The organism is Tenacibaculum maritimum NCIMB 2154 (assembly GCF_900119795.1).
Taxonomy (GTDB): Bacteria; Bacteroidota; Bacteroidia; order Flavobacteriales; family Flavobacteriaceae; genus Polaribacter; species Polaribacter maritimus.
Window position 1 is genome coordinate 1 of record NZ_LT634361.1, and the last position, 461,373, is coordinate 461,373.

A 461,373-nucleotide genomic window follows, 5' to 3' on the forward strand; every position below is an offset into this window, starting at 1 on the left:
TATTTTGGTTGAAAATTATAACAAATTAAAGACGAAAGATTAATGGCAAGAAAGAAGAAAATCTACAAAAAGAAAGGGAAAGTAATAAAAGATTTAACACGTAATATATTTAAAATACTTAATGAAGATAGCAGTAAGTTTTATAATTATAAACAAATAGCTGCTAAAATGGGAATTGCTGATACAGATGGTAAAACTCAAATATTAAAAAAATTAGCTGAATTAACTGCTACTAAAAAAATTAAGGAAATTGATAGAGGTAAATACCAAATAAATGAAGATAGGAAATATCATATAGGTATATTAGATGTTACTTCTAATGGGAATGCCTATTTTATTTCTGATGATTTTGAAAACGATGTTTTTGTACCTTCAGTAAATTTAGGAAAAGGATTACATAATGATACTGTTCGAGTATATGTTTATAAAAAGAAACGAAGTAATAAATTAGAAGCAGATGTAGTTGAAATACTAGAACGAGCTAAAAAAGAGTTTGTTGGAGTTTTACAAATGAGTAAAAATTTCGGATTTGTATTGCCAGATAGTAATAAAATGTATGCAGATATTTTTATTTCCCAAAATAAATTAAATGGAGCGGAGCATGGTGATAAAGTAGTAGCAAAAATTACAGATTGGCCAGAAAACTCTAAAAATCCATTTGGAAAAATAACACAAGTTTTAGGAAAACCAGGAGATCATGATACCGAAATTCATTCTATTTTATTAGAATATGGTTTGCCTTATGAATTTCCAGCAGAAGTTGAAAAAGAAGCAGCTACGTTACCTATAGAAATAACAGCAGAAGAAATAGCAAAGAGAAGAGATATGCGTAAAGATTTAACTTTTACAATAGATCCTAAAGATGCAAAAGATTTCGATGATGCTTTGTCATTTACTAAATTAGAAAATGGAAATTATGAAATAGGAGTGCATATTGCTGATGTATCTCATTATGTACAACCAAAAACAATTTTAGATGATGAAGCTTATAGCAGAGCAACTTCTGTTTATTTAGTTGACAGAGTGGTACCTATGCTACCAGAAATGTTATCAAATGGTGTATGTTCGTTAAGACCTCATGAAGAAAAATTAACATTTTCTGCTGTGTTTGAGATGAATGAAAAAGCAGAACTGGTAAACCAATGGTTTGGAAGAACAGTAACCTATTCAGATCAACGATTTGCTTATGAAGAAGCACAAGCAATTATAGAAAATTGTTCCTTATCAGAAATAAATAAAGGATATACAATGCCAATAGATATTTCTATTATTGATAAAGAGTATCAAGTGGCACCAGCACTTGTAGAAGCTACTTTAAAATTAGATGAGTTAGCTAAGAAATTGCGTAAAAAACGTATGAAAGAAGGAGCTATTTCATTTGATAGAGTAGAAGTAAAATTTAATTTAGATGAAGCTGCAAATCCTATAGGAGTTTACTTTAAAGAGTCAAAAGATGCTAACAAATTAATTGAAGAATTTATGTTATTAGCTAATAGAAAAGTGGCAGAGTTTATAGGATTCTCTAAAGGGAAAGCAACTAATAAGACGTTTATTTATAGAATTCATGATGAGCCAGATATCGAAAAATTAGCATCACTACAAAGTATTATAGGTAAATTTGGTTATAAAATAGATACAGCATCAAAAGAAAGTACTTCAGAATCTTTGAATAAATTGCTACATGATGTTCATGGTAAAGGAGAAGCAAATATGGTAGAAACTTTGGCAATTCGTTCTATGAGTAAAGCTGCATATACTACTCAAAATATAGGACATTACGGATTGGCTTTTGATTATTATAGTCATTTTACCTCTCCAATTCGGCGTTATCCAGATGTAATGACTCATCGTTTATTGCAACATTATTTAGATGGTGCTAGTTCACCTAAAGCAGAAATTTATGAAGAAAAGTGTAAACATTCTTCAAAAATGGAAGAATTAGCTTCTAAAGCAGAGCGTGAAAGCATTAAGTATATGCAGGTAAAATATATGCAAGACCATAAAAATGAAGCATTTGAAGGAGTTATTTCAGGAGTTACAGAGTGGGGAATTTATGTAGAAATAAAATCAAATAAATGTGAAGGAATGGTGCGTATTCGTGATATAAAAGACGATTACTATATTTTTGACGAAAAACAATATGCTATTGTTGGACAATCAACAAAAAATACCATTCAATTAGGTGATGAAGTAGTTGTAAAAGTAAAACATACAGATCTGGAACGTAAGCATTTAGATTTTGAATTAATAAGTCATTAATTTACTTGGAGAGAAATTATTGTACATATAAAGAAATTTTTAAAAAAGAAACATTTCCATTGGCTTATATTGATATGGAAATGTTAGATGCTAACGTAAAAATACTCACGGAACGAGCTAACAGAGGCACCATTAGAATTGCATCAAAATCAGTAAGAAGTATTGAAATTCTTAAGTACTTATTTAGGAAATCAAATAAGTTTAAAGGAATTATGTCATTTACAGCTCTTGAAAGTTTGTTTTTAGTTAAACAAGGTTTTGATGATATTTTGTTAGGATACCCTTGTGTAGATAAAAATTTGATATCGCAAATAGCTGATGTAATTTTAAAAAATAAAACGATTGTATTAATGGTTGACAAAATAGAGCATGTTGCGCTTATTAATGCAGTAGGAAAGGAAAAAAAAGTACAACTGCCTATTTGTATAGATTTAGATTGTTCTTCTGATTTTGGCCCCATTCATTTTGGAGTTTGGCGCTCTTCTATAACAAATAATCAACAATTACAAAAGTTATTAAATAGCATTAAAAAATCACATTTTGTTAAATTAGATGGGCTTATGGGCTATGAAGCTCAAATAGCAGGCTTAGGTGACAATGTAAAAGGAGATACAATTAAAAACTTAATGATAAAAATTTTAAAAAACCGCTCTATCAGTAAAATCAGAAAAAGAAGAACCGCTGCAATTAATTTGATAAAGAAAAATGGTTTTGATCTTCGATTTATAAATGGCGGAGGAACAGGAAGTATTAAAGAAACTTTAGAGGAAAAAGAAATTACTGAAATAACCATAGGATCAGGATTTTATAACCCTCATTTATTTGATAATTATCGTGATTTTCAATTAAATCCGTCTGCGGGATTTGCCATACAAATCGTAAGAAATCCTAAAGAAAACTACTATACATGCCATGGAGGAGGATATATTGCTTCAGGAAGTATAGATAAACTTAAAGCACCTAAAATAGATTTATTAGAAGGAGCAAGATTCGTAGCTAATGAAGGCTGTGGAGAAGTACAAACCCCTATTGTTTATAAAGGAAAAGAGCATTTAAAAATAGGAGATCCTGTTTTTTTACGCCATGCAAAAGCAGGTGAATTATGTGAACGTTTTAATGAAATATATAGAATAAGGAATCATAAAATTATAGATAAAGTTACTACTTATAGAGGTGATGGCTTTGCTTTTCTCTAAACATATAAAAAATGAAGAATTGGTCTGAAAATCAACAATGGAATCCTAAACAATTTTTACAACCTTCAACTGAAAAGGAAATCATAGAGATTGTTTCAGAGGCAATTAAAAACCAAAGAAAAATAAGAATTTATGGGAGTAAACATTCTTTTAGTTCTTTAAATAATACAGATGATATTTGTTTGAATTTAGATAACTATCAAGGAATAGTGAAGATAAATGAAGCAAATAATTATGTAACAGTAAGAGGAGGAACTAAACTATATAAACTAACTAGTTTATTAGCATCTTATGGTTTTGCTATGGAAAATATGGGAGATGTTGATAAACAATCCATTGCAGGTGCAATTGGTACAGGTACTCATGGAACAGGTGTAAAATTGGGTAGTATAAGTACTCAAGTTGTCGGAATTAAGTTTATAAATGGTTTGGGAGAAACAGTATATTGCTCAGAACATGAGAATAGAGAGCTGTTTAAATGTTTACAAATTTCATTAGGAGTTTTTGGTATCATAACTGAAGTAACACTTAAATGTGTAGCTAACTATAAATTAAAATTAGAGAAAAAATCAGAGTTATTAACAGATGTATTAACAAACCTAGAAGCTTTAAATAAAAACAACAGAAACTTTGAATTTTATTGGTTACCCTATACAAATTCAGTACAAACAAAATATTCCAATATAACTGATAAAGAAGAAGATAAAGATAGTTTTCTAAACTATTTTAATGATATAATTATAGAAAATTATGTATTTAAGCTTCTTTGTAACTCAGCCAAATGGTTTCCTAAGTTAAATACTACAGTAGCTAAAATTTCGTCAAATTTTTTATCAAACACCACCAAAATAAAAGACAGTAAAAATGTATATGCTACACCAAGATTGGTAAAATTTACAGAAATGGAGTATAATATTCCTATAGAAGCATACAAAGAGGCCATGAAAGATATAGTAAATTGTATTTATCGTAAGAAGTTTAATATTCATTTTCCTATTGAAAATAGATTTGTTCAAAAAGATGATATTTATATAAGTCCTGCTTATCAAAGAGAATCGGCATATATTGCTTGCCATGTATATAAAGGCAAGGAGTACAAGAAGTATTTTGAAGCGTTAGAAGAAATATTTTCGAAATACGAAGGCAGGCCTCATTGGGGAAAAATACATTACAAAAAAGCAGAGTATTTTTACGAAAAATATCCTATGTTTGGGGTGTATAATGAACAAAGAAAAAGACAAGATCCTGAGGAAATCTTTCTAAACGAAAATCTACGTAATATATTAATGGTTTGAGATACTTTTTTTTAATAAAACCAGTTGGTATAATTATTGATCTTGTTAGTAATAATGTAAAAGTCATGAAGAAAACAGCATTTTTGGGTTTGTTTTTGATAACAGCATTGGTATCAGCACAAACAACTATAAGTAAGCATTTAGGAGATTTCTCTACTTTAAAGGTATATAACGGGATTGATGTAGAGTTGATTAAATCAAATGAGCAAAAGCTTGAAATTACAGGAGAAAAAGCAGAGAAAGTAAAAGTAAAAAATGACGGAGTTACCTTAAAAATCTTATTAAGATTTCCAGAAACAACAGCTGATAAAAAGGTATATGTAAAGTTGTATTTTAAAGATGATATTCAAATAATAGATGCTAATGAAGGGGCTACCATTACAGGAAAAGGTTTTAAACAGCAAAAAATAGAAGTAAAAGTGCAAGAAGGTGCTTTTATGAATTTGGTAGTTGATATTAAGCATTTAAAAGTAAAATCCTCTTCAGGAGGGGTGTTAAAATTATCAGGAGTAGCTAAAAATCAAGTAGTCAACGTAGATTTAGGAGGGGTATATCATGGATATAATTTAACAGCTTCTGAAATATCTATAGTAAAAGCAGCTTCGGGTGCAAAGGCAGAAATACAAGCTAGTGAAACTTTAGATTTAAAAGTGAGTTTTGGAGGATCAATATTTTACAAAGGAAGTCCTGAAGTCTTAAAAACTAAAAAAGTTATAGGAGGAATCATTGAACAAAGAAGTTAAATAGTATTCGTTTCGGATGGTATCAAAAGCTTTTGTATCTTTGTAAGGTAAAAATTAGAATAAATGAATACACTTACTATATTTCTTGGATTTGTTGGACCTTGGCAGATAGCTATTATTGTAGCCTTGGTTTTATTAATGTTTGGTGGTCGTAAGATACCTGAGTTAATGAAAGGCTTAGGTACAGGAATAAAAGAGTTTAAAGACGCTACAAGATCTGAAGAAGACGAAAAAATAGAGGAAAAAAAATAAACTTTTTTAGAGATAAAAATAAAAAGGTCGAAACTAGTTTTAGTTTCGACCTTTTTTGTAGCTCATATTTTAATTATTCTTCTTTCTTTTTTGCTTTTTTCATAGCTTCTCCTATTTGATTACTAGCAGTAAAACTAGCAACCATATCATTTAGCATTTGGCTTCCTGCTTGGGGAGAATTAGGTAATAATATTAAATTACTATTAGTTTCTTGTCCAATAGATTGTAGCGTATCATAATGTTGTGTAACTACAATTAAAGCAGAAGCCTCTTGTGAATTGATACCTACTTTGTTTAAGACTTCTACAGATTCTTCCAAACCACGTGCAATTTCTCTACGTTGATCTGCAATACCTTGACCTTGTAATCGTTTACTTTCTGCTTCAGCTTTTGCTTTTTCAACAATTAAAATACGTTGGGCATCACCTTCATATTGAGCAGCTACTTTTTCACGTTCAGAAGCATTAATACGGTTCATAGCTTCTTTTACTTGGGCATCAGGATCAATATCAGTAACAAGAGTTTTTATAATATCGAAACCATAATTAACCATTGCATCTTGTAATTCAGATTTTACGGCAATAGCAATATCATCTTTTTTGACAAATACATCGTCTAATTTCATTTTAGGAACTTCTGCACGTACTACGTCAAATACATAGCTTGTAATTTGCTCATGTGGATACTCTAGTTTATAAAAGGCATCATATACTTTATCTTTTATGACTACATATTGAACGGATACTTTTAATTTAGTAAATACATCATCTAAAGTTTTAGTTTCAACAATTACGTCTAACTGTTGAATTTTTAAACTTAGTTTTCCTGCAATTCTGTCAAAAACTGGTATTTTAAATTGAAGACCAGAATGTCGAATGCTATGGAATTTACCAAAACGTTCTATAATAGCAGCTGTTTGTTGTTTTACGATGAAAATAGAGGCTAGGATTATAAAAAATCCAACCCCAATTAGAATAGGGATAAATGGCATAACTTAATTTTTTGTTTTTAATGTTTTTTGTAAAGATACTTAAAGTAGTAACTACATACAAGACGCATAGTTTTTTAAATGTTACATATTATTTTTTTATAATAGCTTTGATAGTGCAATTTGGCATAGTTTCTGCCCAAAAAAGAAGGAACATCAAAAAGAGAATAATGAAAAAATTAGTTTATTTATTTTTAAGTTTATTTATGTTAACATCATGTGCAACACAGAAAAATATGATAAAAGATACAATTTGGGTAAATAGTACTAGAGTTACTTGTACTGGAGTAGTTCCTATGAGCTGTCTTGAAACACAACTAGGAAGAGAATTAATACCTAATAAATGGGAATTTTTTTACGATGAAATAGAAGGATTTACTTATGAACCAGGTTATATTTATAAGCTTCGCATTTCTATAGAAAATTTGAATGAAAAAGAGATTCCTGCTGATGGTTCTAGTAAAAGATATCAATTAATAGAAGTTATTTCTAAAACGCCTGATACTAAGTTAAGATTACAGGATGTTTGGGTAGCTACAAAAATTAAAGGAAGAGACATTCAATTAAAAGAAGAAGATAGTCGCCCAAGAATAGAGATAGAAGTAGGTAATAAAAAGATACTAGGAAAAGGAGCTTGCAATCGTTTTTTTGGAAGTATAGAAACTTTAACAGGAAAAAAAATTACATTTTCTAAGATAGGAGCTACTAAAATGATGTGCTTGGATATGAACCTTGAAGATCTTTTTTTTGAGGCCTTAGAAGCCGTAAAAACATATAAAATAGAAAATAATGAATTGTATTTGTTTGACGGAAATAATAAGGAGGTGCTGCGTTTTAATAAAATAGATTAGTATGTATGAAGGAAGAAATGATTTGTTGTTAAAAAGAATATGGAAGCATTTAATTATTGAATAGAAGAAATAGATATTTTTGTATAAAACATTTATTATGGAACTAATTCAACAATACGTAGCAGAAATTTTAATCTTATTATTTTTAATTGTTACTTTTTTACAGTCTGGAATAGATAAAGTGACAGATTGGAATGGAAACTTATCTTTTATAAAAAGCCACTTTCAAAATTCGCCATTAAAAAATAATGTACCACTATTATTGGCTATAATTTTAGTGATGGAATTAATAGCAGGTGCTTTAATGTTTGTTGGAGTATTTCAGTTGGCTACAGTAGGTACTAAAAATTTAGCATTATTAGGCGTAGAGATTTCAGCGCTATGCTTAATTTTTTTATTGATAGGCCAAAGGTTGGCAAAAGATTATGCAGGGGCAATGACTTTAGCTGTTTATTTTATAATTACGATTTTTGGAATATATTTACTTAATAAATAATTATTATAAAGTGTAATTATATTATAATAATTATTTATTTAAAAACCTCTTAAAACAAGCGTTTTAAGAGGTTTTTATTTTTACTCCTTATGATTCGTTATAATATTTTTTTAAATGTATTAAAAATGGGTTAAAACGATTTTTCTTTATTTTTTAACACATAAATTAAAGAAGAATGCTCTAAAGACTTTTTAGCTTTTAGATTTGAGAGGAAACCAATATAAAAAGCTCTTATAAAATTGATTTTTCCTGTTTTATTTTTTTCGCTCAAAATAGAAACATAGTAAGCATCAAAAATCATGGGAAGTATTTTTTCAATTTCTATATTTACTTTACTAAATAATTGTTGGATTGAATATTTAGAAAAATGCCATAGATGTCTAGGTACATCAAAAGCTGCCCAAAACTCATGGTAGTATTTGGCATCATAACTTTTATAATTAGGAACGGCTATAATTAATCTACCAGTTGGTTTTAATAGTTTTTTTAAGGTCTGTATATATTCTGGTAGGTTTTGCACATGTTCCAAAACATGCCACATCGTGATAATATCAAATTGCTCATCCTTATAACTGGATAAATTATTTTTTAGATGAATCCCTTTTGAGTAAGCATTTTTTCTTGCATTTACGCTAGGCTCAACTCCAAATACCTTCCAGTTATTCTTTTTACAGATACTTAAAAAATCTCCTGTACCCGCACCAATATCTAGAACTTTTTTTTCTTCTGATGCAAATGAATTGATAAGATTAAGTTTTTTCTTTAAAGCATACCCTTTTACGATATGGTACATTTTATCTAACAAAGATTTTTTACTATCTGTATGTGAAATATAATTATCACTCTTGTAATAATCTTCCAAGTTAGAAGGCACAGGTGAAGTTACTAACATTTGAAATTCTTTGTTAAGCATTACTTCATAGGATTCATTGGATACAGTATAATCTATACAGTTTAAGTATGGATGTACATTTTTGTAGAGTTCTTTCTCCTCTCCCATTTTAATTGATCTGTTTAGATGTTCCACGAGGAACAATTAGTTTTTAATATTATAATGTTCCCCGTGGAACGTTGTTAAATTATCTTCCCATATACACTAATAAAACAGAAATATCACTAGGAGATACTCCACTTATTCTACTTGCTTGCGATATTGAGGTTGGCTGTATTTTAGAAAGTTTTTCTCTTGCTTCATATGATAATGATTTTACTTTACTATAATCAAAACTAGCAGGAATAGGAACGTTTTCTAATCTATTTAATTTGTCTGCATTGTTCTTCTCCTTTTCAATATAACCAGAGTATTTTAAGTAGATTTCTACTTGTTCTACTATTTCGTTGTCTATGTTTTTTTCTTGAAGAAAGGAAGCTAGCTTTTTTATATGTTTAAAATCAATAAATGATAGTTGCGGTCTAGAAGCTATTTTAAATAACTTCATTGACTGATTAACTAAAGCTAGTTTTTTAGTTTCAAGAATAGGGTTTATTTCCTCTTTTTTAACGCTTAGGTTTTTTACAAATTGTATTAGTTCTTCTGTTTTATTTTGTTTTTCTATAACTCTTTCCATTCGTTCTTTTGAAGCTAAACCTATTTCAAATGATTTTGGAGTTAAGCGTAAATCAGCATTATCTTGTCTTAAAAGGGTTCTGTATTCTGCACGAGAAGTAAACATTCTATAAGGTTCTTCAGTTCCTTTAGTTATTAAATCATCTATAAGAACACCAATATAAGCTTCATTCCTTTTTAAAATAAAAGGAGGTTTGTTTTGCGTTTTTAAAGCAGCGTTTACTCCAGCCATCAAACCTTGGGCAGCAGCTTCCTCATATCCTGTAGTGCCGTTTATTTGACCAGCAAAAAATAAGTTTTTAATTAACTTAGTTTCTAAAGAGTGAGTCAATTGGGTTGGAGGAAAATAATCATATTCTATCGCGTAACCATATCGAAAGAATTTTACATTTTCAAAACCTTTTATAGAGCGAATAGCTTTGTCTTGTATGTCTTCAGGGAGAGAGGTAGAAAAGCCATTTACATAAACTTCTACGGTGTTCCAGCCTTCAGGTTCAACAAAAATTTGATGTCTGTCTTTTTCTGCAAAACGATTTATTTTATCTTCTACAGAAGGGCAATAGCGCGGCCCTGTTGATTTAATCCTACCATTAAACATAGGAGATCTATCAAAACCTTCACGAAGTAAATCATGTGTAGTTGAATTGGTATATGTTAAGTAGCAAGAGCGCTGTTTTTGTAAGCTGCTTGTAACGGGTAAATAAGAAAACTTTTCAGGGCTACTATCACCAGGTTGCTCTGTCATTTTCGAATAATCTAATGATCTTCCATCTACACGAGGAGGAGTTCCTGTTTTCATTCTTCCTGCTTCAAACCCTTTATTAATTAAATCTTCTGTAATCCCAGTTGAAGCGCTCTCTCCTGCCCTACCTCCTCCAAATGTTTTTTCTCCTATATGAATTAAGCCATTTAAAAAAGTACCTGCTGTTACTATTACTGTTTTTGCTTTTATTGTTAAACCTAGCGCTGTTTTTACACCTGTAATTGTATCGTTTTCAAAAATAAGACCATTAACAGAATCTTGATAGAAATCTAAATTGGCTGTTTTTTCAAGCATATTCCTCCATGTTTCTGCAAACTGCATTCTATCAGACTGAGCTCTTGGACTCCACATTGCAGGTCCTTTAGATTTGTTTAGCATTTTAAACTGTATAGCTGTTTTATCTGTTACAATAGCACTGTAACCACCTAAAGCATCTATTTCTCTAACTATTTGTCCTTTTGCAATTCCTCCCATTGCTGGGTTACAGCTCATTTGAGCAATGTTTTGCAAGTTCATTGTTATTAATAAGGTGTGTGCTCCCATGTTGGCACTTGCTGCTGCTGCTTCACTTCCTGCATGACCACCACCTACTACAATTACATCGTATGTTGTTGTAAATAAACTCATCTTTTTATATATCGTTCCACGTGAAACTATTTGTTGTTTAAGGGTTGTTTTTAATTTTTTAGCAGCAATAAACTGCTATTTTCTTTACTTCTCATTGTTTCTTTTTCTTGTGCTGTTTTATCTTTATATCCCATATAATGAAGTATGCCATGAATGATTACTCTATGAAGTTCCTCTTCAAAAGTAACATGATAATCGTTAGCATTTTCCGCTACCCTATCTATAGAAATAAAAATATCTCCACCAATTAGTTTTCCCATAGTATAATCAAAGCTTATAATATCAGTTAAGGTATCATGTTGTAGAAATTCAACATTTATTTTATGCAAATATTCATCATTGCAAAAAATATAATTGATTTCTCCTAGCTCGAAATTTTCATTTTTGATACAGGTATCTACCCAATTAATTATTTTATTTTCATCTTTTAATTGGAAGCTAGTTTCGTAATTGAATGTTATCATTTATTAGTTATTCTTAGATGTAGAAAAGTACTCTTGTACTTTCTTTTTATAATTTTGGTGTAAAGGTAATGATTGTCTATTTAAAATTTCAGTTTGGTTATAAAACAGCTTTTTAAATTTTAGTTTTTTAGCATCCCTTAGTTTGTATTCTTCTACATTGGTGTTAGACTTACGTTTTTTGTCTTTACCTTGTTTAAAAGTAGCTTTATCTAGTTTTAGTAATTGGTAATTGAGCTCCTGCATTTTTTGAAGGGTAGTTTTATTAAACCCTTTTTCAAGGATGCTATTTTCTAATTGCTCCATTGTTTTTAAGGCTTTTTTAGCAGCTCCATTTCCATTGCTGCCATTTTTTATGGCGTTTTCTAGTTGCTCACGTAGTGCTGATTGTTGTTTGTATATTTCAAATAAATCTCCATTCATTTTCTCACTATTTTGTTCTCCCTTGCTTCCTTGCTGCTTTCCTTTCCCATCTTTTTTAGGTTTTCCATCTTTACTTTTTTGCAAACCATCTTCCATTTTTTTTAAGAGTTCGCTTTGCTTCTTAATGATATCTGGTAAACTAAAAGATTGCTGACCTTTTCCTTTTCCTTTCCCGTTTCCTGGGCGTGGGTTTTGCATTGAATTAAGTACGTTACTCAGCATATCAGCTAAGGTATTGGCTGCTGTCATGGTATAACGTTGATTGGAGATACCATTTCTAAAACGACTTTCAGTAAAGTTTTCTAATGATTGCTCTAAATTATAATGAGCTAAAGATAATTGATCTTGGATTTTTGTTGAAATCTTAGGAACACGCATTGATAATACATATAAACTATCGTCAATATGCTCAAAATAAGTTTTTAATTGGTATTGCTTTTTCAGGTTTTTACCAAAGTTAGGGTGAGCTGTTGTTGTTGTATTAAAAGCATTCATTAGCTCTTCTTGTTGAAAAGAAAAAGTAAGTAGATTTTCTAGTACCTGACGTAAATCATCCATGTTTTCCTCTTCCATTTCATTGCTCATTTGTTGCATAGATTGTTGCATTTGAGAACTCATTTGCTGCATTTTTTTAGCAGCGTTCTTTTGATTTTTCTTAGCGCTTTTTTCTTTTTTACTTTCTATGTTTTCAGTTGCTTTATCTAAAGCCTTGTTTGTTTGCTTTTGTAATTCGTCCATAGAAGGGATTTTCATAGGATCGTTTAATTTTTGATTGCTCTTTTGAAGTTCTTTAAATTCGTCCTGGATCTTTTTAAACTCTTTATTTAATTTTTTTTGTTCTTCAAGACTCGTATCTGTCTCAGAAAGTTTATGTTGCTTTTTGGAAAGACTGTTTAATTTTTCTGATATCTGGTTAATTTTTTGCTCTATATAAAAACGTTTAGTAAGCTCTAAAATTCGCTCTAAGCTTCGTTCCTGTTGTTTGTTTTGCTGTGCAATTTCTTTGGCTTTTTTCAATAAATCATCTTTATTTAATTTTTCAGCCATTTTGCGTAGCTCTTCTAGTAATTTTTGTTGTTTGTCTAATTTTTTTAGCTCTTCTACCCTTTCTTTTAATGCTTCCTTTTTTATTTGTAAAGATTTAGAAGATTCTTTTTTTTCTGATAAGTTTTCTTGCAGTTTATGAGTTTGTCTTTGCATCATTTCTTTATACTGCTCTTGACGCTTTATAAATTGCTTTATTTTCTTTTGGTCGTTCCAGTTTATATTTTTTTTATTTTGTAAATCGAACTGAATTTTTTCTAGTTCTGATTTGTTTTGTTGTTGTTTGTTTATAGATTTTTCTAAGTCATTAATAGTATTTTTTTGCTCTTGAAGAAGTTCTTGATCTACCTCTTTAGCTGTCTTTTTTCGATAACTGAATTTTTTACTACTGGCTTTTTTATAACCACTAATCACATCATTATCGAAAACTTGAAAAAAAAGTTCATAATCAACGCCTTCTTTCAATTCTAATCCTTCAGGAAATTCATAAAAAAAAGTTTGCACATTACTTTGATTCGTAGTTAACTTGAAGGTATGCGTGTTTTCAGGTAACTTTTTATCGTAGTAAACCAATTCTAGTTTATGAAATCCATAATCATCTGAAATTTGACCAGCAAATTGCGCAGGACCACGGGAAATGCTATCAATATTTGAAGATATGGTTATTTGAGGATGTTCGTCTTTTATAGTATTGATTGTGTATTGAAGGAGTTCATAATTTTTTAAGTTTTTATTAGAAGTGGCTATTTGATAGTGAATGTCATTTAAAATACGTTTTGATAAGTGAAACTTATTGTCTTTTTCTTTTATAAAAGCATTAGATTTATGATTATCAATAAATAAAACAGTATCTGTTTGGTGTGTAAATACGGACCATTTTACAATTGTTCCCCGTGGAACAATAAGATTTCCCGTATTGTTAATTATCTCATTAGGTTTTCCTATATATTTAGGATATGACAAAGAAATAGCCATTTTTTGGATAGTTGGAGTCTTTATGACATTGATTTGATATGTTTTTGATTGAATACTATTCGCTTCAACATAAAAGCTAAGAGGTTTGCGTATTTCAGAAAAAGTATAAGAAAAGTTTTTAGCCCCATCCTTTTGTAAATAATAAGACTGATTCTGAAAATGGATTTTTACTTCTTCAGGTAAAATATCACCATTTACTTCCACTACAAGATGTAAAGAATTACCCTCTATAACATTTAATTTTTCCTCTTTTACATAAAAATAAAAAGGAGCTGGAGGTGTGTAAGCAGTTCTATGATTAACAACTCTTTTAAAACTTTCTGTAAAGGCAGCGTTGCTTCCTGTAAAAAAAGTTAATAGGCAAACAAAAACAGGAACTAAAGCATACTTTAAATACCTTAGGTTGTTTCTAAAGCTAATCGCTTTTGTAAAAGGAATAGGTTTTAAATCATTTGATTTTTGTTCAATACTAGCTAGTAGTAAATCTGATGGATTGCTATTTCTTTTCAGTTGCAATACATTTAAAAGTTTGTCTTTTACATCAGGAAAATGATTCCCTATGATTTTAGAAGATTCCTCTAATGAAATACCTTTTTGTAAACCGATAAGCTTGAAAAGAGGAAATAATATAAACCGAATTAGAAGTATTATTTCTACGAGAATAAAAATCCAAAACAAGATGGTTCTTGCAGTAGGTTTTAACCATAAAAAATATTCGATGAATAGGGTTAAAAAGAAATATAAGAACCCTAAAGAAAGAAATAAAATACTTCCTTTAATTAGCTCATTGGTATAGTACTTCTTAGAAAATTGCTGTAGCTTTTGCTCTATTTTTTGAAACTCACTCATAATTAACCTATAAAAGTACTACTTTTAAGAGTAAATTAATACACAAATTAATTAAAGCCTGCTAAATAAGTTAAATTTTAAGACAAATCAACAAAACCATTCAACAATAATGACTCCATTTAAAGTAGGAAAGCCGCTTAATTACTAAGAATTAATCCATTTTATAAGCGATTAACAAAAAGCGTTTTTTTAACGTTTTTATGGCTTTTACCGATGTTATAATTACCGATTTTAGTGTCGAAATTAAATTTATAATAATGGATAAAAAACCCCTATCAGAAGCAGCAGTAGCATCCTTAAAAAAGAAGCCGTTAGTAGCTATTTTTGGAGCAGGAGTCTCTGGATTAAAGATGGCTCATGAATGTATTAAACGAAATATGGAAGTGCACGTTTATGAAGAAAGAGCATTGCCTGGAGGAAAATGTATCGGATATATAGCGTCAGGATTACCTTCAGAATTAACACATCGGCAAATGTTTTCTAGTAATACAGTTTTATTAGAAACGCTAAAAGAAATTCCTACTAAAACAGGCAATTTACTAGAAAAATTAGAGCCTATTACTAATGTGCAGTTTGTGTGGACACATAAAGATAAATCAATGGATTTTTCTAGAGAAAACTTTTCGATATTAACAGAGCTTATAGATAATTTAAAATCTGCTAATGCTATGTTTTTTGATGGAGTTCCATTAAAAGATATTTATTGGTTTAAAACAAGATTAACTCAAAAAATAAAGAACTCAGAAGAAAAAGAAATGCCTATTTCTAAATATTTTGAATATGATAAACGACCAGAACTTGCAGCTTTTTTACATAAAGTACTTTCTTCTTGGATTGCAGGAAGTGATTTTAGTAGAACAGGAGACATTCTTCAGTTGCTTCTTTGTAAAAAAATAAAAGCTTCTCCTCTATCTCCTCCTACTTACAGCATTACTTTTAATGGACCTATTTCTGAATGTCTTATCATGCCTTGGTATCATTTTTTAAAAGAAAAGGGAGTAAAGTTTCATTTTAATTCTAAATTAGAAAGTGTACAAAGAGGAAATACAAAAGTAGAAAGTGTTATTTTGAATAATGGAGAAAAAGTTATTGCGGATGCCTATGCTATTGCAACACCTCCTGCCCCAGCCATTGCCGTTTTTCCTGAATTAAAACCACTTATTAATGTAGAAAATATAAAAAGTCATGGTTTTCAATTGCATATGAAAACGATCCCTGAAAAGTTTAAAAAGAAAACATTAGGAATTATTATTGATTCTGCTTGGGGATTGAGTTATAAAGTGTATCATACCAATAAATATCACCATACAAAGTTTGGAGAAGGTGTTGTAGCTACTCTTTCTATAACAGCAACTAGAATGGAGTATCATAATGGTATTGTATATAATAAACCGTTAATAGAATGTAATCATGAAGAGGTACGAGATGAAATTTTAGCGCAAATGGGGATTTCTAATGAAGTATTTGCAACTTGCTTTAATGGAGCGTTGAAAATAGGACCAGGTGCTTTAATTGTTCCTATAGAGGTAGCTAAAAAACAAGAGTATGATAGTTGGTTTAAAGGTCCTATTATACCAAATAGCTCTAAAGATGATGTTTGTTGGGTTATACAAGATCAATTAATAAACCCTTCTTATAAAAACAAAGTACATACAAAATCTTCTTTGTTAGAAAATGTTTACCTTGGAGGTGAATGGGTAAATAACGACAAGCAAAAATGGACGATCCCCTCTACTCTAGAGAGAAGTATGGAAAATGCATTGCATTGTACGGAAGAAATTATAAAAGATACGATAATTTCAAAGTAAAAAAGAATGAGCAATACAAAGCAAAATCAACATAGTTATTATCAACTAGCAACAACCTTATTATTTCTTGCGGGAGCCCTTATTTATTGTCAAGGAATCGTTTCCTTATCAAGGCAAAGTGTATGGTTTGAGTTTATGATAACAATAGTAGTGTTATTAATTGCAATTCCTATTTTTCAGAAATCGGAAAATTTTAAAGATGTTAAAAGGTTAATTATACTGGAAACAGGGTTTAATATTATTTGTTTAGTTGCTAAAGTATCTCCACTTGAAGAAGGCAAATGGTCTATGGCTTTAGACATTGCTTTTTCTGTTTTTTTTATTTTTCAAATAGGAGGGTTTATAGGTTCCCAAATTAAAAGCAAAAATTGGAGGTGTCTCCCTTCTTCTATAGCTTTAGGAATAGGTCTTCTATTTTGGAATGCCCATGGAAGTGGTACTTCAATAACAGTGCATAATGAATTACAATTTTGGGGAGGTAACACACCTAAAGCATTGCAATTCGTGTATTTGTTTTGGTTGTTAAACCTTCTTTTCGTGGAATATCGTTCTTTACTCCCTAAATTAACTTTGGCATCTGTTCATTTAGCCTCATTTATCATTGCTTTTAGTTCAGAAGAATTTTTTCATGCCAGAATTTTAACAGCAAGTCATTTAGTGATACTTAATGGAATAGTTATTTATAAATTACAAGATTGGCAAGGATATGATTTCTCTAGTATTTCTATTTTTAAAAAAATGAAAGAAAATACGCAATATGCTACGTTTGTTGCAACACTATTTAATATACTTACCATAGGAGCTTTATTGCTCTATATTATTACAGATTTAAAAATAACTAAGTAAGGATATCATAGTCTTTTATAAAATATCAGGATGTAAGTATTATTATTTACATCCTGATATTTCCCAATAAAAAAGTAAGTGCATCTTAAAGAAGATGATCTAAAGCTTTTTCAATAGTCGTATATATTTTTTGCATTTGTTGCGCTGTTGTTATAAAAGGAGGTAATATATAAATGGTATTACCTAAAGGGCGTAAGCAAACTCCATTTTCCATAAAAAAATGAAATAGCTGGTAACGTAAATCACCATAACGATCCATTGGTATATTTATATCTAAAGCGTAAATAACTCCTTTTTGGCGTGTTTGTTTTACTTTTGGATGCTTCTTTATTCTTTTGTCAAAAGATTGATGGGAATGGATTATTCTTTGAATATTTTTTTGTATTTCTTTTGATTGTAGTAGCTCTATTCCAGCCAAGGCAGCTGTACATGAAGTAGGGTTTGCAGAATAAGTATGCCCATGAAAAAAACCTTTCCCTATATCATCACTTAAAAAAGCATTGTAAATATTTTGAGAACAGCTTGTAATTGCCATAGGAACTATTCCTGCTGTTAGTGATTTTGATAAGCAAATAATGTCTGGTTGATATGTAAGGTATTCAGAAGCAAAATTTTTGCCCGTTTTTCCAAATCCAGTCATTACTTCATCAGCTATTGTTAAAACATTATTTTTTTTAGCAATGTTTAATAATTCATCTAGTAAATTAGGTGCAAACATTTTCATTGCTGCTGCTCCTTGTACTAAAGGTTCGTATATAAAAGCAGCTACCTTATTTTTGGTAATTAAATTAGTAAATAAGGCTTTTACATTTTCAATATTTTCTTTTGTAGGTACAGGTATTCTATCAACGTCAATAAAAAAGTCTTCAAAAGGACCATTATAAACAGAGAGTCCGGATACAGACATTGCTCCAAAGGTATCTCCATGAAAACCATCTTCTAAAGCAATAATTTTTCCTCGTTTATCTCCTTGATTAAAATGATACTGCAAGGCCATTTTAATAGCAATATCAACTGCTGTAGAACCATTATCAGAAAAAAATATTTTTTCTTGATTACTAGGTAAAATGGCAATTAATTGTTCTGATAATTTAATAGCAGGTTCATGTGTAAAGCCCGCAAAAACAACATGATCTAGTTGTTGCATTTGCTCAGCAACCTTACTTGTAATATAAGTATTACAATGCCCATACATACAAGTGTACCAAGAGGCTATTCCATCAATATATTCATTTCCTTCATCATCAAATAATAAGGCTCCTTTTGCTTTTGTTATAGCTAAATGATTAGGGTGTAATTGATGTTGCGTTAACGGATGCCACAAATGTTTTTTATCTCTTTCTTGTAATGTCATAATGATTTGGTTGCTAATAATTTAATAAATTTCAAATAAGTAACAGTTTATAAGCCTAATAGGCGTTCCTTGAAAGAAGAAGCATATTCTTTTACTACATTTTTATCAAAATAAGGTTCTTCTTCAATACGACCAATAATAGGTATTTGAGTCATTTTTTGAATAATTTCTTCTGTGGATTTGTGTTCATTTCCAGAAAAAAGTAAAGCAACATTAAACCCTTTTTGCTGTAATAAGTTTACAGTTAAAAGGGTGTGGTTAATACTTCCTAAATAATGACGAGATACTACAATAACCTTATAATCGGGTTGTATAAGGTTTAAAATAGTTTCAGTATCATTCAAAGGAACTAATAAACCACCAGCTCCTTCTATAACTAAATGATTTGTTGTACTAGGAATGGTTATTTTAGCTACATCAATAGTAACCTTATCAATTTCAGCTGCTGCGTGTGGGCTCATAGGTGTTTTTAGAGCATAAGAATTTGAGTGAAATGTTGATTTTGAGTTTGAAATAAACCTTTTTACCTTATCCATATCAGAATTGTCAAGTTCTCCTGCTTGTATAGGCTTCCAATAATCAGCCTCTAATGCTTCTGTAATAATTGCAGAAGCAATTGTTTTTCCTACTTCTGTAGAAATACCTGTGATAAAGTATTTTTGTTTCATTTAAAAAAGGATATTATATATGATTATACAGAAGCAAAAGTAGTAAGGATCTCTAAAACATCAGTTATTTCCTCTTTTGAATTATAACTATGCAAACAAAAACGCAGTCTTTCTTGCTTCGTCCTAACAGTAGGAGATAAAATAGGTTTTACATGGTATCCTTTTAAAGCAATATTTTTAGCAATCTCCTTTACTTTTTCATTTCCAGGGATAATACAACACTGAATTGCTGATGTGCTTTGTATAAAAGTAAAAGCAGGAGCAAATCGGTTTACTTCTTCTTTAAAATGGGCAATATTATTTTTTAATAGCGCCTGTTTTTTTAAGCCATTTTTACTGTTTAGTTCTTTATACGCTATAAAAATAGTAGCTAACGAATGTGGTGAGAGCCCCGTAGTATAAATAAAACTCCTAGCAAAGTTAATTAAATATTGTTTTAGTTTTTTGCAACCTACTATAACTGCGCCATGGCAGCCTAATGCTTTACCAAAAGTTATGATTCGTGCGAAGATATCCTTTTCTAAATTTAAAGCTTGAACGAGTCCGCAGCCATTGTTTCCGAAAACCCCTAATGAATGAGCCTCATCAACAATTAAGTGCACATTATTTTTATTGCAAAGTGCTGTCATTTTAGTAAGGTTAGGGAGGTCGCCATCCATAGAAAAAACAGCCTCTGTTACAACATAAATTTCTTTTTCCCCCTCCTTCAATACAGAAGAAAAAGAAGTTATTTTATTTTCTAAGTCCTTTAAATCATTATGCTTAAACTTATAAGATTTAGCATTTGAAAGCCTAATTCCATCACGTATAGAAGCATGAATAAGTTCATCATATAAAATAATATCTCCTCGCTGCGGTATTGAAGAAAAAAAGCCAATATTAGCATCATATCCTGAGTTGAATATTAAAGAACTTTCTGCATTATGAAAATCACATAGGTAGCTTTCTACACTTTCATAAAAAGAATGGTTTCCAGAGAGTAATCTGGATCCTGTAGCTCCATTATTTTTAGTATTTTTATCAATCAGTAATTGATGTGTTTGATGAAAAATATATTCAGATTTAGCAAAACCAAGATAATCATTAGAAGAGAAATCTATTAAATTATTGTGTTTGCTAAGAAATCTTAAAGCTTGGTGCTCTTTTCTTACAAGTAACTTCTGTTGTAATTTTTTAGGAAATTTCATTCGGGTAAAAATACTAAAAGGAACGTATCAATAAGATAGTTTAATGATAAAAAACATTCAAATAAGCATTTACACTTAGAAGTGATTTCAACTTTTTGCTTCAAAACAAAAAATTGAAACCATTTCTTATTCAAGAAACATAAAATAATATTATTATCGTTGTTTTTTGTAAGGATATTAAACATAAAAGAACTAATCGTTAAAATAATTAAATAATGAAAAACCTAATTACCATTTTAACCCTTTTTATAAGTGCTTCAGTATTAGCTCAAAGTCCATGGACAAAAAAGAAAAAAGAAGGGTATTTTCAATTATCGTACTCAACCATTTCAAATTATGACGAGTTATTTGGAAATCCAGATTACCCAATAGATAGAGAAATAACAGACAATACTGTGCAATTATATGGAGAGTATGGAATAACAGATAAAACTACCTTATTTGGTAATATCCCTTTAAAAATGCTAAAATCAGGAGATCTTGTAAATAAAAATATTTCAAGAACACCAATTACTTTAGAAGGAACAGAAACTTCTTTAGGAAATATTCAAGTAGGTATAAAACATCAATTTTATAATAAAAAATGGATTGTTTCAGGGCAACTAGGTATTGAAGCAAATACAAGTAGTTTTGAAAAAGCGTCAGGATTAAGAACGGGGTATGATGCTTGGACATTTACGCCACTTATCTTAGCAGGAAGAGGATTCAATAATTGGTATATTCAAGCATTTACAGGATTTGATATTAGAACCAATGATTACAGTTCTAATTATAAATTAGGAGGAGAAATAGGATATAAAGCACTTCACTGGCTTTGGATAGCAGGTTTCTTAGACGGTGTGTTATCACTTACAAATGGAGATATCATACTACCCGCTACAAACAGGGCTACAGGATTATACGTAAATAACCAACAATATGCAGGATTTGGATTAAAGTTTATTGGGCAAATAAACAAAAATTTAGGAGCTAATATAGGTTTAGGAGGTGCATTTGCAGCTAGAAATTTAGCAAAAGCGCCTGCATTCAATGTAGGGGTGTATTACAAATTATAAAAAGAATTAAAACCAATTTTAAAGCGCTAGTAATAGCGCTTTTTTTTATGCCCATATAAAAGTATCTTTGCGTTTCGAAATTTGAATATAAAATGACTGAAAACGTAAGAGTACGCTTTGCTCCTAGCCCTACTGGGCCATTGCATATAGGTGGTGTAAGAACAGCCCTATTTAATTATTTATTTGCTAAAAAACACGGTGGAACCTTTGTACTTCGTATAGAAGATACTGATCAAACACGCTATGTGGCAAATGCAGAACAGTACATTATTAATTCATTAGAATGGTGTAATATCCCATTTGATGAAGGGCCTAACAAAAATGAAAAATTTGGACCATACCGTCAGTCAGAACGAAAAGAAATATATAAGCAATACGCGGATCTTTTAGTAGAAAAAGAATGGGCGTATATTGCTTTTGATACAGCAGAAGAGCTTGACAATGAACGAAAAAAAAGCGAAGAAAACGGGAAAACATTTATTTATAATTGGCATAATCGTCAAACATTAAATAATTCTTTAGCTTTATCAAAAGAGCTTGTTAAAGAAAAAATAAATGCAGGAGAAAAGTACGTGATACGTTTTAAAACACCACAAGATGAAACGCTAATTTTAAGCGATGAAATACGTGGAACAATTAAAATTGACACCAATATTTTAGATGATAAAGTACTTTTTAAATCAGATGGTATGCCTACCTATCATCTAGCTAATATTGTAGATGATCATTTAATGGAAATAAGTCACGTAATTAGAGGAGAAGAATGGTTACCTTCTATGGCATTACACGTATTGCTATATAAAGCTTTTGAGTGGGAAGCTCCAAAATTTGCGCATTTACCATTAATTTTAAAACCAGTAGGTAAAGGTAAGTTAAGTAAAAGAGATGGTGATAAATTAGGCTTTCCTGTGTTTCCATTAGAATTTACCAATGAAAAAACAGGAGATGTTTCACGTGGATACAAAGAGGATGGCTATTTTGCAGATGCATTTATAAATATGTTGGCTTTATTAGGATGGAATCCAGGAACTGAACAAGAAATTTTTTCACTAGAAGAATTAACAGAAACATTCGATTTAGCTAGAGTTAGTAAATCTGGAGCAAAATTTAGTCCAGATAAAACAAAATGGTTCAATCAACAATATTTACAAACAAAATCCAATAGCTACTTAGCTAAAGAATACCTTCCTATTTTACAAGAAAAAGGAGTTAATGTAGCAGAAGATTTTGTAATTAAAGTAATAAACGCTATCAAAGAGCGTGCTATTTTTGTAGCTGATTTTTGGGAATTATCCGATTTCTTTTTTATTACGCCCAATGCCTATGAAGCAAAAGCGGTTAAAAAGCAATGGAAAGAGGATACTCCTGAATTGATGGAAGCATTAGCTGAGGTAGTTTTAAAGATTACTGATTTTACCTCTCAAAACGTTGAGAAGATCGTAAAAGAATGGATTAAAGCCAAAGAAATAGGTTTTGGTAAAGTAATGCAACCATTACGATTAAGTTTGGTAGGAGCTTTAAAAGGACCTCATTTGTTTGATATCATGGAAATGATAGGAAAAGAAGAAAGCATTCAAAGAATACAAAACGCAATAAAGAACATAAAAAAAGAGAGCAATTAAGCTCTCTTTTTTATATTTTGTGTTGATCGTAATGACATGAAGAGGTTCTTACCCTAGTGGTTCCTATTCCCCTACCAAAAACATTGCTCCAGTTTAAATCAAAAACAAAACCAGCAGTAATTTGTATATGAGATCGCATACTTTCAAAACTTTCAAAAGAATACTTATAGTACAATTGGGTATTTAAACCTACCTTATCAGAAATCCAATAAGTGGCACCTGCACCAACGTTTAATGTAGGTGTAGTTTTTCTTTCAGAATCTACCAAACTCCCACCAGTAAAAACATACGGATATATTTTTCCAAGAAAACTATTAAAGTTATAACGCAAAGAGCCATCCAACGACAAATAGTTTATAGAATTCTTAATAACGCCATCTATAGTATTGAAAGAAAGCGCCCCATCAAAAGAAAGTTTTTGACTAATAGGCATCGTTAAATTTACCCTAGGTATCTGTATTAAATGCTTATCACCAATAAATTGCGCATCGCTTTCACCAAATTTTGTAATAGCAAGCCCAACTCCTATTTGCCAAGAGTTCTTATTATTATTAATTTGACCAAAAACATTGATAGTTAATAATATACTGAAAATTAATAATATGTTTTTATTCATCTGAAAAGGAGGTTTGAGTTGAACTTTAAATAGTATTCACCTTTTTAATAGCACTATTAAATTCTTCTAATTCATTACCATTTACCACTAAATGAATAGCTTCATCGCATACTTTTTCTACATTTTCAGTAGGAAAGCTTAAACCAATGGCTATTTTTCTCATAAGAAGCATTTCACTTTCTGTAACTTCCTTATCAGCAAATACCATTTTTGTTAATCTATACAAGCGTTCAATTCTATCATCATAACTTACAGGTGGGTTTATAGGAAATTTAGCAGGATCTTCTAAAATTTCTTTATACTCATTTTCATGAATATTTAACCTCTTAGCAACGTTGTTTAGTAGTTCTTGTTCTCCCTCGCTAATAGTACCATCTGTTTTGGCAATTTTCACAATACTTGCAAAATGACCTAAATCTCTTTTATGTTTTCCGCTTGAATATAAATCTGAAATCGACATATTTAATAAAATTTTGCTGTAAAAATACAGAAAGTGCGTTGTATGAAGGAAATTAAATTGATGAAAATTTTATTTTACATAAAAAAAAATCAAATCTTCATGATAGTTTTATTTGTTACTAAGTAAAAATGAATTTCAAAAAATAATACATATCATTATCTTAATTGATGTTAAAGCAGTATAATATCACTTATATTGATAATCAAGAGGTTTTAAAACCTGTTTTTTAGCAAGAAAAAAAAAGAAGCAATGCAATTCTGTTAAGACTGTAAAAAAACGCATATAAAACCCTTTAAAATAAGTTTTTTATAAAAAACGACCTGTTAATGAGGTGAAATTTTAACATAGTTAAAAAAGAGGTAAATATATTTTAGAAAAACTGAATTATATAAATTTGTGCACTGTTGCTGACAAGATAAAGTAAAAATATTGCTATTTCCATACTTATGCTCCTGTTGGTTACTATTTTTATTAAAGCAAGCAGTTCATATTATGAAGTGATTTAAACTTTTTTTGAAGCGAATTTGCAGGCATAAGAAAAGGTTTAAACGACTTCTATATATCGTTTAAACCATAATTGCAAACAAATAGTTAATTTTTAACAACTTTTGAAAGAAGACGTATTGAATAGCCTTGTTGTAGTAAGTAAACCAAGAAAGAAAATGTAAACCAAATCTATTATAACAATGAATCAATTTGATAAAAATCAGATCATAGCTTTTGATTTAAAAAATGTAGCATCTATAAAAGAAGGGTTGCTCGAATACAAAAAATTACTTGATGAAGATAAAGCAATATTGAATGATACTTTTGATGTAGAATTTCAGCTTATTGAGGGAGATACTCAAAGACGCATTCAATTAGCAGATACAAACCATCAACAATTGGTAAAAGATGCTTTAAATATGGGACCAGATGGCGGTAGCTATTATTATCCAGATCATATTGATGCCACGGATGAGATTTATATATCTGAAGTACTATTTTTTGCCATTGCATTGGAGCATCCAGAACTTAAGGATACGATAGTAAAAGTAGCAAAATCAATGGTTGCTTTGAGTCGCCGTCTAAATGACACCATGTATATGTGGATAGATGATATGCGTGTTTTTGGTATTGAAGCTCTTTATATATTAGCAAGAACAGACGCAAATTATGCCTATCTAGTTTCGCAGTTTTTAATTCCTTATTGGGATGATGAACATGCTGTAGGGTATGAAGCATATTTACAAAATTTGTATGAGCATTACGGTTGGAGCCATCCGATGATAAAAGCATTTATTTGGTGTGATAATAGCTTTTTTAGACAAGCATTTGTTACTAGTAGCGAAAAAACATTAGGAAAATTTTTAAAGCAAAACCCTAAAGAATATCAATTTTTTAAAGCAGAAGTTCAAGAGCGATTTGAAAAAGAGCCAGCCCTCCTACCCTATCCAGACGATGATCTTGAAGAGGCTACTCCAATATTAGAATTGTATTTTAGTTTATTAGTTTTTGCAGAAGAATGGGGAGTATCCATAGATGAAAATGAAGCAGTATTACAGGAATTTTTTATTGAAGACACTTTAGAAAATGAAGCATTTGATTTAGAAAAAATAATAAAAGAAAAAATAAACAAGCCCTTAGTCAAGCTATCAGACCGTGCGCTAAAGGAAAAACAAGAAGATGATGAAAGAGATGCTTATTTAGATCAATATGAATATGGAGATGGTTTAAAAGAGTTACAACAATTATTTTTAGGCTTAAATAAAGGAGAAGAATTATGGAAATATGTGTTAACAGGAGCACATATAGAAGCTTTACATGAGCTTGAGCAAACTGCTTTATTACCCCTAGCAGAGGAGCGTACCAAAAGATTGTTTTTGAAAATGAAATACTACACAAGTAGCTATCGAGATGAAAACGAAATAAGAGAAGAATTAGACTATATTATTAGTGATGTAACATCAGAATTATTACCTAGTGAAGAAGAAGAAGGTGTAGAAACATTTTATCAAAATGGATTGATTTTAAAGCTAAGAGTTCAAAAAGAAGGCGTAGAAAAAGAAGCACATCCGCTTCAAAAACAAGAAGATCGAAACCAAATGTATCTTAGAATTCTTGATGTATTTTATTATGCATTTGGTAAAAAAACATTCAGTGATGCAATTAAAGAGGTGGTTACCTCTGAAGCCCCTCCATTGCTTAGCCTTGAAGAATTTTATAAAAGATATAGTTGTCAAGAAGAAAAAAAAGAAAATAAAGAAGCGCAAAATAAAGTATTAGTAAATAGTATTTTATCGAAGTTTTACGACATTGATGTAGATTTAGGTAAAAGTGTTTTTGACGAAGCAGAAAAAATATTTAAAGAAGATAGAGCGCGTTATGATTGCTCCACTTGGAAAAAAGATCATATTGGAGCCCATGCATTAGCAGCCTATTTATTGTATCAAGATTTTCAAAATAGAATTGGAGATGCATATACCATGAAACTCTTTGATTTTGTAAAAGAAAATGTTTGGAATATTTTGATGACAAAGGTATTAACATCTATAAAAACAAAGGATCAACATAGAGGTTATTACCAAGAAAAAGAACTCGCTACAGATGAAGAAATTGCACAAGTAAAAGACTATTTAATCAATGAAAATACTCTTTTAAACGAAGAAAAAGCAATAGAGTTATTTAGAAGAGTACTGATAGATAAACCAGAAAGTGCATTTAATTGTAGGCAAAAAAGGTATAGCTTATTTGATGATTATGATGACGATGGGCAGCGCATGGTGTTAATTTGCTATTGGTTATCTCAAATGCCTATAAGTACTCAAAAAATAGGAAAACGACTTTGGAATTTATGGATAAAATTAGCTCCGCAAAAAACAATAGAACTTATAGCAATCACTCAAGTAGAAAGAAAATATTCCATTAGTTTTGAAAACCCTCTTACAGAAATAGCGTTTTATGAAAGGTTAGAGAAAGCAGGAGTGCCAAAGGCACAAAGCTATGCCTTTCAAATGGTACAGGCACAGGAAGGCTTCTATAATGAAGATGAACATAGAAAGAACGCATACTTGGTTTGGTTAAAAAACTATGATGAAATTGATAGTAAGGCATCAGGAATGTTTGATAAAATAGGTAAAAATCGCGCATTGGCTCTTGATGAAGGAATGAATTATATCAATGAATTAAAGCGAATAGAGTACTTTATAGATTTATCACTTGTAAAACCTCGTTTTTCTTTTCATCAGCAAGAAAAAATGGAAATGTGCTTAGAAAGGTTAATGCATTCAAATTTAGTACCTTGGTACGAAAGGTTAGCTGTTTACGACAAAGAAAAGTGTACTGTTTTTGATAATTATATGCATCAACATGATGAAGAGATAGAAGCAGTAAGAAAACTGCCTGTATTGATACATGAAGAAGCAATAACAGATGAATTAACAAGGCAAGAAAGATATGTTCGTGCAGAAATTTTACAGAAAAAAGATGGAAAATTATACTTACTTCAATTAGATAAAGCATATCATGAAAATAAACTTGAAGAAAGTAAGATAACTCCTGAAAAAGTAATGCTTCCTTACGGAAGAGTGGTCCTATTTTCAGAAGAATTGGAAACTGCAAAAATTTTAGAAGCTTTAAAAACTAAAAACACAGCACTTCAAGACGCTAAATATCTTAGCTCAAAAACAATAGCTTATCTTAATGGAGAGGTTTGTTATGAAGAAATAAACGACTTATATAACAAGTACCTTACAAAAGATTATTTTTCATATGAAGGAAATAATAGGGCAAGTATGAGTATTTTCCAATTTATTTGGATGCTAGAAGAAGAAAAATTAAACCGTTGTATTCAACTCTTCGGAAACTATTCTCAAGAAGGTGCTAAAATGTTAGGAAAAACAGTTGAAAAGGCTTTTTTAAGAAACAAAGTAAGAGAAAAAGAATATCAAATAGAAGAGATACCTCAGAAATTAAACGAAGGAGTTTGTGAAGAAGAAGCCGATGCTTTTTTGTTTAACAAGTTAGAGGCGCTACATGTTAATAAACTTCATATCATACGTTTAGCAATTTATAAAGAAACGAAAGCAGCATCAGATTGGCTTGTAAATTTAGGAGCGTCATTATTTGAATTGTCATTAGCACTTTCTGTAAAAGAGCGTATAGAAATATTAAAATTGATTGCGGAAGAAGGGAATTCTAAAAAAACGTTAGCAACATTTAGAAAAGATGCCTCTAGAAAAATAAGAGATCTAGTTGAAAAGTTATTAGAAACCTCAGCAAAAATCTAAGGCCAAATGTAAAAAACAATAGCTATAATTACTAAATAAAAAACGGTGTAGTATAACAACTACACCGTTTTTTATTTAGGTATAAGGCCTTCTCAATAATTTAAGGAAACGCTAAGAAATAGTGATTGCAGTAAAGGAATCTATAGGATTCCATCGTGCGAGAGCGGTGATTTTTCACTTCGTTTTTCCTTCAAAAAAATAGAAAGAAATACAGCTAAAAGATAGTTGTTAGTGCCCACTTTTTTTTCTTGATAAAAATATAACTTATTTATTATCAGTATTAATCTGTACAAGGTTTTGAAGCTGCTCTAAAAAGTTTGTACAAGATTTCCCCTTTATTTGCTGTACAAGGTTTTGAAGCTGCTCTAAAAAGTTTGTACAAGATTTCCCCTTTGTTTTCTGTACAAGATTTTGAAGTCGCTCTAAAAAGTTTGTACAAGATTTTCCCTTTATTTTCTGTACAAGTTTTTGAAGTCGCTCTAAAAAGTTTGTACAAGATTTCCCCTTTATTTTCTGTACAATATTTTGAAGTTGCTCCAAAAAGTTTGTACAAGATTTCATCTGATTTTTTGCTTCGTTTTTTATCAAGAAAAAATGAAGAAGCACCCCACTTATATAACTAAAAGGTAGTTATTAAACAGATAATAGCGAAAGCAGTAAGCCAGTAAATGGTTTAATAAAATAATAAGGTTTCTTATGAACTTACGGGCACCCCCAGTAATAGCAATACATTAATTCTAAATACCTTAGAAAAATTAAAAAACTCTTTTGATGATTTTAATATTTAGCGTATTTTCGATAAAATAAAAATGTATTAGGTATTGTTACTCCAATACTGTTGTATAAACGATGTGTTTTATACATACACAAAAAAATGCAAGAAAAATGAATACCGTAGCAAAATTATGTATTGGCAAAGATGAATGGGAACTTCATAATACAGTGATAACATATTATCGTTGCACCCGTGTTACAGGAAGACCGGCCACTGAAACTATGGGAGGTTATGTAGCCGTACGCTTTACTCCAAAAGGCAATGAAGAAATGATGCTAGATTGGATGTTTGCCAACAGAATGGAAGATGGAAAAACAGCATATCCTAGATGTTTATATGTGTTAAAACAAGCTGAAATAGTTTTTTATGAAGGAGATTTTAATGGGCGTATTCTTTTTAAATATAGACTTGAAGATGGTACGGTCATCTATTTTAAAGAAAGTTTTAATACGTTATTGGGAATGGAAACCAGTGTAGTTTTTTCAGCAGCCATACAATATTATAAAGATACATTTTATATAAAATCGTGGCGCGAAAACTGGAAACCGCCAACAAAAAAAGAGTCTCCTTTTCAAGACTTAACTAATACATTTAATGCCACCCCAAAAATTTTATAATATGCCTTATTTTATACCATTAGGAATTCCTGATTTCAAAGGAAAAAAAGACAGAGATTTTATACAGATTTCTTATTTAATTGAAGGAAATGACGCTGTAGAATTAACCATACAAATTAGAGACGGCGGAAAAATTATTTACCAAGAAAAAATAACAGATTCTTCTAAACTAACAAAAGGAGAGCACCGTTGGAAATGGAATGGTTTTGATAGTAATGGTATCTATGATAGCGCTGTTTTTACAACGGCTAAAGATTTAAATATTTATACGATAGCCATAGATAATGAAGAAAATTATAGCAGAAAACAAGTAGAGTTTACAGCTAAGTATAGTGAAGTTAAATGGGTAGATGTTAAAATCAACAAAAACACCAAACGAATTGATGTAACTCTTCGGGTTAATTTAAAGGATGGTGGAGAAATTGGTACAGAAAAAGATTGCATACAAGTAGGTTCTGGTCAATACTCTTCAATAAAAACAGTTTGCCCTTGGGAGAAAATACCTGAAAAAGAGATAGACCCTAAAGATCCTATTTTAAAAGCAAGAAACGAAAGTAATAATTTCGATGCTTTAAAACAATTGGCTATGGATGGAATAGAAAAATATTGGGGAAGAAATAATACCAATATAGGTAAAGGTGTCTATATAGATGAAGAACTCTATGAAGTATTTATAAGCTGTAAACAGGGTGAACAAGGTATGGTAGCACCTAAAATAATCTATTTTACGAATTCAGAAAATACTACGTTTAACCGTTCTCATAATTGGTTTGCTTCAAGAAAGTTATACTATAAAGAAGGTTACTTAAAAAACGAAAGGTGGGTTTATAGAAACTCATCAGATGCTATTCAAGATTTTAAAGAAACCGCTGCACATGAAATTGGACATGAACTATTAGCTAAACTAAAGGGTAAATACCATTCATACACTCATAAAGGGACTTCCCACCCAAGTGTAATTATACAAGACCCGATTGAAGGCACAAAATACCCAACTGGTGGTGAAGAAATCGACTTAATGAAATACGCAGATGATTTTTACCCTTATGACTATTATAAAAGAGTAATTCTCTCTGAAAAAGATTTATTAGGACTTCTATGGTTAACCAAATTAGAATTAAAATGATGAAAAGACTACTAATTATTATTTTCTTTATAGCTATAAGTTGTAAAGAAAAGCTAAGTGACAATTATAGAGGTTATGTGTTTAACTTAAAAAAAGAACCTATACAAAATGTAAAAATTTATGAACGGAGGGATTCAACGAAATATGTATTTACCAAAAAAAATGGATATTTTTCATTAAAACCAAGAAGTTTAAATTTTGTTGATGATTTAATCTTTGAAAAAGAAGGCTATATTACTGATACAGTTTATTCTTATTCAGCGACTAGAAAGCGTAATAAAACTCATTTTTTAACGAATCGGTCTGATACTCTTTTTATCGAAGAAATTAAACCAATAACGTTGCCTAACAAAGATGGCTATAAGTAATTGTTACTTTTAGCTGTCTTAAAAGCCTATGGAGGCACATTTTATAGTTATGGTCATAAAGGAAGTGTGAATACAATAACTCAAAATAAAAAATCAAATGCTCCTAAATTTCCTTTAGAAGGAGAAATTGATATTATGCCTTATTATAATGATAACATATATGGAAATGAATATTATCAACATAATTATCATAAAAGAAGGGTAGCTTCTCAAAAAGATTTTTTAAGCTTAATATGGCTAACTAAATTAGAACTAAAATGAAAAAAATAATTTATTTATTAATTCTTACACTATTTTACTCTTGTACAGTAAAATACTATGGCTATGTATATGATATTGATAAAAAAACTCCTATTTGTAACGTTAGGATTAAAACTATAGATTCATTAAATATTACATACAGTAATGAAAATGGCTGTTTTGAAATTAAATTAAAAGAAAAAGTAAAAGAATTGGTTTTCGAAAAAGAGAATTATCAGGCTCATAATTTAAGAACTTTGAGTATTCAAAGTGGAGAGTTTATGAAAGAATTACCTTTTGGCGATACTATTTATTTAATTTCAAAAAACAGTAAATATAGTCGACCAAAAACAACGTTGCCTAACAATGTATATAAAAAATAGGTGATACAGCAATAAAATCGAAGGTTTTGGCTCGTATCAAACTTTGTTTTTAACCGAAAGTTTCGTGCTTCGAAATCGCCTACTTTTCATATACCAACAGTTAGGCAACATTAAAAAATACCGTAGCAAAATTATGTATTGGCAAAGATGAATGGGAACTTCATAATACAGCGATAACATATTATCGTTGCACCCGTGTTACAGGAAGACCAGCCACTGAAACTATGGGAGGTTATGTAGCCGTACGCTTTACTCCAAAAGGCAATGAAGAAATGATGCTAGATTGGATGTTTGCTAACAGAATGGAAGATGGAAAAACAGCATATCCTAGATGTTTATATGTGCTAAAACAAGCTGAAATAGTTTTTTATGAAGGAGATTTTAATGGGCGTATTCTTTTTAAATATAGACTTGAAGATGGTACGGTCATCTATTTTAAAGAAAGTTTTAATACGTTATTGGGAATGGAAACCAGTGTAGTTTTTTCAGCAGCCATACAATATTATAAAGATACATTTTATATAAAATCGTGGCGCGAAAACTGGAAACCGCCACAACCTTATCAAACATCTGTTGAAGAGTTTAAGGACACAAGTCCTAAATTTACAGGATATTATTTAGAAAACACTAAAGGAGAACGAATAAAGCAAGAAAGATTAAATATAAATCAAAAAGTATATTTAGTTATAGAAACTAACAATGCAGAAGGGGAAACAGCTACAATAAATCTAAATAATAACAATTTAGATTTTGAATATAATGGGAAAGTATTGGATAATGATATTTTAAAAGGTATTAAAGTATTAGGTAATATAACAAAAATTCAATTAAAAACCGTTGAACAAAACAAAAATTAAAATGGGAAAAACTACTGGAATAATATCTTTTGATAGTGGGCGAGGAAATACTATAGAAATTGCATTGATAGAAGTATTAAAACCTTTTAGAATTGATTTAGAGGCAAATAATACAGATAGAAAAGATGGAGTTTTTGGTTTTGATACAATTCCTAAAAAACGAATTGTAGAAAAAAATTACGATAAATTAAAGCAAGAATATAAACCTCTTACCCAAAAGATATTAGGCGAGGAATATATACCAAGTTGGTTAAGTATACGAAAAGAACAAACAGTTGAATTAGAACTTGATTGGTCTAAAAAACGCCGAGCCAAAGACTATACAACTATTTCTTTTGAAGAACACAAAGATTTTACATTTGAACCTAAAAACCTAAAAGATGCTAAAACGGTAAAAATAACTTGTAATAATACTAGTGAAACATCTGCACAAATACTAATAAAGGCAAATAGTGAGTTAGTAGTAGGTGCGTTAAATATTTTTTATAAAGAGCCTAAAAATATTGATTTAGAATGGTGCTTTGTAGAAACTCAAGGAAATAATATAGACTACGAAAAGTTGAAGAAAGGAATTAAAAAAGAAGATTTAAAAAAGCACATTAAAAAGGGGGTAAACCCTGCATTAATTGATATTAACATCAGTAATAATAATCCTCAAATTGTTGATTTAAGTGTTTATACAGAAAGGTTAAAACAACGAGGTATTATAGCATCAAATGATTTAGTAGGTAGTTATATTGTAAATAGTAAAAAAAATAATTTTATAGGTGCTATTTCAATGAAACACAACGAAAGTGTAAATAAATTAAATTTGTATTTTATCAATTTAAAATGTGTAAATCCTAATAATATTAAGGAGGAGGGGGGATTTGATTTAATAGGAGGTTTTTCACCAATAGGTACAGGTAAAGCCTATGTTGTATTAGATGATAATAATGATATAATACCTGAAAACATAGTACACGAATTAATGCACGGATTAGGGCTTAGACATACTTTTGAAGGAACTTATAACTATAAGGACTACAAAACAGATAACTATATGGACTATAAAAACAATAAAAGACATACTTATAAATGGCAATGGGAAAAATTACACGAATATGAAAAACTTAAATAATATACTATACTTATATATTTTATTTTTTTGCTATATACTTTTTAGCTGTTCTTCATTACAAGAAAAAAAGAGTATATCATTTTTCAATCAATGGAGAAATGATACAGAGAGATTTATGCTGAAACATCGCCCCAAAACAGAATTAGAAGAAGATATAAATGAAGTGCTAAATATCGAGTTTTGTTCTCATAACTATTCAAATTCTAAAAAAAAAATCCCTCATTTAGAATATAAAGTTTACCCTGAAAACATAAAAGTAACAATGTATAATTATTTATCTAAGTATTATTTCTTGGAAGATAAGAATATAGTGTTTTATGATTCAATTTTAAAAAATACAATAAATTGTACAAATATTAAAACGCTAATCTTATTTAAAAAATATAAGGACAAACTGCCAAAAAAAAGATTAAAATATGGTTTTGGTGATTTGAATACGGATAAAAATAGAAATAATGCAAAAGTTATATTAACAAAGCATCACAATAGTAAATATTTTAAGCTTTCAGGTAAAAAACCTATAAGCATTGCTATAAATAAAAATAAAGACACTTTAATAATACAAACTATGTCTATCTATTTGGATACACATAAAAGATATATTAAACTAGATAATAAATGGAAATTTGATAAAATATTAATTGAATTAACCGAATAGGAAATATTTTTTATGTTTAGGTAGTCCAGTAAATTACTCGGAATAGTTGAGAATATATTAGTGGATTTTTCAGACTCCGTTCTTGCTTCATTGATTGGAACTGATTTCATTGTGAGTATTTTGGAATATCCAATGGAAAAAGAGTTGAAAATTAATGTTTTGAAAAAAATGGGAAAAGAAACACTAAGGGGTTATGAAATTTCAAAAAACGGATATAGAGAAGTATTTAAATAAAAAACGATTTGCCAACAAAACCTAAACCGCATTAAAACGCAGTTTAGTTAAACCGTTAGGCAACATTAAAACCGAACCCAATGAATACCGTAGCAAAATTATGTATTGGCAAAGGTGAATGGGAACTTCATAATACAGTGATAACATATTATCGTTGCACCCGTGTTACAGGAAGACCAGCCACTGAAACTATGGGAGGTTATGTAGCCGTACGCTTTACTCCAAAAGGCAATGAAGAAATGATGCTAGATTGGATGTTTGCTAACAGAATGGAAGATGGAAAAACAGCATATCCTAGATGTTTATATGTGCTAAAACAAGCTGAAATAGTTTTTTATGAAGGAGATTTTAATGGGCGTATTCTTTTTAAATATAGACTTGAAGATGGTACGGTCATCTATTTTAAAGAAAGTTTTAATACGTTATGGGGAATGGAAACCAGTGTAGTTTTTTCAGCAGCCATACAATATTATAAAGATACATTTTATATAAAATCGTGGCGCGAAAACTGGAAACCGCCAACAAAAAAAGAGTCTCCTTTTCAAGACTTAACTAATACATTTAATGCCATCCCAAAAATTTTATAATGCCTTATTTTATACCATTAGGAATTCCTGATTTCAAAGGAAAAAAAGACAGAGATTTTATACAGGTTTCTTATTTAATTGAAGGAAATGACGCTGTAGAATTAACCATACAAATTAGAGACGGCGGAAAAATTATTTACCAAGAAAAAATAACAGATTCTTCTAAACTAACAAAAGGAGAGCACCGTTGGAAATGGAATGGTTTTGATAGTAATGGTATCTATGATAGCGCTGTTTTTACAACGGCTAAAGATTTAAATATTTATACGATAGCCATAGATAATGAAGAAAATTATAGCAGAAAACGAGTAGAGTTTACAGCTAAGTATAGTGAAGTTAAATGGGTAGATGTTAAAATCAACAAAAGCACCAAACGAATTGATGTAACTCTTCGGGTTAATTTAAAGGATGGTGGAGAAATTGGTACAGAAAAAGATTGCATACAAGTAGGTTCTAGTCAATACTCTTCAATAAAAACAGTTTGCCCTTGGGAGAAAATACCTGAAAAAGATATCAAAAGATATGGAAAACCTCCAATAAAATCAAGAACCAAAAGTTTTAAAGATTTAGAACAATTAGCTTTAGAAGGCTTAAGCTATCATTGGGGAAGAAACAAAAATCATTTTATTGCTAAAAATGTAGATATTAACGGAGAACTTTATGAAGTTTTTGTAAATGCGATTAATACAACAAAAAAGGCAATGGATGATGTAGATTTAATTTTCAACACCAATCATAAATGGATGCGTTCAGGAAATCCAGGAACTGTAGAAGACCCAATCTCTTTTGTAGGAAATATTGTTTCAAGGGAAGCTATTTGTTATAATGTGGGGTATATTAAATATTCAGATGGTTGGGGATATAGAGAAGAAGAAAGTATAACTTCTGGTTTTGGAGAAAATCTAGAATTTATGGATACTTCTGCTCACGAAATTGGTCACACTATTTTAAAAGCCTATGGAGGCACATTTTATAGTTATGGTCATAAAGGAAGTGTGAATACAATAACTCAAAATAAAAAATCAAATGCTCCTAAATTTCCTTTAGAAGGAGAAATTGATATTATGCCTTATCACAAAGAAAATAAATTAGGAAAATGGTATCGGCAATCTAATTATTACAAAAGAAGAGTTGCACATAAAAAAGATGTGTTATCACTAATATGGTTAACAAAATTAAATTTAAAATGAGAAAAGTGTTTTTTTTAATGTTAATAATTTCACTTACCAGTTGCGAAATGACATATCATTCTTACATCTATGATATAGATAAAAAAACTCCAATTGAAAACGTGAAAATATATGATTTTGACAGCTTGATAACAAAAACTGACAAAAATGGACACTTTAAGTTAAATAAAATTAAAGGAAGAGGATTAACTTTTAAAAAAAAAGATTATAAAACCGTTACAATACCAACAATAAGCATACAAAATGGAGAATTTGTTGAAAAAAGTTTTATTGGCGATACTATTTTTTTAATTCACTACGAAAGTAAATACAATAAATATTATGAAAACCAATAACGCTGCCTAACAAAGATGGCTATAAGTAATTGCTACTTTTAGTTGTCTTAAAAGCCTATGGAGGCACGTTTTATTCTTATGGGCATAAAGGAAGTGTAAATACGATAACTCAATCCGAAAGTTCAAACGCAAAAGCATATCCTAAAAAAGGAGAAATGGATATAATGCCATACTATACTGATAACCCTCCACTTTTTGATTATAATCGCTTTATTGCTCACGAAAAAGATATATTAAGTTTACTATGGTTAACCAAATTAGAATTAAAATGAGAATAATAATTTTACTACTCTTATTGTTTTTAAATATTCAATGTAAAACTAAAATTTTAAATTATCAAGGTATCATTGTTGACAAAAACAACATTCCTTTAAATAATTTAACAATTGAAGGTAGAGACCACTCAAATATTAAAGTAACAACAGATAATAATGGCTTTTTTAAACTAAAAGCTAAAAATAATTTTATAGAAACTTTTCTTTACATAAAAAGAGAAGGAAAAAAAATTGATTCTATACAAATCATAAGAACTCACCCAGAATATGGAGTTAAGTTTTATTTTGTTGACAATAGAAAAGATACATTATTTATAAAAAAATAACGTTGCCTAATAAAATACCTCTCATTAAAACGGGGTTTATACAAGCTGTTAACGGAGAACTTTATGAAGTTTTTGTAAATGCGATTAATACAACAAAAAAGGCAATGGATGATGTAGATTTAATTTTCAACACCAATCATAAATGGATGCGTTCAGGAAATCCAGGAACTGTAGAAGACCCAATCTCTTTTGTAGGAAATATTGTTTCAAGGGAAGCTATTTGTTATAATGTGGGGTATATTAAATATTCTAAAAGGTGGAATTACAATCAACCACATAATGAAGATTTAGAATTTAAATTTACATCTGCTCACGAAATTGGTCACACTATTTTAAAAGCCTATGGAGGCACATTTTATAGTTATGGTCATAAAGGAAGTGTCAATACAATAACTCAAAATAAAAAATCAAATGCTCCTAAATTTCCTTTAGAAGGAGAAATTGATATTATGCCTTATCACAAAGAAAATAAATTAGGAAAATGGTATCGGCAATCTAATTATTACAAAAGAAGAGTTGCACATAAAAAAGATGTGTTATCACTAATATGGTTAACAAAATTAAATTTAAAATGAGAAAAATAGTTTTATTTATAATTATGGTTTCATTTTTTATTTCTTGCAGTGAGAAAAAGAAAGAGTATTTTGAGGGTTATGTTTATTACAAAAATAAACCTCTTGAAAATGTAATAATAACAGAAGGTTATCCTAAACCTGATGATATATTTTCCAAAACAGATAGTTTAGGTTATTTTAGATTAAAAAGGTTTTCAATGACATCTGCACACAAATTAACATTTAGTAAAAAAGGATTTAAAACTGATACTGTTCGTTTATTAAGAGGTAGGAATTATCCTCCTATCTATCATCTATTTCTAAGAGAACAAACAGACACTTTATTTATGAAGAAACTAAAATAACGTTGCCTAACAAAGATGGCTATAAGTAATTGCTACTTTTAGCTGTCTTAAAAGCCTATGGAGGCACATTTTATAGTTATGGTCATAAAGGAAGTGTCAATACAATCACTCAATCGGAGAATTCAAAAGCTATAGAGTATCCTAAAAAAAGAGAAATTGATATTATACCTTATTATACTAATTGGTTAGGCTATAATGAAAGAAAACGTATGGTTGCTGCTCAAAAAGATCTATTAAGTTTAATTTGGTTAACAAAAATAGAGTTAAAATGAGAAAAATATTTATATACACATTGTTTATTACTATGATATCTTGTTCTAATAAAATCAAATTTTATCATGGATACATATATGATACAGAAAATAAACCATTAAAAAATATAAAAGTAGAAGAAAATGATAATTTAAAAATGTTTTCTTACACAAATGAAAAAGGGTATTTCAAAATTACTGAAAAAAATACTTTTGGGGGAAATTTAATAGTTTCAAAAAAAAACATCATTCTTGATACAATATATACAGTGTACTCAAGTCATGGGGAAAAATTAAATTACCGTTTTACTAATGGTAGAAATGATACTTTGTTTTTGAGCAAAGAGAAAATAACGCTGCCTAACAAAGATGGCTATAAGTAATTGCTACTTTTAGCTGTCTTAAAAGCCTATGGAGGCACATTTTATAGTTATGGTCATAAGGGAAGCGTAAATACAATCACTCAATCGGAGAATTCAAAAGCTATAGAGTATCCTAAAAAAGGAGAAATTGATATTATGCCTTATTATACTAATTGGTTAAGCTACAATCAAAGAAATAGAATGGTTGCAGCTATGAAAGATGTATTAAGTTTAATTTGGTTAACCAAATTAGAGTTAAAATGAGAATTATATTTTTATTAGTTTCGATACTTATTATAAGTTCGTGTAGAACAAAACCGAAGTTTTACAGAGGCTATGTGTTTTACGATAAAAAACCTCTATTGAACGTAATTGTAAGAAAAGATAATCTTAATGAATCTACGCAAACTGATTCTACTGGTTTTTTTAAACTACCTAAAGAGCCAAACTCTATACATTTATTAATTTTCGAAAAAACAGGATTTATAACTGACACTATTTCTTCAGTATGGACTCAGCACGGTGAAAAAGTTAATTATACTTTTTTAAACAAAACTATCGATACAATATTTTTAAGAAAAATAACGCTGCCTAACAAAGATAGCTATAAGTAATTGCTACTTTTAGTTGTCTTAAAAGCCTATGGAGGTACATTTTATTCTTACGGACATAAGGAGAGTGTCAATACAATCACTCAATCGGAGAATTCAAAAGCTATAGAGTATCCTAAAAAAGGAGAAATGGATATAGTGCCATACTATACTGATAACCCTCCACTTTTTGATTATAATCTCTTTATTGCTCACGAAAAAGATATATTAAGTTTACTATGGTTAACTAAATTAGAATTAAAATGATGAAAAGACTACTAATTATTATTTTCTTTATAGCTATAAGTTGTAAAGAAGAGCTAAGTGACAATTATAGAGGTTATGTGTTTAACTTAAAAAAAGAACCTATACAAAATGTAAAAATTTATGAACGGAGGGATTCAACGAAATATGTATTTACCAAAAAAAATGGATATTTTTCATTAAAACCAAGAAGTTTAAATTTTGTTGATGATTTAATCTTTGAAAAAGAAGGCTATATTACTGATACAGTTTATTCTTATTCAGCGACTAGAAAGCGTAATAAAACTCATTTTTTAACGAATCGGTCTGATACTCTTTTCATCGAAGAAATTAAACCAATAGCGTTGCCTAACAAAGATGGCTATAAGTAATTGCTACTTTTAGCTGTCTTAAAAGCCTATGGAGGCACGTTTTATTCTTATGGTCATAAGGGAAGCGTAAATACAATCACTTAATTGGAGAATTCAAAAGCTATAGAGTATCCTAAAACAGGAGAAATAGATATTATGCCTTATTATACTAATTGGTTAGGCTATAATGAAAGAAAACGTATGGTTGCTGCTCAAAAAGATCTATTAAGTTTAATTTGGTTAACAAAAATAGAGTTAAAATGAGAAAAATATTTATATACACATTGTTTATTACTATGATATCTTGTTCTAATAAAATCAAATTTTATCATGGATACATATATGATACAGAAAATAAACCATTAAAAAATATAAAAGTAGAAGAAAATGATAATTTAAAAATGTTTTCTTACACAAATCTTGCATAAACTAAGATAAACAATTATTCTATATCTTCAACTTGTGCAACAGGCACAATGGCTATAGGTACTTGCTACTTCCCCACTACTTATGAAAATCCTCTCGGATTTTCAATCCTAAGTTTTTTCTTAGAAAATTTATTCCTAAATTCACGCAAAAACTAATAGCCTAGACCGTTACAAATAATACTGAATAAGATTATGGGATATTACTCAAAGTATACCGACAGAATGGATATTCATATTGAAGAAAGTCGAGGAACAATTTTAATAAAACAAAAATGGAGATATTCTTGGCTGAATGCAATGAATACCTCACGATGGACTTATTCAGAGAAGCAAGATTTTCATAAAAAAGTAGATAATTTGATTTGGAATAGTTGGGGAGAACACTTCTTTTTAAAAGTTAAAGGAACTTCTAATTTTGCAACAAGAAATGCAAAGAAAAGATAGGATGTAAATTTTGATATTGAATGGGTGCCTTATGGAGAACATTGGAAAGTGAATGTGACTAAATATCCTTTTAATTATATAGGAAACCCAAGGAGTAAAGTAAAATGGTATCAGAAAGAAATTATCCTTGATACAAAAGATACTTCATTACGAAAAAGATTAAGACAAGGAAGTAATTATTACCAATACCCTGTAGTTCATGAATTTGGACATACCGCTGGAAATTCAGTTGCTGTTGGACATGGGGATGAATATAACCCTTCAAGTGCGTATTTATCTGATAAATATAGTATAATGAATATTGGAAATGAGTTGCGGGATAGACATCTGGATTATATTTTACAAGAATTAAACACATTGATTTCTAATACTAGATTCAGCAAATATTAATTTTTATGAAAAAAGTTACATATCTGTTTATTTATATTATTATAAATAATTGCAATCATAAGAAGGATAATAATTTGAATAATCCTATTATTAATTATCAGATTAATAAGACAGAAATGCAATATATAAATACAGATAGCCTTATTTACAATGATTTTATGCTTTTTGATAAAAAAAGGGCGATAAATAAATATGGGAAGCCATATTCTCAAGAACTGTTTATATTAGATGATGCTCAAGGGGAATTTAGAAACGGTATTTCAGATGCATTCAATGAAAAAGAAAGACAGAGTGAATCAATCATAATAGAAGAACTAACATGGGAAAAAAATAAAAATACTTGGGTGACAGTTTGGTATCAATTAATTGGAAATAAAACTATTCCTAAAGATACTCTTACATGGGAAAAAGACACTGATTTTTAAAGAAGTACTATTTGTAACAAAGGTAACCGTTGCACAAGCCTATAATTTTACGAAAATAGATATAAAACCAAGCCTTTATTAGAGCTTTTATTTTTTTTAGGAGACCTTCAAAAACTAAAATAGAATGAACTCAAAACCGACCGCTGTTTGTTTTTAAAGACGTTTGTATTGAATAAAATGAAAAATGATACTCTATGGTCACTTTTTACCTTTTTTGGTATAAAATTTAGGTACTTCTTTAGGTTATAAGCGATGGCAGCCATATGCATTACCTTATTTGCTTGTATGAAACCAATAGTATTTATTTTTCGTAACCCCATGAACTGGGTTAGTGTCCCAAAGACAGGCTCTACAGTACTTTGTCTTGTGGCTTTCATTTTTCGTCCTAGTGGACTTTTTCTTCATCGAGATCATAACCTAATAAAGTATAAAATATCTAAGCGCATGCTACAATGAAATATTAACTTACGATCACTAATAATATTCTCTAAATAGCCCACTAAACAAAGTTTGAAAAAAACAACTGGATCAATACTTTTTTGACCGCTTGTACCATAATACTCTTTGGTAGATGAATACAAATAAACTAAATTTAAAACTGCTGCTAAGCGCCTATAAAAGTTTGTTTTAGGTACTCGGTCACTTCATTGAAAGTTGTGAAATAATTTCTCTTGGTAGATTTTCTTGCCTTGCATAAACTAAGATAAACAATTATTCCATATCTTCAACTTGTGCAACAGGCACAATGGCTATAGGTACTTGCTACTTCCCCACTACTTATGAAAATCCTCGCGGATTTTCAATTCTAAGTTTTTTCTTAGAAAATTTATTCCTAAATTCACGCAAAAACTAATAGCCTAGACCGTTGTGTTTCATGACAAAAACGATAGATGAAGAATTCAAAAATTAAAATAAATATTGGAATAATTGGATACTTACCATTTGAATTTGACAAAGAACTTATTAAAAATCATAGTTCTGATATATTTGAAATAGTAGGTGAAATAGATGATTATCACTTTAATGGAGACTCAGATACGGAATTTTGGGGATATAGTGATCGATTACTTAATGATGAAATCCCTACTAACTCTGAAGCAGACTTTTTTATTGGGATTACCTATGTTCCGATTGAAGACAATTACTATGCAAGACGACTTGAAAATAACAGAATTGTTTTGTCATATTATGAAATGTACCAAATCTTAAAAGATGGTAATATTCCTCTTGAAAACTTACTGTTAAGAGTTCTGTATGCATATAGTTTAGTCTATTTAAGACAAAATAATACCATTCCACCACAAAGGGAATTTTTGGGCTTCACTCATGATGATACAAGAGGCTGTTTGTTTGATATGAATGGAAACAAAACTGACGTTTTATTTTCTGTTGATAAACCAGTAATTTGTGACGATTGTACAACTAGGCTTAGACAAGAGAAGGTTTCAGATAATAAAATATCTAAAATCAAAACAGAAATTAAAGGAATAAGAAAAAAGAAGTTCTATAAAATAGCGGACTTCGTAAAAGCTAAACCAATTTTAGCCATTTTTATTTCTGCTCTTTTTGGTATCGTATTAAGCATATTAGCAGCAGTAATATTTGAACTAACAATTAAAGATTATATCTCAACTGATAAGAGTATTGAATTAAAACCGAAAGTTGACAATATTGAGTTGAAATAAAAACACGAAAACACAACAAAATGTATAGTGTATAGCTTCCTAACGTCAGCTACGACACCATACACAAATCGTTGGCATTCATTAAAAAAACGAACAAAATTATGGCTATATCAATAGACTCAATAGAAACTTACAACGATATTTAAACGGTGTTTTGGATAGAGCAGACCATCACGCAGGAAATGTTGAAGGAGTTTCATTAGCCCTTTTAGGTGCAATAGTTTGGAAATCCGACAAGGAAATTGAAGTAAGGGAATATAATGGAAGTCCAGCAAATATGATTTGGTTTTGGGTGGATGGAAATAGATATGCTATGTCCTACAATCATTCAACAGAACAAATAGAACTTAAAGAAAGAACTCATAAAGGTGGAGTATTACATTCATTTGACAATACGACATCATACCAAGAGATTATTGAAATATTTAACAATTTATAGAATATGAACCCATTATTATTAATCGGAGTAGCAATAGGATTAGGAAAGTTATTGGTTAAAGCCTTTAGCAGTAATTCTGAATTTGAAGAAATTGAACATAAAGACATTTATAAAAATTTTCTGATTGACCAAGACGATGACGAATTAACTGATACGGTTTTAAAACAAAAAATTACTTACTCAATTAATAGGCTAATAAAAGAAACTAAAGGATTTAAAATTGGAAAATCAGGTAATCCAAAAGCAAGAACTTCAAACCATAAGAAATATGACAAAATGTTTCTTCTTTGTGGAAGTAGTGATAAGGAATTAATAAACACTTTAGAATCTCACTACAATACAAAGTATATAAAAGATAAAAAGAACGACAATAAAAAAGAAGGAAGTGCAGGTGTTGCTGTTGCTGTAAACGAAAAATACTACCTTTATCTTGTAACACGAAAAAAATAACGAAATGCCAACAAAAGTAACCGTTGCACAAGCCTATAATTTTACGAAAATAGATATAAAACTAAGCCCTTTTTAGGGCTTTTATTTTTTTAGGAGACCTTCAAAAACTAAAATAGAATGAGCTCAAAACCGACCGCTGTTTGTTTTTAAAGACGTTTGTATTGAATAAAATCAAAAATGATACTCTATGGTCACTTTTTACCTTTTTTGTTATAAAATTTAAGTATTTCTTTAGGTTATAAGCGATGGCAGCCATATGCATTACCTTATTTGCTTGTATTAAACCAATAGTATTTATTTTTCGTAATCCCATGAACTGGGTTAGTGTCCCAAAAACAGGCTCTACAGTACTTTTTAGGTACTCGGTCACTTCATTGAAAGTTGTGAAATAGTTTCTCTTGGTAGCTTTTCTTGCCTTGCATAAACTAAGATAAACAATTATTCAATATCTTCGACTTTTGCAACAGGCACAATGTATATAAAAAATAGGCGATACAGCAATAAAATCGAAGGTTTTGGCTCGTATCAAACTTTGTTCTTAACCGAAAGTTTCGTGCTTCGAAATTGCCTACTTTTCATATACCAACCGTTGTGTGCAATTTGCCTACATTACCAAGATTTGGTATATTTGAATAAAATTTAATTCAAAATGGGAAAAAACACATCAATATCACTCGGAAATCATTTTGAGGATTTTATCAGAGAAGAAGTAAAATCTGGAAGATATGGTTCCGTTAGCGAAGTAATTCGTTCCGCATTACGTTTATTGGAACGAGAAGAAAAAAAAGAAAGAGAACTGATTAAAGCTCTTGAAGTTGGAGAAAATAGCGGATTTGTTGAAAATTTTGACCCAAAACAACATCTGAAAGAATTACATCGGAAACACTTATGAGTAAAAACAAATATCGCATAAGTCAACAAGCGATTGAGGATTTAGATAACATTTGGATTTATACACTTAACAAATGGTCTAAAGAACAAGCTGATAGATATTACGACTTGATAATTACGGAGATTGAATTTATTGCTGATAACTTTATGACAGGAAAGTCAGCAGAACAAACTCGAAAGAATTATCGAGTGACTAAGATAAAATCACATCTGATTTTTTATAGAAAAATGGAAAATGATATTGTGGAAATTGTTAGAGTTTTACACCAACGAATGGATGTTAAAAAGCGACTGAAATAAAAAAACTGCACACAACAAAGGTAACCGTTGCACAAGCCTATAATTTTACGAAAATAGATATAAAACCAAGCCCTTTTTAGGACTTTTGTTTTTTTAGGAGACCTTCAAAAACTAAAATAGAATGAGTTCAAAACCAACCGCTGTTTGTTTTTAAAGACGTTTGTATTGAATAAAATCAAAAATGATACTCTATGGTCACTTTGTACCTTTTTTGTTATAAAATTTAAGTACTCTTTCCCGCAAGCGTGATAAGCGCTTATATCTGTAATTACATGATTAGCGCTATCTATCGTTAACTAACTCAGGTAATTTAATTTTCTTGCCTTACCTGGCTTTACACTTATACGGGCATCTGGATCTGTGGGACTGTAATGGGTTTTGTTGCTAGTATATTTACTGTTTTTATTTCCTGCACCAACCTTGTAATTTTGTTCGTTAGCCCACTTTTTATTGCGAGATTTTATAGCTTGTAATGCTGATTTGTTAGCGGTGATCGTTTTCTCAAAGCCAAGAAGCCTTGTTAATTTTGGCTTTTCTAAAATTGGGTTAATCTGCTATGCTTATATGTCTTATTAGCCGCAATATGTGACTCTAGGTCCTGTTCTGGTACTTTTAATTCCAAGCTATCCATAGAAGCATTAGCTTTTACAGGAGCAGAATCGATTGCTTGGGTATTTCCTTTTCGTATGCACATGAGGGAATACATTTTCAAATACTTCTTTTAATCTTCTGTAAAAATTATGAACAAGAATATGATCGTTAAGTTGAAAGTTACTAAATAATTTTACTTGATATATTTTAATGCCTTGCATAGTAAAAGTCACTAAATATTTATACTTTTAACAAAAATTGCGCAACAGACACGTCGTATAAAATTAATTGCTAGTGCAATCCTACTTACGAAAATTTTCGCAGATTTTCTATTCGGTTTGTATTTGCTAAGTATGTTGTTTAAAACACGTAACTAATCTTATGCAAACACGTTGTGTGTAATATTAAGTCACTATTAAAAACTAATCAAAAATTAAAGCGAAACAAGTTGATGAATAATATGTCTGAATCGAGAAAAAACTTTACCGAGAATATAAATCGAAATAAATTAAAAGATCATGTACTCAGTTTTAAAGAAGCAAAGGATCAGTTTTATGATCCTAAAGTTCATACTGATTGGGAAGAAAAAGTGATTTTTATATCAGAAGATAAGCCTGCAAAATGGTGTGTTTTCCGAATCTATATAGATGAAGAGGATTATTCTATTTATACTTTTTCTGATGGAAATGGAAATATTGCATTACCAAATGAAGAGGCAAAAGAGCTTGATATTGATATTATTTACTCTAGCGATGAGTCAACCTTTAATGAAATTTTTGGAGAAGTAAAAGAACAACAATCTCAAAAAACAAAATGGAAATATGAAGTTGGAGGTCTTATATTAGCATTGCTAATTGGTTATATTTCGTTTATTCTACCAGGTCAAATACGACAATACAAACTCCAAAAGGAACAAGAACTAATTTCTAATGTAATTGCAAAACCATATGCTGATTATGAAAATTACAGAAGTCAAATAGTTAATAGAGTACATTCTCTAGAAGAAGAAAATCCATTTATTTATGTATATACGAACGATACCGAACCATTAGATTTTTGCATTTTACCAAATCTTCAAGTTTACCAAAACAACAACAGTTACTCCCCTGATTTTAGTATCAAACAAATGCAAGCAGATGATTTAAAATGGTTTATTGATAATGAAGACACTAAAGGATACGATATTTGGCTTAATACCAATAGAGTAGAAATTGTTATAGGAAGATTAAATAAAAATAAAGGAACAGACTTAAACGTTTCGATGACTTACTTTTATTCAAAAAAAACAAAAGAACACCTCAAAAAACAAGCTAAAAAGAGAAATGAACGTCGATTACTGAATTATACAAGAAGAGAAAATCTTGACTCTATTCAAACTGCAAGAGTAATCGTTCCTACAAAAATTAAAGAAAAGCCTAAAAATAATTTGGGAAATATGCTAATGAGATTTGATGAAAAAATAATTCAGTCAGCAATCAAACAGAAAAACCCAACACAGAAAATTTATCTTTCATTTTATTCCAAGAATGCTACAAAAGAAGAATTAGAAAGTAAAATTGAGGAATTTGAGAAACTATTTTATGATGGTAAGAAATCTAAAGATTATAAGATTAGAAAAGTTTATCTAAAAAAGTAAAAATGTTTTATCAATTTAATTATTATATATCGAATAATTAATCAGTTCGAAAAAGGGGAAGCCTACAACTAATCTTATACATCAACGCTACCGCAAATATTGAAAAACGAAAACAAAATAATAAATATTGATGCAACGTCAATAAAAACCAAATCTACTTTAGAAAAGCTGTCTAAACTGAAACCAGCTGGTACAAAGTTAATTTTGGAATCTAAATCGGATTTAATAGAACTAATAAAACTGACTTTATTCGATTTGACTTTAAAAAAAGTATTGGTAATAAAGAAAAAATTAAAAAAATCTCATCCGAGAGACCCTTATTTAAGAGAATATATAATTGTGGAAACTGGAAAAAATTTCTCCAAATATTCACCTGATAAGTTCGAAAAGTATTTCACCAATATAATTGACAATGACAGTTATTATCATCTAAGGTCTTATGTAAACACAATCTTTAAAGAAATATCTTCAGAATACAAATACAAGAAAGAGATAATAAGTAATTTAGAAATCAGAACTCTTTTTAAAGACAACTTGATTTTAAGTATTTTGTCATATCTATCAATTAATAAAAAAGGAAAAGAGTTTAAAAAAGAGGTGAAAAAATACTTAGATGAAGTAGATAGTCATATCCCAGACTTGATTGAAAATAAGCCTGAAAAAGCTTTACAATTGATACTTTTTTTAAAAGGCAATATTTTTTTATTGAATAATTTGAAATTTGAACTTTTAGAAAAACTTAAATTAGTAGAAACAAAACAAATGAATCATTCAGATGATTATTATTACGATTGGCTGCGGGATAGCACAAACTTGGATTCTAATTTGATTTCTGAAATAACAGAAATGGTACATTCTATTGATGACTATGTTAATTTTAGTAGCGGAAGTGATTTGGATAGTGGTTATGATTTTGATTATTAAAAAATACTTGTAGTAGCAATGGCTATAAGTACTTGTAGATTTTAGACCAATTAAAAACTACGATAGTGAATATGGTTTTGATGATATGCGTGATCAAACAGATAAAAATATAGCACTGTACAAGGCTTTTAAGTCACTCCAATAAGTAGTAATTTGCTTAAAATAAGCACCTATAAATTTTAAGGATTTATAGTATTCAAAAAAACGACTAAGAATACCAATTCCTTTTCACAAACAGGTTCGCAAAAACTTCCTTAGCAAAAACAATACTCTTATATTTGCGTAAACTTTTATACGTTGAGCAAACAAACTATTGTAAACCAATACCAAAAATCTGCAAAAATAAAACAGATTTTATCAAAGTTACAGCAGGAGCAAACCCATTTTCAAATAACAAACTTAGTAGGTTCTTCGTTGTCCTTTGTTATTTCAGAAACTTTTAAAAAAGTAGAAAGGCCTTACTTATTAATCTTTAAAGATAAAGAAGAAGCAGCTTATTACTTAAATGATTTAGAACAGTTATTGGGCGATAAAAACGTGCTGTTTTATCCAGGATCTTACAGAAGACCCTATCAAATAGAAGAAACAGATAATGCAAATGTATTGTTGCGTTCTGAAGTTTTAAACAGAATAAATTCGCGTAAAAAACCAGCAGTAATTGTAACCTATCCAACAGCACTATTTGAAAAAGTAGTTACTAAAAAAGAATTAGAAAAAAATACATTAAAAGTTAACGTAGGTGAAAACTTATCACTTGATTTCGTAAACGAAGTTTTATTTGAATATCATTTTAATCGCGTAGATTTTGTAACAGAACCAGGTGAGTTTTCAGTAAGAGGAGGTATTATTGATGTATTTTCTTTTTCCAATGATGAACCATATCGAATTGAATTCTTTGGAAATGAAGTAGATAGTATTAGAACATTTGATGTAGAAACACAACTATCTAATGACAAGCTTAAAAAAATAAATATAATGCCCAATGTAGAGAATAAATCTCTACAAGAAAATAGAGAAAGTTTCTTAAAATATATTTCTCCTAAAACAGTTATTTTTACGAAGAATGTTGATGAAATAGGAATTAAATTAGACAAGTTTTTTGCCAAGGCAGAAAATGCATTTCATGAATTATCCACAGAAATAAAACATGCAAAGCCCGCAGAATTATTTTGTAATGGAGAAGTTATCAAAGCACAAATTCAAGATTTTACCTCTATAAGAATAGCACTTCGATCAGCACTTAAAGATCAAAATACAGAAGAAGTATTATTTCATATAAAACCACAGCCCTCTTTCAATAAGCAGTTTCATTTACTAATAGAAAACTTAAACGAATACAAAGAAAAAGGATTTACAAATTATATACTATGCGGAAACGAAAAACAAGCGCAACGTTTTCATGATATTTTTGATGATGCAGCAGTAGCAGTACATTATGAAACAATTGTTTTTCCTTTATATCAAGGATTCATTGATGAAGAACAAAAAATAGTTTGTTATACAGATCATCAGATATTTGAACGTTACCATAAATTTCGTTTAAAAAATGGATATGCCAAAAAGCAAACAATTACTTTAAAAGAACTTACAAATCTTGAAATAGGTGACTATGTAACTCATATAGACCACGGGATAGGGAAATTTGGAGGCTTACAAAAGATAGATGTAGAAGGAAAGAAACAAGAAGCTATAAAACTAATTTATGGAGATCGTGATATTCTGTATGTAAGTATCCACTCATTACATAAAATATCAAAATTTAATGGAAAAGATGGAAAACCACCAAAAATATACAAGCTAGGATCTGATGCTTGGAAGAAAGTAAAACAAAAAACAAAAGCAAGGGTCAAACATATAGCGTTTAATCTTATTCAATTATATGCAAAAAGAAAGCTACAAAGAGGATATGCTTTTGGACAAGACACACATATACAACATGAATTAGAAGCAAGCTTTATTTATGAAGATACTCCAGATCAATTTTCTGCTACGCAAGAAGTAAAAAAAGATATGGAAAAAGAACAGCCAATGGACCGCTTAGTATGTGGAGACGTTGGTTTTGGTAAGACAGAAGTAGCCATTCGTGCAGCATTCAAAGCAGTAGATAACGGAAAACAAGTTGCAGTTTTAGTACCAACAACTATTTTGGCCTTTCAGCATTTTAAAACGTTTTCAGAGCGTTTAAAAGAGTTTCCTGTACGAATAGATTATGTAAACAGGTTTAGGTCTGCAAAGCAAAAAAACAGGGTTATAGAAGGAATTGCTGACGGAAGTGTAGATATTGTTATAGGAACCCATCAATTAACCAATAAACGTATTAATTTTAAAGATTTAGGGCTCTTAATTATTGATGAAGAGCAAAAGTTTGGAGTAGCCGTTAAAGATAAGTTGAAAACTATAAAAGAAAACGTTGATACCCTTACCTTAACAGCAACACCAATACCAAGAACATTGCAATTTAGTTTAATGGCAGCACGTGATTTATCGGTTATTAAAACACCACCACCCAATCGTCATCCTGTTGAAACAAATGTAATTCGATTAAGTGAAGAAATTATGAGAGATGCCATTTCGTATGAAATAGCTCGCGGAGGTCAAGTTTTTTTTATCCACAATCGTATTGAAAATATCAAAGAAGTAGCAGGCATGTTGCAACGCTTAGTTCCAGACGCTAAAATAGGAATAGGACACGGGCAAATGGAAGGCAAAAAACTAGAAGATTTAATGCTAGGTTTTATGAATAATGAATTTGATGTATTGGTATCTACTACCATTATTGAAAGCGGATTAGACGTGCCTAATGCCAATACTATTTTTATTAATAATGCCAATAATTTTGGCTTGTCAGATTTACATCAAATGCGTGGTCGTGTTGGACGCTCCAATAAAAAGGCCTTTTGTTACTTTATAACCCCACCTTACCATATGATGACCGATGATGCCCGTAAGCGCATTACAGCATTAGAACTGTTTTCTGAATTAGGTAGTGGTTTAAATATAGCCATGAAAGATTTAGAAATTCGTGGTGCAGGAGATTTATTAGGAGGTGAGCAAAGTGGTTTTATTAATGATATTGGTTTTGACACCTATCAGAAAATATTACAAGAAGCTATTGTAGAGCTTAAAGAAAATGAGTTTAAAGACCTCTACCCTACGGATGAAAATACACCGAAAGAGTTTGTAAAAGAAGTACAAATAGATACCGATTTTGAAATTTTATTTCCAGATGATTATATCAACGCGGTAACAGAACGATTAAGTCTTTATAACAAGTTAGGAATATTAACCTCAGAAGAAGAACTACAAACTTTTGAAAGCGAAATCATAGATAGATTTGGAGAATATCCAACACAGGTAACAGATTTGTTAGATAGTGTTCGTATAAAATGGCTTGCAAAAGAATTAGGCTTAGAAAAAGTTATTTTAAAGCAAAAAAGAATGATTGGTTATTTTGTAGCCGATCAACAAAGTGATTTTTACCAAACAGCAGCTTTTTCAAGAATACTACAATATGTACAAAGAAACCCCAAAAGTTGTGTTATGAAAGAAAAGAAAACTAAAAATGGCTTACGATTATTAATTACATTTATTAAAATAGATTCAGTACGTACAGCCTTAAAAACACTGCAAAAAATATAAAATAAAAACTTGAAATGATGCATATATGTTCGTCATTTCAAGTTTTTTTAGGAAAATTCTTCCTGCAAGTAGCTAAACATGTCAAATTAACACCTTTCTATACAATAAATTTCGTTTGATTTTCTTATCAAAAAATAAAGAAATGAACTGTACCCCTAAAAAAAGTTATAGAAGTGAGTTCCACTTTTTGTTTGGAAGCGAAAACTTAGAATTTTTTGTCTAATCAAGTCTTTTTTGAGTAATATAGTCTTAGCTACTTTGTGAAAAAAAAGCGGAAACCACTGCATTAAAACGTGGTGATATTACAAAAGAAAGCCCCTACTCTAGCCTACCTTAATACCGATATCTTAAAAGTAAAAAATTAAACTCTTAATTTGCTAAATAAGTCCCATAAAACAACACCGCAGCTAACAGAAATATTTAAAGAATGTTTAGTTCCCAGTTGAGGTATTTCAATACAACCATTAGCAATGTTAATCACATCTTGTTGAACTCCTTTTACCTCATTTCCCATAACGATCGCATATTTTTTACCTTTTTCAGGAGTAAAATCATTTAGCATCGTACTATGCTCAGCTTGCTCTATTGCCAATACGGTAATACCTTCAGATTGCAAGGTGTTCACCACTTCTATAGTATCCTCTACATGCTCCCAATCAACAGAAGCAGTAGCTCCCAAAGCTGTTTTATGAATATCTTTATTAGGAGGAGTTGCAGTAATTCCGCAGAGATAAATTTTTTCAATTAAGAAAGCATCGCTAGTTCTAAAAACCGATCCAATATTATTTAAGCTTCTAATATTATCAAGAATCACAATGATTGGAGTTTTTTCAACTTGCTTAAACTCAGTAACACTAATTCTACCTAATTCGTTGTTTTTTAGTTTTCTCATAAACGTTTAGTTTTTCATAAAGGCGGTAAGACAGTAGTGAAAAACTATGAAAGCATATTAAACACTGCCTACTTTTTGTATCTTCGCAAAACTAATTTAAAAATCTGAAAACTTGGCAAAAGCAACCACAAAAAAGGTTACTCCATTAATGAAGCAATACAATACAATTAAGGCAAAGTACCCCGATGCTATGTTATTGTTTAGAGTAGGAGATTTTTATGAAACTTTTGGAGAAGACGCTAAAAAAGCCTCAGAAGTTCTAGGTATTATTTTGACGAAAAGAGGAGCAGGAAGTGAAAACGAAACAGCATTAGCAGGATTCCCGCATCACTCCTTAAATACCTACTTACCTAAATTAGTAAAATCGGGTTTACGAGTGGCTATTTGCGATCAGTTGGAAGACCCTAAAATGACCAAAACCATTGTAAAAAGAGGGGTTACAGAATTAGTAACACCAGGGGTAGCCTTAAATGATGAAGTATTACATACAAAAAGCAATAACTTTTTAGCAACCGTTCATTTTGGAAAAAAGTTATTAGGAGTTTCCTTTTTAGATGTATCTACAGGTGAATTTCTAATAGCCCAAGGAAATGAAGAGTATATAGATAAGTTATTGCAAAACTTTTCACCAAGTGAAATTTTGGTTCAAAAGCAATACAAGCAACGCTTTTTAGAGTTATTTACAAATAGGTTTCATACATTTTATTTAGAAGATTGGGTTTTTCAAAAAGAATATGGAGAAGATACTTTAAAAAGCCATTTTAAAGTTCAGAATTTAAAAGGATTTGGTATTGATGCGTTAGAATACGGAATCATAGCAGCAGGAGCGGTACTGTATTACTTATCAGAAACACAACACAATAAATTAGCACATATACAGGCTATTAGTAGAATAGCAGAAGATAATTATGTGTGGATGGATCGTTTTACCGTAAAAAACTTAGAGCTATATGGAGGCAATTCAGCCAATTCAGTAACCTTATTAGATATTATAGATAAAACGATTTCTCCCATGGGAGGAAGACTGTTAAAGCGCTGGTTGGCTTTGCCATTAAAAGATATGGAGCAAATAAAGCACCGTCATGAATTGGTTAACTTTATGATTGAAGATGAAGTCTTTCATGAAATAGTGAGCTACCAACTAAAACAAGTTTCAGATATAGAAAGACTTATTTCTAAAGTAGCAACAGGAAAAGTTTCTCCACGAGAAGTAGTGCTGTTAAAAAACTCTTTAAAAGCAATTTTACCCATAAAAGAAGCTGCTGAAAAAAGTAAGAATGCATCTGTAAAAAGTATAGGAAAGTTACTGAATGATTGCAAACCGTTAATCACAAAAATAAATCATACATTATTTGACGATGCTCCCGTAAATATTAATAAAGGAAATGCCATAGCAAACGGTGTTTCTGAAGAGTTAGACGAATTAAGAGGTATTGCCAATTCAGGAAAAGAATATTTAGACAATATGCTAGCTCGTGAAACAGAGCGAACAGGAATACCAAGCTTAAAAATAGCATTCAATAATGTTTTTGGATATTATATTGAAGTAAGAAATACCCATAAAAATAAGGTTCCTGAAGAATGGATTCGAAAGCAAACTCTTGTAAATGCTGAGCGTTATATCACAGAAGAATTAAAAGAATACGAAACAAAAATTTTAGGAGCAGAAGAAAAAATTCAAAGCCTAGAAGCAGCGCTATTTTTAGACTTAATTCAATATGTCATCCAATATGTAGAACCAGTACAGCACAATGCACAGCTAATAGCTCAGCTAGATTGTTTATTGTCTTTTGCTTCTTTGGCAATAGAAAACCATTATGTGCGTCCTGTTTTAGATAAAAGCACAGATTTAGAAATTATAAAAGGAAGACACCCTGTAATAGAAAAGCAATTGCCTATTGGTGAAGAATACATTGCTAATGATGTGATTTTAAACAGGTCTGAACAGCAAATAATTATGATAACTGGGCCTAATATGTCCGGTAAATCAGCCATATTACGTCAAACCGCTTTGATTGTATTATTAGCACAAATGGGAAGCTATGTACCTGCTGAAAAGGCAAAAGTTGGAATTGTAGATAAAATTTTTACAAGAGTAGGTGCAAGTGACAATATTTCAATGGGAGAATCTACTTTTATGGTTGAAATGAATGAAACAGCATCTATCTTAAATAATATTTCAGAACGCAGCTTAGTATTATTAGATGAAATAGGTAGGGGCACTTCTACTTATGATGGTATTTCTATAGCTTGGGCAATTTCAGAATACTTACATGAGCACCCTGCAAAGGCAAAAACATTATTTGCTACGCATTACCATGAGTTGAATGAGATGACAAGTACTTTTGAACGAATTAAAAACTTTAATGTATCAGTAAAAGAACTAGAAGACAGTATTATCTTTTTACGTAAGCTAGTTGCAGGAGGGAGTAATCATAGTTTTGGAATTCATGTGGCAAAACTAGCAGGAATGCCTTCACAGGTAATTCATAGAGCAAATAAAATTTTAAAGCAATTGGAAGAAAATCATGCTCAAAAAGAAGTAAAAGATACTTTAAAGCAAGCCCAACATGATGAAATGCAATTAAGCTTTTTTCAATTAGACGATCCTTTATTAGAAGATTTAAGAGAAGAAATTGTAACCACTAATATAGATGCGTTAACCCCTATTGAAGCATTGATGAAATTGAATGAAATTAAGCGTATGCTAGTTAAAAAATAAAACAGTGTTTCTAAACAATATTAATAAAGGGCTACTTTTTATGAAAAGTAGCCCTTTATTAATTATTTAAAAAGAAGTAATTGTACAATGTTATTATTGTTTCCCACTTAAAACCAGCAAAGGAACATTACAGTGAAACTCTTCTTTTAAAATGGTATTCTTTTCCCATAATTTTTTAAAGAAACCACGTTTACGTCTAAAAACGCACAGCATATCAGGGTTATGCGATTGAAAATGGGCTAAAACCCCTTGAAAAGTAGTAGCGTTTTCAGCAATGGTTAATTTTGATTTTATCTTTTCTAATTCCGGATCTAAAACTACATCTTTATCAGTATGATTAGGCGTTTTAACTAGTAATAAATTAGAAACAGAGGTAAAAGAATTTAAGATTTTATGCAAAGGAGCTAATACCTCTTTTTTCTTCATGATACCCGATTTAAAAGCAGTTAAAACAGATGAAATAGGAGAAAAAACATACCCTTCAGGTACAATTAACATTGGAATTTCCGTTTGTTTTACTATGCTACCTGAAGTATTTCCTAAAAAAACCTCTTCTTTGATAGAGTTACTTTTAGGACCCATAATAATTAAATCAACACCCAACTCCCTATCAATGGCAGTAATACTATCCAATACATTTCCTTTTGCAGTAATCATTTTTATAGCTACCTCTTTTTGGTTTACCGCGGCTATTACTGTACGTAAATACAAGTTGGTTTCGCGTTGCATGGTAGTATCTGCATTCACAAAAGCACCAGCCTTTGTGAGTACATTGTAAGCCCTAAATACAAATATTTTTGCATCAATAACCTTTGCAAAATCTACAGCATATTGTAGTGTACTGATAGCATTTTCAGAAGCACCAATAGGAACTAAAATGTTTTTCATAGAAAAATGGTATTATGGTTAAAAAAAGAAAATTACATAAAATAATTTGAATACAAAGATAAATATTTTTATTAGCCTCGTAAAAAGAGAAAAGACAAGAGGGTAAAACAAGTAAAATACTCCTGTTAAAAAAGTATCTTTGGCTCCTTAAAAATTAAGGAGATATGCTTTGCCAGCAGTGAAAGATTCAAGTAAGAACAACTTCTGATAATACTATTTTTTTAGCATTCGCAATGTTTTTTAGAAGTCTAAAAAAAATGAGAGGAAGCCTTAATTGTTAGTTATTTTTTATGAATATTAGTTTTAAACAGATCAATCAGCTTGCTTTTCCAGCGCTTATAGCAGGAGTAGCAGAACCATTACTATCTACTACAGATTTAGCAATAGTAGGAAATATACCTCATAATGCCACAGAAAGTTTAGCAGCTATTGGAATTGTGGGAGCATTCTTATCAATGCTTATTTGGGTATTTGGACAAACTAGAAGTGGAATATCAGCCATCCTATCGCAATATGTTGGGGCAAACCGATTGGAAGAGGTTAAAAATCTACCAGTACAAGCAATGGTTATTGTTATTGGAGTAAGTATGGTAATTTTGTTATTGAGTTATCCATTTGCTCAAGAAATATTTGAATTTTATAATGCTTCCGGAAAAGTATTAGCATATACAGTAACTTACTATAAAATTAGAGTATTTGGATTTCCTTTTACATTATTTACAATTGCTGTTTTTGGTACTTTTAGAGGGCTCCAGAATACTTTTTATCCAATGTTAATAGCCATTACAGGAACTGTAGTAAATATTGTTTTGGATATTGTTTTGGTATATGGAATAAAAGGTTGCGTTCCAGCAATGCATATTGAAGGAGCTGCCTATGCAAGTGTTTTTGCACAAATAATTATGGCATGTATGTCCATTATTTTAATGCTCAAGAAAACAAGTATTCCTTTAAAATTTAGTTTGCCATTCAATAAAGAAATTCCACGATTTGTAAATATGGTATTGCATTTGTTTGTAAGAACTATTGCTTTAAATGTAGCATTGTATTTTGGAACCTCTTATGCTACAGCTTATGGTGATGATACTATTGCTGCTTACACAATAGGTTTGAATTTATGGTTAATGGGAGCATTTATGATGGATGGTTATGCCAGTGCTGGAAATATTTTATCAGGAAAACTATTGGGAGCAAAAAATTACAAAGCATTGCTAAACTTAGGAAATCAACTAATTATTTATGGCTTTTTATTGGGGCTTTTTTTAGCTTTTGTAGGAAGTGTCTTTTACAATGCAATAGGAAGTGCTTTTACAAAACAACCAGGGGTGTTAGCAGAATTTTACAATGTTTTTTGGATTATTTTATTAATGCAACCAGTTTGCTCAATAGCTTTTATTTTTGATGGAATATTTAAAGGCTTAGGTGAAATGAAATACTTAAGAAATGTATTGCTAATAGCAACTACCTTAGTGTTTGTACCAACGCTATTGCTTTTGCATAAGCTAAACTATAAATTATATGCTATTTGGATTGCTTTTTTCTTTTGGATGTTAGGAAGAGGAATTCCATTGATTTTAAAATTTAGAAGAAAGTTTTTACCACTCTCTCAAAAATCTTAATTTAGCTTAAATTTAAAAAATATGACCACTACTAGAAAGAACGGAAGTTTATATACTTCTATCCAAAACCGTATTGCAACAATAGTGTTTGGGCATCCTGCAAGTAATTCTTTTCCAAGTGAATTATTAGTTAGGTTAGCAGAAGAGTTTTCTAAATTATCCAAAAATGAAGCAGTATCCGTAATTGTTTTAAAATCTGAAGGAGATCGAGCTTTTTGTGCTGGAGCATCTTTTGATGAGTTAGTAGGAATCCATACTTTAGAAGAAGGAAAGCATTTCTTTTCGGGTTTTGCCAATGTAATTAATGCTATGAGAACTTGTGCTAAGTTAATTATAGGACGAATTCAAGGAAAAACCGTGGGAGGAGGTGTTGGTTTGGCAGCAGCTTGTGATTATGTACTAGCAACAGAAGCAGCATCTATTAAACTGTCAGAGTTAACCATAGGTATCGGACCTTTTGTAATTGCGCCAGCAGTAGAGCGTAAAATAGGAGTAAGTGGTTTGGCAGAATTATCTTTGGCTGCCACTGATTGGAAAACAGCTTATTGGGCAAAAGAAAAAGGATTGTATGCAAAAGTTTATGAAACAGTAAAAGAATTGGATGAAGAGGTTGAGATATTAGCAGAAAAACTGGGCTCATATAATCCGGAAGCATTGCTAGAAATAAAAAGGGTGTTGTGGAAAGGAACAGAAAGCTGGGACTCTTTATTAATAGAGCGTGCAGAGGTTTCAGGAAAACTAGTGATGTCTGACTTTACAAAAAAAGCACTAATTAAGTTTAAAAAATAAATAAAGTTGTATTTTCGACAACTATAAAAATAATAAAAAATGGGTGGAGATTATTTATTCGCTGTATTAGCATTTGGAGTTGCAATTGTGTATTTTTTTAACAAATACAGAGCTAATAAAAAATATAGGAGGTAGTGGCAAATATTAGAATAACAAAGCAGTTTAATTTTGAAACAGGGCATGCTTTATATGGCTATGACGGAAAGTGTAAAAATGTACATGGTCATAGTTATAAGCTATCTGTTACGGTGATAGGACAACCCATAACAGATGCTTCTAATGTAAAGTATGGAATGGTGATTGATTTTGGCGACTTAAAAAGAATAGTTAAAGAAGATATTGTTGACGTTTTTGACCATGCTACCGTATTTAATAAAAACACACCACATATTGAATTAGCAAAAGAATTACAAGATAGAGATCATCATGTTATTTTAGTTGATTACCAGCCTACTAGTGAAATGATGGTGATTGATTTTGCTGAAAAAATTAAAAAAAGATTACCTGAGAATATTCAATTATATGCTTTAAAATTACAAGAAACAGCTACCAGCTTTGCAGAATGGTATGCTTCTGATAATTAAAGAATAATACTATTTACACTGTTGCTTCAGTTTTTTGAAATCTTTTTTAAAGTAAGAATAACTAGTGATACCTGAGTGTTCGATAAAGCCAATTATTTCTTTTGATTTGGTGTGGATGATTATTTTATGAGTAATAGCTACTATTTTTGAAGATATGTTAGTTTTTATACGCGGAAGCCTTTTTATTACGGGAAAAGCTACGAATATGTCTTCTTTGGTTTCAAAGGCCTTAGCTATTCTATCAACAGGAACTAATACAATATTCGCTTTTGGAAATAAACTAATCAAAGAATGAGGTCTTTTGCCATGAACAATTGTTTCTTGAAATAAAATAGTACTACCTTTTAACGTTGAGCAATTTTCCTTCATTTCTTTCTCAGCGAATTCCTTAATACAATCGTTCCAATCATATTTTCCTTAGACAAAGTTTTTGATCCGTTTAAGATATGGATAAGGTACTTGATCATTAATCTAATACGCGCTTTAATTTTGCTAAATAAAGCATCTTAAGGCAATTTAATAGGAAATAAAAATGAGAATCTTCTTATTTCCCATTAAATTCATTCATCGTATTTGACATACCTGCGGTAATAAAAGAATGAATAGCTTTTACAGAGGTAGGAATGCGCTCAATCATAGCACTTTCTTCATCAGCAGACCATTCTCCTAAAACGTAATCCACTTGTTTCCCTTTTTGATAGTGAGCCCCTACTCCAAACCTAAATCGGGGATAAGTACCTGTATGCAACTTTTCTTGAATATCTTTTAATCCATTATGACCACCAGAACTCCCCTTCCCTTTTATACGTAGGGTACCGAAGTCAATATTTAAGTCATCGGTAATAACAAGTAAATTTTCTTTTTCAATATGTTCTTTTTTTAGCCAGTATAGTATAGCTTTACCACTTAAATTCATATAGGTAGAAGGTTTTAAAACAATAACTGTTTTACCCTTCACCTTAAGTTTAGCAATATCGCCTAGTTTTTCAGTAGTAAACGTTTCATTGTGCTCTTTAACAAAAGCATCTACAATTTTAAATCCTATATTATGACGAGTATTTTCATATTTCGCACCAATATTACCGAGCCCTACTATTAAAAATTTTTTCATATAATATTAATCTTATTTTTTATAATTTACGCAATGAATACCAGTTATAATTAAAAAAGCGTTACTCAAAGTAACGCTTTTTAATCATTTATAATAAGCTATTTTTAAGCTTCTGCCTCAGTAGCAGCTTTAGCCGCATTACGAGACATTCTTACTTGTGCAACCACAGTATTATCTGGGTGTAATAAAGTATAGTTATCATTTTTCAACTCAGTTACATATAGTTTATTACCAATTTGTAACTCCGTAATATCAGCTTCAATAAAGTCTGGTAAATTAGATGGTAATGCTTTTACTTTTAATTTACGTAAATTATGACGTAAAGCACCACCAATCATCACACCCTTAGAAACACCAACTAAACGAAGAGGAATGTTCATAGTAACTTCTTTGTTTTCAAATAACTGATAAAAATCTACATGTAAAATTTTGTCAGTTACTGGGTGAAACTGAATATCTTGTAAGATAGCAGCATATGTTGTTCCACCGATTTCAATCGACGCAGTATATACATTTGGAGTGTACACTAGGTTTTTGAAAGCTATTTCTTCCGCTGAAAAGTGAACTGGTTTGTCTCCTCCGTATAATACGCAAGGAACCTTTCCAGCATTACGTAAGGCTTTAGTTGCTTTTTTACCTACGCTTTCTCTTTGAGATCCATTGATTGTAATTGATTTCATTACTTCGTTTTTATTTATATTACATTAAAAATTCATCGCTAATAGATGTGTTCTCCTGAACCTTATGCATCACATCAGCAAATAAAGTGGCGCAAGATACAACTTTTATTTTAGATACCTTCTTTTTTAAAGGGATGGTATCAGAAATGATTAATTCTGTTAAACTAGAATTTTGAATTTTCTCATAAGCATCTCCTGAAAGAATAGGATGCGTACAAACAGCACGAACGCTTAATGCTCCTCTTTCTATCATCAAATCAGCAGCTTTGGTAAGTGTACCTCCAGTATCAATCATGTCATCTACTAAAACAACATGCTTCCCTTCTACTTCACCAATTAACTCCATATGAGAAACTACATTTGCTCTTTTACGTTGTTTATAGCAAATTACAACATCAGACTCTAAGTATTTAGAATAGGCGTAAGCTCTTTTAGAACCTCCCATATCAGGAGAAGCAATTGTTAAATTAGCTAAGTTCAACGATTTTAAATAAGGTAAAAATATGGTAGAAGCGTATAAATGATCTACGGGTTTTTCAAAAAAACCTTGAATTTGATCGGCGTGTAAATCCATTGTCATAATTCTTGTAGCTCCTGCGCTTTGTAGTAAATTAGCTACAAGCTTTGCACCAATAGCTACACGAGGTTGGTCTTTTCTGTCTTGACGAGCCCATCCAAAATAAGGCATTACCGCGGTAATATGTCTTGCAGAAGCACGTTTGGCAGCGTCTAGCATCAAAAGCATTTCCATTAAGTTATCTGCTGATGGAAATGTGGAACCAATAATAAAAACGCGTCTTCCTCTTACAGACTCCTCAAAAGCAGGCTGAAATTCTCCATCACTAAAATGAGTGGTGTTTACTTTTCCTAAGGTTGTGCCATATTTTGTAGCAATTTCCTTTGCTAACTCAATACTTTGAGAGCAAGCAAATATTTTCGGATTTAATTGATTTGTAGTCATTTAATGTATTACAATTTTAGTATGTGTTGCTGTTAGCGGCAAAAATAAAAATTATTTGATGAGTTCCTTCCTTTATTTCTAGAATAAACTAAAAATATTTTTTAAATTTGCACTCGGAATTTATTACAACTCTTAATAAAACGAGAGGTTTGATAAATAACTATTTTGCCGAAGTGGTGGAATTGGTAGACACGTCGGATTCAAAATCCGATGCTTTCAAAGGCGTGCGGGTTCGATTCCCGCCTTCGGTACAACCAAAAGCGATTTTATTTTATCAATGAAATCGCTTTTTTCTTTCTAAAACCGATTTAAGTAAAAGAAGTGATTTCAACTGTTTGTTTTGAAGCGAAAATTTAGGGTTTTTTGCCCTAATACGTCTTTTTTGAATAACATAGCTTTTGTTACATTGTGAAAAAAGCTAAAATTAGGAGGAAATAAGATAACTTTGTAGGCATCAGAAAAAGTTTAAACCACTTTAAACTTAAGGATCTTTAGATAAAAGGATTCTATGGTTACGATTTAAAAAAATAAGCATTAAAAACCTAATAAATTATTTGGTAGTTTAGTGTTGTAAAAAAGAAGAATTACAGATGAAGAAATTGCTATAAACTTTCTTTATATATCAAATACTGCCAAAAAAACAATGCTAAAAAAGAAGAGGTGTTATGTTTTTACTGAAGAGAATAGGTTACAGGGTAACGTTAAGCGAAATAAAGTTGTTTCCTTTTATAATTGCCTTTTTTCTTCTTGAAGAAGAACTTAATCTTAGTGTTTTTAAATGCAAATTTATTTTGAAATTGAATAGATTTCTACAATACATACGAAGAAGATAAAAATGTAAAATAATTAATATAAAAACTATGAATGAAAAACAAATTATCAAAGGAAATTACCAAGTAGGTGAAACAACTGAAAAAGATGTTGAAATAACTTATGATAATGACTCTGGGAAAGAAGAAAATAATATAAAGCTTTTAAAATTTCTCAATAGCCCATGGCAGTTGGTTAAAAATGGAGCCAAGTATGGTGTAAATGGAGCCAAGCGATTTTTTACCGTCTTGTTTTTATTTGGAGCATGCAATACATTTTTGTTTTTTTATGCAACAATAAGACTTTTTAGCTCAGGTTTTACTTTTACCAAACTACTATATACTCTTTTAGTACTTGTTATAGGAATAACTCTTACTGCTTTTGCAACATACCGAACCTATCAATATGTCATAATAGATACAGTTCGTGTAATTTATGAGAATTTAGCAAGTTTATTAAAAAAGCTAACGGACTTATTAGTAGATAAAGCGGCAGCAATATCTGGTGGAAAAGTAAACTTAAGTGCACAACAACTTTCAAAAGCTGTAGATATGGGAACATTGGTACACGAAACCTATAGTGGTTTGCCTCGTTTTTTAAGAAAAGGCATTGTGTTAATTTTCAGTAAAATTCCGTTGGTAGGAATGCTTGCAGATTTGAAAGATGATATTACTGCGGGTAATAAAGCAACAGCAAGCACTAAACTATACAATAAAATGGATGGTTTTATTACTGAATCAGTATTTAGCAATAATAATACCAAATGGGTTTGGTGGTTGCTTCCTTTAAATATAATAGGACTATTCTTACTGGTAAAGTTTACAATAGGATAAGTAATAGTTTGCTGATATTATGCACTACCCAAAATCGCTGAAATAAAAAGTCATTTTCTTTTAAGATCCTTTTAAATAGATAAGGAATCTAAAAAAAAATATTTGTACCAAAAAACGAATTAATCTTTTAAAAATTAAATCAAGTTTATAGTAGTTCTTGTAGCTTGTAGTAGGTTTTTACAGCGTATGTCTGCTTTAATCAGTTGTTTATGAGGTATGCTATTTTGTAAAGTGATTTTATGGAATTTTATTTAAATACAAATAGGATTTTTAAAAAAAAGAAATATATTTGCAAAAAGAAACAAAATTAAAATGTTATGAAAACAAAAGCCGTCTGCATGGTTGCTTTATGGGCAATCTCTATTTAGCTAAACTCACAAAATTTATTAAACCCCAATACTTGGACAGTAGGTTCAGGTTCGGTGTCTGGTTTTGAACAAAATGGTTCAACTGCTGAAAATAGCAGAGAATATGGTATTGGACCTGAAGGAACCAATGTTTTATTATGGAAAGCAACACCCGATTCTTCTAGAAATGCTGATGGTGGTTGGAATTCTTCTTATTCTGATATAGATCATACCAAAACATACCGTTTGGTTATTTGGTTAAAAAAAACGAGTTCAAATCATGGAACTTCTTTTTTTGGGTTTCATAGTCCTGACAATGGTTTAAGGTTGGATGGAACGGTGAATAACAACCCTTATTTTTGGGTAGGGGATTTACCCAAATTGAATAAATGGTATATGCTTGTTGGGTTTGTTCATGGGAGTGCCTATAACTCTACAATCAATTACGGAGCTATTTATGATGGAGCTACAGGACAGAAAGTTAAAGAGATTACGGATTACAAATTTAAAAACACAGCTACCGTTTTAAGGCATAGGGTTTATTTGTATTATGATATCAATACTACTGATAGGCAGTATTTTTATGCTCCTAGAATGGAAATGGTGGATGGAAAGGAGCCAACAGTGCAAGAGCTATTAGGGCGAAACGATAGTGGTTCTTCGAATTTATTAGCTCCATATTTACAAAATTGGACTGTAGGAAACGGAAGTACTTCTGGTTTTGCACAAAATGGATCGACATCTGAAAATAGTAGAGAGTTCGGTAGAAATCATATCGGAGAAGAAGTAATTTTATGGAAAGCAACCCCCGATGGTTCCAAAAACGGTGGTGGTGGTTGGAATTCTTCTTATTCTGATATAGATCATACCAAAACATACCGTTTGGTTATTTGGTTAAAAAAAACGAATTCAAATCATGGAACTTCTTTTTTTGGGTTTCATAGTCCTAACAATGGTTTGAGGTTGGATGGAACGGTGGATAACAACCCTTATTTTTGGGTAGGAGATTTACCCAAATTGAATAAATGGTATATGCTTGTTGGGTTTGTTCATGGGAGTACCTATAACTCTACAATCAATTACGGAGCTATTTATGATGGAGCTACAGGACAGAAGGTTAAAGAGATTACGGATTACAAATTTAAAAACACAGCTACCGTTTTAAGGCATAGGGTTTATTTGTATTATGATATCAATACTACTGATAGGCAGTATTTTTATGCTCCTAGAATGGAAATGGTGGATGGAAAGGAGCCAACAGTGCAAGAGCTATTAGGGCGAAACGATAGTGGTTCTTCGAATTTATTAGCTCCATATTTACAAAATTGGACTGTAGGAAACGGAAGTACTTCTGGTTTTGCACAAAATGGATCGACATCTGAAAATAGTAGAGAGTTCGGTAGAAATCATATCGGAGAAGAAGTAATTTTATGGAAAGCAATACCTGATGCTTCCAGTAATGCAGATGGCGGTTGGAATACAAGTTGGTTGCGTGCAAATGCAAATACTTCTTACCGATATAGTGTTTGGATTAAAAAAACGACTTCAATTAGTGGATTCACATATTTTGGGTTTAATGCCAACCATAATGGTTCATTAAGACTTGATGGAACTTATAATAGTAACCCTTACTTTTTTGCGGGAGATTTACCAAAGTTAAACAGATGGTACCTATTGGTAGGCTACGTTCATAAAAGCAGCCATACAGGAACTACAAATACAGGGGGTATTTATGATGGTACCACAGGAGAAAAAGTTAGAACAATAACAGATTATAAACTTAAAAATACAGTTACGGAATTAAGACATCGTTCTTACTTGTACTATGACACTAATACATTAGATCGGCAATATTTTTATGAACCTAGGATAGATCCCATTAACGGAAAGGAGCCTACTATTAATGAATTGTTGAAAATAAATAACGATTCGAAAATTATACTTTCCTATGATATTGCAGGAAATCAAACGCAAAACTTTTATTGTGGAGACCCCTCGTATTGCGCTCCTCCTGCTGCTCGTAAGGAAGAGAAAGAAAAAGTAGAAGATGCTGTTTCTTCAGAAATAGAAGAAACTACTATAGAAGAAACCGAAAAGGAAGTTTTAGAAAACTTTATTTCAGACGATCATGTACATATTTATCCAAATCCAACTGACGGATTGGTTACTTTAACTTTAGGAGATGATTTATTAAAAAATATCCACACTATTAAATTATACAATGCAAATTCTGTATTGATTAAAAATATCAATACTAAAGAGAGTAATACTCAATTAGATTTCACGAACATGCCTATAGGAGTGTATTTTGTACATATACATTTAAATAAAGGAAGAAGTATCACAAAAAAAGTTATTAAAAAGTAAAAGAAAAGATGAAAAAAAAATTATATACCCTCATTGTATTTTTATTATTTATAGGAGTACAGTTTTCTAATGCGCAAGATCCAAATATATCAGGAAGGAAATCTTTTGTTGAATATAAGTATAAGAAAACTGAAATAAAAACAAAGCGGACGTCTAATGAAGCAAAAAAACAGCAACACTCAGAAACTATTAATTCCTCCTCATCTTTAAATACAAAAGTAGAAGAGTTAGCCAGATCAGTTTCAACCGAAGCAGGTAGTACAGCTGGTGCTTTATCAGTATCCTTAACAGGAGCTGCAAGTTATTCTATTCCTATTATGGTGCCTCCAGGAATAAAGGATGTAGTACCTAATATAGCGGTAAGTTATACCAGTCAAGGAGCTAATGGTTTAGCTGGTTGGGGATGGAATATTTCGGGTTTATCTACTATTAGTAGGATACCAGCAACTAAATATTATGATAATAAGCATGATGGAATTGATTTTAAAGATGACCGCTTTTCTCTTGATGGCCAACGCTTAATCATAAAATCTGGAACTTATGGAGCAAGTGGTTCGGTGTATCAAACAGAAAATTACTCTAATGTTAAAGTGGTAGCTTATGGAACTTCTCCTTATGGAAGTACATATGGTCCTTCTTATTTTATTGTATATTATCCAAATGGTACTAGAGCTTGGTATGGAAATTCAGGGAATTCTAGAAGCAGGTTAGAATGGGCTATTTTTAGATGGCAAGATCCGCAAGGTAACTATGTAGATTATAATTATCAATCGGATAATGGGTTGTTAAGTATAAAAACGATTCGGTATGGAGGACGAATTGGAGGAGCATCACCAACGAACCAAATTAACTTTGCTTATATTTCAAGAAGCAGGCCTGAGAGCGTATATGTTGGAGGGTATAGTTTTAAGAGAAGTAATTTATTAAAAAGTATTCAAGTCACCGCAAGTGGTTCGCAATACAGAAAGTATGAGTTAACTCATGATAGTACTTCTTTAGAGTACCAACGTTTAACATCTGTTAAAGAATACAATGCTGAAAATAAAGTATTAAGGCCTATTGTTTTTGGTTATGAAGATACTTCTTCATGGATAAAAGATCGAGTAGTTTCTGCTGATTTATACCCAGGGTTTGATTATAAAACAAGTAATTTAATTGCAGGAGATTATGATGGTGATGGTAGAACGGATGTTGTTTTTTATGATAAAAATAAAAGAGATGAAATCTATATGCATACAAAGTTATATGATAGCATAAGTTCAGCTTATTCCGTAAAAACAGATGGCTTTTTTACAGATATTTTTTCTTCCACTATATTAGGTGGAGACAATAGCGTGTTGAGCAGTCAAGCGATGACTACTATAAAAGAAACGTCTTCTTCCAATAGCTCTTTTTCTTCAATTAGATTTAGAACCTTTGCAAAGCTCCCTTATGGTATTGTACATCAATATGATAAAGTTTGGAAGCCCTCAAAGTATAAAACAGATAATTTTTGTGGCAGTTCGAGCTATTATACAATTCCTAAAAAATATATTTCGGGTGATTTCAATGGGGATGGCTTAACAGATGTTTTGGCAATAGAGGAAGAATATACTACTACGAGTTGTAGAAAAAAAGATTGCGATGGAGGAAGTGGAGATCCAATAGATCTTCTCTTGAAAGCAGAAGGGAATTCAGATAAAAAACAAGCAAGACTTCCTATAGAACCAGATTGTTGTGAATGTAATTCATATACTGAAAATAAATACAATGCTAAGGTTCATTTTATTGACTTAAAAAGAGATATCACTTCAAATTTCTCACAAGTATCAGGGCACTTTAGAAAACCTCTTGCCCCAGAAGATAGATTGAATATAGGAGATCATAATGGTGATGGAAAACAAGATATTTATCATTTTAAAGAAGGCAAACTCTATATTTATACCTTAAAAGATAGTAATAATTTAATATTACTTCGTGAAGAAACCGATTCAGGGATAAAATTAGATAATCCAATTTTATTAGGAGATTATAATGGAGATGGAAAAACTGATTTTATGGTTGCTACTGCAAATAAATCTAATAATTGGCGATTTTTTATGTCTAAAGGTACAAGCTTTTATAAACAAACTAAAAGCCTTCCTTTTGCTTATCATCAAGATGAATTTATTAAAGGTTCTGTTACTAAAAGTGGAGTTTATATTTATAATCCTTATTATGAATACCGCTATACAGCTCAAGATGTAAATGGCGATGGAAAAACAGACCTCATTATACATAATACAATAGCACCGTATTCGGCTAAGGATAAATCTGTTGAGTATATCAGTATTTATAAAAGTAATCAAACAAGTTCAAGCGATATTCCTATATTTTCTTATGAAACAGGATATACAGATACTAGTGGACAAGTGGGGAAATATGGATTCCCAATATTTTTAGAGTCTAATATTACCAATGGTAATTTAGAATATGGCTATATCAGTGTAAACAATATCTTCATGTATGAGTTTGCAAAGGATCATAGAAAAGATGCTACTTTAAGAAATGTTACTAATAACGGTGTAAAAACTACAATTGATTATGAACGTTTAGGAATACCCGAAAATGAATATGATCCTCTTATATATAGACCAGATCGTAGTCAAAGTTATCCATACGTTAATATAAATAAGGCAAATTCGTTTCAATTAGTTAAAAAATTGACTGAAGAAGGAGCGGGAATAAAACGTTACCAAGATTTTCTTTATCAGGGGGCCGTTTCTAATGTTAATATAGGATTTCAAGGTTTTTTAAAAACCAAACGCAGTAATTGGTATGGAGATGATGTAAGTAGGTTATGGACGATTTCGAAATACGATATTACTAAAAAAGGAATTGTTACAGATTTATGGGTTGCTACCTCTCCTCATGAAACGAGTAATTATATGTCTAAAACAACCAATACATTTAATACGAGTTTAACAAGTAATAAAGTTTTTTCTAGCATTCCTACTAAGGTGGTTCAGTATGATGCCTTAACAGGGGTAACAACAACTAAAACAATCACATATGATGCGTATAAAAACCCACTAACAGAAAATACAGTTTATAATGGAGGAAGTGAAAACATTACTTATACCTATAGCAATAATAGCACTGTAAGTAATCAGCACTATCATATAGGTAGAATTACAAAAAAAGTAGCAATTAATACTATTGGGGGGAATGCTTTTACTACGGAAGAGGAATATAATTATAGTAATAATTTATTGACAGAACAAAAAGTAAGAGGGAATGGAACGCCTTGGAATACAGAAAGTTTTACCTATGACGCTTTTGGTAATGTTACAAAAAAAACACTTCGTCCAAATGGTTTGTCAGCAAGAACTGAAAATTTTAAATACGATGCTAGTGGGCGATTTTTAATGGAATCCATGGATGTTGAGGGATTAAAAACGATGTTTTCTTATGATAGTTTTGGAAACCCTTTGACAACTACGAATCCATTTAATCAAGTTACAACATTTTCTTATGATGGTTGGAATCGTTTGGTTTCTGAGAAAAATTATCTAGGAAAAATAACTACGTTTTCTTATGCCTATTTAGACGGAGGTGGTTTACTTAAAACAACAAACTATCCTCAAGGGGCTGAGGAAGTAGTAGAGTATAATGCGTTAGGGTGGATACTCAAAAGTAGAGTATTAGGCATAAACAATAAGTGGACACAAAAAAGCTTTCAATACGATGTAGCAGGTAAAGAAACAAAGGAAAGCGAACCTTATTTTAGTTCTCCTAGCCAGTGGAATACTACCGCATATGATAGTTATGGCAGAACGATAGCAAAGACGAGCTTTAATGGCTTAGTGGCAAATATTACGTATAATGGCTTAGTGACTACTGTTGATGATGGAACTAAAACGGTAAAAACTACGAAAGATGGTAGTGGTAATATTATAAAAATGGAAGACCCTGGTGGTATAATCAACTATACCTATTTTGGTAATGGAGTTATGAAATCAGCTAATTATGGAAGTCATGTGGTACGTACAGAGATAGATGGTTGGGGGAGAAAAACAAAATTAACAGATCCATCAGCGGGGACATATACTTATAAATATAATAATTTAGGAGAAGTATTGGAAGAAACTACCCCTAAAGGGAAGACTATATATACCTATGATGGTTTTGGTAAAACTATGACGAAGAAGATTCTTGGAAACAAAACCAATTTAAGCCTGAATTATACATATGACCCTAGTACAAAACTTTTAAAAAACATTTGGGGTAAAAATCATAATACGAATGAAGATTACGCCTATGTTTATGAGTATGATGCGTATAAAAGGCTAGAAATAACAACTGAATATACAGGAAAGGCAGTATATGATTATAGAGTAACTAGAGATGATTTTGGTAGAGTTGCTAAAGAAGCGTATTGGGCTCGTAATAAATCTAATGGAGAAATAAGTTATGTCAAAACACAAAACATATACGATGCAGGGGTTGTTACTGAAATTTTAGATGCTGGCAATGGAAAAAGTTTATGGAAACTAAAAGAAGTAAATGAAAGAGGGCAAGCTAAAGAAGTACTGTTAGGTAATGGAATGGTTAAGAAAAGAAGCTATGATGAGTTTGGATTTTTGACAAAAATGCTAGATCAAACTGTAGAGGCTTCTCCTAAAAAGGCACTGGATTTAGCATATAGTTTTGATACACAAAGAGGAAATTTAAGGAGTAGAAAAAATAATAATTTAGGTTGGAATGAGTCTTTTACCTATGATAATTTAGATAGGTTAACTAATATTTCAGGTTCTGTAAATCGTTCGCAACAATATGATGAGAGAGGAAGGATTACTTCAAATTCTGAAATAGGGGAATATAATTATACTAGCACCGCTTCATATCATTTGCAAGAGGTAGATTTAAATACAAAAGGAGATTTGTATTATCAAAACCAACCAATTCAAAAAATAACCTATAATGCTTATAAAAAACCGCTTTCTATTAGCGTTAAAGACAAGGCAAGAGTAGATTTTGAATATGGCATTTTACAAAACCGAAGCCATGCTTATTACGGAGGAAATGAAGCAAATAAATTAGACCGTAGGTACCATAAACATTATGCAGCAATAGCACCTATTGAAATAGAAGAAGACAAACAAGGAAATACTAAAATAATTACTTATATTGGCGGTGATGCTTATACGGCACCAGTAGTCTATATAAAACAAACGGCTTCAGGGAGTTCTAATGGGTATCATTACGTTCATAGAGATTATTTAGGAAGCCTTTTAGGAATAACTGATACCAATGCAAATGTTTTAGAACAACGTCAATTTGGAGCTTGGGGAGAAGTAGATAAATTCAAGAGCTTACATAGTGAAATTGATTTTGAATATGGTACTACTTTATTAAATCGAGGATATACGGGGCATGAGCATTTTATGGGAGTTGCACTCATACATATGAATGGACGTATGTATGATGCCAAGTTAGGGCGTTTCCTTTCTCCAGATAATTTTATACAGGAACCATTTAGTACCCAGAGTTTTAACCGTTTTGGATATGTATGGAATAATCCATTAAAATTTACAGACCCCAGTGGGGAAATTTTTTGGTCAGTGGTTATTGGTGCTGTTATTGGTGCTTATGTAGGAGGAGTCCAAGCTAATGGTTCATATAATCCTTTTGAATGGAAGGGAAACGCAAGCACTTTGTTAGGTGTTTTAGGAGGTGCTATAATTGGTGGAATATCAGGAGGTGTAGGAGCTTATGCAGCAGCTAAATTAGCTCCTTTAATTACTACGGCGGGTGGTTTTTTAGGAGGAGCTGTGTCTGGTTTTATTGGAGGAGCAGTTGGAGGAACTATTTATGGAGGCTTTATGAGCCAATTACCAGGAGGAGATGGTGATTTTTGGGGAGGAGCAGCTAAGGGCTTTATAATGGGAGCAGTTGGAGGAACTATTTTAGGAGGAGTAATAGGGGGTATAAGATCTGTATTTCATGGGAAGGGTTTCTGGACAGGTAAAGACCTTGCTTCAAAAGCTACAGCAAAAACAATAAGTTCTTTAAAGACAGAGAGCGTGCATGATGTAGCTCCTAAAAATAATTTATCCAATCAAAAACTTGATTTAAAAAGCTCAGATATTGTTAAAGAAGCTATACCAGATTATGGTTCAGTAAAATATAAAGCAGGTTACCTGAAAAAGGTAACAGGTTTAGATGGTCAGCATAATTGGAACAGACATACCATTGAAGTTGTAGCAGATAGAGGAAAAGTTTTTAATATTATTGGAGGAGACCAAAAATCTTATACTTTGATACAACATCTAGGCAAACACCATGGAAAGTCTGGTATATTTGAACTGATTATAGATAATGGAGTATTGACCCATCAGAGGTTTATTCCTGGAGGCATAATAAATGGAATACCTAATCAAGTGGTACCTAATGTAAGTAGAAGTGTTTCGCCCGCCTATCCATGGTGGAAATAATATTATAATATGGAAATATTTAAAAAAGAAATAAAATTTGATAATCTAGCAGAGGTTTATGTAGGCTTTAAACTAGGTATCATAAATGTAGATGAAGTTCTTAACCTTATTGAAAATGATAAGGTTGAGGATTTTGAAGCCAATGATTATTCAAGGTTGATAATAAATAGAGAGACTAATATAAAATTTAAGAGTGAATTTGAAGAAATAACTAATAGAATAATTAAAGAACAAAATTTGGTTGAAAAGAGAGATTTGGTAGATCAATATTTTTTACTACCAACTATAACTAGGATTTGGGAATTAGAATGTCTATTACGAAAAGTTAATGGATATAATACAGTTCCTAATTATAAAACTCTTGTTTTAGAAGGAGTTTATGAACTTTTTTATTTTTTCGATTATCCAAGTGAATGGAGTTTAAACAAGTTTATACTTTATTCTATGAACGACAATGGTAAATCTCTTAATCAGGATGAATTGTATGAAAATCTTTTATCTTTTGTTAATAAAGAAGTAAACTATTTTATAAATCGAAAATAACCTATTATGTTAAAAATAAATTATAAAGTATTTTTTTAATATTAATTTTTATTTCTTCTAGTTTAGAAGATAATAATATTCAGGAGTTTCAAGAAGAATCATTTACAGTACAGTTGGTTACTATAAATTCTACTGTAAATATATACGAATTAGCTACCTTTGAAAAAAATTAGCACATTTAGCAAAAGTTCTTTAACATAAATAAGCTAATTCAGCACTAGGGGAGAAGTAGATAAAATCAAGGGCTTACATAGTGAAATTGATTTTGAATATGGTACTACTTTATTAAATCGAGGATATACGGGGCATGAGCATTTTATGGGAGTTGCACTCATACATATGAATGGACGTATGTATGATGCCAAGTTAGGGCGTTTCCTTTCTCCAGATAATTTTATACAGGAACCGTTTAGTACGCAAAGTTTTAACCGTTTTGGATATGTATGGAATAATCCTTTAAAATTTACAGACCCCAGTGGGGAAGAATTCATTACAGCAGTATTAATAGGAGCTTTAATCGGAGCGACGGTTGGAGCAATGGGATATATTATAAATGCTGCAATTACTGGACAATGGAATTGGGGGAATTTTGGAATGTCAATATTAGGAGGAGCCATATCTGGAGCAATTGGAGGAGCAATTGGACCAACGGCATTGTTTAAATCCATATTAACCAATGGTTTTTGGGGGACAGCAGCTATAGCAGCAGCAAGTAGTTTTTTACCATCTTTGGATGTGAAAATTGGAGATTTTAGTTTTGGCCTAAGCCCAGCTTTAGCTTTTGGAAGAGCAACAGGTTTTGGAGTAAATGTAAGTGCAAGTTATCAAGACGGAGATTTTACTTTCTCGGCGGGCTATGGGGTAACTTTTTATGGGACAGCACATGGTACAGGGAAAAAAGGTTGGGAGTATAGAAAATCTTGGGGAGTAAATTGGGATGATGGTAAACAAGGTTTTGGAATACATAGTACCAATTTTAAAAGCGGAGAAACAAGCCAAAAGGTAGGTGGTATAAGCTATAGAAATGGAGATTTTGGATTTAGATACGAGAATGATGGAGCTCCATTTGGAGGAACATTAGGTGATGGATCAGATAGATTTAGAACTGCAGCTGTAAGTATAAATTATAAGGACTATAGTGTTGGTTTTAATTTATTTACAGGTAGTAGAACAGATTATAGTGGAGATGAAGAAGAAATGGCAAAAGGTACTCAATATGGGAAATATAATGAAAAAATGCCTGCTGGATTTGTTAAGGAAGATGGAGAAGCTTATAGATTAGGAGCTTTATATTTTGGTTATAAAGGATTTAGATTAGGAATAGATTCTGATAGACGTGTAAGACACCCTATTCAAGATATAGGAGCTCATTGGTGGATAAGTAAGCAGCCTGGTTTTTATAGTTATTCAGATAATATTGCAGGATATTTCCAATATCAATCATTTAACCCTTATACGTTATGGTAAGTAGATTTATATATTTTTCGATAATTTTTTCCTTGTTATCTTGCAATTCAATTGAATTAAGAAAATTAAGTAATTTATCAAGTGTAAAAGTCCCCAAGGACAATAGTTTCTATAAGGAATACGATGAGAAATTAAATGTTCAATTACCAAGTAATATAGATTTAACATCTTTATATGAATATGCTTATCAAATTGATTATAAAAACAAGAAATTTTTTAACACTAGAAAAAATAATAAATCTGCCTTTAAGTTTTATAAAAAAGGAAGAGTTAATCTTTTTTACTACGATGAGAATAAAAAAAATAATTTTGATTCAAATAAATATGGTTATAGAGGAATTTGTTATAAAGAAAAGAATAATTTTAAATTGTTATTTATTGCTCCCATAACAGAAAATCGAAAATATGGAGTACAGAACTATAAAATGGAAATGAAAGGAGATACATTACTAATATCTTTAATAAAAAAGCATCTTACTGAAGATCAAATTTTCACGGATGTTTATATTAAAAAAGATATGGATAGTCCTGTTAATCAAATTGATTGGTAAACTTTTAATTTTAGAAAAAAAAATAACCTTTTTATTAATTGTAGTCTTTTTCTCCTGTAGTTCTGATGAAGTCCCAATCATAGAACCACAAGAAAAATCATTTACAGTACAGTTGGTTACTATAAATTCTACTGTAAATATATACGAATTAGCTACCTTTGAAAAAAAATTAGCACATTTAGCAAAAGTTCTTTAACATAAATAAGCTAATTCAGCACTAGGGGAGAAGTAGATAAATTCAAGAGCTTACATAGTGAGATTGATTTTGAATATGGTACTACTTTATTAAATCGAGGATATACGGGGCATGAGCATTTTATGGGAGTTGCACTCATACATATGAATGGACGTATGTATGATGCCAAGTTAGGGCGTTTCCTTTCTCCAGATAATTTTATACAGGAACCGTTTAGTACCCAAAGTTTTAACCGTTTTGGATATGTATGGAATAATCCTTTAAAATTTACAGACCCCAGTGGGGAAATTATATGGTTTGTTGTAGCCTCCGTAGTTATTGGAGGAACAATGAATGTAGTTTCTAATTGGGATAAGATAGATGGTTGGGGGAGAAAAACAAAATTAACAGATCCATCAGCGGGGACATATACTTATAAATATAATAATTTAGGAGAAGTATTGGAAGAAACTACCCCTAAAGGGAAGACTATATATACCTATGATGGTTTTGGTAAAACTATGACGAAGAAGATTCTTGGAAACAAAACCAATTTAAGCCTGAATTATACATATGACCCTAGTACAAAACTTTTAAAAAACATTTGGGGTAAAAATCATAATACGAATGAAGATTACGCCTATGTTTATGAGTATGATGCGTATAAAAGGCTAGAAATAACAACTGAATATACAGGAAAGGCAGTATATGATTATAGAGTAACTAGAGATGATTTTGGTAGAGTTGCTAAAGAAGCGTATTGGGCTCGTAATAAATCTAATGGAGAAATAAGTTATGTCAAAACACAAAACATATACGATGCAGGGGTTGTTACTGAAATTTTAGATGCTGGCAATGGAAAAAGTTTATGGAAACTAAAAGAAGTAAATGAAAGAGGGCAAGCTAAAGAAGTACTGTTAGGTAATGGAATGGTTAAGAAAAGAAGCTATGATGAGTTTGGATTTTTGACAAAAATGCTAGATCAAACTGTAGAGGCTTCTCCTAAAAAGGCACTGGATTTAGCATATAGTTTTGATACACAAAGAGGAAATTTAAGGAGTAGAAAAAATAATAATTTAGGTTGGAATGAGTCTTTTACCTATGATAATTTAGATAGGTTAACTAATATTTCAGGTTCTGTAAATCGTTCGCAACAATATGATGAGAGAGGAAGGATTACTTCAAATTCTGAAATAGGGGAATATAATTATACTAGCACTGCTTCATATCATTTGCAAGAGGTAGATTTAAATACAAAAGGAGATTTGTATTATCAAAACCAACCAATTCAAAAAATAACCTATAATGCTTATAAAAAACCGCTTTCTATTAGCGTTAAAGACAAGGCAAGAGTAGATTTTGAATATGGCATTTTACAAAACCGAAGCCATGCTTATTACGGAGGAAATGAAGCAAATAAATTAGACCGTAGGTACCATAAACATTATGCGGCAATAGCACCTATTGAAATAGAAGAAGACAAACAAGGAAATACTAAAATAATTACTTATATTGGCGGTGATGCTTATACGGCACCAGTAGTCTATATAAAACAAACGGCTTCAGGGAGTTCTAATGGGTATCATTACGTTCATAGAGATTATTTAGGAAGCCTTTTAGGAATAACTGATACCAATGCAAATGTTTTAGAACAACGTCAATTTGGAGCTTGGGGAGAAGTAGATAAATTCAAGAGTTTACATAGTGAGATTGATTTTGAATATGGTACTACTTTATTAAATCGAGGATATACGGGGCATGAGCATTTTATGGGAGTTGCACTCATACATATGAATGGACGTATGTATGATGCCAAGTTAGGGCGTTTCCTTTCTCCAGATAATTTTATACAGGAACCGTTTAGTACCCAAAGTTTTAATCGTTTTGGATATGTATGGAATAATCCATTAAAATTTACAGACCCCAGTGGGGAAGAATTCATTACAGCAGTATTAATAGGAGCTTTAATCGGAGCGACGGCTGGAGCAATGGGATATATTATAAATGCTGCAATTACTGGACAATGGAATTGGGGGAATTTTGGAATGTCAATATTAGGAGGAGCCATATCTGGAGCAATTGGAGGAGCAATTGGACCAACGGCATTGTTTAAATCCATATTAACCAATGGTTTTTGGGGGACAGCAGCTATAGCAGCAGCAAGTAGTTTTTTACCATCTTTGGATGTGAAAATTGGAGATTTTAGTTTTGGCCTAAGCCCAGCTTTAGCTTTTGGAAGAGCAACAGGTTTTGGAGTAAATGTAAGTGTGAGTTATCAAGACGGAGATTTTACTTTCTCGGCGGGCTATGGGGTAACTTTCTATGGCACTGCTCATGGTACAGGGAAAAAAGGTTGGGAACATAGGTTTTCAGGTTCTATTGGAAGTAACGGGAAGGTTAAATTTTCTGCTTATACTACTTATTTTAGCAGTGGGAAAACATCTCAACAAGTTGGAGGATTTTCATTGGGGCATGGTGATTGGAACATTAGATATGAGAATGATTTTATTGAAAAGCCTTTAAAGTATGTTGGTAAATATTTAGCAGATGGGAAAGATAGGTTTAGAACAACTGCTTTACAATTAAGCTATAAAGACTATAGTGTAGGTTTAAAATTTTTTACTGGTGACCCTTTAAAAGGAGAAAAAAGAGATAAAAGTAATCCTAATGCTAAGTATGGGATTTATAGTAATCCTGAAGCGGATGAATATCGACTAGGTTCAGTGTTACTAGGTTATAAAGGCTATCAAGTAGGCTATCATAATGAAGCAATAAGAGGGGCAATTCAAAATAAGTTTGTACATAATAAACTTACTGATGATTCTGGATGGTTTAGAGAACTTCCTGGTCGTTTTCCATCTCATTCTTATTTTCAATATCAATCATATAATCCTTATACACTATGGTAATTCGAATTACAATTATTTTCACTGTTCTGCTTTTATTAATTTCTTGTAAAATGAAAAATTTGTATCAAAGAGATATAAGAATGAAAAAAAACAAGGTAGAAAATTTAAACAAAATACGATTTGATGGATATTATTATAGATTTGAAGAAGATAGGTATAATCAAGGAAAAATGAAAATTACTTCAGTTTTTTTTATGAAAGAAGGATTAAGAGTTAATTCATTTTATACCAGTTTTGAGAATTTTAAAGAATTTGAAAAATTTCTTTTGTCTGATGATTTTAACTTAATGTTGAGAAATAATAAATATCTTATTAAACCTTTTTTAATTGAGGGTGATAAAATAATTTCTCAATCAGTTATAGGGGGGGGCAATTTTGCAAAGCATGTCTCAACGACTGTAACTCAAATAGAATCTTTAGAAAAAATTAAAGATGTAAAGGGTTATGGATTGGATATTTATATTGAAAATGAAGAATATATGTTTAAAAAATTTAAAAAGATTTATAAAGTTAAGGAAAAAATAAATATGTAATAATATTCCAAATAGCTTTATTAAAGTTATTGGTAAGCTTTATAGGCTGGAAATGAACTCTGAATATGTAAGATGTGCAAATAGAATCAAGCAATACATAAAAGTTTTATAGATAAGAGACAGCCTGGATTTAGGAATCAAAGTTGGAATTTGGGGGGATTTTCAATATCAATCACATAATCCTTACACTTTATGGTAAAAATAATTAAATATTTTATAATAATAATTTTATTTCCCTCATGTTGTGATTATTATACAACTAGTAAAGGTGGTTTAAGAAGTAAAAATAAGTACAAGAAATTTTTAAAAAAAAGAATTTCGCCTTCATTTATGGGTATAGACACAAGCCATGTTTATAAAATGCTGAATATAAAATTATCAGAAGAAGATAATAGAGTTAAAGAGATCCCTAGAACAAGCAATAATGCCTATTTAACCTTTAAAAATAATGGAAGCGTATATTTCTTTCATGGGATACTTAAAGGTAGTACTGAAAAGGTATTAGATTTAGATAAAGCAAATATTGGTTTTTTAGTTAAATTTAATAATAAAAATTACTTAGCTAGTTATTCTCCTATTAATTGCGGTAGTTTTAGTGTAAATGATTTTAAAGTTAATGGAGATACATTAGCTATATCAGCAGGAAGCAATAAAGGTCATAGAATATGGTATTACTATATTAAAAAAGATATGGATAGTCCTGTTAATCAAATTGATTGGTAAACTTTTAATTTTAGAAAAAAATAACCTTATTAAAAAAGATATGGATAGTCCTGTTAATCAAGTTGATTGGTAAACTTTTAATTTTAGAAAAAAATAACCTTTTTATTAATTATAGTCTTTTTCTCCTGTAGTTCAGACGAAGTCCCAATTATAGAACCACAAGAAAAATCATTTACAGTACAGTTGGTTACTATAAATTCTACTGTAAATATATACGAATTAGCTACTGGACTACCTAATAAATTTGAAAAAAATTAGCACATTTAGCAAAAGTTCTTTGACATAAATAAGCTAATTCAGCACTAGGAGAGAAGTAGATAAATTTAAGAGCTTACATAGTGAAATTGATTTTGAATATGGTACTACTTTGGTAGCCGATGGTCCTTTAGGATATGCACAAGAGGTTTATAATAGTGGTAGAATGCATATTAATAGATCCGTTCTCTCTAAAAGTTTAAACCCATTATCAGGAGAGTGGAATAGGCACCTAGGAGGAAGAAGATTTTGGCATTTACTTCCTAGGAGATTTAATAATAGTTTTAATCTAAGATATTACTAATGAAAAGGTTTGTTTTTTTTATTAAATTAGCATTTTGTTTCTTTATTTCATGCAAAGCAATCAAACGAAATGAAAAACAAGAAGTAGGAATTGAAAAAAAGATTAAAGTTGAAGATTTTATAACTTTTGGTTGTAGGATAAATGATGATTCTATTTATTTTATTTTAAAAAATAATACAAGTAAAGTTTTGAGAATTAGCAACCCAAAGTATTGGTCATTTATTCAAAGTAACTTATACAGTCAAAATGAGGTTTTAGTACCTTCCATTAAGGTAAAACCATATATAGGGTTAAGAGACAATATGTTAATAATTGAACCCTATCAAAAAATTGAGACTAAATTCGATTATACAATTTCTCAACTTTATAAAGTTAAACTAAAAGGAAATTATACATTAAATTTTATATATCGAGGTAAAATTAAAATAAAAAGTATTAATTCAAATTTTGAAACTTTAAGTAATAGCGTTTTACTGGAGTTTTAGTTCTTGATAACCTTTACAAAAATCCTTTAGTACCCAAAGTTTTAACCGTTTTGGATATGTATGGAATAATCCTTTAAAATTTACAGACCCCAGTGGTGAAATTTTTTGGTCAGTGGTTATTGGTGCTTATTTAGGAGGAGTCCAAGCTAATGGTTCATATAATCCTTTTGAATGGAAGGGAAACGCAAGCACTTTGTTAGGTGTTTTAGGAGGTGCTATAATTGGTGGAATATCAGGAGGTGTAGGAGCTTATGCAGCAGCTAAATTAGCTCCTTTAATTACTACGGCGGGTGGTTTTTTAGGAGGAGCTGTGTCTGGTTTTATTGGAGGAGTAGTTGGAGGAACTATTTTAGGAGGAGTAATAGGGGGTATAAGATCTGTATTTCATGGGAAGGGTTTCTGGACAGGTAAAGACCTTGCTTCAAAAGCTACAGCAAAAACAATAAGTTCTTTAAAGACAGAGAGGGTGCATGATGTAGCTCCTAAAAATAATTTATCCAATCAAAAACTTGATTTAAAAGCTCCATCTGGTAATAATAAGCCTGTAACAACTGGTTCTTATAAAAAAATTGGGTTAGACGGGAGAACAAGGATTAATTTGTTAGAAGAGAGTAAAAAACTTAAATTTTTTAAGTCTGAAAATCTAGCTATTGACCACTTTAACAAGCATTCAAAATCCATAATGAAGTTAACAGGTAGAAATATCTATAACTATAAACAATATATTAGTGAAGCGAATCATATTATTAAAAATGGAACTTTTTTACCTCAAAAAAATGCTTACGTAAAATTTATGAGTGGATATGGAGGTAAGGCGAGGTTTGGTTACGTAGGTTTAGATAGGGCTACTGGTTCCATTACAACGTATCATACAAAATCATTATCCGATATAGTCAGGATTGCCCCTGATATATTCAGCAAGTAAATTTTATTTAATAGAAGATGAAAAATATAAACATAGAAAAAATTGAATGGATGTCTAAAGAGGCAGAAGAGGCTATTATTTATTTGAATGATGGTAATTATAAAATAATTTGTTTTAGCTGTCCATTTAATGAGGAGGAACTGAATAAAGGAAATTATCAAATCAATTGTTACGATACTATAGGTTTTGAGCGTATAAAAGAGGAGGCATATCATATAGGTAAGCTTTCAGATTTTTTTTCATACCGTTTATATTGCAAAGTAAAAGATAGAAAAGAAGGTATTGTAAAAATAGGAGAGTTTCAATTCTATTTAGAAGATGGTGTTTTTCCAGGCGATATTGCAGATGGAGATTTTGTTACTTTTGAATGTGGAAGATTTGATTTGTATTAAAATCTTTATTGTGAATTATAATGAATAATACTTTTAAAAATAGAGTTTAACATTATCTATTAGAGGATCAACGGTCAGTGGTGGTAAAACTACAAACGCAGAGATATTAATGAATAAAAGAGATTTTACTAATTTAGTAAATGATTTTTCTAAAAATTATGGAACGGAAAAAATCATAAATCCATCGGGTCAAAGAATACAACTTTATGATTTCGGTATTCAAGGTAGTGGTAGTATGAGGGGCTATATGGGGTCAAATACATTTAGGTTCTATTGGCACTCACAGGGATCAAATTATAAATTTACCATTAACGTATTTGATAATATTAAATAATTATGTTTTTTTTAGATAAAATTACTTTTTTTAATGAAACACAAACTTATCTTTTGAAAGAGAAAGTGTTTTTTAACAAAACAAAAAAAGAAGATGATTTTTTTGGAGTTATGACTGAAAATAATGAAGATTGTTTTTTTGAATTCAGAAAAAAAAATATACCCCTTGAAATACTAAAAAGTATGATAGAAGAAAATAATCAGCTTTTATTAAAATTTGAAGACTTAGAAGAAATACAGTATTCTTATAATTTAGATTATAATTTAGTTAATGAATCAAATGATTTATTAAAGACTATAATTAATAAATTTAATTATAAAAGTGATGATGGTTTTTTAATAATAAATGAAGAGAAAAAATGGTGCTACTATTATGGTGAAGATTTATATAATTCTATTAAAACACCTAATACTTTTGAACCATATAATCTTTTTATTATTGGAAAAGATTTTGAAAGTACATTTTTAAACGAAGTGAATAAAATAGAAAAATTTAAAATTAAACTTTCTAGTGATAACAACATTGTAACCAAAAAAAAATCTGGAGTTAAAGAATTTATTTTTTTGTAGCAAAAGTACTTACTGTCGTCGGGTTTTGAAGTGGTGCGATGGTAGGTGCAGTAAGTGGATTTTCGGCAGGAGCAATTGGTTCAACAATAGGATATTATACTAAATTAGGATTAGAAAAAGCAGGCGCTAATAATTTTTGGAAAGCATCAGGTATTATTACGGCAGGTTCTTTATCAGGAGGTGTGGGAAGTTTTGTTTCTGGCGGAAAATTCTGGGATGGCTTTAGAAATGGAGCAATTAGTTCTTCTTTAAATCATGTGGCACATATGATTCAAGAAAGTGCAAAATCTAAAAAGATTGTAAAAAATGCTAAAAAACAGGATAAATCAAAAAAATGGAGTTATGAAGCGGAAAGAGATAAATTTAAATCTAAAACAAATAAATGTAACAAGTTTGTTTATGATATCTTAACAGAATCAGGTGCTTCTCCAGGGTTACCAAATGGTAATCCTATTAAGAAATTTTTTGGTTATGGTTCACCTCCAACAGCTTCCCAATGGGCTGATTCTAATTACGATATACCTGGTTGGGATGTAGTATCAAGCCCTAAAGCTGGAGATGTAGTTGCTGTCAGTGCTAATTTTTCGGATGCAACTGATCATGTAGGTATAATGATTAGTGAAACTCAATCAATTGGAGCTAGTCATCATACAGTGAGGATTACTAATTTTGGAACAACCTCTTATGATCTTTCTGTATATCCTGGAAATAATGGATATATTTATAGAAGGTATGTTGGTAATTAAAAATGAAAAAAATGAAAAAAATTATAACGTTAATTATATTAGTTACTTTAATAGTCATGCTTATCAAAATGAAAAATATTTATAAAGTAAATAAAGAATACGCAATATTCAATGAATTTGGTAAAGAGATACCTTCAAAAATCATAAAAAAGAAAAATGATAATTATGTTGTTATTTTTTTAATTGATAAATTAATGACTTATAGTGCTTTAGTAGTATCTCCGAAAAATAAGTTGATAGGAATTCCAAATGGAGGAGGTGAAAGATATTTTAACTTGACTAAGAATTATATTTATGATAAATGGACTGATGATGATTCATTTACAATTATATATATAGACGGGAATGAACCATTTAAATTTAATCAATATAATGAATACCCAAATAAAGAACCTATTGTTAAGAATATTAATTTTTTAGATACAGAAGTGAGTTTTGATTCTTTTGATAAGCTAAAAGAGTATGGAAAAAAAGTGGTGTTAAAAAAGATTAAATAAATTGTATATTAATAAAATTAATTCATGAAAAACAAAGTAATAATACTTCTATTAACTATTATGCTTTTTTCTCGTAATTCAGATGATAACAGAATTACAGAATTACAAGAAAAATCATTTACAGTACAGTTGGTTACTATAAATTCTACTGTAAATATATACGAATTAGCTACCTTTGAAAAAAAAATAGCACATTTAGCAAAGTTCTTTAACATAAAGCAGCTAATTCAGTACTAGGGGAGAAGTAGATAAAATCAAGGGCTTACATAGTGAAATTGATTTTGAATATGGTACTACTTTATTAAATCGAGGATATACGGGGCATGAGCATTTTATGGGAGTTGCACTCATACATATGAATGGACGTATGTATGATGCCAAGTTAGGGCATTTCCTTTCTCCAGATAATTTTATACAGGAACCGTTTAGTACCCAAAGTTTTAACCGTTTTGGATATGTATGGAATAATCCTTTAAAATTTACAGACCCCAGTGGGGAAATTATATGGTTTGTTGTAGCCTCCGTAGTTATTGGAGGAACAATGAATGTAGTTTCTAATTGGGATAAGATAGATGATTTTTGGGATGGCTTAGGGTATTTTACATCAGGTGGAGTACAAGGAGGATTAGCTACTTTAGGACCTGTAGGAGCTTTAGCAGGTGGTTTTCTCTCCAGTGCTGCTAATACAGCAATACAAGGTGGTAATATTGGAGAAATATTTAGTAGTGGAGTCATTGGTTCTGTAGCAGGATTTGCTGGTGGAGCAGCTGGTAAATGGGCAGGGAAATATTTAGGAAATCTTATTGTAAATGGTGTAAATATTGCTAGCCCAGTAATAAAAGGGATTGTAGGAGGTACACTTGGTGGCGCTGTGGGAGGTTATGTAGGTGGTTTTACAGGAGGATATTTAGCTACAGGAAATTTAAATAAAGCACATAAAGCAGGATTAAGTAGTGCTTCTATGGGAGTGCCAATGGGAGTTCTTGCAGGAGGTGTTGGTGCTTATAAATGGGCTACTGATAATAAAATTGATCCTTGGACTGGTCAGAAAATCAATGGACATCATTCTTTTCCTAAGTTTATGGGAGGAGAAGCGAATCAAAAATTAACAAACATAGGGGAAGAAACACATAAACAATTACACAGAGATATGAATAACTTTCTTAAAAAACAAACTGATGATTTTGGAAATCATATGCGACCTCAAAGAGGAAACCCAGGACGACTTATCCAGCGAAATTTCAACTTAGATGTAAGAATAAAGACTTTAAATCAATTTTATAAGCAAAATTGGTTTAGGTACCCACGATCTACCTTTGATTATTATAGAAATTCTAACCAATTTAATTTACAATGGAAACAACCTTTCAAGAAATAGGGAAGTTATTAGTTGGAACTGATGCAAATCCAGAGCACATGTTTCCAGATAGAGATTTTTTTGATAAATGTACGATTTGCAATACTCCTAGAAATAGGGAGATTAATCCGAGGTTTAAATTAGGGGAAAAACGCGCTGATATTATGCATACTTATGATGGTTATACTATAGTTTCAGAAAGATTTAAAAAATTCTGCGAGTTTAATAATTATAAAGGACTATCTTTTGAAAAACTCCCTAATAATGAAAATTTCTATAGCTTTACTTCTACAAACGTTGTTGTGTTAGATACGGTACGTAGAAAAATTCATTTTTCAGAATACTGTAAATCCTGTAACAGATATGCTTCAATAGCAGGTGCTGATCCAGCATTTGCTAAAGATAGTAATCTAAATTTAGAAGATGGTATTTATAGATCGGACATAGAATTTGGATATGCCTATGAGCAACATCCAATATTTATAATATCTTTAAATACCTATAAAAAAATGAAAAAGGAAAAATTTAAAGGAATATATTTAAAAAAAAATAATGTTTTGTTTAGGTAAATGCTCTATGGCTCCTCGCTATGGTGTAAGCTTCCCTACAAACCGAACTGTTTAAAAGTATAAAAAAAAGTATTAAATTTAAACAGTAATTATGAGGAAAAGTAAATTTAGCCCCCAGCAAATCGCAAAGATTTTAAAGGAATACGAAAACGGTAGAACCGTAGAAGCAATTTCCAGAGAACATGGAGTTAGTTCGGCAACATTTTATAAATGGCGTAGTAAATACGCAGGTATGAATGTTAAAGAGCTCAAACGTCTAAAGGAATTAGAGGAAGAAAATCGAAAATTAAAGCAAATGTATGCTACTCTTGCATTAGATCACCAAATGGCAAAGGAGATTATCGAAAAAAAGCTTTAAAGCCTTGCGTTAAGCGCTCCTTAAGTATTGACCTTTCTCATTACGGCATAAGCAGGGCATGTCGGGTTTTAAAAATGAGTAAAAGCGTATATTATTATAAGCCAAAATTACAAGACGATACACCAATTGAATTAGCCTTAAAACAAAAGGCTATTGACCATTGTGAGGAAGGATTTTGGAAAGCTTATAAACGACTACGCAATGAAGGGAATCCATGGAATCACAAGCGAGTTCATCGAGTTTATGTAGCACTAGGTTTACCACTGAGAAGGAAGGTGAAGAAACGTTTGCCAGCAAGAATAAAAGAACCTTTAATAGTTCCTACAGAACTCAACCAAACTTGGAGTATGGATTTTGTAACAGATGTATTAGAGAAAAAAAAAGATTTAGAGGCTTTACTATCATAGATGATTTTAATAGAGAGGCTTTACATATAGAAGTAGATTTTTCGTTACCTAGTAATAGAATAGTTTACGTTTTAAATCATCTGTTAAAACGTAAAGGTAAACCACAAAAGATACGTATGGATAATGGTCCGGAATTTATAGCTAATTTAACCGCTACTTGGAGTGCTATGCATGAAATTGATTTTAAATATATAGAACCAGGAAAACCCACACAAAATGCTTTTATAGAACGTTTTAACGGTTCATATAGACGAGGGGTTTTAAATAAATATATTTTTGAAAACATTCATCAAGTCAGAGAGCAAACCCAGATATGGATGCACGATTACAATAATTTTAGACGGTATGATGCTTTGGGCGATATGGCTCCAATTCCGTGTGCGAAACAACATTGTGTCGCTGCCGCTGGGCGCATTTTAAAACAGGATTGACATAAAAAAATATAATGAAAAATGTCAATCCTGTTTTAAAACGTAAAATTCATATACTTGGATTAATAATCAGTTCGAAAAAGGGGAAGCCTACACAAACTTACAGAAGAAGCATTGCGATAAAAATAACAAAGGTAGTAACTTAAAATTACTACCTTGTTCTGTGAATTCTGTAACGTTATTTCAAGATGTTACAAAATGATTCTTTATAAAATTAATTTTTATAAGCTAATTATTGGGTCGGGGTTTCCGTCAGGGTCACCATTCACTGTTCCACTAGTAGAAGGAGTTCCAAATAATAATACTCCAGCAGCGTGAGGAGTTGCCATAGAAGTACCGCTGATAGTATTATAACCACCGTCTTTCCAAGTTGAATATATTGCAGATCCTGGAGCGCAAAAATCAACAGGAGATCCATAATTGGAATAAGAAGCCCAATTATCATTACGATCCATTGCTGATATTGTATAAATATTATTTCCATTTACCCTTGCAGGAGAAACGTTATTCGCATCTTGTGACTCATTTCCAGCAGCCAATACAAATTTTATACCCTTTGAAGCTGCATTAACAATTGCGTTGTCTAAAGCAGAAGAAATCCCTCCCCCTAGACTCATGTTGGCTACATCTCCATTATTTGCATTTGCAGCAACATAGTCAACTCCAGAAATTACTCCAGAATTAGTTCCACTACCTCTACTATCAAGTACTTTTATTGCAACAATAAGGTTGCCTGGTGCTACACCTACTGAGCCTACTGCATTGTCTTTAGCAGCAATAGTTCCAGCTACGTGAGTACCATGCCCATTACCGTCATCCGCATTTTTAGCTTCTCTTCCTTTAGCAATAAAAGAGACACTTCTTGAAGTATCAACATTTAGGTCTTCATGATCTAGATCAACGCCAGTATCAAGAACCCATGCAGTATTTTGTGAAGCAGATTTTCCTCCAGAAACTCTTGTTGTTCCATAAGGTATTTGTTGAGCAGGGCTATTTCCACCACCGCCACCAGGTTTCCCTTTAAAAGGCGCTATTTTAAATGTAAAATCTTGTTCTATAGAAGCAATTCTAGGATCTTTTCTTAGTTGTTGAAGTTGTTTTTTTGTTAAATCAGCAACAAACCCCTGAAAAGCATGTCCGTAAGTTGCTTTTATTACCTCTTGTTTTAATTGAAAATTATCCGAAGCTTCTTTTTTTAAACCATCTGTTTGAACCTTATACTCTTGTAAAGATTTTATTTTAGGTAATTTTTGTTTTCTAGCGCCTTTTCCAGAAGTTTTGTATCGTATCACATACCTTCCTTCTATCACTTGAGAGTTTTTGAAAGTGATATTTTCAACCTCAATTAAACTTTTTTCAGAAACTACATTTGTGTTTAAGGATTCATCTTGACACCCTGTCATTGCTACGGCTAGTATTCCTAATAGGAAGGGTCTAAAAGCATACTTTTTTTTCATTATAATGTTTAGTTTTTGTTAAAATAAGATGCAATTTAGTGTTTTTTTTGTTAAAAAAGTGTATAATGTGTTTTTTATAATGGTTTTTATTATGTTTTATTGAATATAGATGTGTTCTGTAATAATAATGAAGGAAGAGTGGTAAGCGGGTTAATAATAAAAAAAATTAATATATAAGAAGAAACTATTGATGCAACCAATCTTTAAACTCAGCAGTTTTGTTCTTACTGATAATAATACTTTCGTCAGCCTTAGGAATAGTTTCAATTTTTAGTTGACTATTTCCATATTTTATAATTTTATCAATTGCTTTTATTGATAAAAGATACTGTCTGTTTGCCCTAAAGAAGGTTTGCTTATCTAGTTGTTTAAATAATTCTTCTAAGCTGCTATTTGAAATAGATTTTTTTCCTTTAAAATCTACGATATACGTTATTTTAAGCTCTGTATAGATATAAGCAATATTACCAACCTCTATGGGTTTTAGTTCATTTTTAATATACGTGAGTATTCTATTCTTTTTTCCTTGTACTTCTACTTTTTGTTTATGGCTAGCAAGATCTGAGTTTAACTTAGACATGTTTAAAATCTCACCTGTTAATTTTTTGTTGTTTTTTTCTAATTGACGTTCGTAATTACCTCCAATAAATCTAGTAATGAAGAAAGAAAATAAGACAATTATAATTCCGCCTAAGGCATGAACAAGAATAAAGCTAATTTTAAGATCTTTTAAATTGTTTTTGATTTCTTTTAAGTTGGCATGAGCTGCAATAATCCAATCTGTATTTGAAACGGGGTAGAGGTAAATAACTTCACAAGGCCTTTCTTTGTCAGCAAAGCTAACAATACCCCCTGTTTCTTTTCTTGTTTTGAGAAAGTTATATAAGTCTTCAGAATTTACATCGTCATCAACACTTGAAATAAAAGATTGATCTGTAGCTAAGCTTTTACCAATCATATTAGGGTCAGGATGGCAAATTTCTTTACCAGACCAATCAAACATACAAATAAAGCCTAGATCAACATTTACATCTTCAATGCTACTTTGTAAGTTTCGAATTACCTGTTTCTTTGGAACCCCACTCGTAATTTGAGATTGGACCAATTTAGCCATTTCTTCAGCCTCTCTCTTACTAGATTCAATTTGAATTTTTAAAAATTCTTTAGTGCTTACTGATATCAACCTATTTATACTGAAATAACTTACAATAAAAACAATGAAAGAAATGGAAATAAATGATAAGAAATAAACCGTATCTTTTTTTAATAAAATGCTCATAAATGTCTTTTGATAAGTGCCCCAATTTTTCAAATATACTTAAACTGAAGTAGAGAAAATATTTTTTTTTAGGTTATTTTTTTTCACTTCTAAATCTCTTTTTAGGAGATGGATTTGTCTAGATATTTCGTCGCTATTTTTTCCCTTTTAGCTACTTTTTCTTCCCTTTTAGTACATATCTTTTGTTATAAGGAGTTATAAATCACTTCATTTGCATAAAAATTTAAAAACTTATAATTATGTTAAAAAAATCTATTTTTTTCCTAAGTATTTTCAGTACTTTACTCTTAACTACTAGCTGTAGTGATGATGATCCAGTTGTAGATCCACCAGTACAAGCAAATGCAGTAAGGTTAGCTACAAGTAGTACCTTGGGGAAAATATTAACAGATGCAAAAGGGATGACTCTTTATTTCTTTTCTAATGACACTAAAGACAATTCTGAATGTAACTCTGAACAATGTGTTGCTGCATGGCCTATATTTTATGCCGAAAACTTAACGTTAGATGCCGGTTTAAATAAAGAAGATTTTGCTACAATTACAAGAGCAGATGGTACAAAGCAAACAACGTATAAAAAATGGCCTTTATACTATTTTGTAAATGATGCTGCTGCTGGTGATACAAAAGGAGAAAATGTAAATGAGATATGGTTTGTAGCTAAGCCAGATTATTCTTTGATGTATGTAAATGCACAATTAATAGGACATGATGGTAAAAACTATAAAGAAGATTACAGTGAAGGAGAAGCAATGACTAAATATATTGTTGATATTCAAGGAAGAACTTTATACGGGTTTGCAAACGATAAAAAAGATAAAAATAACTTTACAAAACCGGATTTTTCAAACAATTCAGTATGGCCAATAGCAGAAATTTCATTAGATCAAATTCCTAGTGTTTTAAATAAAGGGGATTTTGGAACTATAGATGTTTTTGGAAGAACTCAGTTAACTTATAAAGGATGGCCTTTATATTATTTTGGAGGAACCGATACTGTAAAAGGAGATGAAACAAGAGGAGATAACAGAGGAATTAGCTTTCCAGCGCCAAAATACTGGCCAATAGTTAATACAAATACACCAATGGCTCCTGCAAACTAAAACAAGAAAAAGCAGAGGAAGCTAACTTTCTCTGCTTTTATATAAAAATCAGGTTAAAACACTATAACAATGAAACACTATAAAATCATAATTATAACAGCAATAATTTTAGAAATATTTATTTCTTGTAGTTACAGTGTAGAAGAAAATGAAATAGCACCACCACCTGATGAATGTACCCCCCTAATATCTTTTGCCGCCGACATTAAACCCATAATAGATGGTAAATGTTTAGAATGTCATAATGGAAACAGATTCCCTGATTTAAGATCTTTTAATAATATTGCTTCTAATGCACAAATTATAAAAGAACAAATAGTAACTAGAGCTATGCCTTTAGGAAGCTCTTTAACAACGAAACAAATAGCAACTATTGTTTGTTGGATTGACAATGGCGCACCTAATAATTAAAAGGCTTTTTATGAGTAATAAGAAAAATAAAATAATCAGTATTGTTATATTAGCAATCATCATTTTTGGAGCTTACTATGGCGTAATGCAATACAATAAACCTCATGTAAATGTGGAAATGGCTTTAACAAGTACAAAATTAACACCTGATTTTCTGCTAAATGACTTTTCGACTAATGAGGAGCAAGCGAACTTACAATATTTAGATCATGTTATTGAAATTAATGGTAAAATATCGGATATAGATATAAGTGATGGTAATGGTATTGTAATTTTTGAAAATGATGAAGCAATTGGAAGTGTACGTTGCTATCTTTCACCAAAAGAAAATAAAAAGCTAATGACACTCAAAGCCGGTCAAGATATATCATTAAAAGGTATTTGTACAGGATATCTTTTGGATGTAATTATGATACGATGCATTATTGTTAAAAGTTAATTCATTAAAAACAAATAATATCATATGAAATTAAAAGACATACTATCAGTACTATTACTAAGCCTTTTTGTTAATACAGGATTTAGCCAACAAAAGTTTATTACTAAAGACGGTCAAATTTCTTTTTATTCACATACGCCAGTGGAAGATATAAAAGCGAAAAACAGTCAGGTTTTAGCCATAATTGATTCGAAAACAGGTGATATTGTTGTATCGCTGCTTATAAAATCGTTTATGTTTAAAAAAGCGCTTATGCAAGAGCATTTTAACGAAAATTATATGGAGTCTGATAGGTATCCCAAAGCAACATTTAAGGGGCGTATTCAAGATTTTGAGAAAATTGATGAACTCCAAAAAAAGATTACTATAGAAGGAGATTTAACAATTAGAGGAGTTACTAAAAAAGTGACTTTTGAAGGAGCTTTTGATAAAGATGAAAATATTAAGTTGAGAGGAGAATTTTATGTAAAAGTAGCTACTTATAATATAAAAATACCTGGAATTGTTTCTAAAAATATAGCAAAAGAAATTAAGGTAAATTATGATATGCTATTAAAGCCTTATAAAAAATAATAATACATTTCATTATGAAAATAAAATTGATTTGTTTGATTGGTTTCTTTAGCTCTTTTATAAACGCACAAGATTTAACCGAAATTTTGGAGCGAGAGGAGGTAAAAAATACTAAAGAAGATGTGTATGCAACTTTTAAAGGAACTCGTATTCTAAATGGGCACTCCATAGAAAATAGAAAAAAAGGAACACTAGATTTTATTATTTCGCATAAGTTTGGAAGAGTAAATGAAGGCTTTGATCAGTTTTTTGGGTTGGACCAATCTAATATACGTTTTGCTTTTGAATATGCTATTTCTAATGATGTAACCTTAGGAGTAGGTAGGAGCTCTTTTGAAAAAACTTATGATGGATTTATTAAGTATAAAATAGTCAAGCAATCGAAAGGAATGAATAGTTTTCCTGCGAGTATTTCAATTTTTGCGAGTACGGCATTAAAAACAATTAAAGATTATGACCCTGAAAATAAACCTAGTTTTGGCGAAAAGTTTACACATACAACTCAACTTCTTATAGCAAGAAAAATAACGCCTAAATTGTCATTGCAAGTTTCTCCTACTTGGGTGCATAAAAATTTAGTAAAAATACAACAAGATCCTCATGATATTTTTGCACTAGGAATGGGAGGTCGTATGAAACTATCTAACAGAGTAACTCTTAATACAGAGTATTACTATACTTTTAATCCGCTGCAATCTATCAACACTAAAAATTCTCTTGCCTTAGGAGTTGATATAGAAACAGGGGGGCATGTTTTTCAAGTGATGTTATCAAATACGATAACAATGATAGAAAAAGGGTTTATAACAGAAACTACTGGAAATTTTTTTAAAGGAGATATTCATTTTGGATTCAATATCTCTAGGTCTTTTTAGGTAGTAAAGAGAAAAGTAAATAAAAGGTCAAGTGTAATTAAGACTCATGGACAAACCTTTTGATTACATTTTAGATAAGAAGTTTTAGTGTACTTAAAATCTGCATTGTATTTGTTTAGTTAAACCTGGGGAGGACTACTATTAAATTGAAACAATTGGTTAATGATGGTTTTACAATATTACAAAAGCTTTAGAATCTATTGATACGTTCAAGGGATATTTACTGATACAGTTTAAAAATTATGGTCAATTAATCGAGTAGATTTATGATTTAAAATAATTTTATAGAAAACTATTAAAGTAAAAATTAAAATCAGGTCGAATGTATTCAAGAACCTTTTATAAAAACACCGCTCTTATTCTTAAAATAAGAGCGGTGTTTTTATAAAAGTATAAAGTATTATGGGCTAGTTAATCATTATTTTCTTAGTAGCACTTTTACTGCCATTGGTTACTTTTACAAAGTAAATTCCATCAGAAAATTCAGATAAATTAACTGTTTCTTGTAGCTTGTTGGTTATGATGTTTTTAACAATAGCTCCAATACTATTGTATATTAAAATAGTGCTTCTATCGCCTAAATGGTATAGGTTAATAGAGAAGGTTTTGTTGTTAGCAGGATTTGGATAAAGTGTAAAAGAATTTTCAGGTAGTTTATGATCTTTTACATCAAGAGCTAAAGATTCTATAGAAACTTCCCAAGCTCCTCGTCCGTATGTAGCTGCTCTAAGTTTATTAGAAGGATAATGTATTTCAATATCGTTTACAATAACATTTGGTAACCCTTGGCCTAATCTAGTCCAATCACCTGAAGTATTGGTTCGGTAGTAAACCCCCAAATCAGTTGCTAAAAATAATTCATCATCTGAGCTTCCTGTTCTATAAATTATTTTATGACAAGGGATATTAGGTAAAGCACCTGTAATATTTATCCAGTTGATTCCTCCATCTACAGATTTGAATACTTTTGAAGGAGTATATTTTGAATATGTTATATAAATTTCGTTTGGTTTAGTAGGGTGAATTGCTACACTTTTTACACTTCCTACTTGTGGTAAATTAACAGAGCTCCAAGTAGCACCTCCATCGATTGTTTTTTTAACTTCGCTATCGCTAGTTACATAAATGATATCAGGATTTGATGGAGAAATTTCAATAGCTGAAATGTCTCCGTTTATACCAGAGTTTAAATTAATCCAGTTATCTCCCCTATTAGTTGATTTATAAATATCTCCAAAACCACCAAAAATAGTAGAAGGAGTTGTAGGGTGTATTTCTAATTGCCAAACAAAAGGAGCTCCTCCAGGGGTGTTTACTACTTGAGCAGGAGTAGCAAAGCCGTCTAAAGTTCTACGAAGATGTCCGCTCTGGCTACAGGTCCAAGCAATATTAGAATTGGAATAATCCCAAATACCTTCCACTCCATCAGACTCTGTATTTTCGCCTTTAAACTGTGGGTTTCCTTGGTAAATTGAAATGTCATTGTCTTGTGCACCCATAATCAATAAATTAGGATCTCTAGGAGTTCCAGAAATAGTATAGTATTGAGTGATACCTAAGCCAGAAGAAATATCTTCCCAAGGCCTATCTAAAGAAGCATTTCCTTTATAAACACCACCATCATTTAAAGAATAAGCTATGTTAGTTCCTGGTTTAAATACCATTTCATGGTGGTCTGAGTGTACATAAAAATAAGGCCTTCCTGCTCGCCAATACCCATCTAAATATTTCTCCCAATTAAGACCTCCTCTTTTAGACCTCCAGCCTTCTACACCTCCTATCAATACTAAATTTTCATCTACAGGAGAAATTGCTATCGCCATATTATAACCTCTTTGGGCATTAAAATTTCTATTAACTCTTGATTTTTGTTGCCATGAAATACCTTCATCTGTAGTACTATCAACAGATCCATCTTCGTCCAATACCAAAATTAAGTTAGGATTAGCAGGAGTCAATGCAAATTCGATCCTTATGCCATGACCATTTTTAAACAAGTCCCAGTTGTCACCATTATCATAGGAGAGATATAATGCCCCGTCACTAGAAGCATATATGGTAGTTTCACTTCCGTATTTATATTGAATATCATTAAAATAATTTTCATTAACTCCTAAGTTTAAAACATCCCTCCAGGTATCTCCACCGTCCGTTGATTTTTTAATACTGTTTTTAGTTGTTGCTAAAATTGTATCAGGATTTCGTGGATCTATTAGCAATTTACTGATTGTATTATTCTCTGTCAATAGGAAATTTAAGCCAGTTAAATTCCAGGTATCTCCGCCATCTATTGATTTTAAAACACCTATAGATCGATTATCTCTACCATCAAAATCTCCAGTAGCAACATATAAAATATTAGGATTTACAGGATTTATAGCAATATGAGATACTCCCATATTAGGAAAACCATCTCCTTTAGGTTCCCAAGTGTTACCGCCATCTGTAGTTTTCCATACACCTCCTGCGGGGCTTCCAACATACATGATATTGTCATCATTTGGATGAAAAACAAGAGTATTTAATCTTCCTATTCCTGTTCCTGCATAAATAGGTGTGCTTGGGGTAGGGGGAAGCAAAGGGCCGATAAAAGACCAATTAGGAATATTATTATTTACCGAAGAGTGGCGTTTGTTTTCTTGTAACCAAGCATTGTAATTGAGAGAAGGAGCAGGGAAGCTTCCATCAGGTAGTACTCTATCCTTCCAAAAATAAGCCCAACGTTCAAACTGTTTGAGTTGTTTTTTACTTTTACGGTCTGTGTTTTTCTTTAATCTTTTTAAAGATTTTCTATTGGCACGAGCAATATCATGATAATTGCTGTTTTTTTGAAATATTGCATTTCTCCAATCATGATCTTGTGCTTGTATAAGGAAAGAAGAGAATAGAAGGGCTCCCAATACAATGGTAAATTTAGTTTTCATTTTAAATATGCTGTATGATAAGTATTCTTAAATTAGGTGCTATGGTGTTGTAAAACACTATTAAGACCAATTCAAAATTAGCTAAAAATACTATTGAAAATGCGCAGGGTACAAAAATTAGTTAGATATAACTAAAGCAGCTTTTTTTTAATACTTTTCTTAAAAAAAGCTATCAAAAATAATGGTTGTTTACACTTAAGACTTATTTTGATAGCTTTTTATTCAATGAAGAGGTAGCAGTTAAATAATCTCCATTTTTTTTAATAAAAAAGAAGCATTCATGTTTTTACAAATGCCTTTTTTAAAGGTGTAATCAAAATGTAATTCATCATTAACAATCTCAGCATCAAAATAATAATTTTCAATCTCAGAAAACGCGTCAGCTAAATCGCATAAACTGATATCATGCGTAGCAATAATTCCGGTAGATTTAGAAGCGCTTAATTTTTCCACAAACTTCTTAGAACCAATAGCTTTATCTTTGCTATTAGTGCCTTTTAAGATTTCATCAAGAATAATAAAATAATCTTCTGTTTTAATTTGATTTACAATGAATTTTAAACGCTTTAATTCAGAATAGAAATAAGAGGCATCATCTGTTAACGAGTCCGAAGTTCTCATGCTTGTTATTAACTTAATAGGGCGGTAAATAAACTCTTTACCACAAACAGGGAGCCCACAATTAGCCATTATAATAGCTAAGGAAATGGTTCTAAGAAAAGTACTTTTTCCTGCCATATTAGCTCCTGTGATAATAAAAAACTGCTCTTTATCAATAATGAAATTATTATCAATTCGCTTTTCGGTATTTAATAAAGGATGCCCTAGTTGAGTAGTTTTAATTACCGATTTGACATGCGATATTTCTGGGAAAGTATAATTAGGATGATTATAAGCGAAGTTTGCTAATGAATTTTGAGCGTCAAAAAAAGTAACAACCTCAAACCATTTTTCTACTGTATGGCGGTATTTTGTAATCCATTTTTCAGTTTTACAAGAATTATTTAGATCCCATAAAAACAAGGCATTTCCTATAAGCGCAATCAATAGATTATTTCTTTGATCAAAGGCGTCCAATATTTTAGCAAATTCCTTGAATATGAGAGAAGCTTTTTTATTTTCTGATTGAATAACTACTTGTTTTTCCTGTAAGATTTTAGAAGTAAAATTTTCATTTTCTATTTCATTTAATAATTCATGATATTGTTTAAAGGTTTCTCTTACTTTGTCAGTTTCTGTATATAGCCCTTGTATTTTTTTTACATAAATTCCAGTCACAGTCAGCCCTATAAAAAACCAAAGGAGAAATAAGGAAAAAGAAACTATTTGAAAAGAGAGTAAGCCTATCAAGACAAAGGATATCGACGAAAAAAAGATTGGTAAAAAAGCTAAAAAACTAGGAAACATATTGGTGTAGTTATGAATCCACTTTACCATATCCTCAGTATTGTTTTTATGAGTAGTTAAGCTAGCTAGAGCATGGAAATGTTGTCTCCATCTAATTTTATTAGCAAGCTCTTTTATAGCTTCTTGTTTATTTGGAATGGATTGAATATTATTAGCAGTAAGTAGCTTTGCAAAAGCTGCTTGCCCTTCTTTGGTAGCAGTTCGATTTGTGTACTGAAAAAAAGAGCCTTCACCAAATAAATCAATATCATTGCTATAGTAATGGTTGGGATTGATAAATTTATCTCCAGTATCTAAGGTATGGTAATTGCCTTGTAAAATAGCAATCTCAGTTTCATTGATTTTTATTTTTGCATTAATTAGTTTTTTTTGCCGCTGTAAGTTAGTATGTTTTACAATGAGAATGGCAAATATCCCTATTCCAATGAAACTAACTAATAAAACATCAGGAAAGATACCGAAAGTAGTATAGATGCCAAAAGCAGTAGCTAAAAACACCGAAAATCTAAATATACTGATGTTTAATAGTTGCTTTTTTATAGTCAAAAGTTTTTGCTCAAATGTTGCTTTTTCGTTGGTGTAAAACTGTAAAAGATTATTTTTCATTGACCTTATTATTTATTGGGTAAAAACGAACTTACTTTTGTATTTATAGCAGATAGGTACTGGAACTTTGCTGGAAAGCAATTAAAATTGAAATGGAGTTTCTTTTCAAGTTCCTTAGAAGCAAAAGCTTCCCAACAGGCTTTGGTAAATCTTAAATTAGGTAATGTAAGTTTTGCTTTATAAGCATATAAAATTTCAAATTCCTTAGAGGTATAATTAGTGAGTTTTTGTAGCTCTTTCCTTCCTTTATGTTTTCCTGAGCAAACTAAAGAATAGCGTGTGTTTTTACAAAAATAATTGTATAAATGAGCACATAAAGCAATGATGTTTACCTGAGAAGGAATGCTAAAATCACCCCATATGACTACTTCATCAAAAGTAGAAACATCTTCTAAAAAAGCCATTTTTTTTATGGTACGATCAAAATAAGCTAAACGAGGAATACCTTTATATTGCTCAAAATAGGCATATCGTTTGCTCCAAAAGTCATCAGAAAAAATAGCCTCAGATATAGGCCCTTCCGTAAGTGCTTCTTTGAATAAAAGAATGTGTCCTTTGATTTCGGATTTTTTAAAAAGATCCAAAGCATTTTCATCACTAAAAATATGTAAAATATTATCCATCAATTTCTTTTTTTGCCGTTTTAAATTCCTGAGGCGTGTTTGCATTTCTAATTAAATAATCGTCAACTTCAATGATTTTAACATCCGTATTAATTAACATTTTACGGGGGCAAGAGTACCCTTGTGTTAAATATTCAAGTAATTTTATATAAGCTTTGGGTTCATAAATAGTAATCAAAGGTTCAGGAAAATCTTTGTTTTTACCTTTCACGGTGGTAGCTATTTTGGATGGATCTCTTTCTTTTAATAGCAATTCAACTAAATCATGGCTCACAAAAGGAAGATCAGTAGCAAGAACTAGCCAAGCCGAATTTGGGTCTTTTTGAAAAGCAGCGCAAATACCACCAAAAGGACCTAAATTTAAAAAAGTATCATGGATTTCATTTGTATTGTTACTAATTTCTCTGACCGAATAAAAGGTTTCTAAACTTTTACTTTCTAAGAGCTCTTTTAGGTGCTTTTTTTGAGGTTTTCCGTGGTAATTGAGTGTTGATTTATCAGTTCCCATACGAGTACTTTTTCCACCAGTTAAAATGAGCCCTTTTACAGGAGCTATTTTTTGTTGAATTAAGTGCTCAATATGATGGCTAATTAAATCCATTTGATGAATGCCGTAGCAAGGTTTGCTTTTTATATCAGGATATTTTTCCTCTAAAAAAGGAAAGTAGGTTGAGTTTTGATGTTGTTTTATTACAAATTGAATGTTTTTCAGTTGCGCTAGTCTCTTTAAAACAGAGGCTTCTTTTGCTTCATCTAAAATTAAAATTTGTTCAGTTCCTTGATAATGATTTCCGTTAATAAAAAGATAATCAAATTGAGCAAACTGCAAGCGTTGTTCAAATTTATTAACAAGCTTAGTTGTTTTTATTTGAAGGTTTCCTTGATGATGGAAGGTAAATTCTGATAAATTATTGAGGGGTATATTTTTTGCATGTGAAGCATCAAAATAAGCTAATTTATAGCTGGTTAGCCTATTAGAAATTTCATGTACCAAATCAGAAATAATATTACATTTTGCACCAAGAATGGCTATTTCATTAGCAGCAAAGTTGCCCGTATTTCTCCTAGTTAAATTTGTATGTTTTTGATGAATGCTCATTGTTTTATTCCGTTTTTTTAATAGCTGATTTTCCTCCTGTTTTTTCAATTAGCTGTACATTCTTGATAATCATTTCTTGAGAAATTGCTTTGCACATATCATAAATAGTAAGGCAGGCAATATTAGCTCCTGTTAAGGCTTCCATTTCTACACCTGTTTTTCCTTCAATGGTAACCTTACAAAAAACAGCAATATGCTCTGTATCTATAATATCAATATCAATATCAACCCCATTAATAAGCAATGGGTGACACATAGGAATCAAGTCGGATGTTTTTTTTACTCCTTGAATACCAGCAATAATAGCCGTTTGAAAAACGGCACCTTTTTTAGTAATTAGGTCATTATCGGTAAAATGAGAAATGATTTCTTTTCCTAAAAACATTGTAGCCTTTGCAAGAGCGGTTCTTTTAGTAATGTTTTTGTTGGAAACATTAACCATTTTAGGCTGGTTTTTTTTGTTTATATGTGAAAAACTCATTTAAAAAGTTTTAGTATTAATGTTTGTTTGCGGTGTGGTATTAACGATATCTAATGATAGGAAATACCGCTCCTTTTTTAAATTCATTTTTTGTTGTTTTAGGCAAAATGATAAAAGCATCACCTGTTACTAAGCTAGCTAAATCTCCAGAACCATTTCCTTTTATAGGAGTTGCCATTAGTACTCCAGAATGCATGCTTAGTTTTACTTGTAAAAAATAAGTTAAATTAGGAGTAAAAGAAACATTGTTTGTTAAAGTAGCGGTTTCCTCTACTGCCTTTACTTGTAAAGAGTTATGATACCAAGGATAAAAATAGGCTAAACAATTTACAAAAGTAGAAATAGGGTTTCCTGGAAAGGCAAAAACAAGAGTATTATTTTCTTTTGAATTAGAATTTAAGGAGCCAAACCAAAAAGGTTTACCAGGGCGTTGTGTAACTTTATGGAAAAGTTTTTCAACCCCTAATTCACTTAAAACATCAGGTAAAAAGTCAAACTTACCTTTACTTACAGCACCACTAAATAGCAATACATCATATTGCTTTAAGTATTGTCCTATTTTATTTTTTAACACCTCTTTACAATCTGCTATATGAGCTGTTTCAGTAGTAATATTTAACTGCTTTAGTAGGGCGGCTATGGTAAATACATTAGACTTTCTAATTTGATGGTTTTCTGGATTTTCTTCAACAGAAACCAGTTCGTCACCAGTAGAAATAATTAGTATTTTAGGAGTTGCTGCTATGACTACATTTGATTTGCCCACTGTAGCTAAAACACCTATTTCTGCTGCTGAAATGATACTGTTTTTAGGAATTAAAAGCGCTCCTTTTTGCTTGTCTTTTCCTTGTTGGTGTATGTTTTGAAAACAAGTTATTTCTTCTAAATGAACTTGAGCAATTCCATTAGCAATGCTAATATCTTCATAGCGGATGACGGTATTGCAATTAGCAGGAAGAACTGCGCCTGTCATTACCTCAATGCAATGCAAGTTATTTATCATTGTTAATTGTTTGCTTCCAGCGGGTTGCATCCCCTCTATCTTGAAACTACGTTGTCCGTTTTGAAAAGCATCGAAATTGATAGCAATTCCATCCATTGCTACTCTATTAAAAGGAGGAAAGTCTCTATCGGCTATAATATCCTCTTTTAAAACTTTGCCAAGTGACTCCATAAAAGGAACACTTACCGTTTCAAGATGAACGCTATTTTGTAAGACAATGCTTTTTGCTTCTTTGACGCTAATCATAATTTTTAATACTTTGTGATATCGTTTTTTAAGGCTGATTTAATTTCTTTTGCTATCCTCCAATACTACTCATGCTTTCAGAAACACTCCCTTTTTTACGGTTTATTTCTGCAATAAAACCATTTTTTGGTTTTTGTTTTACCAATGATGAAAACAGGGTTTTTAGATCATCATTACTAGCGCCATTCCTTATAAAGTCACGTAAATTAAACACCCCCTCGTCAAACAAGCAATTTTTAAAAAGTCCCGTTGAGGTAATTCTAATTCTATTACAATCATTGCAAATAGTTCTAGTAAAAGCAGGAATTATACCAATGCTACCTTTGTGGTTTTTGACTGAAAAATTATGGGAAGTGGCAGATTTTTCGGTTTCTGTTTTAGTAATATTAAAAGCGGATTTTATTTCGCTTAAAATTCGGTTGTAATTCCAAACTTCTTTAGTTTCTCGAAGTCCCTTTCCGTTAAAGGGCATTTCTTCAATAAAACGAACAGCTATATTTTTATGCTGAGTAAGTGCTACAAAATCATTGATTTCATCGGTGTTAAAACCAGATTGTACAACCGTATTTAATTTTAAATGCAGCGAACTTTTTTCAAGAGCTTCTAATGTTTGGTAAACTTCAGGGAAAACATCTCTACGTGTAATTGAGTGAAATTTTTCTTTTTGTAAACTATCAATACTTAAATTGATTGTTTTTACTTTTTTTAATTGTTCAATTTTTTCAATATGTTTAGAAATTAAAGCGCCATTTGTAGTAATGTTTATAGTATCTAATAAATCATTAAAGGATAGCATTTCTAAAAAATCAACAAAGCCTTTTCTAACAAAAGGTTCACCGCCAGTTAGGCGTACCTTCGTAACTCCTAGTTCTGTAAGTATGCGTATAATACGGTACATTTCTTTATAACTAAGAAGGTCTTTTCGTGGTACTATTTCAATTCCATGCGCAGGCATACAATATTGACAACGCAGGTTGCAGCGATCAGTTACAGCAAGCCGTGCGTAGGTTATTTGCCGCCCAAAATTATCCATCAATTTCCCCATAGTGTAAAGGTAATAATAAAGGAAGCTTTAATGCGTTAAAAGAAAGAAAAATCGTATTTTCGTTTTATGCCAACTCCGTTAGAACTTCAAATAAAAACCTTGCCTAATTCACCAGGGGTATATCAATATTACGATAAAAATGACACCATTTTGTATGTAGGAAAAGCAAAAAATTTAAAAAAAAGGGTTTCTTCTTACTTTACTAAAAATCATGAATATGGTAAAACAAAGGTACTGGTAAAAAAAATAGCTATGATTAAGCATATTGTAGTAGAAACAGAAACAGATGCTTTATTACTAGAAAATAGCTTGATAAAAAAACACCAGCCAAGGTATAATGTTATGTTGAAAGATGACAAAACCTATCCTTGGATTTGTATTAAAAAAGAACGCTTTCCTCGTGTCTTTTTAACAAGAAATATAATCAAAGATGGCTCTCAATATTTTGGGCCATATACTTCGGTACGTACAGTACGTGCTTTATTAGATTTAATTAAGGAGCTATATCCTTTAAGAACTTGTAATTATGATTTGAATGAGCGGAATATTGATAGTGGAAAATATAAGGTGTGTTTAGAATATCATTTAGGAAACTGTAAAGGACCTTGTGAATCTTATCAAACAGAAGCAGCTTATTTACAGGAAATCAGAGAAATTAGAGGAATTATAAAAGGAAATTTTAAAGAAAGCTTAGAAAAGTTTAAAGAAATGATGCTTGACTTTGCTTCTAAAATGGAGTTTGAAGAAGCTCAAAAAATAAAGGACAAGGTTGGTTTGTTGGCAAACTATCAAGCTAAGTCAACAGTAGTAAACCCTTCAATAAATAATGTTGATGTTTTTTCCGTTATCTCAGATGAAGAATATGGGTACTTGAACTTTTTTAAGATAGGGAATGGTGCTATTATCCAATCATATACTACAGAAATCAAAAAAAAATTAGCAGAAACAGATAAGGAGTTGTTGGAGCTTTTTATTATAGAAACAAGGCAACGATTTCAGTCATTATCACGTGAAATTTATGTGCCTTTTAAAGTAAATATAGGAAATGATATTAAGGTAACAGTTCCAAAACTAGGAGATAAAAAGCGGATTGTAGATTTGTCTATAAGAAATGCAAAATATTATAGGCAAGAACGATTTAAGCAAATGAAAATTGTAGATCCTGATCGTCATGTAAAAAGAATTATGACGCAGATGCAAAAAGATTTGCGTTTGCATGAAGCTCCAAGGCACATAGAATGTTTTGATAATTCAAATATACAAGGAACAAATCCAGTAGCAGCTTGTGTTGTTTTTAAAGATGGAAAGCCAAGTAAAAAAGACTATCGTCACTACAATATAAAAACGGTGGAAGGTCCTGATGATTTTGCTTCTATGGAAGAGGTTGTTTTTCGAAGGTATAAAAGATTACTAGCTGAAAACCAGCCATTGCCTCAACTTATTGTAATTGATGGAGGTAAAGGGCAGCTTTCGTCTGCGTTAAAGAGTTTAGAAATATTAGGGTTAAGAGGAAAAATAGCAATTATTGGTATTGCAAAACGATTGGAAGAAATTTATTATCCAGGAGATTCTGTACCCTTATACCTAGATAAAAAATCGGAAAGTTTAAAAATTATTCAATACCTACGAAATGAAGCACACCGATTTGGTATTACTTTCCATAGAAATAAAAGAAGTAAAAGTGCTATTCATTCAGAATTGGAGCAAATTCCTAACATAGGAAAACAAACAATCACTACTTTGTTAACAAAATTTAAATCAGCAAAACGTGTTAAGAATGCTACTTTTGAAGAGCTTATGGCTGAAATAGGCAATGCAAGAGCAACAAGTGTATATGAATACTATCATCCAAAAAAATAATATGAAAAAGTTTTTAAGTTTATTGTTATTACTCACCTCACTAGTGATATATCCTCAAAAAAAACAACCTAAAGTGGGGTTGGTTTTAAGTGGAGGTGGAGCAAAAGGGTTTGCACATGTAGGAGTTTTAAAAGAATTAGAAAAGGCAGGAGTTCAAATTGATTATATAGGAGGAACCAGCATGGGAGCAATTGTAGGTGGATTGTATGCTAGTGGGTATTCAGCAAGACAAATAGAAAAGATTGTCACGGAAACGAATTTTTACACAATTTTACAAGATAAAATACCTAGAAGAGCAAAAACTTTTTTTGATAAGGAAAATGGTGAAAAGCACGCCATATCACTTCCTATTCGTGAGAATGCTATTGGGTTACCGCAAGGAGTTTCAAAAGGGCAAAATGTATTGAACTTTTTAACAGAATTATTAGCTCCAGTAGATCATATTACCAATTTTTCTAAACTACCAATTCCTTTTTATTGTTTAGCAACAAATGCAGAAACAGGAGAAGAGGTTTTGTTAGAAAATGGCTTTTTGCCCTTAGCATTAAGAGCCAGCGGTTCTTTTCCTACCTTATTGCATCCAGTAGAAATAAATGGCGATTTATTGATTGATGGGGGGATTGCTAATAATTTCCCAGTGGATGTGATGAAAGAAAAAGGGGTTGATATTATTATTGGAGTTGATGTGCAGGGAAAGTTGGTAAATAGAAAAAAATTAACATCAGTAGTTGCTATTTTAAATCAGATAGTAAGTTATAGAATGTATGAGAATAGTGATGAAAAAAAGAGAAATGTAGATGTATATATGCATCCAAATGTGTTAGATTATACAGTGGTTTCTTTTGATAAAGGAAAAGAAATTTTGAAGGAAGGAGAGCGGGTTTCAAAACCATTGAATGTTATTTTTACTAAAATAGCAAAACTTCAAACAACAAAACGAAGCATTCAAAGGGCTAAACCGAATAATGATAAGTTTTTGGTAAATAAAATAAGCATCAAAGGAAATAAGAATTATACCAAAGATTATATTTTAGGAACATTAAAAATAAAAATGGGAGATTCTATTACTTACCAAGAGTTGTCAAAAAGGATTAATAGCTTAACGGCTACTAAAAATTTTCAAAGGATAGATTATCATTTTAAAAAATTGAATGAAGGAAAAAAGCTTACATTGAAGGTAAAAGAAAGTGATGTTCGTGCAAGATTAAGGCTTGGTTTACACTATGACTTGCTATATAGGTCAGGGGTATTACTAAATTATAATCACAAGAAAATTTTTCTGAAAAATGATGTACTTTCTTTAGATGTGGTTGTGGGAGATAATATTCGGTATAATTTAGATTATTTTGTAGATAATGGGCTTCGATGGAACTATGGTTTCAAATCGAGATACAATAGGTTTAAAACTGCTTTTGCGTTTAATGATGAAGTAGTTAATGAAATTGATGTTACTTATAGAGATTTTACAAACACATTGTATGGGCAAACTACTTTTGATAAAAAGTTTGCTTTTGGTGTAGGGGTGGAAGCTAAAAATTTGCGTGTTTTTTCTCAAACATTAAAAAATAATTTAGAGCGGTTTACTGTTTTTGACGATAGTAATTATTTAAACGGATTAGCGTATTTAAAGCTAGATACTTTTGATGACAGATACTTTCCGTCAAAAGGAGTGTATGGTAATATTGGGTTTAAATGGTTTTTATGGTCAAATAGAAATGAAAATATTAAAAACCGTATAGATGATAGTAATGCCTTTAGTCGATTTTCTCAATTAACAGGAACCGTTAGTTTTGCCACAACATTTTGGGAGAGGTTGACTTTTCAATATACATCAGAAGCTGGATTTACATTAGGTAAGGAGGCTTCGAAGGTATTTGATTATCGCCTTGGAGGATACAATAAGAATTATATTAATAATTTCATTCCTTTTTATGGATATGAAATTGGAGCTCTGAGTGAGCAGTCTTTTTTGAAATCAGAATTTCAATTTCGCTATTGTTTTTTAGAGAAGCATTACGCTTCTTTTATTGCCAATTATGCTAGAGTAGGAGAAAACGTTTTAAAGGGTGGAAATCTCTTTGAAAACACCAAATCAGGTTATGCTTTAGGGTATAGTTTAGAAACTTTTTTAGGGCCTATTGAACTAAAATACACATGGTCACCAGATACTTCTGAGAACTATTGGTTATTTAATCTTGGTTTTTGGTTTTAAGTGTGGTATGAATTCAAAAAAAAACCTGTTTATCTATTCTGATAAACAGGTTTTTTTTGATATACAAAATGCCTTACTTATTTTTTATAATAGAATTTATAATGTAAGTATGTATAAGCATCTCTAGGTAAAATTTTAATCCACTTTTTGTACTTTAAAAACCATCTTAATCGTATAGATGGTACACCTTTGGTAAGGTATGCTGCTATAAAAGGATGTACATTTAATGTAATTTTCTTATAGTCTTTTTTACTATTAAGTAATCTTTCTAGCTCAACTTCAATTTTATCTATTAAAACAATAGGAGCTTCTACCTCACCGTTTTTATTCGGGTTAGGCTCTCTTGTTTTTATTTCTAATTCAGAACGAACGCGCTGACGAGTAATTTGTACCAATCCAAATTTACTAGGAGGTAAAATTTTATGCTTTGTTCTATCAAGAGCCATTTCTTCTTTTAAATGTTGAAATAACTTTTGTCTGTTTTCAGCTGTTTTTAAGTCAATAAAATCAACTACAATGATTCCCCCCATATCTCGTAGTTGTAATTGACGTGCAATTTCAGAAGCTGCAATTAAATTAACTTCTAAAGCAGTTTCTTCTTGATTACTTGCTTTATTAGAGCGATTACCGCTATTTACATCTATGACATGCAGTGCTTCGGTATGTTCAATTACCAAATAAGCACCTTTGCTCATAGAAACTGTTTTCCCAAATGAAGTTTTAATTTGACGTTCAATTCCATATTTTTCAAAAATAGGAGTATCTGAACGATGTAGTTTTACAATATTTTCTTTTTCAGGAGAAATTTCCTGTAAATATTCCTTAATTTCTACTTTTAAAGTTTCATCATTGGTTATGATACTAGTAAAAGAATCATTCATTACATCTCTTAAAATGGAAGATGCTCTGTTTAACTCACTCAATATTTTAGTTGGAGTGTTCGTATTTGGAATGCTTTTACACATAGTTTTCCAACGGTCTAGTGAGTTTTGTAAATCTCTATCTAATTCTGCTACTTTTTTTCCTTGAGCAACAGTTCTTAGAATTACACCAAACCCTTTAGGTCTAATGCTTTTTGCTAATCTTTTTAAACGTTCTTTCTCTTTTGGGTCTTCTATTTTTTGAGAGACCGAAATTCTATTAGAAAAAGGAACTAATACTAAATACCTCCCAGCTATTGATAATTCAGAGCTAATGCGGGGGCCCTTAGTTGAAATAGGTTCTTTTACGATTTGGACTAATAAATTTTGTCCTGTTTTTAGTACATCATTAATACTTCCGTCTTTATTAATATCATTTTCAAAACGGAAATTTTTTAAAGTGAATTCTTTGTGTTTACCTGTGCTTACTTTCTTAATGAATGAATTTAAAGATTGTACTTGAGGACCTAAATCGTGATAGTGTAAAAAACCATCTTTTGGATATCCTACATTTACAAAAGCGGCATTTAAGCCAGTTAATACTTTTCCTATTTTAGCTAAAAATATATCGCCAACAGAAAATTTATTATCATTTGTTTCTTTATTCAATTCAATAAGCTTACCATCTCTTAATAAGGCAAAATCAATATCAGAAGAATTTGAACGAATAATTAATTCTGTTTTTCTCATTCTGAAATAGTTTTGTGTCTGCGCAGTTTTAATGAGCAAACGGATTAAATGATTTGTAAACAGGTATTACAAGTATATTGCTTGTGAAAGCAATATAAATACCAGTCGAAGTCTGACGACTTCTATGTCAATGAACGTTGCAAAATGCAAATAAGAAAAAGTAAGCTACTGCTTACTTTTTCTTATGTCTGTTTGCTCTTGCTCTTTTCTTACGTTTGTGTGTAGAGATTTTAGCTCTCTTTCTTTTTTTACCACTTGGCATAATACAAATGTTTTAGAAACCTAATGAAAGGTTGGTTAATACTGTTTAATTATTTTACTACTACTTTATTCTTAACACCTTCAGTAAAAACTTTTGAAGGCTTAAAAGCAGGGATATTGTGCGCAGGAATCTTGATAGTGGTATTTTTTGAAATATTTCTACCAGTTTTTTCTGCTCTAGTTTTGATAATAAAACTACCAAAACCTCTTAAATACACGTTATCTCCACTTTCTAAAGCGTCTTTTACTTCGTTCATAAATGCTTCAACTGTTGCCAAAACATCCGCTTTTTCTATTCCTGATTTATCTGAAATTCTAGATACGATATCTGCTTTCGTCATTTTAATATATTTTGTTTACTTCCTTTAAAAATTGCGGATGCAAATATATGATAATTATATCTATTCCAAAAAGTTAAAGCTCTAAAAATATCTAAATAAATTAGTGTAATATTGCGCTGCTAATTTTTTTAAATGATTTTCTCTAACGTATTAATAAACTGGTATTTACAAAACAAGCGTGATTTGCCTTGGCGTAAAACAACTAACCCTTACCATATTTGGTTGTCAGAAATTATGTTACAACAAACTAAGGTAACGCAAGGGTTACCTTATTTTATGAGCTTTACAGAGGCTTTTCCAACTGTTTTTGATTTGGCAAATGCAGCGGAGGAAACGGTATTGAAATTATGGCAAGGATTAGGGTATTACTCCCGTGCTAGGAACCTACATTTTACAGCGAAGTATATAGCAAATGAATTGGCGGGTAATTTTCCTGATAATTATAAAGAGCTTTTGAAACTGAAAGGAATAGGAGATTATACAGCGTCAGCAATAGCTTCTATTTGTTTTAATGAGCCTACCGCAGTGGTTGACGGAAATGTGTATCGAGTACTTTCTAGGTATTTTGGAATAAAGACCCCTATAAATTCATCAATAGGAATCAAGGAGTTTAAAAGGTTGGCTCAAGAATTAATCGATGTAAAAAATCCAGCTATTTATAATCAGGCAATTATGGATTTTGGAGCACTGCATTGTAAGCCACAAAATCCATTATGTGAAACTTGCCCTTTTGCTGAAGGATGTATTGCTTTGTCTAAAAAAATGATAAAAGAACTTCCGGTAAAAGAAAAAAAGATGAAGGTAAAAAAGCGTTATTTTAATTATATTGTTTTAGTGAATAATAACCATACAACGCTTTTAAAAAAAAGAGAAGGAAAAGGAATTTGGGAGGGATTATATGAGTTTCCATTGATTGAATCTTCTAAGTATATTAATGATAGTGAATTAAAGGAGACTTTGGAGTTTCAAAAGCTATTTCCAGATGAAGCAACAGTAACGCTATTCAATACTAAAAGAATTGTTCATAAGCTTTCTCATCAGCATTTACATACTCGATTTTGGATAGTAGAAACTCATAAAGTTATTCCTTCTTCTATTTTTTGGAGGGCGATAGAAGAATACCCTGTTCCTATTTTAATAGCTAATTTTTTAAAAGAGTTCCTGTTTGAAAAAAAATAGAATTTTTTGATATCTTTGGTTGGTAAAAGAATGGAATATGGCAGGTACAGTTAACAAAGTAATATTAATAGGGCATTTGGGAGATGAGGTGAAAATGCGCTATTTTGAAGGAGGAAATGCTGTTGGGCGTTTTTCTTTAGCTACTAATGAAAGTTATACGAACCGCCAAACCGGAGAAAAAGTAGTTTCAACAGAATGGCACAATCTTGTTGTTCGTAATAAATTGGCCGAAATTTGTGAAAAATACTTAACAAAAGGAGATAAGATATATTGTGAGGGACGTATTAAAACAAGGCAATGGGAACAAGATGGAATAAAGAGGTATTTGACAGAGATACATGTTGTAGATATGTCGTTTTTATCAACTAAAAAAGACCTAACAGCGGTTAAAAATCAAGCAAAAAGAACTCCATTAGAAAAAGACATTCCAAAACCACCAAAAGAAAATCAAGATTTACCTTTTTAATTTATAAAAAATAAAAAAAACATTGGATCCAGACCCCGTCAGTTTATTTTGCGCTTTTGCAACCTTTCATTGGTTGGTAACCATGAATATAATTGTATTGCTTGCGCTGTTAATCAGTTCTGCATTAATTTCAGGAACAGAAGTAGCTTTCTTTTCAATTTCACAAACAAATTTAAATCAGCTATCTGAAGAAACAAAAGGAAAAAGTGTAGTGTTGGAATTGTTAGAAAGGCCTAAAAAATTATTAGCAACGATTTTAATTACAAATAATTTTATCAATATTTTGATAGTATTATTGTTTTCTTCTTTGGGAGAACTGCTTTTTGCAGAGTTTTCTACTACAATTAAATTTTTGATAGAAGTAGTTTTAATCACTTTTTTGATTTTACTTTTTGGAGAGGTATTGCCCAAGGTATATGCTACGAGGAAGTCAGTAGAGTTTGCTAGCTTTATGTCAAAACCTATTCATTTTTTAAATAAGTTATTAACTCCACTAAGTATTCCATTAATAAGCCTGACTAACATTATAGAAAACAGGCTAGGAAATAAAAATAATAACTTATCTGTAGAAAAATTATCAGAGGCGCTGGAATTAACTTCTGATCATACTACCACTAAAGACGAGCAAAAAATACTAGAAGGAATTGTAACTTTTGGAAATACAGAAACTGTTCAAATAATGAAACCAAGAACAGATGTTTTTGCTTTATGTGATGATGAGTCTTATGAAGGTATTTTGAATAAAATCTTAAAAAATGGCTATTCTAGAAATCCTGTTTACGCTGAAAACATTGATAATATTATAGGTGTTTTATATGCAAAAGATTTATTGGCCCATTTAGATAAAAAAGACTTTCAATGGCAACAGTTGCTTCGAAAACCATTTTTTGTGCCAGAAAATAAAAAATTAGATGATTTATTGAGTGAGTTTCAAGAAAAGAAAAACCACTTAGCTATTGTAGTTGATGAATATGGAGGAACTAGCGGAATAGTAACTTTAGAAGATGTTATAGAAGAAATTGTTGGAGATATTAACGATGAATTTGATGATGATGATTTAACCTACTCTAAAATAGATAAGGATAATTATATTTTCGAAGGAAAAATAACCATAAAGGATTTTTGTCGTGTGTTGGAAGATGAAGAGGAAGAAAAATTTGAAGAAGAAAAGGGAGAAAGTGAAACACTAGCAGGTTTTATCTTAGAAATTTCAGGTAAATTTCCTAAGAAAGGAGAGAAAATAAATTTTAATCAATATACGTTTACCATAGAAGCGTTGGATAGAAAGCGTATAAAACAAGTAAAAGTAACACGAAATGCGTAGCCTTTTTATAGTGATATTAAGTTTAATATTAATTACTTCTTGTAAAAATGAAGTAATTCCAAAGCCTAAAGGGTATTTGAGTTTAAATTATCCTCAAAAAGCATATCATGAATTAACATTAGAACGACCTTACTCCTTTGAAGTACCTCAAAATACAATAATTAAAAAATTGCCTAAAGACTGGTTAAAAGTAATATACCCTAATTTAAAAGCATCTATAGACATTACCTATAGACCTGTTGATAATAATTTAAGAGAACTTTTAATAGAAGCAGAAAAACTGGTTTTTGAACATGCTATAAAAGCAGAGCAAATAGCTTCTAATGATTTTGTAAATAAAAATACTAGAGTTTTTGGTAAGATGTACGATATTACAGGAAATTCCGCATCGCAGGTTCAGTTTCATGTAACGGATAGTACTAAACATTTTTTAAAAGGATCTTTGTTTTTTTATTCTAAGCCAAATTATGATAGTGTTTTACCCGCGGTTGATTATATTAAAAAAGATATGATTCGAATGATAGAATCTTTACAATGGAAATAATATAAGCTTTAATAAACCAGGTAAGGAGCTATTAAAGCTTATATCAAAGTAAATTAAGCGGTCACTACTTTGCGAGACTGCAACCATAAATAAAATTGAAGCCCAAATAAAATAGCTCCTGATAATAAGTGTATAGCTTGTGTGCCTATAGGGAAATCCGCATAATACATTAAAATACCCGTAATTGTTTCTAAGAATATTAGAAAAACAATCCAGTTCACCAATTTATACCCTAAGTTTTGTATTTGATTAAAGTAAAACAATCCTAAGTTAACAATAATAATGGCAATAGTAAATGAGCGATGTACATAAAATTTAATACTAGGATTCATTAAACTATATTCTTTATTTTCAAAACCAAAGAGTTTTACTTGTTCGTCTATAAATTGACGGACTTGCGTTCCTAAAGCAATTTGAATTAAAGAAAAAATGGCTGCAATAATTAATAATTTATTAAATATAGGAAGGTGTTTTTGTATAGAAACTTTTTCAGAAGTAATAAATAATAACCGAAGTAAAAGTGCTATGATGATTAAACCAGCAACCATATGTATCGTAATGATAGTAGGTTTAAGGTTGGTATCTACTACTGTTTTTCCTAACCAAGCCTCAAATAATAATAAGAAAAATGAAGCAAAAGAAAGCAGTGTGATTTCTTTATCTTTTTTCCAGAATTTTACAGAAAAAATGATCAGTAGTAAAAAAGGAAAACCAGCTAGTACAGAAGAAAGTCTATTTATATATTCAGTCCAAGTATGGTATTTGTTAAACTTGGCATAGTTATGTTTGGTGTACTTTTTCCAATGCGTTTCATTAAAACTGTTTGATGATCTAAGGTCTTTTTTAGCTACAAATAAAGTTTTGTCTTTAATGATAATCATTCCCTCATTATAGGTATGGTTAGGTTGCCATGTAATTTGATTTTCAGATGTGGGAGGAATATAATACCCAAAACATTTAGGCCAATCAGGGCATCCCATTCCAGAGCCAGTCATACGAACAACAGCACCTGCTAAGAATATTAAATAAATAGAAAAGATGGTAACTTTAACTAGTAAAGAGAAGTTTTTTTTCATTAGAAGAATGAATAGATATATGATTTATAGTAAAAGAGCTTCTGGTTTTTAGAAGCTCTTTTAAAGTTAACAATTAAGCTTTTTTACCAGCGCAAGATTCTTTCTTACAATCAGCCTTACAAGCATGTTGCTTTTTTTCTTTGGAAGAGCAACAAGGTTTTTCACAATCTTTACTGCAAACTTTTTTACCAGCGCAGCACTCTTTCTTACAATCAGCCTTACAAGTATGTTGCTTTTTTTCTTTAGAAACACAACAAGTTTTTTTACAGTCCGTTTTACAAGCTTCAACAGTTTTAGTAACTTCACTAGTTTTATATTGCTCTCCTCCAGCAATACCTTCAATAAAGCCCATGATTTCTGCTTTAGAAACTTTATTAGCATCATAGGAAACGGTAGTAATACTATCATTAAAAATAACTTTGGCATTTGTTATACCTTCCTTTTTAGAAAGTTTAGATTGGATTGTTTTTGCGCATCCAATTTCACAACTCATTCCCGAAATTTTTAAAGAAAGTGATTGTACATTAGGTACTAAAACCTCTTTTGAATCCTCTTTTTTGTTCTCTTCTTTTTTAGTTTCATTTTTACATGAAATAAATAATAAAGAGGTTAGGGCAATTCCAAATATAATCTTTTGAATTCTCATTAGTGTAAGTTATAAGGTTATGATGCAAATTTATTAATAAATACGTTGGTTTTATAAGATTTACACGACTTTTGCAGATAATTTACGGTTATATATGAACAGTCAGCAAAAAAAATGGATGTACCTGCTTATACTCTCTATAGTTTGGGGAAGTTCTTTTATTTTAATAAAAAAATCGTTACAAGGAGTAACCCCAGTTCAATTAGGAGCTTTACGAATGTTAATAACAGCGTTTTTTTTATTGCTAATAGGTTTTAAAAGTATTAAAAAAATAGAGAAAAAACATTGGAAATACATAGCATACTCAGCCGCTTTAGGAACTTTTTTCCCTGTTTTCTTATTTGCTTTTGCTATTAGAGGGATTGATAGTGCCATTGTTTCTATACTTAATTCATTAACGCCATTTCATACATTTATTTTTGGAGCGTTAGTGTTTGGGTTTTCTTTTAAGAAAAAGCAGTTTATAGGAATATTACTAGGATTAGTAGGCACGTTGATTTTAATTTTTAAAGGAGCAGCGTTACACCCAGATCAAAATTATTGGTATGCCTTGTTAATTATCATAGCTTCTATAGGATATGCTTTTAATGTAAATATCATTAAGAGATACCTATATGATTTGGATGCTTTGGCTATTACCACGGGTAATTTTTTACTATTAATAATCCCAGCATTACTAGTTTTAATTTTTTCTAATTTCTTTCTAACATTCGAAATGAATCAGGAAACAGGTGAAGCACTAGGCTATATCATCATTTTATCAGTTGTTGGAACAGGAATAGCTAAAGTGTTGTTTAATAAAATGGTACATCTTTCATCTCCCATTTTTGCGGCCTCAGTAACCTATTTAATTCCAGTAGTAGCAGTTATTTGGGGAATTATAGACGGAGAAAAGTTGAGTTTATTTCAATTACTAGCAGGAGGAATTATTTTATTAGGGGTGTATTGGGTTAATAAGGTAAAGTGAAATGTGTTTTTATATTGTTGATAAGTAGTACTTTAATAAAAATAAAGAAGCTAAAAAAAAGATTGTTAAGTTCTTAAAAAGAATGTATATTTGCATCCGCTTTTCTTTTCGAAAAGTAATATAAATAAAGTATAAATACGCAAAACAAAAAGTATGTACGCAATCGTAGAGATAGCAGGGCAGCAATTTAAAGTAGCAAAAGACCAAAAAGTTTACGTTCACCGTTTACAAGAAGCAGAAGGATCAGAAGTAGTTTTTGATAATGTAATGCTTGTTGAAGATAAAGGAAATGTAACTATTGGCGCCCCAGCTATAGAAGGAGCCGCAGTAACGGCTAAGGTTTTAGGTCACTTAAAAGGTGATAAAGTAATCGTTTTCAAGAAGAAAAGAAGAAAAGGATATAAGAAGAAAAATGGGCATCGCCAATATTTGACAGAAATTCAAATAGCGTCTATTGCTGCTTCTGGTGCAAAAAAAGCTGTAACAAAAAAAGAGGCTCCTAAAGCAGAGGCTAAGGAGGCATCTAATGACTTAAGTTCTAAAACTGTTGCAGAATTAAAAGCTTTAGCTAAAGAAAGAGGTATTACAGGATACACTTCTTTAAAGAAAGTAGAATTAATTGAAGCGTTACGTAAATAATTAACTTTAAAAACTTAAAGAGATGGCTCATAAAAAAGGTGTCGGTAGTTCGAAGAATGGTAGAGAATCAGAATCGAAACGACTAGGAGTAAAGATTTTTGGAGGGCAAGCTGCAATTGCAGGAAATATTATTGTTCGTCAAAGAGGAACAACGCACAACCCAGGTGAAAACGTTTATATGGGGAAAGATCATACTTTACATGCTAAAGTAGATGGTGTGGTTGAATTTAAGAAAAAGAAGGATAATAGATCATATGTTTCTATAATTCCTTTTGAAGCTTAAGAAAAGAATAATTTTTAGTTATTTATTATAATAACAAAAGCCCAAATAATTATTATTTGGGCTTTTTTATTAAATAATTTTTTTTACAAATAAAAAACTACATCTTTCAATGTAGTTTTTTGTCCCCATAATTAGTAATCCCTAAATTATATAATTATGAATCTGAATAGTTAAAAGTACTTACCTCTTTACTATATCCGCTAAATTAAATAAGGATTGATAGCCATTAACCGCTTTTTGTATAAATGGTCGTGTTTTATGTGTAACTGGATGCGATAAAAAAAACAGTGATTAAGTAAGTATATAAGGCCACTTTTATAATAAAGATAAAAAGGTGTAAATGGCTCTAAAAAACAAAAAAAGATATTACTAGAATTATTAATCATAAAAAAAGTACTGTAAAAACAGTACTTTTTTGTTTGTTAATCATATTGAATAATCCCCCAATCGATCAATAATGATACCTTAAGTGTTCCTTAAGGACACCACAAAGATCCCTATTTTTTCTGGTTAAAAATTTCGCTTATGTATGAATGGTATATTTTATTGTATAGGTGGTATGATAAGAGTTATTGACTTCTTTTTTATAACTATATATCCAATCTTTCTTAGTACTATTTAGTGTGAGGTAAAAGCTTTTTTTAATATATATAGAATTTACTTACTATAAGTATCATCTTGTTTATTTTGTTGTTTTTCAGTAGTTTATGTTTATTTTTTTTAAAAAAAATAAAGGTTCAAATTTGCTCATTAACTTTTTGTTAACGTTTTTTTTGCTTATTTGTTAAAGAAGTAAAAAAATAAAAAATATATGTTCTTTGTTTCCCATATATGGCTATTTTCGCGGAAATTTTTATAATATGAAGTCAAAATTATTACAAGTAGCTTCATGCTTATTATTAATGGCATGTAGTAGTAACAGCAAAGAGGAAATTTTTGAAGGATCAAAATTAAATGATTACGTAGAAAAATTACCTTCAGTAGAACAAATTGCGCCATTTGAAGAAAGAAAAGTATCTAATGATACAAACAGAGGAAGATTTAGAAACGACGACTTTGATTTAGAAGAATATGAAGTAGCGGTTGGTTTTGATGAGCAATTTTTATTCAGTGCCAATGATGAAATTTTTTATCCTGGATCATTAGTTGTCGCGAGTTCTGTCATAGAAGGAGAATATGTTCCAATAACAGTGCCAAGAGCTCCTTTGAAAATATCTACATCTTTAGTGGGAGATAAAACATCAATAACGGTTGATTCGCCTAAATTATCTTCTACAAGAGATGCAATAAGTTCATTATTAAGTGATAGAAATTTTGAGGCGCCTCCTGCAAGCTTAAGATACACAACAGATGAGGTGTTTAGTAAAAATCACTTAAAAGTAGCAATAGGAGCTAGCTATGAGGGGACATCTACTAGCGTTTCAGGAAGCGCAGAGTTCAATTATGACAAAGAAACTACAAAAATGATTGTTAAAGTTATTCAAAAATATTATACTATTGATTCTGATATCCCATCAAATCCATCAGACTTTTTTGTAGAAGAGTTTAACTTTAAATCAAAATTAGGAGATAGAAAACCGCTATATGTTTCATCGGTAACTTATGGTAGAGTTTTCTTAATGAGTATTGAGTCATCTATGAATAAGATAGACTTAGAAGCTGCTTTACAAGGATCATTCTTAAAAGGTAAGATTACTGCAAAAGCTGAATTTGAATTTAGTAAAATAGCAAAAACTTCAACAATAAAAGCAACTATCTTAGGAGGTAATTCTGATTTAGCAGGAGCTGAAATAGGAGATTTATCAGCAGTAAAAGATTTTATCTCAAAAGGAGCTTCTTATAGTAAAGAAAACCCTGGGATTCCTATTGCATATAGATTAAGAGAATTAGGAACGAATGAAGTGTTTAAGAATGTAATATATTCTAAATATACAAAGAGAATTAAAAAAGATGCTGCTTTAACTAAAAGAATATCTTTTGACTTAAATTTTAACTGGGGAGGAGTAAAAAGTACTTCAGGAGCTGATATTGATCCTTATTATATTTATATTAAAAGAATGAATAGAAAAACAAGAGCGGTTAGTGAAAATCGAGTGCCTGGCTTTGGAGTATATTACTGGACAAAAACTAGATTGGAAGGTGTGGGTAAAGATGATGTAGTATATATTATTTATAGAGATTCAGATGGAAATGATAACCATGCGTTTAAATTACCTGAAACAGCAGGTTTAATAAGAAAGGGACTTAACAATGCGACGAGCAAGGACCTTTTCCCTTATGATAGTAATCCATATATTACATCAGAATTATACCACAAAACAAGTGTGTTAAAAGTAGGTATAGAATCACACAGAATTTTTTAAAACAAATAAAAAATAAAGAAGAGCGCAATTTTAATTGCGCTTTTTTTGTTGCAATAAATCAAATAGCATCCTTATGTGCATTCTTGTATTAAGGAAGCTATTTCTTTATAAGAGATTGTGTTAAAATACAATAGAAGATATATTGATATTACGTTCTTATTTTCTTTTTACATTAATAAGAGCTACATTTGGAAGAAATAAAACACAATGTTAAGAGCAGTAATAGTAGATGATGAACCAAAAGCTATACAGAGTTTATCATGGGAACTTTCTAACTTCAATAAAGACGTTAAAGTCATTGAAACGTTTACAGATGAAGAGGAAGGAATTTCTTATTTGAATAAAAATGAGGTAGATTGTCTTTTTTTAGATATAGAAATGCCAACAATGGATGGCTTTCAATTATTAGAAAGATTGACAAATAAAAATCTAGCAATTGTTATTACAACAGCCTACAATGAATATGCAATCAAAGCCTTGAAAAATGAGGCTATTGATTATTTATTAAAGCCAATTGATTCAGATGACTTAGGAGAAACGATTACTAAAATTAAGAAGTTTCATAATAAGACTGATAATTTTCAAAAGTTTGAACGAATACTTTCGAGTTTTAGCGAAAAGTTTAATCGACGTAAAATTATATTAAGTACAGATGGAAAGCTAATTTTTTTAGATGACTCAGAAATAATTTTTGTAGAATCTGATGGCAACTATTGTTCAATTTATACCACTAATGGGAAGAAAATTGTAGTGACTAAAAAATTAAAAGAAATCAATAGTTTATTGCCAGAAGAACATTTTTTTAGAATTCATAATTCTTATGTTATTAACTTGAATAAGATTAAAGAATTTTTAAGAACAGATGGATATGTCGTTTTGGAGAATAATCATAAAATTCCTGTATCTCGTCAAAGGAAATCAGAATTCCTAGAAAAATTTTAAAAGAGTATATGAAACGTTTTGTCCTTTGTTTACTCGTTTTTCTTAATTTTTATTGTTTCTCCCAAGAAGAAACAAAAGAAATTGGTTTTATTCATGAGGTTTTTTTGAAAAAACCGAAAAGCTATTTTGAATTGCTTCGCTTTTTTAAAAAATACAACCCGAAAGTGGAAGAAATCAATGTTTTTCTTGAAGAATCAAAAAAGAGAAAATATGCTGTAGGAGAAATCTTTTCCTATAATTTTTTAGGAAAACATTATAGGAAAAAATCGTTATTTGAAAAAGCACTTAGAAATTATAACCAAGCGCTACATTTAGCAAAACGAACAAAAAATGTAGAAGGAGAAATTGTAACATTAAACCAAATAGGAGTTGTTTACAGAAGACAAGATAAAATAAGGAGTGCTCTCAATTACCACCAATCGGCATTAGAATTAGCACAGCAGCGGAAAAACCCTTCTGAAGAAATGAAGAGAAGTATTAGTATTTCTCAAAATAGTATTGGAAATATATATTTAACATTAAAACAATACGAATTAGCACTTGAGCAGTTTGAAAAATCGATAAGCTTACACAGAGAAGGAAAACAAGGTAACCTAAGAAGTTTGGCTATTAACAGTGAAAACATAGGATATGCACAAGAAAAACTAGGCTATTTAGATGATGCGTTAAAAAACTATCAACTGTCTTTAAAATACAATATTCAAGGAAACTTTACAGAAGGTAAAATAAAATGTTACAATAGCATAAGTAGTATTTTGGTTTCAATGAAAGAATATGAAAAAGCATTGGAAATTATTGAGCCTGTTTTGCCTATGGCTATGGAGTTTAATGACATGTATTACTTAGCAGAAACGTATAAAAATTTAGGGTATGTTCAGCTTAATTTAAATAAAATAGAGGAAGCTAAAAAGAATTTAAAAGAAGGGATAAGGGTTGCAACAGCGTATAAAGTAAAAACAGAAATTACAGAATCGTATATTTATTTATCAGAACTCTATAATAAACAAGGTGATTATAAAACAGCTTTTCATTACTATAAAAAATCAAAAGAAGAAGAGGCGCAAACTTTTAATGAAAGAAACTTACTTTATGTAAATGATTTAATTACCAAATATGATAGTGAAGTAAAAAGCAATCAAATAAGAAATTTAGCAAGAGAAAATGAAATTACAAAGTTAAAGCTAACAAGGAATAGAAACTTTTTAATTATCATATTGGTTTCCTTGGCATTGTTAAGTGTTGTTTGGTATTCTTTTAACAGACAACGATTGCTAAAAGATGAAAAGAAGATATTAATGTTAGAACAAGAAGCTTTACAAAGTCAAATGAACCCTCATTTTATTTTTAATGCATTGAATTCTATTAAACTATATATTATTAACAATGAGCAAAAAAATGCTGTTTATTATTTGAATAAATTTTCCAAGCTTATTCGTAATATATTAGAATCATCTAAAGTAAAAGAAGTTAGTTTACATGATGAACTTAAAACAATGAGGCTGTATATGAGTATTGAAAATATACGGTTTTCTAATGAAATTACTTATGAAGAAAAAATAAATCCCAATCTAAATATAGACATCGTAAAAGTACCCCCATTAGTATTACAGCCATTTTTAGAAAATGCAATTTGGCATGGATTGTCCTCAAAAAAAGGAGAAAAAGAAGTGAAACTGTCTGTAGATAAGATATCCAATAAATTTATTGAAATTGCAATTGTAGATAATGGTATAGGACGTAATGCTGCTCAAAAAATAAAAGCCAGTAAATCACTAAAAAGAAAATCGATAGGGATAGATTTGACTAAAAAAAGACTGCAAAACTTTACAAGTGAATACAAAAATAATTATTCATTAAAATATTACGATTTAAAAAAAGATGGTTTAATAGTGGGAACTAAAGTTTGTTTAAGAATACCATTAAGCTAATAAACTATCCAAAAAATGTATGTATCACCCATAGGTAATCATGTTATGGTAAAAGAATATATAAAAGGACTTAAAAATGCATATATTAATGCTAATGAAAAGGAGCTTTGGGAGCATTTTGAAGCTATTAAACATGGTGCTAGTAAAGAAGCATTAAAAGCGCTTAAAGAGGTGTATCAAGATGTGCCAGATGAATTGATTGATTTGTTGAAATATGTAGATGGGACTTATTGGAGGAGATATAAAGATGAAGAAATTGCGTTTTATTTTTTAGGCGCTGACCTTTGTGAGTACCCATATTATTTATTATCAACTCATGAAATCATTGAGCATAAAAATGATGCGGTCAAATATTATGCTGATTATATTGAAAGAGAATATGAAGGAGTTGCCATAGATGATAAAATTATTGATAAGGCAGCTCAGTTAGATTGGCTTCATTTTTCAGATTGCATGAATAATGGTGGAACTTCTCAGCTATTTATAGATTTTAGCCCTTCAGAAAAAGGTAAAAAAGGGCAAATAGTAAGGTTTTTACACGATCCAGATGAATTTAAAGTAATAGCAGATAGCTTTGCGTCTTATTTGAAAAAACTAATGGAGCATGACTATGATTTTATTAGCGAAGGCCTTTAAAAAGGTTCAATACTGATATTTTTTGCCATTTATTCTTATCCACTCTTTTGAGTGTTATGTATTAATAAATTCCATTTTTTCGATACATAATATCTGATGTTAGTATCTATTTTTCACCTTTTTCAATAGCAATGCTCTGGTGCTTTTACTCATGTATAAAGCACAAAGTAGTTTCTGTTCTAGGGGGTGCGGACACATTCTTAAATTGAGTTTTCCTGCCTGTATAATTATCGCTTAAGCATGCCATAAATGTGATCCTACTTTCCTCCAATTCATTTTACTTCAACCGTCCGTCAATAGGCTTTTTAAATCTTTGTTCAGTTTTATGTTTATAAAACCTAAATAGCTCATTGCATCCAATAGTCTTATCGTTTTGAAGATATTTTTGGCAAAGCAAATTTACTTTTTTCCAGTACCGATAAGCAAGGTTGGTGCCTACATACATTTGTCTATAATGATTTCTAATATTTTTCATCATTTTAGCACCTGAAGTTAGATTTACAATAAGCCTTCTTATATCCTTTTCGTTCACTGAATATAATAAGATCACCACATTCCTTCGGAGTTAAAAAATTGCCAATAGCCCAGATTGATTTTGAGAGATATTTGACTTTGATAACATACAATAATTAATAAATACAAAGAGAATCACTTTTTATTAAAGTCTTATGTATATGTAATTTACAAATAGAAGTTATGTGTTTAAATCTTGTACAAGTTTTTTAAGGTGTGTTGAAAAGTTTGTACAGGAAATAGCGGAAAAATCTTGTACAAGTTTTTTAGAGGGTATTGAAAAGTTTGTACAAGAAATAGAGGAGCAATCTTGTACAAGTTTTTTGGAAGGTATTGAAAAGTTTGTACAAGAAATAGAAGAGCAATCTTGTACAAGTTTTTTAAGGTGTGTTGAAAAGTTTGTACAGGAAATAGTGGAAAAATCTTGTACAAGTTTTTTAAGATGCGTTGAAAAGTTTGTACAAGAAATAGCGGAAAAATCTTGTACAAGTTTTTTGGAAGGTATTAAAAAGTTTGTACAAAAAGAAGCTTATTATCAATAGGTTAATTTATTGAATTCTTGTAAATATGATTTTTTATTTTATAGTGATCGGTATAATATTACCACTGATTTAAAGTTTTAAGTATGTAAAACTTGCGAAAGGAATATAGTTCATCAAAAAAATGTAAATATGATAAAAGATATAAAAAAGTATTTCAATATTTCTAATCAAGGAATAGCAGCTTATATAGGAAAATCTATCAGCTTGGTCAATTCTATAATTATTGGACGCAGATATTTTAGCTTACCAGACCTAAATAAACTTTTAAAACTTTATAAAAGTTTACAAATGGAAAAGGGAATACTTGAGCTGCCTGAGGTTATTGCATTAATAGATAAAGAAAAGGAAAGCGCACTTCCTTGGGTAAAACAGCAAATTAAAGAGAAAAAACGTGCCTTGATCATTTGTAAAAATACCCTAAAAAAATTACAATTACGTAGAAAGGTATGGTTACGAGGGCTGGGGGTTTGTACTACTTTATTAAATGATCAAACATTAGATGGAGCTACTCTTAAATGGCTTAGTTTACGTAAAAAGCATTTAAGCATACGATTAAAAGAAGATACATATTTTAAAGAAATAGCATATGAGCTTCGTATTAAAAGCTTAAAAGGAGAGCTAAGCTATTTAAAAAAGATGGTAGAAAAAGAGTTTAAATAAATAGCTTGGCACCTTTTTTATTTTAGTATTAAGAAAACACTTTAATTCCTAATGAAAAAATCACTACTACAAAAACAAATCTAATTTTAGTTGAACCCAAACTGCTTTTTTCTTTTCAGTATTAAGGTTGCTAAAAGAAATGCCTAATAAACGAACGGAGTTTTTTAGCTTTTCTTTGTATAAGAGCTCTTTAACAACAGGAAAAAAAACGCTTTTATCGTCGGTAAAATTCAATAATGTTTTACTTCTTGTTTGCTGAGAAAAATCGCTATACTTTATTTTTAAAGTAATTGTTTTCCCTTTTGCTTTGCTAGTTTTCATTCTTCTATCCAGTTCCTCAGCAATTTTATTTAACTGAGCTAACATAAAAACTTCCGAAGACAAGTTTTCAGTAAAAGTACGTTCAGCAGCAATAGACTTTCTAATTCTATTCGGTTTTACTTCACTTTTATGAACTCCTCGAACAATATGATAATAATGACTTCCTGATTTGCCAAAAAGAGCAGTCAATTCCTCTAAAGACCGTTGTTTTAAATGAAGCCCATTAAAAATCCCATTGGCGTACATTTTAGCAGCAGTCACTTTTCCTACTCCATAAAATTTACGAATAGGAAGCTCCTCTAAAAAAAGAAGAACTTCTTCAGGATGTACCGTTTTTTGTCCGTTAGGTTTATTCATATCAGAAGCTACTTTAGCAATAAACTTATTAATAGAAATACCTGCCGAAGCGCGCAATTCAAGTTCCTTCCAAATACGTCGCCTAATTTCTTCAGCAATAAGACTAGCAGAATTGATGTTTTTTTTATTAATAGTAACATCCAAATATGCCTCATCCAAAGAAAGCGGTTCTACACAATCAGTATAATCATAAAAAATTTCTCTAATCTTTAGAGAGATTTCTTTATAACGAGCAAATCTAGGTTTGACAAAAATCAAATGCGGACATTTCTTTTGGGCTAATGCTGCGCTCATGGCAGATTTTACACCAAAAACCCTAGCCTCATAACTAGCAGCAGCAACAACACCTCTAATTTCATTTCCACCAACAGCTACTGGCTTCCCTCGTAAAGAAGGATTATCAAGCTGCTCAACGGAAGCATAAAAGGCATCCATGTCCACATGAATGATTTTTCTGAAAGGAGGTTGCAGTTCCATACAGTAAAAATAAGAAAGCAATAATTAAAATAGTAAATTCATTTAAAATTTTTGAGTTGAAATTACTGTATTACGGTTTTTTTAAATTAAACCTGCTTTACTTCTATAATTTTTACGGGACAAGCTTTTTTAGCTTCATTAGACGGCTCAAAAATGGTTTCATCGTGTGATTTTATAGTAAAAAAGCCCTTTTTTTCAATTGCATGTAATAACACAGACTTTCCGTCTTTTTTAGACATTTGAAATTGTGCAGGAGCAACTTCTACACAATAATTACAACCAATACATTTATTTCTTTGTAGGGTAACAACAACCATTATGCTTTGGCAAATTCAGTGTTAACAATTTTATACAACTTATCAGAAGAACGAATTCTAAAATCTAACTTCATGGTAACTTCATCACCCTTGCTAGCTTTTTTTGCAGGAGCATCATTTACAAACATTTGCGTAAGCTTCATTTCTTGTGCGCCTGTAGTAGGTCCTGTAATCAAAATAGTATCGCCAACAGCTACATCATAAGCCTCAATTTTAAACTCTCCTATTTTTGCCTTTTGGAAATAATGAACTCCTTTGCCTAAATACACCTTTTTTTGAGTAGCATGAGAACCAGGTTCCTTACTCCATTCTCCTAACTTTTGCCCCAAATAATATCCATTCCAAAAGCCTCTATTATATACTTTTTCAAGCTCCAACATCCAAGAAATAACTTTTTCCTTGTCGTAAGTACCATTTGCCAAACAATCAATGGCATCTCTATAGCACTTAATAACTTTGGCAACATACTCAGGAGCTCTCCCTCTTCCTTCAATTTTTAATACTTTAATACCCGCATCAACAACTTGGTCAAGAAAATCAATGGTACATAAATCTTTAGGAGACATGATATATTCATTATCTAACTCCATTTCAAAACCAGACTCTTGATCAATTACCGTATATTTTTTTCGGCAATTTTGTTTACAAGCCCCTCTGTTTGCTGAGGAATTATGTGAGTGCAAGCTCATATAACATTTGCCAGAAACAGCCATGCACAAAGCACCGTGCCCAAAAATTTCAATCTCAAGCAAACGACCAGAAGGCCCTTTTATCTCTTCTTTCGCTATTTGCTCAGTAATCTTTTTAACTTGACGTAAGCTCAGTTCTCTACTCAATACAACCGTATCAGCAAACATTGCATAAAACTTTACAGTTTCAATATTAGTAATGTTAATTTGGGTAGAAATATGCACTTCCATTTGGGCAGCTCTGGCCATAGTAATAACTGCTTGATCCATAGCAATAACCGCAGTAATATTAGCTTTTTTAGCGCTATTAATTAATGTTTTTACAATAGATAAATCATGGTCATACACAATGGTATTTAACGTTAAATAGGTACGTACATTTTTTTCTGAACACCGTTTTGAAATCTCTTCCAAATCGTCTAGTGTAAAATTAATAGAGGCCCTTGCTCTCATATTTAATTGCTCAACACCAAAATATACAGCATCACACCCATTATCTAAAGCAGCTTGTAACGATTCAAAGTTACCTGCTGGTGCCATCAGTTCTATCTTTTGCATTATTTCTTAAACTTTAAAGCTTCTGAACGTCCTTTTTTAAAAATCTTATTACTAGCTTGCTTTCCTTTACGAAGCTCTTTTTGCGCTTCATAAGACAAATGAATGATGTCTTGGCAATCAGTAGAGCAGGTGTTTTCTGTACGTGCTGCACACTCATCACACTGAATAAATAATAAATGACAAGCTTCATTAGCACAGTTTGTATGGTTGTCACAAGGTGTTCCGCATTGATGGCAATTAGAAATTACATCATCGCTAATTCTTTCAGCTCTTCTATGGTCAAAAACAAAATTTTTACCCAAAAATTTATTTTCAATCTCTTCTTCCTTTACCTGTCTAGTGTATTCAATAATCCCCCCTTCTAATTGAAAAACATTTTTAAAACCTTTATGTTTATAGTAAGCAGAAGCTTTTTCACAACGAATTCCTCCTGTACAGTACATTAATAAATTTTTATCTTCCTTATGCTCCTTTAAATCTTCTTCAATAATATCTAAAGAATCTCTAAAAGTATCAACATCAGGAGTAACTGCACCTTCAAAATGACCAATTTCACTTTCGTAATGATTTCGCATATCTACACAAACCGTATTAGGATTCGCTAGCATTTCATTAAATTCCTTAGCACTTAAATGAATGCCTTTATCAGTAACATCAAAAGTCTCATCATTTAAACCATCCGCAACAATTTTATTACGAACCTTAACCTTTAATTTCAAAAAAGATTTATTGTATTGCTCAACGGCAACATTTAAACGAATGTCTTTTAAAAAAGAAATGCCATCTAGTTGCTCTTTTAAAGCCAAAAAATTTTCGGCAGGAACAGAAATCTGCGCGTTAATCCCTTCATAAGAAACATAAGTTCTTCCTAAAACTTCTAAAGAGTTCCATTCCAGAAATAATTTATCTCTAAATAATGACGGATTTTCTATTTTGTGGTATTGGTAAAAAGAAATAGTAAGACGGTCTTTTCCTGCCTCATCTATCAATGCAGCGCGCTCTTGAGCGCTTAACTTATTGTACAGTTGCATGCTATACTTATTTAGTTAAACAATATTATTTGTTGATTTTTTAAAATCGATGCAAATGTACTGATTTTTTGAGTTTTAATGTTTAAAATAACACTTTTTGCAATAATTTGAATTTTTTTAAACTTTCTAATAAATTTTCTAACAAAATAGATACAACCAATTCAATTTTTTTAAACCTTTGTGGGGCATTTGTAAAAAGAGCTTAAGAAGTTATTTCAACTTTTTGTTTAGAACCGAAAATTTAGGGTTTTCTGCTCTAATCAAATCTTTTTTGAGCAACATGGCCTTAGCTACGTTGTGAGAAAAAACTACAATTAGGGTGAAACAAGACCCATTTGCAGGTATCAGAAAAAGTTGAAACCACTTTCCATAGAAAGCCTTTATAAAATAAACAAATACGCATTAAGTTTAACAGATGGAAGCCATAATCATAAAAAGGCATTCATAAATAAAAAATAAAAATGAAAGTAGCAGTAGTAGGAGCTACCGGTATGGTAGGTAAGGTAATGTTACAAGTATTAGCAGCACGTAATTTTCCTGTTACAGAATTAATACCTGTAGCATCAGAGCGTTCAATAGGTAAAAAAATAAGCTTTAACGGATCCGACTTTGCCATAGTAGGTTTGGAAGAAGCAGTTGCTATGAAGCCAGATATAGCCTTGTTTTCTGCGGGAGGAAATACTTCTTTGGAATGGGCTCCTAGGTTTGCAAAAGTAGGAACAACAGTTATTGACAACTCTTCCGCATGGAGAATGGATCCTACTAAAAAATTAATTGTACCAGAAATTAACGCAGCAGAATTAACAGAAGAAGATAAAATTATAGCAAATCCTAACTGTTCTACGATTCAAATGGTTCTGGCATTGGCGCCATTGCATAAAAAATACGATATCAAACGCTTGGTAATTTCTACATACCAATCTATTACAGGAACAGGAGTAAAAGCAGTACAGCAGTTAGCAGATGAGTTTGTAGGAAAAGAAGGAGATAAAGCATATCATTATCAAATTCATAAAAATGCGATTCCTCATTGTGATGTGTTTGAAGAAGGAGGATATACTAAAGAAGAATTAAAATTAGTTCGTGAAACTCATAAAATTTTAGGAGACCCAGGCATTGCTGTTACAGCAACAGCCGTAAGAATACCAGTAGTTGGAGGGCACTCTGAAAGTGTGAATGTAGAGTTTAAAAAGCATTTTGAGCTAGCTGATATTCCAAAAATATTAGCAGCTACAGAAGGGGTTGTAGTAATAGATAATTTAGAAAAGAACGAGTATCCAATGCCTTTTTATGCAGAGGGCAAAGATGATGTTTTTGTAGGAAGAATACGTAGAGATTTGTCTCAAGAAAATTCATTGAATTTATGGATTGTAGCTGATAACTTACGTAAAGGAGCGGCTACCAATACCATACAAATAGCAGAGTATTTAGTGGCTAATAACTTAATTAATACAACAGTTTTAGCGTAAGAGAAATCGAGTTATTTTGCACTTATTGATATTGCTGTTTTGAGTACTCTTCTTATCTTTATGCATCTTTTAAAAGAATTGAGCCCTTATGCAGCTTCAACTTAAAAAGTTTAAATAAGTTCGTTTTATAAAAAAAAGAAAATCCTGAGTTTTAAACTCAGGGTTTTTTGGTTAAAAGAATTATTTTCGCCTTCATGAATACAACTAAAATTATAGCCAATACAATTGTTTTTGTAAAAGAAACTTTAAAAGGAGCAGAGGGAGGACATGACTGGTTTCATGTAGAAAGGGTTTATAAAAATGCATTGCAAATAGCAAAACAAGAAAAAGTGGATGGTTTTGTCGTGTCACTTGGAGCATTATTACATGATATTGCAGATAGTAAGTTTTATGGAGGTGATGAAACTGTGGGGCCTCAAAAAGCACGCGCTTTTTTAATGTCAGAACAGGTAGCCGAACCAATAATCGTTCACATAGAGCAGATTATTAAAAATATTTCTTACAAAGGAGGGAATTTTAAACAAATTTTTACCTCTCCTGAACTGAAAGTCATACAAGATGCTGATAGAATAGATGCTATTGGAGCTATTGGAATTGCACGCTGTTTTAATTATGGAGGTTTTAAGAATAGAGAATTATACAATCCAGCGATTTCACCAAACTTAAATATGACTAAAGAAGAATACAAAAAGTCAAAAGCTCCAACAATAAATCATTTTTATGAAAAATTATTGTTATTAAAAGACAAAATGAATACTGAAACAGGTAAAAAAATTGCAGAAGAGCGTCATGTATTTATGGAAAAATTTTTAAAACAGTTTTATAACGAGTGGAATGGGCTTTGTTAATGATGCCTATGAAAGAGAATCGTAATACTTCCATTAGTAAAATAATTAGTAATATATAAATAATTAAATGAAAGGGATCTTTAATTTAGTAGTGTGCTTGTGGGCAATAAATTCTTGCTTTTCACAAGATAAAGTAGGTGTAGCAGTAAATAATCAGTTTAAAATAAACTATTACCTATTAGGAATAGATGCTTCTTATGAATTGGCATTAAATAAAAGTATTTTATGGGAAACAGGAGTAGGAATCGGAGCAGGAGGCTCTATAAGAGATAGGCTTTTTGTTGGAGAATCTTTTCAAATTGATTTTACATCTTTTCCCGTTTTAAGGTTAAGAAGCAGGTTAAAATATGTGTATAATAGAGCTAAAAGGTTTCAAAAAGGTAAAGATATTACTTATAACTCTGGTAATTATATAGCAATACAAGGAACTTTTTCTTCTAAAAAGGAAAATATAGCAAACGATCTTCTTTTAACAGATGTTGTTTGGGGAATTCAAAGAAGCTTGGGAGGAAAGTGGTTGTTTAATGTAAATACAGGGCTTGGGTATGCAAAAGATTTTGACACGCAACTTAGTCGATTTTACCCAACACTAGGAATTGCTTTTTCTTATATGATTTTCTAAATCGCTGTTAAGCATTCTCAAAAAACACTCACTTGTTTTCTAGTGAGTGTTTTTTGAGGACGCTATATTCTGAATAGTGGTACAAATTAGGAGAAGGAAACTATTTTCCAGAGAAATTTGCTTTTCGTTTTTCTAAAAAAGCAGTAGTCCCTTCTTTAAAATCTTCTGTACCAAAGCAGTTTCCAAAGGCGGTGATTTCTGTAAGGAAACCATTTACACCATCTTTATAGTTCGCATTTACAGCTTTTATAGCTCCGCTAATTGCAACAGGAGAATTTCTCATAATTTTACGAGCCAGTTTTTCAGTAAAAGGAAGTAATGCTTCAATACTCACTACGTGGTTTACCAAGCCAGCATCTTTAGCTTCTTCCGCAGTAATCATATGCGCAGTCATAATCATTTCCATAGCTTTACCTTTTCCTACCAATTGTGGTAGGCGCTGTGTACCTCCATATCCAGGAATAACCCCTAGAGAAACTTCCGGGAGTCCCATTTTAGCATGGTTAGAAGCTACTCTAAAATGACAAGCCATTGCCAATTCTAATCCTCCCCCAAGAGCAAAACCATTTACAGCAGCAATAACAGGTGTAGATAAATTTTCTACAAAATCAAATAACAATTCCTGTCCTTTAGCGGCAAGTTTACCTCCTTCTTCTTCAGAAAAATTCGAAAACTCAGAAATATCTGCTCCCGCAACAAAAGCTTTATCTCCGCTACCTGTAACTATAATTACTTTTACAGAGGAATCATTATTAAGGGTTGTGAAAGCATTGTGCAGTTCTTCAATAGTTACTTTATTTAACGCATTTAATTTTTTAGGACGGTTGATTGTTATTTTTCCTAAACCATCAGTAATATCAATTAAAATATTTTGAAAACCCATCTTTTTAGTGTTTATAAGTTGATAATGATGCTCAAAAAAGAGCATTTTTTTAGTTATTTTTTTGGCAATACTATGGTAAAAACAGTGCCAATTCCTTCCTTTGAACTGTAAGAAATAGTACCATCATACGCTTCAATGATATTCTTAATCATAGGCAAACCGAGTCCCATTCCACTAGATTTCGTAGTAAACTTAGGCTCAAAAATAAGATTTTTAAGTGTCTCTTTTATTCCTTTTCCGTTATCAGAAACAATAATTTTAAGATATTGCCCTTCAGAAGAAACTTTTACCTCTATTTTAGGGTGTTCTTCATTTTCAGTAGCTTGAGAAGCATTTTTAACAAGGTTGGTAACAATTCTAATGAGTTGAGTCTTGTCTAAATTAGCATATAACGTATCCGTTTCAGGAATATAATGAATGTATTTTTCATTAAAAATATCTAATGCTAATTTAATAACCTCAATAACGTTAAGTTGCTCCCGCTTTTGAGTAGGCATTTTTGCAAAATCAGAAAAAGCAGAAGCAATAGAACTCATTACGTCAATTTGCTGAATAAGAGTTTGACTATACTCTTTTAATTTTTCTTTTATGGTAGGGTCACTTGGGTCAAACCGTCTTTCAAAGCTTTGTACAGACAAACGCATTGGAGTTAATGGGTTTTTAATTTCATGAGCCACCTGCTTCGCCATTTCGCGCCAAGCTTGCTCCCGCTCACTTTTAGCCAATTTTACAGCACTATCTTCCAGTTGATCGATCATATTGTTATAGGCATCAACAAGGCTGTTAATTTCAGAACTTGCAGCTTCCAATGTGATTTTTTCATTTTGTTTATTCAAATGAGTTTGCTGCATTTTTTCTGAAATTGTTTTGATAGAGCGAGTTATATAGCTAGATAAAAAATAAGCAAGTGCAATGGCTGTTAAAAACATAAGAATATACACTAGCGCTAATCGTGACATAAACTCTTCTAATTCATGCTCTTGTTCTCTATTACTTTGGGCTATTTGAAGCTCTAAAATACCAATTCTTTTAAATCTAGGGTCGTTTATATAGGTATATGAAGATTGATAGGTAATTCCTTTTTCTGTAAAACTTTTTAATATTTTATGATTGGAGTTATTTGCTAGCTCCGTTACAATATCGCTAGTGAGTGGTTTTTCTTCAATTTGTTCAAAGGCATTAGGAATGGATGATTTTAGCAAGCGCCCATTCATATCATACATTGATATGTTTAATTTATGAACAGTTGCTATTTCGTAGATTCTATCTTGAAAAATTCGAGATAAATTTTTAGTAGTAACTGCATATGTAGTTTTTCTTTTAAGCTCTATTTCAATATCGTGTTTAGTAGCATCTTCTTTTCTACCAAAACGCTTGATATTATATTCTTTAGTTTGCTCATCATATTGATAAATAGTTATTGCAGCAATTAAAACAGAGGCTAATAACACCAATAGTATCATTGCTATAAAAATTCGGATTCGTAAAGAAATATGACTGAATTTTATCATGATAAGGCACTTATAAATATTGTTAGTTTACTTTTTCTTCCTTAGAATGTAGTAATCGCGTTAATTTGATAGATACATCAAGCAAAATGATTTTAGCATTCCCATTTCTTTCAATATGGTACATGGCATCGCTAATTTCTTTTTCAATAATGAGCATATTTCCACTATGTACAAAAGGAGCAAAATTTTTTAACTCAAACTTAGGTGTTTTAGTTTCTAAAAAAACTAGATCAGGGACCTTGTAATTTAACAACAATGCTTGTCTGAAAAACTGCAAGCAATATTGCAAGAATTGTTTTTGAGTTTCACGCCCACTCTTAGCAATAGCATCACTCCATTCAATGAGTTGTTGAATAACAGCAGCATTTCCTTTAGCCTTAAAAGCAGCTCTAATCCAAGTAATAAACCACTCTTCAAATAAAATGTCGTTAGCATTATGGTGTAATAGATGGACCGCCTTATTGTAATTTCCTGCAGCTTGATGCGCAATTTTTGTAGCTTCTGATTCCGAAACATTTTCCCTTTTCATTAAAGCAGTAACAATATCATGTTCACTTAATGAAGGAAAATGTAAAGCTTGGCATCGAGATTTTATAGTATTAATGATTTCTTGTTCATTTTCAGTAACCAACAAAAAAATTGTTTTACTAGGAGGCTCCTCAATTAATTTCAACAGTTTATTTGCAGCAGCAATATTCATTTTTTCAGCCATCCAAATAATCATCACCTTAAAACCACCTTCATAAGATTTTAATTGTAATTTTTTAACAATATCCTCGGCCTCATCAACATTTATAAGACCTTGTTTGTTTTCCACATGAATATGTTGTAACCAATTAAATAAACTACCATAAGGTTGTTCCGTTATAAAACGTCTCCAATCATCCAAAAAAAGATTGCTAACAGGGTGCTTCTTAACATTTTCATTGGTAGTAACAGGAAAAGCAAAATGTAAATCAGGGTGTTGTAATTTCTGACACTTTACATTACAAGCATCAGTCTCTTTAGAAAAATTACATAATAAAAATTGAGCATAAGCAATGGCCATTGGTAAAGCACCAGTACCTTCTTTACCTACAAATAATTGTGCATGTGGAATTCTCCCATTATTAGCAGAAGTTTGTAAATGTTTCTTGATGTGGTCTTGACCTATAATTTCGTTAAAAAGCATAGGCACAAATATACTATTTATAAAAAGAGAATAGTGAGTAATTTTGTAAATAGAAAAGGCTGTTGTAATTAACAGTTTAGAACAATTCCAATTTAGTATATTTGCAAACTAAATCCATATTTTTTTGAATACTATTGCATCCTTACATATTGGCGAAAAAGGTATAATTTCTGAAGAAAGCTTAGCAAACATTCCGTTAAAATTATTAGAAATGGGATGTTTACCTGGTGCAGAGGTCGAATTGTTACAAATAGCACCTTTGAATGATCCAATATATATATGCGTAAATGGAAGTCATTTAGCAATTAGAAAAGAAACAGCCAGTCAAATTTTGCTTACTAAAATAAAGTAAATGGAGGATAAAAAAGAAATAAGAGTATCTTTAATAGGAAACCCCAATACAGGAAAAACCTCATTGTTTAACCAACTTACAGGGTTGAATCAAAAGGTTGGGAATTATCCAGGAGTTACCGTTGATAGAAAAGAAGGAACATGCAAGCTGCCTAATAATCAAACTGCTCTAATAACAGATCTTCCAGGAACCTACAGTATCAATCCTACATCCATAGATGAAAGTATTGTCTTAAAAACGTTGGTGAATGCTGAAAAATCTAAGAAACCAGAGGTAGTAGTAGTAGTGGCGGATGTAGAAAACTTAAAAAGAAACTTATTACTTTTTACTCAAATTCAAGATTTAGAAATCCCGACAGTGCTAGCTATTAATATGGCAGACCAAATGGACCGTAAAGGAATTTCCATAGATATTGAGCTGTTAAAAAAGGAGCTAAAAACAGAAATAGTACTAATTAGTGTTCGAAATAACGTTGGAATAGAGGAGGTAAAAAAAGCGATCATTAAGAGTAGCATTCTTGAAAAAGGAGAAGCAGTATGTAGTATTAACTCAAAAATAGATCGAGCTTATTTTGAAAAATTACATGAGGTATCTTCAAAATTTTCATTATACGAACTGTGGTTAATGGTTACTCAAAATAGTTTTCCTGATAATATTTCAAAAGAGGAAAAAAATAAAATTCAAGATTTTAGAAGCGATTTGAGTAAGGTTAAAAAGTATCAGCATAAAGAAACTATTTATCGCTATCAAGTAATCAATGGAATTTTAAAAAACACCTACAAGGTAGAACGATCAAAAGGAACAGATGTTAGAGGGCAGCTTGATAGGATTTTTACTCATAAAATATTTGGATACCTTATTTTCTTTGCCATCTTATTGCTAATTTTTCAATCAATTTTTGACTGGGCATCGGCCCCAATGGATTTTATTGATGGCTTTTTTGCAACCATCGCAGAAGTTACAAAATCAAAGCTTCCTGAAGGAATGTTTACGGATTTACTTACAGAAGGAATTATTCCAGGTATTGGGGGAGTGGTTATTTTTATTCCGCAGATAGTAATTTTATTCATGTTTATAGCAATTTTGGAAGAAACAGGTTATATGAGTAGGGTTGTTTTTTTAATGGATAAAATAATGCGCCGCTTTGGAATGAGTGGAAAAAGTGTTATTCCACTAATCTCAGGAACAGCCTGCGCTATACCAGCAGTAATGGCTACCCGAACAATATCTAGTTGGAAAGAACGCTTAATCACTATTTTAGTAACTCCTTTTACAACTTGTTCAGCAAGACTGCCAGTATATGCTATTTTGATAGCATTGGTAATTCCAAATAAAAAGATATTTGGAATTGTAAATTTGCAAGGATTAACGCTTTTAGGACTGTATGGGCTAGGATTTTTAACGGCTATTATAGCTGCTTATATTTTGCATAAAACATTGAAAATAAAAAATGATTCATTTTTTATTGTAGAGATGCCTAATTATAAAATACCCTCTTTTAAAAATGTGTTTTTTGATGTTTTTGAAAAAACAAAAGCATTTGTTTTAGGAGCAGGTAAAATAATTTTAGCTATTTCAATTGTACTGTGGTTTTTAGCATCTAATGGACCTACTTCTTTTAAAAATGTGGAGAAAGAAGTACTGGCTAATGCAAGTTATAATACGTTATCTGATGCAGAGAAAGCACAGAAAATAGCTTCTGAAAAATTAGAGAAATCATATATAGGAATTATGGGGAAAACAATAGAACCCGTAGTAAAACCATTAGGATATGATTGGAAAATAGGAATAGGATTAATTACTTCATTTGCAGCGAGAGAGGTGTTTATAGGAACTTTAGCAACGATTTATAGCGTTGAAAATGATGACGAAGATACAACAACGATCAAACAAAAAATGCAATCTGAAATAAATCCAGAAACAGGAAAAAGTAGGTTTGATTTAGGAACAGGATTATCTCTTTTAGTTTTCTATGCCTTTGCAATGCAGTGTATGGCTACCTTAGCTATTGTAAAACGGGAAACGAAAAGCTGGAAGTGGCCATTGATACAACTTTTAGGAATGGGAGGTTTGGCGTATATCTCCGCGTTTATTACATATCAAATATTTAGTTAATGCAAGAAGTTTTAGTATATGTTGTTTTATTTATAGCAATTCTTTTTTTAGTTAAAAAGTTTGTTTACAAAAGGAAAGCCGATAAAGGTTGCGGTACTGATTGTGGTTGCTCTTAAATGGTTTTCTAAGGATTTGTCTAGTATAGATAAATGGAACTTAATAAAAATTAAAAGAGCTTGAGACTCTATGTGGAAAGAACAATAAAAAACTTTAATACTATAAGTTGTTGTTTTCTATGAAGTTGCGTTGTATAGCATAAAAAAGGGCAAAAAAAAGCTTGTTATTGCATAAATAGTTTCTATATTTGCAGCCGCTAACGGGCAAATAAGCAAAGTTAGCAAAGATCATTGAGAGATTGGGTTTGTAGATGTTTAAATAAAAGTTAAAAAACGTTTGTTTCGAGAGATTTAAAAGTTTTATATTTGCGCTTGTTTAATAACGAGGAGTTGATTTTTTAGCTTTTAAAATTTAAAAAAAAACTTTTTCAAAAAAAAGTTTGTCAGTTTTAAAAAAGGTTATACATTTGCAACCGCTTTCTAAAAGAGCGTAACGTTCAAGGAAATTTGGAAGATTTTAAATAAAAAAATCAGTTAGTTCGAGTCTAACATTTCTACAAGAGATTATTTTAGTTTGCATAAAGATTAGAATAATAAGTTCATTGAAAATATTGAAATTGACAGCGTAAACAAAGAGTAGAATAACCACTTTATATAATAAAGTAATTCTTTTGAAACTTATTCATTCATAATATTAAAGATTATACAATGAAGAGTTTGATCCTGGCTCAGGATGAACGCTAGCGGCAGGCTTAACACATGCAAGTCGAGGGGTAACATTGTAGCTTGCTACAGATGACGACCGGCGCACGGGTGCGTAACGCGTATAGAATCTGCCTTCTACAGAGGGATAGCCTTTAGAAATGAAGATTAATACCTCATAACACTTTGGAATGGCATCGTTTTAAAGTTAAAGATTTATCGGTAGAAGATGACTATGCGTCCTATTAGCTAGATGGTAAGGTAACGGCTTACCATGGCAACGATAGGTAGGGGTCCTGAGAGGGAGATCCCCCACACTGGTACTGAGACACGGACCAGACTCCTACGGGAGGCAGCAGTGAGGAATATTGGGCAATGGAGGCAACTCTGACCCAGCCATGCCGCGTGCAGGAAGACTGCCCTATGGGTTGTAAACTGCTTTTATACAGGAAGAAACGTACCTACGAGTAGGTATTTGACGGTACTGTAAGAATAAGGACCGGCTAACTCCGTGCCAGCAGCCGCGGTAATACGGAGGGTCCGAGCGTTATCCGGAATCATTGGGTTTAAAGGGTCCGCAGGCGGTCGATTAAGTCAGAGGTGAAATCCCATAGCTTAACTATGGAACTGCCTTTGATACTGGTTGACTTGAGTAATACGGAAGTAGATAGAATATGTAGTGTAGCGGTGAAATGCATAGATATTACATAGAATACCGATTGCGAAGGCAGTCTACTACGTATTTACTGACGCTCATGGACGAAAGCGTGGGGAGCGAACAGGATTAGATACCCTGGTAGTCCACGCCGTAAACGATGGACACTAGTTGTTGGGAAATGTCTCAGTGACTAAGCGAAAGTGATAAGTGTCCCACCTGGGGAGTACGATCGCAAGATTGAAACTCAAAGGAATTGACGGGGGCCCGCACAAGCGGTGGAGCATGTGGTTTAATTCGATGATACGCGAGGAACCTTACCAGGGCTTAAATGTGGAATGACAGGGCTAGAGATAGCTTTTTCTTCGGACATTTCACAAGGTGCTGCATGGTTGTCGTCAGCTCGTGCCGTGAGGTGTCAGGTTAAGTCCTATAACGAGCGCAACCCCTATTGTTAGTTGCTAGCAGGTAAAGCTGAGGACTCTAGCGAGACTGCCGGTGCAAACCGCGAGGAAGGTGGGGATGACGTCAAATCATCACGGCCCTTACGTCCTGGGCTACACACGTGCTACAATGGTATGGACAATGAGCAGCCATCTGGCAACAGAGAGCGAATCTACAAACCATATCACAGTTCGGATCGGAGTCTGCAACTCGACTCCGTGAAGCTGGAATCGCTAGTAATCGGATATCAGCCATGATCCGGTGAATACGTTCCCGGGCCTTGTACACACCGCCCGTCAAGCCATGGAAGCTGGGGGTGCCTGAAGTCGGTCACCGCAAGGAGCCGCCTAGGGTAAAACTGGTAACTAGGGCTAAGTCGTAACAAGGTAGCCGTACCGGAAGGTGCGGCTGGAACACCTCCTTTCTAGAGAAAGATGGTGAGTTACAAAAGGAAGTTTTACTCTTTGCTGTTAATTTTAAAATATAGACTAAGATCTTAAAAAAAAAGAGAATGATTTAAGTGTATTTATATGCTTAAGCTGTCTAAGACAGTCTCGTAGCTCAGCTGGTTAGAGCGCTACACTGATAATGTAGAGGTCGGCAGTTCGAGTCTGCCCGAGACTACAAAATTAAGACTTAGAAAAAAAAAAGGAAATTCTGGAAGTTAGAGGATTCAACATTACAAGATTGAGGATTTTATAATCTAAATTTCATATGGGGGATTAGCTCAGCTGGCTAGAGCGCTTGCCTTGCACGCAAGAGGTCATCGGTTCGACTCCGATATTCTCCACAATCAGATGTAAATCTGAAAACGTTCATTGACATATTGGTAAAATGATATCGTAAAGAATCAAGATAGAGTGTTAATCTTAAGATTAACAAGATATTTTTATAAAAAAATAAATAAATATAAAGAGCTCGTTCTAGTGTAATCACTAGAGCAAAAGAACAATAAGCTAAATAAGGGCGTATGGCGGATGCCTAGGCTCTCAGAGACGATGAAGGACGTGATAAGCTGCGAAAAGTTGCGGGGAGAAGCACATATTTTAAGATCCGCAAATATCCGAATGGGGCAACCCGTCATGTTGAAGACATGTCACCTAGCAATAGGGGTAAACCCGGTGAACTGAAACATCTAAGTAACCGGAGGAAGAGAAAACAAAAGTGATTCCGTTAGTAGTGGCGAGCGAACGCGGATTAGCCCAAACCATTGTTGTTACGGCAATAATGGGGTTGTAGGACCACAATATTGATTATTAATTGAATTAGAATAGTTTGGAAAGACTAACCAAAGAAGGTGATAGTCCTGTATAGGTAAGATTAATAATTATAGTGGTATCCTGAGTAGTGCGGGACACGAGTAATCCTGTATGAATCTGCCGGGACCATCCGGTAAGGCTAAATACTCCTGAGAGACCGATAGTGAACTAGTACCGTGAGGGAAAGGTGAAAAGAACCCTAAGTAAGGGAGTGAAAGAGAACCTGAAACCGTACGCCTACAAGCGGTCGGAGCACATTAACTGTGTGACGGCGTGCCTTTTGCATAATGAGCCTACGAGTTACTGTTTCTAGCAAGGTTAAGTATTTCAGATACGGAGCCGAAGCGAAAGCGAGTCTGAATAGGGCGCATAGTTAGTAGTAGTAGACGCGAAACCGAGTGATCTACCCATGGGCAGGTTGAAGCTGTGGTAACACATAGTGGAGGACCGAACCAGTTGACGTTGAAAAGTCTTTGGATGACCTGTGGGTAGGGGTGAAAGGCCAATCAAACTCGGAAATAGCTCGTACTCCCCGAAATGCATTTAGGTGCAGCGTTGAATAAAAGTTTTATAGAGGTAGAGCTACTGATTGGATGCGGGGGCTTCACCGCCTACCAATTCCTGACAAACTCCGAATGCTATAAAATGTTTTTCAGCAGTGAGGGCATGGGTGCTAAGGTCCATGTCCGAGAGGGAAAGAACCCAGACCATCAGCTAAGGTCCCCAAATATATACTAAGTTGAATAAACGAGGTGGAACTGCTTAGACAGCTAGGATGTTGGCTTGGAAGCAGCCATTCATTTAAAGAGTGCGTAACAGCTCACTAGTCGAGCGGTTCTGCATGGATAATAATCGGGCATAAGTATATTACCGAAGCTATGGATTTTATATAATATATAAAGTGGTAGGGGAGCATTCTATATGCGTAGAAGCATAATTGTAAGATAGCGTGGAGCGTATAGAAAAGAAAATGTAGGCATAAGTAACGATAAAGGGGGCGAGAACCCCCCTCACCGAAAGACTAAGGTTTCCTCAGCGATGCTAATCAGCTGAGGGTTAGTCGGGACCTAAGGCGAATCCGAATGGAGTAGTCGATGGACAACAGGTTAATATTCCTGTACTTGTTATAATTGCGATGGGGTGACGGAGTGATGAAAGCACCGCGAACTGACGGAATAGTTCGTTGAAACATTTAGGTATTGGACCCATAGGAAAAACCGTGGATCTAGCTGAGATGTGAAAGTACAACAAGTCTTCGGATGCGTTGATAGTGTGCCTAAGGGCTTCCAAGAAAAACCTCTAAGCTTCAGATTATAAGAACCCGTACCGTAAACCGACACAGGTAGTTGGGATGAGAATTCTAAGGTGCTCGAGAGATTCATGGCTAAGGAACTAGGCAAAATAGACCCGTAACTTCGGGAGAAGGGTCGCCCTCAGTAATGAGGGCCGCAGTGAAAAGGTCCAGGCGACTGTTTATCAAAAACACAGGGCTTTGCTAAATTGAAAGATGATGTATAAGGCCTGACACCTGCCCGGTGCTGGAAGGTTAAGTGGAGTTGTTAGCATTTGCGAAGCAATGAAATGAAGCCCCAGTAAACGGCGGCCGTAACTATAACGGTCCTAAGGTAGCGAAATTCCTTGTCGGGTAAGTTCCGACCTGCACGAATGGTGCAACGATCTGGACACTGTCTCAGCCATGAGCTCGGTGAAATTGTAGTATCGGTGAAGATGCCGATTACCCGCAGCGGGACGAAAAGACCCCGTGAACCTTTACTATAGCTTAGTATTGTGTTTGGATAAGTAATGTGTAGGATAGGTGGGAGACAAAGAAGCGGCCTCGCTAGGGGTTGTGGAGTCATCGTTGAAATACCACCCTTTGCTTATCTAGATTCTAACTCAGCAATGAGGACAGTGCTTGGTGGGTAGTTTGACTGGGGTGGTCGCCTCCAAAAGAGTAACGGAGGCTTCTAAAGGTTCCCTCAGCACGCTTGGTAACCGTGCGAAGAGTGCAATGGCATAAGGGAGCTTGACTGAGAGACATACAGGTCGATCAGGTACGAAAGTAGAGCATAGTGATCCGGTGGTTCCGCATGGAAGGGCCATCGCTCAAAGGATAAAAGGTACTCCGGGGATAACAGGCTGATCTCCCCCAAGAGCTCACATCGACGGGGGGGTTTGGCACCTCGATGTCGGCTCGTCACATCCTGGGGCTGGAGAAGGTCCCAAGGGTTGGGCTGTTCGCCCATTAAAGTGGCACGCGAGCTGGGTTCAGAACGTCGTGAGACAGTTCGGTCTCTATCTGCTGTGGGCGTTAGAAATTTGCGTAGATCTGACTCTAGTACGAGAGGACCGAGTTGGACTGACCTCTAGTGTACCAGTTGTTCCGCCAGGAGCACTGCTGGGTAGCTACGTCGGGAAGGGATAAGCGCTGAAAGCATATAAGCGCGAAACCCACTACAAGATGAGATTTCTTTAAAGGGTCGTTGGAGATTACAACGTTGATAGGCTATAGGTGTAAAGGCAGTAATGTCATAGCCGAGTAGTACTAATAACCCATAGGCTTATGTATGGTCTTCCCCTCCATGTGAGGGGAGGATAGACTCTTTATAATGATTCGATTAGGATATTTTTTTACTAATATGTTAACTTTTACAGTTGGAATATACTGAACGATTTAAGGTGATTATAGCGATGGGGCTCACCTCTTACCATTCCGAACAGAGAAGTTAAGCCCATTAGCGCCGATGGTACTGCCACAGGTGGGAGAGTAGGTCGTTGCCTTGCTTTTAAAGCTCTTAGTTAAAAAACTAAGAGCTTTTTTTATGGAATTTATTTCCGAAAGGAATACACTAGATATAAGGGCTTTTTAAGTTTTAAATTAGCTAACCCTCCTTTGAATTATATTAAAGGCTGGTAGCCCTTTTTATAGGACTGACAAGCATATCTAAAGAAAAAGAAGGGGCTTGGAGGCTGTTTAAGGTATAATGATGAAATTACTTGTTATTCTTTATCGAGATTAAATAAAGTAGCTTAAAGGTTTTTAAAAATAGCTAGAGTGTTGATTAAAGCATAGAAATAAATCAGAGAAAATACTGATTTGATAATAATGAACTATTTTTGCACTTGTTACGTTTGTAGGATATGATAAGGAGGTTATTCGCACTTAGTTTTATTTTTTATAGTATTTTTACTCAAGGGCAAGAATTCTCTAGAAATAAAGTGGTGAAAAAGATTACGGTATTAAGAGATACTATATTATTGGCCCCTACAAGTATTTATCCTTATGATTTTAAAGTTTTTTCTTTAGATAATAAACTTATTGACCCGAAAGAATACCATGTTGATTTTGTAAAAGGGAAATTGATACTAAACAAAAAAAGGTATGGAAAAATAAAAGTCGAATATTTAGAGTATCCTGATTTTGTAACAAGGAGGTACACTTCTTTTGATAAAAAACTAATCGTTCCAAATACAAAAAGCACAGGAAAACTTTATAGCTTGACTACAAATAAAAAGAGGAAAGAAAAGAAATTATTTGAAGGGCTTCAAACCAAAGGATTTATTTTGAGGGGGATTACTAGCGGTAATAATCAGAATGCAGTTACGAATGCTTCTTTGGACTTAACATTATCAGGAAAGCTTTCTGATAATGTTTCTATACGAGGGAATATTTTTGATACTAATATTCCTCTTCAACAAAATGGATATTCTCAGAATGTAACAGATTTTGATAGAATCTTTGTAGAGTTATTCAGTGAAAATTGGAAAATTAAAGGGGGGATCTTACTCTGAGTAACAAAAATACATACTTCTTAAATTTTGACAAACAAGTGTCAGGAGTAGAAGTAGCAGCGAGTTTAAGTAATAAAACAAGAGCTTTGGCCTCGGGAGCTATTGTTAGAGGTAGATTTACTTCTTTTGAGTTTGTAGGAACTGAAGGGAATCAGGGACCTTATAAGTTGTTAGGTCCTAATAATGAATCAGCGATTATAATTGTAGGAGGTAGTGACAAAGTTTTTATAAATGGAGTAGAAATAAAGAGAGGAGAGAAAAATGATTATACAATAGATTATAATTTAGGAGAGATTAAATTTAACACTACATACCCTATTACTAATGACATGAGAGTTCGTGTTGAATTTCAGTATTCTGATAGGAGTTACACCCGCTTTGTTACCTATGATAAAATAGAGTATAAAGCAGATAAATTTTCTATGGGAGGATACTTTTACAATGAAAACGATGTAAAAAGCCAACCAATACAACAGAATTTAACGGAAACTCAAAAGCAAATTTTAGCAGATGCAGGTAACGATCTTGATAAAATGAACGCTGTAAATGCTTTTTTAGACAATTATTCGGTAGATAAAATTCAATATAAGAAAGTTTTAAACGGGGCAGTTGAAGTTTTCGAGCATGCTACAGATGATAGTGAAGCTGTATATACGGTTGCTTTTACAAATGTAGGTGTCAATAAAGGTAGTTACGCAATAGTAAAAACAACAGCTATTGGTACCATTTTTAAATATGTTGGTATTAATGAAGGAGATTACAATCCTACTACTCGCTTGGTTGCTCCAACAAAGAAGCAACTTTTTGATATAAATACAACGTATGAGTCTGATAGAACAAAAATTAATGCAGAATTGGCATATAGTGAGAATGATTTAAATTTATTTTCAACTAAAGACGATGATGAGAATAGACAGCTTGCAAGTAAAATTGATTGGAGTCAGGTTCTAATAGATAAAAAATGGAAATTGAAGAGCGATATTACCTATCAATTTATTCAACGTAATTTTAAAACAATTCAACGTTTTCAAGCTGTTGAGTTTAACAGAAATTGGAGTTTGAAAAACCCAATAGGAGATCAGCGTCAAATAGGAGCGCGACTTGTACTTCATCATAAAGAACAGCAGTCATTTATTTATGATTTTAGTCATTTGAGTTTTTCCGAAAATTTTACAGGAAATAAGCATGGAATTGCTTCCGTATTAAAATTTAAAAACACTAACTTTTCTTTAGATGGTAGCTTTCTGAAAAATAATTCTATCTTAGAAAAAGGAGCTTTTACTCGTTTAAAAACAAAATTAGAGCATAGTTTCGGTAGGCCTTGGGTAGGGGCGTTTTTTCGTTTGGAAGAAAATAGAAAGAGAGATAGAAATACTACATTATTAACTTCAAATAGTTTTAAGTATAAAATGTACGAAGGACATATTGGAGTTGGAGATACCACTAGCGTTTTTTCTAAGTTTGGGGTAGCATATAGCGTAAATGATAGCGTGAAAAATGCTATATTTAAAAGGATGCATGATCGAAAAACTTTTTATATAAATAGTCAGTTGATTAAGAATAATACAGTTAAACTAGGGATTTATGCAAATTATAGGCTTACAAAATATGCTCGTAAGGAAAAAGAGAAAGCGCTGAACTCAAGAGTAACTTATAATCACAGGCTTTTAAAGAATTTTTTATGGTTGAATAGTGTTTACGAAACTTCTTCAAATAATATAGCGCAACAGGATTATATTTATATTAAAACGGCATCAGGACAGGGGTTTTATACTTGGATAGATTATAATAATAATGGCATACAAGAGTTTAATGAATTTGAGGTAGCTCAATTCAAAGATCAAGCGAATTATTTAAGAGTAGCATTACCTAATTTAAAATATGTACCAACACAACGAGCTATGTGGAAACAATCTGTAATCATAAATCCTTTTGATTGGAGACGCAAAAAAGGAATAAAAAGACTACTTTCACATTTTTATAATCAAACGCATTTGTTGGTAGAAAATGAAAGAGAGAAATTGGGAAATAGCTTCAATTTGAACCCTTTTGATTTAGATAAAAATCAATTGTTAGGGCTGCAGTTAAATTTTAGAAATAGCTTGTATTTTAATAAGAGCCTTCAAAAGCATAGCTTTATATATACCTACGGAAATTCTCAAAGCAAGCAACAATACGGCATTGGTACGCAAGAAAATAATACCTGCATACATCAATTAGAATTTCAGCATAAATTTAACTCTTTCTGGTTGCTTGACGCGAAAGCAAGTATTTCAGAAAATAAACTGATTACAGAGAATTTAATCAACAGAAATTATTTGCTTAATATTAAGCAAATAGCTCCAGCAATTACTTTTCTATATTCAAAAGAGCACCGCTTTTCAGTTTTTTATCATTTTAAAGAAAAAGAAAATAAGCGGATTAATTTTGAAAAGTTGGCACAACAAAAAATAGGAGTGTCATATTTCTTTGTAAACAAAAAAGGGAACCAGCTCAGCATTGATGCAAATGCGTTTTTAAATAGATTTACAGGAAATGTAAACTCTCCTGTAGGATACCAAATGTTAGAAGGTTTGCAAACAGGTAAGAATTATACTTGGAATGTATTATTTAATCAAAAGTTAAATTCTTATTTGAATTTAAATCTTAGTTATTTTGGCAGAAAAAATGAAACAACAAAAGCAATTCATACAGGAGCTATTCAGTTAAAAGCGATCTTTTAATTTGAAATCGTAGCAAGTATTAATTGAAAAAAAAGGATAATCAATTTATTTTAAAAGAGTTTAGCATATTCAATAATTAGATTATTTTTGTTGCAATATATTTTGAATAAAAATTAAATGATAATTACAGCATGAAAAAAATAGTAATTTTAATTGCAATTTTAGGGAGCTCATTTGCAAAAGCACAGCAAGAGGTTAAGGCAGATTTATTTGATGCATTGGCTTATAAAACTATAGAAATTTCTTACGAATATTACATAGGAGATCAATCATCAGTAGGAGCTTCTGTGTTGTTGAATTTTGAGAAAAGAGGAGCTGGTTTTTTTGTGTATAACGAACATCAGATGATAACGCCTTATTTTCGCCACTACTTTACAGCAAGTAAAAATTGGAATTATTTTGGAGAAGTGTTTTTAGGAATCAATACAGGAGAAAAAGAAATAAAAATAGATGGAAAAGTGATTGATTATAAGGATTATACTGACGGAGCGCTAGGCGTTGCTGGAGGAACTAAATATATTTCCAATGGAGGATTTGTAATAGATATTTATGCAGGTCTTGGTAGAAATATGTTTAGTTCAAGTTCCCCCTCAGTAGTACCTAGAGTTGGAGTAAATTTGGGTTATAGATTTTAAGGAGGTTTATCATATCCTATACAAAGGGATCAGAAAATACGTTAAAAGGTAGTGATTTTAAATTGCTACCTTTTTTATTGTTAGAAAATTACTTTTTGGAGAAGAATATTTATTTTCTGATAGAGGTCGTTATGTTAGCTTTTTAATTTTTTTACGACTAATACGAGAATATATTTAATACAATGATGAATAAAATCTTATTTTTTTTATTGTTAGCGGCGAGTAATATTTACGCTCAAACGTCTAACTTTTTTGTTCACGCTCATCAAGATGATGCTGTGTACTTTTCTGGAGTAAAAATGTTTAATACTTTAAGAAACCTAGAAAAAACAACCTTTATCGTTATTTCGGCGAGTGACCAAGGAGCTCATGATGGGCCTCTTTCAGGATGGTATGACACAAAAGAATATCCTAATCCTTTTCCGTTTTATGAAGCTAGGGATAATGGACTTAAAAAGGCAATACAATATTGTGTTACAGACAAGGCTTTGCCTAAAAAGTATTCGGCAGAAACCACAACAGTAACTATTAATGGGAAAAAGGTAAGAAAGTGGGAATATGGTACTACTGTAACCGCTTATTTTTTAGATTTACCTAATGGGCAATGTTGTAATTTTGGAATGGGAGGATACCTAGCAAATTCAAATGAAAACTTAGAACAGTTACTTAAAGGGCAAATACCGTCTATTACAAATGTAACAGGTACCACAACCTATAATGGATGGAACGAAGTAATAGCAACAATTAACGGAATATTTAGAACTGAAAGAGGTAGAGAGAATAAAGTATATACTACAGATGTTGATCTTAAGGTGAATCCTGATGATCATACAGACCATTATATGTCTGGAGTATTGGCATTAGAAGCAATGAAGGATATAGATGGTTTTTCTCCTTTTTTACATGTTGATTATAACTTAACAGCTTTAACGCCTAATCTTAGTCCTATAGATATTGTATATAAATCATCTACTTTTGGAGCAATGATTAATGGTATTGCTGATAGAGGATATAATTCTAACAGACACTTTAGTTTTCTTCATTGGTTTACAGCGGAGTATATTAGACAATCTTCAGCAACTAAAGAATTATCGAATCTTGACCCACTACTTAAAGGTCCTAATAGTCCAGATGGGAATATTGCTTTTAGGAAACCTTCAAGAGCTTCTCATATAGAAAATGGACGTGCTAGCTCTCAAGCAAATGACGGGAGAAAAGACTTAAATAACTATTGGGCAGCAAGTTCTTATCCACAATCATGGCAAGTAGATTTAGGAGATTTATATGAGGTTAATAAGATAGTACTAACTACTTATTATGATGGGAAGCGTTATTATCAATATGATATAGAAGGATCTATAGATGGTGTTAATTGGAAAAAAATAGTAGATTATAGCAAGAATACTCGTATTGCTACTGAAGCAGGAGATACCTTTGATATTAGTAATGAAGAGGCTCGCTATTTAAAGGTAAATATGAAGCACAATACAGCTAATACAAGTGTTCATATCATTGAATTTGAAGCATATGGAGATGTTGTTTCAGAAGATTATGGTGATAATATAGCGTTAAATAAGCCTTCAAGGGCTTCTGATGTAGAAAATGGACGTGCTAGCTCTTTGGCAAATGACGGAAGAAAAGATTTGAATAATTATTGGGCAGCTGCTTCTTATCCAGAATGGTGGCAGGTAGATTTAGGTGGCTTGTATGATGTAAATAGGATAATTGTAACTACTTATTATGATCAGAATCGTTATTACCAGTATGATATAGAAAGCTCACTAGATGGTGTTAACTGGAAGAGCATAGTAGATTTTAGTAGGAATACAAATTTAGCCACAAGTGCAGGAAATATATTTAGCATTGGTAATGAAAGAGCACGTTATTTAAGAGTAAATATGAAGCATAATACAGCTAATACAAGTGTTCATATTATTGAATTTGAAGCATATGGTACAGAGGTTACTGTGTCAAAAAGCTTAAGAAGCGATCGCATTTTTGAAGAAAACGCTTTAAAGTTATATGCAAACCCTTCTGAAAATGGTTTTTTTGATATAGATTTATCTAGTGCCATTGGTGAAGCAGTGAATTTTGTAATAGCAGATATTAATGGAAATCAGGTAACTTATGGAAGCTTTGATGTAAACCATGGTAATATAGAAAGAATTGATTTAAGCGCTTATGAAGACGGAATGTATATTTTAAATATAAAAATAGGAGCAGGAAGGGAACTTAAAAATGAAAAGTTAATTTTAAAAAGAAAGTAACTGTAACCTCCTTTTAAATCATAAAAAAATCCTTAGCCAAAAACTAAGGATTTTTTTATGATTTAAGATTTACGAATATTTACCAATCCAAATGTTAATAGAGCAGGTAGCACCCAGCCTAAATTGTAATTTCCTAAAGGAATTAGACTTTTTATATTTTGAAGTGTACTATTTGGGGTTAATACAGATAGAAAATCAGGAAGGCTAAAAACAAAAGTTATAAAAATAACAGCTTTGAATACTTGAGCGGAATTCCATTTCTCAGGAACTAAATTTAATAAAATAAGCATAATGGTAATCGGATAAATAAGCATTAGTGTAGGAAACGCTATTTTAATAATATAGCTTACATCAAACTGCCCTATTAGAATTCCTAAAACACATCCAATAATAGCAGTGCTTATATAAGTATTTTTAGATTTAAAAACACCTTTAAAATAATCAGCAGTTCCTGTAATGATACCAACGGCAGTTGTAAAGCAAGCTAAAGCAACCAATGCACTTAAAAAAACAGTACCAATATTTCCTAGAGTTTGTTGTGTTAAACTAGATAGAATATCAGTTCGAGTGGCATTTTCTGTAAAGGTAGTATTAAACAAAGCACCATTATAAATTAGTCCAGCGTAAATAATTAAAAGTCCAGTGCCAGCAATGAGTCCCGCCTTAGCAATGAGTTCTTTTTTAAGTTCAAAAGAAGTATTTTTTTTAAAATTCATAGAAACCACTAGTACTCCACCCAGAACAATAGCGCCAATAGCGTCAAAAGTTTGGTAACCTTCTAAAACACCGTCAACAAATGGAGTTTTAAAATTAGTACGATTTATAGTTGAAGGGGAAGTGCATACACCAATGAAAATAATTCCTAATAGAATAAACATAATCAAAGGGGTTAAAAACTGCCCTAATATTTCCAAAACTTTAGAACGATTCATCACAAAGATAAAAACAAGTATAAAATAAATAGTACTAACCCACAGAGAATAATCAGTATTAGCATCTAAATAAGGTTGAACAGCCATTCCGTAAGTAACAGAAGCTGTTCTAGGAGCGGGCAAAGCAATTGAAATGATATAAACAGTTAAACAATATACCGTGCTAAAAAGGGGAGAAACCTTTTTTCCGAAGTCGTACATAGTACCCTGTAGCTTAGCATGGGCAAAAATACCAAGAATAGGAATGAATACGGCTGTGATAAAAAAGCCAATAGTAACAAGCATCCAACTATCTCCTGCATTTTTACCCAAGAAAGGAGGGAGAATTAAATTTCCAGCTCCAAAGAACATAGAAAATAATGCAAAACCGGTAATAAATATATCCTTAGTTTTACTCATGAGTTTATTTTTTTAACATTTTTTAGAAAAAGAAGAGGTGAACATTTTAAAATAAAAATATACAAAAGTGCGAAAGATACATATTTTTGCCTGATGCAAAACTTTATCATATATAAAAACATTAAAATAGCTTTTTCTAGTGAAGGGAAGGGAGGAAGTATTGTGCTATTGCATGGCTTTTTAGAGAATTCGACAATGTGGAGTAGTGTAAAAAAAGAGCTTTCTAAAAGAAATAGAGTTATTTGTATAGATCTTTTAGGCCATGGAAAAACAGATTGTTTAGGATATATACATACTATGGTAGATATGGCAAAAGGAGTAGCGGCAGTATTAAAGCATTTGAAAATAAGAAGATCGATATTAATAGGGCATTCAATGGGAGGATATGTAGGGTTAGCATTTGCTGAATGTTTTCCGGATAATGTAAAAGGATTATGTCTAGTTAACTCAACAGCTAAGGCAGATTTAGAAGCACGAAAAACAATGCGTATTCGAGCAGTTGAAGCAGCAAAAAGAGAATATACAACCTTGGTAAAATTGTCGATCACGAATCTGTTTGGAGCTGAAAATAAGAAACTTTTTAGAAGAGAAATAAAAGAAGTAGAAAAGCAAGCACTAAGTACGCCATTGCAAGGGTATATAGCGGCGCAAGAAGGAATGAGATTACGTAAAGATAGAGAAGTATTGCTTTACTTTTCTCCATATAAAAAAATGATAATCGTAGGCAAGGAAGACACAATGCTTCACCATGAAGAGCTTTTGGAGCAAACTAAAAACCCAGAAGTTGAAGTAGTAATATTACCAGGAGGTCATATGAGTCATATTGAAAATGAAGAAGGTTTAATAGCAGCGTTGAAAAAATTTATAAGAAGCTAATATAGCTTTCTATGATTTTGTAAATTGCGAGTAAATTATCACAGAATGAAAATCCACCATTTAGGGAAACAAAACTCTATTTTAAATAAATTTATAGCTGAAATACGAGATGTACAGATTCAAAAAGACTCATTGCGTTTTCGTAGAAATATAGAGCGAATAGGAGAAATTATAGGGTACGAATTAAGCAAAGAGCTTGCTTTTATAACGCAAGAAATAACAACCCCATTAGGTATAAAAAGAATCAATTTACCTAATAAAAATATAGTGTTATGTTCTATTCTTCGTGCAGGATTGCCCTTGCACCAAGGATTGTTAAATTATTTTGATGAAGCAGAAAATGCATTTATTTCAGCGTATAGAGACCATCCTAAAAATGATGCTGAATTTGAAATAGTTGTGGAATATTTTGCATCGCCATCAATGCAAGATAAGGTATTGTTACTGGCAGATCCAATGTTAGCAACAGGGCAATCTTTAGTAGCTGTTCATGAAGCAATTCAAAAGTATGGAGCTCCCAAAGAATTGCATATAGTAGCGGTAATAGGTTCTTCAGAGGGCATTGCATTTATAGAAAAAAACTTCCCAAAAAACACGCATTTATGGATTGCTGCAATTGATGATGTACTCAATGAAAAAGGGTATATTGTACCAGGATTAGGAGATGCAGGTGATTTAGCTTTTGGAACAAAACTATAAAAATAAACTAGCGGTAAAAGAGGTGGTTAAAAGTAAAGCGAGAATCGTTTCTTTTAGCCATTTTTTTTGTAACAGTTCAAATCCATTAGCTAAAATAATTGATATAGGAAAAAAAGTAAAAAGTAATTCGCCTCCATTTTTATGTTTTGAAAGTACAACAAGAAAAAGTGTTACCAATAAATTGAACATAATTAGAATCCAGTTTCCTTTAAAAGTATTGTTTACAGCTAAAGCTTTAGGGGTTTTTAATAATAATGAAGTTGCTACTAAAAAAAGAACAAGGAAGATGCCATAGGAGTATTTTATTTGAAAATAAATATCAAACTCATAAGATGTAAACCATTTGAAAAGTTGTAGAAAAGACACCATATTATCATGCCAAAAACAATATGTAAAATATAGAAAAATAGGAACAAAAAAGCCAATCATAGGAACCAATAAGGTTTGTATAGTTATTTTTTTGTGGAGGAAAATAGCAGCATAAAATAATAAGCAAAAAATCAAGGAAAAAGGTTCGATGATGAAACAGATCCCCAACCAGAAACCTCCATCAAAAAGTTTTTTTACTGTAGATTTTTCAGATTGAAGGCTATATATTTTTCTAAGAGCGAGGAATAAAGTTAGATTGATGTAAAAATTCTTATCAATCGTGATTGTATTTGGAAATAGTCCTATCAAGAGTACAAAAAATAGAAAAGCATAAGAATTATCAAAGGTTAATTCATTTTTAGAAAGAATAAAATTATAAACAGAAAACAATATTAAAAATAACACTAACGTTTTACCGAAATGTTTTAAAAAGAAGTTGATATTGTTAACATGCTGATTGTTAGTTAGTAGTGAAATAAAAAAAAGGCACAGAAAGAGTGCAAAGATCACTAAAAAATTTACAGGTTTAGATTTTCCGAAAAAATTGGCTAACATCGTTTCTTTTTATATTTTTGCACCGTAAAGATACTTAAGTTATGATAGCAGGCAATATATTTAGATTGATTGGTAGTTTATTTACTGATTATTTATTCATTCCTTTTAATTGGTTACGTTTAACTGTTAGAAATTGGTGGTCAACAAATACAGTTAATTGGATATTTTTAGTAATTCTATTGGTTTTATTTGCGTACTGGATGAAAGAAGCTGTTCGTTTTAAAAACGAAGGAACAGAGGATAGAGCTTAATTTTTAGAAGATACTTTGGGAAGCAAAAATAAACTAAAACGTTTCAAAGAAAATGAAACGTTTGCCAATGTAATTCAACCTACGAGAGAAGAGGCAGAAGGAAACTTCTTGTATAAGGGGAAATGGAGTACCTTTTTTAAAAATGATAACCCTATTGTTTTAGAGTTGGGTTGCGGTAAAGGAGAGTACACTATTGCGTTGGCAGAAAAGAATCCAAATAAGAATTTTATAGGGATTGATATTAAAGGAGCTCGTTTTTGGAGAGGTGCTAAAACAGCCATTGAAAACAAAATGGATAACGTAGCATTTATTAGAACTCAAATTGAACTCGTTAATCATATTTTTGCAGAAAATGAGGTAGATGAAATATGGATAACCTTTCCAGATCCTCAAATAAAATATAAGCGTACCAAGCACAGAATGACAAATAGTGAGTTTTTAAAGAAATACCATTATATCTTAAAGGAAGATGGTATTGTTAATTTAAAAACAGACAGTGAGTTTATGCATGGTTACACGTTAGGTTTACTTCATGGAGAAGGGCATGAAATTATACATGCAAACCATAATGTATATAAAAATGAGGGAGCTCCGAAAGAGGTAACTGAAACACAAACTTTTTACGAAAAACAATATTTAGAGAAAGGAAAGCCAATAACATACGTCAAATTTAGAGTAAAGTATTAAAAACTCTAAAAATGATTTTGTCTCATTTGGTTTTAGGATTCGTAACCTCATATATAGGTTATACTCCTCCAAGTATGTTAAATATTACTGCAAGTAAAATTTATGTAGAGAACAATAAAAGAGTAGCAAGGCAATTTATAAAAGGAGTTTCTTTTATCGTTTTGTTTCAAGTTTTTTTGGCAATAAAGCTTTCTGAACTTATAGGCAAATATCCTTCATTGATTGTCAAGATTCAAAGTCTTGGGACTGCTATTTTCCTCATACTTTCTATTGTGTTTATCTGTAAAGGGTTGGCTGTTAAAGAACCATCACAAGTAAAATCAATTAAAAACGGATTTATTTTTGGCGCTTTTTTATCCTCGATAAATATGTTTTCCATTCCCTTTTTTGCCATTCTTCATTCTTCTTTTATAATGTATGGTTGGGCAACGTCTGGAATTATTTGTACTACTATGTTTGGTTTAGGAACTGTTTTAGGAACTTTTGCAGTATTATACAGCTACCTTTTTCTAACTAAAAAAATAGGAGGTAGGTTGCTACATTATACAAAGTACTTTAACTTAGTAATTGGAATTATTACAGGAGTTGTAGCAATTTACTCTATGATTAAATTATATTCTTACTAGCTAATGGAAAAAGAAACAGATAATTTTTTTGAGCGTGTATATAAAATAGCAAGGTTGATTCCTTATGGAAGGGTAACTAGTTATGGAGCTATTGCTAAGTACTTAGGAGCAGTTCGCTCCGCAAGAATGGTAGGGTGGGCAATGAATAATTCAGGAAATCACAAAGAAGAAGTACCAGCGCACAGAGTTGTTAATCGGAAAGGATTACTTACAGGAAAGCATCATTTTGAAGGAACGAATTTAATGCAGCAATTATTAGAAAGTGAAGGTATTGAGGTTATTGATAATCAAATTCAAAACTTTGAAGAAGTGTTTTGGAACCCAAGTGAAGAGTTGTTGTAGAGAATCATAAAATACTTTAAGTTGTATGATTTTTATAGGATGAATTAACCGCTTTTATGGTCGTTGTAAATACGTTTTCCTTGTTGTTTATAAGGATTTATTAGAGCGTTAAAATTGGCAATTTAATCACTTTATTTTCTGAGGTCTAAAATGTATCTTTGTAGTCTAGAATTAATCTTAATCAAAAAATACTCCTCTTAAATATTATTGAAGTTGAACATATATTTTTAATCAATAAAAGCGCAGTTTTGAGAGGTATAAAGAATAAATAAAATTCCAATTGCGCATAATCTAATATGAAATAACGTATGAGTTTTAAGAAACAAGATATATATAAAGCATTAGAAACAATTACTGCACCAGGAGAAGGTAAGAGTTTGGTGGAAAATGAAAATATAACGAATGTAGTAGCATTTGGAGATGAGATAATTGTAGATGTAACAATTAATAACCCGACCTTACAGGCTAAAAAGAAGGTGGAGGTAGAAATTATTAAAGCAATCCATAAGCATATAAATGAGCAGCTTGAGGTAAAGGTAAATGTAAAAGTAGAGGTTGCTACTAAAGAGACTCCAAATCAAATAAGAGGGAAAGAAATCCCTAATATTCAAAATATTATAGCAATAGCTTCAGGAAAGGGAGGAGTAGGTAAATCTACTATTACTGCAAATACGGCAATTTCATTAGCTAAGATGGGGTTTAAAGTAGGAGTTTTAGATGCAGATGTTTACGGACCTTCTCAACATATTATGTTTGATGTAGAAAAAGAACGACCATTGTCTGTAAAAGTAGAAGGGCGTTCAAAAATGAAGCCTGTAGAAAATTATGGAGTTAAATTATTATCATTAGGTTTTTTTACGAATCCAGATCAAGCGGTAATTTGGCGCGGACCAATGGCTTCAAAAGCATTAAACCAATTAATCTTTGATGCTGATTGGGGGGAGCTAGATTTCTTATTGATAGATTTACCTCCAGGTACTGGAGATGTACATTTATCAATTGTTCAAGCATTACCAATAAATGGAGCGATGGTAGTAAGTACGCCCCAAAATATAGCATTAGCAGATGCTAAAAAAGGAGTAGCTATGTTTCAACAAGAAAGTATTAACGTTCCTGTATTAGGAATTGTAGAGAATATGGCATATTTTACTCCAGAAGAATTACCTGACAATAAATATTATATCTTTGGAAAGGATGGAGCAAAAAACTTAGCAGAAGATATTCACACAGAATTCTTAGGAGAAATCCCATTAGTACAAAGTATTCGTGAGGCAGGAGATGTTGGACGCCCTGTTGCTCTGCAAGAAAAGACTCCTTTAGAAACCGCTTTTGCAAACGTAACTAAAGAAATGGTTTCACAATTATTAAAAAGAAATGCAAACTTACCACCCACAGAAGTTGTACGAATAACAACAATGAGTGGTTGTAGCACAAAATAAGTAACGATTATGACGACACAAGAAATACAAAATAATGTAGAGAGAGCATTAGAAGAAATCCGTCCGTTTTTAGTAAGTGATGGTGGAGATATAACTTTATTATCTATTGAAAACAATAAAGTAAAGGTACGGTTAGAAGGAGCTTGTAGCGGGTGTTCTGTAAATCAAATGACTTTAAAAAATGGGGTAGAAGCAACAATTAAAAAATACGCTCCAGAGATAGAAGAAGTTATTAATGTAGCATAAACTATTTTGAATTAGGGTTAAAAAATTGAGCATTTTATTTAATTCGTTAAAGAGTTAGAAAAAGTCTTTATATTAAAGGAAACGAGTAAAAACATTATATTTTATCAAAATGATAAAAACAGATATATTAATCATAGGAGCAGGACCAACGGGGTTGTTTACTGTTTTTGAAGCAGGCCTATTAAAATTAAAATGCCATTTAATAGATGCATTGCCACAGCCAGGAGGGCAATGTTCAGAAATATATCCAAAGAAGCCTATTTATGATATTCCGGCATATCCAGAAATTTTAGCTGGAGATTTGACAAAAAATTTATTGGAACAAATTAAGCAATTTGAACCGGGATTTACTCTGGGAGAACGAGCTGATACTATTGAGAAGCAAGACGATGGTTCTTTTATAGTAACAACCAATAAAGGTACAAAGCATCATGCCCCAGTAGTGGCTATTGCTGGTGGGCTAGGTAGTTTTGAACCAAGAAAACCACCAATTCCAAATATTACAAGTTATGAAGATAGGGGGGTTGAGTATATGATTCGAGAACCAGAATTATATAGAAATAAAAATATCGTAATTGCTGGAGGAGGAGACTCTGCATTAGATTGGTCAATTTTCTTAACAGACGTAGCTAAATCAGTTACTTTGGTGCACCGTAGAAATGAATTTAGAGGAGCTTTAGATAGTGTAGATAGAGTTCAGGAGTTGAAAAACTTAGGAAAAATAAATTTAATAACTCCGGCAGAAGTAAAAGGAATTATAGGAGAAGAGTACGTTTCAGGAGTAGTAATTGCAGAAAAAGGTAGAGAGGAATATACGTTAGAGGTAGATCACTTTATTCCATTATTTGGATTATCTCCTAAGCTAGGCCCCATTGCAAATTGGGGGCTAGAAATAGAAAAGAACGCTATTAAGGTTAATAATGCACTTGATTATCAAACCAATGTTCCAGGGATATATGCAATAGGAGATGTAAATACTTATCCCGGTAAATTAAAATTAATTTTATGCGGTTTTCATGAGGCAACTTTAATGTGTCAAAGTGCATTTCAACGTATTTTTCCAGATAAAAAGTATGTAATGAAATATACTACAGTTGGGGGAGTAGAAGGGTTTGATGGTACGAAAAAAGAAGCACCAAAAGCGGTTGTAAAGGCAATTCAATAATATACAATGACCATACAATACTACATACAAGAGTTAGCAAAAGATAATTTAGCGATTGTAGCGTTGCCCATATTCTTTATTGCCATTGTATTGGAAGTAATTGTAGATCGTAAACATCATTTAGATTTATATTATGGTAAAGATACCTTCGTGTCGTTACTAATGATGATTTTTTCAGCTGTTATTGAATTTATTCCTAAAATAGTAGCATTTATAGCCTTTTTTTATCTGTATGAAGCTAGCCCATTAAAAGACGTTATAGGAAGGCAATGGTGGGCTTGGGTTTTATTATTTTTTGCAGATGATTTTTCTTATTATTGGTTCCATAGATTGAACCATCAAGTGAGGTTATTTTGGGCAGGTCATATTCCTCATCATTCTTCCGTAAAAATGAATTTTGGAACAGCTTTAAGACAAGGAGTTGGTGAGCGCATTCATAAGTTTTTCTTTTGGCTATGGATTCCTTTATTAGGCTTTGACCCACTAATGATTTTTACCATGATGGGAGTGAGTTTAATTTATCAATTTTGGGTACATACTGAGATGGTAGATAAACTGCCAAGATTTGTTGAGTATGTATTCAATACGCCTTCACATCACAGAGTTCACCATGCGTCTAATATTCGTTACTTGGATTGCAATCATGCGGGGGTTTTGATTATTTGGGATAGAATTTTTGGAACTTTTTCTGAAGAGTTAAAAGCACTTGATAAGCCAATATATGGGCTTACTGTAAATATAGAAACTTATAATCCCATAAAAGTGGCAACTCATGAATACCAAGCAATTATTAAAGATGTATTGCGTGCAGAGAAATGGAGCGACAAGTTAAACTATATTTTTAATGCCCCAGGGTGGAGTCATGATGGAGAAGATAAACGATCAAAAACATTGAGAACTAAATTAAAAGAAAGAGAAAATGTCGGTTGATATCAATATAAAAATAACAGATAGAGATGGAGTTACACATGATATTGTAGCTCCTACTGATATGGCAATGAATTTAATGGAGGTTGTTCGTTCATATGAATTAGCTCCCGAAGGAACTATAGGTATATGTGGAGGCATGGCAATGTGTGCCTCATGCCAATGCTACGTCATATCAGATCACCAACTTCCAGAAATGGGAGTTGATGAAGATATGATGTTGGCAGAAGCTTTTTATGTAGAAGATAATAGTCGTTTGGGTTGCCAAATACAAATAACTCCAGAAATGAATGGGTTAGAAGTACAATTAGCTCCTGAAAGTTAATATTATTAATTTAAATAAGGTATTAATTCCTTTTTCAGAGAGGCAAGCCATGTAGTTAACCTACTCTTGGTTAATTCAGGTTCGTTATCTTCATCAATTGCTAGTCCATAAAAAAGAGTTTCATTATAAAGAGCTTTAGATGCTGAGAAATCATAACCTTCGGTAGGCCACAGCCCAACTATTTTTCCTCCATTTTTTAAAACAACTTTGGCTAGTATTCCAACTCCATCAATAAAATACTCCCCATAACCATATTGATCTCCTAGTCCAAAAAAAGCGATTATCTTATTTGTAAAGTCAATCGTTTTGAACTCTTCGAAATAAAGCTCCCAGTCACTTTGTAAATCCCCATCATACCATGTAGATAAACCTATAAAAAGAATGTTGTGGTTAGTAAAGTCTTCTTTTTTAGCGTTTTGTACATCAATAACTTCAAGCTCGCATACATCCCAATAATCGACGATAGCGTGGGTGATTTCTTCCGTTATTCCTGTATCTGAACCGTATATTAAACCTATTTTTTTTGACATTTCTTTATTTGTAAACTATGTTAATTAAGCGTTAATCTCATCCTGATTTCTGTTTTGCGTCATTTTTATTTCCAATCACGTCATTTTTTAAAAACAAGGAGATATACTTTTGCAATATAACATTATTAAGATTAAATAAAAATAAATGATTCTTAAGGAAGCCCTTTCACTCAGAGAGTTATCGTTAAATAACTATTTATTTAACGATGAATCAGCTAAATTATATGAAGAATATACACTAAAAACTTTAGGATATATTCAGCAGTTCTTGTCTAAGAGAAAATTTTATCAAGGAGATAAAATTGAACAAATAAGAAATGATAGACAAAGCGCTAAACTTGATCATATAGATAGAGAACAACCTATTGATAAAGCTTTAGAAGAGTTAAATGAATTGTATATAAAAAATGCAATAGCTTTCCATAACCCTAATTATGTAGCACATTTAAATTGTCCTATCACATTACCTTCTATCGTTGCAGAAATGATTTCAACAACAATAAATACTGCTGTTGAGACTTGGGACCAAAGTACTTCAGCTACTTTTATAGAAGAAGAGGTCATTCGTTGGATTTGTAATGAATTTAAATTTACTCAAGATGCAGATGGAATATTTACAAGTGGAGGCACGCAATCAAATTTTATGGGATTATTAATGGCTCGTGATAATTATGCCTTTGAGAAATTTGGAATAAATATAAAGCAAAACGGCTGGTCTCCAGAAATTAGTAAGTTTAGAATTTTTTGTTCTGAAAAAGCACATTTTAGCATTAAAAAAAATGCAGCTTTATTAGGCATGGGATATGATGCCGTGATTCCTATAAAAGTTGATAGCAAGATGCGAATGAATGTAAATGAATTAGTACTAGCCATAGAAAAAACAAAGCAAGATGGCAATATTCCGATTGCAGTTATAGCAACTTTGGGAACCACAGACTACGGAAGTTTTGACCCAATAAAAACAATCAACAAGATAGCAAAAGAACAAAAAATGTGGTTGCATGTTGATGGTGCTTATGGAGGTTGTTATGTTTTGACAGATACACACAAAGAACTTTTTGAAGGAGTTGAAGAGGCAGATTCTATAACAATTGATTTTCATAAAACGCTATTCCAACCTGTTAGCTGTAGTGCCTTTCTAGCAAAAAATAAAAAAAACTTTCAATACGTGTCTTATTATGCGGATTACTTGAACCCTATTGAAAATAAGGATACCGAGCGTCCTAATTTAATTGAGAAATCAATTCAAACAACCCGTAGGTTCGATGCTTTAAAAGTTTGGTTAACATTAAAAACACTGGGTACTAAAACAATAGTAAGCTACTTAGAGGAGGTACATCATTTGGCAGTAAAAGTTTATGAAGCTATTCATGTTGATAGCGAATTAGAAGCAGCTCATGTTCCAGAACTAAGCACTGTTGTTTTTAGATATAAACATACTGGTATTGAGGAGGGTATTGTTCATGATGCTATTAATTTACACATTAAAAATACACTGTATAAGGCAGGAAGTGCCTCTATAGCTAGTACGAAGTTAAATGGGAATATCTATTTGAAATTTACTTTATTAAATCCTAAGAACACAATAAATAATCTCCTAAATATTTTAGAAATGATAAAATCAACAGGAGAACAATATAGCATTACAAATTAACATATCATGAAAGAAAATACAGTAGTAGATTTTATAGCCATTGGGGTGGGGCCTTTTAATCTAGGATTGGCTTGTTTAACAGCGCCGATTAAAGAAGTAACAGGAATATTTTTAGATAAACAAGAAAAATTTAATTGGCACCCAGGAATGTTGCTCGAAGATACAACTTTGCAGGTTCCATTTATGGCCGATTTAGTTACTTTAGCAGATCCTACGAGTCCGTTTAGTTTTTTAAACTACATAAAAGAGCAAGGAAGAATGTACTCTTTTTACATAAGAGAAAACTTTTTGTTACTAAGAAATGAATATAATCACTATTGTCAATGGGCAATTGAAAAACTACCTAATGTGTATTTTAACACGGAAGTTACACATATAGCTTATGAAGTAAAAGAAGAACTTTATATAGTAACTAGTGTTTGTACTAAAACGGAAAAGGTAAAAGTATATAAAGCTAAAAAAATAATATTAGGTACAGGTACACATCCATATATACCTGAGTGTTGTAAAAAATTAAAAGGAAAAGCAGTTCATTCTTCTCAATACCTAGATCATAAAAAAGAGCTACAGCAGAAAGAAGAGATCACTATTTTGGGTAGTGGACAAAGCGCTGCTGAAATATTCTTTGATTTATTACAAGATCTAGAAGAAAAAGAGTACCAATTAAATTGGATCACACGTTCTCCTCGTTTCTTTCCTCTTGAATACTCTAAGCTAACACTGGAAATGACTTCCCCAGAATATGTAGATTATTTTTATAATTTACCTGCTAAGAAAAGGGATGATTTAATAAAAAATCAAAAACATTTATATAAAGGTATCAATCAAGATTTAATAGGTGCGATTCATGATGCATTATATGCGAAAAGAGTAGTTTCTAAAGAACCTTTAAAAGTTTCATTACGTACGAATACAGAGTTGAAAGAGGCACAACTGCATAATGATGATACGATCCATTTAGAATTGCATCAAATAGAACAGGATAAATACTTTAAGGTAGCCACAAAAGGTTTGGTATTGGCTACAGGGTATCATTACGAGTTGCCTGAGTTTTTAAAAGGAATTTCAAATAGAATCCGATGGGATGATCAAAATAGGTTTGACGTTCAGAGAAATTACAGTATTGATAAGGGCAATAATGAAATTTTTGTACAAAACGCAGAGTTGCATACTCATGGCTTTGTAACGCCTGATTTAGGAATGGTTGCCTACAGAAATTCATATATCATTAAGGAGATAACAGGAGTAGAGCATTATCCAATAGAGAAAAGGATAGCTTTCCAACAATTTGAAGTAACTGAAGAAGAGGAAATCAAATTAAATGCTTTTGCATAAAATGAAGCTGAAAACATTTTTGATACTGATGACTTTGGTTGCTGTTATAAGTGATTACTTATTGCACCCATTTTATCCACAATTTTTTGAGATCCGTTTTGGCATAACTGACCCTAAAACGATAGGCTATTATTTTGCAGCAATTTGTTTTATGGTAATGATTGCTTTTCCTTTTTGGGCATATATTTCAAGAAAGATATCTGAGCTTAATATTTTAGTATATACTCAAGCAGTGGCGGGTGTTTTGGCATTGTACTGTTATTGTACTAGCTCGTATGTTAATTTTTGGATAGTGTCATTGATAATGGTAATTTTTAAAGGGAGTTACTTATTGGTGTACCCATATATTCTAAAAATAATAACGAAGAAAGAGCAACCAAGTACTATTGGTTTGTTGTCGGTTGTAGTTCATTTAGGAGGTATTTTAGGAGCTGTAATAGGAGGGGTAACTGTTGACTATATTAACCCGAGTAGCATTTTTTTAATTATGGCAGCAGGTGATTTTATTCAAATGACAATGAGTGCTTATTTATTAAAAAGTAAAAAATATGCTACCAATTTAATTCTTTCTGAAGAATCTAAAAATGTTAAAAATAATTTAATGCCTAATGGAGTTATTTTAAAGTTAGGCTTAATCACATTGATTTTATATTTCAGTGATTTTTTAATCAGACCTTTTTTTTCAATGTATTGGGAGAGTTTTTCTGAGTATAAAAGTAAATTAGTTTCAGGAATAATTTATGCCATCCCAGGTTTTGTCGCTTTAATAGCTTTATGGGTTAATAATAGAAAAAAAACGGTAGGATATCAAGGAATTATAAATGCCTTATTTATTGGTTTAATAGGACTTTCTTTACAAGGAATACCTTATGATATAACCGTTATTTTAGGAAGAATTATTTATGGTTGGGCAATTTTTCAAGGAGTGGTGAAATTTGATATCTTATTATTCGAATTGAGTACCCCAGAAGCCTATTCTGTAGATTATAGTAAAATACATTTCTTTCAAAATTTTGGAGTACTATTAGCGTCTTTAAATGTGGGTATTATTGTAGATGTCTTTGGATTACAAATGCCTTTTATCATTGGATTACTAGGTTTTTTAATAACGATATTACTATACTTTTTTGTGTTTAAATCAGTCAGAAACTTACACAAACGACTTGTTAAATATTAAAATATATGCTAGTAGAAGAAACAATTATTTTCTCAAGAAAATATACAGACTTTGGAGAAATCACTATCAGACCATTTCAAGTAGTAGAAGATAGTATTTTTTTGCAGAAATGGGTAACTAAAGACTATGCCGTCTTTTGGGGAATGGAAAATGCAACTCTTCAAGAGGTTCAAGAAGAGTACTCGAAACTTTTAGAGCCTGAAGGCTATGACGTTTTTGTAGGAATGTTTCATAACGAACCGGCCTTTGTATTAGAAAGGTATAATCCGCAAAAGGATCTTATAAATAATTTTTACGATTCTAAAGTATCTGATATAGGGATACATATTATTGTAGCACCTCCTAGAAAGGAGAAAATACCAAATTTTACTTGGTTTATGTTCCGTTCAATTATGGATTTTGTTTTTGAAAATCCAAAAATAGAACGAATATTAGTAGAACCAGATATTCGAAATAAAAAAATGTTTGCTTTATGTGAACGTATAGGCTTTCAACTATCTAAAGTGATAGAGTTACCTCATAAAACGGCGCAGTTAGCATTTTTAATAAAAACAAATTACAACGAAAAAATGAAATTTTCTTCATTTTTAAAAAGAAATACGATGAATACCTTAGATAATATTGTTTCTCCGCAACAATCAATTCAACATATACAGCCTGAAATTTGGAAAAAAGCAAATATTTTGCTGGTAAAAAAGGCATTGTGTGAATTTTCTCATGAATTATTAATAACACCTCGTGTCGTTAAAGAATTAGAAAGAGGGTATCGTTTTTATAGCATACAAGCAGATGATAAAAATATATATTATGAATTTAAAGCAAAGCCTTTAGCATTAAATCATTTGCTAATAGAAGAGAATTCCATTAAGAAATTTGTTGACGAAAAACTAGATGAGGTAGATGCTATTTACTTTATCAAAGAGTTTCAAAAAAAATTAGGCATTACTAATGAAAAAATGCCTGTCTATTTAGAAGAAATTATCAGTACACTTCATGGTAGTGTATTCAAAATATTCAAAGGGAACCCTATTGTAAAGGAATTGGCTTCTGCTGATTTTCAGACAATAGAGCAATCAATGACGGAAGGACATCCAGGATTTGTAGCCAATAATGGAAGAATTGGTTTTGATAGCAGTGATTATCGGTCATATGCACCAGAGGCAGGAAACTCTTTTTCTTTATTATGGTTAGCAGGACATAAATCAAGAACGACGTTTTCAGCAATAGAAGCATTGCCTTATGAAAAACTGATCCGTGAAGAGTTAGATGCTGTTACTATACAGGAGTTTAATAGTTTATTAGTAGAAAAGGGGTTGGACCCAGAAGAGTACTTATTCTTGCCAATTCATCCTTGGCAATGGTTCAATAAGTTGGCAACCATTTTTGCTTCAGAGATAGCAAAAGGAAACTTAGTTTGTTTAGGGTATGGAGCAGATCAGTATTTAGCACAGCAATCTATAAGAACATTATTTAATATAACTAATCGAAAAAAGTTTTATACCAAGTCGGCTTTATCTATATTGAATATGGGTTTTATGAGAGGATTACCATTATATTATTTAGGAACGGCTCCAAAGATGGCTGTTTGGCTAGAAAACTTACTATATAATGATCCCTATATCAAAAAAAATGGATTTAGGATGCTGAGTGAAATAGGATCAGTTAGTTATGTAAATCCATACTTTGAAGAATTCGGTGTTCATAATGATTACAATAAGATGTTAGCATCTTTATGGAGAGAAAGCCCTTATTCAGCAGTTAAAGAAAATGAAAAACCATTAACAATGGCTGCGCTATTGCATATAGATCATCATGGAAATGCTTTGCTACCAGAAATTATTAAAGATTCAGGTATTTCAATAGACCATTGGCTACGTAAATATTTAAACGCATATTTAAGTCCATTATTACATTGTTTTTATTACTACGATTTAGTGTTTATGCCACACGGCGAAAATATTATTATGGTGTTTGAAGATAATGCTCCAGAATATATTTTATTAAAAGATATTACAGAAGAGGCGTGTATTTTAAATAAAGAAGTTGAGTTACCAGAAGACTTAAAAAGAATGTATGCTTCAGTACCAGAGGATGTGAAATTATTGTCAATCTTCACAGATATTTTTGATGGTTTCTTTAGATTTTTGACCGCTATTTTAGAAGAGCATATGAGCTATGATGCAGAGCGTTTTTGGAAATTAGTAGCCGAAAATATTCATGCATACCAATCTCAGTTTCCTAAACTTGCTAAGAAATTTGAGCAATACGATTTGTTTGCTGCTGACTTTAAGCTTTCATGTTTGAATAGATTACAGTTGAATAATCACAAACAAATGATTGATTTAGATGACCCAGTAGCATTATTACAATTTGTTGGGAAATTAAAAAATCCTATAGAAGTTTTCAAAAAGAAAGAAATATAATATGCATGCTATAGATCAAAAAATATTTACCAGAAAGATAGCAATGCTTGGAGAAATAAGCATTCGACCTATTGAATTAAATTCAGATATAAAAACATTGCACAACTGGGTCACTCAACCTTATGCAAAATATTGGGGGATGTTAAATAAAACAGAGAAAGAGGTTTATTTAGAGTATGAAGAAATAGAAAAACAAGCATATCATAATGCTTACATGGGGGTGTTAAATGGCCAATCTATTTTTTTAATGGAGTGCTATAAGGCTTCTGAAGATATTATAGCTGAATATTATGATGCACAAGAAAACGATTACGGAATGCATGTTTTAGTAGCTCCAAGTCAAAAAAGAATTCCGCAATTTACATGGCATATATTTTCAACGATAATAACCTATTTTTTTAGCATGCCAAAAGTGAATAGAATAATTGTTGAACCAGATGTAAACAATAAAAAAATCCATGTATTGAATAAAAAAGCAGGATTTATATATGAAAAAGAAATAGAATTACCACAAAAAAAGGCAGCCTTGGCATTTTGTACAAGGGAAAATTACGAAGAAGCTTTGAAAAAGCTATAAAAATAAGTTAAAAACGATGCTAAATAATATCACTCATTTACAACCTAATATCTGGAAAATTATAAACCAATTATTAGTGAAAAAAGCAATTAGTGAATTTTCTCATGAACTCATATTAGCTCCTGAGCTTGTTCATAAGAAAAATAATTGGAGTCTGTATGAAATAACTTCAGATAATGGCGAGTCCACGTATCACTTTAAAGCTAAAAAGTTTTTATTAGATCATTGGCATATAGACGCTAAAAGTATATCTAAAATAAATAGATATTCTGAAGAAGAAAAAGTAGATGCATTGCAATTTATTGTTGAGTTTAAAAATACATTAGGAATTTCAGATACATTTTTAGGAACTTATTTAGAAGAAATAACAAGCACACTTTCTGGAGCAGCATTCAAGTATGCAAATGAAAAGTTTACAGCAATTGAATTAACGGAGAAAAACTTTCAAGAAATAGAGCATGCACTTACGGAAGGGCATCCTTGTTTTGTAGCAAACAATGGTAGAATAGGATTTAATATAGATGACTATCATAAATACTCGCCAGAAGCTAACGTTCCTTTTAAAGTTTTATGGATAGCAGGTCATAAAAAATATGCAAACTACACAGCTATACAAGGATATGAGTACGAAAAATTATTAGTAAGTGAGTTGGGAGAGGAAAGGATAAAAATGTTTAAAAAAGAGCTAACAGATAGGGGGCTTTCTTGGAAAGATTACGTATGTATGCCCGTACATCCTTGGCAATGGAAAAATAGAATAGTGCATGTTTTTGGAGCAGATATAGCGCAGCAGAATATAGTAATGCTAGGAGAAAGTGACGATGATTTCTCAGCACAACAATCTATTCGTACCTTATTTAATGTATCAGAACCTAAAAAATTATATACTAAAACAGCATTGTCAATTTTAAATATGGGGTTTGTTCGCGGACTTTCTCCATATTATATGCAAAGTACTCCTTACATAACAAAATGGATCACTGATTTGTTGGCGAAAGATAGTTATTTACAGGATAATGGCTTTACAATGTTAGGGGAAATAGCTACGGTTGGATATCGCAATCATTACTACGAAGTATTAGGAAAAACGAACCCATATAATAAAATGCTTTCCGCATTATGGAGAGAAAGCCCTTTTACCAAAATCAATTCAAATCAACGCGTTATATCAATGGCTGCTTTGTTGCATATTGATTATTCAAATAACTCATTATTAGCGTCATTAATTGAAAAATCTCCTTATGACGCAACTATTTGGGTGCAACGTTATTTAAAGGCTTATTTAGCTCCATTGCTTCACTGCTTTTATAAATACGAGTTTGTATTCATGCCGCATGGAGAAAATTTAATTTTAGTATTAGAGGAAAATACTCCAGTATATTCATTAATGAAAGATATTACAGAAGAGGTAATTGTATTCAATGATGACATGTATTTGCCAGAACACGCTGATAGATTATATACGAAAACATCTGATAAAATGAAGGTTTTGTCAATTTTTACAGATGTTTTTGATTGCTTTTTCCGATTTATGGGGCCACAATTAGAGAGCTATGCTGGTTTTTCAGAATATGCTTTTTGGGAATTGGTTTCAGAGTGTATTTATGAGTATCAGAAAGAACACCCTGAATTTAATCATCAATATGAACGATATGATTTGTTTGTTGAAGAATTTGATCGCTGTTGCTTAAACCGACTACAATTGCAAAACACAAAGCAAATGTTAGATTTAACAGCTCCTATAGAGAGTTTAAAATTAGTAGGAACTCTTAAAAATCCATTAGCTAAGTTTAAAAAGAAGGAGAAAGTTTTAGAAGCAGTAATACAAAAAGTTTAAAATGAGTTTTGAAATTATAACTAAAATCATACGTGATCGAAAAACGACATATGCATATGATTTTTCAAACAAAAAAATAGATAAAACTATTTTAGAAAGTTTGATAACTAATGCTTTATGGGCGCCTACACATAAATTAACCCAGCCATGGCGTTTCGTAGTGTTGGAAGGGAAGCACCAAGAAGATTTAGGACGTCATATGGCTGAATATTATAGAGCCTTGTATGATGAAGAGGAATTTTCGAATGAACGTTATGAAGAAACTAAAGAATATGCTAAAAATGCAACATTATTAGCATTAATATTTCAGCCTAGTAAGCGTGCCCAACTGCCTGAATGGGAAGAAATAGCGGCAATATCAAGCGCGGTGCAAAATATGTGGTTAAGCTGTACTGCTTTAAATATAGGAGGCTATTGGGATACTGCTGAAGCTACCATGAGCTATGGGAAGCAAATACAGCTAGAAGAGGGAGAAAAGTTTTTAGGAATATTTTATATGGGATATTTAAAAGAAGGAATACCCAGTCCAAACCGTAGAAGAAAACCATTATCCAAAAAATTAAGTTGGGACTTTAAAGAATAAGAAGAATGAAAGCAAATAACAGAATAAAATCAATAGATTTTGTAAGAGGAGTTAGTGTGCTATTAATGATTCCAGTACATGCCATGATCGTGTATGCTACAATGGATACATGGAAGCATACTTTATTAGGAAAAGTTGCACAAGTTTTAGAAAAAGGAACGCCTATGTTTTTGGTAGTCATGGGGCTATCATTTGTGTTTTCTAGTAGGTTAAGTATGCAGAAGATTTTTAAAAGAGGAATCAGTGTTTTATCAAAAGGGTATTTACTAAATATCTTCAGATTTGTGATTCCTATTGTGTTTTTAGGCGGTTTTCCTAAGGCTTTTATTGAAGGGAGTGGATTATTGACCTTAGGAGATCCTTATAATTTGGTGTTTTATACATTACTTGGAGATATATTACAGTTAGCAGGTTTTTCACTAATCATAATGGGAATTATAATCAAGTTCATTAAAAATAAATATGCGGCACTTATTTTAGCAATGTTAATTATTGGTTTATCAAAAGGGTTAAGTGGTTTTAGATTTGGTATTGTAGGGGTAGATTATATATGTGATTTGTTGTGGGGGAATTCTTATAATGTTTATTTTCCCGTATTTCCTTGGATGTCGTTTATTTTAATAGGATTATTTTTTGGAATGTGGTACCAAGAAAAAGGGAATGATATTCGTTTCATGTTTGATAAAATATTGCCTTTTAGTATTGGCTTTATTCTTTTAGGAGGTTTTTTATGTTACTATGATTACCAATATCATTTTGGAGATTACTACCATCTAGGCCCTGGAGGAACAATTATTTTAATGGGAATTAACTTACTTATAGTTTGGTTAGGGCATATTTTAGTAATCCGAATACCTCACAATAAAATATTCTCTATTTTTTATTATTCTAGTAAAAACGTTACTTCTTTTTATTTGATACAGTGGGTTCTAGTGTATTGGGGAGTGCTTTTATTTGGTTATTCAGAGGAAAAAAGTCAGGTAAAATTATTACTTATTATCATAGGAATTACGGTATTAACTTTTATGATTCTTTTGATAAAAGAAAAGGTAGAGCTTATGATTGGTTATAAAAAATCTAACAAGAAAGTTATCGCGTAAAGTATGAGAATGAGATGTTTATTAATAGTAGCTTTTTTATTATCAATAATAAAAAGTCATGCGCAAGAGAAGTTGGCAGGAAGTTATGGATTAGATCCTGTTGTACAAAGTTTTTTAGAAGAGATACATACTTATAAAGGGCCTCCATTGCAAGAGTTATCTTTAGATTTTGGAAGGGAAGCTATGGAATATATGCAAAAAGATACTACAATTACATATGATAAGGTTTCTTTTGAAAAGGCTGTTTTCAAAAAGAAGAAGAATGAAGTAGCCGTTGTTATTGTAAAACCTAAAGGAGCAAAAAGAAAGCTACCAGCGCTTGTTTACTTTCATGGAGGAGGTTGGGTGTTTAATAGTTTTGAAACTCATAAAAGATTAATGGCTGATATTGCTTTTAAAGCAAAGGTAGCGGTTGTTTTTGTTGAGTATTCGAGAGCTCCAGAAGCTACTTATCCGATAGCAAATGAAGAAGGTTATTTGGTAACATCTTTTATAGCTAAGCAAGGAGGAAAATATGGACTAAACCCTGATAAAATTATAGTAGCAGGAGATAGTGCAGGAGGAAACATGGCTACTGTAGTAGCCATGCTAGTCAAAGAAAGAAAAGAACTTAATCTTTTAGGACAGGTGTTATTATATCCAGTAACAGATACTAATTTAAATACAGGTTCATACGAGCGTTTTTCTAAAGGTCATTACTTATCAAGAGCAACGATGGAGTGGTTTTGGAAAGTGTATGCTCCAAATAAAGCATTACATTCTTTAGGAAAAATAGCCCCGTTAAGAGCCAGTATAGAGGAACTGAAAGGTTTGCCTGCTACATTATTGATTACTGCTGAATATGATGTTTTAAGAGATGAAGGAGAAGCATATGCAAAAAAGATGCGAGAAGCAAGAGTTCCAGTTATATCTACTAGGTATGGAGGAACCATACATGATTTTATTGTATTAAATAAATTAAGAAATACAGAGGCATCTAGGGCTGCATTGGCACAGATATGTGATTTTTTGAAAAATAATTTTTATAAAGAATAATAAAGATGGATATATTATTTATTGAATCTCTTATGAAAAAGCTAGAGCATATGAGCGTAATAGTGCTTGTATTAATGCTTATTGAATGGGGCATATTAATTGTTACGAATTTTGTAGAAAGTAAAAAAGAAGGGGTCGTAAGTATTGTGTCTTACTTAATTCAGAGCATTCCTTATTTTTTATTGTCGAAAATAATGATTGTAGGAACTATGTTTTGGCTATACGAGCACCGCATTTTTAATCTTGGATTTGAGTGGTATATATGGGTTCTTGCTTATATATTGTATGATTTTACAGTGTTTTTTATTCATTATTTAGGGCATAAAGTTCGAGTTTTATGGTGTATTCATGGAGTTCACCATACTGCGGAAGATATGAATTTAACAGTAGTTGCTAGAGGATCTATATTTGATGTTTTTTTTACTCCTTTTAATTTTATTTGGTTACCTATTTTAGGGTTTCATCCATTTATGATTTTTGTAATAGAGCCAATAGCTAGGTTATATGCAACGCTAACTCATGTAAATGAAAAGGTTTTAGGAGGAAATAAATGGTTAGAGAAAATACTAATCACCCCATCTGTTCATAGAGTTCATCATGCAAAAAACCATATTTATTTAGATAGAAATTATGGAGAAACGTTTAGTATATGGGATCGAATTTTTAAAACTTTTCAAAAAGAATTAGATAATGAAGAGATTTTATATGGAATTATGCATGATAAATTAAATAGTGAGAACATCTGGGACGTACAGTTTTTATTATGGAAAGAACTATGGGTAGATGTTAAAACAGCTCCTACATTTTCAGCAAAAATAAAATATCTTTTTAAGCCCCCAGGATGGAATCATATTGATGGAGGAAAAAGAGCAGGAGCATATCGTAGAGAAGCTTGGCTGGATAGAAATAAAACTATTACCCAATAAATAAGGATCAATTTGTTTTGAGAGAATTAGGCGAAATTATTTCTTGTTTACGAAATTCTTTTGGCGTCATTTGTGCATTCTTTTTAAAAGCAGCAGTAAAATGAGTAGGGTTTTTATAACCTACAATATCAGCTATTTCATAAATGGGTTTTTTAGTGTGTAATAATAACTGTTTTGACTTTTTCATACGTAAAGAATTAGTATAACTAAAAATTGTAGTGCCAAATATTTTTTTAAACTCGGTTTTTAACACATACTGATTTAGTAAAACTTTTCGAGAAAGTTGTTGTATGGATATCTGTTCATGGATATTTGATTGAATGATAGCCTCTACTCGGTGTATTTTTTTTAAAATGCTATCGGATTTTTTCAAGTCCTTATTCTGAAAACTTAGCCGCTCATGTAGGAGAGACAAAACTTTAGATTCTAAAAAAATACGCTTTAGTAACCCTTTTTGAGTGTTTAAAAATAATTCAGACGCAATTTCCTCCATTTTAGGAGTGAGTTGTTGTACTGATTTTTGAGAATTGTCTTTTATCTTATCATTACTTAAAAAAGAATGTAATTGGTGTTTTTGAATAAAATAATTATGCATTTCTATTTTAATTTCCTTAACAGGCTGATTTTTATAAAAAACAAAATTTCTTTTTATATCATCAATATATGAGAAGTAACCATTGTTTTCTTTGATAGAAATAAAGTCATTTGTTTCAATAGGAGAGATTTTAATTGCTTTTTCACCTTCTGTTAAAAGAGAAAACTTTAAAGAGTTGCTATTGTTTCTTTCGGTAAATGAAACCTCTTTTTTAGGATTAGCATCAATAAGGTTGATTAATAAACCATCAAAATAATAGCTAATAATGTTACCTTCTCCATAAGTACTTTCTAATTGATAAACAGATGTTTTTAAACCACAGTTATTTTTTGTGGTTTGGTGTTCTAATAGTTTCTTAAGTTGGTGTCCTTTATTAACCATTGTAGTTTTCATAGGCAAATACTAAAACAGGTAAGTCAATAACTTACCTGTTTTTTATCCATTTATATATATTGATAATTAAGAAGATACTAGCAATGGCAACTAATAATAGCATAAAGATCTCCGAAATATTTCCACTTTCATAAGCTATGGCTTCAAAAAGATGATATATATTATACAAACCGGCAATAATTGCCCATACAAATGAAGATAGCCTAAACCATTGTTTGGAAACCTCTAAGGTGAGTAGTCCAAAAAACAGGCACATTCCTTCAAATAAAATACGATAAACATGGTGTGCCATTGGAGCTGCTCCAGTTGCTCCTTCCATGATTAAAGTTTCATTGTAGTAGATATTGAATAAACCATACATATGGTGTACAATCCATCCAATAGCTAAGAAGATCCAAAGTATTACAATTTTTGTTCTCATTGGGATATAGTTTTTAGTTGGTGTTTTGGAAGTAATTACTTCCTTATTAGTATTTGTATATAATTCTTTTTTATAATTTATAGGATGCTTATTGAAGGCACTTTGTAGTTGCTTTTTAGGTGTTATTTTTAAATAAGCGAGTAATGAAGTCGAAGCAAGAATAATCCATAACATATCAATAGTTAAAATATCAAACTGTTTTGTATTGTAGGTGTTCCAAATCCAATTTCCTGAAACAATACCGCTTGATATAGGAACCAAATAGCCTAGAATAGCACCTGATAATAATGTGAGTTTATTGGTAAAATAATTATCTCTTTTAAACCTCAAGAAAATACTAGCAATTAGCCAACAACCAAAGAAACCATTATACAGAATGGTCATTTTTTGCGTGCTATACGCTTCTGGTAATAATTTTATAACTAAAAAGAATAAAGCAATTATAGGAAATAGTGATAAACATATAGCGAGGTAAACATGACCTATTTTAGCAGTATATAATCGTTGCTGCAATGTCATACTCTTCTTATTTCTGGCTTCAATCCATATTAACACCCCCGTTATAATCACAAAACAAGTAATAAAGGCAAGCACAAAATAAATAGCTTTTACCCAGATACCGCCAAAATTAGCAAAATGCAAACGACGCATTGAGTGTTGAATGTTGTTAGTATATTTGATTTGGTTGGGGGCATTAGCAGTAGTTATTCCTGTACTAAAATCATAAGAAATAGTTCCAGAACTTAAAAATTGATCGTCACTATTAAGCGCACCAACAAGTTGATATTTCATATTAGTACCCCTATAGTTTTTAATGGATACATATTCTAGATTAAAATTTTTCCAGCGAGTAGCATTTTGTATAACAAATTGATTTACGCTAGGCAATTTTCTTGTGGTTTTGGCAATCCATTCGGAAGAAGTACGATTTGGTAGCAAATCGTTCATTAATTTACTTTGGTTACCATTGTATAAGAAATTAGCAGGTATAAGTACTAGAATACTTAAACAAAAATAAGTACCTGTAAGAGCAAATATAAATTGAAAAGGCAGTCCGATAATTCCTAGGGCAGTATGAGCATCTGTCCAAACACGTTTTAGTGCTATTTTAGGATTAAATTGGTAGAAGTTAGGAATAATTTTTTTCCAATGAACAATCACACCTGTTGCTATTGCAAATAAAAAGAACAAAGAAATAATCCCAGCTAAATAGCCTCCTATATATGGAATTTGAGAAAAAAAATGGAGTCGATATAGAAATTCACCTAAACCATATTTTTCTGTATAAGTAGCAGTTTTTCCAGACTGAGTATTGATGGCTAAATACGTTAGGTATTTAGCTGTTAAAGGGATATTTGCGGTATCTTTGGCAGGATTAATTAATACATAGATATCATCTGTGCTTCGCGCTAAATTAAAGCGAATATCTCTACTGGTTAAGTGGTTTTTTTCGGATAATTTATTGAGCAAAAAGTCAAAATCAATTTGCTCTTTAGAAATACTTTTAACTTGGGATCCTTTATCCCAAACATCAATTTCATCTTTAAATAAAGCAAAAGCGCCCGTAAAAAAAATAACATACAGAGCAACGCTAATTACGATTCCACTTACCGTATGTGTGTTAAAAAAGATATTATAATTTCTTTTACTCATTATATAAATGGGTTTTGTTGATTTCCAGAATAATACAGTACATAAAAGAAAAGAGAAATTAAGATGTATAAGCCCCAAGCTTTCCAACCATTCTTAAATAAAAAAGGAACGATTAAAAGAACTGTCCAAACAATAAAGTAAGTGTAAATAGAAGTAATTAAGACTTCTTTAGGACGTGGTAACCATAAAGCCAAGCTCATATGTAATAAAGCAGTTATGATATAACCTCCTAAAATACCCGCTGATATTTTAGCAAATTGTTGCCAAGGTGATTTGTTTAAATACTTTGAATTTGCAGGCATATTAAAAAATAAATTCAGTTATTATTGAAATTAAAATGAATAGAAAAAACAATTTATAATTGATAATTTGCAATGGTTTGATAAGTACTAGAAGACTTAGAATTACCATTAAAATACTTAGTTCAAAAAGAATCCCCCCAGTAAGTCCAAAAATGGAGATATTAAAGAATAAGGCTATTGATAAACATAGTATTCCAATTAATTTTGAATATAAAGTATGGTTGTACAACCAGTTTTCTAAAGTAACGTTACTTGCTGCATTTTTTTTTGATGTGCTATAAAAGCAAAAAGCACCAAAAAAAGTAGCTGTTATAATTAAACTTGTCATTTTTATTTATGCTAACGGTAAGTCTCTAAACAACAATGTTATTTAGAGACTTACTGGAAGTTATTTTATACAGGGTTTATTATTAAGCATCTGTTTTTAACTTGAATATCCCTTTTAAACTTTTTGCATCAACTTTAGCTCCCTTTTTAGCAGAGGCACTTTCAGGATCAACAATATACACACGAGTTTCTATGGGGGTGGTTACACTAATATATACTTTGCCATTTTCTATAAAGGCAGGAGTTGTATAACGTTGTCCGTGTGGGTTAGGAATACCGGCAATATCAGTTACTGTTTTATTATAAAAATCAATTACGACCATTTTTAAGACATCGGTTTTTAAAAAAGCACCCCATTCATAAGCCCCAACCGAATCATCATTAATAATTCTAGCAATAGCTTTTCCATTGCCAATATAGCTCATCCAATAAACCTTACCTCCATTAGGAGCATTTTCAACATCAAAGAAGTAATCATTATCAAATTCTGTAGTATTATTTTTGATTTTCAAGATAGCTGATGGTTTTATTGCAGAGGTAAAACCAGCACTTAATGCTGAAGAAGAATAAGAATACAAATCTCCGTTTTCTGTTTTTACAATACCAGTATTATGTCCGTTAATACCTATTGGACTAGTTCTAGTATCATAAATAATTTTTTCAAACTCGAAGCTAGGGTATGAAAATATAGCAATATAAGCTCTTTCTGTGTCAGGAGTTTTATAAGAACCATCAGCAAGCCATTTATGATAAGAAACAAATAACTTATTTCCTCTCTGCACCATGCCAGTTACCCAAGGAATAGATCCTGGATTTTCTTTAGTTCCATCTCCCTTATCAATGTCAATATCATGCGCTATAATCCTTTCTACTTTTCCTGTTTTAGCGTCAACAATATGAAATCTTTTTTGTCCCAAACCATCATAAGATAATTCAACAGCAATCATTTTACCATCTTCTGTACTGGCGTAAGAATCCAATGTTTTGTCAAAAGTGAATTTTGATTTTTCTTGTAAAACCCCTTCTGTACTAATCTCATAACTTTTACAGGTAACGTCTTTTGAATACCCAGCAGTAAATAGGGTATTATTAGTTTGATGGAAGAAACGCCATCCTGTTTGTGGGATTCCTTTATTTTTTACGTTGATTTCTCCAGAAGTCAATGCCTCTAAAGAAGGAAGTTCTAATATATAGTCAATAGGTTCTTCTTTACCTACTGGATTTGCTTCAAAAGCAACAACATATTTCGTGCTAGATTTCTGGGGAGGTGTAACTACATTATCTTCGCTACAACTAATTAAAGTAGTTGCTAAAATTGAAAAAAAGAATATTTTTTTAAGCCAAATTGTATCCATAGTGTTATTTATTATGTTCATAATTAAAATTTGTTTTAAAACCCATATCTGAGTTTTAATTGATAAGCTCTTCCTGGTTGTTGTATTTTAAAATTATCGTATAGTTTTTGATCTGTTATATTTCTGATAGAAAAAGAAATATTGTATTTTTTTTGAGCAGTTGAATAAGTTAATGCTATGTTTTGGGAAAATTGTTCAGGAATTATTTCTCGGGTTGATAGTGCTCCTTCTACATAAGAGTTCAATGGATATTTATCAACATATCTAGCATTCCATGAGCAAGTTAATGTGTGATTATTACGAAGGAAGTGATTGAAAGTATAAGCAAACTTGATGTTACTGAAAGTTAACGGAATATTGGGGGTTTTTATGCTTTCATTTTTATCATTTAATTCAGTGATGCCTTGCTTAGTAGCGTTGAAAGAAAAGAGCCAATTTTTATAGTTGATATTTATGCTAGATTCAGCACCAATGATCTTTCCGTTTTTTTTGTTCAGGTATTTAGAGTAAATAGCTTGATTTCTTAATAGAATCAAATTTTTTACATCTCTATAAAAGCCATTTGCATTAATATTTATTCTAAGACTATTATTCCTATCATTGTTAAAGATAAAACCTATATTATAATTATTACTTAGTTCAGGAAGCAATGTTAGGTTGGGCAAAAGAAAATTACCATTTCCTAATAATTCATACCCCTCAGGAAGTCTTAGAGCCCTTTCAAAAGAAATTTTTCCTCTTAGTTTTTCATGAAAGCTATAGGTTAAAGCAAGTCCAAAACCAAGTTTATCAAAAGAATTTTTTACTGCTTGATATTTATCGGGATCTGATTCGTTTTTGAATGGATCGGAGAGAGTTCCTTCGGTGCTTAAATTAAAGTATTTAGCGAATAAAGAAGACTTTAAAGAATTGTCGAATAAGCTTACATCATACGAGATGCCTAAGATATTTTTATCTAAAATATGAGGAATGGTAAAAGGAACCCTTGCTTGTGCTATTGAATTAGCTCCTTTTCGAGTTAAATAGTTTTTGTTATAGTTTAGGTTTAGTTGTTGTTGAGCCGTTATTTTATAATTTAGATAAGAATTGACACTATGGGAATTGTCGTATAAGGTAAATAAAGATTTATAGCGGTCAACTTCTCCTCTTCTTAAGTCTAAAGGAAGTAGCAAGTCTTGGGAAACAGCAGGTTTATACCAATAATATATTTTAGAAACAGTATCTATGAGTTTAGAAGTTCTTTTAGTTAAGGAAGCATATAAGTTTATAGAAAGTTTGTCTTTTAAAATACCTTTGCTGGTATAATTGATAGAAGTTTGTTGTAAATTCTCTTTGGTTAGAACGTTTCCGTAAGGCTTTTGTGGGTCTAAAGCATGTTGTATTTCATCTCTATTCGAGGAGAAAGTAGCTCCTAATAGGAGTCTATTTATTATTTTTTTATCAAAAACGCCGACTTGAAGGCGAATCATATTTGATTGATACGCATCATGGAACCGCTCAACATCATCTATAGTTCCTAAATTATTACCAAATTCGTCATTAACATTTATATCATCAATTTTGTAATTGTTGTCGGAATAGTTGTAAAAAGAAGAAAACTTAGCAACAAAACCGTTGCTACTATCGTAATACTGCCCTAAAAAAGAAGCAATATGGGTATTAAAAGAACCAAGGCTATAAGAAACATCTAAATAGTCTGATTTTTTTTGCTTTGTAATTATATTTATAGCACCTCCAAGAGCATCAGAGCCTAAGTAAATAGGAACGACTCCTTTGTAAATTTCAACTCTTTGTATGAGGTTAGGAGGAAAGTTATTTAAGGTCATTGAATATCCTAAGTTCTCCATTGGAATATTATCAATAAAAAATTTAATCTGCTTTCCAGAAAGACCGTTCATTGAAAACTCAAATGAGGAACCTAAACCGCCATTACTTCTAACATTGATACCCGAAAGTCCTTTCAATGCAGTATTGAGGTCAACGCTTGAGCTCTTTAAACTTTTTTCACTTAAAACAGCAATGTCGTATGTTTTTTCTTTTATTATTTCTACCTTTGATTTAGCGTTAACTTGGATATCATCTAGGTTAATAGAAGCATCGATTAAATTAACGTATAGATTTTGAAATTGTTTCTTAATAGAAATCGTTTTATTATCAAAACCCATATAGCTGAATTCTAAAAATTGCGCATCTTCAGGTACTTCAAGTTTGAAGTAACCCTGTTCATTAGACAAGGTTCCTATTGTAGCGTTTTTTAAAGTAATATCAACTCCCCAAAGAGGTTTGTTTTCTGAATCTTTTACAAAGCCTGTTACTGTTTTTTGAGCAATTATTATGTTAGTAAACAAGATTAATACTATAACAAAAGTACTCTTTTTCATTGTTTATTTAGATTTAATAAAAAATACAAAACAAATATAAAGATGTTTTTTGGAGAATGAGTATTTATTTAGATTTATTTTAAATAGAAACAAAAAGTAACGCTATTTAAAAGAAACAACCCCAAGTATGTATATACTCAGGGTTGTAAAATTCAACAACAATTCAAATTAATTAACGTAAATCAAATTAAAACTTATAAGATAGTGTTCCTAAAAATGCTCTTGGTGCTTGCGCATTTACGGTAGTCCATCCTTTGTAATATACTTGATCTGTTAAATTATTTACTTTAAAACCAAGGGTAAATTTTTTAGCATCATAATATATACTAGCGTTATAAATGGTATAGCTAGGTAAGGTAAATGTTCCAGCGGTAGCGTTGTTCACTGTTAAGTGTTCTGACGCCCCGTTAAGCCCTGCTCCAATTCCTATGTTTTTCAAAAAAGAATCTTCCTGAAATTTATAGTCTGCCCAAAAATTATAAGTCATTTTAGGCCCTGCTTCTTCAGGTCTTCTTCCTTGTAATTCAGTTAATAAAACACCTTCTATAAGAGCACCAGCTTGGTTCGTTCTTTTAGCTTTCTTACTATATGCATCAGTTATTTGACTATCATTGTAAGCATAAGAAGCTCTTAAGTTTAAACCAGTGAACGGATTTGCATTCATTTCAAGTTCAACTCCTTTACTCACAATTTCTTTTAGATCTATTTGGGTAGTGGCTAGAAGTGCTTCAGGATCCGTAGTTGTTTTGTTATTTGCAATGATATGGTAATAACTAGCTCCTAAATTTAATCTATTATTAAATAAATTAGTTTTAATCCCACCTTCAAATTGTTTTGCTTTTATAGGTTCGAATATTGAAGGTTCGGTATCTCTATTGATGATAGGATCTACATTGATAAAACCTGTTTGGTAATTACCAAATAAAGATAGTTTATTTGGTATGGGTTGATATACAACACCTGCTTTTGGAGATAATGTGGTTTTTGTATAATCGTCTTTTGTAGTTGATTCTCCTCCATTTTGCTCGAAGTGATCTAAACGAAGCCCTAGATTAATGGTTAAATTTTGTGTTATATTTAGCACATCCGAGATATATGCAGCGTAAACTTTGGAGTTTGTTCTATAGTAATTAACAGGAATTTGATTAAAAATTTGATCTAAACTATTTCTGGTTGTTGCATAAGTTGCACCAGGAGTAAAAGTTGAATTGATAACAGTTCCTTGTGGAGTTAAAAAGGCATCAAAATAAGGCAAACTATTAAACCCGTTAGCTATCTGTTGTCCAGTAGCTTGAAGGATAGGAACAACGCTATCAGGTATAGCAGGGTTTACAGATTGAGGATCTGCAAAGAACCCTAATAACTGAGGAAAGTTTGAAGATTTAGTAATCGCTGGATTTCCACTTTGATTTTTTGAGAATTGCGATCTATTAACGAAATCTAAACCAGCAACAAAACGATTTCTTAGGGAACCAATTTTAAAATCACCTATAAAGTTTTGTTGTATATTGTAATTAGTTGCGTTAGCATCTCGTTTTTCAAAAATTCTTGTAAAAGCTGGATTTTGTAATAAAGAGGTAGCTTCTAGTAGCATAGGTTGAACTAATGGAGCTAAAGAAGCCAATCGAGGATCTTGAAGAATACCACCTAATTGTAACATTGCTATAGCACCTCCATCAATATTGTATTGATAATAACCATTAGCTTCGGAATAACTACTAGCAAAAACAGATTGAGAGGTCCATTTGTCAGAAATTTTATAGTCAATAATGGCTCTTGTATTGAACGTAGGACTCGTCAAATAAATATCATCAGAAGTAAAAGATTTATTAGGATCAACGTTTAATTCATGGATGTTTTTAGGAACCTTTACATTAGGAATGCCTAATGAGTTTAATCTTGCTTCTCCAAGTCTGTTAACAAATAGCATGGAAGGGTTTGTTTGTCTAGTTCTAGCATATTCAAAACCGAAAGATAAGTTTAAACGATTATGTACTCTATAAGAAACAGATGGTGCTACAAAGAATGTTTTCTTAAATCCAGCGTCTTGAAAGCTATCTTGAGTTAAGTAAGAAGTATTCAACCTAAAATAAGGTCCCCCTTTTTCAGATAAAGAAGTATTGATGTCAGCAGAAACTCTATGCGTACCAAAAGAACCAGCAGTATAAGAAACACTTCCTCCAAAACCTTCAAAAGGCTTTTTAGTAACAATGTTTATCAATCCCCCCAAAGAGGTAGAAGTACTTCCAAATAAAGTAGCGGAAGGACCTTTTACGACTTCAATTCTTTCTATATAAGAAGGATCAACTGCACTTAAGGTAAAACCAGGCATACCATCAACAAGTTGAGGTTGGGTAGCAAATCCGCGAGTAGAAAAATAGCCAGTTCCTTCACCAGGAGCTCTACCAGTGGCCTCCCATAGTTTGCTAATACCTGTAGCGTTATTTAAAGCATCATCAATATTTGTTACAACCTGTGATGCTAATAATTTCGAAGTCACAGTAGAATAAACTTGTGAGTTTTCTAAGTCTTTTAAAGGTAATTTAGATACATAAGCAGTTTTTTTACGAGAAAATTTGTTGTTTTTGGAAGTAAGAAAAACTTCACTCAAAATTTCATTTCCTTCATATAAAATAATTTCGGACAGATGCATAGGCGCGGTCACTAGAATTTCTTTTGTCTTAAAACCTATGTAAGAAAGAACTAAAGTGAATTTTCCTTTTGGAGTTTTGATGTTGAATGTACCATCAAAATCGGTTTGTACCCCCTTTTGATTTTCTTTCAATACAACGTTTACCCCCACTAATGGGTTTTTGCTATTGTCAACAACTTTCCCCCTTATAGAGCTTGTTTGAGCCATAGCTCCCATCATAACAAGCAATAAAATTGTGGTACTAAGCAATGTTTTCATTTTGTTTTATTTAGATTTAATAAATAATTATTGTGCAAAGGTATTCTTCAAAAAATCAAAAACAAATATTATTTAGATTAATTTAAAATAGTGATTAAAATTCTCTACAAAAGAAGGTTTTTAAATAGAAAAAATTTATTCGCTATATTTGTTAACTAATTTCATTAGAGAAGATATGAAGGATAGCTCTTTTGACGACTTACTTATACTATTGAAATATCTCAATAAAAGGAATCCAGAATAGATTGGTTAATGTCCGATAGTATTAGAATATGCAGTAATTTTTTAAGTGCATTATAAATTATAATCTAAAAACATTAATAATTATGTCACGTTATCACACCTTAGGAAAGATTCCAAGAAAAAGGCACACAACTTTTAAAAAAGAAGATGGAAGTCTATATCAAGAAGAGTTATTTGGTACGGCAGGCTTTGCTGGAATGTCTTCTTTGTTATATCATATTCACCCGCCTACCGTTGTTACTGAAATAAAAAATAAAGGTGCCGTTGCTCCAAAAATAGGGATAGAAAAAAATATGAAAGCCTTAAGTTTTAAAGGTTTTTCATTAGAGCCAGAAAAAGATTTTTTAAGCAGTAGAAAAACATTATTTGTAAATAATGATTTGCATATAGGGTTGGCTGCTCCTAAGGAATTTTCTAAGGATTATTTTTATAAAAATGGAGATGCTGATGAAATGTTGTTTATTCACGTAGGTAGTGGTACTTTAAGAACAAACTATGGAAATATTCCTTTTGAGTATGGAGATTACCTGATTATACCTAAGGGGGTGATTTATCAAATTGATTTTGATACTGAAGATAATCGTATTTTATATGTAGAGTCTTTTGACCCCATTTTTACCCCTAAAAGATATCGAAATAATTTTGGGCAATTATTGGAGCACTCACCATTTTGTGAGAGAGACATGAAATTGCCAAATAATTTAGAAACTCATGACGAAAAAGGAGCGTTTTTAGTGAAAATTAAGAAACAGGGAATCATGTGGGAGTATGTTTATGGAAATCACCCTTTTGATGTTGTTGGTTGGGATGGATTTCATTATCCATATGCTTTTTCAATACATGATTTTGAGCCTATAACAGGACGTATTCATATGCCTCCTCCTATTCATCAAACATGGGAGTCTTCTGGTTTTGTGGTATGTAGTTTTGTTCCTAGATTGTATGATTATCATCCAAATTCTATACCAGCTCCATATCATCATAGTAATATTGATTCTGAAGAACTATTGTACTATGTAGATGGTGATTTTATGAGTAGAAATAATATAGAAAAAGGACAAATTACATTGCACCCAGGAGGAGTTCCGCATGGTCCGCACCCAGGTGCTATAGAAAAAAGTATTGGTAAAAAAGAAACAGGAGAGTTGGCAGTAATGATTGATCCTTTTAAACCAATGTCTATTACAGAAGATGCTTTAAAATTGCAAGTAGAAGATTATCATAAATCCTGGATTTTATAGCAAAGTAATTTAATAAAAGAATAAAAATATACCTTAATAAGATCATAGTTTAGTTTTAATAATAAGCGATCTTTTTAATTTAAAAATACTACTTATAATGAGTAAGAAAGAAGTAAAATCAGTAAACTACGGTTTAGAAAAAATATTTGAAGGAGCACAAGATTTTTTGCCCCTTTTAGGAACAGACTATGTAGAGTTCTATGTAGGAAATGCTAAGCAGGCAGCGCATTTTTATAAAACAGCTTTTGGTTTTCAATCGTACGCTTATAGAGGGCTAGAAACAGGAGCAACAGATTGTGTAAGTTATGTCATAAAGCAGGATAAAATCAAGTTGGTATTAACAACGCCGTTAAATAGCAAGTCAGCGATTAATAATCATATTGTAAAGCATGGAGATGGAGTAAAGGTAGTAGCTTTATGGGTAGAAGATGCTCGTAAAGCATATGAAGAAACTACGTCTCGTGGGGCAAAGTCGTACATGGAGCCTACTGTAGAGAAAGATGAATATGGTGAAGTTGTTCGAGCGGGTATTCATACGTATGGAGAAACGGTTCATGTATTTGTTGAGAGAAAGAATTATAATGGTGTGTTTTTACCAGGATTTAAAGAATGGAAAACAACGTATAACCCACCAAGTGCAGGATTAAAATATATTGATCATATGGTTGGAAATGTTGGTTGGGGGCAAATGAATAAATGGGTGAAATGGTATGAGGATGTAATGGGGTTTGAGAATTTCTTATCATTTGATGACACGCAAATTCATACGGAATACTCTGCATTAATGAGCAAGGTAATGAGTAATGGTAATGGTCGTATAAAGTTTCCTATTAATGAGCCAGCAAAAGCAGCAAAACGCTCTCAAATTGAAGAATATTTAGATTTTTATGAAGGAGAAGGAGTACAACATATTGCAGTTGCAACAGATGATATTATTAAAACGGTAACGCACTTAAGAGATCATGGAGTAGAGTTTTTACCTCCGCCTCCGCAAACATATTATGATATGATCCCTGAGCGTTTAGGGAAGCATATGGACATGATGAAAGAAGATATTTCTAAATTGCAAGAACTATCAATTATGATTGATGCTGATGAGGAAGGTTACCTGCTGCAAATATTTACAAAGCCAGTGGAAGATAGGCCTACATTGTTCTTTGAAATTATCCAAAGAATGGGAGCTCGTGGATTTGGAGCTGGTAATTTTAAAGCATTATTTGAATCTATAGAAAGAGAACAAGAGAAAAGAGGAACTTTATAAAAAAGAGAAAGAAGTAATATAAAAAGTTAAGGGTAGGTTCGTTCTACTCTTGACTTTTTTGCATATTTTGCGGGCGAATTGTAAAAAAAATAAATCGCCATTCTTACCTAAAATAAATCTCTTTTGTTTAGTATTGAGATTCAAAAGAATGCCTTTTAAATGAAATAAAATGAATAAAGAAGAGCTTTTAAAGGCAATTGAAGAAAAATATGATAAGTTAGGGATCCCTGTAGAAACTATGCTAGAGGGTTTGTTGTGGAGTAAGCCAATTACTTATTGGGATTATATTCAAACGGATGCCCTTTTGGGCTTGCAGATACCTAGATCTACGCAACCAGATGAAATGGTATTTATTATGTATCATCAGGTAAATGAATTGCTGTTTAAAATGGTGTTGTGGGAAATAGATCAGGTCGCAAAATCTATAGAGATTACCGCAAAAAAGATTTCAAAACATTTGAAGAGAATAACGAGATACTTTGATATGCTATGCAATTCGTTTTCTGTGATGACAGATGGGATGGATGTAGATCAGTATTTGAAGTTTAGGAATGCGCTTACGCCAGCAAGTGGTTTTCAAAGTGCGCAGTATCGAAAAATTGAGTTTGCATCTACTGAGCTAATAAATTTAATAGATGCTCGTTTTAGAGATAAGATTGATAGAAATTCTTCTTTTAAAAATGCATATGATCATTTGTATTGGCAAGCCGCTGGTAAAAACTATACAACAGGTCAAAAAACAACTTTATTAGAGCTGTTTGATAAGAAATATATAGCTGATTTTATGGATTTCATGGAGGATTATAATGATTGTAATCTTTCAAAAAAGTTTAAGCAATTGTCAAAGGAAATGCAAGGAGATAAAGAGCTGGTGGAAGCAATGAGAAACTATGATTATACTGTAAATATAAAGTGGGTGATGGCACATTATAATGCAGCAAGTAAATATTTAGGAGGAGAAGATAAAGATTTAGAAGCTACAGGAGGTAGTAATTGGAGAAGGTATATGCACCCTAAATATCAAAAAAGAATTTTCTTTCCATATCTATGGAGTGAGGAAGAATTGAAAAACTGGGGAACTTTCTAAGAGATGTACAAAAAAAAAAGATGTTTAACATTAAGTTGAGCATCTTTTTTTATTTTGGAACAATAATTGCCTAATTATTTAATAAGTTTGGATATCATGAGGAAAAAAGGAATAATTATTTTTATGCTGTTTTTAGTTGTAACTACTTTTAGTCAGGAAAAAATAGTGCCATTTAAAGATGGAGAGTGGCTCCGCTTTAAAATGAGCTATAGTGGTTTCTTAAAGGCTGGAAATGCTACACTGTCATTGAAAGAAGAAGAGCTAAATGGTAAAGAAGTGTTTCATGCTAGAGGAAAAGGGTGGACTACAGGAATGATAAAATGGTTTTTTAAGGTAAATGATGATTACCAATCTTATTTTGATAAAAGGACAGGAACTCCCTATTTGTTTAAAAGAAAAATAGATGAAGGAGGATATAAAAAAAATAAGATAATTACCTTTTATGAAGATCGAAGAAAAGCATATATACAAGATTTTATAAAGAAAAAAGATACGATACTTTCAGCGATTAATGTTCAAGATATGATTTCGACTTTTTATTTTTTAAGAAAATATAATACTAAAAACCTTAAATTAAATGAAGAGATCAATGTAAATATGTTTTTTGATGAAAAAACGCATCCTTTTAAATTAAAATATTTGGGAAGTGAGGTGTTGAAAACAAAATTTGGAAAAATAAAAACTCAAAAATTTCGTCCCTTAGTACAAGCAGGAAGGGTATTTAAGGCTAAAGAAAGTGTTACGATATGGATTACCGCAGATGATAATAAAATTCCTATAAAGATGAAAGCTTCGTTGTCAGTAGGTTCTCTAAGAGCGGAATTAGATGCTTATAAAGGGTTAGCAAATCCTTTTCCTATCATATATGACTAACCTTCCCCTTAATAAGTGAGGGTGTAAAAAAGAAAAACTCAAAATAAGTATTATTATTTGTACTTTTGTCTCCCCAATAAAAAATTAAAATAGTTCTTGAAAAAATATATTCTTCCATTTCTTGTTCTTTTGCTCTTTTTTTCTTGCCAAGAAAAGAAAAAAGATATTCCGAATAAAGTCCAAACACCCAAACCCAAACCGGTTTTTGCTTATGGCTTTAATCTAAACAACTATAAGGTTATAAGAGATACTATAAAAAGTGGAGAAAGTTTTGGGGTTATTATGGATAGACACCATATAATGTATCCTAAAATAAATGAAATAGCAACAAGGATAAAAGATACTTTTGACGTTCGTAGAGTGCGAACAGGGAAAGTATATACTATTTTGGCATCTAAAGATTCCTTAGAAAAAGCTCAGGTATTTATTTATAAGCATGATAAAGTAAATGCAACCATTATTGATTTTAAAGATTCAATAATAAGCGCATATGATTTTAGAAAGCCAGTCAAGATTACTGAAAGAGAAGTTGTTGCAGAAATTAATTCTAATCTTTCTGTAACGATGGATAGCTTGGGGTTAAAGCCTAATTTAACGAATGAAGTAGCCGATATTTATGCATGGACTCTTGATTTTTATAGGCTTCAAAAAGGAGATCGATTTAAGATGATTTTTGAAGAAAAGTATATAAATGATACTACTTTTGTAGGTTATGGCAAGATAAAAGCAGCTGTTTTTAATCATAAAGGGAAAAATTTATATGCCTATAGATATATAGCCGATAGTGTCAAGAAAATAGCGGAGTACTATGACGAAGATGGAAATATGCTCAGAAGCCAGTTTTTAAAATCTCCTATAAAATTTCAGTACAGAATTTCCTCAAGGTATAACTTAAGAAGAAAAATAGCTTTGTATGGAAGAGTTCGACCACATAAAGGAACTGATTTCGCTGCAAAATATGGAACACCAATTATGACTACAGCAAATGGTACAGTCATAGAATCAGCTAGGAGAGGAGGAAATGGTAACTATGTGAAAGTTAAGCATAATGGCACCTATACCACCCAATATTTGCATATGAAGAGGAGAAAGGTAAGAAAAGGAGATTATGTAAAGCAAGGAGATATTATTGGTTGGGTTGGTATGACAGGAAATACCAGTGGTCCACATGTTTGCTATCGCTTTTGGAAAAATGGAAGGCAAGTAGATCCATTTAAAGAAAAATTACCCTCAGCAGAACCTTTAAAAGAGAATATCAAACCTATATATTTTAATTTTATTGAGCCTTTAAAAAGGCAGCTGGATGAAATAACGGCTAGTAAAGAAAAACAAATAGACTCAATCCACCAAAAAACAATAACAAATGAGCTTGCCGAATATTAATCCTACAAAAACAAAAGCATGGAGTAAGTTATTACGTCATTTTGAAGAAATTGAAGGGCTTCAAATGAAAACATTATTTGCGGAAAACAAGGAGAGAGAAAAAGAGATGTCTATTTGTTTCAATGATTTGTTTGTGGATTATTCCAAGAATAGAATCACAGAAGAGACAATTGATTTACTAATTGAGCTGGCAGAAGAAGTAGGTTTAAGCAATGCTATTGAAAGTTATTTTTCAGGAGAAAAAATTAACACAACAGAAGGTCGAGCTGTATTACATACTGCATTAAGAAGCAATTCGGAAGAAGTAATTTTAAATGGTACTAAAAATATAAAGCCAAAGATCCAAACAGCGCTAAGGAAAATAAAAAGTTTCAGTAATAAAGTGATATCAGGAAAATGGAAAGGTTATACTGATAAACCAATAACTGATATTGTAAATATAGGAGTCGGAGGCTCTCATTTGGGGCCAGATATGGTTGTTGAAGGGTTGAAATATTACAGCAATCACTTAAGAATGCATTTTGTATCGAACATTGATGGAGATCATGTTTCCGAAGTGTTGAAAAAGATAAATCCAGAAACGACGCTTTTTATTATAGTTTCTAAGACATTTACAACTCAAGAAACAATTGCAAATGCAAATACAATAAAGAGTTGGTTTTTAAAGTCAGCATCGCAATTTGATATTTCTAAACATTTTGTAGCTGTATCAGCTAACTTGGAAGCAGTAGATAATTTTGGTATAGATAAAAAAAATGTGTTTCCAATATGGAATTGGGTTGGAGGTCGTTTTTCTTTATGGTCTGCGGTTGGTTTATCTATTAGCTTGTCTATTGGATTTGATAATTTTAAAGAATTGTTAAATGGGGGAGAAGAAATGGATATACACTTTAGAAATGAAGACTTAAGAGATAATATTCCTGTAATTTTAGGATTGTTAAGTGTTTGGTATAATAATTTCTATGGTACGGAAACAGAAGCTATTTTACCATACACACAGTATTTAAGTAAGTTGCCAGTATATCTTCAACAAGCAATGATGGAGAGTAATGGTAAGAGTGTAGATAGGAATGGCAACGCTATTCATTATCAGACAGGAACTATTGTTTGGGGGAATACAGGAACTAATATGCAACATGCTTTTATGCAGTTGCTTCATCAAGGAACCAAATTAGTGCCCGCAGATTTTATAGGATATAAGGAGCCTTTATACGGGTTAGTAGAGCATCATGAAAAATTGATGGCAAACTATTACGCTCAAATGGATGCTTTGACTTATGGGAAAACAAAAGAAGAGGTTCATTTAGAACTTAAATTCTCGGGAGAAGCCGAAAAAATAAGCCAATTATTACTTTTTAAGGTTTTCAAAGGTAATAAACCAAGCAATACAATTCTATTTAGAAAGTTAACCCCTAATTCTTTAGGGAAATTAATAGCAATGTATGAGCATAAAGTTTTTGTTCAGGGTGTTGTTTGGAATATTTGCTCGTACGACCAGTTTGGCGTTGAGCTAGGTAAAGAATTGGCTAGAAAACGATTTACTAAATGTTAAATTTCAGCATTTTAAATAGTTTCTTTTTATAGTTGAAAGTTGTTTTTTGTTTTAACTTTTTGTTATTGAGTTTCTTAGGTGTTTTTTTTTAGTGATTCTAATGTTAATTTTTTATTAAAACTTAACATTAAGTTAATATTAAAACTCCGTAAAAACAGGAATTTTGCAGAGCATTTAATAACTAAAATTTAAAAATGAAAAATTTTAAAAATTTATTATTGGTAGTTCTGTTTTTTACAACAGCTATCGTTTTTGGACAAGCTAAGCTCACGGGTATTGTCGTTGATGAGATGGGTGAACCATTACCTGGGGCAAATGTTATGGAAAAAGGAACGACTAATGGTACGTCTACTGATTTTGACGGTAAATTTGTTTTAAAATCAAAATCCAATAAAGGTGCTGTTATTGTTTCTTTTGTAGGGTATAGCAACAAGCAAGTAGCATTTTCTTCATCTAAAGTAAATTTAGGCAAAATTCAGTTAGAGGCTTCTAATACATTAGATGAAATTGTAGTAACAGCAAACTCTATTGCAATTGATAGAAAAACGCCGGTAGCCGTTTCGACGATCAAAGCATCGGATATTGCATTAAAGCTAGGAACTCAAGAATTTCCTGAGGTGTTGAAATCTACTCCAGGAGTTTATGCAACTAAAGCAGGAGGAGGATATGGTGATGGTAGAATTAATTTGCGTGGATTCAATTCTGAAAATGTAGCTGTAATGATTAATGGAGTTCCTGTTAATGATATGGAAAATGGTAGAGTGTTTTGGTCTAACTGGGCAGGATTAGGGGATGTTACGTCTTCAATGCAAGTACAGAGAGGGTTAGGTGCTTCTAAGGTAGCGGTACCTTCTGTAGGAGGAACAATCAACATTATTTCTAAAACCACAGATATTGATGAAGGAGGAAATGTAGCTTTTAGCTTGGGTAATGATGGATATAAAAAGTTTGGATTTACATATTCAACAGGATTAAATGATAAAGGTCTAGCAGTAACTGTTTCTGCTGCTAAAACTGATGGAGAAGGATATGTAGATGGTACGCCATTCACAGGGTTTAACTACTTTTTAAATGTTTCTAAAGAGTTTAATGATAAGCATAAATTATCTTTGACAGCTTTTGGTTCTAAACAACGTCATGGACAGAGACAAAATAGACAGTTAATAAAAACGTATAGAGATAGTGAAAGAGGTAGAAAGTATAACTCAGATTGGGGGTATAAGCAAGGGCAGTTAACGAGTTCTGAAGATAACTTCTATCACAAACCACAAATATCTTTAAATCATAACTGGACTATTTCTGATAAAACGTTTATATCTACAGCAGCATACGCTTCGTTTGGCTCTGGTGGTGGTGGAGGTACTGGAGGAGCTAATAAATTTCAATTTGATAGTAAGGATTATAGGTTAGGTCCTTTAGGAACGATAAACTTTGATAAGATTGTTTCTGAAAATATTGCAAATGGAATAAATGGTTCAGAATCAATATTAAGAGCATCAAGGAATGATCATGAATGGTATGGGGTTTTATCTACTTTGAAAACGGATTTATCTGAAGATTTGACACTTTTAGGAGGGGTAGATTATAGATATTATAGAGGTTTCCATTTTACAGAGGTAACAGATTTATTAGGAGGTCAGTATTTTATAGATAATGCTAATGTAAATAACCCAAATAACAAAGCAAAGGTTGGAGATAAAATTTGGTATGATAATGAAGGAAGAGTAGGATGGCTAGGAGGTTTTGGTCAATTAGAGTATGCTAAAGATGCATTGTCTGCATTTTTATCATTTTCGTTGTCTAATACTTCTTATCAAAGAGTTGATTATTTCCAATATTTAGATACGGACCCTTTACAAAAATCAGGTACTTATAACTTTTTAGGTTATGGAACAAAAGGAGGGGTTAATTATAATATAGATGAAAAGCATGGTGTTTTTGTTAATTTAGGATATTTTGAAAAAGCACCGTATTTTAACACAATATTCCCTTCTCGTAATAATGTGGATGTTAACGATGAAGCTAAAAACCAGAAGATAACAAGTTATGAGTTAGGTTATACGCTTAGAGGTGAAAAATTATCAGCTAATTTTAATGTTTATAGAACACTTTGGGAAGATAGAACTGAGGTAGCCCGTTTTCAGTCGCAAGATGGTAGTTTAGCATTTGCAAATATTTTAGGGGTAGGGGCAGTTCATCAAGGAATAGAATTTGACTTTAAATACAAAGCGACTGATAATTTAACGCTTACAGGAATGGCATCTCTAGGAGATTGGAGATGGGGTAATAACGTTAAAGATGTGAAAATTTTTAATGAGTCTAATGAGTTGATTCGAACGGTTAATTTATTTATCAAAGGGTTACACGTAGGAGATGCAGCTCAAACAACAGCCGCATTGGGGCTTAATTATAAGTTAACTCCTGAAACTACATTTACTGTTGATTATAATTATTTTGCAGATTTATATGCAGAGTTTGATCCAAGTGATAGACAAAGACCTAATCTTCCAGAAGCATGGAAATTACCAGCGTATCATTTATTTGATACTGCATTGAGACATAAATTTGAATTAGGTAGTTTTAAAACAACGCTTACCGCTAGAGTAAATAATGTATTTGATGTTGAATATATATCTGATGCAAATGATAGAGAGAATTCTACGGCATCGGAAGCATTGGTATATTATGGAGCAGGAAGAACCTTTAGTGTTGGAGCAAAAATTAATTTTTAAAAACTAAAAAAATGAAAAAAATAACTTATTTATTGGCTATTTTGCTTGTTGCTTTTGCAAGCTGTACGCCTCTTGAAGATATTCATAGAGAAATAGATGCATTACCAGAAGATCCTAATATTGGTACTTTTGAATATGAATTAACAGATGAAGATTATAAGTCGTTAGATTTATCTTTTGGTAACTTTAGCTCAGAAGCAGATGCTAAAGAAGCTTTGCCTGATTTCTTAGCAGAAAAGTATGCATTATATGGAGGAGGGTCTTCTGTTAATGTAACGTTTAAATTGTATTCGCCAAAATTAAATGAAAAGAGTTTAGCAGTATATGAGGTTACTAATGCTGATTATACAGCACAAGGGTTGAGGTTTCCTAATTTCTCTAGCTTCTCTCAAATAGAAAAATTTTTAAACACGAAATATCCGAATCCTGATAATAGATTATTAGTTTCTTTAACTTATGATTATTATAATGGTAGTGTTTCAACTTTGAATAGTGGTTTTATTTATGTAGATGGAAATTGGGAAATGGCTACAGGGATTACAACGGAAGAATATTCGGCAATGGGAGAAGGGAGACCTCAGTTTTCTAGTGAAAATGAAGCTTTTTCTAAGATCCCAGTATTTATGAATGATAAATTCAAGTATGATGCGAAAGAAGCGGGTGATATTGAAGGTATCATGTATAAACTTTATGTTACAGATGAACAAGATATAGATGGAGATGGAAAAACCAATGATAAAGCTGTTTATAGTTTTGTGGCATTTTTTATATATGATGGAGTAAATTGGTCAAAATATTCAAATGTTATTAAATCTAGTGTAAAATTTGGACATGATGGTACTAAATGGGTGCCAGACAATACTATAAGATATACTTTTACAGATGCAGATTATGCTTATATAGGTACTGAATTTGCTAACGAAACAGGTTATGTTGAAGCAGCAGCTAGCGTACTTAGGTATTCAAATTTTGATAGAAGACCAAAAGGAAGTGCTTATTGGAGTGATGAAATGCTATTGAATGCTGCTGGGAAGTTATTAGATAATAATGACCCTACGGCTGTTGAAGACCAGCAGTATGTTTTGATCTTTAGTATTTATGATGGAAATAGTGGAGTTGAAGAGCTAAAACTAATTAAAAAGGCAGGTAAATGGGTTAAAAACTAATTCATTTTGATATAACTTTTAAAACCACCTCTGCTGAGGTGGTTTTTTTATGCGTAAAAATCTGTACATTTACGGTGACTAAAAACGTAACAAAAAATGATAAAAAACGTACACTCTTACTGGGCATATATTGTTGTAGCAATATTAGCTTATGCGGTAATTAATGCAATTATAGGCCTTGTTCAAAAAAAAGAATTCACTCAAAAGGATTTTAGAATAGGTTTATTTACTTTGATAGCTGCTCATATTCAATTGTTAATAGGGTTGTCATGGTACTTTATGAGTCCTTGGTATAAGTTCCTAAAGGCTAATGGAGGTGAAGTGATGAAGGATAGTACAGCTAGACTATTGGCTATAGAGCACCCTATAATGATGGTGGTTGCAATTATTTTGATAACTATAGGTTGGTCTAAGCATAAAAAACAAACATCTAATATAGCTAAGTTCAAGACTTTTGCCATTTTTTATGGATTGGCATTATTGTTAGTTTTAGCGAGAATTCCTTGGAGTCTTTGGCTTAACTAAAATGTAAAAATAGATCCCGCTTCAGTGGGATTTTTTTTACATTTGTTTTAAATAAAATTATACATGAAAATATTAAGCTACTTACTATCAGCAATTTTTGCATTTGTTTTTTTTACTTTGTTATTGATTTTTCACCCTTTACAGTGGATAGGATTGAAAGTTTTTGGCCAAAATGGACATCAAAAAGTGGTGGATGTAATGAACTGGTTCTTAATAAAATCATTGCTTATTTTAGGCGTATCTGTTCGTGTAAAAAATGAACAGGAAATACCTGAAAATAAAACAATTATTTTTATATCTAATCACCAGAGTATGTTCGATATTCCACCTATTATCTGGTATTTTAGAAAACATTTTCCAAAGTTTGTGTCTAAAAAAGAACTAGGAAGGGGTATTCCAAGTATTTCTTTTAATTTACGATATGGAGGGGCAGCTTTAATCGACCGGAAAGATGGAAAAAAGGCATTGATGGAACTCGCAGATTTTTCAAAACGTATTCATAAAAATACATGGTCTGCCGTTATATTCCCTGAAGGAACGCGTAGTAGGAATGGGAAACCTAAGCCATTCGCTGTAAATGGTTTAAAAATGATTGTAAAGTATAATCCGGAAGCAATTATAGTTCCTTTAACAATCAATAACTCATGGAAGGTGTTTAAGTATGGAAAATTCCCATTAGGCCTTTTTAGCCCAATAAAAATTCATACACATCAGCCAATAGAGGTAGGAACATTACCTTTTGAAGAGTTAGTAGAAAATGTAGAGAAAACAATTAAAAGATCTGTTTTCTAGTGTATTATATAAGCCATGATATTGCGGTTACTGAAAAAAAGAAGAACAAGAAGATGTTTTTACTAGGGTAATTTTAATTTGTAAATGGCATTCTATAAAAGAAACAAACAACAGTAAATATATGTCAATACAAAATATTCGAAAAGAAGTGATGAAAACTCTCGAGAAAAATATCGATAGTTTCGTAGATAAATTTTTGGTACCTATTGAAAAAATATGGCAACCAACAGATTTTCTTCCTAATTCACAAACAGACTCTTTTATAGATGAGGTAAAAGAAATTCAAGAAATATCTAAAGAGTTGGAAGATGATTTCTGGGTAGTATTGGTCGGAGATACGATTACAGAAGAAGCATTACCAACTTATGAATCATGGTTACTAGATTTAGAAGGAGTAACTCAGCAGCCAGATAATGGTTGGGCAAAGTGGATACGTGCATGGACTGCAGAGGAAAACCGCCATGGAGATGTTTTGAATAAGTACCTGTATTTATCTGGAAGGGTGAATATGAGAGAGGTAGAGGTTTCAACGCAGCATTTAATAGCTGATGGATTTGATATTGGAACAGCAACAGATCCTTATAAAAATTTTATATATACAAGCTTTCAAGAACTAGCTACCTATATATCTCATAATAATGTAGCTAAAATAGCGCGAAAAAAAGGGCATAAAGCATTAGCAAAAATGTCAAAGATTATAGCGGGTGACGAAATGAGGCACCATTTAGCTTATGCTGAGTTTGTAAAAGAAATATTTAAAATAGATCCTTCTGAAATGATGCTTGCCTTTCAGCATATGATGAAACATAAAATAGTAATGCCAGCAATGCACTTAAGAGAATCATTAGGGAGTAAAGGTAGTCTTTTTGAAGATTTTTCTGTAGTAGCGCAACGAATAGGAGTATATACAGGGTTTGACTATGTAGAGATTATTAAAAAACTTAATAAAGCATGGGAAATAGATAAAATATCTGAATTAACTCCAGAGGCAGAAAAAGCGCGTGATTACTTGATGAAACTCCCAGATAGGATGTATCGTATAACGGAGAGAATGGTAGTACCCGATACGAAATTTAATTTCAAATGGATGATTCCGTCTTAAAAAAAGCTGTTTAAAAAGAAGGTTTTTGCTGTTTTTTTATTGAAAACCTTTCTGAAGCACGAGTTAACATCTACAAAACCGCAGCGTAATTTAAAAACTGCGGTTTTTAGCTTGTTTGTAATTTTATTTTTGATTTTACTTTTTAGTAAAATCGGAATGGAATAGACAGCTTAATTATTGTTCGTTCATTAGTGTTTCTATTTCATCAGCTTCAATAGGGATGTTTCTCATTAAATTAAAAGGGGCGCCTTTTTCTTGAATGACAACGTCATCTTCTAAGCGAATTCCAAAGCCTTCTTCAGGAATGTATATACCTGGTTCTACAGTAAATACCATATTTGCTTGCATAGGTTCGTGTAGCAAACCATAATCGTGAGTATCTAGCCCCATATGGTGAGAAGTTCCATGCATGAAATATTTTTTATAAGCAGGCCAATTAGGATCTTCATTTTGGATATCTGCTTTATCTATCAGACCTAAGCCTAGCAATTCAGAGGTCATTAATTTGCCAACTTCTATATGGTATTGAGTCCAGTCAGTACCTGGGATTAGCATTTTAGTAGCTTCGTCTTTTACTCGGTTAACTGCATTGTAAACTTGCTTTTGCCTATCAGAAAAACGACCAGAAACAGGAATTGTGCGTGTCATATCTGATGAATAATTAGCGTACTCAGCTCCCACATCTAATAAAATTAAATCGCCTGCTTTACATTGTTGATTGTTTTCGATATAATGAAGTACGTTTGCATTATTACCAGAGGCGATGATAGGGGTATAAGCGAATTTTTTTGAACGGTTTCTTAAAAATTCATGCATAAATTCAGCTTCAATTTCAAATTCCCAAACATTAGGTTTTACAAAGTTTAAGATTCTACGAAATCCTTTTTCAGTGATATTACAGGCTTGTTGGATTAGCTCAATTTCAATTGGACTTTTAACAGAACGTAAACGCTGAAGAATAGGGTTGCTTTTTGCCACGGAATGGGCAGGGTATTTAGCTACTAACCATTTTGTAAAGCGATCTTCTCTAGTTTGTGTTTCCACATTAGCACGGTAATGTTCGTTGGTGTTGATGTAAATAGTATCTGCAAGAGCCATCATCTCAGCAAATACCTTTTCCAGATCGCTTAGCCAAAAAACGGTTTTAATACCGCTTGTTTCAAAAGCTTTTTCTTTAGTTAATTTTTCACCTTCCCAAATAGCGATATGTTCATTCGTTTCTTTTAAAAATAATACTTCTCGGTACTGTTTTTTAGGACAATCAGGAAATAAAACTAAAATACTTTCTTCTTGATCTACACCAGATAGGTAAAAAATATCCCTATGCTGCTCAAAAGGCATTGTGCTATCTGCACTGATAGGGTAAATATCATTTGAATTAAAAACTGCTAAACTATTTGCTTTCATTTTTGCAGTAAAATTCTTGCGATTTTCTATAAACAACTTGTTATTTATTGGATGGTACTTCATGTTTAATTTATAGTTTAATATGTTGAATTCGGATTGTTTTTCTTGAAATTTTTGGTGTGTTTATTGCTGTTGTTCCATTTCTTCTTGGAGCTATTACTTTTCTTTCTTTTTAGGAAAAGGTGTGTCTTCTTGCCTAGATTTTTTTGTAGGCTTGGTTGTGCTTTTAGTGGCTCTTTTAGGAGAAGAATTGCTTTTTGAGTTGTTATGTTTTTTAGCTTTGAAGCTTTTTTCTTTAGGAATCTTTTTAGTTTCTAATTCATTGATATCGAAGTTTTTTAATTTGCTTATATCTAATTTTTTACCTAGTAGTTTTTCAATATTTTTAGCATATTCTAGTTCTTCGTCAGAAACTAAAGAAATAGCCTCTCCGCTAGCGCCAGCTCTTCCTGTTCTTCCTATTCGGTGTACATAATCTTCAGCTATATTAGGTAGTTCATAATTAATAACGTGAGGTAGTAAAGGAATGTCTAAACCACGTGCTGCAATATCAGTGGCTACCAATACGCGAATGCTATTTTCTTTAAAGCCTTTCAAGGCTTTTGTTCTAGCTCCTTGACTTTTATTTCCATGTATTGCAGCAGCGGAAATATTTTTTTTAAGAAGCTTTTCTGTGAGTTTATTAGCACCATGCTTTGTTCTTGTAAAAATTAAAACTTGGTTCCAATTCCCCTCAGAGATAAGTTGTGATACCATGGCTGCTTTCTTACTTTTAGGAACTCTATAAATTTTTTGAATTACCATTTCGGCAGCGGTGTTTTCAGGAGCAGCTTCAACAAGTACAGGGGCCTTTAAAATGCTTTTTGCTAATTCTTTAATTTCTTTAGAAAAGGTAGCAGAGAATAATAGATTTTGTCGCTTTTTAGGTAAGAAATTGATGACTTTTTTTATATCTCTAATAAATCCCATGTCTAGCATTCTATCGGCTTCATCCAAAATTAAAATATCAACTCTTTTGAGTGATAGTGCCTTTTGATTATGTAAATCGATTAACCTTCCAGGGGTGGCTACTAATATATCTATCCCTCCTTTTAAAGTAGCTATTTGAGACTTAGGCTTTACGCCTCCAAATATTGCAGTAGATTTGATGTTAAGATATTTACTATAGTCTCTGACATTATCATAAATTTGAGCAGCTAATTCTCTAGTAGGTGTTAAAATTAAGGCTTTTATAGGCCTATATTTAGGGTTTTTAGTTTCAGTTATGATTTGTAATATTGGCAAAGTAAAGCCAGCAGTTTTGCCCGTTCCTGTTTGCGCGGAAGCTAATACGTCTTTTCTATCTAATATTATTGGAATTGCTTTTCCTTGTATCGGAGATGGAGTTGTATATCCTTTTTCTTTAACTGCTTTTAGTAGCTCTTCTGTTAAGCCTAATGATTTGAACGTCATATATGTTTTTTAAGAAATAAGTTAAAATTTCTATTTCTATTAAGATACAAAGGTACGGCTATTTCTACTTAAGAAACGTTTTCTAAGGGAAATTCAAAATGATGCATTAAATTAAAAAGAACAAAGAGTACGTTTTTAGCATACTCTTTGTTCTTTCATTATTTAAAATTGGATATTCCTTTTTGTAACCAGGAATAATATTCATTTGCATCTGGCATATAGCCTACGGGAGTAGTTATATTTTCTTCGTTATGATTTATTAGTACGTAAAATGGTTGTGAATTTGCTTTGTATTTGATAGCTTGGAATTCGCTCCATTTCTGTCCAATATATTTTAGTTTTTTACCAGGTCTTAATTTTGAATCTGTAATTTCATTTTCTTTTAAAGGACGTTTGTCATCTACATATAAAGAAATGAGAACTACATCGTTTTTAAGAATATTTAAAACATTGGGTTGGACCCAAACATTTTGCTCCATTTTACGGCAATTGACACATGCATGCCCTGTAAAATCAATTAATATAGGTTTTCCTACTTTTTTAGCATAGGTAATTCCTTTGTCATAATCGTTAAAAGCAATAATATCATGAGGAGGCATTAAGTGAGCTCCTTCAGGAATTTTTTCTTGATGTTTTTCTGATTTTTCATGAGTATTAGAAATGTTTACATTATTACTTAATTTAGAATACCCAACTCCATAAGGAGCTTCGCTATAGTGTTGTGGAGGAGGAAATGCACTTATTAAATTTAAAGGAGCTCCCCATAATCCTGGGATCATATATATAGTGAATGATAATGTTACGAGTCCCAAGCTTAATCTTCCTACAGAAATATGACTTAAAGGACTGTCATGTGGCAATTGAATTTTTCCAAACAGATAAAAAGAAAGTACCCCAAAAATGGCAATCCAAATAGCAATGAATACTTCTCTCTCTAGCCAATGTAATTGCAATACTAAATCAGCATTTGATAAAAATTTAAAAGCTAAAGCCAGTTCTAAAAAACCTAGTACTACTTTTACTGTATTGAGCCACCCTCCTGATTTGGGAAGAGAGTTTAGCCAGCCAGGGAAAGCCGCAAATAAAGCAAAAGGAATGGCAATTGCTAGTGAAAATCCAAGCATTCCTATCACAGGAGCAAATCCGCCTTTCGAAGCAGCTTCAACTAATAAAGTTCCAACAATAGGACCTGTACAAGAAAAAGAAACAATGGCCAAAGCGAGTGCCATAAAAAACATACCAATTAGACCACCTCGATCAGCTTGAGAATCTACTTTCGTAGCCCATGAACTAGGTAATGTAATTTCGAAAGCTCCTAAGAAAGAAATAGCAAAAATAAGTAGTAGCAAGAAGAAGATAAGATTAAACCAAACATTTGTAGATAAGGCATTTAAAGCGTCTGCTCCAAATATGGCAGTGACTACAGAGCCCAAAAGCACATAAATAGCGATAATCGATATTCCGTAAATAATAGCATTTTTAATTCCGATGGCTTTGTTTTTACTTTGCTTGGTGAAAAAACTTACAGTCATAGGAATCATAGGGAAGACACAAGGTGTTAATAATGCTGCAAATCCAGATAAGAACGCTAATAAAAAGATACTTAGGACTCCTTTATCTTTATAGGTGTTTTTTGAGGTTGTTGCTTTAGTTTCTAGTTCTTTTTTTTTTACAGGGATGCTTAAAGTAAGGTCAAAAACCAAATCTTCATAGGAAGGAGGGAGGCAACTTACATTATTGCAGGCTAAAAACTCTACCTCTCCAGTTATTTTTTGAGAGCTATCCTTTACTTTTATACGTTGTTTAAAAATGGCTTTATTTTCGAAATATTTTATTTTTTTATTAAAAACAGGATCGTGAACTACGTGTCCTTTTCCTTCGCTAGTATTACCTACTAATTCAAAAGGATTATTTTTTTTAAAAGTGAAAATAGTTCCAATAGGTAAATCTTTAGGAACATTTTGTGAGTACAAATGCCACCCTTTTTCAATAGTTGATTTGATAACTAGATTATACTCAGTTTTCGAAATTTTTTCAACTGAAGTACTCCATTTTACAGGGGTGTGAATTTGTGATACAGCAAAAAAGCTTGTCAATAAAAAGCTTAAAAAGAATAGTTTATTTTTCATCTAAAGGATTCTATTATTAATAAATAAAGTCCAAATATATTATTTTAATTGAGGATATGATGTTAACATAAAAGTTAAATAGAACAATTAGTTCTTGTTTACGACGACGCAGAGACAATACAAAAGGAAATGGCTTTTTTTAGAACAAATGTATCACTTTTGAATACCTTTGCAATTATGGGAACTATAAAAGTAAATAACATAAAACTATATGCTTATCATGGCTGTTTGGATGAAGAAGCTAAAATTGGTAGTGAATATAGAGTTGATCTTAAGGTAAACGCAAATTTACAGAAGTCATCAGAAACAGACGATTTAGCTGATACGGTAGATTATGTGCATTTGAACCATATTGTGAAAGAAGAAATGGCTATTAGATCCAAGTTGCTAGAGGAGGTAGCAGCAAGAATTTTAGTTCGAATTCTTAAAGAAATACAACTGGTAAAAAAGGTACGCATAAGCGTAGCAAAAATAAACCCACCAATAGGAGGAAATGTAGAGGAAGTAGCAATTGTTTTAAGAAAAAAACGAAAAGATTAAAAAAAGGCTTGCTAGATGTATAAAAAGTTGTAAATTTGCAGTCCTTGAATTAGGTGTCGTGGCCGAGTGGCTAGGCAGTGGTCTGCAACACCATCTACAGCGGTTCGAATCCGCTCGACACCTCAAGATTCTTTACCATATCAATAGTAAAGAAGTTTATAAAAACTAGGAAAAGAAGTTTACTTCTGTCCAAACTCCTCCTTAGCTCAGTTGGTTAGAGCATCTGACTGTTAATCAGAGGGTCCTTGGTTCGAGTCCAAGAGGGGGAGCAAAATTAAGATCGTATGAAGATTAATCTTCATACGATCTTAATTTTTTTATAGAAAACAGATTGTTTTGAGCGTTGTAAGATTGAGTTTTCTTTTTTTTTAGTTTTTCTAAAAACGAGCTGACTAAAAAAAGCAAGGTATGTAATTGGTAAAGATGGAAGTATGATAAAACCTTTTGTATTCTTTAACAAAAAATATCATTAAAATTCTGCATCTTTGTAAACTATGAGAATTTATCCAATAGAAACAGGTAATTTAAAATTAGATGGAGGCGCTATGTTTGGTGTCGTTCCTAAGTCTATTTGGCAAAAAACAAATCCGGCTGATAATAATAATATGATCGATCTGGGCATGCGTAGTATGCTTATCGAAGATGAGGATCGCTTGATCTTAGTTGATACAGGAATGGGATCAAAACAATCGGATAAGTTTTTTGGGTACTATTATTTATTTGGTAATTTCTCGCTTGACAGTTCTTTAGCAAAGTATGGCTTTCACAGAGATGATATAACAGATGTTTTTTTAACTCACTTGCATTTTGATCATTGTGGAGGAGCTATACAATGGAATAAAGAAAGAACAGGTTATGAACCTGCCTTTAAAAATGCTAAATTTTGGTCAAATGAGCGTCATTGGGATTGGGCAGTAGCTCCGAACCCTAGAGAAAAAGCTTCTTTTTTAAAAGAAAATATTTTGCCTATTGAAGAAAGTGGTCAATTGAATTTTATTCATCGAAATGCAAAAGATCAAATAGGTTTTGACGTACTTTTTATGGATGGTCATACAGAAAAACAAATGTTGCCAAAAATTAAGTACAAAGAAAAAACTATTGTTTTTATGGCAGATTTGTTACCAACAATAGGGCATATTCCACTTCCTTATGTTATGGGATATGACACTCGTCCATTATTAACAATTAAAGAAAAATCCGATTTTTTAAACGAAGCTGCAACTAACGGGTATTATTTATTTCTTGAGCATGATGCTCATAATGAATTATGCACTGTAAAACATACCGAAAAAGGAGTTCGTTTAGAGGAAAACTATAAATTTACAGATATTTTTAATTAAAATTAAATTATGAGAATTTTAAAACCAGTATTTTATACAGCAATAGCAACATTTGCTTTAGCTAGTTGTAAATCTGTTAATAAGATTGCTGTGCCAGCAGGTTCAAATACAGCAATAAACTTACCAGCTAAAAAATCTCCTTTAACGGAAGAACAAAAAAAAGGATGGCAGCATTTGGATTTAGTTACTGATACAATTCCAGGAATGAGTGTTGATAAGGCATATAAATTCTTGGAAGGGAAAAAAGGAATAGAGGTTATTGTAGGTGTAGTAGATAGTGGAACTGACTTGAAACATGAAGACTTAGTAGATGTAGCTTGGGTGAATGAAAAAGAAGTTGTTGGAAATGGAGTTGATGATGATAAAAATGGATACGTAGATGATATTAATGGATGGAATTTTCTAGGGAAATCATACAAAGAACACTTAGAATATGAACGTATCTTAATGAATCCATCTATTGCAGACGCTGAAACTCTAGCGGAAGTAAAAGCTTACCAGCAAGAAAAAGTCAATAAAGCAAAAGAAAATAAGCAACGTTTTAGTGGAATACTAGAGGGGGTAAAGGCCTCTGATAGCGCGTTGACTAAATATTTTGGAAAAGAAGATTATACTAAAGAAGAAGTTCAAGTAATTAATACTAGTGATTCAGAATTATTAAAAGCTGTAGAAACTGCTAAAGGAATATATGGTTTTGGATTTTCTTCTTTAGGAGAAGCTAAAAAGCAATTGGTTAAATTGGTTGAAGGAGCAACGAAAACAATAAAAGGAGATAATTTAAAAATAGATTATCGTATTGTTGTTGGTGATAATGCATATGATATTAAAGATAAGCCTGGTTATGGAGATGCTAACTCGGGGCACTCTGAAAAAGGAGAAGCACACGGTTCTCATGTGTCAGGTATCATTGGAGCTACTAGAAATAATGGCAAAGGAATGAATGGAGTTGCTAATAATGTGAAAATTATGGCAGTTCGTTCAGTTTCAGATGGAGATGAATATGATAAAGATGTTGCCTTAGGCTTACGTTACGCTGTTGATAATGGGGCTAAAGTAATTAATACAAGTTTTGGTAAAGCTTTTTCACCTAACAAGAACTGGGTGTATGATGCTATTAAATATGCCGCCGATAAAGATGTGTTAATTGTGAATGCAGCAGGAAATGATGGTAAAAATATTGACGTAGAAAAAACGTATCCAAATGATGCTCCTGATTTAGTAAATGAAATCTCTGATAATTTCTTAACGGTAGGAGCTATGAGTGCTAATTATAATGAAAATTTACCAGCGAGTTTTTCTAACTATGGAAAGAAAAATGTAGATGTATTTGCGCCTGGAGTTCAAATTTATTCTACAACGCCAGATGGTGAATACAAGAAATTTAGTGGAACTTCAATGGCTTCTCCATCTACGGCAGGAGTTGCTGCACTAATAAGATCTTACTATCCACAACTAAGTGCTAGTCAGGTAAAGCATATTTTGATGAATTCAGGAACCAAAATTGATTTTGAAGTAATTCAACCAGGATCAGCATCGAGGGCAAACCCTGAAGGTAAGAAGGTGCCTTTTTCTGAGTTATCAGTGTCTGGACGTGTTGTAAATGCATACAATGCTTTACGTATGGCAGATAGAATGGTGAATGGAAAGAAATAATCGTTCGATTATACAGATAATAACAAAAAGAGCATTATTAATTTGATGCTCTTTTTTAATTTAAAATAATTAATAGATATGAAGAAAATAATTTTTTTTGGCTTTCTTTTGTTTGTGATAAAGTTCTATGGGAGAGTACCTCAAAATAAGAAGTTTATAAGTAATGGATATTGGCAGCAACATGTGGATTATACAATGGATATCGATATGGATGTTGAAACATTTCGGTATCAAGGAAAACAAACGTTAATATATACCAATAACTCTCCAGATGTATTGAAAAAGGTATATTATCACTTGTACTTTAATGCATTTCAGCCGAATTCGCAAATGGACATACGCTCTAGGAATATTAAAGATCCAGATGGTAGGGTGAAGGATAGAATTAGCAAATTATTACCTTCTGAGGTAGGTTATATCAAAGTAAAATCATTAAAGCAAAATGGAATCAACGTAAGAAAAGAAGTCGTAGGTACTATTTTGGAAGTAACTTTAAATAAGCCAATAAAATCAGGAGAACAAGCAACTTTTGAGATGTTATTTGAAGCTCAAGTACCCAAGCAAATACGTCGCTCAGGTCGTAATAACTCAGAAGGAGTAGCGTTGTCAATGACGCAATGGTACCCAAAGATGGCAGAGTATGATTTCCAAGGATGGCACACTCCCCCGTATTTAGGTAGGGAGTTTCACGGGGTTTGGGGAAATTTTGATGTAACTCTTCATATAGATAAAAATTATGTAGTAGGAGGAAGTGGATATGTTCAAAACCCTCAAGAAGTTGGACATGGTTATGAAAATAAAAATGAAAAACTACGTATTCCAAGAGGAAAAAAGTTAACATGGAAATTCAAAGCTCCGAATGTACATGATTTTACTTGGGCAGCAGATCCAGAATATACTCATGATGTATTTAAAATGAATAATGGAATTGATCTTCATTTCTTGTATAAGAAAACACTGGATCGATCTTTTAAAGAAAACTGGAAGAAATTACAACCTAAAACAGCGGAGTTGATAAACTATTTTAGTAAAAATATTGGGCAATATCCATATAAACAATATTCTGTAATTCAAGGAGGAGATGGAGGAATGGAATATGCTATGTGCACGTTAATTACAGGAAAGAGAAAGTGGAGAAGTTTATTTGGAGTAACAGCGCATGAAATAGCACATACTTGGTTTCAATTTTTGTTAGCAACTAATGAGAGCTTACATCCATGGATGGATGAAGGGTTTACTACATATGTGTCTAATAAAGCGGAAAATGAAATATTGAGAGGAGGAGCAAATAACCCTCATGAAGGCTCATACAGAGGGTATCACTATGTAGTAAGAACAGGAACTGAAGAACCTTTATCTACACATGCTGATAGATATGATACGAACAGAGCTTATGGAATTGCTAGTTATTCTAAAGGAAATATTTTCTTATCTCAATTAGAATATATTATAGGGGAAGAAAATGTCAGAAAAACATTAAAGAAGTATTTTGATGATTTTGCGTTTAAGCATCCTACTCCTAATGATATTCAGCGAACGGCAGAGAAAGTTTCAGGGATACATTTAGGATGGTATTTGAATGAATGGACGCAAACTACACATACGATTGATTATGGTATAAGATCAGTAGAAGGAAATAAAATAATACTAGAAAGAATAGGTAAAATGCCAATGCCTATTGATGTGGAAGTAGTTTACAAGGATGGAACGAAAGAAATGTTTAACATTCCACTAAGGATGATGAGGGGAGAGAAACCGACATCGGCAACCATTCTTGAAGATTGGACGTTTGCTCATCCAACATATACATTTGCAACAAGAAAAGCAGTGAAATCAGTTACAATAGATCCATCTCAGTTGATGGCGGATATAGAATTAAACAATAATACTTTTTATCTGAACTAAAAGAGGTAATTAAAGTACTTTTAAAAGTGGTGAAATCCTATGTGTTTCACTGCTTTTTTTATTTGTGAAAATAGTTATTTTTGTAGTTGAATAAACGAGTCATATATTATGTCAGAAGAAAAAAAATCATTGAATTTTTTAGAGCAAATTATAGAAGAAGATTTAGCAAGCGGAATGCCAAAGGAAAAGCTACGTTTTCGTTTTCCGCCAGAGCCTAACGGATATTTACATATTGGTCATACAAAAGCGATTGGAATTAGTTTTGGTTTGGGGGAGAAATATAATGCTCCTGTAAACCTTCGTTTTGATGATACAAATCCAGCGAAAGAAGAGCAAGAGTATGTAGATGCTATTAAGAAAGATATCTCATGGTTGGGGTATCATTGGGAAAATGAATTGTATTCGTCAGATTATTTTCAGCAGTTATATGATTGGGCAATTCAATTAATAAAGGATGGAAAGGCGTATGTTGATAGCCAAACATCAGAAGAAATGGCAGCGCAAAAAGGAACACCTACAAAAGCGGGTACGAATAGTCCGTATAGAAATAGATCTGTAGAAGAAAACTTAGAGCTATTTGAAAGAATGAAAAATGGTGATTTTGAGGAAGGGGAGCATATTTTAAGGGCTAAGATAGATATGAGTTCTCCAAATATGTTACTGCGTGACCCTATAATGTATCGCATTTTATATAAAGAACACCATCGAACAGGAAATGACTGGAACATTTATCCAATGTATGATTGGACACATGGAGAAAGCGATTATTTAGAACAGGTATCTCATTCATTGTGCTCTTTAGAATTTAAGCCACATAGAGATTTATACAATTGGTTTAGAGATCACATATATGAATATGGGAAATCAACCTATCCATTAGCACCTAAGCAACGTGAATTTTCACGTTTAAATTTGAGTTATACGATTATGAGTAAGCGTAAACTCTTAAAACTAGTAGAAGAAGGTATTGTAAAAGGTTGGGATGATCCAAGAATGCCAACGATTTCAGGATTAAGACGTAGAGGATACACGCCAGCATCTATAAGAAATTTTATAGAAACAGTTGGGGTTTCTAAGAGAGAAAATGTTATTGATGTAGCTTTATTAGAGTTTAAAATTCGTGAAGACTTGAATAAAACTGCAAATAGGGTTATGGGAGTTTTAGATCCTGTGAAAGTTGTGATTACAAATTACCCAGAGGGAGAAAAAGAAATGTTAATAGCAGAAAATAATCCTGAAGATGAAAATTCAGGAACGAGAGAAGTTCCTTTTTCTAGAGAGATTTACATAGAAAAAGAAGATTTTAGAGAAGAGGCTAATAAAAAGTTTTTCCGACTGAAGCTTGGCAAGGAGGTTCGTTTAAAAAATGCCTATATTATTAAAGCGGAAAGCTGTATCAAAGATGCGCAAGGAAATGTTACCGAAATTCACTGCACTTATGATCCTTTAACTAGATCAGGAAGCGGTACTGAAGAAAGTAAGAGAAAGGTAAAAGGAACCTTACACTGGGTTTCTATAGAAGATGCAGTGCAAGCAGAGGTTAGAGTTTATGATAGATTATTTTTAGATGAAGCTCCTGATGGGCATAAAGATAAAGAGTTTATGGAATTTTTAAATCCTAGCTCCTTAAAAATAATTAATGCATTTGTTGAGCCAAGTTTACAGACAGCTGCAATAGGTGATAGGTTTCAATTTCAACGCCTAGGTTATTTTAATGTAGATGATGAGACTACAGCAGAGAAGCTGGTTTTTAATAAAACAGTTGGTTTGAGAGATAACTGGGCTAAAAAAAATTAATTACTCTACAATAAAAACTTCATTTATATTCCAATTCGCTCTTAATTTAAGAGCGGTTGGGAAATAAATTACTTTTTCTGGTTGTTCTCTTAACAAGAAGTTACCGGTATCCCAAACATTATTTTTATTAGTATCAATAATAGCTCTAATGGTGTATTCTGCTGGTTCGAGTAGTTTGAAATCGATTTTTTGAGAAGCGCTAATACTTTTTGAGTTTACGATGGCGTTTCCTTTTCCAAGCAATTGAATAAGCACTGTTTTATTCGTGTTGTTTCTAATATCTAATGTAATGCTACCATAATCTTCTATAGTTTTTGTTCTAAAATTATAAACTAAAGTATCTTTATTAGAAGTTTGATATAAGTCGGTAATAGCCTTAGGAAACAAAGTCAAACGATAATTTGTTTTTGGTGTTTCATCAAACAAGACAGCTAATTTGTTAAATTCTTTTTTGTACAATTTATAGTTTATCTTAATAGAATCTTTTTGTACAAGGTGGAATTTTGTGGAGTCTATTTTGGTGATGGGATTATTTGTTGTTAAAAATAATGTGTCATTTAGTTTTAAGTTTGCATTTACCGTTGAAGAAATCAGTAAAGAGTCTATTTTTTTCTTTCGAAGCATAACAGTAGTCTCGTCTATAGAGTTACCGTTGCTAACATTAAAATGTAAAGAATCTGCTTGAAAAGGAGTGTACCAATAATGGAGGGTATCTTTTCCTTTTTCAAACTGAGAGAAATTTTTGAAACTAGCAGGAGTTGTAGTAGTTAAGTTAAGTTTCAGGTGTTTTCTTTTTCCTGTAAACCCAAAAATAATATGGCCTTTTGAAACTTCTTTTCCTCTTTTGAAATGAAAGGGTTGTACCTCTTTAAAGAGCTTTAAAGGGTTTTTGATAACACTATCTTTAGGTAATTGAATGGTATCTTTATAAAAAGCGATCTTATCTTCTTTTGGATTAAATAAATAATTCCCACTAATTTCTTTTAAAGCGACAAGTAAATATTTTCCCTTCTTCAGGTTAGTAAGATTAAAGTTTGTCGTATCTAAGGTACTTGTAACATAATTAGGTTTTTCTTTATATATGATAGAGTCGTTATACAAAGAATCTATTTTATAGAGAAGTACGCTGGTATTTTTAGGTGCTTTTTCTTTAAAAGCATCCATAACGAATCCTTTTAAGTATAAAGAATCAATATGCTTTCCTGTTGAGAAAATATATTTAAAACTTTCTAGCTTATTGTTCTCATTATTATCTTGAACAGCGTTACCAAAGTTAAAAGTATAAGTGGTGTTAGGAGCTAAGGTATCAAGAATTTTAATAGAAATGTACTTACTAGGAGTTCCTTGAGGAGTAATTATAGGTGCATTTTTCATTGGAGGGGAAATGACCAACTGTTTTTGTAGATCTTTTAAAACTATATATTCATCAAAATAAATTTTAATGTTTTTTTTATCAAAGTTAACCGTTTTGTAAGGAGGGTTTGCAGTAACCATTATAGGAGCTTTTTCGTCTTTAGGACCACCTTCAGGACGTCCTTTTCTGGCACAATTTGTTAGGAAGTAAATAACAATAAAAAATGATAAGAATAAAAAAAGCCTTTTCACAAAAAGAGATTTACAAATTAAAAGTCAAAAGTAGTAAAACTATGCAGTATTTTTTTACAAAATCTAGTACATTTCAGTATAAGCCATAGTTGCTATGCTAATAGTGATGTTGGGCACCTTTAAAAGCTCATTGCAACAAGCTTCAATAGTAGCACCAGTAGTAATAACATCATCAATGAGTAAAATGTGCTTATTCGCTAAAACAGTAGGAGTATTTAAAGAAAAGGATGTACTCGTGTTTGAAAATCTATTAAGACGGTGTTTTAAAGTTTGGGTATGGGTCATAGATTTTTTAATAAGGAGGTTAGGATTATAGGTGATATTTAGTATCCTACTTAAAGATTCTCCAAATAGTGTTAGCTGGTTATAGCCTCTTTTTTTTAATTTTTTAGGATGAAGTGGCACAGGAATGATATAATCAATATTGTTGAATTCATTAGATTCCTTTAGCTGGTAACCAAGCCAATTACCAATAAAAGCGCCTATTTTTTGATTGTTTTTGTATTTTAACTCTTGAATTAAACGTTGCGTAATTCCTTGTTTTTGATAATAAAAGAAAGAAACAGCTTTGTTTATAGGAACTCTTCCATAGAAAGAAGTTACTATTTTATTGTTAGTATAATCGTTATAAGAAATTATAGGTAGTTTATGCCGGCATTGTATGCATAAAATCAATTCATTTTGTAACAGAGCTTTGCTACAAGTTGCACATGAGTTTGGGAAAAATAAATAGAATATGTCTTTTAAAAGTTGCATCTTTACAGCATGTTTTTTGAGTATAAAAGTACAAAAACATTATAAATCAGTATTTTGAGTAAGAAATTTAACTTTTTTAGAGAAGCAATTAAAAACTATAAAACATCAGGAACCGTTGTTCCTAGTTCGCGTTATCTCGCAGAAAAAATGTTAAAAAATGTTAATTTTGAAGAAGCCAATGTAATTGTTGAATTAGGACCTGGTAATGGAGCTATCACCAATCATATCTTGAAAAAAATTAATAAAGATGCAACCCTAATCTGTTTTGAGATTAATGACATTTTTTATGAAGAATTATTGAAAATAAAGCACAAGCAGTTGATTGTGTTAAAAGCATCTGCTGAAAATGTTGATAAAGAGTTAGAAAAACTAGGCTTTTCTGAAGCAAATCACATTATATCTAGTTTGCCCTTAACCATTATTCCTAAAGAGATTTCTAAAGAAATTTTGAAGAGAAGCAAGGAAGTGTTATCTACAAACGGACTCTTTATACAATATCAATATAGCCTGTCGTATTATAAGAAACTAAAGCGGATTTTTGGCAGCAATATTTCCTTAGATTTTGAGCCTTTAAATTTTCCTCCTGCATTTGTTTATAAATGTGCTAAAAAATAGTATTTTAGCATAAAACAGATATAAAATCTGTCTGTAAAATTCCCCTTAATAAATGACAACAGACAAAAAAAACATAGGCTTAATTGCGTTTTTACTGATGCTAATTGTAGCAATTGGGTACCTGTCCTATCAAAATGCAAAAGATTATTCTGAGTTGAAAAATGCTTTTGAACTTGAGAAGATCGAGCTTGAATTAGAGTTAGATGATGTTATTAGAGATTATGATAACGCAATATCGAGAAAAGAAAACATATCAAAGAAATTAAAAGACCAACTATATAAGATAGTACGATTAAGGGATACTATTAAAAGTTTAAAATCATATAATTATGGTTTAATTAGAAAATATAGGAGAAGAATAGCACGCCTAGAGAGTCAAAACAAAAAGTTGTTTGTTCAAGTAGATTCTTTAAATAATTTGAACAATGAGTTGTTAGCAGAAAATGTAACTGTTAAAGAAGAGCTAGGAGAAAAAGAAGAGCTGAATACAAGTTTAGTACGTAAAAATAAATTGCTTTTCAATAGGAAGAAGAACTTAGAAGAAAAAGTAGCTAAAGCAAAAATTATTAGAACTTCTCAAATTATTGCAATAGCTATGAAAGAAAGTAGCAATGGAAAACTTTCGAGTACTTCAAAATTGAATGATATAGGTTTTTTTAAAGTGAGTTTTGATTTGTTAGAAAATAAGTTTGCAGGGAAAGGATTAAAATCTATTTGTATTCAAATTTTAGATGAGAATAGAAATATAGTTTCAAGAAAGGGAATCACAGTAATAAGAAATAAATCAAAAATTATATATAGTGACCTTTTTGTGGCAGACTACAGAAATAAAGAAACTGGTTTAGTTTCCTTAATAAAAGTAGATAGAGAAAATATTCAGCGAGGAGTATATACTATTAAGGTTTTTGTTGAAGGGATCTATTCAGGAGAAACCATTGTAAAACTTCGTTAATAATGTAAATTTAATGACGCTTAACCCCCCTATAAGATGACTTATAACAAGAAAAAAAATATAACAGTTATTGTATTATCATTGCTAGTTTTGTTCTTATTGTTTTACTCTTTAAAAAAAACAAGAGATTATTCTAATCTAGATACGATATTTCAGGAAGAAAAAAATGAGTTAAAAAATGAGTTAAGCGAAATTATCAAAGATTATACAGATGTTGTTGTAAGGAAAAAGAATTTATCTAAAAGACTTAGAATAGAGCTTAAAAAAATGATAGATTTAAGAGATTCTGTGAAAAATATAAATGTTAAAAACTATAAGCTAATAGGAAAATATAGAAGGAAAATTATCACATTGGAGCGTCAGAATAGAAATTTATTTGCAAAAGTAGATTCGTTAAATGTCTTAAATGATGATTTGAAGCAGGAAAATATAGTAGTAAAGGAGGTTTTAAACCAAAAGAAATCAATTAACGAGACTCTCAAAAAAGAAAATAGGTTACTCGAAGAAAAACAACGAATATTACAAGCTAAAGTGGCTGGCGCGGGTATTTTGAAAACAGGGTCTATAAAAGTAGCAGCAGTAAAAGAAAGAAGTAGTGGAAAATTAACTATCACTTCGAAATCTAGAAGAACAGACGCTTTTAAAATTAATTTTGACCTATTAGAAAACCCGTTTTCTGAAGCAGGAAGTAAACATGTCTATATTCAAATTAAAGATGAGGATAAAAATGTTGTAGCGCCAAAAGGAAAGATGAAGCTGAAAAATGGAAGCAATGTAGTTTATAGCGATTCTATTATCGTAAATTATACAAACCATAAGTTGAGCTTATTGTCTTTAGTTTTAGTAAATAGGGATAATATAAATAAAGGTAAATATACTGTTAGTACATTTGTAGATGGTGCTTTTTCAGGAAATACAACATTGAAGCTAAAGTAACCGTAAAAAAAGCTGTTTTAAAGTGAATAATACGTAGTTATTCACTTTTTTTTTTGATTCTAGTTAAAAAGTTAAATCCTTATTTTATTTTTGCGTTATGGCAAAACAAGAAGATCAATTTAAGAAAGTGCTATCACATGCAAAAGAGTATGGATATGTATTTCAGTCAAGTGAAATTTATGATGGACTAAGTGCGGTTTATGACTATGCTCAAAATGGAGTAGAGTTGAAAAAAAATATTAGAGATTATTGGTGGAAAGCAATGGTGCAAATGCATGAAAATATTGTAGGTATAGATGCCTCTATTTTAATGCATCCTACTACTTGGAAAGCTTCAGGGCATGTTGATGCTTTTAATGATCCTTTAATAGATAATAAAGATTCTAAGAAAAGGTATAGGGCAGATGTTTTAATTGAAGATTATTGTGCTAAGATTGAAGGGAAAATAGAAAAAGAGGTTAAAAAAGCAGCGAAGCGATTTGGAGATTCTTTTAATAAAGAAGAGTTTCTTACTACAAATGGGAGAGTTTTAGGATATCAAGAAAAAATAAATACAATTTTATCAAGAATGGGCAAATCTTTAGAAAATGAAGATTTAGCTGATGTAAAAGCACTGATAGAAGAATTAGAAATTGCAGATCCGCTAACAGGTTCTAAAAACTGGACAGATGTAAAACAATTTAACTTGATGTTTGGTACTAAATTAGGAGCTTCTGCGGAAGGGGCAATGGATTTGTATTTACGACCAGAAACGGCACAAGGTATTTTTGTGAATTTTGTAAATGTTCAGAAAACAGGTCGTATGAAAATACCTTTTGGAATTGCTCAAACAGGAAAAGCTTTCCGTAATGAAATTGTTGCACGTCAGTTTATATTTAGAATGCGTGAATTTGAGCAAATGGAAATGCAGTTTTTTGTAAAGCCAGGAACTCAAAAAGAATGGTATGAAAAATGGAAAGAAACTCGTTTGAAATGGCATTTGTCATTAGGAATGGGTAGTGATAATTATCGTTTTCATGATCATGAAAAATTAGCGCATTATGCTGATGCAGCAGCAGATATAGAATTTAAATTCCCTTTTGGATTTAAAGAATTGGAAGGAATTCATTCTCGTACTGATTTTGATTTAAAAGCTCATGAGCAATATTCTGGTAAGAAATTGCAATATTTTGATCATGAAGAAAATAAAAGTTATGTGCCATATGTAGTGGAAACTTCTATTGGTTTAGATAGAATGTTTTTAGCGGTGTTTTCTAAAGCTTTAGAAGAAGAGACATTGGAAAACGGTACTACTAGAACTGTTCTAAAATTACCTGCAGTATTGGCGCCTGTAAAAGCAGCGATTTTACCTTTAGTAAAAAAAGATGGTTTGCCTGAGATTGCACGTAAAATTGTAGATGATTTGAAATGGGATTTTAACGTGTCTTATGATGAAAAGGATGCCGTAGGTCGTCGTTATAGACGTCAAGACGCAAATGGAACTCCTTTTTGTATCACTGTAGATCATGATACCTTGGAAAATAATACGGTTACCATTCGTCATAGAGACTCAATGGAGCAGAAAAGGGTGAACATAGAAGAAGTAAGAGAAATTATAAAACAAGAGGTGGATATGCGTTCTTGGTTGATGAAAATGGAGAGATAACAATTTAAATACCATCAAATTTTTGATGGTATTTAAATTTTAAAACCTATTTGAAATGAAAATAATTATAAAAATTCTATTTATAATTTTTATTTTATGGATGGCTTTGGGAGGATACCTCTTGAATGTTGAGCATCCTAAAGGGCAAATTATAATGGGGTTAGGAGTTTTGTATATGGCTTTTATTTTAATGCCTATATTTATTTATTATAGATATAAAGACGGTAAATATAAGAAGTACATACTAAATGATAAGAAAATTAAGGAATGGATGAAATAAAAAAAGACTGCCAATTTTGGCAGCCTTTTTTTATAATATTGTTTCCTCTTTTCTACTTTAAAGTAGGGGAGTAATTTGTTGGGTAATCATCTGCTTTTGCTAAGCCATCTGTAGCTTCCTTAAAGTTAGAGCCATATTGGTTGTCAATAGCTTCTAGCATCTTATTGGCCATTAGTGCATATCCTCTAGCAGTTAAATGCACCCCATCTAAGCTAATTAAACCACCAAGAACGAACTCTGTAGTTAAAATATAGTTATCAAATGCGATCCCATTAGTTGCTGCTTGTTTTAACAAAGCATTGAAATCAACAAAAGCTAATTCTTTAGCTTCAGAAACGTTTTTAATCGTTTCATTATAGTTATCAGTAGCTTGTTTTACAATTTCTGCTTCCTCTTTTGTTAGCACCCATTTATCAGCTAAAGGTAACGTAATTCCTTCGGTAGAAAATTGATTAGCTAATGCTTCTGTAATAAGAGGATTTACATTCATCAGGGCTTCAGCTGCATCTTTATTAACTGTTCCAATAATACTGCTACTCGGTAATACTAATAAGTCTTCAGGAGTAGCTGGTCTAGCTTGTCCGTATTGTTGACCTAAAAGCTGAGCTACCAATGGAGCCGCTTGAGCAGGTAAGCCTAAAGATTGAATGAACCCAATAAAAGCAGTATTGTTAGGATTTCCTAAAACACTACTAATGGTAGCAGATAAGTCAGCTAAATTTTTGTCTTTAATCACAACAGGACTTGCTTTTTTAGTCGAAAACTGAACAATTCTGTTCGGTTGATTTATTGCAGGATCTGCGTAAATTTGATTCAATGCTCCATAAACGACATTCAGCGTTGGAATTTGTGATGCAAATTCCAGATTTGTAGGGTCAAGAGGAGCGTGAGGAACTGTAGTAAAATAGGGAAATGATGTTACATATGGTAAATTTGCTACAACTCCTTTTGCATTAGGAACTTGCGTTAGTGTATTTACAATTGCATTAAAGGCGGTATCAAAGGTAGTTTTAGGAGTAATAGCAGTGGGATCTATCCCTCCTGCAATAGCATAGTCGAGCAAATCATTTCCTCCAATCTCAGATAAAGAGAAAAAAGTAGGTTGTTTAGATGCTATTTCAGCAATTAATGTAGGTTGTGTCGGATTCATTCTTACAAAATACGGGTTTGCTGTTCTCGGTACTGTAGCTAGTCCAGCAGGATTGCCATATCCAGGAGCTAAGAAATGAATACTTTTTGCACCAGGAATTCCATAGTTTTTAAAATTAGGAGCATTTTCTGCAGGAACTCCCACTATTGTACTAGGTAGTTTGTTTAATAAGGTTGGTACTTTTCCATTAAAATAAAATCTAGGATTAAGGACTACTTGCCCGTTGCTAGACATTCCTCCTGTATTATCGTTCATTAGAGGTTGCGTAAAAGCTTCTCCATTCGCCATTGCGAATTTTGAAGACATAATATTAGGAAAAGAATTTTTCTGCCCTGCTTTAAATAAAGCGCCATCAGTAAAACCAGCAGAAAAAGAAGCGCCTACCGCGATGTAGTTTGAGAAGTCTGCAGAACCTGCTGTTAGAACAACTCTAGGTGGTGCAGGGGTATTATCTAAAATTGGATCTAAATCATTATTTATATCACAGGCAACCAATCCAGTAAAAAGGATTGGTAACCAACTGTATTTGAATTTCATTTTTTTCATTTTTTAGTTATTAATTGTCCAAGAAATAAAGAATTGAGAGCCTATTGCTCCAATACCAGGGGCACTGAAGTATTCTTTTCCTGTTAAGTTAGCGCCACCTAATTTGAACACTGATTTCCAAGTAGGAACTCTATAATTTATTTGCGCATCTAATACGGTTCTAGCATCTATTGTTCCTTCTAAAAAAGAAGATTCCCAATAGAAATCATTTTGCCATCTAGCACTAATGTTGAAGCCAAAATTTTTAAATAAATCGTTTTTACCAAACTGTAATTTTACTTTATGTTCAGGAGTGTTAAATCCAGCATCAAAATCAGGGTCAGTAGCCTGGTTAAAATCAAATTTAGACCATGTATAGTTAAAACCTAGATTAAAACCATTGAAAACTTTAGTACTTAACCCTAAGCCCACCCCATAGGAAGTAATGTCAGCAGCAGAGTTTGTTCTAAGAGCAACACCTTCGAAGTCACCATTTTGTAGAGCTAGTAAAGCTAATTGACCTTGGGTTATGTTAGGAATATTACTAGGAGCAGTACTACCTACAACTCCATAGAAAGGAGTAACTACGTTTTTAACAGCAATGAAATCTCTATAGTCGTTGAAGTATGCACTGAAATCAATTCCTAATTTGTTTTCAAAGATGTTAATAGCACCGCGATAACCAACTTCATAAGAAGTTACTTTTTCAGGTTTTACTAAATTGAAATTAGATTTCTGGAATGTTCCATTGTTTACAGAGCTTTCAGAGAAAGAATTGGTAAAAGCGTCTCTACCAGTATAGGTAGTCGTAGCTCCTAAACCAGATAGTGATTGACCTATAGGACTAACACTAACAGGCAAAGAAGTAAAACGGTCTAAATTTTCATCAGTAGTACCAATTAAAGTACCAGCACCTGTAGCCAAACCTATATATTGATCTTGAGTGGTAGGGTTTCTAAAGCCTGTTTGAAAAGAAGCTCTAAAGTTATGGTTTTTAGTTTCTCCACCAGCATAAGCTAAAGATATACGAGGAGATACATTTCCTTTGAAGTTTTTAGATTTGTCATAACGCCCTGAAGCTGTAAATTTTAATCTGTCTTCTGCGAATTTTTTCTGTAATTGTGTATATACACCATATTCGTCGTACTTTATTTTTCCATCGTAATCCGTAAAAATAGTTCCGAATGAGTTCAAAGCAAATTGCCTGTATGATCCTCCTACTTGAATTTCAGCCCAATCAATGTAGTCACGAAGATTTAGATTTGCATCGATATGATATAAGCTTGTTTGATCTTGGAATTTAGCTCCAGTCGCTAAGTTAGGGTCATTGATAACTTTATTGAATGCTGCTTGAAACTCTGGAGTTCCAGGAATCAAACGCCCAGTATCTGCTGCAACTCTAGCTTTTGCATGAGCTGAAGAAGTCGTAATCGTTGGATTTGAAAGAACTTCAGCAGCATAGGCTTCGATATAATCTTTAAACCAATCTTCATCAGATTTCCAAGCTCTATTAACATTTATTGCGGCAAATCGAGTATCGTAAGAATCTCCTGCATCTTCGCCAGTATAATAACCCCTTACAAAGAAATTTTTCCCTTTAAATTCTAATTTATGTTGTTCCATAAAAAAGTTAGCAATATTGTATCTGTTTTGGCCTTGGTAAATGGTATTACCTGTACCATATTTAGAGTTCCATATGATTTCTAAACGATCATTTCCCCAAGGGCGATAGTGTAAAGATCCTCCAAATTTGATGCTTTTTGCCTCATTACTCATTAAATCTACTTCATTATATCCTGTTCTGCTAACTCTCACATTTGGTATTATTCCTAGTCCAGATGCGGTTCTTATGTTGGTAGCAACTTCATCACCATAAACATTTAAACCATCAAAATCCAATGTAGAGTTTCTGTCGCCAGGAGCGTGAACGCCACCTACTCCAGTGGTATTTCTATAATCAGTTGCATGCCATTCTTCTCCTTTTAAGAAAGAGAGGGTTGCCTTTGCTGCAAACTTATTATCAAAAGCATGAGCCATACGAATGCTCGTGTCATAAAAAGGATTATCCCCAGAAGCTTGTTGACTTGTATATCCTGTTTTATAAACAAAGCTAATTCCTTGGTCATCAAAAGGGTTTTTACTAGTCATTAACATAATACCATTGAAAGCATTTGCACCATAAAGTGCAGAAGCAGCTCCTGGTAATATCTCAACAGTTTTTACATCTAATTCAGACATTCCTAATAAATTTCCTAAGGCAAAATTTAAAGCAGGAGATGAGTTATCCATTCCGTCAACTAGCTGAACAAAACGTTCATTTGCAAAAGAAGCAAATCCACGAGTGTTTACAGATTTAAAGGTTAAGCCACTTGCATTGATATCCACTCCCTTTAAATTTTCTAATCCATCATAAAAAGAAGGAGAAGCAGTATTTTTGATTGCTCTAGAATCAAAGCGTTCAATGGTTACAGGAGATTCCATTACGCGTTCTGGAGTTCTAGAAGCAGAAACAACAACTTCGTCCAAGGACGTTGCATTTTCCGTTAAACTAACTGTAACTTTTTGGTTTTTTTTGGTAATTTTAACTGTTTTTGTTTGATAACCTAGAGAAGAAATTTCAATAGAAAAAGGAGGTGTATCAGTTACTTTTAACGTAAAATTCCCATCGAAATCAGTGGAAGTACCCACAGCCTTTCTGGAAACTTTAATGTTAGCTCCTGGTAAGGGGCCTCCCATAGAAGCATCGTTTACCGTACCGGTAACCGTAGTTTGTGCAAACATAATAGCACTACCAAAGAGTGCAAATGTAGCAAGCAATAGTCTTTTTATCATAATATATAAAATTTGTTAACTAGTTGCAAAATACAATTTTTTTTTATTTGTAAAATAATTAACATTAATTTTTGTGATTTTAACATACTTAATGGTTTTTTTTTATTAAAGTAATAATCTTTGTCAATTAAATTTTCTTTGCTAAAAAAATAGAAAATGTACCTTTGCGAAAAAACTTTTCAGCGTTGGAAATTATCCATTCACTTTCTAATTATAGCGGAAACGAAGAAACCGTTGTAACCATAGGTACCTTTGATGGCGTTCATATAGGTCATCAGCAAATTATCAAACGTTTAGTCGATACGGCTAAAAAAGCGAATAAAAAATCTATTTTACTGACCTTTTTTCCGCATCCGAGGATGGTATTACAAAAAGAAGCTTCAATAGCATTAATAAATACCATTGATGAAAGGGCTTATTTTTTGCAGAAGACAGGGTTAGATTATTTAATTATTCATCCTTTTAACAAAGAGTTTTCTAGGCTAACAGCATTAGATTTTGTGAGAAACATATTAGTAAATCAGTTAAATACAACAACGTTGATTATCGGATACGATCATCATTTCGGTAAAAATAGAGAAGGAAACATAGAGCAACTTAGAGAGTATAGTTATTTGTATGATTTTGAGATAGAAGAAATTTCTGCACAAGATATTGATGATGTAGCGGTTAGTTCTACGAAAATTAGAAAAGCATTGATTTCAGGAGAATTAAAAACGGCAAATCAATATTTAGGATATTGTTTTCCAATACAAGGAAAAGTAGTGAAAGGAAGACAATTAGGAACTAAAATAGGTTTCCCAACAGCAAATATTGAAGTAAAAGAAAAGTATAAATTGATACCAAGATTAGGGGTATATACAGTCAAGTCTATCATAGACGGCGAAGAGCTTTTTGGGATGATGAATATAGGAGATAGACCTACTGTTAATGGAGAGAAACAAACTATTGAAGTTCATTATTTTAACTTTGATAAAGATTTATATGGGAAGGATATAACTGTAGAATTACTTTACTTTTTGAGGGATGAACAAAAGTTCGATTCGATAGAAGCTCTTATTGAGCAGTTGAGAATAGACGAAGCAGCTTCAAAAACCTATATAAAGGTGTTTTTAGAAGCAAAAAACTAATTGTCGAACACAAATTTCATCATTAAAATGAAAAATAATTTATTATCGGAATAATTTTATCATTAATACTTCGTTATTAAACGATATAAGTACGTTAGTAATCCCAAATATAATGTTATATAGAAATGAGTTCTGTTAATTAAAAGTTAAAGGGCTAGTTAGTTTTTATCTACATACTTTTTATATAGTAAAAGTAAGTTGTAACTCAAAAAAGTTACGCCTAGAGCTATTTATTTCTTTACAGTTTGTCCCCCGAGACGTAATAAATAATAAATAGAGCTAAAAGACGTAACTCGACCACAAAAGTAACGGTTTAAAAAAAGAGATTAATGACTTACTTGTGATTATAGAGTCAATATGTTTTTTCTATTTTGTGTTAAAACATGGGGATGCTTTTAAGGGATGAAATTTTATTAAAAAAAATAGCACTTTGCATTAAAAAACTACGATATGAACATAGAGTCACATTGAGTGATTTCTATATAGATACGGGAATTCATTTAGCAAGAATAGAGCAAGGTAAAACGAACTTAACGATTTTCACTCTCCAGAAAATATGTGATTATTTCAATATAACTTTTATAGATTTTTTTAAAATGCTGGAAGAAATTTGAGCTACTAAAAACAAATTGTTTAAGTCTTCCATATCCTGTATCTTTGCATTCTTAAAAAATAAAAATATGTTACAGGTTCCGTTTATTAGAGAGAACAAGCAAATTGTTTTAGAAGGATTAGCTAAGCGTAATTTTGCAGATTCAGAAGCAATAGTTGAAAAAGTTTTAAATACTGATGAAACACGTAGGTCAACGCAAGTTTTACTAGATGAAATATTAGCGGAATCTAATAAGCTATCTAAGGAAATTGGAAGCCTTTTTAAATCTGGTGAAGTTCAAAAAGCAAATTTGTTAAAAGAGAGAACAAGTTTATTAAAAGAGAAGGCTACTGCAACTAAAGAAATGTTGAATGAAGTTACAATAAAGCTTCAAGAATTACTATATCAAATTCCAAATATTCCTCATCCTTCTGTAAAAGCGGGAAAGAGTGAAGAAGATAACGAAGAGATTTTTAGAGAGGGAGTAATCCCTAATTTAGGAGAAAACGCTTTGCCTCATTGGGAGTTGGCAAAAAAATATGATATTATAGATTTCGATTTAGGAGCGAAAATATCAGGAGCGGGTTTCCCTGTATATAAAGGGAAAGGAGCTAGGTTGCAACGTGCGTTAATCAATTATTTTTTAGATAAAAATATAGCTGCGGGTTATAAAGAAGTTCAAGTGCCTCATTTGATTAATGAAGCATCGGGTTATGGTACCGGCCAATTGCCAGATAAGGAAGGTCAAATGTATCATATAACTGAAGATAATTTGTATTTAATTCCAACAGCGGAAGTTCCAATTACCAATATGTTTAGAGGTAATTTGCTAAAGGAAAATGAACTCCCTCTATTATGTACAGGATATACGCCTTGTTTTCGTCGTGAAGCAGGAAGTTATGGAGCACATGTAAGAGGTTTGAACAGGTTGCATCAATTTGATAAGGTTGAAATTGTACGTGTGGAGCACCCTGATAATTCATATAAAGCACTAGATGGAATGGTAACGCATATTAAAGATATTTTAAGAGAGTTAAAGCTTCCTTATCGCATTCTGAGATTATGTGGTGGAGATACAGGATTTACCTCGGCTTTAACTTTTGATTTTGAATTGTTTTCAACAGCGCAAGATCGTTGGCTAGAAATTAGTTCTGCTTCTAATTTTGAAACATTTCAAGCAAACAGGCTAAAATTGCGTTTTAAAAATAAAGAAGGAAAAAGTGAGTATGCTCATACGCTAAATGGAAGTTCTTTAGCACTACCTAGGGTTTTAGCAGGTATTTTAGAAAACTATCAGGAAGAAGGGGGAATAAGAATTCCAGAAGTCTTAGTTCCTTATTGTGGTTTTGAAATGATAGACTAGAAAGAAATTAAAAATCCGAGTTACGTAATGTAGCTCGGATTTTCGTGTTTAATTCAATCCCCTTAATTGAAAAAAAAGTATTATCTAAATTGTATTGATTAATTTGCAATAACAGCAACCATTAATCTTTTGTATCTATTCATTTCTAAAAGAGCCTCGAAATAAGCATTTATTTGACCAGCTTTCATAAATTCTATAGCGTTTTCTTTCGCGGACTCATATTGTTTCATTAAGTTTCTCATAATAATAACTTGTTAGTTGTTTTAGATATAAGTCAAAATTCATGCCAAAGAATTACAAAAAGGAATAGGAGATAGGATGATTTAATAAAACATTAACAAAAGACAATAGCTTTCTTTTAGGTATAAAATTTGTATTTTGCTAAAAGAAAGAGTATTAAACTTGTTTAACTATACTTTAAAAATGAAGAAAATACTATTCGTAACTTTTTTAATCTTTAGCAACGTTATTATTGCACAGAATGATTATCTAATAGCAGAAAACTATTACCGTCAAGGAGCATATGAAAAGGCCACACAGTTTTATTTAAAATTATACGGTAAGAATAAATATAATACTACTTACTTACGAAAGCTGATTTCTTGTTACCAAGAAACAGGTAACTTTTTACAGGCAGATAAGCTATTAAGAGAAAGAATAAAACAGCAACCTAGCCAAATTTATTTGAATATTTTTTTAGGGTATAATTATGAACGTCAGCAAAAAAATGAAAAAGCAAAGGAGTTTTATAGTAAAACGCTTCAATTACTAGAAAAAGATGCTAATTATGGAGGCGTTGTAGGGCGTGCTTTTAGAGAATATAATTTGCTGGATTATGCAATAAAAGCTTATGAAAAAGCAATGCTAAAACAACCGAAAGCAAATTTTTCATTTCAGATAGCACAAATCTATGGAGAGCAAGGTAATGTAGAAAAGATGTTTCAATCGTATATAAATATGATTGATAAAAATGCAAACTATTTAAAAAATGTAAAACGTTATATAAGCAGATATATAACTGATGATAATGAAGATCAAAATAATATTCTATTAAAAAAGACATTATTAAAAAAATCTATCAGTAATCCTAAAAATGCGTGGAATCAATTATTGAGTTGGCTGTTCATACAGCAAAAAGATTTTGGAAAAGCATTTATTCAAGAAAAAGCATTATACGCAAGAGAGGATAAATTTTTATCGAGAATGAAGAAGTTGGGCGAAATTTCCTTTGAAAATAAAGACTACGAAATAGCTCAAAAGAGTTTTGACTTCTTTATATTGAAGACAAGGTATCCACAAGAGAAAATAGATGGAATTTATCATAAGATTCAAATAGCAATTTTACAAAAAAAGTTAGGGGTCGAGGAAAAAATACAAGCTATTTTTGAAGAATATGGAAAAAATAAAACAACTTTACCTATTCAAATAGCTTATGCAGACTATTTAACTTTTCAAAAAAATCAACCTGAAAAAGCAAAACAAGTTTTAGAAGAAGCAATGTTGTTTACAACATCAAAATTTCAGGAAGCACAGTTAAAAATAAAATTAGGAGATATATTAGTTTTTACCGAGCAATTTAATAAAGCATTGCTTTATTTTACACAGGTTCAAACGAAATTAAAAGGGCATACATTGGCGCAAGAAGCTCGTTTTAAGGTGGCGCAAACATCCTATTTTAAAAATGATTTTAAATGGGCAATGGCGCAGCTGAAAGTGCTAAAGAGCTCGTCATCTCAGCTAATTGCTAATGATGCTACAGAATTATTTTTGATAATATCAGATAATCAATCTAAAGACAGTATTCCTTCAGGATTAAAAAGGTATGCGAAAGCAGATTTATTGGCTTTTCAAAATAAAAATGAAGATGCAATTATTGTTTTAAATGATGTCATTATAGCATTTAAAGGGCAGCCAATTGAAGATGAAGCGTTATTTAAGCAAGCAAAATTATTTATAGAAGAAGCAAAATTTGACAGTGCAATCGCCAATTTAGAAAATATAATACGGTTAAAAGTTGATGGTATTTTAGTAGATGATAGTTTATATGAATTGGCCGAATTGTACCGTACAAAATTAAATCAGCCTGAAAAAGCTTCAGAATATTATCAAAAGATTATTTTTGACCACCAATCAAGTATTTATTTAGTTGATGCCCGTAAAAAGTATAGGAAATTACGCGGAGAAGAAATTTAAAAATATTTAGTAAATGTATATATATAACGTAACAGTAAACGTTGAACAGGGTGTTCATGCAGAGTGGTTAACATGGATTGAATCACATATACCGGAAGTATTAAATACAGGGAAATTTATTAGTGCTAAAATGACTGAGGTTTTAGTAGAAGAGGAAATGGGAAGTAGAACTTATTCTATTCAATATACAGCAAAGAGTCGTGAGGATTTAGATGAGTATTATGAAAAACATGCAAGTGAATTGCGTTCTAATGGTGTAAAAAAGTTTGCAGATAAGGTATTGGCTTTTCGTACAGAATTAAAAATAATTAATGAGTTTTATCCAACTGCAGTAAATAATTAATATGTCTGTAAGAGCTAAGAAACATTTAGGGCAACATTTTTTAAAAGATGAGAATATTGCAAGAAAGATAGGAGACTCCTTAACAGAGAAAGGATATAATCATGTTTTAGAAATAGGTCCAGGAATGGGGGTTCTGACAAAATACTTACTAGAAAAAGAGCCAAAGGTTACTGTAATGGAATTAGATACAGAATCAGTGGTGTATTTAAGAGAAACGTTTCCTGTAGCTCATTTTAAGTTGAATACCTCTCCAGAGAAATTTACGATTATTGAAGGTGATTTTTTAAAAAAATCGCTACAAGATATTTTTAAAGGGGAACAAGTAGCTATTATAGGAAACTTTCCATACAATATTTCTAGTCAAATTGTATTTAAAGCGATAGAAAATAGAGATTATGTTCCTGAATTTTCAGGAATGTTTCAGAAAGAAGTAGCCCAAAGAATTGCAGAAAAAGAAGGCTCAAAGATATACGGAATACTTTCTGTGTTAACTCAGGCTTTTTACAATGTAGAGTATCTTTTTACAGTGCCTCCTAGTGTATTTAACCCTCCTCCAAAAGTTGATTCAGGAGTAGTTAGGCTTATTAGAAAAGAGAATTATAGCTTGCCTGTCGATGAAAGATTATTTTTCAATGTAGTAAAAACAGCATTTAACCAACGAAGAAAAATGCTTAGAAGTAGCTTAAAATCTTTTAGACTTTCGGAAACTTTGAAAGAAGACCCTATCTTTGCGAAGCGTCCCGAACAATTGTCGGTACAAAGCTTTATAGAACTGACAGATAAAATCGCAAAAAATGGCATTTAAGATTACTGAAACTCTTTTAAAAGATGTAGCATTATATATTAATACTAAAAATAATGCAGCGCTTTCTGAACGCTTCAAAGAAATGCATCATGCAGATATTGCAGAGGTGTTGAATGAATTATCGTTTGATGAAGCGTTGTATATTATACGTTTATTGGATAGTGAAACAACATCGGAGGTTTTAATGGATGTTGATGACGATGTTAGAGAGAAGGTGTTGAAACAGCTTTCAGCGAAAGAGATTGCAGAAGAGATAGATGAATTAGATACTGATGACGCTGCTGATATAATTGCAGAACTTCCTGAAAAGAGAAAGCAGGAGGTAATGCAAAGAATAGAAGATGAAGTGCATGCCAAGGAAATTGTGGAGTTGCTGAGATATGATGAGAATTCTGCAGGAGGGTTAATGGCAAAGGAATTAGTAAAGGTCAATGTAAATTGGACTATTTTGCGTTGCGTCAAAGAAATGCGAATCCAAGCAGAGGAAGTAACAAGAGTACATTCTATATATGTTGTTGATGATAGTGGAAAATTGAAAGGAAGATTATCGTTAAAAGATTTATTAATGGCATCTACTAAGGCTAAAATTGCTGATGTATATATTCCTAAAGTAGATTTTGTGAATGTGACAGATGAAGCAGAAGAAGTTGCAAATGTAATGCGTAAGTATGATCTAGAGGCAATTCCTGTCGTTGACGAACTAGGTGTTTTAGTAGGAAGAATTACTATTGATGATATTGTAGATGTAATAAAAGAAGAAGCAGAAAAAGATTATCAACTTGCAGCAGGTATTACACAAGATGTTGAAGCGAGTGATACTATTTGGCAACTTACTAGAGCTCGACTGCCTTGGCTTTTTTTGGGGCTGCTAGGAGGAATAGGCGCTTTTTTAATTATGGAAAACTTTAAAGAAACTTTTAGTGAAAATGCAGTACTATTCTTTTTTACGCCATTAATAGCAGCTATGGCAGGGAATGTAGGAGTGCAATCATCAGCAATTATTGTGCAAGGGCTGGCTAATGATGACGTAAAAGGTAGTGTAAATAATAGACTTGTTAAAGAAATGCTACTAGCAGCATTTAATGGAGTGATGCTAGCGTTATTTTTATTTGGTTTTATTTGGCTGTATGATGGAGGATTTCAAAAAGCATTTGCAATTTCAGTATCCTTAATTGTTGTAATTATTGTAGCGGGTTTAATAGGTACGTTTATTCCATTATTTTTGAATAAAAGAGGAATAGATCCTGCAATAGCTACAGGACCTTTTATTACAACAAGTAATGATATTTTTGGGATTCTAATTTACTTTTGGATAGCAAAAATGATTATTGGCTTTTAGTAGTCTGTTCTACTTTTTCAAATAGGTTATCAATTTGATCTTTAGGAATAAAGCTCTTAAGCATAATAATAGCTCCAAATACAATTAACATAATGCCCATACCTCGTTTTATTCTGTAAATAACTAACGGAGTTAATTTACTTTTTAATTGCTTTGCTAATAGTATTTTACCTAAGTCAGTAAGAGCGTAGCCGAAAATAACCACAACAAAATACCAAAAAATGGAAGTCGGATCCATATTTAATGTTGGACCAACAACAACGACAATTCCTAACCAACCTGCCAAAACACCAACATTAATAAAGTTTAAAGCAAAGCCTTTTAATAGCAACTTTAGATAGTTATTACTTTCAGGAATTTCAACTTCAGGAACTTTGAGCTCTTTTTTATTGTTCTTATCTAAGTAAGTTATTAAACCGTAAACAATAAGAATGAGTCCACCTATTAAAAATAATCTTGGATCATCTTTTATCTCCTCTAATAAGCTTCTACTACCAAAATAAGCAATAAGTATGAAAAAGATATCCCCTAAAATAACTCCGATATCAAAAGCAATAGCGGCACGTGCTCCTTTTAATATGCTGGTTTTAATGAGCATAAAAAAAACAGGTCCTATCATAAAGGACATTGCAAAACCTATAAAAAAAGCATTTTTAAAATTATATAAATCCATATTCTTAGCTAGCGATTTTTTTAAACATCATCAAAGTCAACTGTAATTTTAGAAGTGGCAGGGTGCGCTTGACAAGTTAAAATAAAGCCTTCTTCTAATTCTGCTTCTGTTAAAATAGCATTTTTACTCATTACCGCTTTTCCTTCAGTAACTTTAGCAATACAACTTGAACAAACTCCTCCTTGGCAAGAATATGGAGCATCTAACTTATTACGTAAGCTAGCAGCTAAAATATCATCGGAAGCATCCATTGTAAATGTTGTTTTTTCGTCATCTAAAAGCACGGTAATTTCTGATTTTCCATCAGAAATAGTCATGTCATTTTTGTGTTCAGTAGTGCTGCTAGAGGTAAAAAGTTCGAAATGAATAGCTTCTTTGTTAAATCCGTTTTCTTGAAGAGTATTAGAAACTACTTGGATCATTTCTTCCGGTCCGCATAGGAAAGCACTATGAAAATGAAGTTTTTTATACGTATTTTTAATAAAATGATTAATATGTCCTTGATCTATTCTACCAAATTTATTATGGGTAGTGGCTTCCTGGCTAAAAACATAATGCAGATTGAATTGGGTAGGGTATTGATGATTCAGAGCATTTAATTCTGAATAAAAAATAGTGCTTTCTACTGTTTTATTCCCGTAAATCAGAGTAAAAGTTGAAGAAGGTTCATTTTCTAATACAGCTTTTATCATTGATAAAATAGGAGTAATACCACTACCTGCAGCAAAGGCAATGTAATTTTTGTTTTTGGAAGGTTGTAAGATGAATTTACCTTCTGGACTTGAAACTTCTATAGGATCACCTACTTTTAATTTTGAGGTAGCATAGTTGGAAAAGATTCCATTAGTTATTGCTTTTATTGCAACTTTTAGTTCGTTGCTTTTTGGAGAACTACAAATAGAGTAAGCTCTACGAAGCACTTTGTTTTCTATTTCCTTTTTTATAGTAATATATTGTCCTGCAATAAAATTGTAATCTTTTTGAAGTTCACTAGGAACATCAAATACAATAGAAACCGCGTCAGCTGTTTCTTTTATCACTTCTTTAATTGTTAGTTTGTGAAATGTTGACATTGATATGAATTATGAGTTACAAAAATACGGAACTTAACTGATATCTATTGTTAGGGCTTTGGTAAAATAATACCTATAATAGTTATGCATAAATAAATTATGTATATATTTGAAATGATTTAAATTATACGAATGGCAAATCAAAAGCTATACAAAGGTTCTTTACAAACCATCATATTAAAATTATTGGCAGAGAATACTAAAATGTATGGATATGAGATTACACAGAAGGTAAAAAAAATAACAGAAGGAGAATTAAAGATAACAGAAGGAGCATTGTATCCTGCATTGCATAAGCTTGAAGAGGAGGGGCTCCTAGAAGTTGAAGTAACCAAAGTAGGGAATAGGCTTCGTAAATATTATAAATTAACAGAAAGTGGTATTGAAGAAACGGAAAATAAATTGCTGGAAATGCAAGAGTTTTTACGTATGATGGAGCGATTAATAAGTCCTAAATTCAATTTGTAAAAGAAATAATGTAAAAAGAAAGCATAATGAAACTGACAAACAATGAAATAAAAGCGTTGTACAAATTTACTCAAGAGCACTATGTAGCGTATTATGATGTTCAAGTAGAATTGGTAGATCATTTGGCAAATGATATTGAAAGAATATGGGAAGGAAGCCCAAGTTTATCCTTCGAAAAGGCAAGAGAACGAGCTTTCAAAAAGTTTGGAGTATTTGGTTTCTTGGATATAGTAGAAGAAAAACGAAAGCAAGTAGGAAAAAAATATAGGAGGATTCTTTGGAAATTTATAGAAGAATGGTTCAAATTGCCTAAAATAGTATGGACCATTATGATTTTTTTGTTTTTTTACAGTTTGACGCAATTTAAAATCAGTGCTTATGTATTTTCTTTTATCTTATTTAGTATTGGGATTATTGATATATTCTTATGTTTCAAATTAAAGCGGAACTCAAATAAAAGATTTAAAAAACAAGGAAAAAAATGGATGCTAGAAGAAATGATTTTCAATGTAGCTTCCTTTAATGGAATTTTTTTAAGTTCAAATATTGTCGGAATACACACAAAACTTGTTGAAGAAGTACCTTCGTTTAATTTTTCTATTTTGATTTCAATAATTGCTACTGTTGCGATGCTGTATTCTTACATATCACTAATTTTGATTCCGAATAAAGCAGACAAGTTGTTATTAGAAGCGTATCCAGAATATGGACTGATCTAGATTGGAGAGTAGGTTTTGGTAATGGTAAATTCATTTATTAGTTTTTTTGTTTTTACGAACTAATATCTCATAAAGGTTAAATCTATATTGTACTTTTGTAATATGCAAAATAGGTTACTTGATCGTGTTTTATATCCTTCGGATCTTCGCAAATTATCTAAAAAGGAGCTCCCACAACTAGCTAAAGAATTGAGAGCTTTTATTATAGATATAGTTGCTACCAAAGAAGGGCATTTAGGAGCTAGTTTAGGAGTAGTGGAGCTAACGATAGCGTTGCATTATGTTTTGGATACTCCTAATGATATTTTAATATGGGATGTAGGACATCAAGCTTATGGGCATAAAATCTTAACAGGAAGAAAGGATGTATTTCATACCAATCGTCAATTGGGAGGTATTTCTGGTTTTCCGAAAAGGAGCGAAAGTATTTATGACGCTTTTGGGGTAGGACACTCTTCAACATCAATTTCAGCAGCTTTAGGAATGGCAATAGCAGCTAAAATTCAAAAAGTAGAAAAGCAGCATGTCGTAGTTATTGGTGATGCTTCTATAGCAAGCGGGATGGCATTTGAAGCATTAAACCATGCAGGAGATACTAATGCTAATTTATTGGTGATTTTAAATGATAATGCAATAGGTATAGACCCTTCTGTTGGCGCATTAAAGGATTATTTGACTCGAATTAAATCAACGCGATCAGATATAGAGCAGCATAATATTTTTGAAGCATTGAATTTTGATTACTCGGGTCCAATTGATGGGCATAATTTTGAAGAACTTCTCTTAGAATTACATAGGCTTAAAACCGTTCAAGGCCCCAAATTTCTTCATATCATCACAACAAAAGGAAAAGGATTGAGACAAGCTGAAGAAGACCAAGTAAAATACCATGCTCCAGGTAAATTTGATAAGGTTTCAGGAGAGGTATTGCCTAAAGAAAAAAATCAATATGCAAAATATCAAGATGTTTTTGGTGAAACAATTGTTGAATTAGCAAGAAAGAATGAGAAAATAGTAGGAATTACTCCAGCCATGTTAACAGGAAGTTCTCTAAAATTAATGTTAGATGTGTTTCCAGAACGTACGTTTGATGTAGGAATTGCGGAGCAGCATGCAGTAACTTTAGCAGCAGGAATGGCTATTGAAAATTTGATTCCATTTTGTAATATATATTCCACTTTCTTACAAAGGTCATACGATCAAATAATTCATGATGTAGCATTACAAAATGTGCCTGTTATTTTTTGTTTGGATAGAGCTGGATTAGTAGGGGAAGATGGAGCAACACATCATGGGGTTTTTGATTTAGCATATTTAAGATGCATTCCAAACTTGATTATTTTTGCACCTAGAAACGAAATAGAACTAAGAAATATATTATATACTGCACAACTTGGTCTCAATCATCCTATAGCAATCAGATACCCTAGAGGAAGAGGTAAAATAAAAGATTGGAAGCGTCCTTTTAAAAAGGTAGAAATTGGTAAAGGAGAGCTTCTAAAAGAAGGAAATAAAATAGCAATACTATCAGTGGGAAGTATAGCAGAAAATGTGTTTAAGGCTATAAAATCATTAACAAGAGATAGCCACATAGCTCATTATGATATGCGTTTTATAAAACCGTTGGATACTACTTTACTTAAAGAAATTTTTAGCAGATTTACTAGCATCATTACTATTGAAGATGGAACGATAACTGGAGGTTTTGGAAGTGCAATATTAGAGGCGGCGGCAGAAAATAATTTTAAAGGGAAAATAAAAACTCTTGGAATTCCCGATAAGTTCATACATCATGGTACCACAGAAGCGTTGCACCGCATTTGTAAAATTGATAGCAACGCTATTAAGCTAGTGATAGAAAGTATTGAATAAATAAAAATTTTTTGCGAATAAAATGTAACTTTGTTCATTGTAAAACACGGTTTGTTATTTGGAATTGCCGAAATAGAAAATCTTTTTCTTTTAAGTTAATTTCAACTTGTAACATATCACATAATTTTAACCCCTTCTAAAATAGCTTTTACAGAAAATGAATAATCGACATACATAATACTTCTATTTAGAATAATCATACTACACAAAAGTCGGTTTTAGATTTTGAATATAACAAACTAAGACTATAGAGAAAAGGAGGGGATCCTATTCCTTTAGATTTTATTGTCCAAAATTACATGCTTTCACATCTAAATTGGATCTTTAGTTCTAAAGTAAAAATGTAAACAATTACTTTAACACTATGAATAAACTATTATTTATCACATCGCTTACTACGACCTTACTGTCCTGTAGTAAAGAAGAACATTATGATCCAATTTCTAAAATTGATGCGAAGCTAGAATCGTTATTATCTGAAAGATCCGGAGGCTTAGGGAAATACTACTATGTTTTACCTAAGAGCAATGAATATTCAAAAATACCTCAAGACCCTAGAAACCCTATTACAAAAGCAAAAGTTAATTTAGGTAAAATGCTCTTTCATGAAACAGGTTTAGGTCAAAAACCAAAAAAAGAGGAAGGTAGAGGCACGTATTCTTGCGCTAGTTGCCATCATGCTAAAGGAGGGTTTCAAGCTACTTTAAGGCAAGGTATTGGAGATGGAGGAATAGGGTTTGGGCTTACAGGAGAATCAAGAACTAAAAGTGCTAATTATACTAATGAATTGGTAGATGTACAGCCAATAAAATCGCCCTCTGCTTTGAATGGAGCCTATCAAAAGGTTACGCTTTGGAATGGCCAATTTGGTGCTACAGGTATGAATGCTAATACGCAAAGTCAGTGGATAGATGGAACACCTAAAGAAACAAATAAGCTAGGATATGAAGGATTGGAAACTCAAGCTATCGCAGGATTAAAAGTTCATAGATTTCTAGTAAACAAACCTTTAATGGATGCATTGGGCTATACACCTTTTTTTGATAAAGCTTTTCCTGATATAGAGGAGAGTAAAAGATATAGTTTTGAGATAGCAGGTTTAGCAATAGCTGCTTATGAAAGAACAATTTTAGCAAATGAAGCGCCGTTTCAAAAATGGTTAAGAGGAGATGTAAATAGTATGTCTGAGAAAGAGAAAAAAGGAGCTGTTTTATTTTTTGAAAAAGCAAAGTGTTATGAATGTCATAACGGTTCAGCGTTAAATTCTATGAGCTTTATGGCGCTTGGTATGAAAGACTTAATGGGAGTGGGTATTTTGGGAAAACCAGTAGATGAAGCAACGAAGAAGGGTAGAGGAGGTTTTACAAAAAATGCAGAAGATGATTATAAATTCAAAGTACCTCAGCTATATAGCATTGTATATAATGGTTTTTATGGGCATGGTTCTTCGTTTAGTTCAGTGAAAGAGGTTATTGAATATAAGAATAAAGCGGTAAAAGAGAATATAGAAGTTCCTGATAATAAATTAGATGCAAGATTTAAGCCACTTAATTTATCAGAAGAAGAAATAGATTTGTTAACGTTATTTATTGAAAAGAGTTTGAACGATAGTGATCTGGATCGTTATGTTCCAGAAAGAGTTTTATCAAATAACTGTATTCCTAATAATGATGTAAAATCGCAACAGGAAATTTGTAATTAAAAAATAAAAAAATAGCACTTAACTAAAGTGCTATTTTTTTGTTTTATATTTTCGTATAAATTTTTTAATAAAAAGTCCCCTTAATTTATTCAACATTGAATGTAATAGGAAGCGTATAACCAACTCTTACGGCCTTACCTTTTTGCTTTCCAGGAATCATTGGAGGAATTAATTTAGCAACTCTAATTGCTTCCGCCTTTAATTTAGGGTGAGGAGCTCTGGCAACGATATCTTCAACATTTCCTGTTTTTCCTATTTTGAATTGAAGATAAATTCTTTTTTTACCAGGGGGTAAAATAGATACACATTGTTCTTCTTCTTTTTTAGTTTTCTCATTATAAACCATCTCTTTTTTTAAGCAATTGGCTATAGCAACGTCAAAATGTTTTCGAATATGTCTTGTCATCCCTAGATTTAAGCATCGTTTTTTTTCTTTATTGTTTAGAAGTGAGTCACATCCATAGAAGGTAGGAGCTTCATCAATAATTGAAAAAGGTACATCTTTTATAGGCTCATTAGTTTGAGCTTGCGCGAATGATAAAATGAATGAAGTAAATAATAATAATAGCTTTTTCATAGAATATAAATTGATTTGTTTAATGAAAAAGGTGAATCTAGAGAGATTCACCTTTATGATATATGTAAAATTATATTAATTGTTCAGAGCTTCTGCACCGCCAACAATTTCTAAGATCTCATTAGTAATTGCAGCTTGACGAGCTTTGTTATAAGTTAATAGCAGCTCATCACGTAATTCGGTAGCATTATCAGTTGCTTTATGCATTGCAGTCATACGTGCACCATGCTCAGAAGCAAAACTATCTCTAATGGCTTTATAAAGCTGTGTTTTTAGAGATTTAGGTATTAAAGCAAGTACAATTTCTTCTTTAGAAGGGTCAAAAATATAATCTAAGTTAGTGTTCTTATCACTTTGTACAGGTTCAATAGGCAAGAATTGTTCTACTTGAGGTATTTGAGTAGCAGCATTCTTAAATTGGTTATAAACAACCTCTATTTTATCATAGCTTCCGTCAACATACAAATTCATTAGCTTTTCTGCTATTTCAGAAACATTTTCGAAAGTTAAGTCGTCAAAAATATCGTTTTTATTTTCAATGACATTATATTGCTTTGATAAAATATCATTTCCTTTTTTACCAATAGTAAGAAGATCTACAGAAACATTAGAATAATTATTTTCGATAGTTTTAATAGTCTCCTTTATGATGGATGAGTTAAAACCACCACACAATCCTCTATTAGAAGTTACCACAACTATTAGTACTTTGCTTACTTCTCTTGTTGTTGAATATGCGCTACTAGCATCGCTATCTAATGTAGCACTTAAACTTTGTAATAACTCTGTAAGCTTAGACGAATAAGGGCGCATTGCTGTAATTGCATCTTGGGCTTTTTTCAACTTTGCAGCAGATACCATTTTCATGGCTGATGTAATTTGCATTGTTGATTTTATAGAAGTAATTCTGTTACGTATCTCTTTTAAGTTTGCCATACAAATTGTGTTTAGCATTGAGTATTGAGTATTGAGAACTTACCGCTCAATACTCAATACTAAAAATCTTTTATTAAGCTGAAAATTTAGCTGAAATTTCTTTAGCAGCAGCAGTTAAGGTATTGGTAGCCTCGTCAGTTAATTTACCTGCTTTTAAAGTGTCTAAAGTATCTCTATGCTTTGCATTTAAATACTCTAAATAATCTCTTTCGAACTCTTTTACTTTATTTACAGGAACATCTTTTAACAAGTTTTTAGATCCTGCGTAAATAATAGCGATTTGATCTTCTACCGTATAAGGATCATTTTGAGCTTGCTTCAATATTTCAACATTACGTTGACCTTTTGAAATTACGTTCATTGTAGCGGCATCTAAATCAGAACCAAATTTAGCAAAAGCTTCTAATTCACGGAATTGAGCTTGATCTAATTTTAAAGTACCAGATACTTTTTTCATCGATTTAATTTGTGCATTACCCCCAACACGAGATACAGAAATACCTACGTTAATTGCCGGGCGAACACCTGAGTTAAATAAATCTGATTCTAAGAAAATTTGTCCATCAGTAATTGAAATTACGTTTGTTGGAATATATGCCGAAACGTCTCCTGCTTGGGTTTCAATAATAGGCAATGCCGTTAAAGAACCTCCTCCTTTTACCTTATTCTTTAAAGAGCTAGGTAAATCGTTCATTTCTTTAGCGATAGCATCATCATTAATCACTTTTGCAGCACGTTCTAATAACCTTGAGTGTAAGTAAAATACATCTCCAGGATATGCCTCACGTCCTGGTGGTCTTCTTAATAATAAAGATACCTCACGATAAGCTACCGCTTGCTTTGATAAGTCATCATAAATAATTAATGCTGGTCTTCCTGTATCACGGAAGTACTCTCCAATAGCAGCCCCTGCAAATGGTGCATATACTTGCATTGGTGCAGGATCAGATGCATTTGCAGCAACGATAGTTGTATAAGCCAAGGCTCCTTTTTCTTCTAGTGTGTTAGCAATAGCCGCAACTGTAGAAGCCTTTTGACCGATAGCTACATAGATACAATAAACAGGCTGTCCTGCATCATAAAATTCTTTTTGATTTAAGATAGTATCAATAGCAACAGTTGATTTACCTGTTTGACGGTCACCAATGATTAGCTCACGTTGACCACGACCTACAGGAATCATTGCATCAATAGATTTGATACCAGTTTGCATTGGCTCTGTTACAGGCTCTCTATAAATAACTCCAGGAGCTTTACGCTCTAGAGGCATTTCAAAAGTTTCTCCTTCAATAGGACCTTTACCATCAATAGGTTGCCCAAGAGTATTTACTACACGTCCTACAATTCCTTCTCCAGCTTTTAAAGAAGCAATACGCTCAGTACGTTTTACTGTAGATCCTTCTCTTACTGATGTTGAAGCTCCTAATAGTACAACACCCGCATTATCTTCTTCTAAGTTTAATACGATTCCCTCTAATCCGTTTTCGAACTCTACTAACTCTCCATATTGTACATTAGATAAACCATAAACACGAGCAATACCATCACCTACTTGTAATACTGTACCTACTTCGTTTAATGTAGCTTTTGCTTCGAAATTTGTTAATTGTTCCTTTAAAATTGCTGATACTTCAGCTGGTTTAATTGCTGCCATCTTTTCTAATTTGATGTATAATTAAATTTTTGGAATGTAATGACTGTTGTCAAATTCTCTTCTCAATTCATTAAAATGGTTAGATATACTTGCATCGTATTGCACGTCTCCAACACGTAATATAAACCCTCCTAAAATAGATGGGTTTACAATATTTTCTATACTAGCGCTATTTCCTGTAAGAGTTACAATTTTAGCGTGTATTTTTTCTTCTAATTCTTTAGTTAAAGGTACTGCTGTAGTAACTTTAGCTACCTGTATATTTTTATGATAATCGTAAATAACACCGTATTGCTTAGCAATAGACGCTAACATAACCATACGTTTGTTGTCTTCTAACAATCCAAACAAACCTTTAACTACATTATTTACTTTATCTCCGAAAAGAGCGTTTAAAACTCTTTTTTTATCGGCTGCTTTTATTACAGGGCTTTTTAGCATTGCATCTAAATCAGCGTTTTCAGAGATAGTACTTACAATTAAGTTAAAATTGTCATTTACTTCAGTTGCTACTCCTGAATCTTTAGCTAAATTTAAGATAGCTTTTGCATAACGTAATGCTGGTCTTGCTCCTTTCATAAAATGATTAGTTTAAAGTAACCTCTTCTAACATACCTTCAACCAATTTTGCTTGTTCAGTTGGTGAAGCTAATTCTTTTTTCACTATTGTTTCCGCAATTCCTATAGATAAATCAGCTACTTGCTTCTTTAAATGAGCCATTGCAGCTTGTTGCTCTTGTTGGATAGCTGTTTTTGCACTTTCAATCATTTTTGAAGCTTCAACACCCGCTTCTTCTTTAGCATCAGAAATCATCTTTTCTTTAATTTCTCTAGCTTCTTTCATCATGGCATCTCTTTCAGCGCGTGCTTCTTTTAATAAACGATCATTATCAGCTTGCAAATTTTGCATTTCTTTTTTTGCATTTTCTGCTTGATCTAATGCATTTTGAATTCCTTCTTCTCTCTCTGTTAAAGCTGCCATGATTGGTTTCCAAGCAAATTTAATCATTAAGAAGATTAAGATTAACAAAATAACTGCTTGCATGATAAACAGTCCCGGTGAAAAATCGTCTAATAAATTCATTTCTTTATTTATATAAAATTTTAATTCTTTTGTTTAATTTTTGAAATACATCCTGCAACCAACCGTTGCAGGAATATGTATTTCTCTTTGTTTTCTATGGAGATTATTTCCCTAAGATTAAAGCACCAAATGCTAATCCTTCTAATAATGCTCCGATAATGATCATCGCTGTTTGGATTTTACCAGCAGCCTCAGGTTGACGAGCAATTCCTTCCATTGCTTTTCCTCCAATTTGACCTAATCCGATTCCTCCTCCGATTACGATTAATCCTGCTCCAATTAAATTGTACATACTAGTGTTGATTTATATTAAATTAAACAAATTCTTAGTTACTAAATTAATGATGGTCATGTTCTTCAACAGCCATTCCGATAAATAACGATGATAACATCGTAAAAATAAATGCTTGTAAAAACGCTACTAAAATCTCAATAACAGAAATAAATAACGCTAATGCTAATGAAATACCTGTTGAACCAACAGCTCCAAACTGTGATTTTAGAGTAATCATCAAAGCGATTAAGCTCATTACTACAAAGTGCCCCGCAGTCATATTTGCAAACAAACGAATGAGTAATGAAAACGGTTTGGTAAGCATTCCTAATACTTCGATTGGAGCTAAAATAATTTTCATAGGAACAGGTACTCCTGGCATCCAGAAAATATGCTTCCAGTAATCTTTATTTCCACTAAACTGAACGATAAAGAAGGTAAATAATGCCAAACATACTGTAACTGCAATTTGACCTGTTACATTAAAACCTATGGGCGTTAAACCTAGTAAGTTTAATATCCAGATAAAGAAAAATACAGTTAATAAAAAGCCCATGAATTTTCTGTAGTGCTTTTCTCCAATATTGGGCCTAGCTATTTCATCTCTCACATACAAAACTAAAGGTTCTAATACGCGTCCAAAACCTGTAGGAATTGCTCCTTTTTTATAACTTTTAGCTAAAGAGCCAAACCCTAACAATATTAAGATCCCCGCTAATAACATACCAAATACACTTTTAGTGATAGAAAAGTCTAATACCTTATGCGCATTTGTGGCATGATGAGTTTCGTCAAAGCTAACTTCAGAAGCACCATCATTTAGCTCGTATATTTTACTATGAATTTTAGTCAGTTTAACACCTCCCTTTTCTACAATCACATGACCATTGTCATTATGATGAAAAGCAGAAGACATAAAAGTCCTTAAGCCCTTGCTCGTCCAAACGATAACGGGTAAAGGAAAGCCAACATGCTTGCGCTTGCCTTCGTTACTTGTGTAAGAAAACAAAGCAAAGTCGTGAGAATCTGCTAAGTGATGCTTGATGTAGTTGTTAATGTCTTTTGGTGTATTAATTTGTCCTCCTTTTTCAGAAGAATTGCCTCCGCCAGCGAATGCTGTAAATGAAGTAAATACTATTGCTAATAATGCTAAAAACTTGATAGATTTTTTTGCTATCGCCATACCTTTTATAAATATAGAATTTATGCTCTCTGAATTTCCGTGCAAAGGTACACAATAAATTAAAACTACAAACGGTTTTTTAACTTAGTTTTTAAAGTAGCTAAATAGAAGCTTAAAACAAAGGAAGTAAAATAAAACTATTTGTTATTCAATAGCTTTGATACGCCAATGGCTTCGATGATTAGAAAAAGGAACAGCGGAATGACCAAGGAAAATCGTTCTATTTTAGTTAAAGAGTCGTTGGCAAAGACAGATGCTTTGAACAAGAGAACAAAGAAACCGATTTTTAAAAAAATGGAAGCTAAGTAAGCATAGCCTGCTTGGTTGGGTAGTTTTTCGGAAATTAAAACAACGATGCTGTAAATGAGTACTGCTGAAAATGCATGAAAAACATATAAGCTTAATAAAGAGAAAGATAGGAGGTTGTTGTTAGAAGTTACCATATACTCATGAGAAAAATAGCTAATAACAAAAAACAATACAATTGTTATTAGAAAACGAAATATGTTCTTAATCATTTTCTTGAGAAATTTTAGTAACCTGCCTTATCACAGAAAACATAGCGGCAAAAACCGCTATTAGTGTGCAAATTTTAGTGTATAGTTGATTTTCGTTTGGATATTTGTTGTCTAGCCATTCGCCCAATAAACTTCCTGCGTAAATAGTAATTCCTATTTGGAAGGCTATTCCTGTAAATCGTATGTATTTACTAAGCGGTTTTCTCTTGGAGTTTTCGCTCATCCTTTTTTAGTTCTTTGATGCCTCCTTTCATACTACATGTAGCATTGAACGTTGCACCCGGTTCTACAGAAAGTTTACTGATAACTACATCTCCTGTAATATTAGCATTTGATTTGATGCTAAGGGTATTGGAAACTATTAATTCTCCAGAGAATTTTCCTTCAATATCGGCATTTGCACACTCTACTTTTCCTTTGATATAACCATCATTTCCTATGATTACTCTACCGTCTGTTTTAATGGTTCCTTCTAAAGTTCCATCTAGTCTAAAATCACCTTCAGAAATGATATCTCCGATAATTTTAGTGTTTTTTCCTATAATATTTCTTTCTACGATTTTTTTGTCACCTGGTTTTTTAGTTTCTTTACTAAACATTTTATTAGGATTTGGGAGTTATTTTTTGTTTAAACGTTCAATAATTTCTTGTGCTTTTTTACCCTCTTCTGTGTTAGCGTAACTTAAAGCAACAAAGTTCAAAGCCTTTTTATAGGTCTCCTTATCTTTATATTTACCTATAGAGAGTGCTTTTAACAGAGCTAATTTAGGAATTAAATTTGAGTTATTACTAGTTGTTGATAAATTCTCTATGCCATTAACAACTTCTTCGAATTTATTTTCTTTGTATAGGTAATATAATTCTTTGTATTTTTTAGTTATTTCTGTAGCATCCTTTTGATTTCCAGTGACTTTTTTGTTAGGAAATTGTATGATTTGAGCGAATGTTGTTTCGGGATATTTTTTTAGAATAATATTCCTAGCAGCATCTGCTTTTTCGGTGAGCCCTTTTTCTAAATATATTTGGTATAAATGATAAGTAATAGGAAGCTCTAAATTCTTATCAGTGCTAATATCATTTAGTTTTTCTAAATTTTGAATAGCTAATTCTGCATTTTTGAACTGTTCTTTGTATATTAATCCTAATTGATATAAAGCGTCATTTCTTTCTGAAATCAGATTGTTAATTTCTTTTTGATCTTTAGGTATTTTTTCTAAATATGTTGAGACGTCGTACTTTTTCTGGTTTTCATTGGTCGCGTCAATTTGTTCTCGATCACTATTAATTGTAGCTTTTTCAGACCAACGCCAGTTGTCTTCTAGAGGGCGGTTTCCCCAGGTCTTTTTAAACTCCACAGAACCAAAAGCTTTTGTTTGTGAGCTGTAAAAATACCATTTTCCAGCATTGTTGTTACTTATGGAACTCGCTCCTCCAAATGCATTTCCAAAGTTTTGAGAATTTAGGAGTTGCTGTTGTCGTTCTTTATCAGCTAATTTTAATTTTTCAATATAAGATTCAAAATAACGAATTCGTTCGTCTTCGGATAAAGATACTATTTGAAGAATACTATCATTGTTTTTAACGATATCTTCATATTTTTTCAGGGTAGTTAATCCTCGGTTTTTTCGTGCAATTCTTCGAATACGTTTTTCATTAAGGAATTCTTTAGGTGTTACTTTTAAAACACTGTCATAATAAGCACCTGCCTTTAAGTAAGCTCCTTTATCAAAAGAAATGTTCCCTAGTTTTTCATAAGCAAATGTTTTTTGGTAATCGTTATTGTTTTTAGCAGCAAGTGATTTTTGATAATACTTGATAGCCCTGCTCATGCTGTCTCTATTTTCTTCCAAAGTAGCAATTTGATAATATAACTCATGAAGAAACTTTCTATTATCTATATTTTGTATAAGTCCTTCAAGTCGCCTTATTAAGGGGGTAGAAGAAGTTTTTTGATCGAAATTTTTAACGAGTTCAATATTCGCATGAATACGATATTTACGAGGGGCTTTTTTGAAGTCCGCTAATTTTTTAAAAACCATTCTGGAAGAATCTTTTCGGTCTAATTGGCTATAAATTTGACCTAGTACAAACAAATTCCTAGCTGCTTGTTCTTTGTTTTTTCTAGTTCTAGTGGCTTTGGTTAAGTGTTTTATAACTTTCTGAATGGTATCTGTTTTTTCATAGGCCATTGCCATTGCTGTATGTGCTTCTTCTTTTATAGCATCAGGAAGCTCTTTTTCATTTTTATCAACATGAATTAAAAGCTTTAATGATTCAATGGCGAGCTTTTCATTGTCTAACCTAATATTTGTTTTAGCTCTCCATATTTTAGTTTGGTTGATAAGATTGGCATTTGGGTAATTTGAAATAATATAATTAAAGGCTTCAATAGCAGGAATAAAACGTTGTGTGTAGTAACGTGATTTACCTAATAAAAAATAAGCATCGTCTATTTGACGGTTTTTTTCATAGCCATTGATGTTCATGGAGTGTTTTTGAACAGCTTTGACGGCTTTTTCTTCGGCCTTTTCAAAAGGAGTAGGTGCTTTATTTTCGTTATCATCGTCATCATCGGCATTGAAAACAGGCGCTGCGATTTCCTTTTCGTTAAAGGTAATAGGTTCAATTTGTAAACGTTTCCAATAATTATCTTGGTGCTTATCATTGACTTCTTTTAACCCTTGTAAATATGCTTGTTCTCCATTGAACAGCACATTGTATTTGGTAGTTAGAGCATGAAAGTTTCGATTGATAAAAGTGTCTTTTCTTGTGCCACATGAATAAACAACAACAAAGAGAAGTGCTAAAACAAATATTTTAAGTAGTTTTTTCATAAAAAATACGTTTTTACATTACAAACAACAAGCATAAATACCAGTTATTGTATGTAAAAGCGTAAAAATAAGAATAATTCATGAAAGTTTAGTGTTTATACAACTTACCATTTGAAATAACCAAAGCAAAAAAGAGTATTAATTTTAAGTTAGCTTTAAAAGGTAACTGGAGATATTGTTATTATGTAGTACCCTTGAAGTGGAAAGGCAGAAAAGTAGAATTTAGAGAATCTCTTTACGGAAAATAAAAAAAAGCGCCTAAAACTTTTTGTTTTAGACGCTTTTTTTTATGTAACAAATTTATATTATTTGATATGCATAGATTTAGCGATAGCTTCTAATTCAAATAAAAATTCCCTTTTATTAATCGATGGTGCATACGTAAACCCTTCAAAAATAATTAGACGATTGTTTTTTTTATCAATTACAGTATAATTTAAAAAAGGACCGGCCATAAAATCATTTTTAACCTCCCATTTACCTCTTGTTTCATAAGCCTTTTTGTTATCAATCATAGTGTCATAGGTAAAAGGAGTATATGCTTGTTCAGTAATCATATACATCCCTTCTTTGCTTCCAGGAATATGTTTTTCTCCGATACTATCTCTAGTAGCCGTAATGGCATCGGCTATTTTTTTTCCATTCTTAAGAGGAACTGAATATACAAGTATATTGTTACTTCCATCACCTCTTGCAATACCACTTTTTAAATGTTGACGTAGCCATAAAAAATTGCCAGTATCGTCAACTTTATTGTATCTATCAGGAATATCTAATGTGATGTTTAAGTTTTGCAATGTTTTAAAAGAAGTGTCATCTAACCGTTCTTTCTTAAATATATTTTGAATGAATTTGATATCTTCATCTTTAAAAATTTTAATGATTTCTTTCCCTCTATTTCTAATTAGGTTAATAAGACCTTCGTTATCCTTTGCTGTTACATACACCAATATTTGAGGAGCTGCATACTGATTTTTTTTAATTATAATTCCTTCTTGTTCTCCTTTTTGAACGAATAGGATTGCCTTTCCGTTTCGTATAAATTTTATAAAACCTGATGGATCTATTTGACTAACGGATAGTAATGTTTCTGGTTGAGGAAGTCCAACCTGATGCTCACCAAATACAGTTCTTATTTCATCACCTATTTTTCCTAGCCATTCGTTCCCTTTTATGACTACCATGATTTTATTGGTGTTTCCAGTAGATGTTGGTAATATTAATTCACCTTTACCTTGTTTACAGGATGTTAATAAGAAAGGTATTGCAATAATAAATAATAATAGTCTTTTCATGTTTTAACCTTTAAATATTTTAAGTTTTGTACCTGGCTTTAATTTTTTAACACTCCAAATATTGTTCCATTTTTTGATTTGCTCAACAGAAACTTCGGGGTATTTCCTTGAAATAATCCAAAGGGAGTCTCCTTCTTTGATGGTGTATAACTCATAACTACCTTTAGGAAGTGTAGTTTTTTTACGTTTGGAATCCAATTTAACAGTACTTAATTTTTTAGAATGAATACTTAATCGTTGTCCTATTTTTAATCGGTTGCTACGTAAATTGTTCCATCGTTTGATATCTTTAACTCTTACTCCGAATTTAAGAGCTATTTTCCCTAAGAAATCACCGCTTCGTACTCGGTAGCGTACCGCCTTGTCCATTTCAAAAAACTTAGGCAAAGGTTTTTCTCTGTTAGCATCATCTGCATCGGCTAAGGCGTATAACTCTTCTTCTTTATTTAAGAAGTCTATCATGTTTTTCCTAGGAAGCCTTACTGCATAATTTTTTCCTTTAACATGAGGAATGATATTTAATTTATATTCAGGATTCAAAAAAGCCAATAAATCTTCATCCAATTTTATTTTTTCTACAATTTGATCAAAAGAAACAGTTCTTTTAATATGAATAGTATCTGTTTGAAAATTAAATATTTGAGGAGGGTCAGGATATATGTTGTGTTCAGAAGCATATTGGAAAATGTACATTGTAGCGTAGAAAGCAGGAACATAGCCTGCCGTTTCTGTTGGTAAAAAAGGACGAATATTCCAGTAGTTTTTGTAACCGCCTGAACGCTTTATAGCTTTTAAGACATTCCCAGGGCCTGAGTTATAAGCTGCTAAAGCTAAATTCCAATCTCCAAAAGTTTTGTATAGTTGGCTTAAGTATTTGCAAGCGGCTATAGTCGATTTTATAGGATCTTGCCTTTCATCAATGTAAGAGTTAACATTCAAGTCAAATTGCTTTCCAGTATTGTACATAAACTGCCATAGTCCAGTTGCTCCAGCTCTTGATCTAGCTTTAGGGTTTAAGGTAGATTCAACAATTGCTAAATACTTCATCTCTAAGGGAATGTTGTATTGATCTAGGTGCTTTTCAAACATAGGGAAATAATACTGTGCATTTCCCATTAAAGCAGGGTAGTATTTGCTTCTATATTTTAAATAATTATGAATTACTTTTTCTAAAGCAGGATTATAGTTTAAGTTAAACGGAGTCGTTTTATTTAATTTATGAAGTCTTTTTTTTAGTAATTCACTAGATAATAAAGGCTTCATTTCTCCAATAATATCTTTATCGTTAATGACATATTGGATGCTGTCATATAAGGTAGATTCAAATTTTGCATCCACTAATAAGCTATCAATTAACTTAATGTCGTCATCTGAAAAGGGAGTTTGGGAAGCTGTTTTTTTAGCATTGAGAATAGTGCCTTCAGGAATAGAATCATTTTGAGAAAAAATTCCAGAAGAAAATAAGAGTAGTAGTATATATAGTTTGTTCATTTATAAATCGAGTTCAACGGCTATTGGACAATGATCTGAGTGTTTGGCTTCAGGTAAAATATAAGCTCTTGTAATTTTATCTTCTAAAGATTGAGCAACCATAGCGTAGTCTAAACGCCAACCTTTGTTGTTTGCTCTAGAATTAGCTCTATAGCTCCACCAAGAATATTGTTGAATATCTTTATTTAGATATCGGAAGCTATCTATAAAGCCATTGTTGATGAAATTACCAATCCATTCGCGTTCTTCTGGTAAAAAACCAGAAACTCCTTTCATTTTTGGATTGTGAATATCTATAGCTTCATGACAAATATTATAATCTCCGCAGATTACTAAATTCGGAATGTCATTTTTTAGCTCATTAATATATTCTTGAAATTGATCCATATAGCTAAATTTAAAATCGAGTCTTTCGGAATTAGTTCCAGAAGGAAGATATAAACTCATGATAGAAACATCATCAAAATCAACACGAAGATTTCTTCCTTCAAAATCCATAGCTTCTATTCCTGTACCGTATTCAACATGATTAGGCTTTTCTTTACAAAAAATGGCTACTGACGAATATCCTTTTTTTTGCGCAGAAAACCAATATTGATAAGGATATCCTGCATTTTCAAATTCAGTTAAATCTAGTTGCTCTTTATGAGCTTTGGTTTCTTGGATGCAAATTACATCAGGGCTAGCTGATTGCAGCCAGTTTATAAACCCTTTTTTTAAAGCAGCTCTAATGCCATTTACGTTATACGATATTATTTTCACAAGTTTACTGTTTTTGTAAGAAAAATCCTTTAAATAAGATCCCCAAAATGGTAGGAATCTTATTAAATTTTTGTTGATTTATGACTAGTTTATAGGTGCATTTCAGGAATTTCTCCATTGATGATCAAGGTTCCTTCCGTAGCATTTTGTATTTCCTGAATAGTAACACCGGGAGCTCTTTCTAGCAAGTGAAATGCATTGTCTTTTACTTCTAGAACAGCTAGGTTGGTAACAACTTTAGTAACACACCCTACACCTGTTAGCGGTAAAGAGCATCTTTTTAGTATTTTTGATTCTCCTCGTTTATTTGTATGCATCATTGCAACAATGATGTTTTCGGCAGAAGCAACTAAATCCATAGCTCCCCCCATGCCTTTTACCATTTTTCCAGGAATTTTCCAATTCGCAATATCACCATTTTCAGCAACTTCCATTGCTCCTAAAATAGTTAAATCAACATGTTTTCCACGGATCATAGAAAAGCTTGTAGCAGAATCAAAGAAACTAGCGCCAGGCATTGTGGTAATAGTTTGTTTTCCTGCATTGATGATATCAGCATCTTCGTCTCCTTCGAAAGGAAAAGGCCCCATTCCTAATACTCCGTTTTCACTTTGGAACTCTACTTCAATATCATTACGGACATAATTAGCAACTAGCGTTGGAATACCAATTCCTAGATTTACATAATAGCCGTCTTGAACTTCTTTAGCGATTCGCTTTGCGATTCCTACTTTGTCTAACATTTTTAATTTGAGAATTTTATGATTTGAAAAAACAAAAGCTATTTACTGAATGAAGAGGCTTTTAATGTTTTAGGTTCAAATCTGTTAGTATTTTTTATTTGAATAACACTACACTAGTATTTATTATTATGCATAAGAGTAGCTCCATTCTGATTTTCTAGTTTTTAAAACTGAAATATTTTTTTGATAGCTTTTCAATAGGAAAAATCACCTATTTTAAGCGTTATTATTTGAAAAATTAAGAGCACTTAAAAGATGTTTCTCAAGCACTCGAAGTGAATCAAGAAAACTAATTTCGTTGACGGACAGTACGTTGCTCTATTCTTTTTTCGTATTGATCTCCTTGAAAAATTCGTTGCACAAAAATTCCTGGTATATGAATATGGTTTGGGTCTAATTCTCCGACAGGAACAAGCTCTTCAACTTCTGCAACAGTTATAGTAGCCGCTCCGCACATATTAGGATTGAAGTTTCTAGCGGTTCCTTTAAAAATTAAATTTCCTGCGGTATCTCCTTTCCAAGCTTTTACAAAGGCAAAATCTGCTTTAAAAGCAGGTTCTAAAACATACATTTTTCCATCAAATTCACGTGTTTCTTTTCCTTCGGCCACCTCTGTACCGTAGCCAGCAGGGGTATAAAAAGCAGGAAAGCCAGCTTGCGCTGCTCTACATTTCTCTGCTAAAGTTCCTTGAGGGGTTAGTTCAACTTCTAGTTCTCCAGATAACATTTGGCGTTCAAATTCATCATTTTCACCTACATAAGAAGAAATCATTTTTTTTATTTGTTTCCCTTGTAGCAATAAACCTAGTCCAAAATCATCTACTCCTGCATTATTAGAAATACAGGTAAGGTTTTTAATATTTAATTTTACCAACTCGGCAATAGCATTTTCTGGAATGCCACATAAACCGAAGCCTCCAAGCATTAAGGTCATTCCGTCCTTTACACCAGCAGTTGCTTCTTGTACATTGTTTACTTTTTTATGAATCATTATTTAGCTGTGTTTATGTTTTTAATGAGTTAAAAATCGATTTCTTCATTCTGTTTATTTTCTTCCCCTGTTTTACCATCTCCTTCTGAAGGTTCTTCCCCAGAGCAATCTATATTGATAGAGAGGTTGGAAGGTTTTTCAAAATCATCTTTGCTAATATTTAGAGATTTATCTGCGTAACATTTTTGCATAAATAAAGCCCATGAAGGTAACGACATGGTAGCTCCTTGGCCTTTAGAAATACCAGCAAAGTGGGTAGCTCTTTCTTCTCCACCTGTCCAGACTCCGGTAGCTAGGTTAGGGACAATTCCCATAAACCAACCATCTGATTGGTTTTGAGTAGTTCCTGTTTTTCCTGCAATAGGATTGGTAAATTTATAAGGGAAGCCAGTTACGACTTTAGGCAAGGTAGTCCAGTTTGTTCTTAGTCTTTGCCCTGAACCGGAGAGGGTGACTCCTTTTAGTAGGTTTAATACAACATAAGCAGATTGTTCACTCAGTACTTCTTGTGTTTCGGGAACAAATTGTGCAAGTATGGTTCTATTCTTATCTTCAATACGAGTAATCATCATGGGGCTTACACGTAAACCTTTATTTGCAAAAGTAGCGTAAGCACTTACCATTTCTAGGAGTTTTAATTCTACTGCTCCTAATGCAATAGAAGGATTTGCTTGTATTTCACTTTGAATTCCTGAGGCTTTTGCCAAGCGAGCTACATTTTCTGGAGCAACTTTATCTATAAGTCTAGCCGTAATTACGTTTACAGATTGTGCCAAAGCATCTCTTAGAGAAAGTTCTCCACCGTATTTTTGACTAGAGTTTTTAGGAGTCCAATCTTCTGGTATGCCATATTTCCCTTTTGGAATTGTATAAAGTGTATTAGGAAATTTATCGCAAGGAGATAAATTTAATTGATTAATAGCAGTAGCATACACAAAAGGTTTGAATGTAGATCCTACTTGACGTTTTTGTTGGTCAACGGCATCATATTTGAAGTGCTTATTATTAATACCGCCAACCCATGCTTTTATGTGTCCTGTTTGTGGCTCAATAGCAACCAGCCCAGAGCGTAAAAAGTACTTGTAATATTTGATGGAATCGTTGGGAGACATTACTGTATCTTTATCTCCTTTCCAAGAAAATACACGCATTTCAGTTTTTTTATTGAATATCGCATTGATTTCTTTTTCTGATTTACCAGCGGCTTTCAATCTTTTGTATCGCTCAGAATTCTTTTTTGCTCTATTCAAAATACCGTTAATTTGTTTTTTTTCTAAATCATAAAAAGGAGCTGTTTTATTATTTTTTTGCTCTTTGAAAAAATGTTGTTGTAGATTTGCCATATGTTCTTTTACAGCCTCTTCGGCATATTGTTGCATACGAGAATCTATAGTTACATACACCTTTAATCCATCTTTATAGATGTTGTATTGTTTACCATTTGCTTTAGGATTTTCTTTAGCCCATTTTTTTAAGAAATCACGTAGATGTTCTCTAAAGTAAGTAGCATTTCCATCACTATGGCTCTCAGGTGTGAAGTTTATTTTCAAAGGAAGTTTTTGAAGAGAATCTTTTTCTTTTTCAGAAATAAGTCCATTTTTTTCCATTTGAGAGAAAACAACATTCCTACGTTGTAAAGATTTCTTTTTTGAGCGTTCTCTATATGGGTTGTATTGGCGAGGATTTTTTAGCATTGCTACTAAAATAGCAGATTCTTGCAGGTCTAAATCTTTAGGTTCTTTACCAAAATAAATACGTGCGGCAGATCGAATACCGGTAGCGTTAAACAAAAAGCCTTGTGTATTTAGGTACATTGAAATGATTTCAGGTTTTGTGTATTGACGCTCTAGTTTGATGGCTATTACCCATTCTTTTATTTTTTGAGTTAATTTCTTAAAAATATTTGCGTTTTCTCTTTTGTGAAAAAGGTTTTTAGCTAACTGCTGGGTGATAGTACTAGCGCCTCCTTTTCTTCCAAAATTAACTACAGCTCTAGCAGTGCCTCTAAAATCTATTCCTGAATGCTCATAAAATCGCTCATCTTCGGTAGCTACTAAGGCATCTACCAAGTTTTTAGAGAGATCCTTATACTGTATAGGGGTTCTATTGGCTTTTATATAATATTTTCCTAATGTTTTTCCGTCTGAAGAAATGACTTCGGTAGCCAAATCACTTTTGGGGTTTTCTAATTCTTCAAAAGAAGGTAATGGACCAAAAGCTCCCCAAGAAGCAAGTAAGAACATTAAGGTTATTGAAGATAATCCACCTAAAATTATTAGCCAAAACCATTTGACATATTTTGTAAAATTTGTTGTTGTTTCTTTTGTCATGTGATATTAATTTTTTTCGATTCGAAAGCCTACATCTGTAATTCCTTCTAGTTCAATAACACCGTTAATAGCTCCATTTTTTCGCATGGATTGATAAATGTCTATGGTGTAGTTTCCTAATTTTGGAAATACGATATTTTCTTTATAAAAAAGTTTGTTTTCTTTAATGTCTGAGAATCCTTGCCCTAAAAAACGCCCTGTAGGATCTGTCATTTCATATTCCAAAGTATCCGTTATTTTTTGTCCGTCAGGAAAAGTCATTTTAGTAATTAAAAATAGATTACTAAAAGAGTATTCATTATTGTTTCTTATATTGATAAACAAATTTTTAGGGGTAAGCGTATCCGATGCTGAAAAACTAAAGGAAATAGGACTGTTTTTTTTCCATTTTTCTTCAGGAATAGGACTGTAAGAGTCATATATTCTTTTAGAATCGCATGAACTAAAAGAATATATAAAAAGAATTAATAAAATAACATATGATTTATCCATTGCTTCTTTGATCTTTATTTTCTCTTGGTTTATGACTAGATTTTTTTCTAGGCTTTGTTTTTGGCAAGGTATTTTTACCTTCTACTTTTTTTTCTTGACTTTGCTTTGCTGGTCGTTGTTTTTGTGGAATATTTTGTCCGGTTTTTCTTCCCTGCTTTGCTGAAGGTTGTTGTTTTTTATTTCCAGTTTTTTTTTCTTGTTGTTGTTTTACTGGTCGTTGCTTCTGCTGGCTGCTATTTGCTCCAGTTTTTTTCTCTTGTTTTTGTTTTGGAGTTATCTGTTGTTTTTTTTGCGTTCCTTTTTTCTCTTGATTTACAACGGATCTTTTGTTTTTTTGTTGATTAGGATTCGTTGCTATTTTTTTCTCTTGTTTTTGTTTTGTGTTTACTGATTGTTTTTTTTCTATATTCTCTGAACGCTTTTTAGGCCTTGCATTTCTTTTAGAGTTTCCTTTCGAACTATCATTAGGTGCGTCAGATACTTTTTTTATGGAAGTAGTTTTTTCCTTAGGAGCTTTACGATGATTAGCTGCTGTGTTTTTTACATTCCCTTTTTTATTTCTTTTATTTCTACGAGATTTTTTAGGAGTATCAAAACGAGTTAAACTATCTTGGCCAACAACATTTTCGAAGTCTTCTTTTACTTCCTCTACAATCTCAGCTTCATAATCTTCTAACGGAGAAGAAACTTCTTTATTTTTATTTAATTCAATAATTTCATGAACTTGATCTAAAGAAAGCTTGAACCATTTTGAACGTTCTTCTTTATAAGTGTACCAAAGTAATTTTTTAAAGATGTCCATTTTTACGAAGGCGGCATCTCCTTTTTCTGTTTTTAGTAGTACATCTTGTTTAGGAAATGCTTTTAAAGCATCTAAGTAAGTATCTAGCTCAAAGTTTAAACAGCATTTTAATTTTCCACATTGCCCTGCAAGTTTCAGAGGATTCAATGATAGTTGTTGGTAACGAGCAGCGGCAGTATTTACCTTTCTAAAGTCCGTAAGCCAAGTAGAGCAACAGAGTTCTCTACCGCAAGAGCCAACTCCACCTAAACGAGCAGCCTCTTGACGCATTCCTACTTGTTTCATTTCAACACGAATAGAAAAGGTACTTGCTAAGTCTCTAATTAATTGACGAAAATCTACTCGGTCATCAGCAGTATAATAAAAGGTAGCTTTGTTTCCATCACCTTGATATTCTACATCGGATAATTTCATTTTTAAACCTAAGCGGCTAATGATTTCTCTTCCTTTTCTTTGTGTTTCTAATTCCTTTTCACGGGCATTTTGCCAGATGTCAATATCTTTTTGAGAGGCTTTTCGATATATTTTTTTGACATCATCGCTATCTTCTGAAACCTTTCTTTTTTTCATCTGAACCTTTACCAATTCTCCACTTAAAGAAATAATTCCAATATCATGCCCAGAGGTACACTCTACAGCAATGATATCTCCCATAGAAAGCGTTAGATTTTCAGTGTTTTTAAAGAAATGTTTGCGTCCATTTTTAAATCGGACTTCATAAATATTGAAAGGAGCTTCACCTGTTGGCAAAGTCATATTTGATAACCAATCAAAAACAGCTAGTTTATTTCCACTTCCACATGTTCCACTAGCGCAATTTCCATTGCTTTTGCATCCGTTTGGGATACCGTTTTTGTTGGTTGAGCAACTGCTACAACTCATATAAATATATATTTTTAAGTAGTTTTTTAAACCTGTATAAAGTTCCAGTATCAAAAAAATACTTTTTGTTTATTGATTTTTAGTTAGATAGAGTTTGTGTTCTCTTCTTACTTTAATCAGTAAATATACATATTCTATTGTAAATTGAAAATTAGAGTTGTGTAAATAGGCTTGATACCTGTAATCGAGTAGCCTCTTTGTATAGTAAGAGACTATGTTTTTAAAAAATTAATACAGGCTAAAAGCGCTTTTTCTAAATCTGTTGGAAGTTTTTCGAGTGTCCACGGGTGTGAAGCGCCAAAAACATGATTTCCTCCTTCAATAATTATGAATTGGCTATTAGGATTCCAAAGATGTTGTTTTTGGGCTTCTTCTATAGTAACCGTAAGGTCATTGCTTCCATGAATTATTAGATGTGGAATTTTTAAACTACTGATAGCGCGTTGTATCGTAAGTCGAGACTCATTATGTATAAAATTTTTGTAGAATTGATAAAAATGAGGCATTTTTTGATGGGTGCGTCCATTTTTTACATAAAAAACATTTTCAGCTTTCCATTGAAGCAGTTTCTCTCCTTTCGGAAAACGAGATTTGTAATCCGATACTCCCGCTAGCGTGATAAGTTTTCGTACTCGTTTGTCTTCTGCTGCCTTGATAGCAGTAATTCCGCCTCCTCTGCTGTGTCCTATTAATGAAATGTCCATCGTATTTTTTTCTTTGGAATAGTCGTTTTCAGAGCTGATCCAATCTATTACCGTTTTTAAATCATTGAGCTCTTTGGTATAATTGTTTTCACCAAAGCTGTTTAAGTCAGGGAAATCCATGGGGTGTTCAATAGTACCCCCATTATGAGAGAAATTAAATTTAATAAAAAAGAAGCCCGCATTTGCAAAATAGCTAGCCATCAAATCCCAAGCCCCCCAATCTTTAAAACCTTTATAACCGTGGCAAAAAATAATTATAGGTTTTTGGGTATTGTTTTTTTTAAAGAATAGATCCAATAAGATAGGTTTGTGGTGCTGACTTTGTAACACGTTGTTTTTACTTATTTGCATAAGGTGTTATTTGAGTTTCTAAAAATTCAAGGAAAGATAGTTTTTAATAAGCTCTTTTACAAAAAAACAAGGCCATCGCTACTGCAATGACCTTGTTTCAGATTGTTATAAGTTAAGTTGTTATACAACTCCTTGGTCTAGCATTGCGTCAGCAACTTTTACGAAACCAGCAACGTTTGCACCTTTTACATAATCTACAAAACCATCTTTTTGAGTACCATATTCAACACAAGATGCATGAATATCATTCATGATTTGATGTAATTTAGCATCAACTTCTTCTCTTGTCCAGTTATATCGCAATGAATTTTGACTCATTTCTAATCCTGATGTAGCAACTCCACCAGCATTAGATGCTTTTCCAGGGGCAAATAATATTTTAGCATTCTGAAACACTTCAATTGCTTCTGGTGTAGAAGGCATATTAGCTCCTTCTGCAACACAAATACATCCATTGGCTACCAGGGTTTTAGCTTCTTCTCCATTTAATTCATTTTGCGTAGCACAAGGTAAAGCAACGTCACATTTTACGCTCCAAGGTCTTTCCTCTTTAAAGAATTTAGCATTTGGGTATTTTTCTACATACTCATGGATTCTTCCGCGACGTACATTTTTGATTTCCATGACGTATGCTAATTTTTCAGCGTCAATACCATCTTGATCATAAATATATCCAGAAGAATCAGATAAGGTTACTACCTTTGCTCCTAATTCAGTTGCTTTTTCGGTAGCATATTGTGCTACGTTACCTGATCCAGAAATAGCTACTATTTTGCCCTCAAAAGAATCCCCTTTTGTTTTTAGCATATTTTCAGCGAAATAAACGTCACCGTATCCTGTAGCTTCTGGTCTAATTAAAGAACCACCCCAAGAAGCTCCTTTTCCAGTCAATACTCCTGTAAACTCATTGCGTAATTTTTTATATTGACCAAACATAAAACCAATTTCTCTTCCTCCAACACCAATATCTCCAGCAGGAACGTCTGTATTAGCTCCAATATGACGGAATAATTCAGACATGAAAGCTTGACAAAAAGCCATTACTTCTCTATCAGATTTTCCTTTAGGATTAAAATCAGAACCACCTTTACCACCTCCCATAGGAAGAGTAGTTAATGAGTTTTTGAACACTTGTTCAAATCCTAAAAACTTTAAAATAGATAAGTTTACTGATGGATGAAAACGCAATCCTCCTTTGTACGGTCCAATAGCAGAGTTAAATTCAACTCTGTATCCTCTGTTTACTTGAGTTTCTCCTTTATCATCAACCCAAGCAACTCTAAACATTAAAGTTCTCTCAGGTTCCACCATTCTTTCTAACAATTTCTTTCCTTGATATTTAGGATTGCTTTCAATAAATGGAATTACAGTTTCAGCTACTTCATGCACAGCTTGTAAAAACTCTGGTTCATTAGAATTACGTTCTTTAACGTAATCCATAAAGGTATTTATTTTAGATTCCATAATCTGGTTGTTGTATTATTACGATTTTGATAAATTTATCTCGCAAAGATACTTAGTTTTACAATTCAAAGATTTCAAAAAAAGATTTTTTTTGTTATTTTTAACAAATAGCTCAATCGTTTTCGTAAACCTTTAAAACTTATCTGCTGTTTTCGCAAAAAAACGTAAATTTGCAACCTAATTTTTTGATAAAAGACAATGTTAGATAAGGTAAAAGAATTGATTGGCGATGTAAAAGCGTTTAAAGCAACTTCTAAAGAAGAGGTTGAGGCTTTTAGAATAAAGTATTTAGGAAGCAAAGGTTTATTAAGAGGTTTATTTGCCGAATTTAGAAATGTAGATGCAGCGCTTAAAAAAGACTTTGGTCAAGCTTTGAATAATCTAAGAAATGTAGCAGAGCATAAGGTTGCGGAGTTAAATGAAACATTAGAAAGTTCTGTGGAAGAGAAAAGCTTTTATGGAGATTTAACGCGTCCTTCTGAACCTATTGAGTTGGGTTCGCGCCATCCTATTTCACTTGTTAGAAATCAAATTATAGAGGTATTCAACCGTATTGGTTTTACAGTATCAGAAGGCCCAGAAATAGAAGATGATTGGCATAATTTTACTGCTTTAAATTTACCAGAGTATCATCCAGCTCGTGATATGCAGGATACTTTTTTTATTGATAAAAATCCAGATACTTTACTAAGAACGCATACTTCATCAGTACAAGTGCGCTATATGGAAAATAATGAACCTCCAATTCGTACGATTTCTCCAGGACGTGTATTTCGTAATGAAGATATTTCAGCCAGAGCTCATTGTATTTTTCATCAAGTAGAGGGCTTGTATATTGATACAGATGTTTCTTTTGCTGATTTAAAACAAACGTTATTGTACTTTACAAAAGAAATGTTTGGTAAGTCAAAGATACGTTTGCGTCCGTCTTATTTTCCTTTTACAGAACCAAGTGCAGAGGTAGATATTTATTGGGGGCTAGAAACAGAAACGGATTACAGAATTACAAAAGGAACAGGTTGGCTAGAGATTATGGGATGTGGAATGGTGGACCCTAATGTATTAAAAAATGCGAATATAGATCCAACAAAGTATTCAGGGTATGCCTTTGGAATGGGAATTGAGCGCATTGCCATGTTGTTATACCAAATACCTGATATCAGAATGTTTTATGAAAATGATAAGCGTTTCTTAGAGCAGTTTAAATCGGTAATTTAAAGAAATCAGAGAAGCTCGCTGAAATAAAAATTTAGTATATATGAAAAAAGATATCCACATACCAGAGGTTACTGATGTTGAAGTAGCTGTTGTTTATGAATATAATGATATCTATAAGACGGACGATTGGAATGTATATATAATCAATAAGAAAAACGTTGATTTAGAGATGGTGGTAATCGTTACTCAAGGATTTAACGATACAAAAATAACTTCTTTGATGCGTAAAAAAATAACTGTTTTACCTGCGAATTCATTTGCGAAGGTAGAGTTTATACAGCCAGAGTTATTTGCATTGAATAACCGTTTCCAAGTTTCTTTCTTTGAAGGAAATACATTATATGATAAAACATTTCTTTTTGAAAAAGGCACGATAAAAGAAGGAGCATTACGAATGATTAAGGAGTTGAATAAAAAAGGAATTCTAGCAAAATAAGGCTTATTATAGAATTTAAAAATGGCAATATTTATTTATTAAATAAGTGTTGCCATTTTTTTATGGAGCTTTTTAGTAACTTCGCCCAATTAAATAATACGTATGTTTTTAACTGTTCAAAAGTTCATTGCCGAGTTTTCTTCTTGGATTTGGGGAATCCCTCTGTTATTTTTGCTAATAGGAGGAGGGTTGTATCTTTTTGTGTATTCAGGATTAGTACCTTTTCGATATTTTGGGCATGCTGTTGCCGTTTTGAGAGGGAAATATGATAAGCATGATGCCCCTGGAGATTTATCACATTATGAGGCATTGTCGTCAGCAATTGCAGCAACAGTAGGAATGGGAAATATAAGTGGGGTTGCTATTGCAATAGCAACTGGAGGACCTGGTGCTATTTTTTGGATGTGGATAAGTGCTTTTGTAGGAATGGCAACTAAATTTTTTACTTGTAGTTTAGCAGTAATGTATAGAGGAAAGGATGAAGAAGGAAATGTAAAAGGAGGTCCCATGTATGTGATTACAGAGGGGTTAGGGAAAAAATGGAAACCTCTAGCATTATTTTTTGCAAGTGCAGGATTGATTGGAACTTTGCCTGCATTTCAGGCAAATCAATTAACGCAAACGCTAATAGATGTTTTTAAAGTAAATGAGGCTAATGAGTTTATAGCAAAATTATTGCTAGGGATTGTGATAGCTATTATTGTATCTATGGTCATCTTTGGGGGGATTAAAAGAATAGGGAAAGTTGCAGGTAAATTAGTGCCAATTATGGTGGTTATATATTTACTAACAGTAATCACTATTTTAGTGTTAAGAATAAGTGAGGTTCCAGCTATTTTTACCCTAATTTTTACGAGTGCTTTTACAGGTAAATCAGTTGTAGGAGGAGCGCTAGGAACTTTAATAATAACAGGAGTAAAACGCGCTGCTTTTTCTAATGAAGCTGGATTGGGTACTGCACCAATGATGCATGGTACTGCCAAAACAAAAGAGCCTATTAGAGAAGGATTAGTAGCTATGTTAGGGCCAGCGATTGATACATTGCTAGTATGTACGTTAACTGCCTTGGCTATTTTAGCTTCAGGAGTATGGAAAGGTTTTAAAGGGAATGGCATTTCGATGACCTTGGCCGCTTTTGACTCAGTATTACCCTATCATTCAGGCAGTATCATATTAACTATTTGCGTATTAATTTTTGCCTTTTCAACATTGTTTACCTATTCATTTTATGGATATAGTTGTTTAAGTTATCTGACTACTATAAAAGTAGGAAAGTACTATAATTACATTTATGTTGGTACAGTTATTATAGCATCTATTATAAAGTTAGATTTTGTGATAAATCTAATAGATAGTGCCTACGCGCTTATGGCAATTCCTACGGTGATTTCTACATTGATTTTAGCGCCAAAAGTAAAAAAGGCAGCAACTATCTATTTTCAAAAATTAAAATCTGGAGCTTTCTAGTAAGCTAGCTCCTTTTTCCTAGCGAAAATTGATTGTATAATGTAATGTAGTTCTGTGTAAAAAGATGAATAGGAGGTTATATTATGAAGTCTTGGATGTTATTTTTTGCTTTGCTTCATTTCTAAACTCTTCAGCAAGTTTACCACCATCTATATGGTTCCATCCAGGAGGTTTGATTAAATAGTTTATTTTATCTTTAAATGTAGGTGCTGTTTTTATATCATACCATAATTCTTTCCATAAAACAGTTTGTATTTGCCACAAGTTTTTACCATCTATTTTATCATCCATCATTCCATACAAGGGCTTTTCTTCTTTTATTTCCGTTTGGAATGTACCAAATAAGTGATCCCATATAGAAAAGGTTTCCCCATAGTTTCTGTCTAAATACACATGGTTCTTTGAATGATGAACTCTATGAACAGAAGGGGTTACAAATATATTTTCTATCCAACTGTTTTTAGAAGAAATAAAATGTTCATTAATATGTTCAAAAAGTCCGTATATTTTAGCAATCCCATCAATTATGAGTACCATGAAGGGGTCAAATCCTAGTAAAGGAAGCCAAATAGTATTGTGTGGAGTCAGTAGAAAACCGAAAAAAGAACCTCTAACAGCAACAGTCATTTTCATTTCCTCTGCGGTATGGTGCACGCCGTGTATGCACCAGAAAAAGCGGACTCTATGTCCTAAATAATGAATGATGTAGAAAAGAAGGTCATACAAAACATAGCAGAGTACCCAAACATACCAAGAAGTTCCTAAGTCAAATAAGCGATAATTGTATAACCATAGCATAATTCCAAAGAAAAACACATCAAGAATGAAGTAGGGGAGTAATTCGACGAAGTAAGATAGTAAGTTTACAAAACCACTTTTATTGCTGTTAATTTTATTATTAATAACTAAAATAACCCATTCTAAAACTACTGAAAAAAGAAAGATAAAAGCTAGTTTACTTTCTAGTTGTTCGAATAATAATTGTATTCCCATTTTGTTTAAAAATAATACACAAAGATATCTATTTTTAGCTATTAATGATTCGTGTTTAAGGTTGTTTTTTAATTAGCTAAAATGTTGTTTTTTATGGAAATAAAGGTGTTTTAAGACGTTTGTTGTCGTTTGAGTGATAAGAAGCATTTTTATTTGTTGAATAAGTAAATTTTTAATTTTTTCAGAGAGAAAAAAATAAAGAACTTATTTTTTAATTTTAAAAAATGTAGCTTCTTGAATTAGGGTTGGTTGCTTTATGAATAATGGTATTTTTTATAAGATTCTTTAAATCGTTTTAGACTGTTTATTTTTTACCTTCAACAATAATAACAATTTCCCCTTTTGGAGGCTTATGGGTATAATGAGTTAAAACCTCATGAACAGTTCCTCTGATGGTTTCTTCAAACATTTTGGTCAATTCTCTAGATACAGAAACAAGTCTATTTTCTCCAAAGTATTCCGCGAAATGCCCTAAGGTTTTGACAAGTTTATGAGGAGATTCATAGAAAATCATAGTTCTAGTTTCATCAGCAAGTAATAATAAACGAGTTTGTCTTCCTTTTTTAACAGGTAGGAAACCTTCAAAGACAAATTTATCATTTGGGAGTCCGGAGTTTACTAACGCAGGAACAAAGGCGGTAGCACCAGGTAAGCATTCAATAGGGATGCCATTTTGTACACAAGCTCTACTCAGTAAAAAGCCAGGATCAGAAATAGCAGGTGTGCCTGCATCTGAAATCATTGCACAAGACTCCCCATTTTTTAATCTATTTAAAATACCGTCAACAGACTTATGTTCATTATGCATATGATGACTATGCATTTGTGTGGTAATTTCAAAATGTTTTAAGAGTTTTCCACTAGTACGGGTGTCTTCAGCCAAAATAAAGTCAACATCCTTTAAAATACGAATTGCTCTAAAGGTAATATCTTCTAAGTTTCCAATTGGTGTAGGAACTAAATATAATTTGCTCATGTTAAATAGATGGGTAAGTTGTTACAGTAATATCAGAAATTACATCGCCTGTATGCTTAGTTGTTAAGGGCTCAAATAGTAAGATATGAACTTCCTCTTTGGCAATAGGTTTGTGTTCTACTCCTTTAGGAACGATATAAAACTCTCCTTCATTTAGAGTAATTGTTTTGTCTCTAAATTCAATATCTAAAGAACCTTTTATGACCATAAATAGCTCATCTTCATTGTCATGTTTATGAAAAACAAAGGCGCCTTTTATTTTAGCTAGTAGTATTTGTTGCCCATTTAATTCCCCTATTTTTTTAGGAGACCAATGGTCTGAAAATAAGCTAAATTTATCTTTTATATTAATTACACTCATGCTACAAAAATACAAAGATTTTTAAGGATTATTCCTGATTGATAAAAACTAGTTATTTTGTTGAAAATGTTTAATTTTGCACCTCATTTAAAGAAGCAACATGTATAGAAGTCATTCTTGTGGCGAATTAAGAGCGTCGCATATTAATACCGAAGTAACCTTAGCAGGATGGGTACAAAAATCACGTGATAAAGGATTTATGATTTGGGTAGATTTACGTGATCGTTATGGAATTACGCAATTAATTTTTGATGAAGAACGTACCTCTAAAGATTTAATAGAGAAGGCGAAAACATTAGGGCGTGAATTTGTAATTCAAGTTACAGGAACTGTTATTGAGCGTCAGTCTAAAAACTCAAATATGGAAACTGGAGATGTTGAGGTATTGGTATCTGGGTTAGAAATTTTAAATGAAGCAAAATTGCCACCGTTTACTATTGAAGATCATACGGATGGAGGTGAAGATATACGAATGAAGTATCGTTATTTAGATATTCGTCGCAATCCAGTTAAAGATAGCTTGATCTTCCGTCATAAAGTTTCAATGGAGGTTAGAAAATACCTGTCAGATAAAGGTTTTATTGATGTAGAAACTCCTTATTTAATTAAATCAACTCCAGAGGGGGCACGTGATTTCGTAGTTCCTTCTAGAATGAACTCGGGTGAGTTTTATGCCTTGCCTCAATCGCCTCAAACTTTTAAACAGTTGTTAATGGTTGGAGGAATGGACAAGTATTTCCAAATTGTAAAATGCTTTAGAGATGAAGATTTACGAGCAGACCGTCAGCCAGAGTTTACGCAAATAGATTGTGAAATGGCATTTGTTGAGCAAGAAGATATTTTAGAAATATTTGAGGGTATGACACGTCACTTATTGAAAGAAATCAATGGAGTAGAGGTTGAAAAATTTCCAAGAATTTCATTTGATGATGCCATGCGTTTGTATGGAAACGATAAGCCAGACATCAGGTTTGGAATGGAATTCGGAGAATTGAATGAGGTAACTCAACATAAAGACTTTAAGGTGTTTAATGAAGCTGAGTTAGTGGTAGGAATTGCCGTGCCAGGAGGAGCTTCATATACACGAAAAGAGATTGATAAATTAATTGATTGGGTGCGCCGCCCTCAGGTAGGAGCTTTAGGAATGGTGTATGTTAAATGCAATGAAGACGGTTCGTTTAAATCATCGGTTGATAAGTTTTACAACCAAGAAGATTTAGCCAAATGGGCAGAGAAAACAGGAGCAAAAGCTGGCGATTTAATTTGTGTTTTGTCAGGAAAAACGTCTAAAGTAAGGGCGCAATTGAGTGCTTTGCGTATGGAATTAGCTGAGCGTTTAGGGTTGAGAGATCCTAAGGTGTTTGCGCCACTATGGGTAGTTGATTTTCCATTGTTAGAATTAGATGAAGAAACGGGGCATTACCATGCAATGCATCATCCATTTACGTCTCCAAAACCAGGGCAATTAGAGTTATTAGATACCAATCCAGGAGCAGTAAAAGCAAATGCATATGATTTGGTACTTAATGGAAATGAAATAGGAGGAGGTTCTATTCGTATCCATGATAAGGGAGTACAAGCAACCATGTTTAAGCATTTAGGGTTTACGGAAGAAGAAGCAAAAGCTCAATTTGGATTTTTAATGGATGCTTTTGAATATGGAGCGCCACCACATGGAGGATTGGCTTTTGGTCTGGATCGATTAGTGGCTATTTTAGGAGGTCAAGAAACTATCCGTGATTTTATTGCTTTTCCTAAAAACAATTCAGGACGTGATGTAATGATTGACGCTCCTGCTGCGATAGATAATGAGCAACTGAAAGAATTGAGCATTCAATTAGATGTACAAAAGTAAAAAGAACTTTTATACCAATAGTTTCTCTTAAGAGAAGCATAAAGTATGATAAATCGCTTCAATACCATAAAAATCCCGATCTAGTAAGGTTGGGATTTTTTAATTAAATTTGATTAGATGCCACGATCTAAAAATATATTTCGCAGAATTTTAATTTGGAGATACAAGTATGTGTCTGAACGACAGTTTGTATATGTACTTAGTATCTTAGTTGGATTTTTAGCAGGTTTAGGAACATTGGTATTAAAGAATATGACGTTCTTTTTTCATGATATTCTCGAAGGAAACTTAATTAAAGGGTTTCACAATCCTTTGTATTTTATTTTTCCTATCATAGGTTTATTTTTAGTGTATTCTATTAAGAGGTTCCTCCTTAAAAAAGATATTGGTCATGGAATTTCAACAACGTTATATGCGATATCAAAACGAAGCGGAATTATAGAGAAATATAAAATATATGCTTCTTTAATAACAGCGCCAATTACTGTAGGTTTTGGAGGATCGGCAGGATTACAAGGTCCTGCTGTAAGTACAGGAGCTGCATTAGGATCAACAATAGCGCAATTATTTCATATGAATACAAAAACACGTATGTTACTGATAGGTTGTGCTACTGCAGGAGCTATGTCATCAATGTTTAAAGCTCCTGTAGCTGCAATCGTTTTTGCTGTTGAAATTTTTAGTTTAGATTTAGCGTTTGCTTCTTTAGTACCCTTGCTGCTAGCTTCTGTGTCAGCAGTAATAACCTCTTATTTTTTCTTAGGACACGATGTATTACTGGGTTTTAAGTTACAAGATGTTTTTGAAATTAAAGACATAGCCTTTTATATTTTATTAGGGATAGGAACGGGAGTGGCTTCTGTATATTTTTCAAAGACTTATTTTGCAATCAATAGTCTTTTTGATCAGTTTGAAAAACCTTTTCAAAAATTAGTTATAGGAGCTATTACAATAGGTGTGTTACTATATTTAATACCTTCTTTGTATGGGGAGGGATATGGAGTTATTAATAGTTTACTAAAAGGAGATGCGATTGGGGCTTTAAAGAAAATTCCATACGATTTTGATTTTACTAATGCATGGGTTGTTATTGTTTTCTTATTAATTATAATTCTTTTTAAAGGGATTGCTATGACCGTAACTTTTGCTGCTGGAGGAGTAGGAGGTATTTTTATACCAACCTTGGTTATGGGGAGTGCTTTGGGGAGTGTATTTGCAAAAGTTATTAATGAGTTTGGTTTTTCAATATCAGAATCTAATTTCACCTTGATAGGAATGACTGGGTTAATGGCAGGAGTTTTACATGCTCCATTAACAGCCATCTTTTTGATAGCAGAAATTACAGGAGGTTATGATTTGTTTGTGCCTTTAATGTTAGTAGCAGCTATATCTTATGCGTTTACCAAGTATTTTGTATCTAATTCTATATATACTGTTGAATTAGCGAAAAAAGGAGCGCTAATTACTCATAATAAGGATAAGAATGTACTAATGATGATGGAGTTAGATCAGGTTATAGAAACGAATTTTAAGCAAGTTACTCCTGAAATGACACTTGGAGAATTATTAAGAAACGCAGTAGCAGTGTCTTCTCGGAATATTTTTCCTGTATTAGACGAAACGCAGCAATTTTTAGGGATTGTATTATTGGATGATATTCGCCCGATGATGTTTGACCAAGATTTGTATGATAAAACGAATGTAGCAGATGTTATGAGAAGTGCTCCTGGGATTATCTTTCATGATGATGCTGCTGAAAAGGTCATGGAAAAGTTTAAAGAGAGTGGAGCTTGGAACCTTCCTGTGGTTGAAAAAGGAAAATATATTGGTTTTATCTCAAAGTCAAAATTATTAACGGTTTACAGAAATAAATTGATAGAAGTTACTGTTTAACGAATGTGTAGAGCCATTTGATCAGGGAAATCAGTAAAGGCACCATCTATATTGGCTTTGTAAACCAAGGTTTTTACCATTTCCTCAAAGGAAGTAAACTCGTCTAATTGATCGGCTCTAAGCGTATAGGGGTGGACTTGTAAGCCGAGTTTATGAGCATCTTTGACAAGAGAAGTTATTTTCCATTCTCCATGTGCCTTTTTATCGAGAATATATTTGTACCAAGGTCCAATAGCATCGGCATAAGTTGCAAAAGATGAAAGCTGATGGAGTTCTTCAGGAAATTCAATTAATTGTACTAAAAATAGCTCAGCGCGTAAATCTTCTCTTATTCGTTTTAATTCTTTCGCATCGAAGCATTGTAACATGCATTTATTTTGCTTGGATGTATAACCATAATCCGCTAAAATTTGTACTACAATTTTAGAAATATCTTTGCCTTCTTTTTGATGGAAAAGCGGGTTTTTAATTTCAGGATAAATACCAATATTTTTACCAGTACTCTTATTCAATCCTTGGATCAACTCTATTTCTTGTTGGAAAGTGTGAAGTCTAAAGCTGCTTTTTCCCGTAGGAAACCTTTTTTGATACACCTGTATTCCTGTTTTAGGATGGAAACGTTCTGTAACTTCTAATTCTTGTATTTCTTTAAAGGTAAAATCAATTACATAGAAGCGTCCATCGTTGCGTTTTTTATTAGGGAATTTTGATGACACATTGGTTACATCATCTAAATAAATGTCATGAATAACAATAGGGATATCATCTTTACTAAGTACTAAATCTTGTTCAATAAAGTCAGGTTGCATTGCATATGCCATGGCTTTCGATTCCATAGTATGCTCAGGTAAATAGCCAGAAGCTCCTCTATGGGCAATTATTATGGTATTTTTCATTACTTTTTGTTTTGATGTAGTAGCCATATTTATGAGAATTACAGAAAATGAAGAGAATAGAAAGTCTTTTCATTATTACAAATAGACCTGAATGGTTAACGAAATTACTGTAAAAAATGTTAGTATAATAACTAGTGGAATGATGAATTTTAACCATTTGTCGTAGCCTATTTTTACGATGGCTAATGAAGCTAATATCAATCCTGTAGGGTTGATAAAAGCAAATAGCCCCATACCATATTGATATGCATTTACAATAATTTCTCTCCCAATACCTACCGTATCAGCTAGAGGAGACATGATAGGCATTGTTAAAACTGCCATTCCAGAAGAGCTAGGAATAAAGAAAGATAAGCCCGAGTAAATAAATAATAAGACATTTGTAAATATGCCTTTGGGCATTTCACTAGTAAAGTCGTTTGCATATTGTAAGATCGTATCACTAATGAATCCTTGTTCCATTAATATAGATACCCCTCTGGCAATTCCTATAATAAAGGCAACACTTAGCAAATCACTTGCTCCTTGGATGAAAACAGCTACAAATTTATCTTCTTTTATTTTACCAAGTACGCCAATTAAAATAGCACCTACTAAAAAGACTACCGTCATTTCTTCAAACCACCAATTTAAGCGAGAAACTCCATAAATCATAATGACGAAACATAATGAAAAAACAATTAAAATTAGTCGCAATCGATTTGTTAGCTGATGTGCATTAGATGTAGCGTTTCCAAAAAGGTTTTCAATGCTTTCCTTTTCTTTAAATATAATAGACTTTGTAGGATCTTTTTGTACTTTATTAGCATATCTTAAGATATAAAAAATGCAGATAGCTAGTCCTAATAAAAGCATGATAAGTCTTCCTGTAAATCCTGTAGTCCAGTTTATTCCAGCTGCATCAGAGGCAATAATAACGCTAAAAGGGTTTACTGTAGAGCACATGGTTCCAATAGAAGAGCCAATATATACACAGGCTAGTGCAACGATAGCGTCGTATTTAGCTGCTAAAAAAATAGGAATTAATATTGGATAGAAAGCAATTGTTTCCTCAGCTAATCCAAAAGTAGTTCCTCCAATAGCTATTAAGGTAGTTACAACGATAATTAACCAATATTCTTTTCCTTTTAAGGTATTTGCTAGCCAAGAGATGCCTGCATCAAAAGCTCCCGTAAAGTTCATAATTCCAATGACTCCTCCTAAAATTAAAACAAATAAAATAATATCTGAAGATTGTATGATTCCTTTTATAGGTGATTTAAAAAAAGCTAAGAGTCCTTGTGGCCTTGGTGCTAGCCGTGTATAGGTTTTAGGGATGCTAATAGGTTTTCCTATATCACCATCAGTAAACTTGTTTAAAGGGATTTTGATTCCTAAGTTTTCTAGTGTTTCTTGATTTGCTGGTAACTCCTTAGTTTCATTTAGATGCGTGTAGATAAAAGAGTTGTCCTTCTTTTGATATTGTAAGGTGTCAAATTTACCAGCTGGAATAAACCAAGTAAGTAGTGCAACAAAACCAGCTATTAAGAGTAAAATAGTATGGGGGGTTGGAAATTTTAGTTTTTTCAAAATGAACAAAATTTAGTTTTCGGTTAAAAATAGAAAAAAGCATTTACTGTACGTAAATGCTTTTAAGTTTATTTGTTGCATCCGTTGTTTTAATAAGCCCTTTTATTATTACCTTCATAAAAATTAATAAAAGCTTCATTGACAACTCGATGTCCTCCATGTGTAGGATAGTTTCCTGTGAAATACCAGTCTCCTAAACTATTAGGGCAGGCTTTATGCAATCCATCTACAGGTTGGAAAATAACTTCTACATCCGCTTTTATTTCTGATGTTTTTAGCATTTCAGCAATCTTAGTAGCAATTTGTTCATTAGTAAAAGGAGCATAAATATCTTTTACATAGTTAATGATATTTTTATCTTCGGTTCCTTGTTGTGCTTTGCTTTTTTGATATACTTGGTCAACTATATCGTATTGGTTTGTTTCTTTTAATAGTGCTAAAGCAGCTTTAAAAGCAATAAAATCTCCGATTTTCGCCATATCAATACCGTAGCAATCAGGATATCTTATTTGGGGAGCAGAAGAAACTACTACTATTTTTTTAGGTTGTAATCTATCTAATATTTTAATGATACTCTTTTTTAGAGTTGTTCCACGTACAATACTATCATCAATAATAACCAAATTATCTGTTGGTTTTACTACTCCATAAGTTATATCATATACGTGTGCTACTAGGTCATCTCTACTACTGTCATCAGCAATAAAAGTTCTAAGTTTGGCATCTTTAATCGCAATTTTTTCAAAGCGCGGTCTCTTGGATAATATTTCGGTAACCTTTTCTTTAGAAAGCTGACCATTTCCAGCAATAATAGCTGCTGTTTTTTGCTTATTTAATATATCTTCCGCAGCTTCCATCATTCCATAAAAAGAAGTTTCAGCAGTGTTAGGAATATATGTGAAAACACTGTTTTCTATATCACTATCAATGGATTCTAAAACTTTAGGGAAAACATATTTTCCTAAGTTTTTTCGTTCTTCATAAATAGAAGCATCACTTCCTCTAGAAAAATAGATACGTTCAAAAGAACAAGCTTTGTGCTCTTTTTGCGCTAGAATAGGTTGAATAGAAGTATTTCCATTTTTCTTAATGATAAGTGCACTTCCTCTATCTAGTTCCTTTACTTCTTCAATACGAACATTAAAAACGGTTTGAATCACAGGTCTTTCAGAAGCTACAACTACTACTTCTTCATCTTCATAAAAAAAAGTAGGTCGGATTCCTGAAGGATCTCTCATAACAAAAGCATCTCCATGACCTAGTAAACCAGCCATAGCATAGCCCCCATCCCAATTTTTTGAAGAACGTTTTAAAATACGTTGTATATCTAAGTGTTCTTCAATAAAAGGAGAAGCGTCTTTTTTATTATAACCAGCATCTTTAGCTTTTAGGTACAAGTCTGATACTTCATCTTCCAGAAAGTGCCCAATATTTTCCATAACAGTTACAGTGTCTGTAAACTCTTTAGGATGTTGTCCTAGCTCAATTAAATCATTTAAGAGCTGTTTTGAATTGGTCATATTAAAGTTTCCAGCAACAATTAAATTTTGATGCTTCCAATTGCTTTGGCGAAGAAAAGGGTGCACACTTTCAATGCTGTTTTTTCCAAAAGTTCCATAACGAACGTGTCCTAAAAAGAGATTCCCAATGTATGGCATGTTTTCTTCTTGCCAAGAAACATCCTCTTTTTTATCGGGATTTTTTTCCAGAACGCCATTTAACCTTTTATTAATTTGTCCAAAAATATCTTGAATAGGCTGCGTTTTATTAGAGCGGATTCTACTGATATAGCGAGTCCCTGGATTTACATTAAACTTTACACTTGCCAAACCAGCACCATCCTGACCTCGGTTATGCTGTTTTTCCATTAATAAATACATTTTATTGATTCCATAGAAGGCAGAACCGTATTTATCTTTGTAAAACTGCAACGGTTTTTTTAATCGAACCATTGCAATTCCGCATTCGTGTTTAATAGCGTCACTCATTGTTAATTATTTAGTGGTGTTGTGTGGTTTTGGTTATATAAAAAAATCCGCAGCAAAAAGCGCGGATTTTTATTTATGAAATTTTTATATCGAACTGTGTCAGATCTTTAAAAGATTGTAGGCGGATTTGGACCTCATCTTTTGTAAGTTCTTCCATTCGTTGTGTTCCGAATTTTTCAACACAGAAAGAAGCCAGATTGGATCCGAAAATAATAGCACTTTTCATATTTTCAAAAGAGATGTCTCCAGTTTTTGCTAAATAGCCGCAAAAACCACCTGCAAAAGTATCACCAGCTCCTGTAGGATCAAATACTTCAGCTAAAGGCAATGCAGGGGCATAAAACATATTTCCTTCATTAAATAGTAATGCTCCGTGTTCCCCTTTTTTAATTACTACATATTTAGGTCCCATTTCATGGATTTTTTTTGCAGCATTAACTAAAGAGTATTCACCACTTAATTGGCGAGCTTCTTCGTCATTAATAGTGATAACATCTACACGTTTCAATACTTCGTGTAAATCATTTAAAGCAATATCCATCCAAAAATTCATAGTATCTAGTACTACTAATTTTGGCTGTTTATCCATTTGGTCTAAAACAGCAGCTTGCGTTAAAGGATGTAAGTTCCCCAGCATTACAATTTCAGCATCTTTGAAACTTGAAGGAACTATTGGTTGGAAATGTTCTAAAACATTTAGCTCTGTAACCAAAGTATCACGAGAGTTCATGTCATTATGATATTTACCGCTCCAAAAGAAAGTTTTTCCTTCTTTAACGATTTCAACTCCTGTAGTATCAATTCCTTTTTTGTTCATCATGTCTAAATATGATTGAGGGAAATCTCCACCAACTACAGAAACAACTCCTGTTTGTACTCCAAATTGAGAGGCTGCCAATCCGACAAAAGTTCCTGATCCTCCTAAAATTTTATCTGTTTTACCAAACGGCGTTTCAATAGCATCAAAAGCTACTGTACCAACTGCTAATAATTTACTCATTTCTTATTTTTTATCGTAATTTTACACTTTTTATATAAAAAGCGGTCTGTTAGACTTTGCAAAAATAGTTTTAAAAAATGACTATCAAAGAAATACAAGAAGAAATTATAGACGAGTTTTCTATGTTTGAAGACTGGATGGAACGTTATGAATACATTATTGATTTAGGTAAATCTTTGCCCATGATAAATGAAGATTATAAATTAGATGAGAACCTAATTAAAGGATGTCAATCTAAAGTATGGTTGTATTCAGAGCTAAAGAATGATGTTGTAGCATTTACCGCAGATAGTGATGCTATTTTAACGAAAGGAATCGCTGCGTTATTATTACGAGTGTTTTCTAATCAAAAACCACAAGATATCTTAAATGCAGATACCAGTTTCATTGATGAAATAGGTTTGAAAGAACATTTAAGCCCTACTAGAGCTAATGGGCTTGTTTCTATGGTAAAACAAATTAAAATGTATGCAGTAGCTCAGCAAAGCAAATTAGCAAATTAAAGAGGTCAAAAAATGACAGAGAATCAATTAGAAGAGTTGGGAGATAAAATAGTACGTGTTTTAAAAACTATTTATGATCCAGAAATTCCAGTAGATATTTATGAGTTAGGATTAATTTACGATGTTTTTGTATCTGAAGAAAATGATGCAAAAATTTTGATGACGTTAACTTCTCCTAATTGTCCGGTAGCAGAAAGTTTACCTGTAGAGATTGAAGAAAAGGTAAAAACATTGAAAGAAATTAATAATTGCGAGGTTGAAATTACTTTTGATCCAACATGGACGCAGGAGATGATGAGTGAAGAGGCAAAGTTAGAATTAGGAATGCTTTAATTAGCATTTATGGTATTTCCTTTATGATATAACTGATATGAAAATGCTTTCAGTATTTTAAATAATAAGCTTATTTAATCTTTTTGAGTAGTTAGAGAATTATTGTTTTGAGTCTTCTTTTTATTATTCTAAAAACCTTTGAATAAGTTTTGTGTTTAGAGTATATTCGCTATTCAAATTTTTAAAATGAAAACGATGAAAAAAAAAATATTAGGATTATTTTCTTTACTAATAATCTCATGCTCTTCTAATGAAGAAGCTGCTGTAGTTACTCCTAAATTAGTAGTTAAAACGACAAGTATTGAATTAAATAAAGAATCAAATGGCACTTATACGGAGGAGGCTGATTATATATACAACGATAATTATGAGTTAACGAGTTTGGTTACCGTTGTTGTAGGGAGAGACGGCGAACAAGATAAAAATCGGGTAGATTTTCAATATACCGATGGAAAGGTTACCGGAATAACGCAGAAAGAGAAAGAAAATGTACTTAGGAGTTATTCTATTTTTGAATATACAGCTGAGAAACTCACGAAAATAACTAAATATAATAGCTCTAATATTGTTATAGGAATAAAAGAATTTACTTACAATGTAAATAGTAAGGTGGAAAAAATGACCACAACTTCTTATTTTAACAATAGTGAGAATGTGGATGTGGAAAAGTACGAATATCTAGCAGATAATAAAGTTAAAATTATTACTACCGATGGATATGCTATTGTTACGTTGGATAATAAAAAAAACCACTTAGCTAGTATAGCTGCTTTTAATTATTTATTAAAAACTGAATATAAGGCACTTAATAACGAGGTGGCTAGAGAAAGCTATGATAAAGATGGAACTTTGAAGAGAGAAGAAAAGTACATAAATAAATATGATACAGCTGATTTTATCATTGAGCAAGTAGAGGAATCAGAAGATTATAAATATACTTTGAAACACGTTTATAATAGATAAACATTTTATTTCTATAAAAGTCAAAAGATGGAAGATGAAATAGTAAATAAGGTAGCAAAAAGTAAATTAGTAACAATAGATCTTGAAGATTTTTACCCTTTAGGAGATCGTGTTATTTTTGATATAAGCAAATGGCTGCACGAAGGATTAATTCTTAAGGAAAAAGAATTTAGAGAAGCAGTTGAAAATTGCGATTGGTCGCAGTATAAAGACTGCTATGTTGCGTTGATTTGTGCTACCGATGCTATTATTCCTTCTTGGGCATATTTATTATTGGCAACAAAGCTATCAGTATTTGCAAAAAAAACAGTAGTGGGCGATTTAACATTACTGGAAACAATTGTTTATCAGGAAATAATAGCCACAGTAGAAATAGAAGAGTTTAGGAATAAGCCAGTGATTATTAAAGGATGTTCAAATAAGCCAATTCCTGCATCTGCCTATACTTTATTGATAGAAAAAATACAGCCTGTAGTAAGAAGCATTATGTTTGGAGAAGCTTGTTCTACAGTTCCTTTGTATAAAAATAAATAAAAAACTTTTCTTTAAGGTTGTTTTAATGATTTCTTTTATTAAAAGTAAAAGTGACTTCGATAGTAGCATAGTGTCTTAAGAAAAAAGTGTACTTTTGTGCGCGAAAAAATTAAACATAAAAAATGAGAAAATTATTTACAGTTTTAGTCTTAGGATTAGCATTTACAATGAATGCACAAGACAAAAAAGAAACCCCAAAAGATGGTTGGAAAAGAAGTGGTAATATTACCTTACTAGGAAACCAATCTGCATTTTCTAACTGGGTTGCAGGAGGAAATAATTCCGTGGCTGCTACATTAGGTTTGAATTATGATTTTAACTTATTAAAAGGAGATTGGAGTTGGGATAATAAAATTATTGCTCAGTATGGTTTAAGCCATACACAAGGAACAGGAAGAAGAAAGACTGATGATTTATTTGAATTTAATTCTCTGGTAGGTAAGAAAGCAGAAGGATATTGGTCATATTCATTCTTTTTAAATTTACGTTCTCAATTTACAAATGGTTATGATTATACTGGTGGGGTAGAAGGTCCAAAAACGTCATCATTCTTTTCACCAGGTTATTTAACTTTTGGACCAGGTTTATTGTGGAAAAAATCCGATAACTTTAAAATTAATCTAGCACCAGCAACTTCGAAAATGACATTTGTTTCTAATGAGTTTGCAGGAGCTTACGGAACAGATCCAGGAGAAACGTTTTTATATCAGTTAGGTTTTTATGGTTCATTATATTATAAAACTGATATTATGGAAAATATTTCTTTGGAAAACATAGTAAGTGTTTTTTCTAATTACTTAGAGAAGCCTCAAAATGTAGATATAACACATCAATTAAATCTTGTCATGAAAATTAATAAATACTTATCTACAAACTTGAGTTTACATACAATCATTGACGATGATGCATCTAGTAGAGTACAATTTAAAGAAGTATTTGGATTAGGAGCTAGCTACCGCTTCTAATAAAAAAAAATAAAATTAGATAAGCCTTAAACAGAAATGTTTGAGGTTTTTTTTATATATTTTGACCAAAAACAATATTGAATGACACTTTTAATTATTTACGCAGCAATATCAATTTTCTTTTCGTTTCTATGCTCTATTTTGGAAGCAGTTTTATTAAGTGTTACTCCCACTTTTATCAGTGTAAAGAAAAAAGAAACAAAAACGTATGCAACGGACTTGGAGGAGTTAAAAAAGGATGTAGATAAGCCTTTAATAGCTATATTAACGTTAAATACATTAGCACACACAGTAGGAGCTATATTAGTAGGAACAGAGGCTAAAAAGGTGTTTAATGATGATGGATATGGTGTTTTTATAGTGTCCGCAGTTATGACCATTTTAATTTTGGTGGCCTCTGAGATCATCCCGAAAACAATAGGAGCTACGTATTGGAAGCAATTAGCTAATTTTACAACAAAGGCATTAAAATTGATGATTTTTCCTTTAAGATGGACAGGCGTTTTGTGGTTGTTGCAGTTAACGACAAAATTAATAGGAGGGAAAGGAGCTCATGGTAATAGTGTGTTAAGTAGAGAAGATTTTACAGCAATGACAGAAATTGCTCATGAGGAAGGGGTTTTTAAAGAATCAGAAAGTAAGGTGATTAAGAACTTGTTAAGCTTTAAAGAGATTCAAGTAAAAGATATTATGACTCCTAGAACTGTTTTAAAGGTGGCAGATGAAAAGCAAACAATTCAATCTTTCTTTGATGAGCATTCTACCTTTCGCTTTTCTAGAATCCCTATTTTTTCTAAAAATCCTGATACTATTTCTGGTTATTTTTTAAAGGATAAATTATTAGAGGCAATTATAGAAGGAAATGGAGAAAAGCCATTAGAATTTATCAAAAGAGAAATAATGGTTACAAAGAGGGATTTACCTATTCCAGAACTATTTGAGAAGCTAATAGAGAAAAGAGAACATTTGGCTTTGGTTGTGGATGAATATGGTTCGGTAAGTGGTTTGGTAACACAAGAAGATGTGATTGAAACGTTGCTAGGTTTAGAAATTATGGATGAAAGTGATAAAGTGGCAGATTTGCAGCAATTGGCTAGGAAAAGCTGGGAGAAGAGAGCGAAGCTATTAGGAATTATAGATAAGAATAAAGAGCAATAGTTTAAATGAATAACAATACCATTTATGGTATTAACGATGACTATTAAAATAAATACCTGGTAGAAGATGATTCTATCAGGTATTTTTTATAAACGAGGTTTTTAGCTTACTGCTTTAAAGTTATACAAGGAGGTAGGCTCTCTTTTCTGTTTATAGTAAGGTAGTGTTGTTAATTATTTATTATCCATGAAATATAGTACAAACTACCAATTTTTCCTGAGCCAGGAACTATGATATATTCTTTTCCTAGAAGGTTAGTACCTCCAATTTTAAAAATTGATTTCAGTACAGGAACGTTGTAGTTTAACTGAGCATCAATAATAGTTCTTTCTTCTATTATTCCGTTTGCGAAAGAAGAATTCCATTGGTATTCACTATTCCATCTAGCGCTCAAATTAAAGCCTAAATTTTTGAATAGATTGCTGCTTCCTAATTGAGCCTTTAAGGAGTGTTTAGGAGCGTTAAAACTAGGTTCAAATTGCCCATAGTCTAAATCTTCTAGTGTATAATCTATAAAATTATAATTTAAGCCGAAGTCAAATAATTTAAAAAATTTAGTATGCATACCCAATCCAAATCCGTAAGAAGTAACTTTCGACTTACTATTGGTTGATAAGATAAAACTATTGGTATTGCCCTCTGCAAAAGCTTCAGCAGCATCAGCATCTAAAGATCCGTCAGCACTTATTTTTCCGTATTTAGGAACGGTCAAGCGCTCAAAGAAAATAAAATTATCATGATTGCTATAAAAACCGTTGATATCTAAATCTAAATTATTGGTTTTATTTAATCCAATAATACTTCTGTATCCAACTTCAAAAGTTTTTACGTTTTCAGGTTGCACATTTTCATATGCTGATTTTACATAATTACCATCTGCCTCAGGGCCATATACAGAATCGAAAATGAAAGAATTATTTAAGATGTCTTCTTTAGTCAATATAGCGGTAGCCGGTCTATTTAATCTTTGATAGTCATAAATATAAACTGTTTGTTTAATTCTATTTAGGTTGTCAATAGAGCCTCCCACAATAAAATCTCCAGAAGGAGAATCTAATGATAGGTATTGCTCTTGAATGGTAGGATTTCTAAATCCTGTTTGATAAGAAGCTCTTAAAATGTGATTTTTTTCATCTCCTAAAGCGTAATTTAAAGAAAATTTAGGAGAGAAATTACCATTAAAATACTCAGATTTATCGTAGCGTAGAGAAGCTGTTATTTTTAAACGTTCACTAAGTAATTTCTTTTGAATTTGCCCATAAATACCATACTCATTGATTTGAATTTTTTCATCTTTATCATTGAAAATTGTTCCTCTTGATTTTGGGTTATATTGCCTGAAAGACCCTCCAATTTGTAAATCGGCCCAATCATTCATTAAATGACTGAAATTATAATTACCATCTGAGTGTATATAAGAACTCTTGTCCCAAACTCTTGACCCTCCCTCATTGGTCATTGTGTTAGTAATTTCTTTTAAGGTATTACGAAATTCTTCTGTACCTGGTTGAAGTCTAAAGTAATCGGCATATATACGAGCTTCTTTGTATTTATTAGGGTTGTTCTTTTCTAAATCCAATGCATAAGAATAATCCTCAATCCAAGAATTAAAAGAGCTTGCTCTTTCGTTAAGTAATATTCCTGTTCTTGCTATATCATAAGAATCTCCAGCATCATTTTTTGTATAGTAACCCCTAATATAAAAGTGATCTCCTTTTGCTTCTAGTTTTGATTGAGTAACATAGTAATTACGTTGAGAATATCTACTATTACCTAAAAAAAGATTATCACCTGTAGATAGTCTTGAGGTTAAAATAAACTCCAAAGACTCATCTTGAAAAGGTCTGTAATGTAAAGAACCAGAAAATTTTAAATTTTTAGATCTATAATCTCTTAAAAGGTCTTTTTCTTCATATCCTGTTCTGGTAACAGAATTAGGGTCGTAATGAGCATATCTAGTATATTCTAATGCATAAGAGTATTCATCTCCATAGGTATTGACTCCATTATAATCAGTACGGGTATCTCTGCTACCTTCTATAATATTTCCCGTATTTAAGTCAATATTATCTTTTTGATTGGCATGCCATTCTTCAGCTTTAAAATAAGAAAAATTTACTTTAGCAGCAAAGTATCCTCCAAAATTATAAGCCATCCTAATAGAAGTGTCGTAAAAAGGATCATTACCAGCTACACTTTGTGAGGTAGCTCCTCCTTTTAATAATACGCTAATTCCGGGGTAATCAAAAGGATTTTTTGTATTCATTAACAAAATACCGTTGTAGGCATTAGCACCATATAGGGCAGAGGATGCACCCGGTAATATTTCTACGCTTTGTACATCAAGTTCTGATATACCACCTATATTTCCAGCGGAAAAATTTAAGGCAGGAGCAGCTGTATCCATTCCGTCAACTAGTTGCACAAATCTTGAGTTATTAAAGGTGGAGAATCCTCTTGTATTTACAGATTTATACCCATAACTTCCATCTCTTACTTGTATTCCTTTTAAGTTGGTTAAGCCATCGTAAAAGGAATTAGAAGTGTTTTTTCTAATATCACTAAGTCCGAATCGTTCGATGGTTACAGGAGATTCTATGATTCTTTCAGGGATTCTAGAAGCGGATATGATGACTTGATCTAGTAGGATGTTTTCTTTAAGGACTACATTAATTTTTTGAGTAAAGGAATTGATAATTACTGTTTCCGTTTTGTAACCAAAAGAAGAAATAGTTATTGTTTGAGGTAATTCTTTTCCTATGATAATAGAAAATTTTCCTTCGTTATTAGAGGAGGTATATCTTTTGTTACTATTTGTAATTTTAGCTCCATAAAAAGGTTCGAGATATTCATCGAAAATTAATCCATTAATTTTTACTTGCGCATAGCTGGATAGCATACACATTGTAAAAACAATCATTGCTAACTGTTTTTTTAACATTTTCTAAGTTTTAATTATGTTTGTTTGGGGTGATTGAAAATTATTCTTCTAGTGAAAAATTGATAGGAAATCCGTATTTAACAGATACAGGTTTTCCTTCTTTTCGTGCAGGCTTGAAATGAGGAAGTTCTGTAACTACTCTTTTAGCCTCATTATTTAAGATTTCTCCGTTTTCAGGTCCTAAAGTTTTAATATTTTTAATATATCCATCTTTGTCAATGATAAACCGAACCCAAACTTCTCCTTGAATAGAGTTTCTTACGGCTTCGCTAGGATATCTGAAGTGTTTTTGAATATGCTTGATCATTTCCTCGTTAAAGCAATCCATTCTTTCTTGTTTCTTTACATCGATACAAGATTTAAAGAGGGGTATATTATCTACTTGGTTGAACCTTGAAGCTTTTCTTACTTCTTCTTTAGATAATCTATTTTTAATATCTTCAATATCATGTTTTACTACAACGGTATTTCTCTTCGTAGCAATATGATTAGTTTTTATCGTATTTGTATTTGAAGCTAAATTTTTAGATATTTTTGTCGCATTAGGAGTATGAATACTCGAAACAGTTTTTTTCTTTAAAGTTCTTCGTTTTAAAAAACGTTTTCTAGCGGAAACATTAACAGTAATTTGCCTAGATTTTTTGTCCTTTTTATCTTTAGAGGATTTGATACTACATTTAGTAATACTAATACTATTTAGGTCTAAAGATTGTTCTTCCGGTGAATTACAAACTTCTTGAGAGTTTACACTTATATTAAAAATGAAAGCAGCAAATAAGATTGAGTATTTCATAGATTTTAGGGGAATCTGATATTATGTATTTAACAAAGGGTTAAAAATTAAGTTCACAAAAATAGGCTTATTATTTTAACATAAAAGAGTTTGTAAATAAAAAAAGAATATTTTTTATTTATGGTGAAATATTTTATATCAATTATAGGCAATAAAAAAGCTGGATAGAATCCCTACCCAGCTTTTTTTATCGTATTAAAACTTATTTAATCGTTAATAGTCCAAGAAAGGTAATAAATAGAACCTATTAATGCAGAACCAGGAGCTACTACATATTCCTTTCCAAAGAGGTTAGTGCCTCCTAACTTGAATCTTGACTTGATAGAAGGAACCCTATAGTTAACCTGAGCATCTAAAACAGTTCTTGCGTCAACAAAACCATCTAAGGAACCCGATTGCCATAAGAATTTATTTTGCCAGCGGATATCCACTCCAACTCCGAAATTTTTAAACAGATTTGCATTACCAAAATGAACGTTAACTTTATGCTCAGGGGTATTAAACCCTGGCTTAAATTCAGTATCTGTACTCTGATCGAAAGTAAAGCGATTCCAAGTATAATTTACTCCTACATCAAGTTTCTTGAAAAATTTGGTTTTTAAGCCTAATCCCATACCGTAAGAAGAAACTTTAGCAGCTGAATTAGTTTTAATTAAGAAAGGAGTTATATCTCCATTATCCCAAGCTCTTGTTAGCGCAGCATCAGGATTTCCGTTGTTGTCAAATTGTCCGTAATGACCTACCCACGCCACTTTTTCTGCTAAGAAATTTTTGTAATTGTTGTAATACCCATTAAGATCAATTTCTAAGATATTAGCGTTAGTAATATTGAACACACCACGATATCCTGCTTCGAATGAAGTTACTCCTTCAGGTTTAACCAAATTATACCCTGCTTTTTTAGGAGTACTATTTTTTACGGATAAATCTGAAAAAGAATTATTGATAGCATCTTCACCTGTTATAGTAGCTTGAGTACCATCATTATTGTTAACCTCAATAACATACCTGTTTAAGTTATCATTTGCTGTTCCTAAAACGTGGATTGCTCCGGTAAAAAATCCGATATATTGATCTTGCGTGGTAGGGTTACGGAAACCTGTTTGGTAAGAAGCTCTTAATACATGATCTTTATTTTCTCCTAATCCATAACTTAAAGAAAGCCTTGGAGAAAAGTTTCCATCAAAGTTTTTAGACTTATCAAAACGTACAGAACCTGTAAACTTTAAGCGATCATCTAAAAATTTCTTTTGTAATTGACTATACAATCCAAATTCATCAAAAGAAATCTTTGACGTTTTATCAGTATAAATACTTCCTCTAGAGTTCAATTTGAATCGGCGATAACTACCACCAACTTGGATTTCTCCCCATTTAATAACGTCTCGTAAATTATAATTCGCATCTGTATGAATAAAGGCAGTTTTATCAAATACTCTAACCCCAGAATTGGCTTCAGATGTTATTTTATCTAAAGCAGTGTTAAAGGCATCTGTTCCAGGAATTAGCCTACCTGTATCAGCTTTCTTTCTAGCAATCAAATGCGCTTCAGCAGCATTGTTCCCTGTAAATGAACTAGCATATGATTGAATATATTCAGTGTACCATATTGGATTGGATTTCCAAACATTATTCAAGTTAACGGCAGCAAATCGAGTATCGAAAGAATCTCCAGAACTTCCTTGAGAATAATAGCTTCTTACAAAGAAATTGTTCCCTGTAAATTCTAGTTTATGTTGTTCTAAGAAAAAACCTCTTAGAGAAAATCTATTAACCCCTTGATAGGTATTGTTGTTTCCTCTATTGAAACGAGAGGTCCATGTAATCTCAAATTTTTTATTTCCCCAAGGGCGATAATATAGAGAGGCATCTGCTTTTAAGTTGTTGCTATTGTAGCTAATCAAATCCCCTTCACGATACCCTGTTCTACTTACTCGTACCCCTTTAAAAATAGGAGCTAAAGCCTGTACATTCGGATCACTACTCGATAAAACGAGCGTTTCTAAGTTTTGAGAAACTTCATCACCATAAACATTAACTCCATCATAATTAGGATCAGAGCCTAGATCATTAATCCTTCTATATCCAGGAATGATACTACCACCAACTCCATTTGTATTTGCCTCATCATTAGCATACCAGTCTGTTCCTTTGAAGTAGGCGAAATTTCCTTTAATAGCCAGTTTTTTACTAAAAACATGAGCCATACGAACCCCTACGTTATAAAAAGGATTGGTTCCTGCAGCATTTTGGCTTGTGGTTCCTGATTTAAAAAAAGTACTGATACCTCTATATTCAAAAGGGCTTTTACTTTTTGATAATAAAATACCATTAAAGGCGTTTGCCCCATATAAAGCAGAAGCAGCACCCGGAAGAATCTCAACACTTTCAACATCTAATTCAGGTGCACGAGCAAAATCAACGGGAAAGTTGAATACAGGAGCCGAAATATCAATACCGTCTGTTAACTGTATAAATCGGATGTTTCCAAATGTAGAAAACCCACGTGTATTGATTGATTTAAGTCCGATACTATTTTCATTCATATCAACACCCTTCAAGTTTGCTAAACCGTCGTAAAAAGATAAAGATGTATTTTTAGAAATATCACTTAAACCTAATCTCTCAATAGTTACAGGAGACTCTATAATTCGTTCAGGAGCTCTTGAAGCAGAAATAACAACCTCATCTAAGGCTAAATTTTCTTTAAGAATAATATTTAATTCCTGATCGAAACTAATTACTTCTATCCTTTCTGTTTTATAGCCAATGGCAGTTACTGTAAGAATGAAAGGAAGTTCTTCCTTTTCTTCTAGAGAAAAACTTCCGTCAGCATTGGAAACTGCACGTTGATTATTTGTTCTAATTGTGGCACTAGGAAAAGGTTCTAGATATTCATCATAAACTCTTCCGCTAATAGATTGTGAGTATGACACAATATTGTATAGCAGAAAAAGAACAAAAGATAATTTTCTGATCATAATTTGGTTTGTATTTATTTTAAATTGAAATAAAAAAGGAGAGAGGAATAAAAAATTATTCCTCTAATGAGAATGAAATAGGGAATCCGTATTTGACAGAAACGTATTCTCCATTTTTCTTTGCTGGGATAAATTGAGGAAGTTCAGATACTACTCTTTTCGCCTCATTATTTAAGATGCTGGCATTTTTAGGGCCCAAAGCTTTTATATTCTTAATAGTTCCATTTTTATCAATAACGAAACGTACCCAAACATCTCCCTGTATTCTTTCTCTTACAGCATCGCTAGGGTATCTGAAATGCTTTTGAATATGCTTGATCATTTCAGTATTGAAACAATCCATTCTTTCGCTTTTTTTAGATCCTTCACAATTTGAAAAAAGAGGAATGTTATCTACTGTACTAAACTTAGAAGCTTTTTTAAGTTCTTCGATAGATAAGTTTGATGTTATCTTTTCTATATCTTTCTTTAAAAGAAGTGGTTTTTCTATACTACTTGCACTGTTATTGATATTAGGACTTTTAACAGAAGAAGCGTTTAGGGCACTTAAAGTACCTGCAATGTGCTTTTTCTTAGCTTTCCTTTTCTTTAAGTACCTACTGCGAGCAGCTGATACTTTAACAGTAATTTGTCTTGTTTTCTTATTCTTTGAATCTTTTATAGTACATTTAGTAATGCTGTTCATGTCAAAAGAATCTTCTTCTGGAGATTCACAAACCTCTTGTGAAACTAAATTAAGGCTAGAAAAACAAGCTAGCATTAATAGGGGCAATAATTTTTTCATAATTACGGGGTATGATTAACATTTTGACTATTTAGTCGTAACTAAAACTAAAAATTGACAGAATAAATACTCCAAAAAATTAAAATATTCACTATGCCAAATAAGATTTAACTCTTAGGGGATAGTTATTAGTAAGAGCAAATGTATAACTTTTAAAGGTTATTTTAAAGAAATTAATGCATAAAAAAAGGTTGGAAGACTGATTGTGTAGATTTAATCTAAATTAAAATCCATAGGAAAAGTATAATTTACACTCACATTCTTTCCTTGGTGCTTGCCAGGAATAAGCCTAGGTAGCTTTGAAATAACACGCTTGATTTCCTTTTTTAGAAAAACTCCATTCTCAGATCCTGTGGTAAGGATGTTCGTGACATAGCCATTTTCATTAACAGTGAATGAAACTAAAATAGTGCCTTTACCTCCCAGTGTTGAGTTTTCTTGAGGGTATTTAAAGTGCTCAGTTAAATGGTCAGACATTTTTCTATTAAAGCAGTCTTTCTCATTTTCTTCATAGGTGTTTTGGCAAGAGCTGAATAAAGGTGTTTTCTCAATTGAAGTAAAAGAAATAGCCTCTTCATTTTCCTTTTTCGAAATTTCGTAGGCAATGTGCTTTATATTATTTTTTAGACTTGCTTCAAAAGTAGCCGCAAGTTCTTTGTGTTCCAAAGGATTTAGGTTATTGGTGTATTTTCTTTCTTTCGGTGTTTTTTCAACATTTCGTTTTTTTAAATATCGCACTTTTTGACTAATAAAACCTGAAGCATTCTCAGGAGCCTTAGATTTCTCTGCGGAACATTTAGAAATTGTATTAACATCTTTCTGTGAAGAATTAGGAGATTCGCAAATCTCTTGAGCTATTAATACATGGAAGACAAATACTAGAATAAATGATAAAAGTCTTTTTTTCATGATATGTTACTTATAGGGGGGTATAACATTACTTAACGAACAATGACGCTAATTCTAGTATAAAAGTACGGATATTTTATGAGTAAATAAAGAAAAAAGATAAAAAAATATCAGTATTTACAAATCTTCTTGATATTCATAGTATAGGAAATCATTGTAAGGGAAGCGCTGAATATGAATCTTTTTCACCTCCTCATAGGTTTTTTCTCTAAATGATTCTAAGTTGCTTTTAATCAGGGCAGAAATAAAAATATTTTCTTTTTCTAAATCATTCATCCAAGTTTTTTTCCAGTCTTCAAGTGTATAATGAGCTTTTGTTTTTTCGGTAATTAAATCGTCTTTATCTATAGTTTGGTGAGTATAAGCATCAATTTTATTGAAAACCATTACAGTTGGTTTATCAATACTCCCAATTTCATCTAAAATGGTGTTTACAGAAGCTATGTGATCTTCGAAATTAGGATGCGAAATATCAACAACGTGCAATAATAAATCAGCTTCACGGACCTCATCTAAAGTAGATTTAAAAGATTCTACTAACTGAGTAGGGAGTTTTCTTATAAAACCTACGGTATCAGTCATTAGAAAAGGAATATTTTTAATGACTACTTTTCTAACCGTAGTGTCAAGTGTAGCAAAAAGTTTGTTTTCTGCAAAAACGTCACTTTTACTGATAAGATTCATTAAGGTAGATTTTCCCACATTGGTATAGCCAACTAATGCTACACGTACCATTTTTCCACGATTTTTACGTTGAATAGCCATTTGCTTGTCAATAGTAGCCAACTTCTTTTTTAAAAGAGTGATTTTTTCTCTAATGATACGGCGATCCGTCTCTATTTCTGTTTCACCAGGTCCACGCATACCTATTCCTCCTTTTTGTTTGTCGAGGTGAGTCCAAAGGCGCGTTAATCGAGGTAATAGATATTGGCATTGAGCTAACTCAACTTGGGTTTTAGCGGAGCTAGTTTGCGCTCTTTGAGCAAAAATATCAAGAATTAAGTTCGTTCTATCAAGAATTTTGCAGTCTAATATCTTTTCAATATTTCTCAATTGAGCAGGAGATAGTTCATCGTCAAAGATAGCTGTACCGATATTGTGAGTTTCTATATAAGCTTTGACTTCATCTAGCTTTCCTGTCCCTAGAAATGTTTTAGGATTAGGTTTATCTAATTTTTGAACAAAGCGCTTTACAACTTTTCCTCCAGCAGTTAATGTTAAAAACTCTAGCTCATCTAAATATTCTTCAGATTGAGTCTCATCTTGTAATTGCGTAATGAGCCCTATTAAAACGGCCTTTTCTGATGTTATTTTACGTTCATCTATCATAGAAAACAAAAGTACAAAGAATTAGATTGATTAAAAACTAAAAAATAAAGCTTAGTTGATTTTTTAATCTTTGGTTTTTTTAGTTTAGATTGGGTTGTTTTGAAGGGTTGAAAACTAGGTTTTATTTTTGTGTTTTTCAAATTCAAATTAAAAATGATGCTTTCAAAAAATAAGGAAAATATACATACTGTCGCTTTTTATAATGTAGAGAATTTATTTGATATAAGTAATGATTTATCTAAAATGGATGATGATTTTACAATAAAAGGTAGAAGAAGATGGAGTGTTAAACGGTATAAGAAAAAAGTAAAAAATATAAGTACAGTTCTTGCTAAAATAGGTATAGAGAAGTCGTTATATCCTCCTTCTTTAGTAGGGTTGGTAGAGATAGAAAACAAAGGGGTTCTTTTGGATATGATTCACCATCCTAAATTAAGAGAGTGTTTTTATAATTTTGTGCATTATGATTCTCCTGATGAAAGAGGTATTGATGTGGCCTTGCTGTATGATAAACGCTTTTTTGAGTTGTTAGCGTCGAAAAAAATACCTTTAATCCTTAGAGATAGTTCAGGAGGTAGAGATTATACGAGAGATATTTTATTGGTAAAAGGAAAGCTAAAGGGAGAATTAGTTTATATTTTAGTCAATCACTGGCCTTCTAGAGCGGTAGGTAAGGAGAATGGGAGTAAGAGAATGGAAGCGTCTAAATTACTAAATACGGTTGTTTCTAATATTAGGGAAGAGGATATGGATGCAAAAATTATAATAATGGGAGATTTTAACGATAATCCTACTGACGATAGTATCAAGCGTATAGTTCAAAATAATTTTTATAATCCAATGGAGGATTTACATCAGAAAGGAAAAGGGAGATTAACATATAAGGGGAATTGGCATTTATTTGATCAGATTATTATTTCAAAGAGTTTGTTAGAAAAAAATGAATCTTTTTGTTTTAAAGGAGTTGACGTCTTTAATAAAAAATGGTTGTGGGTTTTTGAAGGAAAGTTAAAAGGGAGCCCTTTTAGAACCTATGCAGGAGCTCGTTATAAAGGAGGTTTTTTAGATCATTTTCCTGTATGTGCTTATTTTGAATGCAAATAAATGGCTGAAAGTAAAATAAAAAAGCTGAAACTTATTGTAGTAGGTTTCAGCTTTTTTATAATATGAAGAAATTAAATTATTCTACCGTAACAGATTTGGCCAAGTTTCTTGGTTGATCTACATTTTTATCTAGCATGACAGCTATGTGATATGATAGCAACTGGAAAGGGATTGTTGTTAATAATGGAGTAAAAGCTTCCTCTGTTTCTGGGATTTCTATTACGTGATCGGCTATTTCTCTTACAGTAACATCTCCTTCTGTAACAATAGCTACAATTTTACCACTTCTTGATTTTATTTCTTGAATATTACTCACTACTTTTTCATAGTGCCCTTTATTAGTAGCAATCACAAAAACAGGCATGTTCTCATCAATTAAAGCAATTGGTCCATGTTTCATTTCCGCAGCAGGATATCCTTCTGCATGAATGTACGATATCTCCTTTAATTTTAAAGCCCCCTCAAGAGCTACAGGAAAATTAAAACCTCTTCCTAAGTATAAGCAATTAGGAGCATCCTTGTAAATTGAAGCAATGTGTTTTACATGAGCATCGATTTCTAATAGCTTCTCTATCTGATTAGGAATCAACTGCATTGTTTGTAAATATTTATTTACAGCAGAGTTAGACATTGTTCCTTTTGCTTTAGCTAGTTTTAAAGCAATTAATGATAATACTGTAATTTGTGTTGTAAAAGCTTTAGTAGAAGCGACACCAATTTCGGGTCCAGCATGTGTATAGGCACCTGCATGAGTTTCTCTAGCAATAGATGACCCAACAACATTACAAACTCCAAAAACAAAAGCTCCTTTAGATTTTGCTAGCTTAATAGCAGCCAATGTATCTGCTGTTTCTCCAGATTGAGAGATAGCAATTACCACATCCTTTTCTGTAATAATTGGATTTCTATATCTGAATTCAGAGGCATACTCAACTTCAACAGGAATACGAGCCATATCTTCAAAAAGATATTCTCCTACTAAACCAGCATGCCAAGAAGTTCCGCAAGCTACGATTACGATTCTATCAGCATTTAAAAATTTAGATAGATGATCATCAATACCGGCCATACGAATGATTCCTTCGTCAGGAAGCATTCTACCTCTATATGTATCTATGATAGCTTTTGGTTGTTCATGAATTTCTTTTAGCATAAAATGCTCATAGCCCCCTTTTTCTATTTGATCTAGGCTCATTTGAAGTTCTTGGATATTAGCTTCGACCAATCGGTCGTCCATAATTTTACGAACTTTAATTCCCTTGCCTAATTTTATAATAGCTAATTCTTCGTCTTCTAAATAAACAGCATCTTTGGTGTATTCTATAAAAGGCGAAGCATCAGAAGCAACAAAAAACTCTTTGTTATCTTTTCCAACACCAATAGCAATAGGACTTCCTAATCTAGCTACTACTATTTCGTTTGGTTTTGTTTGGTCAAAAACTGCAATTGCATAAGCTCCTATTACTTGTGTAAGGGCTAATTGAACAGCTTTTCCTAGTTTGCAATTTTCTTGCCTTTTTACCTCTTCTATTAAGTTTACTAAAACTTCGGTATCTGTATCGCTTTTGAAGGTATATCCTCTAGATATCAGTTCTTTCTTTAATGTATCATAATTTTCTATAATCCCATTATGTACAATAGCTAGTTCTCCTGACTGAGAATAATGAGGATGTGAATTAACATCATTTGGTACTCCGTGAGTAGCCCATCGGGTGTGGCCTATGCCAATATTCCCTCTTTTTCTTTTTTCATCCTTGTTTGTAATAACTTCAAGGTGAGAAACTTTTCCTTTAGTCTTAGAGAGGTGCATTTTTTCTCCGTCATACATCATGATGCCGGCACTATCGTAACCTCTATACTCTAATCTTTTTAACCCATTGATAACAATAGGGTACGCTTCTCTATGGCCTATGTAACCTGTAATTCCACACATAACAAAAAGTTTGTTTTATTTTTTAACTGTATACGTTATTTTTAATTTCGCTTTCCTAGCTCCATTTACAGTAGAATTATCCTGTAAAGGAACTGATCTTGCATTCCAATTATAACTTCTCACAATAGTATCCCTAGTTCTAGGAATGTCTGTTGTATTAAAAACTCTTAAACCTAATTCAGGTAGATAATTAGATGTTCCATCTAATAAATCAGATACATAATCTGTAATTCTAAACCTGTATCTATCAGGTTTCTGTGAACTTAGCTCTAGCGTACCTCCAAAACTATTTGGCCCTTCATTAAGGAGGTCTGAAATTTGACTAGGGGTGGAAACAAGTTCTCCAGCATCATTACGAGTAACACCATTTTTATAAAGGAATAACCTTTTAGGTGTTTTTAATGTATCTAAACTAGAGTTTTGAGAAATATAAAAAGTTAATGAAGCATCATTTACTAATAAACTTTGCTTACGTAATTCTTCTATTTTATCAGCAACACCATTGTTATCTAGGTCATCTCCAAATAACTTGATATTGGCCATGGAACCAGACGTTCCATGTAATATAAACGTATTTGCTATATTGGTACTTGCTGCTGTTGTTTTGTATAAACTATTTTTTATTCCAGAAAAAACAAACGAGTCCTTTTTAGAAATAGTATCTATAATGGTACCTCCTTTTAAAATAGTATTTGTATAAATAATATCTATAGAAGGGCTTAAGGCTGCTTTAGAAAAATCAAGAGGAACCATAGCGCCGCTTGCACCGCTAGCCTCAATGATTACTCCTCTAAAATAATTGTTTAAAGCCTCTTGAGAAGCAAAATCATCAGATGTGTACTTGTCAAGAAATGCTGTTTTAAATCTGTTTTTATCAAGCCTAATCGTTTTGAATGGGTTTGCTTTAATACTACCATTTACAATCTTTATAGAATCTTTGAATTCTCTTCCATCACTTAAGTGTCTGTTGAAATAATACACAGTATCTCCTGCAGCATTTGCAAAGCTAAAGTCGGTATCCATATTTGCATTTAAAAGAGCACCTATTTTTTCATAAGATTCATTTGATTGAAATGAATTGTTCTTTGAAGGATTACTAGGGTCCAATCTATTTAAAAATGTATTGGATTGATAAACCTCTACCGTAAAATTATCATTAGCATTTCCTAAAAGAGAGTCTATTCTAAAGATAGATTTTCCAGAAGAAGTTTTCCCTTTACTAGTAACTTGTAAAGGAATTTTAAGAACTACATCGTCAATTATAGTAACTACAGTAGTGTCTGCTAAATAAGTTTTATCCACTACTTTTAATTGACTAGGAAGTGCTAATTGAGAAATTATTGAAGCCTCTGTTTTTACATTATTACTTTTTCCTTTTTGGTAGATGCCGAATAAATATGCTCCTAAGTTTCCCAAAGCAATATTATCTGCTCTAACAGATTCAATATTCTTCGGCGTGATTTCCACATCTAATACAAGTTCTCTAGTATCAAATATATTGTTGTCTATAATAGTTGTACCAATGTCTTGAAAGTCTTTGTCACAAGAAACCGTTAACCCTAGGCATAATAGGATTAAACAACATAAATAAGCATTTTTTTTTATCATTACTTTGGAATAATCTTTTTAATTTTCTAAAACGTTGTTTGCGTAAAAATCTAAATAAGCTTCTGTTAAAACCTCTTCTGATTGGTATGCTAAGAAAGGAACTCCTGTAGTTTCAATAAAATCACTTAGCTCTTGAGAGATGTTTTCACTCCCTTTGATTACAGCGTCAGAATTTTCAATGGCACTCTTTAGTATATTTGTGTGGCTAGGTACTTTAATCGTAGCGATTTTTTGATCACTCAATTTATCAAAACTAACTTTATTTGCTAATTCCTCATTTAAAGTTCCTCCGAAATCGTTGTTATATAGTGAAGTTACTATTTTACTTTGAGAGAATAGCGGTTCTTCCTTATAAAATTCTTTTAAATAAAGAGGCAATAAAGAAGCCATCCAACCGTGAACATGAATGATGTCTGGAGCCCAGTTCAATTTTTTTACAGTTTCAACAACTCCTTTTGCAAAGAAAATAGCGCGTTCATCATTGTCTTGAAAAAGAGTATCATCTTCATCCGTGTACATTGCTTTACGTTTGAAGTATTCATCATTATCAATAAAATAAACTTGCATTCTTTCTTTTGGAATAGAAGCAACTTTGATGATTAAAGGCATATCCATATCGTTAATGATTAGGTTCATACCGGATAATCGGATTACCTCGTGTAATTGATGCCTACGTTCGTTTATGACCCCAAAACGAGGCATGAAAATTCGTGTTTGAACTCCTTTAGAATGGGCATTTCTAGCAACGTTAAAAGCTGTTGAAGCTAATTCTGTTTCTGGTAAGTAAGGAACTACTTCCGATGAAACATATAATATTCTCTTGTCCTTCATTAAATCAAACTCTTTTGATATAGAGTGCGAAAGTACGAATTTTTATGCTAATATCGTGTTAAAATGCTAAGTTTGCATTTATATGATATTTATATTGAATGGAAATATTTAAAAAGAAGGCAGCTTTAAAAGCTTATTTATCAGCTTTAAAATTAAGAAACAAATCTGTAGGATTTGTGCCAACGATGGGGGCATTGCATGAAGGGCACTTGTCATTGATTAAAAGGTCAAAAGATCAAAATGAAGTAACGGTTGTTAGTATTTTTGTGAACCCGACGCAATTTGATAATCAAGATGATTTAGAAAAATACCCTAAGCCTTTAGAGAATGATCTTGGATTATTGAAAAAAGTAGCATGTGATGTGCTATTTGTACCTTCTGTAGAGGAAATATATGCGAAGAATGTTGCTTCTGAAAGTTTTGATTTCGATGGGCTAGAGCATCAAATGGAGGGGCAATTTAGAAAAGGGCATTTTGATGGGGTTGGAACCATTGTAAAAACTCTTTTTGAAATTGTGATGCCAAATAATGCTTATTTTGGAAAAAAAGATTTTCAACAATTACAGATTGTGAAAAAAATGGTTAAAAAGTACCAACTCCCTGTAAAAATAAAAGGGTGCGATATTTTTAGAGAAGAAGATGGATTGGCTATGAGCTCTCGAAATGCTAGATTAACAGCAGCGGATAGAAAGGCAGCTCCTTTTATTTATAAAATACTTAAAAAAGCAAAGAAAAAATTCCCGGATAAAAGCGTTAAAAAAATTACAAGATGGGTAAAAAAGCAATTTGAGAAACACCCATTGTTAGTGTTGGAGTACTTTGTGATTGCAGAAGAAGCTACTTTGGAAACTGCTGAGAAAATAAATTCAAAGAAAAAATATCGGGCTTTTATTGCTACTTTTGCTGGAGATATTCGTTTGATTGACAATATTCGCTTAAAAACAAAAAAGAAAAAATAGTTAAATTTAAAAACAGTATTTTTGCCCTTATGTTAGTTCAAGTAGTAAAATCTAAAATCCACCGAGTAAAAGTTACGGGTGCTGATTTAAATTATATAGGAAGTATTACCATTGATGAAGATTTAATGGACGCTGCAGGTATTATTGAAGGAGAACGAGTTCAAATTGTAAATAATAATAATGGAGAACGATTGGAAACTTATGCTATTCCAGGTCCGAGAGGAAGTGGAGAAATAACCTTAAATGGAGCTGCTTCTCGTAGAGTGGCAAAAGGTGATGTTCTTATTCTAATTGTATATGCTTTTATGGAATTAGAAGAGGCTAAAAATTTTAAACCTCAATTAGTTTTTCCTAACGAATTAGATAATACACTTACATAAAATTGGATCTTAAAAAGATATTAAAGATAACATTACCTCTCGCTTTGGGAGGTTTTTTAGTATGGTATATGTTTACCAAAATTCCGCCTAAAGATTTGTTTGAATATTTTAAGAAAGCGAATTATTGGTGGATTTCTCTAGGACTTTGCTTTGGGGTTTTAAGTCATTTGTCAAGAGCATATCGATGGAAATACCTACTAGAACCTATGGGGTACAAGCCGTGGTTTGTAAATTCAACACTTGCCGTTTTAATAGGATATTTAGTAAATTTGCTATTACCTCGTGCAGGAGAAATATCACGTGCAGCGGTAATGACTAGTTATGAAAATATTCCTTTTGAAAAAGGGTTTGGTACTGTGGTAGCAGAGCGAATGGCTGATTTATTAATGATGTTGATTATTATTATACTTACTCTTTTTGTACAATTTGATTTTATTTACGAGCTATTAGTGAAAAATGTAAATCCAATAAAAATAATCTTTATTCTTGTAGGGCTTTTTTTAGGTTTTGTTATTTTTTCTAAGTACGTGAAAAAAGCAAAATCAGGAATAGGCTTGAAAGTTAAAACCTTTATTTTAAGTCTTTCTGAGGGAGTTACGAGTATTTTCAAAATGAAAAACAAAGGAGCTTTTATTTTTCATACAGTATTTATATGGTTAATGTATATTGCTATGTTTTGGGCAACAGTTCCTGCTATTAAAGGTCTGGAAGTGCCTTTCGGAGCTGTTTTAGTAGGGTTTATTGCAGGCGGTTTTAGTATTGCAGCAACAAATGGAGGGCTTGGTTTGTATCCTGTAGCAGTCGCGGGGGCTTTTACATTGTTCGGAATTTTAGAAAAACCAGCATTGGCTTTTGGAAGCGTAATGTGGGCAGCGCAAACACTAATGATTCTAATTTTTGGAGCATTATCTTTTTTAGCATTGCCTCTTTTAAATAAAAACAAATTCAAATCATAGTTTACTAATAAATAAGGATACTTTATTATATTTATACGCATTAATTGTTGTGCCAAATGAAGAATCCGGAGTTAGAGCTTGCTTTAAAATTTATAGAAAAAACAGATAGGAATATTTTTTTAACAGGAAAAGCAGGTACTGGTAAGACTACTTTTTTGCAAAAGGTTAAAAAAGAAACATTAAAAAGAATGATTGTTGTTGCTCCTACTGGAGTTGCCGCTATTAACGCAAAAGGTACTACTATTCATTCCTTTTTTCAAATGCCATTTGGACCTATTTTACCGAATAGTATTAGTAATAATACAACTGTTCAGCGGAAATTTACTAGAAAAAAGATAGATATTATTAGGTCGCTAGACCTAGTAGTGATTGATGAAATTAGTATGGTTCGTGCTGATATATTAGATGGTATTGACCAAGTTTTAAGGAGGTATAAGGATAAGTCTAGAGTTTTTGGAGGAGTACAAATGTTAATGATTGGTGATTTACAACAGCTATCGCCTGTGGTAAAACCCAATGAGTGGAATTTGTTAAGAGATTACTATGAAACTGTTTATTTTTTCAGTAGTAAGGCTTTTAAAATGTCTAATGTAGTGAGTATTGAATTGAAGCACATTTATAGGCAAGATAATGAAGCATTCATAGCTATTCTAAATGAAGTAAGGAGTGATCGGTTAAGTGATACTTCTAGGAAGATACTAAATGAGCGATACAATCCTGATTTCGTGCCTAGGGAATCTGATGGCTATATTACTCTTACAACTCATAATGGTAGGGCAGATAATATTAATAAAATAGCACTCAATAAATTAAAAGGGAAATTACACACTTTTAAAGCTGAAGTTTCAGGAGTTTTTCAAGAACATTCTTACCCAACAGCAGCTTCTTTAGTTTTAGCAAAAGGAGCTCAGGTGATGTTTATTAAAAATGATAGCTCCCCTGAAAAGAGATTTTTTAACGGAAAAATAGGAAGGATTACATATGTAGATAAAGATGAAATTATTGTAAAATGTAGTGGAGATAGTTACGAAATAACTATTGAAAAGGAAACATGGGAGAATGTAAATTATGCAATTGATGAAGAAACAAAGGACATTACAGAAAATGTTTTAGGGTCTTTTACACAAATGCCTTTGCGTTTAGCTTGGGCAATTACCATTCATAAAAGTCAAGGGTTAACTTTTGAAAAGGCGATTATTGATGCAGAGGCTTCTTTTGCACACGGACAAACGTATGTAGCGTTGAGTCGATGTAAAACCTTGGAAGGGATTGTTTTGAAAACACCTATTGATAACAAGAGCATTATTACAGATGGTACCGTTGTAAGTTTTACGCAAAATGTATCTGAAAACCCGCCAAATAAATTAGTGTTGGATGCATCAGAAAAGAGATATCACCTTAATTTAATGGATGAAATTTTTAATTTTCATCCGTTTTTAGCACCACTAAACAGGTTGATCTCTATTTATAATGGGCATAAGTCAAGTTTTAAAGGAACGATAATAGCTCCTTTAGAGTTAATTAAGGAAAAAGGGGTCGTACCCTTGATAAAAGTAAGCCATAGTTTTAAAAAGGAATTGATTCGATTAAGTGAAGGGATAATAAATCTAGAGAATGATTCTACGATTCAAGATCGGTTTAAAAGCGCAGTAACTTATTTTCAGGAAGAGTTTTCGAATTATATTGTAAACCCTGTAACATCCATTACTTTTTTTGTAGAAAATAAATCTGTAAAACAAGATTTTGAAAAGCAATTAGCGGCTTTAGATCAGATTATTCTTGTTAAGAAATATTGTTTGAATGCCTTAAAGAATGGCTTTAGTGCAAAGGATTATTTAAAAGTAAGAGCTAAGGCATCTTTTGAAATTCCTGCTAAAAAACTGAGAAAGACCCCCCTAAAAGAGGCCGATTTAATAGAAGGTTTAAAAGCAATTAGAGAGGAGTTTTCTGACGCAGAGAACGTACATCCATTTCAAATCTTCACACAAGAATCTCTTTTTCAGATGGTGGACAGGCAGCCCACTAATATACAGGAGTTAAAGGCGATAAAAGGAATGGGGAAAATTAGAATCCGAAAATATGGATCGGCAATACTACAGGTAATCCTTAATTACTGTGAAAATGAACAACAACTTCAAGCGGGTTATTTAAGAAGTGAATTTCAGTTTGGTGAAGGAAAAATAGATTCAAAACAGGTTTCTTTAAACTATTTGAGAGAAGGGTTGTCCATAGATCAGATAGCAGAAAAAAGAGGCTTGGCAAAAGGAACGATAGAAGAACATTTGGTCTTTTTTATTGCTTCTGAAGAAATTACCATTTTAGAGGTAATGTCAGAAAAAAGGTATAAAAGATTAAAAAAAGCAATAGAAAAAGTAACATTTGAAAATCTTTCGGATTTAAAAAGGAAAACGGCAAAGTCATTTTCTTATGGAGAATTAAAAATGATGATTGCTGCATTGAAACTTTAAAGTAAAGAAAACAAATGTTGTTAGAATACCTGTATCTTTACAATTTAATTTTGTAAAATGGCTAAAACTAAAACAACCTTTTTTTGTCAAAATTGTGGAACCCAGCACGCAAAATGGGTGGGGCAATGTGGTTCTTGTAAAGAATGGAATACTATTGTAGAAGAAGTTATTCAAAAAGAAGAAAAAAGGAACTGGAAGCAAGCAACAACAGCAAAAAAAAATAATACGAAACCGTTATTAGTTAATGAAATTCAACTAAATCCAGAAGAAAGAATTTCAACAAACAATAATGAGTTAGATACCGTTTTAGGAGGAGGTTTGGTAAAAGGATCTGTAACACTTTTAGGAGGTGAACCAGGTATTGGTAAGTCAACTTTACTGTTACAGGTAGCATTGCAAATTAGTCAAAAAGTTTTATACGTTTCAGGAGAAGAAAGCCAATCGCAAATAAAAATGCGAGCAGAAAGGTTAGAAGAAGCAAGTAATTCCAATTGTTTAATTTTAACAGAGACGAATACGCAGCAAATTTTTAAAAATATAGAAGAGGTAGTTCCAGATGTATTGGTAATAGACTCTATTCAAACATTACATACCAATATCATAGAAGCTTCTCCGGGAAGTATTTCTCAAATTCGTGAAACCTCAGCAGAACTAATAAAATTTGCAAAAGAAACAGCAACGCCAGTATTGTTAATAGGGCACATTAATAAGGAAGGTCATATTGCTGGTCCAAAAATATTGGAGCATATGGTAGATGTTGTTTTGCAGTTTGAAGGAGACAGGAATCATACATATCGAATTTTGCGCTCGCAAAAAAATAGATTTGGATCTACTGCTGAGTTAGGTATTTACGAAATGTTATCTAATGGGCTTAGAGAAATTTCCAATCCATCAGAAATACTAATTTCTAAAAAAGATGCAGATTTAAGTGGTACGGCAATTGCTTCTACACTGGAAGGAGTTCGACCGTTGATGATAGAAATTCAGGCATTGGTAAGCACTGCGGTATATGGAACCCCACAAAGATCAACAACAGGGTACAATTTAAAGAGGCTTCACATGATTTTAGCAGTTTTAGAAAAACGAGCAGGGTTCAAGTTAGGAGCAAAAGATGTCTTTTTAAATATTACAGGGGGGATTCATGTAGATGATCCCGCGATTGATCTTGCTGTTGTTGCTGCAATTTTATCTTCAAATCAAGACCTAGCTATAAGTCCAGACGTATGCTTTGCAGCCGAAGTGGGATTGGCTGGAGAAATAAGGCCCGTGTCCAAAATAGATCAACGAATTTTAGAGGCTGAAAAACTTGGTTATAAAACTTTTGTAGCTTCTAAGTACAATAAGATTACTTCAAAAGATCATACAATAAAGTTACTATTGGTAGGAAAGATAGAGGAGGCTTTTGCTACATTATTTGCTTAGCTTAATATGAAAAAGTATTTGCTGGGCTAGTTAATATTGAGCTGCTCGATTCTGTAAAAATACGCTTGATCTATTGTTTGGCTATTTTATTAGAAGGAACCAAGCATTTTTTATTTTTCCATTTTCCTTTTAATGAATCAGGAGAAATAATTGCTCCTTTGCAGTTTAAATAATTTCCTTTTTTATCTTTTTTTACAATTTTCATCTCGCCTTTAAGAATTTTATTTATAACAAGGTAAATTAAGCTATTTTTAGAGATATGGTCTCTCTTGGTAACTAGGTTTAATCCGATATTATTGTTGTAAAGATCCATTTCAGAAGAAACTAAGTCTGGAACAATACCGTCTTCTAATTTCTTTTTTTTATAAGTTTGGTAATTTTCTCTCTCATGAGCTTTTCCAAGAGAACAAGCGGCAGCTTTTCCAATACTTTGATGTAATCTTGCCATCCAGAAAGCGTGTCGGAAAGCATCTACTTGCCCACCAGAAGCATCTCCGTCAAGAACCGTTGTTTTTTTAATAGAATCAGCAATCTTACGAGCATCTTTAGAAATCTCAAAAGCAAGCTTGGCTTTAAAAGGATGAAATAATACCCATGTTTTTTTAGGTCCAGATAAGTTTTTAAACTGTTTCCAGTTTGATTGAGCCACAATATGATTGATGAGTACAAAAAAGAATAAAAAGGATGTTTTTTTCATAAGGAAATGGATTTAATTTAGAAATTAGATCTATTGTTTTTCTGTTAGAAAATATTTTTTTTACGACCAATATTACTTTATATCATACGAGATTTTGTGTATAATTTGCTCACTGTTAAAAAATGAAGTCGTAATAAGAACGTATATTTATTTTTACCTAAAATAACAATGGATCTTAAAGATAATTATTTTTGATTATTTATACGAAATTCTAGAATAGAAAATCTAATCTTAAAACATTAACTAAAATGGCTATCCAAAACATTACAACACATACCTATAAAGAGGTGTTTTCTTTAAATAAAGTTTATTTTGAAAAAGCGTGTCAAGCCTTAGAGTCTAGGCAAATTGATACTAGTACCTGTGCTATTTTTTGGATAAAGGAAGGAAAAGGGAATTATAATATAGATTTTAAAAGTTATTCCTTTAGTGGAAGTGTATTATTCTTTTTGTCGCCAGGTCAAATATTCTCAGTAGATTCAGAAAAAATAAAAGAAGCATATCAATTAACCTTTGCTAAAGATTTTTACTGTATCCAAACACATGATCCTGAAATAGCTTGCGATGGGGTCTTATTTAATAATATATATGAAACCCCTTTTGTAAAGCCTTGTGAAAAAGATGCTTTCAAACTAAATTTTATTTTAGAAAGCCTAATAGAAGAGTTTGCTAATAATGATACAGCTCAATATGATATGTTGCAATCATACTTAAAACAATTTATTATTCATTCAGTACGTATAAAAAAAGATACTCATAAAGTAATAGAGGATGCTGAAACAAAACTGTTCAAAGATTTTAGTGTATTAGTAGAGCACAATTTTAATAAGTTACATAGTGTTACAGAATATGCAAATAGACTAGGGATTTCTCCAAAATCATTAACAAAACATTTTCAAAAGTTAGGAAAACACACTCCTAGTGATTTTATCAAAAATAGAATTGTAACAGAAGCAAAACGGCAATTACTATATTCTACAAGCTCGGTAAAGCAGATTGCTTTTGATTTAGGATTTAATGATCCCGCTTATTTTTCTCGTTTTTTTACCAAAGCAACGTCAAAATCCCCTGTTCAATTTCGAAAAGAGTCCAAAAAATAAATTTGTCCAAAGCTTAAGAACTTTTGTCCATTTTTTGAAGCTATTACCTGTCGCATCTTTGTATCAGAATTAAAAACAAAGAATTATGGAGATGGCAGAAGAGAATCAATGTCCTAATTGTTGGGGATATCAAGAGTATGACCAACAGTGTTCAAAGAAAGCATTTTAAAAAATAGATAAATTATTAATCGCCTATTGCAAATTAATAAAGCAAAGGCAAAACAAACATTATTATGAGTACAAGAATTGCAACATTAAACCCAGAAACAACAACAGGAAAAGCTAAAGAATTATTTGATGGAGTTGAAAAAAAGTTAGGATTTATTCCTAATCTGATTAAAGTATTTGGAAACTCGCCAGCAACGCTTCAAAGCTATTTAAGTTTAGGAGAATTAACTGGAGTGGGGAATTTTTCAGGTAAATTTAGAGAACAATTAGCTTTAGCAATCGCGGAAGAAAACGCTTGTAACTATTGTTTGTCAGCGCATACAGCGATAGGGAAAATGAACGGATTGACAGAAGAGGAAACTAAAGAAAACAGAAAAGGATTAGCCTCAAATCCTAAAACGCAAGCAGGATTACAGTTTGCGCAAAGTGTAACAAAAAACAGAGGGAAAGTCTCTACAGAAGAAATAAAAGCAGTAAAAGCAGCAGGATATACAGACGAAGATATTTTAGAAATAGTATTAAATGTTGTTTCTAATACATTAACAAATTATGTAAATCATATTGCAGAAACAGTAATTGATTTCCCAGTAGTAGAAGCAGGAAAATAATTATCAACCATAAATAACCATATAATACAAAAGAAATGAAAAAATTTATAGCACTTTTAGTAATCGCATTGGGATTCTCATTGAATACTCAAGCTCAAGAAATAAAAACAGTTTCGTTACAGCAAACAAAAGGAGAATTTACGCAAAAAGCATTAACCTTATCAGAAGGAACGTATGTTTTTGAAATCGCAAACGTAGGAGTAGATCATGATTTAGGATTTGTATTAGCGCCAAAGGGGAAAACAACTCAAAAAGATCATATCAAAAATGCTTATGTAACCTCTTTAGTCAAAACAGATAGTAAGTCAAAAACTAAAGAAGTAACCTTGAAAAAAGGAGAATATGTGTATTTTTGTCCATTGAATCCTACTCCTCAATATACGTTGACTGTTCAGTAAATGAACTTCTAAGAACTTCGAGTAGTTTAAGTAGATTTAAAATCAGCAAAAAAGCCCGCTTATGTGGGCTTTTTTGCTGATTTTAAATAAGGTAGGTGTTAGATTGCTTGGAATTGGAAAATAGTATAAAAGTAACTGAAATTCTTGTTTTTTAGAATTTATGTCAATATTTCAAGAATCTAGTTGGCTAGAGAAAGATGAAGGAAGAATACTCTTAGTGGGGTTTATGTATCTAGATTTAATCAGAGTTTTACTAAATTATAGACCTGATAAATAGTAGCTTCTATTAATTTTTTGTTATAACTGATGTCTTAAAATAAATAATCAAATAGATATTACTATTTTTACGAAAGTTATTAAAAATATACTTGTGACAAACCAAGCAAAGAAGAAAGGTAAACTACGCCAAAAACTTACAGATAAATATAGGCTAGTAGTACTAAATGAAGACACATTTCAAGAAAGATTTTCACTAAAATTATCTCGATTAAACGTATTTGTTTTTGGGGGATTGTTTTCTGTTTTATTGATTATATTAACGATTTTCTTGATAGCATTTACTTCGCTAAAAGAATATATTCCGGGATATTCATCAATAGCTTTAAAGAAAAAAGCAACAAGATTGTATTATGAGGCTGATTCACTTAAAAATAGATTGATCGTCTTAGAAAAATATACAGCAGCAATTCGTCCAGTGTTAACAGGAGCGATAAAAGGAGAAGAAATAGACTCCGTAGAGAATATTTCAAAAAAAATAATTATTGATGAGTCTCAGTTAAACGCAACGAAAGCGGACTCTTTGTTCAGGGAAAAAATAGAAAGTAAAGATCGCTTTCCTCTTTCTGAAGGAGGGAATAGCAAGGCAAAATTGGTGTTTTTTGCTCCGGTAGCAGGAGTTATTACTCAAAATTTTGATCCTAAAGATAAGCATTTTGCTATTGATATTGTAGCTAAAACAGGTACTGCTGTAAAGGCAATAGCGGATGGAACTGTAGTGTTTTCAGGATGGATGGCTGATACAGGTTATGTGCTAGCAATTCAGCACGCTAATGAATATATATCGGTATATAAACACAACGGTAGTTTGCTAAAAGAACAGGGTGATTTTGTTAAATCAGGAGAAGTTATTGCAAGCGTAGGATCAACAGGAGAACTAACTACAGGACCCCACTTGCATTTTGAATTATGGAACAATGGTTATCCTGTAAATCCATTAAATTATATAGATTTTCAATAAATGAGTATTAAATCGAAATTAGCGATTCCTTTTGCTAGGCAAGTTAAAAAACAAGTGTATAAATGGGCATATAGTCCTCATAAAACACAAGAGAAAGTTTTTCAATACTTAATAAGCAAAGCAAAAAAGACAGCTTTTGGAAAGGATCATAATTTTAGTAAGATAAAAACATATGAAGATTTTAAAAAATATGTTCCTATTCATGATTATGAAGGCTTGCGGTCTTATGTAGATCGGGTTGTTCAAGGAGAAAAAGATGTGCTATGGAAAGGGAAGCCACTATATTTTGCAAAAACATCTGGAACAACTTCTGGAGCAAAATACATTCCAATTAGTAAAGAATCAATGCCTACGCATATTAAATCTGCGCGGAATGCATTGTTGTTTTATATAGCGGAAACGAATAATGCTAGTTTCGTAAATGGCAAGATGATTTTTTTGCAAGGAAGTCCTATTTTAGAAGATAAAAATGGAGTGAAATTGGGGCGTTTGAGTGGCATTGCAGCCCACTATGTTCCTAATTATTTATTAAAGAATAGATTACCTAGTTGGAAAACCAATTGCATTGAAGATTGGGACACTAAGGTAAACGCGATTGTAGAAGAAACAATCCATGAAAATATGTCGGTAATCAGCGGTATTCCATCTTGGGTACAGATGTATTTTGAAAAATTAATTGAAAGGACAGGTAAAACAGTTTCAGAACTATTTCCTAATTTTAATTTCTTTATTTACGGAGGCGTTAATTTTGAGCCGTATAAGAATAAATTTGAAACACTAATTGGTAAAAAGATTGATTATATAGAATTGTACCCTGCTTCAGAAGGGTTTATTGCTTATCAAGATTCTCAGAAGGAGAAGGGAATGTTATTGCAGTTAAATTCTGGAATATTTTATGAGTTTATCCCAGCGACAGAGTTTTTCGAAGAAAACCCAACGAGAATATCGTTAAAAGAGGTTGTACTAGGAGTTAATTATGTGATTATATTGAATACATCTGCGGGTTTGTGGGGGTATAATATTGGTGATACTGTTGAATTTACAACATTGAACCCGTATAGGATTAAGGTGACAGGTAGAATAAAACATTTTATTTCTGCTTTTGGTGAACATGTAATAGGTAAGGAGGTAGAAAAAGCACTAAATGATGCTATTAAGGGAACCGAAATTACGGTCAGTGAATTTACAGTTGCACCGCAGGTAAATCCAGAGAAAGGATTGCCTTACCATGAGTGGTTTATTGAGTTTGAGAATGATCCAGAAAATTTGGAAGAATTAGCAGTTAAGATAGATATGTCTATGCAGGAACAAAATGTGTATTATTTTGATTTGATAGAAGGAAAAGTTTTACGTTCGTTAATTATTAGAAAGGTGAAAAAAGGAGGCTTTCACGAATATATGAAATCTATAGGGAAGTTTGGAGGGCAAAATAAAATTCCACAATTGTCAGATAACCGTAAAATAGCAGAAGTGCTGCAAAACTTTTTATTAATATAAATAATATCCTGAATTTTTAAAAAAAAGATATAAAAAAGAAGCCTTGTTAAGGGGCTTCTTTTTTTTCGATAGGCTTCTTTTTCTTCTTTGATTTTTCAGCTTCGAGCGTAAAAACTTTTTGGATCATTTTATCGTCTAATTGATTGACTCGATACAGTCCTTCATCACTAAATAACTCCGAAGCAACTAACGTTTTAAGATGTTTTTTTAACTGTCTCTTTAGCTTAGGAGAAAGCACTGTAGCTCCTAGTTTTGAAACGAATAGGGTAGAAACACTATTATCATGATCAAAATTTTGTATAAAGTCTTCAATAGATAGCTTTGAAAGTTCTTTTCTATTACGATCTACATAATCGAATGTAAATTCATTAATAGGGCGGAAATAAATATTTTGAATATAATTTGTAGTATCGATAGGAATAAATACATCAGGAACAATTCCGCCTCCTCCATACACTATTTTTCCCTTAGGAGTAGTGAACTTTAAGCTATCTATGATCTTAATACTATCTTTATGAAACAATTCGCCATTTTCATATCGTTCTTGAATATCGTTACTGTACTCAATAGTATTAGCAAACCCTTTTATATTTAAATTGTTTTTGGATTTGTATTGCTTTTGAATGGAACGACCAGTAGGGGTATAATACCTAGCAGTAGTTAACCTAACAGCAGATCCATCACCTAGCTCCATTTCCTCTTGAACCAGTCCTTTACCAAAAGAACGTCGGCCAATAATAGTTCCCTTATCATTATCTTGAAGTGCTCCAGCAACGATCTCTGAAGCGGAAGCAGAATTTTGATCAATCAAAACATATAGTCCCCCGTTTTCGAAGTCGCCTTTTTCGGTAGCAAAAGATTTATGAATACGACCTTTGTTGTTTTTAGTAAAGACGATAAGTTTACCATCTTCTAAAAATTCATCAACAATTTGATTTGCAATATCAATAAATCCCCCCCCGTTTCCTCTTAAATCTAAAACTAAGTCAGTCATTCCCTTATTTAAAAGAGAATTTAAAGCATTTTTAAACTCTTTATAAGTATTTCTAGCAAAGCGATCTAACTTAATATAACCAATAGAATCATTAAGCATATAAGCAACGTCAACACTTTTAATATTCACTTTACCTCTTTGTATTTCAACTTCAAATAAACTGTCTATTGTTTTTCTATAAATTTGAAGTGTTATGTTAGTATTAGGATTCCCTTTTAAAACATTAAGAATTTGATTGCTACGTAATCCTTTTCCGTATAAAGTATCTTTGTTTGCGAGCAAAATTCTATCTCCAGCTTTGATACCCGCTTTAATACTGGGGCCGTTTTTTATAGGATGAATAACCATAATAGAATCTTGATTCATTCGAAATTGAACACCTATTCCAACAAAATTTCCTTGCATATTTTCAGTAACAGCTTGTAAATTTTCCTTAGGAATATATACTGAATGAGGATCAAGCTTTTCTAACATGTTAGTAATAGCATCATCAAGCAAGCTATCCGTATTTATTGTATCAACATAATCGTGTTGTATGTAATCTATTAAGCGCTTTATTTTGATTTCTTTTGAAGACTTTGGACTGAAGGCTAAGTTATTTCCTTGCCCTAAGTTCAAAAGATATCCAATTAAAATACCTATAACAATTGCGATAGATAAGTATATGGGTAAATTGTTTTTATTCATTGGGTAAGTGAATCAGTTCTACACCTGCTTTTTGTAAAAAGTCAAGGCCAGAAGTATCTTTGTATTTATCAGCATAAACAACAGTTTTTATGCCAGATTGATGAATAAGTTTGCTACATTCTTTGCAAGGTGACAGGGTAATGTATAAAGTAGCTCCTTTACAAGATTGTGTAGATGAAGCTACCTTTAAGATGGCATTTGCTTCTGCATGTAAAACATACCATTTTGTATAACCATCCTCGTCTTCGCAAAAATTCTCAAATCCAGAAGGAGTTCCATTAAAGCCATCTGAAATGATCATTCTGTTTTTTACAATTAAGGCACCAACCTGTTTGCGATCGCAATGTGATAATTTAGCCCATTCATGAGCCATTCTTAAATAAGCTTTGGCAAATTTTATTTTTTTTTCATCCATTATAAATGCTAATATACAGTGTTTTATAATAAAAAGTCGTTAAATGTTTACCAAAAGATGCGATCTACCATCATTTGAGCTGCAAAACCAACAACGATAGATGATGCAACTAAAATCCAATCTCTTCGACTAACGGTAAAAACAGATTGGAAGACCGCTCCAATCAATAAAATTAGTAGTACGATAATAATTTGAGCAGCCTCAACACCTAGGGCAAACTCAAGCAAAGGGAAGAATTTATCGTTATTTTTGCCAATCATTATTTTAAAATAATTAGAAAAACCAAGCCCATGGATCAATCCAAAAAAAAGAGCAAAGAATAAGTTTTGATTCTCTTTACCTTGTGAAGCTTTTTTAGCAGTAAGTATATTCATAAGTCCAGTAACAAAAATGGTAAAAGGAATTAGAAATTCAACTAATGGAGCATTAATATTCAAAATGCCATAAGCAGATAGAGCTAAGGTAATAGAATGACCAATGGTAAATAATGTGATTAACCATAAGACTTTCGGCCATTGTTTGAAGATGTAAACACAAGCTAAAACAATTAAAAATAAGATATGATCATAGGCTTTAATGTCCAATACGTGAAATAAGCCCATTTTGAAGTAAAGAATAAATTCGTTCATTAATTATAATTAGAAATTAAATTTTTATTTGTCTATCAATTTGTTGATCTAAAGAGATAAAAGTTTCTGTTCTTGAAACTCCTTTTATATTTTGAATGTCTTTATTTAATAAATGCATCAAGTCTTCGTTATTTTTACACATTATTTTTATGAAAATGGCATAATTACCAGTGGTATAATGACTTTCTACGACTTCTGGAATTTCTTTTAAACGTTTTATAGCAGAAGAGTATAAGCTAGAAGAATCTAAAAAAACACCCACAAAAGCAGTCGTAGTATAGCCTAAAGCTTTTGGGTTAAGTGTCATTTTGAAGCCATCAATTAAGTCTGATTCTTCAAGCTTCTTTAATCGTTGGTGAATTGCAGCGCCAGAAATACCTACTTCTCGTGCAATGCTTAAAATTGGCGTACGAGCATCTTTTACTAATTTTTTAATAATAATTTTGTCAATACCGTCAATTTTTAGTTTTTTTTGCATTTCGATAAAAATTAAGATATAAAAATATGAAAAAATCCGCTCAAAGGAGCGGATTTTCATTCTTTATTATAAAGATCTCAAATTTCGTTTTTTAGCAAAATTCATTATACGCTTGTGCTAAATTTTGAGCAATTGCTTGTGCAGAGCGCCCCTCAATATGGTGGCGTTCTAGCATATGAACTAAATTACCGTCTTTAAATAACGCAATTGCTGGTGATGAAGGAGGGAAAGGGACCATATACTCTCTAGCTTTAGCCGTAGACTCTTTTTCAACCCCAGCAAAAACTGTAGTCAGATTTGTTGGGGATTTATCTGCACCTAATGAAGCAATCGCACCGGGTCTTGCGGTTCCAGCCGCACAGCCGCAGACAGAATTTACCATGACTAAAGTCGTTCCTTCTTTTGCTAAAGCTTTGTCAACATCTTCAGCAGTATATAAAGCTTCAAAACCTGCGTTAATTAATTCATCTCGCATTGGTTTTACTAATTCTTCTGGATACATGTTTTCTGTTTTTAAAATGCAAATATACTCATAAAAATTAGCAATAAAAACTTAATCATTTCCCGAAGCTTTAATTATAGTATATTTGAAAATTCTTTAAAATATAAATTAATATGGGAAGTTTTACAAAGTGGTTAGGTGCAGGATTGGGATTTACACTTGGAGGCCCAATAGGAGCAATAGTAGGTTATGCAATAGGTAGTTTTGTAAATGGACTTACTTTAGAAGATTTTGAAAAAGAGAAAGAAGAATATAGATCTAATTCAAGAGGAAGGCAAGTTGTAGATACGGAGTCTGGTGATTTTGAAATAAGTTTATTAGTATTAGCTTCTGTAGTTATAAAGGCAGATGGCGAGATAGATAAGACAGAACTAGATTATGTTCGTTTGTATTTTGTAAAGATGTATGGTAAAGAGCGTGCGAACAAAGCATTTAGGTTATTTAATGGAATTATTAAAAAACAAGTTTCAACCCGTCAAGTTTGTTTGCAAATAAGACAGCATATGCCACATTCTTCGCGCTTGCAGTTGATTCATTTTTTATTTGGCATAGCAAAGTCAGATGGAATGGTTTCTGAATCAGAGGTGGAGGAGATACGTAAAATATCAAATTACTTATATGTTAATAAATATGATTTTGAATCGATAAAAGCAATGTTTTACGATGCTTCTGGTAATGCATATAAAATTCTGGAAATAACAAAGGCGGCAACTAATGACGAGGTGAAAAGAGCGTATAGGAAAATGGCAAAGAAATACCACCCAGATAAAGTACAAAGTTTAGGAAAAGAGCATTTAGAAGGAGCTAAAGAGAAATTTCAGAAAATACAATCTGCCTACGATGCTATCAAAAAAGAAAGAGGGATATTTTAAGTTAAATTTAACATTTTTGGTTATTATTCTTTCAAGAAAGTTTAAAAATACTATATTTGTTACAACAGCGGGTTTTTAAGAATAGTTGAATAAGCTTGCTGTAAATGAAGAAAGAAAAAGGTTTTTGTTTAGAAATTAAAGACCTTTTTCTTTTTTTAATTATAGATAGTTAACCATAAAATAATAATCCTCTTCAATGAAAATTAATAATTCTTTTTTAGTTCTAAGGAATAGTAACTTTTTTTCAAAGAAGACTGTAATCTCCCATAAGAATGAAACAAAAATACTTTATTGACAAGATCTTCAGAATTACAAAAACCATTTTGTGATTCAAAAAAAATAATTCCCTATTTCTAATAGATTGGTATAACGAGATACTAATCGCTGTTGAGTTTGTAAACTTTTTGAAAAGTTTACAGTGTACTCCTAAGTAAAATTTAATAATGTATTCATATAAACTATTGTAAAAATGATGAAAATAATCTCTCAGTTATTTTATAGTTTGCAAAAGATAAGTTTAGTCTTATTTTTTGTAGCTAGTGCAACATTTTCTCAAAACCAAGCGCTAGAAATGGTGGCTGGGGATGGGAACCCGACGGCTTCGTCTCCCCCCGCAACTACGGTTACGGTTAGATTAAGAAATAATACGGATAACCCTACAGGGAATACTTTTGCAACGTATGCTCCTCAGCTAGATGTTACATATACGTTGGTAAATCAACAGTATTCACACGGTTTTTTAATACCAGTAACAGGAGCGGTAGGATTAGGATATCCTAATGACCCTATAATGCCGCTGATGAATCTTTTTGGAGGAGCTACCAGTGATAGCTTTACATCTTCTGGGACAGCTGTAGGAACAGGTATCGATGTGTCTCAGAATAGAGCGATTCAGCTATCTGCAATGGCACAGCCTTTAACAAATGCAGGAGTACCTGTAAATTCTAGAGCACATATGGCAGATTTAGTTATCAGTTTTAGTAGGGCAGTAAAAAACCCCTTATTACAAATATCTGCTTTAGGAGGGAACGCTGGTTCTTCAAAGTTTACAGTTGAATTTGATCTACTTTCTTCTAATGTGCCTGCATTAAGTTTTTCAAAAGTATCAGGGACACCGCAGTTAGCGGTAAACTCGAATCAGATTAATAATGCTGAGGCAACTCCAACAACAACGAATTGTAGAGGTACAGTATTATTACAAGGAGAAGGAATTACAACACTAACATTAAGAATATATTTAAGGGGAACTGTTGGGGCTACAGGTACGGATTGGCATAGTGGTAGTGTCAATGCTACGGATGGGTTTATGATAGGGATTACAACTGGAGAATCTGATTTGTCAATAGTGAAAACGGTAAATGATACGACTCCTAATTTTGGTGATAATGTTACTTTTACATCAACAGCTTCGAATATAGGATTGAGTAATGCAACAAATGTTTCAGTAAATGAAGTGTTGCCTTCTGGTTATGATTTTGTAAGTGCTACTGCTAGTACGGGTACTTATAATAATGCGACAGGTATTTGGAACGTGGGTAACCTTAGTAGAGGAGCTAATGAAACGTTACAAATTTTAGCAAAAGTAAAAAATACAGGAACTTATACAAGTACAGCTGCTATTTCTGGTGATGAAAATGATCCAAACAGTATTAATAACTCAACTTCAGCATTAACAACACCAGTAGATAAATGTACTGATGGAGCTATAGTAGGAACAGCAACACCGAATGATCCAGATGGAGACGGAATTAATAATGTGTGTGATTTAGATGATGATAATGATGGGATTTTAGATGTGAATGAGGATTTGAATTGTACGGGTACTGCACCGATAATAGAAAATATAATTAATGAAAATTTCGAAACAGGAACGGCGGGACAAGCTATTCCCAAAGGAAATCTTTCGGGAGTTCCAGGAATTAATGATTTGGTGGAGGCATATAATGCTCACCCATCTAACATAGGAACAACCAATGTTGGAGCTTATGCTTCTATTGCAGGTTTTGATGGAAGCCAAACGATAGCGGTAGATGCTAATGGAGGTGGTATTGTAGATCAAGATCAGATGTCGTCGTTTATTGTTTTAGAAGGAGTCGATTTATTATCTGGACAGAGTTTTACAGTAGAAGCTGATTTTTCAATGGGGCAACAACCTGGGAAAAGTTTATCTGGAGCAGATCCAAATCCAAGTAATGAGTATGGTATCGCTATAGGAGCTCCAGGGCAAGATCCTATATGGAACGATGATATTCCGGGAGCAGTAGATGGTGTTTTTATTTATGGGTTTGGTACTCCACTAATAAGAGAACCTAATTCATCCCTTTCTAATTTTAGTGCGCCACCTAGAGTAGATGGATGGTTCAGACAGTTTACGACATATTATGTAAAAGATAATGGTAGTGGAACATTACATTTATATGCGGATAATCAAGGTTATAAGTATAGTGTTTTGGGAATCCCAGAAAGTACATTTACAGCAACGGAAATTGATTTTGGAGCGGCGAGCAATTATCCGTGGTTAAATAACGCGTCTATAAGTGTTTGTACAGATGAGTATGTAGATAATATACTTGTGCAAGTTAATCATTGTGATACTGATGGAGATGGAATTCCTAATTATTTAGATTTAGATTCGGATAACGATGGTTGTAATGATGTGGTGGAGTCAGGTGGTGTGGATGCGAATAATGATGGTGTTTTAGATGGAGATGGTTTTAATTCTTCTGGTCAAGTAACTACAGGAGGAGTTGTTTTAGGATCTAGCTATAATGGAATAACTGGAGAAGAAATAATGGCTACTCAAGTATTGGTAGATCCTACAGCGTTAGTAGATCAAACCATAGAAAGTGGTAATCCAGCTACATTTACAATAACTTCGGCTTCAGCAACTAGCACGACTGTTTTTACGGGTACGGCTCCATCAACGGTGCCTAATTATGCAGATGCATCTGCTACGGATGTTTCAGGCGCTATTGTATATCAATGGCAGGAAGATGGCGTTGATTTATCAAATACAGGAGTGTATTCAGGAGTCAACACAACTACATTAACAATAAGTAGTGTAGCTGGGTTAGACGGGAAAGTATATAATTTAGTGATAACACATCCTGAGAATGCTTGTATAAATATACAAAATAATGCAATCTTAACAGTTACTCTTTCAATAGATGCAGTAGATGATAATTTTACAGGAAGTCCAGTTACAGCAGGAGATAATACTGCAAGTGTAGTGGGTAATGATACGTTGGATGGCAGTGGAGTAGTGATAGGAACAGGAGCTGGCGAGGTAAGTTTGAGTGGAGTTACGGTTCCAGCAGGCTTGACGCTAAATGGAGATGGAACAGTGAGTGTTGCTACTGGTACTGCTTCTGGTAGCTATACTGTAGAGTATGAGATTTGTGAGAATGGAGCGACTCCAGTAAATTGTGATCGAGCTACGGCAACTATAGTAGTAGCAAATCCAATAGATGCAGTAGATGATGATTTTACAGGAAGTCCAGTTACAGCAGGAGATAATACCGCAAGTGTAGTGGATAATGATACGTTGGATGGCAGTGGAGTAGTGATAGGAACAGGAGCCGGCGAGGTAAGTTTGAGTGGAGTTACGGTTCCAGCAGGCTTGACGCTAAATGGAGATGGGACAGTTAGTGTGGCTACTGGTACACCTTCTGGTAGTTATGCAGTGGTGTATGAGATTTGTGAGAATGGAGCGACTCCGGCGAATTGTGATCGAGCTACGGCAACTATAGTGGTATCGAATCCAATAGATGCAGTAGATGATGATTTTACAGGAAGTCCAGTTACAGCAGGAGATAATACGTCTAGTGTAGTTGGTAATGATACGTTGGATGGCAGTGGAGTAGTGATAGGAACAGGAGTTGGCGAGGTAAGTTTAAGTGGAGTTACGGTTCCAGCAGGCTTGACGCTAAACGGAGATGGAACAGTGAGTGTGGCTACTGGTACTGCTTCTGGTAGTTATGCAGTGGTGTATGAGATTTGTGAGAATGGAGCGACTCCAGTAAATTGCGATCGAGCTACGGCAACTATAGTGGTATCGAATCCAATAGATGCAGTAGATGATGATTTTACAGGAAGTCCAGTTACAGCAGGAGATAATACGTCTAGTGTAGTTGGTAATGATACGTTGGATGGCAGTGGAGTAGTGATAGGAACAGGAGCTGGCGAGGTAAGTTTGAGTGGAGTTACAGTTCCAGCAGGCTTGACGCTAAATGGAGATGGGACAGTGAGTGTGGCTACTGGTACTGCTTCTGGTAGTTATGCAGTGGTGTATGAGATTTGTGAGAATGGAGCGACTCCAGTAAATTGTGATCGAGCTACGGCAACTATAGTAGTAGCAAATCTAATAGATGCAGTAGATGATAATTTTACAGGAAGTCCAGTTACAGCAGGAGATAATACGTCTAGTGTAGTTGGTAATGATACGTTGGATGGCAGTGGAGTAGTGATAGGAACAGGAGCTGGCGAGGTAAGTTTGAGTGGAGTTACGGTTCCAGCAGGCTTGACGCTAAATGGAGATGGAACAGTGAGTGTTGCTACTGGTACTGCTTCTGGTAGCTATACTGTAGAGTATGAGATTTGTGAGAATGGAGCGACTCCAGTAAATTGTGATCGAGCTACGACAACTATAGTAGTAGCAAATCCAATAGATGCAGTAGATGATGATTTTACAGGAAGTCCAGTTACAGCAGGAGATAATACGTCTAGTGTATTGGATAATGATACGTTGGACGGCAGTGGAGTAGTGATAGGAACAGGAGCCGGCGAGGTAAGTTTGAGTGGAGTTACGGTTCCAGCAGGCTTGACGCTAAATGGAGATGGAACAGTGAGTGTTGCTACTGGTACACCTTCTGGTAGTTATGCAGTGGTGTATGAGATTTGTGAGAATGGAGCGACTCCGGCGAATTGTGATCGAGCTACGGCAACTATAGTGGTATCGAATCCAATAGATGCATTAGATGATGATTTTACAGGAAGTCCAGTTACAGCAGGAGATAATACGTCTAGTGTAGTTGGTAATGATACGTTGGATGGCAGTGGAGTAGTGATAGGAACAGGAGTTGGCGAGGTAAGTTTAAGTGGAGTTACAGTTCCAGCAGGCTTGACGCTAAATGGAGATGGGACAGTTAGTGTGGCTACTGGTACTGCTTCTGGTAGTTATGCAGTGGTGTATGAGATTTGTGAGAATGGAGCGACTCCGGCGAATTGTGATCGAGCTACGGCAACTATAGTAGTAGCAAATCCAATAGATGCATTAGATGATGATTTTACAGGAAGTCCAGTTACAGCAGGAGATAATACGTCTAGTGTAGTTGGTAATGATACGTTGGATGGCAGTGGAGTAGTGATAGGAACAGGAGTTGGCGAGGTAAGTTTAAGTGGAGTTACGGTTCCAGCAGGCTTGACGCTAAACGGAGATGGAACAGTTAGTGTGGCTACTGGTACACCTTCTGGTAGTTATGCAGTGGTGTATGAGATTTGTGAGAATGGAGCGACTCCGGCGAATTGTGATCGAGCTACGGCAACTATAGTGGTATCGAATCCAATAGATGCAGTAGATGATGATTTTACAGGAAGTCCAGTTACAGCAGGAGATAATACTGCAAGTGTAGTGGGTAATGATACGTTGGATGGCAGTGGAGTAGTGATAGGAACAGGAGCCGGCGAGATAAGTTTGAGTGGAGTTACAGTTCCAGCAGGCTTGACGCTAAACGGAGATGGAACAGTTAGTGTGGCTACTGGTACACCTTCTGGTAGTTATGCAGTGGTGTATGAGATTTGTGAGAATGGAGCGACTCCAGTAAATTGTGATCGAGCTACGACAACTATAGTGGTATCGAATCCAATAGATGCAGTAGATGATGATTTTACAGGAAGTCCAGTTACGGCAGGAGATAATACGTCTAGTGTAGTTGGTAATGATACGTTGGATGGCAGTGGAGTAGTGATAGGAACAGGAGCCGGCGAGGTAAGTTTGAGTGGAGTTACAGTTCCAGCAGGCTTGACGCTAAACGGAGATGGAACAGTTAGTGTGGCTACTGGTATACCTTCTGGTAGTTATGCAGTGGTGTATGAGATTTGTGAGAATGGAGCGACTCCAGTAAATTGTGATCGAGCTACGACAACTATAGTGGTATCGAATCCAATAGATGCAGTAGATGATGATTTTACAGGAAGTCCAGTTACGGCAGGAGATAATACGTCTAGTGTAGTTGGTAATGATACGTTGGATGGCAGTGGAGTAGTGATAGGAACAGGAGCCGGCGAGGTAAGTTTGAGTGGAGTTACAGTTCCAGCAGGCTTGACGCTAAACGGAGATGGAACAGTTAGTGTGGCTACTGGTACACCTTCTGGTAGTTATGCAGTGGTGTATGAGATTTGTGAGAATGGAGCGACTCCAGTAAATTGCGATCGAGCTACGGCAACTATAGTGGTATCGAATCCAATAGATGCAGTAGATGATGATTTTACAGGAAGTCCAGTTACAGCAGGAGATAATACGTCTAGTGTAGTTGGTAATGATACGTTGGATGGCAGTGGAGTAGTGATAGGAACAGGAGCCGGCGAGGTAAGTTTGAGTGGAGTTACAGTTCCAGCAGGCTTGACGCTAAACGGAGATGGAACAGTTAGTGTGGCTACTGGTACACCTTCTGGTAGTTATGCAGTGGTGTATGAGATTTGTGAGAATGGAGCGACTCCAGTAAATTGTGATCGAGCTACGGCAACTATAGTGGTATCGAATCCAATAGATGCATTAGATGATGATTTTACAGGAAGTCCAGTTACAGCAGGAGATAATACGTCTAGTGTAGTTGGTAATGATACGTTGGATGGCAGTGGAGTAGTGATAGGAACAGGAGTTGGCGAGGTAAGTTTAAGTGGAGTTACGGTTCCAGCAGGCTTGACGCTAAACGGAGATGGAACAGTTAGTGTGGCTACTGGTACACCTTCTGGTAGTTATGCAGTGGTGTATGAGATTTGTGAGAATGGAGCGACTCCAGTAAATTGTGATCGAGCTACGGCAACTATAGTGGTATCGAATCCAATAGATGCAGTAGATGATGATTTTACAGGAAGTCCAGTTACGGCAGGAGATAATACGTCTAGTGTAGTTGGTAATGATACGTTGGATGGCAGTGGAGTAGTGATAGGAACAGGAGCCGGCGAGGTAAGTTTGAGTGGAGTTACAGTTCCAGCAGGCTTGACGCTAAACGGAGATGGAACAGTTAGTGTGGCTACTGGTACACCTTCTGGTAGTTATGCAGTGGTGTATGAGATTTGTGAGAATGGAGCGACTCCAGTAAATTGCGATCGAGCTACGGCAACTATAGTGGTATCGAATCCAATAGATGCAGTAGATGATGATTTTACAGGAAGTCCAGTTACAGCAGGAGATAATACGTCTAGTGTAGTTGGTAATGATACGTTGGATGGCAGTGGAGTAGTGATAGGAACAGGAGCCGGCGAGGTAAGTTTGAGTGGAGTTACAGTTCCAGCAGGCTTGACGCTAAACGGAGATGGGACAGTTAGTGTGGCTACTGGTACACCTTCTGGTAGTTATGCAGTGGTGTATGAGATTTGTGAGAATGGAGCGACTCCAGTAAATTGTGATCGAGCTACGGCAACTATAGTGGTATCGAATCCAATAGATGCAGTAGATGATGATTTTACAGGAAGTCCAGTTACAGCAGGAGATAATACGTCTAGTGTAGTTGGTAATGATACGTTGGATGGCAGTGGAGTAGTGATAGGAACAGGAGCCGGCGAGGTAAGTTTGAGTGGAGTTACAGTTCCAGCAGGCTTGACGCTAAACGGAGATGGAACAGTTAGTGTTGCTACTGGTACACCTTCTGGTAGTTATGCAGTGGTGTATGAGATTTGTGAGAATGGAGCGACTCCAGTAAATTGTGATCGAGCTACGGCAACTATAGTGGTATCGAATCCAATAGATGCAGTAGATGATGATTTTACAGGAAGCCCAGTTACGGCAGGAGATAATACGTCCAGTGTAGTTGGTAATGATACGTTGGATGGCAGTGGAGTAGTGATAGGAACAGGAGCCGGCGAGGTAAGTTTAAGTGGAGTTACAGTTCCAGCAGGCTTGACGCTAAATGGAGATGGAACGGTAACAATTGACGCAAATACTCCTGCGGGTAATTATACTATAGAGTATGATATTTGTGAGAATGGAGCGACTCCAGTAAATTGTGATCGAGCTACGGCAATCATTGTAGTGGTACCACCTGTAATAGAAGCAGTGGCGGATACAGTAGCAGGTGTTGATGGATTAGCGGGAGGAACGACACCAGCGTTGACGGGTAATGATACATTAAATGGAGTGCCAGTAAATATTGGGACAGGTCCTGGAGATGTTGAGTTAACGCCAGATAATGTTCCAGCAGGATTGACTTTAAATGCAGACGGAACAGTAACGGTAGCACCAGGTACTCCTGCGGGTAGTTATGATGTAGAATACACGATTTGTGAGGTAACGAATCCGATGAATTGTAGCAGTGTAATTTCAGTAGTAAATGTATTAGGAGCGCCAATTGTAGCAAATAACGATACGGATGCATCTGGATTGGATACAGTCAATGGATTTACAGGAGGCATCGCAGGAGATGTAACAGAGAACGATACGTTAAATGGTGTTTTGGTAGATGACAATGATATTTTAATAACAGTATTAAATGAGGGAGGACTGACAGGAGTTAGTATAGATGGTTCAGGAAATTTAATAGTACCTTCAGGTACTCCTTCGGGAAGCTATACAGTTACGTATCAGATATGTGAGGTTTTAAACCCAGGGAATTGTGATACGGCAACGGCTTTGGTTGTTGTAGAACCAGATACAGATGGCGATGGGGTTGTAGATTCAGTAGATTTAGATGATGATAATGATGGGATTTTAGATGTTATAGAGGAGAACGGTACCCCAGGATTGGATACAGATAACGATGGTATTCCAGATACCTTAGATTTAGATAGTGATGGGGATGGTATTTTGGATATAGTGGAGAGTGGTCAAGATGCAGGGAGTTTAGATACAGATGGAGATGGCGTTTTAGATAGTACAACAGATTTAGATGGCGATGGAATTGTGGATACTGCAGATGCAGATGATACGAATCCTTCGGGAGGAGGAAAGGTAAATCCAGTAGATACAGATAATGATGGTTCACCAGATTTTCAGGATATCGATGACGATGGCGATGGAGTGAATACGATTGATGAGAATCCAGATCCAAATACAGATGGTAGTGTTACAGATGCACAGGATACGGATAATGATGGTATTCCAGATTATTTAGATACGGATGATGATGGTGATGGAGTGAATACGATTGATGAGAATCCAGATCCAAATACAGATAGTATTATAACAGATGCACAGGATACGGATAATGATGGAGTTCCAGATTATTTAGATACGGATGATGATGGCGATGGAGTGAATACGATTGATGAGAATCCAGATCCAAATACAGATGGTAGTATTACAGATGCGCAAGATACGGATAATGATGGTATTCCAGATTATTTAGATATGGATGAAACCGTTACTATCTATAATGAATTTACGCCTAATGGAGATGGTGATAATGATACTTTTTATATTGAATTTATAGAGCGTTACCCGAATAATAATTTAGAGATTTATAATAGATGGGGTAATTTGGTTTATAGTAAGAAAGGATATGATAATACATTTAAAGGAGTTTCGAATGGACGCTTAAATATAGATGAGAATTCTAAATTACCAGTAGGGACGTATTTTTATGTACTGGATTTAGGGGAATCAGGGAAAGAACCTTTAAAAGGATGGTTATACATTAATAGGTAGTATAAATTCACAGGAAACATGAGATTAACACAAATACAAAGCAATATGAATATTTTACTACAACGCAATATTTTATTACTAGGAATATTCTTGCTATCATTTACGATATATGGTCAGCAAGACCCTCAGTACACACAGTATATGTATAATACGATGAGTGTAAACCCTGCGTATTCTGGATCGCGGGGGCATACAACAATTACAGGTTTGGCACGTACACAATGGGTAGGATTTACAGGAGCCCCAGAAACACAAACACTAAGTTACGATACTCCACTAGGTTATAGTGGAGTAGGCTTAGGAGTTAATTTGGTAAATGATAAGATTGGTCCCGTAAATGAAACGTCATTAGATGTGAATACTTCTTACACCTTGCGTACTAGTGATGAAGGGAACTTTGCCTTTGGACTAAAACTAGGAGCTCGTTTGCTTAATATTGATTGGAGCAAAGGGAGGTACCGAGATGCAACGGATAAATTATTGAATGAAAATATCAATAATAAGTTTTTACCTACGGTAGGAGCGGGGTTGTATTATTATACCCCAAAATGGTATGCAGGTATTTCTGTTCCAAATTTTTTACGAACGGATCATTATGACAATGATTTAGAATCTGTAGCAGCAGAGCGTATGCATTATTTTTTAATAGCAGGATATGTTTTTGAATTAAACGATCGTATAAAGTTTAAACCTGCGGTTTTAACAAAAGTAGTATCCGGAGCACCTTTATCTTTAGATGTTTCAGCGAACTTTTTATTCCATGATCGATTCAATGCGGGTATTTCTTGGCGTTGGGATGATTCGATCAGTGGTATTTTAGGATTTCAAGTAACGGAGGGTCTTCATATAGGATATGCTTATGATTTGACAACGAGTAATTTGCAGAATTACAATTCAGGAACTCATGAGATTATGTTACGCTATGAGATCTTTAAGGAGGTAAGTGTACTATCACCAAGATTTTTTTAACTCAAATAAGGAACAATTATGAAACACTATATATTAATATTCGTTGCCTTATTGGTAACCACGTTTAGTTTTGGTCAGCGAAAATATGCTGCGGACCGGTATTTTAAAGAATACTCTTATAAAAAAGCCTCAGAATTATATAAGAAGTTATATGAAGGAGGAGATCGATCACAATTAGTTTTGGAACGTTTAGGAGATTGCCATTACCTTAATTCAGAAACGAATGAAGCATCACATTGGTATGGAGAGTTATTAAGCAAGTATGCGTCCAGTGTATCTCCGGAGTATTTGTTTAAATATGCTCAAAGTTTAAAGAGTAATGGGGAGCAATCTTTATCAGATAGTTGGATGTTAAAGTTTAATGCATTACAAAAGGAAGATAGTCGTGGAGGAGAGCTATTGAGTAATAAAGATTATTTTTCAGCTTATACCAATAAGCCAGAGACTTATTTGAATGTGCATAATTTATCAAGTAATACGAAGTACTCTGACTTTGGAGGTTTTATTCAAGGAAATAAGCTTTATTATGCATCTTCTAAGGCGGTTGGAGGCAATCCGAAGTTGTATAAATGGAATAAACAACCTTATTTGAACCTATATGAATCGTCGATGAAGCTGGATGAATTAATGGGTGATTCGAGTGATATTCTAGAGGTTGAAGAAACGGTTTCAATAAAATCACCAATAGCAACGGGATACCATGAATCAAATGCGATCTTAACCAAAGATGGTCGCACAATGTATTTTACGCGAAATAACTATGATGGAAAGCGTTTGCATAAAGATAAAAAACGAACGTCTCGTTTAAAGATTTATAAATCGGTATTAAAAGAGGGAGTTTGGAGTACTCCGGAGGAACTTCCTTTTAATAATGCGTCTTATTCCGTAGGGCATCCAGCATTAAGTGTAGATGAACAAACGTTGTATTTTGTATCAGACATGCCTGGAGGATTAGGATCTTCAGATATTTATAAAGTATCTATAGAAGCATCAGGAGGATATGGGAAACCAGAAAATTTAGGAAGACCAGTTAATACAGAAGGTAGAGAGATGTTTCCATTTATAGGATCAGACCAAACGTTGTATTTTTCGTCAGATGGGCATTTGGGCTTAGGGTTATTGGATGTATTTGAGAGCAAGAAAGAAAATGGAGTTTATACAAAACCGGAGAATTTAGGAAGTCCAATTAATAGTAATCGGGATGATTTTTCATTTGTATTGAACCAAGGTTTAGATAAAGGATTCTTTTCCTCTAACCGTGATGGAGGAAAGGGAGATGATGATATTTATAGTTTTTTAATTTATGAATGTGTTCAAGGAATTTCTGGAGAGGTAAGAGACTTACGAACAGGAGTAGTTTTAGCAGAAGCAATGGTGAAGCTCATTGATGAATCAGGGTCGATCATAGCGAGTCAGCAAACCGATTCGAATGGAGTATATACTTTTGAACAGGTTTCGTGTAAATCGAATTATGTAGTTGTAGCAGAGCAGTCAGATTATAAATCAGCACAAGAGGCAGTGGCTACTAGTGGTAAACGATCGGGAATACAAGAAGTAGATTTAGGATTAGTTCCATTAATAGTGGAGGATCAAATAGTAATTAAACCTATTTATTTTGATTTTGACAAGTGGGATATTCGAGAGGATGCGGAGTATGAGTTAGAGCATATTGTATCAGTAATGAATAACCACCCGAATATGGTGATAAGGATAGAATCGCATACAGATAGTCGAGGGTCTAAGGGGTATAACCGAAGACTGTCAGATAAGAGAGCTAAATCAACCCGAGATTATTTAATTTCACGAGGTATTGAGGGTTCAAGAATAGCGAGTGCAATAGGATATGGCGAAGATCAATTATTAAATCATTGTGATGACGCACATAGAAATAAGTGTAGTGAAGAAGAACATCAACTAAATCGAAGATCTTATTTTTATATAGTTAAGAAATAGTGATTATAGTTGTTTGTTTGAGAAGCAAGTAAATAAAAAGTGCCTTAGAATTTTAGTGATTCTAAGGCTTTTTTTTTTGGAATAGTTTTTAGAGTACTAGCCTGACTGATATGTTAAAAAAATAAGTATATAGGCAAGAAGGTTTTAGTACATAGTCTAGAGGCGGGGTATTTGATAAAGAAAGAGAATATTCAGTTATGATTTTTAGCTTGATGGATGGATAGAAATGAAAAAAGTAACAAGCCAAGCTACAAGTTGATTGAAAGAATAATAAGAGACAGCCATAAACGTATTTTAAATATAATATTTTTCACTTATCTAAAAACTTTAGAAGAATCTCGTTATTCTTGTTTTTTACTTATTACTTACATTTTTTAAGAGAAAATGTTAAAAATGGGTTCATATTAGTTCTTTTTACCTGAAAATTGTAAAAATACTTGTACTTTAGCAAAATACAATATCAATCTTTTAAATCTTATTTACATTATTTATTCCCCAAAATAAATGTAAGAAATGAAAAGAATAGTAATAATATTGCTCTTTTTTATAAATATTATTAATATAAAAATATACTCTCAGACAGGGCCTGGGGGAGTGGGAGCTAATGATGGAACTTCTAATCTTAAGGTATGGCTACGAGCAGATGATATTAATGGAGATGGAAACCTTTCTAATAACCCTGTCGTAGGAACAAAAATAAGTGTTTGGAATGATTATAGTGGAAATGCTAACCATTATACCAATGCTAGTACAGTGGAGTCTCCAACACATACGCTTGGTGTTTTTAATGCCATAAATTTTGATGCTGCTGCGGCTTCTGTACAATTTTTAAATGCAAATGTAGGAGGAACTTATATAGATGCAAGTACTTTTTTTGCACTAAATCCTGCAAATATTGGACCAAGTAATTCCTTGTTTGATAATGGAAGCTATTCACTTCGGTCTAGGCAATGGAGTAATACTAATAGGATAGGATATACCAGATATGGAGCGGCGGATTATACCTCAACATTAGCACCTTCATTTGGTAATAATGCTATCATTTCTTATCATAAACAAGCAACAGCAACAAATATGGAGTTGTACTTAAATAATAATACAAGTACAATTAATGTGGGAATTACTGGGGCAGGAATCCCTTATGATAGAATAGGAAGAAACTCGCCCGGAGCTGATAGAGCGAGTGGTGATTTCTACGAAGTAATATTATACAATAGTAGCTTGTCTATGGCTGAGCGACTTATTGTAGAAAACTACTTAAGTGCCAAATATGGTAGTATTCTTATCGTAGATAATATTTATAATGAAGATGAGGATGGTGATTTTGATCATAAAGTAGCAGGAATTGGTCAGGCATTGGATGGAACAAATCATATAGATTCACAAGGAACAGGAATTGTGAGAATAAATACTCCTAATGATTTACAAAATAATGAGTTTTTATTATGGGGAGAAGATGTTGAAAATTCAGATTATAGTTTTTCTATAGTTGCACCTGTAAATAAGAGGCATAGGATACATACAAAATGGCGTGTTAGCGAAAGAGGTGATGTAGGTACTGTTACTTTTTCTGTGAAAGCGAGCGATATCAATCTTGCAGGAGTTCCGGCAGGAGTGTTAAAGCTAGTACGTAGCACGGTATCTGATTTTAGCACTGTAGCTCAAGAGTATAATTTAGCTTTATCAGGAGGAGTATATTCTGCAACAGTATCCTTTAATGATAATGATTTTTTTACTATTGAAATGGTACCTACAGTAGATTTAAGCTTGGTAAAAAAGGTTACAAATGCGCTTCCAAAGGTAGGGGATACTATTATTTATACATTGACACTAAAAAATAGTGGCCCTCAAGAGGCTACTGGTGTAAAAATAAGAGACCAGCTTCCTGTTGGGCTGCAATATAATGCAGGAGCTTCTACAATCTCCTCAGGAACATATGATGCAGTCTCAGGTGAATGGGATTTATCAGGGGTTTCTATTGGTACTGGACAAACGGTAACGATACAAATAGCTGCAGTTATAAACTCTCCAGGTGTTATTACCAATACTACTGAAGTTATAAGTGTTGATCAAGAAGATATTGACGCTATCCCTAATAATGGGAATTAATACTGTTTGGTTGGTGGTTATTTAAAATCACCTTAAAGAAATGCATTTGTTGGATTTTTTATCTCATATAAGATAAATACTATCAATTTTACCCGATTCCATAATTCAAAATATCAGGTCTTTAGATCAAAATCGCTTCAAATTAACTTTTTTAGAAGTGTTTTTTATATAGCAAAACTTCACAATTACAAGAAAATACGTAATTTCGCAAATCAAATTATAGAACGACAATTTAAAAGTATGAAATTTACTGAATATAAAGGACTTGACTTACCAAATATAGCGGAAGAAATTTTGAACTATTGGGAAGAAAATAACATCTTTGAAAAAAGTATAACTTCACGTGAAGGTAATGAACCGTTTGTGTTTTTTGAAGGTCCGCCTTCTGCAAACGGTTTGCCAGGGATTCATCATGTAATGGCACGTGCTATTAAAGATATTTTTTGTCGTTATAAAACTCAGAAAGGATTTCAAGTAAAAAGAAAAGCAGGTTGGGACACCCATGGGCTTCCTGTTGAACTTGGCGTTGAAAAAGAATTAGGTATCACTAAAGAAGATATTGGTACAAAAATTTCGGTTGAAGAGTATAATATAGCTTGTAAAAAAGCAGTAATGCGTTATACTGATATCTGGAATGAGATGACTCGTAAAGCTGGATATTGGGTAGATATGGAGGATCCGTATATTACCTATAAACCAAAGTATATGGAAAGTGTATGGTGGTTATTAAAGCAAATTTATGATAAAAACTTATTGTATAAAGGATATACAATTCAGCCTTACTCTCCGAAAGCAGGTACCGGATTAAGTTCGCACGAATTGAACCAACCAGGAACATACCAAGATGTAACCGATACTACTATTGTTGCTCAATTCAAAGCAAAGGAAGAAACGCTTCCAGTATTTTTACAAAATGAAGGAACCATTTATTTTTTAGCATGGACAACAACTCCTTGGACCTTATCATCTAATACAGCCTTAACAGTTGGAAATAAAATTGACTATGTATTGGTGGAAACGTATAACCAATATACATTTAAACCAATGAATGTTGTTTTGGCAAAAAACTTAGTAGGGAAGCAATTTACAGGAAAATATAAAGAAGTTGTTGAAAAAGGAGAATTATTGACTTATAGCGAAGGAGATAAGAAGATCCCATTTTATATAGTAAAGGAATTTAAAGGAGCAGATTTAGTGGGTATTTGTTATGAACAGTTATTAGATTATGCACTTCCGTATGAGAATGCTGAAAATGCATTTAGAGTTATTTCGGGAGACTTTGTTACTACAGAAGATGGTACAGGAATTGTGCATACAGCTCCTACTTTTGGAGCAGATGATGCTATGGTGGCAAAACAAGCTGTTCCAGAAGTACCTCCAATGTTAGTATTAGACGCTCATGGAAACCCAGTTCCTTTGGTGGATTTACAAGGTAAGTTCCGACCAGAAATGGGAGAGTTTGGAGGAAAGTATGTGAAAAATGAGTATTATGCAGAAGGAGAGGCACCTGAAAAATCAGTAGATGTAGAAATTGCGATTAAGTTAAAAACAGAAAATAAAGCATTTAAGGTTGAAAAATACGTACACAGTTATCCTAATTGCTGGCGTACAGATAAACCAATATTATATTACCCATTAGATTCTTGGTTTATTAAGGTAACAGATGTCAAAGAGAAGATGTTTGATCTTAATGAAACTATTAATTGGAAACCTAAGTCAACAGGAGAAGGACGCTTTGGAAATTGGTTAAAAAATGCCAACGATTGGAACTTATCTCGTTCTCGTTTTTGGGGAATTCCATTGCCAATATGGAGAACGGAAGATGGAACGGAGCAAATTTGTATAGGATCAGTTGAAGAGCTAAAAGCAGCAATGGCAAAATCAATTGAGGCAGGCATGATGACAGAAGATATTTTTGCAAACTTTGAAGTAGGTAATATGTCTGAAGAAAATTATGAAACGATTGATCTGCATAAGAATGTGGTTGACAAAATAATATTGGTTTCAGCATCAGGAAAACCAATGAAAAGAGAAAGTGATCTAATTGATGTTTGGTTTGATTCAGGATCTATGCCATATGCACAGTGGCATTATCCGTTTGAAAATAAAGAATTAATTGATAACAATGAAAGTTATCCAGCGAATTTTATCGCGGAAGGTGTAGATCAAACTCGTGGTTGGTTTTATACATTACACGCAATAGGGACCATGGTGTTCGATTCAGTAGCATATAAAAATGTAGTATCTAATGGATTGGTATTAGATAAGAATGGACAAAAAATGTCTAAGCGTTTGGGTAATGCAGTGGATCCATTTGAAACATTAGCTACTTACGGGCCAGATGCCACCAGATGGTATATGATTTCAAATGCTAATCCTTGGGATAATTTAAAATTTGATGTTAGTGGAATAGAAGAAGTAAAGCGTAAATTCTTTGGAACATTATATAATACGTATTCGTTTTTTAGTTTATATGCTAATATTGATGAGTTTTCGTACGAAGAAGCTGCAATTCCTTTACATCAAAGGCCGGAAATAGATCGTTGGATTTTATCAGAATTACATACCCTTATAAGAAAGGTAGATGAAGCTTATAATGATTATGAACCAACAAAAGCTACGAGAGCAATCAACACTTTTGTGCTAGATCATTTAAGTAACTGGTATGTGCGTTTGTGTAGAAGACGTTTTTGGAAGGGAGAATATGCACAAGATAAAATATCAGCTTACCAAACATTATATACTTGTATGTTAACAATAGCAAAGTTAGCTGCTCCAGTAGCACCATTTTTTATGGATAGATTGTATAAAGATTTGACAGAATTTGCAGGGAGTGAGAGTTTAGAAAGTGTTCATTTAGCTGAGTTTCCAAAATACGATGAAGCATTTATTGATAAGTCATTAGAAAGGAAGATGGAAAATGCCCAAACAATATCTTCTTTAGTATTGTCATTAAGAGCCAAGGAAAAAATAAAGGTGCGCCAACCATTGCAAAAAATTATGATTCCTGTATTAGATGCAACTCAAAAAGAGGAGATACTAGCGGTATCAGAATTGATAAAATCAGAGGTAAATGTAAAAGAAATCGAATTACTTGATGATGCTTCAGGTATTTTAGTGAAACAAATTAAACCAAATTTTAAAGCGTTAGGGCCTAAGTTTGGAAAAGATATGAGATTGGTTTCTAGTAAGATACAGGGTTTTTCGCAAGCAGATATTGTTGAAATAGAAAAGGAAGGTGAAATTTCCTTAGAAATTAACGAAAAAATCATTACATTGGAACTCGCTGATGTTGAAATCTCATCAAAAGATATTGAAGGATGGTTAGTGGCAAATTCAGAAGGTTTAACTGTAGCACTAGATGTTACGATCACTGATGATTTACGAAAAGAAGGTATTGCTAGAGAGTTAGTAAATCGTATTCAAAATGCACGTAAAGAATCAGGTTTTGAGGTAACAGACAAGATTAAGTTATCACTTTTAAAATATCAAGACTTACAAGAATCAGTATCCGTGAACGAAACATATATCATGAGCGAGACATTAACAAAAGAATTGGTTTTTGTTGATGAGTTGAAAAATGGTACAGAAATTGAATTTGATACCATTAAAAGTAGAATGTTAATCCAAAAAATTTAAGATTATGGGAGACACAACAGCAAGGTATTCTGATGAGGATTTACAAGAGTTCAAGGAAATCATCTTACAAAAGATAGCAAGTGCAGAGGAAGATTTGAGTTTGCTAGAGAGTTCGTATAAGAATGACAGCAATAATGGTACAGATGATACATCTCCAACATTTAAGTCCTTTGATGAAGGAACAGATACAATGGCAAAGGAGGCAAACGTGCAATTAGCCATTCGTCAAGAAAAATTTATTAGAGATTTAAAAAATGCATTAATTCGTATAGAAAATAAAACATATGGAATTTGCAGAGTTACTGGTAAGTTAATACAAAAAGAACGATTGAAATTAGTGCCTCATGCTACTTTAAGCATTGAGGCTAAAAGAAAACAATAATAGCAAGAAAAGCTTCCATCTTTTGGAAGCTTTTTTATTTTTATGAAAAAAATAAGAATTTTTATCATTAGCCTTTTCATAATAACTAGTGGCTTTTCTCAGCAGAGTATAGTCAAGCGTTTTACGAGTATTTCTAAAGATATTGAGATTTCAGTAGTAGGCTTGGATGATATTACTATTGTAAATTCAGATACCACAGTTATTGAAGTAGCTTTATTTAATCAAAAACTGCATTCGAATTATGTTCGAATTGGAAACGAGGAGAATGTGTTAAAAATTCAATTTGAATTGCCTTTTGAACCTTCTGAAGAAGGTGTTTTTAGGAAGTTTATAACAAAAAGGTTACACAAAGCTTATGGGATAGTGAAACTTCCTAAAAACAGAGATGTTATTCTTTATGGGGAGGATTTGGATGTGATTTCAGAGAGCTATAATGGAAATTTAACGATTTTTATAGCTAAAGGAGAGCTGCGATTGAATACAGTTAAGGGTACTGTTAAGGCAACTCTTTATCAAGGAAATGTTTTAGGAGATGTTAATAATACTAATATTAAGATTACAACTAACAAAGGAAGCATTAATGTGAATGAAGAAATGAAAACTTCGCCGTATAAACTTGACGTAAAAAAATCAAATAAAATATTTAAGGTAAAGAGTATTCAAGGAAATATTCAAATTAACGTAAAATAAATAGAAAATGGCGTAACAAATCTCCTTTCGTAGAGTCTAATTCAACAGAAAATCAAAATAAAATTTAGAATGAATAAAAATGTATTCGCTATTGCGGTAGCAGGAATATTATTGGTAGGATGTAAATCAACTAAAAAGTTAAATCCGAATGATATAGCCACAAAAAAACCAATAGCAGCTACATTAAATCTGACGGAAGTAGCAGATGATAAGGTTCCTGTAACAATTGATCCAGGTTATTTTACAAGTCAAAAAGTAATTTATAGACTACCAAGGGTAGTACAAGGAACTTACTCAGTTAGTGATTTTGGTAAGTATGTAGATGACTTTAAAGCTTTTGATTATAAAGGGAAAGAGTTACCTATAAAGAAAATAGATACAAATACTTGGGAAATTAACAATGCAGTTAATTTAGATAAAGTTCAGTATTGGGTAAATGATACTTTTGATATGGAAGTAACAGGAGGAATAGGCGGAGATGTTCCTTTCTCTCCATCAGGAACGAATATTGAAGAAACAAACTATGTGTTAAATTTACACGGATTTATTGGTTATTTTGATTCTTTAAAGAATAGTCAATATACCCTAGACGTAATCGCACCAGCTACTGTAAAAAGAACCTCTGCTTTACAAGAGATAGCGGCTACAAAAAGTAAAGATGGGAAAGTAATAACGTCAAGTTATTTTGCTCCTAGGTACTTTGATATTACAGATAATCCGATGTTTTATGGAGAGCTAGATGTAGCGGAATTCAGCGTAGGAGATATTAAAATTGTATTGAGTGTGTATTCTCCAAATAAAAAGCATAATGCTAAACAAATAAAAGCAGTTATGGAAAAAATGATGCAAGCTCAAAAAACATATTTAGGAGATATCAATAGCACTGCTCGCTATGATATTTATTTGTATTTAGCAGATCAAAAAGAAACAGCACCTAAAGGTTTTGGGGCTTTAGAGCACCATACTTCTACTGTAGTAGTATTACCAGAGGCAATGCCAGATAAAATGTTAGCTAAAAGTATGATTGATGTGGTTTCTCATGAGTTTTTTCATATTGTAACGCCATTAAATGTACATTCGGAAGATGTACACTATTTTGATTATAATAAGCCTACCTTTTCTAAGCATTTATGGATGTACGAAGGAATTACAGAATATTTTGCTACCTTATTTCAAATTCATCAAGATTTAGTAAAAGAAGAAGAGTTTTATAATAAAATTATGGGGAAAATTAAAGCATCATTATCTATGGATGATACTATGAGTTTTACCAAAATGAGTGAAAATGTTTTAGAAAACCCGTATGCACCTCAGTACTATAATGTATATCAAAAAGGAGCTTTGATAGGAATGTGTATTGATATTTTATTAAGAGAAGAGAGTAATGGAAATAGAGGTGTATTATCTTTAATGAAAGAATTATCGAATAAATATGGCAAAAATAAACCGTTTCATGACGATGCTCTTATTGAAGAAATAACAGCGATGACCTATCCTTCGATAGGAACATTCTTAAAAACTCATGTAGTAGGAACAACGCCTATTGATTATGGAAAATTTTTTGCTAAGGTTGGGTTGAAATATACAACATCAATGGTAAAAACAAATTACCTTCAAGATGATGGGGTTTTCTTAGTAGATAGAGATAAAGAAACAGGAGCCATTAAATTTACAGGAGGAGTACATAACAATAGCTTTTGGGAAGATAATGGTGCAAAAGAAGGAGATGTGATTAAAGAAATTGATGGAGAAGTATTAACGCCAGAAAATGTAAATGAGGTATTAGGTAAAGTTTTTACTTGGAAACCAGGTCGAGAAGTAGAAGTCAAGTTAGACAGAAAAGGAAAAGAAATAGTTATAAAAACAGTACTAACGGTAACTTACGCAAAGAAAACTAATTTAACAGAAGATCCAGTTGCTAGCCAAAAGCAAAAGGATTTGCGTAAAGTGTGGATGAAAGGGTAATAGGTGTTTTTAATTGAATTTTTTAAATTCAAATTATAAGTAAAATATTACAAAAAAATGATTTAAGAAGCCAATAGCATTACTCTTTGTTATTGGCTTTTTGAATAAATTAGGGTGAAAAAAGATTGATAAAGCTTCTGAATAAAGCCCTTTTTATCTAAAGAATATTATTATTTTTGACAGATAATTAAAATAATATATGTCTAAAAAAAACATCGCTATTCTTACGGTTGTTTTAGCAATCTTAATAGATCAAATTAGTAAAATATATATAAAAACAAATTTTATATTAGGAGAAGAAGTAACTGTGCTTTCTGACTGGTTTAAGATTCATTTTACTGAAAATAATGGTATGGCTTGGGGGTTTGAACTTGGAGGAAAAGCGGGGAAACTCTTTTTAACATTGTTTCGTTTAGTAGCGGTGTCAGGTATTGTATATTGGTTATGGCAAACTATTCAGAAAAAAACTCATAACGGAGTTATTATTGCTATTTCATTGATCTTAGCAGGAGCCGTTGGAAATATTATTGATTCGGTTTTCTATGGTGTGTTTTTTGAAAGTTCAGCACATAAAGTTGCAGGCTTTCTTTTAGAACCCGATTATAGTAAACTTTTTTATGGGAAGGTGGTAGATATGCTGTATTTTCCAATATACGAAGGAGAAAGTTTTACTTTTTTTAATGCTATTTTTAATGGTGCGGATTCGTGGATTACTATTGGAGTAGCGCTTCTATTCATATTTAATAAACAGGCATTTCCGAAAGAAGAAGTGTAGGCGTTTTTTCTATATCTTTCATGAAAATTAGTTAAGATGCAAATTGTAAAATATACGGCGGTATTCATTCTTGGTTTTTTAGTAGCTAAGTTTTGGTATGACAAAAGAGATACTGATTATCAGAAAGAGGAGATAAAGGTTATGCTTAACGGTATAAAGAGTATGAGTAAATTGGTAGTGGCTGAAGGAACCTTTTCAGAAGTACTAAATTATTCTGATAGCAAGAAGTATCTTTATGATTTTTTGTCGTTTGATAAGAAAGCAATTGTAACCGTAGAAGCCAAGGTAGAGGTAGGTTATGATCTATCTAAATTAGATGTTCAAATAGATTCTATAGGCAGAAAAATAGTTATCAATAAGATTCCTTCAGAAGAAATTATAGTGGTTCCAAATGTTAGATATTTTGATTTACAGCAGAGTCAATTCAATTCATTTACAAAAGAGGAATTAAATAAAATCAATCAAAATAGCATAGCCCGTATAAAAGAAACGGCAAAAGTTTCAATGTTGCAAGCTGATGCTAAAATTCGATTATTTGAAGAATTGTCTAAAATCTATCGACTTTCCTCAGTATTTAACTGGGAGGTAGTAGATCATACAGATAGTAATTTACTACATGAATTCTTGATAAAAGATTAGTGAGGGAGTTTATTGCTCAAAAGACCATAGATAAAAGCACCTAAGGTAGCTCCTATTAAAACAACTAAAATAGCAATAGTACCATGCCCTACTAAAACAAATATAGGACCTGGACAAGCACCAGCTAAAGCCCATCCTAATCCAAAAATAGTTCCTCCGAATAAGGTTCTTATAATTCCCTTTTTCTTTTCTTTCACCATTATTTGCTCTCCTATATAGTTTTTAATAACTCCTTTTTTAAAAAGTAGCATAAGAATAGCCGAAACCACAACGGCAGAGCCAATAATTCCATACATATGAAAGGATTGGAATTTAAACATTTCGTATATTCTATACCAAGAAACTACTTGCGATTTGCTTAATATAATTCCGAATAAAATACCAATAAATAAGAATTTTATATTTTTCATTTTATGTTATTTGTTATAAAGAGAAAGATTGCAGTAAAATAAATTAAAAAATGAGAGGAATAAAGAACCAAGTCATTAACAACCCTCCTATAAAAAAGCCCATAGTAGCAATAAGAGAAGGAAGCTGAAAACTACTTAATCCTGTTATGGCGTGCCCCGAAGTGCAGCCACCTGCATACCTAGCTCCGAATCCAATTAAAAACCCAGCTCCTATTAAGATAAGAAACCCTTTAAAAGAAAATAAAACCTCTTTTCCGAAGATTTCTGAAGGTAGATAAGAGTTGCCTGCATTAGAAAACCCCAGCTCAGAGAGTTCTTTTACAGTTTGAGGGCTTAGTGCAATTTCCTTAGTGGGCATTAAAAAATTGAATGAAATAAACCCGCCGATTACTATTCCAGTAGCAAATATTAAGCTCCAACCCCTAGCTTTCCAGTCTGTTTTAAAATAATCAGATATTTTTCCAGCACCACCAATGGTACAAAAGGTTTCTAAATTGGTAGAAACTCCGAAGCTTCTTCCGAAATAAAATAGTAAAAATAATACGCTTGCTATCATTGGTCCAGTAATGTACCAAGCCCATGGTTGAGTGATAAAGTCCATTTTAATATTGTGTCATTAGTTTAGAAATATAAGCCATGATTGAATTGGTAGCACCAACATTGTCTTGAATATATTTTTTATTAATCTTCCCCATGTCTGTTCTAAGAGAAGTATTTTGTTTTAATGTAGCAAAAGTACTAGAAAAATCTTCTTTGTTTGTAACAATTGTTGCACCCTTTAACTCCAATAAGTCAATTGCTTCCTGAAATTTTTTGTATTTTATTCCGCCAAAGGTAATTGGAATACCGTAGGTAGCAGGTTCTAAGATATTGTGTAATCCCGTAGCTAAACCACCACCTACATAAGCCGTATCAGCATATGAGTAAATTTTAGTTAGTAATCCAATAGTATTTATGATTAGCACTTGATAATTAGCAATATTTTTACCTTCTTTTTCAGAAAACACAACAGTAGGTTTATTAATTGATTTTTTTAAATTTAAAATATCTTTTGGATTGATATTATGTGGGGCAATGATGAATTTTTCATCGGAGGAAGCGTTATTGTTAATATAATTTACCAATAATTCTTCGTCTTCTTTCCAAGTACTTCCTGCAACAATAGTATAGGTATTGTTCTTAAAAGAATTTACAAATTTAAGTTCGTTTTGTTGTTGTAAAATCTCGAAAACTCTATCAAATCGAGTATCGCCACTTACAGAGACATTATTAAAGTTAATTTCTTCTAAAAGTTTCTTAGAAGTATTATTTTGAACGAAGAAATGTTGAAAAGCTTTGAGAGACTTTCTCATAAAGGCGCCATACCACTTAAAGAAAATTTGATTTTTCCTGAAGATTCCAGAAACTAAAAGCGTTGTTGTTTGGGTGTTATACAATTCATTTAATAAGTTAGGCCAAAATTCATATTTAATAATGATAGCAATTTTAGGATTAACTTTTCGAATAAATTTTTTCATATTCTTTGGAGTATCTATAGGAAGATAGCATACAACATCCGCCAATTTATAGTCTTTGCTAACCTCATATCCAGAAGGAGAAAAAAAGGTTACTAAAATCTTGTATTCAGGAAAATACATTTTTATTTGCTCTATGATAGGTCGTCCTTGTTCAAATTCTCCAAGAGAAGCAGCGTGAAGCCAGATAACTTTGTCTTTTTTTTTGAATACAGCTAGTTTTTCAAAGCTTTCTTTTCTACCATTAACAAAAAGCGCTAATTTTTTATTGAATATTGCTAAGAAGTTGATAAGCATTGAAGCAAGATATAGTAAAGGAGTATAAAATAAATTCATAGCCGCTAATTTATGGAAATAAAAAAAGACCATTTATAAATTATAATTTAAAACGGTCTTTTTTACGAAACTCAAATTAAAGAGAAGAAATGATTACTTTCTCTTTTTATCGACCTCTTTTAATAAAAGAGAGCATTTTGCTATATATCCAAAATCAGAAGCTTTACTATTTTTGGCATCTTTTAGACACTTTTCAGCGCTTAGTTTAGCTATCTTATATTTTTTTAGTTTATAGGCTAATTCACCTTTATAATAGGTGTACCAGAAAGCTTGAGGTCTCAAAGCCTCTGCTTTACTGAACCATTTGAAAGCAGTGGTAAGGTCTTTGTTTTTTTCATAATAATATTGTGCAGCATCAAAATAAGTTTGAGGAGCTGCTACTTTTTTGGAGTTGATAATTTCTGCATCAATTTGTTGTTGAATGATGGCATCAGAATCTACTTTTACAGGGATTACTACTTTGGTGTTTTCCCAAACTATGACAAAATCAGCGCCGTCAACAGTATAGTTTTCAAAATAAATATTTAAAGTTTCAGAGGTGTCGGTAGTGGTTTTTGAAGGCGTTGAAAATCTGATAAAGTCATTTTCCTGTTGGTAACCAGCATCCCCCCATAAGTTACTTTTTTTATGAAAAATAATAGTCCACTCAGTCTTATTAGGAATGGTATATAATCCGTAGGTTCCTGCTGGGATTAAGTGATTAGCAAAAGAAGCTTCTTTGTCTAAAGTAATCTTAGTTGCTGCATTAGCTCCTGTTCTCCATACTTTTCCGTAAGGGATTAAGGAACCAAAGATAATTCTACCTTTTTTACTAGGTTGACTATAAGATAAGTTAATATTAGCAAGCCCAACTTGTTGTTGGATTGTTGTTTTAGGACTTAAGCTGGGTTTGTTAATTTGAGCCGTTAAACTAAGAGAGGCTACTAAATAAATGAAGATACTAAAGTAAATTTTCATGAGTTTGTTTTTTAATCGTAAGCATTAGACGATTTTATTTTATGAAAATTACAAAAGAAATTGGAATACTATGTATTGATTAGGATTGGTGTAAAAAGGAGATTGTGAAATACGAAAAAGCTTCTTTTTTCTAAGAAAAAAGAAGCTTTTTATAGTGTAGATTCTTACTTATTTCATTTCAAAATCTTCCATGAATTTTGTTGTATAGTTTCCAGCAACATAATCAGGATGATCCATAAGTTGTCTGTGAAAAGGGATGGTAGTTTTGATTCCTTCAATAATAAATTCATCCAAAGCGCGCTTCATTTTATTAATAGCTTCTTCACGTGTCTGTGCAGTTACAATTAATTTAGCAATCATTGAATCATAGTTAGGAGGAATCATATATCCTGCATAAACATGAGTGTCTATACGAACCCCATGGCCTCCTGGAGAATGGAATGTGGTTATTTTACCTGGCGCGGGTCTGAAATTATTATAAGGATCTTCTGCATTAATCCTACATTCTATAGAATGCAATTGCGGATAATAGTTTTTCCCTGAAATTGGTACACCAGCAGCTACTAATATTTGTTCTCTAATTAAATCGTAATCTACTACTTCTTCGGTAATAGGGTGTTCTACCTGAATACGAGTATTCATTTCCATAAAGTAGAAGTTACGATGCTTGTCTACTAAGAACTCTACAGTACCAGCTCCTTCGTATTTGATATATTCAGCTGCTTTTACAGCTGCTTTACCCATTGCATCTCTCAATTCATCGGTCATGAAAGGAGAAGGAGTTTCTTCTGTTAATTTTTGATGGCGGCGTTGTACAGAGCAATCTCTTTCAGATAAATGGCAAGCTTTACCAAAAGAATCTCCAACAACTTGGATTTCTATATGGCGAGGCTCTTCAATTAACTTTTCTAAATACATACCATCATTACCAAAGGCAGCTTTTGCTTCTTGACGAGCAGAATCCCATGCATCTTGTAAATCTTCCGGATTCCAAACAGCTCGCATTCCTTTACCACCACCACCAGCAGTAGCTTTTAACATTACAGGATATCCTGCTTCAGTAGCAAGTTGTTTGCACTCTTCAAAGTCTTTTATAATCCCTTCAGAACCAGGAATACAAGGAACTCCTGCAGCAATCATAGTTGCTTTAGCAGAAGCTTTGTCTCCCATTTTATCAATCATTTCACCAGTAGCGCCAATGAATTTGATATCATGCTCAGCACATAGATTAGAAAATTTAGCATTTTCAGCTAAGAAGCCATATCCAGGATGAATAGCATCTGCATTTGTAATTTCTGCAGCAGCTATAATGTTAGACATTTTTAGGTAAGAAAGATTACTTGGGGCAGGGCCAATACAAACTGCTTCATCAGCAAACTTTACATGTAAACTTTCTGCGTCAGCAGTAGAGTAAACAGCAACAGTTTTAATGCCCATTTCTCTACAGGTTCTAATAACACGTAATGCTATTTCTCCTCTATTGGCAATTAATATTTTTTTAAACATAATTTTTAAGTTTATGAGTCTATGAGTTTAGTTACGAATTCATTTTAGCTCTTATATAGAGTGTTAAAATGCTATACTTTTTAAACTGAATAAACTAAATGTTATGAAGGATCAACTAAAAATAAAGGTTGGTCGAATTCTACAGGAGAAGAATCATCAACTAAAACTTTAACGATTTTACCAGAAACTTCTGATTCTATTTCATTAAATAACTTCATTGCTTCGATGATACATACAGTATCGCCTGTTTTTATTTCAGAACCTACTTCTACAAAGTTAGGTTTGTCTGGAGAAGGTTTTCTGTAAAAAGTACCGATAATAGGAGACTTTACAGTAATATATTTAGAGTCATCTTCTGTATTATTTGCAGCAGGGGGATTCGTTATAGGTTGCGCAACAGGAACAGGGGCAGGAGCAGCTATTTGAGGAACAGCGGCTATTGGAGCAGCTGTTTGTACTATGGTAGTTTCTGTTTTTTCAGAACCTGTTTTAATAGTAATCTTAACATCTTCCATCTCTAGCTTTACTTCACTAGCACCAGATTTAGCTACAAACTTTATAAGATTTTGAATTTCTTTTATATCCATGTTGTTTGAATTTTTGGTTGTTGATTTTATGAATTATATGCCCATTTTAAATAGATAGCTCCCCATGTGAAGCCTCCTCCGAAAGCGGCAAAAATTAAATTATCTCCTTTTTTAAGTTCTTTTTCATAATCGTTTAATAATAAAGGTAATGTTGCAGAAGTGGTGTTACCATATTTATGAATATTCATCATTACTTTATCGTCTTCCAAGCCAACTCTATTGGCAGTAGCTTCAATAATTCTTTTATTAGCTTGATGAGGTACTAACCAATTAATATCATCTTTTGTTAAGTTGTTTCTGGTGAGCATTCTTTCCGCAACGTCAGCCATATTTGAAACAGCAAATTTAAAAACAGTTCTACCTTCTTGATGAACGAAGTTCTGTTTGTTTTTTAATGTTACTTCAGTAGTAGGAAGTATTGATCCTCCTGCATCAATTTTTAAGTATTCACGTCCGTTACCATCACTTCTTAAATACTCATCTTGAAACCCTAATCCTTCTTCGTTAGGCTCAAATAGAGCAGCGCCAGCACCATCTCCAAAGATAATACAAGTAGCCCTGTCAGTATAATCAATAATTGACGACATTTTATCAGCTCCAATTAAAAGAACCTTTTTATAACGACCAGATTCAATATAGCTAGTTGCTACTGACATTCCGTATAAAAAACTAGAACAAGCAGCTTGCAAATCATATGCAAAAGCATTAGTAGCGCCTATTTTTGTAGCAGTATATACAGCCGTTGAAGCAACTGGCATATCAGGTGTAGTTGTAGCTACGATAATCATATCAATATCCTTCGGGTCAACGCCCGATTTTTGTAGTAAATCTTCCGCAGCTTTGATAGCCATAAAAGAGCTACCCAAGCCTTCACCTTTTAAGATTCTTCTTTCTTTAATACCAGTTCTTGTAGTGATCCACTCATCATTGGTATCTACCATACTCTCTAACTCTTTGTTAGTTAGTACGTATTCTGGAACGTATTTTCCTACTGCTGTGATCGCTGCAGTTGTTTTAATCATAGTTGTTGTTTGTTGTAAAACGAGCGTCCAAAGTAATGAAAATTATTTTACTTTTTAATGAAAAAAACGTCAAAAACATTTGTTTTTGACGTAGAAACACAAAAAAACCCTCAATTCGAGGGTTTTTTTGTGCTTTAAAAGAAATCAATTAAGCTTCTGCAACAGCAGATTCTAATACTACTTGACCTCTGTAATATAGTTTACCTTCGTGCCAATGAGCTCTGTGGTACAAATGAGCTTCTCCAGTTGTTGGATCTGTAGCTATTTGAGGAACAGAGGCTTTGTAATGAGTTCTCCTTTTATCTCTTCTAGTTTTAGATATTTTTCTCTTTGGATGTGCCATTTTATGTCTTTTTTTCTGTTAGTAAATCCTTTAATTTATCCCATCTAGGGTCTGTTGACTCTTCTTCAACAGTTTTCTCTTCTTTAATCTCTAATTCTCGTAGTTTTTTTAAAGCTTCTGAATCCATAGTTCCATCTAGTACTTTAGGATGCACTCTTTTTGAAGGAACAGCAAGGACGATCATTTCATAAACATATTGGGCTATATTTAGCTGGTATGCTTCGTGAGGTAATATTAATATTTCCTCATTGTCGTCGTTAAATTCTGCTCCAAACTTTACAATTAAAGGTAAAGTTGCTTTGATTTCCTGATCAAATGACTCATTAGTAATGTCACAAGGAACATTTACGGTTCCATTTGCTTCAAAATTAAGTTCGAAAAAGGTGCTCTTTTTTAAAAAATTAAGAACTACTTTTACATTTGTATCAATAAAATCATCAAATTGAAAAGCTTCAAAGAACTTTTTGCCAATTTGATATTCAAACAAATGACTTCCTTCTTTTAATCCTACAAAAGGAATGTTGAATTGCTTTAAGTCTTTCATCTACAATATCAATTTGAGCGTGCAAAGATATAAAAAAATGTTTTTATATCCTGTTTTATATAAAAAAAATACATTATTTCGTTGTTAATGCGTTTTTTACTAGGTTTTTGTATTCTTCTCTATGCTTAAATATTCGTAATGAGGTAAATAAAGCTTCTTTAAAAGAATCAGGGTTCGCAAGTCCTTTACCTGAAATATCGAAACCTGTTCCGTGGTCAGGAGAAGTCCTGATTTTTTCTAAACCAGCAGTGAAATTAACACCATTACCAAAAGATAGCGCTTTAAATGGAGCCAAACCTTGATCGTGATACATTGCTAAAACACCATCAAACTCTTGGTAAGTTTTAGATCCAAAAAAACCATCGGCAGCATAAGGTCCGAAAACGAGTTTCCCTGTTTTTCTAATTTTAGCTATGGTTGGTCGAATAATTGCATCATCTTCTTTACCTATAACTCCATGATCTCCGCAGTGTGGATTCAATCCTAACACTGCGATTTTAGGTTTATGGATGCCAAAATCTTGTTGTAAAGATTGGTACATTATATTTACCTTTTCTTCAATAATTTCAGAAGTAATATTTTGAGCTACTTCTGAAATAGGAATATGACCGGTAATTAAACCTATTCGCAAGGTTTCGGTAAGGAGAATCATTAAGCTTTTGCCTCCTAGCTCTTTTTCAAGAAATTCTGTATGACCTGGAAAATTAAAAGAGTCAGATTGTATGTTTTCTTTGTTGATAGGAGCTGTTAGAAGGGTGTCGATTTCTCCTTTTTTTAATGATTCTGTGGCTGCGGATAATGATTTTAAAGCAGCTTTACCTGATTGTTGAGTAGGAGTTCCAATATGAACAGGTACTTCGTCTTTCCAAACAGAAAATAAATTCACCTTTCCGTGAGATATCTCGGATAGAGAAGAAGCATTATGGATGCTTATGTTGGAGCGTAAAGTTTTCTTATGATATGAAATCATTTTTGGAGAGCCAAATAAAACTGGGGTACAAAAATCTAACATTCTTTTGTCTTCGAATGTTTTTAAAATAACTTCTATACCAATTCCATTCGTATCTCCAATTGAGATTCCTACAATAATTTTATCAGATTTATCCATGTTTACTTTCGTAATGTTGTATTTTTGAGAGCTACAAAAGTAACCAAAATTTACTGAAAAATGTTTACAGGAATTATTGAAACGCTAGGTGTTGTCACCAAAACAGAGATAGAAGCAGGGAATATCCATTTAACGCTTCAGAGTAATTTTACAAATGAGTTAAAAATAGATCAAAGTGTTGCTCATAATGGGGTTTGCCTTACAGTTATAGATATTAAGGGAGATGAGTACACGGTAACAGCAATTAAGGAAACGTTAGATAAAACCAATATAGGAGGTTTGCTTATTGGTGATGAAGTAAATTTAGAAAGGGCAATGAAATTAGGAGATAGGTTAGATGGTCATATTGTTCAAGGACATGTAGATGAAACAGGTAGTTGTATTGCTGTGAAGAATGAGAATGGAAGTACTATTTATTCATTTGCTTATAACTCAATGAATAATAATGTTACTATAGAAAAAGGATCTATAACAATAAATGGAGTAAGTTTGACTGTTGTGGATTCTAAAGTTAACGAATTTAGCGTGGCTATTATTCCTTATACTTTGGCACATACCACTTTTAAAAATATAAAGAAAGGAGATGAAGTTAATCTTGAATTTGATGTTATTGGTAAATACGTATCAAGATTAACTCAAATAAAAGAAGGGTAAATTTATTTAAAGCGTGTTGCTGTGTTTTGTAGTTTAAATAACTTATTTTTGTAGCAACATGAATCGTATAAAGAAAAATATCAAGCATTTAAGAAAGTTGAAGAGGCTGACGCAAGATCAGTTGGCAAATGAACTAAAAGTAACTCGTTCTAAAATAGGGTCTTATGAAGAGGGGCGTTCTGAACCCTCCATTGAGATGTTAATGTTGTTTTCTGATTATTTCAACTTACCTATAGATGTACTGATTAAAAAAGATCTAACTTACGCTACTGATTTTTCGTTTATAGATATTACAGACCAACGTATTTTATTTCCTATAACGATAAAAGAAGAAGAGGATGATTTTATAGAAGTTGTTCCTGTGGCCGCATCGGCTGGTTATTTATTGGGATATGATGATCCTGAGTATATAGAGCAACTGGATAGGATTAAATTGCCTTTTTTGCCAATAGGTAAACATAGAGCCTTTCCTATAAAAGGGGATTCTATGCTTCCTTTAAAAGATGGTGCCTATGTGGTTGCTAAATTTGTAGAAGATTTTAACGAAGTTTCTAATGGAACGACCTATGTGGTTGTAACGAGGAATGATGGAATGACTTATAAAAGAGTGTATAATGATATTGAAAAAGAAGGGGGATTTCTGCTGTCTCCTGATAACCCAAACCACCAATCTTATTTTGTTCCAGTCACGGAGATTTTGGAAATGTGGGAGTTTACATGTGCTATTAATACGCAAGAGTATGATGAAAAAGAGCTGAAAATAAGTAGTATTGCAATGATGTTGAATGGGTTAGGAGTAGAATTAAGAGAGTTAAAGAAAATAGTGTAGCGTTTATTTTAATATGAATTAATGGATTAAGAACTAAAACAAAAAAACCTTAACAAATATTTGTTAAGGTTTTTAGTACAGAAGGCGGGACTTGAACCCGCACGAGCATTACGGCTCATTGGATTTTAAGTCCAACGTGTCTACCAATTCCACCACTTCTGCGTATGTTTTTTCTGACTACTTTAAAATTAAGCCTCACCAATAAAAGTGAGGCTTAGTACTGAAGGCGGGACTTGAACCCGCACGAGCATTACGGCTCATTGGATTTTAAGTCCAACGTGTCTACCAATTCCACCACTTCAGCATAATCTTTTTTAAAGGATTAGAGCGAAAGACGGGATTTGAACCCGCGACCCCCACCTTGGCAAGGTGATGCTCTACCCCTGAGCTACTTTCGCGTAGTCAAAACTATTTTAATGAACTTGCATCGTTGTGAATGCGGGTGCAAATATAACACCTTTTTTTTAATTGCAAAGAAAAATTTCAATTTTTTATAAGTATTTCAATAAGTGCTAAAAAATATGGTAGTTCGCTAATAAAAAAATATCTTTGCAAAAATTTTTTTAATACTAAATGAATTCTGTTTCAGCTATCGATACTAAAATAAGCATAAAGGCATTGTTTTCCGATTTTAAACAACTTACGAAAGTTGGTTTATCGGCAAGCGTTGTGTTTACTTCAATAACAGGATATTTGTTAGGGGTAAACCAAATTAGTATCACAACGATACTCCTATTAGGAGTAGGGGGGTACTTAATGGTAGGGGCATCTAATGCCTTTAACCAAGTTATAGAAAAAGATACAGATGCCTTGATGCAACGTACTAAGAATAGGCCTATTCCAAGCGGCAGGATGAAAATAAATACAGCGTTAACGATTGCGGTATTATTTACCATTATCGGTATTACAATACTCTATACAATTAATGCGAAATGTGCTTTATTTGGAGCAATCTCTATCTTTCTATATACGAGCGCCTATACTCCTTTAAAAGGAATTACTCCTTTAGCGGTATTTGTGGGGGCAATTCCTGGGGCAATTCCATTTATGCTAGGTTGGGTTGCTGCTACAAATCAATTTGGTGTTGAAGCAGGTTTCTTATTTATGATTCAGTTTTTTTGGCAATTCCCGCATTTTTGGTCTATAGGTTGGTTACAATATGAAGAATATCATAAAGCAGGTTTGCATATGTTACCCATGGATAAAAAAGATAAAGGAGCAGTTACTCAGATTATTTTTTACACCTTGGTGATGATGTTGATTTCTATCGCGCCAGTGTTAAGAGTAACAGGTGTTTTCTATATTTATCCTATAACTGCAGTTGTTATCTTGTTATTAGGAACTCTAATGTTGTACTATGGGATAAAGCTATACAAGTCAGAATCAAATACAGATGCACGAAAATTAATGTTGGCAAGTGTTTTTTACATTACAATAGTGCCAATAATATATGTAGTAGATAAATTTTTACATTAATAATGAACGATCAAAGTTTACAGGCTGAATTAAAAGCAGCAAGGCGAAAATCAGCGAAACCAATGTTATGGATTTCTATGATTAGTATGGTCATGTTTTTTGCAGGGCTAACAAGTGCATATGTAATAAGTATGAATAGGGAAGACTGGGTGAGTTTTGATTTGCCTCAGGCTTTTTATATAAGTACTGTTTTAATTATCTTAAGCAGTGGAACACTGTTGGTATCACAGTTCTCTTTGAAAAAAGAAAAGATTAAAAACTCTTTAGTGTTTTTAACATTGACATTGGTGTTAGGAATAGGGTTTATATGGTATCAATATGTAGGATTTAATGAGCTAAAAGAAGCAGGACTTTATTTTACCGGACCAGAAAGTACGGTGTCAACATCTTTTATTATAGGTATTACATTTATGCATATATTGCATTTAATAGCGGGGGTAATCGTGTTATTAGTGCTAATTTATAATCATTTTAAAAATAAGTATTCATCTACTGATATGCTTGGTTTTGAGCTAGGTGCGATCTTCTGGCATTTCGTAGATGTTTTATGGATTTATCTATTTTTCTTTTTCTATTTTATTAGATGATGAAAAATGCGTAATTTTGACAAATATTTTAACAAAAATTAACTAATAGATATTTATGGAAGCAAATATTGCTGTAAATTCTGACAACAAAGAGACCTGGGGCGGAGGTGGTGCAAAACCATTTGGAGCTAGTTATGGTAAAATGATGATGTGGTTTTTTATCCTGTCTGATGCATTGACATTTTCAGGTTTTTTAGCTGCATATGGTTTAACTCGTTTTAAATTTATTGATTCTTGGCCTATTGCTGATGAAGTGTTTACTCACTTTCCGTTTTTACACGGAGTACATTTACCAATGTATTATGTAGCATTAATGACATTTATTCTGATTTTTTCTTCAGTAACAATGGTTTTAGCAGTAGATGCTGGACACCAAATGAACAGGAAAAAGGTTACTTGGTATATGTTTGCTACCGTATTAGGAGGTTTAATTTTCTTAGGTTCTCAAGCGTGGGAATGGAAAAACTTCATTAATGGATCTTATGGAGCTGTAAAAACAACGGATAATAAAATTTTACAGTTTGTAAAGGATGGGCATCAAGTAGCATTAAAAGATTTTGTGGTAGGAGGAAAAAGAGAAGAAGTATATCATACGAGGAAGAATGGATTATGGTTTGAGCAAGGAGCTCCGTTAACTGAATACGCCCTTTCTGAAGTGGTGGAATCATTTAATAAACATCCTGAATTAAGAGTTAGGATTCAGAAAATTAATCCAGAAACAAAACAAAAAATAATACTTTCAAGAGAGGAAAGTATAAAAGCATTAGCAAAAGCTAATGGTGTTGTAGAAGGAGCCAATCTTATAGAAAACGAATATGGTAATTCATTGTTTGGAGATTTCTTTTTCTTTATTACAGGTTTCCACGGATTCCACGTTTTTTCTGGGGTAGTATTAAATATTATAATCTTTTTCAATGTGATTTTAGGAACTTATGAGAGAAGAGGTCATTATGAAATGGTTGAAAAAGTAGGATTGTACTGGCACTTTGTAGATTTAGTATGGGTATTCGTATTTACTTTCTTCTATTTAGTGTAAATTAAAAATATATAAAAAGATGGGAGCACATTCACACGGTTCAAATGCAAAAAGGATATGGATAGTATTTGGTATATTATCTTTAATAACAATAGTAGAAGTTTGGTTGGGTATTGTTAAGCCTAAATCGTTAGTATTTACTGATTTTTTAAGCATGCACTTATTAAATTGGATTTTTATTATTTTAACGCTAGCGAAAGCATATGGTATTGCATGGGCATTTATGCACTTAGAAGGAGAAAAAAAATGGTTTAGAAGATCCATTGTTTGGACAGCTGTTTTCTTAATTAGCTATTTAGTAACGCTATTACTAATTGAAGGAGATTATTTATACGAAACATTATCACCATTGGTGAAATGGTAATAAAATAAAATGATAAAGGTGGTTTTAACCACCTTTTTTTTGCTTATATAAAATAATTTAAAATGAATAAAGCCCAAAAATTTATAATCTTATTTGTACTATTTATAGTACCATTGTTGTTTTATATCTTTCTATCAGCGGGGATTAATAATTTTGCAAAGTTACCAGTAGTAACTGAAAATGTTATTGATATTTCTGAAATTGACAAAGGATATCGTTTTAAAAAGAATATTTCTATAGTATTGTTTTTAGGGAAAGATATTAATAGAATAAAAGGAAGTGTTTTCAATTTAAACCAAAAAATATACAAGCCATTTTATGGATTTAAAGATTTTCAAGTTATAGCAATTGCTCCAAAAGGAAATAATAAAGGTGTAGAAAAGCTTCAAAAGGAAATAGGAGCTTTTACAAATATGGTGAAGTGGCGTTTTGTTTATGGAGAAGAAGAGGAAATAAAAGCACTGTATAAAAGTTTTAATACCAATCAAAACTTAGATGAAGATTTGTATAGTTCGAAAGCTTTTCTTATGGATAAAGAAGGCAAATTAAGAGGTAGAACTGATGATAAAGATACTGCTAACGGTAAGTTGTATGGTTATAATATGCAATCTGTAGGAGAGTTAAATGATAAAATGAAAGATGATGTAAAGGTTGTATTGGCAGAATACCGTTTGGCGTTGAAAAAAAATAATGCAGATAGAGAAATTTAAAAAAGAAACTATTAAGTATTACAAGTAGGTAACTACGGAAACTTTTCTGAATAAAAAAATGAACAAAAAATATTCATACGTTGGAATTTCTTTTATAATTCTACTTTTTGGGATATATGTAGTCCCTAAAGTAGTGGCTAGGTTTAAAAAACCTCAGCTAGCTACTTTTAATAAGGTGCCATCATTTGAGTTTATAAACCAAGATGGAAAAAAAATAACAAATAACAATTTTAAAGGGAAAGTATATGTGGTCGAGTTTTTCTTTTCTACTTGTACAACAATTTGTCCTTTAATGACAACCAAAATGGTTGAACTTCAAGACGAATTTTTTGGAAACCCTAATTTCGGAATAGCTTCTTTTTCAATAACTCCAGAAAGAGATACGCCTTATGTATTAAAAGAATATGCTAAAAGGAACAAGATACTCGCTAAAAATTGGCATCTGTTAACAACAGAGGGAGCTGATGATATTGTATATAATTTGGCAAATAAAGGATTTAAATTGTATGCAGGAAAAGATGATAGAAGTACCGATGGCTTTGAACACTCGGGCTTGTTTGCATTAGTAGATAAAGAAGGCTACATTCGTTCAAGGTATGATGAGTTTGGAAACCCAATAATGTATTATAGGGCTTTAGAAGAGAATGAATTTTCAGATCAAATAAAAGAATTAAAAGAGGATATTAAACTGTTATTAAATGAGTAAAATAGCACAAGAAAAAAAATACAATAGGATTATTACTGCCCTATCTATTGTAATACCATTAGCAGTGGCAGCATTGTTTGGAATAAAATTACCTAATGTGGCACCTTTACATTTTTTGCCACCGATTTATGCAACTATAAACGGTATAACTGCTGTTATTTTAGTTTGGGCAGTAGTATCAATAAAAAAAGGAAATAGATTATTACATGAACGTTTAATAAAATTAGCAATGCTTTGCTCAATACTTTTCTTGTTGATGTATATAGGCTATCATATGACCTCTGATTCAACTAAATTTGGAGGAGAGGGAGTTGTAAAATACATATATTATTTCATTTTGGTAACGCACATTATATTGTCAATAGCAGTGATTCCTTTTGTATTGTTAACTTATGTAAGAGCGCAATTAGGTAAGTTTGAAGCCCATAAGAAAATAGCAAAAATAACATTTCCTCTTTGGTTGTACGTAGCGGTTACAGGTGTTGTTGTTTATGTAATGATTTCACCTTATTACGGATAAGGTATAAAAAAGAATACAATGAAAAAAGCGACAATTATAACAGTAGTATTCTGTTTGATAGGAAAAATTAGTATTGCTCAATGTGCAATGTGTAAAGCTGTTGTCGAAAATGGAGATGAAACAATGGCAGAAGGAGTAAATAATGGAATTACATACTTAATGATATTTCCCTATTTACTAATTGGCGTGCTGTTTTATTTTTTATATAGACATAGAAAAAAGACAAAAAGTTTTAACTAAGGTAAATATTCTGTAACATATTTTAAAAGCGATCGTCATATAGGCGAAACAAAAGAAGCGATACGTTCTTTTTAAGAATACATCGCTTCTTTTATGAAAATAAGTGAAATACTTTACAGGAATTATAAAAATCATACGTGTTGAAAACAAAAGTTGCATTATTTGTAGTGATTTTAATATCATTTACTTCTTTCTCTCAAAAAAAATGGACACTTAAAGACTGTGTAAACCATGCATTAGAGAATAATATTACGATAAAACAAAACAAGTTAAATGTTCAATTAGCGGAAAGAGATGTTGAAATAGCGAAAGGAAACTTTTTACCAAACTTAAATGGTTCTTCAGGAGCAAACTTAGGGTTTGGATCTATAATTCACCCAGTAACAAATAGTAGGGTTTCGCAGAACACTTTTGGAAATTCTTATAGCTTGGGTACGGGAGTAACTATATTTAATGGATTTAGAAATTTAAATACATTAAAAAGTGCTAGGCTTGGTGTTGAAGGGAATAAGTTAGATTTAGCGAAGATAGAGAATGATATTTCTTTGAATGTAGTTAATTTCTATTTAAATGTATTATTTGCAAAAGAAAATTTAAATGTGGCAAGAATTCAAGCTGAGATTAGCCAGAATCAAATAGAAAGAGCTAAAGCAAGATTTGAGGCAGGAGTTATTCCTAAAAGTGATTTACTAAATGTACAGTCAACAGCGGCAACTGATGTGCAAAATGTTGTGAATCAAGAAAACACATTAAATTTAGCACTTTTGAATTTAAGGCAGGCTTTGCAGGTTTCTTCTGATACTTTTGATGTTTTGCCTATTGATGTGGAAGCTCCCTCTGCGGCACTTTTATATGAGAATGCAGGTATTGTGTATAATAATGCGCTGACTAATAGACCTGAAATAGAAAGAGCTAAATTAAATATTGAAGATGCAGATTTGAGGATAAAAATAGCAAAAGGAGCTTATTTACCATCTCTTACAGCATCTGCTAATGCACAAACGAATTTTGCACATAGTTTTGATTTATTGCCAGGCCAGCGAGGGAATAATTATCTATTTAAACAATTGAATGATAATCTAGGTTATGGAGTGGGGATTTCTTTAAATGTACCTTTGTTCAACCGCTTTCAAACTAAAAATAACGTAGCAAAATCAATCATAAATAAAAAAGTGAGTGAGTTTCAGTTAGAAAATCAAAAATTACAGTTGCAACAGCAAATAGAAAAATCATATTTGGACGCAAAAGCAGCTGCAAAAACTTATGAAACTGCACAAGTGTCTCTAGATGCTCAGAAGGAAGCTTTTAAGAACGCTCAAGAAAGTTACAACTATGGCTCTATGACTCAATTTGATTTTGATCAAGTTCGTAACCGTTTGGTAAATGCAGAAGGTGCTATGATTAGAGCTAAATATGATTATGTATTTAAAACGAAGGTGTTGAAGTTTTACTACGGGGAGTCCATTTTAGATTAAATTGGACTTTTTGGAGAGAAAAAGAAATTCGTATGGTAATTTTACCTATACGAATTTCTTTTTTTAAAACTATATTTGCAGCTAAAATTAGAGAATTTGGCAATAATACTGAACATAGAAACAGCTACAAAAAATTGCTCTGTAAGCATCGCTGAAAATGGAGAGATTTTAGCTTTGAAAGAGCTAAATAATGGTAATTATTCACATGCAGAAGTATTGCATTCGTTTATTTTAGAGGTTTTAAGTGAATCAAATGTAACCACAAAAGATATTGATGCGGTGGCAGTTAGTAAAGGTCCTGGATCTTATACAGGGTTGCGTATAGGGGTTTCCGCAGCGAAAGGATTGTGCTTCGCATTTGACAAGCCATTAATAGCAATAGATACATTGGCCTCTTTGAGCCATTCCGTAAGTATCAAGGAAGGGGTTATTGTACCTATGTTGGATGCTCGTAGAATGGAAGTGTACGATGCGGTATTTAATAAAGAGCATGAATTAATACGAGAGATCAAAGCAGAAATTATCGATGCTAGTTCATTTCAAGAGTATTTATTAAAAGGAGAGGTATGTTTTTTAGGAGATGGAGCCGCTAAATGTAAGGAAGTGATAAAACATAAAAATGCTATTTTTATTGAAGGGAAATATCCTTCTTCTAGAGAGATGGCTAAATTAAGTTATTGCAAGTACAAAAAAAACGACATTGAAAATGTCGCTTATTTTGAACCTTTTTATTTAAAAGATTTTATAGCTGTGCCTCAAAAGAAGCGCTAATTACCCTTTTTTTTGAATTTCAACAGAGTGTGGATATGGTATTTCTATGCCAGCCTTATCTAGTGCTATTTTAGCATTTTCTAGTGATTCAAAATATACATCCCAATACTCAGCAGGAGTTGCCCAAGGTCTTACTGCAAAGTTTACAGAGCTGTCAGCTAATTCAGAAACATTAACAGAAGGAGCAGGATCTTTTAATACCTTTGGGTTGGATGTTAAAGCGCTTAAAAGAACTTCTTTGGCTTGTTTAATATCAGTATCGTAAGAAACACCAATAGTTAAATCGACACGTAGTTTTCCTTCAGCGGTGTAATTAATGATGTTCCCATTAGAAAGAGTTCCATTAGGAATAATTGCTAGTTTATTGCCAGGAGTATTTAAATGAGTAGTAAAAATTTGTATTTCTTTTACGACCCCCGTAACTCCTTGAGTTTCTATCAGATCTCCTATTTTGAATGGTTTGAAGATCATGATCAATGCGCCACCTGCAAAATTAGATAAAGATCCTTGTAAAGCTAAACCTATAGCCAAACCAGCAGCTCCGATGATAGCAGCGAAGGAGGTAGTGGCAACTCCTAATTTAGCAATGACAGTAACGAATAATAAAGCTTTTAAAGCCCAACTGGTTAAATCTCCTAAAAACTTTTGGAGAGTGATGTCCACACCTCTCTTTTGCATGATTTTTTGAGAAGCTTTGACAATAAATTTAATAGCAAATAAACCTACTATTAAAATAGCTAGTGCAGTTAGTACTTTGGGAGTGTACTCTACTAATAAGTCTTGAACATTGATCCAATATTTTTCCATGTTTAAAAATTTAAAAAAAATTAATATTTAATTATGTGAGTTAGTAGTAGTTTTTAGTTTAGGGCAACAAAAATACTAAACCTAATTGTGCGAGAATAGATTAGGTAAAGAAAAATTTAAAAAAAAAATAAGGATATCTTTTCGTGAATTTACTCCATCTATAATCTTTAATAGTAGCTATGTAGATTGCAGGGAGTCTAAGTCAGGGTTATTTTATTTCGAAAGTGATTTTAAGATTAACCCTAAATTCGGTGATCTCGTCATTATGAACCACTGCACTTTGTGATTGGACAAACACTGATTTGATGTTTTTTACTGATTTAGAAGTCTCTTTTACAGCTTTTCTTGTAGCGTCTTCCCAGCTTTTATTTGAATTAGCTAAGACTTCTATAACTTTTATTATGGCCATGTTAACTTTTGTAAGATTATTAAAGATTAGTAAAAGTACGAAATAATTTATGACTAGTTATTTTTGTATAATGTTAAATTAATGTTATTTAAATGTTTTTTTATGGTAAATAAATATAGTATATTTGTAAATATACCGTTAATTAAAGTGTTGTACTATGAATAAAATTTTGATATTAGCATGTATGTTGTCTGTTGCGTCAATGCAAGCAGGAGATAAGAAACCGACTTATGAGAAAGTTGGGGGTTTAATAAAAGTAACATATTACTATAGCAATGGGAATGTGAAAGAACAAGGTTTTTTTAAAGACAAGAAGTTAACAGGAACTTGGGAGTGTTTTGATGAGTCAGGAGCTAAAACTGTGATAGCGTATTATGAAGAGGGAAAAAAAGTAGGGAAATGGTTATTGTGGAAAGGCAGCTTATTGAGGGAGATTAATTATGAGAATTACGTTATTGCAAATGTTCAAACATGGAAAGAAGATACTAAGATAGCTATTAAATAACTAAGGTTTTGTAGGAATAGCCAAGAAATTATCAGCTAAAGTTTGAGAGTATCGTAGCAATAAGCGTTTAAATATGGTAATTTCAAAATTATAAAAGTCTTTAGTGTTATTTTCTGCCAAAATCAGCAGGGATTTCCCCCCAAGCTTTTGTTTCCCATTTTAAGATTGGGTTTTTAACATTGTTTTCTTGTAGCCATTTTTCAGCGCGTTTGATCAATTCTAGTATTTTCTTGTTAGAGTTGTCAAACTTTATATTGGTCCTACATTGCTTTTTTCGAACCCATCCCATAGCAATCTTGGAGTCTGAGTAAATAGGAAGCATTTCCATTTTTTTTTGTTTTAAAATAGCAATTCCATGTACTAGGGCTAAGAATTCCCCTATATTATTTGTTCCGTTTTTAAAAGGTCCCATTCTAAAAATCTCTTGTTTGCTCAGTGTTAGAACACCTCTGTATTCCATTGCACCAGGGTTTCCTGAGCATGCGGCATCAACAGAAATACTCTCTAGAATAGGAGAACCGTATTGGGCTTTTTCCTTAGCAGATAGAGTGGGGTTTTTAGTATTTTTACCTCTGTAATCATTATATGTTTTGGTAAAAGCTAATTCCGCTTTTTTTTTATCAGTAAACGATTTATATTGAGCACCTTGATAGCCGTCTATTTGCTTTTTGCAATTGCTCCAAGAAGTGTAAATTCCTTTTTTATGGCCTTGCCAAACAACGTAATACTTCTTTTTTTTAGACATACTTATTAATAACTTGCTCAATAACTTTGGGGAAATGTTCGTATTCTAATTCATGCACCTTATGAGCAATGGTTTCAGGAGTATCTTCCGTTGATAATATTGTTTTTGTCTGGAAAATAATAGCTCCTTCATCATAATTTTCGTTTACATAATGAATAGAAATACCAGTTTCTGTTTCTTTATTTTCTTTTACAGCCTTATGAACATGCATTCCATACATCCCTTTTCCACCGTACTTTGGCAATAAAGCAGGATGTATATTTATAATTTTATTAGGAAAAGCAGCTATAATTTTGCTAGGTATTTTCCAAAGGAAGCCTGCAAGAATGATAAAATCGGCTTCTTGCAGAAGAAACTGTAAAACAGTATCTTCTTTGGCAAAGTCTTCCTTGTCAAACAATGAGATAGGGATTTTAAGGCGTTCGCAGCGCTCAAAAACTTTAGCGTGCTGATTGTTAGAAAGAACGTGTGTAACTGTAACACTTTCACTAGGTGCAAAGTGATGGATGATGTTTTCGGCATTAGATCCAGATCCAGAAGCAAAAATAACAAGGCGTTTCATTCGTGTTTTAGGTTGTGTTGTTACTGCAAAAAAAAGAATAAATATTAAGAACTAAGGTATCTGGATAAAAGAATGAATGATTTTTTTTATTTTAGATGTCACATTTTTGAGGAAAAATTAGAATTAAAAGAGAAGATTTGTATTTTTGCCTCGATTTTAAATTTTAAAAATTAGAAAATTATGTCAGACATTGCATCAAGAGTAAAAGCAATTATCGTAGACAAATTAGGAGTAGACGATAACGAAGTAACAACAGAAGCTAGCTTCACAAATGATTTAGGAGCAGATTCTTTAGATACTGTTGAGTTAATTATGGAATTCGAAAAAGAATTTGATATCCAAATTCCAGACGATCAAGCTGAGAATATCGGTACAGTAGGTCAAGCAATCAGCTATATAGAGGAAGCAAAAAAGTAACAATCATATGCAATTAAAACGAGTCGTAGTAACTGGACTTGGCGCATTAACGCCAATAGGAAATAATATAGAAGAGTATTGGAATGCTTTAATTAACGGAGTTAGTGGAGCGGCACCTATTACATATTTTGATGCTGCCAAGTTCAAGACTCGTTTCGCATGCGAATTGAAAGGATTCGATGCGACCAATTATATGAACAGGAAAGAGGCGCGTAAAATGGATAGGTTTACGCAATATGCAATGGTGGCTTCAGATGAAGCAATTGCAGATTCAAAGTTAAATCTAGATGAAGTAAACAAACTTCGAGTAGGTGTAATTTGGGGAGCGGGTATAGGTGGTTTAGAAACCTTTCAAAATGAAGTGCTAAATTTTGCTTCTGGAGATGGAACTCCTAAATTTAACCCTTTCTTTATTCCTAAAATGATTGCAGATATAGCTCCAGGGAATATTTCTATAAAAAACGGGTTTATGGGACCTAACTATACTACCGTGTCAGCTTGTGCTTCTTCAGCAAATGCAATGATAGATGCATTAAATTACATTCGTTTAGGACATTGTGACGTTATTGTAACAGGAGGTTCTGAAGCAGCAGTTACCATAGCTGGAATGGGTGGTTTTAACGCAATGCATGCTTTGTCAACAAGAAATGAATCTCCAGAAACAGCTTCAAGGCCTTTCGATGCTGAGCGTGATGGGTTTGTTTTAGGAGAAGGAGCAGGGGCTATTGTTCTTGAAGAGTATGAACATGCAAAAGCACGTGGAGCAAAGATTTATGCAGAAGTAGTTGGAGGAGGAATGTCGTCTGATGCACACCACATGACAGCTCCGCACCCTGAAGGGATAGGAGTCATTGCAGTAATGAAAAACTGTTTGGAAAATGCAGGTTTGAAACCTGAAGATGTAGATCATATTAATACACATGGAACATCAACACCACTAGGAGATGTAGCAGAGTTAAAAGCAATATCAGAGGTGTTTGGTAGCCATGCAAAAAATATCAATATTAACTCTACAAAATCAATGACAGGTCATTTGCTAGGAGCGGCTGGAGCTATAGAATCTATTGCAGCTATCTTAGCTATTGAAAATAGTATTATTCCTCCTACAATAAATCACGCTACGCCAGATGAGAATATTAATTCAGCATTGAACTTGACTCTTAATAAAGCAGCAAAAAGAGAAGTGAAAGTAGCTGTAAGTAATACATTTGGATTTGGAGGGCATAATGCTTGTATCGCCTTTAAAAAAATAGATTAAATTTAATAACAGATGAATTTCCTTCGTAGAATAGTAAGACCTCAATCCAAAGAAGATGAGGATCTTTATTACGAGTTAAAGGAGTTGTTAAATTTTAAGCCAATAAAGTTAGCTTATTATAAGAAGGCTTTTACACACCGTTCTTTAAAAGTAGTAGATAAAGATGGCAACCCAGTAAATTATGAGCGTTTAGAGTTTCTAGGGGATGCAATGTTGGGAGCTGTAATTGCTTCTTATTTATATAAGAAAGTGCCAAAAGGAACAGAGGGATATTTGACACAAATGCGTTCAAAAATTGTAAGTAGAGAGCATTTAAATGAGTTAGGAAAGGACTTAGATTTAATTCATTTTGTAAAGAGCAATATTTCTAAAGATCATGTAGGGGAGAATATTCATGGCAATATTTTTGAAGCACTTATAGGAGCAATATATTTAGATAGAGGATATAATTACTGTAAGCAATTTGTTTTTGATAAAGTAATTGTTCCTTATGTAGATATAGAAAAACTAGAAAAGAAAATTACAAGTTATAAAGGGCTTATTATTGAATGGTGTCAAAAGAATAAGAAAAAATATAAGTTTGAATCTTATGAAGATTCAGGAAATCAATCAGTAAAACATTTTAGTGTGAAAATCACGATTGATGGAAATATGATTGCTAAAGGAAGATCAACGTCCAAAAAGAAAGCAGAAGAAAAAGCAGCAAAAAGAGTTTATTATACTTTGCAAGATCAAATAATAGGATCCTAGCGTTAGTTTCATCATAAGCTTTTTGTTAATTTTACAATAGTTTTACACTACATTGCGTACATTCGCTTGAGTAAAAGTATTGTTTAAATGCAAAAATATTCATTAGAAATAGATGATTTTTCCGAGCCTGATTATGTTTTAATAGGCATACATACAGCATTGGAAGATTACAAGTTTACTTATTTATTGAATAGAAAACTAAAAATACAGCTCTCAAGAGCAAATTTTGATTTAGATTTTCATAGTAATAATAATAAGGCTATTTTCCCCGTTTATCAGTATATTGATGAAAAGTTAGATCATAAGTGGTCTCTTGTCTCTAATATATATAGAGAAATATCAATACCAAAAGAAAAAGGATTATTTAAAGAAAGTGATTCTATAACGTATTTGATTTCAGAGAAAAAAAAAGTAGATTTTCTTTTGAAATTAGAAGGAGGGTTCGATTATGAATTTATCGTAAAGACTATTGAATATATTAATAAAATAAAGCAAGTAGTTACCTCATATCAAATAGAAGTAGGTTCTTTAAAATCAAAAGAATTTTTAATTTTTTAACTATGCCACATAATAAAAAAACTAAAATAGTAGCAACATTAGGACCTGCTACAAATACAAAAGAAATATTAGCCGATATGGCAGCTGCGGGAGTCAATGTTTTTAGAATTAATTTTTCGCATGCTGACTATGATGTTGTGAAATTAAGAGTACAGCAAATTAGAGAAATTAATAAGGAAAGAGGATATAATGTAGCAATTTTAGCAGATTTGCAAGGACCAAAACTACGTGTGGGGGTGATGGAAGAAGGAGTGGAATTGAAAGAAGGCGATTCTTTTACTTTTACAACTGAAGAATGTGTCGGAACAAATAAAAAGGCGTTTATGACTTATAAGCGCTTTCCAAAAGACGTAAAAGAAGGAGAATATATTTTGGTAGATGACGGTAAGCTTATGTTTAAAGTAACCTCAACGAATAAGAAAGATAAAGTGATAGCGAAAGTAGTTGTTGGAGGCGCTTTAAAATCAAAAAAAGGTGTTAATTTACCTAATACGAATATATCGTTACCGGCATTAACAGATAAAGATAAGAAAGATGCCGTTTTTGCTTTAGAACAAGAAGTAGATTGGATTGCTTTATCGTTTGTAAGAAACCCAGAGGATTTAAGAATGCTACGCGATTTAATAGCTCAAAAATCTTCATATAGGGTTCCTGTGATTGCCAAAATAGAAAAACCAGAAGCAGTTGAGCATATTGATGCTTTAATTCCTTATTGCGATGGGTTAATGGTTGCTCGTGGAGATTTAGGAGTTGAAGTGCCAATGCAAGAAGTTCCTCTTATCCAAAAAAGTTTGGTTCAAAGAGCTAAAAAGGCAAGGATTCCTGTGATTATAGCTACTCAGATGATGGAAACAATGATAGAAAACTCAGTTCCAACTAGGGCTGAAGTAAATGATGTAGCAAATTCTATTATGGATGGAGCAGATGCAGTGATGCTATCAGGAGAAACATCAGTAGGAAAGCATCCTGTTAAGGTGATAGAAAAAATGACGGAAATTATAGGAAGTGTAGAATATTCTCCATTGATTAAAGTGCCGCAAGCACCTCCTCATATAAAAACAGATCGTTATATAACCAAATCCGTTTGCCATCATGCAGCATTGATGGCAGATGATATTCAAGCCGCAGCAATTTCTACATTAACAAATAGTGGATATACCGCATTTCAAATTTCAGCATGGAGACCCAAGTCGCATGTGCTAGCTTTTTCTTCTGAGAGAAGAATTTTAGGAAAGCTGAACTTACTGTGGGGGGTTAGAGCCTTCTATTATGATAAAGATGGAAGCACAGATGACACTGTAATTGACATCAATCAGCTATCTAAGGAGAAGGGTTTTGTGAAGCAGGGAGATTATATGATTAATTTGACTTCAATGCCTGTTGAAGAAAAAGGAATGGTAAATACTTTGAGAGTTTCTTGTATCGTATAGAAGCTATCAATAATTGTTAAGATAAAGCGATGTAGTTCATAAACTGCATCGCTTTTTTTATAAACACATTGATATTTTTAAATGTACTAGCTTTTCTTAATTAATAAAAAGAAGTCATTGTCTAAAGGGAGGTATCCTTGATCGTAGATGTAAAAATACGTGCTTTTTGCCTTTGTAGTGTAAATAGAAGTAAAAAACTGAAAATCAAAACCATTATCATATAATTTACTTCTCGTAACTTTTGTTTTTCCAGTAGTGTTTAATTCAGATAAAATCTTATAATTTTTTCGAAGTCTATTATTCACATTTCTGATTAAATTTTTACTGTCTTTATTAACCTTATTGTTGTAAGAATTCCTACAGTAATCAGAGCAAAATTTTTTATCGGCTCTTCCTTTTACGATTTCATTACATTCTAAACACTCTCTTTTCTGCATGGTTTATTTAATTTTTTTCAAAAATAACTAAAAAACGAATGTAAACGACTACAAATGATTACATACGTAAGTAATCATTTTCTAACCGAATAAAAATAGGTTTAAGTCTCATATTTGCAGTGTCAAACGACATAAATGTTTAATAATAAAAACTTATCTTATGAATACGTTAAGAAACAAAGTACAGTTAATTGGAAATTTAGGTAATGATCCAGAAATTATTACACTAGAAGATGGTAAAAAATTAGCAAAAATTTCATTAGCTACTAATGATAGCTATAAAGATGCTTCAGGAGAGAAGATTGATAAAGTCTATTGGCATAATCTTATTGCTTGGAATAAAACCGCTGAAATTGTAGAGAAGTATTTAACTAAAGGAAAGGAAATAGCTATTGAAGGAAAGCTAGTATCTAGAAGTTACGAAACTAAAGAAGGGGAGAAAAGGTATATCACGGAAATTGTTATTAATGAATTATTGATGCTAGGAGCTAAGTAGTGGGGGAATTTGCTAAGACTGTCGAAAAAGAAAATGAAAACTAGTAGTGCTAAGCTGCTAGTTTTTTGTTTAGGCAAATATTAGATAGATAAAGAAGTATTTTATGTTTTTATATCTGAAATCAAAGTTGGCATAGTAGTAAAATGGTTTTAGATGGAAGAAAAGAAATCTCAGATAGTAGTTTTATCTGAGATTTTTATATAGTTTTATTACATTTTTAAAAGGTAAGCAAAGATCAGAGGAGCTACTATTGTAGCATCACTTTCAATAATGTATTTAGGAGTTTCGATTCCTAGCTTTCCCCAAGTAATTTTTTCATTAGGAACAGCACCTGAATAGGATCCATAACTCGTAGTTGAATCTGAGATCTGGCAAAAATAACTCCAGAAAGGAGTTTCTGTCATTTCCATATCTTGATATAGCATTGGAACGACACATATAGGAAAGTCTCCAGCAATTCCTCCTCCTATTTGGAAAAAACCAATCCCGTTATCAGAATTATTTGTGTACCAATTAGCAAGAAACCCCATATATTCTATTCCAGTTTTCATGGTAGAAGCTTTCAACATTCCTTTCATTGTATATGAAGCAAAGATGTTTCCCATGGTAGAGTCTTCCCAGCCAGGAACCACTATTGGTAAGTTTTTTTGAGCAGCGGCATACATCCAAGAATCTTTGAGGTCAATTTCATAATATTCTTCTAGTACCCCAGAGAGTAATAGTTTGTACATAAATTCATGAGGAAAAAACCTTTCTTCATTTTCTTCGGCATCTTTCCAAATCTTATAGATATGCTTTTCTAAACGTCTAAAGGCTTCTTCTTCTGGAATACAAGTGTCAGTAACACGATTTAATCCTTTTAAAAGCAAATCCCACTCATCAGAAGGAGTTAAGTCACGATAGTCAGGAATTCGTTTATAATGAGAGTGAGCAACTAAATTCATGATGTCCTCTTCTAAGTTAGCACCAGTACAAGAGATGATATGAACTTTATCTTGTCGTATCATTTCAGCAAATATTTTACCTAGTTCGGCAGTACTCATGGCTCCAGCTAATGAAACTAGCATTTTAGAACCTTGCTCTAATTGAGATTCATACCCTTTTGCTGCATCTACTAGAGAAGCTGCATTGAAATGTAAAAAGAATTTTTCAATAAATTCTGAAACAGGTTTTTTATTAGTATTCATTATTATCTTTAAATTTTAAAAGTTTATTAAAAGGAGAGTTGCTTTTGTCTTCGAAATCTTCCTCCTCTTCCTCAAGGTTTGAAGAAAACTTATAACTCAACATTTTATAATACAATTTTGCTGCTAAAAAATCAGATGATTTTTCATTTGGATTGGGACAAAGTTCAACTAGGTCGAAACCAACTACGTTTTTCTTAGAGAATACTTTACTTAAAAAAGAAAGAGTTTCATACCAAAGTAGCCCTCCCGGTTCAGGAGTTCCTGTACTAGGCATAATAGATGGATCCAGCGCGTCTAAATCAAAAGTTATAAATACGTCATTGGTAAGCAAGTCTATTACATCATCCATCCAGTATTCATTGGTAGCCATTTCATGCGCGAAAAAAACTTTATCTCTATTCATAACTCGGGTTTCAGAAATATCCATGCTACGAATACCAACTTGGATCAAGTTAGTGTGTTGATTAGCCTCATAAACAGCGCAAGCATGACTATAAGGAGAGCCATCATATTCTTTTCTAAGGTCGGCGTGAGCATCAATATGTAAAACGGTTAAATTATCGAAACATTCATTAAATGCACGGATTGTTCCTATTGAGATGGAATGTTCACCTCCTAATATTGTTACAAATTTGTTTTTATTGATATATTTTTTAGTTAATTGGTGCACTGTATTTACCATTGCTTCTGGGGAAGATTTTTCAGTAATCTTCTCAGTGATATATATGCCTTCTTTATATACTTCTGAATTCGTTTCTATATCGTATAGTTCCATATTTTCAGAGGCTTCTAAAAAAGCATCGATACCTTTGTCCGCCCCTTTTTGCCAGGTGCTAGTTTCATCATAAGGAACGGGTATTAATACGATTTTCGAGGTTTCTAATTTAGCGTATTTCTCAGGGATTCCTGCGTAAGTTTTAGTTGTTTCCATACCCTAGAATTGAAAGTAGTTCTTCACTTTTTTGTTGTTCTTTAAATAATCTAGTAATTGTTTTCCCTTCTTTGTTTTTACTAATTAAAATATGTTTAGGGTTTGGTATTAAGCAATGTTGCAAGCCACCAAAACCGCCGATACTTTCTTGATAAGCCCCTGTGTTAAAGAAACCAATATATAAGGGCGAATTTTTTTCATACATAGGTAAGTAGATGGCATTGATGTGTTGCTCGGAGTTATAGTAATCATCACTATCGCAAGTTAATCCTCCAAGTAAAACTCTTTCATACTTTACATCCCACTTATTAAGAGGTAGCATGATGAAGCGTTTATTGATAGCCCAAGAGTCTGGTAGGGTGGTGATAAATGATGAATTAATCATATTCCATTTTTCGCGGTCATTTTGTTTCTTTTGGTATAAAACTTCGTAAATAGCCCCCCCAGACTCTCCAACTGTAAAAGACCCAAATTCGGTAAAGATATTAGGTACGTTTACTTTTGCATCATCGCAGGTAGCTTTGATTTGATTAAGAATTTCTTCAACCATATACTCGTAGTCATAATCAAATGCTAATGAGTTTTTAATAGGAAAGCCACCTCCTATATTTAAACTATCAAGGGTAGGGCATATCTTCTTTAGCTCAATATAAACACTAATACATTTTAAGAGTTCATTCCAGTAATAAGCATTGTCTTTAATTCCTGTATTGATAAAAAAATGAAGCATTTTTAGTTCTATCTGAGGATTTTTTTCAATTTCTCTTTTATAAAAAGAAACAATATTTTTATAACCAATTCCAAGCCTGCTTGTATAAAATTCAAACTTAGGCTCTTCTTCAGAGGCTATACGTATGCCCACTTTAAAGTGGTTGCTAGTTTCATTTAATAGAAGATTCAATTCTTCGTAGTTATCTATTATAGGAATACAATTCTTATGTCCTTCATCTATCAAACTAGCAATATTAGTAATATATTGATCTCTTTTAAAACCGTTGCATAAAACAAAAGAGGCATTATTTAGTTTGCCTTCTTTTTTCAAAGATTTTACAATATCTATATCAAAAGCAGAAGAAGTTTCAATATGAATATTATTTTTAAGAGCCTCTTCTAAAATATATTTAAAATGCGAACTTTTAGTACAATATGAATAGTGATACTTTCCTTGATAATTTAACTTTTTGATGGCTTTGTTAAACCAACTTTTAGCCTTGTTAATATTTTCAGATATTTTTGGTAAGTAGGTAAATTTTAATGGGGTGCCATATTGTTTAACCAACTGCACCATATCTATTTCGTGAAAAAATAAGTTGTTATTTTTTATTTGAAACTCCTCTTGAGGGAAATCAAATGTTTGCTCGATTAAGTCTTTATATTTAGTGTTCATTTTGCATCAAAAAAAATTATAAATAACAAACCACAGACCATCTAATGGCTAGGGTATGAATAATCCTAATTGAAATAAAAAATTAAACTCGTAATTCTAAATAAACTCCTCTAAGACGAAGATTTTGAAGAGGGGTTAATAATAAGGAAGAAATCATAATTCTTTCGCTGTGCTTCTGAAACACTTCGCAACTTTTAGACTTCCATGAAAAGTTGGAAACGAAATAAGTAAAACATAACATTTAACCTATTATAAGAACAGCAAAGATACGTTTTTTTAAAATTAAAGGATATAAAAATAAAATAAATATTTTAGGAAATAGAGTATAAAAAAAGCTTCACAAAAAGTGAAGCTTTAAAAGTGGTCCCACATGTACTTCGCTTATAAATCATTTTAAAACACATTTAATGACAATCCTTGAATTGTCAGTAGTGTCAGTAGATATTAATGCTCTGTCATTAAATAATATTTAAAATAATTCAGAATTATTCAAACTAAAAACACCCTCTCAAGCACCCTAGTTTGGTACATAATTCGCTTTGTTTTAAACATAATTTAAATATAAAATAATGAGCAATTTAGTATTACAAAGTACACATGGTGTAATTAGATTTAGTTTAAAAGAATCAATTAAAAGTTTAGAGTTAACTCCTAAAAAAGAGAGTTTGATTATGTTGCATTTTTCCTCAAAAGGAAGACGCTTTAAAAAGAGTATAGGTTATAAGTGTAGCTTAAAGAATTGGGATGTAACTAAGCAAAGAGTTAAAACGGGGAAAGGAATGGTTGCGAATGCCTATGAGGTTAATGCATTTATAAACAATATCCAATCTTATGCAGAAGAAGAACTTACTAAAATCAAAAAAATAAATGATTTTATAGATGTAAAATTGCTATCATCTTTAATAGAAAAAAAGATAAAAGGAGAAGATGAAATAGATAGGGAAGAAGAGAAAAATAAAGAATTGATTTATTACTCTAGAAAGGTATTAGAGCAAAAGAAAAGTCAAATTAAAATAGTGACAACAAGATCATGTAACCAAACAATTAAAATGTTAGAAAAGTATGAGAAGTCAAGTGGATACTTATTAAGGTTTGATGATGTTGATTTATCTTTTTACAGAGGGTTCGTTCAGTTTTTAGAGAATGAAGGCTATAGTTTAAATAGTGTAGGGAAACATATTAAGAATCTTAAAGTTTTTCTCAATGACGCTCTAACTAATGGGGTTACTGATAATTCAATTTTTAAAAGTAGAAGCTTTAAGGTGTTAAAAGAAACTACAACAGAGATATTTCTAACTAAAGAAGAATTAGAAATCTTAGCTAATGAAGATTTTAGTAAAAGATCAAAACTAGAATTGGCAAAGGATATTTTTTTGATAGGTTGTTATACTGGGCAAAGGGTTAGCGATTATAATGGCTTCACAGAAGAAAATATTGAGGTCATTAAAGGTCGTGAAGTTATTAAGATACATCAGAAAAAGACAGGTACGATTGTTCGTATTCCAATTACTTCTAAGATTCAAAAGGTAATGGATAGATATAATGGAGGTTTTCCGCCAAAACTAAGCGAACCAATTTTAAGAGAGAATATAAAATTAGCTTGTAAAAAAGCTGGGTTTAAAGAATTGATAACAGTTTCTTATACAAAAGGAGGAAGGTTAGTAAGAGAAGGAATTCCAAAGTATGATTTAGTTAAAACACATACTGCGAGAAGAACATTTTGTACAAATCATTATATCGATCAAAAACCTATTCAAAATATAATGCTTTTTTCTGGTCATAAAACAGAACGAGAATTTTTAAAGTATGTTAGAATTGAAAAAAGGGAAGAGGCTTTAATAGTGATGGAAAGTGGTTTTTTTGATTGATATTTTAGTTATTGTTTATATTGGTAGGAAGTTGTTAATATTCTTATAAAGGATGGAAAAAGTATGTGTTTAAGCCTAAAAAAATGAATTTTTATTAATAACCTCAATTTTTTAGGCTTTTATATTATTAAACTTAATTTAATTTCTCAACCGTAATTAAAGACCAAAATCCTTAAATTCTTCATCTCTATATGATGAACTTCTTGATAATTTTGGTTTTACAAAATAACTATGGTTTTCTTGAATTTCTTTAGCGAACTTAATAAAGTCCTCTGACATTTCTGGAAAGTAATAATAACCGATATCAAAAACACTTTCGTCTTTTCCATTGTTTCCTATAGCAATACCAATAAAGGTATTAATACTAGGGTTTAAGTATTTAGCAACTACACATCTAAGTTCCAGTTCTAATTCTTTTTCTTTCCAATTTTTACTAGATAAAGGCATAAATACATAAAGATAATTCGATTCAGGAATTAGTAAAATGCGAGCACGCACTTTAAGTTTAATCGCATTATCTAAACTGATTCCCAATTCAATTCTATTTAGCCTTGGTTCAAGATTAATTAATCTTACTGCTTCTTCTAAATTATCTCGTCTTTCATTATCAGTATTTTCATCAATATGATACTCATATAATTGCTTTATCATATAATCCCAAATAAAACTTGGTTGAATTTGTTTTCTCCAAGTTTTATATTCTTCAGATTTTTCGTAGTCTTTCCATAAATTATTAGCTCCACTTATTAAAGTAAAAGGAAAATCAAACTGTAAACCTGTCTGAAGATATAGTGCTAAAAAGTCAACTTCTTCAGGTAGTAATATCTGTTTATCTTTCAAAAAATCTTCTTTTGCTTTAAGGTATCTCGTGAAATCAGTTATTGTATCCAACTCGTTTATTAAAATTTCGGTAGATTTTTCGTCAAATACATGTGTGAACCCTCTTTTATCATACCCCATTGGCAAAGGGAAGTCATATTCACTTCCAAAAGCAATAGCTATTCTATAAATTACTCTATCACCTTTAGGTGGTAGTTTTACAACTGTTTTTCTGTTTTTTAATTTTATATTCTCTACATTATTCAAGAAGCGTTCAGCACCAAAAATTTGATTTAGAGAACTATCTACAGCTTTTTTCATCCATCTCTCGTATCTTATATTTTGATCTTGATGATTAGAAACTTTAATATCTTTAACTGAGATTATAATTATAATATTCTCGCAGACAACTAAAAAATCACAAAGTTCTTTATTCTTTTTTCCTAATGGATTTGGATGACTCCAAAACGGGAGAAATGATTTTTTACATAAGTTTGCTACATACTTTTCTGATGGAGTCATTTACTTTCAAATTATTTTATTTGCTTTATATTTTCAGATCCAAACCAGACTTCAATTTGTTTCATTGCTTGCTCTCCCATTTTAGATAAGGCTAAAACAACCAAATTCTCCTTTGCTCTTGAGCATGAAACATAAAATAAGTTTTTAGTTCTTTCTTTTCTTTCGTTACTATTATCACTATTGTCAAAATATCCTTCAAACTTGTATTGTGATTTCCAACTTGTATCGTCTATAACTACTAGTACATTACGATATTCTTCTCCCTTTGTTCCGTGTTTTGTAGAAAATACATTTTGATTCTGAGTATGTTTAAAAAGGTTAACAAACTCTATATATGGAAGCTCCATTAAAGAAGAGTTAAATCCAATATCTTTTTCTATTCTTTTTTTAGTATTCTCATCTAACCCTTCTGTATCAGTTTTAATCCTTTCAATAAACCTTAACATTCCTTGAGAGAACTTAATAAGCTTGTTATTGATAAGGAAATCAAATACATCTTTCACCTTTTTTGTTTCACGTATCTTAATTAACTCTTCTATTTTATCTATAATTATTTTTTTATCCTCATGTTTTCTTAAGTTCACAGATGTGTCGTCATTTCGTTTCAAAAAATGAATAATATCATTGTAGTTTTTGTTTTCATAAAATGAAACCAAGTGTTCTATTCCTGTTTTTCGCTCTATTGATGTTTTTTTATCCATAGAACCTACAAAAAAAGCTGTAATTGGATTCTCTCTTTTTAAAAGTGCTTCATTTGCTCCCTGACCATAACGACGAGCATAAGTAGTATATAAATCCCCAAACCCTCCTCTTTTTGCTACTCTGCTATTTGCTATAATTAATATTTTATCTTCACTGTTTTCACTAAAATTCCATCCTTTCTTTTTTAATGTAGAAATAATATTATCATAGTTAACATTTTTTAAGGGTACTAAAGAATCTTCATATTCTTTTGTTTTTTGATTTTTCTCTTTATCAGTATAATTTGTACAATTTATAAATTGTATACTACCTTGTTTTTTTTCAATTCCGTCAGGTATTTTTTGTTCAATATTTGTTCGGATTTTATTTAACAGCTTAATTACACTATGTGAGCTTCTATAATTTTCGGGTTTTGTAATTAAAGTTATTTTTTTAGAAATAATATATTCATTTAAAGAACCAATGCCTGTATTATATATTTTTTGGTGAGAATCTCCGTAAAAACCAATAAGAATTTTTTTCTTGTTTCTAGTTAAAAGAAAATCAACTAATGATTGTATAGTTTCAGGAGCTGTATCTTGATATTCATCCACGAGTATATATGGATATTTAGATGCCAAAATTGTAGTTAACAGTTTATTGTTTTCAAACATCTTTAGACTAAGTGTTATTAAGTCATCATGCCCAATTTTTCCATTTTCAAAATCACTAAATTTTCTATCACTGTACTCTACACTTTTAATTCTATTAATTAGTCCTGACTCATATTTACTTGGCTCTTTTTTATTGTTTACGGTGTTAATTTTATCAAACTCAATTAAAAGTTGTTTATTATATGGTTTAATACAATCCCAAAGAAACTCATGAATAGTAGAAACTAGTACTAAAGGATTGTTTTGTAAGCGTTCTATAATTTCATTTTTGGCAACATTAGTGTATGTAATACAAACAATTCTTTGATTATTTAATTGTATTTTTTCTCCTTTGGTTTCTATTAAATAATTAATTGTTTGTATTAATGCATACGTTTTTCCTGAGCCAGCACCAGCTTCTAAGACATAACTAATGTTTTTTTCAATTTTTTTCTTAATTTGATTAATTGTGTCCATTTATGTCTTTGTGATTGTTATTACCTCTTCTTTATTTTTTTTAATTGATTTTTCTAACCATTCTAATCCTTCAGAAATATAAACAGGGACTCTCCATTCTCCTATTTCTTCTGGAAATGACATCACATCAAAAGCAAAATTTGTTTTTGAACTTGAACTTATTGGAGCTAATTCATAAGGGGTTGCTGATGTTAAATCTTCTATTTTCTTAACCTTAGAAAAGCTAAATAAATTCTTTACTTTTTTTTCTTGCCCTTTTTCATTAATGTATTTGGATTTCAATAAACTTAAGTTTGAATTAATAAAAGCTTCTTCAAAACTTCTAGCTGTTATACCATTCTCTTCTGTTTGATAAGCAACTCTTATAATATTAGAACTTATTTTATCTTTATTTTTAACTTCAATTAATTCTTTTATAGTTTCTTTAGCAGGAATCCAGTCTTTTAAAGTATGATTTGATGTTTTTTCACCGTTGATACCGTTGTTTACTGCACATCTTTCCCCTGTTTTAGCATCAATCGAATCTATATCGGTTATAACTAAAGTTTGTAAGTTTAAAAATTCTAAAATCTCTTTGAATTTATGAGTGTATGCTCCTCCAACTTCTAAGACAGTAATGTATTGTGTTGCTAATTTAGGAGCTGATTTTTTAATGAATTGTGGCATTAACATTCTTTCAGTTGTACCTTCAACTAAAATTACTTTATCAGAAAAAAACAAGTCAGACTTATGTAAGGTTAAATATTGTTTTAAAAAACGTGCAGTAAGTTTTTTATTGGAGATTTTAAGAATATTAAAGTCTTTGACTTCTACTTCCTTTTCTAGTTTGTTAAAATATCTAATTCGCTTAAATCCTTTTTCAGAATCTATTCCTGCTTCAGATAGTATATGAGAAGAGTGGGAAGTTATGATTAATTGAACATATATTTTAAGTTTAGACGCTTTTTCTATAAGCCCTTTTATTTGACTAATAAATACTTGTTGCATTTGTGGGTGCATATGTGCTTCAGGTTCTTCAATTAGTACAGTTAAAAATTCAGAAACCTTTTCTTCTTTTGCATTTTTAAAACGTTCTATAAAACTTGCTAATTCAAGAATCATGTATATTAAGTTACTGTATCCTAGTCCGTTATAGCTCTCTGGTAAATCGATTTCATCTTGCTTGTAATAATATTTTATATTATTTTTAATTACAGATTCTGAATCAAATTCAGATTCAATTGAAATAGGGGGTATAGCTATGGGGGTTGATGCTCCAAATGATTTTAATTCTTTAATGATTTGTTGTAATACAGCATTGTATTTGGCTTTTAGGTCTTTAGAAATTTCTGTTAAGGATTTTTCTACAGCTGTGACATTAGTATCGGTTTTATCTCTTTCGTTATAATATTTAGAAAAACCTAAAGCTAATGTTTTATTCCGATCACTTTTTTTATCATCTAATACTCTAAGTGCTTTTATATCTTCAAATGAAACTATTTTTCTAAGCTTATCTTTATATCCTATTTCAATTTCTCTTAAGTAATCTGATAAAATGTCTTTAGCGTAACATTTTAATCTGTAATGATTTTTTATGTTTTCCTTAAGGTAAGATATCAAAGTAGTTTCTCTTGTTTCTCTATTATGAAATGCTTTTAATAATCCTAAAGAGTTATGAGGTTCGAAAGATAGTAATGAACAAGCGTCATTTCTCTTTTCGTCAAGATCTGTAATAAATTCTTTCAATTCAACCAACAAGTCATTTTCTTTGTCATAAATAAACTCAATTTGTAGTTGAATTTTAGGGAAACGTTCAATTATGTCCTTTTCGATAGCCTCTTTTGTCTCTTCATCAATTTCTAACTCTAATGTCTTTTTAAAATCAATATATAGTTCTTTAAATAAAGGATATGAAGATTGTGAGAAGTCCTCAAAAGATAAAGAGTCTTCTCCTGAAGTAAAAATTTTAATTACTTCAAATAATGAAGTCTTTCCAGTATTATTTCTTCCTATGATTAATGTAATATCGTCTTCTAAGTCAATTGATACATCGGCTAATAATCTAAAACATTTTACTTTTATATTTTTTATTCTCATAGAATTGAATCATTTAGTTTATATTTTGTTTTTTATTTAATATTCGAACCAGTATTTAATTATCATTAGAAATACTTAGGAGTTTCTCAATAATGTCATTTTTAAATTTACTCATAACACGCTTGTGATAATCTTTTGAATTTAATTCAATTCCAAAAATTAATCGATATTTTTCCTCATCGCTTATAGGCAAATAACTATCAAATGTATTTTTAATAAGATTCTTTAAATAGTTTTCTGAATATTTAAATCGTAAATCGTATAAATCTTTTAGTTCTTTATCTGAATGTCCTTTGTAAATAAATGGAAGATTTAATGCTTCAAAAGTGTTATTTCCTGATAAAGAATTATCTCTTAAAAATACTTCAGGAATGTGAGCCTCATTATAGATGTAATCAAATTTATAAGAATTAGAAATGTCTTTATTTATATATGGATGTAAATGATGGTCTAAACTAAATTCTTCTTCAGCTTTTATTGTATTACATGTGGCACAAGATGGTATTAGATTGTAAAAAGATAATGATAGCAAAGGATGGTGTGTTTTTGGAAACCAATGATCAAATTGAGGAACTAATCCTTTTCCTTTATTCTTTTTGTAAACGAAAATATATTCTCTATTGCAATATGTACAAGTGTGTTTGTTTAGTAATTTGGCTAATCTGTAATTCATTTTTTTAGATAAAAACCAATTAGTGTAACCTGAATTAATAAATATATTTTTAGTTTCAATATTAAACTGTTCTTCTGTATATCCTAAGTCATTATATTTTTGTTTTAATTGATTGTTAATTTCATTTAGACGTTTTGGTTTTGATATTATAAGCTCTTTTATTAAATCATTGTTAAATAAATCTCTGTAATCCTGATTTATATTCTTTCTTATTGTGGCTTTACTATTACATAAGATACATTCCGAATCTACACATCTATATCCTGATGGTTTAGATTTTGTTTTTCGACCTTTTATTTTTATACCAAGCCAACAGATAGCTTCATTACTATATACACTTAAAGCTTCTTTTTGTTCTCCTAAGTATATCATAGTTGTTTATTTATATCGTTTAATTTATCAGCTACACCTAATTTTCGAGCAAAAGCCTTAACTTCTTCTAATTTTTCATTTTCAGTTTTTGGATAAGCTATATGATACATGTCATTTAATGTATTATTTAAAAGAGGTTCATCAATAATTTCAATGAGTGATTTGCAATAATCTTTGGATATGTCTGAAATTTCATTATAAGTTTCAAGCTCTTTTTCTTTACCTTCTAATATTTTATATTTTAACTCACTAATTTTTTTTTCTTCTTTTTTTAAAAAAACTATTTCATCTTTTAAAGATTTTATTTGGTTTTTTAGAATTTTATAGTTTAGCCAACCGATGACTTTATCAATTTTCTCTTTAGCAAAATCCCCTATAAAACCATTACTTAGAAAAAAATCATCAGCAAGAATATCGTGAATATTTGCGCCAAACGATTTAACAATATCTTCTTTATAAACCTGACCTTCTTGGAGTCTCAAAATGTTATTTGCAGGAATATCTGAAAGAATGAATGGTGAATGAGTGCTGAAAATTAGATTAATTCCCTTGATGTAATCTAGTTTTAAATTTTTGAGACCGTTTAATAACTCTCTTATATATTTTTTTTGAAAATCAGGGTGATAGTATAATTCTATTTCATCTAAAATAATATTTACATAACTATATTTTATCTTTTTCGTATCACTTTTAAAAACAGAATTTACATTTAAAAGGTGGTAATAAATAGAATGTAATGAGTGTGCAAATTGTTGTTCTCCTGAACTTAAAGATTCAAAAATATGACCTTCTCCTTTCTTGTTTTTTTCTACTTTTAAATATGGTAAATAAGCTGCGGCTGGTATAATTTCAATTAATTCTATTGAGGAGAATTCTTTTTTTATAGCTTTAATTCTAGAAACAAATTCTTCCGTTTTTAATGAATAAGTAAACTTTTTATTATTCTTTATTGAATCATCAGGTTTCCAGCGTGCTGTCTTTGAGTTTTTAAATATATTGAATCTAATAGCATTCAAAATCTGTCGTAATTTTAAAACGATATGGCTGTTATCATTTTGTAATTTCAATAAAAGCTTTCGAAACTCTCGTAAGCTAGGTATAGGTTTTCCATCTTTAGGAAGAAAATAAAACTCATTATACTCTTTATAGTTAAGTGAAATCCGAATTAATTTTCTTAGTATATATTTTATAAGAGAGTTAAAATGGGGAACAGCTTTTATATCAATTTCTTTAATTCTTAGTTTTTTTTCTCGATTTAAAGCATTATAGATATCTATGAAAAATTTTTCATCAGTGTATTGGAGTCCATTTGAAAGCTTATATTCTTTAATATACTTCTGGTGTACTAGATCGATGTCTACGTTGTTTATACTGGTAAATCTTTCCGTATCTAATTCGAAAACAATAGACTCAGCTTTTTTGTTATTGACAATGTTTTTAGTTTTAAAATTTTCATCTACAAGGTTAGAAAGTAGTCTTGTCTGAGCAAAATGAAACTCATCATTAATATCTATAATCCCTTTTGTCCGCATTGGAGTTATTACTAAGGGAGTTTGATAACCATCATTTTTATGAAAGAGACTTTGGAGCCAATGTCCTTGGTTTATTGAGTTAAGTCCATAAAGAGAATAATTTGTGACTATACTATAAAAAAAAGCCTCATTGAAAACATATTTATTAACAGGAGCTGAGTTGTTTTTATATATTTTGTTTTTAAAATTTGGGTAACTATTATTTCCTTGAATATGTTTGTGAATTAAATTTCCTTCAAAATAAGAGACAGAGAAAAAATCTGAATCAATAGCATATATTATTTCAGCTCTCAACCACATTTGTACTCTTTGGATATTATCTATGATTTCTTGTAAATAAGCTTCCTTTCCTTCCAAGTATTTTTTATGATAGTATGTATTATCAGGGATAATTCCTTTTTCTAAAGCAATGGCAAAACAAGTCACATAAAATAATTCTAGTAGTGTACTTTTTCCAGAACCATTTCTACCAACTAAAGCTGAAATGTTAATTGAAGTTTTATTAATCTCTTCTCGGTATATATTAAAAGAATCATCTTTTTCTATAATTATTTTTTCTACAGCTTCATTATTTTTGACTGATTCACCTTTCTTATTTAAATAATTATAGTTAGAGTAAAATGAAAATATCCCGTTAGGGTCTAGTCCTTTTAAATATACTTCATCACAATCTATTAAAGGTCTTATAGCTAATAATCTAAATCCTCTCATGTTTTTGTTTTTTAATTGAATTTATTTAATACCAAATCAATAGGTTTAATAGTTTGCTCCTCTATCCATTTATTTTTTGAAACTAATTCTTCTATTAAATTTTGCGCTTCTTTAGTAAAAGCATCTCGTTTTAAGTTTGTAAATTCTTCTTCTCTCCACTCACTATAATGTTTTCCTGATTTTATTGGTTTTAGTGTTGGGTTTTTAGGGATTAAAAGTGTGATTTCTTTATCTTTTTTAGCTAGTATTTCTTTTATACGGATGTATATGTTTAATCCATGATAATCCCAGTCACAGACGTAAAATACTGGGTGTATTATTTTTTTTGATGGAACTTCTTCTAGTTTTTTAGTATTATTACCACCTAAATGCCATAGCTCTATATTATTTTCTCTAAAAAGCCAAGGGTCTTTTAAAAAATCTATATTTTCACAGAGTAATATATACTTAGGGTCTTTACAATCTACAACTAGTTTCCATTGCTGAGATTTTGGTGATTGCATTGGAAATTCCTTAGCTCCAAGAATTTTTAAAATATCATCACGTAATCTTTTATTATCGTCTAGAAATTTAGAATCTTTTTCTTCAAAAAAATTACTGGAAAATATATGTGGTGTTGATAAAGTACCCTTTAAATTTTCTTTATTCTTATGTATAAGCATTAGGGATTTCAACACATATTCTGAATAGTTTCGTTGTGCTGATATTTCTATGTCTACTTCTTTAAAAAAGTTTGCGTAGTATAGGTATTGATCTAACAGGTTATCTTCGAAAAACTTATCATAGTCTTTGTGTTTTATAATAACATTCATGTTTCCTTCTTTATAATCAATAACTCTTTTTATATCATATAAAACTCTTTTTACATAGATGTTATTCATTAATTTTAAACGAGTGCTTTTACCTTTATACAATCGATAAAGTCCCTCCAGTACTCGCCAAGTTAATTCTTCTCTCATAGTTTAGCTAAATATTACCGATGGATGATGGTTTGCTCTTTCCTCTCCCTTAATTTTTGTAAGTCTATAAGTGTATTGGTTTTCTTTTTTAAGTTTATTAGGGCTAATGGATAAAGAAATGATTTGATAATCAAAACGTTTTGCAATTTCACTCAACGTATCGAAGTTAGAACCTATTCCTTCAGCTTCATCTATACTCATAAAACGCAATCCTGGAATAGGTTTTACTTTATTAGTATTTCCATTTTTTAGAGATAATTTAGCGATACATAGTAAAGCTATTGATGTGTAAGTTTGCCCTGTACTACCAGAATTTAGCTTCCCGCTTTTTGTTATCATTTTATAATCTAAAGTGTAATAAGAATAAGGGTTTAGTAATTTTCTAACAGAAATGTCAGGTTCAGGAGTTTTACTAAATTGTTTGTACGCATATAATAACTTGTCTTTTAAAGAAGGTAACTTCTCATTTTTTGAGTTCAAACTTTCCTGATAATCAAACAGCCCGAAATCTACTTTAGAAAGTTTTTGTAAGTACTCAGTTATCCAATTAAGCGAGATAGTATTACTAAGTTTTATGTCTAAAAAAGCGTTGTTATCCCCTGTAATTTCTGCATAATCTTCTTTAAAGAATTTCCTAATTTCTTTATTTATCTCAATTTCCTTACTAATTTCTGTTCTTAATTCGTCAAGAATGTCTTTAATGGCAATAAGTTTATTCTGATTTATTTTTGCATTTGCCTCTATTATCTTTTCTAGATATTTTTCAATTTCGTCTAATATAGTAGTTTCATTAAATGCAACATTCTTAAAGATTTCTGAAGGGAATAGCATTTTTGCTAACTCTATGAATGATTGTTCTCCTTTTAATTGTTCCTGCTTATTTGTTAATTCATAAGCAATTAATATAGCTCTAATTTCATCCCAATAACTTTCATCAGCATCTTTATAAGTTTTAAATTTTTCATTGTATTCTGACTCTTCTATAAAGTTGTCTAAATTATTTATATATGTATACTTAAGCTTAAGGGTTTCAAGTTCAGTCTCTAATTCTTTTTTTTCTTTAATTTTTTCTTTTATCCCCTCTTCAATATTTAAATGCTCAATAGTTTTAGTATGTTGAGTAATAAAGTCAAGTAAAAAAGAGTCTTCTTTTATTGTGATTTTTGAAACTGGGTTGGTTTCAATTTTATATCTTTTAGCAAGATTTATTAGTTGAGGATTATTATCAGGTAGAGAATGTATTTCAATTTTATTGAGTTCCGTCTGTAGACTATCAAATTTTCTTATTTCTACACTTATTTTAGCTAATCTTTTTTTCGTTTTATCAAACTTGGCTGTTATACGATCTTTCTCTGAGTATTTTATTATTTCATCATCAAAATTATGATTCTCAAAGCGTCTAAAAACTTCTTTTTGTTGCTTGGCTTGTTTCTGTAAATTATTTCTATTTAACCATATTTTTAAATCTGTATCTGGCTCAGTCAAATGTTCTAAAACAAATTCATATAATTTTTTGTTTATTTTTAATATTGTTTCTTTTTCTTCTAGTTGTATTTTTAAGTTTTGATTATCCGATTTGAATATTTTCTTTAATTCTTCAATGTTAATCGTTTTGAAAATAGGGGTTTTAGTTTCTTTAACAAAAATGTGAAGTCCTGAAAGTACTATCCAAAACCCATTATTTTCAGGTTCTTTTTTGCAATTTTTTAGAGCTTCTAAAATTTCATTAGGATTTGGCAGGTATCTGCTGTTTTCATTTATTTTTTTAGGTTTAATTGTATCAATATCAAAAAAATGTCTAATAATACTTTCTTCTTGTAGATTTAAACCTCTAGCTTGATTAATTACCCAATATGCCATTGATTTTGGGTTTTTGTAATCGTTAAAATTTATGAGCTCTTTGTATTTATTTACTTCAGCTTTATTTTGTGAAATTCGTTCTTGTAGTAAATTAACAATTTCTTTAAATGTTTTAGTATGGTCAAGTGTGTTAAAATGTTTTTCTAAGCCTTGTAATTGTAATTCTTTTTGTAATTGATCATATCTATTTATATCTATTTCATTCTTTTTAAATGCATGGTAAGCTATTTTTACTGCATCTGATGTTTTTAAAGACATTAATCTTATGGCTTCATCTACTATTTTAAAAAAGGCTACGGTAATTTCTAAGTTTTCGTTTTCTTTTTTTAAGTCACTTTCTTCTTTATTTAAATTTTGAAGGCTAGTATAATATTTATCTATTGTATCATTTTTTAAGGTTCTTAAGGCTTTTATATTTGATATTGCTGTAAAGTAAGTTTTTACAGCTTGATTTATTACATTATCTATCTGTGATAGTTTATAATTATTAAAACAAAATCTAGCTTGATTGTATTTTACAAATGCATTGTCTTTAGTTATTTTTAAATCGTTTAGCTTTTTTATTAGCTTATTTTTCTTTTTAATTTCTAAGACTTCTTGATGATTTTCTCTATGGCTCTTAATAGAATCTTCCATTTTTTTTACAGCCTCTTGAAATTGATTGTAAAATTTAGACTTCATAGATTTTCCATGTAAGAACTCTTGTAGGTTCATGTCGGTTTTTATATCAATCCCTCTGCGTGCAAAAGCTTGTAATATTTTTGCGTAATCTTCAAGATCACTATTACTTGAAAAAACATCTATAGGTAATAATTTGTTTACGAATAATACTTGATGATAATCTTTAAAGAGATTATATATTTTACACCCTAAGTGATTGTTGGTGTTAATATGATTATGAAATTCTTGTAAAGTCATCCATTTATCTTCTTTCTCAAAGTCTTCTACTGTAAATGGTTTGTTAAATGGAACCAGTTTGTCTTTTTCAAAGTCTAAACTCTTTTGTACCATAAAGGCTTGTGTTTTTTTAGAGCGGCGTTCTATGTAAGAACCTATTAAAAGATATTCTTCTTTAGCTATTTCTATATTTAGATATGCATATCCATAATCTCCTTTACTAGGAGTTTCTATTACAAGGCTATTATAAGGTCTTTCATCTTGTCCTTTTGTAGATGATTTGTAATGTGTAGAACCTATAAGAATTAACTGAATTAAATCTGTTATAATACTTTTTCCCACACCACTTTCGCCTGTGAAATCGGTTCTAAATGGATGGAATTCATAATCAAACTCTTGATGATGGATAATATTTATAGAACCTAAACTATATATTCGTGGATATTTTTTCATTGATAGCTTTCTATTACGGTGTCTATTTTTGGAATGATGTCTTCGTATAATGTTATAATTCTATGAAAGGAAGCACGAAGTTCAAAAGTATCTCCTTTATAATCTAGCCATGCTAGCTTTCTAAATTGCTTTAATGCTCTTTCTATGGCATTATCAATAGTTTCATCATCATTAAAATTGTCTTTGTCTGCTGTAGACTGAGCTATAAGCTTTATTAAACCAGGTTTAAACGATTGATAATCATTCCTGATAGTTTGTTTTAATTTTATAATAGAAGTCAATTCAAGATTTTTTTCAGAATGTAAAATTTTATACATTATTAACCCTATTATTATATAATCGTTTTTAAGAATATCCCTAAAGGATTGAGGTATGTTACCTCTACTTGAATCATTGAAATCGAGGAAAAAGTAGGAGTCTGATTCTTTGTTTTCTTCTTTTAAAATAATACCATAAAAACGCTGATAAAATGCTTTTATAGATTTTTTATTTTTTTTTAAAAATCTATAATACGGTATTTGATCTCCATAGCATTGAAAATGTGTGCCGTCTTTTAATAGATAGTCTAATTTTCCAAAATATTGAATAGCGTCTTCTTCTTTTAAAAAGTCCAGATATTCTATTTCTGAAATATCATTGTTTTCCATAATGCAGTATTTTTATTTTTCACAAAATCTGTTTTGTCAATATCTACTTTGTATTTTTCATTATTATGAGCATCTTCTATTACTCTAAACGTAACCTTTGTTGCAATTGTAAAATCATTAGTTTCTTTTAATACAGAAAAAAAACCTTGCGAAATATTTAGTACTTTACGTTTTTGTAATTCTTGAAAAAAAAAATTCACCCAGTTTTCTATTATTTCGGTATCGTCAAAAGCTTTTTGCAATATGGCTTTGCTTAATTTTTCAACTTTCGGATTTCTTATATATTTTTTTCGGGGCTTTGCTTGAGTAGGGAATAGGTTTCTATCTCTATCTAGTAATAGATATTTAGGTCGTTTATAGTTAGTTGTTTTTGTGTTTATTTCTTTTGGAAATACTATTTCTTTATCTTTTCCTTTTTTTTCTAGTGATGAATATTTTAGTAGAAACAGTATGAATCGGTCTATTTTAGCACTATATTCTGGTTGTCCTAGAGTAAAGAATAATTGTCTTATTTTGGGTTGTATTCGATCTAACCTTTTGTTAGTATTTCTGAGACTACTTTGTGCATTGTTAAAGAAACGATGAGTATGTTTCATGTGTTCTAGTAATTCTTTTTGTTCTGTCTCTATTTCATATAATAATGTACTTATTGAATAAGTTTCAGAAAAAGCAGAACGTAACTCATCATTTTTTTTCTGAATATCAAAAAGATCATTACTTACTGTTTGTAATAATTTTAGTGGTGTTTGTTTTTCGGAAAGTGTATCGTTTCTTAACTTTTCGACGGCTTCATCAATTTGTCTGTCTAAGAAATCTATTTGCTGTTTTAAGTTAGGATGGAAATTTTTGAAATGTATAGTAAACCATTCCTTTATTTTTTTTTCATCTCCAATAGACTCTCGAAGCTGTTGTTTTAATTGCGAGCATATAATTTTAATTTCTGTAGGTTTTAAAGAGCCTATTAGTGTTTCTTCTGCTATTCTACAAAATTTTATACCATATTCTTGAAAAGAGTATAGTTGTGTTTCTTCATTATATTTTAGAAAGTATTTTTGAAGTTTATTAATACGTCCTTTTACATCAGAGACTCTTTTCTCCTCTTCATTCATTGTCTCTTCAAATAGAGAGTGAATATCTTTAGCAGTAAAAGAATCGTTTTTATAGCGCCCAGATTTTACACGTTGGTACAAATGAGCAATTACAATTCCTTCTTTTTCATCTGGATACAACTGTTTGTATGTTTCAGGTTTAGATATTTCTTCAACGAAATTAAAAATATGAGGGTGTTCTTTTTGTTTCAATTTTTATTTATAATCTTATAATAAACTAAAAATATTAAGCTTATATGTTTTGAAAGTTTACAGATATCTGTAAACTTATGTTATTTCAAAAAAAGAAAAAAAGGGATATCCGTAATTTTAAATGTATTTTTCCCAAAAAAAATCCATTTAAAAAAACAAGTAAAACCTTCTATGAGAATCAAGGTCGTATTTAATAGGGGTTGAAAGAGAAATTTTCAGGATAAAGAAACATAATTAAAATCACTTTTTTTGTGATTATTTATTGAGAATTTAATTTATTGAAGTTGGTAATAAATTAGGAAGATTAATTATAGTTTTATTCTCTAATGAAAAACGAGTAAGAAGGGTTAAATTGTTATTTTTCTTTATCAAACAATAATAATTCTGAAGTAGTCATATCGAATGCATTAGCAATCCTTTTTAGCATTGAAACTTTCATTTCTTGCTTCCCTAGTTCATATTTTCTAAGGTTTTGACCGTCAATTCCAGCTTTATAGGCAATTTCCTCTATACTTAAATCTTTCTGCTTTCTAAGTTTTCTAATATGTTGACCTAATTCAACACAGAATTGAGGTAACTCCTTTTTTCGTTGGTATTTTGACATATACCAAAATTGCATACAATTAGTTGATTTTAACGAATTGAAAACAATGGGTTGTTTATAACCTATTTTTGTTTATTTTTGAATCACATAAAAAAACATTAAAAAATTAATTATGAAAAAAATCTTAATACTGTTTTGTAGTATTTTATTATTCGCTAGTTGTTCTTCTAATGAAGAATTAAGCTCTAGTTCTTCAGATGATTTACTGACAAGACACCCTTGGGTAAATAGTAATTCAGAAATAGTTGAAATAACTAATCATGGTAATTTAAGTTATAATGAAGCAAAAACTAAAATAGAAAACAGATTAAAAGAAAGAGATAAACTCAAAACTGTTCTTAGTTTTAAAAGAGACGGTTCAGGTAAAATCTTATATCCTGAAAACAATACTCTTAGTGATTCTAAATTTGGATGGCTTACTGTTCCTCCTAATAAATTAAGACTGATTATGTCTACTTCTGCTCAAACGCTTTTGTTTGAATATACTGTTGATAATAGTCGTTTGTCATTAATTTTTGATGAAGAATATCAATACAATGGAATTCTTATAAAGTATATAATAAAATGGAATTTTAATAAACAATAAATACTAAGGCAATGAAAAAAATAGTATTAATAACATTAACAAGTTTAACCTTATTCTCATGTGGAGCTGTGAATAGAACAGTTTTTGGAACAACTGAGAAGACTTTGATTAAGACCGTTTCAATTGAACAAAATTGTCCTAAAGAGAATATTAAGGTTGTAGATAAGAACAAAGGTTTACATGGAGCTACATATGCTCTCGATGTTTGTGGGAAAAGAATGGTTTACAAACAAGTGGGGTCAGTTTTTATGGAAGCATCAAAAATGGATGAAACTATTAAAAAAGTATCAAAATAATGATAAGGTTTTTATTTTTTCAGTCGAGTGTTATAGGTGATTTAAAAGCTGAAAGTGGAGGGGATACCATTTGGAGTACAGCAATTGGTACTTTAATAGGTTTATATGTGCTCTATCATATTTTTATAAGAGATAATTCAAAGTGAAAGACGTTTTTCAATTTTGTGTAGATTTTTTAAGAATCTTAGCTGATTCTTTAGGTATAACTTATGAGGAGATAAACATCTATCTTTTTGTTATTATTCACCCATTAGTGACCATGTATTTGTTTTTTCTATACAGAAAATATAAACTGTTATATAAAAAAAGTGAGGAGTCCAGTCCTCACTTTTAATTTTTGGTGATAAGTCAAATATTTCTGATAACCTATTTTTTAAATAATCTTTGACTTCAACCTCATGTTTTTTTGTGACAATTACACTATCATGAATCGTAGCCATAAACATTTTAGGATACTTTCTAGATAACTCTTTGGTTATAACGTCTAAAATGATAAATGATTCTACCTGTTGAAGAAACTTAGGGAATAATTTTTTTGCTTTCTTTATTTTCCTCTTATCAGGTAACTTTCTTTTCTTTCTTGGTATTTCTATTTCTTTACAATATTTAAAACCATAAATAAACTTATTTACTGGTTCTGGATAAATTCGTTTTATTTCTTTTATACCTTCAGAATAGTTTTCGAGAGAACAATACATGTACTCTAAAGTTAAAGATTTACAATATTTTCTTGCCTTAACTGACTCTACTATTTGTTTAGATCGTTTTGTACAATAAGTTTTTTTGATATAAAAACCTTTATTTGATTCATCCGTTATTTTCTTTTTAAAATCGTCACATAACTTTTCGTTTACATATAGATAAAAGTCAGTTTGACGAATAAATTTTATGTAGAGCTCTATACCAGTGATATAAATAGGTTCATAAGAAATAGAATTCATTAGAGAGTGAAACTTGTCTCTCACGTCCTTACTACGTATTCCTCCCAGTATAAAATCTAGTTTAGATACCGATTTATTCTTGAGTAAATTTAATATGCCTGCTAATAGATAAGGTTGTGAGGTCTCAATATCTAGTGATACTAAATTTTCTTCTCTATGAGTTATGAATGCTCTCAACTCCTCCTTCATATTTGTTAAATTGCTATGAAGTCTATTATCATTCGTAGTTCTAGAGTAATGCCAATGATTAAAACGAATTTTATTTACACTAGACGAATATTGAGATTTTTTTTCATCATTAAAAGAACCTTTATCGATAAAATGTAGAGCTTTTTTCCAGTCTATTTGGATTTCGTCTCCATTTAACCATTTCGTTAAATGTTTGGTGTTTTTGTCAGCAGCTTTTTTCTTTTTGCTTTCAATTTTGTCTATTTCTTTAAATAAAAATGTTTCATACTCTTTATTTAAAAATTCATAAACGTCATAAGTGTCTTTATCCTCCTTCTGAGTAGCTCTTATATGTAAAACCTTGTACCCTATAGCTAGGTTGCTTATTTTGCAATAAGGTATTGTTTTTATAAACTCATGTTTTACTAAAAAAGCTTTATATTTTTTAAGCTCTTTCTTTAAAAATGAGTTAAGAGTTTGAGAAGAGATTCTTACAAAAGTACTTTGAGAATTTTCTCTTACTTGACTTTTTTTGTAATCAATATAATGTATTAAAAATACAGCTTTGTCCATGCTAATTCTGTTTTTATCTGTTTTATCTAAATGTTTATTATGCTTCTCTACTACTGATTCAAGAGCATTAAATAAATTGCTGTTAATTGTGATTAAATAATTTCTATAAACCATTGTTTTTGTTTTAAAAAAAGACAAAGAGAGTCCTAGCGATATGAGGATATCACTTTGTCTTTTTAGTTATTAAATAATTGTTTTTTTGCTTAAATCAGTTTAAGCTGCTTGTTTATGGAAGTTGAGTAGATCGCTTTTTAAGTATAATACTTTTCCGTATAAGCGTTTTGCTGGGAGAATTTGTTTTTTATCCAAACTCCATAATGTAGTTTCGGAAATTTTTAAAAACTCCGCAGCTTCCTTCCTTGAGAGATAATAATCAGAAGAATTTCTTTTTGGATTGTTAATTAATAGTTCTTTCTTTTCTTGCAATACTTTTGATACTGCTTCTTTAATGATTGTTTCCAAATCATCTAATGATAGTTGAAAACATTGAATAAATGTGCTCTGTTCTTTCACTATTTTTATTGTTTTAAATTACTAACAATAAGTCTATCTCATTGCTTTCTGAGTACAATGATAAATACTTAAAACGACGTGTGAAAATAGAGGGGACTGCGAATATTTTACACGAAATTTTATTAGGTTAAGGTACTATTAGGCTTGATAAAAATCATAAACTTCTGTTAAAAGGACTAGCAGGGACTAGCAGGGACTAATGAGTGCTAAAAAAAGGTTAAATGAAAGCTTATCTAATGAAGAAGTTAGATTAATCTAAAAAATTGAATTGATCTTTTAGCTCTTTTGTTTCTACTCTTTGTCTTTTTTTGTAAGAGTCTCTTGATGTTTTTTCGTGAAAGTTGTATAGTGTCCTTAATTTTTTAATTCCTGTTGTTTCTTTCTCTAAGTAATTTTTAAAAACAGGCTTCTTATGGCAGTAATTGTAAAATCTCAAAAGATCAGAAGATGATTTTAGCCAGCTGCTTCTTGAGTTGTTTAAAAAACCTCTTGTAATTAGCTTTTTTTCATATTCTTCAAACTTTTTAATAGTCTTAGTGTCTCCAATTAAGAATTCTAATATATCATCTCTGTTTTCATTTGAAAAATTGGAGGTTTTGGAAGAGAATGACACCTCGTGAAGTTGAATGTTTGATTTTTTAGGTTTTTCTTGATGGGAGCATTCGTAATTAAATGTAATTCTATTATGATCTATATATCCTGAATAGCTTTTCCAGATCATATCATAAATGTTTTTTAAATGACCCCATATTAGATAATTAACAACCACGTTTTTATCATCTTCGTGTCCTTCCTTCATGCATAGAGAAGCTTTGTCTTGCCATTGGTAGGAAATAAACTTTTCTAAATTAATTAATAATTCATGTATTTTACTTTTTTTGATTAAATCAGAATGTTCATTATAGTTTAGTATGTAGTCAGAAACGAAGTTGTCATATTCGTTTTTGTAAAAAATTTTAAAGAATAGGACAATACTTTTTGTAATGATATTTTGATTGTACTCATTGGAGTTTATAAATTCATATAAATTTTTATTACTGATAATTTCGAATAAGTAACTAGTTTTATCATGATAATGATTATCAATGCAAAACCAATTAAAAGCTTGGAATTTTTCAAAAAAATCTAATAAATTTAAATATTTGTGTTCTCCAATTTGAATGGAGGTTAAGGTTTTGTCTTTATTCTTTGTCATAAAACTAATTCTGTCTATATGCACCCCAATATATGAAAAAACAGTGTTTAGAAGCATCTAAAAAAAACTAGTTTTTAATTAATAAAATGAATTTAACGTATACGTATACGCTTTTTGTCTATAGTCTAAAATTTTACTTTCTTAATAATCGAATGAGGATATTGTATAATAACGGGTAAATTAATAGAAGAGCTTGTTTTTACCTATAATTTTATGTTTTATGGCTATTTATATTTTACAAGTTTATTTGTATTAAACAGATTGATTGTCCAATTGTAAAGGAGAGGAGAAGTGGCGCAAAAAAAAATAATAGATTCTTTTTGGAGGTTTTAATTGAAAAAAAATAAATGAGAGTTTCTGTCTATAGGGACTAAGGCTATATGCTTTAATATAGAGCCAGTTTTTTGAAGTATCCCCCCCATGTCTCTATAGAAAAAATTCTGTTTTTGTCTCTGAGATGGAATAAAAATAGCTGAGAATTTTGTATCTTTATATATAGTGAGTTGAGCTTAATTTGCTGTTTTTGAGATATAAGCACCCTCTGAAGCACCCTGTAAAAAGTAAAAACTCGCAACAGTACTGTTTATAGTATGTTACGAGTTTGTTACGTGGTCCCACATGGGCTCGAACCATGGACCCCCTGATTATGAGTCAGGTGCTCTAACCAACTGAGCTATGGGACCGTTTAAAATCGGTTGCAAATATAATACTTTTTTTTAGATAACCAACAAAAAAATTAAACTTTTCTGTTCATTAAACTATTGCCAAAGTCTTTTAAATGCTGTTTGAATTCATTGGAAATTGCCATTTTGTCAAGGCTTTCGAATGCTTTATTCGTGTAGTATTCAATAAGTTCATGCGTAAATTTAGGAATGTTATTTCTTTCAAATATTTGAGAAACTTTGGCTATTTTATCAGTGTTATTTTTTAATTTTTCTTTATAAAAAAAACGTAATTCTCGCTCATCCTCTTCATTTGAAACCTCTAAGGCTTTTAGATAAAGGTATGTTTTTTTATTTTCAATAATATCTCCTCCTACTTGTTTCCCGAAAGTTTTAGGGTTTCCAAAAGTATCCAAATAATCATCCTGTAACTGAAAAGCGATCCCAAGATTTAATCCATATTTATATAAATATTCAGCTTCCTTTTCATCAGCCTTCGCTACAATAGCTCCCATTTTTAGAGCAGCTCCAACCAATACTGAGGTTTTTAGAGTAATCATTCTGATATAATCATCAATAGTTACGCTAGATTTTGTTTCAAAATCAACATCCAATTGTTGCCCGTCACAAACCTCTAATGCTGTTTTACTAAATAATTGAGCTAGTTTTTGAAAAATACTAGGTTCATAATTCTCAAAATATTGGTATGCTAAAATAAGCATGGCGTCACCAGAAAGAATTCCAGTATTGATATTCCACTTTTCATGTACTGTTTGTTTTCCCCGTCTTAGTGGAGCGTCATCCATGATGTCATCATGAACCAATGTAAAGTTATGGAAAACCTCTACCGCTAAAGCAGCAGGCAAGGCTTTTTTATAATCATTTGAAAAAATGTCGGCAGCCATTAAGGTTAATAGTGGTCTAATTCGTTTTCCTCCTAACTCTAAAATGTAATCTATGGGTTCATATAAATTTTTGGGTTCACGTATTAAATTTTGAGCATTCAAATAATTTAAAAACTGCTCATAATAAATAGAAATATCCAATGCATATAGGTTTTAGAAGCATCCAAACTTTTGAAATGTCTCTCTTTCAATCTTTTGATAACACTTGTATTTTGATAGCAAATATATAAATGCTATTAATTATAAAAGGAAATATTGATATATTTTTTTAAAAGTTATATAAATGTTAAAAAAATTAAAACTTTGGAAACTTTTAAGGTTTTTAAAGTTTCCTTTTGTAGATTTGCGACCAATTATGAGAGATAAAATTTTAGATAAGGCAGGAGACATGTTCTTAAATTTTGGTTTTAAGAGTGTAACAATGGACGATATAGCAAGTGAAATAGGTATTTCTAAAAAAACAATTTACGCTCATTTTAAAAATAAGACAGATTTAGTGGAAGCTGTGACTTCTGCTTTATTTACCGCTATTTGCAATGGGATTGATTTGATTCATGAGCAACAGCAGAATCCTATTAAAGAATTATACGAGGTGAAAATGTTTGTAATGGCAAGTTTAAAAGATGAAAAATCATCACCTCAATATCAACTACAAAAATATTATCCTAAGTTGTATAAAACATTCAAACATAAACAGTTTGAGTTTATGCAAAATTGTATTAAAGCGAATTTAACAAGAGGAATTGAACAAGGGCTATTTAGAGAATCAATAGATACTGACTTCGTTGCTAGAGTTTACTTTAATGGAATGGTAGGAATAAAAAACCCGGAATTGTTTCCGTTAAAGCATCATTCCATGAATACATTGATGAATTATTTCCTAGAATACCATCTTAGAGGGATTTGTTCATTGAAAGGACTACAAGAATTAGAAAACCAATTAAAAACCAATTAAAATAAATGAAAGGGCGCCTATATGTTTTATGTATGTTCTTTGTTGTTGGGACAATGAGTTCCCAAAATAAAGAAATGAGTTTATCAATGCAAGAAGCAATTGATTATGCAATTAAAAATAGTTATACAACTAAAGTAGCTGAAAATGATGTCAAAGCTGCAATCAAAAAAAGGTGGGAAACAATAGCTACTGGATTACCACAAATAAATGGAGAGGTAAATTATATTAATAATTTAAAGCAACCTGTATCTTTATTACCTGGGGAGATAGTCAATAAAGAAAAAGGCACATTTGTACCGGTAACTTTTGGAACTAAACAAACAATGAATGCTACTGTTACTCTTAATCAGTTGTTGTTTGATGGGACTTATCTAATCGGCTTACAATCTGCAAAAACGTATTTAAAAATTTCTAAGCAAGCCAAGGAGAAAACGATATTGGCTACAAAGGAAGCAATAATAAATGCTTATGGCAATGTATTAATTACAGAGAAAACTATCGAAATTCTTGAGAGGAATAAAAAAGTTTTAGAAAAAAACTTTAATGATGCGAAGAAAATTAATGAAAACGGATTGAATGAAGAAGAAGATGTCGAGCAACTAGAAATTACGCTAGGGAATGTTGAAAGTAGTTTAAGAAATGCAATTCGATTAAAAGGGATCGCATATCAAATGTTGAACCTTTCTTTAGGGAATTCAATAAATACTAAGTTAGTATTAACAGATAATTTAGATTCTTTGATGCTTACAAATATTGATTTAGAGTTGTTAACTAAGACGTTTAACTTAGAAAAACATATTGATTTTAGGATTGCAGAAAATGATCGTAAAAGTAAGTATTTATTAATGCGCTTACAGCAGAGTAAGGCATTACCTAGTTTAGGTGCTTTTTTAAACTATGGAGCTGCAGCAAATTCCAATACTTTTTCTTTTTTGGATGAAAGTCAAGATTGGTTTAAGTCTTCAGTACTTGGAATTAGCTTGAAGATACCGCTTTTTAGTAGCTTAGGAAGAAGTGCAAAAACTGCTCAAGCAAAAATAGCACTTGCATCAGCAGATATTCGATTGGAGGAGATAAAACAGAAGTTAAGCCTACAAGCTGAAGCGGCTAAAAGTGAATACCAGTTGAGTATTGAAAACTATGAAACTGCTAAAAGAAATCTTGAATTGGCAGAAAGAATAGAAAAAAAGCAACAAATAAAATTCTTTGAAGGGATTTCTACAAGTTTTGACTTGTCTCAAGCTCAAAATCAATTGTATAGCCAACAAAATAAATATGTACAATCAATGCTAAATGTGGTAGCTAAAAAAGCTAAACTTGAAAATGCATTAAATATTACAATAAAATAAAGTTAACTAGAAATGAGAAAAATATATTTATTATTACTAACAGTAGTTTTTTTAACTTCTTGCGGAAATAAAAAAGAACAATCAGTAGAGGAAGTTATTGCTACCAATGACGTAAAACAAATAATAGCTAAAAAAACAGCGTTGGATACTGAGCAACAGGCTTTGGTAGCAGATTTAAAGTTACTGAATAAAAAAATAGCGGCTTTAGATACTAATAAGAAGGTTCCTTTAATAACAACTATTGAGGCAAAGGAAAAACTTTTTAACCATTATTTAGAATTACAAGGAAATGTACAAACAAAGCAAAATGTATTAGTATATCCTGAAATACCAGGGCAGTTAGTTCGTATTTATGTAAAGGAAGGCCAGAGAGTAAGTAAAGGTCAGATCTTAGCAAGAATAGATGATGGAGGGTTAAGTCAACAAGTGGCCCAGTTGGAAACGCAAGCTGCCTTAGCAAAAACAACGTACGAAAGACAGAAGAGGTTGTGGGATCAAAAAATAGGATCAGAAATACAGTATTTACAAGCAAAAACCTCATATGAAGCAAAAACAAATGCAGTAAATCAGTTAAAACAACAATTAGGAAAAACAGTAATTAGGGCACCTTTTAGTGGTATTGTTGATGATGTAATCAAAGAGCAAGGAACCGTAGTAGCCCCAGGTCCAGGTGCTGAAATCTTTAGAATTGTCAATTTAAGAAATATGTACATTGAAACAGCTGTTCCTGAAAGTTATATAACAGCTATTAAAAAAGGAAAAAGAGTTGCTATCGAATTTCCTGTTTTAGGAAAACAAATAGATTCTAAGATTCGTCAAGCAGGAAACTTTATAAATCCAGCAAATAGAACTTTTAAGGTAGAAATAGGAGTGCCTAATAATGATAGAAGTATTAAGCCTAATTTAACAGCTAAGCTAAAAATTAATGATTATACAAGTCCTAAAGCTATTTTAATACCTCAGAGTATTATTTCTGAAAATGCAAAAGGAGAGCAATATATCTATATAGTTGAAAATTTAAAAAATAAGATAGGAATAGCAAAGCAGGTGATTATAAGAACAGGAAAAACACAGGGCGATGTTATTGAGGTTTTAGAAGGAGTAAAGAGTGGAGCTATGATAGTAAAAGAAGGGGCTCGTAGCGTAAAGAATGGACAAGAGGTAAAGGTTCTGAACTAAATTATTAAATAAGGTGTTTTAAAAAAAGGTTAAAATACGAAACTTATAACGATAGAAATGACTGAGAAACAAAAAAAACAAGTTGATAAGGAGTTTGGATTATCATCTTGGGCTATAAATAATAAAACAACCATCTACGTGATGATGGTGTTGATCCTTTTTCTAGGTATTTCTGCTTTTTTGAGCATGCCTAGAGAAAATTTCCCTGAGATAAAGGGAACAAAAATTTATATCAGCTCTATTTACCCTGGAAATACAGCAGAAGATATAGAGAAGCTAATTACAGATCCGTTAGAAGAAAAATTGAAAACGGTAAGTAATGTTATCGAAATAACCTCCACTTCTCAAGAAGATGTATCTATGGTCATTGTTGAGTTTGATGAAAATATATCTGTAGATCAAGCAAAGCAAAAGGTAAAGGATGAGATAGATCAAAAAACATCAGGAGAGGATTGGCCTACTTTTAATGGGGCTAAAGTAGAGCCTAATGTTTTTGAATTGAGTATTTCTGAGGAGATGCCTATCTTGAATATAAACATCTCTGGGGATTATCCTGTGGATAAATTAAAAGAGTTTGGAGAGTATTTGGAAGATGAAATAGAAAATTTATCAGAAATTAAGAAGGTAGATATTCGTGGAGCAGAAGAGAAAGAAGTGGAGGTAGCTGTTGATATTTATAAAATGATGGCTGCTAAAGTAAGCTTTCAAGATATACTTAATGCTATTAATGGAGGGAATTTGACCATGTCTGCTGGAAATTTAATAGCTAGCGGGCAGAGACGTACAATTCGTATATTGGGAGAAATTAAAGTTCCTCAAGAACTACAGGATTTTGTAGTGAAGTCTGAAAAAGGGAATGCTATTTATTTAAAAGATATTGCCAAGGTTACTTTTAAAGATAAAGACAAAACTACGTATGCGCGTGAATTTGGAGAGCCTGTGGTTATGCTAGATGTAAAAAAACGTTCTGGTAAAAATATGGTTGAGGCTGCTGAAAAAATTAGGGAGATCGTTAAAAGAACTAGAGAAGATATATTTCCAAGCAATTTAAAGGTAACCATAGCAAATGATCAATCTTCTAAAACAATAGGGCAGGTAGATGATTTGGTTAATAATATCATTTTTGGAGTCATACTGGTTGTGTTGGTATTGATGTTTTTCTTAGGATTTAAAAATGCATTATTTGTAGGGTTTGCAATTCCAATGTCAATGTTTATGTCTTTAATGATTTTAAACTGGTTAGGATATACAATGAACACGATGATTCTATTTGGTTTGATAATGGGGTTAGGAATGTTGGTAGATAATGGTATTGTAGTGGTAGAAAATGTATATCGTCTGATGGATGAAGGAATGCCTAGGATTGAAGCAGCTAAGAAAGGAATTGGAGAGATCGCTTTTCCTATTATTATTTCTACGTTAACTACGGTAGCGGCATTTGTGCCCCTTGGTATGTGGCCTGGTGTTATGGGGCAATTTATGATTTATTTTCCAGTAACATTATCCGTAGTTTTAGGTTCTTCATTATTCGTAGCTATTTTCTTTAATTCTGTAATGGTATCTCAATTTATGAGTACAGAAGATAAAAATATGCCTTTGAAACGTATCATTATACTTTCTTCGATAGTAGGGGGAATCGGATTATTGATTTTAATTTTTGGTGGTGAATACCGAGCTTTAGGAAGTGTTATGGTGTTTACAGCTATTATGTTATGGGGGTATCGTATAGGATTGAGACCTTTAGTAAATGGGTTTCAAAATAAAGTATTACCTCTTTGGGAAAGGATTTATGAAGCAACTCTAAGAGGAGCGCTAAAGGGATGGAGACCTTTGGTAATAACAGTATTAACTGTAGTTATGCTTGTGTTTTCTTTCGGAGGTTTTGGGAAATCTATTGAGAAAAAAAGAACAAAGGTTGAATTTTTTCCAGATAATACACCAAACCAGATTATAGTGTATATAGAGTATCCGCAAGGAACTGATATCGAAAAAACAAATGCAATAATGCAAGATTTGGAAGCGCGTGTATATGCTATATTAAATGCGCCTGAATATGTAGATAATGGATACAATTTCTTGGTAGAAAGTGCTGTTTCTCAAGTTGGGGCAGGTTCTGGAAACCCCCAAACAGATGGAGGATCTACGGCTGAGATGCCACATAGAGGAAAAATTACGGCTTCTATGCGTGAATATAAATTTAGAAAAGGTGCTGATAGCAAATTATTACAGAAGAAAATAACAGAATCTTTAAAAGGAATATATCCTGGGTTGGCTATTTCTGTAGAAAAAGAAGCTGTAGGTCCTCCAGCAGGATATCCTATTAATATAGAGCTAGAAGGGAAAGATTATACAGAACTGATTAATACTGCTGAAAAAATGCGTGATTTTATCAATTCGAAGAGTATTCCTGGGGTAGATGAATTAAAAATAGATGTTAATAAATCAAAGCCTTCGATGTTGGTAAATGTAGATCGTAAAAAAGCAGGTGAGCTGGGAGTTAGTTCAGCACAGGTAGGGCAGCAGTTACGTAATGCTATATTTGGTTCTAAATCTGGGGTATATAAGAAAAATGGAGAAGATTACGATATTTATGTGCGCTTTAATAAGGAGAACAGATATAACACAAGTGCTGTTTTTAATCAAAAGATTACATTTAGAGATATGACTTCTGGGATGGTAAAAGAAATTCCTATTTCTGCTATTTCTAAGCAAACAAATACTTCTGGATATAGTGCAGTTAAGCATAAGCAAACAAAGAGGGTAGTTACTGTGTATTCGGCACTAGCTCCAGGATATACAGATGCGGCTGCGATCGTTGATGTGATTAGGAATGAAATGAAAACATTTACGGAAAAACCAGCAAATGTTAAAATTGATTATACAGGGCAAATAGAAGAGCAGTCTAAACAAATGTTGTTTTTGATGGGAGCATTTTTTGTAGGACTGGGACTAATCTTTTTTATATTGATATTTCAGTTTAATTCAATATCAAAACCCGCCATTATTATGTTGGCTATTTTCTTGAGTTTGATAGGGGTATTTGGTGGCTTAATAATTACAGGGAAACCATTTGTAATTATGATGACAATGATGGGAATCATTTCTTTAGCAGGTATCGTAGTGAATAATGGAGTAGTATTATTAGATTATACGCAGTTGTTGATTGATCGCAAAAAGGTAGTACTTCATCTTGGGAAAAATGATTTTATTGATGTAAAATCTTTGAATGAAGCAATTGTTAGAGGTGGTAAAGCACGTTTGCGTCCAGTATTATTAACAGCCATTACTACCATTTTAGGGTTAATCCCATTAGCAACAGGTTTTAATATTAATTTCTTTACGTTATTTAGTGAGTTTGACCCTAATATTTATATAGGAGGAGATAATGTTGTTTTCTGGGGTCCTTTAGCATGGACGGTAATTTATGGTCTGTTTATAGCAACGTTCTTAACATTAGTGGTAGTACCTATTTTATTTTACCTGATAATGAGATTTAAAATGTGGTTAAAAAGCAACATCGCTTAAGTAATACTATATTTTTAAGAAACTATTTTGGTTTTTGTTAACAAAGAAAAAGGTTGGAAGTGTAAAGCTTTCAGCCTTTTTCGATTATGGCTCTTTTTTGAATGGTATTTGGTGATTTTTCCTTAAGTGAAGTTACTGTAAGTTTGGTATAGCTTATAGTTGTTAAAGATAGGTAATTATGATTTTTAATATGTTATTCAGATGCTTAGGTTGATTCTATATTGATTGGATGATGTAGCGAAAGTAATTGTATTTTTGTAGCATGAGTAAGCAAGTTTTTTCGGTAAATGAGATCAAAAGGAAAATGGAATCTTTTTGTGTATATCAAGATAGGTGTCATAAAGAGGTGGAAAAAAAAATAGCTGAATATAATCTAATTCCAGAAGCAAGAGCATCCATATTGATAGATTTAATTCAAGACGGCTTTTTGAATGAAGAACGTTTTGCAAAAAGCTTTGCGAGAGGAAAATTTAGAATAAAAAAATGGGGAAAGCAACGAATCACTAGAGAGCTAAAGTTAAGAGATGTTTCTTCGTATAATATTAGGATAGCTTTAAAAGAAATAGATGAAAATGATTATATGGCAACACTATATGAGTTAATAACGAAAAGAAATAACAGTATTTCGGAGACAAACCTATATAAAAGAAAGAAAAAAATTATGGATTATATGGTATATAGAGGTTATGAATATGAACTGTTGTTTATGGCAATAAATGATTTCTTAAAAGAAAAATAGCCTTTTCTGAATTTCAGAAAAGGCTATTTTTTTACGCCAACTTTAAATGATCTTGGCGATGAGCTATTTTAAAATTAATTTTTTTGTATTTGATTTCCCATTCATGTTTAAGTATAAGAAATAAATCCCTTTTGCATAGTTGTCCAAATTTAATCGGTAAGTATCCATTTTAATATTGTCTTTGGTGAAGACCTGTTTCCCTGTCATATCGAAAACTTTTATATTTAGTTTGTCAGAGGTTTTGTTACCTATGTTGAAAATGTTTTCAGAAGGGTTTGGGTATATAAATATAGATTCTGAAAGAGCATCAAATTGATTAACAGCCAAAGTTCCTGTAATAACTAAATCATCTATAAGAACACCTTCTCTATTTTCAGCTTGGTCAGCAACAAATTTAAACCTAAATACAATACTTTGTTCTTGAGAGAAAGGAGCTAAGTCGTAACTATAATCTTTTACATCAGAGTTAGGTAGGTTATCAATAGGGTTAATAGTAGCACCTTCTCCTGTCCATTGTTTACCAGGAAGCCCGTTTACAGTAGCGGAACTATTGTACCAATTATCATCTTCGGAAGTCCCTAGTATGTCCCAAGTTTGTCCTTGATTTGTAGAGTATTCTACATACATATGATCCCAATCATTTTCAATGTCAAATGCCATTTTGAATCTTAATACAGGGTCAGCAATGGTAGTTAAATCGTAGCATTTGGTATATAAATGACCAACGGTTTGATCAGGGTGGTTTCCTGAAAGTTTGGTTACATAAACTTTTCCCGAGTTAGCTTTAAGAATCGATTTGTTCGGAACTCCTAATTCCCACATAGTAGCATTGTTTGTGGTGATTAACAATTCATCTTCTGGGTTTTCAAAAGTATTGATTGCGGTTGGAGTGTTGTTAAATTGATTGATGATAAAACTAGATTTAGCAAGGTTATTTGAAGCATATGCGTCATTGTCAATTGTTGCTTCAATATTTATTGTATGGTCTCCTATTGAAATCGTTGAGCTTGGTAAGGGAATAGTAGTGCTTTGATTGGAGCTTAATTTTCCAGACCATGTGTAATTTTGCATAGCTCCTCCATCAAAATTATAATTAAAAGTGATTGATGCGATGTCTTGCGTTCCTTGGTTGCTCACAGTTACTTCAGGAGTTACAGTGTCATTACAATTTAAACTATTATTAAGATTGTTTAAAGATAAAAGGCGAACATCATTTTCAGGAAGTACCTTAGGGATGTCAGAAACAAAAATACCTCTACCATAGGTAGCAGCATATAGTTTAGCATCTTCTTCGTTAATATCCAAATCTGTAATTTGAAGGTTAGGAAGCCCGTTATCAAAAACAGTCCATTCCGTACTATTTTCACTAATGTAATATACGCCGAGAGAAGTTCCTAAATAAACAGTATTATTGCTACTTCTTTCATGGTGTTTTATAGACATTTTTATCTCTAAAGGAGGCAGGTTGTAAGAAATTTCAGTAAATGTGGGTGTATTTTCTGTAAAGAAATTAGTTGATTTATAAACATTATTTCTTGTCACAATCCATACAATATCGGAGTCAAGACTACTGATAGCGATGGCTTGAATAGGCCCATGGTTGAAGGATATTTCAGAAAAATTAACACCTTTATTGGTACTCCTGTATAAAACATTGTCATTGGAAGTAATGATATTATTGGTGTTGTTAGGAGCTATTTCAACTTTGTCGAGGTTTCCTCCAAAAGTATCTCCGAAAGGAGAAGTGGATATTCTTGTCCAACGATTGTTATCTAATTTATATAATTCACTGTATCCAGCATATAGCTCCCCGTCTTTATTAATAGTTAATGGGGTAACCCAATTCCCTCTTTCTCCACTTGGGGAGCGTAGGTTAAGAGATTGTGTTTGTCCTCCATCGTTAGTTTTGTTAAGGCTACCACCATATTGAGTAAAACCATAAAAGATATTAGGGTTTATAGGGTCAACAACACCTTCCATTCCATCACCTCCGTGGTAATTTCTCCATTCGTTATCTGAAAATCCAAATCCACCATTGTCTTGTAGCCCACCAGCTATTGTATGCAATTTTAGAGAAGACACTGATATTCTATAAAATTGGCTAATAGCTAGGTTTTTTGTTAGATCTATAAAGTTCACAGCTTCATCAGTAGAAACAAAGATACCTCCATCAGTTCCAGCAAAAAATTTTCCATCCATAAATCTTAAAAAATGAATATCCGCATGTGTATAAGTACTTGTATTAGGGTTGCTCCAACTATTAATTTTGGTAAAATCATTACCCCCATCAGTAGATTTCCAAAGGTCTAAAACACCAACGTAAACAATTTCTGGGTCATCTGAAGAAACAGTTAAAGCTAAATCATACCAGGCTTGAGAGCTACCAAAAATATCGGATCTTTCAGCGGTTCTATTAAAAGATTCACCACTGTCTGTTGATTTATAAATACCATTAAAAGCGTTATTATTATTAGAAGCGCTTACAATATATACGTATTCTGGATTAGCAGGGGTTACATCCATAGTTAATCTACTAGAACTGAAAAGACCAGAAACTGTTTTCCTAGTAAATGTTTCGCCATTATCTGTTGATTTATAGAAGCTAGATGAGGTAACAGCATACCAAGTACTAGCATCACCTGGTTTCATTTTCAAATCAATAATATTTTCATCTAGTTTTCTTTCCCAAGTGGTTCCTCCATCTGTTGTTTTTTGTACTCCAGAATTTGTAGCAACTAAAACAGTTTCAGGAGCGTTAGGATCAATATAAATTTCATTCATAGAGCTAGGGTCTCCAGGAATGTCTCCTGTCTTATTCCAAGTGGTTCCTCCATCAATAGATTTCCATACACCTACAGCGTAAGAGTTATCAGCATCATCATCACCTGTGGCAATATAAATAATGTTAGAATTTGTAGGATGTATTGCAATTCCAGAAACTCCTATTTGAGGAAGGTAATCTGTTAATGGAGTCCAGTTAATTCCAGCATCGGTAGATTTCCATATTCCTCCAGCTGGAGTACCCACGTAGTAGGTATTTGAGTTACTAGGGTCAACGGCAATAGCATTAACACGACCTTGCCCAGTTTGCTTAGCATCATTAGCATTGTAGGTATTTGAGTTTGTAAATGGACCTAATGGGAGCCAATTACTATTGTCTCTTTTTCCTTGTGAAGTGTTCATTTCATTTTTTTGATTCCATGCCTCCCATAAGTCTTGGGGAGGAGCAACTGTTCCGTCTTCTTTTAAATAGTGAGACCAATGGTGCTCCCATCTTTTAAAAGGTTTTAAACCGCTTCCTTTTTTATCTCGATCAATAGTGTTAAAATAAGCTTCGGCTGCTATTGAAATTTCCTTTAAAGTTTTTTTGTGGCTTCTTTTCGCTTTAGGGGAATTTAAGTTCCAAGGAGCCTGTTGTTGCAGTTGACCAAACATATAGAATGGTAAAGTCAAAAAGAAGAGAGTAAGTGTTTTTTTCATTGTATTTAAAGGGGTGAAAAGTTAATAATTGTTTTTGGAGATAAATAAAGAGTCATTTATTTTTTTCACATGAATGACTTTTTGGATATCGTCATTGGGTATTGTTACGGATAGTACATAATGTTTAATTTTCCAGTGATTATTGTTTCTCTCTAAAACCCCAGATCCTCTACAAATTCCCATCCAAGTATTTAAAAGTTCATCAAACCAAGCGAAAGAATTAGTTTTATCAATGTAGATACTTCTTTCTAAAGGGGTGAAATTCCAGGCTTTTCCTTTTTCAAAATAAGGTTTACTAAATTTTTCAAATTGTTTTTTTTTCCAATTTTCAGAAGCATCAGTACCTATAAAAATGGCCGTAGAATCCATTTTGTTAAAATAAGCAGCGTAGTTAGCATCTTCAGCAGCTTTATGCCAGCTGTTCAATAGGTTATTTATCTCTTTTTCAGTGTTTTTAGTATGTTTTTTAGTCAGTGTTTTTTTATAGACCTTACAGGAAGTAAGGATTAAAAAAGCAAATCCTATAAGAACAGTGCACTTATTCATTATACTAAGATTGTTTATTAGGCTTTTTATGCTTAAGATTTGTTTGCTTTTTACTAACAGAATCCATGCTGTTAAATATAACTAAATCTAAGTCGTCATCAAAGTGTTTTTTTATATAAATGGTGTTTATTTTACTGTTAATACTTCCGTATAAAGAGAAGATTTTATCTACTTGTTGGTTTACTTGATCGGCTGTTATTGCAGTAATATATGTCATGTCCACCAGGCGTAAAGTTTCATTTTCTAAAATGTTGAGGCGTGCTCTGAAAGCGGGGGTTTTTAACTCTGAGATGCGTATGCTATCTTTAAGGTTTTTTACGAGGGCCTTTAATTCTAAAGCATTGTTCAAGGCATCATTAGGAGAAGTATTTTTAAAGCGAATTATAAATTCGTTAAGGTTCTTATACTCCTTCCAATCCTTTGTTTTTTTTACCGCCTCTGAGTTTAAAGAAGTTTTTGTAACGTGAGTTTTGGCAATGCTCATTTCAGACTTTTTAGGGTCTTGTATTTCACTTTTTTTTTCTTTTTTACAGGCGTAGATTATGATTATAAGAAAGAGAACACAAAGGTGCTTGTTTTGCATAGTTTGAAGTTTGTGGGACGCTAAATTACATTTTTTTTATCTTTTAAGACATTTTGAAGAAGAATAAAGTTATCAATATAAGTGAGTAATTATACATAATTGCGAATTGTTAATTTTTTAGAAAAGAGTTTTATGAATATGAAAAATAAGTACCTTTGTGTTCTTTTATTTTTGAATTTTTGAGAATGAGTGATACCATATTAATTTTAGGAGCTTGTGGGCAAATAGGTATAGAGTTAACCCAGAAACTGAGAGAGATCTATGGAGATAAAAACGTTATAGCCTCAGATATACGAGAAGGAAGCCCTGAAATGATGGAGTCAGGAATTTTTGAGATTCTTGATGCAACAGATAAAAAAGGTATTTTGGAGGTTATCCAAAAGTATAAGGTAACTGAAGTTTATTTAATGGCAGCAATGCTTTCAGCTACGGCAGAGAAACATCCTCAGAAGGGATGGAATTTGAATATGACTTCCTTATTAGGGGTGCTAGAATTGGCAAAGGAAAAATACCTTAAAAAGGTCTATTGGCCTAGTTCTATGGCTGTTTTTGGAGTTACATCTCCAAAAATTAATACGCCTCAGCAAACTATCATGGAGCCATCTACTGTTTATGGGATAAGTAAAGTGGCAGGAGAACACTGGTGTAACTATTACCATGAGAAATATGGAGTGGATGTGAGGAGCATTCGTTACCCTGGGATTATAAGTTGGAAAACTTTACCAGGTGGTGGCACTACAGATTATGCTGTAGATATTTATTTCGAAGCTTTAAGAAAAGGGACGTATGAGTGTTTTTTGTCAAAAGATACACGCTTGCCAATGATGTATATGGATGATGCAATTAATGCAACAATTAAAATTATGCAAGCAGATAAAAGTGATATTAAATTAAGAACTTCTTATAATTTATCTGCAATTAGTTTTACTCCTGAAGAAATTGCTAGAGAAATTCAAGCATATGTTCCGAATTTTAATATAACGTATGCTCCAGATTTTAGGCAAGCTATTGCTGATAGCTGGCCACAAGTAATAGATGATTCTAGTGCTAGAGAAGATTGGGGGTGGAGCCATCAGTTTGATTTGCCTTTAATGACAAAGGATATCATTACAAATTTAAGGGCTAAAAAAGAAAACACTTTAACAGAATTGTAAGATTATTTTATTCTTTCGTCTATTTATATGTATTTATAATAAAGGGATGGTTTAATACAATAAACACAGTGTAAAAATATCTCGATAATAATATATATAATGAAAGAACTTATCAAAAAAAGCTTGCAAAAAGCGTATTCGTATGGTGAATATAGAAGTTTAGTCAGTAATCTATTAGCTGATAACAAATCTACTGGAGTACATCAGTCAGAAGCATTATTAAATTATAGTTTGCTTAATGATAGGAGAATGAAGCGTTTGGATAAAACGACCAAGCTTTCAGAAGAGAGCATCGAATCTCTTAAGGAAATCAAATCGCCACAAACATGGTTGGTTATTACAGAAGGATGGTGTGGTGATGCAGCCCAAAATCTTCCTGTTATCAATAAACTTGCAGCTGAACACCCGCTGATAGATCTCAAACTGGTACTGCGTGATGAAAACTTAGATTTAATGGATGAGTTTTTAACGAATGGAGGTAGGGCAATTCCTAAACTTATTATTTTAGATGAAGATAAAAAGGTACTTGATTCTTGGGGGCCACGGCCGAGTATAGCTACAAAAATGGTTGCAGACTATAAAAAAGAAAAAGGAAGCTTGGATGCTGAGTTTAAGAAAGACTTGCAAGTTTGGTATAATAAGGATAAAGGGATTAATGTTCAAAAAGACATTATTTCTATATTGGAAAAAGAGCATAAGGCGGTGAGTTGTTCTTAAAATCAATTTGTTTTTTGGTAGATAAGCTTTTGTAAAAAGGTATCTTTGTAGCATAAAAAGAAGCAAATATGTTTGTAAAATATGATGAGTTGTCAGAAGATGCTAAAATTTGGGTCTATCCATCTAATAGAAAATTTTATTCTCAAGAACTGGAAGAGCTAGATGATAAACTGAAGGGATTTGCGAGTACTTGGAAGCACGATGATGAAAATTTTAAAGTGTCATATAAGTTGTTTTACAATAGGTTTATTGTTTTTTTGGTTGAAGAAGGAGTATCGCTATTAAGCTCTGATATAGATAAACAAGTTACTTTTATTTTAGAATTGGAGCAGGTTTTTAAAGTTGCATTACTAGATAAGATGAATGTATGTTTTAAGCAAGGAGAGTTCGTCCAATATAAAGATCTGAAAGATTTTAAAAAGCTACTTAAAAATAAAGCAATTACAGGTAAAAGTATTGTTTTTGATAACTTAATTCAAACAAAATACGAATTAGAAAACTATTGGGAAGTTCCAATTAAAGATAGTTGGTATAAGAGGTTTTTATAAAATTGTATTTAATAATCTTATAAACTTTCAATAAATTGGTCAATGCTTTTTGCATTTTCAGTAGAAAAATTACCAATTTTAGTTCTTCTTAAGGCAGATAAATGTGCTCCTGAGTTTAAAGCTAGTCCGAAGTCATAAGCTAAAGAGCGAATATAAGTTCCTTTGCTACAAACAACCCTAAAATCTACTTTAGGAAAGTCTATTTTTGTGATTTCAAATTCAGTAATTTCTACTTCTCTAGATTTTATTTCGGTTGTTTCGCCTTTTCTAGCTAGCTCGTAAAGTCGCTTCCCTTCTTTTTTTATAGCTGAAAAAATAGGTGGTTTTTGATGTGTTTTTCCTATAAAAGTATTTGTAGTATTATGAATTAGGTTACTAGTAATATGATCAATAGGGAAAATTTCATTAACCTCCGTTTCCAAATCGTAGCTTGGAGTAGTTGCCCCTAAGGTAATAGTTCCTGTGTATTCTTTTACCTGGCCTTGGTATTCATTAATGTTCTTAGTTTGTTTACCTGTACAAATAATTAATAAACCAGTTGCTAGGGGATCTAAAGTACCTGCATGACCTACTTTTATCTTTTTGATATTAAAATGCTTTCGAATATGCCAACGCAATTTATTTACAACTTGAAAAGAAGTCCATTCTAAAGGTTTGTCTATCAGTAAAACTTGTCCGTTCTTATAATCTTCAGCAGTCTTCATTAAATAGATAGTTTATAGATAAAAAAATGAATGATGAGTAATGTAAATCCAAGAACAATTCGATAATATCCAAAAAGCTTGAATCCTTTTTTACTTAAGTAGTCTATAAAAGACTTAATAGCAATTAAAGCAACAATAAAAGCTACTATATTTCCAATAATTAGATAGTTAATTTGCTCAGAAGAAATCATAAATCCCGCTTTATAGTAATCGTATGTTTTTTTAGCAGTCGCCCCTAGCATTGTAGGAACAGCTAGAAAAAAAGAAAACTCAGCAGCTGTTTTTCTATTTATTTTTTGAGTCATACCACCTACAATACTAGCTCCACTTCTAGAGGTTCCAGGAATCATTGCTAGGCATTGAAAAAAACCTATTTTTAGAGCAGTAAGGTAGCTTATTTCTGTGTGTGCAGTAGGGTTTCTTTTATCAAAAACTTCATTCGCTTTAAACCAATCGTCAACCTTTAAAAGAATAAAACCCCCTATAATTAATGAGATAGCAACGGTAATAGGGCTCTCTAGGAGGTCATCAATAATGTCGTTTAATAACAATCCTAAAATAACAGCAGGAATAAAAGCAACGAGCAGTTTAAGATAAAAATCAAGGCTTTGGAAAAATCGTTTCCAGTATAAAACTAAAACAGCTAAAATAGCTCCTAGTTGAATAACGATGGTGAAAAGCTTTGTAAAATCATCAGTTGCAATCCTCATAAAAGAGGAAGCAATAATCATATGTCCTGTTGAAGAAACAGGAAGGTATTCAGTAATTCCTTCAATAATGGCTAAGATAATAGCTTCAATTAAATGCATGCTTATTTTTTTGGATCGGCTAAAATAGCATAAATTTCAATACCGAAACCAATAATTACAAGTGTGGGAGCTAATCGAATTCTTCGCCAATTATAAATTTCGGGATTAAAAACGGCTGGATTTTCGCTTCCTCCTCCTGCCATGAGTATAAAACCTAGAGCAATGATGGCAATACCAATTAGCATGAACATATAATTTCTTTTCCCAAATAAAAATTGAGATTTTTGTGAGTGTTTATTTTCTTTCATCTTAGTAATAAAGATCGTTTGTTTGTAAATTTAAAAAACGTTGTGTAGCAAAAAATGTACTTAAGCTAGTTATGATAAAGGCAGCTATTAAAATCCCTCCAGCAACATAGCTTATAGAAATATAATCGCTTAAAAGTTCTAATGTTGGTATGTATTGATCTACATAGTAAATTAAAAATCCTAATCCAATAAGGGCTAGGGTAGCTCCTAAAAACCCCAGTTTGATGCTTTGCCAAATAAAAGGTTTACGAATAAAACTTTTAGTAGCTCCTACCATTTGCATAGTTTTTATATTAAAACGTTTAGCATAAATAGATAAACGAATAGAGCTATTGATAAGAATGATTGCAACAATACCAAAGAAGCCACTCAAAACTAATAGCCAGAAGCTGATTTTTTGGATGTTTTTTGTTAATAATTGTACTAAAGGTTTGTCGTAATTAATTTCATAAACAAAATTATTTTTAGCCAGTTCTTTTTCAATGTTAGCCATCTTTTCAGGAGTTACATAAGCAGCCTTTAAATAAATGTCAATTCCATTTTTTAAGGGATTATCTCCTAAGAACTTTAAAAAATCTTCCCCTAAATCTTTCTTATAAGAATTTGCAGCCTCTTCTTTAGTGATGTAGTACACTTTTTTAGCAAACGCTTCTTTTAAGAGTGAACTTTTTAGTGCTTCGGCTTGCTTACTATCCACATGATCCTTTAAAAAGATAGAAATAGCAACTTTCTCTTTGAAGTGATTTGCTACCTTCGTTGATTTTAATAGAATTAACCCCAAAACACCAATCATAAATAAAACTAGGGCAATACTTATTGTTACAGATATATAAGAAGATTGTAAACGTCGTTTTTGAAAAGAATCGAAAGAGGTACTCATTATTATTCTATGATTTTCAGGTCCGAAAGGTACGAATATATAGCTTGTTTTTTTAAAAAATACTTATTTAATATCTTGACATAATTCAACTAAAACCCCGTTGGTTGTTTTTGGATGTAAAAAAGAAACAAGCTTGTTGTCTGCTCCTTTTTTAGGTTTTTTATTTAATATAGTGAAACCTTCTCCTTGTAAGCGCTTTATTTCTGCTTGAATATCATCTACAGCAAAAGCGATATGGTGAATACCTTCTCCTTTCTTTTCAATAAATTTAGCAATAGGACTTTCTGGGTTGGTAGCTTCTAATAGCTCTATTTTATTTGGGCCTACCTCAAAAAAAGAAGTTTTTACGCCTTCACTAAGAACCTCCTCGATCTTATAATGTGCTTTTCCAAAAAGTGAAGCAAAGAGCTGGTTTGAACTTGTGATACTTTTGACGGCTATTCCAATGTGTTCTATTTTTTTCATGTGATAAAAGTAAAAAAGCTTTTTGAACTTGAAAGCGTTTAAGTTAAAGAAAAAATGTATGAATAGGTAAGACCAAATTGACGAAAGTTGGATGGGGCAAGAAAAAGAGGAATTTTATAGATTTTATTAGTTTGGATTGATTATTGTTGCTTTCTGCAATAAAATAATCAGTAAATTTGCAACATGGAAGAAACAAATAGACAACGAAAGATTGCAGGAGTGCTGCAAAAAGATTTGGTAGATGTGCTGCAAAAAGCAGCGCAAGATGGAATGAAAGGAGTGATTATTTCAGTTTCGAGGGTTTCCGTGACTTCAGATTTAGGGATTGCAAAGGTTCATTTGAGCGTTTTTCCTTCAGAAAGAAGAGACGAAATTATTAAAGGAGTTACTTCCAATACGCCATTAATTAGGTATGAAATGGCAAAACGTACACGTCATCAGTTAAGACGTATGCCTGAACTATTGTTTTTTGGAGATGATTCTCTAGATTATATCGAAGGAATAGATAAGTCTTTAAAAGGGGATAATATTGATCCTATTAAGAATCCAGATGTTTTACCGCGTCGTAAAAAACGTTAGTGCTTAAATTGCTCCGATTCCCATACTATATAGCAAAGCGATATCTGTTTACCAAAGCAAGTAATAACGCTATTAATATAATTACATTGATTGCATCTTTCGGTGTAATTGTTGGTTCGTTGGCATTGTTTATTATCTTGTCGGGCTTCTCTGGATTAAGAACGTTTAGTGATTCATTATTGGCTACTTCAGATCCTGATATAAAAATATCAGCAGCTAAAGGGAAATCATTTTTTTTTACAGATGAAATACAGAAGGTTTTAGAAGGAGCTTCGGAGGTGAAGCTATTTTCACGTGTGGTAGAAGAGCGCGTTTTTTTAAAGTATAAAGACAAAGAACATATTGCTCAGATAAAGGGAGTTGATACGGGGTATAATAAAATTACTCAAATTGATTCAGCCTTATTTTTAGGACAATGGTTGGATCCTGAGTTTAAAAATATGGCGGTATTAGGAAATGGAATCTCAAATAAACTTTCGTTAGGGATTTTAAATTACAGTGAGCCTTTAGAAATATACGTCCCTAAACCAGGAAAAGGATATATCATGAATCCAGCAGCAGCATTTAATAAAGTGAAGGCTCAAATTATAGGATTGTATTCTGGGAATGAGGAATTTGAGAATAAATTTGTATTTGTAGATATACTTTTGGCTCAAGATTTATTGAGGTATAAAGAAAATCAATTAACAGCAATAGAAATTAAATTAAAGAATAGTTTAGTTGCAAAAGAAGTAAAAAATAAATTGCAAAAAAAACTAGGAGGAAATTTTAGGGTGCAAACAAAAGCAGAATTAAATGCATTGTTTTATAAAGTTATTAATACGGAAAACTTTGTGTCTTATTTGATATTTACATTGATCGTTATCATAGCATTATTCAATGTTGTGGGAGCAATCATAATGATGATTATAGATAAACGTCAGAACCTAAAAACATTGCTTAACATTGGTGCTACTGTAAATGATATTAAAAGGATCTTTGTTTTGCAAGGGTTTTTACTTACAGTAGTAGGGATGTTTATAGGGATTGCTATTGGTGTTGTTTTAGTCTTTTTACAGAAAGAATTCGGGTGGTTCATGATTACAAGAAGCTTGCCATATCCTGTTGAATTTCGATGGACCAATTTGTTTATCGTAATGGGGACCATTACTTTATTAGGTTTTATAGCCTCCAAAATTGCTAGTAGTAGAATTTCTAAAAGCTTTATAGAGCAATAAATTAAGAGTTCCAATATCCCTTTTTGAAGGAAGCAGGAACTCTTCTTCTAGATTTATAGTTAGTTACTTTTAATAAAAGTATCTAAGTTGTGATTAGCTGCTTTTTGTATTTTATTTTTCATGAAAGGGGTCCATCCAATCAAATAGCCAACGGGTCCCATGGCCTGCTTGGTCCATTTCCAAAGATCAAAGGAGTCTGTATGAGTTGCTATTTTTCCTTCCTTGAATGTAAATGCAGCACTAACTTTATTAACGACTTTTCTATTAGTTTCTGAGTACAGGTATTCAGCTACCCAGTTTGCTTTTCCGTTTTTACTATCTACTTTAATATCGCTAAAAGTAACTTTTGTACTATCTTTTTTTCTGGGGAGAGTAGCATTTCCCACATTTTAATAGCCCTTTGCCCTTTTAATTTTCCAAAAACAGGGTCTTGAAAGGTTATATCTTTATGGTAACAATCTGTCATGTCTTTGATGTTGCCATTTGAGAAAGAAGTATAGAATTTCTGAATTAATTCTTTATGCTATCGTTCATTTTATCTTTAAAATTTAATATCGCTTTTAAACGGTACTAAATTAACAAAAACTATAATCAATTTAACTAGATTGATTATAGTTTTTGCTGATAAATAACATTGTTTTTTATAGAGAAACTACAATTATTGTTTTATGTCAGAAATACTGGTGTTTCCAAACTTAGATTCTACTTCATTAAAAGTATCAAACACATCTTTAGGAGCATCAGAAGTAACCATTTTCATGCGGTACTCTTTAAAATGAGGAATTCCTTTAAAGTAATTCGTATAATGCCTTCTCGTTTCAAAAACACCTAGAGTTTCTCCCTTCCAATCTATCGCCATTTTTAAATGACGACGCGCCATTTCTACGCGTTCTGCAATGGTGGGTTTGGCTAAGTGTTTTCCGGTTTTGAAATAGTGTTTTACTTCATTAAAAAACCAAGGATAGCCAATAGAGGCGCGTCCAATCATACAACCATCTAAATCATATTTATCACGCATTTCCATAGCTCTCTCAGGAGAGTTTACATCGCCGTTACCAAACACAGGAATATGCATTCTTTGGTTGTTTTTTACTTCTGCAATCTTTGTCCAGTCAGCTTCTCCCTTGTACATTTGAGCACGAGTTCTTCCATGAATAGCAATTGCTTTACATCCAACGTCTTGTAGTCGTTCAGCAACTTCTACAATTTTGATAGAATCATGATCCCATCCTAAGCGCGTTTTTACAGTAATTGGCAAATTTGTATGTTTCACCATTGCTTCTGTAAGCGCAACCATTAAGTCGATATCTTTTAAAATACCAGCTCCAGCACCTTTAGAAACAACTTTTTTAACGGGGCAACCAAAATTGATATCTATAATATCTGGCTTTGTTTTTTCAACAATTTCGACGGAGCGTAACATGGAATCCAAATTAGCTCCAAAAATTTGAATACCTACAGGTCGTTCCTTTTCGTAGATATCTAATTTCATAACGCTTTTTGCCGCGTCACGAATCAATCCTTCACTAGAAATAAATTCAGTATATACCACATCTGCTCCTTGCTCTTTACATAAAGCTCTAAAAGGAGGATCACTTACATCTTCCATTGGCGCTAATAATAGCGGAAAATCAGGAAGTTCTATATTGCCTATTCTTACCATAAATATGAATTCAGTGCAAAGGTACTTTTTATTTTTTACTGAATAAAACTTTTAATTGTACAGAGCAATGCAATAGCGTATCTTTGTCGGATATAAGAAGTTAGAAAAGTAGATGAAGAACATAAGAAACTTTTGCATTATTGCACATATAGATCATGGAAAAAGTACGCTTGCTGATAGGTTACTGGATTATACCGGAGCGGTTTCGGAGCGTGAAAAACAAAATCAACTATTAGATAATATGGATTTGGAGCGTGAACGTGGTATCACCATAAAATCGCATGCTATCCAGATGGAGTATAAATATAAAGGAGAAGAATATATCTTGAATTTAATTGATACTCCTGGACATGTAGATTTTTCTTATGAAGTTTCTCGTTCCATTGCAGCTTGTGAGGGAGCTTTGTTGATTGTAGATGCAGCGCAGAGCATACAAGCGCAAACAATATCTAATTTATATTTAGCTTTAGATAATGATTTAGAAATTATACCTGTTTTGAATAAGGTTGATTTACCTTCTGCTAATCCAGAGGAAGTGACGGATGATATTGTAGATTTGTTAGGTTGTGATCCAGAAGAGGTAATTCACGCAAGTGGAAAAACAGGTTTTGGGGTAGCTAATATTTTAGCCGCTATCATTGACAGGATTCCTGCTCCAAAAGGAGATCCCGAAGCGCCGTTACAAGCGCTTATTTTTGATTCTGTGTATAATTCGTATAGAGGAATTGAAACGTATTTTCGTGTCATCAATGGAGAAATTAAGAAGGGGCAGCGTATCAAATTTATGGCAACTGATAATGAGTATTTTGCGGATGAGGTAGGAACATTGAAATTAGAGCAAGTTGTTAAAAAATCTGTAAAAACGGGAGATGTAGGATATTTGATTACAGGGATTAAAACAGCAAAGGAAGTAAAAGTAGGAGATACAATTACAGATGCAGCAAATCCAACAACAGAAGTAATAGATGGTTTTGAAGATGTAAAACCAATGGTTTTTGCTGGGATTTATCCAGTAGATACAGAAGATTATGAGGAGCTTCGTTATTCTATGGAAAAATTACAATTGAATGATGCTTCTTTGGTATTTCAACCAGAAAGTTCAGCGGCTTTAGGATTTGGTTTTCGATGTGGTTTCTTAGGGATGTTACATATGGAAATTATCCAAGAACGCTTAGAACGTGAGTTTAATATGACGGTGATAACAACGGTGCCTAACGTAAGTTATCATGCATATACAAAAAAGAACCCTGATGAGATCATCATGCTGAATAATCCTTCTGATTTGCCAGATCCTTCGCGATTGGATAGAGTAGAAGAACCTTTTATCAAAGCTTCAATCATTACAAAGTCTGATTTTGTAGGGCAAGTAATGAGCTTATGTATTGAAAAAAGAGGCATCATAACGAATCAAACATATTTGACAACAGAAAGAGTTGAGCTAACTTTTGATATGCCTTTGGCAGAAATTGTATTTGACTTTTATGATCGTTTAAAAACAGTATCTAAAGGGTATGCTTCTTTTGATTATTCTCCTATAGGAATGCGTAAATCGAAATTAGTTCGTGTAGATATTTTATTAAATGGACAACCGGTGGATGCACTTTCAGCATTATTACATGCAGATAATGCTTATACGATAGGTAAGAAAATAACAGAAAAACTAAAAGAACTAATTCCACGTCAGCAATTTGATATTCCAATTCAAGCGGCTATTGGAGCAAAAATTATAGCAAGAGAAACTACAAAAGCATTGCGTAAAGATGTAACTGCAAAATGTTATGGTGGAGATATTTCTCGTAAACGTAAATTATTAGAAAAGCAAAAGAAAGGTAAGAAACGTATGCGCCAAGTAGGTAATGTTGAAATACCTCAGGAGGCATTTATGGCTGTCTTAAAATTGAATGATTAATAAGCGTAGGTTATATAATAAAAAAAGCTTTAGGTTTTTCCTAAAGCTTTTTTTATTCATATTGATCTTATATAAGTAATTAGTCTCTACTGGCTAAAATACGCATTGCCCAATATAGAAGCATTGCCAAAGAACCTAAGGCAGCAACTAAATAAGTTCTTGCAGCCCATTTTAAAGCATCTTTAGAACCTGCTAGTTCCTCACGAGTAACAATATGTTTCTTTTCTAACCAAGCCAAAGCACGATTACTAGCATCGTATTCCACAGGTAGAGTAATAAAACTAAATAAGGTACCCATTCCCATAAATAATAAACCAGCAATGGCAATCATGAATCCAATTTGAGAGTTGCCAGAACCAATTCCAATAGCAATTCCTCCAATAATCATCCATTGAGAAAAGTTAGAGGTAATGCTTACTATTGGTACTAGTTTAGATCGCATTTGCAACCATTCATAGGCTTGTGCGTGCTGTACAGCATGTCCAACTTCATGAGCTGCAACGGCAGCAGCGGCAGCATTTCTTTGATGATAAACTCCTTCGCTTAAATTTACTGTTTTATTTTGCGGATTGTAATGATCGGTAAGCATTCCAGGGGTAGAAATTACCTGAACATCTGAAATTCCATGGTCAGCTAGCATTTTTTCCGCAATTTCAGCACCGCTCATACCATTTCGTAAGTGAACTTGTGAGTATTTTTTAAATTTTCTTTTTAGAGTATTACTTACAGCCCAACTAACCACAGAAATAATACCTATTATAGCATAAAAACCTATCATAATTATATTTTATTTAAAAATTTTATATCATTTTTGTTTGGTAAACATACAACATAAATTATTCCATTTTGGTATTTGATAAAAAAAATGACACAATGACAATAAAACCCAAAATCTTACTTTTATATACAGGAGGAACTATAGGTATGATAAAAGACTATGAGACAAACGCATTAAAAGCTTTTGATTTTAGCCAGATTTTAGAAAAAATACCAGAGTTACAACAATTGAACTGTGATATAAAAACGATATCTTTTAAAGAGCCAATAGACTCTTCTAATATGAACACCTATTATTATGTGCAAATAGCGGAAACGATAGAGGCTAATTATGATAATTTTGATGGTTTTGTAGTTTTAACAGGTTCAGATACGATGTCTTACACGTCATCAGTGATTAGTTTTATGTTTGAGAATTTGCAAAAACCTGTAATTTTTACAGGATCTCAATTACCTATAGGAGATTTAAGAACAGATGCCAAAGAAAATTTAATAACCTCTATTGAAATAGCTTCTTCAAGAAAAGGAGGAAGACCTGTGATATCAGAAGTATGTTTGTATTTTGAATATAAATTGTACAGAGCGAATAGAACAACAAAAATAAATGCAGAGCAGTTTGAAGCTTTTACTTCAATGAATTATGCACCTCTAGCAGAAAGTGGGGTGCATTTGAGTTTTAATAATCATTTGTTGTACAGAACATCTGATCGTGCTATGAAATTAATAGTAAGAAAAGAACTTGAAGCTAATATTGTGATACTAAAATTATTTCCAGGTATTACCAAGGCAATTGTAGAAAGTGTTATTAATATTCCTAATTTAAAGGGGATGGTACTAGAAACATACGGGGCTGGAAATGCACCTACATACGAATGGTTTTTAGAATTGTTAAAGGAAGCTATCTCAAAAGGGATAAACATTGTGAATGTAACTCAATGTGCAGGAGGCAGTGTAATTTTAGGGCATTACGAAACTAGCATTGCATTGCAAAATATAGGTATTGTAGATGGAAAAGATATTACAACTGAAGCGGCAATTGCAAAAATGATGTATCTTTTAGGAGAAAAATTAAATAAAAAAGCGTTTAAAATGGTTTTTGAAACTTCTTTGAGAGGAGAAATAAGTGATAAAATATGAAAAGAGTGAAAATAATTCACTGAATTTATAGGAAAAATACAAGAAATGTGTATTTTTAACATAAATACCTCCCCTTTTTTTTTAATGAACCAACAATTTTTTGTTATTTGGCACTCTGAAAACTCAAAAAAAGCATTAAATAGCTTACAGAAAGGATAAGGTCAATGATGTTTTTTTGTGTTTTTTATAGTAAAATATGTATTTTTAACCCGTTAACTATTTAAATTAATTATATCAAAATGAAAAAAGCAGTGAATATTCTAACTATTGCAGGATTTATGTTTTTTGGAGCAATCCAATCGACTTTTGCACAAGAGGCAGAAAAAACTTTTCACCAAGAATTAAAACAACGTTTTATCGAAGGGGGCCCAGTATTCATGGGGATTGTATTAGTAGCTTTAATTTTAGGTTTAGCTATTGCAATTGAAAGAATTATTTATTTGAATATGGCAACTACTAATACAAAGAAATTAGTTGCAAGTGTAGATGATGCATTAAGTTCTGGAGGGGTAGAAGCAGCAAAAGAGGTTTGTAGAAATACAAAAGGACCTGTAGCATCTATTTTTTATCAAGGTTTAGAAAGATCTGATGAAGGAATCGACGCTGTTGAAAAAGCAGTTGTAGGTTATGGAGGTGTACAAATGGGATTATTAGAAAAAAATATTTCTTGGATTTCTTTATTTATTGCTTTAGCACCGATGTTAGGATTTATGGGAACGGTAATTGGTATGATTGGAGCATTTGATGCAATTGCAGTAGCAAATGATATTTCTCCAGCGGTAGTTGCAGGTGGTATTAAAGTAGCACTTTTAACGACTGTATTTGGTTTAGTAGTAGCAATTATCTTACAAATTTTTTACAATTACATTATCTCTAAAGTAGATAGTATTGTAAATAACATGGAAGACGCTTCTATTTCTTTAGTAGATTTATTAGCTAAGTATAAAAAATAAGAAATCCTATGGACAGTAAAATATTAAAAGGACTTGTTGCCATTATATCAATCCTAGGTATCGTAGGTTTTATAATGGTCGCAAGAGCAGGAGAAGGAACTCCTGAGATGGCGAGTGCGGCATCATTTATGGTGAGTATAGCTTTTTATTTATTAATTGTAGTAGTTGCTGTAACAGTACTACTATCTTTAATTAGCTTATTAAAGAACCCAGCAGCTCTAAAAAAGACCTTTGTAGGGTTGGCTATTTTGGCAGTTGTGTTAGCAGTTTCTTATTTTACAGCTTCTGATGCTGCTGTTTATGACGCACAAGGAGTTGTGTTAAAGGAAGGACAGGCTGGAGCTACTTCTAAATGGGTAGGTACTGGAATTACATATAGCTTGCTTTTAGGTTTTGTGGGGCTAGTGTTTTTTGTATTAGATTTATTAAAAGGATTAGTTAAATCATAGAGTATTATGGCAAGAAGAGAAAACCCAGAAATTAATGCAGGTTCGATGGCAGATATTGCTTTCTTGCTACTTATATTTTTCTTAGTAACAACTACAATGGATGTAGATTCAGGTATCTCAAAGAAGTTAGCTGAAAAACCACCAAAGGATTTTGTTCCTCCAATCGTAAAAGAAAAGAATATTTTTCAAGTAAGTATTAACCGTAACAACCAACTATTAGTTGAAGATGAACTTATGGAGCTGAAAGATTTAAAAGCAGCTGCTATCAAGTTTTTAGACAATGGAGGAGGAAACGGTAAAGTTGAAAATGGAGTAGAAACAGGACCATGTACTTATTGTAAAGGAGCTAGAGATCCAGAATCTTCAGATCATCCAAATAAGGCAATTATTTCAGTAGAGAGCGATAGAGCTACTGAATATGGTACATATGTAGCAATACAAAGTGAATTGTTAAGCGCTTATACAGAGTTGCGTAATAGACTAAGTAAAGAGCGTTATAATATGAGTTACACAGAGTTGGAAGAAGCTTTTAAAGATAGTAACAGAAAAGACGAGAGCCTTAGAAAAAAGGTTCAGGATATAAAAAATAGTTATCCTCAAGTTATTTCTGATGCAGATCCAACAGGTTCTAATTAATAATAAAAACAGTCAATATGTCTAAATTTAAAAAGAAGAAAAAAGGGTTGCCACCAGTGTCAACAGCATCTTTACCAGATATTGTTTTTATGTTATTATTCTTTTTTATGGTAACTACTACCATGAGAGAAACTGATTTAAAAATAGATAGTCCACGTTTACCGAGCGCTAGCGAAGTAAAAAAACTAGAGCACAAAAGCTTAGTTAGTACTATTTATGTAGGTAAAGCCAAAGATCCTAAGTACGGGAAAGGGTACAATAGAATTCAATTGAATGATAAAATAGGAACTCCAGATGACGTAACTTCTTTTATTATTAGAGAGAGAGAAGACAAGTCAGACGCAGAAATTCCTTTTATGACTACATCAATAAAAGCAGATAAAGAATCAAACGTAGGTACTTTAACTGATATTCGTTTAAAATTAAGAGATGTAAATGCTCTTAAGTTAAGCTTGTCAACTCACAAAGGAGATGTGATCAAAAAATAATTTGTAAAAGATTTTATAAAAAAGAGCAGTTTTAAAAAGATTGCTCTTTTTTTATGCAAAAGATTTATCTTTATCATAATCTAATAAAAGTTTTATAATGAAACAGATTATTTTATTTCTTTTTATGAGTGTGGTGTTTAAGTGTATTAGTCAAGAAAAACAACTACAGTTAGTTGATAGATATTGGGAAGATCAACTGTATCTTGGTGTAACATATAATATTCTAGATCGTCAGCCATTAGGAGTTTCTGATAGTGGATTTTCTTATGGGTTTTCTGGAGGATATATAAAAGATATTCCTTTTAATAGGAAAGGAAGGTTTGCAATAGGAGTTGGATTAGGATATAGTTTTGATTCTTTTAATCATGGATATAAAATTTTGATAATTAATGATAAGATTATTTTTGATATTGACAATATTCGGCTCTCTAATGAATTAAAGTTACATAATATAGAATTCCCTTTAGAGTTTCGCTTTAGAACATCAACAGTAAAAGATTATAGATTCTGGAGGGTTTACGGAGGTGCCAAAATAAGTTATAATTTTAGCAACTCTTTTGGGTATAAAGAAGCTGGAGAAATACTAACGTTTAAAGATGTTTCTAGATATAATAAATGGCAAATAGGGCTTAGCCTATCTACAGGTTATGGCGCGTTTAATTTTTATATGTACTATGGAATTACACCAATGTTTAAAAGAGCAATTGTAGGAGCTAAAAATATCAATACGCGAGTTATGAAGTTTGGATTGATATTTTATATTTTATAAGATAGAGAAAATAATTAATTCGCTAATGATACCTATTAAAAAACCTAAATAGACTTCTTTGGAAGTATGAGCTTTTAAGTATAGTCGTGAACTCGCTAAAAGTCCTGAAAGAAGTGTGAAAATGAGCACAAAAGGCAGCATATAAATATGGTAAAGAAAGCTTAAAATTAAAAAGTAGCCTATTGAAATCCCCATTGAAAGCAAATGTAAGCTTATTTTTATTTTGGCAAAAAAGAATATATATACAACGCTTAGTGCTAAAGTTGTTCCATAGAATAAATAACTGATATCTCTAATGATATAAATATTATAAAAAGCTCTACCTAGTAAGAAAAATAGAAGCATCATAAGGAATAAAGGAACTTTTCGTTCTTCAATTGAGATTACTTGATAGCTTTTAATGTGTCCTATTGTTTTGAGCAATAAAAGCATCAAAGCAGGAATAAGATAGGTAGCTATAAAAACAATGCAAAGGAGTGTGTATCGTTGTGTATAGCTAATATTTAAAGGAGAAAGTACAAAGTAAAGTAGCATACCTATAGTAGGCATTACTATAGGATGTAGTAGGGCTGATATAAACTGATGCCACTTCATTAAATTTCTTTACGAAGTCTAGCAACAGGAATCTCTAACTGTTCGCGATACTTTGCTACGGTACGCCTTGCAATAGGGTATCCTTTCTCTTTTAAGATAGCCGATAGTTTTTCATCCGTTAGAGGTTTCTTTTTGCTTTCTTCAGAAATAACGGTTTCCAGTATTTTCTTAATTTCGCGAGTAGAAACATCCTCTCCTTGATCATTTTTCATTGATTCAGAAAAGAACTCCTTAATAAGCTTAGTACCATAAGGAGTAGAAGCGTACTTGCTATTAGCAACTCTAGAAACAGTAGATACATCCATGTTAATTTGATCTGCAATATCTTTTAGGATCATCGGTTTTAGTTTGCGCTCATCTCCAGTAAGAAAATAATCATACTGATAATGCATAATAGCATTCATTGTTATAAGTAAGGTTTGTTGGCGTTGTTTGATTGCATCAATAAACCATTTGGCTGCATCTAATTTTTGTTTTATAAAAAGAACTGCATCTTTTTGAGATTTGCTTTTTTCCTTTGAATTCTGATAGCCTTTTAACATATTGTTATACTCTCTTGAAATATGCAATTCAGGAGCATTGCGAGAATTGAGTGTCAAATCTAATTTACCGTCTAAAATTTTTATTGTAAAGTCAGGTACTATTTGCTCTGCAATTTTATTACTACCAGCATAAGAACTACCCGGTTTGGGGTTTAATTTTCCGATTTCAGTAATGACTTCTTTTAATTCAGCTTCTGAGATATTAAATTTTTCAATTAATTTTTTATAATGCTTTTTAACAAAGTGGTCAAAAGCATTTACTAGAATTAAAATTGCTAGCTCTATACTTTTCTTTTGCTTTTTAGCTTTTAATTGGATAATTAGGCATTCTTTTAAATCGCGAGCAGCTACCCCAATAGGATCTAACTTTTGAACAACTTCTAACAGTACTTGTGCTACTTTTTCTTCTGTCGTAAAGATATTTTGAGTAAAAGCTAAGTCATCCACTAAGTCAATGATGCTTCTACGGATATAGCCACTATCGTCAATACTTCCCACTAGGAATTCAGCAATAGTTCGTTCTTCTTCATTTATTCTAAAAGTGTTTAGTTGACTTTTTAATGATTGGTGAAAAGTGGTACCAGCAGCATAAGGGATTTGTTTGTCATCATCATCTGCGGAATAGTTATTAGCTTGTGTTTTATAGCTAGGATATTCATCGTCACTTAAATACTCATCAATATTAATATCATCTGCGTCAATTTTTTCAGTTCCAGTATCATCATATTCATCAGCTAAACTATCTTCAAAATTATCAGTATCTTCCTTTCCTGTATCTAAGGCAGGATTTTCTTCAATTTCTTGTTTTAAACGTTCCTCAAAAGCTTGCGTAGGCAATTGAATCAATTTCATTAATTGAATTTGTTGAGGAGATAATTTTTGAAGTAATTTATACTGTAAACTCTGTTTTAACATAAATACAAATATATGAAATCGAGTTATAATAAAAACGCCATTCAGTACTGAATGGCGTTTTTATTATATATTATAAAAAAATTAAAACTCTGCATTTTGAGGGGTTCTTGGAAATGGAATTACATCTCTAATGTTACCCATTCCAGTAGTAAATTGTACTAAGCGTTCAAAGCCTAATCCAAACCCTGAGTGTACAGCCGTTCCAAACTTACGAGTATCTAAGTACCACCATAATTCCTTTTCATCAATATCTAGTTCAGCCATCTTTTCTTTTAGAACATCCAGGCGTTCTTCTCTTTGAGAGCCTCCAACCATTTCACCAATACCAGGAAATAGTACATCCATAGCACGAACAGTTTTGCCATCTTCGTTCAAACGCATATAAAATGCTTTGATATTTGCAGGATAATCGAATAAAATTACAGGGCATTTAAAGTGTTTTTCTACCAAGTAACGTTCATGTTCTGATTGTAAATCTGCTCCCCATTCATTAATTGGAAATTGGAATTTCTTCTTTTTATTTGGCTTAGAATTACGCAGTATTTCAATAGCTTCAGTATAGCTAACTCTTTTAAAGTTATTTTCAACAACAAATTGTAGCTTCTCTAGTAAAGTCATTTCGTTGCGCTGTGCTTGTGGCTTTGCTTTATCTTCTTGAATTAACCGATTGTTTAAAAATTCTAGATCATCTTTACAGTTGTCAAGAACGTGTTGTAAAACACTCTTTATAAAATCTTCGGAAAGATCCATGTTAGCATCTAAATCATTAAAAGCAACTTCGGGTTCAATCATCCAAAATTCAGCTAAATGGCGTGTGGTATTAGAGTTTTCAGCTCTAAATGTAGGACCAAAAGTATATACTTTTCCTAGCGCCATTGCATATGTTTCGGCTTCTAGTTGTCCTGAAACAGTTAAATTTGTTTCTTTTCCAAAGAAATCTTTTGTATAATCAACCATGCCCTCTTCGGTGAGAGGAGCTTTATTTGCTTCAAAATTTGTTACATGGAACATTTCTCCAGCTCCTTCAGCATCAGAACCGGTAATGATAGGAGTGTTTACATAGTTAAAACCATTTTCTTGGAAATATTTATGAACAGCAAAAGACAAGACAGAGCGTACTCTCATTACTGCTCCAAATGTATTTGTTCTAATACGTAAATGAGCATTTTCACGTAAAAATTCAAAGCTGTGCTTTTTAGGCTGTATAGGGTATTCTTCAGGATTTGAATCTCCCAATATTTCCAAATCATTTACTTGGATTTCTACCGATTGCCCTTTTCCTTGGCTTTCTACTAAAGTACCTTTAATACTAACAGCTGCTCCCGTATTTATTCTTTTTAAAAGATTTTCATCCAAATTTTCAAAATCAATAACACATTGAATATTTTTAATAGTTGAACCATCATTTAAAGCGATAAAACGATTGCTTCTAAATGTTCTAACCCATCCTTTTATGTATACTTCTTGTAAAAATTTGTCAGATTGTAATAATTCGATTACGGTACTTCTCTTCATCTTAAAATAAATAAATAAAACCACAAAGTGGTAAATGTGAAGAGCAAAGATACTTTTTTAGTAGATAATGAGCAATGAAGAATTCTATTATAAATTTCTTAAGAAAAGAATTTTATAATACTTAAAGTTTAAGATTGATAAAAGGTTTTTATGATGTAGAAATAAGAGTTGATTTGTATTTGATAAGCTACTTATAAAAATTAGCTTGCTTAAAATATGTTTAGGCAAGCTAATTTTTTAATGTGTTTTTTTTGATTCTTCCTTTGGAGGAATGATTTTTATTTTAGGCTCCTTAAATACGGTTTCATTAGATATTTTCTTTTCAAAAGTCAATAGGAGAGAGGGTAGCAAAATAAGATTAGAAATCATAGCAAAGAGTAGTGTAACAGATACTAAACCTCCTAGAGCAATGGTTCCTCCAAAGCTAGAAACTGTAAATACCAAGAACCCAAAAAATAGCACGATAGATGTATAAAACATACTAACTCCCGTTTCCTGTAAAGCGTTGTAAACAGACTTACGGATCTTCCAGTTATTAGCTTGTAATTCTTGTCTGTATTTAGCTAAAAAGTGGATAGTATCGTCAACAGAAATACCAAAAGCAATACTAAATACTAATATGGTTGATGGTTTTATAGGGATGTTAAAGAAGCCCATTAATCCAGCAGTAAGTAATAAAGGTAAGATATTAGGGAGAAGTGATATTAAAATCATTTGATAGGAACGGAACATCCATGCCATAAAAAGTGAAATTAATAAAATGGCTAATGATAAAGAGATTACCAAATTTTTAATAAGGTAATTTGTCCCCTTTATAAAAACAAGTGCTTTTCCAGTAAAGGTAACATCATATTTCTCTTTAGGGAATTCTTTATCAACAACAGCTTTTAGTCGATCTTGGATGATATCCATTTTATCTGTTCCAATATCTTTCATAAAAGTAGTAATCCTAGCGTATCTGCCTGTAGAATCAACAAAATTCTTTAGCATTCCCGAGTTATTAGTGGAGTTTTTCGTATAAGCAAAAATATGAGCTTTTTCTTGACTCGTAGGGAGCTGGTAATATTTTGTTTTTCCTTTGTAATATGCTTGTTTCGAGTATTTAACAAGGTTAATGATAGATACGGGTTTTGATAATTCAGGAAAACTTTCTATTGTTTCATTTATTTTTTCCATCTTTTTTAAGGTGGAAAGCTTCATTACTCCTTTTTCTTTTTTAGTATCTACCAAAATTTCTAATGGCATAATTCCTCCAAATTCTTTTTCAAAGAACTTGATGTCTTTATAAAAATCCATTCCTTTAGGCATATCCTCAATGAGACTACCTGATACACGTATTTGATATACTCCAATAATTCCAAATATGATGACTAAAACGGTGGTGATATATACCGCTATTCTTCTATTTCTAACAGTGTCCTCCATCCAGTTTACAATGTTGTCAATCCATTTTTTTTCCAGATGGTTTAAATGCTTCTTTTTAGGGAGAGGCATAAAACTATAAAGAATAGGGATGATGAGTAAAGCTAGAATAAAAATACTGATAATATTTATAGAAGCTAAAATACCAAATTCTCGTAGTAATTGACTCTTTACAAAAACAAAAGTGGCAAACCCTGAAGCAGTAGTGATATTGGTCATCAATGTAGCATTTCCTATTTTAGAAATGACACGTTGTAAAGATTTTGCTTGGTTACCGTGTTTTTTTACTTCCTGTTGGTATTTATTAATTAAGAATACTGCATTAGGAACTCCTATTACAATAATCAAAGGAGGTATTAAAGCAGTTAAAACAGTAATTTCATATCGGAATAAGCCAATGAAGCCAAAGGCCCAAACAACTCCAATACTTACTACCAAAAGAGTAATAAAAGTTGCTCTAAACGATCTAAAAAAGAAAAAGAAAATAACAGCGGTAACAAGAAGAGCTAAGCCTACAAAAGTTCCTATTTCGTCAACAATATTTTGAGAGTTTACTGTACGAATATATGGCATACCAGAAACTCGAATATCGATATGGTTGTCTTTTTCAAATTTTGCTATAGTTGGGATTAAGTTATCATAGATAAAGTCTCTACGAACAGGAGTGTTTACAATATCTTTTTTTAAATAGATGGCGGTTTGAATAGTCCCTTCTTCGTTATATAATAAATTATTATAGAAAGGAAGCTTTTCAAATAATTGTTTTTTTATACGTTGAATTTCTTCTTCTGTAGAAGGAGAATTGCTAAAAAGAGGTTCTGTGATAAACTTCCTTTTTTTTCTATCTGCTTTTAATTTTTGAACATCTGCCAAAGAAACAGAGAACTCTACTTCAGGAGCGACATCTATTTTTTGAATTAAAGCATTCCAAGCGTTAAATTTTTTAGGAGTGAATAGTGTTGTGTCTTTTACTCCAAGAATGATTAGGTTACCTTCTTCACCAAAAATTTCTAGAAATTTGTTGTATTGGATATTGGCTTCATGATTTTCTGGTAATAGATTTGCTTCCGTATAGGAAAAGCGCATATATTTCATCTGTGTTACCAAAAAGGTAGTAGCAATAGCAATTAATATTAAAATAATATATCTACCTCTTAAGATGAGTCCAGCTACTTTAGTCCAAAAGTTCATTCAAAAAAAATTTCTGTAAAGTTATTAATTAAATATGAAGTTTTTAGAAAAAAAAAGAGTGTTAAAAAAACACTCCTTTTTTTTATAGGTATCATTGATTTATACCGTCATGATTTCTTTCTCTTTTACAGAAAGTTTAGCATCTATTTCTTTTACAAAACTATCTGTAAGTTTTTGAATTTCAGCTTCTGCGTCTTTTTTTATGTCGTCAGAAATATCCGTTTTTTTAACGTCATTATTTCCATCTTTTCTAGCATTTCTGACACCAACTTTTGCATGTTCAGCCTCAGCTTTTGCTTGTTTTGCTAATTCTTTACGACGTTCTTCTGTGAGAGCAGGAACGTTGATGATGATTAAATCTCCATTATTCATAGGATTAAAACCTAGATTAGCAATCATAATTGCTTTTTCTATTTCCTGTAACATATTCTTTTCCCAAGGCTGAATTGTAATAGTTCTAGCATCGGAAGTACTAACGTTAGCAACTTGGCTTAGCGGTGTTTGAGATCCATAATAATCTACAGTTACATTGGCTAGCATTGCAGGAGTAGCTTTACCTGCTCTAATAGCACGCAGTTCCTTTTCTAAATGAGTAATTGCGCTTTGCATTGCTTCTTTTGTACTGTCTATAATAAATTCAATTTCTTCGTTCATCTTTTCAAGTATTTATAAAGATTTGCTTATTGATTATCAACAACTGTTCCGATTTGTTCACCAGAAATCAGTTTTAATAAATTCCCGTTAGTATTCATATCAAATACAATAATCGGTAGTTTGTTTTCTTCACTTAAAGTAAAGGCTGTCATATCCATTACTTTTAATCCTTTTTCGATAACATCTTTAAAACTGATGGTGTCAAATTTAACAGCATCTTTATTTTTCTCAGGATCAGCATTGTAAATACCATCTACGCGAGTTCCTTTTAAAATGGCATCTGCATTTACTTCAATAGCCCTTAAAACAGCGGCAGTATCTGTTGTAAAGTAAGGATTTCCTGTTCCTCCTCCAAAGATAACAACCCGTCCTTTTTCTAAATGTCGGATTGCTCTTCTTTTGATATAGGGCTCCGCGATTTCTTTAATTTCTATAGCTGTTTGTAAACGAGTATAGATTCCTTCTGCTTCTAGTGCACTTTGTAAGGCCAATCCATTAATACAAGTAGCAAGCATCCCCATATGGTCACCTTGAACTCTATCCATACCATTACTAGCTCCAGCAACACCTCTAAAAATGTTTCCTCCACCAATAACAATAGCCACTTCTACTCCTTTATCTACTACTTGTTTAATTTCTTTGGCATACTCTGAAAGACGTTTAGGATCAATTCCGTATTGCCTTTCTCCCATTAAAGCTTCTCCGCTTAATTTTAAAAGAATTCTTTTGTATTGCATAGTTTTATTGAAAGTTGTGCAAAACTACGGATTTTTTTTGAGTTTAATTTTTTTGTATCAAAAAAAACCACTCTTTTTAGAGTGGTTTTTATATGAATTGAGAAGAGTTTATTACCCTAAAGTAACTCGTACGAAGTTTTTCACTTGCACATCTCCATAAGTCTCTACATATTCAGCAACACTTTTCTTTTCATCTTTGATGAAATTTTGATCTAGCAAGCATTGCTCTTGATCTAAAGTAGTATTGTCTGAGATGAATCTTTCCATTTTTCCAGGTAAAATTCTATCCCAAATTTTTTCAGGCTTACCTTCTGCTTTCAATTCAGCTTTAGCATCTTCTTGAGCTTTAGCTAATACTTCTTCAGTTAATTGAGCCATTGAAATGTACTGAGGTACATTTTTAAGAGTTTTTCCAAGTCTGGCTAACTCGATATTATCTTTTTCAATAACAGCGATTCTTGCTTCAGTTTCAGCAGCAACAAAAGCTGGATCAAAATCTTTATAAGATAAAGTAGTAGCTCCCATAGAAGCAGCTTGCATTGCTAAATCTTTAGTTAGTACATCAGATTTATCTATTGCTTCAGTAAGACCAACAATTGCAGCGATTTTACCAATATGAGTATATGCACCTACATAAGCAGCTTCAATCTTTTCAAAAGAAGTGATGTCTAATTTTTCACCGATAACACCAGTTTGCTCCACTAATTTATCTGCAACAGTCATTCCTCCGAAATCAGCAGCAAGGAAAGCATCCTTGTCATCATAATTTAAAGCAATTTCAGCAAATTGGTTTGCTAACTCTTTAAAAGAATCATTTTTACCAACAAAATCAGTTTCACAAGCTAAAACAATAGCAACACCTTTTGTATTGTCATCATTTATTTTTGTAACGGCAACACCTTCAGTTGATTCTCTATCAGCTCTTTTAGCTGCGATTTTTTGACCTTTTTTACGTAAAATATCAATTGCTTTGTCGAAATCTCCCTCTGCTTCAACTAATGCCTTTTTACAGTCCATCATTCCAGCACCGGTAGCTTCTCTTAATTTTTTTACGTCAGCAGCACTTATTTTTCCCATGTCACTTAATATTTTTTGTTGTATTTTTATTTTGTTTCTTCTGTAGCAGGAGTTTCAACTTTAGAAGCAGGAGCTTCTTTAGTTTTTTCTTTCTCTGCTTTTCTATCAGCCAACCCTTCAGCAATAGCTTTAGTTACGTGGCTTAATACTTTGTCAATAGATTTAGAAGCGTCATCATTTGCTGGGATAATAAAATCAATTGGTCTAGGATCAGAGTTGGTATCAACCATTGCAAAAATTGGAATGTTCAATTTTTGAGCTTCAGCGATAGCAATATGCTCTTTCTTTACATCAACAACAAATAAAGCACCAGGTAAACGAGTCATGTCAGAAATAGAACCTAAGTTTTTTTCTAACTTTTCTCTTTGACGATTGATTTGTAATTTTTCTCTTTTAGATAAAGCATCAAAAGATCCATCTTGCTTCATTCTATCAATATGAGCCATTTTTTTCACGGCTTTTCTGATAGTAACAAAGTTTGTTAACATACCACCAGGCCAACGCTCAGTAATATACGGCATGTTCACTGCTTTAGCTTGCTCAGCAACAATATCTTTAGCTTGTTTTTTAGTAGCTACAAATAATATTTTACGACCTGAGTTTGCTATTTTTTGCAAGGCTGCAGAAGTTTCTTCAATTTTTGCAGCTGTTTTATACAAATCAATGATATGAACACCATTACGTTCTGTATAAATATATGGAGCCATGTTAGGGTTCCATTTTCTAGTTAAGTGACCAAAGTGTACGCCACTTTCTAATAATTCTTGAATGTTTACGTTTGCCATTTTAATAAATGTGTTTACTTTCTGATTTAATAGCAATACTTAAGTAGTCTTTCGAGTCTTAAGTATTTAGATGCTAAACTGTTAAAAATATTTGAATAACAGTTCTTTAACGTTTTTAATTTGTTGGGATAGGTTCCCAAAAAAATGATATTAACGCTTAGAGAACTGGAATTTCTTACGAGCTTTCTTCTGACCGAATTTTTTACGCTCAACCATTCTAGGATCACGAGTTAATAATCCTTCTGGTTTTAATATAGCTTTGTGCTCTTCGTTAATTGAAACTAAAGCTCTTGTGATTGCTAAACGAATTGCTTCTGCTTGACCAGTAACTCCTCCTCCGTAAACATTTACTTTAACGTCATAAGATTCTAAAGTATTTGTTAACATTAAAGGTTGTCTAACTTTATACTGTAAAGTAGCTGTAGTTAAATAGTCGTTTAAATCTTTTTTGTTTACTGTGATGTTTCCTTTACCCTCTGAAAGATAAATACGAGCAACAGCTGTTTTTCTTCTACCTATTTTGTGTACAGTTTCCATTATTTAAGATCATTAAGGTTAATAGCCTTTGGTTTTTGAGCTGCTTGACCGTGCTCAGTACCTGCATAGACATATAAATTTTTGTATAAAGTGCTACCTAATTTGTTTTTAGGTAACATTCCTTTTACTGCTTTTTCGATTAATCTTGTAGGATCTTTTTCGAACATTTCTGTAGCAGTAAGTGATCTCTGACCTCCTGGATATCCTGTATGACGGATATAAGACTTATCAGTCCATTTTTTACCAGTTAGGTTAATTTTTTCTGCGTTGATAATAACCACATTGTCTCCACAATCTACATGAGGAGTGTAATTTGGTTTGTGTTTACCTCTAATTAGCTTTGCTACTTTAGAAGCTAGACGACCCAACGTTTGCCCGTCCGCATCAACTAAAACCCACTCTTTATTTACAGTGTTTTTATTTGCTGATACTGTTTTGTAACTTAATGTGTTCATAATTACACGATTAGTTTTTGTTTATTAATAATTATTTTGGTCCTTAAAAAAGGTCTGCAAATGTACAATTATTTATTTGAGAAACAAACAAATAGTTCGTTAGATTTGTTTAATAGCGTAGAGTGCTATTTTGGTAGTAAGTTACTTAATTTTATGGGTGTTTATTTCTATGATACAATAGAAATAAAAAAAAGCGCATCAGAATTGATGCGCTTTTTTTAGTGTTTGTTTAAATAATTCAATAATGACTATTCAACTTTTTGATCTAATAGGTTAAAAAATTGATTGAGTCTAGGTAAAATAATAATTTTGGTTCTTCTGTTTTTCGATTTATTAGCAGGAGAGTCGTTTGAAACTAAAGGAACATAGCTACTTCTACCTGCAGCAATTAACCTACTAGGGGCAACGCCATATTGATTTTGTAATGCTCTTACAATAGCGGTAGAACGTTTAACACTTAAATCCCAGTTATCTTTTACCGCGGCAGTGTTAATAGGAGTATCGTCGGTATGACCTTCAATCATAACGTCCATTTCAGGCTGACCATTTACTACAGTAGCTACTTTTTGTAAAACACTTGATGCTTTATCAGTGATAGCATAACTTCCGCTTTTAAATAGTAATTTATCTGATATAGAAATAAAAACTACTGTTTTTTCAACATTTACTTCAATATCTTTATCGTCAATTCCTTCTTGAAGTTCTTTCTTTAGATGAAAGGCTACAACTAAGTTTAAAGAATCTTTTTTAGAAGCAGCTGCTCTAATCTTATTAATGTACTTATCTTTTTTACTTAGTTGTGAGAGAGTTTCTTTAATATTATCATTAGCTCCTTTTGTAAGAACTGTTAGGTTTTCTACTTGGTTTAATGTATTTTCTTTGTCTTTTCTTAAATCAGCTACAGTAGTTTCTAGCGTACTTGCTTGATTTTGATATCTTTCTTTTTCAATAAGACATTTCTGTAAATTAGTATTTGCAGCTAATAATTCTTTTTTAGTTTTTTCGTGCTTAACTTGTAAAGCTTCTAAATCTTTTTTTGAGGCGCAAGAGCTTGCAATGATGGTAAATGATAGTAATAATGCGATTTTCTTCATGTCTAAACCTTAATTATAAGTAGAACAAAGGTAAATAAATGAATGCATAAATAAATACAATGATGTATATTTTATGAGCATTTTAAGAAAATACTAAATAATGGATGTTCTTTTAAAAGAAATCATATGATTTCCTTTTTAATAAAAAGAATCTTCTAAATCGTTATTTGCTTCTAATTATACTTATTTAGATTTAATAAAAATAAGTAAATTTGCTGCCAATTATTAATAATCAATTAACCGTAATATGAAAAAAGTTATTACAGCATTCAGCTTATTGTTTGTTTGCTCGGTATTTGCACAAGAAATACTTTACGAAGGATTTGAAAGTAACGTGTTTCCTCCAAAAGGATGGGTGCAAAAAGTACCTAAAACGGGAGGATGGAAGGAGCCTCGTTGGGAATGGCAGAATTGGAATCAGAAGCATGGAAAGGGAACTTGTCTTTATGATGGACCTCTGTCGGATAAAGTTGATGCTTGGTTGCTAACCAAGGGAGTTTCTTTGAAGAAGGGGAAGACCTATGAATACAGCTTCTGGATGAAAAAAGGGTCGTATTATGCTGACCCAATAGAATTTACCTTTGCTATGGGGAAGAAGCAAGATGAAAATGACTTGGATGTGAAGTTGTTAGAGGAAGTGTTTGATCCGGTTACACAAGGAACATTTGATTTGGGTGAGTATGAGTTAAGAAAAGGAGAACTTACTGTTCAAGATGATGGCGACTACTACTTTGGTTTTAAAGTAGCAAGTGCTTCGGATCTATTTATTGATGAGATAAAAATTCAAGAAAAAATTCCTTGTTTGGTGCCAGATGGAACGAAGATGGAAATTTTATATACCGATGGTGTTAAAATTAGCTGGAATAAAAATAATGGTTCAAAGAAATACTATTATAAAGTAGTTGCAATTGATGATGATTTTAATGGGAATGCTATTGCCGAAGGGGAAGTGATAGAAAATGAAGTTGAAATTAGAGGATTGGTTTCAAATACAAGTTATAAGGTTTATGTAAAATCAGAGTGTAATGGAGCTTATGGCTATTATTCGAATGAATATGCTTTTGAAACGCTTTGTGAAGCAATTGATAGTATTAATGAAGATTTTGATGCATCAGATTTGACTAACACAATACCTGATTGTTGGAGTAAGATATTGGATGGAGATGATTTGAGTAAAGATTCTGATGTGAAAGGAGGTTGGTTGACTGGGCAAACGGATTTGATTAAAGAAGGAGGAGCTGATGAGAATGTTATCTTAGTAACTCCTAAGTTATCAAATATAAATACGAATAATTACCGAGTTAGATTTAGGGCTATAAAAAAGAGTAGAAGTGCGAATCCAGGGATTTTAAGAATAGGAACGGTATCAAATGCTTTTAAAGGCAGTTCTTTTTTGCAGATGGGAAATGATATTATTGTGGAGAGTCACTCACAAGATAAGGAGTATAAAATTGATTTTATAGGGACGAGTGCTAAAAACTTTATAGCTATAAAAAATGCTTCTGAAAGTGGAATAACTGTTTCAATTGAGGAATTTCGTTGGGAGCCTATTCCAAATGAACCTTCATGTGTTGAGGTTACGGAACCAGGTATTAGAATTGGAGAAAATAAAATGGTTCTTCAGTCGTTGACCCCTGATTTTGCTTGGAGAAAGAATATTGACGCTACAGGATATAAAATCCGTATAGGTTCTCTTGTAAAAGGAAATGATATTTACGAAAAAGATTTAGGAAATACGAGTGCTTATAGTTTGCCTGAAGCTATTTTGGAATATGATACTACGTATTATGTATCTATAGTCCCGTATAACGAAAAAGGAGATGCTAAGAATTGTGAATCTTTAGAAATAAAAACAATAACGAATCCAAATTTTGGAGGAGGTGATTTGAATACCATTTATGGAGGGTATTATTTTGCTAATTCTACAGAAGGGGCTAACGAATCGCCTATACAGCCTGCTTATGAATGGATTGATCCTATTCAAGAGAATCATGAAGAGGTGAAAAACTGGGACCAAATAGATGATTTTTACAAGTATAGGTATTTTAAAATACCTTCTTTAGGTTTTGATTTTCCATTTTATAATGATACTTATAATAAGAGTGAAGTGTTCGTGAATTCTAATGGGTCGATACATTTTGGAGAAGGATCATTGATTGATGGAGATCAGGAAATCCCGAAGGTAGATGCGCATAATAATTTTATAGCTGCTTGTATGTGGCAATACATTTTTTCAGCAGAAACAAAAGTTTATTATAAATCGTATGAGAATAAGTTCGTAGTAACTTGGTATAAGATGGTAAATAGAAGAGAGCAAAAAGAGCAGGTTACTTTTCAATTGATTTTGAAGAGAAATGGGGATGCCATTGTACAAATTAATAATGAGATAAGTGAATTGCATGTAAGAGAACCTTATGGGGTTTATCAGAGGGCGTTAATTGGAGTTGAAAATAATGAAGGAACGAAAGGGGTACTTTATAGAAAAATAAACCCTTATGGAAAAATTAACCCTTATGGTGTGAGAAATGTAGTAGGGCCTATTTTAGAGAACCAGCCTTTAGCTGTTGTTTTTTCTAAAAGCAATAAGAAGCAAGTGTATTTAGAACTGGAACGATCTCTTCATGGAAAAGTGGCAGGTATTGATCAATTGATAACTAGTGGGTTTTATAATTTGGGAAGCGTGGTGCAGTTAGTACCGGTTCCAGATGAAGGGTATTATTTTGTGGGCTGGAAGGGAGATGCTAGTGGGAATGATAGTCCTTTGAATGTAGAAATGAATGAGGATAAAGTTATTTCAGCACTTTTTAGTAAAAAGAAATATAGGTTAACAACCAATATTATTGAAGGAGGTAGTATTGTTTCTAATGTTGCTCCTGTAAACGGAACTTATGAGCATGGTATATCTCTTGAGTTAACAGCAGTTCCAGATGAAGGGTATTATTTTGTGGGCTGGGGAGATGATGCTAGTGGAAGTAATAATCCTTTGAATGTAGCAATGGATAGAGATAAAGTTATTTCAGCGCTTTTTAGTAAAAAGCAATATGTCTTAACGATGAATCTAATGGGAAATGGAGCTGTAACAGCAGATGTAGCTCCTGTAAACGGAACGTATGCTTATGGAACAGTGGTAAGGCTAACGGCAACTCCTGATAAAGATTGGGTTTTTGATGGTTGGAATGAAGATTCGTCTAAATTAGAGGAAACAATTGTAATAATGATGGATGAAGATAAAACTATATCTGCTAAGTTTATAGCTGCTGTGGCAGGAATTGAAGACGAAATATTATTGAGTAAGATACAGGTGTACCCTAATCCTGTAGAAGATTTTGTTAAAATTCAAACAGAAGAGTCTTTAAGAGATGTTAGGATATACAATGTTCTAGGGAAAGAGCTGTTAAGGCTAAAAGCAAAGAATGTTGATTTTAGTAGTTTGCCTAAAGGAATTTACTTTTTGGTTATAAGAACAAAAGATCATAAGAAACTAGTCAAGAAAATAATAAAGAAATAGTTTTTTAGAAAGGCTTAGTTTTAAGAGGGGAATAATTCATTATTTCCCTTTTTTTTGTAAAATTGCTGCTTAATATAATAATATGGACTTAAAAATAAAAGAGTTGCTGTTGGTATTCTTAATTGTAGTTACTGGGTGTCAAGAGAACCGAGTGAATTATATAAAACTTACTGGAGGGGTTTTTGGTACTAGCTATATTGTAAATTATAAAGGAAAGCAAAATTATAAGGTGCAAATAGATAGCTTGTTTGATGAATTTAACGCATCATTGTCAACATATATTCCTACTTCTGCTATTTCTAAAATTAATAAAAAAGACTCCTTGGTAGTTGTAGATGCTTATTTTGAAGAAATAATGAGTAAGTCTAAGCGAATTTTTAAAGAAACAGATGGGTATTTTGATCCTACTGTTGGTGATTTAGTAAATGCATGGGGGTTTGGTCCTGAAAAAGCAAAAAGAGATTTAGATAGCGCTCAGGTAGCTGGTTTAATGCAGTCAGTTGGTTTTGATAAAGTAGCTCTTGTGAATAGAAAGATTCGAAAAGAGGCAGCGGCTGTTTATTTAGATTTTAATTCTATAGCTAAAGGATACGGGGTGGACGTAGTAGGTAGGTTTTTGGAAGGTAAAGGAGTAGAAAATTATTTGATAGAAATAGGAGGAGAAATTAGAACGAGAGGAGATAACAAAAAAAGGGAGAAGTGGACGATAGGTGTTGATAATCCTAATACAGATGGTACTAGGTCTATTACTGATTTTATAAAATTGTCTGACGAATCTATGGCTAGTTCAGGTAATTATAGGAAGTTTAGGGTGAGTAAAGAAGGAAAGAAGTATGTGCATACGGTAAATCCTAAAACAGGTTTTGCAGAAGAAAATGATTTATTGAGTGCTACAGTATATGGAGCAATAGATTGTGCTGATCTTGATGCTTATGCAACTGCTTTCATGGCAATGGGATTTGAAAAAACAAAAGCTTTTCTAGAAAAGAATCCTGATATAAAAGCAATTCTAGTGTATATTAATAAGGAAGGAGTTGTGACTAGGTTTAAGTGCTAGCGGGTTTGTAGCAAACAGGCAAAATTTCACCTTTCATTAAAGCAAATCGCTCTAGTTTTTCTGGAGTGATTTTTTTTGTATAATTGATTTCATCTACTCTAAAGCCTATGGAGCGAAGCTTTTTGAAGTAGTCGTACCCATAAACACGAACATGGTCATATTGTCCAAATACTTTGGTTCGTTCTTTGGGGTCAGTAATGCTATTGTCTTCAAAAGTTTTGGCCCTGCTTAAGTCCTGAGGAATCTGAAATATTCCCATTCCTTTAGGTTTTAAAACCCGATACAATTCTTGCATTGCTTTTGTATCGTCTGGAATATGTTCTAATACATGATTGCAAAAAATAACATCAAAAGAATTGTCAGGAAAAGGAAGATTGCAAATGTCTGCTTTTACATCTGCAATAGGAGAGTGTAAATCTGCCGTAGTATAATCAATGTTTTTTAAGTCTTTAAACCGATCTAAAAAACATTGTTCAGGAGCCATGTGGAGCACTTTTTTTTGAGCAGAAAAAAAATCGGTTTCTTCCTGTAGAAACAGCCACATTAAACGATGTCTTTCAAGTGAGAGGGTGCTGGGAGATAATGCGTTTTCTCTCTGGTTTCCATATCCATATGGTAAAAGTTTTTTGAAACTTTTACCATCTATTGGATCGGTGAAATTATCCCCTTTTAAATACCAAGAAATAATAGGGCGAACAAAATAGCTAGCCTTAATTAAAATAGGGCGAGGTATGGTATTTAATATGGTTTTAAATATTTTCAAATTCGTTTATTTAGCGCGGAATTCATCCTCTTCGTTACTTTCAATACCTAATGCTTCATACACATATTTAAATGTAGAGAGTAATTCAGGTTTTCCGTTAACAATTGCAACGTCGTGTTCAAAGTGAGCAGAGGGTTTTCCATCTTTTGTTAAGATTGTCCAACCATCACTTAATTGATTGATTCGATGAGTACCTAGGTTAATCATAGGCTCTATAGCAACAACCATTCCTTCAATGAATTTTTTTCCACGCCCCTTCTTTCCGTAATTAGGCATTTCTGGATCTTCATGCATGGTGCGTCCTAATCCATGACCAACAAGTTCCCTAACTACTCCATAACCGTGCTTTTCAGTGTAGTTTTGTATGGCAGCACCAACATCTCCAACACGATTTCCTACTTTAAATTGGCGGATTCCTTCATATAAACTTTCTTTGGTTATTTGCAGTAATTTTTTAGTTTCTTCAGCAACTTCTCCTACTTCAAAAGTGTAAGCATGGTCTCCATAAAAACCATTTTTGATAGCTCCACAGTCAATAGAAATAATATCACCATCCTTTAAAGGGGTGTTATTAGGGATTCCATGAACTACTTGGGCGTTTGGGCTCATGCATAATGTATTGGGGAAATCATATAATCCTAGAAAACCAGGAATTGCATCTTGAGATCTGATAAAATCTTCGGCAAGCTTGTCTAAGTATAAAGTGGTTACACCTGGTTTTACTTCCTTGGCAAGCATTCCTAATGTTTTAGAAACTATTAATGCGCTTTCTCGCATTAATGCTATTTCTTCTAGAGTTTTCGTTTTAATCATGTTAAAAAAATTGAAGCGCAAATTTACATTTATTTTTGATAAGGGTGTTTATAAGGTATTCCTGAAACTATTTTTAAAATATCTCCCTCTATGGTTCCATTTTCGTTAGCGTGCTCAACAAATCTTCCCAATTCTTTTCCTTCTTTATAAAAGATAAAGGTAGGAACATGTGTTATATTATAGCCTTTTTCTAAGCCATTGGCTTGTTTTTTTCTGTTGACTGTAACTAGTTCTAATTTTTTGAAATCAAAATCACTTTCATCTAAAAGTTTGTAGAAGTTAGGAATTTCTCGTTGACTATCTCCGCACCAAGTTCCCATGAAACCTTTGATGGTAATCCCATTTAATTTTTGCTTCAGTTGAGTAACTGTTTCTGGATCCGTTTGGTAATACTCGTAGTAGTCATTGAACCATTGGCTAGCAAAAGGTTCTTTTTTAAAGTCATTTCTAGTAGCTATTCCAACGAGATCCCCGTCTTGGTTTTTGATAGCTACTTTGTTTTTAGTGGCAACGCAAGAGGTAATTACTAAAGAAAGCAATAGGTAAAATACTTTTTTCATGATGTTATTTTTAAATAAGAGAATGCTGTGTCATTTCTTTTGGTTGTGGTATTCCTATTAATTTTAAAACAGTAGGAGCAATATCTCCTAAAATACCATTTTGGATAGCTGTAATCTCTTTGTCAATAAGGATCAAAGGAACCGGATTTGTGGTATGTGCTGTATGAGGCGTTCCATCAGGGTTCATCATGGTTTCGCAGTTTCCATGATCGGCAATGAGTAAGGTGGTATAATTGTGTTCTAAAGCAGTAGTAATAATTTCTTTGACGCAAATATCTACAGTTTCACAAGCTTTTATAGCGGCTTCAAAAACACCTGTATGCCCAACCATATCCCCATTTGCAAAATTCAAACAAACAAAATCTACTTCTTCTTTCTTTAATTCAGGAATGATTGCATCTTTAATTTCATAAGCACTCATTTCAGGTTTTAAGTCGTAAGTAGCAACTTTTGGAGATGGGCATAATAAACGCTTTTCTCCCCTAAAAGTTTCTTCTCTTCCTCCTGAAAAAAAGAAGGTTACGTGTGGGTATTTTTCTGTTTCTGCTATTCTGATTTGTTTTTTATGAGCAGTTTCGAGTACTTCACCTAAAGTATTCTTGATATTTTTAGAATCGTACACTACATTGATGTTTTGAAATGTTTCATCGTAATTTGTCATAGTAACAAAGTACAATGGTAGTTTTTTCATGGTAAAATCAGGGAAATCTTTTTGACTTAGAGCACTCGTTAATTGGCGTCCTCTATCTGTTCTAAAGTTAAAGAAAATAACCACATCATCTTTTTCTATGGTAGCCTTAGGAGTGTTGTTTTTATCAACCATAACGATGGGTTTGATAAATTCATCGGTGATATTTTCATCATAGCTTTTTGTAATACTTTCTTCTATATTAGAAGATTTTGTGCCTTTTCCATGAACTAAGGCATTGTAAGCTAATTGTATGCGTTCCCATCTATGATCTCTATCCATGGCATAATACCTACCTGTAACTGTAGCTAGTTCTCCTGTGGTTTGTTGCATGTGCTTTTGGATGTCATTGATGAAAAACTTACCTGATTTAGGGTCGCAATCTCGTCCATCTGTAAAAGCGTGTAAAAAGACGTCTCTTAGTTGGTAGTTTTTAGCAAGCGTAAGAAGTCCTTTTAAATGATTGCTGTGAGAGTGAATCCCTCCATCAGAAACCAAGCCTAAAAAGTGCACTTTTTTATGATTTTTTTGGGCGTAAGAAAAGGCATCTATTAACGTTTGTTCTTCTTTAAGGGTATTTTCTTTAACTGCTTTGTTTATTTTTGCTAAGTTTTGATATACAATTCGTCCCGCTCCTAAATTCATGTGCCCCACTTCAGAATTCCCCATTTGCCCTTTTGGAAGCCCAACGTGTTCCCCGTCAGTTCTTAATTCTGAATGAGGGTAAGTATGGTATAAGGAATTTATAAAAGGAATTTTAGCATTGTATATAGCAGATACCTTAGGGTCTTGCGTGATCCCCCAGCCATCTAATATCATAAGAATTACTTTCTTGTTCATATAGAAAAAATTGAATTGTAAAAGTAAGAAAGATTTTAAGGATAGCTTATATAAATAGGTATATAATGTTATTCTGCGTTTTCAAAATCAAAATTCTTTTTTCTTTTGTTTATCTCAGTTGATGTTAATTTTTTTCAATTAGCTTAAAGAAGGAGAGGGAAGTTAGGGTAATTCGTTGTAGGGAGGAATGTTTGCATAAAAGAGTTTTCACTTGTTATTTTAATATTGAGTAATCTTCTTAGTGAAATTAGTTAATAATTGAATTTGCTTTTGAGATTTAAAAAATATTTCTTAATAGTGTACCAAGAAAAAGTAGCGATCAATATTGATGATATTAGTACTAAAAAATAGAGTAATTTTATTAGAAGTTGGTTGGGGTATGGTGCTAAATCAGTTTTTAGTTATATTTGAAAGTAAAATTACAATATAAATATTCTAACCTTGGTGTTTTAAACTTTGTAGGATAGCAACGCTATTAATATGTAAAAAAATATGTTTAAAAAAAGCTTATACTTTATCGGCTATTATGTGTTAATTTTTGTTATGATTAGCCATACTTCTTGTATTTCATTAGATCCCGAACCTTGCGATACTCCAATAGAAAGAACTATTGGATTAAATGGAGGGTTTTCTATTACTCCTTTAAAGGATAACTATAATATTGGAGATAAAATTAAACTTTTATTGGTTGTTGATAATGTTGCTAAATTGCAATTAGAAGATGGTGAATTCAAATTATATGAGAAAACAAATGAAGAAATGGCTAAAATTTATGGCGGCTTGGAAGATCATCAGGATTTAGCACATTTAATAGCTAAATCCATAAATTTGATTGATGTAAGGTTTGGTGGCACTCATAGTTTTGGATACGTTCTGAGGTATGATTTTAATCTAAAAAAATATATTTTAGAGCTAGAAATTACGTTAAAAACTAAAAGAGCCTATAGTTTAAGTGATTTTTCTTATACTCTCTTGTTAGGAAGAAAGTCAAACAGAGCAGGATACGATTGTCATTATTATGAGCATAAAGTAGTTGTTAAATTAGATTCAATTATTTCTTTTAGAGTCGATTGATTGCGAGTTTTGTCTTTTTTGAATATACTGTGGCTTTAATTGATACATAAATAAAAATCCTTTGGAAGGAAAAGAAGTTGTCTGAAAAGAATTTTTGTCGAAAATTTTTCTATGATGCCGTACTTAAATAGTATGTAAAAACCATCATTTTGATTAAAAGAATGATGGTTTTTTAATGTATTAGAAAGATTAACTGAAAAAAATCAAACAGCCTCTTTTGTGTTTATGATTCTTTTCAGAATAGCATTAGTCTTATTCTGTTTTTGCTTGTTTTTCCAAGAAATCTAAAACTAGCTTTTTATCGTTTGCGGTTAAACCAGCTCTTGGAGCCATACTTTGTATGATGCCGTGCCATTGCTTAGTGGTAAAGCTTTTTGGGTTTTGTGGGGCATGACATACGGAGCAAGCTTTGTAGTACAAACGTTCTCCAGGTTCCATATCTGCAGCTGCAAAATGATCTTTCATTTTTTCTATTTGTGGAGCTATTCCTAAGGCAGTAGGGTTAAAACTGTATTTGTCTTCAATAACTTTAGGAGGGTCATAAGCGGTCATTTTCTCAGCATCTGTACATTTTTTTATCGTTACCAAACAAGTATTACTAGAAGTTCCTAGGCTTAGGTTGCTTGCGGGTTTTGTAGAGGTTAGCATGTTAATAGCTCCGTTGTTACACCTTCCCTTAGAATCTAATTGTAACCAACTTCCTTCTTCTAAACAAACCACTCCTTTCATTACGTCATCAGTAACTTTGGCTCCTGCAATAGTGGTGCCTCTATGATTGTAAATTTCTACCAAGTCGCCATCTGTAATATGACGTTCTTTGGCGTCATTGATATTGATTAAAATATGTTGTCTTCCTTGAACGTTTTCTTTTTTTCTTATTTCCGCATTTGCCATTTGAGAGTGCAAGCGCATATTGGGGTGAGGACTCACAATATGCAATTGTCCTTTTTTAGCATTTCCTAAAAATTCATAAGGTTCTATATATTTAGGAATAGGAGAATGTGTACCAAAGTCAGCAAAAGACTTACAGTAGAGTTCGATTTTGCCCGTTTTGGTGTGGAGTTTGTGTTTTTCAGGATCTTTGATAAAGTCTTCATGCCTTACATATTCTCCAGATTTTTCAGGAACTTCTAGGTGTGCGACTCCTTTTTTCCAAAAATCATCAAAAGATATTGTAGCGTCGGATTTTTCGTAAGCTTCTCTTATGATTTCCATATTTGTTTTTCCTCCAGTAAAACCTTCCTCTACACCGAATATATAAGAGAGTCTTCTGAATATTTCAAAGTCGTCTAAGCTTTCTCCAACAGGTTGAATAAGTTGTTTCATTGCATAGATTTTATCATTACTATAAGTTCCTCCTGAAGTTATTCCGTTACGTTCAAGTGTAGAGGTTGCAGGTAAAACAATGTCAGAAAACCTAGCAGAAGCGCACCACCATGGGTCTTGGCATATGATAGTTTCTACTTTGTTGTTCAAAGCCTTTATAAGCCTGTTGGTGTTTGGTTGGTGAGACATAAAGTTATTTCCTGAATTATATATAAGCTTAACATCAGGGTAGGTAAATGTTCCACCATCTCTTTTAAATACCTTGTTTGGATTTTCAAGCATTTCAGTAAGTCGAGATGCAGGGCAAAATTTTTCTACGGGATTTCTTCCTTGCGAGAGTCCTAAGGGAATTTTTTTTCCAGACTGTATGGTTCCGCCATTGCCATACCCAAAACTAAATCCAACGCCTTCTCCTTTTTTACCGATTTTTCCAAGCATGGCAGCAAAGTTGATAATAGCCCAATGGGTCATTTCGCCATTAGCTGCTCTTTGTAAAGACCAGCTTGGAGCAAATTGCGTTTTTTTACGAGCAAATAACATTGCCATTTCAATTATCTTTTTTTCGCTGATTCCTGTAATTTCAGAGGCCCACTTAGGAGTTTTAGGAGGTGTTCCGTCTTGATCTTTACCTAGTAGGTAAGGTAAGAACTTTTCAAATCCAACCGTATATTTGTCTAGGTATTCTTTGTCGTGTAAGCCTTGGTCATATATATGGTAAGACATCGCTAAAAATAGAGCAGTATCTGTATTAGGGATTATCTTAATCCATTCAGCAGCTACTTTTTTATCAGTAGTGGTGCGATGTGGGTTTATAGAAATAAATTGAATACCTTTTTCTTTGAACTGCAACCACTTCGGGTACATTTGATGATCTGCAACTCTAAATTCTACCCTATTATTTTTCCAAGGATCGCATCCTATTAGTACAAAAACTTCGGTATTTTCAAGTATTGTTTTCCAGGAGCTTTGAGGAGAATATACTTCAATATCACCTATAATGTGAGGGAGGCTTACTTGTGAAGCGCCAGTAGAATAGTCTCCTTTGGTAATAGATTGCCCTCCAATAAGCCCAAAGAATCGCCCTTGTAGCACATTAGGTCTTAAAAAGCCAGCGTGAGACCATCCTCCGTAAGAAGAACTAAAAATACTTTCGTTACCATGTTTCTTAATAACTTGTAAAATGGCATCAGCAGTTAAGGTCAGCGCTTCTGCCCAAGTAACCCTAACGAACTCTTCTTTTCCTCTTAGGTGAGGTTTGGTATCTCTTCCTCTTCCTTCTAAGTAAGATTTTCTTACCATTGGGTATTTTACTCTAGTTTTATCATATACCCTACTAATAAGTCCTTTAGTAAGCATTTCAGTAGGCATAGCATCGATGTCTTTTAGTGGTTGTACCCCTATGAGGACACCATTTTTAACGACTCCTTTAAAAGGCCCCCAGTGGCTTGCATGAGGTATTAATATTGTTTCTGAATCAAAAACATGATCACAACTAAAAATAGTTAAGCTACTAGCAATGGTAATTCCTGCAGTTGCTAATGTTGATCTTTTTAGAAAACTTCGTCTGTTCATTATAATGATTCTTTATTGTTTAAAAATAATATCCGACGTTGATGTTGAATAGTGTTTGTACTTTATCGTCTCCTTTAGCAAAAGAATTTGTCCATCCTTCATTAAACCATGGCTGATTTTTTGTAGTAATAAATTCTATATAGCTATATATGTTTCCTGCATGAACAAGAATACCTACTGTATTGGTAAAAGAATTTATATACTCTTTGTTAGATTTGTCAAAATAGGCATAGTTATCATATACTTGTATATTGTCGAATACTTTTGATTTTAAAGGGAAATTATAGCTTGCTCCTAAGGTGTATAATTCTCCTTTGCTAGCTACATTATATGTTGCATTGTAAGCTCCGAATTCTACATAGTCGGTACCTGTATTTTTCTTAAAGCTGGTAGCTTGTGCTTTTATATTGAACTGGTTTATGTTTCCCTCGTAATGCACCGCTATTGCATGGTGTGATTTATATTGATTTGTTTTTATATTGTGTAGTCCTCCATACATTAGTGAAGTACCTATTTGTTGTTGGTACTTTTTACCTACTTTGTAAACGATTTTTCCATTTACTTGATTAGTTTCTTTGTAATCACCAATAACATCATAAGAATATCTTTTGGCAGATTCTTCTCCAACGAATAAATCCTCAGAGTTTTTAAAAAAAGCAAGTTGATAATCTATGTTTTTGCCTTTGTGAGTATATGTAAATCCTACATCGTAGTCATCTTCTAATCCGATATAATATCCCATACTTAAATAATAACTATGAGAGTTGTATGGTGTTATGCCAAAAGGAACCTTTGTTAAACCCAAAATAAATTGGTCTTTATTTTGAAAAGTATAAGTAATATCTCCCTGTCTTAACAATCCAGCACCATATTCTTGAGCGTACAATCGATACTTTACTTGTAGTGTTAGTCCTTTATAACTTGCTTTCGGATTGATAGCAAACATATCGTAACCGATGTCTCCACCTCTTTTTTGTTGTTGTTGGTTCCATGAATATAATTTATAGTTGAAGCGTAGTGCTCCGTGTAGTTCAACATTAGGTTTTTCTTGTGCATAAAAACGAAATGAAATAATGCTTAAAAAAACTAAAGAGAATACCTTTTTTGCTAGATTTATATGGGTATGCATAATCTTTTATTTAAAATTTCATAGATCAAAGGTATCGTCATATCTCTCCATGAAATATGATTTTTATCATATAAATGCCTAATAATGGTTTTTACATTTGTTATGAATTTTAATTTTGGTTAGCATGAGCAAAATAGGTGTGAATGTAAGATGTTTGGCTGCGTTGCCTTTTTTTTCTTTACTAGTTTCTTGTCATTTTAATGAAAAAAAAGATGTTTATACTGCTATTAAGGAGCGGGAGTTAGAGGTTGTTTCTTATTCATTATCTAACTCTTTGCAACATGACAGATTAGTAAAGGTAGTACCTAAGGTTAATGAAGTGGATAGTTTCTTTGTTTATGAAAGAAAGAGTAATATTAGTAAATATAAATGTTCAGGGTGTCATTCAGAATCGTTAGATAAGTTAAAAGAGAAAAAGATCTTTATACATAAAGATATTCGCTTTTTTCATATGGACAGAGAGGTAGCCTCTTGTTTTAACTGTCATAATAAGCAAGATATGGATTTATTACGTTCGCATACAGGTAAAAGCATTGATTTTAACAAGAGCTATAAGGTTTGCGCACAATGTCATCAAGGAGAATATAAAGATTGGGCTATTGGGGCTCATGGTAAACAAGTAGGAGGATGGATGCCACCTAGAGTGTCTAAAACATGTGTAGAATGTCATAATCCGCATTCTCCAAAATTTCACACTAAGGTGCCAGCATATCCCGTGTATTTAAAAAGAGAAAGATCTCGTAAATAAAATAATAATAGGCATGAGTGGAGGTACAAAAAAATGGTTTTCCCTAAATATATTTAAGGAAGCTAAAAAAGATGCATGTAAAGAAGGTAATTGTTTGGATTCTGAAATGAAAAATGATGGGATTGCTCAGGTTTTTAATAAGCCTACCAGTAGAAGAAATGCATTGAAGAAGTTAAGTGCTAGTTTGTTAGTAGGAGCGGGCGCTGTTAGTACTTCGTGTAGTGTAATTTCTAGTAAGGAACATAAAGAAAAAGAGACTGAAAACTGGGAGGAGCTTTTTAAAGGGAATTACAAATTAATGAGCGATGAAGAAAAGAGGGCGACGGTGAGAAGGTTGGAAAAAAGGTATGCTGAGCGTTTGGGGAAGACTATTAACATTTCTGCAAAAAATGCAGATGAAAATGTGTTGTTTGGATATGCTTTTAATATTTCTAAATGCCAAGGCTACATGGATTGTGTAGAGGCTTGTCATCAAGAAAATAATCATGATAGAGAAAGTGATATGCGCTATATTAGGATTCATGAGATAAAGAAAGGAGAAGGAATTAACTTTGAAAAAGCAGATGATAGTTATGGGCATGAAGTTCCTGCTGAAGGGCATTTTTACCTAGGAACGCAATGTTTCCATTGTGATAATCCTCCTTGTACAAAGGTATGTCCAGTACAAGCTACTTGGAGAGAAAAAGATGGTTTGGTGGTGGTAGATTATGATTGGTGCATTGGGTGTCGTTATTGTATGGCGGCTTGTCCTTATGATGGAAGGCGATTTAATTGGAGCGAGCCTAAAATCCCTGCTGAAGAAGTGAATCCAGAGCAACATTATTTAGGAAATAGGATTCGTAAAAAAGGAGTTATGGAGAAGTGTACGTTTTGTGTTCAACGTTCTCGAAAAGGGAAAAACCCTGCTTGTGTGGAAGCTTGTCCTACTGGAGCTAGAGTTTTTGGGAATTTGTTGGATCCTAATAGTACTATTAGAAATATAATAGAAACAAAGAAAGTGTTCAGATTAAAAGAGGATTTGGGAACAGAGCCTAAGTTTTGGTATTTTATGGATTGATCACTTATCAAATTAAATATAGAGTCATGGTTAAAAAAAAAGTTTATGTTTTGCTGTTTGAGGGATTTTCTGATTGGGAAATTTCATATTTAGCTCCAGGGTTACAGAAAAACGAAGGAATTTCATTGAGTTATTTTACAGTTGATGGAGCTCCCATTAGATCGGTGGGAGGATTGCATATTCAACCCGATTTTTCAATTAGTGAAATTGATACAAGTGAGGTTTCGGCGCTTATTTTGCCAGGAGGAACATTTTGGGAAAAGGAAACGGTAAAGGAAATAGATGTACTTGTAGATGAATTGCATGCAGAGGATAAAATAATAGGAGCAATTTGCGGGGCAACAACTTATTTAGCTAAGAGAGGGTATTTAGATGACGTAAAACATACTAGTAATTCTTTAGATTATTTAAAAATGTTTGCAAAATCGTATAAGGGATCTCGTTATTATCAAGATGAATTAGCGGTTACTGATGGTAACTTAATAACAGCCAATGGAGTTGCTCCAATTGAATTTGCAAGAGAGGTTTTTAAAGCTGTCGAATTATATAGTGATGCCAATATTGAAAAATGGTTTCATCTTTTTAAAGAGGGAGTATGGGCAGGTTGATAAAACAGCAGTTGGTACTGTGTTTTTTTAAGAAATGGTTTCCATTTTTTCTTATGCCTGCAAATTGGTCTTATTCCACCTTGATTTTAGCTTTTTCTGACAATGTAGTTAAGCTATGTTGTTTAAAAAAGACTTCATTAGGACAAAAAAAACTGAATTTTCGCTTCAAAACAAAAAGTTTAAATCGCTTCAAATTAAAATTATCGTAGAAAAGAGAGTTTTGTACGATAATTTTAATGTATAGATGTTATTGCTTGAAGTATTATTTTTTTTGGTATTTTCTGATAGCTTCTTTAATTTTTGCAATTCTATTTTCAGGGTCAGGATGTGTGCTTTGAAATTCAGGAGTTCTGTTTGGGCCGGCAGCAGCTTTTAATATTTGCATGACTCCGATTAAATGTTCAGGATTGTAACCGGCGTCTATCATTATTTTTACCCCTAGTTCATCACTTTCTAGTTCGTCATTACGTCCGTATTTCATATTTATGGCATTTGCAATTATGGTAGCTCCCTGTGCGGTACTTGGATCAAACCCAACTGCAGCTCCAGAAAGTAATCCTTGAGTTAGGTCTTGTTTTGCCATGCGTTCTGCGGAATGGCGACCAATAACATGTCCGATTTCATGACCTAAAACGCCAGCTAATTGGTCTTCGTTTTTCAATTTAGAAAATAACGCGTACGTAATGAAAATTTGCCCTCCAGGTAATGCAAAAGCATTGATAGTGGTTGCGTCTTTTAATAAATGAAACTCAAACGGATAGCCTGATTTTTGGGCAATACTACGATGCACTAGCAATTGACCAACTTTATCCACTAATTTTTGAAAACGGTTATCGGGGTGGAGTCCTCCATGCTGTTGAGCCATAGAAGGAGCAGAACTTAGTCCGATAGCTATTTCTTCTTTGGGAGAAATAGAGATATGCTGTTTTTTTCCTGTGTATGGATTGATTTCAGCATTTGAACAATACTTAAAGACGGCAAATAAAGCAATAGCAGCACCAATTAATAATCTGATTTTAAAATTTCCACGATTTCTCATATTTATTATTTTTAGTATAAAATACTTTGCTTAAACTTTTTAAAAGTATGGGAGGAATAGTGTTTTTTAAGTGCATTTTTTATCTTTTTGATTTTATAGTAATGCGATGCGATTCAAAACACTTTAGCTTAAAAAGTTTAGAGTAAGTTCAAAAATGTAAAGATACGCAATCTGTATATTTAACAGATATAGGTTTTTTGTAATCTATAAATGTTTTAAATTTACAGAACAAAACAATAGATAAAACATATGGAGCCTTTTTTTGAGTTAAATGAAATTACAAAGAAACTACCAAAGCATTTGCATAAGTTTATTGTGAAGCAGCCGTATGATGAATATACAATGCAGCATCAAGCAGTTTGGCGTTATGTTATGAGAATGAATGTTGATTATTTGAGTAAAGTAGCCCATGAGTCTTACGTGGCTGGATTAAAAAAAGCAGGTATTTCTATAGAGCATATTCCTCATATGGAAGGAATGAATAGAATTTTAAAAGAAATTGGCTGGGCTGCGGTTTCGGTAGATGGTTTTATTCCGCCGAATGCCTTTATGGAGTTTCAAGCTTATAATGTATTGGTAATAGCATCAGATATAAGAACGATAAATCATATTGAATACACGCCCGCTCCAGATATTATACATGAGGCAGCAGGGCATGCGCCAATTATAGCCAATCCTGAATACGCTGAATACCTACGTCGCTTTGGAGAAATAGGAAGTAAAGCTATTTCGTCTTCAAAAGATTATGAGTTATATGAAGCTGTTAGGTGGTTGTCTATTTTAAAAGAGAATCCAAATTCTTCTGAGGAAGAGATTAATGAAGCGCATGCAAAGGTAACATGGTTGCAAAATAATATGGGGGAGCCTTCTGAAATGGCACAAATAAGAAATCTGCATTGGTGGACGGTTGAGTATGGGTTGATAGGAACAGTTGAAAACCCTAAGATTTATGGAGCAGGATTGTTATCATCAATAGGAGAAAGTGCTTGGTGTATGAAAGAGGAGGTGAAAAAGATACCTTATTCTATTGAAGCAGCTGCAATGAGTTTTGATATAACAAAGCCTCAACCTCAGTTATTTGTGACGCCAGATTTTGCGTATTTAAGTTTAGTGCTAGATGAATTTGCAAATACAATGGCGTTAAGAACAGGGGGAGTAAGAGGAGTGGAAAAGCTAATAGATTCGGGGAATATAGGTACTGTTGAATTGAGCACAGGGGTTCAAATTTCAGGAATATTTACCAATCTTATAAAATCTAAAGAAGGTAAGGTTGCTTATATACAAACGACGGGAGGAACTGCATTGTCTAATAGAGATAAAGAGCTTATAGGTCACGGGATTTCTTATCATGCTGAAGGATTTGGTAGCCCAGTGGGTAAGTTGAAAGGAATTAATTTGCCTATTGAAGACATGAGCCCGAGAGATTTAAAAGCGTATGGTATTTATGAAGGAGAATATATGACGTTGGAGTTTGAGAGTGGAGTTGTTGTAAAAGGGAAGGCAATTACAGGAACACGTGATTTAAGAGGGAAGATTTTAATTATTTCATTAGAAGAATGTACGGTTACTTTTGGAGCAGCAGTTTTATTTAGACCAGAATGGGGGATTTACGATATGGCAATAGGAAAGGAGTTGGTTTCTGCTTTTGCGGGAGCGGCTGATCCTAGTTCATTTGCGGATATAGGAAAGGTTTCTGAAACAAAAACGCATAAAATAGTATATTCAGATAAAGAAAAGAGGTTATATAAACTATATGGAAAAGTGAGAAGTTGGCGTGAAAAGAATGTTGTTGATGAGAAGGAATTACTAGGAGTATTTAAAGAATTACAGTCTGATTTTAAAGAAGATTGGTTGTTGCCGTTGGAGTTATTGGAACTGGCTATAAAACATAGTTTTTCTGTAAAAGTAGATGTAGAAATGTATCTGAATCAATTTAAAAAAGATAAAAAATACAAAACATTAGTTGAAAATGGTTTACATTTATTGCCTGTATATGAGATGTAATACCAGTTGTATTAATTTATAAATGGTGTGAATCTGATGAGATTATTTAATTTATTTAGAAAAAAGGATATGAGTACCGAAATTAAAGAATACTTAGAAAAAGGAGCTATCGTGTTGGATGTAAGAACGCTTGAAGAATGGAATGAAGGACATTCTGAGGGGGCAAAGCATATTGTTTTGACAACTATTCCATCGCAAGTAGAAGAAATAAAATCATGGGATAAACCTGTAATTGCTGTTTGTAGGAGTGGAGGAAGAAGTGGGCAAGCAACAGATTTTTTATTGAGTCATGGTGTAGATATTATTAATGGAGGTCCTTGGGGAAATGTAGATCAGTATTTAAAATAATGCCATCCATCAATTAAAGCAATTATGATGAGAATATTTTTGTTGATACAGAAAGTATATTGATTGTTTTGGATTTGATATAAAAATTAAAATTGTATAAAAGGGAATGCTTGTTGAAGTGTTTCCTTTTTTTTGTACAATTTTTTTAAAAATTGTTGGTGCTGTTCAGATTTAGGATTGAAAGGTCGGTGTGCGAGCCCTTTTTGAATGGCGTCAATTTGCTGCATTATTTTTTTACTTTCTTCTGAAATCCATGTTGCTGAAAACTTTTCCCATATATGATTGATTGCTGTATTGTTAGGGTGAATCATGTCTTCTTTGTAAAAGCGATAATCTCGGAGTTCGTCCATCATGATTTCGTAACTAGGAAAGTAATAACAATTTTTTTGATTGTGAATACTGTTGTGGATTGCGGTTAATAAGTGCGCTTTGCTGCGTTGGTTTTCTGTAAAGCCGTCTTTTAAGTGCCGAATTGGAGAAAGGGTAAATAAAATGGAACTTTTGGGGTTTATTGATGTAATATGTGTTATTATCGTGTGTAATGATGTTGTGATTTCTTCAATAGCTAGTATTTCTTTTGAGAATTTTTTTTGAGGAACTTTATGGCAATTTGCTACAATAGTATTGGTATTTAGGTGTCTGTACACCCAAGAAGTTCCTAGTGTAATAATAATATGTGAAGCTGCTTTTATTTGTGTAGCAGTGTGTAAAAGGCCATTGTTAAGATTGTTTAATAAATCTGCTTTATTATTAGCACTTAAGCTAGAGTGTGCATCATAGCAATGCCAGCGTTCGTTGTGTAAGAAGATGTCTTTTTCAGTGTATTTTTTATGCAGGATAGCATTGATGATTAAGTTTTCTATTGCTTTAGGGTGGAATAAAATTCCAAGAGGATTTATTAGAGATTGGAATTTAAAATAATTAAGTTTTTTTCCAATATTTTCAGAAAAACAAGAACCTAATAAAAGCAAGGTTGCATGGTGGTTGATTTCATGAGTAGATTGCTTTTTTAATGGAATGGGCGTATGGAAAATCATAGATTGAGAATTGGCTCAAAAATAAAGATAAAATTGTTATTAATAAAAATACGTACCTTTGTTTAATAAAAAAGGATAGGTGTTGAACGGAATCAATAAAAATTTTACAATTAAAGATCTTGAAAATATTTCGGGAATAAAAGCTCATACGATTCGTATCTGGGAGAAACGATATAATTTATTGTTACCAGAAAGAACGGATACTAATATTCGATACTACTCTTCTGAAAATTTACAGAAATTGCTAAATGTCGCATTGTTAAATGCTCATAATTATAAGATTTCTAAGATTGCAGAAATGTCAGACGAAACGATTCTTGTAAAGGCAAGAGAATTAGCGTTAAAAAAGGGGATTAACAATGAGGCTATCAACTCTTTAAAGTTGTCGATGTTTCGGTTTGATAAACAATTGTTTAATCGTACCTATAACAAGTTGTTAAGTAAGAAAACATTTAGACAGGTTTTTAAAGATGTTTTTGTACCCTTTTTAAATCATATAGGACTTCTTTGGCAAACAGATACATTATTGCCAGCGCATGAGCATTTTATATCGAATTTAATTGCCCAAAAAATACAAATAAGTACTGATGAGCTAGAGTATTCGTCGGTTTCTTCAGAAATAACCTATGTTCTTTTTCTACCTGAAAATGAAATACATGAGTTGGGATTGATGTATTTGAATTATGAATTGGTGCTAAGAGGTTACGCTACCATATATTTGGGGCAAAGCTTGCCGTTGGATAATTTGAGCTATTTTTTTGAAAGTAATACGGAAATTAGATTTGTAACTTCATTAACTGTTCAGCCCTATGATGATAAGGTGCTTGGGTATTTTAATGAAATAGAAGATGCACTAAGCGGAACAAATCATAAGTTGATAGCAGTAGGTCAAAAGGCAATGTTGGTAAAAGATATTGATTTTAAAGCGAGTATTACTGTTTACTCATCTTTAGTGGAGTTGTTAGAGGACTTGTAATTTTTTTTGTATAATTTTATTTTGTTTAACTATAATTTGTTTTTGTTAAACAAAAAATGTAAATTTGGTTAGCTCTTTTTACTGGATAAGATATTTGTGATTTTATTCTGAATAAAAGATAACCTTATTTAAATAATAAAATTTGAGAAAAAAAATAGCAATAATAGGTTCGGGCTTCTCTTCATTGGCAGGAGCATGTTATTTAGCAAAAGCTGGGTACGAGGTTGTGGTGTTGGAAAAAAATAAAACGATTGGAGGTAGAGCAAGGCAATTGTTAAAAGATGGTTTTACGTTTGATATGGGACCAACATGGTATTGGATGCCTGATGTTTTTGAAAAATTCTTTGGAGATTTTGGAAAAAAACCTACTGATTATTACCAACTAGAAAAATTATCTCCAGCATACCAAGTTTATTTCTCTATATTAGATTCTGTGACAGTTCCAGGGAACTTAGAAGCTATTTATGAAATTTTTGAAAAAGAAGAAAAAGGGAGCGCTAAGCATTTAAAAACCTTTTTGAAATCGGCAGCATACAATTACGAGGTGTCTATTAATGATTTGGTGTATAAACCAGGAATATCTCCTTTAGAGTTAGTTACTCCAGTAACAATAGGAAAAATAACTCAATTTTTTTCTACGATTAGGAAGCAAGTTAGAAAACATATAAAAAGCAAGAAGTTAATTCAAATTTTAGAGTTTCCTGTATTGTTTTTGGGGGCCAAGCCAAGCAACACCCCTGCTTTTTATAATTTTATGAATTATGCTGATTTTGGTTTGGGTACTTGGCATCCTGTAGGAGGAATGTACAAGGTAATTGAAGGGATGGTTTCATTGGCTACTAGTTTAGGGGTTACTTTTAATACCGAAGCAGTAGTAGATGAAATTGTAGTCAATTCAGTAGGAGAGGCTACTGGGGTAATCGTAAATAAGGAGTTTTTGGCAGCTGATGTCGTACTTAGTGGAGCTGATTACCATCATACAGAAACATTATTAGCAAAGGAGTATAGGCAGTATTCAGAAAAGTATTGGGATACAAAAGTATTTGCGCCCTCTTCTTTATTATTTTACGTAGGATTTGATAAGAAAATAGCAAATGTTTGTCATCATACGCTATTTTTTGATACAGATTTTGATGAGCATGCAAAAACAATTTATGATTCGCCTAGCTGGCCAGAAAATCCTCTTTTTTATGCTAGTTTTCCTTCGATAACAGATAGCTCTTTTGCTCCAGAGCGTAAAGAATCAGGAACTTTTTTGATTCCCTTAGCACCAGGAATAGAAGATACTCCTGAAATAAGAGAAGTATATTTTGACATGATTATAAATCGATTGGAAAAGCTTACGAATCAGTCTATTAAAAGGCATGTTCTTTTTAAGGAGAGTTTTTGTGTTAACGATTTTAAGGAAGGGTATAATTCTTATAAAGGAAATGCTTATGGCTTGGCAAATATATTAACACAAACGGCTTTTTTAAGACCTAAAATAAAAAGTAAAAAAGTAAAAAATTTATTTTTTACAGGGCAACTAACCGTGCCAGGACCAGGGGTTCCTCCTGCTTTAATTTCAGGGAAAATAGCTTCAGATTTAATTTTAAAATACCATAAAATATGAAACAACTATTTGATGAAGTGTCCTTTTTATGTAGTAAATTAGTTACTCGAAAATACAGTACGTCATTTTCGCTGGCTACTAAAATGTTGTCGCCGAAAATTCGTGCAGCAATTTATAATATTTATGGTTTTGTGCGTTTTGCAGATGAAATTGTAGATTCATTTCATGCATATGATAAAGCATTGTTATTGAGTAAGTTTGAGAAGGAGTATTATATGGCAAAAAAAGAAGGAATCAGTTTAAATCCTATTTTGAATGCTTTTGTTCATACCGTAAATAAATATGATATTACAGACGATTTGGTACAAGCTTTCTTAAAAAGTATGAAGGCTGATTTGTATAAAACGGAATATAAGACAGAAGCTGAATATAAGGCTTATATTTATGGGTCAGCTGATGTTGTAGGGTTGATGTGTTTAAAGGTTTTTGTTAATGGAAACTTGCAAAAGTATGAAGCATTAAAAGATGCAGCAATGCGCTTGGGATCCGCATTTCAAAAAGTAAATTTTTTACGAGATTTAAAAGATGATTTTGAAACATTGAATCGTTCTTATTTTCCTAATATCAACTTAAAGGAATTAGACGCGCAATCGAAAGAAGTTATTATCAAAGATATTGAAACGGATTTTGAGTATGCTTTTCAGCATGGGATATTAAAGCTTCCAGTAGAGGCTAAGTTTGGGGTATATATGGCATATAGATATTATAAACGTTTGCTAAAAAAATTAAAGAGCGTTCCTTCTTCTAAAATAATGAGTACAAGGGTTCGTATTTCCAATCCTATGAAAATTAATTTACTAGCAAGAAGTTATGTGAAGTATAAATTAAATTTGATATAATAAAATGAGTGTAGTCATCTTTTTTATAATAACACTGGTAACATTTGTAATTATGGAGGGTATAACGTGGTGTACACATAAATATATCATGCATGGGTTTGGTTGGTTTTTGCATGAAGATCATCATCAACCAGGGTATCCACATATTTTTGAAAAGAACGATGCTTTTTTTGTTGTGTTTGCTATTCCAAGTATGTTGTTGTTTTATTTTGGAATTCGTCCAGAACTTAATTATTTATTTTTTATAGGTTTGGGAATACTACTTTATGGACTAGCATATTTTTTAATTCACGACGTTTTAATTCACAGGCGTTTTAAATGGTTTAAAAATACACAAAATCGTTATTTAAGAGGATTAAGAAAGGCACATAAAATTCATCATAAGCATTTAGGGAAAATAGACGGAGAGTGTTTTGGAATGTTGTTCGTTCCTTTTAAATATTTTAAGAAAAAACAATGAGTCAGTATTTGTATCTCCTGTTAAATATAGGAAGTTTAAGTATTCCTTTATTGTATAGTATTTTTGAAAAGAAGTTTCATTTTATACAATACATTAAAGCTGCTTGTTTGAGTATTTCAATCATTGCGGTTCCTTTTTTAATATGGGATGCAGCATTTACTAAAATAGGGGTTTGGGGCTTTAATTCAAATTACCACCTTCCTTTAAAAATAATAGGAATGCCCATAGAAGAGTGGCTTTTTTTTATATGCATCCCCTATGCTTGTTTATTTACACACGAGGTATTAAAATATTACTTCCCTAATTTAAAACTATCAAGAAGGTTCGCAAAGCAAATTACTGTTTTTCTGTTATTGATAGCAATAGGGGGCTTGGTATTTAATTTTGGAAAACAATATACTACGATAAACTTTATCCTTTTTTTACTATTAATGGGGTATAGTTTAGCGAAGCATTTGGAAGTATTACAGACTTATTTACCAAGTTTCTTCGTCATACTTTTTCCTTTCTTTATAGTGAATGGAGTACTTACGGGAAGTTTTATAGAAGCGCCAGTAGTTTGGTATGATGATGCTGAAAACATGAACTTTAGGTTGTTTACAATCCCATTTGAAGATGCTTTTTACGCATTTAACTTATTGTTTTCGATACAGTTGGTATTTAACTATTTAAAAAATAAAATTTATGAAAGCTAATAAATATGGATATTTTATAATCTTTTTATTCTTCAATTTTATGGCGTTAGTTATTGGCATATGGTTGATGAATGATGGTCCTAGAACAAGTTGGTATTTAGGTTTGTCAAAAGCACCTTGGACTCCTGCCGGATGGGTTTTTGGAGCAGCATGGTTTAGCATCATGTTCCTTTTTTCTTTTTATATGACTAAGCTTAGTTTTCAGTATGCTTTTTTAAGTAAATATTTAATTGCGATTTACACTTTTCAGTGGGTTTTAAATGTAGGTTGGAATTTTGTTTTTTTTAACCAGCAATTAACTATTGTTGGGTTAGTAATAATTACATTACTATGGTTGCTAATAGGTTATTTTACATTTAATCATATAAAAAAGCTAGGTTATTATACATTGTTAATCATGCCCTATTTGGTATGGATGACAATTGCTACGAGTTTAAACGCTTACATTGTTTTTAATAATTAATACAAATATTATGGATCAAGGAAATAGAATAACATCAGATAAGATTATAGCATTATATATGGAAGAAGTGCTCACGGAAACCCATATAACATCAGTATATGCTTTTGCTAAAAAGCACAATTTTGAAGAGAATGAATTTTACCATCATTTTAGTAGTTTTGAGGTCTTAGAAAAAGAAATTTTTGCAATTTTTTGCACAAAAACGGTAGCCTTATTGCTAAAAAATGAAGCTTACAAAAATTATGATTCGAAGAGCAAACTGTTGAGTTTTTATTATACATTTTTTGAGTTATTAACGGCAAATAGATCTTATGTTCATATAAAATTAGGAACTCATAAAAATAAGCTAGCCTCTTTAAAATTGCTTTCGAAATTACGAAAAGAGTTTATTGAATTTATAGATAAGGAAATCCATACAGATGCTATAGATTTTAAAAATAAAACAATTAATAAATTACAAAGTAAAGGAGTTCTTGAAAGCGCTTGGTTTCACTTATTATGTACTTTACAGTTTTGGTTAGCAGATACTTCATCCAATTTTGAAAAAACAGATATTTTCATAGAAAAATCAATAAAAGCAAGTTTTGATTTAAAAGAAGTAACACCTATACAAAGTGTTTTTGACTTTGCTAAGTTTTTATGGAAAGAAAAAATACCAGTAATATGAAAAGTATAGATAACATTCCGACATCAAAAATTCAGCGCGCTTCTAAATTATTAACCACAGGAATAAAAGTAGGGGTTAATTATGCAAAATATTATGGAGAAAAAATAGTAAAAACAGAAGATGAGGCAAAAAAGAATTTAAATGAAGCAAATGCTACTGATATTTACGATGGTTTAAAAACCTTAAAAGGTTCTGCTTTAAAAGTAGCTCAAATGCTAAGCATGGAAAAAAACATCTTACCAAGTGCTTATGTAGAAAAATTTTCACTGTCACAATTTTCAGTACCTCCATTATCGCCTCCGTTAGTTGTAAAAACATTTAAGAAATATTTTAAAAAAGCACCTACAGAGGTATTTGATAGCTTTACAAAGGAATCTGTTAATGCAGCAAGTATAGGGCAGGTACACAAAGCAACAAAAGGAGGAAAAGAATTAGCCGTAAAAATTCAGTATCCAGGAGTTGCAGAGAGTATTTCTTCTGATTTAGCTATTGTAAAGCCCATTGCTATGAGAATGTTTAATATAAAGGGAGAAGGATCTGATGCCTATTTTAAAGAAGTAGAAGATAAGCTAACAGAAGAAACAAACTATATTTTAGAATTAGCTCAAAGTAAAGAAATAGCAAATAGTTGTAGTAAAATACCAAACTTAAAATTCCCTAATTATTATTCAGAATTTTCATCAGAGAAAATTTTAACAATGGATTGGATGGAAGGGCTTCATTTGTCTGAATTTACAGCATTAAAACATGATGCAGTAGTATTAAATCAGATAGGGCAAGCGTTATGGGATTTTTATATGTATCAGATGCATGTTTTGAAAAAAGTACATGCTGATCCTCATTCAGGTAACTTTTTGGTTTCGGATAAAAACGAATTAATAGTAATTGATTTTGGATGTATGAAAGAGGTTCCTAATAGTTTTTATATTCCTTATTTTGAGCTGGCTAAAAAAGAAAATATAGAAAACAAGGCTTTTTTTGAAGCCAAATTATATGAGCTAGAAATCTTAAGAGAGGATGATTCTTTAGAAGAAAAAGAGTTTTTTCAGGCACTTTTTTATGAAATGCTTTCTCTTTTTACCCAACCTTTTCATCAGGAAGAGTTTGACTTTTCAGATGCTGTTTTCTTTAACAAGATAGCTGAGTTAGGGCAAAAATATGCGAACAACACAGCACTTAAAAAAATGAATGGAAATAGAGGTTCTAAGCATTTTATTTATATCAATAGAACTTTTTTTGGTTTGTATCATTTAATGCACGATTTAAAATCAACCGCTATTAAAATTAATAATTATAAAACATTATAGGATGCAGTTTACTCGTAAAGATATAGACGCTTTAGAACATTTATACAAAATTAATTTTGTAAATAGTTTATCAGGATTCAAATCTGCAAATCTAATAGCCACGAAGTCAGTAAAAGAAGTAACGAATGTTGCAGTGTTTAGTTCCGTAGTACATTACGGGTCTGCTCCTCCTATTTTAGGATTTGTATTGCGTCCAACTACGGTAAGAAGAAATACATATGATAATATAAAGGAAACGGAATTTTATACAATTAATCATATAACCGAGTCTATGATTCATGAAGCGCATCATACATCGGCAAAATACCCTTCGGAGATTTCAGAGTTTGATAAAACCGCTTTAACAGAAGTGTATAAAAATGGCTTTCATGCACCATTTGTTAAAGAAAGCTCAGTACAAATAGCTATGAAATATGTAGAAGAATACCCCATAAAAATAAATAATACATTATTGATATTAGGAGAAATTGTAGCAGTATATGTTGATGAGGTTTTGGTAGAGAAAGACGGCTTTATAAATTTATCTAAAAACGAAACAGTAGCTATAAACGGATTGGATGCTTATGTAACCCCCGCTAATAGTAAACGCCTCCCATATCAACGACCAAAATAAAAACAGATGAAAATTCTCGTAACCGGCACAACAGGATATATTGCAAAACGACTAATTCCAGTATTACTGGAAAAAAAGCATACGCTTGTTTGCTGCGTTCGAGATAAACATAGAATTCCTGAAGAATTTCAAGATAACAATCAAATTGAGTTTGTAGTAGTTGACTTTTTAAAAAAAGCAGATGTTAGCATTCCTTCAGATATTGATATAGCCTATTATTTAATCCATTCTATGTCCACTAGCAGTAGTAATTTTGATAGTTTAGAACGTATTTGTGCTACTAATTTTAATCATTTAATTAGCCAAACGTCTTGCAAACAGGTTATTTATTTAAGTGGAATTGTAAATGATGATTCATTGTCTAAACATTTGAAATCGCGCTATAAAGTTGAAGAAATCTTAAGTAGTTCAACCTACGCACTTACAACATTAAGAGCGGGAATTATTGTAGGTAGCGGGAGTGCTTCTTTTGAAATTATTAGAGATCTGGTAGAAAAATTACCAATTATGGTAGCTCCTAAATGGTTGCATACGAAAACGCAACCAATAGCAATAAGAGATGTGTTAACTTATTTGACAGAAGCTATAGGAAAGGATGCTTTATATGATGGTTCTTTTGATATTTATGGACCAGAGGTGTTAACCTATAAGCAAATGTTGTTACAGTTTGCGGAGATTAGAGGATTTAAAAGGTGGATTTTAACGTTGCCTGTTTTAACGCCCAAGTTGTCATCGTATTGGTTGTATTTTGTTACTTCTACCTCCTTTAATTTGGCAAGATCATTAGTAGATAGTATGAAGGTTCCAGTAATAGGAAAAGAGAGTGCCATTAAAAATAATATAAAAATTACTCCATTAACTTATAAAATGGCCATACAAAAAGCCTTTTCTAAAATAGCTCAAAATTCAATAGTCTCTAGCTGGAAAGATGCTATGATAAGTGGTGTTTTTAAGTCGGAATACACAAAGTATATAGACTTACCCAATTATGGATGTTTTAAAGATCTTAGAAGTCGTGTGATTAAAAATGAGGAAAAAACCTTAAATAAAATATGGGAAATAGGAGGCAAGAGAGGGTGGTATAAATTCAATTTTTTGTGGCGATTTAGAGGTTTTATAGACCAGCTTTTTGGAGGTGTGGGCTTAAGGAGGGGAAGAAGGCATGACTCAGAGTTAAAAATAGGAGATGCAATAGATTTTTGGCGAGTGTTGTTGGCAGACAAAAAACAGAAGCGACTTTTATTGTTTGCAGAGATGAAATTACCGGGAGAAGCTTGGCTGGAATTTAAAATTATAAAAAACAAATTGTACCAAAGAGCTGTTTTCAGACCTAAAGGTGTTTTGGGGAGGTTATATTGGTATAGCGTATTGCCTTTTCACGCATTTGTTTTTAGAGGGATGATTCACGAATTAATAAAAGAATAATGATGAAAACAATTTTAGTAGTAGGAGGTAGTAAAGGAATAGGGAAAGCAATTGTTGAGGTGTTAAAAAAAGAGCATAAAATTGTGGTTTTTAGTAGAACAGCAATGAATGAAGAAAAAAACAGTACTCATTTTTGCTTAAATGTTTTAGAAGACGAGCTCCCTGAGATCCCAACGCTTCACGGACTGGTATATTGTCCTGGAAGTATAAACTTAAAGCCTTTTACAAGGTTGAGTTTAAATGATTTTAAAGAAGATTTTAATGTCAATGTATTGGGGGCTATCAGAGTTATAAAAAAATACGAACAAAGTTTAAAAGCTAATTCAGGAAATATTGTATTGTTTAGTTCTGTGGCAACGAAATTAGGGATGCCTTTTCATACAAGCGTTGCTGCTAGTAAATCGGCGGTAGAAGGATTAGGAAAGTCATTAGCAGCAGAGTATGCTACTAAAATAACGGTCAATATCATAGCGCCAACGGTAACAGATACTCCTTTGGCAGCTAGGTTGTTAAGGAATGATAAGCAAAAGGAAATCATGAAAGAACGCCATCCTTTAAAAACGTATTTAAAAGCAAGAGAGGTGGCAATATTGGCATCTTATTTATTATCTGATGAATCAAAAGCAATTTCAGGTCAAGTATTTCCTATTGATGCAGGAATGGTTAGCCTAAAAATATAACTAATGAAAAATAATATTTTTTTATACGTCCTTATCATGCTAGTCCAAGAACCTTTTACGATTGATTTTACAAACCCCTCTGTTATTACGAATTGGCGTCAAACGAATGACGATGTAATGGGAGGAGTTTCTAGCTCTAAAATGGTATTAGATCAAAAAGGAAATGGTGTTTTTTTAGGAACCGTATCTACCAAAAATAATGGTGGCTTTGCAATGACTCGCTTCCCACTACGAGTCAATTTTCCTGAAAATATAACAAAAGTAATATTGCACTTAAAGGGAGATGGAAAAAGATATCAATTTCGACTAAAATCTGATATAAAGCAGCGATTTTCGTACGTGCAGTACTTTCAAACAACTACCGAAAAGGAGCAGATTGTGTTATTGCTAAAAGATTTTTATCCTGCATTTAGGGGAAGAACGTTGAACAAAGAAAATTTTTCAGGAAACCAAATAAAAGAAATAGCTATTTTAATAGGAAATAAGAAAGATGAAGAATTTAAGTTAATGATAGATAAAATAATAATTGAATAGAAAGTAAAAGATATTACAATTATGAATTTTATCAAAATAATAATTATAATGACCTTTTTTACCTCACAAAGTCAAAATGAACAGTTGGTTACTAGTATTTACGATATAAAAATTAAAGATCTTAATGGAACTCCAATTGATTTAAAAGTGTATCAAGGAAAAAAAATCCTTTTTGTAAATGTAGCTTCCAAATGTGGCTTCACAAAACAGTATGATGATTTACAAAAATTGTATGAAAAATACCAAGAGGAACTCATGGTTATAGGAGTACCTTGCAATCAGTTTGGTGGGCAAGAACCAGGGAGTTCAGAAGAAATTCAATCTTTTTGTAGGCTTAATTATGGGGTTCGCTTTTTAATTACAGAAAAGATAGCAGTAAAGGGTGAAAAGCAACATGATTTGTACAAGTGGTTGACTAAAAAAGAATTTAATCAGGTTAAAAACTCTTCTGTAAAATGGAATTTTCAGAAATATTTAATTGACGAAACAGGAAAGTTTATAGATTACTATTTTTCAATAACCAAGCCAACTAGTAGCAGAATAACCAAACATCTTATAAGAAAATGATTACATTTTTTAAACATTCAGGAATATATACACTGGAGGCTTCACAAGAATTAAATATAGCTATAGAAAAGGCATGGGATTACTTTTCTTCTCCAGAAAATCTAGCAAGTATAACTCCTCCTAAAATGGGGTTTCAAATTACTGCTAAAGTTGATAAAAAAGCATATCAAGGGCAAATAATAACATATAAGGTTTCTCCAGTTTTAGGGATTAAAATGAATTGGGTAACAGAAATAACAGTAGTAAAAGAACAAAACTTTTTTGTTGATGAACAGCGTTTTGGTCCATATAAAATGTGGCATCACGAGCATTGGTTTGAGAAGTTGCCTGATGGGAAAACGTTGATGAAGGATAAAGTTTCGTACAAACTTCCTTTTGGTATTTTAGGCCGCTTAGCGCATAAGATATTTGTTAAAAGTGAGTTGAAGGCTATTTTTGAATACCGTTTTAAAACATTAAATGCGTTATTTAATGGATAGAGAAGTGGTTGTTTTTTGGTTTCGTAGAGATTTGCGATTGGATGATAATAGAGGTTTATTTGCTGCATTGAACTCAGGTAAATTGGTACTGCCTCTTTTTATCTTTGATGAAGAAATTACCCAGAAGCTACCCAAAAATGATGCGCGTATATCGTTTATTTATCAGACTTTGAGTGATTTGGATGGTGAGTTAAAGCGTATGGGGAGTTCTTTACTTGTTAAACAAGGAAAACCTATGGAGGTTTGGAAAGATTTAGTAGCTACCTTTTCTATTGCATCAGTATATTTTAATGAAGATTATGAGCCTTATGCAAGAAAAAGAGATGCCGATTTGCAATTGTTCTTAAAATCAGTAAATATTCAAGCACACGCTTATAAAGATCAAGTTATTTTTGAAAAAGAAGAAGTGGTTAAAAAAGATGGCTTGCCTTATACGGTATTTACTCCCTATAAAAAGAAGTGGTTGCAAACGCTTAATAAAGAAAAAGATTTGACTTTTTTTAAAGTTAAGGAGTGTTATTTTTATAAGCATCAATTACGTTTTCCGTTATTGCATGAATTAGGTTTTGAAGTTAGTACAATCAAAGTAAAACCCTATAACCTATCAAATTTAAAAGTGTATGATAGTTATAGAGACTTTCCTGGTGAAGATACAACATCATACCTGTCTCCATACTTGCGTTTTGGATTGGTTAGCATTCGTAAAATGGTGTCGTTAGCGTTAGTAACCAATGCTGTTTTTTTAAGTGAATTGATTTGGAGAGAATTTTTTATGCAAATAATCTATCATTTTCCTCAGGTAGTTACCCAAAACTTTAAGCGAAAATATGATGGTATTCAATGGAGAAATAACGAAGAAGAATTTAAAAAGTGGTGTGCAGGAACAACAGGTTACCCAATGGTAGATGCAGGAATGCGAGCGCTTAATGAAACGGGGTATATGCACAATAGAGTGCGTATGATAACGGCAGGTTTTTTATGCAAACACTTGCTTATAGATTGGCGTTGGGGAGAAGCGTATTTCGCTCAAAAATTATTGGATTATGATATGTCTGCAAATAATGGAAATTGGCAATGGGCTTCGGGTACAGGTTGCGATGCAGCCCCTTATTTTAGAATCTTTAATCCGTCTGAGCAACTTAAAAAATTCGATAAAAATTTAGTATATATAAAAAAGTGGATTCAAGATTTTGAGGAGTTAAGTTATCCTATGCCTATGGTGGTACATAAATTTGCAAGAGAAAGAGCTATTGAAACTTATAAACAAGGATTGTTATAAAGAGGATGGTGTAATTCTTAATGTAAATATTGTGTTTATTGCATTAAAGAAGAATTATTTTACGAATGTAGTATTTGATAAAGGGTATAGATATCAAATACTACATTGTTATATGTTGTCAAGTTTACTCTAAAAAATCAGGTTTTTTGTAAGCAGGATTAGGGTAGGTATAGAATCCTTCCCCTGTAGCAACACCTAATTTATGTTGCTCAATAAAATTTTCTTTTAAAAATTTAACTTTCTTTATTTTAATAGGGTCTTTTGTTTTATCAGCAACCATCATTGTTACGTTGTATAAAGTTGTCAATCCTACTACATCTAGCATTGCTAAAGGTCCCATTGGTGAACCAGTAGCTTTCATCCATGTTTTATCTATTGTTTCAACAGTAGCTACTTCTTGAGCTAAAAGGTCGGTGGCAGACTCAAAAAGAGGAACTAACATTGAATTGATAATATAACCAGGTTGTTCTTTTTTCAAAGGCAAAGCAAGCATTCCAATTGCTTTAGAAAATTGAACAACATCATTAAACACGTTTGCATCAGTGTTTGCATGCCCCATTATTTCTGCGGTATTACGTTTCCATATATTATTTGCAAAATGAAGTGCTAAGAACTTTTCAGGTCGTTGAGTTACTTCAGCAAAATCACTTGGAACCATGGTAGAAGAGTTTGTTACAAAAACAGTTTTTTCAGGAGCTAATGCCGCAAGATCTTGATAAAAAGAGGTTTTGATTTGAGGGTTTTCTGGAATGGATTCAATCACTAAATCCGCATCTTTTACAGCCTCTTTTAAATTAGAAGTATAACGTAAATTTTTATAAGTAGTATCTAATTGCTCTTTTGTTGCATTTAGATCGGTTTTATACGATTCACTTAGCGTATTAAATTTTAATTTTGCGTTCTCTAAAATTTCATTATTAATGTCAAAAACAGTAACATTAAAGCCATGAAAAGCCGTTTGAAAAGCGATTTGATAACCTAATATTCCACTGCCAGCTACGGTGATGTTTTTATAATTCATTTTTTAGTATTTAATATTGATGATATATGGGGTATTTTTAAATAAGAGGTATGACTTCAAGAACCCCTTATGGTATATGAATCTCAAATTTAAATTAAAAAGAGCAGGAATTAAAATTATAACAATAGGTTGTTTTTATGAGTAGATTGTTTTTTGGTTTGTTGTGAAAAGAATCTCCTTTGTACTAATTTTTTGGGATTCATAAAAAGCGAAGACATCCTTAAAATCTTAGGTTTTTCTACTGCTCCATGGCATACAAAGTAAGGGGCTATTTTTTGTAGAAGTTTAGCATCCGTTTCTCCTAAGTAAAACTCTCGATACCGAATGATGGTATGGTATGTAGAATAATTGTTAGGTTGTTGCATGAAAGCAATGCCCTGTTTTGATAATTTGAATAAAGAAAAAAGATACTATTTTCTTTGAAATTAATTTACAACGATATAAAGGTTATAAAAAATAGGAGCATAAAAAAGGCATTGCTATATTGTTATAGTTGTGCTGTAATTAGCCCCTTTATGATATTTATAATGTTTTCAGCTCCGTACCTGTTTAATACTGTGTGGTTTAGGGTTGGTGACCAAAAACTGCTGATCCAAAGTGTGTGGTAATCGTATTTATCTGCAATTTCATCTACTTTTTTAACTGTCATTCCTCCAGTTCTAGTAGCGCAGATAATGATATTACAAGCTTCTTTTGCTAGTTCTTCAACGGTATTATCGTGTATCATTCGACTATTTGGATCTCCTTGGCTTTCAAAGCCAATTTTAATTTTTCCAATAGTAATTGATAGAAATATATCATGATTATAATTAATCGGGGTAATAGATGGAATGGCATTATCAGGATATAATTCTAAAATTAGCTGGCATACTTTTTTTATAGTTTCTGATTTTCCTTGGTTTGATTTTCCATGAACGGCAATGATCGTATTATTCATATCGTTTAATTTTTGTTGATGCTCTCTTAAAATTTTCTGAGAGGTAGTCTTAGGAATAAATTTAGCGCTGTTTTTTGGGTTATAACTAAAATTTATCGGCTACGTATGTATGATTAATAGCCTTTCAAAGTTAAATGAAAAAGAATAGCAATCAAAATCGTAGTAATAGATTGTTTTGTTAACTTGTTGTTTGTTAGTGTTTTGTGTATAAGTACGTATTTCAATTAGCGTATAATTACGTAGGTATTTAAAATAAAAAGGAGTACTATTGATCGTTAAATACGCAAAGATCTAGTAGCGTTGAGGTTTTACATAAAAAAGTTTTTTCCTTCGTTTTTATTCTCAAAAAATGCAGAGATAAGCTATTTAAATTTCTTTTTTATTTGATTAATAAAAGCATTCTCTATTGCTGTTATGTTGTTAAGGCTAGCAATAAACCAATCCCTTTTTCCTTGGTTATTTTTGAATGGGATACTTTTTAAATTGTTGTTTGTTAGAAATGGTGTAATTGCCCATTCAGCCATAATAGATATTCCTAAATTTGCGCTAACTAGTTGTATGATAGCTTCAGTTAGTTGTACTTTTTGGATGGAATTAACCCAGTTAATGTCGTTTTTTAAGATATTGGTGAGGACGTAATTTTTTTCTTCTGGAATGTCATAAATAATTAGGTTTTGTTCTTTTAGGTCAGATAATTCAAGATTTTCAAAGGCTGCCAAACTATTTTCTTTTGAAGTAACGATAACCATTTTATCACTTATGAGTGGCTCAAAATGTATTGATGAGGTATGTGATTTATTACTTACAATTGCTAGATCAATTTTTCCTTCAGATAGAAATTGAAGCGGTTTTTGGGTTGCTTCTATATTGATTTGAACGTTAATGTCTGGTTTTCTTTTTTTGAATTTTTGAACAACATTAGGAAGCCAATGATAACAGGTATAGCACTCAGTAGTTAATCGAATTTCTTTTTTCTCACCTTTTTTCAATTCATCGAGTTTGGCGTTGAGTAGGCTAAAAGATATTAATAATTTTTCTGAAGTTTTATAGAGTATTTCCCCTGCTTCTGTCAGAAGCAATTTTTTATTTAACCTGTTGAATACTTTAAGGCCTATTTCTTCTTCCATTTTTTTTAGTTGATGACTTAATGCAGGTTGCGAAAGAAATAATTTTTCTGAAGCTTTTGTTATAGAGCCCTCTTTTACAATGGTATTGATCATTTTTAGGTTTCTTAAAGAAATATTCATCATTCATTAATTTTATAATTATCATAAAATTAATTCATTTTTTTGATGTGTGCAAAAAAGATATTTTTGACTCAGGAATTTTAACTTAAAAATAATGAAATACACAATTCAAGTTTGGAGTACTAGAAGTATCATTTTAGTACCTACATTTATTCTAATATTCATTTTTAATACAAATATTATGGGACAAAAAAGTAAGGCAGAATCTAATTATTATGAAGTATACGGTAGTAATATGCATGTACTAGAATATGGTAAAGGAAAAGGAAACCCTATTCTTTTTTTACATGGAAATCCTTCTAGTAGCTTTTTATGGAGAAATATTACTCCTTATGTAGAAGGAATAGGGAATCATATTATTATTCCAGATCTTATAGGTATGGGGAAGTCGGATAAACCATCTATTGATTATACTTATATGGAGCAGTACGCTTATATTGAAAAATTGATTAATAAAATGGAGCTTAAAGATATAATTCTTGTATTGCATGATTGGGGGTCTGGGCTAGGATTTAATTATTTTGCAAACCATCAAGATAATGTAAAAGGAATTGTTTTTATGGAAGGGATTATAGAGGATATAGGAGCTTATTTTGATAAAGATACGCAAGCATTTTTTAAAAGATTAAGAGGAAAGGAAGGGTATAAAATGATTGCAGAAGAAAATATTTTCTTAAACGATGTTTTGCCTACCTGGGTTGTTAGAGGCTTGACAGATAATGAACTAGAGTCTTATAAAGCACCGTTTAAAACTATTGAAAGTAGAAAGCCTATTTGGAAATTTGTTTCTCAAGTACCATTTAATGGAAAACCTGAATTAACATCTGCGATTGTGAAAAATTATAGAGAACAGTTGCAAAAATCGAATATTCCAAAAATGTTTTTTTATGCAGAACCTGGAGCTTTTATGCCAGAAAAAGTGCGCAATTGGATAATTGATAATATTTCAAATATGGAGGTTGTAAATATAGGTGCAGGAACCCATTTCATTCAAGAGGATAACCCAGATTTAATTGGTCAAAAAATAAAGGAGTTTATACTAAAGCTTCAATAAAAGATAAAATCCCTTATTAACTTATGGGTAAACCCAGCAATAGTGATTGTCTTAATGAGACTGTGATGCATAGCGCAACGCATAGAATTATGAAAAGAACATCACTTGTACTGTCTAACTCATCGCATTTTATCTAATAACTAGTTAGTTTGTTTTTAAGCTGTTTGTTGCTGAAAAATGAAACTAAAGGGAGGGTTATACTTGAGTTTTTTGCTTAAAACAAGTTCCAAAATAATTTGAGCTATCTATTGGTAAAATACAATATCCTATATAGTAGGTGATTTCTTATGTTACCCTTGATTTTATCCTTCGTTTTTTTGGAGAAAAAAACGAAGGAAAGGGTTAACTTATACAACTAAAAGATGATTATTAAAGCGTACAGATGATACAGTAAGCAAATAGCAGGTACATACTTCCTCCATTTTTATTCTCAAAAAATGCAGAGAAATTCACCTTATCAATCTAAAAAATCCATGATTAAGTTCGAATCTCTCTATAAAATTCCAAAAACTTCTTATAAAAAAAAGAGAGAATTATTTCAGTTAAAAAAAATATAACCTATTGATATATAGTGTGAATCTGTACAAGCTTTTTGGAGATGGTTGAAAAGTTTGTACAGAAAAAAGGGTAGAAAACTTGTACAAACTTTTTGGAGGTGGTTGAAAAGTTTGTACAGGAAAATGAGTAGAAAACTTGTACAAACTTTTTAGAGGTGGTTGAAAAGTTTGTACAGGAAAATGGATAGAAAACTTGTACAAACTTTTTGGAGGTGATGGAAAAGTTTGTACAAAAAAGAGGGGGCAAAAAACAAACGATTCTTTTTAAAATAGGAATATTTAATTTACCTTAGCAGCAGGTATTGATGGTGGTATTTTGGGAGCTAATGGATTGTCAAATTTGCTAGGTGATCCAGCAATCAAAAAAGAAGTATATCCAACATTAATCAGATAAGGAAGGTTTAAATCACTTCAATGATATAACCTTCTAAAAAAAATAAATAAAGATGAAAAAGAGGATTCAATATATGATGGCCATGGTATGGTGTGTTGAGAAGCCATACGCAGTATGCAAAGAAACCATAGGTAATTTCATGGCAAAAAGACAAGGTACCATCGATCAATTCTTAAAAAGGCACTTTCTACAAAATAGCCTATTGCTTACGGTTTACTTTTTACTATGCATATCGCTGACCCATGCCCAACGCTATCCAGTACAAGTAACGCAAACAATCATTCCTCCTTATACGACCAAACTGAGTGATTACACCAGCGCCAGCGATGTCAAACTACGCTTACATCTATTGTTAACCGATGTGGTAGCCAATAATAAGCAAGTACGTCTAAAATTACGTATCCAAGGTAATGGACTTGATATACGTTCTGTAGATTTTGTACATGGTGCAAGTCCTATATTTTTAAATGGAGGTGTTTCAAATCAATATACAAACATCGATTTAAGTTCCTATTT

The 461,373-nt window shown here is 32.0% G+C and carries 419 protein-coding genes, 9 tRNA genes, 3 rRNA genes and 4 pseudogenes (1 of these 435 only partly in view); 261 read left to right on the plus strand and 174 right to left on the minus strand.

Annotated features, from left to right (window positions below; all coding sequences use genetic code 11):
• Nucleotides 1-42: 42 nt before the first annotated feature.
• The 5 genes from rnr to MARIT_RS00025 all read left to right on the plus strand — a co-directional run bounded on the left by rnr (nt 43) and on the right by MARIT_RS00025 (nt 5,745).
• A complete protein-coding gene (gene rnr / locus MARIT_RS00005) occupies nt 43-2,259 on the plus strand; it encodes a ribonuclease R (protein WP_024741744.1) in 2,217 nt (738 codons plus the stop codon).
• Nucleotides 2,260-2,264: 5 nt separating this feature from the next.
• Complete coding sequence (locus tag MARIT_RS00010; protein WP_024741745.1) at nt 2,265-3,455, plus strand: alanine racemase; 1,191 nt, start codon at nt 2,265-2,267, stop codon at nt 3,453-3,455.
• An 11-nt stretch (nt 3,456-3,466) separates the two neighbouring features.
• The gene (locus MARIT_RS00015) at nt 3,467-4,750 is read left to right on the plus strand and encodes a D-arabinono-1,4-lactone oxidase (protein WP_024741746.1); all 1,284 of its coding nucleotides are present in this window, start codon (nt 3,467-3,469) and stop codon (nt 4,748-4,750) included.
• Nucleotides 4,751-4,815: 65 nt separating this feature from the next.
• Nucleotides 4,816-5,493: a head GIN domain-containing protein gene (locus MARIT_RS00020; protein ID WP_024741747.1), complete on the plus strand. Its 678-nt coding sequence runs from the start codon at nt 4,816-4,818 to the stop codon at nt 5,491-5,493.
• A gap of 63 nt (nt 5,494-5,556) precedes the next feature.
• A complete protein-coding gene (locus MARIT_RS00025; protein ID WP_024741748.1) occupies nt 5,557-5,745 on the plus strand; it encodes a Sec-independent protein translocase subunit TatA/TatB in 189 nt (62 codons plus the stop codon).
• A gap of 73 nt (nt 5,746-5,818) precedes the next feature.
• On the opposite strand, the gene MARIT_RS00030 is transcribed toward MARIT_RS00025, so the two are convergent.
• Nucleotides 5,819-6,736 (minus strand): SPFH domain-containing protein, encoded by a 918-nt coding sequence (locus MARIT_RS00030; RefSeq protein ID WP_024741749.1) that lies wholly within the window; start codon nt 6,734-6,736, stop codon nt 5,819-5,821.
• A gap of 167 nt (nt 6,737-6,903) precedes the next feature.
• Here MARIT_RS00030 and MARIT_RS00035 point away from each other — a divergent pair, with 167 nt between their 5' ends.
• Complete coding sequence (locus MARIT_RS00035; protein ID WP_159263695.1) at nt 6,904-7,584, plus strand: DUF4377 domain-containing protein; 681 nt, start codon at nt 6,904-6,906, stop codon at nt 7,582-7,584.
• 97 nt (nt 7,585-7,681) lie between these two features.
• Complete coding sequence (locus tag MARIT_RS00040; protein WP_024741750.1) at nt 7,682-8,080, plus strand: hypothetical protein; 399 nt, start codon at nt 7,682-7,684, stop codon at nt 8,078-8,080.
• 130 nt (nt 8,081-8,210) lie between these two features.
• Here the strand turns inward: MARIT_RS00040 and MARIT_RS00045 are convergent, their stop codons facing one another.
• The 4 genes from MARIT_RS00045 to MARIT_RS00060 all read right to left on the minus strand — a co-directional run bounded on the left by MARIT_RS00045 (nt 8,211) and on the right by MARIT_RS00060 (nt 14,789).
• Complete coding sequence (locus tag MARIT_RS00045) at nt 8,211-9,080, minus strand: class I SAM-dependent methyltransferase (RefSeq protein WP_024741751.1); 870 nt, start codon at nt 9,078-9,080, stop codon at nt 8,211-8,213.
• Nucleotides 9,081-9,159: 79 nt separating this feature from the next.
• Nucleotides 9,160-11,037, minus strand: a complete 1,878-nt coding sequence (gene mnmG / locus MARIT_RS00050; protein ID WP_024741752.1) for a tRNA uridine-5-carboxymethylaminomethyl(34) synthesis enzyme MnmG — start codon at nt 11,035-11,037, stop codon at nt 9,160-9,162.
• A 50-nt stretch (nt 11,038-11,087) separates the two neighbouring features.
• Nucleotides 11,088-11,501 (minus strand): rRNA maturation RNase YbeY, encoded by a 414-nt coding sequence (ybeY, locus tag MARIT_RS00055; RefSeq protein ID WP_024741753.1) that lies wholly within the window; start codon nt 11,499-11,501, stop codon nt 11,088-11,090.
• 3 nt (nt 11,502-11,504) lie between these two features.
• Nucleotides 11,505-14,789 (minus strand): DUF4175 family protein, encoded by a 3,285-nt coding sequence (locus MARIT_RS00060; RefSeq protein ID WP_100210449.1) that lies wholly within the window; start codon nt 14,787-14,789, stop codon nt 11,505-11,507.
• A 257-nt stretch (nt 14,790-15,046) separates the two neighbouring features.
• On the opposite strand from MARIT_RS00060, the gene MARIT_RS00065 reads away from it, so the two are divergent.
• Complete coding sequence (locus MARIT_RS00065) at nt 15,047-16,597, plus strand: FAD-dependent oxidoreductase (RefSeq protein ID WP_157926147.1); 1,551 nt, start codon at nt 15,047-15,049, stop codon at nt 16,595-16,597.
• 6 nt (nt 16,598-16,603) lie between these two features.
• The gene (locus tag MARIT_RS00070) at nt 16,604-17,443 is read left to right on the plus strand and encodes a hypothetical protein (RefSeq protein WP_024741756.1); all 840 of its coding nucleotides are present in this window, start codon (nt 16,604-16,606) and stop codon (nt 17,441-17,443) included.
• Between the two features lie 85 nt (nt 17,444-17,528).
• Here the strand turns inward: MARIT_RS00070 and bioA are convergent, their stop codons facing one another.
• The 3 genes from bioA to MARIT_RS00085 are packed head-to-tail and all read right to left on the minus strand — an operon-like array spanning nt 17,529 to nt 20,652.
• The gene (gene bioA / locus MARIT_RS00075) at nt 17,529-18,797 is read right to left on the minus strand and encodes an adenosylmethionine--8-amino-7-oxononanoate transaminase (RefSeq protein ID WP_100210451.1); all 1,269 of its coding nucleotides are present in this window, start codon (nt 18,795-18,797) and stop codon (nt 17,529-17,531) included.
• A gap of 47 nt (nt 18,798-18,844) precedes the next feature.
• Nucleotides 18,845-19,465: a dethiobiotin synthase gene (gene bioD / locus MARIT_RS00080; protein ID WP_024741758.1), complete on the minus strand. Its 621-nt coding sequence runs from the start codon at nt 19,463-19,465 to the stop codon at nt 18,845-18,847.
• Nucleotides 19,466-19,488: 23 nt separating this feature from the next.
• Nucleotides 19,489-20,652, minus strand: coding sequence for an aminotransferase class I/II-fold pyridoxal phosphate-dependent enzyme (locus tag MARIT_RS00085; RefSeq protein ID WP_024741759.1), 1,164 nt, complete (start codon nt 20,650-20,652; stop codon nt 19,489-19,491).
• 215 nt (nt 20,653-20,867) lie between these two features.
• Here MARIT_RS00085 and MARIT_RS00090 point away from each other — a divergent pair, with 215 nt between their 5' ends.
• Both MARIT_RS00090 and gltX read left to right on the plus strand, forming a co-directional pair.
• Nucleotides 20,868-21,707, plus strand: a complete 840-nt coding sequence (locus MARIT_RS00090; RefSeq protein WP_024741760.1) for a transporter family protein — start codon at nt 20,868-20,870, stop codon at nt 21,705-21,707.
• Between the two features lie 92 nt (nt 21,708-21,799).
• Nucleotides 21,800-23,329: a glutamate--tRNA ligase gene (gltX, locus tag MARIT_RS00095; protein ID WP_024741761.1), complete on the plus strand. Its 1,530-nt coding sequence runs from the start codon at nt 21,800-21,802 to the stop codon at nt 23,327-23,329.
• Between the two features lie 10 nt (nt 23,330-23,339).
• Here gltX and MARIT_RS00100 read toward each other — a convergent pair whose 3' ends face one another.
• Both MARIT_RS00100 and MARIT_RS00105 read right to left on the minus strand, forming a co-directional pair.
• Nucleotides 23,340-23,945, minus strand: coding sequence for an outer membrane beta-barrel protein (locus MARIT_RS00100; RefSeq protein ID WP_024741762.1), 606 nt, complete (start codon nt 23,943-23,945; stop codon nt 23,340-23,342).
• Nucleotides 23,946-23,970: 25 nt separating this feature from the next.
• On the minus strand, nt 23,971-24,405 hold the full coding sequence (locus MARIT_RS00105) for a TerB family tellurite resistance protein (protein ID WP_024741763.1): 435 nt from the start codon (nt 24,403-24,405) through the stop codon (nt 23,971-23,973).
• A 686-nt stretch (nt 24,406-25,091) separates the two neighbouring features.
• Here MARIT_RS00105 and MARIT_RS00110 point away from each other — a divergent pair.
• Nucleotides 25,092-28,673 carry a hypothetical protein gene (locus tag MARIT_RS00110; RefSeq protein ID WP_100210452.1) on the plus strand — a complete coding sequence of 1,194 codons (3,582 nt, stop codon included), beginning with the start codon at nt 25,092-25,094 and terminating at the stop codon, nt 28,671-28,673.
• 280 nt (nt 28,674-28,953) lie between these two features.
• Here MARIT_RS00110 and MARIT_RS00115 read toward each other — a convergent pair whose 3' ends face one another.
• Nucleotides 28,954-29,226, minus strand: a complete 273-nt coding sequence (locus MARIT_RS00115) for a hypothetical protein (protein WP_100210453.1) — start codon at nt 29,224-29,226, stop codon at nt 28,954-28,956.
• 332 nt (nt 29,227-29,558) lie between these two features.
• On the opposite strand from MARIT_RS00115, the gene tssD (MARIT_RS00120) reads away from it, so the two are divergent.
• From tssD (MARIT_RS00120) to MARIT_RS00235, 26 genes and pseudogenes are all read left to right on the plus strand, one after another.
• Nucleotides 29,559-30,065 carry a type VI secretion system tube protein TssD gene (gene tssD, locus MARIT_RS00120; RefSeq protein WP_157926148.1) on the plus strand — a complete coding sequence of 169 codons (507 nt, stop codon included), beginning with the start codon at nt 29,559-29,561 and terminating at the stop codon, nt 30,063-30,065.
• A gap of 1 nt (nt 30,066) precedes the next feature.
• Nucleotides 30,067-31,191 (plus strand): hypothetical protein, encoded by a 1,125-nt coding sequence (locus tag MARIT_RS00125; RefSeq protein WP_157926149.1) that lies wholly within the window; start codon nt 30,067-30,069, stop codon nt 31,189-31,191.
• Entirely contained in the window at nt 31,188-31,559 is a 372-nt protein-coding gene (locus MARIT_RS00130) for a hypothetical protein (RefSeq protein ID WP_157926150.1), read from the plus strand. The genes MARIT_RS00125 and MARIT_RS00130 overlap by 4 nt, the downstream gene beginning before the upstream one ends.
• Complete coding sequence (locus tag MARIT_RS00135) at nt 31,560-31,820, plus strand: hypothetical protein (protein ID WP_100210457.1); 261 nt, start codon at nt 31,560-31,562, stop codon at nt 31,818-31,820.
• Nucleotides 31,817-32,182 carry a hypothetical protein gene (locus tag MARIT_RS00140; RefSeq protein WP_100210458.1) on the plus strand — a complete coding sequence of 122 codons (366 nt, stop codon included), beginning with the start codon at nt 31,817-31,819 and terminating at the stop codon, nt 32,180-32,182. Before MARIT_RS00135 ends, MARIT_RS00140 begins: the two co-directional genes overlap by 4 nt.
• Nucleotides 32,183-32,313: 131 nt before the next feature.
• Nucleotides 32,314-33,039: pseudogene (tssD, locus tag MARIT_RS00145) on the plus strand (type VI secretion system tube protein TssD); the annotation flags it as partial.
• 1 nt (nt 33,040) lies between these two features.
• Nucleotides 33,041-34,159, plus strand: a complete 1,119-nt coding sequence (locus tag MARIT_RS15785; RefSeq protein ID WP_231975168.1) for a zinc metalloprotease — start codon at nt 33,041-33,043, stop codon at nt 34,157-34,159.
• A complete protein-coding gene (locus MARIT_RS00155; RefSeq protein WP_024742545.1) occupies nt 34,143-34,817 on the plus strand; it encodes a hypothetical protein in 675 nt (224 codons plus the stop codon). Before MARIT_RS15785 ends, MARIT_RS00155 begins: the two co-directional genes overlap by 17 nt.
• Nucleotides 34,818-34,877: 60 nt before the next feature.
• Nucleotides 34,878-35,051 carry a hypothetical protein gene (locus MARIT_RS15360; RefSeq protein ID WP_157926151.1) on the plus strand — a complete coding sequence of 58 codons (174 nt, stop codon included), beginning with the start codon at nt 34,878-34,880 and terminating at the stop codon, nt 35,049-35,051.
• Nucleotides 35,052-35,131: 80 nt separating this feature from the next.
• A complete protein-coding gene (gene tssD / locus MARIT_RS00160) occupies nt 35,132-35,638 on the plus strand; it encodes a type VI secretion system tube protein TssD (RefSeq protein ID WP_100210460.1) in 507 nt (168 codons plus the stop codon).
• On the plus strand, nt 35,638-36,828 hold the full coding sequence (locus MARIT_RS00165) for a hypothetical protein (protein WP_100210461.1): 1,191 nt from the start codon (nt 35,638-35,640) through the stop codon (nt 36,826-36,828). The genes tssD (MARIT_RS00160) and MARIT_RS00165 overlap by 1 nt, the downstream gene beginning before the upstream one ends.
• Before the next feature lie 47 nt (nt 36,829-36,875).
• On the plus strand, nt 36,876-37,163 hold the full coding sequence (locus MARIT_RS00170; protein WP_136437606.1) for a hypothetical protein: 288 nt from the start codon (nt 36,876-36,878) through the stop codon (nt 37,161-37,163).
• A 29-nt stretch (nt 37,164-37,192) separates the two neighbouring features.
• Entirely contained in the window at nt 37,193-37,435 is a 243-nt protein-coding gene (locus MARIT_RS00175) for a hypothetical protein (RefSeq protein WP_100210463.1), read from the plus strand.
• Nucleotides 37,432-37,764 (plus strand): hypothetical protein, encoded by a 333-nt coding sequence (locus MARIT_RS00180; RefSeq protein ID WP_136437610.1) that lies wholly within the window; start codon nt 37,432-37,434, stop codon nt 37,762-37,764. The genes MARIT_RS00175 and MARIT_RS00180 overlap by 4 nt, the downstream gene beginning before the upstream one ends.
• 2 nt (nt 37,765-37,766) lie before the next feature.
• A complete protein-coding gene (locus MARIT_RS00185) occupies nt 37,767-38,339 on the plus strand; it encodes a hypothetical protein (protein ID WP_100210465.1) in 573 nt (190 codons plus the stop codon).
• Complete coding sequence (locus MARIT_RS00190) at nt 38,336-38,683, plus strand: hypothetical protein (RefSeq protein WP_136438968.1); 348 nt, start codon at nt 38,336-38,338, stop codon at nt 38,681-38,683. Before MARIT_RS00185 ends, MARIT_RS00190 begins: the two co-directional genes overlap by 4 nt.
• 29 nt (nt 38,684-38,712) lie before the next feature.
• Nucleotides 38,713-38,955: a hypothetical protein gene (locus MARIT_RS00195; RefSeq protein ID WP_100210467.1), complete on the plus strand. Its 243-nt coding sequence runs from the start codon at nt 38,713-38,715 to the stop codon at nt 38,953-38,955.
• Entirely contained in the window at nt 38,952-39,317 is a 366-nt protein-coding gene (locus MARIT_RS00200; RefSeq protein WP_100210468.1) for a hypothetical protein, read from the plus strand. Before MARIT_RS00195 ends, MARIT_RS00200 begins: the two co-directional genes overlap by 4 nt.
• Nucleotides 39,318-39,560, plus strand: a complete 243-nt coding sequence (locus tag MARIT_RS00205; protein WP_100210469.1) for a hypothetical protein — start codon at nt 39,318-39,320, stop codon at nt 39,558-39,560.
• Nucleotides 39,557-39,910, plus strand: a complete 354-nt coding sequence (locus tag MARIT_RS00210) for a hypothetical protein (protein ID WP_100210470.1) — start codon at nt 39,557-39,559, stop codon at nt 39,908-39,910. Before MARIT_RS00205 ends, MARIT_RS00210 begins: the two co-directional genes overlap by 4 nt.
• Nucleotides 39,911-40,153 (plus strand): hypothetical protein, encoded by a 243-nt coding sequence (locus tag MARIT_RS00215; RefSeq protein ID WP_100210471.1) that lies wholly within the window; start codon nt 39,911-39,913, stop codon nt 40,151-40,153. It begins immediately after the preceding gene.
• Nucleotides 40,150-40,521: a hypothetical protein gene (locus tag MARIT_RS00220; protein WP_157926153.1), complete on the plus strand. Its 372-nt coding sequence runs from the start codon at nt 40,150-40,152 to the stop codon at nt 40,519-40,521. The genes MARIT_RS00215 and MARIT_RS00220 overlap by 4 nt, the downstream gene beginning before the upstream one ends.
• Nucleotides 40,522-40,605: 84 nt before the next feature.
• On the plus strand, nt 40,606-40,764 hold the full coding sequence (locus tag MARIT_RS15365; protein WP_157926154.1) for a hypothetical protein: 159 nt from the start codon (nt 40,606-40,608) through the stop codon (nt 40,762-40,764).
• A 386-nt stretch (nt 40,765-41,150) separates the two neighbouring features.
• Nucleotides 41,151-41,372: a hypothetical protein gene (locus MARIT_RS00225; RefSeq protein ID WP_024742585.1), complete on the plus strand. Its 222-nt coding sequence runs from the start codon at nt 41,151-41,153 to the stop codon at nt 41,370-41,372.
• A 24-nt stretch (nt 41,373-41,396) separates the two neighbouring features.
• Nucleotides 41,397-41,762, plus strand: coding sequence for a hypothetical protein (locus MARIT_RS00230; protein ID WP_024742586.1), 366 nt, complete (start codon nt 41,397-41,399; stop codon nt 41,760-41,762).
• 5 nt (nt 41,763-41,767) lie between these two features.
• Nucleotides 41,768-42,187 carry a hypothetical protein gene (locus MARIT_RS00235; protein WP_024742587.1) on the plus strand — a complete coding sequence of 140 codons (420 nt, stop codon included), beginning with the start codon at nt 41,768-41,770 and terminating at the stop codon, nt 42,185-42,187.
• A 107-nt stretch (nt 42,188-42,294) separates the two neighbouring features.
• Here the strand turns inward: MARIT_RS00235 and MARIT_RS00240 are convergent, their stop codons facing one another.
• Entirely contained in the window at nt 42,295-42,564 is a 270-nt protein-coding gene (locus MARIT_RS00240) for a transposase (RefSeq protein ID WP_100210473.1), read from the minus strand.
• A 20-nt stretch (nt 42,565-42,584) separates the two neighbouring features.
• Nucleotides 42,585-42,882: pseudogene (locus MARIT_RS16215) on the minus strand (transposase); the annotation flags it as partial.
• 195 nt (nt 42,883-43,077) lie between these two features.
• Between MARIT_RS16215 and MARIT_RS00250 the strand changes: the two are divergent.
• From MARIT_RS00250 to MARIT_RS00260, 3 genes are all read left to right on the plus strand, one after another.
• On the plus strand, nt 43,078-43,872 hold the full coding sequence (locus MARIT_RS00250) for a hypothetical protein (protein ID WP_024742561.1): 795 nt from the start codon (nt 43,078-43,080) through the stop codon (nt 43,870-43,872).
• Between the two features lie 109 nt (nt 43,873-43,981).
• On the plus strand, nt 43,982-44,311 hold the full coding sequence (locus MARIT_RS00255) for a hypothetical protein (protein WP_262509193.1): 330 nt from the start codon (nt 43,982-43,984) through the stop codon (nt 44,309-44,311).
• A gap of 3 nt (nt 44,312-44,314) precedes the next feature.
• Entirely contained in the window at nt 44,315-44,761 is a 447-nt protein-coding gene (locus MARIT_RS00260; protein ID WP_024742562.1) for a hypothetical protein, read from the plus strand.
• A gap of 193 nt (nt 44,762-44,954) precedes the next feature.
• On the opposite strand, the pseudogene MARIT_RS16220 reads toward MARIT_RS00260, so the two are convergent.
• Nucleotides 44,955-45,116 (minus strand): annotated as a pseudogene (locus MARIT_RS16220) (transposase); the annotation flags it as partial.
• A gap of 294 nt (nt 45,117-45,410) precedes the next feature.
• Between MARIT_RS16220 and MARIT_RS00270 the strand changes: the two are divergent.
• Nucleotides 45,411-45,653 (plus strand): type II toxin-antitoxin system ParD family antitoxin, encoded by a 243-nt coding sequence (locus MARIT_RS00270; protein WP_024742610.1) that lies wholly within the window; start codon nt 45,411-45,413, stop codon nt 45,651-45,653.
• The gene (locus MARIT_RS00275; RefSeq protein WP_024742611.1) at nt 45,650-45,952 is read left to right on the plus strand and encodes a type II toxin-antitoxin system RelE/ParE family toxin; all 303 of its coding nucleotides are present in this window, start codon (nt 45,650-45,652) and stop codon (nt 45,950-45,952) included. Before MARIT_RS00270 ends, MARIT_RS00275 begins: the two co-directional genes overlap by 4 nt.
• Nucleotides 45,953-46,487: 535 nt before the next feature.
• On the opposite strand, the gene MARIT_RS15370 is transcribed toward MARIT_RS00275, so the two are convergent.
• Nucleotides 46,488-46,646 (minus strand): hypothetical protein, encoded by a 159-nt coding sequence (locus tag MARIT_RS15370; protein WP_157926155.1) that lies wholly within the window; start codon nt 46,644-46,646, stop codon nt 46,488-46,490.
• Nucleotides 46,647-46,994: 348 nt separating this feature from the next.
• Here MARIT_RS15370 and MARIT_RS00280 point away from each other — a divergent pair, with 348 nt between their 5' ends.
• The 3 genes from MARIT_RS00280 to mfd all read left to right on the plus strand — a co-directional run bounded on the left by MARIT_RS00280 (nt 46,995) and on the right by mfd (nt 52,742).
• Complete coding sequence (locus MARIT_RS00280; RefSeq protein WP_024742007.1) at nt 46,995-48,179, plus strand: hypothetical protein; 1,185 nt, start codon at nt 46,995-46,997, stop codon at nt 48,177-48,179.
• A gap of 99 nt (nt 48,180-48,278) precedes the next feature.
• Nucleotides 48,279-49,103: a hypothetical protein gene (locus MARIT_RS00285; RefSeq protein WP_024742008.1), complete on the plus strand. Its 825-nt coding sequence runs from the start codon at nt 48,279-48,281 to the stop codon at nt 49,101-49,103.
• Nucleotides 49,104-49,400: 297 nt separating this feature from the next.
• Entirely contained in the window at nt 49,401-52,742 is a 3,342-nt protein-coding gene (gene mfd / locus MARIT_RS00290) for a transcription-repair coupling factor (RefSeq protein WP_100210475.1), read from the plus strand.
• 361 nt (nt 52,743-53,103) lie between these two features.
• Here mfd and MARIT_RS00295 read toward each other — a convergent pair whose 3' ends face one another.
• Nucleotides 53,104-53,634, minus strand: a complete 531-nt coding sequence (locus tag MARIT_RS00295; protein ID WP_024742010.1) for an RNA methyltransferase — start codon at nt 53,632-53,634, stop codon at nt 53,104-53,106.
• A 112-nt stretch (nt 53,635-53,746) separates the two neighbouring features.
• On the opposite strand from MARIT_RS00295, the gene mutS reads away from it, so the two are divergent.
• Nucleotides 53,747-56,356, plus strand: coding sequence for a DNA mismatch repair protein MutS (gene mutS / locus MARIT_RS00300; protein ID WP_100210476.1), 2,610 nt, complete (start codon nt 53,747-53,749; stop codon nt 56,354-56,356).
• A gap of 93 nt (nt 56,357-56,449) precedes the next feature.
• On the opposite strand, the gene MARIT_RS00305 is transcribed toward mutS, so the two are convergent.
• On the minus strand, nt 56,450-57,244 hold the full coding sequence (locus tag MARIT_RS00305) for a universal stress protein (protein WP_024742012.1): 795 nt from the start codon (nt 57,242-57,244) through the stop codon (nt 56,450-56,452).
• A gap of 290 nt (nt 57,245-57,534) precedes the next feature.
• Between MARIT_RS00305 and MARIT_RS00310 the strand changes: the two genes are divergently transcribed.
• The 3 genes from MARIT_RS00310 to MARIT_RS00320 all read left to right on the plus strand — a co-directional run bounded on the left by MARIT_RS00310 (nt 57,535) and on the right by MARIT_RS00320 (nt 60,236).
• Nucleotides 57,535-58,863, plus strand: a complete 1,329-nt coding sequence (locus MARIT_RS00310) for an MATE family efflux transporter (protein WP_100210477.1) — start codon at nt 57,535-57,537, stop codon at nt 58,861-58,863.
• Nucleotides 58,864-58,884: 21 nt separating this feature from the next.
• A complete protein-coding gene (locus MARIT_RS00315; RefSeq protein WP_100210478.1) occupies nt 58,885-59,652 on the plus strand; it encodes an enoyl-CoA hydratase/isomerase family protein in 768 nt (255 codons plus the stop codon).
• Between the two features lie 134 nt (nt 59,653-59,786).
• The gene (locus MARIT_RS00320) at nt 59,787-60,236 is read left to right on the plus strand and encodes a 6-pyruvoyl trahydropterin synthase family protein (RefSeq protein ID WP_024742015.1); all 450 of its coding nucleotides are present in this window, start codon (nt 59,787-59,789) and stop codon (nt 60,234-60,236) included.
• Between the two features lie 9 nt (nt 60,237-60,245).
• Here MARIT_RS00320 and MARIT_RS00325 read toward each other — a convergent pair whose 3' ends face one another.
• From MARIT_RS00325 to MARIT_RS00340, 4 genes are all read right to left on the minus strand, one after another.
• A complete protein-coding gene (locus tag MARIT_RS00325; RefSeq protein WP_100210479.1) occupies nt 60,246-60,605 on the minus strand; it encodes a hypothetical protein in 360 nt (119 codons plus the stop codon).
• A 175-nt stretch (nt 60,606-60,780) separates the two neighbouring features.
• The gene (pth, locus tag MARIT_RS00330; protein WP_024742017.1) at nt 60,781-61,347 is read right to left on the minus strand and encodes an aminoacyl-tRNA hydrolase; all 567 of its coding nucleotides are present in this window, start codon (nt 61,345-61,347) and stop codon (nt 60,781-60,783) included.
• Nucleotides 61,348-61,451: 104 nt separating this feature from the next.
• Nucleotides 61,452-62,027: a 50S ribosomal protein L25/general stress protein Ctc gene (locus MARIT_RS00335; protein ID WP_024742018.1), complete on the minus strand. Its 576-nt coding sequence runs from the start codon at nt 62,025-62,027 to the stop codon at nt 61,452-61,454.
• Between the two features lie 19 nt (nt 62,028-62,046).
• Nucleotides 62,047-62,988, minus strand: a complete 942-nt coding sequence (locus tag MARIT_RS00340; RefSeq protein ID WP_024742019.1) for a ribose-phosphate pyrophosphokinase — start codon at nt 62,986-62,988, stop codon at nt 62,047-62,049.
• A gap of 167 nt (nt 62,989-63,155) precedes the next feature.
• On the opposite strand from MARIT_RS00340, the gene MARIT_RS00345 reads away from it, so the two are divergent.
• From MARIT_RS00345 to MARIT_RS00460, 22 genes and pseudogenes are all read left to right on the plus strand, one after another.
• Nucleotides 63,156-63,239: transfer RNA gene (locus tag MARIT_RS00345), tRNA-Leu, on the plus strand.
• A 609-nt stretch (nt 63,240-63,848) separates the two neighbouring features.
• On the plus strand, nt 63,849-64,631 hold the full coding sequence (locus tag MARIT_RS00350; protein ID WP_100210480.1) for a hypothetical protein: 783 nt from the start codon (nt 63,849-63,851) through the stop codon (nt 64,629-64,631).
• Nucleotides 64,632-65,053: 422 nt separating this feature from the next.
• On the plus strand, nt 65,054-67,345 hold the full coding sequence (locus MARIT_RS00355; protein WP_100210481.1) for a T9SS type A sorting domain-containing protein: 2,292 nt from the start codon (nt 65,054-65,056) through the stop codon (nt 67,343-67,345).
• A gap of 8 nt (nt 67,346-67,353) precedes the next feature.
• On the plus strand, nt 67,354-73,800 hold the full coding sequence (locus MARIT_RS00360; protein WP_100210482.1) for an RHS repeat-associated core domain-containing protein: 6,447 nt from the start codon (nt 67,354-67,356) through the stop codon (nt 73,798-73,800).
• A gap of 9 nt (nt 73,801-73,809) precedes the next feature.
• The gene (locus MARIT_RS00365; RefSeq protein ID WP_100210483.1) at nt 73,810-74,343 is read left to right on the plus strand and encodes a hypothetical protein; all 534 of its coding nucleotides are present in this window, start codon (nt 73,810-73,812) and stop codon (nt 74,341-74,343) included.
• A gap of 318 nt (nt 74,344-74,661) precedes the next feature.
• A complete protein-coding gene (locus tag MARIT_RS00375) occupies nt 74,662-75,810 on the plus strand; it encodes a polymorphic toxin type 23 domain-containing protein (RefSeq protein ID WP_231975169.1) in 1,149 nt (382 codons plus the stop codon).
• Complete coding sequence (locus tag MARIT_RS00380) at nt 75,804-76,361, plus strand: hypothetical protein (protein ID WP_100210484.1); 558 nt, start codon at nt 75,804-75,806, stop codon at nt 76,359-76,361. Before MARIT_RS00375 ends, MARIT_RS00380 begins: the two co-directional genes overlap by 7 nt.
• Nucleotides 76,351-76,557, plus strand: coding sequence for a hypothetical protein (locus tag MARIT_RS00385; RefSeq protein WP_100210485.1), 207 nt, complete (start codon nt 76,351-76,353; stop codon nt 76,555-76,557). Before MARIT_RS00380 ends, MARIT_RS00385 begins: the two co-directional genes overlap by 11 nt.
• Before the next feature lie 122 nt (nt 76,558-76,679).
• Nucleotides 76,680-79,445 carry a polymorphic toxin type 23 domain-containing protein gene (locus MARIT_RS15800; protein ID WP_100210486.1) on the plus strand — a complete coding sequence of 922 codons (2,766 nt, stop codon included), beginning with the start codon at nt 76,680-76,682 and terminating at the stop codon, nt 79,443-79,445.
• 80 nt (nt 79,446-79,525) lie between these two features.
• On the plus strand, nt 79,526-79,978 hold the full coding sequence (locus tag MARIT_RS00395; RefSeq protein WP_157926157.1) for a hypothetical protein: 453 nt from the start codon (nt 79,526-79,528) through the stop codon (nt 79,976-79,978).
• A gap of 360 nt (nt 79,979-80,338) precedes the next feature.
• On the plus strand, nt 80,339-80,701 hold the full coding sequence (locus MARIT_RS00400) for a hypothetical protein (RefSeq protein ID WP_157926158.1): 363 nt from the start codon (nt 80,339-80,341) through the stop codon (nt 80,699-80,701).
• Nucleotides 80,702-81,259: 558 nt separating this feature from the next.
• On the plus strand, nt 81,260-81,745 hold the full coding sequence (locus MARIT_RS00410) for a hypothetical protein (protein WP_024742028.1): 486 nt from the start codon (nt 81,260-81,262) through the stop codon (nt 81,743-81,745).
• A 112-nt stretch (nt 81,746-81,857) separates the two neighbouring features.
• Complete coding sequence (locus tag MARIT_RS00415) at nt 81,858-82,670, plus strand: hypothetical protein (protein ID WP_100210489.1); 813 nt, start codon at nt 81,858-81,860, stop codon at nt 82,668-82,670.
• Between the two features lie 17 nt (nt 82,671-82,687).
• Nucleotides 82,688-83,062: a hypothetical protein gene (locus MARIT_RS00420; RefSeq protein ID WP_100210490.1), complete on the plus strand. Its 375-nt coding sequence runs from the start codon at nt 82,688-82,690 to the stop codon at nt 83,060-83,062.
• Nucleotides 83,063-83,171: 109 nt separating this feature from the next.
• A complete protein-coding gene (locus tag MARIT_RS00425) occupies nt 83,172-83,396 on the plus strand; it encodes a hypothetical protein (protein WP_100210491.1) in 225 nt (74 codons plus the stop codon).
• A gap of 2 nt (nt 83,397-83,398) precedes the next feature.
• The gene (locus MARIT_RS00430; RefSeq protein ID WP_100210492.1) at nt 83,399-83,965 is read left to right on the plus strand and encodes a hypothetical protein; all 567 of its coding nucleotides are present in this window, start codon (nt 83,399-83,401) and stop codon (nt 83,963-83,965) included.
• A gap of 38 nt (nt 83,966-84,003) precedes the next feature.
• The gene (locus tag MARIT_RS00435; RefSeq protein ID WP_100210493.1) at nt 84,004-84,711 is read left to right on the plus strand and encodes a CHAP domain-containing protein; all 708 of its coding nucleotides are present in this window, start codon (nt 84,004-84,006) and stop codon (nt 84,709-84,711) included.
• A gap of 11 nt (nt 84,712-84,722) precedes the next feature.
• On the plus strand, nt 84,723-85,208 hold the full coding sequence (locus MARIT_RS00440; protein WP_136439012.1) for a hypothetical protein: 486 nt from the start codon (nt 84,723-84,725) through the stop codon (nt 85,206-85,208).
• A 24-nt stretch (nt 85,209-85,232) separates the two neighbouring features.
• A complete protein-coding gene (locus tag MARIT_RS00445; protein WP_100210495.1) occupies nt 85,233-85,445 on the plus strand; it encodes a hypothetical protein in 213 nt (70 codons plus the stop codon).
• A 97-nt stretch (nt 85,446-85,542) separates the two neighbouring features.
• Nucleotides 85,543-86,586 carry an RHS repeat domain-containing protein gene (locus tag MARIT_RS00450; RefSeq protein ID WP_100210496.1) on the plus strand — a complete coding sequence of 348 codons (1,044 nt, stop codon included), beginning with the start codon at nt 85,543-85,545 and terminating at the stop codon, nt 86,584-86,586.
• The gene (locus MARIT_RS00455) at nt 86,562-87,134 is read left to right on the plus strand and encodes a hypothetical protein (RefSeq protein WP_100210497.1); all 573 of its coding nucleotides are present in this window, start codon (nt 86,562-86,564) and stop codon (nt 87,132-87,134) included. Before MARIT_RS00450 ends, MARIT_RS00455 begins: the two co-directional genes overlap by 25 nt.
• A gap of 91 nt (nt 87,135-87,225) precedes the next feature.
• Nucleotides 87,226-88,330, plus strand: a pseudogene (locus MARIT_RS00460) (IS3 family transposase).
• Between the two features lie 221 nt (nt 88,331-88,551).
• Here the strand turns inward: MARIT_RS00460 and MARIT_RS00465 are convergent.
• Nucleotides 88,552-89,787, minus strand: coding sequence for a S8 family peptidase (locus MARIT_RS00465; protein ID WP_174683261.1), 1,236 nt, complete (start codon nt 89,785-89,787; stop codon nt 88,552-88,554).
• A 184-nt stretch (nt 89,788-89,971) separates the two neighbouring features.
• Nucleotides 89,972-91,066, minus strand: coding sequence for a LytTR family transcriptional regulator (locus tag MARIT_RS00470; protein ID WP_100210498.1), 1,095 nt, complete (start codon nt 91,064-91,066; stop codon nt 89,972-89,974).
• Between the two features lie 239 nt (nt 91,067-91,305).
• Here MARIT_RS00470 and MARIT_RS00475 point away from each other — a divergent pair, with 239 nt between their 5' ends.
• The 5 genes from MARIT_RS00475 to MARIT_RS00495 all read left to right on the plus strand — a co-directional run bounded on the left by MARIT_RS00475 (nt 91,306) and on the right by MARIT_RS00495 (nt 94,467).
• Nucleotides 91,306-92,169, plus strand: coding sequence for a hypothetical protein (locus MARIT_RS00475; RefSeq protein WP_038025793.1), 864 nt, complete (start codon nt 91,306-91,308; stop codon nt 92,167-92,169).
• 69 nt (nt 92,170-92,238) lie between these two features.
• Nucleotides 92,239-92,580: a hypothetical protein gene (locus tag MARIT_RS00480; protein WP_100210499.1), complete on the plus strand. Its 342-nt coding sequence runs from the start codon at nt 92,239-92,241 to the stop codon at nt 92,578-92,580.
• Complete coding sequence (locus tag MARIT_RS00485) at nt 92,561-93,019, plus strand: OB-fold protein (protein WP_024741683.1); 459 nt, start codon at nt 92,561-92,563, stop codon at nt 93,017-93,019. The genes MARIT_RS00480 and MARIT_RS00485 overlap by 20 nt, the downstream gene beginning before the upstream one ends.
• Nucleotides 93,020-93,043: 24 nt before the next feature.
• A complete protein-coding gene (locus tag MARIT_RS00490) occupies nt 93,044-93,592 on the plus strand; it encodes a YceI family protein (RefSeq protein ID WP_024741684.1) in 549 nt (182 codons plus the stop codon).
• A 14-nt stretch (nt 93,593-93,606) separates the two neighbouring features.
• Nucleotides 93,607-94,467 (plus strand): DUF5777 family beta-barrel protein, encoded by an 861-nt coding sequence (locus MARIT_RS00495; RefSeq protein WP_100210500.1) that lies wholly within the window; start codon nt 93,607-93,609, stop codon nt 94,465-94,467.
• 407 nt (nt 94,468-94,874) lie between these two features.
• On the opposite strand, the gene MARIT_RS00500 is transcribed toward MARIT_RS00495, so the two are convergent.
• The 7 genes from MARIT_RS00500 to moaA form a co-directional block, all read right to left on the minus strand.
• The gene (locus MARIT_RS00500) at nt 94,875-97,391 is read right to left on the minus strand and encodes a T9SS type A sorting domain-containing protein (RefSeq protein ID WP_100210501.1); all 2,517 of its coding nucleotides are present in this window, start codon (nt 97,389-97,391) and stop codon (nt 94,875-94,877) included.
• A 240-nt stretch (nt 97,392-97,631) separates the two neighbouring features.
• Nucleotides 97,632-99,404: a MutS-related protein gene (locus MARIT_RS00505; protein WP_100210502.1), complete on the minus strand. Its 1,773-nt coding sequence runs from the start codon at nt 99,402-99,404 to the stop codon at nt 97,632-97,634.
• 8 nt (nt 99,405-99,412) lie between these two features.
• A complete protein-coding gene (locus tag MARIT_RS00510; protein WP_157926159.1) occupies nt 99,413-100,027 on the minus strand; it encodes a DUF1835 domain-containing protein in 615 nt (204 codons plus the stop codon).
• Nucleotides 100,020-101,126 (minus strand): NTP transferase domain-containing protein, encoded by a 1,107-nt coding sequence (locus MARIT_RS00515; protein WP_100211976.1) that lies wholly within the window; start codon nt 101,124-101,126, stop codon nt 100,020-100,022. The genes MARIT_RS00510 and MARIT_RS00515 overlap by 8 nt, the downstream gene beginning before the upstream one ends.
• 4 nt (nt 101,127-101,130) lie before the next feature.
• A complete protein-coding gene (gene moaC / locus MARIT_RS00520; RefSeq protein ID WP_100210504.1) occupies nt 101,131-101,607 on the minus strand; it encodes a cyclic pyranopterin monophosphate synthase MoaC in 477 nt (158 codons plus the stop codon).
• A gap of 40 nt (nt 101,608-101,647) precedes the next feature.
• Nucleotides 101,648-102,856 (minus strand): molybdopterin molybdotransferase MoeA, encoded by a 1,209-nt coding sequence (locus MARIT_RS00525; protein WP_024741691.1) that lies wholly within the window; start codon nt 102,854-102,856, stop codon nt 101,648-101,650.
• Nucleotides 102,857-102,908: 52 nt separating this feature from the next.
• The gene (moaA, locus tag MARIT_RS00530; protein ID WP_100210505.1) at nt 102,909-103,901 is read right to left on the minus strand and encodes a GTP 3',8-cyclase MoaA; all 993 of its coding nucleotides are present in this window, start codon (nt 103,899-103,901) and stop codon (nt 102,909-102,911) included.
• A gap of 66 nt (nt 103,902-103,967) precedes the next feature.
• Here moaA and uvrC point away from each other — a divergent pair, with 66 nt between their 5' ends.
• Together uvrC and MARIT_RS00540 are read left to right on the plus strand one after the other, a co-directional pair.
• Entirely contained in the window at nt 103,968-105,761 is a 1,794-nt protein-coding gene (gene uvrC, locus MARIT_RS00535; protein WP_024741693.1) for an excinuclease ABC subunit UvrC, read from the plus strand.
• A gap of 1 nt (nt 105,762) precedes the next feature.
• Complete coding sequence (locus MARIT_RS00540; protein WP_100211977.1) at nt 105,763-107,973, plus strand: patatin-like phospholipase family protein; 2,211 nt, start codon at nt 105,763-105,765, stop codon at nt 107,971-107,973.
• Nucleotides 107,974-108,050: 77 nt separating this feature from the next.
• On the opposite strand, the gene MARIT_RS00545 is transcribed toward MARIT_RS00540, so the two are convergent.
• Both MARIT_RS00545 and MARIT_RS00550 read right to left on the minus strand, forming a co-directional pair.
• Nucleotides 108,051-109,583 carry an Rne/Rng family ribonuclease gene (locus tag MARIT_RS00545; protein WP_100210506.1) on the minus strand — a complete coding sequence of 511 codons (1,533 nt, stop codon included), beginning with the start codon at nt 109,581-109,583 and terminating at the stop codon, nt 108,051-108,053.
• Nucleotides 109,584-109,894: 311 nt separating this feature from the next.
• Entirely contained in the window at nt 109,895-110,185 is a 291-nt protein-coding gene (locus MARIT_RS00550) for an HU family DNA-binding protein (protein ID WP_024741696.1), read from the minus strand.
• A 132-nt stretch (nt 110,186-110,317) separates the two neighbouring features.
• Here MARIT_RS00550 and mutY point away from each other — a divergent pair, with 132 nt between their 5' ends.
• The 4 genes from mutY to gldD are packed head-to-tail and all read left to right on the plus strand — an operon-like array spanning nt 110,318 to nt 113,698.
• On the plus strand, nt 110,318-111,364 hold the full coding sequence (gene mutY, locus MARIT_RS00555; RefSeq protein WP_100210507.1) for an A/G-specific adenine glycosylase: 1,047 nt from the start codon (nt 110,318-110,320) through the stop codon (nt 111,362-111,364).
• A gap of 37 nt (nt 111,365-111,401) precedes the next feature.
• Nucleotides 111,402-111,830: a single-stranded DNA-binding protein gene (locus tag MARIT_RS00560; RefSeq protein ID WP_024741698.1), complete on the plus strand. Its 429-nt coding sequence runs from the start codon at nt 111,402-111,404 to the stop codon at nt 111,828-111,830.
• A gap of 22 nt (nt 111,831-111,852) precedes the next feature.
• Nucleotides 111,853-113,154 carry a gliding motility-associated protein GldE gene (gene gldE / locus MARIT_RS00565; RefSeq protein ID WP_024741699.1) on the plus strand — a complete coding sequence of 434 codons (1,302 nt, stop codon included), beginning with the start codon at nt 111,853-111,855 and terminating at the stop codon, nt 113,152-113,154.
• Nucleotides 113,147-113,698: a gliding motility lipoprotein GldD gene (gldD, locus tag MARIT_RS00570; protein ID WP_024741700.1), complete on the plus strand. Its 552-nt coding sequence runs from the start codon at nt 113,147-113,149 to the stop codon at nt 113,696-113,698. Before gldE ends, gldD begins: the two co-directional genes overlap by 8 nt.
• 53 nt (nt 113,699-113,751) lie before the next feature.
• Here the strand turns inward: gldD and MARIT_RS00575 are convergent, their stop codons facing one another.
• Nucleotides 113,752-114,774 (minus strand): COX15/CtaA family protein, encoded by a 1,023-nt coding sequence (locus MARIT_RS00575; protein ID WP_024741701.1) that lies wholly within the window; start codon nt 114,772-114,774, stop codon nt 113,752-113,754.
• A gap of 73 nt (nt 114,775-114,847) precedes the next feature.
• Nucleotides 114,848-115,420 (minus strand): heavy-metal-associated domain-containing protein, encoded by a 573-nt coding sequence (locus MARIT_RS00580; protein WP_100210508.1) that lies wholly within the window; start codon nt 115,418-115,420, stop codon nt 114,848-114,850.
• Nucleotides 115,421-115,514: 94 nt separating this feature from the next.
• On the opposite strand from MARIT_RS00580, the gene MARIT_RS00585 reads away from it, so the two are divergent.
• The 9 genes from MARIT_RS00585 to MARIT_RS00630 all read left to right on the plus strand — a co-directional run bounded on the left by MARIT_RS00585 (nt 115,515) and on the right by MARIT_RS00630 (nt 124,893).
• The gene (locus tag MARIT_RS00585; RefSeq protein ID WP_024741703.1) at nt 115,515-116,387 is read left to right on the plus strand and encodes a DMT family transporter; all 873 of its coding nucleotides are present in this window, start codon (nt 115,515-115,517) and stop codon (nt 116,385-116,387) included.
• Between the two features lie 153 nt (nt 116,388-116,540).
• On the plus strand, nt 116,541-117,026 hold the full coding sequence (rplU, locus tag MARIT_RS00590) for a 50S ribosomal protein L21 (RefSeq protein ID WP_100210509.1): 486 nt from the start codon (nt 116,541-116,543) through the stop codon (nt 117,024-117,026).
• 22 nt (nt 117,027-117,048) lie between these two features.
• On the plus strand, nt 117,049-117,309 hold the full coding sequence (gene rpmA / locus MARIT_RS00595; protein ID WP_024741705.1) for a 50S ribosomal protein L27: 261 nt from the start codon (nt 117,049-117,051) through the stop codon (nt 117,307-117,309).
• Between the two features lie 860 nt (nt 117,310-118,169).
• A complete protein-coding gene (locus tag MARIT_RS00600) occupies nt 118,170-119,672 on the plus strand; it encodes a thiol-activated cytolysin family protein (RefSeq protein ID WP_024741706.1) in 1,503 nt (500 codons plus the stop codon).
• Nucleotides 119,673-119,879: 207 nt separating this feature from the next.
• Complete coding sequence (locus tag MARIT_RS00605) at nt 119,880-120,614, plus strand: LytR/AlgR family response regulator transcription factor (RefSeq protein WP_024741707.1); 735 nt, start codon at nt 119,880-119,882, stop codon at nt 120,612-120,614.
• A 104-nt stretch (nt 120,615-120,718) separates the two neighbouring features.
• A complete protein-coding gene (locus MARIT_RS00610) occupies nt 120,719-122,542 on the plus strand; it encodes a tetratricopeptide repeat-containing sensor histidine kinase (RefSeq protein WP_159242768.1) in 1,824 nt (607 codons plus the stop codon).
• Nucleotides 122,543-122,557: 15 nt separating this feature from the next.
• Nucleotides 122,558-123,178, plus strand: coding sequence for an SMI1/KNR4 family protein (locus MARIT_RS00615; protein WP_231975170.1), 621 nt, complete (start codon nt 122,558-122,560; stop codon nt 123,176-123,178).
• 698 nt (nt 123,179-123,876) lie between these two features.
• Nucleotides 123,877-124,233, plus strand: coding sequence for a hypothetical protein (locus tag MARIT_RS00625; RefSeq protein WP_100210510.1), 357 nt, complete (start codon nt 123,877-123,879; stop codon nt 124,231-124,233).
• Nucleotides 124,234-124,362: 129 nt separating this feature from the next.
• Complete coding sequence (locus MARIT_RS00630) at nt 124,363-124,893, plus strand: hypothetical protein (RefSeq protein ID WP_024741711.1); 531 nt, start codon at nt 124,363-124,365, stop codon at nt 124,891-124,893.
• Nucleotides 124,894-124,959: 66 nt separating this feature from the next.
• On the opposite strand, the gene dinB is transcribed toward MARIT_RS00630, so the two are convergent.
• The 4 genes from dinB to trhO form a co-directional block, all read right to left on the minus strand.
• Entirely contained in the window at nt 124,960-126,048 is a 1,089-nt protein-coding gene (dinB, locus tag MARIT_RS00635) for a DNA polymerase IV (RefSeq protein ID WP_100210511.1), read from the minus strand.
• A gap of 86 nt (nt 126,049-126,134) precedes the next feature.
• Nucleotides 126,135-126,365 (minus strand): ferredoxin, encoded by a 231-nt coding sequence (locus tag MARIT_RS00640; protein WP_024741713.1) that lies wholly within the window; start codon nt 126,363-126,365, stop codon nt 126,135-126,137.
• On the minus strand, nt 126,365-127,612 hold the full coding sequence (locus tag MARIT_RS00645; protein ID WP_100210512.1) for a peptidase U32 family protein: 1,248 nt from the start codon (nt 127,610-127,612) through the stop codon (nt 126,365-126,367). Before MARIT_RS00645 ends, MARIT_RS00640 begins: the two co-directional genes overlap by 1 nt.
• Nucleotides 127,612-128,643 carry an oxygen-dependent tRNA uridine(34) hydroxylase TrhO gene (gene trhO / locus MARIT_RS00650; protein ID WP_100210513.1) on the minus strand — a complete coding sequence of 344 codons (1,032 nt, stop codon included), beginning with the start codon at nt 128,641-128,643 and terminating at the stop codon, nt 127,612-127,614. The genes MARIT_RS00645 and trhO overlap by 1 nt, the downstream gene beginning before the upstream one ends.
• Before the next feature lie 461 nt (nt 128,644-129,104).
• On the opposite strand from trhO, the gene MARIT_RS00655 reads away from it, so the two are divergent.
• From MARIT_RS00655 to MARIT_RS00665, 3 genes are all read left to right on the plus strand, one after another.
• Nucleotides 129,105-130,112: an aspartate-semialdehyde dehydrogenase gene (locus tag MARIT_RS00655; protein ID WP_024741717.1), complete on the plus strand. Its 1,008-nt coding sequence runs from the start codon at nt 129,105-129,107 to the stop codon at nt 130,110-130,112.
• A 194-nt stretch (nt 130,113-130,306) separates the two neighbouring features.
• A complete protein-coding gene (locus MARIT_RS00660) occupies nt 130,307-130,960 on the plus strand; it encodes an HD domain-containing protein (RefSeq protein ID WP_024741718.1) in 654 nt (217 codons plus the stop codon).
• A gap of 67 nt (nt 130,961-131,027) precedes the next feature.
• Nucleotides 131,028-131,582, plus strand: coding sequence for a hypothetical protein (locus tag MARIT_RS00665; protein WP_100210514.1), 555 nt, complete (start codon nt 131,028-131,030; stop codon nt 131,580-131,582).
• 100 nt (nt 131,583-131,682) lie between these two features.
• Here MARIT_RS00665 and MARIT_RS00670 read toward each other — a convergent pair whose 3' ends face one another.
• The 3 genes from MARIT_RS00670 to MARIT_RS00680 all read right to left on the minus strand — a co-directional run bounded on the left by MARIT_RS00670 (nt 131,683) and on the right by MARIT_RS00680 (nt 135,147).
• The gene (locus tag MARIT_RS00670) at nt 131,683-132,465 is read right to left on the minus strand and encodes an enoyl-CoA hydratase/isomerase family protein (protein WP_100210515.1); all 783 of its coding nucleotides are present in this window, start codon (nt 132,463-132,465) and stop codon (nt 131,683-131,685) included.
• Nucleotides 132,466-132,518: 53 nt separating this feature from the next.
• Nucleotides 132,519-133,928: a sensor histidine kinase gene (locus MARIT_RS00675; protein WP_024741721.1), complete on the minus strand. Its 1,410-nt coding sequence runs from the start codon at nt 133,926-133,928 to the stop codon at nt 132,519-132,521.
• A 70-nt stretch (nt 133,929-133,998) separates the two neighbouring features.
• Nucleotides 133,999-135,147, minus strand: a complete 1,149-nt coding sequence (locus tag MARIT_RS00680; RefSeq protein WP_024741722.1) for a DNA polymerase III subunit — start codon at nt 135,145-135,147, stop codon at nt 133,999-134,001.
• Between the two features lie 124 nt (nt 135,148-135,271).
• Between MARIT_RS00680 and MARIT_RS00685 the strand changes: the two genes are divergently transcribed.
• The 12 genes from MARIT_RS00685 to MARIT_RS00735 all read left to right on the plus strand — a co-directional run bounded on the left by MARIT_RS00685 (nt 135,272) and on the right by MARIT_RS00735 (nt 150,147).
• The gene (locus MARIT_RS00685; RefSeq protein WP_024741723.1) at nt 135,272-135,499 is read left to right on the plus strand and encodes a FeoA family protein; all 228 of its coding nucleotides are present in this window, start codon (nt 135,272-135,274) and stop codon (nt 135,497-135,499) included.
• Nucleotides 135,500-137,614: a ferrous iron transport protein B gene (gene feoB, locus MARIT_RS00690; RefSeq protein ID WP_100210516.1), complete on the plus strand. Its 2,115-nt coding sequence runs from the start codon at nt 135,500-135,502 to the stop codon at nt 137,612-137,614.
• Nucleotides 137,614-137,730, plus strand: a complete 117-nt coding sequence (locus tag MARIT_RS00695; protein ID WP_084339891.1) for a FeoB-associated Cys-rich membrane protein — start codon at nt 137,614-137,616, stop codon at nt 137,728-137,730. Before feoB ends, MARIT_RS00695 begins: the two co-directional genes overlap by 1 nt.
• Before the next feature lie 645 nt (nt 137,731-138,375).
• A 16S ribosomal RNA gene (locus MARIT_RS00700) occupies nt 138,376-139,895 on the plus strand.
• 126 nt (nt 139,896-140,021) lie between these two features.
• A tRNA-Ile gene (locus MARIT_RS00705) sits at nt 140,022-140,095 on the plus strand.
• A 92-nt stretch (nt 140,096-140,187) separates the two neighbouring features.
• Nucleotides 140,188-140,261, plus strand: a tRNA-Ala gene (locus MARIT_RS00710).
• A gap of 159 nt (nt 140,262-140,420) precedes the next feature.
• Nucleotides 140,421-143,299: ribosomal RNA gene (locus MARIT_RS00715) — 23S ribosomal RNA — on the plus strand.
• 106 nt (nt 143,300-143,405) lie between these two features.
• Nucleotides 143,406-143,514 (plus strand): 5S ribosomal RNA (gene rrf, locus MARIT_RS00720).
• The 16S, 23S and 5S rRNA genes sit together here with 2 tRNA genes alongside, the layout of an rRNA operon.
• 438 nt (nt 143,515-143,952) lie before the next feature.
• Nucleotides 143,953-144,522, plus strand: a complete 570-nt coding sequence (locus MARIT_RS15805; RefSeq protein ID WP_231975171.1) for a hypothetical protein — start codon at nt 143,953-143,955, stop codon at nt 144,520-144,522.
• Between the two features lie 38 nt (nt 144,523-144,560).
• Nucleotides 144,561-147,245, plus strand: coding sequence for a hypothetical protein (locus tag MARIT_RS00725; RefSeq protein WP_231975172.1), 2,685 nt, complete (start codon nt 144,561-144,563; stop codon nt 147,243-147,245).
• 131 nt (nt 147,246-147,376) lie between these two features.
• Nucleotides 147,377-147,880, plus strand: a complete 504-nt coding sequence (locus MARIT_RS00730; protein ID WP_024740364.1) for a DUF3575 domain-containing protein — start codon at nt 147,377-147,379, stop codon at nt 147,878-147,880.
• 182 nt (nt 147,881-148,062) lie between these two features.
• Nucleotides 148,063-150,147, plus strand: coding sequence for a galactose-binding domain-containing protein (locus MARIT_RS00735; protein ID WP_084339844.1), 2,085 nt, complete (start codon nt 148,063-148,065; stop codon nt 150,145-150,147).
• Nucleotides 150,148-150,209: 62 nt separating this feature from the next.
• On the opposite strand, the gene brnQ is transcribed toward MARIT_RS00735, so the two are convergent.
• Nucleotides 150,210-151,478, minus strand: a complete 1,269-nt coding sequence (gene brnQ, locus MARIT_RS00740; protein WP_024740362.1) for a branched-chain amino acid transport system II carrier protein — start codon at nt 151,476-151,478, stop codon at nt 150,210-150,212.
• Between the two features lie 93 nt (nt 151,479-151,571).
• Here brnQ and MARIT_RS00745 point away from each other — a divergent pair, with 93 nt between their 5' ends.
• Nucleotides 151,572-152,354, plus strand: a complete 783-nt coding sequence (locus MARIT_RS00745; RefSeq protein ID WP_100210517.1) for an alpha/beta fold hydrolase — start codon at nt 151,572-151,574, stop codon at nt 152,352-152,354.
• A gap of 45 nt (nt 152,355-152,399) precedes the next feature.
• Entirely contained in the window at nt 152,400-153,053 is a 654-nt protein-coding gene (gene upp / locus MARIT_RS00750; protein ID WP_024740360.1) for a uracil phosphoribosyltransferase, read from the plus strand.
• On the opposite strand, the gene MARIT_RS00755 is transcribed toward upp, so the two are convergent.
• On the minus strand, nt 153,048-153,977 hold the full coding sequence (locus MARIT_RS00755; RefSeq protein WP_024740359.1) for a DUF6427 family protein: 930 nt from the start codon (nt 153,975-153,977) through the stop codon (nt 153,048-153,050). The two genes, upp and MARIT_RS00755, sit on opposite strands and share 6 nt — an antisense overlap.
• A 41-nt stretch (nt 153,978-154,018) precedes the next feature.
• On the opposite strand from MARIT_RS00755, the gene MARIT_RS00760 reads away from it, so the two are divergent.
• The 9 genes from MARIT_RS00760 (at nt 154,019) to MARIT_RS00800 (ending at nt 159,985) form a co-directional block, all read left to right on the plus strand.
• Nucleotides 154,019-154,228 carry a DUF6341 family protein gene (locus MARIT_RS00760; protein ID WP_024740358.1) on the plus strand — a complete coding sequence of 70 codons (210 nt, stop codon included), beginning with the start codon at nt 154,019-154,021 and terminating at the stop codon, nt 154,226-154,228.
• Between the two features lie 15 nt (nt 154,229-154,243).
• The gene (gene trmB, locus MARIT_RS00765) at nt 154,244-154,915 is read left to right on the plus strand and encodes a tRNA (guanosine(46)-N7)-methyltransferase TrmB (RefSeq protein ID WP_024740357.1); all 672 of its coding nucleotides are present in this window, start codon (nt 154,244-154,246) and stop codon (nt 154,913-154,915) included.
• A gap of 11 nt (nt 154,916-154,926) precedes the next feature.
• On the plus strand, nt 154,927-155,541 hold the full coding sequence (locus MARIT_RS00770) for a hypothetical protein (RefSeq protein WP_100210518.1): 615 nt from the start codon (nt 154,927-154,929) through the stop codon (nt 155,539-155,541).
• 3 nt (nt 155,542-155,544) lie between these two features.
• Nucleotides 155,545-155,883, plus strand: coding sequence for an MGMT family protein (locus tag MARIT_RS00775; RefSeq protein WP_100210519.1), 339 nt, complete (start codon nt 155,545-155,547; stop codon nt 155,881-155,883).
• 308 nt (nt 155,884-156,191) lie between these two features.
• Entirely contained in the window at nt 156,192-157,322 is a 1,131-nt protein-coding gene (locus MARIT_RS00780; protein WP_024740354.1) for an Mrp/NBP35 family ATP-binding protein, read from the plus strand.
• Between the two features lie 9 nt (nt 157,323-157,331).
• A complete protein-coding gene (locus tag MARIT_RS00785; RefSeq protein ID WP_024740353.1) occupies nt 157,332-157,568 on the plus strand; it encodes a NifU family protein in 237 nt (78 codons plus the stop codon).
• A 109-nt stretch (nt 157,569-157,677) separates the two neighbouring features.
• On the plus strand, nt 157,678-158,733 hold the full coding sequence (locus MARIT_RS00790; RefSeq protein WP_024740352.1) for an NAD(P)/FAD-dependent oxidoreductase: 1,056 nt from the start codon (nt 157,678-157,680) through the stop codon (nt 158,731-158,733).
• A gap of 6 nt (nt 158,734-158,739) precedes the next feature.
• Entirely contained in the window at nt 158,740-159,663 is a 924-nt protein-coding gene (locus MARIT_RS00795; RefSeq protein WP_024740351.1) for a sterol desaturase family protein, read from the plus strand.
• The gene (locus MARIT_RS00800; RefSeq protein ID WP_024740350.1) at nt 159,653-159,985 is read left to right on the plus strand and encodes a 2Fe-2S iron-sulfur cluster-binding family protein; all 333 of its coding nucleotides are present in this window, start codon (nt 159,653-159,655) and stop codon (nt 159,983-159,985) included. Before MARIT_RS00795 ends, MARIT_RS00800 begins: the two co-directional genes overlap by 11 nt.
• 5 nt (nt 159,986-159,990) lie before the next feature.
• Here the strand turns inward: MARIT_RS00800 and MARIT_RS00805 are convergent, their stop codons facing one another.
• Nucleotides 159,991-160,515, minus strand: coding sequence for a flavodoxin (locus MARIT_RS00805; protein ID WP_024740349.1), 525 nt, complete (start codon nt 160,513-160,515; stop codon nt 159,991-159,993).
• Nucleotides 160,516-160,660: 145 nt separating this feature from the next.
• On the opposite strand from MARIT_RS00805, the gene MARIT_RS00810 reads away from it, so the two are divergent.
• From MARIT_RS00810 to MARIT_RS00855, 10 genes are read left to right on the plus strand one after another with little or no spacing between them, the layout of a single operon-like run.
• On the plus strand, nt 160,661-162,169 hold the full coding sequence (locus MARIT_RS00810) for a pyridoxal phosphate-dependent decarboxylase family protein (RefSeq protein ID WP_024740348.1): 1,509 nt from the start codon (nt 160,661-160,663) through the stop codon (nt 162,167-162,169).
• A 6-nt stretch (nt 162,170-162,175) separates the two neighbouring features.
• On the plus strand, nt 162,176-163,504 hold the full coding sequence (locus tag MARIT_RS00815; protein WP_100210520.1) for a lysine N(6)-hydroxylase/L-ornithine N(5)-oxygenase family protein: 1,329 nt from the start codon (nt 162,176-162,178) through the stop codon (nt 163,502-163,504).
• 1 nt (nt 163,505) lies between these two features.
• Nucleotides 163,506-164,681, plus strand: a complete 1,176-nt coding sequence (locus MARIT_RS00820; RefSeq protein WP_024740346.1) for an MFS transporter — start codon at nt 163,506-163,508, stop codon at nt 164,679-164,681.
• Between the two features lie 5 nt (nt 164,682-164,686).
• Nucleotides 164,687-167,104, plus strand: a complete 2,418-nt coding sequence (locus MARIT_RS00825; RefSeq protein ID WP_100210521.1) for a GNAT family N-acetyltransferase — start codon at nt 164,687-164,689, stop codon at nt 167,102-167,104.
• A gap of 1 nt (nt 167,105) precedes the next feature.
• Complete coding sequence (locus MARIT_RS00830; RefSeq protein ID WP_024740344.1) at nt 167,106-167,681, plus strand: GNAT family N-acetyltransferase; 576 nt, start codon at nt 167,106-167,108, stop codon at nt 167,679-167,681.
• A gap of 16 nt (nt 167,682-167,697) precedes the next feature.
• Nucleotides 167,698-169,518, plus strand: coding sequence for an IucA/IucC family protein (locus tag MARIT_RS00835; protein WP_024740343.1), 1,821 nt, complete (start codon nt 167,698-167,700; stop codon nt 169,516-169,518).
• 1 nt (nt 169,519) lies between these two features.
• Entirely contained in the window at nt 169,520-170,101 is a 582-nt protein-coding gene (locus MARIT_RS00840; RefSeq protein WP_024740342.1) for a nitroreductase family protein, read from the plus strand.
• 5 nt (nt 170,102-170,106) lie between these two features.
• On the plus strand, nt 170,107-171,201 hold the full coding sequence (locus tag MARIT_RS00845) for a heparan-alpha-glucosaminide N-acetyltransferase domain-containing protein (RefSeq protein WP_024740341.1): 1,095 nt from the start codon (nt 170,107-170,109) through the stop codon (nt 171,199-171,201).
• A gap of 9 nt (nt 171,202-171,210) precedes the next feature.
• Nucleotides 171,211-172,236 (plus strand): alpha/beta hydrolase, encoded by a 1,026-nt coding sequence (locus MARIT_RS00850; RefSeq protein ID WP_051398809.1) that lies wholly within the window; start codon nt 171,211-171,213, stop codon nt 172,234-172,236.
• A gap of 5 nt (nt 172,237-172,241) precedes the next feature.
• Nucleotides 172,242-173,162 (plus strand): sterol desaturase family protein, encoded by a 921-nt coding sequence (locus tag MARIT_RS00855; protein ID WP_024740339.1) that lies wholly within the window; start codon nt 172,242-172,244, stop codon nt 173,160-173,162.
• 7 nt (nt 173,163-173,169) lie between these two features.
• Here MARIT_RS00855 and MARIT_RS00860 read toward each other — a convergent pair whose 3' ends face one another.
• Genes MARIT_RS00860 through MARIT_RS00870 form a run of 3 tightly spaced genes read right to left on the minus strand, consistent with a single transcriptional unit; the run spans nt 173,170 to nt 176,526 of the window.
• A complete protein-coding gene (locus MARIT_RS00860; RefSeq protein ID WP_024740338.1) occupies nt 173,170-174,150 on the minus strand; it encodes a helix-turn-helix domain-containing protein in 981 nt (326 codons plus the stop codon).
• A gap of 31 nt (nt 174,151-174,181) precedes the next feature.
• The gene (locus tag MARIT_RS00865) at nt 174,182-176,224 is read right to left on the minus strand and encodes a PepSY-associated TM helix domain-containing protein (RefSeq protein ID WP_100210522.1); all 2,043 of its coding nucleotides are present in this window, start codon (nt 176,222-176,224) and stop codon (nt 174,182-174,184) included.
• Nucleotides 176,224-176,526, minus strand: a complete 303-nt coding sequence (locus MARIT_RS00870) for a hypothetical protein (protein WP_024740336.1) — start codon at nt 176,524-176,526, stop codon at nt 176,224-176,226. Before MARIT_RS00870 ends, MARIT_RS00865 begins: the two co-directional genes overlap by 1 nt.
• Before the next feature lie 152 nt (nt 176,527-176,678).
• Between MARIT_RS00870 and MARIT_RS16020 the strand changes: the two genes are divergently transcribed.
• Entirely contained in the window at nt 176,679-176,807 is a 129-nt protein-coding gene (locus MARIT_RS16020) for a hypothetical protein (protein ID WP_262509608.1), read from the plus strand.
• Between the two features lie 129 nt (nt 176,808-176,936).
• Here MARIT_RS16020 and MARIT_RS00880 read toward each other — a convergent pair whose 3' ends face one another.
• The 3 genes from MARIT_RS00880 to MARIT_RS00890 form a co-directional block, all read right to left on the minus strand.
• Nucleotides 176,937-178,229, minus strand: coding sequence for a DUF4374 domain-containing protein (locus MARIT_RS00880; RefSeq protein WP_231975173.1), 1,293 nt, complete (start codon nt 178,227-178,229; stop codon nt 176,937-176,939).
• A 14-nt stretch (nt 178,230-178,243) separates the two neighbouring features.
• Nucleotides 178,244-180,589: a TonB-dependent receptor gene (locus MARIT_RS00885; RefSeq protein WP_100210524.1), complete on the minus strand. Its 2,346-nt coding sequence runs from the start codon at nt 180,587-180,589 to the stop codon at nt 178,244-178,246.
• A gap of 187 nt (nt 180,590-180,776) precedes the next feature.
• The gene (locus tag MARIT_RS00890) at nt 180,777-183,500 is read right to left on the minus strand and encodes a TonB-dependent receptor (protein WP_100210525.1); all 2,724 of its coding nucleotides are present in this window, start codon (nt 183,498-183,500) and stop codon (nt 180,777-180,779) included.
• A gap of 326 nt (nt 183,501-183,826) precedes the next feature.
• Here MARIT_RS00890 and MARIT_RS00895 point away from each other — a divergent pair, with 326 nt between their 5' ends.
• From MARIT_RS00895 to MARIT_RS00945, 11 genes are all read left to right on the plus strand, one after another.
• The gene (locus MARIT_RS00895; protein WP_024740331.1) at nt 183,827-184,984 is read left to right on the plus strand and encodes a homogentisate 1,2-dioxygenase; all 1,158 of its coding nucleotides are present in this window, start codon (nt 183,827-183,829) and stop codon (nt 184,982-184,984) included.
• A gap of 97 nt (nt 184,985-185,081) precedes the next feature.
• Nucleotides 185,082-186,245: a 4-hydroxyphenylpyruvate dioxygenase gene (gene hppD, locus MARIT_RS00900; protein WP_100210526.1), complete on the plus strand. Its 1,164-nt coding sequence runs from the start codon at nt 185,082-185,084 to the stop codon at nt 186,243-186,245.
• 169 nt (nt 186,246-186,414) lie between these two features.
• On the plus strand, nt 186,415-187,332 hold the full coding sequence (locus MARIT_RS00905) for a tryptophan 2,3-dioxygenase family protein (RefSeq protein ID WP_100210527.1): 918 nt from the start codon (nt 186,415-186,417) through the stop codon (nt 187,330-187,332).
• Between the two features lie 96 nt (nt 187,333-187,428).
• Nucleotides 187,429-188,205: a DUF3108 domain-containing protein gene (locus tag MARIT_RS00910; RefSeq protein ID WP_024740328.1), complete on the plus strand. Its 777-nt coding sequence runs from the start codon at nt 187,429-187,431 to the stop codon at nt 188,203-188,205.
• Between the two features lie 96 nt (nt 188,206-188,301).
• Nucleotides 188,302-189,588 (plus strand): peptidoglycan DD-metalloendopeptidase family protein, encoded by a 1,287-nt coding sequence (locus MARIT_RS00915; protein ID WP_024740327.1) that lies wholly within the window; start codon nt 188,302-188,304, stop codon nt 189,586-189,588.
• Entirely contained in the window at nt 189,569-191,140 is a 1,572-nt protein-coding gene (gene pgi / locus MARIT_RS00920; RefSeq protein ID WP_100210528.1) for a glucose-6-phosphate isomerase, read from the plus strand. The genes MARIT_RS00915 and pgi overlap by 20 nt, the downstream gene beginning before the upstream one ends.
• A gap of 194 nt (nt 191,141-191,334) precedes the next feature.
• Complete coding sequence (locus MARIT_RS00925) at nt 191,335-193,872, plus strand: TonB-dependent receptor (RefSeq protein ID WP_100210529.1); 2,538 nt, start codon at nt 191,335-191,337, stop codon at nt 193,870-193,872.
• Nucleotides 193,873-193,883: 11 nt separating this feature from the next.
• A complete protein-coding gene (locus MARIT_RS00930) occupies nt 193,884-195,038 on the plus strand; it encodes a hypothetical protein (RefSeq protein ID WP_100210530.1) in 1,155 nt (384 codons plus the stop codon).
• Nucleotides 195,039-195,137: 99 nt separating this feature from the next.
• Nucleotides 195,138-195,563 carry a hypothetical protein gene (locus MARIT_RS00935; protein WP_100211978.1) on the plus strand — a complete coding sequence of 142 codons (426 nt, stop codon included), beginning with the start codon at nt 195,138-195,140 and terminating at the stop codon, nt 195,561-195,563.
• A gap of 63 nt (nt 195,564-195,626) precedes the next feature.
• Complete coding sequence (locus MARIT_RS00940) at nt 195,627-196,355, plus strand: lysophospholipid acyltransferase family protein (RefSeq protein ID WP_100210531.1); 729 nt, start codon at nt 195,627-195,629, stop codon at nt 196,353-196,355.
• Between the two features lie 121 nt (nt 196,356-196,476).
• Nucleotides 196,477-197,457, plus strand: coding sequence for an acyl-ACP desaturase (locus MARIT_RS00945; protein ID WP_024740321.1), 981 nt, complete (start codon nt 196,477-196,479; stop codon nt 197,455-197,457).
• 174 nt (nt 197,458-197,631) lie between these two features.
• Here MARIT_RS00945 and MARIT_RS00950 read toward each other — a convergent pair whose 3' ends face one another.
• The 3 genes from MARIT_RS00950 to MARIT_RS00960 form a co-directional block, all read right to left on the minus strand.
• A complete protein-coding gene (locus tag MARIT_RS00950; RefSeq protein WP_024740320.1) occupies nt 197,632-198,927 on the minus strand; it encodes an aminopeptidase P family protein in 1,296 nt (431 codons plus the stop codon).
• Nucleotides 198,928-199,020: 93 nt separating this feature from the next.
• Nucleotides 199,021-200,316, minus strand: coding sequence for a DEAD/DEAH box helicase (locus tag MARIT_RS00955; RefSeq protein ID WP_024740319.1), 1,296 nt, complete (start codon nt 200,314-200,316; stop codon nt 199,021-199,023).
• A gap of 158 nt (nt 200,317-200,474) precedes the next feature.
• Nucleotides 200,475-202,445 carry a protein-disulfide reductase DsbD family protein gene (locus MARIT_RS00960; RefSeq protein ID WP_024740318.1) on the minus strand — a complete coding sequence of 657 codons (1,971 nt, stop codon included), beginning with the start codon at nt 202,443-202,445 and terminating at the stop codon, nt 200,475-200,477.
• Nucleotides 202,446-202,622: 177 nt separating this feature from the next.
• On the opposite strand from MARIT_RS00960, the gene folB reads away from it, so the two are divergent.
• From folB to MARIT_RS00995, 7 genes are all read left to right on the plus strand, one after another.
• Nucleotides 202,623-202,985 (plus strand): dihydroneopterin aldolase, encoded by a 363-nt coding sequence (folB, locus tag MARIT_RS00965; protein ID WP_100210532.1) that lies wholly within the window; start codon nt 202,623-202,625, stop codon nt 202,983-202,985.
• A 52-nt stretch (nt 202,986-203,037) separates the two neighbouring features.
• Nucleotides 203,038-203,108: transfer RNA gene (locus MARIT_RS00970), tRNA-Cys, on the plus strand.
• A gap of 72 nt (nt 203,109-203,180) precedes the next feature.
• Nucleotides 203,181-203,254, plus strand: a tRNA-Asn gene (locus tag MARIT_RS00975).
• Between the two features lie 225 nt (nt 203,255-203,479).
• A complete protein-coding gene (locus tag MARIT_RS00980) occupies nt 203,480-204,325 on the plus strand; it encodes an MBL fold metallo-hydrolase (RefSeq protein ID WP_100210533.1) in 846 nt (281 codons plus the stop codon).
• Between the two features lie 9 nt (nt 204,326-204,334).
• Nucleotides 204,335-205,978, plus strand: coding sequence for a S8 family peptidase (locus MARIT_RS00985; protein WP_100210534.1), 1,644 nt, complete (start codon nt 204,335-204,337; stop codon nt 205,976-205,978).
• 78 nt (nt 205,979-206,056) lie between these two features.
• A complete protein-coding gene (locus tag MARIT_RS00990; RefSeq protein ID WP_100210535.1) occupies nt 206,057-207,883 on the plus strand; it encodes a M1 family metallopeptidase in 1,827 nt (608 codons plus the stop codon).
• A gap of 108 nt (nt 207,884-207,991) precedes the next feature.
• Complete coding sequence (locus tag MARIT_RS00995; RefSeq protein ID WP_100210536.1) at nt 207,992-209,680, plus strand: glutamine--tRNA ligase/YqeY domain fusion protein; 1,689 nt, start codon at nt 207,992-207,994, stop codon at nt 209,678-209,680.
• Here the strand turns inward: MARIT_RS00995 and MARIT_RS01000 are convergent, their stop codons facing one another.
• The gene (locus MARIT_RS01000; RefSeq protein WP_100210537.1) at nt 209,681-211,285 is read right to left on the minus strand and encodes an Ig-like domain-containing protein; all 1,605 of its coding nucleotides are present in this window, start codon (nt 211,283-211,285) and stop codon (nt 209,681-209,683) included.
• 63 nt (nt 211,286-211,348) lie between these two features.
• Entirely contained in the window at nt 211,349-212,041 is a 693-nt protein-coding gene (locus MARIT_RS01005; protein ID WP_100210538.1) for a ComF family protein, read from the minus strand.
• A gap of 54 nt (nt 212,042-212,095) precedes the next feature.
• Between MARIT_RS01005 and MARIT_RS01010 the strand changes: the two genes are divergently transcribed.
• From MARIT_RS01010 to MARIT_RS01030, 5 genes are all read left to right on the plus strand, one after another.
• Nucleotides 212,096-212,656 carry a class I SAM-dependent methyltransferase gene (locus MARIT_RS01010; RefSeq protein ID WP_024740310.1) on the plus strand — a complete coding sequence of 187 codons (561 nt, stop codon included), beginning with the start codon at nt 212,096-212,098 and terminating at the stop codon, nt 212,654-212,656.
• A gap of 52 nt (nt 212,657-212,708) precedes the next feature.
• On the plus strand, nt 212,709-213,608 hold the full coding sequence (locus MARIT_RS01015) for a hypothetical protein (protein WP_024740309.1): 900 nt from the start codon (nt 212,709-212,711) through the stop codon (nt 213,606-213,608).
• Between the two features lie 36 nt (nt 213,609-213,644).
• On the plus strand, nt 213,645-214,544 hold the full coding sequence (locus tag MARIT_RS01020) for a kinetochore Spc7 family protein (protein ID WP_024740308.1): 900 nt from the start codon (nt 213,645-213,647) through the stop codon (nt 214,542-214,544).
• A gap of 97 nt (nt 214,545-214,641) precedes the next feature.
• Nucleotides 214,642-216,189 carry a glycine--tRNA ligase gene (locus tag MARIT_RS01025; protein WP_024740307.1) on the plus strand — a complete coding sequence of 516 codons (1,548 nt, stop codon included), beginning with the start codon at nt 214,642-214,644 and terminating at the stop codon, nt 216,187-216,189.
• A 55-nt stretch (nt 216,190-216,244) separates the two neighbouring features.
• Nucleotides 216,245-216,469: a hypothetical protein gene (locus tag MARIT_RS01030; RefSeq protein WP_100210539.1), complete on the plus strand. Its 225-nt coding sequence runs from the start codon at nt 216,245-216,247 to the stop codon at nt 216,467-216,469.
• 52 nt (nt 216,470-216,521) lie between these two features.
• On the opposite strand, the gene MARIT_RS01035 is transcribed toward MARIT_RS01030, so the two are convergent.
• Both MARIT_RS01035 and MARIT_RS01040 read right to left on the minus strand, forming a co-directional pair.
• Nucleotides 216,522-218,165, minus strand: coding sequence for an SGNH/GDSL hydrolase family protein (locus MARIT_RS01035; protein WP_317042277.1), 1,644 nt, complete (start codon nt 218,163-218,165; stop codon nt 216,522-216,524).
• A gap of 3 nt (nt 218,166-218,168) precedes the next feature.
• Nucleotides 218,169-220,976, minus strand: a complete 2,808-nt coding sequence (locus tag MARIT_RS01040) for a TonB-dependent receptor (RefSeq protein ID WP_100210540.1) — start codon at nt 220,974-220,976, stop codon at nt 218,169-218,171.
• Nucleotides 220,977-221,140: 164 nt separating this feature from the next.
• Here MARIT_RS01040 and MARIT_RS01045 point away from each other — a divergent pair, with 164 nt between their 5' ends.
• From MARIT_RS01045 to serS, 3 genes are all read left to right on the plus strand, one after another.
• Nucleotides 221,141-222,106 (plus strand): bifunctional riboflavin kinase/FAD synthetase, encoded by a 966-nt coding sequence (locus MARIT_RS01045; protein WP_373852615.1) that lies wholly within the window; start codon nt 221,141-221,143, stop codon nt 222,104-222,106.
• Nucleotides 222,107-222,495: 389 nt separating this feature from the next.
• Nucleotides 222,496-222,720: a helix-turn-helix domain-containing protein gene (locus tag MARIT_RS16140; protein ID WP_157926161.1), complete on the plus strand. Its 225-nt coding sequence runs from the start codon at nt 222,496-222,498 to the stop codon at nt 222,718-222,720.
• A 66-nt stretch (nt 222,721-222,786) separates the two neighbouring features.
• A complete protein-coding gene (gene serS / locus MARIT_RS01055; protein ID WP_024740301.1) occupies nt 222,787-224,061 on the plus strand; it encodes a serine--tRNA ligase in 1,275 nt (424 codons plus the stop codon).
• A gap of 98 nt (nt 224,062-224,159) precedes the next feature.
• On the opposite strand, the gene MARIT_RS15625 is transcribed toward serS, so the two are convergent.
• Nucleotides 224,160-224,303, minus strand: coding sequence for a hypothetical protein (locus MARIT_RS15625; RefSeq protein WP_167381780.1), 144 nt, complete (start codon nt 224,301-224,303; stop codon nt 224,160-224,162).
• Nucleotides 224,304-224,484: 181 nt separating this feature from the next.
• Between MARIT_RS15625 and MARIT_RS01060 the strand changes: the two genes are divergently transcribed.
• Genes MARIT_RS01060 through mgtE form a run of 4 tightly spaced genes read left to right on the plus strand, consistent with a single transcriptional unit; the run spans nt 224,485 to nt 228,741 of the window.
• Entirely contained in the window at nt 224,485-226,254 is a 1,770-nt protein-coding gene (locus MARIT_RS01060) for a tetratricopeptide repeat protein (RefSeq protein ID WP_100211979.1), read from the plus strand.
• A 13-nt stretch (nt 226,255-226,267) separates the two neighbouring features.
• Nucleotides 226,268-226,597 (plus strand): DUF4286 family protein, encoded by a 330-nt coding sequence (locus MARIT_RS01065; RefSeq protein WP_024740299.1) that lies wholly within the window; start codon nt 226,268-226,270, stop codon nt 226,595-226,597.
• Nucleotide 226,598: 1 nt separating this feature from the next.
• Entirely contained in the window at nt 226,599-227,402 is an 804-nt protein-coding gene (rsmA, locus tag MARIT_RS01070) for a 16S rRNA (adenine(1518)-N(6)/adenine(1519)-N(6))-dimethyltransferase RsmA (RefSeq protein ID WP_100210541.1), read from the plus strand.
• On the plus strand, nt 227,392-228,741 hold the full coding sequence (mgtE, locus tag MARIT_RS01075; RefSeq protein WP_024740297.1) for a magnesium transporter: 1,350 nt from the start codon (nt 227,392-227,394) through the stop codon (nt 228,739-228,741). The genes rsmA and mgtE overlap by 11 nt, the downstream gene beginning before the upstream one ends.
• On the opposite strand, the gene MARIT_RS01080 is transcribed toward mgtE, so the two are convergent.
• Together MARIT_RS01080 and MARIT_RS01085 are read right to left on the minus strand one after the other, a co-directional pair.
• Nucleotides 228,728-229,414, minus strand: a complete 687-nt coding sequence (locus MARIT_RS01080) for a LysE family translocator (RefSeq protein WP_024740296.1) — start codon at nt 229,412-229,414, stop codon at nt 228,728-228,730. The genes mgtE and MARIT_RS01080 overlap by 14 nt on opposite strands.
• 20 nt (nt 229,415-229,434) lie before the next feature.
• Nucleotides 229,435-230,487 carry a ferredoxin--NADP reductase gene (locus tag MARIT_RS01085; protein ID WP_100210542.1) on the minus strand — a complete coding sequence of 351 codons (1,053 nt, stop codon included), beginning with the start codon at nt 230,485-230,487 and terminating at the stop codon, nt 229,435-229,437.
• 132 nt (nt 230,488-230,619) lie between these two features.
• Here MARIT_RS01085 and MARIT_RS01090 point away from each other — a divergent pair, with 132 nt between their 5' ends.
• The 4 genes from MARIT_RS01090 (at nt 230,620) to MARIT_RS01105 (ending at nt 235,248) form a co-directional block, all read left to right on the plus strand.
• Nucleotides 230,620-230,955 (plus strand): PadR family transcriptional regulator, encoded by a 336-nt coding sequence (locus MARIT_RS01090; RefSeq protein ID WP_024740294.1) that lies wholly within the window; start codon nt 230,620-230,622, stop codon nt 230,953-230,955.
• Nucleotides 230,956-230,981: 26 nt separating this feature from the next.
• Nucleotides 230,982-231,674, plus strand: a complete 693-nt coding sequence (locus MARIT_RS01095; protein WP_024740293.1) for a hypothetical protein — start codon at nt 230,982-230,984, stop codon at nt 231,672-231,674.
• 102 nt (nt 231,675-231,776) lie between these two features.
• Complete coding sequence (locus MARIT_RS01100) at nt 231,777-233,546, plus strand: 1-deoxy-D-xylulose-5-phosphate synthase (RefSeq protein WP_024740292.1); 1,770 nt, start codon at nt 231,777-231,779, stop codon at nt 233,544-233,546.
• Between the two features lie 364 nt (nt 233,547-233,910).
• Nucleotides 233,911-235,248: a cytochrome-c peroxidase gene (locus tag MARIT_RS01105; protein ID WP_024740291.1), complete on the plus strand. Its 1,338-nt coding sequence runs from the start codon at nt 233,911-233,913 to the stop codon at nt 235,246-235,248.
• Between the two features lie 85 nt (nt 235,249-235,333).
• Here MARIT_RS01105 and MARIT_RS01110 read toward each other — a convergent pair whose 3' ends face one another.
• The 21 genes from MARIT_RS01110 to gdhA all read right to left on the minus strand — a co-directional run bounded on the left by MARIT_RS01110 (nt 235,334) and on the right by gdhA (nt 256,615).
• Nucleotides 235,334-235,825: an energy transducer TonB gene (locus MARIT_RS01110; protein ID WP_024740290.1), complete on the minus strand. Its 492-nt coding sequence runs from the start codon at nt 235,823-235,825 to the stop codon at nt 235,334-235,336.
• A 75-nt stretch (nt 235,826-235,900) separates the two neighbouring features.
• Nucleotides 235,901-236,761, minus strand: a complete 861-nt coding sequence (atpG, locus tag MARIT_RS01115; RefSeq protein ID WP_024740289.1) for an ATP synthase F1 subunit gamma — start codon at nt 236,759-236,761, stop codon at nt 235,901-235,903.
• A gap of 73 nt (nt 236,762-236,834) precedes the next feature.
• Nucleotides 236,835-238,415 (minus strand): F0F1 ATP synthase subunit alpha, encoded by a 1,581-nt coding sequence (gene atpA, locus MARIT_RS01120; protein WP_024740288.1) that lies wholly within the window; start codon nt 238,413-238,415, stop codon nt 236,835-236,837.
• A 21-nt stretch (nt 238,416-238,436) separates the two neighbouring features.
• Nucleotides 238,437-238,994 (minus strand): ATP synthase F1 subunit delta, encoded by a 558-nt coding sequence (atpH, locus tag MARIT_RS01125; RefSeq protein ID WP_024740287.1) that lies wholly within the window; start codon nt 238,992-238,994, stop codon nt 238,437-238,439.
• A gap of 7 nt (nt 238,995-239,001) precedes the next feature.
• Nucleotides 239,002-239,499 carry a F0F1 ATP synthase subunit B gene (locus tag MARIT_RS01130; protein ID WP_024740286.1) on the minus strand — a complete coding sequence of 166 codons (498 nt, stop codon included), beginning with the start codon at nt 239,497-239,499 and terminating at the stop codon, nt 239,002-239,004.
• A gap of 103 nt (nt 239,500-239,602) precedes the next feature.
• Nucleotides 239,603-239,791, minus strand: a complete 189-nt coding sequence (atpE, locus tag MARIT_RS01135) for an ATP synthase F0 subunit C (RefSeq protein ID WP_004569351.1) — start codon at nt 239,789-239,791, stop codon at nt 239,603-239,605.
• Between the two features lie 46 nt (nt 239,792-239,837).
• A complete protein-coding gene (atpB, locus tag MARIT_RS01140; RefSeq protein WP_100211980.1) occupies nt 239,838-240,956 on the minus strand; it encodes a F0F1 ATP synthase subunit A in 1,119 nt (372 codons plus the stop codon).
• 137 nt (nt 240,957-241,093) lie between these two features.
• Nucleotides 241,094-241,474 carry a DUF6168 family protein gene (locus MARIT_RS01145; protein WP_197706280.1) on the minus strand — a complete coding sequence of 127 codons (381 nt, stop codon included), beginning with the start codon at nt 241,472-241,474 and terminating at the stop codon, nt 241,094-241,096.
• Nucleotides 241,467-241,697: an AtpZ/AtpI family protein gene (locus MARIT_RS01150; RefSeq protein ID WP_100210543.1), complete on the minus strand. Its 231-nt coding sequence runs from the start codon at nt 241,695-241,697 to the stop codon at nt 241,467-241,469. The genes MARIT_RS01145 and MARIT_RS01150 overlap by 8 nt, the downstream gene beginning before the upstream one ends.
• Complete coding sequence (locus tag MARIT_RS01155; RefSeq protein WP_024740283.1) at nt 241,666-242,073, minus strand: bactofilin family protein; 408 nt, start codon at nt 242,071-242,073, stop codon at nt 241,666-241,668. Before MARIT_RS01155 ends, MARIT_RS01150 begins: the two co-directional genes overlap by 32 nt.
• 18 nt (nt 242,074-242,091) lie before the next feature.
• The gene (porW, locus tag MARIT_RS01160; RefSeq protein WP_100210544.1) at nt 242,092-244,308 is read right to left on the minus strand and encodes a type IX secretion system periplasmic lipoprotein PorW/SprE; all 2,217 of its coding nucleotides are present in this window, start codon (nt 244,306-244,308) and stop codon (nt 242,092-242,094) included.
• A gap of 305 nt (nt 244,309-244,613) precedes the next feature.
• On the minus strand, nt 244,614-245,603 hold the full coding sequence (locus MARIT_RS01165) for a DUF4837 family protein (protein ID WP_024740281.1): 990 nt from the start codon (nt 245,601-245,603) through the stop codon (nt 244,614-244,616).
• Between the two features lie 3 nt (nt 245,604-245,606).
• A complete protein-coding gene (locus MARIT_RS01170) occupies nt 245,607-247,094 on the minus strand; it encodes a lytic transglycosylase domain-containing protein (RefSeq protein ID WP_100210545.1) in 1,488 nt (495 codons plus the stop codon).
• Complete coding sequence (locus tag MARIT_RS01175; RefSeq protein ID WP_024740279.1) at nt 247,095-247,856, minus strand: exodeoxyribonuclease III; 762 nt, start codon at nt 247,854-247,856, stop codon at nt 247,095-247,097.
• 89 nt (nt 247,857-247,945) lie between these two features.
• Nucleotides 247,946-248,599 carry a 3-oxoacid CoA-transferase subunit B gene (locus tag MARIT_RS01180; protein ID WP_024740278.1) on the minus strand — a complete coding sequence of 218 codons (654 nt, stop codon included), beginning with the start codon at nt 248,597-248,599 and terminating at the stop codon, nt 247,946-247,948.
• Nucleotides 248,600-248,888: 289 nt separating this feature from the next.
• On the minus strand, nt 248,889-249,590 hold the full coding sequence (locus MARIT_RS01185; RefSeq protein ID WP_024740277.1) for a CoA transferase subunit A: 702 nt from the start codon (nt 249,588-249,590) through the stop codon (nt 248,889-248,891).
• 29 nt (nt 249,591-249,619) lie between these two features.
• Nucleotides 249,620-251,920, minus strand: a complete 2,301-nt coding sequence (locus MARIT_RS01190) for a penicillin-binding protein 1A (protein ID WP_100210546.1) — start codon at nt 251,918-251,920, stop codon at nt 249,620-249,622.
• A gap of 6 nt (nt 251,921-251,926) precedes the next feature.
• The gene (locus MARIT_RS01195) at nt 251,927-252,412 is read right to left on the minus strand and encodes a gliding motility lipoprotein GldH (protein WP_100210547.1); all 486 of its coding nucleotides are present in this window, start codon (nt 252,410-252,412) and stop codon (nt 251,927-251,929) included.
• Nucleotides 252,405-254,096: a PSP1 domain-containing protein gene (gene ricT, locus MARIT_RS01200; RefSeq protein ID WP_100210548.1), complete on the minus strand. Its 1,692-nt coding sequence runs from the start codon at nt 254,094-254,096 to the stop codon at nt 252,405-252,407. The genes MARIT_RS01195 and ricT overlap by 8 nt, the downstream gene beginning before the upstream one ends.
• 212 nt (nt 254,097-254,308) lie before the next feature.
• Nucleotides 254,309-255,151 (minus strand): alpha/beta hydrolase family protein, encoded by an 843-nt coding sequence (locus MARIT_RS01205; protein WP_100210549.1) that lies wholly within the window; start codon nt 255,149-255,151, stop codon nt 254,309-254,311.
• A 120-nt stretch (nt 255,152-255,271) separates the two neighbouring features.
• The gene (gdhA, locus tag MARIT_RS01210) at nt 255,272-256,615 is read right to left on the minus strand and encodes an NADP-specific glutamate dehydrogenase (protein ID WP_100210550.1); all 1,344 of its coding nucleotides are present in this window, start codon (nt 256,613-256,615) and stop codon (nt 255,272-255,274) included.
• A 198-nt stretch (nt 256,616-256,813) separates the two neighbouring features.
• On the opposite strand from gdhA, the gene pheS reads away from it, so the two are divergent.
• The 3 genes from pheS to MARIT_RS01225 all read left to right on the plus strand — a co-directional run bounded on the left by pheS (nt 256,814) and on the right by MARIT_RS01225 (nt 259,736).
• Nucleotides 256,814-257,833, plus strand: coding sequence for a phenylalanine--tRNA ligase subunit alpha (pheS, locus tag MARIT_RS01215; RefSeq protein WP_024740271.1), 1,020 nt, complete (start codon nt 256,814-256,816; stop codon nt 257,831-257,833).
• A 40-nt stretch (nt 257,834-257,873) separates the two neighbouring features.
• Nucleotides 257,874-258,269: a hypothetical protein gene (locus tag MARIT_RS01220; RefSeq protein ID WP_024740270.1), complete on the plus strand. Its 396-nt coding sequence runs from the start codon at nt 257,874-257,876 to the stop codon at nt 258,267-258,269.
• A gap of 102 nt (nt 258,270-258,371) precedes the next feature.
• A complete protein-coding gene (locus tag MARIT_RS01225; RefSeq protein ID WP_024740269.1) occupies nt 258,372-259,736 on the plus strand; it encodes an alanine/glycine:cation symporter family protein in 1,365 nt (454 codons plus the stop codon).
• Between the two features lie 81 nt (nt 259,737-259,817).
• On the opposite strand, the gene MARIT_RS01230 is transcribed toward MARIT_RS01225, so the two are convergent.
• From MARIT_RS01230 to MARIT_RS01240, 3 genes are all read right to left on the minus strand, one after another.
• Nucleotides 259,818-260,729, minus strand: a complete 912-nt coding sequence (locus tag MARIT_RS01230; protein WP_100210551.1) for a sterol desaturase family protein — start codon at nt 260,727-260,729, stop codon at nt 259,818-259,820.
• A gap of 304 nt (nt 260,730-261,033) precedes the next feature.
• Nucleotides 261,034-261,705, minus strand: coding sequence for a 16S rRNA (cytidine(1402)-2'-O)-methyltransferase (rsmI, locus tag MARIT_RS01235; protein WP_024740267.1), 672 nt, complete (start codon nt 261,703-261,705; stop codon nt 261,034-261,036).
• 1 nt (nt 261,706) lies between these two features.
• Complete coding sequence (locus tag MARIT_RS01240) at nt 261,707-262,066, minus strand: cupin domain-containing protein (protein ID WP_024740266.1); 360 nt, start codon at nt 262,064-262,066, stop codon at nt 261,707-261,709.
• Between the two features lie 100 nt (nt 262,067-262,166).
• Here MARIT_RS01240 and aspS point away from each other — a divergent pair, with 100 nt between their 5' ends.
• Together aspS and MARIT_RS01250 are read left to right on the plus strand one after the other, a co-directional pair.
• Entirely contained in the window at nt 262,167-263,921 is a 1,755-nt protein-coding gene (aspS, locus tag MARIT_RS01245; protein WP_100210552.1) for an aspartate--tRNA ligase, read from the plus strand.
• Nucleotides 263,922-264,038: 117 nt separating this feature from the next.
• Nucleotides 264,039-265,814 carry a chloride channel protein gene (locus tag MARIT_RS01250; RefSeq protein WP_100210553.1) on the plus strand — a complete coding sequence of 592 codons (1,776 nt, stop codon included), beginning with the start codon at nt 264,039-264,041 and terminating at the stop codon, nt 265,812-265,814.
• Here the strand turns inward: MARIT_RS01250 and glpQ are convergent.
• The 4 genes from glpQ to MARIT_RS01270 form a co-directional block, all read right to left on the minus strand.
• Nucleotides 265,811-266,710, minus strand: coding sequence for a glycerophosphodiester phosphodiesterase (glpQ, locus tag MARIT_RS01255; RefSeq protein WP_231975174.1), 900 nt, complete (start codon nt 266,708-266,710; stop codon nt 265,811-265,813). The genes MARIT_RS01250 and glpQ overlap by 4 nt on opposite strands.
• A gap of 75 nt (nt 266,711-266,785) precedes the next feature.
• On the minus strand, nt 266,786-268,279 hold the full coding sequence (locus tag MARIT_RS01260; protein WP_100210555.1) for a YfcC family protein: 1,494 nt from the start codon (nt 268,277-268,279) through the stop codon (nt 266,786-266,788).
• Nucleotides 268,280-268,368: 89 nt separating this feature from the next.
• Complete coding sequence (locus MARIT_RS01265; RefSeq protein WP_100210556.1) at nt 268,369-270,267, minus strand: amidophosphoribosyltransferase; 1,899 nt, start codon at nt 270,265-270,267, stop codon at nt 268,369-268,371.
• A 73-nt stretch (nt 270,268-270,340) separates the two neighbouring features.
• Nucleotides 270,341-271,267: a PfkB family carbohydrate kinase gene (locus MARIT_RS01270; protein WP_100210557.1), complete on the minus strand. Its 927-nt coding sequence runs from the start codon at nt 271,265-271,267 to the stop codon at nt 270,341-270,343.
• A gap of 77 nt (nt 271,268-271,344) precedes the next feature.
• Between MARIT_RS01270 and MARIT_RS01275 the strand changes: the two genes are divergently transcribed.
• The 6 genes from MARIT_RS01275 (at nt 271,345) to MARIT_RS01300 (ending at nt 275,723) form a co-directional block, all read left to right on the plus strand.
• Nucleotides 271,345-271,770 (plus strand): SufE family protein, encoded by a 426-nt coding sequence (locus MARIT_RS01275; RefSeq protein ID WP_024740259.1) that lies wholly within the window; start codon nt 271,345-271,347, stop codon nt 271,768-271,770.
• Between the two features lie 12 nt (nt 271,771-271,782).
• Nucleotides 271,783-272,103 (plus strand): DUF59 domain-containing protein, encoded by a 321-nt coding sequence (locus MARIT_RS01280; protein WP_024740258.1) that lies wholly within the window; start codon nt 271,783-271,785, stop codon nt 272,101-272,103.
• A 195-nt stretch (nt 272,104-272,298) separates the two neighbouring features.
• Nucleotides 272,299-273,066, plus strand: a complete 768-nt coding sequence (locus MARIT_RS01285) for a hypothetical protein (protein WP_157926162.1) — start codon at nt 272,299-272,301, stop codon at nt 273,064-273,066.
• Between the two features lie 27 nt (nt 273,067-273,093).
• Nucleotides 273,094-273,600 (plus strand): DUF2480 family protein, encoded by a 507-nt coding sequence (locus MARIT_RS01290; protein WP_024740256.1) that lies wholly within the window; start codon nt 273,094-273,096, stop codon nt 273,598-273,600.
• 122 nt (nt 273,601-273,722) lie between these two features.
• Nucleotides 273,723-274,565 carry a DUF3078 domain-containing protein gene (locus tag MARIT_RS01295; protein WP_024740255.1) on the plus strand — a complete coding sequence of 281 codons (843 nt, stop codon included), beginning with the start codon at nt 273,723-273,725 and terminating at the stop codon, nt 274,563-274,565.
• Between the two features lie 81 nt (nt 274,566-274,646).
• Entirely contained in the window at nt 274,647-275,723 is a 1,077-nt protein-coding gene (locus MARIT_RS01300) for a CNNM domain-containing protein (RefSeq protein ID WP_100210559.1), read from the plus strand.
• Nucleotides 275,724-275,892: 169 nt separating this feature from the next.
• Here MARIT_RS01300 and MARIT_RS01305 read toward each other — a convergent pair whose 3' ends face one another.
• The 6 genes from MARIT_RS01305 to hflX form a co-directional block, all read right to left on the minus strand.
• A complete protein-coding gene (locus MARIT_RS01305) occupies nt 275,893-278,664 on the minus strand; it encodes a TonB-dependent receptor (RefSeq protein ID WP_100210560.1) in 2,772 nt (923 codons plus the stop codon).
• A gap of 40 nt (nt 278,665-278,704) precedes the next feature.
• A complete protein-coding gene (locus MARIT_RS01310) occupies nt 278,705-279,457 on the minus strand; it encodes an energy transducer TonB (RefSeq protein ID WP_100210561.1) in 753 nt (250 codons plus the stop codon).
• Between the two features lie 206 nt (nt 279,458-279,663).
• Nucleotides 279,664-282,393, minus strand: coding sequence for a TonB-dependent receptor (locus MARIT_RS01315; RefSeq protein WP_051398862.1), 2,730 nt, complete (start codon nt 282,391-282,393; stop codon nt 279,664-279,666).
• Between the two features lie 100 nt (nt 282,394-282,493).
• Nucleotides 282,494-283,222 carry an energy transducer TonB gene (locus tag MARIT_RS01320; protein WP_084339900.1) on the minus strand — a complete coding sequence of 243 codons (729 nt, stop codon included), beginning with the start codon at nt 283,220-283,222 and terminating at the stop codon, nt 282,494-282,496.
• 213 nt (nt 283,223-283,435) lie between these two features.
• Nucleotides 283,436-284,131, minus strand: a complete 696-nt coding sequence (locus MARIT_RS01325) for a TonB family protein (RefSeq protein ID WP_100210562.1) — start codon at nt 284,129-284,131, stop codon at nt 283,436-283,438.
• Between the two features lie 117 nt (nt 284,132-284,248).
• Complete coding sequence (gene hflX / locus MARIT_RS01330) at nt 284,249-285,460, minus strand: GTPase HflX (protein ID WP_100210563.1); 1,212 nt, start codon at nt 285,458-285,460, stop codon at nt 284,249-284,251.
• A 153-nt stretch (nt 285,461-285,613) separates the two neighbouring features.
• On the opposite strand from hflX, the gene MARIT_RS01335 reads away from it, so the two are divergent.
• Nucleotides 285,614-286,564 carry an endonuclease/exonuclease/phosphatase family protein gene (locus tag MARIT_RS01335; RefSeq protein ID WP_100210564.1) on the plus strand — a complete coding sequence of 317 codons (951 nt, stop codon included), beginning with the start codon at nt 285,614-285,616 and terminating at the stop codon, nt 286,562-286,564.
• A gap of 76 nt (nt 286,565-286,640) precedes the next feature.
• Here the strand turns inward: MARIT_RS01335 and glmS are convergent, their stop codons facing one another.
• Genes glmS through MARIT_RS01350 form a run of 3 tightly spaced genes read right to left on the minus strand, consistent with a single transcriptional unit; the run spans nt 286,641 to nt 290,936 of the window.
• On the minus strand, nt 286,641-288,497 hold the full coding sequence (gene glmS, locus MARIT_RS01340) for a glutamine--fructose-6-phosphate transaminase (isomerizing) (protein ID WP_024742080.1): 1,857 nt from the start codon (nt 288,495-288,497) through the stop codon (nt 286,641-286,643).
• A gap of 15 nt (nt 288,498-288,512) precedes the next feature.
• Nucleotides 288,513-290,105 (minus strand): DUF4270 family protein, encoded by a 1,593-nt coding sequence (locus MARIT_RS01345; RefSeq protein ID WP_100210565.1) that lies wholly within the window; start codon nt 290,103-290,105, stop codon nt 288,513-288,515.
• Nucleotides 290,106-290,123: 18 nt separating this feature from the next.
• Nucleotides 290,124-290,936, minus strand: a complete 813-nt coding sequence (locus MARIT_RS01350; RefSeq protein WP_024742078.1) for a glycogen/starch synthase — start codon at nt 290,934-290,936, stop codon at nt 290,124-290,126.
• 98 nt (nt 290,937-291,034) lie between these two features.
• Between MARIT_RS01350 and panC the strand changes: the two genes are divergently transcribed.
• The 5 genes from panC to radA are packed head-to-tail and all read left to right on the plus strand — an operon-like array spanning nt 291,035 to nt 297,121.
• Nucleotides 291,035-291,895 carry a pantoate--beta-alanine ligase gene (gene panC, locus MARIT_RS01355; protein WP_024742077.1) on the plus strand — a complete coding sequence of 287 codons (861 nt, stop codon included), beginning with the start codon at nt 291,035-291,037 and terminating at the stop codon, nt 291,893-291,895.
• 29 nt (nt 291,896-291,924) lie between these two features.
• The gene (panD, locus tag MARIT_RS01360; protein ID WP_024742076.1) at nt 291,925-292,275 is read left to right on the plus strand and encodes an aspartate 1-decarboxylase; all 351 of its coding nucleotides are present in this window, start codon (nt 291,925-291,927) and stop codon (nt 292,273-292,275) included.
• 2 nt (nt 292,276-292,277) lie between these two features.
• Nucleotides 292,278-293,231, plus strand: a complete 954-nt coding sequence (locus tag MARIT_RS01365; RefSeq protein WP_024742075.1) for a lysylphosphatidylglycerol synthase transmembrane domain-containing protein — start codon at nt 292,278-292,280, stop codon at nt 293,229-293,231.
• 56 nt (nt 293,232-293,287) lie between these two features.
• The gene (locus MARIT_RS01370; RefSeq protein ID WP_100210566.1) at nt 293,288-295,699 is read left to right on the plus strand and encodes a helix-turn-helix domain-containing protein; all 2,412 of its coding nucleotides are present in this window, start codon (nt 293,288-293,290) and stop codon (nt 295,697-295,699) included.
• 57 nt (nt 295,700-295,756) lie between these two features.
• Entirely contained in the window at nt 295,757-297,121 is a 1,365-nt protein-coding gene (radA, locus tag MARIT_RS01375) for a DNA repair protein RadA (protein WP_024742073.1), read from the plus strand.
• Nucleotides 297,122-297,191: 70 nt separating this feature from the next.
• Here radA and MARIT_RS01380 read toward each other — a convergent pair whose 3' ends face one another.
• The gene (locus MARIT_RS01380; protein ID WP_024742072.1) at nt 297,192-297,818 is read right to left on the minus strand and encodes a DUF6973 domain-containing protein; all 627 of its coding nucleotides are present in this window, start codon (nt 297,816-297,818) and stop codon (nt 297,192-297,194) included.
• A 248-nt stretch (nt 297,819-298,066) separates the two neighbouring features.
• Between MARIT_RS01380 and MARIT_RS01385 the strand changes: the two genes are divergently transcribed.
• From MARIT_RS01385 to MARIT_RS01405, 5 genes are all read left to right on the plus strand, one after another.
• Nucleotides 298,067-298,918: a helix-turn-helix domain-containing protein gene (locus tag MARIT_RS01385; protein WP_024742071.1), complete on the plus strand. Its 852-nt coding sequence runs from the start codon at nt 298,067-298,069 to the stop codon at nt 298,916-298,918.
• A 233-nt stretch (nt 298,919-299,151) separates the two neighbouring features.
• A complete protein-coding gene (locus MARIT_RS01390) occupies nt 299,152-299,694 on the plus strand; it encodes a carboxymuconolactone decarboxylase family protein (protein ID WP_100210567.1) in 543 nt (180 codons plus the stop codon).
• 35 nt (nt 299,695-299,729) lie between these two features.
• Nucleotides 299,730-300,092, plus strand: coding sequence for a cupredoxin domain-containing protein (locus MARIT_RS01395; protein WP_024742069.1), 363 nt, complete (start codon nt 299,730-299,732; stop codon nt 300,090-300,092).
• A gap of 370 nt (nt 300,093-300,462) precedes the next feature.
• Nucleotides 300,463-301,329 (plus strand): M23 family metallopeptidase, encoded by an 867-nt coding sequence (locus tag MARIT_RS01400; protein WP_024742068.1) that lies wholly within the window; start codon nt 300,463-300,465, stop codon nt 301,327-301,329.
• Nucleotides 301,330-302,826, plus strand: a complete 1,497-nt coding sequence (locus MARIT_RS01405; RefSeq protein WP_100210568.1) for a GH3 auxin-responsive promoter family protein — start codon at nt 301,330-301,332, stop codon at nt 302,824-302,826.
• Between the two features lie 46 nt (nt 302,827-302,872).
• Here the strand turns inward: MARIT_RS01405 and MARIT_RS01410 are convergent, their stop codons facing one another.
• From MARIT_RS01410 to MARIT_RS01430, 5 genes are all read right to left on the minus strand, one after another.
• Nucleotides 302,873-304,507: a S41 family peptidase gene (locus MARIT_RS01410; protein WP_024742066.1), complete on the minus strand. Its 1,635-nt coding sequence runs from the start codon at nt 304,505-304,507 to the stop codon at nt 302,873-302,875.
• The gene (locus MARIT_RS01415; RefSeq protein ID WP_038025993.1) at nt 304,500-304,922 is read right to left on the minus strand and encodes a deoxycytidylate deaminase; all 423 of its coding nucleotides are present in this window, start codon (nt 304,920-304,922) and stop codon (nt 304,500-304,502) included. Before MARIT_RS01415 ends, MARIT_RS01410 begins: the two co-directional genes overlap by 8 nt.
• A 47-nt stretch (nt 304,923-304,969) precedes the next feature.
• On the minus strand, nt 304,970-305,551 hold the full coding sequence (locus MARIT_RS01420) for a HupE/UreJ family protein (protein ID WP_024742064.1): 582 nt from the start codon (nt 305,549-305,551) through the stop codon (nt 304,970-304,972).
• A 16-nt stretch (nt 305,552-305,567) separates the two neighbouring features.
• Entirely contained in the window at nt 305,568-306,029 is a 462-nt protein-coding gene (locus MARIT_RS01425; protein ID WP_038026000.1) for an Lrp/AsnC ligand binding domain-containing protein, read from the minus strand.
• Nucleotides 306,030-306,120: 91 nt separating this feature from the next.
• The gene (locus MARIT_RS01430) at nt 306,121-306,531 is read right to left on the minus strand and encodes a BrxA/BrxB family bacilliredoxin (protein ID WP_100210569.1); all 411 of its coding nucleotides are present in this window, start codon (nt 306,529-306,531) and stop codon (nt 306,121-306,123) included.
• 113 nt (nt 306,532-306,644) lie between these two features.
• On the opposite strand from MARIT_RS01430, the gene MARIT_RS01435 reads away from it, so the two are divergent.
• The 11 genes from MARIT_RS01435 (at nt 306,645) to MARIT_RS01485 (ending at nt 330,386) form a co-directional block, all read left to right on the plus strand.
• Nucleotides 306,645-307,403 carry a TerB family tellurite resistance protein gene (locus tag MARIT_RS01435; protein ID WP_024742061.1) on the plus strand — a complete coding sequence of 253 codons (759 nt, stop codon included), beginning with the start codon at nt 306,645-306,647 and terminating at the stop codon, nt 307,401-307,403.
• Between the two features lie 469 nt (nt 307,404-307,872).
• Complete coding sequence (locus MARIT_RS01440; protein ID WP_100210570.1) at nt 307,873-317,265, plus strand: T9SS type B sorting domain-containing protein; 9,393 nt, start codon at nt 307,873-307,875, stop codon at nt 317,263-317,265.
• An 18-nt stretch (nt 317,266-317,283) separates the two neighbouring features.
• Nucleotides 317,284-318,234 carry a PorP/SprF family type IX secretion system membrane protein gene (locus MARIT_RS01445; protein ID WP_231975175.1) on the plus strand — a complete coding sequence of 317 codons (951 nt, stop codon included), beginning with the start codon at nt 317,284-317,286 and terminating at the stop codon, nt 318,232-318,234.
• Nucleotides 318,235-318,252: 18 nt separating this feature from the next.
• Nucleotides 318,253-320,187 carry an OmpA family protein gene (locus MARIT_RS01450; RefSeq protein ID WP_100210572.1) on the plus strand — a complete coding sequence of 645 codons (1,935 nt, stop codon included), beginning with the start codon at nt 318,253-318,255 and terminating at the stop codon, nt 320,185-320,187.
• Between the two features lie 513 nt (nt 320,188-320,700).
• Nucleotides 320,701-322,296, plus strand: a complete 1,596-nt coding sequence (locus tag MARIT_RS01455; protein ID WP_024740007.1) for a DUF11 domain-containing protein — start codon at nt 320,701-320,703, stop codon at nt 322,294-322,296.
• A gap of 240 nt (nt 322,297-322,536) precedes the next feature.
• Nucleotides 322,537-325,935: an isoleucine--tRNA ligase gene (ileS, locus tag MARIT_RS01460; RefSeq protein WP_024740008.1), complete on the plus strand. Its 3,399-nt coding sequence runs from the start codon at nt 322,537-322,539 to the stop codon at nt 325,933-325,935.
• Nucleotides 325,936-325,939: 4 nt separating this feature from the next.
• Complete coding sequence (locus MARIT_RS01465) at nt 325,940-326,317, plus strand: TraR/DksA family transcriptional regulator (RefSeq protein WP_024740009.1); 378 nt, start codon at nt 325,940-325,942, stop codon at nt 326,315-326,317.
• Nucleotides 326,318-326,359: 42 nt separating this feature from the next.
• Complete coding sequence (locus MARIT_RS01470) at nt 326,360-327,007, plus strand: hypothetical protein (RefSeq protein ID WP_100210573.1); 648 nt, start codon at nt 326,360-326,362, stop codon at nt 327,005-327,007.
• Nucleotides 327,008-327,076: 69 nt separating this feature from the next.
• Entirely contained in the window at nt 327,077-328,972 is a 1,896-nt protein-coding gene (locus MARIT_RS01475; protein ID WP_024740011.1) for a M61 family metallopeptidase, read from the plus strand.
• A gap of 199 nt (nt 328,973-329,171) precedes the next feature.
• Nucleotides 329,172-329,747, plus strand: coding sequence for a lipoprotein signal peptidase (locus MARIT_RS01480; RefSeq protein WP_024740012.1), 576 nt, complete (start codon nt 329,172-329,174; stop codon nt 329,745-329,747).
• A gap of 36 nt (nt 329,748-329,783) precedes the next feature.
• Nucleotides 329,784-330,386, plus strand: coding sequence for a DUF4230 domain-containing protein (locus MARIT_RS01485; protein ID WP_024740013.1), 603 nt, complete (start codon nt 329,784-329,786; stop codon nt 330,384-330,386).
• Here the strand turns inward: MARIT_RS01485 and MARIT_RS01490 are convergent.
• The 10 genes from MARIT_RS01490 to pdxA all read right to left on the minus strand — a co-directional run bounded on the left by MARIT_RS01490 (nt 330,383) and on the right by pdxA (nt 338,713).
• Nucleotides 330,383-330,796 (minus strand): DUF6691 family protein, encoded by a 414-nt coding sequence (locus tag MARIT_RS01490; RefSeq protein ID WP_024740014.1) that lies wholly within the window; start codon nt 330,794-330,796, stop codon nt 330,383-330,385. The genes MARIT_RS01485 and MARIT_RS01490 overlap by 4 nt on opposite strands.
• 43 nt (nt 330,797-330,839) lie before the next feature.
• The gene (locus MARIT_RS01495) at nt 330,840-331,397 is read right to left on the minus strand and encodes a YeeE/YedE family protein (RefSeq protein WP_024740015.1); all 558 of its coding nucleotides are present in this window, start codon (nt 331,395-331,397) and stop codon (nt 330,840-330,842) included.
• A gap of 1 nt (nt 331,398) precedes the next feature.
• Nucleotides 331,399-332,646, minus strand: coding sequence for a 3-deoxy-D-manno-octulosonic acid transferase (locus MARIT_RS01500; protein WP_100210574.1), 1,248 nt, complete (start codon nt 332,644-332,646; stop codon nt 331,399-331,401).
• A gap of 93 nt (nt 332,647-332,739) precedes the next feature.
• Nucleotides 332,740-333,603, minus strand: coding sequence for a DUF2911 domain-containing protein (locus MARIT_RS01505; RefSeq protein ID WP_024740017.1), 864 nt, complete (start codon nt 333,601-333,603; stop codon nt 332,740-332,742).
• 168 nt (nt 333,604-333,771) lie between these two features.
• On the minus strand, nt 333,772-335,109 hold the full coding sequence (accC, locus tag MARIT_RS01510) for an acetyl-CoA carboxylase biotin carboxylase subunit (protein WP_024740018.1): 1,338 nt from the start codon (nt 335,107-335,109) through the stop codon (nt 333,772-333,774).
• Nucleotides 335,110-335,210: 101 nt separating this feature from the next.
• Nucleotides 335,211-335,696 carry an acetyl-CoA carboxylase biotin carboxyl carrier protein gene (gene accB, locus MARIT_RS01515; protein ID WP_024740019.1) on the minus strand — a complete coding sequence of 162 codons (486 nt, stop codon included), beginning with the start codon at nt 335,694-335,696 and terminating at the stop codon, nt 335,211-335,213.
• A gap of 26 nt (nt 335,697-335,722) precedes the next feature.
• Nucleotides 335,723-336,718: a beta-ketoacyl-ACP synthase III gene (locus tag MARIT_RS01520; RefSeq protein ID WP_024740020.1), complete on the minus strand. Its 996-nt coding sequence runs from the start codon at nt 336,716-336,718 to the stop codon at nt 335,723-335,725.
• 148 nt (nt 336,719-336,866) lie between these two features.
• A complete protein-coding gene (gene rpmF / locus MARIT_RS01525) occupies nt 336,867-337,061 on the minus strand; it encodes a 50S ribosomal protein L32 (protein WP_024740021.1) in 195 nt (64 codons plus the stop codon).
• A gap of 1 nt (nt 337,062) precedes the next feature.
• On the minus strand, nt 337,063-337,605 hold the full coding sequence (locus MARIT_RS01530; RefSeq protein WP_024740022.1) for a YceD family protein: 543 nt from the start codon (nt 337,603-337,605) through the stop codon (nt 337,063-337,065).
• 73 nt (nt 337,606-337,678) lie between these two features.
• Nucleotides 337,679-338,713, minus strand: coding sequence for a 4-hydroxythreonine-4-phosphate dehydrogenase PdxA (gene pdxA / locus MARIT_RS01535; protein WP_100210575.1), 1,035 nt, complete (start codon nt 338,711-338,713; stop codon nt 337,679-337,681).
• A gap of 60 nt (nt 338,714-338,773) precedes the next feature.
• Between pdxA and MARIT_RS01540 the strand changes: the two genes are divergently transcribed.
• Together MARIT_RS01540 and MARIT_RS01545 are read left to right on the plus strand one after the other, a co-directional pair.
• Nucleotides 338,774-339,367 (plus strand): riboflavin synthase, encoded by a 594-nt coding sequence (locus MARIT_RS01540; protein ID WP_100210576.1) that lies wholly within the window; start codon nt 338,774-338,776, stop codon nt 339,365-339,367.
• Between the two features lie 58 nt (nt 339,368-339,425).
• On the plus strand, nt 339,426-340,196 hold the full coding sequence (locus MARIT_RS01545; protein ID WP_100210577.1) for a LexA family transcriptional regulator: 771 nt from the start codon (nt 339,426-339,428) through the stop codon (nt 340,194-340,196).
• A 76-nt stretch (nt 340,197-340,272) separates the two neighbouring features.
• On the opposite strand, the gene MARIT_RS01550 is transcribed toward MARIT_RS01545, so the two are convergent.
• The 3 genes from MARIT_RS01550 to MARIT_RS01560 all read right to left on the minus strand — a co-directional run bounded on the left by MARIT_RS01550 (nt 340,273) and on the right by MARIT_RS01560 (nt 340,594).
• Nucleotides 340,273-340,358: transfer RNA gene (locus MARIT_RS01550), tRNA-Leu, on the minus strand.
• A gap of 56 nt (nt 340,359-340,414) precedes the next feature.
• Nucleotides 340,415-340,500, minus strand: a tRNA-Leu gene (locus MARIT_RS01555).
• Nucleotides 340,501-340,522: 22 nt separating this feature from the next.
• Nucleotides 340,523-340,594, minus strand: a tRNA-Gly gene (locus MARIT_RS01560).
• 175 nt (nt 340,595-340,769) lie between these two features.
• Between MARIT_RS01560 and cyoE the strand changes: the two genes are divergently transcribed.
• From cyoE to tsaB, 10 genes are all read left to right on the plus strand, one after another.
• Entirely contained in the window at nt 340,770-341,672 is a 903-nt protein-coding gene (gene cyoE, locus MARIT_RS01565) for a heme o synthase (protein WP_100210578.1), read from the plus strand.
• Nucleotides 341,673-341,674: 2 nt separating this feature from the next.
• On the plus strand, nt 341,675-342,259 hold the full coding sequence (locus MARIT_RS01570) for a cytochrome c oxidase subunit 3 (RefSeq protein ID WP_024740027.1): 585 nt from the start codon (nt 341,675-341,677) through the stop codon (nt 342,257-342,259).
• A 55-nt stretch (nt 342,260-342,314) separates the two neighbouring features.
• Nucleotides 342,315-343,295 (plus strand): cytochrome c oxidase subunit 3, encoded by a 981-nt coding sequence (locus MARIT_RS01575; RefSeq protein ID WP_024740028.1) that lies wholly within the window; start codon nt 342,315-342,317, stop codon nt 343,293-343,295.
• Nucleotides 343,296-343,314: 19 nt separating this feature from the next.
• Nucleotides 343,315-343,659, plus strand: coding sequence for a cytochrome C oxidase subunit IV family protein (locus tag MARIT_RS01580; RefSeq protein WP_024740029.1), 345 nt, complete (start codon nt 343,315-343,317; stop codon nt 343,657-343,659).
• Nucleotides 343,660-343,721: 62 nt separating this feature from the next.
• The gene (locus MARIT_RS01585; RefSeq protein WP_100210579.1) at nt 343,722-344,369 is read left to right on the plus strand and encodes a thioredoxin domain-containing protein; all 648 of its coding nucleotides are present in this window, start codon (nt 343,722-343,724) and stop codon (nt 344,367-344,369) included.
• Nucleotides 344,370-344,427: 58 nt separating this feature from the next.
• Nucleotides 344,428-345,075 (plus strand): SCO family protein, encoded by a 648-nt coding sequence (locus MARIT_RS01590; RefSeq protein ID WP_024740031.1) that lies wholly within the window; start codon nt 344,428-344,430, stop codon nt 345,073-345,075.
• A complete protein-coding gene (locus tag MARIT_RS01595) occupies nt 345,068-345,595 on the plus strand; it encodes a DUF420 domain-containing protein (protein ID WP_100210580.1) in 528 nt (175 codons plus the stop codon). The genes MARIT_RS01590 and MARIT_RS01595 overlap by 8 nt, the downstream gene beginning before the upstream one ends.
• Before the next feature lie 18 nt (nt 345,596-345,613).
• Nucleotides 345,614-345,835 (plus strand): hypothetical protein, encoded by a 222-nt coding sequence (locus MARIT_RS01600; protein ID WP_100210581.1) that lies wholly within the window; start codon nt 345,614-345,616, stop codon nt 345,833-345,835.
• 137 nt (nt 345,836-345,972) lie between these two features.
• Entirely contained in the window at nt 345,973-347,310 is a 1,338-nt protein-coding gene (locus MARIT_RS01605) for a TolC family protein (protein ID WP_231975176.1), read from the plus strand.
• Nucleotides 347,311-347,406: 96 nt separating this feature from the next.
• Nucleotides 347,407-348,081: a tRNA (adenosine(37)-N6)-threonylcarbamoyltransferase complex dimerization subunit type 1 TsaB gene (gene tsaB, locus MARIT_RS01610; protein WP_024740035.1), complete on the plus strand. Its 675-nt coding sequence runs from the start codon at nt 347,407-347,409 to the stop codon at nt 348,079-348,081.
• Here tsaB and MARIT_RS01615 read toward each other — a convergent pair whose 3' ends face one another.
• Complete coding sequence (locus tag MARIT_RS01615) at nt 348,082-348,888, minus strand: mechanosensitive ion channel family protein (RefSeq protein ID WP_100210582.1); 807 nt, start codon at nt 348,886-348,888, stop codon at nt 348,082-348,084. It lies immediately after the preceding gene.
• Between the two features lie 208 nt (nt 348,889-349,096).
• Nucleotides 349,097-349,297: a dodecin family protein gene (locus MARIT_RS01620; RefSeq protein WP_024740037.1), complete on the minus strand. Its 201-nt coding sequence runs from the start codon at nt 349,295-349,297 to the stop codon at nt 349,097-349,099.
• 157 nt (nt 349,298-349,454) lie between these two features.
• Between MARIT_RS01620 and MARIT_RS01625 the strand changes: the two genes are divergently transcribed.
• The gene (locus tag MARIT_RS01625; protein ID WP_100210583.1) at nt 349,455-349,802 is read left to right on the plus strand and encodes a toxin-antitoxin system YwqK family antitoxin; all 348 of its coding nucleotides are present in this window, start codon (nt 349,455-349,457) and stop codon (nt 349,800-349,802) included.
• A 106-nt stretch (nt 349,803-349,908) separates the two neighbouring features.
• On the opposite strand, the gene MARIT_RS01630 is transcribed toward MARIT_RS01625, so the two are convergent.
• A complete protein-coding gene (locus tag MARIT_RS01630; RefSeq protein ID WP_100210584.1) occupies nt 349,909-350,547 on the minus strand; it encodes a ribonuclease H1 domain-containing protein in 639 nt (212 codons plus the stop codon).
• A complete protein-coding gene (purN, locus tag MARIT_RS01635) occupies nt 350,540-351,109 on the minus strand; it encodes a phosphoribosylglycinamide formyltransferase (protein WP_100210585.1) in 570 nt (189 codons plus the stop codon). Before purN ends, MARIT_RS01630 begins: the two co-directional genes overlap by 8 nt.
• A 180-nt stretch (nt 351,110-351,289) precedes the next feature.
• On the opposite strand from purN, the gene MARIT_RS01640 reads away from it, so the two are divergent.
• The 5 genes from MARIT_RS01640 to pyk all read left to right on the plus strand — a co-directional run bounded on the left by MARIT_RS01640 (nt 351,290) and on the right by pyk (nt 355,522).
• Entirely contained in the window at nt 351,290-351,526 is a 237-nt protein-coding gene (locus MARIT_RS01640; RefSeq protein WP_024740040.1) for an acyl carrier protein, read from the plus strand.
• Between the two features lie 7 nt (nt 351,527-351,533).
• Nucleotides 351,534-352,784, plus strand: a complete 1,251-nt coding sequence (gene fabF / locus MARIT_RS01645) for a beta-ketoacyl-ACP synthase II (protein WP_024740041.1) — start codon at nt 351,534-351,536, stop codon at nt 352,782-352,784.
• Between the two features lie 12 nt (nt 352,785-352,796).
• The gene (rnc, locus tag MARIT_RS01650) at nt 352,797-353,534 is read left to right on the plus strand and encodes a ribonuclease III (protein ID WP_024740042.1); all 738 of its coding nucleotides are present in this window, start codon (nt 352,797-352,799) and stop codon (nt 353,532-353,534) included.
• 87 nt (nt 353,535-353,621) lie between these two features.
• Complete coding sequence (locus MARIT_RS01655; protein WP_024740043.1) at nt 353,622-354,092, plus strand: IPExxxVDY family protein; 471 nt, start codon at nt 353,622-353,624, stop codon at nt 354,090-354,092.
• A 2-nt stretch (nt 354,093-354,094) separates the two neighbouring features.
• Nucleotides 354,095-355,522, plus strand: coding sequence for a pyruvate kinase (gene pyk / locus MARIT_RS01660; RefSeq protein ID WP_024740044.1), 1,428 nt, complete (start codon nt 354,095-354,097; stop codon nt 355,520-355,522).
• Nucleotides 355,523-355,608: 86 nt separating this feature from the next.
• Here the strand turns inward: pyk and MARIT_RS01665 are convergent, their stop codons facing one another.
• On the minus strand, nt 355,609-355,959 hold the full coding sequence (locus MARIT_RS01665; protein ID WP_024740045.1) for a hypothetical protein: 351 nt from the start codon (nt 355,957-355,959) through the stop codon (nt 355,609-355,611).
• A 160-nt stretch (nt 355,960-356,119) separates the two neighbouring features.
• On the opposite strand from MARIT_RS01665, the gene MARIT_RS01670 reads away from it, so the two are divergent.
• Entirely contained in the window at nt 356,120-356,455 is a 336-nt protein-coding gene (locus tag MARIT_RS01670) for a single-stranded DNA-binding protein (protein ID WP_024740046.1), read from the plus strand.
• Nucleotides 356,456-356,664: 209 nt separating this feature from the next.
• On the opposite strand, the gene MARIT_RS01675 is transcribed toward MARIT_RS01670, so the two are convergent.
• From MARIT_RS01675 to MARIT_RS01685, 3 genes are read right to left on the minus strand one after another with little or no spacing between them, the layout of a single operon-like run.
• Nucleotides 356,665-357,642, minus strand: a complete 978-nt coding sequence (locus tag MARIT_RS01675) for a deoxyhypusine synthase family protein (protein ID WP_024740047.1) — start codon at nt 357,640-357,642, stop codon at nt 356,665-356,667.
• Nucleotides 357,632-358,573 (minus strand): agmatinase, encoded by a 942-nt coding sequence (gene speB / locus MARIT_RS01680; RefSeq protein WP_100210586.1) that lies wholly within the window; start codon nt 358,571-358,573, stop codon nt 357,632-357,634. Before speB ends, MARIT_RS01675 begins: the two co-directional genes overlap by 11 nt.
• Complete coding sequence (locus MARIT_RS01685; RefSeq protein WP_100210587.1) at nt 358,560-359,960, minus strand: type III PLP-dependent enzyme domain-containing protein; 1,401 nt, start codon at nt 359,958-359,960, stop codon at nt 358,560-358,562. The genes speB and MARIT_RS01685 overlap by 14 nt, the downstream gene beginning before the upstream one ends.
• 569 nt (nt 359,961-360,529) lie before the next feature.
• Here MARIT_RS01685 and MARIT_RS01690 point away from each other — a divergent pair.
• Nucleotides 360,530-361,828 carry a site-specific integrase gene (locus MARIT_RS01690; RefSeq protein ID WP_100210588.1) on the plus strand — a complete coding sequence of 433 codons (1,299 nt, stop codon included), beginning with the start codon at nt 360,530-360,532 and terminating at the stop codon, nt 361,826-361,828.
• A gap of 156 nt (nt 361,829-361,984) precedes the next feature.
• Here MARIT_RS01690 and MARIT_RS15810 read toward each other — a convergent pair whose 3' ends face one another.
• The 10 genes from MARIT_RS15810 to MARIT_RS01740 all read right to left on the minus strand — a co-directional run bounded on the left by MARIT_RS15810 (nt 361,985) and on the right by MARIT_RS01740 (nt 377,080).
• Nucleotides 361,985-363,169 carry a hypothetical protein gene (locus MARIT_RS15810; RefSeq protein WP_174683262.1) on the minus strand — a complete coding sequence of 395 codons (1,185 nt, stop codon included), beginning with the start codon at nt 363,167-363,169 and terminating at the stop codon, nt 361,985-361,987.
• Nucleotides 363,170-363,180: 11 nt separating this feature from the next.
• Nucleotides 363,181-364,980, minus strand: coding sequence for an ATP-dependent helicase (locus MARIT_RS01700; RefSeq protein WP_100210589.1), 1,800 nt, complete (start codon nt 364,978-364,980; stop codon nt 363,181-363,183).
• Complete coding sequence (locus MARIT_RS01705) at nt 364,981-367,056, minus strand: ATP-dependent nuclease (protein WP_100210590.1); 2,076 nt, start codon at nt 367,054-367,056, stop codon at nt 364,981-364,983.
• Nucleotides 367,057-367,111: 55 nt separating this feature from the next.
• Complete coding sequence (locus MARIT_RS01710; RefSeq protein ID WP_100210591.1) at nt 367,112-368,101, minus strand: hypothetical protein; 990 nt, start codon at nt 368,099-368,101, stop codon at nt 367,112-367,114.
• Nucleotides 368,098-370,344: an ATP-binding protein gene (locus MARIT_RS01715; protein ID WP_100210592.1), complete on the minus strand. Its 2,247-nt coding sequence runs from the start codon at nt 370,342-370,344 to the stop codon at nt 368,098-368,100. The genes MARIT_RS01710 and MARIT_RS01715 overlap by 4 nt, the downstream gene beginning before the upstream one ends.
• A gap of 11 nt (nt 370,345-370,355) precedes the next feature.
• Nucleotides 370,356-371,303 (minus strand): hypothetical protein, encoded by a 948-nt coding sequence (locus MARIT_RS01720; RefSeq protein ID WP_100210593.1) that lies wholly within the window; start codon nt 371,301-371,303, stop codon nt 370,356-370,358.
• Nucleotides 371,304-371,306: 3 nt separating this feature from the next.
• Nucleotides 371,307-374,513 (minus strand): hypothetical protein, encoded by a 3,207-nt coding sequence (locus MARIT_RS01725; protein ID WP_100210594.1) that lies wholly within the window; start codon nt 374,511-374,513, stop codon nt 371,307-371,309.
• The gene (locus MARIT_RS01730) at nt 374,510-375,160 is read right to left on the minus strand and encodes a condensin complex protein MksE (RefSeq protein ID WP_100210595.1); all 651 of its coding nucleotides are present in this window, start codon (nt 375,158-375,160) and stop codon (nt 374,510-374,512) included. Before MARIT_RS01730 ends, MARIT_RS01725 begins: the two co-directional genes overlap by 4 nt.
• Complete coding sequence (locus MARIT_RS01735) at nt 375,133-376,461, minus strand: hypothetical protein (protein WP_100210596.1); 1,329 nt, start codon at nt 376,459-376,461, stop codon at nt 375,133-375,135. Before MARIT_RS01735 ends, MARIT_RS01730 begins: the two co-directional genes overlap by 28 nt.
• A gap of 355 nt (nt 376,462-376,816) precedes the next feature.
• A complete protein-coding gene (locus MARIT_RS01740) occupies nt 376,817-377,080 on the minus strand; it encodes a helix-turn-helix domain-containing protein (protein ID WP_100210597.1) in 264 nt (87 codons plus the stop codon).
• Between the two features lie 97 nt (nt 377,081-377,177).
• Here MARIT_RS01740 and MARIT_RS01745 point away from each other — a divergent pair, with 97 nt between their 5' ends.
• Genes MARIT_RS01745 through MARIT_RS15590 form a run of 3 tightly spaced genes read left to right on the plus strand, consistent with a single transcriptional unit; the run spans nt 377,178 to nt 378,093 of the window.
• A complete protein-coding gene (locus MARIT_RS01745; protein ID WP_100210598.1) occupies nt 377,178-377,651 on the plus strand; it encodes a hypothetical protein in 474 nt (157 codons plus the stop codon).
• Between the two features lie 11 nt (nt 377,652-377,662).
• On the plus strand, nt 377,663-377,947 hold the full coding sequence (locus tag MARIT_RS01750) for a hypothetical protein (RefSeq protein WP_100210599.1): 285 nt from the start codon (nt 377,663-377,665) through the stop codon (nt 377,945-377,947).
• Entirely contained in the window at nt 377,947-378,093 is a 147-nt protein-coding gene (locus MARIT_RS15590) for a hypothetical protein (protein WP_162288599.1), read from the plus strand. The genes MARIT_RS01750 and MARIT_RS15590 overlap by 1 nt, the downstream gene beginning before the upstream one ends.
• 93 nt (nt 378,094-378,186) lie before the next feature.
• Here the strand turns inward: MARIT_RS15590 and MARIT_RS01760 are convergent, their stop codons facing one another.
• The 5 genes from MARIT_RS01760 to MARIT_RS01780 all read right to left on the minus strand — a co-directional run bounded on the left by MARIT_RS01760 (nt 378,187) and on the right by MARIT_RS01780 (nt 383,045).
• A complete protein-coding gene (locus tag MARIT_RS01760) occupies nt 378,187-379,743 on the minus strand; it encodes a hypothetical protein (RefSeq protein WP_100210601.1) in 1,557 nt (518 codons plus the stop codon).
• Nucleotides 379,744-379,842: 99 nt separating this feature from the next.
• The gene (locus MARIT_RS01765; RefSeq protein WP_157926163.1) at nt 379,843-380,142 is read right to left on the minus strand and encodes a helix-turn-helix domain-containing protein; all 300 of its coding nucleotides are present in this window, start codon (nt 380,140-380,142) and stop codon (nt 379,843-379,845) included.
• Nucleotides 380,143-380,392: 250 nt separating this feature from the next.
• Nucleotides 380,393-381,337 carry a hypothetical protein gene (locus MARIT_RS01770; protein ID WP_100210603.1) on the minus strand — a complete coding sequence of 315 codons (945 nt, stop codon included), beginning with the start codon at nt 381,335-381,337 and terminating at the stop codon, nt 380,393-380,395.
• Between the two features lie 609 nt (nt 381,338-381,946).
• Nucleotides 381,947-382,020, minus strand: a tRNA-Ile gene (locus tag MARIT_RS01775).
• Nucleotides 382,021-382,073: 53 nt separating this feature from the next.
• Complete coding sequence (locus MARIT_RS01780) at nt 382,074-383,045, minus strand: polyprenyl synthetase family protein (protein ID WP_100210604.1); 972 nt, start codon at nt 383,043-383,045, stop codon at nt 382,074-382,076.
• Nucleotides 383,046-383,259: 214 nt separating this feature from the next.
• Between MARIT_RS01780 and MARIT_RS01785 the strand changes: the two genes are divergently transcribed.
• From MARIT_RS01785 to MARIT_RS01805, 5 genes are all read left to right on the plus strand, one after another.
• Complete coding sequence (locus tag MARIT_RS01785; RefSeq protein WP_024740068.1) at nt 383,260-383,859, plus strand: TetR/AcrR family transcriptional regulator; 600 nt, start codon at nt 383,260-383,262, stop codon at nt 383,857-383,859.
• Nucleotides 383,860-383,933: 74 nt separating this feature from the next.
• A complete protein-coding gene (locus tag MARIT_RS01790) occupies nt 383,934-385,208 on the plus strand; it encodes a TolC family protein (protein WP_231975177.1) in 1,275 nt (424 codons plus the stop codon).
• Nucleotides 385,209-385,220: 12 nt separating this feature from the next.
• The gene (locus MARIT_RS01795; RefSeq protein ID WP_100210605.1) at nt 385,221-386,387 is read left to right on the plus strand and encodes an efflux RND transporter periplasmic adaptor subunit; all 1,167 of its coding nucleotides are present in this window, start codon (nt 385,221-385,223) and stop codon (nt 386,385-386,387) included.
• Between the two features lie 57 nt (nt 386,388-386,444).
• The gene (locus MARIT_RS01800; protein WP_024740071.1) at nt 386,445-389,912 is read left to right on the plus strand and encodes an efflux RND transporter permease subunit; all 3,468 of its coding nucleotides are present in this window, start codon (nt 386,445-386,447) and stop codon (nt 389,910-389,912) included.
• A gap of 304 nt (nt 389,913-390,216) precedes the next feature.
• Nucleotides 390,217-390,651: a regulatory protein RecX gene (locus tag MARIT_RS01805; protein WP_231975178.1), complete on the plus strand. Its 435-nt coding sequence runs from the start codon at nt 390,217-390,219 to the stop codon at nt 390,649-390,651.
• A 63-nt stretch (nt 390,652-390,714) separates the two neighbouring features.
• On the opposite strand, the gene MARIT_RS01810 is transcribed toward MARIT_RS01805, so the two are convergent.
• Genes MARIT_RS01810 through MARIT_RS01820 form a run of 3 tightly spaced genes read right to left on the minus strand, consistent with a single transcriptional unit; the run spans nt 390,715 to nt 395,161 of the window.
• Nucleotides 390,715-394,131, minus strand: a complete 3,417-nt coding sequence (locus MARIT_RS01810; RefSeq protein ID WP_100210606.1) for a T9SS type A sorting domain-containing protein — start codon at nt 394,129-394,131, stop codon at nt 390,715-390,717.
• A 21-nt stretch (nt 394,132-394,152) separates the two neighbouring features.
• Complete coding sequence (locus MARIT_RS01815; protein WP_100210607.1) at nt 394,153-394,677, minus strand: nuclear transport factor 2 family protein; 525 nt, start codon at nt 394,675-394,677, stop codon at nt 394,153-394,155.
• Nucleotides 394,678-394,681: 4 nt separating this feature from the next.
• Complete coding sequence (locus MARIT_RS01820; protein WP_136437355.1) at nt 394,682-395,161, minus strand: hypothetical protein; 480 nt, start codon at nt 395,159-395,161, stop codon at nt 394,682-394,684.
• Nucleotides 395,162-395,445: 284 nt separating this feature from the next.
• On the opposite strand from MARIT_RS01820, the gene MARIT_RS01825 reads away from it, so the two are divergent.
• The 3 genes from MARIT_RS01825 (at nt 395,446) to MARIT_RS01835 (ending at nt 397,679) form a co-directional block, all read left to right on the plus strand.
• Entirely contained in the window at nt 395,446-396,414 is a 969-nt protein-coding gene (locus MARIT_RS01825) for an NAD-dependent epimerase/dehydratase family protein (RefSeq protein ID WP_100210608.1), read from the plus strand.
• A 99-nt stretch (nt 396,415-396,513) separates the two neighbouring features.
• The gene (locus MARIT_RS01830; RefSeq protein ID WP_100210609.1) at nt 396,514-397,131 is read left to right on the plus strand and encodes a thioredoxin family protein; all 618 of its coding nucleotides are present in this window, start codon (nt 396,514-396,516) and stop codon (nt 397,129-397,131) included.
• 68 nt (nt 397,132-397,199) lie between these two features.
• A complete protein-coding gene (locus tag MARIT_RS01835) occupies nt 397,200-397,679 on the plus strand; it encodes a hypothetical protein (protein ID WP_024740077.1) in 480 nt (159 codons plus the stop codon).
• 17 nt (nt 397,680-397,696) lie between these two features.
• On the opposite strand, the gene truB is transcribed toward MARIT_RS01835, so the two are convergent.
• The 5 genes from truB to mce form a co-directional block, all read right to left on the minus strand.
• Complete coding sequence (gene truB, locus MARIT_RS01840; RefSeq protein WP_100210610.1) at nt 397,697-398,383, minus strand: tRNA pseudouridine(55) synthase TruB; 687 nt, start codon at nt 398,381-398,383, stop codon at nt 397,697-397,699.
• Nucleotides 398,383-399,192 carry an undecaprenyl-diphosphate phosphatase gene (locus tag MARIT_RS01845; protein ID WP_100210611.1) on the minus strand — a complete coding sequence of 270 codons (810 nt, stop codon included), beginning with the start codon at nt 399,190-399,192 and terminating at the stop codon, nt 398,383-398,385. Before MARIT_RS01845 ends, truB begins: the two co-directional genes overlap by 1 nt.
• 2 nt (nt 399,193-399,194) lie before the next feature.
• On the minus strand, nt 399,195-399,440 hold the full coding sequence (locus MARIT_RS01850; protein WP_100210612.1) for a DUF3098 domain-containing protein: 246 nt from the start codon (nt 399,438-399,440) through the stop codon (nt 399,195-399,197).
• 1 nt (nt 399,441) lies between these two features.
• Nucleotides 399,442-400,320, minus strand: a complete 879-nt coding sequence (locus tag MARIT_RS01855; RefSeq protein ID WP_100210613.1) for a cell division protein FtsX — start codon at nt 400,318-400,320, stop codon at nt 399,442-399,444.
• 63 nt (nt 400,321-400,383) lie between these two features.
• Nucleotides 400,384-400,785, minus strand: a complete 402-nt coding sequence (gene mce / locus MARIT_RS01860) for a methylmalonyl-CoA epimerase (protein WP_100210614.1) — start codon at nt 400,783-400,785, stop codon at nt 400,384-400,386.
• A gap of 183 nt (nt 400,786-400,968) precedes the next feature.
• On the opposite strand from mce, the gene rbfA reads away from it, so the two are divergent.
• Together rbfA and MARIT_RS01870 are read left to right on the plus strand one after the other, a co-directional pair.
• Entirely contained in the window at nt 400,969-401,364 is a 396-nt protein-coding gene (gene rbfA, locus MARIT_RS01865; RefSeq protein WP_024740082.1) for a 30S ribosome-binding factor RbfA, read from the plus strand.
• 8 nt (nt 401,365-401,372) lie between these two features.
• On the plus strand, nt 401,373-402,581 hold the full coding sequence (locus tag MARIT_RS01870) for an FtsX-like permease family protein (protein ID WP_038025223.1): 1,209 nt from the start codon (nt 401,373-401,375) through the stop codon (nt 402,579-402,581).
• Nucleotides 402,582-402,640: 59 nt separating this feature from the next.
• On the opposite strand, the gene MARIT_RS01875 is transcribed toward MARIT_RS01870, so the two are convergent.
• The 3 genes from MARIT_RS01875 to dusB form a co-directional block, all read right to left on the minus strand.
• Nucleotides 402,641-402,967: a nuclear transport factor 2-like protein gene (locus MARIT_RS01875; RefSeq protein WP_306301117.1), complete on the minus strand. Its 327-nt coding sequence runs from the start codon at nt 402,965-402,967 to the stop codon at nt 402,641-402,643.
• The gene (locus MARIT_RS16145) at nt 402,901-403,047 is read right to left on the minus strand and encodes a hypothetical protein (protein WP_373852613.1); all 147 of its coding nucleotides are present in this window, start codon (nt 403,045-403,047) and stop codon (nt 402,901-402,903) included. The genes MARIT_RS01875 and MARIT_RS16145 overlap by 67 nt, the downstream gene beginning before the upstream one ends.
• A 192-nt stretch (nt 403,048-403,239) precedes the next feature.
• Nucleotides 403,240-404,244 carry a tRNA dihydrouridine synthase DusB gene (gene dusB / locus MARIT_RS01880; protein WP_100210615.1) on the minus strand — a complete coding sequence of 335 codons (1,005 nt, stop codon included), beginning with the start codon at nt 404,242-404,244 and terminating at the stop codon, nt 403,240-403,242.
• A gap of 112 nt (nt 404,245-404,356) precedes the next feature.
• Here dusB and lepA point away from each other — a divergent pair, with 112 nt between their 5' ends.
• Complete coding sequence (gene lepA / locus MARIT_RS01885; RefSeq protein ID WP_024740087.1) at nt 404,357-406,153, plus strand: translation elongation factor 4; 1,797 nt, start codon at nt 404,357-404,359, stop codon at nt 406,151-406,153.
• A gap of 79 nt (nt 406,154-406,232) precedes the next feature.
• Here lepA and MARIT_RS01890 read toward each other — a convergent pair whose 3' ends face one another.
• A complete protein-coding gene (locus MARIT_RS01890) occupies nt 406,233-406,931 on the minus strand; it encodes a zinc metallopeptidase (protein WP_024740088.1) in 699 nt (232 codons plus the stop codon).
• 95 nt (nt 406,932-407,026) lie between these two features.
• On the opposite strand from MARIT_RS01890, the gene MARIT_RS01895 reads away from it, so the two are divergent.
• The 6 genes from MARIT_RS01895 to MARIT_RS01920 all read left to right on the plus strand — a co-directional run bounded on the left by MARIT_RS01895 (nt 407,027) and on the right by MARIT_RS01920 (nt 411,362).
• Entirely contained in the window at nt 407,027-408,067 is a 1,041-nt protein-coding gene (locus MARIT_RS01895) for an asparaginase (RefSeq protein ID WP_100210616.1), read from the plus strand.
• Between the two features lie 239 nt (nt 408,068-408,306).
• Nucleotides 408,307-409,020: a MotA/TolQ/ExbB proton channel family protein gene (locus MARIT_RS01900; protein ID WP_024740090.1), complete on the plus strand. Its 714-nt coding sequence runs from the start codon at nt 408,307-408,309 to the stop codon at nt 409,018-409,020.
• 8 nt (nt 409,021-409,028) lie between these two features.
• Nucleotides 409,029-409,469, plus strand: coding sequence for a hypothetical protein (locus MARIT_RS01905; protein ID WP_024740091.1), 441 nt, complete (start codon nt 409,029-409,031; stop codon nt 409,467-409,469).
• Between the two features lie 6 nt (nt 409,470-409,475).
• A complete protein-coding gene (locus MARIT_RS01910) occupies nt 409,476-410,105 on the plus strand; it encodes an ExbD/TolR family protein (RefSeq protein ID WP_024740092.1) in 630 nt (209 codons plus the stop codon).
• Between the two features lie 17 nt (nt 410,106-410,122).
• Entirely contained in the window at nt 410,123-410,593 is a 471-nt protein-coding gene (locus tag MARIT_RS01915) for an ExbD/TolR family protein (RefSeq protein WP_024740093.1), read from the plus strand.
• A gap of 97 nt (nt 410,594-410,690) precedes the next feature.
• Entirely contained in the window at nt 410,691-411,362 is a 672-nt protein-coding gene (locus tag MARIT_RS01920) for a porin family protein (protein ID WP_024740094.1), read from the plus strand.
• On the opposite strand, the gene MARIT_RS01925 is transcribed toward MARIT_RS01920, so the two are convergent.
• The 11 genes from MARIT_RS01925 to MARIT_RS01975 form a co-directional block, all read right to left on the minus strand.
• Complete coding sequence (locus MARIT_RS01925) at nt 411,357-411,956, minus strand: hypothetical protein (RefSeq protein WP_024740095.1); 600 nt, start codon at nt 411,954-411,956, stop codon at nt 411,357-411,359. The two genes, MARIT_RS01920 and MARIT_RS01925, sit on opposite strands and share 6 nt — an antisense overlap.
• A complete protein-coding gene (gene rpoN, locus MARIT_RS01930) occupies nt 411,956-413,413 on the minus strand; it encodes an RNA polymerase factor sigma-54 (protein ID WP_024740096.1) in 1,458 nt (485 codons plus the stop codon). Before rpoN ends, MARIT_RS01925 begins: the two co-directional genes overlap by 1 nt.
• 81 nt (nt 413,414-413,494) lie before the next feature.
• Nucleotides 413,495-414,928 carry an asparagine--tRNA ligase gene (asnS, locus tag MARIT_RS01935; RefSeq protein WP_100210617.1) on the minus strand — a complete coding sequence of 478 codons (1,434 nt, stop codon included), beginning with the start codon at nt 414,926-414,928 and terminating at the stop codon, nt 413,495-413,497.
• A gap of 237 nt (nt 414,929-415,165) precedes the next feature.
• Complete coding sequence (locus tag MARIT_RS01940; protein WP_024740098.1) at nt 415,166-417,541, minus strand: efflux RND transporter permease subunit; 2,376 nt, start codon at nt 417,539-417,541, stop codon at nt 415,166-415,168.
• Between the two features lie 99 nt (nt 417,542-417,640).
• Complete coding sequence (gene frr / locus MARIT_RS01945; RefSeq protein WP_100210618.1) at nt 417,641-418,195, minus strand: ribosome recycling factor; 555 nt, start codon at nt 418,193-418,195, stop codon at nt 417,641-417,643.
• A gap of 26 nt (nt 418,196-418,221) precedes the next feature.
• Complete coding sequence (pyrH, locus tag MARIT_RS01950; protein ID WP_024740100.1) at nt 418,222-418,932, minus strand: UMP kinase; 711 nt, start codon at nt 418,930-418,932, stop codon at nt 418,222-418,224.
• A 111-nt stretch (nt 418,933-419,043) separates the two neighbouring features.
• On the minus strand, nt 419,044-420,009 hold the full coding sequence (gene tsf / locus MARIT_RS01955) for a translation elongation factor Ts (RefSeq protein WP_024740101.1): 966 nt from the start codon (nt 420,007-420,009) through the stop codon (nt 419,044-419,046).
• A gap of 26 nt (nt 420,010-420,035) precedes the next feature.
• Nucleotides 420,036-420,794, minus strand: a complete 759-nt coding sequence (rpsB, locus tag MARIT_RS01960; protein WP_024740102.1) for a 30S ribosomal protein S2 — start codon at nt 420,792-420,794, stop codon at nt 420,036-420,038.
• Between the two features lie 150 nt (nt 420,795-420,944).
• The gene (gene rpsI / locus MARIT_RS01965) at nt 420,945-421,331 is read right to left on the minus strand and encodes a 30S ribosomal protein S9 (protein ID WP_024740103.1); all 387 of its coding nucleotides are present in this window, start codon (nt 421,329-421,331) and stop codon (nt 420,945-420,947) included.
• Complete coding sequence (gene rplM / locus MARIT_RS01970; protein ID WP_024740104.1) at nt 421,331-421,786, minus strand: 50S ribosomal protein L13; 456 nt, start codon at nt 421,784-421,786, stop codon at nt 421,331-421,333. The genes rpsI and rplM overlap by 1 nt, the downstream gene beginning before the upstream one ends.
• A 248-nt stretch (nt 421,787-422,034) precedes the next feature.
• Complete coding sequence (locus MARIT_RS01975) at nt 422,035-422,880, minus strand: OmpA/MotB family protein (RefSeq protein WP_024740105.1); 846 nt, start codon at nt 422,878-422,880, stop codon at nt 422,035-422,037.
• Between the two features lie 247 nt (nt 422,881-423,127).
• Between MARIT_RS01975 and MARIT_RS01980 the strand changes: the two genes are divergently transcribed.
• Together MARIT_RS01980 and MARIT_RS01985 are read left to right on the plus strand one after the other, a co-directional pair.
• Nucleotides 423,128-426,388, plus strand: a complete 3,261-nt coding sequence (locus MARIT_RS01980; RefSeq protein WP_100210619.1) for a T9SS-dependent choice-of-anchor J family protein — start codon at nt 423,128-423,130, stop codon at nt 426,386-426,388.
• An 82-nt stretch (nt 426,389-426,470) separates the two neighbouring features.
• Nucleotides 426,471-427,445 (plus strand): FAD:protein FMN transferase, encoded by a 975-nt coding sequence (locus MARIT_RS01985; RefSeq protein ID WP_100210620.1) that lies wholly within the window; start codon nt 426,471-426,473, stop codon nt 427,443-427,445.
• Here MARIT_RS01985 and MARIT_RS01990 read toward each other — a convergent pair.
• The 4 genes from MARIT_RS01990 to gpmI are packed head-to-tail and all read right to left on the minus strand — an operon-like array spanning nt 427,435 to nt 431,109.
• On the minus strand, nt 427,435-428,208 hold the full coding sequence (locus tag MARIT_RS01990; protein ID WP_100210621.1) for a class I SAM-dependent methyltransferase: 774 nt from the start codon (nt 428,206-428,208) through the stop codon (nt 427,435-427,437). The two genes, MARIT_RS01985 and MARIT_RS01990, sit on opposite strands and share 11 nt — an antisense overlap.
• Before the next feature lie 6 nt (nt 428,209-428,214).
• Nucleotides 428,215-429,021 (minus strand): type I methionyl aminopeptidase, encoded by an 807-nt coding sequence (gene map, locus MARIT_RS01995; RefSeq protein WP_024740109.1) that lies wholly within the window; start codon nt 429,019-429,021, stop codon nt 428,215-428,217.
• 29 nt (nt 429,022-429,050) lie between these two features.
• Nucleotides 429,051-429,581 carry a thioredoxin family protein gene (locus MARIT_RS02000; protein ID WP_100210622.1) on the minus strand — a complete coding sequence of 177 codons (531 nt, stop codon included), beginning with the start codon at nt 429,579-429,581 and terminating at the stop codon, nt 429,051-429,053.
• Nucleotides 429,582-429,591: 10 nt separating this feature from the next.
• Nucleotides 429,592-431,109, minus strand: a complete 1,518-nt coding sequence (gpmI, locus tag MARIT_RS02005) for a 2,3-bisphosphoglycerate-independent phosphoglycerate mutase (protein ID WP_100210623.1) — start codon at nt 431,107-431,109, stop codon at nt 429,592-429,594.
• A gap of 492 nt (nt 431,110-431,601) precedes the next feature.
• On the opposite strand from gpmI, the gene MARIT_RS02010 reads away from it, so the two are divergent.
• Nucleotides 431,602-432,183, plus strand: a complete 582-nt coding sequence (locus MARIT_RS02010) for a hypothetical protein (protein WP_024740112.1) — start codon at nt 431,602-431,604, stop codon at nt 432,181-432,183.
• A 252-nt stretch (nt 432,184-432,435) separates the two neighbouring features.
• Here MARIT_RS02010 and MARIT_RS02015 read toward each other — a convergent pair whose 3' ends face one another.
• On the minus strand, nt 432,436-435,081 hold the full coding sequence (locus MARIT_RS02015; RefSeq protein ID WP_197706281.1) for a molybdopterin-dependent oxidoreductase: 2,646 nt from the start codon (nt 435,079-435,081) through the stop codon (nt 432,436-432,438).
• A gap of 19 nt (nt 435,082-435,100) precedes the next feature.
• Nucleotides 435,101-436,210 carry a hypothetical protein gene (locus MARIT_RS02020; RefSeq protein ID WP_100210625.1) on the minus strand — a complete coding sequence of 370 codons (1,110 nt, stop codon included), beginning with the start codon at nt 436,208-436,210 and terminating at the stop codon, nt 435,101-435,103.
• Nucleotides 436,211-436,334: 124 nt separating this feature from the next.
• On the opposite strand from MARIT_RS02020, the gene MARIT_RS02025 reads away from it, so the two are divergent.
• The 3 genes from MARIT_RS02025 to MARIT_RS02035 are packed head-to-tail and all read left to right on the plus strand — an operon-like array spanning nt 436,335 to nt 438,623.
• Nucleotides 436,335-436,958 (plus strand): hypothetical protein, encoded by a 624-nt coding sequence (locus MARIT_RS02025; RefSeq protein ID WP_024740115.1) that lies wholly within the window; start codon nt 436,335-436,337, stop codon nt 436,956-436,958.
• A 13-nt stretch (nt 436,959-436,971) separates the two neighbouring features.
• Nucleotides 436,972-438,015, plus strand: a complete 1,044-nt coding sequence (locus MARIT_RS02030) for a 4Fe-4S dicluster domain-containing protein (RefSeq protein WP_100210626.1) — start codon at nt 436,972-436,974, stop codon at nt 438,013-438,015.
• 26 nt (nt 438,016-438,041) lie between these two features.
• On the plus strand, nt 438,042-438,623 hold the full coding sequence (locus MARIT_RS02035) for a type 1 glutamine amidotransferase family protein (RefSeq protein ID WP_100211982.1): 582 nt from the start codon (nt 438,042-438,044) through the stop codon (nt 438,621-438,623).
• Between the two features lie 262 nt (nt 438,624-438,885).
• Here the strand turns inward: MARIT_RS02035 and MARIT_RS02040 are convergent, their stop codons facing one another.
• Nucleotides 438,886-439,662, minus strand: coding sequence for a M48 family metalloprotease (locus MARIT_RS02040; RefSeq protein WP_024740118.1), 777 nt, complete (start codon nt 439,660-439,662; stop codon nt 438,886-438,888).
• Nucleotides 439,663-439,911: 249 nt separating this feature from the next.
• Between MARIT_RS02040 and MARIT_RS02045 the strand changes: the two genes are divergently transcribed.
• Entirely contained in the window at nt 439,912-441,666 is a 1,755-nt protein-coding gene (locus MARIT_RS02045; protein ID WP_100210627.1) for an aromatic amino acid hydroxylase, read from the plus strand.
• Between the two features lie 69 nt (nt 441,667-441,735).
• Nucleotides 441,736-442,014 carry a rhodanese-like domain-containing protein gene (locus tag MARIT_RS02050; RefSeq protein ID WP_038025225.1) on the plus strand — a complete coding sequence of 93 codons (279 nt, stop codon included), beginning with the start codon at nt 441,736-441,738 and terminating at the stop codon, nt 442,012-442,014.
• Nucleotides 442,015-442,100: 86 nt separating this feature from the next.
• Here MARIT_RS02050 and MARIT_RS02055 read toward each other — a convergent pair whose 3' ends face one another.
• On the minus strand, nt 442,101-443,051 hold the full coding sequence (locus MARIT_RS02055; protein WP_100210628.1) for a GSCFA domain-containing protein: 951 nt from the start codon (nt 443,049-443,051) through the stop codon (nt 442,101-442,103).
• A 79-nt stretch (nt 443,052-443,130) separates the two neighbouring features.
• Here MARIT_RS02055 and MARIT_RS02060 point away from each other — a divergent pair, with 79 nt between their 5' ends.
• The 15 genes from MARIT_RS02060 to MARIT_RS02130 all read left to right on the plus strand — a co-directional run bounded on the left by MARIT_RS02060 (nt 443,131) and on the right by MARIT_RS02130 (nt 455,647).
• A complete protein-coding gene (locus MARIT_RS02060) occupies nt 443,131-444,027 on the plus strand; it encodes a MerR family transcriptional regulator (protein WP_317042281.1) in 897 nt (298 codons plus the stop codon).
• A gap of 142 nt (nt 444,028-444,169) precedes the next feature.
• The gene (locus tag MARIT_RS02065; RefSeq protein ID WP_100210630.1) at nt 444,170-445,639 is read left to right on the plus strand and encodes a phytoene desaturase family protein; all 1,470 of its coding nucleotides are present in this window, start codon (nt 444,170-444,172) and stop codon (nt 445,637-445,639) included.
• Nucleotides 445,636-446,478: a phytoene/squalene synthase family protein gene (locus MARIT_RS02070; protein WP_024740124.1), complete on the plus strand. Its 843-nt coding sequence runs from the start codon at nt 445,636-445,638 to the stop codon at nt 446,476-446,478. Before MARIT_RS02065 ends, MARIT_RS02070 begins: the two co-directional genes overlap by 4 nt.
• Nucleotides 446,479-446,530: 52 nt before the next feature.
• Nucleotides 446,531-446,938 carry a sterol desaturase family protein gene (locus MARIT_RS02075; protein WP_373852614.1) on the plus strand — a complete coding sequence of 136 codons (408 nt, stop codon included), beginning with the start codon at nt 446,531-446,533 and terminating at the stop codon, nt 446,936-446,938.
• Entirely contained in the window at nt 446,935-447,633 is a 699-nt protein-coding gene (locus MARIT_RS02080; RefSeq protein WP_024740126.1) for a lycopene cyclase domain-containing protein, read from the plus strand. The genes MARIT_RS02075 and MARIT_RS02080 overlap by 4 nt, the downstream gene beginning before the upstream one ends.
• Nucleotides 447,623-448,096, plus strand: a complete 474-nt coding sequence (locus tag MARIT_RS02085; protein WP_024740127.1) for a TspO/MBR family protein — start codon at nt 447,623-447,625, stop codon at nt 448,094-448,096. The genes MARIT_RS02080 and MARIT_RS02085 overlap by 11 nt, the downstream gene beginning before the upstream one ends.
• The gene (locus MARIT_RS02090; protein ID WP_231975179.1) at nt 448,080-448,763 is read left to right on the plus strand and encodes a TetR family transcriptional regulator C-terminal domain-containing protein; all 684 of its coding nucleotides are present in this window, start codon (nt 448,080-448,082) and stop codon (nt 448,761-448,763) included. Before MARIT_RS02085 ends, MARIT_RS02090 begins: the two co-directional genes overlap by 17 nt.
• Complete coding sequence (locus MARIT_RS02095; RefSeq protein WP_100211984.1) at nt 448,760-450,070, plus strand: ABC1 kinase family protein; 1,311 nt, start codon at nt 448,760-448,762, stop codon at nt 450,068-450,070. Before MARIT_RS02090 ends, MARIT_RS02095 begins: the two co-directional genes overlap by 4 nt.
• A gap of 1 nt (nt 450,071) precedes the next feature.
• Nucleotides 450,072-450,683: a flavin reductase family protein gene (locus tag MARIT_RS02100; protein WP_024740130.1), complete on the plus strand. Its 612-nt coding sequence runs from the start codon at nt 450,072-450,074 to the stop codon at nt 450,681-450,683.
• 6 nt (nt 450,684-450,689) lie between these two features.
• Nucleotides 450,690-452,108 carry an SDR family oxidoreductase gene (locus MARIT_RS02105; RefSeq protein ID WP_100210631.1) on the plus strand — a complete coding sequence of 473 codons (1,419 nt, stop codon included), beginning with the start codon at nt 450,690-450,692 and terminating at the stop codon, nt 452,106-452,108.
• Nucleotides 452,108-452,788: an SDR family NAD(P)-dependent oxidoreductase gene (locus MARIT_RS02110; protein WP_306301118.1), complete on the plus strand. Its 681-nt coding sequence runs from the start codon at nt 452,108-452,110 to the stop codon at nt 452,786-452,788. Before MARIT_RS02105 ends, MARIT_RS02110 begins: the two co-directional genes overlap by 1 nt.
• 3 nt (nt 452,789-452,791) lie before the next feature.
• Nucleotides 452,792-453,322 (plus strand): CIA30 family protein, encoded by a 531-nt coding sequence (locus MARIT_RS02115; RefSeq protein WP_231975180.1) that lies wholly within the window; start codon nt 452,792-452,794, stop codon nt 453,320-453,322.
• A 48-nt stretch (nt 453,323-453,370) separates the two neighbouring features.
• Nucleotides 453,371-453,889, plus strand: coding sequence for a glutathione peroxidase (locus MARIT_RS02120; RefSeq protein ID WP_100210632.1), 519 nt, complete (start codon nt 453,371-453,373; stop codon nt 453,887-453,889).
• Nucleotides 453,886-454,368: an SRPBCC family protein gene (locus MARIT_RS02125; protein WP_038025218.1), complete on the plus strand. Its 483-nt coding sequence runs from the start codon at nt 453,886-453,888 to the stop codon at nt 454,366-454,368. The genes MARIT_RS02120 and MARIT_RS02125 overlap by 4 nt, the downstream gene beginning before the upstream one ends.
• Nucleotides 454,349-455,647, plus strand: coding sequence for a cryptochrome/photolyase family protein (locus MARIT_RS02130; protein WP_231975181.1), 1,299 nt, complete (start codon nt 454,349-454,351; stop codon nt 455,645-455,647). Before MARIT_RS02125 ends, MARIT_RS02130 begins: the two co-directional genes overlap by 20 nt.
• Before the next feature lie 124 nt (nt 455,648-455,771).
• Here the strand turns inward: MARIT_RS02130 and MARIT_RS02135 are convergent, their stop codons facing one another.
• The 4 genes from MARIT_RS02135 to MARIT_RS02150 form a co-directional block, all read right to left on the minus strand.
• On the minus strand, nt 455,772-456,668 hold the full coding sequence (locus MARIT_RS02135) for a 3-hydroxyacyl-CoA dehydrogenase (protein WP_100210633.1): 897 nt from the start codon (nt 456,666-456,668) through the stop codon (nt 455,772-455,774).
• A gap of 116 nt (nt 456,669-456,784) precedes the next feature.
• Entirely contained in the window at nt 456,785-457,033 is a 249-nt protein-coding gene (locus MARIT_RS02140) for a hypothetical protein (RefSeq protein WP_100210634.1), read from the minus strand.
• A 122-nt stretch (nt 457,034-457,155) separates the two neighbouring features.
• Nucleotides 457,156-457,605 carry a hypothetical protein gene (locus MARIT_RS02145; RefSeq protein WP_100210635.1) on the minus strand — a complete coding sequence of 150 codons (450 nt, stop codon included), beginning with the start codon at nt 457,603-457,605 and terminating at the stop codon, nt 457,156-457,158.
• A 362-nt stretch (nt 457,606-457,967) separates the two neighbouring features.
• Complete coding sequence (locus MARIT_RS02150) at nt 457,968-458,852, minus strand: LysR family transcriptional regulator (RefSeq protein WP_162288600.1); 885 nt, start codon at nt 458,850-458,852, stop codon at nt 457,968-457,970.
• Nucleotides 458,853-458,946: 94 nt separating this feature from the next.
• Between MARIT_RS02150 and MARIT_RS02155 the strand changes: the two genes are divergently transcribed.
• Together MARIT_RS02155 and MARIT_RS02160 are read left to right on the plus strand one after the other, a co-directional pair.
• Entirely contained in the window at nt 458,947-459,906 is a 960-nt protein-coding gene (locus tag MARIT_RS02155; RefSeq protein ID WP_024740140.1) for a haloalkane dehalogenase, read from the plus strand.
• Nucleotides 459,907-460,909: 1,003 nt separating this feature from the next.
• On the plus strand, nt 460,910-461,373 hold the 5' portion of the coding sequence (locus MARIT_RS02160; protein ID WP_100210636.1) for a hypothetical protein. The gene runs 2,938 nt beyond the window's last position; the window shows 464 of its 3,402 coding nt (coding positions 1-464); its start codon is at nt 460,910-460,912; its stop codon lies off the right edge, out of view.

Bases quoted from the DNA above. Each gene is read 5' to 3' on its own strand.
- rnr (WP_024741744.1), top strand. From the start codon at position 43: ATGGCAAGAAAGAAGAAAATCTACAAAAAGAAAGGGAAAGTAATAAAA.
- MARIT_RS00015 (WP_024741746.1), top strand. From the start codon at position 3,467: ATGAAGAATTGGTCTGAAAATCAACAATGGAATCCTAAACAATTTTTA.
- MARIT_RS00020 (WP_024741747.1), top strand. From the start codon at position 4,816: ATGAAGAAAACAGCATTTTTGGGTTTGTTTTTGATAACAGCATTGGTA.
- MARIT_RS00025 (WP_024741748.1), top strand. From the start codon at position 5,557: ATGAATACACTTACTATATTTCTTGGATTTGTTGGACCTTGGCAGATA.
- MARIT_RS00030 (WP_024741749.1), bottom strand. From the start codon at position 6,736: ATGCCATTTATCCCTATTCTAATTGGGGTTGGATTTTTTATAATCCTA.
- MARIT_RS00035 (WP_159263695.1), top strand. From the start codon at position 6,904: ATGAAAAAATTAGTTTATTTATTTTTAAGTTTATTTATGTTAACATCA.
- MARIT_RS00040 (WP_024741750.1), top strand. From the start codon at position 7,682: ATGGAACTAATTCAACAATACGTAGCAGAAATTTTAATCTTATTATTT.
- MARIT_RS00045 (WP_024741751.1), bottom strand. From the start codon at position 9,080: ATGGGAGAGGAGAAAGAACTCTACAAAAATGTACATCCATACTTAAAC.
- mnmG (WP_024741752.1), bottom strand. From the start codon at position 11,037: ATGAGTTTATTTACAACAACATACGATGTAATTGTAGTAGGTGGTGGT.
- ybeY (WP_024741753.1), bottom strand. From the start codon at position 11,501: ATGATAACATTCAATTACGAAACTAGCTTCCAATTAAAAGATGAAAAT.
- MARIT_RS00060 (WP_100210449.1), bottom strand. From the start codon at position 14,789: ATGAGTGAGTTTCAAAAAATAGAGCAAAAGCTACAGCAATTTTCTAAG.
- MARIT_RS00065 (WP_157926147.1), top strand. From the start codon at position 15,047: ATGGATAAAAAACCCCTATCAGAAGCAGCAGTAGCATCCTTAAAAAAG.
- MARIT_RS00070 (WP_024741756.1), top strand. From the start codon at position 16,604: ATGAGCAATACAAAGCAAAATCAACATAGTTATTATCAACTAGCAACA.
- bioA (WP_100210451.1), bottom strand. From the start codon at position 18,797: ATGACATTACAAGAAAGAGATAAAAAACATTTGTGGCATCCGTTAACG.
- bioD (WP_024741758.1), bottom strand. From the start codon at position 19,465: ATGAAACAAAAATACTTTATCACAGGTATTTCTACAGAAGTAGGAAAA.
- MARIT_RS00085 (WP_024741759.1), bottom strand. From the start codon at position 20,652: ATGAAATTTCCTAAAAAATTACAACAGAAGTTACTTGTAAGAAAAGAG.
- MARIT_RS00090 (WP_024741760.1), top strand. From the start codon at position 20,868: ATGAAAAACCTAATTACCATTTTAACCCTTTTTATAAGTGCTTCAGTA.
- gltX (WP_024741761.1), top strand. From the start codon at position 21,800: ATGACTGAAAACGTAAGAGTACGCTTTGCTCCTAGCCCTACTGGGCCA.
- MARIT_RS00100 (WP_024741762.1), bottom strand. From the start codon at position 23,945: ATGAATAAAAACATATTATTAATTTTCAGTATATTATTAACTATCAAT.
- MARIT_RS00105 (WP_024741763.1), bottom strand. From the start codon at position 24,405: ATGTCGATTTCAGATTTATATTCAAGCGGAAAACATAAAAGAGATTTA.
- MARIT_RS00110 (WP_100210452.1), top strand. From the start codon at position 25,092: ATGAATCAATTTGATAAAAATCAGATCATAGCTTTTGATTTAAAAAAT.
- tssD (WP_157926148.1), top strand. From the start codon at position 29,559: ATGAATACCGTAGCAAAATTATGTATTGGCAAAGATGAATGGGAACTT.
- MARIT_RS00125 (WP_157926149.1), top strand. From the start codon at position 30,067: ATGCCTTATTTTATACCATTAGGAATTCCTGATTTCAAAGGAAAAAAA.
- MARIT_RS00130 (WP_157926150.1), top strand. From the start codon at position 31,188: ATGATGAAAAGACTACTAATTATTATTTTCTTTATAGCTATAAGTTGT.
- MARIT_RS00140 (WP_100210458.1), top strand. From the start codon at position 31,817: ATGAAAAAAATAATTTATTTATTAATTCTTACACTATTTTACTCTTGT.
- MARIT_RS15785 (WP_231975168.1), top strand. From the start codon at position 33,041: ATGGGAAAAACTACTGGAATAATATCTTTTGATAGTGGGCGAGGAAAT.
- MARIT_RS00155 (WP_024742545.1), top strand. From the start codon at position 34,143: ATGAAAAACTTAAATAATATACTATACTTATATATTTTATTTTTTTGC.
- tssD (WP_100210460.1), top strand. From the start codon at position 35,132: ATGAATACCGTAGCAAAATTATGTATTGGCAAAGGTGAATGGGAACTT.
- MARIT_RS00165 (WP_100210461.1), top strand. From the start codon at position 35,638: ATGCCTTATTTTATACCATTAGGAATTCCTGATTTCAAAGGAAAAAAA.
- MARIT_RS00170 (WP_136437606.1), top strand. From the start codon at position 36,876: ATGACATATCATTCTTACATCTATGATATAGATAAAAAAACTCCAATT.
- MARIT_RS00180 (WP_136437610.1), top strand. From the start codon at position 37,432: ATGAGAATAATAATTTTACTACTCTTATTGTTTTTAAATATTCAATGT.
- MARIT_RS00190 (WP_136438968.1), top strand. From the start codon at position 38,336: ATGAGAAAAATAGTTTTATTTATAATTATGGTTTCATTTTTTATTTCT.
- MARIT_RS00200 (WP_100210468.1), top strand. From the start codon at position 38,952: ATGAGAAAAATATTTATATACACATTGTTTATTACTATGATATCTTGT.
- MARIT_RS00210 (WP_100210470.1), top strand. From the start codon at position 39,557: ATGAGAATTATATTTTTATTAGTTTCGATACTTATTATAAGTTCGTGT.
- MARIT_RS00220 (WP_157926153.1), top strand. From the start codon at position 40,150: ATGATGAAAAGACTACTAATTATTATTTTCTTTATAGCTATAAGTTGT.
- MARIT_RS00225 (WP_024742585.1), top strand. From the start codon at position 41,151: ATGGATATTCATATTGAAGAAAGTCGAGGAACAATTTTAATAAAACAA.
- MARIT_RS00235 (WP_024742587.1), top strand. From the start codon at position 41,768: ATGAAAAAAGTTACATATCTGTTTATTTATATTATTATAAATAATTGC.
- MARIT_RS00240 (WP_100210473.1), bottom strand. From the start codon at position 42,564: ATGAAAGCCACAAGACAAAGTACTGTAGAGCCTGTCTTTGGGACACTA.
- MARIT_RS00250 (WP_024742561.1), top strand. From the start codon at position 43,078: ATGAAGAATTCAAAAATTAAAATAAATATTGGAATAATTGGATACTTA.
- MARIT_RS00260 (WP_024742562.1), top strand. From the start codon at position 44,315: ATGAACCCATTATTATTAATCGGAGTAGCAATAGGATTAGGAAAGTTA.
- MARIT_RS00270 (WP_024742610.1), top strand. From the start codon at position 45,411: ATGGGAAAAAACACATCAATATCACTCGGAAATCATTTTGAGGATTTT.
- MARIT_RS00275 (WP_024742611.1), top strand. From the start codon at position 45,650: ATGAGTAAAAACAAATATCGCATAAGTCAACAAGCGATTGAGGATTTA.
- MARIT_RS15370 (WP_157926155.1), bottom strand. From the start codon at position 46,646: ATGTGCATACGAAAAGGAAATACCCAAGCAATCGATTCTGCTCCTGTA.
- MARIT_RS00280 (WP_024742007.1), top strand. From the start codon at position 46,995: ATGAATAATATGTCTGAATCGAGAAAAAACTTTACCGAGAATATAAAT.
- MARIT_RS00295 (WP_024742010.1), bottom strand. From the start codon at position 53,634: ATGAGAAAACTAAAAAACAACGAATTAGGTAGAATTAGTGTTACTGAG.
- MARIT_RS00305 (WP_024742012.1), bottom strand. From the start codon at position 57,244: ATGAAAAACATTTTAGTTCCTATTGGTGCTTCTGAAAATGCTATCAGT.
- MARIT_RS00310 (WP_100210477.1), top strand. From the start codon at position 57,535: ATGAATATTAGTTTTAAACAGATCAATCAGCTTGCTTTTCCAGCGCTT.
- MARIT_RS00315 (WP_100210478.1), top strand. From the start codon at position 58,885: ATGACCACTACTAGAAAGAACGGAAGTTTATATACTTCTATCCAAAAC.
- MARIT_RS00325 (WP_100210479.1), bottom strand. From the start codon at position 60,605: ATGAAGGAAAATTGCTCAACGTTAAAAGGTAGTACTATTTTATTTCAA.
- pth (WP_024742017.1), bottom strand. From the start codon at position 61,347: ATGAAAAAATTTTTAATAGTAGGGCTCGGTAATATTGGTGCGAAATAT.
- MARIT_RS00335 (WP_024742018.1), bottom strand. From the start codon at position 62,027: ATGAAATCAATTACAATCAATGGATCTCAAAGAGAAAGCGTAGGTAAA.
- MARIT_RS00340 (WP_024742019.1), bottom strand. From the start codon at position 62,988: ATGACTACAAATCAATTAAATCCGAAAATATTTGCTTGCTCTCAAAGT.
- MARIT_RS00350 (WP_100210480.1), top strand. From the start codon at position 63,849: ATGAATGAAAAACAAATTATCAAAGGAAATTACCAAGTAGGTGAAACA.
- MARIT_RS00360 (WP_100210482.1), top strand. From the start codon at position 67,354: ATGAAAAAAAAATTATATACCCTCATTGTATTTTTATTATTTATAGGA.
- MARIT_RS00365 (WP_100210483.1), top strand. From the start codon at position 73,810: ATGGAAATATTTAAAAAAGAAATAAAATTTGATAATCTAGCAGAGGTT.
- MARIT_RS00375 (WP_231975169.1), top strand. From the start codon at position 74,662: ATGGGAGTTGCACTCATACATATGAATGGACGTATGTATGATGCCAAG.
- MARIT_RS00380 (WP_100210484.1), top strand. From the start codon at position 75,804: ATGGTAAGTAGATTTATATATTTTTCGATAATTTTTTCCTTGTTATCT.
- MARIT_RS15800 (WP_100210486.1), top strand. From the start codon at position 76,680: ATGGGAGTTGCACTCATACATATGAATGGACGTATGTATGATGCCAAG.
- MARIT_RS00395 (WP_157926157.1), top strand. From the start codon at position 79,526: ATGAAAAAAAACAAGGTAGAAAATTTAAACAAAATACGATTTGATGGA.
- MARIT_RS00400 (WP_157926158.1), top strand. From the start codon at position 80,339: ATGCTGAATATAAAATTATCAGAAGAAGATAATAGAGTTAAAGAGATC.
- MARIT_RS00410 (WP_024742028.1), top strand. From the start codon at position 81,260: ATGAAAAGGTTTGTTTTTTTTATTAAATTAGCATTTTGTTTCTTTATT.
- MARIT_RS00420 (WP_100210490.1), top strand. From the start codon at position 82,688: ATGAAAAATATAAACATAGAAAAAATTGAATGGATGTCTAAAGAGGCA.
- MARIT_RS00425 (WP_100210491.1), top strand. From the start codon at position 83,172: ATGAATAAAAGAGATTTTACTAATTTAGTAAATGATTTTTCTAAAAAT.
- MARIT_RS00430 (WP_100210492.1), top strand. From the start codon at position 83,399: ATGTTTTTTTTAGATAAAATTACTTTTTTTAATGAAACACAAACTTAT.
- MARIT_RS00435 (WP_100210493.1), top strand. From the start codon at position 84,004: ATGGTAGGTGCAGTAAGTGGATTTTCGGCAGGAGCAATTGGTTCAACA.
- MARIT_RS00440 (WP_136439012.1), top strand. From the start codon at position 84,723: ATGAAAAAAATTATAACGTTAATTATATTAGTTACTTTAATAGTCATG.
- MARIT_RS00445 (WP_100210495.1), top strand. From the start codon at position 85,233: ATGAAAAACAAAGTAATAATACTTCTATTAACTATTATGCTTTTTTCT.
- MARIT_RS00450 (WP_100210496.1), top strand. From the start codon at position 85,543: ATGGGAGTTGCACTCATACATATGAATGGACGTATGTATGATGCCAAG.
- MARIT_RS00455 (WP_100210497.1), top strand. From the start codon at position 86,562: ATGGAAACAACCTTTCAAGAAATAGGGAAGTTATTAGTTGGAACTGAT.
- MARIT_RS00465 (WP_174683261.1), bottom strand. From the start codon at position 89,787: ATGAAAAAAAAGTATGCTTTTAGACCCTTCCTATTAGGAATACTAGCC.
- MARIT_RS00470 (WP_100210498.1), bottom strand. From the start codon at position 91,066: ATGAGCATTTTATTAAAAAAAGATACGGTTTATTTCTTATCATTTATT.
- MARIT_RS00475 (WP_038025793.1), top strand. From the start codon at position 91,306: ATGTTAAAAAAATCTATTTTTTTCCTAAGTATTTTCAGTACTTTACTC.
- MARIT_RS00480 (WP_100210499.1), top strand. From the start codon at position 92,239: ATGAAACACTATAAAATCATAATTATAACAGCAATAATTTTAGAAATA.
- MARIT_RS00485 (WP_024741683.1), top strand. From the start codon at position 92,561: ATGGCGCACCTAATAATTAAAAGGCTTTTTATGAGTAATAAGAAAAAT.
- MARIT_RS00490 (WP_024741684.1), top strand. From the start codon at position 93,044: ATGAAATTAAAAGACATACTATCAGTACTATTACTAAGCCTTTTTGTT.
- MARIT_RS00495 (WP_100210500.1), top strand. From the start codon at position 93,607: ATGAAAATAAAATTGATTTGTTTGATTGGTTTCTTTAGCTCTTTTATA.
- MARIT_RS00500 (WP_100210501.1), bottom strand. From the start codon at position 97,391: ATGAAAACTAAATTTACCATTGTATTGGGAGCCCTTCTATTCTCTTCT.
- MARIT_RS00505 (WP_100210502.1), bottom strand. From the start codon at position 99,404: ATGAAAAATAATCTTTTACAGTTTTACACCAACGAAAAAGCAACATTT.
- MARIT_RS00510 (WP_157926159.1), bottom strand. From the start codon at position 100,027: ATGGATAATATTTTACATATTTTTAGTGATGAAAATGCTTTGGATCTT.
- MARIT_RS00515 (WP_100211976.1), bottom strand. From the start codon at position 101,126: ATGAGCATTCATCAAAAACATACAAATTTAACTAGGAGAAATACGGGC.
- moaC (WP_100210504.1), bottom strand. From the start codon at position 101,607: ATGAGTTTTTCACATATAAACAAAAAAAACCAGCCTAAAATGGTTAAT.
- MARIT_RS00525 (WP_024741691.1), bottom strand. From the start codon at position 102,856: ATGATTAGCGTCAAAGAAGCAAAAAGCATTGTCTTACAAAATAGCGTT.
- moaA (WP_100210505.1), bottom strand. From the start codon at position 103,901: ATGGGGAAATTGATGGATAATTTTGGGCGGCAAATAACCTACGCACGG.
- uvrC (WP_024741693.1), top strand. From the start codon at position 103,968: ATGCCAACTCCGTTAGAACTTCAAATAAAAACCTTGCCTAATTCACCA.
- MARIT_RS00540 (WP_100211977.1), top strand. From the start codon at position 105,763: ATGAAAAAGTTTTTAAGTTTATTGTTATTACTCACCTCACTAGTGATA.
- MARIT_RS00545 (WP_100210506.1), bottom strand. From the start codon at position 109,583: ATGAGAAAAACAGAATTAATTATTCGTTCAAATTCTTCTGATATTGAT.
- MARIT_RS00550 (WP_024741696.1), bottom strand. From the start codon at position 110,185: ATGACGAAAGCAGATATCGTATCTAGAATTTCAGATAAATCAGGAATA.
- mutY (WP_100210507.1), top strand. From the start codon at position 110,318: ATGATTTTCTCTAACGTATTAATAAACTGGTATTTACAAAACAAGCGT.
- MARIT_RS00560 (WP_024741698.1), top strand. From the start codon at position 111,402: ATGGCAGGTACAGTTAACAAAGTAATATTAATAGGGCATTTGGGAGAT.
- gldD (WP_024741700.1), top strand. From the start codon at position 113,147: ATGCGTAGCCTTTTTATAGTGATATTAAGTTTAATATTAATTACTTCT.
- MARIT_RS00575 (WP_024741701.1), bottom strand. From the start codon at position 114,774: ATGAAAAAAAACTTCTCTTTACTAGTTAAAGTTACCATCTTTTCTATT.
- MARIT_RS00580 (WP_100210508.1), bottom strand. From the start codon at position 115,420: ATGAGAATTCAAAAGATTATATTTGGAATTGCCCTAACCTCTTTATTA.
- MARIT_RS00585 (WP_024741703.1), top strand. From the start codon at position 115,515: ATGAACAGTCAGCAAAAAAAATGGATGTACCTGCTTATACTCTCTATA.
- rplU (WP_100210509.1), top strand. From the start codon at position 116,541: ATGTACGCAATCGTAGAGATAGCAGGGCAGCAATTTAAAGTAGCAAAA.
- rpmA (WP_024741705.1), top strand. From the start codon at position 117,049: ATGGCTCATAAAAAAGGTGTCGGTAGTTCGAAGAATGGTAGAGAATCA.
- MARIT_RS00600 (WP_024741706.1), top strand. From the start codon at position 118,170: ATGAAGTCAAAATTATTACAAGTAGCTTCATGCTTATTATTAATGGCA.
- MARIT_RS00605 (WP_024741707.1), top strand. From the start codon at position 119,880: ATGTTAAGAGCAGTAATAGTAGATGATGAACCAAAAGCTATACAGAGT.
- MARIT_RS00615 (WP_231975170.1), top strand. From the start codon at position 122,558: ATGTATGTATCACCCATAGGTAATCATGTTATGGTAAAAGAATATATA.
- MARIT_RS00630 (WP_024741711.1), top strand. From the start codon at position 124,363: ATGATAAAAGATATAAAAAAGTATTTCAATATTTCTAATCAAGGAATA.
- dinB (WP_100210511.1), bottom strand. From the start codon at position 126,048: ATGGAACTGCAACCTCCTTTCAGAAAAATCATTCATGTGGACATGGAT.
- MARIT_RS00640 (WP_024741713.1), bottom strand. From the start codon at position 126,365: ATGGTTGTTGTTACCCTACAAAGAAATAAATGTATTGGTTGTAATTAT.
- MARIT_RS00645 (WP_100210512.1), bottom strand. From the start codon at position 127,612: ATGCAAAAGATAGAACTGATGGCACCAGCAGGTAACTTTGAATCGTTA.
- trhO (WP_100210513.1), bottom strand. From the start codon at position 128,643: ATGCAACTGTACAATAAGTTAAGCGCTCAAGAGCGCGCTGCATTGATA.
- MARIT_RS00655 (WP_024741717.1), top strand. From the start codon at position 129,105: ATGAAAGTAGCAGTAGTAGGAGCTACCGGTATGGTAGGTAAGGTAATG.
- MARIT_RS00660 (WP_024741718.1), top strand. From the start codon at position 130,307: ATGAATACAACTAAAATTATAGCCAATACAATTGTTTTTGTAAAAGAA.
- MARIT_RS00665 (WP_100210514.1), top strand. From the start codon at position 131,028: ATGAAAGGGATCTTTAATTTAGTAGTGTGCTTGTGGGCAATAAATTCT.
- MARIT_RS00670 (WP_100210515.1), bottom strand. From the start codon at position 132,465: ATGGGTTTTCAAAATATTTTAATTGATATTACTGATGGTTTAGGAAAA.
- MARIT_RS00675 (WP_024741721.1), bottom strand. From the start codon at position 133,928: ATGATACTATTGGTGTTATTAGCCTCTGTTTTAATTGCTGCAATAACT.
- MARIT_RS00680 (WP_024741722.1), bottom strand. From the start codon at position 135,147: ATGCTTTTTAACGAAATTATAGGTCAAGACCACATCAAGAAACATTTA.
- feoB (WP_100210516.1), top strand. From the start codon at position 135,500: ATGGAGGATAAAAAAGAAATAAGAGTATCTTTAATAGGAAACCCCAAT.
- MARIT_RS00695 (WP_084339891.1), top strand. From the start codon at position 137,614: ATGCAAGAAGTTTTAGTATATGTTGTTTTATTTATAGCAATTCTTTTT.
- MARIT_RS00730 (WP_024740364.1), top strand. From the start codon at position 147,377: ATGAAAAAAATAGTAATTTTAATTGCAATTTTAGGGAGCTCATTTGCA.
- MARIT_RS00735 (WP_084339844.1), top strand. From the start codon at position 148,063: ATGATGAATAAAATCTTATTTTTTTTATTGTTAGCGGCGAGTAATATT.
- brnQ (WP_024740362.1), bottom strand. From the start codon at position 151,478: ATGAGTAAAACTAAGGATATATTTATTACCGGTTTTGCATTATTTTCT.
- MARIT_RS00745 (WP_100210517.1), top strand. From the start codon at position 151,572: ATGCAAAACTTTATCATATATAAAAACATTAAAATAGCTTTTTCTAGT.
- upp (WP_024740360.1), top strand. From the start codon at position 152,400: ATGAAAATCCACCATTTAGGGAAACAAAACTCTATTTTAAATAAATTT.
- MARIT_RS00755 (WP_024740359.1), bottom strand. From the start codon at position 153,977: ATGTTAGCCAATTTTTTCGGAAAATCTAAACCTGTAAATTTTTTAGTG.
- MARIT_RS00760 (WP_024740358.1), top strand. From the start codon at position 154,019: ATGATAGCAGGCAATATATTTAGATTGATTGGTAGTTTATTTACTGAT.
- MARIT_RS00770 (WP_100210518.1), top strand. From the start codon at position 154,927: ATGATTTTGTCTCATTTGGTTTTAGGATTCGTAACCTCATATATAGGT.
- MARIT_RS00775 (WP_100210519.1), top strand. From the start codon at position 155,545: ATGGAAAAAGAAACAGATAATTTTTTTGAGCGTGTATATAAAATAGCA.
- MARIT_RS00780 (WP_024740354.1), top strand. From the start codon at position 156,192: ATGAGTTTTAAGAAACAAGATATATATAAAGCATTAGAAACAATTACT.
- MARIT_RS00785 (WP_024740353.1), top strand. From the start codon at position 157,332: ATGACGACACAAGAAATACAAAATAATGTAGAGAGAGCATTAGAAGAA.
- MARIT_RS00790 (WP_024740352.1), top strand. From the start codon at position 157,678: ATGATAAAAACAGATATATTAATCATAGGAGCAGGACCAACGGGGTTG.
- MARIT_RS00795 (WP_024740351.1), top strand. From the start codon at position 158,740: ATGACCATACAATACTACATACAAGAGTTAGCAAAAGATAATTTAGCG.
- MARIT_RS00800 (WP_024740350.1), top strand. From the start codon at position 159,653: ATGTCGGTTGATATCAATATAAAAATAACAGATAGAGATGGAGTTACA.
- MARIT_RS00805 (WP_024740349.1), bottom strand. From the start codon at position 160,515: ATGTCAAAAAAAATAGGTTTAATATACGGTTCAGATACAGGAATAACG.
- MARIT_RS00810 (WP_024740348.1), top strand. From the start codon at position 160,661: ATGATTCTTAAGGAAGCCCTTTCACTCAGAGAGTTATCGTTAAATAAC.
- MARIT_RS00815 (WP_100210520.1), top strand. From the start codon at position 162,176: ATGAAAGAAAATACAGTAGTAGATTTTATAGCCATTGGGGTGGGGCCT.
- MARIT_RS00820 (WP_024740346.1), top strand. From the start codon at position 163,506: ATGAAGCTGAAAACATTTTTGATACTGATGACTTTGGTTGCTGTTATA.
- MARIT_RS00825 (WP_100210521.1), top strand. From the start codon at position 164,687: ATGCTAGTAGAAGAAACAATTATTTTCTCAAGAAAATATACAGACTTT.
- MARIT_RS00830 (WP_024740344.1), top strand. From the start codon at position 167,106: ATGCATGCTATAGATCAAAAAATATTTACCAGAAAGATAGCAATGCTT.
- MARIT_RS00835 (WP_024740343.1), top strand. From the start codon at position 167,698: ATGCTAAATAATATCACTCATTTACAACCTAATATCTGGAAAATTATA.
- MARIT_RS00840 (WP_024740342.1), top strand. From the start codon at position 169,520: ATGAGTTTTGAAATTATAACTAAAATCATACGTGATCGAAAAACGACA.
- MARIT_RS00845 (WP_024740341.1), top strand. From the start codon at position 170,107: ATGAAAGCAAATAACAGAATAAAATCAATAGATTTTGTAAGAGGAGTT.
- MARIT_RS00850 (WP_051398809.1), top strand. From the start codon at position 171,211: ATGAGATGTTTATTAATAGTAGCTTTTTTATTATCAATAATAAAAAGT.
- MARIT_RS00855 (WP_024740339.1), top strand. From the start codon at position 172,242: ATGGATATATTATTTATTGAATCTCTTATGAAAAAGCTAGAGCATATG.
- MARIT_RS00860 (WP_024740338.1), bottom strand. From the start codon at position 174,150: ATGAAAACTACAATGGTTAATAAAGGACACCAACTTAAGAAACTATTA.
- MARIT_RS00865 (WP_100210522.1), bottom strand. From the start codon at position 176,224: ATGAGTAAAAGAAATTATAATATCTTTTTTAACACACATACGGTAAGT.
- MARIT_RS00870 (WP_024740336.1), bottom strand. From the start codon at position 176,526: ATGCCTGCAAATTCAAAGTATTTAAACAAATCACCTTGGCAACAATTT.
- MARIT_RS16020 (WP_262509608.1), top strand. From the start codon at position 176,679: ATGGAGATATTAAAGAATAAGGCTATTGATAAACATAGTATTCCAATT.
- MARIT_RS00880 (WP_231975173.1), bottom strand. From the start codon at position 178,229: ATGAACATAATAAATAACACTATGGATACAATTTGGCTTAAAAAAATA.
- MARIT_RS00885 (WP_100210524.1), bottom strand. From the start codon at position 180,589: ATGAAAAAGAGTACTTTTGTTATAGTATTAATCTTGTTTACTAACATA.
- MARIT_RS00890 (WP_100210525.1), bottom strand. From the start codon at position 183,500: ATGAAAACATTGCTTAGTACCACAATTTTATTGCTTGTTATGATGGGA.
- MARIT_RS00895 (WP_024740331.1), top strand. From the start codon at position 183,827: ATGTCACGTTATCACACCTTAGGAAAGATTCCAAGAAAAAGGCACACA.
- hppD (WP_100210526.1), top strand. From the start codon at position 185,082: ATGAGTAAGAAAGAAGTAAAATCAGTAAACTACGGTTTAGAAAAAATA.
- MARIT_RS00905 (WP_100210527.1), top strand. From the start codon at position 186,415: ATGAATAAAGAAGAGCTTTTAAAGGCAATTGAAGAAAAATATGATAAG.
- MARIT_RS00910 (WP_024740328.1), top strand. From the start codon at position 187,429: ATGAGGAAAAAAGGAATAATTATTTTTATGCTGTTTTTAGTTGTAACT.
- pgi (WP_100210528.1), top strand. From the start codon at position 189,569: ATGAGCTTGCCGAATATTAATCCTACAAAAACAAAAGCATGGAGTAAG.
- MARIT_RS00925 (WP_100210529.1), top strand. From the start codon at position 191,335: ATGAAAAATTTTAAAAATTTATTATTGGTAGTTCTGTTTTTTACAACA.
- MARIT_RS00930 (WP_100210530.1), top strand. From the start codon at position 193,884: ATGAAAAAAATAACTTATTTATTGGCTATTTTGCTTGTTGCTTTTGCA.
- MARIT_RS00940 (WP_100210531.1), top strand. From the start codon at position 195,627: ATGAAAATATTAAGCTACTTACTATCAGCAATTTTTGCATTTGTTTTT.
- MARIT_RS00945 (WP_024740321.1), top strand. From the start codon at position 196,477: ATGTCAATACAAAATATTCGAAAAGAAGTGATGAAAACTCTCGAGAAA.
- MARIT_RS00950 (WP_024740320.1), bottom strand. From the start codon at position 198,927: ATGAAGTACCATCCAATAAATAACAAGTTGTTTATAGAAAATCGCAAG.
- MARIT_RS00955 (WP_024740319.1), bottom strand. From the start codon at position 200,316: ATGACGTTCAAATCATTAGGCTTAACAGAAGAGCTACTAAAAGCAGTT.
- MARIT_RS00960 (WP_024740318.1), bottom strand. From the start codon at position 202,445: ATGAAAAATAAACTATTCTTTTTAAGCTTTTTATTGACAAGCTTTTTT.
- folB (WP_100210532.1), top strand. From the start codon at position 202,623: ATGGGAACTATAAAAGTAAATAACATAAAACTATATGCTTATCATGGC.
- MARIT_RS00980 (WP_100210533.1), top strand. From the start codon at position 203,480: ATGAGAATTTATCCAATAGAAACAGGTAATTTAAAATTAGATGGAGGC.
- MARIT_RS00985 (WP_100210534.1), top strand. From the start codon at position 204,335: ATGAGAATTTTAAAACCAGTATTTTATACAGCAATAGCAACATTTGCT.
- MARIT_RS00990 (WP_100210535.1), top strand. From the start codon at position 206,057: ATGAAGAAAATAATTTTTTTTGGCTTTCTTTTGTTTGTGATAAAGTTC.
- MARIT_RS00995 (WP_100210536.1), top strand. From the start codon at position 207,992: ATGTCAGAAGAAAAAAAATCATTGAATTTTTTAGAGCAAATTATAGAA.
- MARIT_RS01005 (WP_100210538.1), bottom strand. From the start codon at position 212,041: ATGCAACTTTTAAAAGACATATTCTATTTATTTTTCCCAAACTCATGT.
- MARIT_RS01015 (WP_024740309.1), top strand. From the start codon at position 212,709: ATGACAACAGACAAAAAAAACATAGGCTTAATTGCGTTTTTACTGATG.
- MARIT_RS01020 (WP_024740308.1), top strand. From the start codon at position 213,645: ATGACTTATAACAAGAAAAAAAATATAACAGTTATTGTATTATCATTG.
- MARIT_RS01025 (WP_024740307.1), top strand. From the start codon at position 214,642: ATGGCAAAACAAGAAGATCAATTTAAGAAAGTGCTATCACATGCAAAA.
- MARIT_RS01030 (WP_100210539.1), top strand. From the start codon at position 216,245: ATGAAAATAATTATAAAAATTCTATTTATAATTTTTATTTTATGGATG.
- MARIT_RS01035 (WP_317042277.1), bottom strand. From the start codon at position 218,165: ATGAAAAAAATGAAATTCAAATACAGTTGGTTACCAATCCTTTTTACT.
- MARIT_RS01040 (WP_100210540.1), bottom strand. From the start codon at position 220,976: ATGATAAAAAGACTATTGCTTGCTACATTTGCACTCTTTGGTAGTGCT.
- MARIT_RS16140 (WP_157926161.1), top strand. From the start codon at position 222,496: ATGCTTTTAAGGGATGAAATTTTATTAAAAAAAATAGCACTTTGCATT.
- serS (WP_024740301.1), top strand. From the start codon at position 222,787: ATGTTACAGGTTCCGTTTATTAGAGAGAACAAGCAAATTGTTTTAGAA.
- MARIT_RS15625 (WP_167381780.1), bottom strand. From the start codon at position 224,303: ATGAGAAACTTAATGAAACAATATGAGTCCGCGAAAGAAAACGCTATA.
- MARIT_RS01060 (WP_100211979.1), top strand. From the start codon at position 224,485: ATGAAGAAAATACTATTCGTAACTTTTTTAATCTTTAGCAACGTTATT.
- MARIT_RS01065 (WP_024740299.1), top strand. From the start codon at position 226,268: ATGTATATATATAACGTAACAGTAAACGTTGAACAGGGTGTTCATGCA.
- rsmA (WP_100210541.1), top strand. From the start codon at position 226,599: ATGTCTGTAAGAGCTAAGAAACATTTAGGGCAACATTTTTTAAAAGAT.
- mgtE (WP_024740297.1), top strand. From the start codon at position 227,392: ATGGCATTTAAGATTACTGAAACTCTTTTAAAAGATGTAGCATTATAT.
- MARIT_RS01080 (WP_024740296.1), bottom strand. From the start codon at position 229,414: ATGGATTTATATAATTTTAAAAATGCTTTTTTTATAGGTTTTGCAATG.
- MARIT_RS01085 (WP_100210542.1), bottom strand. From the start codon at position 230,487: ATGTCAACATTTCACAAACTAACAATTAAAGAAGTGATAAAAGAAACA.
- MARIT_RS01090 (WP_024740294.1), top strand. From the start codon at position 230,620: ATGGCAAATCAAAAGCTATACAAAGGTTCTTTACAAACCATCATATTA.
- MARIT_RS01095 (WP_024740293.1), top strand. From the start codon at position 230,982: ATGAAACTGACAAACAATGAAATAAAAGCGTTGTACAAATTTACTCAA.
- MARIT_RS01100 (WP_024740292.1), top strand. From the start codon at position 231,777: ATGCAAAATAGGTTACTTGATCGTGTTTTATATCCTTCGGATCTTCGC.
- MARIT_RS01105 (WP_024740291.1), top strand. From the start codon at position 233,911: ATGAATAAACTATTATTTATCACATCGCTTACTACGACCTTACTGTCC.
- MARIT_RS01110 (WP_024740290.1), bottom strand. From the start codon at position 235,825: ATGAAAAAGCTATTATTATTATTTACTTCATTCATTTTATCATTCGCG.
- atpG (WP_024740289.1), bottom strand. From the start codon at position 236,761: ATGGCAAACTTAAAAGAGATACGTAACAGAATTACTTCTATAAAATCA.
- atpA (WP_024740288.1), bottom strand. From the start codon at position 238,415: ATGGCAGCAATTAAACCAGCTGAAGTATCAGCAATTTTAAAGGAACAA.
- atpH (WP_024740287.1), bottom strand. From the start codon at position 238,994: ATGAAAGGAGCAAGACCAGCATTACGTTATGCAAAAGCTATCTTAAAT.
- MARIT_RS01130 (WP_024740286.1), bottom strand. From the start codon at position 239,499: ATGAATTTATTAGACGATTTTTCACCGGGACTGTTTATCATGCAAGCA.
- atpE (WP_004569351.1), bottom strand. From the start codon at position 239,791: ATGTACAATTTAATTGGAGCAGGATTAATCGTAATCGGAGGAGGAATC.
- atpB (WP_100211980.1), bottom strand. From the start codon at position 240,956: ATGGCGATAGCAAAAAAATCTATCAAGTTTTTAGCATTATTAGCAATA.
- MARIT_RS01145 (WP_197706280.1), bottom strand. From the start codon at position 241,474: ATGATTAAGAACATATTTCGTTTTCTAATAACAATTGTATTGTTTTTT.
- MARIT_RS01150 (WP_100210543.1), bottom strand. From the start codon at position 241,697: ATGAGCGAAAACTCCAAGAGAAAACCGCTTAGTAAATACATACGATTT.
- MARIT_RS01155 (WP_024740283.1), bottom strand. From the start codon at position 242,073: ATGTTTAGTAAAGAAACTAAAAAACCAGGTGACAAAAAAATCGTAGAA.
- porW (WP_100210544.1), bottom strand. From the start codon at position 244,308: ATGAAAAAACTACTTAAAATATTTGTTTTAGCACTTCTCTTTGTTGTT.
- MARIT_RS01165 (WP_024740281.1), bottom strand. From the start codon at position 245,603: ATGAAAAGACTATTATTATTTATTATTGCAATACCTTTCTTATTAACA.
- MARIT_RS01170 (WP_100210545.1), bottom strand. From the start codon at position 247,094: ATGAACAAACTATATATACTACTACTCTTATTTTCTTCTGGAATTTTT.
- MARIT_RS01180 (WP_024740278.1), bottom strand. From the start codon at position 248,599: ATGTTAGACAAAGTAGGAATCGCAAAGCGAATCGCTAAAGAAGTTCAA.
- MARIT_RS01185 (WP_024740277.1), bottom strand. From the start codon at position 249,590: ATGATTCATAAAAAAGTAAACAATGTACAAGAAGCAACTGCTGGTGTA.
- MARIT_RS01190 (WP_100210546.1), bottom strand. From the start codon at position 251,920: ATGACAAAAGAAACAACAACAAATTTTACAAAATATGTCAAATGGTTT.
- MARIT_RS01195 (WP_100210547.1), bottom strand. From the start codon at position 252,412: ATGGATAAATCATATGTTATTTTATTAATTCTTTTTATATATTCTTTT.
- ricT (WP_100210548.1), bottom strand. From the start codon at position 254,096: ATGAGTTGTAGCAGTTGCTCAACCAACAAAAACGGTATCCCAAACGGA.
- MARIT_RS01205 (WP_100210549.1), bottom strand. From the start codon at position 255,151: ATGCAAATAAGTAAAAACAACGTGTTACAAAGTCAGCACCACAAACCT.
- gdhA (WP_100210550.1), bottom strand. From the start codon at position 256,615: ATGGAATCTAAAATAAATACCTTTATGGATTACGTTAAAGAACGTAAT.
- pheS (WP_024740271.1), top strand. From the start codon at position 256,814: ATGTTAGATAAGGTAAAAGAATTGATTGGCGATGTAAAAGCGTTTAAA.
- MARIT_RS01220 (WP_024740270.1), top strand. From the start codon at position 257,874: ATGAAAAAAGATATCCACATACCAGAGGTTACTGATGTTGAAGTAGCT.
- MARIT_RS01225 (WP_024740269.1), top strand. From the start codon at position 258,372: ATGTTTTTAACTGTTCAAAAGTTCATTGCCGAGTTTTCTTCTTGGATT.
- MARIT_RS01230 (WP_100210551.1), bottom strand. From the start codon at position 260,729: ATGGGAATACAATTATTATTCGAACAACTAGAAAGTAAACTAGCTTTT.
- rsmI (WP_024740267.1), bottom strand. From the start codon at position 261,705: ATGAGCAAATTATATTTAGTTCCTACACCAATTGGAAACTTAGAAGAT.
- MARIT_RS01240 (WP_024740266.1), bottom strand. From the start codon at position 262,066: ATGAGTGTAATTAATATAAAAGATAAATTTAGCTTATTTTCAGACCAT.
- aspS (WP_100210552.1), top strand. From the start codon at position 262,167: ATGTATAGAAGTCATTCTTGTGGCGAATTAAGAGCGTCGCATATTAAT.
- MARIT_RS01250 (WP_100210553.1), top strand. From the start codon at position 264,039: ATGCCACGATCTAAAAATATATTTCGCAGAATTTTAATTTGGAGATAC.
- glpQ (WP_231975174.1), bottom strand. From the start codon at position 266,710: ATGAAAAATACCATAATAATTGCCCATAGAGGAGCTTCTGGCTATTTA.
- MARIT_RS01265 (WP_100210556.1), bottom strand. From the start codon at position 270,267: ATGAGTGACGCTATTAAACACGAATGCGGAATTGCAATGGTTCGATTA.
- MARIT_RS01270 (WP_100210557.1), bottom strand. From the start codon at position 271,267: ATGAGTAAATTATTAGCAGTTGGTACAGTAGCTTTTGATGCTATTGAA.
- MARIT_RS01275 (WP_024740259.1), top strand. From the start codon at position 271,345: ATGACTATCAAAGAAATACAAGAAGAAATTATAGACGAGTTTTCTATG.
- MARIT_RS01280 (WP_024740258.1), top strand. From the start codon at position 271,783: ATGACAGAGAATCAATTAGAAGAGTTGGGAGATAAAATAGTACGTGTT.
- MARIT_RS01285 (WP_157926162.1), top strand. From the start codon at position 272,299: ATGAAAAAAAAAATATTAGGATTATTTTCTTTACTAATAATCTCATGC.
- MARIT_RS01290 (WP_024740256.1), top strand. From the start codon at position 273,094: ATGGAAGATGAAATAGTAAATAAGGTAGCAAAAAGTAAATTAGTAACA.
- MARIT_RS01295 (WP_024740255.1), top strand. From the start codon at position 273,723: ATGAGAAAATTATTTACAGTTTTAGTCTTAGGATTAGCATTTACAATG.
- MARIT_RS01300 (WP_100210559.1), top strand. From the start codon at position 274,647: ATGACACTTTTAATTATTTACGCAGCAATATCAATTTTCTTTTCGTTT.
- MARIT_RS01305 (WP_100210560.1), bottom strand. From the start codon at position 278,664: ATGTTAAAAAAACAGTTAGCAATGATTGTTTTTACAATGTGTATGCTA.
- MARIT_RS01310 (WP_100210561.1), bottom strand. From the start codon at position 279,457: ATGAAATACTCAATCTTATTTGCTGCTTTCATTTTTAATATAAGTGTA.
- MARIT_RS01320 (WP_084339900.1), bottom strand. From the start codon at position 283,222: ATGAAAAAATTATTGCCCCTATTAATGCTAGCTTGTTTTTCTAGCCTT.
- MARIT_RS01325 (WP_100210562.1), bottom strand. From the start codon at position 284,131: ATGAAAAAAAGACTTTTATCATTTATTCTAGTATTTGTCTTCCATGTA.
- hflX (WP_100210563.1), bottom strand. From the start codon at position 285,460: ATGATAGATGAACGTAAAATAACATCAGAAAAGGCCGTTTTAATAGGG.
- MARIT_RS01335 (WP_100210564.1), top strand. From the start codon at position 285,614: ATGATGCTTTCAAAAAATAAGGAAAATATACATACTGTCGCTTTTTAT.
- glmS (WP_024742080.1), bottom strand. From the start codon at position 288,497: ATGTGTGGAATTACAGGTTACATAGGCCATAGAGAAGCGTACCCTATT.
- MARIT_RS01345 (WP_100210565.1), bottom strand. From the start codon at position 290,105: ATGATAAAAAAAAATGCTTATTTATGTTGTTTAATCCTATTATGCCTA.
- MARIT_RS01350 (WP_024742078.1), bottom strand. From the start codon at position 290,936: ATGAAGGACAAGAGAATATTATATGTTTCATCGGAAGTAGTTCCTTAC.
- panC (WP_024742077.1), top strand. From the start codon at position 291,035: ATGGAAATATTTAAAAAGAAGGCAGCTTTAAAAGCTTATTTATCAGCT.
- panD (WP_024742076.1), top strand. From the start codon at position 291,925: ATGTTAGTTCAAGTAGTAAAATCTAAAATCCACCGAGTAAAAGTTACG.
- MARIT_RS01370 (WP_100210566.1), top strand. From the start codon at position 293,288: ATGAAGAATCCGGAGTTAGAGCTTGCTTTAAAATTTATAGAAAAAACA.
- radA (WP_024742073.1), top strand. From the start codon at position 295,757: ATGGCTAAAACTAAAACAACCTTTTTTTGTCAAAATTGTGGAACCCAG.
- MARIT_RS01380 (WP_024742072.1), bottom strand. From the start codon at position 297,818: ATGAAAAAAACATCCTTTTTATTCTTTTTTGTACTCATCAATCATATT.
- MARIT_RS01385 (WP_024742071.1), top strand. From the start codon at position 298,067: ATGGCTATCCAAAACATTACAACACATACCTATAAAGAGGTGTTTTCT.
- MARIT_RS01390 (WP_100210567.1), top strand. From the start codon at position 299,152: ATGAGTACAAGAATTGCAACATTAAACCCAGAAACAACAACAGGAAAA.
- MARIT_RS01395 (WP_024742069.1), top strand. From the start codon at position 299,730: ATGAAAAAATTTATAGCACTTTTAGTAATCGCATTGGGATTCTCATTG.
- MARIT_RS01405 (WP_100210568.1), top strand. From the start codon at position 301,330: ATGAGTATTAAATCGAAATTAGCGATTCCTTTTGCTAGGCAAGTTAAA.
- MARIT_RS01410 (WP_024742066.1), bottom strand. From the start codon at position 304,507: ATGAATAAAAACAATTTACCCATATACTTATCTATCGCAATTGTTATA.
- MARIT_RS01415 (WP_038025993.1), bottom strand. From the start codon at position 304,922: ATGGATGAAAAAAAAATAAAATTTGCCAAAGCTTATTTAAGAATGGCT.
- MARIT_RS01420 (WP_024742064.1), bottom strand. From the start codon at position 305,551: ATGAACGAATTTATTCTTTACTTCAAAATGGGCTTATTTCACGTATTG.
- MARIT_RS01425 (WP_038026000.1), bottom strand. From the start codon at position 306,029: ATGCAAAAAAAACTAAAAATTGACGGTATTGACAAAATTATTATTAAA.
- MARIT_RS01430 (WP_100210569.1), bottom strand. From the start codon at position 306,531: ATGTATCCAGAAGAATTAGTAAAACCAATGCGAGATGAATTAATTAAC.
- MARIT_RS01435 (WP_024742061.1), top strand. From the start codon at position 306,645: ATGGGAAGTTTTACAAAGTGGTTAGGTGCAGGATTGGGATTTACACTT.
- MARIT_RS01440 (WP_100210570.1), top strand. From the start codon at position 307,873: ATGATGAAAATAATCTCTCAGTTATTTTATAGTTTGCAAAAGATAAGT.
- MARIT_RS01445 (WP_231975175.1), top strand. From the start codon at position 317,284: ATGAGATTAACACAAATACAAAGCAATATGAATATTTTACTACAACGC.
- MARIT_RS01450 (WP_100210572.1), top strand. From the start codon at position 318,253: ATGAAACACTATATATTAATATTCGTTGCCTTATTGGTAACCACGTTT.
- MARIT_RS01455 (WP_024740007.1), top strand. From the start codon at position 320,701: ATGAAAAGAATAGTAATAATATTGCTCTTTTTTATAAATATTATTAAT.
- ileS (WP_024740008.1), top strand. From the start codon at position 322,537: ATGAAATTTACTGAATATAAAGGACTTGACTTACCAAATATAGCGGAA.
- MARIT_RS01465 (WP_024740009.1), top strand. From the start codon at position 325,940: ATGGGAGACACAACAGCAAGGTATTCTGATGAGGATTTACAAGAGTTC.
- MARIT_RS01470 (WP_100210573.1), top strand. From the start codon at position 326,360: ATGAAAAAAATAAGAATTTTTATCATTAGCCTTTTCATAATAACTAGT.
- MARIT_RS01475 (WP_024740011.1), top strand. From the start codon at position 327,077: ATGAATAAAAATGTATTCGCTATTGCGGTAGCAGGAATATTATTGGTA.
- MARIT_RS01480 (WP_024740012.1), top strand. From the start codon at position 329,172: ATGTCTAAAAAAAACATCGCTATTCTTACGGTTGTTTTAGCAATCTTA.
- MARIT_RS01485 (WP_024740013.1), top strand. From the start codon at position 329,784: ATGCAAATTGTAAAATATACGGCGGTATTCATTCTTGGTTTTTTAGTA.
- MARIT_RS01490 (WP_024740014.1), bottom strand. From the start codon at position 330,796: ATGAAAAATATAAAATTCTTATTTATTGGTATTTTATTCGGAATTATA.
- MARIT_RS01495 (WP_024740015.1), bottom strand. From the start codon at position 331,397: ATGGACTTTATCACTCAACCATGGGCTTGGTACATTACTGGACCAATG.
- MARIT_RS01500 (WP_100210574.1), bottom strand. From the start codon at position 332,646: ATGAATTTATTTTATACTCCTTTACTATATCTTGCTTCAATGCTTATC.
- MARIT_RS01505 (WP_024740017.1), bottom strand. From the start codon at position 333,603: ATGAAAATTTACTTTAGTATCTTCATTTATTTAGTAGCCTCTCTTAGT.
- accC (WP_024740018.1), bottom strand. From the start codon at position 335,109: ATGTTTAAAAAAATATTAATTGCCAATAGAGGAGAAATAGCATTACGT.
- accB (WP_024740019.1), bottom strand. From the start codon at position 335,696: ATGGATATAAAAGAAATTCAAAATCTTATAAAGTTTGTAGCTAAATCT.
- MARIT_RS01520 (WP_024740020.1), bottom strand. From the start codon at position 336,718: ATGATTAAAACAACTGCAGCGATCACAGCAGTAGGAAAATACGTTCCA.
- rpmF (WP_024740021.1), bottom strand. From the start codon at position 337,061: ATGGCACATCCAAAGAGAAAAATATCTAAAACTAGAAGAGATAAAAGG.
- MARIT_RS01530 (WP_024740022.1), bottom strand. From the start codon at position 337,605: ATGAAAGACTTAAAGCAATTCAACATTCCTTTTGTAGGATTAAAAGAA.
- pdxA (WP_100210575.1), bottom strand. From the start codon at position 338,713: ATGGATAAATCTGATAAAATTATTGTAGGAATCTCAATTGGAGATACG.
- MARIT_RS01540 (WP_100210576.1), top strand. From the start codon at position 338,774: ATGTTTACAGGAATTATTGAAACGCTAGGTGTTGTCACCAAAACAGAG.
- MARIT_RS01545 (WP_100210577.1), top strand. From the start codon at position 339,426: ATGAATCGTATAAAGAAAAATATCAAGCATTTAAGAAAGTTGAAGAGG.
- cyoE (WP_100210578.1), top strand. From the start codon at position 340,770: ATGAATTCTGTTTCAGCTATCGATACTAAAATAAGCATAAAGGCATTG.
- MARIT_RS01570 (WP_024740027.1), top strand. From the start codon at position 341,675: ATGAACGATCAAAGTTTACAGGCTGAATTAAAAGCAGCAAGGCGAAAA.
- MARIT_RS01575 (WP_024740028.1), top strand. From the start codon at position 342,315: ATGGAAGCAAATATTGCTGTAAATTCTGACAACAAAGAGACCTGGGGC.
- MARIT_RS01580 (WP_024740029.1), top strand. From the start codon at position 343,315: ATGGGAGCACATTCACACGGTTCAAATGCAAAAAGGATATGGATAGTA.
- MARIT_RS01585 (WP_100210579.1), top strand. From the start codon at position 343,722: ATGAATAAAGCCCAAAAATTTATAATCTTATTTGTACTATTTATAGTA.
- MARIT_RS01590 (WP_024740031.1), top strand. From the start codon at position 344,428: ATGAACAAAAAATATTCATACGTTGGAATTTCTTTTATAATTCTACTT.
- MARIT_RS01595 (WP_100210580.1), top strand. From the start codon at position 345,068: ATGAGTAAAATAGCACAAGAAAAAAAATACAATAGGATTATTACTGCC.
- MARIT_RS01600 (WP_100210581.1), top strand. From the start codon at position 345,614: ATGAAAAAAGCGACAATTATAACAGTAGTATTCTGTTTGATAGGAAAA.
- MARIT_RS01615 (WP_100210582.1), bottom strand. From the start codon at position 348,888: ATGGAAAAATATTGGATCAATGTTCAAGACTTATTAGTAGAGTACACT.
- MARIT_RS01620 (WP_024740037.1), bottom strand. From the start codon at position 349,297: ATGGCCATAATAAAAGTTATAGAAGTCTTAGCTAATTCAAATAAAAGC.
- MARIT_RS01625 (WP_100210583.1), top strand. From the start codon at position 349,455: ATGAATAAAATTTTGATATTAGCATGTATGTTGTCTGTTGCGTCAATG.
- MARIT_RS01630 (WP_100210584.1), bottom strand. From the start codon at position 350,547: ATGTCTAAAAAAAAGAAGTATTACGTTGTTTGGCAAGGCCATAAAAAA.
- purN (WP_100210585.1), bottom strand. From the start codon at position 351,109: ATGAAACGCCTTGTTATTTTTGCTTCTGGATCTGGATCTAATGCCGAA.
- MARIT_RS01640 (WP_024740040.1), top strand. From the start codon at position 351,290: ATGTCAGACATTGCATCAAGAGTAAAAGCAATTATCGTAGACAAATTA.
- fabF (WP_024740041.1), top strand. From the start codon at position 351,534: ATGCAATTAAAACGAGTCGTAGTAACTGGACTTGGCGCATTAACGCCA.
- rnc (WP_024740042.1), top strand. From the start codon at position 352,797: ATGAATTTCCTTCGTAGAATAGTAAGACCTCAATCCAAAGAAGATGAG.
- MARIT_RS01655 (WP_024740043.1), top strand. From the start codon at position 353,622: ATGCAAAAATATTCATTAGAAATAGATGATTTTTCCGAGCCTGATTAT.
- pyk (WP_024740044.1), top strand. From the start codon at position 354,095: ATGCCACATAATAAAAAAACTAAAATAGTAGCAACATTAGGACCTGCT.
- MARIT_RS01665 (WP_024740045.1), bottom strand. From the start codon at position 355,959: ATGCAGAAAAGAGAGTGTTTAGAATGTAATGAAATCGTAAAAGGAAGA.
- MARIT_RS01670 (WP_024740046.1), top strand. From the start codon at position 356,120: ATGAATACGTTAAGAAACAAAGTACAGTTAATTGGAAATTTAGGTAAT.
- MARIT_RS01675 (WP_024740047.1), bottom strand. From the start codon at position 357,642: ATGAATACTAATAAAAAACCTGTTTCAGAATTTATTGAAAAATTCTTT.
- speB (WP_100210586.1), bottom strand. From the start codon at position 358,573: ATGGAAACAACTAAAACTTACGCAGGAATCCCTGAGAAATACGCTAAA.
- MARIT_RS01685 (WP_100210587.1), bottom strand. From the start codon at position 359,960: ATGAACACTAAATATAAAGACTTAATCGAGCAAACATTTGATTTCCCT.
- MARIT_RS01690 (WP_100210588.1), top strand. From the start codon at position 360,530: ATGAGCAATTTAGTATTACAAAGTACACATGGTGTAATTAGATTTAGT.
- MARIT_RS15810 (WP_174683262.1), bottom strand. From the start codon at position 363,169: ATGACTCCATCAGAAAAGTATGTAGCAAACTTATGTAAAAAATCATTT.
- MARIT_RS01700 (WP_100210589.1), bottom strand. From the start codon at position 364,980: ATGGACACAATTAATCAAATTAAGAAAAAAATTGAAAAAAACATTAGT.
- MARIT_RS01705 (WP_100210590.1), bottom strand. From the start codon at position 367,056: ATGAGAATAAAAAATATAAAAGTAAAATGTTTTAGATTATTAGCCGAT.
- MARIT_RS01710 (WP_100210591.1), bottom strand. From the start codon at position 368,101: ATGATATACTTAGGAGAACAAAAAGAAGCTTTAAGTGTATATAGTAAT.
- MARIT_RS01715 (WP_100210592.1), bottom strand. From the start codon at position 370,344: ATGAGAGGATTTAGATTATTAGCTATAAGACCTTTAATAGATTGTGAT.
- MARIT_RS01720 (WP_100210593.1), bottom strand. From the start codon at position 371,303: ATGAGAGAAGAATTAACTTGGCGAGTACTGGAGGGACTTTATCGATTG.
- MARIT_RS01725 (WP_100210594.1), bottom strand. From the start codon at position 374,513: ATGAAAAAATATCCACGAATATATAGTTTAGGTTCTATAAATATTATC.
- MARIT_RS01730 (WP_100210595.1), bottom strand. From the start codon at position 375,160: ATGGAAAACAATGATATTTCAGAAATAGAATATCTGGACTTTTTAAAA.
- MARIT_RS01740 (WP_100210597.1), bottom strand. From the start codon at position 377,080: ATGCAATTTTGGTATATGTCAAAATACCAACGAAAAAAGGAGTTACCT.
- MARIT_RS01745 (WP_100210598.1), top strand. From the start codon at position 377,178: ATGAAAAAAATCTTAATACTGTTTTGTAGTATTTTATTATTCGCTAGT.
- MARIT_RS01750 (WP_100210599.1), top strand. From the start codon at position 377,663: ATGAAAAAAATAGTATTAATAACATTAACAAGTTTAACCTTATTCTCA.
- MARIT_RS15590 (WP_162288599.1), top strand. From the start codon at position 377,947: ATGATAAGGTTTTTATTTTTTCAGTCGAGTGTTATAGGTGATTTAAAA.
- MARIT_RS01760 (WP_100210601.1), bottom strand. From the start codon at position 379,743: ATGGTTTATAGAAATTATTTAATCACAATTAACAGCAATTTATTTAAT.
- MARIT_RS01770 (WP_100210603.1), bottom strand. From the start codon at position 381,337: ATGACAAAGAATAAAGACAAAACCTTAACCTCCATTCAAATTGGAGAA.
- MARIT_RS01785 (WP_024740068.1), top strand. From the start codon at position 383,260: ATGAGAGATAAAATTTTAGATAAGGCAGGAGACATGTTCTTAAATTTT.
- MARIT_RS01790 (WP_231975177.1), top strand. From the start codon at position 383,934: ATGAGTTTATCAATGCAAGAAGCAATTGATTATGCAATTAAAAATAGT.
- MARIT_RS01795 (WP_100210605.1), top strand. From the start codon at position 385,221: ATGAGAAAAATATATTTATTATTACTAACAGTAGTTTTTTTAACTTCT.
- MARIT_RS01800 (WP_024740071.1), top strand. From the start codon at position 386,445: ATGACTGAGAAACAAAAAAAACAAGTTGATAAGGAGTTTGGATTATCA.
- MARIT_RS01805 (WP_231975178.1), top strand. From the start codon at position 390,217: ATGGAATCTTTTTGTGTATATCAAGATAGGTGTCATAAAGAGGTGGAA.
- MARIT_RS01810 (WP_100210606.1), bottom strand. From the start codon at position 394,131: ATGAAAAAAACACTTACTCTCTTCTTTTTGACTTTACCATTCTATATG.
- MARIT_RS01815 (WP_100210607.1), bottom strand. From the start codon at position 394,677: ATGAATAAGTGCACTGTTCTTATAGGATTTGCTTTTTTAATCCTTACT.
- MARIT_RS01820 (WP_136437355.1), bottom strand. From the start codon at position 395,161: ATGAGCATTGCCAAAACTCACGTTACAAAAACTTCTTTAAACTCAGAG.
- MARIT_RS01825 (WP_100210608.1), top strand. From the start codon at position 395,446: ATGAGTGATACCATATTAATTTTAGGAGCTTGTGGGCAAATAGGTATA.
- MARIT_RS01830 (WP_100210609.1), top strand. From the start codon at position 396,514: ATGAAAGAACTTATCAAAAAAAGCTTGCAAAAAGCGTATTCGTATGGT.
- MARIT_RS01835 (WP_024740077.1), top strand. From the start codon at position 397,200: ATGTTTGTAAAATATGATGAGTTGTCAGAAGATGCTAAAATTTGGGTC.
- truB (WP_100210610.1), bottom strand. From the start codon at position 398,383: ATGAAGACTGCTGAAGATTATAAGAACGGACAAGTTTTACTGATAGAC.
- MARIT_RS01845 (WP_100210611.1), bottom strand. From the start codon at position 399,192: ATGCATTTAATTGAAGCTATTATCTTAGCCATTATTGAAGGAATTACT.
- MARIT_RS01850 (WP_100210612.1), bottom strand. From the start codon at position 399,440: ATGAAAGAAAATAAACACTCACAAAAATCTCAATTTTTATTTGGGAAA.
- MARIT_RS01855 (WP_100210613.1), bottom strand. From the start codon at position 400,320: ATGAGTACCTCTTTCGATTCTTTTCAAAAACGACGTTTACAATCTTCT.
- mce (WP_100210614.1), bottom strand. From the start codon at position 400,785: ATGAAAAAAATAGAACACATTGGAATAGCCGTCAAAAGTATCACAAGT.
- rbfA (WP_024740082.1), top strand. From the start codon at position 400,969: ATGGAAGAAACAAATAGACAACGAAAGATTGCAGGAGTGCTGCAAAAA.
- MARIT_RS16145 (WP_373852613.1), bottom strand. From the start codon at position 403,047: ATGACAGATTGTTACCATAAAGATATAACCTTTCAAGACCCTGTTTTT.
- dusB (WP_100210615.1), bottom strand. From the start codon at position 404,244: ATGGTAAGAATAGGCAATATAGAACTTCCTGATTTTCCGCTATTATTA.
- lepA (WP_024740087.1), top strand. From the start codon at position 404,357: ATGAAGAACATAAGAAACTTTTGCATTATTGCACATATAGATCATGGA.
- MARIT_RS01890 (WP_024740088.1), bottom strand. From the start codon at position 406,931: ATGATAGGTTTTTATGCTATAATAGGTATTATTTCTGTGGTTAGTTGG.
- MARIT_RS01895 (WP_100210616.1), top strand. From the start codon at position 407,027: ATGACAATAAAACCCAAAATCTTACTTTTATATACAGGAGGAACTATA.
- MARIT_RS01900 (WP_024740090.1), top strand. From the start codon at position 408,307: ATGAAAAAAGCAGTGAATATTCTAACTATTGCAGGATTTATGTTTTTT.
- MARIT_RS01905 (WP_024740091.1), top strand. From the start codon at position 409,029: ATGGACAGTAAAATATTAAAAGGACTTGTTGCCATTATATCAATCCTA.
- MARIT_RS01910 (WP_024740092.1), top strand. From the start codon at position 409,476: ATGGCAAGAAGAGAAAACCCAGAAATTAATGCAGGTTCGATGGCAGAT.
- MARIT_RS01915 (WP_024740093.1), top strand. From the start codon at position 410,123: ATGTCTAAATTTAAAAAGAAGAAAAAAGGGTTGCCACCAGTGTCAACA.
- MARIT_RS01920 (WP_024740094.1), top strand. From the start codon at position 410,691: ATGAAACAGATTATTTTATTTCTTTTTATGAGTGTGGTGTTTAAGTGT.
- MARIT_RS01925 (WP_024740095.1), bottom strand. From the start codon at position 411,956: ATGAAGTGGCATCAGTTTATATCAGCCCTACTACATCCTATAGTAATG.
- rpoN (WP_024740096.1), bottom strand. From the start codon at position 413,413: ATGTTAAAACAGAGTTTACAGTATAAATTACTTCAAAAATTATCTCCT.
- asnS (WP_100210617.1), bottom strand. From the start codon at position 414,928: ATGAAGAGAAGTACCGTAATCGAATTATTACAATCTGACAAATTTTTA.
- MARIT_RS01940 (WP_024740098.1), bottom strand. From the start codon at position 417,541: ATGAACTTTTGGACTAAAGTAGCTGGACTCATCTTAAGAGGTAGATAT.
- frr (WP_100210618.1), bottom strand. From the start codon at position 418,195: ATGAACGAAGAAATTGAATTTATTATAGACAGTACAAAAGAAGCAATG.
- pyrH (WP_024740100.1), bottom strand. From the start codon at position 418,932: ATGCAATACAAAAGAATTCTTTTAAAATTAAGCGGAGAAGCTTTAATG.
- tsf (WP_024740101.1), bottom strand. From the start codon at position 420,009: ATGGGAAAAATAAGTGCTGCTGACGTAAAAAAATTAAGAGAAGCTACC.
- rpsB (WP_024740102.1), bottom strand. From the start codon at position 420,794: ATGGCAAACGTAAACATTCAAGAATTATTAGAAAGTGGCGTACACTTT.
- rpsI (WP_024740103.1), bottom strand. From the start codon at position 421,331: ATGGAAACTGTACACAAAATAGGTAGAAGAAAAACAGCTGTTGCTCGT.
- rplM (WP_024740104.1), bottom strand. From the start codon at position 421,786: ATGAACACATTAAGTTACAAAACAGTATCAGCAAATAAAAACACTGTA.
- MARIT_RS01975 (WP_024740105.1), bottom strand. From the start codon at position 422,880: ATGAAGAAAATCGCATTATTACTATCATTTACCATCATTGCAAGCTCT.
- MARIT_RS01980 (WP_100210619.1), top strand. From the start codon at position 423,128: ATGAAAAAAGTTATTACAGCATTCAGCTTATTGTTTGTTTGCTCGGTA.
- MARIT_RS01985 (WP_100210620.1), top strand. From the start codon at position 426,471: ATGGACTTAAAAATAAAAGAGTTGCTGTTGGTATTCTTAATTGTAGTT.
- map (WP_024740109.1), bottom strand. From the start codon at position 429,021: ATGATTAAAACGAAAACTCTAGAAGAAATAGCATTAATGCGAGAAAGC.
- MARIT_RS02000 (WP_100210622.1), bottom strand. From the start codon at position 429,581: ATGAAAAAAGTATTTTACCTATTGCTTTCTTTAGTAATTACCTCTTGC.
- gpmI (WP_100210623.1), bottom strand. From the start codon at position 431,109: ATGAACAAGAAAGTAATTCTTATGATATTAGATGGCTGGGGGATCACG.
- MARIT_RS02010 (WP_024740112.1), top strand. From the start codon at position 431,602: ATGTTTAAAAAAAGCTTATACTTTATCGGCTATTATGTGTTAATTTTT.
- MARIT_RS02015 (WP_197706281.1), bottom strand. From the start codon at position 435,081: ATGAACAGACGAAGTTTTCTAAAAAGATCAACATTAGCAACTGCAGGA.
- MARIT_RS02020 (WP_100210625.1), bottom strand. From the start codon at position 436,210: ATGCATACCCATATAAATCTAGCAAAAAAGGTATTCTCTTTAGTTTTT.
- MARIT_RS02025 (WP_024740115.1), top strand. From the start codon at position 436,335: ATGAGCAAAATAGGTGTGAATGTAAGATGTTTGGCTGCGTTGCCTTTT.
- MARIT_RS02030 (WP_100210626.1), top strand. From the start codon at position 436,972: ATGAGTGGAGGTACAAAAAAATGGTTTTCCCTAAATATATTTAAGGAA.
- MARIT_RS02035 (WP_100211982.1), top strand. From the start codon at position 438,042: ATGGTTAAAAAAAAAGTTTATGTTTTGCTGTTTGAGGGATTTTCTGAT.
- MARIT_RS02040 (WP_024740118.1), bottom strand. From the start codon at position 439,662: ATGAGAAATCGTGGAAATTTTAAAATCAGATTATTAATTGGTGCTGCT.
- MARIT_RS02045 (WP_100210627.1), top strand. From the start codon at position 439,912: ATGGAGCCTTTTTTTGAGTTAAATGAAATTACAAAGAAACTACCAAAG.
- MARIT_RS02050 (WP_038025225.1), top strand. From the start codon at position 441,736: ATGAGTACCGAAATTAAAGAATACTTAGAAAAAGGAGCTATCGTGTTG.
- MARIT_RS02055 (WP_100210628.1), bottom strand. From the start codon at position 443,051: ATGATTTTCCATACGCCCATTCCATTAAAAAAGCAATCTACTCATGAA.
- MARIT_RS02070 (WP_024740124.1), top strand. From the start codon at position 445,636: ATGAAACAACTATTTGATGAAGTGTCCTTTTTATGTAGTAAATTAGTT.
- MARIT_RS02075 (WP_373852614.1), top strand. From the start codon at position 446,531: ATGGAGGGTATAACGTGGTGTACACATAAATATATCATGCATGGGTTT.
- MARIT_RS02080 (WP_024740126.1), top strand. From the start codon at position 446,935: ATGAGTCAGTATTTGTATCTCCTGTTAAATATAGGAAGTTTAAGTATT.
- MARIT_RS02085 (WP_024740127.1), top strand. From the start codon at position 447,623: ATGAAAGCTAATAAATATGGATATTTTATAATCTTTTTATTCTTCAAT.
- MARIT_RS02095 (WP_100211984.1), top strand. From the start codon at position 448,760: ATGAAAAGTATAGATAACATTCCGACATCAAAAATTCAGCGCGCTTCT.
- MARIT_RS02100 (WP_024740130.1), top strand. From the start codon at position 450,072: ATGCAGTTTACTCGTAAAGATATAGACGCTTTAGAACATTTATACAAA.
- MARIT_RS02105 (WP_100210631.1), top strand. From the start codon at position 450,690: ATGAAAATTCTCGTAACCGGCACAACAGGATATATTGCAAAACGACTA.
- MARIT_RS02110 (WP_306301118.1), top strand. From the start codon at position 452,108: ATGATGAAAACAATTTTAGTAGTAGGAGGTAGTAAAGGAATAGGGAAA.
- MARIT_RS02115 (WP_231975180.1), top strand. From the start codon at position 452,792: ATGAAAAATAATATTTTTTTATACGTCCTTATCATGCTAGTCCAAGAA.
- MARIT_RS02120 (WP_100210632.1), top strand. From the start codon at position 453,371: ATGACCTTTTTTACCTCACAAAGTCAAAATGAACAGTTGGTTACTAGT.
- MARIT_RS02125 (WP_038025218.1), top strand. From the start codon at position 453,886: ATGATTACATTTTTTAAACATTCAGGAATATATACACTGGAGGCTTCA.
- MARIT_RS02130 (WP_231975181.1), top strand. From the start codon at position 454,349: ATGCGTTATTTAATGGATAGAGAAGTGGTTGTTTTTTGGTTTCGTAGA.
- MARIT_RS02135 (WP_100210633.1), bottom strand. From the start codon at position 456,668: ATGAATTATAAAAACATCACCGTAGCTGGCAGTGGAATATTAGGTTAT.
- MARIT_RS02140 (WP_100210634.1), bottom strand. From the start codon at position 457,033: ATGCAACAACCTAACAATTATTCTACATACCATACCATCATTCGGTAT.
- MARIT_RS02145 (WP_100210635.1), bottom strand. From the start codon at position 457,605: ATGAATAATACGATCATTGCCGTTCATGGAAAATCAAACCAAGGAAAA.
- MARIT_RS02150 (WP_162288600.1), bottom strand. From the start codon at position 458,852: ATGAATATTTCTTTAAGAAACCTAAAAATGATCAATACCATTGTAAAA.
- MARIT_RS02155 (WP_024740140.1), top strand. From the start codon at position 458,947: ATGAAATACACAATTCAAGTTTGGAGTACTAGAAGTATCATTTTAGTA.